This is a genomic window from Paraburkholderia sp. GW821-FHT02A12, assembly GCF_059422005.1.
Genome location: NZ_JBWKWA010000002.1, coordinates 1 through 461,373, shown reverse-complemented (window position 1 = coordinate 461,373; position 461,373 = coordinate 1). Strand labels below are relative to the sequence as shown.

At 61.8% G+C, this 461,373-nt stretch carries 380 protein-coding genes, 4 tRNA genes, 3 rRNA genes and 27 pseudogenes (1 of these 414 only partly in view); 180 read left to right on the top strand and 234 right to left on the bottom strand.

Translation table 11 applies throughout. The features are described from left to right. The 5 genes from AC07WT_RS23260 to AC07WT_RS23240 all read right to left on the bottom strand — a co-directional run. Positions 1–577, bottom strand: the 5' end (the start) of a protein-coding gene (locus tag AC07WT_RS23260; RefSeq protein WP_494948757.1) for an aldehyde dehydrogenase family protein. Its footprint begins 854 nt before the window's first position; the window shows 577 of its 1,431 coding nt (coding positions 1–577); the start codon lies at positions 575–577; its stop codon lies off the left edge, out of view. 72 nt (positions 578–649) lie between these two features. After that, positions 650–1,411 carry an SDR family NAD(P)-dependent oxidoreductase gene (locus AC07WT_RS23255; RefSeq protein WP_494948756.1) on the bottom strand — a complete coding sequence of 254 codons (762 nt, stop codon included), beginning with the start codon at positions 1,409–1,411 and terminating at the stop codon, positions 650–652. Between the two features lie 60 nt (positions 1,412–1,471). Next, positions 1,472–3,016, bottom strand: coding sequence for an APC family permease (locus AC07WT_RS23250; protein ID WP_494948755.1), 1,545 nt, complete (start codon positions 3,014–3,016; stop codon positions 1,472–1,474). A 205-nt stretch (positions 3,017–3,221) separates the two neighbouring features. Continuing rightward, the gene (locus AC07WT_RS23245; protein ID WP_494948754.1) at positions 3,222–4,154 is read right to left on the bottom strand and encodes a LysR family transcriptional regulator; all 933 of its coding nucleotides are present in this window, start codon (positions 4,152–4,154) and stop codon (positions 3,222–3,224) included. Positions 4,155–4,379: 225 nt separating this feature from the next. Further along, positions 4,380–5,345 carry an ornithine cyclodeaminase family protein gene (locus tag AC07WT_RS23240; protein ID WP_494948753.1) on the bottom strand — a complete coding sequence of 322 codons (966 nt, stop codon included), beginning with the start codon at positions 5,343–5,345 and terminating at the stop codon, positions 4,380–4,382. A 344-nt stretch (positions 5,346–5,689) separates the two neighbouring features. On the opposite strand from AC07WT_RS23240, the gene AC07WT_RS23235 reads away from it, so the two are divergent. Continuing rightward, positions 5,690–6,394, top strand: a complete 705-nt coding sequence (locus tag AC07WT_RS23235) for an IS6 family transposase (RefSeq protein ID WP_494948752.1) — start codon at positions 5,690–5,692, stop codon at positions 6,392–6,394. Between the two features lie 285 nt (positions 6,395–6,679). Here AC07WT_RS23235 and AC07WT_RS23230 read toward each other — a convergent pair whose 3' ends face one another. Beyond that, a complete protein-coding gene (locus AC07WT_RS23230; protein ID WP_492595722.1) occupies positions 6,680–7,162 on the bottom strand; it encodes a methyltransferase family protein in 483 nt (160 codons plus the stop codon). Positions 7,163–7,269: 107 nt separating this feature from the next. Here AC07WT_RS23230 and AC07WT_RS23225 point away from each other — a divergent pair, with 107 nt between their 5' ends. Then, positions 7,270–7,530, top strand: coding sequence for a hypothetical protein (locus AC07WT_RS23225; protein ID WP_494948751.1), 261 nt, complete (start codon positions 7,270–7,272; stop codon positions 7,528–7,530). Between the two features lie 201 nt (positions 7,531–7,731). Here AC07WT_RS23225 and AC07WT_RS23220 read toward each other — a convergent pair whose 3' ends face one another. Next, positions 7,732–7,896 (bottom strand): hypothetical protein, encoded by a 165-nt coding sequence (locus AC07WT_RS23220; protein WP_494948750.1) that lies wholly within the window; start codon positions 7,894–7,896, stop codon positions 7,732–7,734. Positions 7,897–8,194: 298 nt separating this feature from the next. Between AC07WT_RS23220 and AC07WT_RS23215 the strand changes: the two genes are divergently transcribed. From AC07WT_RS23215 to AC07WT_RS23200, 4 genes and pseudogenes are all read left to right on the top strand, one after another. Then, positions 8,195–9,598: a GGDEF domain-containing protein gene (locus AC07WT_RS23215; protein ID WP_494948749.1), complete on the top strand. Its 1,404-nt coding sequence runs from the start codon at positions 8,195–8,197 to the stop codon at positions 9,596–9,598. Between the two features lie 99 nt (positions 9,599–9,697). After that, positions 9,698–10,093: a response regulator gene (locus tag AC07WT_RS23210; protein ID WP_492595725.1), complete on the top strand. Its 396-nt coding sequence runs from the start codon at positions 9,698–9,700 to the stop codon at positions 10,091–10,093. Between the two features lie 165 nt (positions 10,094–10,258). After that, positions 10,259–12,394 (top strand): putative bifunctional diguanylate cyclase/phosphodiesterase, encoded by a 2,136-nt coding sequence (locus tag AC07WT_RS23205; protein ID WP_494948748.1) that lies wholly within the window; start codon positions 10,259–10,261, stop codon positions 12,392–12,394. Positions 12,395–12,533: 139 nt separating this feature from the next. After that, positions 12,534–13,103, top strand: a pseudogene (locus AC07WT_RS23200) (IS6 family transposase); the annotation flags it as partial. A 653-nt stretch (positions 13,104–13,756) separates the two neighbouring features. On the opposite strand, the gene AC07WT_RS23195 reads toward AC07WT_RS23200, so the two are convergent. Next, positions 13,757–14,911, bottom strand: coding sequence for an IS110 family RNA-guided transposase (locus tag AC07WT_RS23195; protein WP_494948747.1), 1,155 nt, complete (start codon positions 14,909–14,911; stop codon positions 13,757–13,759). A 311-nt stretch (positions 14,912–15,222) separates the two neighbouring features. Between AC07WT_RS23195 and AC07WT_RS23190 the strand changes: the two genes are divergently transcribed. After that, positions 15,223–16,536: a reverse transcriptase domain-containing protein gene (locus AC07WT_RS23190; RefSeq protein WP_494948746.1), complete on the top strand. Its 1,314-nt coding sequence runs from the start codon at positions 15,223–15,225 to the stop codon at positions 16,534–16,536. Positions 16,537–16,650: 114 nt separating this feature from the next. After that, positions 16,651–16,830 (top strand): annotated as a pseudogene (locus AC07WT_RS23185) (IS6 family transposase); the annotation flags it as partial. Positions 16,831–18,287: 1,457 nt separating this feature from the next. On the opposite strand, the gene AC07WT_RS23180 reads toward AC07WT_RS23185, so the two are convergent. The 3 genes from AC07WT_RS23180 to AC07WT_RS23170 form a co-directional block, all read right to left on the bottom strand. Next, complete coding sequence (locus AC07WT_RS23180; RefSeq protein WP_494948745.1) at positions 18,288–18,728, bottom strand: SET domain-containing protein; 441 nt, start codon at positions 18,726–18,728, stop codon at positions 18,288–18,290. Positions 18,729–18,983: 255 nt separating this feature from the next. Next, on the bottom strand, positions 18,984–19,190 hold the full coding sequence (locus AC07WT_RS23175; RefSeq protein ID WP_494948744.1) for a hypothetical protein: 207 nt from the start codon (positions 19,188–19,190) through the stop codon (positions 18,984–18,986). A 201-nt stretch (positions 19,191–19,391) separates the two neighbouring features. Next, positions 19,392–19,670, bottom strand: coding sequence for an HU family DNA-binding protein (locus AC07WT_RS23170; protein ID WP_494948743.1), 279 nt, complete (start codon positions 19,668–19,670; stop codon positions 19,392–19,394). Between the two features lie 898 nt (positions 19,671–20,568). Between AC07WT_RS23170 and AC07WT_RS23165 the strand changes: the two genes are divergently transcribed. Further along, positions 20,569–21,498 (top strand): LysR family transcriptional regulator, encoded by a 930-nt coding sequence (locus AC07WT_RS23165; RefSeq protein WP_408183237.1) that lies wholly within the window; start codon positions 20,569–20,571, stop codon positions 21,496–21,498. Then, on the top strand, positions 21,495–22,796 hold the full coding sequence (gene dctA, locus AC07WT_RS23160; protein WP_494948742.1) for a C4-dicarboxylate transporter DctA: 1,302 nt from the start codon (positions 21,495–21,497) through the stop codon (positions 22,794–22,796). Before AC07WT_RS23165 ends, dctA begins: the two co-directional genes overlap by 4 nt. 15 nt (positions 22,797–22,811) lie before the next feature. Here the strand turns inward: dctA and AC07WT_RS23155 are convergent, their stop codons facing one another. The 3 genes from AC07WT_RS23155 to AC07WT_RS23145 form a co-directional block, all read right to left on the bottom strand. Next, positions 22,812–23,594 carry a substrate-binding domain-containing protein gene (locus AC07WT_RS23155; RefSeq protein ID WP_115109062.1) on the bottom strand — a complete coding sequence of 261 codons (783 nt, stop codon included), beginning with the start codon at positions 23,592–23,594 and terminating at the stop codon, positions 22,812–22,814. A 41-nt stretch (positions 23,595–23,635) separates the two neighbouring features. Continuing rightward, positions 23,636–24,934, bottom strand: a complete 1,299-nt coding sequence (locus AC07WT_RS23150) for an MFS transporter (protein WP_494948741.1) — start codon at positions 24,932–24,934, stop codon at positions 23,636–23,638. A gap of 141 nt (positions 24,935–25,075) precedes the next feature. Then, on the bottom strand, positions 25,076–27,805 hold the full coding sequence (locus tag AC07WT_RS23145; RefSeq protein WP_494951012.1) for a CoA-binding protein: 2,730 nt from the start codon (positions 27,803–27,805) through the stop codon (positions 25,076–25,078). Here AC07WT_RS23145 and AC07WT_RS23140 point away from each other — a divergent pair. Further along, positions 27,755–28,201, top strand: coding sequence for a tyrosine-type recombinase/integrase (locus tag AC07WT_RS23140; RefSeq protein ID WP_494948740.1), 447 nt, complete (start codon positions 27,755–27,757; stop codon positions 28,199–28,201). The two genes, AC07WT_RS23145 and AC07WT_RS23140, sit on opposite strands and share 51 nt — an antisense overlap. Positions 28,202–28,253: 52 nt before the next feature. Here the strand turns inward: AC07WT_RS23140 and AC07WT_RS23135 are convergent. The 5 genes and pseudogenes from AC07WT_RS23135 to AC07WT_RS23115 all read right to left on the bottom strand — a co-directional run. Continuing rightward, a tRNA-Sec gene (locus tag AC07WT_RS23135) sits at positions 28,254–28,346 on the bottom strand. A gap of 27 nt (positions 28,347–28,373) precedes the next feature. Next, the gene (gene selB, locus AC07WT_RS23130; protein ID WP_494948739.1) at positions 28,374–30,284 is read right to left on the bottom strand and encodes a selenocysteine-specific translation elongation factor; all 1,911 of its coding nucleotides are present in this window, start codon (positions 30,282–30,284) and stop codon (positions 28,374–28,376) included. Next, on the bottom strand, positions 30,281–31,732 hold the full coding sequence (selA, locus tag AC07WT_RS23125) for an L-seryl-tRNA(Sec) selenium transferase (RefSeq protein WP_494948738.1): 1,452 nt from the start codon (positions 31,730–31,732) through the stop codon (positions 30,281–30,283). Before selA ends, selB begins: the two co-directional genes overlap by 4 nt. Positions 31,733–31,746: 14 nt before the next feature. Beyond that, on the bottom strand, positions 31,747–32,742 hold the full coding sequence (fdhE, locus tag AC07WT_RS23120) for a formate dehydrogenase accessory protein FdhE (RefSeq protein ID WP_494948737.1): 996 nt from the start codon (positions 32,740–32,742) through the stop codon (positions 31,747–31,749). 89 nt (positions 32,743–32,831) lie between these two features. Then, positions 32,832–33,175, bottom strand: a pseudogene (locus AC07WT_RS23115) (formate dehydrogenase subunit gamma); the annotation flags it as partial. 273 nt (positions 33,176–33,448) lie between these two features. On the opposite strand from AC07WT_RS23115, the gene selD reads away from it, so the two are divergent. From selD to AC07WT_RS23095, 4 genes are all read left to right on the top strand, one after another. Further along, entirely contained in the window at positions 33,449–34,513 is a 1,065-nt protein-coding gene (selD, locus tag AC07WT_RS23110) for a selenide, water dikinase SelD (RefSeq protein WP_494948736.1), read from the top strand. Between the two features lie 127 nt (positions 34,514–34,640). Next, on the top strand, positions 34,641–35,708 hold the full coding sequence (mnmH, locus tag AC07WT_RS23105) for a tRNA 2-selenouridine(34) synthase MnmH (RefSeq protein WP_494948735.1): 1,068 nt from the start codon (positions 34,641–34,643) through the stop codon (positions 35,706–35,708). Between the two features lie 24 nt (positions 35,709–35,732). Continuing rightward, a complete protein-coding gene (locus AC07WT_RS23100) occupies positions 35,733–36,788 on the top strand; it encodes a permease (RefSeq protein WP_494948734.1) in 1,056 nt (351 codons plus the stop codon). Between the two features lie 80 nt (positions 36,789–36,868). After that, complete coding sequence (locus tag AC07WT_RS23095) at positions 36,869–37,003, top strand: hypothetical protein (RefSeq protein WP_492593090.1); 135 nt, start codon at positions 36,869–36,871, stop codon at positions 37,001–37,003. 153 nt (positions 37,004–37,156) lie between these two features. Here AC07WT_RS23095 and AC07WT_RS23090 read toward each other — a convergent pair whose 3' ends face one another. From AC07WT_RS23090 to garD, 7 genes are all read right to left on the bottom strand, one after another. Further along, on the bottom strand, positions 37,157–38,368 hold the full coding sequence (locus AC07WT_RS23090; protein WP_494948733.1) for a porin: 1,212 nt from the start codon (positions 38,366–38,368) through the stop codon (positions 37,157–37,159). Between the two features lie 73 nt (positions 38,369–38,441). Next, positions 38,442–39,794, bottom strand: a complete 1,353-nt coding sequence (locus AC07WT_RS23085) for a TRAP transporter large permease (RefSeq protein ID WP_494948732.1) — start codon at positions 39,792–39,794, stop codon at positions 38,442–38,444. Positions 39,795–39,800: 6 nt separating this feature from the next. Then, the gene (locus tag AC07WT_RS23080; protein ID WP_492593087.1) at positions 39,801–40,280 is read right to left on the bottom strand and encodes a TRAP transporter small permease; all 480 of its coding nucleotides are present in this window, start codon (positions 40,278–40,280) and stop codon (positions 39,801–39,803) included. A 137-nt stretch (positions 40,281–40,417) separates the two neighbouring features. After that, complete coding sequence (locus AC07WT_RS23075; RefSeq protein WP_494948731.1) at positions 40,418–41,410, bottom strand: TRAP transporter substrate-binding protein; 993 nt, start codon at positions 41,408–41,410, stop codon at positions 40,418–40,420. A 587-nt stretch (positions 41,411–41,997) separates the two neighbouring features. Then, on the bottom strand, positions 41,998–42,927 hold the full coding sequence (locus AC07WT_RS23070) for an SMP-30/gluconolactonase/LRE family protein (RefSeq protein ID WP_494948730.1): 930 nt from the start codon (positions 42,925–42,927) through the stop codon (positions 41,998–42,000). Further along, positions 42,924–43,766 (bottom strand): NAD-dependent epimerase/dehydratase family protein, encoded by an 843-nt coding sequence (locus AC07WT_RS23065; protein ID WP_494948729.1) that lies wholly within the window; start codon positions 43,764–43,766, stop codon positions 42,924–42,926. The genes AC07WT_RS23070 and AC07WT_RS23065 overlap by 4 nt, the downstream gene beginning before the upstream one ends. Positions 43,767–43,794: 28 nt before the next feature. After that, positions 43,795–45,384: a galactarate dehydratase gene (gene garD, locus AC07WT_RS23060; RefSeq protein WP_494948728.1), complete on the bottom strand. Its 1,590-nt coding sequence runs from the start codon at positions 45,382–45,384 to the stop codon at positions 43,795–43,797. A 204-nt stretch (positions 45,385–45,588) separates the two neighbouring features. Here garD and kdgD point away from each other — a divergent pair, with 204 nt between their 5' ends. From kdgD to AC07WT_RS23045, 3 genes are all read left to right on the top strand, one after another. Further along, on the top strand, positions 45,589–46,506 hold the full coding sequence (kdgD, locus tag AC07WT_RS23055) for a 5-dehydro-4-deoxyglucarate dehydratase (protein ID WP_494948727.1): 918 nt from the start codon (positions 45,589–45,591) through the stop codon (positions 46,504–46,506). A gap of 219 nt (positions 46,507–46,725) precedes the next feature. Further along, positions 46,726–48,075, top strand: coding sequence for an MFS transporter (locus AC07WT_RS23050; RefSeq protein WP_494948726.1), 1,350 nt, complete (start codon positions 46,726–46,728; stop codon positions 48,073–48,075). A gap of 202 nt (positions 48,076–48,277) precedes the next feature. Next, complete coding sequence (locus AC07WT_RS23045) at positions 48,278–49,021, top strand: FadR/GntR family transcriptional regulator (protein ID WP_492593080.1); 744 nt, start codon at positions 48,278–48,280, stop codon at positions 49,019–49,021. A 99-nt stretch (positions 49,022–49,120) separates the two neighbouring features. On the opposite strand, the gene AC07WT_RS23040 is transcribed toward AC07WT_RS23045, so the two are convergent. After that, complete coding sequence (locus tag AC07WT_RS23040; protein ID WP_492593079.1) at positions 49,121–50,704, bottom strand: aldehyde dehydrogenase (NADP(+)); 1,584 nt, start codon at positions 50,702–50,704, stop codon at positions 49,121–49,123. 222 nt (positions 50,705–50,926) lie between these two features. Between AC07WT_RS23040 and garL the strand changes: the two genes are divergently transcribed. From garL to AC07WT_RS23025, 3 genes are all read left to right on the top strand, one after another. Beyond that, positions 50,927–51,712, top strand: coding sequence for a 2-dehydro-3-deoxyglucarate aldolase (garL, locus tag AC07WT_RS23035; RefSeq protein ID WP_492593078.1), 786 nt, complete (start codon positions 50,927–50,929; stop codon positions 51,710–51,712). A gap of 46 nt (positions 51,713–51,758) precedes the next feature. Further along, positions 51,759–52,652, top strand: coding sequence for a 2-hydroxy-3-oxopropionate reductase (locus AC07WT_RS23030; protein ID WP_492593077.1), 894 nt, complete (start codon positions 51,759–51,761; stop codon positions 52,650–52,652). Between the two features lie 207 nt (positions 52,653–52,859). Beyond that, positions 52,860–54,923, top strand: a complete 2,064-nt coding sequence (locus tag AC07WT_RS23025) for a glycoside hydrolase family 28 protein (protein ID WP_494948725.1) — start codon at positions 52,860–52,862, stop codon at positions 54,921–54,923. A 171-nt stretch (positions 54,924–55,094) separates the two neighbouring features. On the opposite strand, the gene AC07WT_RS23020 is transcribed toward AC07WT_RS23025, so the two are convergent. The 11 genes and pseudogenes from AC07WT_RS23020 to AC07WT_RS22970 form a co-directional block, all read right to left on the bottom strand. Beyond that, complete coding sequence (locus tag AC07WT_RS23020) at positions 55,095–56,387, bottom strand: MFS transporter (protein ID WP_492593075.1); 1,293 nt, start codon at positions 56,385–56,387, stop codon at positions 55,095–55,097. A 31-nt stretch (positions 56,388–56,418) separates the two neighbouring features. Then, the gene (locus AC07WT_RS23015) at positions 56,419–57,255 is read right to left on the bottom strand and encodes an NAD-dependent epimerase/dehydratase family protein (protein WP_494948724.1); all 837 of its coding nucleotides are present in this window, start codon (positions 57,253–57,255) and stop codon (positions 56,419–56,421) included. Between the two features lie 464 nt (positions 57,256–57,719). Beyond that, entirely contained in the window at positions 57,720–57,953 is a 234-nt protein-coding gene (locus AC07WT_RS23010) for a hypothetical protein (protein ID WP_494948723.1), read from the bottom strand. A 387-nt stretch (positions 57,954–58,340) separates the two neighbouring features. Beyond that, positions 58,341–58,417: transfer RNA gene (locus tag AC07WT_RS23005), tRNA-Val, on the bottom strand. A gap of 89 nt (positions 58,418–58,506) precedes the next feature. Further along, on the bottom strand, positions 58,507–59,997 hold the full coding sequence (locus AC07WT_RS23000; protein WP_494948722.1) for a M81 family metallopeptidase: 1,491 nt from the start codon (positions 59,995–59,997) through the stop codon (positions 58,507–58,509). A 141-nt stretch (positions 59,998–60,138) separates the two neighbouring features. Then, positions 60,139–60,783: pseudogene (locus tag AC07WT_RS22995) on the bottom strand (hydantoinase/carbamoylase family amidase); the annotation flags it as partial. A gap of 33 nt (positions 60,784–60,816) precedes the next feature. Further along, positions 60,817–61,518, bottom strand: coding sequence for an ABC transporter ATP-binding protein (locus tag AC07WT_RS22990; RefSeq protein ID WP_494948721.1), 702 nt, complete (start codon positions 61,516–61,518; stop codon positions 60,817–60,819). Then, entirely contained in the window at positions 61,515–62,282 is a 768-nt protein-coding gene (locus AC07WT_RS22985) for an ABC transporter ATP-binding protein (protein ID WP_494948720.1), read from the bottom strand. Before AC07WT_RS22985 ends, AC07WT_RS22990 begins: the two co-directional genes overlap by 4 nt. Beyond that, the gene (locus AC07WT_RS22980; protein ID WP_494948719.1) at positions 62,279–63,319 is read right to left on the bottom strand and encodes a branched-chain amino acid ABC transporter permease; all 1,041 of its coding nucleotides are present in this window, start codon (positions 63,317–63,319) and stop codon (positions 62,279–62,281) included. Before AC07WT_RS22980 ends, AC07WT_RS22985 begins: the two co-directional genes overlap by 4 nt. Further along, positions 63,316–64,176: a branched-chain amino acid ABC transporter permease gene (locus tag AC07WT_RS22975; RefSeq protein ID WP_492593068.1), complete on the bottom strand. Its 861-nt coding sequence runs from the start codon at positions 64,174–64,176 to the stop codon at positions 63,316–63,318. The genes AC07WT_RS22980 and AC07WT_RS22975 overlap by 4 nt, the downstream gene beginning before the upstream one ends. Before the next feature lie 67 nt (positions 64,177–64,243). Continuing rightward, positions 64,244–65,452, bottom strand: coding sequence for an ABC transporter substrate-binding protein (locus AC07WT_RS22970; RefSeq protein WP_494948718.1), 1,209 nt, complete (start codon positions 65,450–65,452; stop codon positions 64,244–64,246). 275 nt (positions 65,453–65,727) lie between these two features. On the opposite strand from AC07WT_RS22970, the gene AC07WT_RS22965 reads away from it, so the two are divergent. After that, complete coding sequence (locus AC07WT_RS22965) at positions 65,728–66,573, top strand: FadR/GntR family transcriptional regulator (RefSeq protein WP_494948717.1); 846 nt, start codon at positions 65,728–65,730, stop codon at positions 66,571–66,573. A 291-nt stretch (positions 66,574–66,864) separates the two neighbouring features. Continuing rightward, a complete protein-coding gene (locus AC07WT_RS22960; RefSeq protein ID WP_492593065.1) occupies positions 66,865–67,329 on the top strand; it encodes a hypothetical protein in 465 nt (154 codons plus the stop codon). A gap of 189 nt (positions 67,330–67,518) precedes the next feature. Here AC07WT_RS22960 and rrf read toward each other — a convergent pair. From rrf to AC07WT_RS22935, 5 genes are all read right to left on the bottom strand, one after another. After that, positions 67,519–67,631 (bottom strand): 5S ribosomal RNA (gene rrf, locus AC07WT_RS22955). Positions 67,632–67,909: 278 nt separating this feature from the next. Continuing rightward, positions 67,910–70,790 (bottom strand): 23S ribosomal RNA (locus AC07WT_RS22950). Positions 70,791–71,124: 334 nt separating this feature from the next. After that, positions 71,125–71,200 (bottom strand) — tRNA-Ala (locus AC07WT_RS22945). 80 nt (positions 71,201–71,280) lie between these two features. After that, positions 71,281–71,357 (bottom strand) — tRNA-Ile (locus AC07WT_RS22940). A 78-nt stretch (positions 71,358–71,435) separates the two neighbouring features. After that, positions 71,436–72,966 (bottom strand): 16S ribosomal RNA (locus tag AC07WT_RS22935). The 16S, 23S and 5S rRNA genes sit together here with 2 tRNA genes alongside, the layout of an rRNA operon. A 791-nt stretch (positions 72,967–73,757) precedes the next feature. On the opposite strand from AC07WT_RS22935, the gene rpoD reads away from it, so the two are divergent. After that, positions 73,758–75,752: an RNA polymerase sigma factor RpoD gene (rpoD, locus tag AC07WT_RS22930; protein WP_494948716.1), complete on the top strand. Its 1,995-nt coding sequence runs from the start codon at positions 73,758–73,760 to the stop codon at positions 75,750–75,752. A 188-nt stretch (positions 75,753–75,940) separates the two neighbouring features. On the opposite strand, the gene AC07WT_RS22925 is transcribed toward rpoD, so the two are convergent. Further along, the gene (locus AC07WT_RS22925) at positions 75,941–76,348 is read right to left on the bottom strand and encodes a hypothetical protein (protein ID WP_494948715.1); all 408 of its coding nucleotides are present in this window, start codon (positions 76,346–76,348) and stop codon (positions 75,941–75,943) included. Positions 76,349–76,669: 321 nt separating this feature from the next. Here AC07WT_RS22925 and AC07WT_RS22920 point away from each other — a divergent pair, with 321 nt between their 5' ends. Continuing rightward, a complete protein-coding gene (locus tag AC07WT_RS22920; RefSeq protein ID WP_494948714.1) occupies positions 76,670–77,716 on the top strand; it encodes a VTT domain-containing protein in 1,047 nt (348 codons plus the stop codon). Positions 77,717–77,837: 121 nt separating this feature from the next. Here the strand turns inward: AC07WT_RS22920 and AC07WT_RS22915 are convergent, their stop codons facing one another. Continuing rightward, positions 77,838–78,731 (bottom strand): CHAD domain-containing protein, encoded by an 894-nt coding sequence (locus AC07WT_RS22915; RefSeq protein WP_494951011.1) that lies wholly within the window; start codon positions 78,729–78,731, stop codon positions 77,838–77,840. 361 nt (positions 78,732–79,092) lie between these two features. Between AC07WT_RS22915 and AC07WT_RS22910 the strand changes: the two genes are divergently transcribed. Further along, on the top strand, positions 79,093–80,679 hold the full coding sequence (locus AC07WT_RS22910) for an inorganic phosphate transporter (RefSeq protein WP_494948713.1): 1,587 nt from the start codon (positions 79,093–79,095) through the stop codon (positions 80,677–80,679). 184 nt (positions 80,680–80,863) lie between these two features. Beyond that, the gene (locus AC07WT_RS22905; RefSeq protein ID WP_492595967.1) at positions 80,864–81,247 is read left to right on the top strand and encodes a VOC family protein; all 384 of its coding nucleotides are present in this window, start codon (positions 80,864–80,866) and stop codon (positions 81,245–81,247) included. A 51-nt stretch (positions 81,248–81,298) separates the two neighbouring features. On the opposite strand, the gene ppk2 is transcribed toward AC07WT_RS22905, so the two are convergent. Together ppk2 and AC07WT_RS22895 are read right to left on the bottom strand one after the other, a co-directional pair. Then, the gene (gene ppk2 / locus AC07WT_RS22900) at positions 81,299–82,225 is read right to left on the bottom strand and encodes a polyphosphate kinase 2 (RefSeq protein ID WP_494948712.1); all 927 of its coding nucleotides are present in this window, start codon (positions 82,223–82,225) and stop codon (positions 81,299–81,301) included. A gap of 209 nt (positions 82,226–82,434) precedes the next feature. Beyond that, positions 82,435–82,860: a VOC family protein gene (locus AC07WT_RS22895; RefSeq protein ID WP_494948711.1), complete on the bottom strand. Its 426-nt coding sequence runs from the start codon at positions 82,858–82,860 to the stop codon at positions 82,435–82,437. 184 nt (positions 82,861–83,044) lie between these two features. Between AC07WT_RS22895 and AC07WT_RS22890 the strand changes: the two genes are divergently transcribed. Beyond that, positions 83,045–84,082 carry a S1C family serine protease gene (locus tag AC07WT_RS22890; RefSeq protein ID WP_494948710.1) on the top strand — a complete coding sequence of 346 codons (1,038 nt, stop codon included), beginning with the start codon at positions 83,045–83,047 and terminating at the stop codon, positions 84,080–84,082. A 116-nt stretch (positions 84,083–84,198) separates the two neighbouring features. On the opposite strand, the gene ggt is transcribed toward AC07WT_RS22890, so the two are convergent. Both ggt and AC07WT_RS22880 read right to left on the bottom strand, forming a co-directional pair. Then, positions 84,199–85,932 carry a gamma-glutamyltransferase gene (gene ggt, locus AC07WT_RS22885; protein WP_494948709.1) on the bottom strand — a complete coding sequence of 578 codons (1,734 nt, stop codon included), beginning with the start codon at positions 85,930–85,932 and terminating at the stop codon, positions 84,199–84,201. A 245-nt stretch (positions 85,933–86,177) separates the two neighbouring features. After that, positions 86,178–87,581 carry an MFS transporter gene (locus tag AC07WT_RS22880; protein ID WP_494948708.1) on the bottom strand — a complete coding sequence of 468 codons (1,404 nt, stop codon included), beginning with the start codon at positions 87,579–87,581 and terminating at the stop codon, positions 86,178–86,180. Between the two features lie 439 nt (positions 87,582–88,020). On the opposite strand from AC07WT_RS22880, the gene AC07WT_RS22875 reads away from it, so the two are divergent. Further along, positions 88,021–88,455 (top strand): hypothetical protein, encoded by a 435-nt coding sequence (locus tag AC07WT_RS22875; protein WP_492595962.1) that lies wholly within the window; start codon positions 88,021–88,023, stop codon positions 88,453–88,455. A 117-nt stretch (positions 88,456–88,572) separates the two neighbouring features. Here AC07WT_RS22875 and AC07WT_RS22870 read toward each other — a convergent pair whose 3' ends face one another. Beyond that, the gene (locus tag AC07WT_RS22870) at positions 88,573–89,109 is read right to left on the bottom strand and encodes a hypothetical protein (RefSeq protein WP_492595961.1); all 537 of its coding nucleotides are present in this window, start codon (positions 89,107–89,109) and stop codon (positions 88,573–88,575) included. A 630-nt stretch (positions 89,110–89,739) separates the two neighbouring features. Here AC07WT_RS22870 and AC07WT_RS22865 point away from each other — a divergent pair. The 3 genes from AC07WT_RS22865 to AC07WT_RS22855 all read left to right on the top strand — a co-directional run bounded on the left by AC07WT_RS22865 (position 89,740) and on the right by AC07WT_RS22855 (position 92,212). Next, positions 89,740–90,891 (top strand): porin, encoded by a 1,152-nt coding sequence (locus AC07WT_RS22865; RefSeq protein WP_494948707.1) that lies wholly within the window; start codon positions 89,740–89,742, stop codon positions 90,889–90,891. 260 nt (positions 90,892–91,151) lie between these two features. After that, positions 91,152–91,523, top strand: a complete 372-nt coding sequence (locus AC07WT_RS22860; RefSeq protein ID WP_492595959.1) for a sugar ABC transporter ATPase — start codon at positions 91,152–91,154, stop codon at positions 91,521–91,523. A gap of 182 nt (positions 91,524–91,705) precedes the next feature. Beyond that, complete coding sequence (locus AC07WT_RS22855) at positions 91,706–92,212, top strand: metal-dependent hydrolase (protein ID WP_494948706.1); 507 nt, start codon at positions 91,706–91,708, stop codon at positions 92,210–92,212. Positions 92,213–92,577: 365 nt separating this feature from the next. Here AC07WT_RS22855 and AC07WT_RS22850 read toward each other — a convergent pair whose 3' ends face one another. The 10 genes from AC07WT_RS22850 to AC07WT_RS22805 form a co-directional block, all read right to left on the bottom strand. Continuing rightward, a complete protein-coding gene (locus AC07WT_RS22850; RefSeq protein ID WP_494948705.1) occupies positions 92,578–93,384 on the bottom strand; it encodes a YfaP family protein in 807 nt (268 codons plus the stop codon). A gap of 22 nt (positions 93,385–93,406) precedes the next feature. Next, complete coding sequence (locus tag AC07WT_RS22845; protein ID WP_494948704.1) at positions 93,407–94,219, bottom strand: YfaP family protein; 813 nt, start codon at positions 94,217–94,219, stop codon at positions 93,407–93,409. 89 nt (positions 94,220–94,308) lie between these two features. Further along, positions 94,309–96,081 (bottom strand): DUF2300 domain-containing protein, encoded by a 1,773-nt coding sequence (locus AC07WT_RS22840; RefSeq protein ID WP_494948703.1) that lies wholly within the window; start codon positions 96,079–96,081, stop codon positions 94,309–94,311. An 11-nt stretch (positions 96,082–96,092) separates the two neighbouring features. Then, positions 96,093–100,925 carry an alpha-2-macroglobulin family protein gene (locus tag AC07WT_RS22835; RefSeq protein ID WP_494948702.1) on the bottom strand — a complete coding sequence of 1,611 codons (4,833 nt, stop codon included), beginning with the start codon at positions 100,923–100,925 and terminating at the stop codon, positions 96,093–96,095. Further along, positions 100,922–101,614, bottom strand: a complete 693-nt coding sequence (locus AC07WT_RS22830) for a DUF1175 domain-containing protein (RefSeq protein WP_494948701.1) — start codon at positions 101,612–101,614, stop codon at positions 100,922–100,924. Before AC07WT_RS22830 ends, AC07WT_RS22835 begins: the two co-directional genes overlap by 4 nt. Positions 101,615–101,746: 132 nt before the next feature. Beyond that, positions 101,747–103,585 carry a DUF2138 domain-containing protein gene (locus tag AC07WT_RS22825; RefSeq protein ID WP_494951010.1) on the bottom strand — a complete coding sequence of 613 codons (1,839 nt, stop codon included), beginning with the start codon at positions 103,583–103,585 and terminating at the stop codon, positions 101,747–101,749. Between the two features lie 444 nt (positions 103,586–104,029). Beyond that, positions 104,030–105,226, bottom strand: coding sequence for an aminotransferase-like domain-containing protein (locus AC07WT_RS22820; protein WP_494948700.1), 1,197 nt, complete (start codon positions 105,224–105,226; stop codon positions 104,030–104,032). Between the two features lie 129 nt (positions 105,227–105,355). Next, positions 105,356–106,528 carry an NAD(P)/FAD-dependent oxidoreductase gene (locus AC07WT_RS22815; protein WP_494948699.1) on the bottom strand — a complete coding sequence of 391 codons (1,173 nt, stop codon included), beginning with the start codon at positions 106,526–106,528 and terminating at the stop codon, positions 105,356–105,358. A gap of 124 nt (positions 106,529–106,652) precedes the next feature. After that, on the bottom strand, positions 106,653–108,152 hold the full coding sequence (gene amaB, locus AC07WT_RS22810; protein WP_494948698.1) for an L-piperidine-6-carboxylate dehydrogenase: 1,500 nt from the start codon (positions 108,150–108,152) through the stop codon (positions 106,653–106,655). 1,065 nt (positions 108,153–109,217) lie between these two features. Continuing rightward, entirely contained in the window at positions 109,218–110,060 is an 843-nt protein-coding gene (locus tag AC07WT_RS22805) for an HTD2 family dehydratase (protein WP_494948697.1), read from the bottom strand. Positions 110,061–110,306: 246 nt separating this feature from the next. Between AC07WT_RS22805 and AC07WT_RS22800 the strand changes: the two genes are divergently transcribed. Beyond that, positions 110,307–110,612, top strand: a complete 306-nt coding sequence (locus tag AC07WT_RS22800; protein ID WP_494948696.1) for a hypothetical protein — start codon at positions 110,307–110,309, stop codon at positions 110,610–110,612. Between the two features lie 797 nt (positions 110,613–111,409). Here the strand turns inward: AC07WT_RS22800 and AC07WT_RS22795 are convergent. The 5 genes and pseudogenes from AC07WT_RS22795 to AC07WT_RS22775 all read right to left on the bottom strand — a co-directional run. Next, positions 111,410–111,478: pseudogene (locus tag AC07WT_RS22795) on the bottom strand (IS6 family transposase); the annotation flags it as partial. A gap of 116 nt (positions 111,479–111,594) precedes the next feature. Continuing rightward, the gene (locus AC07WT_RS22790; RefSeq protein WP_494948695.1) at positions 111,595–111,963 is read right to left on the bottom strand and encodes a hypothetical protein; all 369 of its coding nucleotides are present in this window, start codon (positions 111,961–111,963) and stop codon (positions 111,595–111,597) included. After that, entirely contained in the window at positions 111,948–112,355 is a 408-nt protein-coding gene (locus AC07WT_RS22785; RefSeq protein ID WP_494948694.1) for a hypothetical protein, read from the bottom strand. Before AC07WT_RS22785 ends, AC07WT_RS22790 begins: the two co-directional genes overlap by 16 nt. Next, complete coding sequence (locus AC07WT_RS22780; protein WP_494948693.1) at positions 112,315–112,614, bottom strand: hypothetical protein; 300 nt, start codon at positions 112,612–112,614, stop codon at positions 112,315–112,317. Before AC07WT_RS22780 ends, AC07WT_RS22785 begins: the two co-directional genes overlap by 41 nt. Before the next feature lie 68 nt (positions 112,615–112,682). After that, on the bottom strand, positions 112,683–113,252 hold the full coding sequence (locus AC07WT_RS22775) for an RBBP9/YdeN family alpha/beta hydrolase (protein WP_494948692.1): 570 nt from the start codon (positions 113,250–113,252) through the stop codon (positions 112,683–112,685). Between the two features lie 120 nt (positions 113,253–113,372). Here AC07WT_RS22775 and AC07WT_RS22770 point away from each other — a divergent pair, with 120 nt between their 5' ends. Further along, positions 113,373–113,852, top strand: coding sequence for an Lrp/AsnC family transcriptional regulator (locus AC07WT_RS22770; protein ID WP_494948691.1), 480 nt, complete (start codon positions 113,373–113,375; stop codon positions 113,850–113,852). A gap of 214 nt (positions 113,853–114,066) precedes the next feature. On the opposite strand, the gene AC07WT_RS22765 is transcribed toward AC07WT_RS22770, so the two are convergent. Then, the gene (locus AC07WT_RS22765; protein ID WP_494951009.1) at positions 114,067–115,257 is read right to left on the bottom strand and encodes a multidrug effflux MFS transporter; all 1,191 of its coding nucleotides are present in this window, start codon (positions 115,255–115,257) and stop codon (positions 114,067–114,069) included. Between the two features lie 158 nt (positions 115,258–115,415). Here AC07WT_RS22765 and AC07WT_RS22760 point away from each other — a divergent pair, with 158 nt between their 5' ends. Then, positions 115,416–116,288 (top strand): LysR family transcriptional regulator, encoded by an 873-nt coding sequence (locus AC07WT_RS22760; RefSeq protein WP_494948690.1) that lies wholly within the window; start codon positions 115,416–115,418, stop codon positions 116,286–116,288. 118 nt (positions 116,289–116,406) lie between these two features. Here the strand turns inward: AC07WT_RS22760 and AC07WT_RS22755 are convergent, their stop codons facing one another. The 4 genes from AC07WT_RS22755 to AC07WT_RS22740 are packed head-to-tail and all read right to left on the bottom strand — an operon-like array spanning position 116,407 to position 119,275. Next, positions 116,407–117,123, bottom strand: coding sequence for a Crp/Fnr family transcriptional regulator (locus AC07WT_RS22755; RefSeq protein ID WP_494948689.1), 717 nt, complete (start codon positions 117,121–117,123; stop codon positions 116,407–116,409). Beyond that, the gene (locus tag AC07WT_RS22750; RefSeq protein WP_494948688.1) at positions 117,116–117,754 is read right to left on the bottom strand and encodes a 2-hydroxychromene-2-carboxylate isomerase; all 639 of its coding nucleotides are present in this window, start codon (positions 117,752–117,754) and stop codon (positions 117,116–117,118) included. The genes AC07WT_RS22755 and AC07WT_RS22750 overlap by 8 nt, the downstream gene beginning before the upstream one ends. Further along, on the bottom strand, positions 117,751–118,458 hold the full coding sequence (locus AC07WT_RS22745; protein WP_494948687.1) for a 3-oxoacid CoA-transferase subunit B: 708 nt from the start codon (positions 118,456–118,458) through the stop codon (positions 117,751–117,753). Before AC07WT_RS22745 ends, AC07WT_RS22750 begins: the two co-directional genes overlap by 4 nt. A gap of 40 nt (positions 118,459–118,498) precedes the next feature. Further along, on the bottom strand, positions 118,499–119,275 hold the full coding sequence (locus AC07WT_RS22740; protein WP_494948686.1) for a CoA transferase subunit A: 777 nt from the start codon (positions 119,273–119,275) through the stop codon (positions 118,499–118,501). Positions 119,276–119,338: 63 nt separating this feature from the next. Between AC07WT_RS22740 and AC07WT_RS22735 the strand changes: the two genes are divergently transcribed. Then, positions 119,339–119,563 carry a hypothetical protein gene (locus AC07WT_RS22735; RefSeq protein WP_494951150.1) on the top strand — a complete coding sequence of 75 codons (225 nt, stop codon included), beginning with the start codon at positions 119,339–119,341 and terminating at the stop codon, positions 119,561–119,563. 317 nt (positions 119,564–119,880) lie between these two features. On the opposite strand, the gene AC07WT_RS22730 is transcribed toward AC07WT_RS22735, so the two are convergent. After that, positions 119,881–120,642 (bottom strand): CbtA family protein, encoded by a 762-nt coding sequence (locus AC07WT_RS22730; RefSeq protein ID WP_494948685.1) that lies wholly within the window; start codon positions 120,640–120,642, stop codon positions 119,881–119,883. Between the two features lie 11 nt (positions 120,643–120,653). Continuing rightward, positions 120,654–120,875, bottom strand: coding sequence for a CbtB domain-containing protein (locus tag AC07WT_RS22725; protein WP_494948684.1), 222 nt, complete (start codon positions 120,873–120,875; stop codon positions 120,654–120,656). A gap of 237 nt (positions 120,876–121,112) precedes the next feature. On the opposite strand from AC07WT_RS22725, the gene AC07WT_RS22720 reads away from it, so the two are divergent. From AC07WT_RS22720 to AC07WT_RS22700, 5 genes are all read left to right on the top strand, one after another. After that, the gene (locus AC07WT_RS22720) at positions 121,113–121,712 is read left to right on the top strand and encodes a histidine phosphatase family protein (protein ID WP_494948683.1); all 600 of its coding nucleotides are present in this window, start codon (positions 121,113–121,115) and stop codon (positions 121,710–121,712) included. Positions 121,713–121,861: 149 nt separating this feature from the next. Next, positions 121,862–123,964: an FUSC family protein gene (locus AC07WT_RS22715; protein WP_494948682.1), complete on the top strand. Its 2,103-nt coding sequence runs from the start codon at positions 121,862–121,864 to the stop codon at positions 123,962–123,964. Positions 123,965–124,021: 57 nt separating this feature from the next. Then, positions 124,022–124,231 (top strand): DUF1656 domain-containing protein, encoded by a 210-nt coding sequence (locus tag AC07WT_RS22710; RefSeq protein WP_494948681.1) that lies wholly within the window; start codon positions 124,022–124,024, stop codon positions 124,229–124,231. Further along, positions 124,228–125,244 carry an efflux RND transporter periplasmic adaptor subunit gene (locus AC07WT_RS22705; protein ID WP_494948680.1) on the top strand — a complete coding sequence of 339 codons (1,017 nt, stop codon included), beginning with the start codon at positions 124,228–124,230 and terminating at the stop codon, positions 125,242–125,244. The genes AC07WT_RS22710 and AC07WT_RS22705 overlap by 4 nt, the downstream gene beginning before the upstream one ends. Then, on the top strand, positions 125,241–126,743 hold the full coding sequence (locus AC07WT_RS22700) for an efflux transporter outer membrane subunit (protein ID WP_494948679.1): 1,503 nt from the start codon (positions 125,241–125,243) through the stop codon (positions 126,741–126,743). Before AC07WT_RS22705 ends, AC07WT_RS22700 begins: the two co-directional genes overlap by 4 nt. Before the next feature lie 48 nt (positions 126,744–126,791). Here AC07WT_RS22700 and AC07WT_RS22695 read toward each other — a convergent pair whose 3' ends face one another. The 6 genes from AC07WT_RS22695 to xylA all read right to left on the bottom strand — a co-directional run bounded on the left by AC07WT_RS22695 (position 126,792) and on the right by xylA (position 135,315). Then, entirely contained in the window at positions 126,792–127,253 is a 462-nt protein-coding gene (locus AC07WT_RS22695) for a (2Fe-2S)-binding protein (RefSeq protein WP_494948678.1), read from the bottom strand. Between the two features lie 50 nt (positions 127,254–127,303). After that, the gene (locus AC07WT_RS22690) at positions 127,304–129,577 is read right to left on the bottom strand and encodes a xanthine dehydrogenase family protein molybdopterin-binding subunit (RefSeq protein WP_494948677.1); all 2,274 of its coding nucleotides are present in this window, start codon (positions 129,575–129,577) and stop codon (positions 127,304–127,306) included. A gap of 362 nt (positions 129,578–129,939) precedes the next feature. Continuing rightward, the gene (locus AC07WT_RS22685) at positions 129,940–131,139 is read right to left on the bottom strand and encodes a sugar ABC transporter permease (protein WP_494948676.1); all 1,200 of its coding nucleotides are present in this window, start codon (positions 131,137–131,139) and stop codon (positions 129,940–129,942) included. After that, a complete protein-coding gene (xylG, locus tag AC07WT_RS22680) occupies positions 131,136–132,704 on the bottom strand; it encodes a D-xylose ABC transporter ATP-binding protein (protein WP_494948675.1) in 1,569 nt (522 codons plus the stop codon). The genes AC07WT_RS22685 and xylG overlap by 4 nt, the downstream gene beginning before the upstream one ends. Before the next feature lie 80 nt (positions 132,705–132,784). Further along, positions 132,785–133,813, bottom strand: a complete 1,029-nt coding sequence (gene xylF, locus AC07WT_RS22675) for a D-xylose ABC transporter substrate-binding protein (protein WP_494948674.1) — start codon at positions 133,811–133,813, stop codon at positions 132,785–132,787. Between the two features lie 179 nt (positions 133,814–133,992). Further along, positions 133,993–135,315: a xylose isomerase gene (gene xylA / locus AC07WT_RS22670; protein ID WP_494948673.1), complete on the bottom strand. Its 1,323-nt coding sequence runs from the start codon at positions 135,313–135,315 to the stop codon at positions 133,993–133,995. A gap of 270 nt (positions 135,316–135,585) precedes the next feature. Between xylA and AC07WT_RS22665 the strand changes: the two genes are divergently transcribed. From AC07WT_RS22665 to AC07WT_RS22650, 4 genes and pseudogenes are all read left to right on the top strand, one after another. Next, a complete protein-coding gene (locus AC07WT_RS22665) occupies positions 135,586–136,803 on the top strand; it encodes a XylR family transcriptional regulator (protein ID WP_492591216.1) in 1,218 nt (405 codons plus the stop codon). Positions 136,804–136,835: 32 nt separating this feature from the next. Continuing rightward, complete coding sequence (locus AC07WT_RS22660) at positions 136,836–137,927, top strand: aldose epimerase family protein (protein ID WP_494948672.1); 1,092 nt, start codon at positions 136,836–136,838, stop codon at positions 137,925–137,927. A gap of 177 nt (positions 137,928–138,104) precedes the next feature. After that, on the top strand, positions 138,105–138,434 hold the full coding sequence (locus AC07WT_RS22655) for a DUF4148 domain-containing protein (RefSeq protein WP_492591218.1): 330 nt from the start codon (positions 138,105–138,107) through the stop codon (positions 138,432–138,434). Between the two features lie 306 nt (positions 138,435–138,740). Next, positions 138,741–139,037 (top strand): annotated as a pseudogene (locus AC07WT_RS22650) (polyamine ABC transporter substrate-binding protein); the annotation flags it as partial. Positions 139,038–139,066: 29 nt separating this feature from the next. On the opposite strand, the gene AC07WT_RS22645 reads toward AC07WT_RS22650, so the two are convergent. The 3 genes from AC07WT_RS22645 to AC07WT_RS22635 all read right to left on the bottom strand — a co-directional run bounded on the left by AC07WT_RS22645 (position 139,067) and on the right by AC07WT_RS22635 (position 142,607). After that, entirely contained in the window at positions 139,067–139,999 is a 933-nt protein-coding gene (locus AC07WT_RS22645; protein WP_494948671.1) for a G1 family glutamic endopeptidase, read from the bottom strand. Between the two features lie 1,018 nt (positions 140,000–141,017). After that, positions 141,018–141,365, bottom strand: a complete 348-nt coding sequence (locus AC07WT_RS22640; protein ID WP_492591220.1) for an MTH938/NDUFAF3 family protein — start codon at positions 141,363–141,365, stop codon at positions 141,018–141,020. Positions 141,366–141,677: 312 nt separating this feature from the next. Next, positions 141,678–142,607, bottom strand: coding sequence for a LysR substrate-binding domain-containing protein (locus AC07WT_RS22635; RefSeq protein WP_494951008.1), 930 nt, complete (start codon positions 142,605–142,607; stop codon positions 141,678–141,680). 325 nt (positions 142,608–142,932) lie between these two features. Here AC07WT_RS22635 and AC07WT_RS22630 point away from each other — a divergent pair, with 325 nt between their 5' ends. From AC07WT_RS22630 to AC07WT_RS22615, 4 genes are all read left to right on the top strand, one after another. Then, positions 142,933–145,875, top strand: coding sequence for an ATP-binding protein (locus tag AC07WT_RS22630; protein ID WP_494948670.1), 2,943 nt, complete (start codon positions 142,933–142,935; stop codon positions 145,873–145,875). A gap of 347 nt (positions 145,876–146,222) precedes the next feature. After that, positions 146,223–146,702: a VOC family protein gene (locus tag AC07WT_RS22625; RefSeq protein ID WP_494948669.1), complete on the top strand. Its 480-nt coding sequence runs from the start codon at positions 146,223–146,225 to the stop codon at positions 146,700–146,702. 584 nt (positions 146,703–147,286) lie between these two features. Further along, positions 147,287–147,556, top strand: coding sequence for a MoaD/ThiS family protein (locus AC07WT_RS22620; RefSeq protein ID WP_494948668.1), 270 nt, complete (start codon positions 147,287–147,289; stop codon positions 147,554–147,556). A gap of 216 nt (positions 147,557–147,772) precedes the next feature. Beyond that, positions 147,773–148,951 carry a WD40/YVTN/BNR-like repeat-containing protein gene (locus tag AC07WT_RS22615; protein WP_494948667.1) on the top strand — a complete coding sequence of 393 codons (1,179 nt, stop codon included), beginning with the start codon at positions 147,773–147,775 and terminating at the stop codon, positions 148,949–148,951. Positions 148,952–149,879: 928 nt separating this feature from the next. Here the strand turns inward: AC07WT_RS22615 and AC07WT_RS22610 are convergent. The 4 genes from AC07WT_RS22610 to AC07WT_RS22595 all read right to left on the bottom strand — a co-directional run bounded on the left by AC07WT_RS22610 (position 149,880) and on the right by AC07WT_RS22595 (position 154,021). Then, positions 149,880–150,821, bottom strand: a complete 942-nt coding sequence (locus AC07WT_RS22610; RefSeq protein WP_494948666.1) for a 3-hydroxyacyl-CoA dehydrogenase NAD-binding domain-containing protein — start codon at positions 150,819–150,821, stop codon at positions 149,880–149,882. 3 nt (positions 150,822–150,824) lie between these two features. After that, positions 150,825–151,745 carry a beta-keto acid cleavage family enzyme gene (locus AC07WT_RS22605; protein ID WP_494948665.1) on the bottom strand — a complete coding sequence of 307 codons (921 nt, stop codon included), beginning with the start codon at positions 151,743–151,745 and terminating at the stop codon, positions 150,825–150,827. 59 nt (positions 151,746–151,804) lie between these two features. Beyond that, on the bottom strand, positions 151,805–153,172 hold the full coding sequence (locus AC07WT_RS22600) for an MFS transporter (protein ID WP_494948664.1): 1,368 nt from the start codon (positions 153,170–153,172) through the stop codon (positions 151,805–151,807). A 144-nt stretch (positions 153,173–153,316) separates the two neighbouring features. Next, positions 153,317–154,021, bottom strand: a complete 705-nt coding sequence (locus AC07WT_RS22595) for a Crp/Fnr family transcriptional regulator (protein ID WP_492591228.1) — start codon at positions 154,019–154,021, stop codon at positions 153,317–153,319. A 113-nt stretch (positions 154,022–154,134) separates the two neighbouring features. On the opposite strand from AC07WT_RS22595, the gene AC07WT_RS22590 reads away from it, so the two are divergent. The 5 genes and pseudogenes from AC07WT_RS22590 to AC07WT_RS22570 all read left to right on the top strand — a co-directional run bounded on the left by AC07WT_RS22590 (position 154,135) and on the right by AC07WT_RS22570 (position 157,384). Next, entirely contained in the window at positions 154,135–154,548 is a 414-nt protein-coding gene (locus tag AC07WT_RS22590; RefSeq protein WP_494948663.1) for an acyl-CoA thioesterase, read from the top strand. 36 nt (positions 154,549–154,584) lie between these two features. After that, a complete protein-coding gene (locus tag AC07WT_RS22585) occupies positions 154,585–155,358 on the top strand; it encodes an SDR family oxidoreductase (RefSeq protein WP_492591230.1) in 774 nt (257 codons plus the stop codon). Positions 155,359–155,460: 102 nt separating this feature from the next. Then, the gene (locus tag AC07WT_RS22580) at positions 155,461–155,598 is read left to right on the top strand and encodes a hypothetical protein (RefSeq protein ID WP_494948662.1); all 138 of its coding nucleotides are present in this window, start codon (positions 155,461–155,463) and stop codon (positions 155,596–155,598) included. Beyond that, positions 155,561–156,940: pseudogene (locus AC07WT_RS22575) on the top strand (FAD-dependent monooxygenase); the annotation flags it as partial. The gene AC07WT_RS22580 and the pseudogene AC07WT_RS22575, both read left to right, overlap by 38 nt. A 3-nt stretch (positions 156,941–156,943) precedes the next feature. Continuing rightward, a complete protein-coding gene (locus AC07WT_RS22570) occupies positions 156,944–157,384 on the top strand; it encodes a MarR family winged helix-turn-helix transcriptional regulator (protein ID WP_494948661.1) in 441 nt (146 codons plus the stop codon). Positions 157,385–158,145: 761 nt separating this feature from the next. Here AC07WT_RS22570 and AC07WT_RS22565 read toward each other — a convergent pair. Continuing rightward, positions 158,146–159,294: a branched-chain amino acid ABC transporter substrate-binding protein gene (locus AC07WT_RS22565; RefSeq protein WP_494948660.1), complete on the bottom strand. Its 1,149-nt coding sequence runs from the start codon at positions 159,292–159,294 to the stop codon at positions 158,146–158,148. Positions 159,295–159,443: 149 nt separating this feature from the next. Further along, on the bottom strand, positions 159,444–161,051 hold the full coding sequence (gene pruA / locus AC07WT_RS22560) for an L-glutamate gamma-semialdehyde dehydrogenase (RefSeq protein WP_494948659.1): 1,608 nt from the start codon (positions 161,049–161,051) through the stop codon (positions 159,444–159,446). A 146-nt stretch (positions 161,052–161,197) separates the two neighbouring features. Here pruA and AC07WT_RS22555 point away from each other — a divergent pair, with 146 nt between their 5' ends. Continuing rightward, positions 161,198–161,857: a GntR family transcriptional regulator gene (locus AC07WT_RS22555; RefSeq protein WP_492591234.1), complete on the top strand. Its 660-nt coding sequence runs from the start codon at positions 161,198–161,200 to the stop codon at positions 161,855–161,857. Between the two features lie 98 nt (positions 161,858–161,955). On the opposite strand, the gene AC07WT_RS22550 is transcribed toward AC07WT_RS22555, so the two are convergent. From AC07WT_RS22550 to rarD (AC07WT_RS22520), 7 genes are all read right to left on the bottom strand, one after another. Next, entirely contained in the window at positions 161,956–162,408 is a 453-nt protein-coding gene (locus AC07WT_RS22550) for a VOC family protein (protein ID WP_494948658.1), read from the bottom strand. A gap of 17 nt (positions 162,409–162,425) precedes the next feature. Beyond that, the gene (locus AC07WT_RS22545; RefSeq protein WP_494948657.1) at positions 162,426–163,244 is read right to left on the bottom strand and encodes an amino acid ABC transporter ATP-binding protein; all 819 of its coding nucleotides are present in this window, start codon (positions 163,242–163,244) and stop codon (positions 162,426–162,428) included. A 3-nt stretch (positions 163,245–163,247) separates the two neighbouring features. Continuing rightward, positions 163,248–164,111 carry an amino acid ABC transporter permease gene (locus AC07WT_RS22540; RefSeq protein ID WP_494948656.1) on the bottom strand — a complete coding sequence of 288 codons (864 nt, stop codon included), beginning with the start codon at positions 164,109–164,111 and terminating at the stop codon, positions 163,248–163,250. A 91-nt stretch (positions 164,112–164,202) separates the two neighbouring features. After that, positions 164,203–165,093, bottom strand: coding sequence for an ABC transporter substrate-binding protein (locus tag AC07WT_RS22535; RefSeq protein ID WP_494948655.1), 891 nt, complete (start codon positions 165,091–165,093; stop codon positions 164,203–164,205). A 50-nt stretch (positions 165,094–165,143) separates the two neighbouring features. Further along, complete coding sequence (locus AC07WT_RS22530) at positions 165,144–165,647, bottom strand: gamma-glutamylcyclotransferase (RefSeq protein ID WP_492591239.1); 504 nt, start codon at positions 165,645–165,647, stop codon at positions 165,144–165,146. Between the two features lie 477 nt (positions 165,648–166,124). Next, the gene (locus tag AC07WT_RS22525; protein ID WP_494948654.1) at positions 166,125–166,763 is read right to left on the bottom strand and encodes a GntR family transcriptional regulator; all 639 of its coding nucleotides are present in this window, start codon (positions 166,761–166,763) and stop codon (positions 166,125–166,127) included. Positions 166,764–166,892: 129 nt separating this feature from the next. After that, positions 166,893–167,792, bottom strand: coding sequence for an EamA family transporter RarD (rarD, locus tag AC07WT_RS22520; protein WP_494948653.1), 900 nt, complete (start codon positions 167,790–167,792; stop codon positions 166,893–166,895). Between the two features lie 180 nt (positions 167,793–167,972). On the opposite strand from rarD (AC07WT_RS22520), the gene AC07WT_RS22515 reads away from it, so the two are divergent. Beyond that, positions 167,973–168,260 (top strand): hypothetical protein, encoded by a 288-nt coding sequence (locus tag AC07WT_RS22515; protein WP_492591242.1) that lies wholly within the window; start codon positions 167,973–167,975, stop codon positions 168,258–168,260. Between the two features lie 15 nt (positions 168,261–168,275). Here AC07WT_RS22515 and AC07WT_RS22510 read toward each other — a convergent pair whose 3' ends face one another. The 6 genes and pseudogenes from AC07WT_RS22510 to AC07WT_RS22485 form a co-directional block, all read right to left on the bottom strand. After that, positions 168,276–169,376 (bottom strand): porin, encoded by a 1,101-nt coding sequence (locus tag AC07WT_RS22510; protein WP_494948652.1) that lies wholly within the window; start codon positions 169,374–169,376, stop codon positions 168,276–168,278. A gap of 148 nt (positions 169,377–169,524) precedes the next feature. Continuing rightward, positions 169,525–170,268, bottom strand: coding sequence for an amino acid ABC transporter ATP-binding protein (locus AC07WT_RS22505; protein WP_492591244.1), 744 nt, complete (start codon positions 170,266–170,268; stop codon positions 169,525–169,527). 2 nt (positions 170,269–170,270) lie between these two features. Further along, positions 170,271–171,251 (bottom strand): amino acid ABC transporter permease, encoded by a 981-nt coding sequence (locus tag AC07WT_RS22500; RefSeq protein WP_494948651.1) that lies wholly within the window; start codon positions 171,249–171,251, stop codon positions 170,271–170,273. Between the two features lie 77 nt (positions 171,252–171,328). Continuing rightward, positions 171,329–172,165: a substrate-binding periplasmic protein gene (locus tag AC07WT_RS22495; protein WP_494948650.1), complete on the bottom strand. Its 837-nt coding sequence runs from the start codon at positions 172,163–172,165 to the stop codon at positions 171,329–171,331. Positions 172,166–172,205: 40 nt separating this feature from the next. After that, on the bottom strand, positions 172,206–172,928 hold the full coding sequence (locus AC07WT_RS22490; protein WP_494948649.1) for an NAD(P)/FAD-dependent oxidoreductase: 723 nt from the start codon (positions 172,926–172,928) through the stop codon (positions 172,206–172,208). Positions 172,929–173,136: 208 nt separating this feature from the next. After that, a pseudogene (locus AC07WT_RS22485) lies at positions 173,137–173,306 on the bottom strand (Tn3 family transposase); the annotation flags it as partial. A gap of 377 nt (positions 173,307–173,683) precedes the next feature. On the opposite strand from AC07WT_RS22485, the gene AC07WT_RS22480 reads away from it, so the two are divergent. The 3 genes from AC07WT_RS22480 (at position 173,684) to AC07WT_RS22470 (ending at position 177,137) form a co-directional block, all read left to right on the top strand. After that, positions 173,684–175,939 (top strand): glycosyltransferase family 2 protein, encoded by a 2,256-nt coding sequence (locus tag AC07WT_RS22480; RefSeq protein WP_494948648.1) that lies wholly within the window; start codon positions 173,684–173,686, stop codon positions 175,937–175,939. Further along, entirely contained in the window at positions 175,860–176,579 is a 720-nt protein-coding gene (bcsS, locus tag AC07WT_RS22475; protein ID WP_494948647.1) for a cellulose biosynthesis protein BcsS, read from the top strand. The genes AC07WT_RS22480 and bcsS overlap by 80 nt, the downstream gene beginning before the upstream one ends. Before the next feature lie 156 nt (positions 176,580–176,735). Next, a complete protein-coding gene (locus AC07WT_RS22470) occupies positions 176,736–177,137 on the top strand; it encodes a hypothetical protein (RefSeq protein ID WP_494948646.1) in 402 nt (133 codons plus the stop codon). Between the two features lie 36 nt (positions 177,138–177,173). On the opposite strand, the gene AC07WT_RS22465 is transcribed toward AC07WT_RS22470, so the two are convergent. The 7 genes from AC07WT_RS22465 to AC07WT_RS22435 form a co-directional block, all read right to left on the bottom strand. Next, positions 177,174–177,536, bottom strand: a complete 363-nt coding sequence (locus AC07WT_RS22465) for a hypothetical protein (RefSeq protein WP_494948645.1) — start codon at positions 177,534–177,536, stop codon at positions 177,174–177,176. 713 nt (positions 177,537–178,249) lie between these two features. Then, on the bottom strand, positions 178,250–179,242 hold the full coding sequence (locus tag AC07WT_RS22460) for a dipeptide ABC transporter ATP-binding protein (protein WP_494948644.1): 993 nt from the start codon (positions 179,240–179,242) through the stop codon (positions 178,250–178,252). After that, positions 179,226–180,221 carry an ABC transporter ATP-binding protein gene (locus tag AC07WT_RS22455; RefSeq protein WP_494948643.1) on the bottom strand — a complete coding sequence of 332 codons (996 nt, stop codon included), beginning with the start codon at positions 180,219–180,221 and terminating at the stop codon, positions 179,226–179,228. Before AC07WT_RS22455 ends, AC07WT_RS22460 begins: the two co-directional genes overlap by 17 nt. Beyond that, entirely contained in the window at positions 180,218–181,144 is a 927-nt protein-coding gene (locus AC07WT_RS22450; RefSeq protein ID WP_494948642.1) for an ABC transporter permease subunit, read from the bottom strand. The genes AC07WT_RS22455 and AC07WT_RS22450 overlap by 4 nt, the downstream gene beginning before the upstream one ends. Then, complete coding sequence (locus AC07WT_RS22445) at positions 181,144–182,154, bottom strand: ABC transporter permease (RefSeq protein WP_494948641.1); 1,011 nt, start codon at positions 182,152–182,154, stop codon at positions 181,144–181,146. Before AC07WT_RS22445 ends, AC07WT_RS22450 begins: the two co-directional genes overlap by 1 nt. A gap of 104 nt (positions 182,155–182,258) precedes the next feature. Beyond that, positions 182,259–183,836 (bottom strand): ABC transporter substrate-binding protein, encoded by a 1,578-nt coding sequence (locus AC07WT_RS22440; protein WP_494948640.1) that lies wholly within the window; start codon positions 183,834–183,836, stop codon positions 182,259–182,261. Positions 183,837–183,916: 80 nt separating this feature from the next. Beyond that, positions 183,917–185,017 (bottom strand): porin, encoded by a 1,101-nt coding sequence (locus tag AC07WT_RS22435; RefSeq protein ID WP_494948639.1) that lies wholly within the window; start codon positions 185,015–185,017, stop codon positions 183,917–183,919. Between the two features lie 312 nt (positions 185,018–185,329). On the opposite strand from AC07WT_RS22435, the gene AC07WT_RS22430 reads away from it, so the two are divergent. The 4 genes and pseudogenes from AC07WT_RS22430 to AC07WT_RS22415 all read left to right on the top strand — a co-directional run bounded on the left by AC07WT_RS22430 (position 185,330) and on the right by AC07WT_RS22415 (position 188,964). Then, a complete protein-coding gene (locus AC07WT_RS22430; RefSeq protein ID WP_494948638.1) occupies positions 185,330–186,169 on the top strand; it encodes a class II glutamine amidotransferase in 840 nt (279 codons plus the stop codon). Between the two features lie 271 nt (positions 186,170–186,440). Beyond that, positions 186,441–187,139 (top strand): annotated as a pseudogene (locus AC07WT_RS22425) (MCP four helix bundle domain-containing protein); the annotation flags it as partial. Between the two features lie 276 nt (positions 187,140–187,415). Next, positions 187,416–188,330 (top strand): annotated as a pseudogene (locus AC07WT_RS22420) (methyl-accepting chemotaxis protein); the annotation flags it as partial. Positions 188,331–188,493: 163 nt separating this feature from the next. Further along, entirely contained in the window at positions 188,494–188,964 is a 471-nt protein-coding gene (locus tag AC07WT_RS22415) for a lipocalin-like domain-containing protein (protein WP_494948637.1), read from the top strand. Positions 188,965–189,090: 126 nt separating this feature from the next. On the opposite strand, the gene ppnP is transcribed toward AC07WT_RS22415, so the two are convergent. Then, a complete protein-coding gene (gene ppnP / locus AC07WT_RS22410) occupies positions 189,091–189,411 on the bottom strand; it encodes a pyrimidine/purine nucleoside phosphorylase (protein ID WP_492591259.1) in 321 nt (106 codons plus the stop codon). Positions 189,412–189,679: 268 nt separating this feature from the next. On the opposite strand from ppnP, the gene AC07WT_RS22405 reads away from it, so the two are divergent. Together AC07WT_RS22405 and AC07WT_RS22400 are read left to right on the top strand one after the other, a co-directional pair. Next, on the top strand, positions 189,680–190,774 hold the full coding sequence (locus AC07WT_RS22405) for an IS630 family transposase (protein WP_492596519.1): 1,095 nt from the start codon (positions 189,680–189,682) through the stop codon (positions 190,772–190,774). After that, positions 190,771–191,013 carry a DUF6429 family protein gene (locus AC07WT_RS22400; protein WP_429259590.1) on the top strand — a complete coding sequence of 81 codons (243 nt, stop codon included), beginning with the start codon at positions 190,771–190,773 and terminating at the stop codon, positions 191,011–191,013. Before AC07WT_RS22405 ends, AC07WT_RS22400 begins: the two co-directional genes overlap by 4 nt. A gap of 178 nt (positions 191,014–191,191) precedes the next feature. Here AC07WT_RS22400 and AC07WT_RS22395 read toward each other — a convergent pair whose 3' ends face one another. The 6 genes from AC07WT_RS22395 to AC07WT_RS22370 all read right to left on the bottom strand — a co-directional run bounded on the left by AC07WT_RS22395 (position 191,192) and on the right by AC07WT_RS22370 (position 197,516). Next, positions 191,192–192,877, bottom strand: coding sequence for a purple acid phosphatase family protein (locus AC07WT_RS22395; RefSeq protein ID WP_494948636.1), 1,686 nt, complete (start codon positions 192,875–192,877; stop codon positions 191,192–191,194). Between the two features lie 335 nt (positions 192,878–193,212). Further along, entirely contained in the window at positions 193,213–193,695 is a 483-nt protein-coding gene (locus tag AC07WT_RS22390) for a TIGR00725 family protein (protein WP_494948635.1), read from the bottom strand. Between the two features lie 70 nt (positions 193,696–193,765). Further along, positions 193,766–194,596 carry an ABC transporter permease gene (locus AC07WT_RS22385; RefSeq protein ID WP_494948634.1) on the bottom strand — a complete coding sequence of 277 codons (831 nt, stop codon included), beginning with the start codon at positions 194,594–194,596 and terminating at the stop codon, positions 193,766–193,768. A gap of 10 nt (positions 194,597–194,606) precedes the next feature. After that, on the bottom strand, positions 194,607–195,707 hold the full coding sequence (locus AC07WT_RS22380; protein ID WP_494948633.1) for an extracellular solute-binding protein: 1,101 nt from the start codon (positions 195,705–195,707) through the stop codon (positions 194,607–194,609). 26 nt (positions 195,708–195,733) lie between these two features. Next, complete coding sequence (locus tag AC07WT_RS22375) at positions 195,734–196,780, bottom strand: ABC transporter ATP-binding protein (RefSeq protein ID WP_494948632.1); 1,047 nt, start codon at positions 196,778–196,780, stop codon at positions 195,734–195,736. A gap of 4 nt (positions 196,781–196,784) precedes the next feature. Further along, positions 196,785–197,516, bottom strand: a complete 732-nt coding sequence (locus AC07WT_RS22370) for an ABC transporter permease (RefSeq protein WP_494951007.1) — start codon at positions 197,514–197,516, stop codon at positions 196,785–196,787. 290 nt (positions 197,517–197,806) lie between these two features. On the opposite strand from AC07WT_RS22370, the gene AC07WT_RS22365 reads away from it, so the two are divergent. After that, on the top strand, positions 197,807–198,691 hold the full coding sequence (locus tag AC07WT_RS22365) for a LysR substrate-binding domain-containing protein (RefSeq protein ID WP_492591265.1): 885 nt from the start codon (positions 197,807–197,809) through the stop codon (positions 198,689–198,691). Positions 198,692–198,770: 79 nt separating this feature from the next. Here the strand turns inward: AC07WT_RS22365 and AC07WT_RS22360 are convergent, their stop codons facing one another. The 3 genes from AC07WT_RS22360 to AC07WT_RS22350 form a co-directional block, all read right to left on the bottom strand. Further along, positions 198,771–198,995 (bottom strand): hypothetical protein, encoded by a 225-nt coding sequence (locus AC07WT_RS22360; protein WP_494948631.1) that lies wholly within the window; start codon positions 198,993–198,995, stop codon positions 198,771–198,773. 130 nt (positions 198,996–199,125) lie between these two features. Next, positions 199,126–201,240 (bottom strand): phosphocholine-specific phospholipase C, encoded by a 2,115-nt coding sequence (locus AC07WT_RS22355; protein WP_494948630.1) that lies wholly within the window; start codon positions 201,238–201,240, stop codon positions 199,126–199,128. Positions 201,241–201,267: 27 nt separating this feature from the next. Continuing rightward, positions 201,268–201,438: a hypothetical protein gene (locus tag AC07WT_RS22350; protein WP_492591268.1), complete on the bottom strand. Its 171-nt coding sequence runs from the start codon at positions 201,436–201,438 to the stop codon at positions 201,268–201,270. Between the two features lie 500 nt (positions 201,439–201,938). Between AC07WT_RS22350 and AC07WT_RS22345 the strand changes: the two genes are divergently transcribed. After that, the gene (locus tag AC07WT_RS22345) at positions 201,939–202,631 is read left to right on the top strand and encodes a phosphatase PAP2 family protein (RefSeq protein ID WP_494948629.1); all 693 of its coding nucleotides are present in this window, start codon (positions 201,939–201,941) and stop codon (positions 202,629–202,631) included. Positions 202,632–202,768: 137 nt separating this feature from the next. Here the strand turns inward: AC07WT_RS22345 and AC07WT_RS22340 are convergent, their stop codons facing one another. Continuing rightward, a complete protein-coding gene (locus AC07WT_RS22340) occupies positions 202,769–203,161 on the bottom strand; it encodes a 2-oxoglutarate dehydrogenase (RefSeq protein WP_494948628.1) in 393 nt (130 codons plus the stop codon). A gap of 56 nt (positions 203,162–203,217) precedes the next feature. Further along, positions 203,218–205,032 carry a S10 family serine carboxypeptidase-like protein gene (locus AC07WT_RS22335; protein ID WP_494948627.1) on the bottom strand — a complete coding sequence of 605 codons (1,815 nt, stop codon included), beginning with the start codon at positions 205,030–205,032 and terminating at the stop codon, positions 203,218–203,220. 621 nt (positions 205,033–205,653) lie between these two features. Here AC07WT_RS22335 and AC07WT_RS22330 point away from each other — a divergent pair. The 5 genes from AC07WT_RS22330 (at position 205,654) to AC07WT_RS22310 (ending at position 210,412) form a co-directional block, all read left to right on the top strand. After that, positions 205,654–206,916, top strand: a complete 1,263-nt coding sequence (locus AC07WT_RS22330; RefSeq protein ID WP_492591277.1) for an ABC transporter substrate-binding protein — start codon at positions 205,654–205,656, stop codon at positions 206,914–206,916. A gap of 131 nt (positions 206,917–207,047) precedes the next feature. Further along, positions 207,048–207,917, top strand: coding sequence for a branched-chain amino acid ABC transporter permease (locus tag AC07WT_RS22325; RefSeq protein ID WP_494948626.1), 870 nt, complete (start codon positions 207,048–207,050; stop codon positions 207,915–207,917). Continuing rightward, the gene (locus AC07WT_RS22320; RefSeq protein ID WP_494948625.1) at positions 207,914–208,873 is read left to right on the top strand and encodes a branched-chain amino acid ABC transporter permease; all 960 of its coding nucleotides are present in this window, start codon (positions 207,914–207,916) and stop codon (positions 208,871–208,873) included. The genes AC07WT_RS22325 and AC07WT_RS22320 overlap by 4 nt, the downstream gene beginning before the upstream one ends. Beyond that, positions 208,870–209,619: an ABC transporter ATP-binding protein gene (locus AC07WT_RS22315; protein ID WP_494948624.1), complete on the top strand. Its 750-nt coding sequence runs from the start codon at positions 208,870–208,872 to the stop codon at positions 209,617–209,619. Before AC07WT_RS22320 ends, AC07WT_RS22315 begins: the two co-directional genes overlap by 4 nt. Positions 209,620–209,701: 82 nt before the next feature. Beyond that, the gene (locus AC07WT_RS22310; protein WP_492591281.1) at positions 209,702–210,412 is read left to right on the top strand and encodes an ABC transporter ATP-binding protein; all 711 of its coding nucleotides are present in this window, start codon (positions 209,702–209,704) and stop codon (positions 210,410–210,412) included. Positions 210,413–210,590: 178 nt separating this feature from the next. Here the strand turns inward: AC07WT_RS22310 and AC07WT_RS22305 are convergent, their stop codons facing one another. From AC07WT_RS22305 to AC07WT_RS22295, 3 genes are all read right to left on the bottom strand, one after another. Beyond that, positions 210,591–211,355, bottom strand: coding sequence for a ParA family protein (locus AC07WT_RS22305; protein WP_494948623.1), 765 nt, complete (start codon positions 211,353–211,355; stop codon positions 210,591–210,593). 341 nt (positions 211,356–211,696) lie between these two features. Beyond that, positions 211,697–213,463 carry a hypothetical protein gene (locus AC07WT_RS22300; protein ID WP_494948622.1) on the bottom strand — a complete coding sequence of 589 codons (1,767 nt, stop codon included), beginning with the start codon at positions 213,461–213,463 and terminating at the stop codon, positions 211,697–211,699. Positions 213,464–213,597: 134 nt separating this feature from the next. Then, the gene (locus tag AC07WT_RS22295) at positions 213,598–214,500 is read right to left on the bottom strand and encodes an SET domain-containing protein (protein ID WP_494948621.1); all 903 of its coding nucleotides are present in this window, start codon (positions 214,498–214,500) and stop codon (positions 213,598–213,600) included. Between the two features lie 267 nt (positions 214,501–214,767). On the opposite strand from AC07WT_RS22295, the gene AC07WT_RS22290 reads away from it, so the two are divergent. Next, the gene (locus tag AC07WT_RS22290; RefSeq protein ID WP_494948620.1) at positions 214,768–216,033 is read left to right on the top strand and encodes a hypothetical protein; all 1,266 of its coding nucleotides are present in this window, start codon (positions 214,768–214,770) and stop codon (positions 216,031–216,033) included. 116 nt (positions 216,034–216,149) lie between these two features. On the opposite strand, the gene AC07WT_RS22285 is transcribed toward AC07WT_RS22290, so the two are convergent. Continuing rightward, the gene (locus tag AC07WT_RS22285; protein ID WP_494948619.1) at positions 216,150–217,856 is read right to left on the bottom strand and encodes an amidohydrolase family protein; all 1,707 of its coding nucleotides are present in this window, start codon (positions 217,854–217,856) and stop codon (positions 216,150–216,152) included. Positions 217,857–218,049: 193 nt separating this feature from the next. After that, positions 218,050–221,532: a hypothetical protein gene (locus AC07WT_RS22280; RefSeq protein ID WP_494948618.1), complete on the bottom strand. Its 3,483-nt coding sequence runs from the start codon at positions 221,530–221,532 to the stop codon at positions 218,050–218,052. A 285-nt stretch (positions 221,533–221,817) separates the two neighbouring features. On the opposite strand from AC07WT_RS22280, the gene AC07WT_RS22275 reads away from it, so the two are divergent. From AC07WT_RS22275 to AC07WT_RS22265, 3 genes are all read left to right on the top strand, one after another. After that, positions 221,818–225,021, top strand: coding sequence for a hypothetical protein (locus AC07WT_RS22275; RefSeq protein ID WP_494948617.1), 3,204 nt, complete (start codon positions 221,818–221,820; stop codon positions 225,019–225,021). Between the two features lie 303 nt (positions 225,022–225,324). Further along, the gene (locus AC07WT_RS22270; protein ID WP_494948616.1) at positions 225,325–226,095 is read left to right on the top strand and encodes a hypothetical protein; all 771 of its coding nucleotides are present in this window, start codon (positions 225,325–225,327) and stop codon (positions 226,093–226,095) included. Between the two features lie 88 nt (positions 226,096–226,183). Continuing rightward, a complete protein-coding gene (locus AC07WT_RS22265; RefSeq protein WP_494948615.1) occupies positions 226,184–227,251 on the top strand; it encodes a hypothetical protein in 1,068 nt (355 codons plus the stop codon). 157 nt (positions 227,252–227,408) lie between these two features. Here the strand turns inward: AC07WT_RS22265 and sctC are convergent, their stop codons facing one another. From sctC to AC07WT_RS22215, 10 genes are all read right to left on the bottom strand, one after another. After that, positions 227,409–229,490 (bottom strand): type III secretion system outer membrane ring subunit SctC, encoded by a 2,082-nt coding sequence (sctC, locus tag AC07WT_RS22260; protein WP_494948614.1) that lies wholly within the window; start codon positions 229,488–229,490, stop codon positions 227,409–227,411. Positions 229,491–229,499: 9 nt separating this feature from the next. Next, entirely contained in the window at positions 229,500–230,948 is a 1,449-nt protein-coding gene (locus AC07WT_RS22255) for a helix-turn-helix transcriptional regulator (RefSeq protein WP_494948613.1), read from the bottom strand. 162 nt (positions 230,949–231,110) lie between these two features. After that, positions 231,111–231,941, bottom strand: coding sequence for a type III secretion system export apparatus subunit SctT (gene sctT, locus AC07WT_RS22250; RefSeq protein ID WP_492591293.1), 831 nt, complete (start codon positions 231,939–231,941; stop codon positions 231,111–231,113). Between the two features lie 3 nt (positions 231,942–231,944). After that, the gene (locus tag AC07WT_RS22245) at positions 231,945–232,436 is read right to left on the bottom strand and encodes a hypothetical protein (protein WP_494948612.1); all 492 of its coding nucleotides are present in this window, start codon (positions 232,434–232,436) and stop codon (positions 231,945–231,947) included. Further along, positions 232,433–233,755, bottom strand: a complete 1,323-nt coding sequence (sctN, locus tag AC07WT_RS22240) for a type III secretion system ATPase SctN (protein WP_492591295.1) — start codon at positions 233,753–233,755, stop codon at positions 232,433–232,435. Before sctN ends, AC07WT_RS22245 begins: the two co-directional genes overlap by 4 nt. Next, positions 233,752–234,603, bottom strand: a complete 852-nt coding sequence (gene sctL / locus AC07WT_RS22235) for a type III secretion system stator protein SctL (protein WP_494948611.1) — start codon at positions 234,601–234,603, stop codon at positions 233,752–233,754. The genes sctN and sctL overlap by 4 nt, the downstream gene beginning before the upstream one ends. Then, complete coding sequence (locus AC07WT_RS22230) at positions 234,588–235,292, bottom strand: type III secretion protein HrpB4 (RefSeq protein WP_494948610.1); 705 nt, start codon at positions 235,290–235,292, stop codon at positions 234,588–234,590. Before AC07WT_RS22230 ends, sctL begins: the two co-directional genes overlap by 16 nt. Further along, entirely contained in the window at positions 235,289–236,059 is a 771-nt protein-coding gene (gene sctJ / locus AC07WT_RS22225; RefSeq protein WP_494948609.1) for a type III secretion system inner membrane ring lipoprotein SctJ, read from the bottom strand. The genes AC07WT_RS22230 and sctJ overlap by 4 nt, the downstream gene beginning before the upstream one ends. 28 nt (positions 236,060–236,087) lie before the next feature. Continuing rightward, positions 236,088–236,519: a hypothetical protein gene (locus tag AC07WT_RS22220; RefSeq protein WP_492591299.1), complete on the bottom strand. Its 432-nt coding sequence runs from the start codon at positions 236,517–236,519 to the stop codon at positions 236,088–236,090. Between the two features lie 15 nt (positions 236,520–236,534). Beyond that, the gene (locus tag AC07WT_RS22215; RefSeq protein WP_492591300.1) at positions 236,535–237,002 is read right to left on the bottom strand and encodes an HrpB1 family type III secretion system apparatus protein; all 468 of its coding nucleotides are present in this window, start codon (positions 237,000–237,002) and stop codon (positions 236,535–236,537) included. 36 nt (positions 237,003–237,038) lie between these two features. Between AC07WT_RS22215 and sctU the strand changes: the two genes are divergently transcribed. The 12 genes from sctU (at position 237,039) to AC07WT_RS22155 (ending at position 246,630) form a co-directional block, all read left to right on the top strand. Next, complete coding sequence (gene sctU / locus AC07WT_RS22210; RefSeq protein ID WP_494948608.1) at positions 237,039–238,379, top strand: type III secretion system export apparatus subunit SctU; 1,341 nt, start codon at positions 237,039–237,041, stop codon at positions 238,377–238,379. 16 nt (positions 238,380–238,395) lie between these two features. After that, positions 238,396–240,321 (top strand): FHIPEP family type III secretion protein, encoded by a 1,926-nt coding sequence (locus AC07WT_RS22205; protein ID WP_492591302.1) that lies wholly within the window; start codon positions 238,396–238,398, stop codon positions 240,319–240,321. 25 nt (positions 240,322–240,346) lie between these two features. Continuing rightward, a complete protein-coding gene (sctP, locus tag AC07WT_RS22200) occupies positions 240,347–241,174 on the top strand; it encodes a type III secretion system protein SctP (RefSeq protein WP_494948607.1) in 828 nt (275 codons plus the stop codon). Between the two features lie 13 nt (positions 241,175–241,187). Next, entirely contained in the window at positions 241,188–242,315 is a 1,128-nt protein-coding gene (gene sctQ / locus AC07WT_RS22195) for a type III secretion system cytoplasmic ring protein SctQ (protein WP_494948606.1), read from the top strand. Then, on the top strand, positions 242,299–242,946 hold the full coding sequence (gene sctR, locus AC07WT_RS22190; protein ID WP_492591305.1) for a type III secretion system export apparatus subunit SctR: 648 nt from the start codon (positions 242,299–242,301) through the stop codon (positions 242,944–242,946). The genes sctQ and sctR overlap by 17 nt, the downstream gene beginning before the upstream one ends. 4 nt (positions 242,947–242,950) lie before the next feature. Continuing rightward, positions 242,951–243,211, top strand: coding sequence for a type III secretion system export apparatus subunit SctS (sctS, locus tag AC07WT_RS22185; protein WP_135894696.1), 261 nt, complete (start codon positions 242,951–242,953; stop codon positions 243,209–243,211). Continuing rightward, complete coding sequence (locus AC07WT_RS22180; RefSeq protein WP_494948605.1) at positions 243,208–244,185, top strand: hypothetical protein; 978 nt, start codon at positions 243,208–243,210, stop codon at positions 244,183–244,185. The genes sctS and AC07WT_RS22180 overlap by 4 nt, the downstream gene beginning before the upstream one ends. 45 nt (positions 244,186–244,230) lie before the next feature. Further along, entirely contained in the window at positions 244,231–245,244 is a 1,014-nt protein-coding gene (gene hrpD5, locus AC07WT_RS22175) for an HrpD5 family protein (RefSeq protein ID WP_492591307.1), read from the top strand. 11 nt (positions 245,245–245,255) lie between these two features. After that, positions 245,256–245,489, top strand: coding sequence for a hypothetical protein (locus AC07WT_RS22170; protein WP_492591308.1), 234 nt, complete (start codon positions 245,256–245,258; stop codon positions 245,487–245,489). Between the two features lie 151 nt (positions 245,490–245,640). Beyond that, a complete protein-coding gene (locus AC07WT_RS22165; RefSeq protein WP_494948604.1) occupies positions 245,641–245,793 on the top strand; it encodes a hypothetical protein in 153 nt (50 codons plus the stop codon). 139 nt (positions 245,794–245,932) lie between these two features. Further along, positions 245,933–246,388, top strand: coding sequence for a CesT family type III secretion system chaperone (locus AC07WT_RS22160; protein ID WP_494948603.1), 456 nt, complete (start codon positions 245,933–245,935; stop codon positions 246,386–246,388). A 20-nt stretch (positions 246,389–246,408) separates the two neighbouring features. After that, positions 246,409–246,630, top strand: a complete 222-nt coding sequence (locus AC07WT_RS22155; protein WP_492591311.1) for a hypothetical protein — start codon at positions 246,409–246,411, stop codon at positions 246,628–246,630. A 131-nt stretch (positions 246,631–246,761) separates the two neighbouring features. Here AC07WT_RS22155 and AC07WT_RS22150 read toward each other — a convergent pair whose 3' ends face one another. Together AC07WT_RS22150 and AC07WT_RS22145 are read right to left on the bottom strand one after the other, a co-directional pair. Beyond that, positions 246,762–247,667 (bottom strand): response regulator transcription factor, encoded by a 906-nt coding sequence (locus tag AC07WT_RS22150; protein ID WP_492591312.1) that lies wholly within the window; start codon positions 247,665–247,667, stop codon positions 246,762–246,764. Between the two features lie 489 nt (positions 247,668–248,156). After that, positions 248,157–250,106, bottom strand: coding sequence for a type III effector protein (locus AC07WT_RS22145; RefSeq protein ID WP_494948602.1), 1,950 nt, complete (start codon positions 250,104–250,106; stop codon positions 248,157–248,159). Positions 250,107–250,441: 335 nt separating this feature from the next. Here AC07WT_RS22145 and AC07WT_RS22140 point away from each other — a divergent pair, with 335 nt between their 5' ends. Next, entirely contained in the window at positions 250,442–250,867 is a 426-nt protein-coding gene (locus AC07WT_RS22140; protein WP_494951006.1) for a lytic transglycosylase domain-containing protein, read from the top strand. A 331-nt stretch (positions 250,868–251,198) separates the two neighbouring features. Then, positions 251,199–252,557 carry an RNA polymerase sigma factor gene (locus AC07WT_RS22135; protein WP_492591314.1) on the top strand — a complete coding sequence of 453 codons (1,359 nt, stop codon included), beginning with the start codon at positions 251,199–251,201 and terminating at the stop codon, positions 252,555–252,557. 138 nt (positions 252,558–252,695) lie between these two features. On the opposite strand, the gene AC07WT_RS22130 is transcribed toward AC07WT_RS22135, so the two are convergent. The 6 genes from AC07WT_RS22130 to AC07WT_RS22105 all read right to left on the bottom strand — a co-directional run bounded on the left by AC07WT_RS22130 (position 252,696) and on the right by AC07WT_RS22105 (position 258,207). Continuing rightward, a complete protein-coding gene (locus AC07WT_RS22130) occupies positions 252,696–253,838 on the bottom strand; it encodes a hypothetical protein (RefSeq protein WP_494948601.1) in 1,143 nt (380 codons plus the stop codon). A 181-nt stretch (positions 253,839–254,019) separates the two neighbouring features. Beyond that, positions 254,020–255,444 carry a S8 family peptidase gene (locus tag AC07WT_RS22125; protein WP_494948600.1) on the bottom strand — a complete coding sequence of 475 codons (1,425 nt, stop codon included), beginning with the start codon at positions 255,442–255,444 and terminating at the stop codon, positions 254,020–254,022. 52 nt (positions 255,445–255,496) lie between these two features. Next, positions 255,497–256,273 (bottom strand): TorF family putative porin, encoded by a 777-nt coding sequence (locus tag AC07WT_RS22120; protein WP_494948599.1) that lies wholly within the window; start codon positions 256,271–256,273, stop codon positions 255,497–255,499. 145 nt (positions 256,274–256,418) lie between these two features. After that, the gene (locus AC07WT_RS22115) at positions 256,419–257,078 is read right to left on the bottom strand and encodes a zf-HC2 domain-containing protein (RefSeq protein WP_494948598.1); all 660 of its coding nucleotides are present in this window, start codon (positions 257,076–257,078) and stop codon (positions 256,419–256,421) included. Further along, a complete protein-coding gene (locus tag AC07WT_RS22110) occupies positions 257,075–257,668 on the bottom strand; it encodes an RNA polymerase sigma factor (RefSeq protein WP_494948597.1) in 594 nt (197 codons plus the stop codon). Before AC07WT_RS22110 ends, AC07WT_RS22115 begins: the two co-directional genes overlap by 4 nt. Before the next feature lie 161 nt (positions 257,669–257,829). Further along, positions 257,830–258,207, bottom strand: a complete 378-nt coding sequence (locus AC07WT_RS22105) for a hypothetical protein (protein ID WP_492591320.1) — start codon at positions 258,205–258,207, stop codon at positions 257,830–257,832. A 657-nt stretch (positions 258,208–258,864) separates the two neighbouring features. Between AC07WT_RS22105 and AC07WT_RS22100 the strand changes: the two genes are divergently transcribed. Beyond that, positions 258,865–261,087, top strand: a complete 2,223-nt coding sequence (locus tag AC07WT_RS22100; protein WP_494948596.1) for a hypothetical protein — start codon at positions 258,865–258,867, stop codon at positions 261,085–261,087. Here the strand turns inward: AC07WT_RS22100 and AC07WT_RS22095 are convergent, their stop codons facing one another. After that, on the bottom strand, positions 261,088–262,020 hold the full coding sequence (locus tag AC07WT_RS22095) for a LysR family transcriptional regulator (protein ID WP_494948595.1): 933 nt from the start codon (positions 262,018–262,020) through the stop codon (positions 261,088–261,090). Between the two features lie 482 nt (positions 262,021–262,502). Between AC07WT_RS22095 and AC07WT_RS22090 the strand changes: the two genes are divergently transcribed. The 5 genes from AC07WT_RS22090 to AC07WT_RS22070 all read left to right on the top strand — a co-directional run bounded on the left by AC07WT_RS22090 (position 262,503) and on the right by AC07WT_RS22070 (position 269,900). Next, a complete protein-coding gene (locus AC07WT_RS22090; protein WP_494948594.1) occupies positions 262,503–263,273 on the top strand; it encodes a putative hydro-lyase in 771 nt (256 codons plus the stop codon). A gap of 32 nt (positions 263,274–263,305) precedes the next feature. Continuing rightward, positions 263,306–264,610 (top strand): MFS transporter, encoded by a 1,305-nt coding sequence (locus AC07WT_RS22085; protein ID WP_494948593.1) that lies wholly within the window; start codon positions 263,306–263,308, stop codon positions 264,608–264,610. Positions 264,611–264,637: 27 nt separating this feature from the next. Continuing rightward, complete coding sequence (locus tag AC07WT_RS22080) at positions 264,638–268,306, top strand: hydantoinase B/oxoprolinase family protein (protein ID WP_494951005.1); 3,669 nt, start codon at positions 264,638–264,640, stop codon at positions 268,304–268,306. Positions 268,307–268,880: 574 nt separating this feature from the next. After that, positions 268,881–269,675 carry a winged helix-turn-helix domain-containing protein gene (locus AC07WT_RS22075; RefSeq protein WP_494948592.1) on the top strand — a complete coding sequence of 265 codons (795 nt, stop codon included), beginning with the start codon at positions 268,881–268,883 and terminating at the stop codon, positions 269,673–269,675. Positions 269,676–269,711: 36 nt separating this feature from the next. After that, positions 269,712–269,900 (top strand): hypothetical protein, encoded by a 189-nt coding sequence (locus AC07WT_RS22070; RefSeq protein ID WP_494948591.1) that lies wholly within the window; start codon positions 269,712–269,714, stop codon positions 269,898–269,900. A 41-nt stretch (positions 269,901–269,941) separates the two neighbouring features. Here AC07WT_RS22070 and AC07WT_RS22065 read toward each other — a convergent pair whose 3' ends face one another. Both AC07WT_RS22065 and AC07WT_RS22060 read right to left on the bottom strand, forming a co-directional pair. Further along, the gene (locus tag AC07WT_RS22065; protein ID WP_494948590.1) at positions 269,942–271,615 is read right to left on the bottom strand and encodes a YopJ family acetyltransferase; all 1,674 of its coding nucleotides are present in this window, start codon (positions 271,613–271,615) and stop codon (positions 269,942–269,944) included. Positions 271,616–272,221: 606 nt separating this feature from the next. Then, positions 272,222–273,145, bottom strand: coding sequence for an SAM-dependent methyltransferase (locus AC07WT_RS22060; RefSeq protein WP_494948589.1), 924 nt, complete (start codon positions 273,143–273,145; stop codon positions 272,222–272,224). A 366-nt stretch (positions 273,146–273,511) separates the two neighbouring features. Between AC07WT_RS22060 and AC07WT_RS22055 the strand changes: the two genes are divergently transcribed. Continuing rightward, on the top strand, positions 273,512–274,729 hold the full coding sequence (locus AC07WT_RS22055) for a GGDEF domain-containing protein (protein WP_494948588.1): 1,218 nt from the start codon (positions 273,512–273,514) through the stop codon (positions 274,727–274,729). 285 nt (positions 274,730–275,014) lie between these two features. On the opposite strand, the gene phaP is transcribed toward AC07WT_RS22055, so the two are convergent. Further along, entirely contained in the window at positions 275,015–275,377 is a 363-nt protein-coding gene (phaP, locus tag AC07WT_RS22050) for a TIGR01841 family phasin (RefSeq protein WP_494948587.1), read from the bottom strand. Positions 275,378–275,607: 230 nt separating this feature from the next. Here phaP and AC07WT_RS22045 point away from each other — a divergent pair, with 230 nt between their 5' ends. Next, positions 275,608–275,946, top strand: coding sequence for a hypothetical protein (locus tag AC07WT_RS22045; RefSeq protein ID WP_494948586.1), 339 nt, complete (start codon positions 275,608–275,610; stop codon positions 275,944–275,946). Positions 275,947–276,006: 60 nt separating this feature from the next. On the opposite strand, the gene AC07WT_RS22040 is transcribed toward AC07WT_RS22045, so the two are convergent. The 8 genes and pseudogenes from AC07WT_RS22040 to AC07WT_RS22005 form a co-directional block, all read right to left on the bottom strand. Further along, complete coding sequence (locus tag AC07WT_RS22040) at positions 276,007–276,225, bottom strand: hypothetical protein (RefSeq protein WP_492591331.1); 219 nt, start codon at positions 276,223–276,225, stop codon at positions 276,007–276,009. A 1,321-nt stretch (positions 276,226–277,546) separates the two neighbouring features. Beyond that, positions 277,547–281,776, bottom strand: a complete 4,230-nt coding sequence (locus AC07WT_RS22035) for a two-partner secretion domain-containing protein (RefSeq protein ID WP_494948585.1) — start codon at positions 281,774–281,776, stop codon at positions 277,547–277,549. Positions 281,777–281,928: 152 nt separating this feature from the next. Then, positions 281,929–283,515 carry a ShlB/FhaC/HecB family hemolysin secretion/activation protein gene (locus tag AC07WT_RS22030; RefSeq protein ID WP_494948584.1) on the bottom strand — a complete coding sequence of 529 codons (1,587 nt, stop codon included), beginning with the start codon at positions 283,513–283,515 and terminating at the stop codon, positions 281,929–281,931. 574 nt (positions 283,516–284,089) lie between these two features. Then, positions 284,090–284,289, bottom strand: a pseudogene (locus AC07WT_RS22025) (helix-turn-helix domain-containing protein); the annotation flags it as partial. A gap of 56 nt (positions 284,290–284,345) precedes the next feature. After that, positions 284,346–285,326, bottom strand: coding sequence for a fimbrial protein (locus tag AC07WT_RS22020; RefSeq protein WP_494951004.1), 981 nt, complete (start codon positions 285,324–285,326; stop codon positions 284,346–284,348). A gap of 474 nt (positions 285,327–285,800) precedes the next feature. After that, on the bottom strand, positions 285,801–288,263 hold the full coding sequence (locus AC07WT_RS22015; RefSeq protein WP_494948583.1) for a fimbria/pilus outer membrane usher protein: 2,463 nt from the start codon (positions 288,261–288,263) through the stop codon (positions 285,801–285,803). A 236-nt stretch (positions 288,264–288,499) separates the two neighbouring features. After that, entirely contained in the window at positions 288,500–289,279 is a 780-nt protein-coding gene (locus AC07WT_RS22010; RefSeq protein WP_494948582.1) for a fimbria/pilus periplasmic chaperone, read from the bottom strand. A 96-nt stretch (positions 289,280–289,375) separates the two neighbouring features. Then, positions 289,376–289,921, bottom strand: coding sequence for a fimbrial protein (locus tag AC07WT_RS22005; protein ID WP_494948581.1), 546 nt, complete (start codon positions 289,919–289,921; stop codon positions 289,376–289,378). A 607-nt stretch (positions 289,922–290,528) separates the two neighbouring features. Between AC07WT_RS22005 and AC07WT_RS22000 the strand changes: the two are divergent. After that, positions 290,529–290,654 (top strand): annotated as a pseudogene (locus tag AC07WT_RS22000) (IS110 family transposase); the annotation flags it as partial. Positions 290,655–290,876: 222 nt separating this feature from the next. On the opposite strand, the gene AC07WT_RS21995 reads toward AC07WT_RS22000, so the two are convergent. The 6 genes from AC07WT_RS21995 to AC07WT_RS21970 form a co-directional block, all read right to left on the bottom strand. Further along, positions 290,877–293,918: an ATP-binding protein gene (locus tag AC07WT_RS21995; RefSeq protein WP_494948580.1), complete on the bottom strand. Its 3,042-nt coding sequence runs from the start codon at positions 293,916–293,918 to the stop codon at positions 290,877–290,879. A gap of 166 nt (positions 293,919–294,084) precedes the next feature. Beyond that, a complete protein-coding gene (locus AC07WT_RS21990) occupies positions 294,085–294,780 on the bottom strand; it encodes a response regulator (protein ID WP_494948579.1) in 696 nt (231 codons plus the stop codon). A 334-nt stretch (positions 294,781–295,114) separates the two neighbouring features. Further along, complete coding sequence (locus AC07WT_RS21985; RefSeq protein ID WP_494948578.1) at positions 295,115–295,357, bottom strand: hypothetical protein; 243 nt, start codon at positions 295,355–295,357, stop codon at positions 295,115–295,117. A 163-nt stretch (positions 295,358–295,520) separates the two neighbouring features. Continuing rightward, a complete protein-coding gene (locus AC07WT_RS21980; RefSeq protein ID WP_494948577.1) occupies positions 295,521–298,535 on the bottom strand; it encodes an ATP-binding protein in 3,015 nt (1,004 codons plus the stop codon). A 671-nt stretch (positions 298,536–299,206) separates the two neighbouring features. Continuing rightward, the gene (locus tag AC07WT_RS21975) at positions 299,207–302,413 is read right to left on the bottom strand and encodes a two-partner secretion domain-containing protein (RefSeq protein WP_494948576.1); all 3,207 of its coding nucleotides are present in this window, start codon (positions 302,411–302,413) and stop codon (positions 299,207–299,209) included. A 66-nt stretch (positions 302,414–302,479) separates the two neighbouring features. Next, entirely contained in the window at positions 302,480–304,048 is a 1,569-nt protein-coding gene (locus AC07WT_RS21970) for a ShlB/FhaC/HecB family hemolysin secretion/activation protein (RefSeq protein WP_494948575.1), read from the bottom strand. A 438-nt stretch (positions 304,049–304,486) separates the two neighbouring features. Here AC07WT_RS21970 and AC07WT_RS21965 point away from each other — a divergent pair. Further along, positions 304,487–304,645, top strand: a pseudogene (locus AC07WT_RS21965) (integrase); the annotation flags it as partial. A gap of 354 nt (positions 304,646–304,999) precedes the next feature. Here the strand turns inward: AC07WT_RS21965 and AC07WT_RS21960 are convergent. The 13 genes from AC07WT_RS21960 to AC07WT_RS21900 all read right to left on the bottom strand — a co-directional run bounded on the left by AC07WT_RS21960 (position 305,000) and on the right by AC07WT_RS21900 (position 320,503). Continuing rightward, positions 305,000–305,770 carry an EAL domain-containing protein gene (locus AC07WT_RS21960; protein ID WP_494948574.1) on the bottom strand — a complete coding sequence of 257 codons (771 nt, stop codon included), beginning with the start codon at positions 305,768–305,770 and terminating at the stop codon, positions 305,000–305,002. Between the two features lie 526 nt (positions 305,771–306,296). Continuing rightward, entirely contained in the window at positions 306,297–307,076 is a 780-nt protein-coding gene (locus tag AC07WT_RS21955) for a heparin lyase I family protein (RefSeq protein WP_494948573.1), read from the bottom strand. Further along, positions 307,073–307,822: a WecB/TagA/CpsF family glycosyltransferase gene (locus tag AC07WT_RS21950; protein WP_494951003.1), complete on the bottom strand. Its 750-nt coding sequence runs from the start codon at positions 307,820–307,822 to the stop codon at positions 307,073–307,075. The genes AC07WT_RS21955 and AC07WT_RS21950 overlap by 4 nt, the downstream gene beginning before the upstream one ends. Continuing rightward, positions 307,812–308,810, bottom strand: a complete 999-nt coding sequence (locus AC07WT_RS21945; RefSeq protein ID WP_494948572.1) for a glycosyltransferase family 4 protein — start codon at positions 308,808–308,810, stop codon at positions 307,812–307,814. Before AC07WT_RS21945 ends, AC07WT_RS21950 begins: the two co-directional genes overlap by 11 nt. Beyond that, a complete protein-coding gene (locus AC07WT_RS21940; protein ID WP_494948571.1) occupies positions 308,807–310,114 on the bottom strand; it encodes a VpsF family polysaccharide biosynthesis protein in 1,308 nt (435 codons plus the stop codon). Before AC07WT_RS21940 ends, AC07WT_RS21945 begins: the two co-directional genes overlap by 4 nt. Before the next feature lie 2 nt (positions 310,115–310,116). Beyond that, positions 310,117–311,196, bottom strand: coding sequence for a glycosyltransferase (locus AC07WT_RS21935; protein WP_494948570.1), 1,080 nt, complete (start codon positions 311,194–311,196; stop codon positions 310,117–310,119). Beyond that, a complete protein-coding gene (locus AC07WT_RS21930; RefSeq protein WP_494948569.1) occupies positions 311,193–312,632 on the bottom strand; it encodes a lipopolysaccharide biosynthesis protein in 1,440 nt (479 codons plus the stop codon). The genes AC07WT_RS21935 and AC07WT_RS21930 overlap by 4 nt, the downstream gene beginning before the upstream one ends. Next, positions 312,625–313,869, bottom strand: coding sequence for a UDP-N-acetyl-D-mannosamine dehydrogenase (wecC, locus tag AC07WT_RS21925; RefSeq protein WP_494948568.1), 1,245 nt, complete (start codon positions 313,867–313,869; stop codon positions 312,625–312,627). The genes AC07WT_RS21930 and wecC overlap by 8 nt, the downstream gene beginning before the upstream one ends. A 59-nt stretch (positions 313,870–313,928) precedes the next feature. Then, complete coding sequence (gene wecB, locus AC07WT_RS21920) at positions 313,929–315,056, bottom strand: non-hydrolyzing UDP-N-acetylglucosamine 2-epimerase (RefSeq protein ID WP_494948567.1); 1,128 nt, start codon at positions 315,054–315,056, stop codon at positions 313,929–313,931. 76 nt (positions 315,057–315,132) lie between these two features. Beyond that, complete coding sequence (locus tag AC07WT_RS21915) at positions 315,133–317,334, bottom strand: polysaccharide biosynthesis tyrosine autokinase (protein ID WP_494948566.1); 2,202 nt, start codon at positions 317,332–317,334, stop codon at positions 315,133–315,135. A 3-nt stretch (positions 317,335–317,337) separates the two neighbouring features. Further along, on the bottom strand, positions 317,338–317,778 hold the full coding sequence (locus tag AC07WT_RS21910) for a low molecular weight protein-tyrosine-phosphatase (protein ID WP_494948565.1): 441 nt from the start codon (positions 317,776–317,778) through the stop codon (positions 317,338–317,340). After that, positions 317,775–318,938, bottom strand: a complete 1,164-nt coding sequence (locus AC07WT_RS21905) for a polysaccharide biosynthesis/export family protein (protein WP_494948564.1) — start codon at positions 318,936–318,938, stop codon at positions 317,775–317,777. Before AC07WT_RS21905 ends, AC07WT_RS21910 begins: the two co-directional genes overlap by 4 nt. Positions 318,939–319,087: 149 nt before the next feature. Beyond that, a complete protein-coding gene (locus tag AC07WT_RS21900; RefSeq protein ID WP_494948563.1) occupies positions 319,088–320,503 on the bottom strand; it encodes an undecaprenyl-phosphate glucose phosphotransferase in 1,416 nt (471 codons plus the stop codon). A gap of 408 nt (positions 320,504–320,911) precedes the next feature. Here AC07WT_RS21900 and AC07WT_RS21895 point away from each other — a divergent pair, with 408 nt between their 5' ends. The 4 genes from AC07WT_RS21895 (at position 320,912) to AC07WT_RS21880 (ending at position 323,611) form a co-directional block, all read left to right on the top strand. Continuing rightward, the gene (locus tag AC07WT_RS21895) at positions 320,912–321,163 is read left to right on the top strand and encodes a transposase family protein (protein WP_494948562.1); all 252 of its coding nucleotides are present in this window, start codon (positions 320,912–320,914) and stop codon (positions 321,161–321,163) included. Continuing rightward, positions 321,129–321,305 (top strand): hypothetical protein, encoded by a 177-nt coding sequence (locus tag AC07WT_RS21890; protein WP_494948561.1) that lies wholly within the window; start codon positions 321,129–321,131, stop codon positions 321,303–321,305. The genes AC07WT_RS21895 and AC07WT_RS21890 overlap by 35 nt, the downstream gene beginning before the upstream one ends. A gap of 820 nt (positions 321,306–322,125) precedes the next feature. After that, positions 322,126–322,794: a response regulator gene (locus AC07WT_RS21885; protein ID WP_494948560.1), complete on the top strand. Its 669-nt coding sequence runs from the start codon at positions 322,126–322,128 to the stop codon at positions 322,792–322,794. 511 nt (positions 322,795–323,305) lie between these two features. Continuing rightward, complete coding sequence (locus AC07WT_RS21880; protein ID WP_494948559.1) at positions 323,306–323,611, top strand: hypothetical protein; 306 nt, start codon at positions 323,306–323,308, stop codon at positions 323,609–323,611. A 194-nt stretch (positions 323,612–323,805) separates the two neighbouring features. Here AC07WT_RS21880 and AC07WT_RS21875 read toward each other — a convergent pair whose 3' ends face one another. Then, positions 323,806–324,471: a response regulator gene (locus AC07WT_RS21875; protein WP_494948558.1), complete on the bottom strand. Its 666-nt coding sequence runs from the start codon at positions 324,469–324,471 to the stop codon at positions 323,806–323,808. A 94-nt stretch (positions 324,472–324,565) separates the two neighbouring features. Here AC07WT_RS21875 and AC07WT_RS21870 point away from each other — a divergent pair, with 94 nt between their 5' ends. Continuing rightward, a complete protein-coding gene (locus AC07WT_RS21870; protein ID WP_494948557.1) occupies positions 324,566–327,700 on the top strand; it encodes a hybrid sensor histidine kinase/response regulator in 3,135 nt (1,044 codons plus the stop codon). On the opposite strand, the pseudogene AC07WT_RS21865 reads toward AC07WT_RS21870, so the two are convergent. From AC07WT_RS21865 to AC07WT_RS21855, 3 pseudogenes are all read right to left on the bottom strand, one after another. Further along, positions 327,684–327,997 (bottom strand): annotated as a pseudogene (locus AC07WT_RS21865) (DNA adenine methylase); the annotation flags it as partial. The gene AC07WT_RS21870 and the pseudogene AC07WT_RS21865 sit on opposite strands and share 17 nt — an antisense overlap. A gap of 21 nt (positions 327,998–328,018) precedes the next feature. Next, positions 328,019–328,210: pseudogene (locus tag AC07WT_RS21860) on the bottom strand (hypothetical protein); the annotation flags it as partial. Then, a pseudogene (locus AC07WT_RS21855) lies at positions 328,132–328,635 on the bottom strand (YadA family autotransporter adhesin); the annotation flags it as partial. The pseudogenes AC07WT_RS21855 and AC07WT_RS21860, both read right to left, overlap by 79 nt. A gap of 93 nt (positions 328,636–328,728) precedes the next feature. On the opposite strand from AC07WT_RS21855, the gene AC07WT_RS21850 reads away from it, so the two are divergent. The 7 genes and pseudogenes from AC07WT_RS21850 (at position 328,729) to AC07WT_RS21820 (ending at position 334,660) form a co-directional block, all read left to right on the top strand. Next, positions 328,729–329,142, top strand: a complete 414-nt coding sequence (locus AC07WT_RS21850; RefSeq protein WP_494948556.1) for a transposase — start codon at positions 328,729–328,731, stop codon at positions 329,140–329,142. 258 nt (positions 329,143–329,400) lie between these two features. Then, positions 329,401–329,970: a sugar dehydrogenase complex small subunit gene (locus AC07WT_RS21845; RefSeq protein WP_494948555.1), complete on the top strand. Its 570-nt coding sequence runs from the start codon at positions 329,401–329,403 to the stop codon at positions 329,968–329,970. A gap of 16 nt (positions 329,971–329,986) precedes the next feature. Continuing rightward, the gene (locus tag AC07WT_RS21840) at positions 329,987–331,591 is read left to right on the top strand and encodes a GMC family oxidoreductase (RefSeq protein ID WP_494948554.1); all 1,605 of its coding nucleotides are present in this window, start codon (positions 329,987–329,989) and stop codon (positions 331,589–331,591) included. 10 nt (positions 331,592–331,601) lie between these two features. After that, positions 331,602–332,897 (top strand): c-type cytochrome, encoded by a 1,296-nt coding sequence (locus tag AC07WT_RS21835; protein WP_494948553.1) that lies wholly within the window; start codon positions 331,602–331,604, stop codon positions 332,895–332,897. A gap of 38 nt (positions 332,898–332,935) precedes the next feature. Then, positions 332,936–333,145, top strand: a pseudogene (locus AC07WT_RS21830) (porin); the annotation flags it as partial. Between the two features lie 130 nt (positions 333,146–333,275). Continuing rightward, the gene (locus AC07WT_RS21825; RefSeq protein WP_494948552.1) at positions 333,276–333,611 is read left to right on the top strand and encodes a fimbrial protein; all 336 of its coding nucleotides are present in this window, start codon (positions 333,276–333,278) and stop codon (positions 333,609–333,611) included. 221 nt (positions 333,612–333,832) lie between these two features. Then, positions 333,833–334,660: an alpha/beta hydrolase gene (locus AC07WT_RS21820; protein ID WP_494948551.1), complete on the top strand. Its 828-nt coding sequence runs from the start codon at positions 333,833–333,835 to the stop codon at positions 334,658–334,660. A gap of 440 nt (positions 334,661–335,100) precedes the next feature. On the opposite strand, the pseudogene AC07WT_RS21815 reads toward AC07WT_RS21820, so the two are convergent. Beyond that, a pseudogene (locus AC07WT_RS21815) lies at positions 335,101–335,298 on the bottom strand (IS21 family transposase); the annotation flags it as partial. A gap of 353 nt (positions 335,299–335,651) precedes the next feature. Here AC07WT_RS21815 and AC07WT_RS21810 point away from each other — a divergent pair. The 11 genes and pseudogenes from AC07WT_RS21810 to AC07WT_RS21760 all read left to right on the top strand — a co-directional run. Further along, positions 335,652–336,887, top strand: coding sequence for a cation:proton antiporter (locus tag AC07WT_RS21810; protein ID WP_494948550.1), 1,236 nt, complete (start codon positions 335,652–335,654; stop codon positions 336,885–336,887). 138 nt (positions 336,888–337,025) lie between these two features. Next, positions 337,026–339,398 (top strand): bifunctional salicylyl-CoA 5-hydroxylase/oxidoreductase, encoded by a 2,373-nt coding sequence (locus AC07WT_RS21805; protein WP_494948549.1) that lies wholly within the window; start codon positions 337,026–337,028, stop codon positions 339,396–339,398. Next, positions 339,395–340,168, top strand: a complete 774-nt coding sequence (locus AC07WT_RS21800; RefSeq protein WP_492595018.1) for an SDR family NAD(P)-dependent oxidoreductase — start codon at positions 339,395–339,397, stop codon at positions 340,166–340,168. The genes AC07WT_RS21805 and AC07WT_RS21800 overlap by 4 nt, the downstream gene beginning before the upstream one ends. Then, entirely contained in the window at positions 340,165–340,722 is a 558-nt protein-coding gene (locus AC07WT_RS21795) for a MarR family winged helix-turn-helix transcriptional regulator (protein WP_494948548.1), read from the top strand. Before AC07WT_RS21800 ends, AC07WT_RS21795 begins: the two co-directional genes overlap by 4 nt. Positions 340,723–340,868: 146 nt before the next feature. Beyond that, on the top strand, positions 340,869–341,720 hold the full coding sequence (locus AC07WT_RS21790) for an enoyl-CoA hydratase family protein (protein WP_494948547.1): 852 nt from the start codon (positions 340,869–340,871) through the stop codon (positions 341,718–341,720). A gap of 1 nt (position 341,721) precedes the next feature. Next, positions 341,722–342,942, top strand: a complete 1,221-nt coding sequence (locus AC07WT_RS21785) for an acyl-CoA dehydrogenase family protein (RefSeq protein ID WP_494948546.1) — start codon at positions 341,722–341,724, stop codon at positions 342,940–342,942. Then, on the top strand, positions 342,939–343,382 hold the full coding sequence (locus tag AC07WT_RS21780; protein ID WP_494948545.1) for an acyl-CoA thioesterase: 444 nt from the start codon (positions 342,939–342,941) through the stop codon (positions 343,380–343,382). Before AC07WT_RS21785 ends, AC07WT_RS21780 begins: the two co-directional genes overlap by 4 nt. Then, positions 343,379–343,774, top strand: coding sequence for a RidA family protein (locus AC07WT_RS21775; RefSeq protein ID WP_494948544.1), 396 nt, complete (start codon positions 343,379–343,381; stop codon positions 343,772–343,774). Before AC07WT_RS21780 ends, AC07WT_RS21775 begins: the two co-directional genes overlap by 4 nt. Positions 343,775–343,841: 67 nt before the next feature. Continuing rightward, on the top strand, positions 343,842–345,482 hold the full coding sequence (locus AC07WT_RS21770) for an AMP-binding protein (protein ID WP_494948543.1): 1,641 nt from the start codon (positions 343,842–343,844) through the stop codon (positions 345,480–345,482). 241 nt (positions 345,483–345,723) lie between these two features. Next, positions 345,724–347,214 carry a DHA2 family efflux MFS transporter permease subunit gene (locus AC07WT_RS21765; RefSeq protein WP_494948542.1) on the top strand — a complete coding sequence of 497 codons (1,491 nt, stop codon included), beginning with the start codon at positions 345,724–345,726 and terminating at the stop codon, positions 347,212–347,214. Between the two features lie 27 nt (positions 347,215–347,241). Continuing rightward, positions 347,242–347,666, top strand: a pseudogene (locus AC07WT_RS21760) (helix-turn-helix domain-containing protein); the annotation flags it as partial. A gap of 268 nt (positions 347,667–347,934) precedes the next feature. Here AC07WT_RS21760 and AC07WT_RS21755 read toward each other — a convergent pair. Next, complete coding sequence (locus tag AC07WT_RS21755; protein ID WP_494948541.1) at positions 347,935–348,957, bottom strand: SGNH/GDSL hydrolase family protein; 1,023 nt, start codon at positions 348,955–348,957, stop codon at positions 347,935–347,937. An 867-nt stretch (positions 348,958–349,824) separates the two neighbouring features. Between AC07WT_RS21755 and AC07WT_RS21750 the strand changes: the two genes are divergently transcribed. Both AC07WT_RS21750 and AC07WT_RS21745 read left to right on the top strand, forming a co-directional pair. Then, a complete protein-coding gene (locus tag AC07WT_RS21750; protein ID WP_494951002.1) occupies positions 349,825–350,454 on the top strand; it encodes a DUF1326 domain-containing protein in 630 nt (209 codons plus the stop codon). Beyond that, positions 350,451–350,609, top strand: a pseudogene (locus AC07WT_RS21745) (DUF2182 domain-containing protein); the annotation flags it as partial. The gene AC07WT_RS21750 and the pseudogene AC07WT_RS21745, both read left to right, overlap by 4 nt. A gap of 69 nt (positions 350,610–350,678) precedes the next feature. Here the strand turns inward: AC07WT_RS21745 and AC07WT_RS21740 are convergent. The 4 genes from AC07WT_RS21740 to AC07WT_RS21725 all read right to left on the bottom strand — a co-directional run bounded on the left by AC07WT_RS21740 (position 350,679) and on the right by AC07WT_RS21725 (position 355,616). Next, complete coding sequence (locus AC07WT_RS21740; protein WP_494948540.1) at positions 350,679–351,584, bottom strand: sterol desaturase family protein; 906 nt, start codon at positions 351,582–351,584, stop codon at positions 350,679–350,681. Positions 351,585–351,693: 109 nt separating this feature from the next. Then, entirely contained in the window at positions 351,694–352,398 is a 705-nt protein-coding gene (locus tag AC07WT_RS21735) for a LytR/AlgR family response regulator transcription factor (protein ID WP_494948539.1), read from the bottom strand. Next, positions 352,386–353,318, bottom strand: coding sequence for a sensor histidine kinase (locus AC07WT_RS21730; protein ID WP_494948538.1), 933 nt, complete (start codon positions 353,316–353,318; stop codon positions 352,386–352,388). Before AC07WT_RS21730 ends, AC07WT_RS21735 begins: the two co-directional genes overlap by 13 nt. Positions 353,319–353,681: 363 nt before the next feature. Next, on the bottom strand, positions 353,682–355,616 hold the full coding sequence (locus AC07WT_RS21725) for an SMP-30/gluconolactonase/LRE family protein (protein WP_494948537.1): 1,935 nt from the start codon (positions 355,614–355,616) through the stop codon (positions 353,682–353,684). 326 nt (positions 355,617–355,942) lie between these two features. Between AC07WT_RS21725 and AC07WT_RS21720 the strand changes: the two genes are divergently transcribed. Beyond that, positions 355,943–356,602, top strand: a complete 660-nt coding sequence (locus tag AC07WT_RS21720; RefSeq protein ID WP_492595029.1) for an NADPH-dependent FMN reductase — start codon at positions 355,943–355,945, stop codon at positions 356,600–356,602. A gap of 227 nt (positions 356,603–356,829) precedes the next feature. Next, a pseudogene (locus AC07WT_RS21715) lies at positions 356,830–356,973 on the top strand (maleate cis-trans isomerase family protein); the annotation flags it as partial. Between the two features lie 14 nt (positions 356,974–356,987). On the opposite strand, the gene thrS reads toward AC07WT_RS21715, so the two are convergent. Continuing rightward, entirely contained in the window at positions 356,988–358,202 is a 1,215-nt protein-coding gene (gene thrS, locus AC07WT_RS21710) for a threonine--tRNA ligase (RefSeq protein WP_494948536.1), read from the bottom strand. A gap of 660 nt (positions 358,203–358,862) precedes the next feature. Between thrS and AC07WT_RS21705 the strand changes: the two are divergent. The 6 genes and pseudogenes from AC07WT_RS21705 to AC07WT_RS21680 all read left to right on the top strand — a co-directional run bounded on the left by AC07WT_RS21705 (position 358,863) and on the right by AC07WT_RS21680 (position 364,873). Further along, positions 358,863–361,580 (top strand): annotated as a pseudogene (locus AC07WT_RS21705) (type VI secretion system Vgr family protein). After that, a complete protein-coding gene (locus AC07WT_RS21700) occupies positions 361,558–362,559 on the top strand; it encodes a hypothetical protein (RefSeq protein WP_494948535.1) in 1,002 nt (333 codons plus the stop codon). The pseudogene AC07WT_RS21705 and the gene AC07WT_RS21700 overlap by 23 nt, the downstream one beginning before the upstream one ends. Beyond that, a complete protein-coding gene (locus AC07WT_RS21695) occupies positions 362,534–363,124 on the top strand; it encodes a hypothetical protein (protein ID WP_492595033.1) in 591 nt (196 codons plus the stop codon). Before AC07WT_RS21700 ends, AC07WT_RS21695 begins: the two co-directional genes overlap by 26 nt. Positions 363,125–363,218: 94 nt before the next feature. Next, on the top strand, positions 363,219–363,506 hold the full coding sequence (locus tag AC07WT_RS21690) for a PAAR domain-containing protein (RefSeq protein ID WP_494948534.1): 288 nt from the start codon (positions 363,219–363,221) through the stop codon (positions 363,504–363,506). Between the two features lie 494 nt (positions 363,507–364,000). Next, the gene (locus AC07WT_RS21685; protein WP_494948533.1) at positions 364,001–364,486 is read left to right on the top strand and encodes a GNAT family N-acetyltransferase; all 486 of its coding nucleotides are present in this window, start codon (positions 364,001–364,003) and stop codon (positions 364,484–364,486) included. Between the two features lie 57 nt (positions 364,487–364,543). Continuing rightward, complete coding sequence (locus tag AC07WT_RS21680) at positions 364,544–364,873, top strand: low molecular weight protein tyrosine phosphatase family protein (RefSeq protein ID WP_494948532.1); 330 nt, start codon at positions 364,544–364,546, stop codon at positions 364,871–364,873. Between the two features lie 48 nt (positions 364,874–364,921). Here the strand turns inward: AC07WT_RS21680 and AC07WT_RS21675 are convergent, their stop codons facing one another. Both AC07WT_RS21675 and AC07WT_RS21670 read right to left on the bottom strand, forming a co-directional pair. Next, entirely contained in the window at positions 364,922–365,506 is a 585-nt protein-coding gene (locus tag AC07WT_RS21675; RefSeq protein ID WP_492595037.1) for a flavin reductase family protein, read from the bottom strand. Positions 365,507–365,895: 389 nt separating this feature from the next. Beyond that, positions 365,896–366,228 (bottom strand): hypothetical protein, encoded by a 333-nt coding sequence (locus AC07WT_RS21670; protein WP_492595039.1) that lies wholly within the window; start codon positions 366,226–366,228, stop codon positions 365,896–365,898. Between AC07WT_RS21670 and AC07WT_RS21665 the strand changes: the two genes are divergently transcribed. Next, on the top strand, positions 366,227–366,406 hold the full coding sequence (locus AC07WT_RS21665) for a hypothetical protein (protein WP_494948531.1): 180 nt from the start codon (positions 366,227–366,229) through the stop codon (positions 366,404–366,406). The genes AC07WT_RS21670 and AC07WT_RS21665 overlap by 2 nt on opposite strands. Before the next feature lie 45 nt (positions 366,407–366,451). On the opposite strand, the gene pdxR (AC07WT_RS21660) is transcribed toward AC07WT_RS21665, so the two are convergent. Beyond that, positions 366,452–367,978, bottom strand: a complete 1,527-nt coding sequence (pdxR, locus tag AC07WT_RS21660) for a MocR-like pyridoxine biosynthesis transcription factor PdxR (protein ID WP_494948530.1) — start codon at positions 367,976–367,978, stop codon at positions 366,452–366,454. A gap of 104 nt (positions 367,979–368,082) precedes the next feature. On the opposite strand from pdxR (AC07WT_RS21660), the gene AC07WT_RS21655 reads away from it, so the two are divergent. Continuing rightward, on the top strand, positions 368,083–368,823 hold the full coding sequence (locus AC07WT_RS21655) for a GNAT family N-acetyltransferase (protein ID WP_494948529.1): 741 nt from the start codon (positions 368,083–368,085) through the stop codon (positions 368,821–368,823). 54 nt (positions 368,824–368,877) lie between these two features. Here AC07WT_RS21655 and AC07WT_RS21650 read toward each other — a convergent pair whose 3' ends face one another. Next, entirely contained in the window at positions 368,878–369,414 is a 537-nt protein-coding gene (locus AC07WT_RS21650) for a GNAT family N-acetyltransferase (protein WP_494948528.1), read from the bottom strand. Between the two features lie 333 nt (positions 369,415–369,747). Between AC07WT_RS21650 and AC07WT_RS21645 the strand changes: the two genes are divergently transcribed. After that, a complete protein-coding gene (locus tag AC07WT_RS21645; protein WP_494948527.1) occupies positions 369,748–370,326 on the top strand; it encodes a DUF4337 domain-containing protein in 579 nt (192 codons plus the stop codon). A gap of 10 nt (positions 370,327–370,336) precedes the next feature. Here AC07WT_RS21645 and AC07WT_RS21640 read toward each other — a convergent pair whose 3' ends face one another. From AC07WT_RS21640 to AC07WT_RS21620, 5 genes are all read right to left on the bottom strand, one after another. Continuing rightward, entirely contained in the window at positions 370,337–371,608 is a 1,272-nt protein-coding gene (locus tag AC07WT_RS21640; RefSeq protein WP_492595046.1) for an RNA polymerase sigma factor, read from the bottom strand. Positions 371,609–371,612: 4 nt separating this feature from the next. Beyond that, a complete protein-coding gene (locus tag AC07WT_RS21635) occupies positions 371,613–372,020 on the bottom strand; it encodes a VOC family protein (protein ID WP_494948526.1) in 408 nt (135 codons plus the stop codon). Between the two features lie 70 nt (positions 372,021–372,090). After that, positions 372,091–372,345 carry an SRPBCC family protein gene (locus tag AC07WT_RS21630; protein WP_492595048.1) on the bottom strand — a complete coding sequence of 85 codons (255 nt, stop codon included), beginning with the start codon at positions 372,343–372,345 and terminating at the stop codon, positions 372,091–372,093. Positions 372,346–372,489: 144 nt separating this feature from the next. Continuing rightward, a complete protein-coding gene (locus AC07WT_RS21625; protein WP_492595049.1) occupies positions 372,490–372,903 on the bottom strand; it encodes a YciI family protein in 414 nt (137 codons plus the stop codon). Positions 372,904–373,048: 145 nt separating this feature from the next. Continuing rightward, on the bottom strand, positions 373,049–373,402 hold the full coding sequence (locus AC07WT_RS21620; protein WP_494948525.1) for a YciI family protein: 354 nt from the start codon (positions 373,400–373,402) through the stop codon (positions 373,049–373,051). A gap of 436 nt (positions 373,403–373,838) precedes the next feature. On the opposite strand from AC07WT_RS21620, the gene AC07WT_RS21615 reads away from it, so the two are divergent. The 3 genes from AC07WT_RS21615 to AC07WT_RS21605 all read left to right on the top strand — a co-directional run bounded on the left by AC07WT_RS21615 (position 373,839) and on the right by AC07WT_RS21605 (position 379,424). Further along, positions 373,839–375,806 carry a hypothetical protein gene (locus tag AC07WT_RS21615; RefSeq protein ID WP_494948524.1) on the top strand — a complete coding sequence of 656 codons (1,968 nt, stop codon included), beginning with the start codon at positions 373,839–373,841 and terminating at the stop codon, positions 375,804–375,806. Between the two features lie 374 nt (positions 375,807–376,180). Further along, a complete protein-coding gene (locus AC07WT_RS21610; protein ID WP_494948523.1) occupies positions 376,181–377,869 on the top strand; it encodes a phospholipase C in 1,689 nt (562 codons plus the stop codon). Between the two features lie 118 nt (positions 377,870–377,987). After that, positions 377,988–379,424 (top strand): cytochrome-c peroxidase, encoded by a 1,437-nt coding sequence (locus tag AC07WT_RS21605; RefSeq protein ID WP_494948522.1) that lies wholly within the window; start codon positions 377,988–377,990, stop codon positions 379,422–379,424. A 93-nt stretch (positions 379,425–379,517) separates the two neighbouring features. Here the strand turns inward: AC07WT_RS21605 and AC07WT_RS21600 are convergent, their stop codons facing one another. Beyond that, positions 379,518–379,991, bottom strand: a complete 474-nt coding sequence (locus tag AC07WT_RS21600; protein ID WP_494948521.1) for a hypothetical protein — start codon at positions 379,989–379,991, stop codon at positions 379,518–379,520. 936 nt (positions 379,992–380,927) lie between these two features. Between AC07WT_RS21600 and AC07WT_RS21595 the strand changes: the two genes are divergently transcribed. Continuing rightward, a complete protein-coding gene (locus AC07WT_RS21595; protein WP_494951001.1) occupies positions 380,928–381,278 on the top strand; it encodes a DOPA 4,5-dioxygenase family protein in 351 nt (116 codons plus the stop codon). A gap of 27 nt (positions 381,279–381,305) precedes the next feature. On the opposite strand, the gene AC07WT_RS21590 is transcribed toward AC07WT_RS21595, so the two are convergent. From AC07WT_RS21590 to AC07WT_RS21570, 5 genes are all read right to left on the bottom strand, one after another. After that, complete coding sequence (locus AC07WT_RS21590; RefSeq protein WP_492596131.1) at positions 381,306–381,617, bottom strand: high-potential iron-sulfur protein; 312 nt, start codon at positions 381,615–381,617, stop codon at positions 381,306–381,308. Positions 381,618–381,715: 98 nt separating this feature from the next. Beyond that, entirely contained in the window at positions 381,716–384,487 is a 2,772-nt protein-coding gene (locus AC07WT_RS21585; RefSeq protein ID WP_494948520.1) for an MGH1-like glycoside hydrolase domain-containing protein, read from the bottom strand. 51 nt (positions 384,488–384,538) lie between these two features. Then, complete coding sequence (locus AC07WT_RS21580; protein WP_494948519.1) at positions 384,539–386,608, bottom strand: amylo-alpha-1,6-glucosidase; 2,070 nt, start codon at positions 386,606–386,608, stop codon at positions 384,539–384,541. A 69-nt stretch (positions 386,609–386,677) separates the two neighbouring features. After that, positions 386,678–387,097 carry a DUF1801 domain-containing protein gene (locus AC07WT_RS21575; protein WP_494948518.1) on the bottom strand — a complete coding sequence of 140 codons (420 nt, stop codon included), beginning with the start codon at positions 387,095–387,097 and terminating at the stop codon, positions 386,678–386,680. 431 nt (positions 387,098–387,528) lie between these two features. Then, positions 387,529–388,641 carry a diaminopimelate decarboxylase family protein gene (locus AC07WT_RS21570; protein ID WP_494948517.1) on the bottom strand — a complete coding sequence of 371 codons (1,113 nt, stop codon included), beginning with the start codon at positions 388,639–388,641 and terminating at the stop codon, positions 387,529–387,531. 97 nt (positions 388,642–388,738) lie between these two features. Here AC07WT_RS21570 and AC07WT_RS21565 point away from each other — a divergent pair, with 97 nt between their 5' ends. Continuing rightward, positions 388,739–389,695 (top strand): LysR family transcriptional regulator, encoded by a 957-nt coding sequence (locus AC07WT_RS21565; protein WP_494948516.1) that lies wholly within the window; start codon positions 388,739–388,741, stop codon positions 389,693–389,695. Between the two features lie 137 nt (positions 389,696–389,832). Here AC07WT_RS21565 and AC07WT_RS21560 read toward each other — a convergent pair whose 3' ends face one another. From AC07WT_RS21560 to AC07WT_RS21530, 7 genes and pseudogenes are all read right to left on the bottom strand, one after another. Further along, positions 389,833–390,252 (bottom strand): rubredoxin, encoded by a 420-nt coding sequence (locus tag AC07WT_RS21560; protein WP_494948515.1) that lies wholly within the window; start codon positions 390,250–390,252, stop codon positions 389,833–389,835. Positions 390,253–390,332: 80 nt separating this feature from the next. After that, positions 390,333–390,464 (bottom strand): hypothetical protein, encoded by a 132-nt coding sequence (locus AC07WT_RS21555; protein WP_494948514.1) that lies wholly within the window; start codon positions 390,462–390,464, stop codon positions 390,333–390,335. Between the two features lie 214 nt (positions 390,465–390,678). Continuing rightward, the gene (locus AC07WT_RS21550) at positions 390,679–391,920 is read right to left on the bottom strand and encodes a Rieske 2Fe-2S domain-containing protein (RefSeq protein ID WP_494948513.1); all 1,242 of its coding nucleotides are present in this window, start codon (positions 391,918–391,920) and stop codon (positions 390,679–390,681) included. A gap of 189 nt (positions 391,921–392,109) precedes the next feature. Continuing rightward, a complete protein-coding gene (locus AC07WT_RS21545) occupies positions 392,110–393,561 on the bottom strand; it encodes a glycosyltransferase family 2 protein (RefSeq protein ID WP_494948512.1) in 1,452 nt (483 codons plus the stop codon). A 59-nt stretch (positions 393,562–393,620) separates the two neighbouring features. Further along, complete coding sequence (locus AC07WT_RS21540; protein WP_494948511.1) at positions 393,621–394,220, bottom strand: cytochrome b; 600 nt, start codon at positions 394,218–394,220, stop codon at positions 393,621–393,623. Positions 394,221–394,366: 146 nt separating this feature from the next. Beyond that, positions 394,367–394,600: pseudogene (locus AC07WT_RS21535) on the bottom strand (uracil-DNA glycosylase family protein); the annotation flags it as partial. A 72-nt stretch (positions 394,601–394,672) separates the two neighbouring features. Then, positions 394,673–395,215, bottom strand: coding sequence for a DUF488 domain-containing protein (locus tag AC07WT_RS21530; RefSeq protein ID WP_494948510.1), 543 nt, complete (start codon positions 395,213–395,215; stop codon positions 394,673–394,675). 585 nt (positions 395,216–395,800) lie between these two features. On the opposite strand from AC07WT_RS21530, the gene AC07WT_RS21525 reads away from it, so the two are divergent. Next, positions 395,801–397,183, top strand: a complete 1,383-nt coding sequence (locus AC07WT_RS21525; RefSeq protein ID WP_494948509.1) for a sensor histidine kinase — start codon at positions 395,801–395,803, stop codon at positions 397,181–397,183. Between the two features lie 2 nt (positions 397,184–397,185). Beyond that, positions 397,186–398,211, top strand: a complete 1,026-nt coding sequence (locus AC07WT_RS21520) for a response regulator (protein ID WP_494948508.1) — start codon at positions 397,186–397,188, stop codon at positions 398,209–398,211. A 19-nt stretch (positions 398,212–398,230) separates the two neighbouring features. On the opposite strand, the gene cqsA is transcribed toward AC07WT_RS21520, so the two are convergent. Next, positions 398,231–399,520, bottom strand: a complete 1,290-nt coding sequence (cqsA, locus tag AC07WT_RS21515) for an alpha-hydroxyketone-type quorum-sensing autoinducer synthase (RefSeq protein ID WP_494948507.1) — start codon at positions 399,518–399,520, stop codon at positions 398,231–398,233. A 470-nt stretch (positions 399,521–399,990) separates the two neighbouring features. Here cqsA and AC07WT_RS21510 point away from each other — a divergent pair, with 470 nt between their 5' ends. Both AC07WT_RS21510 and AC07WT_RS21505 read left to right on the top strand, forming a co-directional pair. Then, positions 399,991–400,422, top strand: a complete 432-nt coding sequence (locus AC07WT_RS21510) for a hypothetical protein (protein WP_494951000.1) — start codon at positions 399,991–399,993, stop codon at positions 400,420–400,422. A gap of 244 nt (positions 400,423–400,666) precedes the next feature. Continuing rightward, on the top strand, positions 400,667–401,455 hold the full coding sequence (locus AC07WT_RS21505; protein ID WP_494948506.1) for a PhzF family phenazine biosynthesis protein: 789 nt from the start codon (positions 400,667–400,669) through the stop codon (positions 401,453–401,455). 569 nt (positions 401,456–402,024) lie between these two features. On the opposite strand, the gene AC07WT_RS21500 is transcribed toward AC07WT_RS21505, so the two are convergent. Further along, complete coding sequence (locus AC07WT_RS21500; RefSeq protein ID WP_494948505.1) at positions 402,025–403,038, bottom strand: IS110 family RNA-guided transposase; 1,014 nt, start codon at positions 403,036–403,038, stop codon at positions 402,025–402,027. Between the two features lie 148 nt (positions 403,039–403,186). Between AC07WT_RS21500 and AC07WT_RS21495 the strand changes: the two genes are divergently transcribed. Next, positions 403,187–403,492 carry a DUF6881 domain-containing protein gene (locus tag AC07WT_RS21495; RefSeq protein ID WP_494948504.1) on the top strand — a complete coding sequence of 102 codons (306 nt, stop codon included), beginning with the start codon at positions 403,187–403,189 and terminating at the stop codon, positions 403,490–403,492. 70 nt (positions 403,493–403,562) lie between these two features. On the opposite strand, the gene AC07WT_RS21490 is transcribed toward AC07WT_RS21495, so the two are convergent. After that, positions 403,563–404,069 carry a hypothetical protein gene (locus tag AC07WT_RS21490; RefSeq protein ID WP_494948503.1) on the bottom strand — a complete coding sequence of 169 codons (507 nt, stop codon included), beginning with the start codon at positions 404,067–404,069 and terminating at the stop codon, positions 403,563–403,565. A gap of 343 nt (positions 404,070–404,412) precedes the next feature. On the opposite strand from AC07WT_RS21490, the gene AC07WT_RS21485 reads away from it, so the two are divergent. After that, the gene (locus tag AC07WT_RS21485; protein WP_492596146.1) at positions 404,413–404,847 is read left to right on the top strand and encodes a hypothetical protein; all 435 of its coding nucleotides are present in this window, start codon (positions 404,413–404,415) and stop codon (positions 404,845–404,847) included. Next, positions 404,844–405,125, top strand: coding sequence for a hypothetical protein (locus tag AC07WT_RS21480; protein WP_492596147.1), 282 nt, complete (start codon positions 404,844–404,846; stop codon positions 405,123–405,125). Before AC07WT_RS21485 ends, AC07WT_RS21480 begins: the two co-directional genes overlap by 4 nt. A 152-nt stretch (positions 405,126–405,277) precedes the next feature. On the opposite strand, the gene AC07WT_RS21475 is transcribed toward AC07WT_RS21480, so the two are convergent. Beyond that, a complete protein-coding gene (locus AC07WT_RS21475; protein ID WP_494948502.1) occupies positions 405,278–405,760 on the bottom strand; it encodes a cupin domain-containing protein in 483 nt (160 codons plus the stop codon). 688 nt (positions 405,761–406,448) lie between these two features. Between AC07WT_RS21475 and AC07WT_RS21470 the strand changes: the two genes are divergently transcribed. Further along, positions 406,449–406,850, top strand: a complete 402-nt coding sequence (locus tag AC07WT_RS21470; protein WP_492596538.1) for a hypothetical protein — start codon at positions 406,449–406,451, stop codon at positions 406,848–406,850. Between the two features lie 531 nt (positions 406,851–407,381). Here the strand turns inward: AC07WT_RS21470 and AC07WT_RS21465 are convergent. Next, positions 407,382–407,975 (bottom strand): TetR/AcrR family transcriptional regulator, encoded by a 594-nt coding sequence (locus tag AC07WT_RS21465; protein WP_494948501.1) that lies wholly within the window; start codon positions 407,973–407,975, stop codon positions 407,382–407,384. Positions 407,976–408,083: 108 nt separating this feature from the next. Here AC07WT_RS21465 and AC07WT_RS21460 point away from each other — a divergent pair, with 108 nt between their 5' ends. Further along, positions 408,084–408,782, top strand: coding sequence for a glutathione S-transferase (locus AC07WT_RS21460; RefSeq protein WP_494948500.1), 699 nt, complete (start codon positions 408,084–408,086; stop codon positions 408,780–408,782). A 117-nt stretch (positions 408,783–408,899) separates the two neighbouring features. Beyond that, positions 408,900–410,369, top strand: a complete 1,470-nt coding sequence (locus AC07WT_RS21455) for an aldehyde dehydrogenase family protein (protein WP_494948499.1) — start codon at positions 408,900–408,902, stop codon at positions 410,367–410,369. 145 nt (positions 410,370–410,514) lie between these two features. Here the strand turns inward: AC07WT_RS21455 and AC07WT_RS21450 are convergent, their stop codons facing one another. Together AC07WT_RS21450 and AC07WT_RS21445 are read right to left on the bottom strand one after the other, a co-directional pair. Continuing rightward, entirely contained in the window at positions 410,515–411,036 is a 522-nt protein-coding gene (locus AC07WT_RS21450) for a DUF2867 domain-containing protein (RefSeq protein WP_492590563.1), read from the bottom strand. 241 nt (positions 411,037–411,277) lie between these two features. Further along, positions 411,278–411,859: a TetR/AcrR family transcriptional regulator gene (locus tag AC07WT_RS21445; protein ID WP_494948498.1), complete on the bottom strand. Its 582-nt coding sequence runs from the start codon at positions 411,857–411,859 to the stop codon at positions 411,278–411,280. A gap of 493 nt (positions 411,860–412,352) precedes the next feature. Here AC07WT_RS21445 and AC07WT_RS21440 point away from each other — a divergent pair, with 493 nt between their 5' ends. The 5 genes and pseudogenes from AC07WT_RS21440 (at position 412,353) to AC07WT_RS21420 (ending at position 417,375) form a co-directional block, all read left to right on the top strand. Then, the gene (locus tag AC07WT_RS21440; protein WP_494950999.1) at positions 412,353–413,483 is read left to right on the top strand and encodes an alpha/beta fold hydrolase; all 1,131 of its coding nucleotides are present in this window, start codon (positions 412,353–412,355) and stop codon (positions 413,481–413,483) included. Positions 413,484–414,415: 932 nt separating this feature from the next. After that, positions 414,416–414,592: pseudogene (locus AC07WT_RS21435) on the top strand (LysR substrate-binding domain-containing protein); the annotation flags it as partial. 50 nt (positions 414,593–414,642) lie between these two features. Continuing rightward, complete coding sequence (locus tag AC07WT_RS21430) at positions 414,643–415,719, top strand: DMT family transporter (RefSeq protein ID WP_494948497.1); 1,077 nt, start codon at positions 414,643–414,645, stop codon at positions 415,717–415,719. 166 nt (positions 415,720–415,885) lie between these two features. Further along, positions 415,886–416,089 (top strand): DUF3562 domain-containing protein, encoded by a 204-nt coding sequence (locus AC07WT_RS21425; protein ID WP_492595113.1) that lies wholly within the window; start codon positions 415,886–415,888, stop codon positions 416,087–416,089. 182 nt (positions 416,090–416,271) lie between these two features. Further along, complete coding sequence (locus tag AC07WT_RS21420) at positions 416,272–417,375, top strand: NAD(P)/FAD-dependent oxidoreductase (RefSeq protein ID WP_494948496.1); 1,104 nt, start codon at positions 416,272–416,274, stop codon at positions 417,373–417,375. A gap of 32 nt (positions 417,376–417,407) precedes the next feature. On the opposite strand, the gene pdxR (AC07WT_RS21415) is transcribed toward AC07WT_RS21420, so the two are convergent. Then, positions 417,408–418,898, bottom strand: a complete 1,491-nt coding sequence (gene pdxR, locus AC07WT_RS21415; protein ID WP_494948495.1) for a MocR-like pyridoxine biosynthesis transcription factor PdxR — start codon at positions 418,896–418,898, stop codon at positions 417,408–417,410. Positions 418,899–419,012: 114 nt separating this feature from the next. On the opposite strand from pdxR (AC07WT_RS21415), the gene AC07WT_RS21410 reads away from it, so the two are divergent. Both AC07WT_RS21410 and AC07WT_RS21405 read left to right on the top strand, forming a co-directional pair. Then, positions 419,013–419,270, top strand: a complete 258-nt coding sequence (locus tag AC07WT_RS21410; protein ID WP_494948494.1) for a hypothetical protein — start codon at positions 419,013–419,015, stop codon at positions 419,268–419,270. A 50-nt stretch (positions 419,271–419,320) separates the two neighbouring features. Continuing rightward, a complete protein-coding gene (locus tag AC07WT_RS21405) occupies positions 419,321–419,782 on the top strand; it encodes a GNAT family N-acetyltransferase (RefSeq protein ID WP_494948493.1) in 462 nt (153 codons plus the stop codon). Positions 419,783–419,902: 120 nt separating this feature from the next. On the opposite strand, the gene AC07WT_RS21400 is transcribed toward AC07WT_RS21405, so the two are convergent. Next, positions 419,903–421,168, bottom strand: a complete 1,266-nt coding sequence (locus AC07WT_RS21400) for an NAD(P)/FAD-dependent oxidoreductase (protein ID WP_492595118.1) — start codon at positions 421,166–421,168, stop codon at positions 419,903–419,905. Next, positions 421,161–421,415, bottom strand: a pseudogene (locus tag AC07WT_RS21395) (VOC family protein); the annotation flags it as partial. The gene AC07WT_RS21400 and the pseudogene AC07WT_RS21395, both read right to left, overlap by 8 nt. A gap of 440 nt (positions 421,416–421,855) precedes the next feature. On the opposite strand from AC07WT_RS21395, the gene AC07WT_RS21390 reads away from it, so the two are divergent. The 5 genes from AC07WT_RS21390 to AC07WT_RS21370 all read left to right on the top strand — a co-directional run bounded on the left by AC07WT_RS21390 (position 421,856) and on the right by AC07WT_RS21370 (position 426,060). Further along, positions 421,856–423,544 (top strand): acid phosphatase, encoded by a 1,689-nt coding sequence (locus AC07WT_RS21390; RefSeq protein ID WP_494948492.1) that lies wholly within the window; start codon positions 421,856–421,858, stop codon positions 423,542–423,544. 104 nt (positions 423,545–423,648) lie between these two features. Continuing rightward, positions 423,649–424,008, top strand: coding sequence for a DUF3564 domain-containing protein (locus AC07WT_RS21385; RefSeq protein WP_494948491.1), 360 nt, complete (start codon positions 423,649–423,651; stop codon positions 424,006–424,008). Positions 424,009–424,378: 370 nt separating this feature from the next. Beyond that, positions 424,379–425,128, top strand: coding sequence for a DNA/RNA non-specific endonuclease (locus tag AC07WT_RS21380; protein WP_492595121.1), 750 nt, complete (start codon positions 424,379–424,381; stop codon positions 425,126–425,128). After that, positions 425,121–425,381 (top strand): hypothetical protein, encoded by a 261-nt coding sequence (locus AC07WT_RS21375; protein WP_492595122.1) that lies wholly within the window; start codon positions 425,121–425,123, stop codon positions 425,379–425,381. The genes AC07WT_RS21380 and AC07WT_RS21375 overlap by 8 nt, the downstream gene beginning before the upstream one ends. Positions 425,382–425,655: 274 nt before the next feature. Continuing rightward, entirely contained in the window at positions 425,656–426,060 is a 405-nt protein-coding gene (locus AC07WT_RS21370; protein ID WP_494948490.1) for a hypothetical protein, read from the top strand. A 230-nt stretch (positions 426,061–426,290) separates the two neighbouring features. On the opposite strand, the pseudogene AC07WT_RS21365 reads toward AC07WT_RS21370, so the two are convergent. Then, positions 426,291–426,404 (bottom strand): annotated as a pseudogene (locus tag AC07WT_RS21365) (Crp/Fnr family transcriptional regulator); the annotation flags it as partial. Positions 426,405–426,480: 76 nt separating this feature from the next. Here AC07WT_RS21365 and AC07WT_RS21360 point away from each other — a divergent pair. Beyond that, on the top strand, positions 426,481–427,020 hold the full coding sequence (locus tag AC07WT_RS21360; RefSeq protein ID WP_494948489.1) for an Mpo1 family 2-hydroxy fatty acid dioxygenase: 540 nt from the start codon (positions 426,481–426,483) through the stop codon (positions 427,018–427,020). Positions 427,021–427,058: 38 nt separating this feature from the next. On the opposite strand, the gene rarD (AC07WT_RS21355) is transcribed toward AC07WT_RS21360, so the two are convergent. Then, positions 427,059–427,955, bottom strand: coding sequence for an EamA family transporter RarD (gene rarD, locus AC07WT_RS21355; RefSeq protein ID WP_494948488.1), 897 nt, complete (start codon positions 427,953–427,955; stop codon positions 427,059–427,061). A gap of 514 nt (positions 427,956–428,469) precedes the next feature. On the opposite strand from rarD (AC07WT_RS21355), the gene egtD reads away from it, so the two are divergent. Continuing rightward, entirely contained in the window at positions 428,470–429,450 is a 981-nt protein-coding gene (gene egtD / locus AC07WT_RS21350) for an L-histidine N(alpha)-methyltransferase (protein ID WP_492595126.1), read from the top strand. Between the two features lie 91 nt (positions 429,451–429,541). On the opposite strand, the gene AC07WT_RS21345 is transcribed toward egtD, so the two are convergent. Next, positions 429,542–429,835, bottom strand: coding sequence for an acylphosphatase (locus AC07WT_RS21345; RefSeq protein ID WP_492595127.1), 294 nt, complete (start codon positions 429,833–429,835; stop codon positions 429,542–429,544). Between the two features lie 155 nt (positions 429,836–429,990). Between AC07WT_RS21345 and hpnA the strand changes: the two genes are divergently transcribed. Beyond that, on the top strand, positions 429,991–431,001 hold the full coding sequence (gene hpnA / locus AC07WT_RS21340; RefSeq protein ID WP_492595128.1) for a hopanoid-associated sugar epimerase: 1,011 nt from the start codon (positions 429,991–429,993) through the stop codon (positions 430,999–431,001). A gap of 180 nt (positions 431,002–431,181) precedes the next feature. Further along, positions 431,182–431,721 (top strand): hypothetical protein, encoded by a 540-nt coding sequence (locus AC07WT_RS21335; RefSeq protein ID WP_494948487.1) that lies wholly within the window; start codon positions 431,182–431,184, stop codon positions 431,719–431,721. A 94-nt stretch (positions 431,722–431,815) separates the two neighbouring features. Here the strand turns inward: AC07WT_RS21335 and AC07WT_RS21330 are convergent, their stop codons facing one another. Together AC07WT_RS21330 and hpnC are read right to left on the bottom strand one after the other, a co-directional pair. Then, complete coding sequence (locus tag AC07WT_RS21330; protein ID WP_494948486.1) at positions 431,816–432,988, bottom strand: glycosyltransferase; 1,173 nt, start codon at positions 432,986–432,988, stop codon at positions 431,816–431,818. After that, positions 432,988–433,854, bottom strand: a complete 867-nt coding sequence (hpnC, locus tag AC07WT_RS21325; protein ID WP_494948485.1) for a squalene synthase HpnC — start codon at positions 433,852–433,854, stop codon at positions 432,988–432,990. The genes AC07WT_RS21330 and hpnC overlap by 1 nt, the downstream gene beginning before the upstream one ends. A gap of 346 nt (positions 433,855–434,200) precedes the next feature. Here hpnC and ispH point away from each other — a divergent pair, with 346 nt between their 5' ends. After that, positions 434,201–435,145 (top strand): 4-hydroxy-3-methylbut-2-enyl diphosphate reductase, encoded by a 945-nt coding sequence (gene ispH / locus AC07WT_RS21320; RefSeq protein WP_492595132.1) that lies wholly within the window; start codon positions 434,201–434,203, stop codon positions 435,143–435,145. Between the two features lie 10 nt (positions 435,146–435,155). Further along, positions 435,156–436,307 (top strand): adenosyl-hopene transferase HpnH, encoded by a 1,152-nt coding sequence (gene hpnH, locus AC07WT_RS21315; RefSeq protein ID WP_494948484.1) that lies wholly within the window; start codon positions 435,156–435,158, stop codon positions 436,305–436,307. A gap of 138 nt (positions 436,308–436,445) precedes the next feature. Here the strand turns inward: hpnH and AC07WT_RS21310 are convergent, their stop codons facing one another. Further along, entirely contained in the window at positions 436,446–437,051 is a 606-nt protein-coding gene (locus AC07WT_RS21310) for an MlaC/ttg2D family ABC transporter substrate-binding protein (RefSeq protein WP_492595134.1), read from the bottom strand. 212 nt (positions 437,052–437,263) lie between these two features. Between AC07WT_RS21310 and hpnN the strand changes: the two genes are divergently transcribed. Then, a complete protein-coding gene (hpnN, locus tag AC07WT_RS21305; RefSeq protein ID WP_494948483.1) occupies positions 437,264–439,885 on the top strand; it encodes a hopanoid transporter HpnN in 2,622 nt (873 codons plus the stop codon). Next, positions 439,882–440,853 (top strand): MlaA family lipoprotein, encoded by a 972-nt coding sequence (locus AC07WT_RS21300; RefSeq protein WP_494948482.1) that lies wholly within the window; start codon positions 439,882–439,884, stop codon positions 440,851–440,853. The genes hpnN and AC07WT_RS21300 overlap by 4 nt, the downstream gene beginning before the upstream one ends. 110 nt (positions 440,854–440,963) lie before the next feature. Here AC07WT_RS21300 and AC07WT_RS21295 read toward each other — a convergent pair whose 3' ends face one another. The 7 genes from AC07WT_RS21295 to AC07WT_RS21265 all read right to left on the bottom strand — a co-directional run bounded on the left by AC07WT_RS21295 (position 440,964) and on the right by AC07WT_RS21265 (position 448,030). Then, positions 440,964–441,692: a phosphorylase gene (locus AC07WT_RS21295; RefSeq protein WP_494948481.1), complete on the bottom strand. Its 729-nt coding sequence runs from the start codon at positions 441,690–441,692 to the stop codon at positions 440,964–440,966. A gap of 3 nt (positions 441,693–441,695) precedes the next feature. After that, the gene (shc, locus tag AC07WT_RS21290; RefSeq protein WP_494948480.1) at positions 441,696–443,720 is read right to left on the bottom strand and encodes a squalene--hopene cyclase; all 2,025 of its coding nucleotides are present in this window, start codon (positions 443,718–443,720) and stop codon (positions 441,696–441,698) included. Continuing rightward, complete coding sequence (gene hpnE, locus AC07WT_RS21285; RefSeq protein ID WP_494948479.1) at positions 443,717–445,000, bottom strand: hydroxysqualene dehydroxylase HpnE; 1,284 nt, start codon at positions 444,998–445,000, stop codon at positions 443,717–443,719. Before hpnE ends, shc begins: the two co-directional genes overlap by 4 nt. A gap of 4 nt (positions 445,001–445,004) precedes the next feature. Continuing rightward, positions 445,005–445,853 carry a presqualene diphosphate synthase HpnD gene (gene hpnD, locus AC07WT_RS21280; RefSeq protein ID WP_492595140.1) on the bottom strand — a complete coding sequence of 283 codons (849 nt, stop codon included), beginning with the start codon at positions 445,851–445,853 and terminating at the stop codon, positions 445,005–445,007. A 257-nt stretch (positions 445,854–446,110) separates the two neighbouring features. Next, entirely contained in the window at positions 446,111–447,049 is a 939-nt protein-coding gene (locus AC07WT_RS21275) for a sensor domain-containing diguanylate cyclase (protein ID WP_492595141.1), read from the bottom strand. Further along, positions 447,046–447,669: a chemotaxis protein CheC gene (locus AC07WT_RS21270; RefSeq protein ID WP_494948478.1), complete on the bottom strand. Its 624-nt coding sequence runs from the start codon at positions 447,667–447,669 to the stop codon at positions 447,046–447,048. The genes AC07WT_RS21275 and AC07WT_RS21270 overlap by 4 nt, the downstream gene beginning before the upstream one ends. Next, positions 447,662–448,030 carry a response regulator gene (locus AC07WT_RS21265; protein ID WP_492595143.1) on the bottom strand — a complete coding sequence of 123 codons (369 nt, stop codon included), beginning with the start codon at positions 448,028–448,030 and terminating at the stop codon, positions 447,662–447,664. Before AC07WT_RS21265 ends, AC07WT_RS21270 begins: the two co-directional genes overlap by 8 nt. A gap of 155 nt (positions 448,031–448,185) precedes the next feature. Here AC07WT_RS21265 and AC07WT_RS21260 point away from each other — a divergent pair, with 155 nt between their 5' ends. The 3 genes from AC07WT_RS21260 (at position 448,186) to AC07WT_RS21250 (ending at position 452,149) form a co-directional block, all read left to right on the top strand. Next, positions 448,186–448,581, top strand: a complete 396-nt coding sequence (locus AC07WT_RS21260; protein WP_494948477.1) for a hypothetical protein — start codon at positions 448,186–448,188, stop codon at positions 448,579–448,581. A gap of 139 nt (positions 448,582–448,720) precedes the next feature. Then, positions 448,721–451,003, top strand: a complete 2,283-nt coding sequence (locus AC07WT_RS21255) for a hybrid sensor histidine kinase/response regulator family protein (RefSeq protein WP_494948476.1) — start codon at positions 448,721–448,723, stop codon at positions 451,001–451,003. 198 nt (positions 451,004–451,201) lie between these two features. After that, positions 451,202–452,149 carry a hypothetical protein gene (locus AC07WT_RS21250; RefSeq protein WP_492595146.1) on the top strand — a complete coding sequence of 316 codons (948 nt, stop codon included), beginning with the start codon at positions 451,202–451,204 and terminating at the stop codon, positions 452,147–452,149. A 112-nt stretch (positions 452,150–452,261) separates the two neighbouring features. Here AC07WT_RS21250 and AC07WT_RS21245 read toward each other — a convergent pair whose 3' ends face one another. Next, the gene (locus tag AC07WT_RS21245) at positions 452,262–452,816 is read right to left on the bottom strand and encodes an NADPH-dependent FMN reductase (protein ID WP_492595147.1); all 555 of its coding nucleotides are present in this window, start codon (positions 452,814–452,816) and stop codon (positions 452,262–452,264) included. Positions 452,817–453,110: 294 nt separating this feature from the next. Here AC07WT_RS21245 and AC07WT_RS21240 point away from each other — a divergent pair. Next, positions 453,111–453,328: pseudogene (locus AC07WT_RS21240) on the top strand (hypothetical protein). A gap of 169 nt (positions 453,329–453,497) precedes the next feature. On the opposite strand, the gene AC07WT_RS21235 reads toward AC07WT_RS21240, so the two are convergent. Then, positions 453,498–453,629, bottom strand: coding sequence for a hypothetical protein (locus AC07WT_RS21235; protein WP_492579872.1), 132 nt, complete (start codon positions 453,627–453,629; stop codon positions 453,498–453,500). A 456-nt stretch (positions 453,630–454,085) separates the two neighbouring features. On the opposite strand from AC07WT_RS21235, the gene AC07WT_RS21230 reads away from it, so the two are divergent. Continuing rightward, positions 454,086–454,694: an RNA polymerase factor sigma-70 gene (locus AC07WT_RS21230; protein ID WP_492595148.1), complete on the top strand. Its 609-nt coding sequence runs from the start codon at positions 454,086–454,088 to the stop codon at positions 454,692–454,694. Then, the gene (locus AC07WT_RS21225) at positions 454,681–454,884 is read left to right on the top strand and encodes a zf-HC2 domain-containing protein (RefSeq protein WP_492595149.1); all 204 of its coding nucleotides are present in this window, start codon (positions 454,681–454,683) and stop codon (positions 454,882–454,884) included. The genes AC07WT_RS21230 and AC07WT_RS21225 overlap by 14 nt, the downstream gene beginning before the upstream one ends. Positions 454,885–454,951: 67 nt before the next feature. Here the strand turns inward: AC07WT_RS21225 and AC07WT_RS21220 are convergent, their stop codons facing one another. Further along, on the bottom strand, positions 454,952–455,242 hold the full coding sequence (locus AC07WT_RS21220; RefSeq protein ID WP_494948475.1) for a DUF1272 domain-containing protein: 291 nt from the start codon (positions 455,240–455,242) through the stop codon (positions 454,952–454,954). 402 nt (positions 455,243–455,644) lie between these two features. On the opposite strand from AC07WT_RS21220, the gene AC07WT_RS21215 reads away from it, so the two are divergent. Next, on the top strand, positions 455,645–456,628 hold the full coding sequence (locus AC07WT_RS21215; RefSeq protein ID WP_494948474.1) for a sulfonate ABC transporter substrate-binding protein: 984 nt from the start codon (positions 455,645–455,647) through the stop codon (positions 456,626–456,628). Between the two features lie 18 nt (positions 456,629–456,646). Here the strand turns inward: AC07WT_RS21215 and arsC are convergent, their stop codons facing one another. Continuing rightward, the gene (gene arsC, locus AC07WT_RS21210) at positions 456,647–457,006 is read right to left on the bottom strand and encodes an arsenate reductase (glutaredoxin) (RefSeq protein ID WP_494948473.1); all 360 of its coding nucleotides are present in this window, start codon (positions 457,004–457,006) and stop codon (positions 456,647–456,649) included. A gap of 1,222 nt (positions 457,007–458,228) precedes the next feature. Between arsC and parA the strand changes: the two genes are divergently transcribed. Beyond that, positions 458,229–458,891: a ParA family partition ATPase gene (gene parA / locus AC07WT_RS21205; RefSeq protein ID WP_115101383.1), complete on the top strand. Its 663-nt coding sequence runs from the start codon at positions 458,229–458,231 to the stop codon at positions 458,889–458,891. Between the two features lie 24 nt (positions 458,892–458,915). Continuing rightward, on the top strand, positions 458,916–459,971 hold the full coding sequence (locus AC07WT_RS21200) for a ParB/RepB/Spo0J family partition protein (protein ID WP_494948472.1): 1,056 nt from the start codon (positions 458,916–458,918) through the stop codon (positions 459,969–459,971). A gap of 52 nt (positions 459,972–460,023) precedes the next feature. Here AC07WT_RS21200 and AC07WT_RS21195 read toward each other — a convergent pair. Next, positions 460,024–461,373: replication initiation protein (locus tag AC07WT_RS21195; RefSeq protein WP_494948471.1), on the bottom strand; the 1,350-nt coding region annotated here is incomplete at its 5' end.

The window sequence follows — 461,373 nt, the reverse complement described above, 5'->3', positions numbered from 1 at the left end:
CGGGCAGGCCGGCTTCGAGTGCGAGTGACGCAAGGCGCAACGCGGTCAGCGGCGCCTCTTCGGCGGGCTTCAACACGCAGCAATTGCCCATCGCGAGAGCCGGCGCAATCGTGCGCGCGAAAATCTGCATCGGGTAATTCCACGGGATCACGTGCGCCGTGACGCCGTGCGGCTCCCATTCCGTGAAGATCATCGTGTCCGCATTCAGCGGGATCGATGAGCCGTAGTGTGTTTCCACCGCGCTGGCGTAAAAGTCGAAATACCGGGCGGTGAGCTCCGCGTCGCGCCGCGCCTGTTTCAAAGGCTTGCCGGTTTGCATCGCTTCGAGACGCGCGAGATCAGCCTCGTCACGCTTGATCAGTTCGGCGATGAGCCGCAGGATGCGCGCACGCTCGGCAACCGCAAACTTGCGCCATTGCCGCGACGCGCGCCGTGCCGCGTGCACAGCGCGATCGATCTCATCGGGACCGCAATCCGCTGTCCGGGCGATCTCCTTGCCGCTGGACGGGTCCAGCACCGCAACCGTATTGTGTGTCTCGATCGACTCTGCGTCGATGAAGGCGGCCGTCTGATTCATTGCGTAACTCCTGTAGGGGCGCAAGCCGGCCGCCGCATCAGCGGCCGAACGTTGCGGGAATGCATTGGATGCTTAGCGCGCGGTAAAACCGCCATCTAGCACGAGGTCGGTACCGACCGCGAACGAACTTTCGTCGCTAGCCAGAAAAAGTGCGCCGTAGGCGATTTCGCGCGCGTCGGCCACGCGCATGATCGGCGCCCACGACGCCTGAGCCGCGGCGGTCTTCGCCGGGTCCAGGCTGTTGTCGACTTCCGCCTGCAGCAGCGGTGTGCGCGTAATGCCAGGGCACAGCGCGTTGACGCGAATGTTGTGGCGGATCAGGTCGAGCGCGATCGATTTTGTGAACATCATTACTGCGCCCTTGCTGGCGTTGTATGCCGGCGACTCAGGGACCGCGACGATGCCCATCTCCGAGCCCAGCGTGATGATTTTTCCGCCGCCGCGCTCGATCATCTTAGGTACCGCATGCTTGACCATCGTGAACATGCCCTTGACGTTGGTGGTCAGCACAGCGTCCCACTCGTCCTCGGATAGTTGCTCGATCGGCATCACGCTAGTAATGCCCGCATTGCATACGAGGATATCTAGTCCCCCATGCACATCGACAGCGTGCTTTACCATGTGGGCGGCATCCGTCATCGAACGCACGTCGCCCGTGCAACCGGACACCTCGCCGTATTGCGCGAGTTCGTCTACTGCCACGGCGAGCGCCGCCGTGTTGAAGTCGGTGATTACGACATGTGCGCCCTCCTGCGCGAACAATTGCGCAATCGCCTTACCTATGCCTGACGCGCCGCCGGTAATCAGCGCACTCTTGCCATTCAGTCTGCCCATCACGATTCTCAGGTTGGTTGTTACAAGCCACGAAGAGACCTCTGCGTGGCGAAGAAGATTTCAGGCCGCTTCGTTGCCGTAGCCAAGTGCCTTGTCACCTTCGCGTGTCGCGATCGCACCGCCCGGCAATTCGTCGACCGATTCGATTTCGAGATCGATCATTTCCGGAATCGCACCGCCTTCGATGAAGAGTACTGCGCCCAGGCGATAGAACGCTGGCGAGCGGCGACGCTTGAGTTGCCGGCCCCACACCGCAGCGAGCACGATCACTGCCACGACAATCCACGGGAACGCGGTCAGCGGTGCGGCAGGCCACGGATGAATGTTCAACCAGATTGCGGCAAGGAAGATGACGTTGGAGATGACGGGGAACGCGACATGCAGCACCAGCGAAAACTCCGCGCGATACCGCTTCCACATAAAGACAGGCAAGGCGACATTGGTGAGGATCAGGATAGGCAGCATGCCGAGCGACGACAGATAGCCGAGATTGCCGAACGCGGACATCGGGTCCCACCAGAACCCTGCGCCAATACCCACCACGAGGGTCAGGACCGAGTACACGATGATCGCGACATGAGGCGTCTTGTGCTTCGCATGGGTACGGCCGAGCGCTTTATGAAGCAGCCCGTCGCGCCCCAGCGAATACAGCACGCGGAAGTTCGCGGTGTGGATGGCAAGCACGACGGCGACGATTGCAGAGACGGCCGCGAGATCGACAAGATTGCCGTACATATGTCCAAGGTAGCGCACCGCGAGGTCGTGGATCGGCTCCTGAGAATTGGCGAGCTTGTCCATGTGCGCAGGGCCGTAGCCGACCACGATCGAATACATCGCAAACGTGAACCACAAGCCAGCGAGCACTACCGATCCAATCAGCGCGATCGGCAGATTGCGACGCGGATTACGGCATTCCTCAGCCACCGTCAGGCACGATTCGAAGCCGAAGAATGCCATCACGATAAACACGAATGCCTGCCCGATACCGCCAAAGCCCTGATCCGCGTGCATTGGCGAAAAGCTCTCGGGCACCTGACCCGCATCGCCGCCCTTGATCACGATGACGATCAACAGGCCGCCCACCACCACGACTTCTGCAATCAACAGCGCGACATCGAACTGCATCGACGCATGGACCGAATACCACGCGAGAATGCCGACCAGCACCACGACGCCGATCATCAACGCCCACCACGGCACCGTGATGCCGAAGTCAGTCCGCAGCGCGTTGCTGAGAAAACCGCCGAATAGATTGGTGTTGATCGGGCTTTGCAGCGCATACGCGAACAGCATCAGCATGCCGGCTGCAAATCCGGCTTCGCGCCCAAGACCAAGCGTAATGAACTTGTAGAAGCCGCCCGCCGACGTGACACGCTTGGCGAATTCCGCGATCGTCAACGCCATTAGCGCAATCCCCGCGGTGCCCATCACGAACACAAATGGCGAAGACACGCCGGCCTTGCCGCCGATCAGCGCCGATATGAACATCACACCGATAGTCGGCGAGATAAAGGCGAGGGACATGCCCATCGCACTGATCAATCCCAACGCATTGCGCTTGAGGCCATGGGCCTGTGCACTAGCGCTCTCCTCTTTCGTATTCATTTGAATTGCTCCAGTCAGGTCAACTTGAGCGCATCGTAGGTGGTCACAAAACTGCAATCCAATGCCGAATTTCGATCACGCGATGCAGAGCGAGCATGACGCTATGACGTATGCCTGTGATTTGTTGGGGAATGGACGAACGAAAGCCGCGCGACCAGACACGCCAGTTGCGGCGGCTCAAACAGCGGTTAGCGCTTGCAGCTGCTCAGGCAGCAGCCGACTGAACCGCGTACGTGGCGGAACTGAGCATCAGGTTTTCCCAGAATGCTTCGGCGCTGCTGGGCAAGCGGGCGCGTGGGCGGAACAGGGTGATGTCGACGTCGAGATCCCACTGGGACAAGCCCGCGCGAACCAGTTCGCCGGATTCGAGTTCGCGACCGACCTGACTCTGCGGCAGCCACGCGAGCCCGCGACCATCACGCACCATGGAGTTCAACACGCCAGCGAGCGGGGAGACGAATACACGGTCGAGCCGATCGGCTGCAGGCAATGTACGCAGCAGATTTTCGACCGCGCGACCGATGGCGGACGTTTCGGCGTACGCCAGGTATCGGCAGCGATTCGGCGACGCGCCGTCGAGCGAATCGAGCGGCTCATTGTTGGGGCCGGGCCGCGACAGCGGCAGCAAACGGTCAAAGCCGACCCGGTAGAAAAGAAACTGTTTCAGGTCGAGGCCAATATCGACTGAAGGATGCGTGTGGCACAGCATGAAGTGGCTTGCGCCCTGCTGCATCATCTGCACGCACGCGTTCGCATGGCCGGTATCGAGGCGGAACTTAAGCACTTCCCCCGCCTTTTCAGAAGCGCTGATCCAGTGGGGGAAAAATGTCAGCGAAAGGCTGTGTGTCGCGACAAACTTGACCGTACTGGCGCGCCCCTCCGCTGCCGCACGCAACTCGTCGCGCCCTTGGTAGAGCTGCCGGGCCACCTCCTCGGCTATATCGCGGAACCGCTCGCCCGCAGGGGTCAGCGCAATCGGCTGCGCGTTGCGATCGAGCAACGTGACGCCAACCCACTCTTCCAGCATCTTGACGCGCCGGCTGAACGCCGGCTGTGTCATGAAACGCAGCTCGGCGGTACGCGAGAAATTACGCGTAGCCGCCAGCGTCAGGAAATCTTCAAGCCACTTCAGTTCCATGGACAGAAATCACCCGCTCCAGTCGAAGAAACACCTGCGCCGACGAAGTCGTGATCGCCGAAGGCAGATACAAGGCGAAGCAACTGCTATGCCGGACGAAATGCCTCAGATTCGGAACGCTGGCGGTCCATCACGGTGCATACGCGCACATCTTTGGCGTCACTGAGCGAAGCTTGCGCACCGAAAACAGGCACAAACGCACGCTTCAGCGCCACAACGGGGCGTTCAAAAATCGCATGCAAACCCTAGCCCTGCTTTGAGCGCGCGCCGATAGGCGAGCGCGGCGACGGCCAGATCCTGTAGCGCAATGCCGGTTCCATCAAAAATCGTGATGTCGTCGGCTCCACTACGCTGCTGGGCGCCGCTCACCACCCCGCCGAGCGTGAGGTTCAGTTTTTCCGCTTTGAGCAAGCCACACGCGTACGCATGCTGGCACTCGCCTATCGAGACCGCCTGCTGGAAATCGTCGACGATGACGCTGGCTGCCGCCACCAGTTCTACCTCCAGTTCCTGCTTGCCGGTCGTATCCGCTCCCATTGCGTTGATGTGGACACCCGGGCGAATCCACTCACGACGGATAAGCGGCACGCTCGACGGCGTCACCGTGATCAGCACGTCGGCGTTGCGTGCGACGTGTTCGAGCGACAATGCATCGAATCGCAGGCCGTCCGCTTCGACCAGGTTGCGCAACGTGCGCAGGTTGTCCTGGTTCGGGTCCCACGCCAGCACGTGCGAGATCGAACGCACAGCGCGCGTCGCCTGATATTGGTGGACCGACTGAACGCCGGCGCCGACGATGCCGAGAATCGACGAGTCCGCGGACGCAAGGCTACGCGTCGCGAGTGCGCTGGCCGCTCCAGTGCGAATGCCGGTGAGATAGTTCGCCCCTACCAAGGCGATTGCACGGCCGGTGTCCGCATCAAACAGAAGTACCGAAGACTGGTGATTGCCCAGTCCCCTTTTTACATTACCCGGCCAGTAGCCACCAGCCTTGAGGCCAAGTACCGGTAGCGACGCATCGAAGCCGGCCTTCACGCCGAACACGGCGTCGGCATGGCCTGTCTGTTCGCGCACGACTGGATACGATTGCGCATTGCCAGCGTAGCTCGCGGCAAACACCTCGCCGACGGCTGCGATCGCGTCTTCCACGGACACGAGTTGGGATGCTAGTTGCTCCGGAATGATCAGCATAAAAGCCTCGCAGGATTAAAACCCCCTAACATACCAATAAGAAATCCGGCAGACCAATGCCAATCCGGTCTGGACCCATGCAAAGACGGTTGCGGAGGAACTCGAGTACCCGTGTTTCGCGATACGCCGAGTCGTTTGGCGATCTGGCTTTTTCGCGATAACGATTACAAGTTGAGAAAAGCTTGATGTGAATAGGACTACTCATGCAACCAACGAATAGAACTGCTCGGCGGAAGTTTGCCGGGTACCGTTGTCTTTCATCTGCCCCTTGGCGCACATGATGGCTTTGTTGCAATAAGGCGGTGTATGCTCCAGGCCACGCCCCGAGACGAACGATGTGAACGATGAAGCAGAGCCTGAATCCAGCTGTGGCGCGCGTGCTCAAGCGCCTGCATTATCCGCTCGACGTGATCCTGATGTGCGTACGCTGGTATGTGGCCTATCCGCTGAGCCTGCGTCACGTTGAAGAAATGGTCGCTGAGCGGGGGATTAGCGTTGATCATTCGACCGTGCACCGCTGGGCGCTCAAGCTGTTGCCGGTGCTGGAGAAGGCGTTTCGCCGCCGCAAGCGGCCAGTTGGAAAGAGCTGGCGAATGGACGAGACGTACATCCGCATCAAGGGCGAATGGAGGTATCTCTACCGGGCCGTCGACAAGGACGGCAACACCATCGACTTTTTGCTACGCGCCCATCGGGACAAGACTGCAGCTGGGCGTTACTTTGAAAAAACGATCGCCCAGAATGGCGTGCCCGAGACGGTGACTATCGACAAAAGCGGCGCCAATCTCGCCGCGCTCGAAGCGATCAATGCCGATCGTGAAACGCCCATCAAGATCCGCCAGTCCAAATATCTCAACAATCTCGTCGAGCAGGACCATCGGGCGATCAAGCGGCGCACGCGGCCCATGCTGGGGTTCAAGACTTTTCGCTGCGCCCGGATCCTGCTGGGCGGCATCGAACTGATGCATATGATCGCCAAAGGACAGATGAAGTGTGCTCGCGGAACCCATCAATCCACCGCCGATCAATTCTATGACCTGGCAACATAAGCAATACTTCGCATATCGATCACGTTTCATCCACGATCCTTACTGCGACAAAACCGGCACAGTAGGTGACGCACCGGGCCGACGTGGCAGTCTATTGATGGTCGGCTTCATTGGCCGAACCCAGCCCCATAACGAACTTCCGTAGTCGGCCATCTACGGCCAGCCAAGGTGTCCGGGTAGATCGTCAACGATCGCGGCGGCCGTCGAGCTGCACACGCTACCAGCGGTGCCCGGGCCACGACCGGCCGTTCGTGCGCCCTTTGAAAATTTCCCGACGGCCGACGCTCACTGACCCCGACCGAGTCGCCAGCGGCGGCCGATCCATCGCGCTACGCGTCGTCGATACGAGAGGTACTGATCCCCGAATAGTTGGGCAAGCGCGTGTTCCTCAGGAATGATCTGCACGACCGTGATGACGATCACGAACAGCGGCGGAACGAGCCATGGACTCGCGCTGCCGAGCCAGACCGCCCAGCCGATCAGGAGCAACTCCAATCCCAGATACATGGGGTTGCGGCTAACGCAAAAAACCCCGTCGGTCACAAGGCGCGAGGCCTTGCTTGGGTCCATGGGATTGGTGGTCGTTCGCGCCTGACGAAAACGGACGAAGGCTGCCACGGCGATGGCGAGCCCGATCGCAGCGGGGAGGCTGCCGAATCGGTTCCATGGCGGGGCGATCCAGTGACCGAGCGGCATCCAGCGGTGCAGTGCCCACATGAGGGCGGCCGCGGCCAGCATCACGATTGGTGGCGGAATGCGAGGCTTCATAGGGGCGAACGAGCGCGGGCGTGGAGAGGCGCTTTGCCGAAAGGCGTTTTCGGACACCAACGGCGTTCAAATCTTAGCAAGCTTATCCGATGAGTGTCTCGCAAGCCATGCAGAGCACGCCACGCAGCAGCTCTCTGGTTGAAAACCTCAACTCCCGGCTGCGCAACTGCCTGACGCTCCGGCGCCATCTGAACGGTAGCCGCGCCTGGCTGGGCCTGCTGCAGTTCTTCTTCAATCACCGCCGCTTCACGCGCAGCCGGTGCGGCAAGCGGCTCGGCAAAAGTCCGCGTGAAGCGATGACGGGAGAAGATCATCCGCACTGGCTGACGCTACTCGGACTCGGTCCGCTTCAGCCCCGGCAAAGTTGATCGCCTGAGGCCGCAGACCTCAAACTGATTCGCATTCCATGTTAATCCTGCCTAAAAATGCAGGAAGAATCAGCTCGTCTGTGTAACGCAAAAAACACGGGTTTGAACTACGCCCAGAAACGCGGGGGGCCGTCACGATCGCTGGCATCGAACTGGCACATCGCATTCGCAAAGCACAGTTTGATCTCACGAGTCTGCGTCTCAAAGATCTGACTGCGTCTGCTGTCTGGAAGAAGGTTCTTTCAGCTTGATAAGGTAACGGTGAGCACGCCGCTTTTCCTTGATCGCCGCTGTTTGCACCAGAGCCATTTCGCGGTCGAAGTGACGGCCGTTGAACAACCACTCGATGTCTTTCAGCTTACTCATTGCGGGTTCGTGCTCGTCAAAACATAAGCGTAACCCAACGGCCCGTCCGATTTGCACCACAACCTTCCCGGCTACATCCGGCATTGGGCTGAGCGTTACGGAGTGCGATACGGAAATGTCAGCTTTATAGTTCGCCGGCCGATCGTCGTACGCCTATACTTCATATTGAATGATTAATAGTTGAATGCCGCTCGGGCGCCCTGTACACGTTGATGCGAGCCACCGATAGCCTGCACGCGGCTTTGGAACCAATCCGGCGCCGGTGTTGGCGAAATCAACGTGAAACCGGAGGGGGCACATGAGCGCTGTCATCGTCGCCGACGAGCCGCCCCGAGCCGTCCGGCTTGTGACCAGGGTTTATGCCCGCCTGCTCCTCGCGGGCTTTGCGCTGCTTCCGGCCTGGCTGATTGCCTACCTGTTCTTTTTCCAGGATCCCGCCCTCAAATTCGAGAACCACGCGTTCCACGAAATGGCGATCGCCGCAGCCACCCTGGAAGGCCTTTTCGTGACTTACGTCACGTGGCGCTGTTACCGGTCATCCGGCGAACCGCTACTGCGCTGGATGACGCTCGGCTTCCTCGGTTTTGTGCTGGTCTATTCGCTGCATGGCGCATTCACCGGGCTCGCGCATCACAATATCTGGCTCTTCCTGCTGTATGGGCCGGCGTCGCGGCTCGTGATGGCGATCCTGCTGCTGGTCGCGCTGCTCTCCTACCGCCGACCGTCGGACGCCGAGGACCGGCGCATGAAGCCTCGCCCGTGGCTGACCTGGATAGGACTGTTCGTGCTGGTGGACCTGGCAGTGGCGGGTGTCGCGAATTCGCCGATTGCCGGCAGCCTTGCGGTGCGCCTGGCGATGGAAGGCGGCGCTCTCGTTCTTTCCACATTGAATGTGACGGTGCTCCTGCTGCGCCGTATCCGTTCACCTCTGATGGTGATTTTCGCGATCTCGGTCACGGCGTTCGCGCTGTCGTCGCTTGCGTTCATCCTCGGGCGTCCCTGGAACCACATGTGGTGGCTCGCCCACGCGATTTTTGCGGGCGGCTTTTTCCTGCTGAGTTACGGCGTCGTACAGGCGTTCCACACCACGCGCTCGTTCTCGACGATCTACAGCCAGGAGGAACTGATGGCGCGGCTCGCCGAGGCGATGGCGCGTACCGAAAGCGCGCTGCAGGAACTGAAGCGCACCAATCAGACGCTCGAGCATCTTGCCGCGACCGATCCACTGACCGGCGCGGCGAATCGTCGGCAGTTCATCGAGCACGTCGAAGCCGAGATTGCCCGGGCCAGGCGCGGCGGTGCGCCGTTCTCCCTGCTGGCACTCGACCTCGACAATTTCAAGTTAATCAACGATCGCTACGGGCACCAGGTCGGCGATGACGTCCTGAAGGGCTTCGTGCAGAAATGCCTCGATGCGATCCGGCCGTATGACGGCGTCGCCCGGGTGGGCGGAGAAGAGTTCATGGTGCTGCTGCCTCAGGCGGCACTCGAAGCCGCGCGTGCGACCGCCGAGCGCCTCCGGGCCGCCATCGCAGGCGCATCGTTTGAGAGCGGCACGCAGCAGCTAGGCACGGTCACGGTGAGCATCGGCGTATCGGAGTTCGGCCGCGACGGTGACACGATCGACACGATTCTGCGCGTAGCCGATGAACGCATGTACAGCGCGAAACACCAGGGTCGCAACCGTGTCATCGCGGCATAGGTGTAGCAGTTGGTGCACGGACCTCCGCCTGCTGGTCGGACCTCGGCGGTGATGGATCTCCGGGCGCCCAGGCGGATACCGCCTGGGGAGGAGTGATGTATGACGACGGTGCTATTGGTCGACGACGAGCCCGAGACCCTGGCCGCTTGGGAAATCTGCTGCGAACGCGACGGATTCGAGGTGAAAGCCGCTGGCGATGGTCAGGCCGCGTTGGCCGTCCTGGCGGCGACCGCCGTCGACATCGTCGTGGCCGATTGGCGCATGCCGGTCATGTCCGGCAGTGCGCTCTGTCAGCACATCCGGAACACGCCAGGTCTTGCCGGCACGATTTTCATCCTGGTGTCGGCCGAGCCGAGCCCGCCCGCCTTTGTGCGGTATGACGGCTTTATGCGCAAGCCCGTCGAAGTACCGGAACTGCTGGCGACGATGCGGCGCCTGCTCGCGGAGCACGCGGCTGAATGTGCCGCTACGCGGAGTCACGCCCCGGCGCACTGAACGCGGGTGCAGTCGTCCCGGCCATGCAAACATCGTGACCACGCGCATCTAGGGGGTGGAGCAAGCTGAGCGCGATGCAAGTACTGCCACACACCGTGGCCGACGAGATGCCGATCGACTGGGCGATTCGAGCCGACCAGTTGCGGCTGGACTCAAGGAGTTTCGATGTACGCTGGCAACTATAATGCGTCGCTTGTCCTGCTTTCATTGCTGGTCGCGATCCTCGCATCCTACACAGCCTTGGACATGGCTGGCCGCATTTCAGCCACACACGGGCGCGCGGGGCGTTGGTGGCTTATGGCTGGCGCCTTTGCCATGGGTGCCGGCATCTGGTCGATGCACTTCGTCGGCATGCTGGCGTTCAGTTTGCCCATTCCACTGGGCTATGACCCCGCGATCACGTTCTTGTCGTTACTGATCGCGATCATTTCTTCGGCTTTTGCCCTGTGGCTCATCGGCCAACCAGCGTTACCCTGGCTTCGCCTGGGTTGCGGGGCGTTGCTGATGGGCACGGGGATTGCCGCCATGCACTATACGGGCATGGCGGCAATGCGCATGACCCCCGCGATTCGGTACGCGGCTTCGTGGTTCCTCCTGTCCATCGTCATTGCGGTCCTGGCCTCAGGGGCGGCGCTATGGATTGCCTTTCGGCTACGCCGCCATTCGTCCCGGGTTAGGCTGCTGCGCGCGGGTGCGGCACTGATCATGGGCTTCGCGATTGTTGGCATGCATTACACGGGGATGGCGGCCGCGCAATTTCCTCTCGGCAGCATATGTGGAGCGGCGCGCAACGGCGTGAATACGGGATGGTTGGCGTTCTCGATTATCGTCGGCACTGTGGCGATCATGGCGATCGCGTTGACCTTCTCGGTACTCGACCGGCGGCTGCAGGCGCGGACCGCTGCGTTAGCTGCGTCGCTGACCCAGGCTCAGGAACTGACCTACCTCGCACTGCATGACAATCTCACCAAGCTGCCGAATCGCACGCTGCTGGAGCAGCGCCTGGAGCAGGCGCTCCGCAACGCTGATCGCGACAACCGTCGGATCGCCTTGATATTCGTGGACCTGGACGGCTTCAAAGCAGTCAATGACGCGCTTGGCCACCATGCTGGTGATCTTCTGCTGATCGAAGTCGCCCAGCGCATGCGAGCAACCGTACACGTGGAGGACACGCTCGCCCGCATTGGTGGGGACGAGTTCGTACTGCTCATCGATGTCGAAGAACCGGCCGATGCCGCGACCGTGGCTGAAAGAATCCTCACCGCCTTCAGCGGGCAATTCGAGCTTGCAGGCCATGAGCTGCGCGTGTCGGCCAGTCTCGGCATTGCTGTCTACCCCGGCTGTGGCGAAACTCCGCACGACCTGCTGACCAATGCCGACGCTGCGATGTATCGCGCGAAGGCACTCGGGCGAAACGGCTATCGCTTTTATGACATTTCGATGAATGCCAATGCCCGTGAGCAACTACACCTCCTTCAGGAGCTGCGCTCGGCATTGGAGCGAGACGAGTTGGTCCTGTACTATCAGCCAAAATTCAAGGCACCGGACGGTCCGGTGGTCGGCGTGGAAGCCTTGGTGCGCTGGGCGCATCCGACATGCGGGCTGATTCCGCCTGACCAGTTCATCCCGCTGGCGGAGAAGGCCGGCCTGATCGTGCCGATTGGGGATTGGGTGCTGAACGAAGCATGCCGGCAGCTCGCGCAGTGGCGAGACACCGGCTGCACGGACTGGACCATGGCGGTCAATCTGTCGGCTGTTCAGTTCCGCCATTCAAGGCTGGTTCAGACGGTACGTGCGGCGCTGGAGCGTCACGCGCTGGAGCCGAGCTGCCTGATCCTGGAAATCACCGAGTCGACCGCAATGGGTGATGTCGACGCGAGCATGGTGATCCTGCAACAGTTGCATGAGATGGGTGTTCAGATCGCGATAGACGACTTTGGCACGGGCTATTCGAGCCTGCTTTACCTCAAGCGGTTGCCTGCCACTGAACTCAAGATCGACCGCGGATTCGTGCGGGATCTCGCGCATGACCCGGAGGATGCGGCGATCGTGTCGGCTATCGTTGCGCTTGGCAAGACGCTCAATCTCAGGATTGTCGCTGAAGGCGTTGAAACGGCGGCGCAGCAGGCATTCCTCACGCGCCTGGGCTGCCATTCTCTCCAGGGCTTTCTGTTCGGGCGTCCAATGCCGGCGATTCAGCTCATCAGATCGATAGCCCAAAACGATGCTGTACATGATGTCGGGTCCATACCCCGCACGATTCGGACAATTGCCTCAGTTCCGTCGAAGTATCAGGGGTGAGCGTGAGCACGAAAATCGATGGGAATTCGGGGCGTTTTGAGCAACTTGCGTACCGGATGTCGAAGACGAGGCGTTCCGGGGTTTTGTCGCGCTAAGGCGCTGGATTAGAATTTGCATTCGATCACCAGTGACGAACAAGATGCCCAAGACGAAGGATGCGCCGCGCAAGACGCTGCCTGCTGGCATTGGCAAGGTGCTCAAGCGGCTTCATCATCCGCTGGATGTCATCGTTCTGTGCGTGCGCTGGTATGTGGCGTACTCGCTGAGCCTGCGCAACCTCGAGGAGATGATGGCCGAACGGGGCATTGAGGTGGATCATTCGAGCGTGCACCGCTGGGTCATCAAGCTCGTGCCGTTGTTCGAAAAGGCGTTCCGACGGCACAAGCGCCCGGTCGGCAAGAGCTGGCGGATGGACGAAACCTATATCAAGGTCAGTGGCGAATGGAAATACCTGTACCGCGCTGTTGACAAGGCGGGCAACGCCGTCGATTTCCTGCTGAGGGCTCGCCGTGACAAGGCCGCGGCGCGCCGCTACTTCGAGAAGGCGATTGACCAGAACGGTGAGCCCGAAACGATTACCGTGGATAAGAGCGGCGCCAATCTGGCCGCGCTCGAAGCGCTCAACGCCGAGCGGTCGACACCGATCAAGGTCCGCCAGAACAAGTACCTGAATAACATCGTGGAGGTGCGACACGAGGTCGCTTATAGAAGTTGTTCTCACTTCTCGCCGCATAGAAGGAGAGAACCACCGGTGTCACCCGGTGAATCCAGGAGCCTGAATCAAGAGCGGCTCTGACAACGTAACGAAGCGCCGCAAGGCGCGGGGTATCAATCGCGAGAGGCGTACCCTTCTGGCAGCCATACGCCGGATGAGTGCAAGATAGTCGGTATGGTGAAAACATTTGAATCGGCAATAGGGTCGTTATGTTGAACGAGCGGAAATGGCTATTGCGCTCGAACCAAAACGGTACCGGAGGTGGGAACAGCGTTTCTCTACTACGCGTTCGTGACCCATACACCTCCCGGCCCAGAGCAGGCACCTTCTATGAGCAGTTCAATGTCAAGACCCGATGTTGAGATTTATCATAAAGTTGCTCCTGTTCTGCTTTTGCGGCTCGGTAACCTATGCTGCACATCAATGTTGTGAAGCCGACTATCGCGCTCGTGAGCATGAACAGCGTCTCACACAACTTCTATCCGCTGACAGTAAATCAGCCTTATCCTGTATGCGCGTTGCGCCGGAAAAATTCCGGGGAATCTGCCCCATCTAAAGGGACGGTTGCTGGTGCAACCCGTGCCTGCCACGGGCAGATTCACTTCACACTTTGTATGTGCGAAAACATGGTCGTTCGTGCTGCCAAACTAAACTGACTTCAGGATCGCTCCTTCCGGAACCACGCCGTCTTTCAGGTAGCGCCACAACGCAATTGCAAGACGCCGCGCCACCGCAACGATCGCGATGCGCCGCGTCCGGCGGCTTGGCCCTGTACCCTGCGTGCGCTGGTCAAACCATCGTGCCAGCTTGCTTTCCGGCTGATAGTGCAGCCATGACCAAGCCATCTCGACCAGTAGCGCGCGCACTCGTCGGTTTCCCTGTTTGCTGATCCCCTGGTCCACGCGGCTCTCGCCGCTATCGTACGGTTGTGGTACCAGGCCGACACACGCGCCAACTTCACGCCGGTTGTGAAACTCCCGCCAAAACAGTTCCAGCGCAAGACGTGAGGCACCAATGGGGCCGATACCTTTGAGTCGTGTCAGGTGATTGATGCGCTCCCGTGCAGGTGCCGGAAGACTCGCCTGCAGGGCCTTCTCCAAGGACGTCAGTTGCTGTTCAGCGAGTGCCAGCCGTCCGCACTCGCGCAGTAGCCGCTCCTGCAACTCGCAAGGCAGTGGCGCGCCGTCGTAACACTTCACTTCGCCCCGGGCAAGCCGGTCAGCGAAGTGTTTATGATCGACCTCGTCCCAGCAGCCGAGCGTGACCAGCAGCTTGCGCATCCGGTCTCGATGCTGCAGCACTTCCTTCTGCAGCATCGAGCGATCACGCATCAGATGGCGCGATGCTTCATCCTGTGATGATGGTACGCGGACCACATGCATCCGGTCACGCTCACCGTGCAACCATGCACGCAGGCTCGTCACAAGCCTGATCGCATCAAGCCGGTCCGTCTTTGCCCGCCGCTTGTGCCGTTCGACCGGAATGCTTGCTGGGTCCACCACGTAACACTCGATCCCACGTGCCTGCAACGCTCGATAGATCCAGAACGCATCCTGACCTGCTTCGTAGCTCACGACGATTCGAACGTCCGCTGGTAGCATCCATCTCTCCTGGTGCTGCCTGAGTAGGTCGAGCACCGCTTGCAGGCGAGATGCAGCTTGTGTCTGCGCCACCGTATGCACCGCCGGTTTCTCGCGCTGACCATCGTGAAACGCGACCTTCCATTTGGTCGCGGCCAGTTCGAGTGAGACTGCGAGCACAACTTCCCCAGCATATCCGCTGTTTGCCTGATCTGCGAGCATGATCCTCTCCTTTGGGTCGTCTCAACTCGCTGATTTTACGAGCCGGTTCGTCGACCCTGCCGCTTCATAGGATCTAACCCGACGTACTTCCATAAGCGGAACGTGGAAACCCCGTATCGCTCCCCTCGGGGACAGCAGGCCGCGAGGTCTGCCCATGGCGGTGCGGGCACAGGATCGGGGAAAAAGCGAATGCCCGGCTGTAATGGACGGGATACGGGTTGCAATATCACCCGACGCGAAAGCGGGCAGACTTCCTCGTGGTCTCTCCTCACCAGAGAGTTTGCAGAACCATCTATACGGAAGGAAAGCAAATGAGTGCAGCAACACGGGCGCGTGCACCTTCCGGCGTGACGTGCCGCGCCATGCAGGCGTTACATCTGCTGGCGCTGGAACCCGTTGCGGAAACCACCGCCGATCTGAACTCTTACGGGTTCAGGCCGGAACGCTCAACTGCTGACGCCGGAGGACAATGCTTCATTTCTCTGGCGAAAAAGGCGAGCGCGGAATGGGTGCTGGAGGCTGACATTCAAGGCTGTTTCGACAAAATTTCCCACGACTGGATGCTCGCCAATATCCCCACGGACAAGGTCATCCTAAAGAAGTGGCTCAAAGCGGGATATGTGTATCAAAACGAACTCTTCCCCACTGTCGCCGGCACCCCGCAAGGGGGAATCATCTCACCGGTGGCAGCCAACATGACGCTCGATGGCCTCGAAGCGAGGCTCGCGGAAAAATTCCCGCGAGCCAGGCAGCGAGGACTGAAAATGAACATGGTGCGTTACGCGGACGATTTCATTATTACCGGCCACTCGAAAGAGTGGCTGGAACATGAAGTCAGGCCGGCAGTGGCCGAATTTCTGGCGGAACGCGGGCTGGTTTTGTCACCAGAAAAGACCAGGATAACGCACATCAAGGATGCGTTTGATTTCCTGGGATGGAACATTCGCAAGTACAACGGCAAGCTACTGATGAAACCGTCGAAAGCGAACGTCAAGGCTCATCTTGACAAAATTCGTGAAATCATCAAGGCCAACGAAACGGCTAAACAGGCGAACCTGATAAGGCTGCTCAATCCTGTTTTAGGAGGATGGGCGAATTATCACAGCCATGTAGTCGCCAAGAAAACCTTCGATCGGATTGATCACGAGGTCTGGTCAATGCTATGGCGATGGGCGGTAAGACGGCACCCCAACAAAGGAGCCAGATGGGTCAAAGAGAAGTACTTCAAGACCCGAGGCACCCGGAACTGGGTATTTACCGTCACAGAAAAACAAGAGGATGGAACGAAGCGGGAGCTCACCCTGCTGCAAGAGTCGGACACGCCAATACAACGGCATGTCAAGATCAAAGCGGGCGCCAATCCGCACGATCCGCAATGGGCGCCGTACTTCGAATCCCGATGGGGCCAGAAGATGCTGAACTCGGTGCGAGGTCGCGGCAAGGTGTACCGTGTCTGGCTAAGGCAAGATGGCCTGTGTTCTAACTGTCAGCAGCCCATCACAATGAACACCCGCTGGGATGTTACGCATATTGTGAAGCAAGCCGATGGCGGGACAGATGCAGCCAGCAACCTCCAGGTTAACCATCTCAATTGCCGTAGAAATCCGCAGTACGCCGGAAAATGAAGTTGTGCTACCGGGTGTCGATAGATGCCTTTGTAGAGGCTTGAGCCGTATGCTCCTAAAGGCGCACGTACGGTTCTTAGGGGGCAGCAGCGCAGCAATGCGCTGCTGCTACCCGACCAGGATCACCGCGCCATCAAACGCATCATCAAACCAATGATGGGCTTCAAGGATTTCCGGTGTGCTCGCATCATCCTGGCCGGCATCGACCTGATGCACATGATCCGCAAGGGGCAGATGCACGATGATGGCTTCGCCAAAACCGCAGCCGATCAATTCTATTCGCTGGTTATGTAAGCAATCCCAATCATATTGGGATTGCTCGTCCCGCCCGCCTTATCGCGACACAACCCATCGGACAGCGTCCACCAAAAAGGGCGGCCGTTAGCAATAACGTACGGCAGCATGCGCTGCCGGTTATCGATCCAGACTCGCGTGGCAGCTAGCTCAGCCGGGTCAATTTGACGGGCCGATAACGTATAGCACGTCAAGCGGCTGGCGAGAACTCTCTTCATTACCATCGCTAGAAGCGTTATCGGTATGGATACCTAATTTATTGTTATCAATACGCTAGCCGAAAAATCCCAGAAGACGCGGGCCCCATCGATCCGCATGTAACCAAGGCGTTTGCAGAGACGGATTACCGCCGAGCCGGTCTCGTGCACCATCCCCACCTCGCGCGAGGAACATTTATAAAAAGTGAGTCGACACTGCGGCATCGCGTTGAATTCTTCAAAGCGATGCGCGCCTCGTGGTCGCATAAGCGCGATCGGCTTGACCATCGGCAGAGACGATTCCATAAGATCCGCGCCTTCCAGACGGGATTCGAAGTGTAGGAGACGAATTGACGGATTTAATACGTACCTATGCGAATTGACACATTTGCTCCGGTTTTCGCGTACGTAAAAATGTCAACATGCACGCGATTTTTCACGCCGGTGCTATGCCGGGTAGTGACAGATTTGCTTCGCTCTACGGCTGCGGCCCTAGTCATGCTCGCCTGTTGAGTGGTCCAACAGCCGCATTAGCGGAATTAGTGGACACGTTGAATGCGCTAGCAAAATTAGCGGACACGGGGCCGGTCGCCGTTGCTGAAACGCAACCGCGGCAAAACTGGACATCTGCTCTGCCAGCCATATTTGGAGCGGGCCACGAGCTTTCTTTCATTAGCGCAAGCTATGAACATGGCTAGCGGAATTAACGAACAGCTACAGGAGGGACAAGCCGGCGAATCGCCAGCCTTACAACGCCCTCTACGAAAAAAGTGGCAGCGATTCGACGGCGGTTTGGCGCCGACGTCGCGGAGACGTGGACCGACTGGTCCTCGCAGCAGTTTTCTCGCTGGTCGAGCCGAGCCGCCGGTTCAGATCCGATAGCGCTCGACAGACCGCTGTGCGCGCGGGCATCTCTGTTAATGCCAGTTCAAGCCGGTCCAGCAGTTCCGGCAGATTCACTTCACCTGCCCTCTTTCGTGCGAACTTCCGCTTCTGCATAAGGCCGCTCCCCTGATTCGGTAGACGACGCGCGCTGGCGTCGACGTCACCACAAATCGTCCGGATCCAGCGACATCTGTTTCCTCGTGCTTGCGCCAGGGGCACGGTCGGACGCATCGCCCTTTGGCAACGGTGGTTTCTGCACATCGAGATGGAAAACCACATCGCCACAGATCCGGACAAAGCCATCATTCCCCCGCTTCGGGCCCTCGGCGCTTTTCGGGATAGCGACGCTGCCCACTAGCTGCTCCGCCGCCCTGTTCACGCAGCGTCGGCCAGCATCGAGTGACGACAGTCCGCCGCGGCGCACCGGCATGCGTATTGCGCCCGAACGTCTTCATCCAGCGGATCGTCAGTGGCCAGCAGATATTCAATAAACAGTTCTTCACCGGCCTCGATAGGCCGGAGCGTGTGGATGAAAATCCGTCCCTGGTCCTCGATGGTCTCGCAGTTCGGTGCGCAGGCGTGATTGAGCCAGCGCACACTGTTGCCACCGCGGCTCCCGTCGATCACGGACCCATCCGACAGCCCGAAAAGAAACGTATGGCCTTCGACGCCTTCGCGCCGGTGGCGGCGAACGGCATCGCGCCACGCGGTAATTTCACCCTTGTACTCGAGCACGCGCTCACCCGCCGCGAGCGGTCGCAACGCAAACACACCCTTGCCATGAACTGAAGACCGCCGGACGATCACGCGCCGCATACTGTTTCCTTGACTGGTATCCGCACCAGTATAAAAGCGGCCAATTTCTCGATCCACTGCTTTGAGAGGCGCGAGTCGTAGCCAGATCAGCGAACCCACTCGCGATGCTGAAGTTGAAGAGCCCGAGTGTCCCGATCACCATGGACTGTCTGCATGATCAATGCTGGCTTACTTTGGTAAGGGACGTCGATAAGCTATTTTCCCGTCGCAACAACGCAGCTTCGGTTTCAGTCCGCGGCGCGAAGGCGTCCGGGATCAGAACAACTGGACACCGAGCTCGCGCAGACTGTCCCACTTGACGGTACTGACAAATGTGCGGCCCGTAGTGTCGAGCGACTCGATCATTGCGCGGTGCCCCCGCGCTTCGGCGATGACGCGCACGATGCGCGTCCGGTAACGCAACAGCGCCCCGATCGGCGGGCACAAGGCCTCCCGGCGAATCCGTGATCGTTTCTTTTCCATACCACTATCTATATAGATATCCAGCCAGTTGCGGGGCCGCGGGAAATCACGGCATCTCCTCAACTCATGCTACCAGGTTGGCACGGACGCGTCCAGGTGGGTTGCGTGAAGATCGACTTCCAAAGAGGAGTCGTCTTCCGTCGGCAATCTTCACGCAACGGCTTGCCGCCGGCACATCTGCGCCCGGCGGCTCGCCCGTTGTCAGGCGCCGTTCACCGCATCCTTGAACGCCTTGCCCGCCGTGAACTTCACGGTCTTCGCGGCGGGGATCTGGATTTCGGCGCCAGTCGCCGGATTGCGGCCGACCCGCGCGGCGCGCGCGCCCGTCGAAAACGACCCGAAGCCGACCAGCTGGACGGTATCGCCTTTCGTGACGGCCGCCGTGACCGCGCCGATGAATGCATCGATCGCCTCGCCGGCGGCCGCCTTGCTTGCACCTGTCTTCGCGGCGACCGCATCCACCAGTTCCTGCTTGTTCATTGCTTCTTCCTCGCTGTGGTTGTGAATGTCGCCACCCTACCCGATCCGCGCACCGTTGCGCAATCGGCGCGCGGTCGAACTGGATCCGCTACCACTGGCGCGGCACGCCTCTCCAAACAAGTCCAAGCATGAGCGGGGCATGACGTCGCCGTGAGGCTGGCCCTGCGCGGTCGTGTTCACCGTTGACAACGTCCGATGAAACTCCCGACGCGATCGGGCGCCTATCGCTGCCCGTGCCCTGCGTGCTGTGCGGCTTCCTGGCCGCATCGCGGCGAACCGGTTGCGCGAACGCTGGCTACCCGCGGGCACACGGCGCGGCCCTGCTGGCGTGATTGACGCTCCCGCAAGCAAAGTTGTTGCTACCGCTGTGCGGCGCAGCATTTCCCGCGGCGGCGCTTTCACAAAGGCCTCAGCGCGCCACACCTCGTCAACTAAATTTGTTACCACTGTGCTGCCCGGCTGCAACTAACTTTGTAACGCAATACAGTCGATGGCCGTCCTGCTGCAGCGAAACCGGCGACGGTATGAACGTTGATCAAGGCTCTTTGCAGCTAAGGCGCAAACCGGCCATGAAGAGACGCCCACCTCTCGGCCATGAATGACCGCTGACACGCCGATGCTGTTGAAAAAGTCGCCGACCGTCTCTCGCGCAAGGTTTTCAGGGGTCTTCTTACCCTTAACCGATGTTCGCGAGCGGTTTGTAGGCCGATCTGGGAGGTCGATTTTTTCGCCAGCAGATTGCAAACGACGTAGAGCGACTTTTTCAACAGCGTCACGACGAAACCGGCCCCTCGATCCCGACTTCGGTGACCCCTCGCGGACTATTCACCGAGTGTTGCCTCGAAGGGCGCGTCCGTATCATGCAAAATAGTCGCATCTAAAATGCGGAGGATGGCCCGTGGGCGTCAACTTCGACCTGAACGATTTGCAGGCGTTTCGAGCCGTCGCGGAGTTGGGTAGCTTCCGCAAAGCAGCAGAGGCGGTCAATATTTCGCAGCCAGCGCTGAGCCGGCGCATCGAGAAGCTCGAAGCGGCGCTCGGTGTGCGGCTCTTCGAGCGGACCACCCGCAGCGTGACGCTCACCACCATAGGTCGCGTGTTCGCCCCAAGCGCGGAACAACTTCTCGACGATCTCGATGTCGCGTTGCTCGGCATCCGCGACGTCTCCAGCAGCCGCCTCGGTCATGTGACCATCGCATGTGTGCCGTCGGTCGCCTACTATTTCCTGCCGAGCGTCGTTGCCGCCTATCACAGCCGCTATCCGCGGATCCGGGTCAAGCTGCTGGACTCGAGCGCCAACGAAGTGCTCGGCTCGGTCATCAGCGGTGAAGCCGATTTCGGCGTCAGCTTCATGGGCAGCCAGGAAACCGAGGTCGAGTTCAAGGTCCTGCTGCAGGAACGGTTCGTCGCCGCGTGTCGTCGCGATCATCCCCTTGCTCGGAAAAAGCAGGTGACCTGGAGCGAGCTTTATGAACACGAATACGTTTCCGTCGACAAGACTTCCGGCAACCGCCTGCTGCTCGATCAGGCGTTGACCAACGTGGCGCCAGCAGTGGCGAGCGTCTGCGAGACTCGCCATGTCACCACCATGCTCGGCCTGATCGAAGCGGGACTCGGTGTGGCAGCGGTGCCTTCAATGGCAATGCCCATGCGCGACCATCCGATTTTGACCAGCGTGCCGCTCGTCGATCCGGTCGTGACGAGGCGAGTCGGCATTGTCAGACGCCGGGGACGCCCCCTCGCGCCGGCCGCGCAGCAGTTCTACCAGACGATCCTCGACACGAAGCGCAGTGGCATGGTCGGTGCGGCGAAGAAGACCTCGAAATGACACTACCACGGCCCTTTAGGCTGCTCTACGTCCAGGTCCTGCTTGGAATGGGGCTCGGCATGACTGTCGGCCACTTCTGGCCACAGGTCGGCGCGTCGCTGAAACCGCTCAGCGATGCGTTCGTCGCGCTGGTACGCATGATGATCGCGCCAATCGTCTTCTGCACGATCGTCACCGGCATCACATCGCTTGCGAGCGGCTCGAAGATCGGCCGGACCATCCTGAAGGCGCTGGCGTTGTTCTACTTTCTTACCATCGTTGCACTCGTCCTGGGGCTCGCGACCGCGTTCGCGCTGCATCCGGGCGCGGGACTGCATATCGACGCACATCATCTGGACACCACCATCCTCACGCAGTATTCGACTCGCACGCAGACGCACGGACTTGTCGAATTCGCGCTGCATGTGATTCCGGAGACGCTCGTCGGGGCCTTCGAGAAAGGCGAGGTTCTGCCGGTCCTGCTGCTTGCCCTTCTGTTCGGCTTCGCAATGAACGCCAGCGGAAGCGCCGGACGGCGAGTGCAGGAATTCATCGATAGCTTCGCACACGTGCTGTTCCGCATCCTCGCGCTGATCATGCGGCTTGCCCCCGTCGGGGCATTCGGCGCGATGGCGTTCACGGTGGGCCGTTTCGGCATCCGTTCGATTGGCTCGCTTGGCATGCTGATGTTGTCGTTCTATGCGGCGTGCCTGCTGTTCGTCGTCTGCGTGCTCGGTCCGCTCGCACGCCTGCATCGCTTCTCCCTCTGGCGTTTGCTGCGCTACATTCGCGAGGAACTCGTCATCGTGCTCGCGACGTCGTCGACCGAACCGGTGCTGCCGCGCCTCATCGTCAAGCTCGAAGCGCTTGGCTGCGACAAGGGCATCGTGGGTCTCGTGCTGCCCGCCGGCTATTCCTTCAATCTCGACGGCACGGCGATCTACCTGACGCTCGCCTCGATGTTCATCGCGCAAGCGTGCGATGTACACCTCTCGGGCGGCCAGATCGCGACGATGCTCGTGGTGATGCTGATCACGTCGAAGGGCGCGGCGGGCGTGTCGGGCAGCGGACTGGTTGCGCTCGTCGCGACGCTCGCCGTCATTCCCGATCTGCCGGTTGCAGGCGTCGCGCTACTGGTCGGCATCGATCGCTTCATGTCCGAGGCGCGTGCCCTGACGAGCGTGATCAGCAACGCCTGCGCAGTGATCTTCGTATCGATGTGGGAGCGCGCCTGCGACCGGGCGCGTCTGAAAGAAGCATTGAGCCTGGCGCATGAGCCCGAAGAAGCTTTCGATCAGCCCGCCGACCTGCCGGGCTGAATCGTTGCTGTCGTCTCAATGAGTGGCGACGGAATCGAGTCCGGTCGATGTCACCTCCGGCTGAACGGCGGGCGACGCAAGATAGTCGAGCAGCGCTTTCGCCTCCTTCGGATGCTGCGCGCCGACCGGGATGCCGGCCGCAAAGCGCGTGACGGACTGCATCGACTCCGGAATCTTGCCGACGTACGCTGCGCCCTTCACCGGGAGCAACTCGCTCACCTGCTGAAATCCCACTTCGTAGTCGCCGGTTGCAACCACCGACGCCACCGGGATCTTCGGGATCATCTTCGCCTTGGTCTTCACCTGTTCCTCGATGCCGAGCCGCTTGAACAACTCGCGCTCGATATAGACACCGCTCGCGCTATCCGAGTAGGCGATCGACCGGGCATGCAGCAAGGTTTCCTTGAGCGCCGCCTCAGACCCGATGTCGGGCTTCGGCGCGCCATCGCGCACGACCATGCCGATGCGCGAATCCGCGAGCTCGACGCGCGAATTGGGGATCACCTTGCCCTGCTTGATGAGGTCGTCGAGTGCATAGCCGACCATGATCACCACGTCGGCAGGCTCGCCGCGCTGAAGCCGGTTCGGAATGGCCTCCGGCGACTTGCCCATCGACGGTCCGAGCGCGGTATCGAGCGTGTTGCCCGTGGACGCCGCGAACTTCGGGCCGAGCAGCTTGTAGGCGGCGGTGAAGCCGCCCGAGCTCATCACGTGCAGATCGGCGGCCTGCACATTCGCCGCAGCGGCGGCGCTGCCGAGGAGCGCCGCGGTGCAGAGTTTCAGAAGGATGGATTTCATGGTTGAAAGTCAGGCTGAAGTTCGAGGAGCGAAGCGATGCTTCAGGAAGCCGCATGCAGCGGAACGCGACGGCGCCGATACAGTGCGAGTGTGGCACCGAGCCCGCACACCGCGGCGAAGCTCATCCAGTAGCCCGGCGCGGCTTTATCGCCCGTCATGTGAATGAGCGCGGTCGAGATAACGGGTGTGAAACCGCCAAAGACCGCCGTCGCAAGGCTGTAGGCCAGCGAGAATCCAGCGACACGCACTTCGACCGGCATCACTTCGGTGAGTGCGACGACCATCGCGCCGTTGTACATTCCGTACATGAACGAGAGCCAGAGCAGCACAAGCAGCATGTTGACGAAGCTCGGCGCGTGAGCCAGCAGCGATAGCGCGGGGTAGGCGGTCGCAATCGCCAGGATCGTCATTCCGAGAAGGAGCGGACGGCGTCCGATCCGGTCCGATAACGCGCCACCAATCGGCAGCCAGATGAAGTTGGAGATCCCCACGCACAGCGTGACGAGCAGGCTATCGGCGGTGCTCAGATGCAGGACCGTCTTGCCAAAGGTCGGCGCATACACCGTGATCAGATAGAAGCTCGTGGTGGTCATTGCGACCAGCAACACGCCCGCGATCACGACATTCCAGTTCTGCACGAGCGTCGTAAAGACTTCTTTCATGCTCGGGCGATGCTGGCGCTGTTTGAATTCCTGCGTTTCCTCGAGATTGCGCCGCAAGATGAAGATGAAAGGCACGATCATGCAGCCGACGAAGAACGGCACGCGCCATCCCCACGCAGCGATCGCCGCCGTGTCGAGCCACTGATTTAGCGCGAAGCCGAGCGCGGCAGCGATGACGATCGCCACCTGCTGGCTCGCCGACTGCCAGCTCGTGAAGAAACCCTTGCGGCTCGGCGTCGCCATCTCGGCGAGATAAACTGATACGCCGCCCAGTTCCGCACCCGCGGAGAAGCCCTGCAGCAGACGGCCAATGAGAACCAGGGCCGGGGCGAATAGTCCGACCGTCGCATAGCCGGGCACGAACGCGATCAGGATGGTGCCGCTCGCCATGATCGACAGCGTGACAATCAGGCCCTTACGGCGACCGACATCGTCGATATACGCGCCGAGGATGATCGCGCCGAGCGGCCGCATCAGGAAGCCCGCGCCGAACACTGCGAACGTCATCATCAGTGAAGCGAACTCGCTCCCCGCCGGGAAAAAGACCGCGGCAATCTGCGTGGCATAGAAGCCGAACAGGAAGAAGTCGAACTGCTCCAGGAAGTTGCCTGCCGTCACGCGTAGCACGGCGGATGCCTTCGATTGCCCGGGGGCCAGCGGGGGTGAGGAGGGATGCATCGAGGTGTCTCCAGAAATTTTGAACTTGCGGTGTTCGGGCGATTTGTTGTTCGTCGAATATTCGCCCGAACTACTCGAAACGATAAGTGCTATTTTCGAAACGATTGATGTGCGTTGGTTATCAGTGTGTCCGCGAAGCGCTCAAGCTACGAAGCGGCACTGGGACGCCGGCGTTCGGGTGTCCATGTTGCGACCCCGGTTCAGGTGATCGTCGATTTCCGCCGCGCATCCGAGCATGCGGGGATAAGGGAAGATCGTGAATGCGGCGGTTTCCAGATCGGTCTCAGTCAATTCACCACGTTGCAGCGGCTGCCACAGCATCTTCAGCAGCAGCGCCGCGATCACGGCATCGACGTTTACGCAGTACACGTTGCGGGAGACGCCGGCATCAAACAACGCCTGCACCAGTTCGCGATAGAAAGCATGGAACACGTTATATTCGCCACGCTTCTCGCACAGTTCCGCGATGAACACTTCGCGCGGGTCGTAGTTGACCGGCCTGTCCTTGAAGACCGGATGGTTCACGCCCGGCAGCTTCGCGATATCGAGGCTGCCGGCATGCTTCTGTCGGGCCTTGTACTGTGCATAGCGCTCGACCGAGCGCTCGGCCAGCGAGCGCAGGTCCACGCCGTGCGCGGGGTCGGACGGATCGGCAAGCCCGCTGTCCCTGAACGATTCGATCAGGAACGCGATGCCTTCATAGCCATTGCCGCCATGCGTATAACCTGTATGGGTAAGAAAGCCGACCAGCGCCTTGTTGAGTTGCACGCGCTCGGGGCTTTCCGGGCCGTCGGCGGATACCGCGCCCTTTGCTCCCTGCGCCGAGATGGCTCCCGGACCGTTGGTGAGCAGCAGACCGACGAGCGTTTTGAAGGCGAACAGATCGTTGGGCTCCGGCGCGAGGTTGAGCAACGCGGCAAAACAGATTTCGGTCAGGCTGCGTTCGTTCAGCAGCGCTTGCGTGGTAAAGCCGCAAAAGCCGTCGGGACAGTGTCGCGAGGCGTCCGCCGATGCACCGATCAGCGTCCCGAACAACATGGTCCACCAGGGCAGGCTCTCGGCCGTGACGCGCGAAATGCGCTTGCGCATCAGCGGTCCCCAAGCGAGCGTCATGGAGATCGCGGCCAGAACAGCGTCTGCCGTCGGGTGAGCGGGCTGAGACGTGAGCCAGCGCACGAGGACCGATCTGACTCCACGCTCGGCGAGTCCCGCAAGCATCGCTTCGGCGAGCAAATCGCGCGTGTCGGCAAAGAGCGGCTCACAGCCGCTGACGTCGATCCGGGCGATGTCAAAGTTCTCGTCGAGCGCACTCGTAAGGCCGGCTGCCGAGAAGCGTTCGATCATGCATTTCGCGGCATCCCGCGCCGCGCGCTGACGATTCGGCCCGATGATCGAGGTCGCGGCGGCCAGGATGGCGTTGGGTGCATTGCCGGCCTCGCGTGCGGCTTGCGCTGCCGCGAGTTCCGGCGTTCCGTGCAGATTGACGGACGCAGCGATCGCGACATCGATGAGCTTCTCGTCGTTTTCTCCGCCGAACTCGTGAAGCAGGGCAAGGCTGACGTTCGCTTCGAGCGAATGCGTCGCCGCGTCGAGCATCGAGGCGCCATACAGGCTGCTCACTTGCGTTTTCGCATCCATCTGCGATGCTCCCGACGCATCCTTCAACGCCTGACGTGGCGCAATCGCACCGACTTGTCGATTGACCTGGAAGACTTGCTCGTCGTAGGGCGCGACTGCTTCCACTACGGGGATCGCAAGGTCGGACGGAAGCTGAATTCCCTGGTCGGAGCCGAACCACGGCTTGAGCGCAAGGCTGCCTTCGGGCTCGAAGTCAGGCATCGTCGCGCTGGCGCGCATGACGGCGGTCAGCGCCGCCGGGATATGCGCGATGTTCGTGACGACCGCGCCCTTGGCGGAGCAGCACGGATCGTCAGGCGTGAAGAGGCGGTCTACGCCGAACATTTCCATGAACCAGCGCTCCTTGGCTTGCGCGTCGTCGGAGCCGCCGGCCATCGCGCCCGCATGGCCGACCGCACGCGTGAGGCGGCTCTTCCACCGGCCCACCACACAGGCGACCACCGGTTTCGTGAAGGTCGCATCGGCCTCGTAGTAGCCACCCGGTTCGCAATAGAGCACAGCGGCCTTGCTTCGAGCATCGTTGGCGAGTGCGAACGCAAATTCCGGCGCAGCATAGTGGATGTAGACGTCCTTGCCGCTCGAGATGACGGTCGATGTGCCCCAGCCGCTCATGCGCAGGTACTGCGCGATCGTCGTACTGAAGCCGCCGGAGTTCGAGAAGATGGCGATCGATCCCTTGCGCAATGAATCGTCCGGACTATCGCCGCCGAGTGCTCCGCCGATTCTTACGCGATTCCACGAGTCAGCGACGCCGAGCCCGTTCGCACCGAAGATGTCGATGCCCGCTTGCTGACCCATCGCGCGAATTTCGCGGGCGTCGTGTACGGCGATCTTTTCGGTGATGATGAAAATCTTCTTCAGATCGGGATTGACGCGGATCAGTTCGGCGACGCCGTCGCGGGCCGCCGATGGCGGTAGATAGACCACGCCGCAGTTGAACCGATGCCCCGCTTCCAGACCCTCGCGAACGTTGTTGTAGACTGGGATATCTCCGATCGATGTGGTGAGCACTTGCCCGCCTTTCCCCGGCGCCGTGCCGAAGACAATATTCCCGCCTGAGAACGCGTGACTGACGGGCGTCACGTCCGAGGACTCACCGCCCAGGATATTGAGCACGCACACGCGATCGTCACGCGTGGCGATCTGCGCCAGCGAGTTGACGCCGACGAAATACTTGGCAAGGTGGAGACCACAAAAACGGCCGCAGGCCGCCGAGAGGTCAAGCTTCTGCAGCCAGCACTCGATGCCCTCGCGGCACAGAAGGAGCACACATTCGAGACACAGCAAGCGATCTTTCACGATCCCCGCACCGGAAAAAGGTGGGCCGGCCATACTAAGGTCTGGGACGTGTGGCAAAGCGTTGTACGCAAGGCAAAGGTTCGGTATCGCAATCCTTATCAGACGCGCCATACATTCGCCTCAATGATGCTTAGCGCAGGTGAGCACCCGATGTGGGTTTCCAAGCAAATGGGGCATGCAGACCAGACGATGATCGCACGTGTTTACGGACGCTGGATGCCAGAAGCGGACCAAAAAGCCGGTTCGCGCGCCGTCGCGATGTTCAGCGCGCCAATAGTGGCATTAGAGTGTCATTCCAGCGGGGAAATGCCGGGGAACCAAGGGGCATGACTGGAGTCCGCGAGGAAATAGCGATTGGCTGAATCCCTTGTCAAAACAAGGGCGGAAGGCAGCCGGAGTCGAACCGACCTGAGAGCGGCTGACGCCCTCAACTGGGTTTGAAGCCCAGCCGCACCACCGGATACGGATGCCTTCCTACGGTGATCAAATCAGTCGTTGTGCATCAGAGCAGATCGAGCCAACGACTGTCCGTGCGCATCAGATGCAGGCCACGGTGGAAGCGAGTATAACCAACCCGGTCGAAAAATTCTAAGAGCTGAATCGCACGCTTTCGTCCAAGGCCGGTGACATCGCGAAACGGCGCGGCGGCCACTGTACCCGCATTCTTTCGCGCTTCAGCGGCAGCAATCGAAGCCAGTTCGCGAATCGCATCAGGATGATAAAAGAGGTCGCGCACGACCTGAAAAATCTCGCCTTGCCGCGCGAGCTTGCGCATCAACTGACGCACGCGGTCCTCGGACACGCCATGCGCGCTTGCAAGATCGCGGACCCACGGCGGATCGAAGCGCCCCTCCTTCACCGCCGGCAACAGCGCCGCCGCGAGCGCGCGATCGGCGTCGTCGAGCGTCACCGCGTGGTCCGGAAGATGCAACCAGGGCCCGCGCCGGACGATCTCGCCGCGCGCCTCAGCATCATCGACCAGCGCGCGCCACAGCGCCTCATCCACGAGCGGTGCCGCGATCCGCCGCAAGCGTGACGCATCGGGGCCCAGTTCGTCCGGCACGCGTTCGTGGTATTGCTTCAGCGCCGCCGTCAATCGCGCAGCCAGCGCCTGCCATGCCGCGTTCGCGACGAGCAATGCGTCGTTGCCGGGAAGCTCGACCACGCGCGTGTCGAGCGGCAAATCAAGCGCCGCGGCCGGCATGCCCGTCAGGCGCTCCAGCAGCGATCGTGACAAGCCATGAGGCGCGCGCGCGAGCATGGCGTCGAGCGGTCCTGTATCGAGCATGGTCTGCAACGCATCGAGCCACGCGAGGCGCTCAGCCGAGCGGCGCTTGCGCGCCGGCGCAAACGGATCGAGCACATGACCGCCGCCGATGGTGCGATTCGCCTGCGCATTCCGCACGACAAAACGGTCGCCGGGAAGCGCGCACACCGGCCGTTCGAACACGAGTTGCACACGCCCGCTCTGACCTGCGGCAAGCGCCGGACCGTCGAGCAGCGCGACATGCGCGACCTGATGCTGCGTGCCCAGATGCACGTGCAGCGGCGCCCATTGCGCCAGCGTCGGCGCATCGGCAAGCAGCGTCAGCATGACATCGACACGTTCCGACGCTTGCGACAGACGCGGGTCGACGATCCAGTCGCCGCGATCGATCGCACTCTTGTCGATACCCGCAAGATTCAGTGCGCAGCGCTCCCCTGCCCGCCCAACGGCAGCCGGACGATTCTGCGAATGAATGCTGCGCACGCGCACGGGCTGACGCTTCGGCACGAGCAGCATCGTATCGCCGACATTGACGCGCCCCGACACCACCGTCCCCGTCACAATCGTCCCCTGTCCCGCGAGCGTGAAAACCCGGTCGACCGCGAGCCGGAACAGACCGTCGTCGCGCTTCATCCGCCACGCTCGCGCCGATGTACATAGATGCGTCTTCAACGCAGTCACGCCGGGATCATCAGCACGCATGGCGCAGGTATCGAACACGGGTGCGTCCTGCAATACGCTGCCGCTCAGAAACGATGCAATCTCTTCATGCACGTCCTGCAGCCGCTGTGCGTCCACGCGATCGATCTTGGTCAATGCTATCGCACCGCGCTCGATGCCGAGCAGTTGAACAATCGCCAGATGCTCGCGCGTTTGCGGCATCACACCATCGTCGGCAGCGATCACGAGCAGCGCGAAATCGATGCCGCTCGCGCCGGCGGTCATGGTGTGGACGAGCTTTTCGTGGCCCGGAACGTCGATCAGGCCGAGCACCTCGCCGTTCTCGAGCGGCATGTACGCATAGCCCAGTTCGATCGAGATGCCGCGCGCCTTTTCTTCCTTCAGCCGGTCCGTATCGACTCCGGAAAGCGCTCTTACCAGACTCGTCTTGCCGTGATCGATATGTCCTGCCGTACCGACGATCATGCGTGTGCGCCCTTCGGTTGCTCAAGCAGTTGCTCGAGCAGTTGCGCTTCGTCGGCGGCTTCGAGACAGCGCAGATCGAGGCGCAACGCATCGTCCGCAATCCGGCCGATGATCGGCCGCGCCATGTCGCGCAGCACCTTTTCCAGCGCAAACAACTGACGGCCGCCGCGCTTTCCGTCAGCCATCCTGACGACAAGGCCGTAACTCGCCAGCACATCGACAGGCAACGCGCCGCTGCCGATCTGGCTGAACATGGGCTCCACTGCCACCGCGTAGCGTTCGCCGATCGCGCGCTGCAACGCGGGTTGCACGCGCTCCGCGGCAAGCCGGATCTCGTCGGCGGGACGCGTGAGCAAACGCAGCGTAGTCAGCCGCTCGGCAAGCTGCTCCGGCGAACGATAGAGTTGCAGCACCGGCTCCAGCGCCGCGAGCGTCAATTTGCCGACCCGCAGCGCGCGTTTGAGCGGATGCTTCTTGATCCGCGCAATCAGGTCGCGCCGCCCGACGATCAAACCGGCTTGCGGGCCGCCCAGCAATTTGTCGCCGCTGAACGTGACGAGGTCGGCTCCGGCTTCGATGGTTTCCCGCACTGTGGTCTCATGCGGCAAACCCCATTGGGTCAGATCGACGAGCGTGCCGCTACCGAGATCCACGGCCACGGCGAGACCTCGCGAGTGAGCAAGCGGCGCGATTTCACCGACCCCGACCTCTTTGGTGAATCCGTTGATCGCGTAGTTGCTCGCGTGAACTTTCATCAGCAGCGCGGTGCGCGGGCTGATGGCTTCCTCGTAATCCTTCAGATGCGTGCGATTCGTCGTGCCGACTTCGCGCAGCTTCGCGCCCGCGCGGCTCATGATGTCGGGAATGCGGAACGCGCCGCCAATTTCGACCAGCTCGCCGCGCGACACGATCACTTCCTTCTTCGAAGCGAGCGCCGACAGTGTGAGCAACACGGCCGCGGCGTTGTTGTTGACCACGGTTGCTGCTTCAGCGCCAGTCAGCTCGCAGATGAGTTCGTCGACCAGATCGTCGCGATCGCCGCGCTTGCCGGTCGCAAGATCGAACTCGAGGTTGGCCGGTTGCGTGAGCGCTTTCATGACGGCGCGCACGGCTTCGTCGGGCAACAGTGCGCGGCCGAGATTGGTATGCAGCACCGTGCCGGTCAGATTGAAAACGCTGCGCAAGCGGGGCTGATTGCGCTTGCGCAGCGCCGCTCCCACCGATACCGTCAACTGCTCCACGTCGAGCGCGCGCAGAGTTTCCCTGGACGTATCGCCCGACTGCACGCTGGCGCGCCAGCTATCGAGTGCATCGCGCAACGCGCTCAAGACCTGCGTGCGGCCGAACTCGGCTACGAGCGGCGCAAACTCAGCCGACGCCACCACCTTCTCCACCGATGGCACGCGCCCCATTAGCGCTCGCAGTTCAGCGCCCGTCACATCGCTCACGAGACAATCCTCTTTTAATCGGACTCGCCGGAAGGGTCCGCTGCGGTGGCAGCCTGTTCAGGCCAAAGCCACGGGTGCGGCGACGCCCGCCTGTAACCTTCCTCGCCCATCAGCAAGTCCAGTGTGAGGCTGGCGAGATCGTCCGCGAACGGATCGAAATCGTAGTCCTTGGACTGGTAGCCGATCTTCCGGTAAGTATGGCATTCGTCGCACGATTCCGCTTTCAAAGCCGCTTTGGCGGATTCGGCTTCTTTCGTCGCGGCATCGGCGTCCGGCGATCCAAGCGTGTGATACGCAATGCCCTTGGTCGAATCGCAATTCGAACATTTCGACCGGACCATATGCCACTCGGTCGCGCATAGGCCGCATTGCAGATAGCGGTAGTTGTCATACACGCCGCCTATGCGCACCGTGCTCGCAACCGGATGCGAGCCGCACACGGGACACAGGCCGAGCGTTTCCAGGTACGGGACGTCGCGCTTGTCGATATCCGCGGCGAGGTCGGTCCAGACCACTTGCAGCGCGGCCATGATGAACGGCGCACTCGCCGGATCGACTTCGGCGAAACGCTGCGCGAAGATCGCGTCGGCCTGGGATTCGAGCGTGGCGGCGTCGAGCGTTTTCACCCTGGCGATGAGCGCTTCGAGCGGCGGCGTCAGCGGTCCGGCGGCTTGCAGCCTGTCGAGCAGTTGAATCAGAACGTCGTGCCAGGCCGGATCGCGCACGCCGGACAGCGCCGGTATCAGCGGCATCGAATGCTGCTGCGCGCTCGCGATCAACTCGGCGCTGGGCGGCTGCGCCTTGAAGCCGGCCATGACGGCCTGCTGCGCGTCGGCGAGCGCGGCCATCAGGCGCAAGTAGCCGGCGATCGGATTGCTGAGCGCCGCCAGTTGACGCAGCCGCGCGGCGCGAGCCGAAAACACCGCCAGGCGCTCAGGCGTACGAATGCGAGGAATGGCCGAGTGATCGAGCGACTCGATATCGCCGGCTTCAAGAATGCGTTGAACCAAAGTATCGACCTCTGAAAACTGAAGAGCCGCTGCGGTTCGTCGAACAAAGGCGGCCGCCCGGATGCAGCGCGGTAAAAGAACGCGCTGCACTACTTGCCGATCATCTCCATGAACCAGTTCGGATGATGCTTTCTCGCCCAGCCGTACGTCACGGTGCCGCGTGTCATCGCGCCGACCGATCCCTTGATCCACAAGGCCGCATAAATATGCACGACGATGCCGACGATCAGCACGAACGCCGCAGCAGCATGAACCACCGCCGCGAGCCGGATGATGTCGATCGGAAAATAGATCGAGAAATACCGGCGCCAGATCACAATGCCGCTTGCCAGCAACAGCAGCAGGCAGATCACATCGTGAAAAATAGCAGCTTTTGACCGGCATTGTACTTGCCGATCGCGGGGAGTTTTTCCTCACGATTGTTGAGCACGTCGCCGCAAAGTCCTGCCGTGAAGTTCACGGGTGCGTGGCACCTGGCGCAGCAATTGCCAATTGCTGTAATTGCTGCGGTGCGACAAGGTCAGGCTGGCGGGGCCGGGCAGCAAAAAGACAGCTCAGCTCGCCGCATGCCGGCCGAACGCTCCGCAAGCGGAAGCCGTGAGGAGGCGCGCAGATGATTGCATCCACAACGGTCCGTGGCCGCCACCCTGCGCCTCGCCGAAACAACCATCATAATGCGGTCATACCACGCCCGAAATCCGCACCAATGACCGATACCACCGCCAACAAGATCGACTCGCCACGCCTGACCAGCCTCTCCCATGGCGGAGGCTGCGGCTGCAAGATCGCCCCCGGCCTGCTCGCCGACCTGCTCAAGCGCAGCGCGCCGCTACCTTTCTTTCCAGACCTGCTGGTCGGCAACGATACCGCCGACGACGCCGCTGTCTACAAGCTCAACGGCGAGCAGGCGATCGTCGCGACGACCGATTTTTTCATGCCGATCGTCGATGATCCCTTCGACTTCGGCCGCATCGCCGCAACCAACGCCCTTTCCGACGTTTACGCCATGGGCGGCAAGCCGATCATGGCGCTGGCGATCGTGGGCATGCCGATCAACGTTCTGCCGCATGACGTGATCGCGGCCGTGCTGAAAGGCGGCGAATCCGTGTGCGCTGAAGCGGGCATTCCGCTCGCGGGCGGCCATTCGATCGACTCCGTGGAACCTATCTATGGCCTGGTTGCGCTTGGCGTGGTCCATCCCGAGCGCGTCAAGCGCAACGCGGGGGCTCGCCCCGGCGACGTGCTGATTCTCGGCAAGCCGCTAGGCGTGGGCGTTCTATCGGCGGCATTGAAGAAAAACCGGCTCGATTCGAACGGCTACGCCGCCATGATCGCGGCCACGACCAAACTCAACCGGCCGGGCGCCGAACTGACAACGCTGGACGGCGTCCATGCCCTCACCGATATCACCGGGTTTGGCCTGCTGGGCCATACGCTGGAGCTGGCCCGCGGCTCGAATCTGACCGCGCGCGTGCGCTACGCGGATTTGCCCTGGCTGCCGGAAGTGGCCATGTTTGCGGAGGCCGGCATTTTCACCGGCGCGTCAGGACGCAACTGGGATGCGTACGGAAACGACATCGCCTTGACGCCGTCCTTGCCGCCGACGGCCCGCACCCTGCTCACCGACCCGCAAACCTCCGGCGGCCTGCTGGTCTCATGCGCGCCGGCAGCGGTCGGCGACGTTCTCGCCATTTTCCGTGCCGATGGATTCGACGAGGCGTGTGTCATCGGCGAGATGATCGACGGAGCCGGCCGCGTTGAAGTGATCTGAGCGGGCGCCCGTCATGGGTGCTGCGCGATGCCGGTCCGGCGACGCTACTTCGCGGCTCGCCGGCCGGCAATGACGCTCCATGCGATAATTTCAGTCCGCCAGCTAGTCAGTCTCGACCGCATTTCCCTTGAAAAACCTTCTCGTCAGCCTCGATAAATCAGGTGATTTCGATGAAATCATCGATGTGCGCACGCCGCTTGAATTTGCGGATGACCATATTCCGGGCGCGCTCAACGCCCCCGTTCTGAGCAACGAAGAGCGCGTGCTGATCGGCACCATGTACAAGCAGGTGTCGCCTTTCGAAGCCTCGCGGGTGGGCGCGGCGCTGGTGGCGCGCAACATCGCGCAGCATCTGGAGACGACCTTCGCGGACCGGCCGCGTCACTGGCGGCCGCTGATCTATTGCTGGCGCGGCGGCAAACGTTCCGGTTCGGTCACGACAGTCTTCAATATGATCGGCTGGCAGGCGCGGCAGCTGGACGGCGGTTATAAAGCTTACCGACAGGCGACGCTCGACACGCTCGCCTCCTTGCCGAAGACCTTCCGCTATATCGCGCTGGTGGGTCCGACCGGCAGCGGCAAGACACGCCTGCTCGACGCATTGCGCCAGGCAGGCGCGCAGACACTGGACCTCGAAGCGCTGGCGTCGCATCGCGGCTCGTTACTCGGCGCCTGGGCTGGCGTCGCGCAGCCTTCGCAAAAACGTTTCGACACGCTGCTCGTGACTGCGCTGCGCGCCTTCGATCCCGCGCGGCCGGTGTTCGTCGAAGCGGAGAGCCGGCGGATTGGTTCGATTACGTTGCCGCTCGCGCTCCTCGAAACGTTTCATCGGGGCGCATGCGTCGAGGTGTTGTCGCACAGCGAAGATCGCACGGCGTTTCTGCTGCACGACTATGCGCACCTGTTCGACAATCCCGAAGCGCTGAAAGCGCAGTTGCAAAAACTGGTCGGTCTGCACAGCCGTGAGCGAGTGACCAGCTGGCAACTGCTCGTCGATGAAAACAGGCGCGCCGAACTCGCTCGCGAACTGATCGGACGGCACTACGATCCGGCGTATGCGCGCAGCAGCCATCAACATTTCGTGCAGCTTCCACACGCAACGCCGATGCATTTCCGGCCCAATGACGCCGACGCCGTCGAACAGGCGAAGGCACTCCTGGCCCGGCTGGACAGCAACACGCTCGCCTCGATCTGATACGAATCTATAGCGAAGACCACCATGCAAACAACGCTTCGGCAACCCCGTGTCGCGCTCGGCTGGATCGTGTTCCTGCTGATCGCCGTGATCGGCCTCTTTTATGTGAAGTGGTTCCCTTACTACAACCGCGCTTTCGTCGCCGCGAGCCAGCACTCCATCGGCAAGTCGATCCTGATGGGAACGTCTTCGAGCGCGCCGGCGGCATCGTGGCAGGCGGCCGTCGACTACGCGCTAGCCTACGGCAAGGCGATCTGGCAGGCGATGGTGCTGGGGCTTCTGCTCGGCTCCGCCGTGCAGGCGCTGATTCCGCCGCAGTGGGTTGCACGCGCGCTCGGCCGGACCGATTTCAGCAGCGTGGTCAACGGCGGGCTGATGTCCTTGCCCGGCATGATGTGCACCTGTTGCGCGGCGCCGGTCGTAGCGGGCTTGCGCGCCCGTCAGGCTGCGCCGGGCGCGGCGATCGCGTTCTGGCTGGGCAATACGGCGCTCAATCCGGCCACGCTGATTTTCATGGGCTTCGTGCTCGGCTGGCAATGGATGGGCTTGCGGCTGGCGCTGGGCCTCGTGATGGTGTTCGGCCTCGGCCACCTCGTGAACAGGATGGTCACGCCGAAGGAAGCCGAAGCATCGCGCGAAGCCATGGCGCAACTCGTTGCCGCCGACGATCCGGGCACCGCTTTCACGCGCTGGGTAAAAATCCTCGGAAGAATGACGATCCGGCTGATTCCCGAATACATCGTACTGGTGCTGATTCTGGGCGCCGCGCGCACGTGGCTGTTTCCGCACGTCGGATCCAATATCGACAACAGCCTGATCTGGATCATCGGGCTCGCTATCGCCGGGACATTGTTTGTGATTCCGACCGCGGGCGAAGTGCCGATCATTCAGGCAATGCTTGCCTTCGGCATGGCGGCCGGTCCGGCTGGCGCGTTGCTCATGACGCTGCCGCTGATCAGCGTGCCGTCGATGGCCATGCTCGGGCGCTCGTTTCCCAAGCGGGTGTTGACCGTGGTGGCTTTGGCGGTGGTGGCTTGCGGGATCGTGAGTGGACTGTTGGCGATCGGCCTGGGGTTTTGAAACTTGCCTGTCCCTGCCCGTTTTATAATCACCACTTCGCGGCACAACGCATTCGAGCCGCCGCTCACCGCATTGACGTCATGAAGCACATCGCAGCATTCACTATCGCGACCTGGTCGGCCGCGGCCATTCTTTACTTCGGGCAGCACTCGGTGTCGCTGATCGCCGTAAGCGGGGTCGTCGCGCTGGCCGGCTTCGACCTGTTCCGCCCTTAATGCATAAGGCAGCCGCAAGCGCTGCACGGCTTTCGCAAAGCGACGCTGCTCCGGGATCGCGAAGCAGATCGACGCTCTGTCAGCGACGCCTTTCCGAAACGTATCGCCAACGTGGCGGCGCCGACCGATAGGCGCCGCCACCACACTACGCGATCAGAACCGGTGAATGATGCCTACACCCGCAGCAAACTGACTGCGTGACGAAGACGGCGCGCCGTTCTGGCCATCGCCGATATCGGCCGTTGCGTTGATGATGCTCGTGGCTGTACCGGTCTTGTTCGGGACCAGGGTCTGGCCACCCGCACGTTGATAGGCCTCCAGCGCATACAGTCCGGTCCGCTTGGAGAGGCTGTAGTACTGCGAGAGATTGAACTGCTGATAGCGAGCCGAACTCGAGATGCCGTTCGACTGCGTTGCTCGCGTGTAGCTATAACCGGCCGCCAGATCCAGCACCGTCAGCGGCTTGTAATGCAGCACTGCGCCGGCGGTGTTGAAGATTGCCTCGTTGTGGAACGCCGAGTGGATGCCCGGGATGTATTGCACGTTCGAATACGAGAACGAGATGTCCCATTGCGACGAGAATGCATAACCACCCGTCACCGCAACGCGCTGCTGCGCCTGTGCGGTCTGGTAACCGTTGTTGATACCCGACACTGCCGTCTGGAGGCCCGCATTCGATGTCGTGGAGTCGGTGCCCCACGCACCGCCGCCAGACGTCGAGTTATTGATGCGCTGGAAGCCTGCCGCGATGCCGAACGGACCGTTCAGGTATTGCGCCGCCGCGCTCCACGTCGAACCGGCATTCGTGCTGCCCGCCACGCCGCCTAGCGCATACGATCCGCTCACGGTCAGGCCGTGCAGGCTCGGGGACGTGTACACCAGCGAGTTGTTCACGCGGTAGAGCGTATCGAGCGAGTCGATATCGCCCGGGTGTGCGCCGTAGGCGCCGGTCAGCCACGTGGTCGGGCTATACGGTGACAGCAGCGTGTAGTACGACGTGTACTGGCGGCCAGCCGTCAGCGTACCGTAGGTGGGATTGGTCACACCGACATACGCCTGGCGGTTGAACGCGAGGCCGGAGACGGACTGTGCACCGGTTGCGCTGTTAAAGCCCTCTTCCAACTGGAAAATCGCTTTCGTGCCGCCGCCCAGATCCTCGCCGCCCTTCAAGCCGAAGCGGCTGCCAGCCCAGATACCGTTGACCATCTTGACGACCGAGCGCCCGCCCGAGGTCGACCCGAGCGACGTCTGGCTGCTCTGATAGCCGATCCCCGCATCAACGATCCCGTACAGCGTCACGCTGCTCTGAGCGTGCGCGCCGAGGGCGACCAGCCCAAGGGCGGAGGTTGCCAATGCCTTTTTCATTTTTACTCCTGTTTAAAAAACTTATTCTTCATTTCCGGCGTTGTCTTGACATCGCCGACCCCAGATCCGCTCGTCAAAACACCGGATGCCCATTGATGAGGCTAGGCAACCACGTCGAAAACATCGGAACATAGGTCACGATGTTGATCGCGCTGAAGATAGCCAGGTAATAAGGCCATGCCACCTTGGTAGTTTCCCCAATCGACACATTGCCGATTGCACAGCCAATGAACTGCACCGAGCCGATCGGCGGATGAACGAGCCCTAATGCGCAGTTCAGCAGAATCATGATGCCGAACTGCACGGGGCCCACGCCGCTGTGCATCGCCATCGGCAGGAACAACGGCGTGGTGATCAGGATGTGCGCCGCCATGTCGACGAACGTGCCGAGGAAAATCTGAATGATGTTGATGTACAACAGCATCAGCCAGGGGATGCTCGTCGCGCCATCGAGCAGATGTTCGATGGCGTCGGGAATCTCCAGATACGCCATCTGGTAGCGCAGCATATTCGACACACCGATCAGCAGCAGCACCACGCCGGTGGTTTTAGCCGCCTTGGAGAGCGCCACGAAAAGCTTTTTCAGCGTCATCGTGCGATAAACGATGAAGGTCAATACCAGCGAGTAAGCCACGGCAATCGCTGCCGCCTCCGTCGCGGTCGCAATACCTCTCGCCACGCAGACCAGAATGATCGCGATCACCATCAGGCCGGGCAATGCGCCGAGGAACGTGCGGCCCACCGCGAACCAGCCCGGAAACCGTTGCAGTTCGGTCGAGCCGTCAGCGCGGCGCGGATAGCCGAACTTGACCGCCTGCCAGTACGCGGCGATGAGCACGAAACCCATCACCCACAGCACCGGCAGCAGGCCGGAGAACAGCAGATCGCCGATCGAGACGCCGCTCGTCGGGTGTCCGTTCAAGGTTCCGGTGATCCCCTGGGCGGCGAACGCATAGATGATCATGTTCGTCGACGTCGGCATCAGCGCGCCGGCCAGCGACGAGTGCGTGGTGACATTGACCGCATAGGCCGCGCTATAGCCTTCCCGCTTCATCAGCGGAATGACGACGCCGCCCATCGCGGACGTATCCGCCGTAGGCGAACCGGACACGCCGCCGAACAGCGTGCACGCGACCACGTTGGCCATGCCGAGGCCACCGCGGAAATGCCCCACCGTGGCTTGCGCGAAACGCAGGATACGGTCGGCGATGCCGCCGTGCAGCATCAACTCGCCGGAGAAAATGAAGAACGGGACCGCGAGGAACGAAAACGCGTTCATGCCCGAAATCATCGACTGCATCGCCGTGGCAGCCGGCAGGCCTTCATATAGATAGGTCAGGACGCACGACAGTCCCAACGCGAAAGAAACCGGAACCCCGAGAATGAGGAAAACGAGGAAGCTAACGGAGAGAATGGCAAGTTCCATGATGTTCTATTTTTGTTTCTGTGCAAAAAGCGCCAGCAGGTGCTCGAACGAGAATAGAGCAATGCAGGCGCTGGCCACGACCGGAATGAAGTAGCGCAGGGCTTCGGGCAAGCCCAGGATCGGAATCCGGTCTTCCATCGTGGTCTCCGCCATCTGCAAACAGCCGAAGAAAATCGCCACGGACAATGCGATCAGGCAAACATGTTGGAACGCCTCCGCGATAATCCGGCCTTTCGGCGGCAATTTCTTGACAAGCGAGTCGAGCCCGATATGGCCGCTCTCGCGAACTTTGAGCGCGGCGCCAAACATGGCGATCACGATCACCAGCAGCAAGGCAATGGGTTCGACGAAGTCCGGTGCATCGCTGAAGACATAGCGCATCACGACGCTGTAGATGACAAGCAGGCTCAGCGCGGCCAGGCTGATAGACGCGATGATAGCCAACACGCGAAAGAGAAAATCGTTTGGACGTTTCATGAATCTCATTGCCCCCATCCTTGCACACGACGGACTTATCGTTAGTCTTCAGAAATCCTGTTCGACATCACGATTCAGGAAACTTCGCAGAGAACTGCCGGCAGATCATTCTGCCGGTCTCTTCACCGCTTCCTGACTTCCGAACCTTATTTGACCGCCTGGATTTCGTCGACGAGCTGCTTCATCTGCGGCGTCTTTTCGTACTTGGCCCATACCGGCTGCATGACCTTGACGAATGCGGCACGATCGATCTGCGACGACGCGAGGATCGTCGCACCGCCCTTGGTGACGGTCTTGCTCGCGTCGTTTTCGCGCGCAGTCCACAGCTTGACGTAGTAAGGCACAGAGTCAGCCGCGGCCTTCCTGATGACGTCCTGCTCCTGAGGCGTCAACGTATCCCAGACCTTTTTGGAGAACACCAGCACTTCCGGCGTCATCGAATGCTGGGTCTCGGAATACACGGGTGCAACTTCGAAGTGCTTGGTCTCTTCGTAAGACGGGAGGTTGTTTTCCGCGGCATCGACCAGCCCCGTCTTCAACCCCGTATAAACTTCGGCGAACGGCATCGGCGTCGGCGTGCCGCCCATCGCCTTGATCTCATCGACCATCAGATCAGAAGGCTGAACGCGCACCTTGAGGCCCTTCATGTCGGCGGGCGAGTGGATGGCTTTTTTGGTGTAGATCGAACGCGCACCGCTCTCGTAGAACGTCAGCGCGATCATCCCCTTCGCCTTGAAGGCGTCGAGAATCTTCTGTCCTTCCGGGCCGTACATCACCTTGCGGAAATGATCGATGTCGCGAAACAGAAAGGGCAGCGACGGAATCATCGACTCGGGAACGATCTCGTTGAATGCGGCGCCGTTGCAGCGGGCCATGTCCAGCGCGCCAATGCGCACCTGATCGATCGTGTCGTTTTCGGAACCCAGCGAGCTGTTGCCGAAGACCTTCACCGAATCCTTGCCGCCGGTTGCCTTGTTGATCGCTTCGCCCATGTATTTCACGGCCATGTTGGTCGGATAAGTGTCGCCGTGCACATCCGCCACGCGAAACACACGCGCTTGTGCCGCGCCGGTGCTGAATGCCAGCACTGAGGCCGCGATAATCATCGAAACATGGGAAGAGGCAGATTTATTTTTCATCTTGAAATTCCTCGAAAATTAGACCATCCAATCGATTGCGGATGCGACATGTTTTGATACGTCTCCGGCGCGACGCTTGCCGCCCTTGCAGGTAGCGAGCGCTTTGCCGTGCCGGCCTGTGCGACGTCCCCGGCACAGATGCCCAGCACTCCTGTCAGACAACTCCACTTCTCTATTTCGACTGCATCGACATGAACCCAGCGCGAGCTGGTCACGCGCACAAGGAACACCGCACTATGTGCCCAGCGGTCCAAAGGTTCGCAGAAAGGAATTTGTTTGGACTCGTATGTTGTACGACAACATACGAAGTCTATAAAACACGGTTTGAGTTGTACAGCCGGTATTTACCCGCACCGCGCACGGTTTGGCGCAATAGCTTGCGTATTGCAGCAGGTACCAATGCCATTGCCAGGCGTGGCGCAGAGGCCAAAACAAGGCGACGCGGATTTATATTTTTCGTGGCAGCGGGTGGGAAAGGAAAGTGGTTTTTATGCCACTATGTTGTACGACGAGCGATGAATTTACCACATTAAACGAATAGCGCCAGCGTGAATGGCACCCCGGCGCCTTTCAAAGACCCTAATCGTTTATAGTTCGCCCGCGTATTCCGGTTCGGGCAAACCGCTCACGCCAGGACGCACCGCGAAGAGATGACCGTCATGTTCATTCGCGCCCGCCCCGGGACGAATCGACGTGACGAACAACGTATCCAGATCCATGCCGCCGAACGCACACATGGACGGCTTCATGGCGGGCACCGCAATCTGCCGGTCCAGCTTGCCTTGCGGTGTGAAGCGCAGCAGCAGACCCGCGTCATTCGCGCAAATCCAGTAGCAGCCGTCGGCATCGACCGCAGCGCCGTCGGGGCGGCCGGCGTGGTGATTCAGATCAGCAAACACGCGCCGGTTAAGCGGCTCGCCCGCTTCGATGTCGTAATCGAAGGCCCAGATCTGCCGACGCAACGGGTGTGAATCGGACAGATACATCGTCGTCCCATCGGGAGACCAGGCAAGGCCGTTCTGCGTGATCAATGCGTCGACAATCGGCTCCGACAACGCGCCCTGCGCGTCGAAGCGATACAGCGCGCCAGCCGGGTTGGCCGCCGCCATGTCCTGCACCATCGTGCCGGACCAGAAGCGTCCTTGCCGGTCGCAACGGCCGTCGTTGAAACGCATATCGGCAAACGGGAAGAACGGCGCGGCGAGTTTTCTGCCGGTCACCGCCACCGGTTCGCCACCGATAGCGCCTTCAGGCAGCGTGACGGCAAAAAGTCCCGTCTCGCAGCCGGCGAGCACCGTGCCACGACGATCGAACGCCAGGCAGGCTACCTTCTCCGGCAAGACCCACTCGGACCGCTCGGCCGCATCGAGCCGCAGCCGCACGATCTTCTGCGCCGGGATGTCCACCCAGTAGAGCGCCTGTTCCGCTGCACGCCACACCGGACTCTCGCCGACCAGCGCGGGCGCCTGCCCGGCGGCCTCGATCCGCTCCACCCGCGGGTTGGTCGTGGCGCTCACCGCTTCGGCTCCATTGGACCGGCCAGCACGAATGGGCCGCCCTGGAAGTGCTGCGTGGGGTCGTCGAGATTCGCGGTGGGCGCCGTGACGGGAAAGAGGTGCTCGAACTCGATCGAACTGTCCTGCGGACGAAAGCCGAGGAACGCCGCTTTGGTGTTGTCCACCCATTTGGTGCGGTTATCCGATACACCGTAGACGATCGCGTGGCCCACGCGATTGGTAAACAGCGAGCAACGCACCAGTTCGATGAAGTCGCGATAGCTCAGATACGTCACGAGCATGCGCGGATTCTTAGGCTGCTCGAACGACGAGCCGATCCGCAGGCACACCGTCTCGAGACCAAAGCGATCGAAGTAATAGCGCGACAGCGATTCGCCGAAGCACTTCGTCACGCCGTACAGGCTGTCCGGACGCAGCGGCGCGTCGATATCCACCACCGACGTCACCGGATGAAAACCCACCGCGTGATTCGAGCTGGCGTACACGATGCGCTTCACGCCCTGCTTCTGCGCCGCCGAGTAGAGGTTGTACAGGCCACGAATATTCGCTTCGAGCAGATCTTCGAACGGCGCCTCGACCGAGATGCCGCCCAGATGCACGACCGCGTCCACGCCCTCGAGCAACGCGTGAACAGCGGCCTCATCCGCGAGATCGACGATCGATGCTTCCTCATGCGCCGCCAGTTCGCCGAGCGGCACGATATCGGTCACGCGCACAATATCGGCCCAGGCGGCAAGCGCGCCGCGCAGTTGACGGCCCAGGTTGCCGGCGGCACCGGTGAGCAGCAGGCGTCGGAAAGGTTGACGTGTTAAAGGGCGTTCAATCGTTGAGTCGGTCATGTCTCTATCTGTTTTGTGATTACATCAATCAGGTCACCGGCGCCGGATTGAACAGCGTCAATGCATTGTGCAGCTTGAGTTTTTCCGCGCAGGTCTGCTTGCGCCCACTGGCCACGTCGAGCATCAGGCGGAACAGCTCCCAGCCCACGTCTTCTATGGTCGCAGTGCCCGTGGCGATCGTGCCGGCGTTGATGTCCATCAGGTCGTGCCAGCGGCGCGCGAGATCCGTGCGCGTCGCGACCTTGATCACGGGCACTTCAGCGAGGCTGTACGGCGTGCCGCGACCGGTCGTGAACACATGCAGGTTGATACCCGCGGCGACCTGAAGCGTACCGCAGATGAAATCGCTCGCCGGCGTGGCCGCGTAAATCAGGCCTTTCTGCCGGACCTTCTCGCCCGGCGACAGCACGCCCGAGATCGCGGAGTTACCCGATTTAATGATCGAGCCCATCGCCTTTTCGACGATGTTCGACAGGCCGCCCTTCTTGTTGCCCGGCGTGGTGTTGGCACTGCGGTCCGCGCCGCCGCGCTTCAGATAATCGTCGTACCACTGCATTTCGCGGATGATCGCCGCCGCGACGTCCGCATTGGCGGCCCGCGCTGTCAGTTGATCGACGCCGTCGCGCACTTCGGTGACTTCGGAGAACATGACCGTTGCGCCGGCCCGCACGAGCAAGTCGGTCGCAAAACCCACCGCGGGATTCGCGGTCAGGCCGGAGAATGCATCGCTGCCGCCGCACTGCACACCGATCACGAGATCGGAGGCCGGGCAGGTTTCGCGCCGGCGATTGTTCAGCCGCTTCAGATGACCGTCGGCCATCCTCATGATCGATTCGATCATCGACTGGAAGCCGACGTGCGCCTCATCCTGAAGCACGACGACGTCGCCATTCAGGTCCGCCTCGACATCGCCAATGCCGGCGACTTCGGCGACCTTCGCAGCCGCGGCAATAGGAATCGTGCCCGGCGGCATCAGGCGCTCAGGCTGCAGCTTCTCGCAACCCAGACTGACCATCATGACTTCGCCGCCGAAGTTCGGATTCAGACTGATATTGCGCACCGTGCGGATCGGCACCATCGCGTCCGGCGCGTCGATCGCGACGCCGCAGCCGTAGGTGTGCCCAAGGCTCACCACGTCGTCGACGTTCGGGTAGTTCGGCAACAGCTCGGCCTTGATCCGCGTGACCGCATGCTGAACCACGTCTGCCACGCATTGCACCGTGGTCGTGATCGCCAGTATGTTGCGCGAGCCGACCGAGCCGTCCGCGTTGCGATAGCCCTCGAACGTGAAACCTTCGAGCGGCGGCATCTCCGGCGCCTTGATGGTGGCGATCGGCAGATCTTCGAGTCCCGGCGGACTCGGCATGCAGATCACGTGTTCGTTGATCCAGCTGCCCTTGGGCAACGCCTTGAGTGCATAGCCGATCACTACGTTATAGCGAATGACTTCGTCGCCTTCCGCCAGGTCGGCCAGCGCGACTTTGTGGCCTTGCGGCACACGCTCGCGCAGCACGAGACCATCGGGAAACACGGCGCCCTCACCCAGCCCGCCGTCGTTGACGACGATCGCGACATTGTCATTGGGGTGAACGCGAATGTAGAGCGGGGAATTTTCCATTGCATCGATCCTTATGGCGTGTGCACGACTGCTGCGCCAGCTATTCATACGTCATCCTATAACATGGAAGAATGTGCAGACGTTCCGTATTTACCCTATGACAGGCATTATGCCGTGAAAACCCGTTGAGTTAGCCGATTTGTTGTTGTACGATGACGTATAAGAAATCTTCATTTCTAACAATTTGACGCCCGGATACTCATCATGACGACACCGCAGGAACTCAAGCAGATCGTTTCGGAAGGCCTCCTGTCCTTCCCAGTTACCGATTTCGACGAACAAGGCGAGTTTCGCGCCGACACCTACGCCGAGCGCCTCGAGTGGCTCGCCCCTTACGGTGCTTCGGCACTGTTCGTCGCCGGCGGCACGGGCGAATTCTTCTCGCTCACGCATAACGATTACTCGAACGTCGTGCGTACCGCGGCGAAAGTCTGCAAGGGCAAGGTGCCGATCCTCGCCGGCGCGGGCGGCCCGACGCGCGTGGCGATCGCCTACGCACAGGAAGCCGAGCGCCACGGCGCGAACGGCATTCTGCTGATGCCGCACTACCTGACGGAAGCCTGCCAGGAAGGCATCGCCGCGCACGCCGAAGAAGTCTGCAAGTCCGTGCCGAACATGGGCGTGATCATCTACAACCGTGCGAATTCCAAGCTTAACGCCGATATGCTCGAAGGTCTGGCCGAGCGCTGCCCGAACCTGATCGGCTTCAAGGACGGTGTGGGCGAGATCGAAAACATGGTGTCGATCCGCCGCCGCCTCGGCGACCGCTTCTCGTACCTCGGCGGCCTGCCGACCGCGGAAGTCTACGCAGCAGCTTATAAGGCTCTAGGCGTGCCGGTGTATTCGTCGGCGGTGTTCAATTTCATTCCGAAGACCGCGATGGACTTCTACCGCGCGATCGCTGCGGACGACCACGCGACCGTCGGCAAGCTGATCGACGAATTCTTCCTGCCTTACCTGGCAATCCGCAATCGCCGCGCGGGCTACGCGGTCAGCATCGTAAAAGCCGGCGCGAAGCTCGTCGGCCACAGCGCCGGCCCGGTGCGCGCGCCGCTGACCGATCTGAGCGAAGAAGAAATGAGCAAGCTCGACGCGCTCATCAAAACGCTCGGCCCGCAGTAACGCTGTAAGCGCCCGACGGTCGTATGAACCCGTTCCACGGGCATGGCACCGCCAGAAGCGCCCGGGATGGCAACGTCGCCGGGCGCGTTTTTTACGGCTAGCGTCAGACTGCCGGGCGGCACTTCCGCACAACGCCACTTGCCCGCCGAACACTGCCGCGGCTGATTGCACGACAAAGCCGGGGAGACGACTCCCTTGCATAAGATTCAGGAGATGACCATGGAAGTGAGCCGCACGGCGAGCCCCACTCTAGCCGCGAAGCGCACCAAAGTCCGCTACGCGATTCTGCTGCTGATCTTCCTGATCACGACGTTCAATTACGCAGACCGCGCCACCCTCTCGGTGACCGGCTCGGCGATGCGCGCCGAGTTCGGCTTCGACGCGATCAGGATGGGCTACATCTTCTCCGCGTTCAGCTGGGCCTATGTGCTGTCGCAATTGCCGGCCGGCTGGCTCCTCGACCGATTCGGCGCACGACGCGTCTACGCAGCGAGCATTTTCCTCTGGTCACTCTTCACGCTGTTGCAAAGCTCGATTGGTTTGCTGGGCAGCACGGCTGCCGCGGTCACCGCACTGTTCGTGCTGCGTTTCGCCATGGGCGCCGCCGAATCGCCGGCGTTTCCGGCCAATGCCAAGGTGGTCGCCAGTTGGTTTCCCACCAATGAACGCGGCACCGCATCGGCCATTTTCAATTCGGCGCAATACTTCGCGGCAGTCGTGTTTACGCCGCTGATGGCCTGGCTGACTCATGCGTTCGGCTGGCACATGGTCTATCTGGTGATGGGCGCGACCGGGCTGCTACTTGCCTTCACCTGGCTGAAGGTGATGAAGAATCCCGCCGACCATCCCGGCGTGTCGCGCGCCGAGCTCGACTACATCGAACAGGGCGGCGGTGTCGTGAACGAGCACAAGAAAGCGCGGCCCGGGAACATCACGAACGCGGGCGGCTGGTCTCTGGTGCGCCAGTTGCTGACCAACCGCATGCTGCTCGGCGTCTACCTCGCCCAGTACTGCATCAACGTGCTGACCTACTTCTTCCTGACCTGGTTTCCGATCTACCTCGTGCAGGCGCGCGGCATGACGATTCTGCAAGCCGGTCTGGTGGCTTCGCTGCCTGCGGTCTGCGGATTCTCCGGCGGCGTGCTCGGCGGCACGCTGTCCGACGCGCTGATCCGCCGCGGTCATTCGCTCACGCTGGCGCGCAAGGTGCCGATTGTCGGCGGCATGCTGCTGTCGGTGAGCATCATCGGCTGCAACTATGTTTCGACCGACTGGATCGTCGTCGCGCTGATGTCGCTCGCCTTCTTCGGCAAAGGCATCGGCGCGCTCGGCTGGGCTGTCGTGGCGGATACGTCGCCGAAGGAAGCGCTCGGCCTTTCAGGCGCCATCTTCAACATGTTCGGCAATGTGGCAGGCATCGTGACGCCGATCGTAATTGGCTATCTCGTCGCGAAGACCGGCTCGTTCAACGGCGCGCTCGTGTTCGTGGGCCTGAATGCATTGCTCACCGTGTTCAGCTATCTCGTCATCGTGAAAGACATCAAGCGGGTCGAACTGCGCCGCTCATAATCGTCGGACAGTTATCGTACTTCCTGGGGGCGGCTGCGGAATGAACCGCAGACGCCCCGTCCGGCGCGCATTGCCACCCGCGACGCCGCATCGCGGCCGCGTGCGCTCAAAATGATCCGGCGTTTATATAATCAGTCGTCAGACGACGGTATAATAGGACGCAGGAAGTATCTGCAACTATCTGATTCGAGGGGCGTTTTCGATGGCTACACCACTGGCTTCCACAGCACCGCCACGACGCGCTCGCAATCTGGCCGAGTTCGTCGTCAGCTACGTCACCGACCAGATCGCGTCCAACGCCTTGAAGCCCGGCGACAAACTGCCGACCGAATCGCAGTTGATGGTCACGCTGAGCGTGAGCCGCACTGTCATCCGCGAAGCCATTTCACGCTTGCAGGCCGGCAAGATCATCGAAACGCGTCACGGCATCGGCAGCTTCGTGCTGGAGCCGCCGCGCGAAAAGCTGGGCATCGACATGGTGCCTGCCACCACCCTGCGCGACGTGTTGTCGATCCTGGAACTGCGCATCAGCCTCGAAACGGAATGTGCGGGTCTGGCGGCGCAACGCGCTAAACCGGACGACCTCGCGCGCATGCGCGCGGCGCTCGATGCAATCGAAGCAACCCGCCACAATGGGCTGGATAGCGTCGATGCCGACTTGCAGTTTCACATCTCCGTGGCCCGTGCAACCGGCAACCGCTATTTCGTCGACATCCTCACGCAGATGGGTAGCGCGCTGATTCCGCGCAACCGCCTCGACTCGGCGGGTATCGCGCGCGCGGAACCGGACGCCTACCTGTCGCTCGTCAACCTCGAGCACGAAAGCATTCTCGAAGCGATCACGCGGCATGACGCGGAGGGTGCGCGCGCGGCGATGCGCATGCACCTGTCCAATAGCCGCGAGCGGCTGCGGCGCGCCAACGAAACCGCTGAGGCGAACAGCTGATCCGCACCGCAGGCACCCAGGAAAAATGGCCGGGAAATCCCGGCCATTTTTTATCCCAGTCGCCGCTCTGCGATGGCCGAGCGGCGATTCAGTTGTCACTCAGCTACGCGTGATTTCGCCATCGCGACGGCGCCACAAGTCCAGCGGGTTGGCGTCGGCCAGCGACCCGGGCAGCAGATCGGCTGGGAAATCCTGATAGCACACCGGACGCAGGAAGCGCTCGATCGACGTCGTACCGACCGACGTCGCGCGGCTATCCGACGTTGCCGGGAACGGGCCGCCATGCACCATCGCGTGCGAAACCTCGACGCCCGTCGGGAAACCGTTGACCAGGATCCGTCCGGCCTTGCGCTCGAGGATCGGCACCAGCTTCCTCGCCGCCGGCAGATCGCTGCCGTCCATCTGCACCGTGGCCGTCAGTTGACCGGCAAAGTGTTCGGCCACCGCAAGCATTTCCCGCTCGTTCTTGCAACGCACGATGGTCGACACCGGCCCGAAAACCTCGTCTTCGAGTGCTGGCGTCGCGAGGAACGTTTGCGCGTCGGTCACGAACAACGCCGCGCGCGCCTGGGTCGGACCCGTCGCGTCGACGCCGCGCGCCACCGCTTCGACGCCCTCGATCGCTTCCAGCCTGTTCTCGCCCTCCTCATACGCCGCGTGAATGCCGGCGGTGAGCATGGTTTGAGCCGGCTTGGCGGTCAGCGCGCCGGACGCCGTTGCCACAAAGACTTTGAGTGCATCGCTGTCGACGGCAATGGCGAGCCCCGGGTTGGTACAGAATTGCCCTGCGCCCAGCGCCAGCGAATCGACGAAGCCACGCGCGATGCTGTCGCCACGCTGCGCCAGCGCGTTCGGCATCAGAAACACCGGATTGATACTGCTCATCTCGGCGTAAACCGGAATCGGCTCGGCGCGAGCAGCCGCGACGCGCATCAGCGACGTGCCGCCCGCGCGCGAACCCGTGAAGCCGACCGCCTTGATCGCCGGATGCGCGACCAGCGCTTCGCCGACCGAATTGCCAGCGCCGACGATCAGCGAGAACACGCCTTCGGGCAAGTCCATGTCCTGCGCGACGCGCTGAATCACGCGACCGACCATCTCCGACGTACCGAGGTGGGCCCGATGCGCCTTCACCACCACCGGACAACCTGCCGCGAGCGCCGCAGCCGTATCGCCACCCGCCACCGAAAACGCGAGCGGGAAGTTACTGGCGCCGAACACCGCGACCGGGCCCAGCGGAATCTTTTGCATGCGCAAGTCGGAGCGCGGCAGCGGCTTGCGCTCCGGCAACGGCGAATCGAGCGTCGCGGCGAGCCATTGCCCCGCGCGCACCACTTGCGCAAACAGTTTGAGCTGGCCCGTCGTGCGGCCGCGCTCGCCTTCGAGACGCGCCTTCGGCAAGCCGGTCTCTTCGTGCGCGCGCTGGATCAGCACGTCGCCCAGCGCCGTGATGCCGTCCGCGATACGCTCGAGGAACTCGGCACGCACCGTCAGCGGCAACGCGCGGTACGAGTCGAATGCCTTCTGGGCGAGCTCGCAGGCGAGTTCGACATTGGCGACCGTGCCGCTACCGAAGACCGGCTCGGCGATGTCGGATCCCGTGGCAGGATTGAACGCAAGCAATGGTTTTTCCGCGCCGCGCACCGCTTTGCGACCAATCAGCATTTCGCCGGTAATAGACATTTCGCTTTCCTTGGGTGACCATCTAAGATATATGTCATCCTATAACATAGGCGACTTCATGCGCAACCGTCGCACACCCATCCGAGCCAAAATGCGGGTTTACGTGCCTGTCGCGAAGAATCATGCCGAGCTAACCTTTACCAAGACGTACGACGACTTATAACGCTTGGTTAAATACCCGTTGGAGCGCGCCCGATTCATTGCAGTTTGAGGAGACAGCCTATGTCAGCCGCCACGCCGTACCGGACTTTACCCAATAGTTTCCGCCGCGCGGTCCGCGGCGGCGAAACCGTGATCGGCTGCTGGGTCTCGCTCGCCAGCCCGATTGTCACGGAATTGCTCGGCATCGTCGGCTTCGACTGGATGTTGCTGGACGCCGAACACGCGCCGAACGACGTTCTCACGCTGATCCCGCAGTTGATGGCGCTCAAGGACAGCCCGAGCGCGCCGGTCGTCAGGCCGCCGGCGAATGACAGCGTGTTCATCAAGCGGCTCCTCGATAGCGGTTTTTCGAACTTTCTCGTGCCGTTCGTCGATAGCGCCGAGGACGCGGCCCGCGCTGTCGCCGCGACTCGCTACCCGCCGCAGGGCATCCGCGGCGTCTCCACGAGCCAACGCAGCAATCGCTATGCGACCGTGCCCGACTACTTCGACATCGCCAACGACAACGTCTGCGTGATCGTCCAGATCGAAAGCCGCAAAGCCGTCGACTCGATCGACGAGATTCTCGCCGTCGACGGAGTCGATGCCGTGTTCGTCGGACCGTCCGATCTCGCTGCCGCCTACGGCCACATCGGCAACCCGAGCCACCCTGACGTGCAGCAGGCGATCGCGCGCGTCTTCGAACGCGCGCAGGCGGCCGGCAAGCCGAGCGGCATTCTCGCTCCCGTCCAGGCCGACGCCGAGCGCTATATTTCGATGGGTTGCCGCGTCGTCGCGGTTTGCGCGGATATGGGGCTGCTCAAATCCGCCGCGCAGTCGGTGCAAAAACACTTCATGCAGAAATGAGCGGACCAGCAGCAAAGCCGCCGCGATGACATCTTCGGAGCATTCCATGCAAAAAGCAGGCTTTATCGGACTCGGCATCATGGGTAAGCCCATGGCGGCCAACCTTCTCAAGAACGGCGTCGCCCTCGCCGCATTCACACGCAGCGGCGTGCCGGACGATCTCAAGCAGGCCGGCGCGGTCGCTTGCGACAGCCCGGCCGCCGTTGCCGCGCATGCGGACGTGATTTTCATCATGGTGCCGGACACGCCGGATGTCGAGCGCGTGCTGTTCGGCGAAAACGGTCTCGCCGATGCATTGCGCGCGGGACAAACCGTCGTCGATATGAGTTCGATTTCGCCGATGGCCACACGCGAGTTCGCGGCACACGTGCGCGAGCGCGGCGCCGATTACCTGGATGCGCCGGTTTCCGGCGGCGAGGTCGGCGCAAAGGCCGGCTCGCTGACCATCATGGTGGGTGGCGCTACCGCGACCTTCGGTAGCGTCAAGCCGCTCTTCGACATGATGGGCAAGAACGTCACGCTGATCGGGGAGGTCGGCGCCGGACAGGTGTGCAAGGTGGCCAATCAGGTGATCGTCGCGGCGACGATCGAGGCAGTCGGAGAAGCACTGCTGCTCGCGTCCAAAGCCGGCGTCGATCCGGCGCGCGTGCGCGAAGCGCTGATGGGCGGATTCGCGTCCTCCCGCATCCTCGAAGTGCACGGCGACCGGATGACTAAACGTACCTTCGACCCGGGCTTTCGCATTGAGCTCCACCAGAAGGACCTGAATCTCGCGCTCTCGACCGCGCAATCACTCGGCGTTTCCTTGCCGAATACGGCCACCTGCCAGGCACTCTTCAACGCCTGTGTGGCGCATGGCGGCAAAGCGTGGGATCACTCCGCGATGGTGCGCGCGCTCGAAATACTCGCCAATCACGAAATCGGCCAGCCGAGCGCGTAAATCAGTCGCCCCGACCGGGGCCAACCCCACCCGCAACGCCGCTCCGCTGGCTCTGAGCAATTAGAGAAAGCGGAACGGCGCATGCGCGCACGCTCGGCAACAACCCTCCACATCCATTGATCAATGATTTACTCAAAACATTAAGGATGACTTACCTGGACTTTCGATACCCGTACACATAAACGCAGAATCGACAAACCGCAGCACATGCAGCACCAGCGATTACAGATAGAGCCCGCAGAAGGCAAGGAGACATCCGTGGCAACACAAGACAAAAAGAACAGCAGGCAGGCGACGTCGAGAATCAGCAACCAGCGCGAACCGAATTCACCTGCGCGCAGAGCGTTTATCGTGCTCGCAGGCACATCCGCGGGTGCGACTCTGCTGGGCGGACTGTCCGCCTGCGGCTCCTCGGTCGACTCCCCATCCACGCCACCGGTCGTGCAGGATCCGATCTGGGGTACCTCGGGCGCAGCGACGCAGATCATCGCGTCGCTGCAGGGCATTACCCAGTCGATGTTTCCGGCCCGCGATTATGTGGTCACCCAGTACGGCGCGCAGACTTGTGCGGTGGTCGCCACGACCAATCCGTATACGGGCGCCTCATCGCTGACGAGCCCCGGCTCGACGCAAACCAACGCAGCAAATGCCTTCGACTCGCGCCCCGCGTTTCTCGCCGCGATCCAGGCGTGCAATGCGGCCGGGGGCGGCCGCGTGGTCGTGCCGGCCGGCACGTGGTACTGCGCCGGACCAATCGTGCTGCTCAGCAATGTGAACTTCCACCTCAGCGCGAACTGCACGATCTATTTCAGCCCCAACCCGGCCGACTATGCGAAGGACGGCCCCGTCAACTGCGGCGCGAACGGCAACCTCTTCTACAGCCGCTGGCAGGCGAACGATTGCCTCAACTACGGCGCGCCGGTCTACGCGCGCAATCAGACCAACATCGCGCTGACAGGCGAGGATTCCACCTCGATTCTGAATGGCCAGGCCATGACGCCGTTCGCCGGAAGCGGCAACACCAGCACCTGCTGGTGGACCTACAAGGGTTCGAACGGCGCCTATGGCTGCGTGAATTCATCCACGCCGTCACAAGCCTACGGCAATCCGAAGAACGTCGATCTGAGAACCGCCGCGCCCGGCATTTCCGATGCGCTCTACGCGCTGCTCACGAGCTCCACGACACCCTGGCAATTGGACCAGAACTACCTGCCGGCGCTTTCCGAAGCGGGCGTGCCGATCGTGCAGCGCATTTTCGGCATCGGGCATTATCTGCGTCCGTGCATGGTCGAGTTCATCGGCTGCACCAACGTGTTGATGGAGAACTATCGGACCAACAACACGCCGTTCTGGCAGCATCATCCGACCGATTGCAAGAACGTCGTGATTCGCGGAGTGACGGCGGACAGCATCGGCCCGAATAACGATGGCTTCGATCCGGATGCCTGCAACAACGTGCTCTGCGACAGCGTCACGTTCAACACCGGCGACGATTGCATCGCGATCAAGTCCGGCAAGGATCTCGATACGCAGTATGGCCCCGCGCAGAATCACGTCATCCAGAACTGCACGATGAACAGTGGCCATGGCGGCATCACGCTCGGCAGCGAGATGGGCGGCGGTGTGCAGAACATCTACGCGCGCAATCTGGAGATGCTCAACCAGAACTGGGCCACCAATCCGCTGAACATCGCGATTCGTATCAAGACGAATATGAATCGCGGCGGCTTCGTGAAGAACTTCTACGTCGATACGGTCACACTGCCCAACGGCGTGAGTCTGAAAGGCAGCGGATACGGCAGTGCGCTGTTGGCCGGTAGTCCGATCAACGGCACGGTGCCGCTGGGCGTCGTCACGGCGACGGCGGGCAATCCGTCGGCGGCACAAGGCGGCCTGATCACGTTCGACTGCGACTATCAGCCGGCCAACGACGCGATCCGCACCCGCCCGGCCATGATCCAGAACGTCAACATCTCGAACGTGCAGGCGGGCAACGTCACGCTCAATGGCGTCACGGGCTCCTGTTTTCAGGCGATCGTGGCGCAGGGGCCGGTCGCGTTCGACTACAACGGCCCGAGCCCGGCGCCGGCCGTACCGCCTATCAGTAACGTCACGATCTCGAACTGCAACCTGGGGACGGCGGTTTCCGCCGGTCCGGCGACCGCAACGACGCCCGGACCGATCTATGCGTACAACGTCAACGGCATCACGTTGAACAACGTGATGATCGGCTCGACGACTTACAACACGACAGTCGTCGATCAGCGCTAATCGGGAAGCAGAAAGGGGCGCGGATGAGTCTTCGCCCCTGCGCGGACGAGATAGCCCGGATACTCAACGCACCACACGCATCGGACGGACCATAAACGCAAAGCGGCGCCCGTGGGCGCCGCCAATTCAACACACTGAACTACGCCGTTTCCTCTCGAGCCTCGCGATTGTTTATTTGACCGCGGGGTTCGCTACGGCCCAGCGCAGTTCGGGCGTACGGTCGCCGCTTCTAGCCAGCAGACACACCACGACGGCGGCGGCGATGTCGAATACCGCCAGCACGACAAATAGCGGGCTGTAACCGACCTGCGTCACCAGCACACCAAACAGTGCCGTGAACGCTGCGGCCCCGAGATAGCCCGCCATGCCGCCCATACCCGTGGCGGTCGCGACTTCGTTCTTACCGAACATGTCGGAGGTGATGGCGTACAGCGCGCCCGACAAAGTCTGGTGAGCGAAACCGCCGACGCACAGCAGCGCAACGGCCGCGTAAGGACTGGCGACCAGTCCGACGCATGCCGGTCCGATCATGCACAAAGCGCCGAATACGAAAACCATCTTTCGCGACGTGAACAACGACACTTTTGCGTACTTGTGGAATAACGGACTGAGGTAGCCGCCGAGCACGCAGCCGATGTCCGCAGCCAGGAAGGGCATCCAGGCGTACAGTGCGACTTGCTTCAGGTTCATGTGACGCTCGGTCATCATGTACAGCGGAATCCAGGCGTTGAAGGTTTGCCAGGCAGGTTCGGAAAGAATCCGCGGGATACCGATCGCCCAGAAGTTGCGGCTGCCGAGCATTTCAGTCCAGCGGCGCCTGGCGCTGCCGGCATCGCTGTGCTTTGCCTCCTGCCCGCTCAGAATGTAATCCCGCTCCGTCTCGCTCAGCAGCTTCTGGTTGCGCGGGTGCTTGTACAGCAGCATCCACAGCGCGCTCCAGACGATGCCCGCCACACCGACGATCATGAACGCCAATTGCCATTGCCCGTGCAACAAGGCCCAGACGACCAGCGGCGGCGCGAGCAGTGCGCCGATCGACGAGCCGATGTTGAACCAGCCGATCGCGACCGAACGTTCCTTGGCCGGGAACCACTCGCTTGTCGCCTTGACGCCGGCCGGGATGCCGGCCGCCTCGGCAATGCCGAGCAACCCACGGAAGAACGCAAGGCTGCGCCAACCCGTGGACCATGCTGCCGCGGCACAGGCCACCGACCAGGCCAGCGCAAAGGCCGCAAAGCCGATCTTGGTGCCGACCGTGTCGAGCAAATAGCCCGCAACCGGCTGCATGAACGCATAGCACAACTGCCACGCAACCACGACATGCGAGTACTGCTCGGTGCTGATATGGAGGTCCTTCATCAGCGTCGGCGCCGCCACTGACAGCGTGTTCCGCGCGAGATAATTAATGATTAGCCCGGCCGCGACCAGGCTGACCATCCACCAGCGAATGCCTTTGACTTTCATTGCGTTGTCTCCTCGTCGCCTCTGTCGTCAATCAGTTGGGCCGGGCAACAGGGGCGGCCGAACTGTCGGCCTCACCGCCGTCGCGCGAGTAGTCCAGGCCGACGAAGCTGCCGCCCTGGTAGTGTTGGCCCAAAGCATCGAGCGGGTTCGGTTTGACCAGCACTTCCGCGGCGTAGACCTCGGCGTCCTGTTTCGGCTGATAACCCAGACGTTCGGCGCCGCTGTTATCCCACCAGCTGCGCTGGTTGGCCGAGACACCCCAGACGGTCATGAACCCCACGTCCTCGGCCTCGATACAGCGATCGAGGAAATGCAGCAGGTCGCTATGCCCGAACCAGGTGCTCAGATGCCGGGGCTCGGTCGGCCGCTCGAGACAACTGCCGATGCGCACGCAGATGCTTTCGATGCCGTGCTTGTCCCAATACATTCTTGCGAGGGCTTCGCCCCACACTTTGCTCAGGCCGTAAAAACCATCCGGACGCAGCTCACAGTCGAGGCTGAGGTGTTCGGTGACCGGGTACATGCCGATCGCGTGATTTGAGCTGGCGAACACGACACGCCGCACACCATTCCGCCGCGCACCTTCGTAAACCTCGACCAGCGCGCGCAGGTTGTTCTCGATGATCTCCGGCAGCGGACGTTCGACGCTCGTGCCCGCAAAGTGGATCAGCACGTCCACGCCGTCCAGCAGATGATCGACGACCGCAGGCTCGCGGAGGTCGCCGTGCATCAGGTCCTCGCCTTCGACCAGAGGGGCCAGGGGCCGCGAGCCCGCAGCCGACCGCAAGGGGATGCCGCGCGCGATGAGCGCAGTCCTCACTACGGAGCCGAGCTGGCCACCGGCCCCACTCAGGGCAATCTTCTTCATAAGGTTCCTTTACAGCGTTTCAGACGAATGAGCTGTGGCGCGAGGGGCGACACTCAGCAAGCGGGTCTGTGTGAAGGGAGGGGTGCGCGCTCGAACTGGCAATCGGTAGCACAATGAATGTGCGATGTTGTACGATAACGTACTATCACAGATGCCAGGATGGATTTCAACTAGGCATTTACCCGAACACTCAGCGATAAAACCCGCCAAATATTCGATTAAACGGACAAGGCGATCATTTTAGTTATGCGATGTCATATTACGTAAATGGCTATTGGCGTCGAAGACCGTTGCGTCTGATGACGGCCGAGCAAATCCGGGCCTCGGGGGTTTTCATCCGCGGCTCAACGCACCCCTCAATCGCCGGGTCCCGCACAATGCAAAAAGTCCGCCGCGCCTTTGCCGGCGACGGCGGACTTTCTCAACTCTCCCAACCTGCCTGACGAAGCAGCCTGCGGCTCCGCTCAGCTCTGCGCCAATGCCGCGGCCCGTGCCTCGTCGCGTACGCCTTCCTGCCGCATGCGCGTCACCAGTCCCAGCGCGCAGAACAACGTGATCGGCACGTGCACGATCCCAAGCGCGACAACGGACAGAATGGTGCCGGTCGCGCCAAGCAGGTACCGCCCAAGAATCGGCGTGGTGCCGGCGAACACCATGCCGCAAATCTGATAGGAAAGCGAAATTCCGGTGTAGCGCACTTGGACCGGAAACGACTTCGCCAGAATGCACCACCGTCGCCAACAGATTGCCCGCAGGCGAGCCCTGCCCGGTCATCATGATGCTCTGGATCGGCATCGTGTACACGGCGACGATTCTTGCCTGGAGTTGAACAAACATCCGGCTCGATCTGGAAACGCGTGAAGAAGCCGAGCACTTCATTGCCGCCGATCCGTTCTCGCTGGTCGACTTGTCCGAGCGCGTGACGATCACACGCTGGCGCAAAGCGTATTTCGACGGCGAGTGCCGCCTGTAAGCGTGGGAACTCAGAGAAAAGACGGCTGCGCGATGAAGACGTGCGCCGATGCGATGCGAGAACATGACAGTAGGCGGAAGCTGAGCAGCTTCCGCCTACGTCACCTATGCGTTGGTAGGCTCGATTGGATTCGAACCAACGACCCCCACCATGTCAAGGTGGTGCTCTAACCAACTGAGCTACGAGCCTTTAGAGGCGCGAATTATAGAGACTCCCCGCGCGCAGCACAAGCCCCTCTTTTACTCGCGAGCGCGTCCGCGCGTGCGTTGGTGCGCCATTCAACCTGGCTTCGCCCATTCGGTGTGCGCATCCAGCGGATAGACCGGCCGCTTGACATGCTCGAAGGTAAAGAGTCCATAGTCTGAACTCGTCACGCCGCGGCTATCGCACTCCACCAGTGCCGCGGCAATCGGCACAAAAACCGGCCGGCAATACATACGCGACTTGAGCAACAGAAACCGCGCACGGCGCGGGTCGATACCGACGCTCTCGAACACGCCGAGATCCCAGGGTTCGTGCGTGCGCTCGGTCATCACGAGTTTCACCGTACCGGTGTCGAGCACCGCCGCGCGGCCCATGAAGGCACGCTGGCCTGTGTAGGTCGGACCGCTGATCACGTATTCGCCGTCGGTCAGCGCGCGCACTACGCCGGTCACAGAAACCGGCAGTCGTGGCGTCACCGCTTTGCCGGAGACCTTGTTGCCGACCGTCACCGTCACCGTGCTGCCGACGCCTGCCGCCATCAGTGCCGCGACCGCTTGCGGATCGCACAACGGTCCGCTTACGACATCCTCGAGATTCTGCTTGAGTGCTTCCTCGAGCAAGTCCATCGTGTCGCACGTGCCGCCCGACATGCAGTTGTCGCCGTGATCGAGCAGCAGCACCGGCTTGTCGGCGCCCTGCGCGAGCGCCGCCGCCTGCGCGACCGATTCCGCCAGCGGCGCACTGCGGTAAACGAAATCCTCGCGTTCGGCCCAGATCTGCCGCGCGATGCGCTCCGCCACCGCTTCCGCCTTCGCGCGATCGCCATTCCCCACGACGACGACGCTGATACACGGCGCCTCGATGTCGGCCAGTGAGAAGCCGGACAGCACCGACACCGCGAGCATGCCCTCGGTCTCGGCTGCGCGCGCGGCGTCCACCGCGCGTTTCATCGCGCCTTCGGCGGTCGCACTGCGCAGCGTATGCGTGAGCAGTGGCGGCTGACGCCATGCGATCACCGGCTTCGTCTTGCCGTGAACCAGATCGAACATCAGGCGCGCCGCGTGCGCGCCGGTCTCATACATATCGACGTGCGGATAGGTCTTGAAGCTGACAATCACATCGGCGTTGTCGATCATTTTCTGCGTGACGTTGCCGTGCAGATCGAGCGCGACGGCGATCGGTGCGTTGGGCAACGCGGCGCGCACGCGCTCGAGCAGACCGCCTTCGCCGTCGTTCGAATTCTCCGCGACCATCGCGCCGTGCAGGTCGAGCATCACTGCATCGCAGCCCGCTGCAGCCGCCACGATCGCATTGCAGATCGCATCGTACGCGGCGGCGGCGACCGGCCCGCTCGGATTCGCCGACGCCGACACCGGCGTCACGATCTCGGCCTGTTCGCGCTCGGCTGCGTCGATGAACGCGGCCATTGCCGTCTGCATGCCCTTGTTCTCGTTGAACGCGTCGTCGCCGTAACTCGGGCCGTTGTGTCCGAACACTGCGAGCGGCGTGTCGACCGGCGAGAACGTGTTGGTCTCGTGGTTCATCCTTGCGATCAGGACTTTCATGGCTTTGCGCACCCTGCCGTTTGCGCCGCGTTCAGCATAGCCTGCAACAGCACGTTGCAACCGGCTTCCAGATGGTCCGCGCGTGCGTCCTCGATTTCGTTGTGGCTGATGCCGTCTTTACACGGCACGAAAATCATCGCCGCCGATCGTCGTGTCATGTGCCTCCAAAACGGGACCCTGCTCGATATGCGCTTCGAAATATGCGCCGACCGCATGCGGCTTTTCATTCTTACCCGCATAGCCGATCGCCGCTAGTGCGTCGCGCACCGCAACGCCCTCGCGATCGCGTTGTTCGAGCGCATGCTCGAGCGTGAATGCACCGGCGAACACACCGGAGCCCATCATCACCGGCACGAAGCGCGAGCCTTCCTCATTGGTCCATACGGCGACTTCCAGCGGTGCAACCGTTTGCACACTGGCATCGGCCAGCGTGCGCAATACCTCGAGACCGGCGAGCACGCCATAGTTGCCGTCGAATTTGCCGCCGGTGGGTTGCGTGTCGATATGGCTGCCGGTCATCACCGGCGGCAGGTCGTCACGCAGACCGGCACGGCGCGCAAAGATGTTGCCGATCGCATCGATCCGTACGCTGCAGCCGATCTCCTTCGCCCACGTGACAAAAAGATCGCGCGCCTCGCGGTCCAACCCGGTCAGCGCGAGCCGGCACACACCGCCCTTCTCCGTCGCGCCGATTTGCGCGAGTTGCATGAGACTGTTCCAGAGCCGTGACCCGTCGACGCGCAAATCGGTGAGCGCACAGACGGTGGTTGATTCATGAACTTGCATCGATGCTTCCTCGTATTGAAGGCAGAGCGTACGTCAAACTACGCCGACACCCAGATAGCGGTCCTTGATCGATTCATCGGCGGCGAACGACGCGTTATCGCCTTCATAGACGATCACGCCCTGTTCGATGATGTAGTGACGATCCGCGAGTTGCGAGCAAACCTCGAGGTTCTGCTCGACCAGCAGAATCGCAACGCCCGCTTCGCGGATCAGCTTGAGCTGCACGACGATCTCTTCGACGATCACCGGCGCGAGACCTTCAACCGGTTCGTCGAGCATCAACAGACGTGGATGATTCATCAGCGCGCGGCCGATCGCGAGCATCTGCTGTTCGCCGCCCGAGAGTTGCGCACCGCCGTTCGTGCGCCGTTCCTTCAGACGTGGAAAAATGCGGTAGATGTCATCGAGCTGCCACGGCGAATCCCTGCGCGCGCCGAGCCGCAAGTTTTCTTCGACCGTCAACAGACGGAAAATGCCGCGATGCTCGGGCACGAAACACACGCCACGCGAGGCGATCTTGTGCGGCGGCATGCCGCCGATCACCGCGCCATTGAACGTCACCGTGCCGCGTTGCGGCGCGACGACGCCCGCAATGGCTTTTAGCGTCGTCGATTTGCCCGCGCCGTTGCGGCCTAACAGGGTGACCGTTTCGCCGTCGTTGATCTGCAGCGTCACGCCCTGCAGGATGTGACTCTTGCCGTAGAAGCCGTGAATCCGCTGCACGTCGAGAATCATGCACGGCCTCCGGTGATCATATTGCCGAGATAGGCGCTGCGCACGCGCTCGTCGCCGCGAATGTCGTCGGGACGGCCTTCCACCAGCACCCGTCCTTGCTGCATGACGGTGATCGTGTCGGAGATGTCCATCACGATGCCCATGTTGTGTTCGATCAGAACGACCGTGTAGTCGTCGCGCAGACCGCGGATCAGTTGCTTCATATCGTCGAGGTCGTCGATGCCCATGCCTGAAGTGGGCTCGTCGAGAAAGATCGCCTTGGGCCGCGCGGCGAGCGCCATGCCGACTTCGAGCCGCCGTTGCTGGCCATGCGAGAGCGCGCCTGCCGATACGTCGCTAAAGCGCTGCAACACAAGCCGTTCCAGCACGCTGTCGACCGTGTCCGCATGCGTGAGCGCACCGTGCGGCGGAGTCCATGCATTCAGCGCGCGTACCGCGTCGACACCTTGCGCGGCGAGCCGCAGATTTTCGCGCACGCTCAGATTGGCGAACAGACTCGTCACCTGGAACGAGCGCGCGACGCCGCGGCGTACGCGCTTATGGTCCGGTTCATGCGTGACATCGTGACCGTCGAAAACGATCTTGCCCGCCGTGACCGGCACCGTGCCGGTCAACACGTGAAAGAGCGTCGTCTTGCCAGCGCCATTCGGACCGATCACCGAATGCACGGTGCGCGGCATGATGCGCAGATCGACTTCGGAGAGCGCCGTGAATTTGCCATAGCGTTTCACTACGCCGTTCGCTTGCAGAAGCGCTTCGCTCATACGCGCTCCTTGCCCGCATCGACGGGGTTGCGCCGCAGCGATTGCCAGATGCGTTCGCCCAATCCCCACAGCCCACGCTGCATGAAAAGGCTGACAGCGATCAGTACGATGCCCAGCAGCAACAGCCGGCGCGGCCATAGCGTCGACAGCCAGTCGGCGAACAGCACATAGAACGCCGCACCCAACACGGACGCGAACAGATTGCCTGTGCCGCCTATCACCGTCATCACGAGGATCATCTCACTCGTGTGGTAATCGATGTTGGAAAGCGGCGCGATGCCCGTCATCAATGCATGCAGCGCGCCGGCGAGGCCCGTCACCGCGCCGGAGATCACGAACGCCATCAGCTTGAAGCGCTTGACATCGTAGCCGACCGCGGCTGCGCGCGCTTCGTTATCACGAATGGCCAGCAACGTGCGGCCGAACACCGAGTGCGAAACACGCATCAGCAGCCAGAACACCACCAGGAACAGCACTGCGACGAAACCATAGTACTGCCACGGCGACGTCAACGGTACGAGTGCTTTGCCGAATAGCGAGAGCGCCGGGCGCGGAATATCGAGCAAGCCGTTGTCGCCGCCGGTGAGATCGGGCGTCGTGTAAGCGAGGAAGTAGAACAGTTGCCCGAACGCGAGCGTCAGCATCACGAAGTAGGTGCCACGCTGGCGGATCGAAAACCAGCCGACCAGCGCAGCCGCCACCGCACCGATCGTTATCGCGGCGAGCAATGCCACCGCTATCGGCAAGGCTGTTTTCGTGAGGACCAGACCCGCGCAATAACTGCCGAGACCGAAGAAAATACCCTGCCCGAACGACAGCAAACCGGTATGGCCAAGCAGCAGATTGCAGCCCAGTGCGGCAAGCGCGAACACCAGCACTTCGGTGGCGAGCGATCCCGAGCGCAGCGTCAACGGCAGCACGCAAACCACCAGCAACGCAAGCAGCAGGAAACGATAGCGATGCAGAAAGTGCCGCAGGCTGCGTTTCATCGCGTGGGGAGAAGCGCCTTGCGCGATAGGCTTCGACGTATCGATCATGCCGCTCTCCCGAGCAAACCGTTCGGCCGCAGCAACAGCACCGCGGCCATGGCGACGTATATCATCAACCTCGCGCCTTCCGGCCACAAGGTACTCATCACGCTCTGCACGATCCCCACCAGCAAGCCGCCGACCAGTGCGCCGAGAAAATTCCCCATGCCGCCGACCACCACCACCACGAAGGCAACGCTAAGCGCCTCGATGCCCATGAACGGATCGACGCCACGAATCGGTGCGGCGAGCACGCCGGCCAGAGCGGCGGTTGCCGCACCGAGCGCGAATACGAGGCTGAAAACGCGTAGCACGTTGATGCCGAGCAGCGACACCATCTCGGTCGATTCGCTCCCCGCCCGCACCGCACTGCCAAGCCGCGTACCTTCTAGCACCCACCACAGCAACGCGGCCAGCACGGCCGTGAAGCCGATGACGAACAGACGGTATTTCGGATACACGAAGCCGCCCCAGATCACCACGCCGTTCAGCATCTCGGGCACCGGTACGTTGTCGCCGAGCGGCCCCCAGATCAGGATTGCGCATTCCTGCACGACCAGCGCAAGGCCAACCGTCACGAGAATATGAAACTCGTGCTGTTGGGCATAGACGTGCCGCAGGATCACCTTTTCGACGACCCACGCAAGCGCGCCCACCACGATCGGCACGACTACCAGCGCGGTCCAGAAACTCATCGACCACTGCATCGCCTGATAGCAGAAATACGCGCCGAGCAGATAGAACGCGCCGTGCGCAAAATTCACGAAGCGCAGCAGGCCGAACACGATCGACAAACCGACTGCGAGCAGGAAATACAGCATTCCCACTCCGATGCCGTTGACGATCTGCAGGAGATAAACGTTCATGGCGTCCGTCTAAAGGGTGTTGCGATGGGGCATTGCGGTAACGTGCAGCGCACGCGGCGCGAATCCATCAAGCCATCTTGCAGCCGGTCTTGTCGAGCGGCAGGAACGACTGGCCCGAACTGACGATATCCGCATAGTCGTCGGCGTTTTTCATCTTGTTCTTCGCCTTGCCCTTCAACAGATAGTAATTCTTCAGAACCTGATGATCGCCCTTGCGCACTTCTTCCGGGCCGGTCAAACCGTCGTATTTCATCCCTTCGAGCGCTGCGACCACCTTCTTTGGATCGACGTTGCCGGCTTTCACGATACCGTCGAGCAGGATCTTGGTGCAGATATAGGAGCCGGCGAGACTGTAGTTCGGATTGGCTTTGAACGTAGCCTTCGTGCGTTTGACGAGATCGCGATTGAGCGGCGAATCGATGTCATGCCAATACTGCGCGCCAAAATAGACGCCTTCGCACAGGTCCGCGCCAAGCGATTCGAACTGCTCGAGGCCGGAGGCCCACGCCAGCAGAATCGTACAATTGTTCTTCATTCCGAAGCTCACGGCCTGACGCAACGTATCGGACGATTGCGAGCCGAAGTTCAGAATCAACAGGACGTCGGGCTTTGCAGCGACCGCATTGGTCAGATAGCCGCTGAATTCCTTCTCGTTGAGCGAGTGGTAGCTGTTGCCCACATGCTCGATACCCTTCTCTTTGAAAATCGCCTTGGCCGCGGATAGCAGGCCTTCGCCGAATACATATTGCGGCGTAATGGTGTACCAGCGCTTCGCTTTCGGCTGGGTCTGGATCAACGGGCGCACCGTCTGCTCGATCGCACCGTAGGTCGGCACCGACCAGCGGAAGGTGGCGTCGTTGCAGTCCTTGCCGGTGATTTCGTCAGCGCCTGCCGTAGTGATGAAGACGCCGCCCGCCTTCTCGACTTCCTTGCCCATCGCCAATGATTCGGATGACAAAATACCTCCGGCAAAGAAGCGCGCGTTCTTCTGCTGCGCAATTTCCTGAACGCGACGCACCGCTGTTGCGGGTTTGCCTTCCGTGTCGAGCACCGTGTAGGCAAGCGACTCGCCAAGCACCTTGCCGTACTGCTCGATTGCCAGCTTCATGCCGAGATCGGCGTACTTGCCGTTTGCCGCGAATGGGCCCGACATCGGCACCGGACAGGCGAACTGCAGCATGCCGGTCTGCGCGGACGCGCTACGCGCGACCAGCGAGCCGAACGCCCCGGGAACGGCCGACAACGCGGCCAGTTTCAACATATTTCGGCGATTCAAAGTGACGCTCCTTAGGAAAGAGACACGCATGTGACCGACTGCGAAACTGAATGACTGCGCGAACGACTGCGAAAGCTGGCTGGCCGCCGTGAAGTTTTCCACTACACCGGCTTTGTTCTATTTATCATGATAAATAGATTGAATTCGATCGTAGGTACAATAAATTCGAGTGTCAATAAGGCAAAATTCCTGGCTGCCGCAAGGTGGCCGCCACGTGGCGAGGAAGCACGTGGACGGACGGAAGATGGTGCAGGACAAAACTGGGAGCATCGAAGATGGCCATGGATCGAACCAAGGCTGGCGCCGCGATCGAAATCAAGCAGCAAAAGCGCGGCGATCTGGTCGCAGAGGAAATCAAGCGGCTCATTACGGAGAAGAACCTGAAACCGGGTGACCGTCTGCCTCGCGAGGTGGAGTTGCAGCAACTTTTTTCGGTGAGCAAGAGCACGATTCGCGAGGCGCTGAAGTCGCTCGAGGTGCAAGGTCTCATCAAGGTGACGACTGGCCCGAGCGGTGGCGGCATGGTGGTGGAGGTGCCGCTGGATCGCACGCTACAGCTGTTGCAGAACTATCTGTTCTTCAAGGACGTATCGATCGACGATATTTACACGGTGCGTAAGCTGCTGGAGCCAGAGTTGGCTGCAGGCGCGGTACCGCATCTGACTGAACAGGATTTCGAAGCGCTCGAAGCGAGCATTGCGTGTTGTGATCGGCCGGTCTCGCCGCATGGTGGGCCGGACATCGTGCGGCAACGTCAGGAGGACGTAAATTTCCACGACATCCTCGCCGCTGCGAATCCAAACCCGTTCCTGCGTTTTAGTTGCGAATTGATCAACGAGATGATCCGGCAATTGATCGAGTTTCGTAACGATACGCCGCAGGCCGAACATGAGCGTTTCGGTCAGGCCAACGTGAAGATCCACAAAGCAATCACGAAAGCGGCACGAGAACGCGACGTCGAGAAAGTGCGTGAGTTGATGATCGTTCACATGACAGAAGCGCCACGTTATGTGAAGAGGATGAAGGGAAAACTGCGCGGGAGGCTGATTCTCGATTCGGAGATCCGTCGGCGTGTGCGAGCGCGCAGCGTTGCACCGACCGATGACGCGGACGAGGCTTAAGCGTCTGCATGCGGCAGTGGGACGCTGCCGCGGCCGGTGTATCACTGACATGCGTCGGCGGCTCGCCAGAACGAGCGTCCGAGATTTGCGATCGTATCAAATTGCCTGGTTCCGGCCGCAGGTGTTGTCTTGCGACCATCGCGGTCACGGTATCGCGCGCAATGGCGGATCATGCGCAGGCCCCGATCGCCAGGAGATTCAGCCCATAGCGGGACAATGCTCGCCGGAGGGCTCAACCTTTTACCGCGCGCGCCGTTATTGCATCTGCAAAGGCACAAACATTGGACCTTCATGGCACAAGCTATTCCGTTTTCCCGTCACACCGGCGCCGCGCGTGCGCGGCATGCCAAGGCGATGCTGTTGCCGATCGCCCGGCAGACCGCCGATGAGCTCGCGCTGCGCGTCCATCTGGCGCTCGACGCGTTGCGGCGCGGCGCCGGCGGCGTGACCGATGCGCAAACGCTCACACAGGTCATGCTGCTGACCGGCTTTCTGGCTGAATCCGGCTTCGGCTCCGCGACCGGCGATCAGCTCAGCGCAGCCGAGCGTGCTGTGTCAATGGTTTTCGATATCGGCAGGGAGACCGGCGAGTGGCGGCTGGATAGCGCAGCATTCGAGTTGTTCGCCGCAATTGCGACGAATTATGATCAGCAACTGCACAGCGCACCGCTTTGGGCAATCACCGATGCCAGTGAACGGCTCGATCGGTTTACCGCGGGTATGTCGAATCAGATGCCGGTGCGGAAACGGGCTTGATTATGCTGTTTCTGGCGCTGCGGCTACGCATGGGGCAAGCCGGATCGGGCTGCTGCGAGGAGGGCTGGGGATGCTGCAGCGTGCGGCGGTAGGCGCACGGCGATGGACGGCCTTTCTGTGTTGCCGTTTCCGGAGCCGTAAACGCAGAAACCCCACCGTTCCGGGTGGGGTTTCTGGTGCTGCTGGGGAGCCTGACGATGACCTACTTTCACACGGGAATCCGCACTATCATCGGCGTGGAGTCGTTTCACGGTCCTGTTCGGGATGGGAAGGGGTGGGACCGACTCGCTATGGTCATCAGGCATGACTTGTTGCCGTATTGCGGGGTTTGGGGCCCTGGGCAATACCGCCAATCGGGAAGAAGTAGTGTCTGGTGAGGCTCACCAGCGGGAGTTGTGTTGTTCGAGGCACAACATCGATCTCTCAACCTGTGTGTTCTGCTACCCCATCTGGAGTTCACACGCATCCCCTTCGGGGATCGGACCAGAGTAAGGGCTTTGCATGGGCCCGGAGTAAGTGCTAAAGCACTAACTCCGGCCGACAGCTAAAGCGCTAACTCTGGTCGAGACACACCTGTTATAGGATCAAGCCTTACGGGCAATTAGTATCAGTTAGCTTAACGCATTACTGCGCTTGCACACCTGACCTATCAACGTCCTGGTCTTGAACGACCCTTCAAGGGGCTCGAAGCCCCGGGGATATCTCATCTTAAGGCGAGTTTCCCGCTTAGATGCTTTCAGCGGTTATCTCTTCCGAACATAGCTACCCGGCGATGCCACTGGCGTGACAACCGGTACACCAGAGGTTCGTCCACTCCGGTCCTCTCGTACTAGGAGCAGCCCCCTTCAAATATCCAGCGCCCACGGCAGATAGGGACCAAACTGTCTCACGACGTTTTAAACCCAGCTCACGTACCTCTTTAAATGGCGAACAGCCATACCCTTGGGACCGGCTACAGCCCCAGGATGAGATGAGCCGACATCGAGGTGCCAAACACCGCCGTCGATATGAACTCTTGGGCGGTATCAGCCTGTTATCCCCAGAGTACCTTTTATCCGTTGAGCGATGGCCCTTCCATACAGAACCACCGGATCACTATGACCTGCTTTCGCACCTGCTCGACTTGTCGGTCTCGCAGTTAAGCACGCTTATGCCATTGCACTATCAGCACGATTTCCGACCGTACCTAGCGTACCTTCGTACTCCTCCGTTACACTTTGGGAGGAGACCGCCCCAGTCAAACTGCCTACCATGCACTGTCCCCAGTCCGGATCACGGACCAAGGTTAGAACCTCAAACAGACCAGGGTGGTATTTCAAGGACGGCTCCACGCAAACTGGCGTTCACGCTTCATAGCCTCCCACCTATCCTACACAGATCGGTTCAAAGTCCAATGCAAAGCTACAGTAAAGGTTCATGGGGTCTTTCCGTCTAGCCGCGGGGAGATTGCATCATCACAAACACTTCAACTTCGCTGAGTCTCGGGAGGAGACAGTGTGGCCATCGTTACGCCATTCGTGCAGGTCGGAACTTACCCGACAAGGAATTTCGCTACCTTAGGACCGTTATAGTTACGGCCGCCGTTTACCGGGACTTCAATCAAGAGCTTGCACCCCATCATTTAATCTTCCGGCACCGGGCAGGCGTCACACCCTATACGTCCACTTTCGTGTTTGCAGAGTGCTGTGTTTTTATTAAACAGTCGCAGCCACCAGTTTATTGCAACCCCTTCACCCTTCTGGCGCAGGCCAGTCAAGCTACAGGGGCGTACCTTATCCCGAAGTTACGGTACCAATTTGCCGAGTTCCTTCTCCCGAGTTCTCTCAAGCGCCTTAGAATACTCATCTCGCCCACCTGTGTCGGTTTGCGGTACGGTCTTGTTAAACTGAAGCTTAGAGGCTTTTCTTGGAACCACTTCCAGTTGCTTCATGGCCTAAGCCACTCGTCCCATGCCCTTGAATTGCGCGCCCGGATTTGCCAAAGCGCCTTCTCCAACACAGGAACCGGGACTTCCAACACCCGGACAACCTTCCGCGATCCGTCCCCCCATCGCATTTAACAATGGTGCAGGAATATTAACCTGCTTCCCATCAGCTACGCATTTCTGCCTCGCCTTAGGGGCCGACTCACCCTACGCCGATGAACGTTGCGTAGGAAACCTTGGGCTTACGGCGAGGGGGCCTTTCACCCCCTTTATCGCTACTCATGTCAGCATTCGCACTTCCGATACCTCCAGCACACTTTCCAGTGCACCTTCGCAGGCTTACGGAACGCTCTCCTACCATGCACATTACTGTGCATCCGCAGCTTCGGTATATGGCTTAGCCCCGTTACATCTTCCGCGCAGGACGACTCGATCAGTGAGCTATTACGCTTTCTTTAAAGGATGGCTGCTTCTAAGCCAACCTCCTGACTGTTTTAGCCTTCCCACTTCGTTTCCCACTTAGCCATATTTCGGGACCTTAGCTGGCGGTCTGGGTTGTTTCCCTCTTGACACCGGACGTTAGCACCCGATGTCTGTCTCCCGTGATTGCACTCTTCGGTATTCGGAGTTTGCTATGGCGTAGTAATCCGCAATGGACCCCACAACCATGACAGTGCTCTACCCCCGAAGGTGATACACGAGGCACTACCTAAATAGTTTTCGGAGAGAACCAGCTATTTCCAGGTTTGTTTAGCCTTTCACCCCTATCCACAGCTCATCCCCTAACTTTTCAACGTTAGTGGGTTCGGACCTCCAGTACGTGTTACCGCACCTTCATCCTGGCCATGGATAGATCACCTGGTTTCGGGTCTACACCCAGCGACTGAACGCCCTGTTCGGACTCGCTTTCGCTACGCCTGCCCTAATCGGTTAAGCTTGCCACTGAATGTAAGTCGCTGACCCATTATACAAAAGGTACGCCGTCACCCTCTTTCAAAGGCTCCGACTGTTTGTATGCATGCGGTTTCAGGATCTGTTTCACTCCCCTCCCGGGGTTCTTTTCGCCTTTCCCTCACGGTACTGGTTCACTATCGGTCGATCACGAGTATTTAGCCTTGGAGGATGGTCCCCCCATCTTCAGACAGGATTTCACGTGTCCCGCCCTACTTGTCGTACACCCAGTTCTTCCTCGCTGTTTTCGTCTACAGGGCTATCACCTGCTATGGCCGCACTTTCCAGAGCGTTCGACTAACAGCAAAGATAAAGAGTACAGGCTGGTCCCATTTCGCTCGCCACTACTCTGGGAATCTCGGTTGATTTCTTTTCCTGCGGTTACTTAGATGTTTCAGTTCACCGCGTTCGCTTCTCATGGCCTATGTATTCAGCCATGGATACCTCAAAAGAGGTGGGTTTCCCCATTCGGACATCTTCGGATCAAAGCTCGTTTGCCAGCTCCCCGAAGCTTTTCGCAGGCTACCGCGTCCTTCATCGCCTGTGATCGCCAAGGCATCCACCACATGCACTTGTTCGCTTGACCCTATAACGGGTGTGTCTCACACCTCACCCACTGGGGATGAAGCGTTGCTCACAATCGCTACAGGTTGAGTATTCGTGTTGCGCCGTATTCCAAAAGCGATCTTTCGATCTCTCTTTTCATACATTGATACAATCACAACCCTGATTCACCTACTCACACACCCATCTCCAGGTATGCTTTCGTGAATCTCTTTACTACTTCTTCCTGATTGTTAAAGAACGACAGCCGATATCGCAGTTGCTATAACCGCGTATCACTCTGACTGGCTCAATCGCCAATGCATAAAGCTCGGTTAATCCCGGAAACCCGGAACCGAACGCTAGGCATTGAAGATTGGTGGAGGATGACGGGATCGAACCGACGACCCCCTGCTTGCAAAGCAGGTGCTCTCCCAGCTGAGCTAATCCCCCAGTCATACACAGATAATCACTACCTGTATCTGATACCTCAGAGGTCTTCGGTTGGTTAGCTGCAGCCACCGCAGAAACAGTGGTGGGTCTGGATGGATTCGAACCATCGACCCCCGCCTTATCAAGACGGTGCTCTAACCGACTGAGCTACAGACCCCTGAGTCTGTCTGCGTATCTGTCTTAATTTCACAGCCGATAAGCGTGAGCGCTCAACGCGTTGACACGTTAGCTCGAGAAAGGAGGTGATCCAGCCGCACCTTCCGATACGGCTACCTTGTTACGACTTCACCCCAGTCATGAATCCTACCGTGGTGACCGTCCTCCTTGCGGTTAGACTAGCCACTTCTGGTAAAACCCACTCCCATGGTGTGACGGGCGGTGTGTACAAGACCCGGGAACGTATTCACCGCGGCATGCTGATCCGCGATTACTAGCGATTCCAGCTTCACGCACTCGAGTTGCAGAGTGCGATCCGGACTACGATCGGTTTTCTGGGATTGGCTCCACCTCGCGGCTTGGCAACCCTCTGTTCCGACCATTGTATGACGTGTGAAGCCCTACCCATAAGGGCCATGAGGACTTGACGTCATCCCCACCTTCCTCCGGTTTGTCACCGGCAGTCTCCCTAGAGTGCTCTTGCGTAGCAACTAGGGACAAGGGTTGCGCTCGTTGCGGGACTTAACCCAACATCTCACGACACGAGCTGACGACAGCCATGCAGCACCTGTGTTATGGCTCCCTTTCGGGCACCCCCACCTCTCGGCAGGGTTCCATACATGTCAAGGGTAGGTAAGGTTTTTCGCGTTGCATCGAATTAATCCACATCATCCACCGCTTGTGCGGGTCCCCGTCAATTCCTTTGAGTTTTAATCTTGCGACCGTACTCCCCAGGCGGTCAACTTCACGCGTTAGCTACGTTACCAAGTCAATGAAGACCCGACAACTAGTTGACATCGTTTAGGGCGTGGACTACCAGGGTATCTAATCCTGTTTGCTCCCCACGCTTTCGTGCATGAGCGTCAGTATTGGCCCAGGGGGCTGCCTTCGCCATCGGTATTCCTCCACATCTCTACGCATTTCACTGCTACACGTGGAATTCTACCCCCCTCTGCCATACTCTAGCCCGCCAGTCACCAATGCAGTTCCCAGGTTAAGCCCGGGGATTTCACATCGGTCTTAGCGAACCGCCTGCGCACGCTTTACGCCCAGTAATTCCGATTAACGCTTGCACCCTACGTATTACCGCGGCTGCTGGCACGTAGTTAGCCGGTGCTTATTCTTCCGGTACCGTCATCCCCCCGCCGTATTAGGGCCGAGGCTTTCTTTCCGGACAAAAGTGCTTTACAACCCGAAGGCCTTCTTCACACACGCGGCATTGCTGGATCAGGCTTGCGCCCATTGTCCAAAATTCCCCACTGCTGCCTCCCGTAGGAGTCTGGGCCGTGTCTCAGTCCCAGTGTGGCTGGTCGTCCTCTCAGACCAGCTACAGATCGTCGCCTTGGTAGGCCTTTACCCCACCAACTAGCTAATCTGCCATCGGCCGCCCCTGTAGCGGGAGGTCCGAAGATCCCCCCCTTTCCTCCGTAGAGCGTATGCGGTATTAATCCGGCTTTCGCCGGGCTATCCCCCACTACAGGACACGTTCCGATGTATTACTCACCCGTTCGCCACTCGCCACCAGGATTGCTCCCGTGCTGCCGTTCGACTTGCATGTGTAAGGCATGCCGCCAGCGTTCAATCTGAGCCAGGATCAAACTCTTCAGTTCAAACCTGTTACTGTTTTTCGGTCTCTTTCGAGACCGGTCGCTCACTCAACGTACTGACGATGATTACGCCTGTCTCTCAACAGGCAAACCTTCCTCTAATACTGTGTGAGACTTGATACTTTCGCTTGTCCCGGCAGATCCCGAAGGGCCCACCGGCGCGTCGCGCATCAAGCGCCCACACTTATCGGCTGTTAATTTTTAAAGATCGATTCCGCAGTCACTACCGAACCCGCACCGCGTTGCACACCACACTGCAACCACCCGGCACCGCTTCGTTCTGCGTCGCTGCATCAGCAGCAGAGAAACGAGATTATGAAGAACGACTGACACGTCGTCAACCCCCTTTTGTGAATTTTCTTTTAAGTAAGTGTGAATCGACGCTAAAAGTTGTGCCCTCTACATATAGCAGGCTCCTCCGTAGCAAATCGCACCGTGTGAGGACGAACGAGTTCATCTATAGTGAGCGACCCGTCCCTGCGCGTGGCGTACTGATGATGCACATCCCTGACAAGCCCGCGCTTGGCACTTGGGCAGACCGTGACCGAGCCCACCGCGAGTGAGCACACGAATTGGTGTGCTCACAATGTGCGCAATGGCGCAAGCTCGTATATAATGCGAGCCGCGCGAATTTCGTGCATTTCTATCGGCCCGCTTCGAGCGGGCTCATCTTTTTTGCTCCCCAGAGCACAGCCAAACAACCGCGTTGAGTCACTCAGGTGATGTTGAGCCATGCTCGAAACGCCTGACGGTCGCGTCTTGCGTCTCATAGCGAAGCCTCTAGAGGAGAATACGTGAACCCTTTTGATCGCGAAGATTCGCAACACGAAACGGCAGGCTACCCTGCCAAGGCACCCTCCGGCCGCGCCGGCAAAGGCAAGGGCGCAGGCAAGGCGATCCCCGTAGCAGCCGAGTTGCCGCCGCAACAGGCCGAAGAGCGTCAGCGCCAGATGCGCGCGCTGATCCAGCTGGGCAAGGAGCAAGGCTACCTGACCCACGCTCAGATCAACGATCACCTGCCCGACAACTTCGCGCAAACCGCGGCGATCGACAGCATCGTCAGCGCGTTCAACGACATGGGTGTGCAGGTCTACGAGCAGGCTCCGGATGCGGAAACCCTGCTGCTGAACTCGAACGCGCCCGCGGTGGTGTCGGACGATCAGGCAGACGAGGAAACCGAAGTCGCGCTGTCGACGGTCGACTCCGAATTCGGCCGCACAACCGATCCCGTGCGCATGTACATGCGCGAGATGGGCGCAACCGAGCTGCTGACCCGTGCGGGCGAGATCGCAATTGCAAAGCGCATCGAAGACGGCCTGCACGAAATGGTGCAGGCGATTGCCGCTTGCCCGCTCGCGATCTCCGCAATCCTGGCCAGCGCCCAACAGGTCGTGGACGGCGAGCTTCGCATCGACGAACTGGTCGACGGTCTCAATGAAGATTCCGCTGCTGCGGAAGAAGATGCGAGCGCCGACGCAATGGCGGACGTCGATACCGACGCCAGCGATGACGACGACAGCGATAGCGACGACGACATCGGCCCGGCCGATTCCTCGGCGGCGGACGAAGCCCGTCTGAAGCAGCTGACTAGCGATTGCCTCGAGATCTTCACCCAGGTCGGCCTCCTGTACGACCAGATGAACGCGTCGCACACGCGCGGCGACGTCACCTCGAAAGCTTATCTGCGGGCCCGCGAAGAGATTCAGCAGCACCTCGCGAAGATTCGCTTCACGGCCCGCACGATCGACCGCCTGTGCGGCGACGTGCAACGCCAGGTCGCACAGGTTCGCGAAATCGAGCGCCGCATTCTGCAAATCGTCGTGACGAAGAGCGGCATGCCGCGCGAGCAGTTCATCGAGTCGTTCAAGGGCCACGAAGCCGACCTCGGCTGGACAGAGCGCGCAGCGCGCGGGTCGTCGTCGTTCGGTGCAGCGCTCGAGCGCAATCTGCCTGCCATTCAATCGGAACAGCAAAAGCTGATCGACATCGAAGCGACGGTTTCGCTGCCGCTCAAGCATCTGAAAGAGATCAATCGTCAGATGGTCGCGGCTGAGTCGAAGATGCGCAAAGCCAAGAGCGAAATGATCGAGGCGAATCTGCGCCTCGTAATTTCGATCGCGAAGAAGTATGTGAACCGCGGCATGCTCTTCCTCGACCTGATCCAGGAAGGCAACATCGGTTTGATGAAGGCAGTCGACAAGTTCGAATATCGGCGCGGCTGGAAGTTTTCGACGTACGCAACGTGGTGGGTTCGCCAGGCCGTGACGCGTTCGCTCGCCGACCAGGCGCGCACGATTCGCGTGCCGGTGCACATGATCGAAACGATCAACAAGCTCAACCGCATTTCGCGCGAAATTTTGCAGCAGACCGGCCAGGAAGCGCATCCTTCCGTGCTGGCTGAACGCATGGAACTGTCGGAAGAGAAAGTGCGCGGCATTCTGAAGATCGCCAAGCAGCCGGTTTCGATGGAAACGCCGGTCGGTGACGACGGCGACGCCACGCTCGGCGACATGATCGAAGATTCGGCCGCTTCCTCGCCGGCCGACGCAGCGATGCAGGCCGACTTGCGTGCCGCGATCGACGACGCGCTCGACTCGCTGTCGCCGCGCGAAGCGAAGGTGCTGCGTATGCGCTATGGCATCAACACGAAGTCGGACCATACGCTGGAAGAAGTCGGCAAACAGTTCGACGTCACGCGCGAGCGGATTCGCCAGATCGAAAGCAAGGCGATGCGCAAGCTGATGCATCCGAGCCGCGCGGATCGGCTGAAGTCGTTCCTCGACCGCTAAGCGGGCAGTTGCGCTTGTCGTGCGCGATGCACGGCAAGCGCAAGCCGCGAAGAAGCATTGGCGAGCCGCATCTCATACCCGCATCTCATACCCGCATCTCATACCCCCAGTTCACACCCTCATCTCATACCGATTGCGTCGACAGCGATTGCCGCCACAGTCCGGCTCGCTTGCCGAGGCGCAACGCTTCAGGCGAGCAACGAAATGATCCCGCCGATAGTGATTCCCGCAGCGAGCCAACGCCCCGCGGTATAGAACGCGTTGCGCTTTTCCTGAGGCTGATCCGGCCGCTCGAGGCCGAGCGTGCCGTAGGCAAATGACTTGGCCGCTGAGACGTTGGTTGCGGACGCGTCATCCGCAACCGGGTCGCTTGCCGCCTCACCTCCCTGCCCCGTGCGCGCCTCTTGTGCTGCCGTCGCGGCGCCCTGCGCCGAGATATGAACTGCAGAATCCTGCGTGGAAGTGTCAGGCTTCGAGTCTGTCTGGATAGACGCGTCGTTCCCAGCAGCAGGCGATTTTTTCGTCGCGTCCTTGCTCACCACCACAGAGTTACCTGGTCCCGACGCTGTAGACGACAACGCACTGTTGATTTGCACGGCAAGCTCCCTTCATTTCTTACGCGCGCGACGCCCCGTTTTCCACGGCGGTTTGGTCAGGCACGTACTTGCGTGCGTCCGCAAAGACGCAGCTCGACGTATGGTTGGTTATAGGGTCTATCGACGTCGGGGAGGCAAATCTTGAGTGTCCGTAAGGGAGAGTAAGTGAGACATCCCATGTGGCTCTGTTCGGTTTCTTTTCAAAGGCAAAAACCACCCCTTGCCTCCCTTCGAGTATTCTCACCAACATAAGAACCTATACCCCCACTCGAACACCTTTTGCGCCCAGCAAAAAAACGCCAGCCAACAGGAGCATCACAATTGGTAGAGTTTCCGTCTTCGGCGGTTTCGACCTGGGGCGCCGCAGTCGTATTCCTGAACGTCCTGTTGACACGCCTCGGCGTGCCGATCCCCGCGGTCCCCATGCTACTGTTCGCGGGTTCGGCGATCGCAGCCGGCTCGCTGAATTTCTGGCCGGTTCTCGTCGCCGCCGTTCTCGGTGCGCTCATCGGCGACGGCACATGGTTCACCGCAGGCCGCATCTACGGCCGCGGACTGATCTCTGTGCTCAGCCGGCTTTCGCCGGCCATCGATTCGAAAGTCGGCAAAGCACGCTCGCTATTCGAGCGCTTCGGCGTTCCACTCGTGTCGATCTCGAAGTTCGTCCCCGGGCTCGCGCTCCTCACCCCGCCGTTGATGGGCACGACAGCCGTCGATGCACGCATCTACGCAGCTTGGGACATTGCGGGCGCGACGGCGTGGGCCGCCTTCTGGCTGCTCGGCGGCGCCGCGGCAGAAAAACAACTGCATATGCTGCTCGTCTTTGTCAGAGCACGCGGCGGCACAGTCGTCGACATCCTGCTGGCAGCCGCCTTGGTGTACCTGGCGTTTCGTCTGCTGCAGCAGGGCCGCGCGCGTCGGCGGTTGGCGCTGGCCGCACCCGATGCCGATCCGGCAGCAGCACCGCCCGGATGGCGCCGCATCGCCCCGCCCATGATCCTGGACGCGCGTCCAGAGGCGCTGACGCATGAGGCGGCGTGCTGCATCCCCGGCGCGCTGGCGCTCGATCCGCACTCCTCCGAACAAATCGACGGCGCGCTGCTCGCCTATGACACCGTGATTTATTGCATCTGCGCGGACAACGCGACCGCCGTCGACATCACGGAACGGATGCGCCGCAACGGCTACACGCGAATTCGCGCACTAAGAGGCGGTCTGGACGCATGGCAACGACGCGGCTTTCCCGTCGAGCCGCTCTCGCCCGTCGACGAACTGACGACCGGCAAACGCACCGCCAAACCACCCGGCGACACGCGCGACGCAGTAACGCTACGGGGACTCGCTCCACGGCGCAGCGAAAGTGTTTGACGCTGCACGTGCGCATCGCTTCCTTCGCAAAAGAATCGCCTGGCAAATCAGCTCAACGCGCATCGCAAATAGGGTTCGTCCAGCTCTTGTGCTCGAGCGCGCGCGGCGCCGCCCCATTGCTTCACAACTTGCGCAGCAGCCCCGCGGCCGACCGCATCCGGCGCTTGCGTTCCTTCCTGAACCATTGAAGCGCCGCCTCGATGTCGCCCGAACCCGCCAGCAAGGCTGCATTGTCACGCAGCAGCATCTCGCTTGCGACAATATCGTTCAGCGTACCGAAACGTTTCTGAATCTGCTTAAGCAGTTTAAGCGTACGTTCGTGGCTGCCATGCAGAACCGGTCCGAAAAATTCGAGCAGATAACGCAGTCTTTTGCCGGCCTTTCTGACGTCATGAAACGAAGTGTAATTGGAGCGCTTTGCGTGAGACGCGCGCTTCATGCGCTTGCGTAACGAGCGTTCGGAAGTGGCCACGCGTTTGCCGGCGAATTTGCTCAGCGGCACGCGCTCATGCGCGGTGTTCAGCTCCTTGGTAGCGCTGGCCAAGGCATCGCGCAACAGATGCTTGACGTCCGCGTTCGAGAGGGTTTCGCGGCTCGTTGCCAACGCGACGCTGCGGATCTCTTCGAGTTTCGGCGCCATTGCTCGCGCGCCGGTATCGTTCTGCGTCATCAGTTCGATCAGAATGTCCCAATCGCGTGTTGTGCCCGCCGCCGTCGCCAGATACTTGTACAGCGCCCGTTGCCGCGTATTCTCGCCCTTGTCGAGCAGTGGCTCGAACGCCCACCACAGCGAGCGCAGACGCCGCAGCGACACGCGCAGCTGGTGCAGCAATTCGGGCGATGCATCCTCGCGCACCGCGGCCGCGTATTCGATGGCGCCATCGACGAGTGGCGCCGCGTACGACGCGAACGCCGCCTCCGCGGAGGACTGTTCGCCGGCCAGCGGGTTATCCGCGGCGTGCTTGTCGGCATGTTTGTCGGAGCTTTTTTCGCCCTTCCGGCTTTCGCGTTTCATCGAACATCCTTCAAAAAACCCTCTTTGCAGCGTAGCAAAAAAAGGTGTTGATGGATATTCATGCAATACGTATAAATGAGCCATAAGGCACTTTTCAGGAATGATTCTTGCGGGGTTATAACCGCTGCCTCGGTGACGCTTCAACAGCAGATATCTCCACGGCCGTGTAGCTGATGTTATTCGGATCGCTAAGCATTCAAAACCGCTACGTCTCTGGCGGCATATCTCCCAGTGCGCGGACAATATCCGCGCACTTCCCCTCCAGATCCAGTCCAGCATAGGTGTCACACCGCTGTCATCATTGCGACACGCGGGCCGCTCACGATCGGAAGCCGCGTGACAAACTTTGAGGACACAGGCCATGCCGGAACTTTCGTATCCGCAACCGGGCGCTGCAAGTGGCAAGGGGCGCAATCTCGGCCTTATCATTTTCCTGGTTGTGATCGCAGTGGGCGCCATTTATTGCGCCACCCATTTGCTAGACGATTTACAGCCGGTTCGCGAAGCCTCTGTTCTGCCTTATTTCCTGCTTGGTATTGCACTCCTGATCGCACTCGGTTTCGAGTTCGTCAACGGTTTTCATGACACTGCGAATGCAGTCGCCACCGTGATTTACACGCACTCGCTCGCGCCCAACATTGCGGTGGTCTGGTCTGGCGCATGGAATTTTCTCGGTGTGCTTACTTCAAGCGGTGCAGTGGCGTTCGGCATCCTGCAACTGCTGCCTGTCGAGTTGATCTTGCAAGTGGGCAGCAGCGCCGGCTTCGCGATGGTCTTCGCGCTGCTGATCGCCGCGATCATCTGGAATCTCGGCACCTGGTATTTCGGACTGCCCTCGTCCAGCTCGCATACGCTGATCGGCTCGATTATCGGCGTGGGCCTGATGAATCAGCTGATGCATGGCCCATCCGGCACCAGCGGCGTCGACTGGAATCAGGCGCTCGGCGTCGGCAAGTCGCTGCTGTTTTCGCCGCTGGTCGGCTTTCTGGCGGCCGGCTTGCTGCTGCTGATCCTGAAAGCCGTGGTGCGCGTTCCCGCCTTGTATGCCGAGCCGACGGGCAAGGAACCGCCGCCGTTCTGGATTCGCTGCCTGCTGATTCTGACCTGCACCGGTGTTTCGTTCGCGCACGGTTCGAACGACGGCCAGAAAGGCATGGGCCTCATCATGCTGATCCTGATCGGCACAGTGCCGACAGCGTATGCGTTGAACAAGGCGGTCACGCCGGCTGAAACGCAGACCTACCTCGCGGTCTCGCAGCAAGCCTCGGCGACGCTTGCCAGGTACACCAACGGCGCGGCGCCTTCCGCGGACCCGCGCGCCGATGTCGAAGCCTATGTGCGCACACGCCAATTGACGCCTGCGACCTTGCCGGCTTTGCAGCAACTGACCGAGCTGATTGGCCGTCGGGTCGGCGCATTGGGATCGATGGCGGCCGTGCCGCAAAGCATGGTCGATAACGTGCGCAACAATATGTATGTCGCGTCCGAAGCGATCCGCCTGATGGACAAGGCCAAACAGCCCGCCTTCTCCCCGGACGACGCCAAGGCCATCAAGAACTTCAAGGCGCAAACCGATCACGCGACGAAGTTCATCCCGACGTGGGTCAAGGTCGCGGTCGCCATCGCGCTGGGTCTCGGCACGATGGTGGGCTGGAAACGCATCGTCGTGACGGTCGGCGAGAAGATCGGCAAGCAGCATCTGACCTACGGCCAGGGGGCATCGGCTGAACTGGTGGCGATGCTGACGATCGGCGCGGCCGACGCATACGGCTTGCCGGTCTCGACGACGCACGTGTTGTCGTCGGGCGTGGCCGGAACCATGGCGGCCAACGGCTCCGGCTTGCAATGGGCTACCGTGCGCAGCCTGATCCTCGCGTGGGTGCTGACGCTGCCGGTTTCGATCGCACTGGCCGCGAGCTTGTACTGGCTGTTCCGGATGGTGTTCTAAGCCGCCGGGGCCGGTCAGGCGGCCGGCCCCCGGAAGAGCCGCAGCCGTAGTGGCCGTAGTTACATTTCACTTGCATGCCGTCGGGCGTCGGCTATGTTGTATCCATGGAGCGAATCCGTGGTGCAATGCAAGGCCCTTCCTGACCAGGAAGGATCTGCCCGGCCAAAACAGGTGAGAGCGGAACATGAGCGTAGAGCTAAACCACACCATCGTCTGGTGCCGCGACAAGCAGAAGTCGGCAAAATTTCTCATCGACATTCTGGGGCTGCCGAGCCCCATCGAGTTCGGCCAGATGCTGGTCGTTCAGCTTGCCAACGGCGTCTCGCTGGACTTCTTCGAAAGCGACGGCAAGATCGTCATGCAGCATTACGCGTTTCTGATCAGCGACGACGAATTCGACCAGGTCTTCCCGCGTATTCGTGACGGGGGCCTTCAGTACTGGGCCGACCCCGGCAAACAACGCGCAGGCGAAACCTATCTGCACAACGGCGGCCGCGGCGTCTACTTCGACGATCCCGACGGCCACTTGCTCGAGGTCATGACGCGCCCTTATAAACTCGGCGCGTAGAGCCTGTTCCCGGCCTGTTCCTCGCGCCTGTTGTATTTCGCCGGTCCGGTATCAATACACTTCCGGCACGATCATCGATTGCGGCACCGGCTGGCGGATGTATTCGTCGTTATAGACCCGCGCCGGCAGTTCGATCTGCGGGTGCTCGATCTCGTGATACGGCACCTGGTTCAGCAGATGGTGAATGCAGTTCAGCCGCGCGCGCTTCTTGTCGACCGCCTGCACGACCCACCACGGCGCTTCGGGAATGTGCGAGCGTTGCAGCATGACTTCCTTGGCCTGCGTATAGGCTTCCCAGCGGCGCCGGCTTTCCAGATCCATCGGGCTCAGTTTCCACTGCTTGAGCGGGTCGTGGATGCGGTTCTGGAAGCGGATTTCCTGCTCTTCGTCGGTGATCGAAAACCAGTATTTGAGAATCTGCACGCCGCTTCTCGCCAGCATCTTTTCGAATTCCGGCACCGAACGGAAGAACTCCTCGTACTCCTCGTCGCTGCAAAAATTCATCACGCGCTCGACGCCTGCGCGGTTGTACCAGCTGCGGTCGAACAGCACCATTTCGCCGCCCGCCGGCAGATGCGACACGTAGCGCTGGAAATACCATTGCGTACGCTCGCGGTTATTCGGCGCCGGCAGTGCTGCGACGCGGCATACGCGCGGGTTGAGCCGCTGCGTGATGCGTTTGATCGCGCCGCCCTTGCCTGCCGCATCGCGTCCTTCGAAAATCACCACGAGCCGATGACCGGTCTGCACAATCCAGTCCTGCAGCTTGACGAGTTCGCCCTGCAGCCGGAACAGCTCGCGAAAGTACATCTTGCGCGCCTCGCGATTCTCGGGCGTGAAACCCTGGGCGCCGTCGATAATGCGGTCGTCGATCTCCATTTCGAGCTCCTCGTCGTACGCATCGATGAGGTCTTCCTCGAAACGGCGCTGCCGCTCTGCCAGCATTTCGGCCTCGGGTCTCGAATCCAGCTCTTTCATCGCAGTTCTCCTGGCAGCAGAAATGAATACGTGCGCCACGCGAACGCGGCGCACGCAAATGCGCCGATTATCGAAGCGCGAGGTGTCAGCCGTGTTACCGGTCTGAAAGCTGCGCGCTTGCGGCGGGTTTGCGTAAATGGGCGGCGCGCGCCGGCGGCCTGCACGCCTTGCTGAGAACCATGATAACGATTTTGCAAGCCCACCCGGCGTTAGCGCAGCGGCCTGGCGAAGCTCAATTCGTGACCGTCCGGATCGGTGATGTGAAAGTACCGCTCGCCCCACGGCGCGTCGGACGGTTCGAGCGACGGCTTCAGCCCCGCCGCCAGCGCCTTCCGGTAGAGCGCGTCGACATCCGACACATAGACGATGACGCGGCCCCACCAGTTGACCGGCGCGCGCGTATCGATGATCAGATTCAGATACGTCCCGCCGAACGCAAACGACGTAAACGCTTCCTGCGGGCCGCCGAATTTCATCGGGAAGCCGAGTGCTTCGTAAAACAGCACCGCGCGTGGCATATCGCAGGTGGCGAGGGTGATGGCGCTGAGCGATTCGATCTGCGGTTCCGTCGGCGCGGTCGCCGCGGTCGCTGCGGTCGCTGTAGTCGCTGCAACCGATGTAGCGGGCGAGTTCATTCTGGCTGTCTCCTTGGCATGGCAAGCCCGCCACTCACCGCGCGCGGACATTCCCGCAGGCGCGGCGGCGCAGGCCGGCACGGGAAAGTGTCTCACAGGCAGCGCCTGCGCCGCGAGGGTTGCCCCCTCTTGAAAACCCACGCGGCGCCCCGCATCTCCATTTCCGTTCATCCGGAGCATCGCCATGGGAAGCCGCCCTAGCTCCATCGACGACCCGTCGCGCGCCGCGTCCGACGCCCCCGGGCCACACCCACTCAATCCCTTATCCGACGACGCCCTGCTCGACGCCTATTCCCGCACCGTGATCGGTGCGCTGGAACGCGTCCAGCAGGCGGTCGCCTTCATTTCCGTCGAACGCCGACGGCCGGGCGAAGCGGGTCGCCGCAACGCGCGCGGCGGCACCGGCTCCGGCTTCCTGTTCACGCCCGACGGCTACCTGCTCACCAACAGCCACGTCGTGCACGGCGCCACGCACATTCGCGTCACGCTCGCCGACGGCGCGAAATTCGACGCCGACCTGGTCGGCGACGACCCCGGCAGCGATCTGGCCGTGCTGCGTATCGGCTCGCCCGAGCCCTTGCCGCACGTCGAACTCGGCGAATCGTCGCGGCTGAAAGTCGGGCAGATTGCGATCGCGGTCGGCAATCCGCTCGGGCTCGCGCAAACCGTCACCACCGGTGTGGTGTCGGCGCTCGGCCGCTCGCTGCGGTCGACCTCGGGCCGCATGATCTACGACGTGATCCAGACTGACGCCGCGCTCAATCCGGGCAATTCGGGCGGTCCGCTGATCAATTCTGCGGGCCAGGTGATCGGCGTGAACACCGCGATCATTCCCGGCGCGCAGGCGATCTGCTTCGCCACCGCAATCGACACCGCCAAGTGGGTCATCATGCAGATCTTTGCGTACGGGCGCGTGCGGCGCGCATACATCGGCGTGGCGGGGACGACGAGGCCGCTGTCGCGCCGCATGCAGCGCTATTTCGGCTTGAGTTCGGCGAGCGGCGTGCATGTGATGGAAATCGTCAAAGGCAGCCCTGCCGCGCTCGGCGGTCTACGCACCGACGATACGATCGTCGCGATCGACGCGCTCGCGGTGCATGACGTCGATAGCCTGCAACGCACGCTCGATGCGTCGCGCATCGACAAACCCGTCAACGTAACGATTTTGCGCGGTGCGCAACGGCTCGAATTGACACTGACGCCGGTCGAGCAGAGCAGTTGATTCGAGCGGCTTCCCGCCGGTATGAAAAAGGCCTCGCGCGATATTTCGCGCGAGGCCTTTTTTCCTGCTGTGGCCGGCACGTCACCACGACGCACCGCCCGACCTGGATCAAACGCTTACTGGATCACGCGCGTCACGCCACGGCCGCGCGGATCGGCCGCGGCTTCCGGCGTATCGCCGTTGACCTTGATCGCCTGGATGTCGCCACTGAAATCCTGCCCCTTCAGCGCGTAGCCCTTGGCTTCGATCTGCTTGGCGAGTTCGCCTTCGATCGGCTTGTACGGCTCCCAGAAGATCGTGTTCGGCGGCAACAGCTGATGATGGAAGCGCATTGCGCCGACGGCTTCCTGCAACGGCAGGTTGAAGTCGTAAATGTTGTTGATCACCTGGAAGATCGACGTGAAGATGCGTGACCCGCCCGGCGTGCCGATCACGAGCGACACCTTGCCGTCCTTGGTCAGGATGGTCGGGCTCATCGACGACAACGGGCGCTTTTTCGGTTCGATCGAATTCGCGTCGCTGCCCACCACGCCGAACATATTGGCGACACCCGGCTTGGCGGAGAAGTCGTCCATCTCGTCGTTCAGCACGATGCCGGTACGGTCCGCCACCACGCCCGAGCCGAAGTAGCCGTTGATGGTGTATGTGTTCGACACCGCGTTACCCCACTTGTCGATCACCGAGAAGTGCGTGGTTTCCGCCTTTTCCGGCATCGACGTGCCGAGGCCGGCCTGAATGCTCTTCGTGTCCGTAGGCGCGTTCGGATTGACTTCGCCGGCGCGCTTGGCGATGTAGGCGTCGTCGGTCAATTGCGCGATCGGCACCTTGTAGAAGTCAGGATCGCCGAGATACTGCGCGCGGTCGGCGAACACACGCTTTTCGATTTCCGCGATCAGATGCACGTATTGCGGAGAATTGAGCTTGACGTCCTTGAAGTCGGGCGCAATATCGGCCTTCATTTTCAGCAATTGCACGAGACCGATGCCGCCCGAGCTCGGCGGCGGAGCGGTAATCACGTGATAACCGTTCCAGTCCGCCTGGATCGGCTGACGCCACACCGCCTTGTACTGCTGCAAATCAGCCTTCGTAATCAGGCCGTGACCGCGCATGGAAGCTGCGATCAGATCGGCCGTCTTGCCGCTGTAGAAGTCTTTCGCGCCTTGATCCGAAATGCGCGTGAGCACCGCGGCGAGATCGGGTTGCTTGAAGTTGACGCCCTGCTTCAGATCGCCGAAGTAGGTATCGAAGTTGGTCTTGCCCGCAAAGTCTTTCGCCGCCGCGTCGCGGCGCTGCTGCAACTGCTCGCTGACTTCGAAGCCGTCGCGCGCATAGTGAATCGCCGGCGCCAGCACCTGCTTCCACTTGAGCTTGCCGAAGCGGCGTTGCGCCTGCCACATGCCGTCGACGGTGCCCGGCACGCCGACCGCGCGATAGCCGAACAGGCTCATGCCCTTGACGACTTCGCCCTTGTCGTCGAGATACATGTTCCTGGTGGCTGCCAGCGGCGCACGCTCACGATAGTCGAGGAAGTACGGCTTGCCGTCGACATAGAGCGTCATGAAACCGCCGCCGCCGATATTGCCCGCTTCCGGATACGTCACGGCAAGCGTGAAGGCAATCGCGACTGCCGCATCGACGGCATTGCCGCCTTCCTTGAAGATCTGCTCGGCGGCGTCGGCGCTGTACTTGTCGGCGACCGCAATGGCGGAAGCGGTAAGAACGGCCGGTTGCGCTTTTGCGGGCGGTTTGGCGTAAGCGGGCGTGGCTTCCAGAAAGCCTGCCGAAACGGCAACGAGTGCGACCAGCGCGAGTCCGCTCGCGGACGCTTTAGCGTTGTGAAACAACCTCATTGAATCTCCTCCATGACATTGCTCTTGTGACAATGGGAACCGCTGCCTTGGGCTTATAACATGCCGATCTGGCATTGGCCAGGCCGTTGCACACCATTGGTGCGGGTTGCGGCACACAAAAATCGCGTCGCTCAGTGTCGTTCAATCACGATGAACGGCGACGAATTGCGCGGCGGGCAACGGCTCAAACCGGCGGCGCACGCGGCGCGCATTCAACGCTATCGGGCGCGGTCCGAGCGCTGCAATCAGCCTCGCCCTCTTCCGCCGCGCGCGATTTCATCGCCGCTGCCATGCGGCAAACGCGCCGTCACCGGAATCGACAGGAACGAGAACAGGCCGACCACGAGGAACGCCGGCCAGAAATCGTGGAAGACGATGGTCGAATGACCCTGTACGTTATGCGAGATTTGCAGCACGATGCCGGCAATCGTCACGCCGAGCCCCAGCGAAATCTGCTGGATCACGCTCGCGACGCTCGTCGCGCGGCCGACGTCGCGGCTCGGAATATCCGCATACGCGAGGGTGTTCAACGACGTGAACTGCAACGACGGAAAGAAGCCGCCGAACAGCACCACACACCAGATCAGCCAATGCGGCGTGCCGGGAAAGAACAGTCCGTACCCCGCAATAACCAACCCGGCGCAGCCCGCATTGAACATCAGCACCGTGCGGAAACCGAAGCGGCCGAGAATACGCGACGCGGCCGCCTTCATGAAGATCGACCCGAACGCGGACGCACACGTGATCGACCCTGACACGAACGCGGTCATGCCCAAGCCTTCCTGCAACGCGAGCGGCAACAGAAACGGCACCGCGCCGAGCCCGATGCGAAACAGCGAACCGCCCGCCACGCTCGCGTGAAAACTCGGAATGCGCAGCAGCCGCAGGTCGAGCACCGGCAATTCGACACGGCTCGCGTACAGCGCGTAAATCAGCAGCAGCACCACGCCGAGCGCGCACATGCTAAACGACACCGTGTTCGACACCAGCTCGCCGCCCACCAGCGACAACCCCAGCATGAACAGCGACGCCCCGCTCGCGGACAGCACAAACCCGGTCCAGTCGAGCCGCCCAGGATGCGCCTCGCGCACGTTGGCGATGTGCTTGTTCGCGAGCCAGATGCCCAGCAGGCCAATGGGAATGTTGATGAAGAAGATCAGGCGCCAGTGCAGATACGTCGTGATAAAGCCGCCGAGCGGCGGCCCGACCACCGGCCCGAGCAGCGCGGGTACCGTCAGATAGTTGACCGCTCGAATGAAGTCCGACTTCGGCACCGAACGGAAAATGATGATGCGCCCCACGGGCACCATCATCGCGCCGCCGATGCCTTGCACGAAGCGCGCAACCACGAAGGTGCCGAGCGAAGTGGAAGCCGCGCACATCAGCGAGCCGGCCATGAAAATGCCGATTGCCGTGCGAAACACCGTGCGAGAACCGAAGCGGTCCGCCACCCAGCCGCAGATTGGAATGAAGACGCCGAGACCGATGACATAAGCGGTCACGGCCAGCTTGAGGGTAATGGGATCCTGGCCGAGATCGCGCGCCAGAACCGGCAGCGACGTCACGATGACCGTGCCGTCCACGTTTTCCATGAACATCGCGCACGCGACGATCAGCGGAACGATGAAAGTGCCTAAAGCAAGAGGCATTGGCAGGACGACGGCGTGCTAGGCCGTCGGCGTAAAGCGGCGATTATCGCATTGCATCGACAACATATGTTGTCGAGCGGGATGTCCGGGAAGGGAAAAGCAGGGACTTCAGAGGCGATCGTGAGCCGGCATACCCCCCGGCGTCACGATGCAATTCCGCGCACATTACAGCGGCAATGATTGAGGAACGGGAAATTCATAACCCGGAAATATATACGGGATCGTGAAAGATTGCTTTCTTACTGCAAGTTTCTCCGAGGTCCATTCGTTACCGCCGCGTGACCGCGCCAGAGCAAGATTTGCCGAATCGAGATAAAGTGCGAATCCAGTTGCGTCTGTTACACCGCATTACTTCGATGCGCAACGTCTCTCGGGTCTCGTCCAATAGCCGCCGCCCGTTGCGAACACACACATCGAATACGGGTCGCCATTCACACCTATGAAACGCTTCTTTTCTTCTGTAGTCCTTGCGCTGTCCGCTGCGGCGCTGCCGCTAGCGAGCCATGCCGCCACGCTCGATGCACCGCTGATGTGCAATGAAAGCGGCCACCAGTTCATCGCCGACCTCGCGCAGCAACAGATGATCGATCCGAAGCCGATGCGGGTGGAGAGCAATTCGATCAACGCGTTTTCGCCGGCCCAGGGCGCCGAGCTGACCGCGTTTGGCTTTCGCGTGTTCGCGGTGGTCGGCTACGAGAAAGACGACCCGATGTTTCGCATCGGAGATGGCGAACCTGTCGCGCAATCCGCTTACGGCGTGGTGGTGTTCGGCGGCGAGTCCAAGGTGCAGGACGCGATCGCCGGGGCCGGCAGCACGGCGCTCGTGCATCACGTGGCGCCGCTCGTGACGGCGATTTTCTGCAAGCGGAGTTGAGGGGCGGCGGATCCGCCGTCGGATAACCCACCGACAACCCACCGACATGCCGAACCGGTCCTTATAGTTCGCGCGCACCAGCGGAGCGAGCGTCGATTTGACCTTGGCCACGCCGGATCAGCCCGGTCGGCGGAACTCGTTTTCGACCCACGCAGCGGCGCTCGCCTTGCTGAGCTTGAAATTCGGCGCGACCTGCACTTGCGCGAGCTGTTCGCCGAAGGCGTCGAGCGCGGTCAGCAGCGCGTACGGCTCGTCTTCGTCGGGAACGATATCCAGCGTGATGTCGAGTTCGTCTTCGCCGTTGGCGCTGGCCACGCTCACCTCTTTATGCAACTGCGCACGCAATTGCTGTTCATGGCGGCGCAGCACTTCCGACGCGGTTTTCACCAGCGTGTTGAATGCCGACGTATCGAGCGGCTTCGGATCCTTCTTGTTGCGGCCCATGGTCCACGGGCCGACGAGCGCCGGCTCCGCTTCGCCGTCCTTGATCATTTCGACGGCCCAGCCTTCGTCGTCTTCGTTCTTGATGACGCGCGCGGTCCAGCCGTCGTCGCGCCACAGACGCGCTTCGTGCAGGGTTTCGGGCGTTTCAGACGAGCCTTCCGTCGTGGAATCGGCAGCGGTATCGGACGATGGAAGGGGTGTATCGGTCATTACAGGTTCACTCACGGTCGCGGGGCTAAAACACATCTCGAGCACGCGATTCTACCCGCCCCGCACCCGCCAGACGCGGCGCTATGACGAACGGACAAGTCCAGACGGGAACACCGTTAATCGAATTAATCCATTTCACTTTTTTGCGGGAATTTATAAATCCATTATAAAAAGGCGAAAAAAACGCGGCCCGGAAGCCGCGTATAAAAAGATGAAAAAGACACCCTTGGTCAAAGGGTGAAACGAATTGTAGAACCGGATTCCGCAGAGAAAGACCTCACGAATTGGAAGAGTGCATTGCAGAAAAATGGGGGAATCGCATATTGCGAAATATTACGCAACAGTCCACGCAGACCAAAGCCCAGCAAGGCCGTCGTGAGCGAACAACACCGGACATATTGACATATCCAACCGCTAATCTCGATTCAAAACTATTTTTTTTCTTTATTTATCCGCACTTACACCATTCAGATTCTCTATTACGGAACCGGGAATTCACTGTTGTGCCGGATGCGCGTAAATATATGAATAGCAGGAATACACTTCTCAGCGGATCGTCAGGCTGCCCGCGGGATCGGCGGTGAGCACTGGAATGCGATTCTCTAATGCACTGTCTCGGAGTTATGAAACATGAAAAAAACCCTCATCGTCGCGGGCATCATGGGCGCGTTTGCGGTCACCGCGCACGCACAAAGCAGCGTCACGTTGTACGGCACGCTGGACGCCGGTCTCGTCTACTCGAACAACCAGGGCGGCCACAGCAACTGGCAGCAAGGCAGCGGTTCGGTGTCGAACACCTATTTCGGCCTGCGCGGCAGTGAAGACCTCGGCGGCGGTCTGCACGTGATCTTCACGTTGGAGAACGGCTTCAACCTGAATAACGGCCAGTTCTCGGAAAACAGCACGATGTTCAATCGTCAGGCCTTCGTCGGTTTGAAGAGCGACCAGTACGGTGCGCTGACACTCGGCCGTCAGTACGACTCCGTGGTCGACTTCCTCGCGCCGCTGTCTGAAGCGGGCGCGGGCTACAGCAATAATCTGGCCGCTCACCCGTTCGACAACGACAATCTCGACAACTCGTTCTCGATCAAGAACGCCGTGAAGTACACGAGCGCGAATTACGCCGGCCTCAAGTTCGGCGGCCTGTATGGCTTCAGCAACTCGGCCGGCCAGTTCTCGAACAACCGCGCATGGAGCGCCGGCGCTTCGTATGACAACGGCCCGTTGAGCGTTGCTGCCGCTTACCTGCAACTGAACAAGTCGGGCAGCTCCAACCTGAGCGGCGCCGTGTCGCAAGGCGACGGCACCGCGGCTGTCGCGGCCAACCTGCAACGCACGTTCGGCGCGGGCATCAACTACTCGTATGGCCCGGCAACCGCCGGCTTCGTGTACACGCATACGCAACTGGACGGCATCACCGGCGTGGACGTCGGCGGCACGACGCTGCCTGGCGTGGCGGGCACGAACCTGCACCTGGACAACTACGAGCTGAACGGCCGTTATGCGCTGACGCCAGCACTGAGCCTCGCGGCGTCTTACACGTTCACCGACGGCAAGATGTCGGGTTCGAACGGTTCGGGCGATCCGAAGTGGCACACCGTCTCGCTGCAAGGCGACTACTCGCTGAGCAAGCGCACCGACGTGTACCTCGAAGGCGTGTACCAGCACGCATCGGGCCAGCTCGGCAACTTCGGCGCGAACGTCGCGGCGATCAACACGCTGGCACCGTCGTCGACCGGCAACCAGGTTGCCGCGGCTGTCGGCCTGCGTCACCGTTTCTAAGTTTTTCTCGTGGTACGTGCAGGCCGGATATACCGATCCGGCCTGCAATCCAACCCGCGCGTGACACGATCATGCGCGGGTTTTTTCATGGGACTTACATTTCGACGTAGTGGTAGTGACGGCGTCAGCACGCGGTAGGTATACTGGGCGCGGCTGCCTTCCTCGCCGCGACGTCGCAGCGGCTGAACGGCGGCTTCGTCGCGAAGCATGGCGTTACGGTCAATCTCGTCGCGCTTCGCCCGCGCCCCAAGTTCCCGCGCATGACCGGGGACGCCGACGATCTGATCATGAAAAGACTCCTCCTGCTTGCTCCCGTTGTTCTGCTCGCCGCCTGCGGTTCTTCCGGCGGCCCCACCGCCCGCGACGCATCCCAGCCGATGATGTATGTCTCTTCGCAGCGCGCGCCTGCCGATATCGCCGATTGCCTCCAGGACCGCTTGTCGCGCGTGCGCATGTCGCGCGTCGGCGGCGCGACTGAAATCGCGGTCGGCTCGGATTCGAACAACTCGTATTTCGTCACGCTGACGCCGTCGAACGCCGGCTCAGTCATCAAGGTGATGCATCCGGCGAACGCGCCGGACGATCCGCCGGAACCGGAAATGCGCTTCGATATCGCGCGCTGCGCGACCTGAGTTTTTTCCCGGGCCGTTTTCCCGGGCCGTTTTGTAGCGCTGTTTTGTCGTGCTGTCCGTAATTCGCCGCCAAGCCGGAACGTGATTTTTTTGAAGTCACGCTTCGGCTATTTTTTTACGCGCGCATCTGCGAACATAGCCGCCCTTTGTCTTTCATGCGGCGCGTTGCGTCGCGACCTTCGATGGCATCCAACAAAGCACATCACGCGACGGGTTTTGCGGCTGGCGTCATCGCCGCGGTTGTTGTCGCGCGCACCGGTGGCGGCGGTTCGTTTCATGCCGGCGTGCTGTTGAGTTTCATCGCCGGCGTGGCGGGAAGCACGGCGCCTGATTGGCTCGAAGTGGCCTGGTGGTCGCGGGCGCGGCGGCTGTGGATTACGCATCGCACGCTGACGCATTGGGGGATTGGCTGGCTGGCGCTGCTGGCTTTTTCTTATCACTGGCTCGGGCATTCAGTTTATGCCGCTCCAGCATTCGGGTTTGCCTGCGGTGGGTTGATGCATTTGCTTGCTGATTGGCCGAATCCGCTAGGTGTGCCCTGGATTGCCGGACGTCATTCGCTGAATCTCTGGAATAGCGGGCATTGCGATCTGATTGTCGTCGCCGCTTCGTGGGTAGCAGCGTGGTTTGTCGGCGAGCATGTGTGGTTGCACGGGTTTTCGCTGCTGCGGCATTTGAGAATCGGATAGGGGGCAAAAAACCACCCTCCATTTTGTCCACAGAAATTGTTCGCAAGCCTGTGGATATCCTGCGGACTCGTCATCCAAGTCCTTGATCGCCCAGCAATGACGCGCCGTGCGCGCGATTCGCCATTCGGCCTGCGAGCACGACAAAAGAAGCCCCTTGCAGCGCCTTTTCCACACTCTGTGGGAAGGCCCATCCCGACCGATCACGCTTATCAACAGAAATTGTTCGCAAGCCTGTGGATATCCTGCGCACGAGTCATGCAAGTGATTGAACGCATTCAGATTCCACCCTCTGCCCGCAGCGAGTCGGCTGATCGGATCGCAGCGAGTCTGCTGGCCAAGTGGGCCAAGTGGAGCGGAGCGACGCCTTATGGCAGGACAAACGTCTTCACGAGCGTCAGCTCGCCCGCCTTCCGCATTGGCGCCCGAATCGTCTCGCTCTTTTCATTCGGCGTATTTTCATTCGTGATGATAGTGACCTGTGCGACGGTCATGTCGGCGCCGCTATTCCCGTTACCGTAGTAGTTCACATAAACCAGATACGTGCCATGCAACGGCGCAGCCGACGAATAGATCTCCGGTCCATATCCGGTAGTCACATCCACGTCGAGCGCGCCGCCATTCGGCGCAACGCGATCTCCGTACCACGTGTGCACACCATCGGGCGATACGACATGCAAATCGAGGTCGGTGCCGTCGGTGTCCCACGCAAGCACGATCCGCAGTTTCGGCTGCGTCTTGCCGCTGTACGCGTCGTAGAACTGCACACGCTTGCGGGCGCCATCCGGTGCGCGCAATTCGACGCTGTTGCTGCCGGAAGGAAACGCGTACGGCCGCGAAAACTTGCCGTCTTCCTCCACACGCTGCGGCAACGGCGTACCGTCGACCACCAGCGTGCCCACCGTGGTGCCCTTCTTCTTCGGCGCATTGCGGATGTGCCCTTCGATCAGCGCGAACTTCGACTGACCTTCCGGCGTCGAGACCGACACCGCCGGGTAATGCACGTCCTGCGTATAACGCTCGCTGTCGCCGCTGGTGTTGCGCCAGCCGTTCAGCGGTGCGGCGAAGTCGATATCGCTTGCCCGCGCCGACTGTACGTGCAGCGCGGCCTGCAAACAGGCGACGACGAGCAACGTCCAGCCAGCTTTCATCCACCGCGTCGTCTTGACCTTCATCGTCACTGCTCCCATCCCGCTTTCAGAGTCGCTCGCTCTTCACGAGCATCAGGTCGCCGATCTTGCGCAGCGGCACGACCCTTGTTTCGCGCCGTTCATTCGGCGTATTTTCGTTGAACACCAGCGTCAGCGTTGCGGTAATCACGTCGCGCTCATGCGCGGCGGCGTCGAAGTTGTAGCCGGTCGAATCGAAGTTGCCCCAGTAATTCAGAAAGAACAGCCACGTGCCGTGCTCGGGCGCCGCCGACGAAAAAATCCCCGGCCCGGCGCCATCCACGGAATCGACGTCGAAACCGCTGCCGTCTTCGAGCGTCGGATTGGCGAAGAAGGCATGCAAACCACCCGGCGTTATCACATGCAGATCGACCTGCGCCTTCGGATCGTCCCACGTGACGATCGCGCGCAACTTCGCCTGCGGCTTGCTGCGGTCAGCCTCGTAGAACTGCATGCGCTGGCGCTGCTTGCCGTCGGCGGAAATCAGCTCGATGCTGTTCGAGCCCGCGCCGAAAGCCCACGGACGCGCGAACGCGCCTTCGTTGTCGGTATAGAGCGGCGTCGGATTACCGTTGACGACCAGCGTCGGCGGCTTGCGCGCATGTTTGTCGATGTGCTTGAGGCGCCCTTCGATCAGCGTGCGATAGCGCTGCGCGCCGCGATCGACCGGCGGACGCGGGTACGCCGCGACGAAGTGCTCGCCTTCGTTGGTCAACCCGCTGTGACGCCAGCCGCCGAATGCGCCGGTCAGATGGGCGACGGCGCCATCTGCACCGGCGGCGTGCGCGCTCGTCGCCGCGCTGGCCGCCAGCACAGCCGCGGCCAGAGCAAACGCAGACACGGACGCAACCGCAAACGCCGCGCGAACGCCAACGGCACGCACGGAAAGCGGCAAGCAGAACAAAGATGAAGTCGAAGCCGAGGCGTGTTTCATGGGATCGAATTGTCGGTACGGATCAAGGTGCGCGCGGTGCGTTCGACAAACGCCTCGTCGACGCCGCGCGGATGATGCTGGAACGCGAGGTGTATGTACTCATGCGCAAGCGCGATGCGGTCCTCTTCGGTTTGCAGCCGGTACATGTACACGCGATTGCGCTGCGCGTCCGCATACGGCCGCCCTTCCCGTACCGCGCACACGGCCGGCAGATCGGGGGTTTCGTAACCCGCTGCGCCGTCCATGCGGCGCGCCCACAACGGCGCGTTGCGTTGCAGCCATTCACGCGCGCCGGCCACCGCGATGCAATCGCCGGACAAAGGACTCTGGAACGAAGTCAACGTCGCTTGCGGCCAGTTGCGCGCGAGGATCGCATCGAAGCTCAGGCCGTTTTGCGCCAAAGCCTTGGCGGCCAGCCAGCTCATCTGGCCCGGCGCGGCCTTGTCGTGGTGATACTGGACGGACACGCCGGTCAGCACGAGCGCGTCGGTCAGATCGGCAGCGCTGCGTGCGGCGGCGGTCGGCTCGCGCGGCAGGACGCGTTGCGTGCTGCTGCTGTCGTCGATACGCAGGCAGCCGTGGTCGTGATTGCCGTGCTGCACGACGTACGTGCGCGCCGCCACGGCCAAAGCCCTGGCCGCTTCCGGCTGGCTCGTATCACCCTCGCGCTCGACCACGCGCGCGACATAGTCGTTCATACCGAAGCGACCGATCAGTTGCGGCGCGCCCTGGTCGTCGCGATCGAGCATCAATTCGCCGCGGCTTTCCGCGCGCGCCCAGTTGCCGTTGACGAAGCCGATCCGGAAGCTGCCACGCAACGGACCATCCGGCACCGCGGCCGAACCCTTGTCGCCGAGCACTTGGTGAATCGGGTAGCGGGTGAAGAAATCGACCAGGACGCAGGCGGCGTCGTCCGGTACGGTGACTCGCGTGAGCAGCGGCGCGATACGCGGCGCGGCGGCTGCCAGCACGCGCGCGCTGCCGCCTGAACCGCCGAGCCACACCGGCGTGCCGTCGGCAAGCCAGCCTGCCGCGCCGCCGATCGATGCGCCGGGCCGCGCCGGGTCCGGCATCGTCCATGTCTTGGCGCGCAGCACGCTGCCGTATAGCGACACGGTGCCCTCGCCGCGTCCGCTCGTCAGCACCGACACCAGCGTGCTCGCCGCCGCTTCGCGCGGCCGTGCCGGCATCGCCTGCAACGCGGCCAGCAGTTCGGTGACCGGCACGCGGCGCGCGGGCGTCATCGCGTGAAGGTCGCGCAGCCAGACGGGCGCATGCGCGGCGGTCCAATACTTGCGCCAGTCGGCGGGATCGAGTTGCAAACGCGCGGGTTCGAAAAAACGGCCACACGATTGCACCAGCGCGTGTTCACGGTCGACGTGGCCGCCCGTCATGCAGCAGTACACCTCTTCAGGATCGCCACCGCTGCAGGTGTAATCCGGCGCGGCGATCTTGCGGTCCAGGAGATAACCGTAGACGAACAGCTTCCACACGCTGCCGAGCGGCGTCTCCAAAGACGCGGGCAACGGCCGTCCGGATTGCGGCGAGACGCCGTCGAGCGCGCCATCGGCATTGACCTGCCAGAGTTGGGCCTGAGCGTCGCGCAGCCACGCAAACCGCAGCGTCTGCGCGGACGACGCCGCCGGCGCCCGGGCGCCCTCTGCGTTCTGCGCCGCCGCGCCGATCGACGCACAGCCCACGCTCACGGCTAGCGCGATCCGCAGCGTGGCTGCCAGACGATCGCGAGTGCGCCGGAGAACAGGGAACATGGCGGTCTCGCTTACTCGATGCGCAGCGTCGTCACGCGATCGCTCTTGCCGCCTTCGAACGCCTTCGCGTCCGGCTGATACATGCGGAAGTAGCGCGCCGGCGGCAACGCGAACGTGCCCGGCAACGCGAAGCGCACCAGTTGCCGCAGCGTCACCGGCCGATCGAGCAAGGGCACCGGCTGGTGATAAGCCAGTTCGCCCATCTCATACGATGCCGCGCGTTGGAACGGCTGCGGACCGCTGGCGCCTTCCTTCTCACCCGGCAATCCGTCGATCGAGACGCCCCAGCTGGTCGCTTCGACATTGCCGCCCGGCGGCAGCGGCACATCGAGCAGCCCGTAGTGGTATGCGTTGCCCGAGCGCGGCGTGAGCGTGACTTCGTCGACGTACAGCGCATTGCTGTCGATCGCGTCGCCCTGCTTCACGAGACGCGCGGTGAACGTTGAGCGGCCCAACTGGGATTCCGTGTCGCCCTTCTTCGGATCGGCCTTCACCTTCACTTCGAGCGGCTCCAGCTTGTAGAATCGACGCGCGACTGTGATGTTCAGCCGGCTGTCCTCGCTCGCATGACTGCGGAACGAGACCAGCGCGTTGACATCCGTACGCGCCGCGCCGGCATCGAGCGTCGCAGGCAATCCCCCAAGGGGACCTCCTCCGGGGCGCGCCGCGCCGGTCCACTTCCAGAGCGGCGCGCCGGTCGGCGTCGCCGCACGCGTCCAGCCGGCGCCTTGCAACGACGGCAGCGAGGCAGCCGCCACTTCGCCGCCGAGCGCCTTGCGCAGCCACAGCAGCGTCAGCGCGCGATCGAGCGTCGGATAATCGGCGCTGCTTTTCGCGAGCAGGGCCGATGCATCGACCGTTGCGCCACCCTCTCCAGCCGTCATGTACAACAGGCTTTGCACGAGCGGCACGGGATCGTTGACCAATGCGACGCGCGCGGCGCTCGCCGCCGCATCGAACCCATCCGGCAGTTGAGCGCCCGCACCGCGCGCCATGCTGGCGATCAGCAGCGTCGCCACGTGCTTGCCGCGCGGCGAGTCCGCTTGCGCGAACACGATGCTGTCCGACGCGCCATACGTGCCACCAGGCGCCGCCGCATTACCCGATGCCGCCGCGTCGCTCAGCAAGTCGCCCGCGACACCCGATACCGGCGTCGCGACTGGCAAGCCCATCTGCTGCATCAGCCACAGCGCCAGCGCGCGGTGCAGCAGCGGCTCCTTCGCGCCCGCATCTCTATACACGTCCATCGCGTGCTGCCAGTTGTCGGCGGGCAGCGAAATGCCGAGGCTGCGGCCCGCGAGCCAATCCGCGTAATACGCGTAAGCGGTAATCAGCGCACTGCCGCCGGTCGTATCGCCCCACCAGCCGAACGTGCCGCCGACGCCGGCCAGCATCGCGAGACGCTGCCGCTGATTGCGCAGCAGCGCTTCGAGCCCTTGCGTCGAACTGGCGTTGTCGCCGCGGCCGATGGCGTCGTGTGCAAGCGCGAGCGGAATCAGACGGCTCGAGGTCTGCTCGGCGCAACCGTACGGATAGTTGATCAGATCGTCGGCGACGCGCGCGAACGCGCTCGACGCGCTGCCGACAAAACGCACGCTGACGTCCTGCGCGTCTTGTGGCAGATTGAGCGGCTTGTTCGAACCGTCGAGCGCAACGGTGTTCTGATGCAGATCGAGCCAGCCGCTCGCATCGAGATGGATGGTGGTCTGCAAACGATCCACATCCTTACCCGCGCGGCGCAGCGTCGCGTTGATCACGCCGGCCTTCAGCGTGCCGGTCGGCAGACGCAGATAATTCGCGCCGCGCTTGAGCGTGACCTTCTGATTCAACGACAAACCTCCGCCGTCGACCGCCCACTCGGCGTCCATGTCCGCGCCGGTCTGATTGAACGCGATCATGTCGATGGCCGGCTGATCGTTGACGCGGAAATGCGACGGCCCGCTCCATTTCAGATACAGCGCCTTGTCCGAACGCACATACGCGGTGCGCTGACCCACCATGCCGTCGGACGCCGCCGCGCGCACGGTGACGCGCCAGCGCGCCAGCGAGTCCGGCATCCTGAAGGTCATCGTGGCGTGACCGTTGGCGTCGGTCTTCAGATTGCCTTCCCACGCGGCCGTGTCCTGATCGTCGCGGCGCGGCCGTTCGAGCACCTTCACGCCGCGTTCGTTGTAGTTCGCGCGTTGCGGGCCGCCCGGCGCGCCCTTCAACGGCGAGCGCGCGAGGTCGTAGGTCATGAACGACAAACTCGACGACGTCCGCACGTTGTTACGCCGCGGGTGATAGAAAAAGTCGACGATGTTCGGCGCGATTTCCGGCTGCAACACGTAGACCATTTCATCCACCACGCTGACGGTCAGATTCGCCGCTTCCGGCTTGCCGTTCAGCGTGCTGTCGAAGTTCAGCGTGACGGTATCGCCCGGACCGTACACCGGCTTGTCGCTCTTCGCATTCAGTTCGATCTGCGGCTGCGCGACCACGATGCCCGCGTTCTGGAACACGTATTCGCCGGCATGCACGTACAGCACCGAGAACGTCATGTTCGGCGCAAAATTTTCGCCGACCTTGATACGCGCCTTCCATTGCGACGGCGCGACGCATTGCAGTTGCAGCCAGTCGCCGCCCGCCGTGAGCAACGCGCGACGTTCGACGTTGTCGCGCTCCAGAGTCAGCAGCGCATCGTCCACCGGCATCGGGAAAGTGATCAGCGCTTCGGCGGTGTCGCCGATCCTGTACTTGTCGCGATCGAACACGATCTCGACGCTGCCCGGAATCGCCTTCACGCCGTCGCCCGCTACCCAATGGCTTGCGGCGGCGAGCAGATTGCCCGTGTCGTCCTTGACCGACAGCATGTACGAACCCGGTTGGTCGAATTGCACCGGGAACGACAGCTTGCCGCCCGTGGCCGAAGCTTTGAGCGCGCCTTCGCCGTGCGTCTGCGATTCGAGGCGGGTCCATTCCCACTTGGCCGGTGCACGCGACGCTGGGTCGAGCGTGCCGAGCGCTTGCAGATCGAAGCTGACCGTTTCCTTCGGCTGCGAAAACGACTTCGCCGTCGACAAACGATAAGGCGTCGCGCCGCGCGCGATCAGCACTTCACGCGTTACGCGCACCTTGTAGGCCGCGCCGTCCTGAGCGAACAAGGTCAACGCATAGCGGCTCGGCTCTTTGGCGGCGGGCAGCGTGAGACTCGCGTTGCCGTCGCTGTCGGTCTTCAGTTCCTGCTGTTCCAGCTTGACCGGAAACAGACCCGCATAACGCAATTCGCCGTCGACAATGGTCACTTTCTGCGCGCGCAGCGTGACCGAAATCTTGCTGTCTCGCACCGGCTTGCCGTCCGGATAGCGCAATTGGATCTTGCCCTTCAGCGGCTCGCCGGTCGCATAGTCGGCTTTGTCCATCGACAGATTGACGTCGAAATGCGGCTTCACATATTCGGCGACGCGAAATGCGCTGCCGTATACATCGCCGTTGTAATCGAAGCGCAGCGTGTAACCGCCGGCGGTGGCATCGGCGGGAAGCGTGAACGACGTGTCCGCGCCAGTCCCGGACGCGAAATGCACCTTGTTGCTGGCGACCGGTGCGCCGTTCGGATCGAGCACGTCGAGATTGATATCGGCATCGGCCGGCGCGGACGATTGCGTCGCGTTCTGGAACGTGCGGCCGATGAACTTCACATGCACCGCGTCGCCCGGACGGTACATCGGGCGGTCGGTGACCGCGTAGATCTTCGTGTTGTAGATCTCGCTGTCGTAATAGAAATTCTCCGACACGAACACGCCGCCTTGCGGATCGGCGCCGAGCACGTAGCTGCGCTCGGGGCTCACGTGTTGCAGCACGAGTGCGCCGTCGCCGCCGGTGGTGCCGCTTTGCAGCACGCCGACGCCGTCGGTCCAGTTCACTTCGGCGCTCGCGACCGGCTTGCCGTTATCGCGCCGCGTGGTCCACACCAGCATCCCGCTCGACGCCGCCTTCACGACCGCCACCGTATCCGACACGAACAGCAGCGTGTGCGCGCGATAGTTGCCGATCATCGCCTCGACGATATATAGCCCCGGCGGCAGCTTGCCGACCGGAATCATCACGTTGCCCGAACTCGCCTCGATAAAGTTGCTGCTGCTGCCTTCGAGATTCACGCCCTTCGGCGGCTGAATCACCTTGGCGTCCCAGATCGGATAGCGAAAGCGCGCGACCGGATCGTAGCCCTTGAGCGGCGCGAACTGCGAGTTCGGCTGGAACTGCGTCTGCTTGCCGGTCTGCTCGCCGAGCCTGAATTGCGGCGCGGCTTCGGTCGCCTTGCTGCGCGTGGCGAACGAGAGCACGCGCTGCCACGCACGGCGTGCTTCGGTGAACCAGCGGTCCCAGAGATAGGCCAGCGTATTCGCCAGTCCTTCGCCCTGATAATTCGGCGCGACGTTCAATCGATGCAGATTCTTCTGCGCTTTCAGAAAGTCCAGCGGCTTCGGCACGCGATACACGACGATGTCCGCGCCGCCATACGCTTGCAGCGCATCCTTGAACTCCCGGCCGGGCGCCTCCAGCCGCACCTGCGCCAGTTGATCGCTGCCGAAGCTCGCATCCGAGAGCAGGAAGAACGGCTGACCGTCGACCTTCTGCGAAGCGAAATTGCTCGACGGCGCGGTTCGCAGCGTGGGGTTCGCGGCGATGTTGTTATCCGCCGAGGCGCTCGATGCATCGTCATCCTTCGCCGCTGCGTCGTCGGCATAGGCCGGCGCGACGGCCAGCGTCATGGCGGTCAGCAGCGCGGCCAACGTGAAAGCCGCGCGACGCCGCGCGTTGCCAAGCCGGCCGCTGGAAGCGGTGACGGAAATCATTCGGGTCATGGTGTCAAAAAGTCCAAACGAAACACGCCAACGAAATTCGGATTGCCGTCGAGCGGCTGCCAGCGGGAATCTTTCCATTGCATCAGGTCGGAAACGGCCACGGCGCGCAGACCGGTATCGGTCGGCGTAACGGTGCCTGTGTGATAAGCGATGTAGCGATCCAGCCAGATCATCAGATGCTGGTCGTCGCCCTGGTCGAAGAACAGCAGGTCGCCCGGCAGCGCCTGATTGACGTCCTTCGAAACAAAACGGCTGTTGCGTTGAATCAGCGCGATCGCCGACGCATACGCGCCGGTGGAACCGTCGAGCTGGGTCCAGCGATTGGCGAGCGTGCGTTGCGATGCGGACGGCTGCAATTCGGGCGGCATGCTGCTGGTGTCCGCGAGACTGGTCATGCCGTTCGCGCGCAGCCATTTGCTGTCGTGCGGCTTGAGGGTTTCGCCGACGGCAAAGCGCACGAGGCCCGCGCAATCGCGTTGCGTCCAGCGCGGCGTCGGGCCGCGCCGCATCTGCTGATCGACAATGCGCACGAACCACGCGCGAAATGCCGCCGATTGCCGGGGCGAGAGCGCGTCGGGATCGGGCGCGGCTGTGGTGCTGGTGAGCGCGTTCGCATACGGCGCGAGGCTCGCCATGACGAACGCTGCGGCGGCACGCGCGAGCCACGCGCGACGGGCGGCGGCAGGCATGGTGTACGCGCGGGCGTCTGCATTTGCTGCGGGCGCGCGTCCAGGGGAGTGCTCAGGCGCACGTTCACGCGCGTACGCATTTGCGCGCGCATCCGTCGCGAACGCCACGCCGGGGACGTGAAGACAGCGCACCTAGTCGCCCTCGGTGCCGGGCTGATCTGCTGGCGTATCGGCACCACCCGCCGCCACACCCGCTGCGCCACCGGCATCCGCACCGGCGCCCGCCTTCGCGCGATCGAACCACCATTCGACCGGTACCCAGCCCGTCGAACCCGGCAAGTCCTGCGGCAACGTCAACGACACCGGCGGATAGTGCGCGAGCGCATGCAGCTTCGGCACGAGGTGAGTGCGCGACGCGTTGCGGAACACCGACTCCTGATCGGCCGGCAACGCCGCGCCTGCTTCGCGCTCGATCAGCGCAGCCGCGGAAGAAGGCGTCAGCGTCAGAATCGTGCGCGGCAGACGCTGCGGCGCAAGCGTGTCGGCGAGCGCCGGATAGCGCTTGTCGAGCACGGCGAGCGTATCGTCGACCAGACGCGCATCGGGAGAGAAGATCAGATAGCCGTGCGCCAGTGCGAGCGTCACCGGGAAATAGCGTTCCGCCGACAGTTGCGAAGCGAACGCCGCCTTGCTCGAGAGCGCAGTACCCGCACGCGCGCTGACCGGACGTTGCCACACGGTGACGTCGGCGCCTTGCTCGCGCGTCGTGACCGGCAGGCGGCGATAGTCCGCGTCGGCATCGCCGGATTTAGCCGCCTTTGCCTCATACGCGCCGATCACGTTGCCGAAGGTTTTGCCGAGCGCAGCCTTCAGCGCGGCGCGGCTCGCCGCGTCCTGCGTCTTCACGCGCGCGACGAACACCGGCGCGACCAGCGTGGACTTCGCATACCAGCAGACGGCCGCGGGACCCGCGAGCTGAGCGCCGATCGCCGTCGCGCCTGCCGCACCCGCCTCGGCCACTTTGCCCAGCAGACCCGACGCTTCCTTCCAGTCCGCCGGCAAGCTCGTGCACGCCGCCGGGTTGGCCGGCAACGCGCGCCACAAATCGGCGCTATTCCAATGCTGCGGCAACTTGCCCGGCTCGATCAGCGCGGCGGTTTGCCAGTTCGCCGCGGCGCTTCCATTGGGCGAAAAGTCGAATCGCAACGCATCGATACCGGAGAAGAACGCCTGATAACCAAACGACAGGTAATTCGCCGACACCACTAGCCGATGCCCCTTCGGTGCATCGCCCGGCGCGTCCAGCTGATAGGTACGCGCCGCGTCGTCGCGACCTGACGACAGCATTTCCGAAACCGCGTCGGCCCGTTCGCCGAGCAAGCCGCCCTTCGCATCGAGCAGCACGCCGGGGGCGGACAGCACGACGACGCGATCGTCCTGGGTGGCGAACAATACCGTGCGGCCGACCGCCAGCTTCAATGCGTAGACCGGCACGCCGCCGGACAGCCTGGCGACCTGGCTCAACTGCGCGTCGCTCGCGGCGACGTTGCCGAGACCTTGCAGCAGCTTCGCCAGCCCGTTGCGGCGCATCGACATCACCCAGTAGCCGAGGCGTCCATCCGGCGAGCGCCATAGCAGCACGTGCGCGGGTTCGTCGAACACGCGGCGGATCAGTTCATCGCGCCAGTCGAGCTGATGTTCGAACGCGAGACGCCGTAGCGCGCCCTCGGCGGAAAGCCGCGTATTGTCCGACTCGTAATAGTCGACGAAGTCTTGCGTGAGCACGTCGTGCAGCAGCGGCACGCGCAGAATGTCGCGCGGCAGACGCGAGAGCGCTTCACTGTCGATCACCGCGTCCGGGTGATGAATATCGAGTACGACTTCGCCGGTTTCGGCGGCCTTGCGATGCGCAAATGGACGCCACACCGCCTGAATGATCACGCCGGCCACGACCAGAAGACCGACCGCCAGGATTGCAAGCTTTTTACGCGACATCTTCATCTGATTTTTTCTGGTTCGATGCGACGGTATTAACGATGATGGACGCGAGGATTAACTCGCCGAAATCCTTCGCCGAAGGCAAGGATGATACCTGAGATTTTTAGCTGAAAACCAGCGGCGATCTGCATTTGACAGTCAGTCAGATTTCAGGAATTTGACGAAAGAATTGTGTGCGTTTTCATTGACCCGTATTAATCAATCGGCCACTTCTTCTATTGGAAGCAGCAGTTTGAGATAACACGGCATGTGACGAGTATGAGCGGCATGCGCTTGTGCCGGGTTTGAGCGCGTGCTTGAACCGCATCGAGCCTGCAAGTATGGCGTGGCCTTCTCCGGCATTAACCGATTGGTGCGCCTATGCCAAATCGATAAGATTAACCGCATACATAAAAAAGCCCGGCCGCACTGTATGGCGCACCGGGCTATTTCAAGTATTTCCGTTACCGCTTTGCAGCGATTACGTGTGAGCCGCCGTCAAAAGAGTTTGAGCGCCTGTTTCATTCGCTGCACGCCGCTTTCGATATCGGCCACGCCGGGAGCCGCGAATGACAGCCGCAATGCGGCCGCATCGATATTGTCCTTATAGAACGCGACACCCGGCACGAACATCACATTGCGCTCGATACAGGCGCGCAGATAATCGGACGCATCCTGCCCGCCCGCCAGCCGCGCCCACACGAACATGCCCCCGGCGGGACGATGAAACGCGATGCCGCTGGGCAAGTGCGCGTCGAGCGCGTCGCACAGCGTGCGGCACTTCACGGCATAAGCGTCGATGATCCGCGGCAGATGACGATCCAGTGCGCCGCTCGCGAGGTATTCGGCGGCGATCGCCTGGGTCCACGGCGAACTGCACAGGTCGACGGTCTGCTTCGCGACCACGCAGCGGCGCAAGATCTCCGCATGCGCGACCATCCAGCCGACCCGCAACCCAGGCGCGACGATCTTCGACAGACTCGAAAAATGCACGACCCAGTCGCGCGAACCCGGCACCTGGTCGGCGAGCGCGAGCAGCGACGGCAACGCCGCGCCGCTGAAACGCAGATCGCCATAGGGATCGTCCTCGACGATCAGAAAGTGGTGGCGCGCCGCCAGTTTCAATAACGCCGTGCGCCGTTCCAGCGACAAAGTCGCGCCGGTCGGATTGGCAAACGTGGGCACCGTGTACAGCAGCCTGGGCGGCCGGGTCAGCGTGCCCGCTTCGAGCAGTGCAGTGAGCGCGGCGACGTCGAGTCCGTCCTGATCGACCGGCACCGTCACCACGTCGGCTTGTTGCAGCTTGAGCGCCTGCAAGGTCGCCGGATAAGCCGGTTGTTCGACCAGCACCACGTCGCCCGGGGCGACCATCACGCGCAACAGCAGATCGAAGCCTTGCTGCGAACCGGTCGTGACGAGCAATTCCTGCGGCGTGCAGGCGGTGCCGCGGCGCGTCATCAATTGCGCGAGCTGATCCTTGAGAACGGCGAGTCCATCGGTCGGGCCGTATTGCAGGCAGAGCGTGGCCTGCTGCGATGCGCGCGACGCGGCGGCGTCGAGCCCTTCGCGGTCGAACAGGTCGCTTGCCGGATAGCCGCCGGCAAACGAGATCATGCCGGGTTGCGCCAGATACTTGAACAGCTCGCGGATCGGCGAACCGGTCGGCGCTTCGAATGCAGGGTTGAACGTGAACATATGACGGGCCGTTTATCTGTCGATGGAAGATCGGCGTCGATTGTGGCCATCGTCGGGGTGGGCGGCAAACGATATCTACGCACTACGTATTGCGTTTACCGCATCATCTGCCGAGTGCGCCTGGCGTGCCTAGACCACGTTCTTTTCCACAATCGGCCGGTTCTCGAGCACGCGGGCAAAGCTCAGCGAGCCAAGATCGAGCGTCGTATAGCGCCCGTGCAGAATCAATTCGCTGACGCCGCGGCCGGTTGCCGGGCCTTGCTGCAAACCATGGCCGCTAAAACCGTTGGCGAAAATGCAGTTATCGACGTCCGGGTGATAACCGATGATCGCGTTCTGGTCGAGGACGTTGTACTCGTAATAGCCGGACCAGCAGTTCTGCACGCGCAGCGCTTCGAATTGCGGCACGCGGTGCGCGAGCGTCGGCCAGATCACTTCGTCGAAGAGCGCGTGATCGACTTCGTCCAGCGGCAAATCGTCGGGATCGTTATCCGCTGAAGGCGAGGCGCCGCAGATAAACGATTTGCCTTCGGGACGAAAATACACGCCGCTCGGATCGATCAGCAACGGACAACGTTCGAGCTGCGCGGGCGAACTGACGTTGAAAATACTGCGGCGGCGCGCGAACACAGGAAGGTCGATGCCGATCATCTGCGCGACTTTGCGTGACCACGCTCCTGCCGCGTTCACCAGCACGTCGCAAGGGTAGGTTTCGCCGCTCGCGGTCTGCACCTGCGTGACACGTTTGCCGTCGCGATACAACGCTGTGACGTCGGCCGCGACATAGCGCGCGCCGAGCGCCTGCGCTTTCTTGCGCAGCGCCTGCACGAGCCCGTAACCGTCGAACCAGCCTTCGCCGCTTTCGCCAAATGCGCCCGCTACGAGATCTTCCGTATTGAGCCAGGGAAAGCGCGCTTGCAACGCGTCTTTGTCGAGCAGACTGATATCGGCGCCGAGACTTCGTTGCAACGTGTGATTCTCGCGCAGCGTCGCCGCGCCGGCGGGCGTCGCCAGAAACAGATAGCCACCTTCGTGCAGATCGATCGACGGTTTCGCGCCGTCGACATCGAGCCGCTCGCCGATCGAGCGCAGAAACTCGATGCCGAACAGCGACATCTGAATGGAAAGCGGTGTAGAGAATTGCTGACGGATCGACGCCGCCGATAACGCCGACGACGAGCGCGCGTAAGTCGGATCGCGTTCGATCACGGTGACGCCGACTGTCGGGTCAGCAAGCCGCAGAAAATACGCGATCGAGCTGCCGATCACCCCACCGCCGACGATCACGACTTTGGAACTCACGTCTTACTCCACAAGTAGCGTAGCCGCCTTCGAACGGCGGGCGGCGCAAACGGATTGCTGAAAGATGCAGTGCGCAGCGGCGCATGAATGCGCCGCTGCCTTCTGCCGGGTACAGCGAACGCTGTCAGCCGATATTGAAGTCGATGCCCTGCGCGAGCGGCAAAGCCGACGAGTAGTTGACCGTGTTGGTCGCGCGGCGCATGTAGGCCTTCCACGCATCCGAACCCGACTCGCGTCCGCCGCCGGTTTCCTTCTCGCCGCCGAACGCGCCGCCGATTTCCGCGCCGCTCGGCCCGATGTTGACGTTGGCGATACCGCAATCGCTGCCCGAGTCGGACAGGAAGCGCTCCGCTTCGCGCAGGTCGGTCGTGAACACGCACGACGACAAACCATGCACGGCCGCATTGTTCGCCTCGACCGCATCCGCGAAATCCGCATAGCGCAACACGTAAAGAATCGGCGCAAAGGTTTCCTTCAACACCACCGAGGTTTGCGACGGCATTTCGACGATCGCCGGGCGCACGTAATAACCGCCTTCATAACCCTTAACCTCGACGCGCTCGCCGCCGAACACCTTGCCGCCGTCCGCCGTGGCCTGTTGCAGCGCTTCCTGCATGCGTGCATACGCTTGCTTGTCGATCAGCGGCCCCATCAGCGTGCCTTTTTCGAGCGGATTGCCGATCGGCACCTTGCTGTACAGCTGCTTCAGACGCTCGATGGTCTTGTCATAGACGCTCTCGTGCACGAACAGACGCCGCAGCGACGTGCAACGCTGCCCTGCCGTGCCGACCGCCGAGAACAGGATGCCGCGCATCGCGAGTTCGTGATCCGCCGTTTGCGCGACGATGCCCGCATTGTTGCCGCCGAGTTCGAGCAGCGAGCGGCCGAAGCGCTTCGCCACTTCCACGCCGACCGTACGGCCCATTTCCGTGCTGCCCGTCGCGCTGACGATCGATGCGCGCGGATCGGCCACCAGCTTCGCGCCGACATCGCGGCCGCCGTTGATCAGCGCGGTCAGGCCGGCCGGTGCGTCGCCGAATTCCTGCAGCGCCTCGTTGAGAATCTGATTGACGGCGAGCGCAGTCAACGGCGTCTTTTCCGACGGCTTCCAGATCACTGCGTTGCCGCACACCAGCGCGAGCGCCGCATTCCACGACCACACGGCCGCCGGGAAATTGAACGCCGAAATGACGACGCAGGTGCCCATGGGGTGCCAGGTTTCGGCCATCCGATGACCGGGGCGCTCCGATGCGATGGTCAGGCCATACAACTGACGCGACAGACCGACCGCGAAGTCGCAGATGTCGATCATTTCCTGCACTTCGCCCATGCCTTCCTGGAGGATCTTGCCGGTTTCGAGCGTGATGATGCTGCCGAGCGCCTGCTTCCTTTCGCGCAGACGGTTGCCGAGCAGGCGCACCAGTTCGCCGCGGCGCGGCGCCGGCACGTTGCGCCAGGCGGCGTAGGCGTCTTTCGCCCGAGCGAGGGCCGCGTCGACTTCCGCCACTGTATTGCTGGCCACGCGGCCGATGAGTTCGCCGGTAATCGGCGAATGGACCGCGATATCGCCGGCTTGCGCAGCGCGAGCGATGCCGAGGTCGGCGAGGATGGTCGAAGCGTCCATGAGGATCCCTTTAATTTCCAATGCGAAACAAGAGTAAGTTCGGAAACTATACACGCGGGTTTTTATGGCGGCAAGGGTATTTGCCCGAAGCTGGACGCACAAGGCTTGCGTGGACTTGCTGTGCTTGATTGAGACCTTCAGATTCGGGCAAACACGCGACTGACGCACGCGCTTGCGTGGACTCGACTGGAACATATCGTCACTCGCACATTCGTTTCCTATTGGAAAAAATGCCCAGATCGGGTTTCCAGGCATCTCCGCACTCCCAAGCTCGCGGGGGCTGGTGCTTGCCTATACCTGAGACGCGTCGTGCGAAGGTGTCGGCGGCAGTGCGACGCTGACTCCGGCTCCGTCGAGCCGGCCACTCGGCCGAGCACATCCAAGCGGCCGCACGACAAGCTTGTTGCAAATCCCAACCATTACGCAATACGATGAAAGCTATTTGTTAGTTTTCTGAGCGATGTGCCATCCCAAAAATACCATGACAATCCAATTCACGTTTATGCTCACATGGATTATTCCAGAGCTAAAAAATCTTTCACGGAGCGAAATCGAGTCCATGATAGAAGTCGCAAGGCAAAATTCCATTCCGAGAATCAGAAAATATTCCGGATATTGCTTTTTTGCTTCGTTTTTTTGCCCTCCTATTTTTTGGACTTTACTATTCATCAAATCAGGACTATTCCCGGATGGAATGTATTTCATATTTTTTGGGGCGATAGGGCTGCTTTCCGTGCTTTCAAATCACCTTTTGACATCAATATTTAATACCCTCATCCTCAAACTGGCTATTTACGACCAGTTGAATAAAAAATCACTCCCTCCGAAGGCATCTACTTGACCAATCCAACAATGGTTCCGCCGCTCAAACCCGCTCAGTCGTGCCTGGGGCTCACCCGTCCAGCGCACGCGACTACCCTCGTTGGCGCAGTCAGCGCCTCGCGAGGCCGCGACTCAGGCATTTCTTCCGTCCGTGACGGCGTTGTTGCATAGATCGCAAACCGCCCCACCACTCTCCTGAACCGAGTCCCGTTGCACGGTTCACAGAGTCGAATCTCTTACCGTTCACGCCAGCGCCGCCGTAGCGCTCATCGTCAGATAGCCTTCGTGATCCTTGGCCCACAGGCCGATGGTCTTGCCGTCGGCGGAAGGTTTGCCGCACACCGTAAAAGGCTGGCCGGCGAAGGTCGGCCGCACTGCCTTGAACGCAAAACTCTGCAGCGTCGCATCGGGCCGCTCGCGGCGCACCAGATCGACCAGCAAGGTTGCAATCAGCGGGCCGTGGACGATCAGCCCCGGATAGCCTTCCACCTGCGTGACGTACGGGTAGTCATAGTGAATTCGGTGGCCGTTGAAAGTCAGCGCGGAGTAGCGGAACAGCATGACCGCGTCGGCGTCGATGGTGCGCCGCCAGGTTTCGCCTTCCGGCGCGAGCGCCGGATGCGGCGGGCGAGCGCCCTCTTGCGGCGCGTCGCGATAGACGATGTCGTGCTCCTCTTCCAGCTTCAGTTCGCCGTTTGCCTCGATCGCGTGCTGCACGGTAACGAACACGAGACGGCCCGAACGGCCGGTCTTGTCTTCGATATTGGCGATGGTGGAGGTGCGTTTGGCGTGCTCGCCGACTTTGAGCGGCGCGTGGAAGGTCAGCCGGCCGCCGGCCCACATGCGCCGCGGCAGCGGCACAGGCGGCAGGAAGCCGCCGCGCCTGGGATGGCCGTCCGGCCCGACCTCGGACAAGGGCGCCGTCGGCAGAAAATACAGCCAGTGCCACAACGGCGGCACCGTATCGCCGTTGTCTGTCCGATCGAGCGTGGCGGCCATTGCCGCCAGCGGAAAGGCCGTGATGTCGTCCTCGGTCACCGCCTCCTTGCTGAGCCAGTCTTCGAGTTTCTCGGGGGAGGCAGACATATGCGAAGTCTCCGAATACGCTGATTGGGCTTGATAGGACCTTACTATGAACCTGACGATGCGTTTCGCGAAGTTTGCATTTGCGAACCGGGCGTTTGTCTGTGCTTAAAACGCCCGCGCGGCGGGCGGACGTGGCGGCGATGCTCGCGGAGCGCGGCGAATGGGAGAGCAAGAGTCGGAGTGCGCCGGATCGGACGCGTGCTTCCACTCCATCATCGCTCGATGATCGCCTGACGGAGAATGCTGATGAATATTGTTGCGAAGTGCGCGCGTTCGCTCGAGCTGGAATTGGAACCTTTGGAACTGGAACGCCCAGCCGAGCATGATGCCGGCATCGGTTCGCTGACGCAGCGCGTGGACGCGATCGACTGGTTCGATGTCGAAGAAGAGTCGAACGGATATGGCTGCGCGATTCTGCGCAATCTGCTCACTCGCGACGAATGTGACGTGCTGACAGCGCGTTATCCGCAAGACGACCTGTACCGCAGCTTCGGGTGGCGTGCTGCCGATCGCAGCCTTGCGAGGTTCAAGCTACCTATGCTCATTACATGAGGCGGCAGCCGGCTATGAGCGGCCCCTCGAGATGTAGCCTCGAAATATTGTCTTTCGAGGCTACATCTCGAGGGACTGCAGACGAAAGACCATCGGGTCGGCGTGACTGGCAGCTTTCGCTCCACCAGAGAGTGGGACACAGTTAGACGCTATGCGGCAACATGCTCTTAACTGCGCTATGAACGACTGCCTTCGGTAAATCTAAAGGTCTGTTGAGAGTCGACTACGCAAGTTCGGCATTGGACGGAGTTCGGCCGCCTTCGCTCGTTCAACCTTCTGCCATAATGAACGGTTTCGAACTATCCGAGAATATGAATCCTGCGGTAACGAGATGACAAGCGACGACCTCCACTCGTTCTTAACCTCCAATTTCGATCTGGTCATCGATCCGCTTGAGCGAGGAGACGGTCGCTCGTACTTTCTGCGGAAGGTGAATTGGCGTCCAGCATCGGCAACGAGAATACTTCGGGTCCAATACGACATGAACGGCAATGTTAGTCATATCAGGCTATGCGTCTCATCGGACAACAATAACAGCGTGTTCGTACCGATACCGGTAGGCTGGACGGCGCTGCGCGAAGCAGTGGCAACCGAAATTTCCCTGTATGGTGAATGCACTGCGAACGAATCAACAAAACGCGGCGTCTAGCTGCTATCTGGAGCCGGTCTCACAAAGGTGAATTGCCGCTCAGTGGGATTTGGCAAATACGTCATGAGGCGCAGATGGAAGGACGAACAAAGCACAGAATGAGAAGGATTGCTTACATCGGCAATGAATAGAATAGCCCAGAGGCAGTCCGCACCGCGCAACTGACCACGCCCGCGGGGAAATGGTGGCCGTGATAAAGCGATTTCGACTTCTTCATCATGCCATCTACGCGACCGACCCCGGAACCTCACAATGCCGCGACCAGTGCGCGCGAGCTTTCAACCCTACCTGAGAAGGCCTGCGGGTGCGACTTCCGTGGGCTGCTCGCCTATATTAGCGAGTCTTAACCTCGCTGACGATCGACTCGAATAACACGACGCCCACCGCCTGATTTGGCAGAATGGCGGCAACATTGCCATTCGCTGCCTGGAGTACTGACGTGCCTTCGGGTATATCCGCATGCCCAGCATAGTGCGCAGCGTTGCCATGCGGACTGAAGATCCATGTGTTTGGCCGTTTTTCGCGCAGGCCATGTCCGGCAGACTTGACTGCTGCTCCAGCGGGGTAGGTTACCGGTCCGACGTGGGTTTCACGGGCCAGCGTTGCATCGCCAACGCCGAGCAGTTTGTGCTGTTTGTTCAGCAGTAACCTTGGACTGGTTAGTGGCAGTTGAAGCGGGCCAATGATCATATCGCCAGACACATCAACATTCCAATCGTCATTGTCGACGAAACCATCATCGTAGATTGTCTTGCCAGGGAGCAGCGCTGATCCTTTCGGAATCGGTGTGCCAACACAACATCACCGGGTTTCAGGTCGCGCTCGAGCGTGATCTTCCGCCAGTTCGACAGCGCGGCATCGACCGCCGACACGGACGCGAGTCTGCCGATCGGATGGCATGCAGCCTGAAAAATAGCACTCACGGTGTATGCACACGATAGCAAGCCGGGAAAGCGCACGCCGAAATAGCGCTTTTCTGTCGCTGCATTCCATCGCGGCATGCCATACAGCGAGCCGTCGTTTTGCACCGACGACGGCGCAGTGACGGCCGCTTCAGCGAGTCGTTGCGCGAGTGGCCGATCGCATTGCGTCACAGGCGTTTTCGCCATCGTAGCCGGACACGGCCTCCAGCACGTCGGCGAGCTTGTTATAGCCGGCCGGAACGTGGCGGTTCAGCAGCCAGGCCGCGATCGGTCGCGCCGATTCCCGGTCTTCGTCGTCGAGCGCGCGGCTGATGAGCCGCGCGGCCGTGCGCCAATAACCGGGCGATGCTGCCTTCGCATACGCATTGTCGGCTTGCCGGCCTCGCGGCGAGTTTGCTGCGTCGAAGGCTTTCTCGAAGTAGCGGCGCACAGCAGTCTTGTCGCGTCGGGCATCGGGCCTTCATCAATTTCCGTCTGCCAAATTTTGACCTCAACGCGTTACTGCGCCAGAACCACATTAGGTACCTGGTTTCTGGTCCCTGCCCGGAAGGCTTCGAAAAGCGCCGCGCCCTGAGGCCAGTTACCTACTCCGCTACCCCCGTTGATATGGCCAAGTGCGCCCGCAACCACCAGTGCGCCATTCCATTGCTGGGTGCGCCGCCTGGCGTATTCGAGACTTCCATACGGATCGTTTTCGCTGGCGACGATGAGCGATGGGAAAGGCAAGGCTGCCTCCGGCGGGTCGGCAAACGCCGCGGCCTCGGCCGGGAAGACGGCGGATCGAGGGTCGGGGACGCTCACCAGGAATGCTCCGCGCACCGGTGTCGCAGTCCTCGCCGCCCAGTGCGCAACCAGCAGGCAAGCAAGGCTGTGAGCGATTAACAGGGGCGGTTCGTCCGTTTCCGAGATGGCGCTGTCGAGCGAGGCAATCCAGTCTTCCAGGTCCGGCTGGTCCCAACTGGAGGGCTGGAAGCGGCGCATCGCCGGGTCTTGCGTTTGCCAATGAGTTTGCCAATGGCTTTTGCCCGACCCGCCGATCCCGGGCAGGACAATGATCTCTGAGGTCATGAATCATCCGATGATAGTTAGAAAAAACGCAGACGATCATCGCCGATCCGCTCATGAATTGACATGGCAAACTATCGGTATAACCGGGTATTTGTCGATACTTTAAAAGTGCGGTGGACGATGAACGATAGAGTGCGATTTCCTTTGGATCAGACAGACGTGTTGATCATCGAAGTCATGCAGAAAGACGGGCGAATTTCGATATCCGAGCTTGGCCGCATGATTGGCCTGTCGCAACCGGCGACTTCGGAGCGCGTCAAGCGGCTCGAGGAACGGGGAGTTCTCGTCGGCTACTCGGCGCGAATCGATCCGTCCGTGCTGGGTCTCAATCTGATGGCGGTGATTCGCCTGCGCACCACGCACGAGCACATTGGCCCATGCCTGAAATGCTTTTCGGAGATGCCGCATGTTCTGGAGGTATTGCGCCTGACCGGCGAGGATTGTTTTCTGCTGAAGGTGCTCGTACCGTCTCCCGCGGAACTCGAGACGATCGTCGATTCAATCGCGCGCTTCGGCTCCGTCACGACGTCTCTGGTGTTGCGAAGCGAAACGCCGAAATCCATCGGGCGCGAGTTGCTCCGACGACTCCACCAGCAATAGCCCTTTCTGTGGTCGCTGGCATCACGCCCGAAACTGGCGCCGATCAGAGGCAACATTGACTGGTTGTAGTAGAGGTTTGCAACCGCAAAGCCGCAGGCAACAGCGAGCCACACCGTGCTGCACGGAGTCGTCTTTCACGACGCGTCTCGGTCTTACCGCTCTCCACGGAGCGGCTGCTCACGACCAGTCATTGCCTCATCGCTTGCCATGGCCGCTATGAAGTCATTTGTCGATGGGACAGCCTTTTCCGTGCGGTCAGCCACTGCGGCACAATCGCGGCGGCGGCAACCAGGGAGAAAACGAGAATGGATGCTGACAGCACGGCATTCCCGGTGCCAAACACGGCGCTGATTCCCATTGAGGCGAGCGATGCGCTACCGATCTGAAAGAAGCCGACGAGACCGGAGGCGGTGGCTGCGTGTCCGTGCTCGCTCGAAATTGCGCCCGAAACAGCCAGCGACAACGATGAACCGTTGGATAGACTGACAAGGAGCATGGGCAACACAATGGCCGCAGCGCCCGGAACGTGCAAGCTCGTCACCAGCGCAAAGGCGACGCCGCCGAGCATGAAAAAGCTTACCCCGCCAACGACAATGCTGTCGTACGACCAGCGATCGAGCAGCCGTTTCGAGACCACGTTCGCCATGATGATGCCGCAGGTCAGCGGGAGATAGAGCCAACCGCTGACCGTTTCCGGCAAGCCGAGACGCTCGAACAGAAAGGGCGACTGGGTCAGGTAGACAAACCAGGCACAGTAGATCGCGCAGACCACCAGCGCGTAGCGAAGAAAGACGCGGTCCCGCAGCACGTGACTGAATCCAGCAAAGGAATGGCCGGCGCTCTGCGTTTCGGGGCGGGTTTCCTTCAGCAGCGACAGTACCAGCAGCAGCGCGGTGGCTCCAAAGACCGCCACGAAGAGGAAATCCGCGCGCCAGCCGAACCCTGCCGCGAGGTAGCCGCCGATGGCCGGCGCAAGCGCAGGCGACAGTGAAACAAGCGGATAGACCACGCTGTACACCTTCGCCGAGGCTCGTTTGTCACAGGTGTCGGCGATGATCGCACGTCCAATGACCAGCCCGGCGGCAGCGCCGAGGGCTTCCAGCATGCGCCAGGCGAGAAAGGGTATGAAGCCATTGGTAACGGCGCAACCGATCGAGCCGGCGATGTAGAGAAGAATGCCGCCGATCAGTACCGGCTTGCGGCCCCGGCGATCGGAGAGCGGGCCGTAGAAGAGTTGCGCGACCGCCAGCACGATCAGATAGGCGGAGACGGTCTGCGGCATCTGCCAGTCAGCGATCCCGAACTCGCCTGCCATTGCCGGCATGGCGGGCAGGTAAACGTCGGATGCGATCAGGCCGAAGGCGCTCAGCATCGCGACGATCAGAATGAGGGTAACTCGTGGCATGAGAAAGGACTCCAGGGCGCCAACGCCGTCCAATGGCGCTGGAAATTACTTCGACTGAGACGAACGGGCACGGCGAACGCATGTTAGCGAGGCGACATGGATGTGAAAATGCATAACAATGCAGCGCATGGCTGCAAATTTGCATTTCAGGGAGCGCAATGAACTGGGACGACATCCGGGTATTTCTGGCGATCTACCGCGCTGGCACGCTGCGAGGGGCCGCACACGCGCTAGACGTCGACCAGACCACGGTGGGGCGGCGACTCGCCGCGCTCGAATCTTGCCTTTCCGCCAGGCTGTTCCTGCGCTCCAACGCCGGCTATGTGCTCACTGAAAGCGGTGAGGAGGCCCGGCAAGTGGCTGAGCCGATGGAGCGCCTCGCCGTGTCCTTCGAGCGTCGCACCGAGGGGGCCGACGAGCGTGTTTCCGGCGAAGTCCGCGTGACGACAACCGACGCGCTGGCTGTAGATTTTGTGATTCCCGCGATCGAGAGACTGCGCGGCAGTCATCCGGATGTCAGCGTCATTCTCACCACGACGACTCGCGTCCTGGACCTTGCGCGACGCGAAGCGGACATCGCTATCCGCACCGTACGTCCGACGCACGCGGAGTTGATCGTTCGGAAACTGGGGGAGTGGGACGTGGGTCTCTATGCGACCCGGCGCTATCTCGAGGTCCGCGGTGAGCCGCAACCGGGGATGGCCTTTGCCGGCCACGACCTGGCGGTCTATCAGTCCGGGGTGACGGAGAATCAGGAGAGTACGCTCGCGGGCGAGCCGACGACGCACGGTCATATCGTCGCAGAGCTGGATTCAAGTCTGATGCTGGCGACCTTCATTCGCGCAGGGCTGGCCGTCGGCGAATTGCCGTCCTACCTGGCGCAGCGCGATCCCGGACTTGTGCGGATCTGGCCGCAGCGCAAACGTGCGGCAGCGTATGAAGCATGGCTTGTATTGCACGAGGACCTCGCGCGTACCGCCCGGGTGCGCGTGGTCGTCGATGCCCTGATTTCCGTGTTTGAGCACGGATGAGCCATAAGAGAGTTCGGCGAACGCCAGCAGCCTGCTCGCAGCAGTTTCTGGGGGGCATTCAGATAGTGCGCCTTCACCGCACTGGCGTTGAGCAACATCTACATGATTATCAACGCCCTCATGTGCCGTAGTTGCGCAGCCGCTCCAGGTCCACCACGGTTATCCCGCCATATTCCAGCCGCACGATGCCGTCCTTCTGTAGCGTCTTGAGTGCCTGGTTGGCAACCTGTCGCGTGATGCCGGACAGCAGGCCCAGTTCTTCCTGCGTGATGTCCAGGTGGTCGCCGCCGCCGGGATAGAGCACTGGGTTGAACAGCGACGCGATGCAACGCGCGAGCCGGGGCGTGGCGTCGAGCAGGCGGTCATACTCCAGCAGCGCCATGAAATGCGAGAGCCGCTCGTTAAGCTGGCGCACCAGAAAACGGTTGAAGGCCACGCTGTTCTCGACGAGCCACATGAACGTGGCCCGCTCCATGAAGGCCATGCGCGTGTCGCGCAAGGCCACAATGTCGTATCGGCGCGGCTCGTTCTTCAGTACGGTTCCCTCGCCGAACCAGCCGCCCGCCGGCACGCCGGTGAAGGTGACGCTGCGTCCTTCGGGCGACACCGTGCCGATCTTGATCAGCCCAGTCACCACGCCGGTCCAGCTTTCAAGCACGGTGTTCTTGGGGCAGATGCAGACGCCGCGCGCAAAGGTCTTCTCAACAATGCCGGCACACGCGTACTCCGCTTCGTCGTCGGGCAGGTCGATCGACCACGAAGCGATGTGTGCCAGCCGTGCGCGGCTGATCCCGGGTCGTGCCGGCTCGACGCAGGCGCCGCGATTCTCAGCCACGCTGGATTCCCACCGGCAGCGCGCTGATGCGTCGCACCTCAGCCGAAGTCAGCCAGGCGCCGGATTCGAGGCACCGAGCGAACAGAGCCGTGGCGTCCTCGCCCCAGAACAGCTCCCCATCCAACGCGAAAGTCGGCACGCCGAACACGCCGAGCGCAATCGCCTGGTCGGTGTGCGCGCGCAGCGCCTCCTTCACAGAAGGCTCCTCGACGGCGGTCAAGCCTTGTGGAAAGCCCACTGCCTCGCACAGCGCGGCGAACCCCTCGGGAGACGCGACCTCGTGCCCGTCGCGCCAGATATGGCGGAAGATGCGCCGCACCGCGTCCTGCGAGCCGCCCATTGCAATCGCGAGCCGGAGGGGCTTGATCGGGTTGAACGGATGCGCGGACGGCATGCGGTACGGGATGTCGAGCTGCTCTGCGCGAAATTGTGCGTAGCGATAGGTGAAGATTCGCTTGGCCGGAATCTCAGCCGGCCCCTTTTGCCCCCAGTGCTTCAAGAGCGCGCCCAGCACAACCGGGCGCAGCTCGACGTTCAGCGTGGATGGCAGCCGCTCAAACTGCTCCAGTTGCAGATACGCGAAGGGCGAAACGAAATCGAAGAACCACGCTGCGGTTCTGGCGGCACTCATTGCGCGTTTCCTCCTGTCTTCGTTCGGGTCACCAGCCCCTGTAAGGAGGGCGCCACCGTGAACGGCGCCTCGGTCACGGCGCGTATGTCGGCGAGTGTCGCATGCGAAAGAATTTCGCGCAAAACGAGACCTTCGCTGGTCACATCGAAGACGGCGTGCTCGGTAACGATCACCTTCACACAGCCACGCCCGGTGAGTGGCAGCGTGCAACGCGGCAATATCTTGGAGCGTCCGTGCTTGTCGGTATGCATAAGCGCTGCGATCACTCTGGGTGTGCCGTAGCACAGGTCCATTGCCCCGCCGATTCCCGGCCACCACTTTCCGCCGCGCTGACAGGCCCAGTTGGCGAGGTTGCCGAGTGCATCGACCTCCAGCGCGCCGAGAATGGTTACATCGATATAGCCGTTGCGCATTGCGCCAAGCGACGTGGCGAGGTCCATGATGGCCGCGCCGGGCGGCAGCGTGATGGGCTCGCAGCCGGCGTTGGTGAAGTCGCTGTCGATGGCGTCGAGAGGCGGTCGGCCGCCGAAGCCGAACGCGCCGTTTTCGGTATGGAAGATCACGCCGGCGTCGGCATCCAGATAGTTGGCCGTCAGCGTGGGAATGCCGAGACCCAGGTTGACGACTTCCCCCGCGCGCAATTCCTGCGCGCAGCGTGCGGCAATGCGCTGTTTAGGGTCTTGGGGAAAGGCTTGTGACGGCATGACGGTCTCCTCCATGGCTTTGACAGGGACTGGGCGCGCTTTATGCACGAGCTTCGACGGCGATAGCGTCGGGCAACCGTCCGAGCCTGGTCCAATGCTGTCTGTAAAGCGCATGCTGCGCTTCGAGCGTTAGCCCTTGTACCACCGCGTCGACGAAGACACCGGGACAACCCACCCGCTCTGGCGGGATCGTCCCGACCTCGACGATCTCATTCGCTTCGACGATCGTGTAACGGCCCGCCATCGCGATGTCGCGCTGGTTCTGCAATGAAGTGCCGCGAAACTCCACGTTGCCGAACGTGTCGGCCCGCCAGCCCTTGATGATCGACACATCCGCGCGCAGCGGCGGCTCGACGAAAAACTCGCGGCCGTCGATCGTGATTTTCTGCTTGAGCGCATCGCGCGCGGGAAACATCCCCGGCTGGTCGAGGATGCCGATACCTACCGGCACCAGCGCCCCGCCGAGCCCCAGCGCGCCGGCCCGTACCTTCTCGGCCCACGTGCCCATGGGGAAGAACTCCGTCACCCGCACCGCATCGGTCAGGTATGCATGCGTCGACTCCTCCGTCGTGCCGACGTGCGTGCCGATGAACTCGGTCAGTTGACCCGACGCGAACAGCTTCGCCTTGAGGAAGCCGCCGCGCAGGCCGGGCGTGTTGGCGATCAACGTCAGTTCGTTCACACCGCTGCAGAGCAAAGCCTCGATGCACCGTGCGGCCTCTCCCGCGCCGACGAACTCACCGAGCATCAGTCGCGTGCCGGACCGCACGTGTGAAAGTGCCTCGTCGATCGATACCACCTTGTTGGCGTATCGCACGATCGTCTCCCTGGTTGTTGTCGTAGCGGCAGTGTAGGAGCAAGTGCGAGCAGAAGTTGTCGTGTGGATGACATTTGGCGACGAATGCAGCGATGTGTCGGCGGGGACCGTCACGCGCCTGGCGAGAAGCTGTTCGTCGACTACTCCGGCGACAGGATAGCCGTCATCGACGGGAGGACCGGCGAAATCCGCGACGCCGAGCTGTTCGTCGCCGTGCTCGGCGCGTCGAATTACATCCCCCCCATTTGTCCACAGAAATTGTTCGCAAGCCTGTGGATAACATCCTGACAATCGCGACAAGTGCTTGATACCGTTGCGTTCTTTCGCGCTGCACGTGGGAGCTGCCAACACAGCCGCCCCCACGCCGGGCCATTGAGTCCAATCAGTTCGGCGCGATCTGAAACCAGGCCCCGTGCGTAAGGGCGCCTTCGTGGCGCCTTTGTCTGCGTGCCCTGCGGCGTTGCCCCATCACCCGTGGACTTGTCCACAGAAAATGTTCGCAAGCCTGTGGATAACATCCACACAACCGCGCCAAGTGCTTGATGTAAATAAACTCTTGCGCGCTGCGCGCCGGCGCGGCCGCCTCTGGGACCGCGCCTCCCGCATCAAAGGTAAGCCGACTTCTTCGCCACGCGGCCCGCCTCGTCCAGCAAGCGGCTCCGCTCCACCATCGCGCCGAACAGCAAGCCGATCGTCGTCCACATGATCACCTGCATGCCAATCGCCGCGACGCGAAACTTCCACAACAGCATGGCCGGAAAACCAACCGGTACTTCGTTGACCGTCGGCATCGACAATTGCACCGCGCCGATAATCACGATAAACACCACGCCCGCCACGATCGACCCGTTCCACGCGCCCAGTTTCATCACTGCGCGCCGCCGCACCTTCAGCGAAAACACCATCGCGGTCAGCGAAATGGCAATCATCAGGAAGAACAAGCCCGTTCGAGTCCCGATCGTTTCAGGGTCGCCGACGGACGGCGGATTCGCCGGGTACTTGATGTTCGGCACGATCACCAATGCAATGAACGCGCCAAGTGCAAGCCATGCAGACAACGCGCGCGCACTCAACGCGCCAGCGCGGCCATACGCATAAGCAAACACGAGCGAGAACAATCCGCCGAATGCAGCGCCATACGTCACCACGCCGGTCAGCAAGCCCAAGCCCGCTTGCGTGTCGCGACTCACCAACTCGCCGTGTTCGTGTTCGTGTTCGTGTTCGTCGCCGCTCGCCGCTTCCGCCTTGTCCTCCAGCGAAATCGCCTGCTCGACCTGCGGCTCGCCGACGAATCTGGCGAAGCCGAACGTGAGCAGTCCCGCGGCGATGCCTGCAAGCATCCCGCGTACCAGCAACTTACCAACCATGTTCGACTCCGTTAGTGGCAGGGAAAGCCGAGCAGATGGCGGCCGTCGTGCACGAACTCATGCACATACATGCCAGGAATCAGCGACGTGGCGCCCTGTTCCGCACCGACGAAATAAAGCGCGAGCAACAGCAGCAAGCCGCCAAACACGACCCAAGGCAGCAATTCACGCAGCGGTATCGGCGTGGGTTGAATGGCGGGCTGAGTGGCCGGATCGAAAACAGCATCGGTCATGATGGACATCTCCTGGGGGTAACGCGCCCCGATAGTCGATTGAAGAGGAATGATGCGAAGCTCAGGTCTGGCTTTCGGCTCGTGAAGCACCGATTACAGTGGCGCGACCGCGCCGGGCTCTCACCGGCTTCCGCGCTTCGCAGTCCCGCCATTCTACGCGCTAAACTTTGTCCCTCGGCAAAGCAAAGCCTGCACGCAGCGGCCGGCTTTGGCGCGGCCTCTATCGAAAGGAACCGAATGGACATCCGGCTGTTACTGATCAGCCACGCGTCGACCGCGGCCATGCGCGCAGCCCGCTTCCCCGCCGACGATCCACTCGACGAACGCGGCCTCGCCGAAGCCACCGCCGCGCGCGAGCGTCTGTCGATCGCGCGCGACGCAACGGCCTTCGTCAGCCCGGCCCTTTGCGCACGCGAAACAGCATCGGCGTTAGGGCTCGGGGCAAAGATCGCGCCCGATCTGGACGATATCGACTACGGACAATGGCATGGCCGGCGCCTCGCGGATCTCGCCGTCGCGGCGCCGCAAGAGCTCGCCGCATGGACACGCGATCCTGACGCGGCCACGTATGGCGGCGAGTCGTTCAGTCAGCTCGTGAAACGGATCGGAGCATGGCTCGACGCGCTGAGCAACACACTAAAAAGCGCGCAAAACAAAACGCAAAACGATGCGCGTCATGTCGTCGGCGTCACGCATGCGACGGTGATCCGCGCCGCGGTCGTTCATGCGCTCGGTGCGTCGCCCGCTGTGTTTCCACGCATCGAGGTCGCACCGCTTTCGGCGGTCGAGTTGCGCCGCTCGCAGCGTGGCTGGGCGTGGTGGCCGGCGCGGCTGTAATTTCAATAGTTTGCTAACGAATATTTTGGAAATACAATGGCGCCCATGACGAACCTGGACACCTTACGCCGCACGGTCAGCACACATTAAACCAAGGCCGAGCAAACTCCGCAGCGCCACACCATACCAGGGATACGGCGTAACGCTTTATGGTCTACCCCTCCATTCGCGACTGGCTGTTCTCGGTCAAGACCTTTGCCGCGGCCATGCTCGCGCTCTACATCGGTCTCGCACTCGAACTGCCGCGGCCGTACTGGGCGATGGCGACGGTCTACATCGTGTCGAATCCGTTTGTCGGCGCGACCCGATCGAAGGCGCTCTATCGCGCGCTCGGCACCGCGATCGGCGCGGCGGGCGCGATTCTGGTGGTGCCGCCGTTCGTCGAATCGCCGTATCTGTTCAGCGTCGTGGTCGCGTTGTGGACGGGCACGCTGCTGTATCTGGCGATCTCCGACCGCACCGCGCGCAGCTACGTGTTCCTGCTGGCGGGCTATACCCTGCCGATGATCGCCTTGCCTTCGGTGACCAATCCGGGCGGCGTGTTCGACCTGGCGATCACCCGCACTGAAGAGATCACGCTTGGCATCGTGTGCGCGAGCATTGTCGGCGGGGCGGTGTTTCCGAGCCGGCTCGCGCCCACCATCATCGAGCGGACCGATGCGTGGTTTCGCGACGCCGCGTTCTACGCGACCGAAACGCTGTCGGGACGCATTGCCGGCTCGGCGATTTCGGCGGCCCGTCAGCGGCTCGCGGCCACCATCAACGGGCTGGAACTGCTGCTGAGCCAGCTCGCTTACGACCACACGCGGCCAGACATTCTGGCGCGCGCTCACGAACTGCGCGGACGCATGCAATTGCTGCTGCCGCTCATGTCGGCGCTGGCCGATCCGCTGATCGCGCTCTACAACAGCGGCCGGCATTCATGGCCCGAGGGTCTTGAAGCCTTGCTCGCCGATGTCATCAAGTGGTTCAATGCGCCGCTTCCCGCAGCCAGCAAGGGTAACCACCCCGACCCTGTGGCCGACGCGCTGCGAGCGCGGATCGCGGCGATGCAGCCGCCGCCGGCAGTAATGGCGAGCTGGGACGGCGCGCTGCTGTCGAGCGCGTTGTGGCGCCTGAAGCAGGTGGTCAATGTCTGGCAGGACTGCCGCACGCTGCGCATCATCATCACGCGCGAAGAAGGTTCATGGCGGCCGCGTTTTCGCCATTGGCGCCTGGGCGGCACCGAGCGCTACTTCGACCGCGGCATCATGCTGTTTTCGACCGGCTCCGCCGTCGGCGCGATCATCCTCGCGTGCAGCTTGTGGATTAGTTCAGGCTGGGCGGACGGAGCCGGCGCGGTGACGCTCGCAGCGGTCGCATGCTGCTTCTTCGCCGCGCTCGACGAACCCGCGCCGATGGTGTTCAAGTTCTTTACGTCGACGGCGGCCAGCGTGGTGTTCGCGGGCCTCTATCTGTTCGCCGTGCTGCCGCACGTGCATGACTTTCCGATGCTGGTGGTCATCTTCGCCGCGCCGTTCATCTTCGTCGGCACGCTGATTCCGCGCCCGCAATTCAATCTCGCCACGATGCTGGTCGCCGTCAATACGGCCACCTTCATCAGCATTCAGGATGCTTACGACGCCGACTTCCTGGTGTTCATGAACAGCAACCTCGCGGGCCTGGCCGGTCTGCTGTACGCATTCCTGTGGACCCGCGTGACGCGTCCGTTCGGCGCCGAACTCGCGGCGGCGCGGCTGTTGCGTTCGAGCTGGGCCGACGTGGCGCTGACCGCCTCCACGCGGCCGATCGACGATCCGCGCAATCTCGCCGCGCGCATGCTCGACCGTCTGATGCAATTGATCCCGCGCCTCGCCGCCACCGACGACCATCGCCATCCGTCGATCGAAAGCTTCCGCGATCTGCGCATCGCCTTCAACGCGCTCGACCTGCGCCGGCTGACCCGCAAGCTCGGCGGCGAAGCGCCGGCCGCAATCGACCACGTGCTCGACGGCGTGCGCGAACACTTCGAAACCTGCGTCGATCAGCGCGTGCGCCAACCGGTGCCCGCCAGCCTGATGTCGTCAATCGATACAGCCGTGGCGCGCGTCACGGCCCAGGGGCTCGCCAATGCCGGCGCGCCGAGCGCGACCTCGCAGACTTCGGCACGCCTGTTGCGCGACGCGCTGCACGCGCTGGTCGGCTTGCGTCTGTCGCTGTTTCCGGCCACGCTAACCACGCTCACGCCGCCCGAACCGGAGGCCGTCACCTGATGCGTCTGTCCAGCAACCTGTTCCGCTCCGTCATTCACCCTTTGCCCACTCTCCGCGATGATCGGTGAAATCGATATCTTCGGCGTGTTCGTGCCGGCCGTGCTCGTGCTGATGTTGATCGCCTATCTGATCAACCAGGTCATCCGCACGGCGCTCGCACGCGTCGGCTTTTACCGCTTCGTCTGGCACCGTTCCATCTTCGATCTCGGCATCTACGTGCTGGTGCTGGGCCTTGTCGTCATCGTTTCGCACAGACTAATAACGTGAAAAAAACCTGGTTCTCCGTCGGTCAAGTTCTGCTGACCCTGATCGTCGTCGTGATCGCGGCCCTCGTGCTGTGGAAACTGGTCGGCTATTACATGTTCGCGCCGTGGACCCGCGACGGTCACGTGCGCGCCGACGTGATCCAGGTCGCGCCGGACATCTCGGGGCTGATTTCATCCGTCGACGTAGCGGACAACCAGCAGGTCAAGCAGGGCCAGGTGTTGTTCGTCATCGACCAGGCGCGTTACACGCTCGCGTTGCGTCAGGCCCAAGCCACCGCGCAGCAACGCCGCGCGACACTCGATCAGGCGCGCCGCGAAGATGCGCGCAACCGTAAGCTGGGCAACCTGGTCGCGGCGGAAGCCGCCGAAGAAAGCCGTTCACGCGTCGAGCAGGCCGAAGCCGCGCTCGCCGATGCGAACGTCGCGATCGATACGGCCCGGCTCAATCTGCAACGCACCATCATCGTGAGTCCGGTCGACGGTTATCTGAACGACCGCGCGCCGCGCACCGGCGAGTTCGTCGCGACGGGCCGGCCGGTGCTGGCGGTGGTCGATATGCATTCGTTCCGCGTCGACGGCTACTTCGAGGAAACCAAGCTGCGCGGCATCGACATCGGCCAGCAGGTCGATATCAAGGTGATGGGCGAGCCGAACGTGCTGCGCGGTCATGTGCAGAGCATCGTCGCCGCGATCGAGGACCGCGACCGCACGCAAGGCTCGAACCTGCTGCCGAACGTGAACCCGGCGTTCAGCTGGGTGCGGCTCGCACAACGGATTCCGGTGCGCGTCGCGCTCGACGAAATTCCCGCCGACTTCCGCATGATCGCCGGACGTACCGCGACGGTGTCGGTGCGCGATCTGTCGCCGGGCGGCAAGCCACGCCGGATTTCCGACACGGCGCGCACGTCCGGCGCCGTGGATGCCCCGGCGGCTTCGTCTGCGCCCGCTGTTCCGGCTGCCTCTGCCGCACTGCCGGCGTCCTCCACCGCTGTCATCTCGGGCGCCTCGCAATGAAGCTGCCGCGCGCCCTGCCCTTGTTGCCGCTGTTGCCTTTGACCCTTGCGCTCAACGGCTGTATTAATGTCGGCCCCGATTACTCGCTGCCGAAGCAGGCGCTGGTCAACGCGCCGCTCGCCAATGCGCCGCTCGAAGGCGCCGACTCCGCGTTGACGTCGCGGCAGAATGTGCCCGCCGTGTGGTGGAAGCTTTATGACGATCCGGTGCTGAACAGCCTCGTCGACGAAGCGCTGCAATCGAACACCGACTTGCGGGTGGCCGCGGCGAATCTGGCGCGCTCGCGCGAAGCGTTGGGCGTCGCGCAAGCGCAGGGCGGTTTCTCCGGCAAGTCTTCGGCGGCGATCGAGCGCGCGCAGGAATCGGCCGAGCAGTTTCTGCTCACGAAGAAACTGCCGGTCGTCAATGAAGGCGACATCGGCATCAGCATCTCGTACGAAATCGATCTGTTCGGCAAGCTGCGGCGCGGTGTCGAGGCGGCGCAAGCGGACACCGAGTCCGTGCAGGCGGCCGGCGATCTCGCGCGAATCACGGTGGTCGCGGACGTGGTGCGCTCCTATGTCGAACAATGCTCGGCGGCCGAGGAACTCAGGATCGCGCAGCAGTCGCTGGCGCTGCAAAAGCAGCGCGTGGCTGTATCGCGCCGTCTGCGTGACGCGGGCCGCGGCAATCAGACCGATGTGACGCGCGGCCAGACGCAGGTCGATACCCTCGCCGCGGATATTCCGCGCTATACGGCGCGCCGCAAGATCGCGCAATACCGGCTGGCCGCGCTGCTCGCACGCGCACCGTCCGATTTGCCGCCGGCGGTGCTGGCCTGCAACAAGCTGCCGGCAATCCGTCAACCGATTCCGATCGGCGACGGCGCCGCGCTGCTCAAGCGCCGTCCGGACGTGCGCGAGGCCGAGCGTCAACTGGCGGCTTCGACGGCGCGGATCGGTGTCGCGACCGGCGCGTTGTATCCGACGGTGAGCATCGGTGCCTCGGCCGGTTTGACGGGGGTTCTCGAAGACCTCGGCACGTCGCCGACCGCGCGCTGGGGCTTCGGTCCGCTGATCGGCTGGACCTTCCCGACGAACGGCGCGCGCGGTCGCGTGCGCGAAGCGCAAGCGTCGAGCAATGTGGCGTTGGCGAAATTCGACGGCGTGGTGCTGACCGCTTTGCGCGAGACCGAAACCAGCCTCGCCACCTACGCCGCCGACTACAACCGCGCCGATGCATTGCGTGCCGCGCTGAAGTCGGCCACGCAGTCGGCGGATGAAACGCACCGGCTGTACCTCGCCGGACGCGAGTCGTTCATCTCGGATCTCGACGCAACGCGCACGCTGACGTCGACGAAGTCTCAGGTGGCGGCGGCGGAAGGCCAGGTGGCGATCGATCAGGTCAATCTGTTCCTCGCACTCGGCGGCGGCTGGGACACTAATCCGCAGACGGCGCCGGCTGCTGCAACGCCCGCCAAGGCAGTGCCAACCGCAGTCGTCGAAACCAAAACGCCTTGATCGGCGCCTCGATCGCTTCTGACGACGGCCCGCGCTAGCGCGGCGGCCCTAGGCCGGTCGCCGTTTCGCCGCTGCCTGGTGAATCGCGGCCCGCACACGCGGATACGTGCCGCAACGGCAAACGATGTTCGACATCGCCGCGTCGATGTCGGCGTCGGTGGGATCGGGCTTCTGCTTGAGGAGCGCACAGGCCGCCATCAGTTGCGCGCTTTGGCAATAGCCGCACTGCACCACGTCAAGATCGAGCCACGCCGCCTTCAGTGCCTGCGCCTCGGCGCCTTGCACGCCTTCAATCGTCGTCACCTTCTGCGTGTGCAAACTCGACATTGGCGTCTGGCAGGCAAGGGACGCCTTGCCGTCCAGATGGATCGTGCACGCGCCGCAAATGCCCACGCCGCAGCCGAATTTCGTGCCGGTCATGCCGAGTTCGCAGCGCAGCACCCACAGAAGCGGCATATCCGATTCGGCTTGCACGGCCACCGCCCGGCCGTTGATGTTCAGCGATCCCATGCTGTTCTCCGTATTTTTCCGAGTACATGCTCGTGCGCTTCAAGTGAGATTCAAGCGGGCTTCAAAGGCAACGCTCGCAGCCGCTGGCCGGTGAGCGCGAACACCGCGTTGGCGACTGCCGGCGCGATCGGCGGCACGCCCGGTTCGCCGACGCCTTGCGGATGCAGCTGGCTCGGCATGATGTCGGTTTCGATCACCGGACAATCGTTCATCCGCACCACCGGGAAGTCGAGAAAGTTCTTCTGCTGCACCTGGCCGTTGACGATCGTGATTTCATCCTGCAACGCGGCCGAGAGACCGAACACGATCGCGCTCTCCATCTGCTGACGGATCAGGTTCGGATTCACCGGCATTCCGCAATCGATCACGCAGACCACGCGATGCACGCGAATCCGTTTGTCCGGCCCGAGCGACACCTCCGCCACTTGCGCGACGACGCTGCCGAACGCCTCGTGCAGCGCGACGCCGCGCGCTCGCGGGGCGCCGTCGGCGGTGTGCTTCAGCGGATGTCCCCATTCGGACAAGGCCGCCACACGCCGCAGCACGGCCAGATGCCGCGGATGCTGCGTGAGCAGCGCCGCGCGGAACGCAATCGGATCGCGGCCTGTGGCCGCGGCCAGTTCGTCGGTGAAACTCTCGGTGAAAAACGCCTGGTGCGAATGGCCGACCGACCGCCAGAATCCGACCGGCACCGGCAACTCCACGATCTCGTGGGCCACGCGTGCCGTGGGCCATTCATACGGTTGATCGAAGGCGCCTTCGCACGTGGTCTTGTCGAGTGGAATACGCGGCACGCCGTAGTAACGCGCGAGCGATTCCGGCACGATCGCCTGACTCGCCGACGTGCTATGCCACGCGACCAGCTTGCCCGCGCCGTCGAGACCCGCCTTGAAGCGCGCGAGGCAAGCCGGGCGATAGAAATCGTGCGTGAAGTCCTGCGCGCGCGACCAGATGGTTTGCACCGGATGGCCACCGCCGCCCTCGCGCGCAATCGCCGCGGCCTGCGAAATGAAATCGAGCTCCAGACGGCGCCCGAAGCCGCCGCCGAGCAGTTGCGTGTGCATATCGACTTTGTCGGCGTCGAGGTCCAGCACTTTCGCGACGTGGTGACGCGCGAGGGCCGGCATTTGCGTCGAGACCCAGACGGTGGCCGCACCGTCCGCGAGTTGAACAGTGCAATTGATCGGTTCGACCGCGCCATGCGCTAGATATGGCGCGTAGTACTCGGCGGTGACGGTTCGCGCGGCGCCGTGCAAAGCGGCATCCACGTCGCCGCGGTGGTAGTAGGCGTAGCCGTCGCCGTCTTCCAACGCTTGCGCGAGACGGCGGTTCAGGTCGGCGGTGGAAAAGGTGGCCGCGTCGCCGTGATGCCACTCCACCGCGACCGCATCGACTGCGTTCATCGCGCGGAACGGATTGTCTGCGATCACCGCGACGCCGCCACTACCGCCGTTGTATGGCTTCAACGAGAAAGCCTTGATGACGCCCGGCATTTTCATCGCAGCCGACGCATCGAAATGCGATACGGTGCCGCCTAACGTGGGGCACATGACGACGCTGGCGTACAGAAGGCCGTCGGGCAGCGCGTCGATGCCGAAGCGCGCCGTGCCGTCGATTTTCGATGCGGCCTCGATGCGCCGCACCGGTTTGCCGATCAGCTTGAAGTCGGCGGGATTTTTCAGTGTGACCTTGCGTGGCAACGGTTGCTGCGCAGCCGACGCCGACAGTTCGCCGAAGCTCGCCTTGCGGCCCGAGGCGTGCAGCACGTGGCCCGCTTCCGCGCGGCATTCGCTGGCCGGCACCTGCCATTGCGCGGCTGCCGCGCCGATCAGCATCACGCGAGCCGACGCGCCCGCTTCGCGCATCGGCGTCCACAGGTCGTTGATACTCGACGAGCCGCCCGTCATCATCGTGCCGCCTTCACGCACGAGTTTGCTCGTCAGCCAGACCGCGACGTGTTTGACGGTGCTGTCGTCGTCCGGACGAAACGGCAGATCGTCGACGATGTTCTGCACGCTGTTATAGATCTTGTCGATCGGCGAGCTCTCCACCCGCACCTGCGGCCAGTCGGCGTCCAGTTCTTCGGCGAGCAGCATGGCGAGGCCGGTGTGGATACCCTGCCCCATTTCCGCTTTGCTCATCATGATCGTCACGCTGTTGTCGGCGGCGATCTTGACCCAGCCGTTCAGCGCCGCCTGCGCGCCTTCGGCCGGTAACGGCGTGGACGTGGTCAGGCGCTGGCGCGGCGGCAGCACCGACCAGCCGACCAGCAGCGCGCCGACAGCGCCGGCGCCACCGAGCAGGAAGGTTCTGCGCTTTAACATGACATGACTCGTTGAGCGTGCATAGGGCGGGAGGCTGCAAGGGCGCCGGCGGGCGCCGCGCCACTTCCACTTCCACTTCTTCGAAACAGTAATAAGACGCGCGAGTGTGCGTCCGACTGAAACTCGCGCGTTTAAGCCAGGCGGGGGCGGGCTGGTGGAACGGCGTGATCAAAGCGCCACGCGCAAGCCGTGTGTCGTTTCATTAAATGTCATTCGCCGCTTGGCGGCACGCTGCAGTGCAACTGGCCTGGATGGCGAAGGGGCGAGACATCGCGTTTTTCCGCCAACGGGGGACTCCGTTGAGCGAAGCAGCAAGCAACAATCCGGGTGCGTCAGCCTCCGCCTGACGCACCTCTGCAAGTTCAACGCCGGTTCGAGCCCGACACGACATCGATCCACACGGCGAGCACCAGAATGCTGCCCTTCACGATCATCTGCCAGTACGCGTCGACGTCGAGCATCGACATGCCGTTGTCGAGGCTCGCCATCACCAGCGCGCCGATCAACGCCCCGTAGACCGTGCCGGAGCCGCCGCGCATCGACGTCCCGCCGATAAAGCACGCCGCGATCGCATCCAGCTCGCCCATCGAACCCGCCGACGGCGAGCCGGCCGCGAGCCGCGCCGTGTTGACGATGCCGCCGAACGCGCACATCAACCCCATCAGCGCGAAGATCGCCAGCTTCACGCGGTTGGTGTTCACGCCGGACAGCCGCGTCGCTTCGAGATTCGAACCCACGGCATAGATGCGGCGGCCGAATACGGTCTGCGTCGCGATCCACGTGAAGACGCCGAGCAATGCGAGCAGTAACAAAACCGGCACCGGTATGCCGCCATAGCGATCCAGCGTGGCGACGAACGCCGCCAGAATCACGCCCGCGCCGACAACCTTCACGACGTCCTGCCAGACAGGCACGACCGTCAACTGATAGCGCTCGCGGTTGCGCCGTTGCCGCACGGTGAGAAAGGTCAGCAGCAGAAACAGCACGACGGCGAGCGTATCGCCCGCAAGCCGCGGCAAATACCCCTGGCCGACGAAGACGAAATTATCGGAGACCGGTGCGATGGTCGAACCGCCGGTCACGCCGAGCAGAATGCCGCGATAAGCCAGCATGCCGCCCAGGCCGACAATGAACGACGGCACGCGCCGGTAGGTCGACCACCATCCGTTGAACATGCCCATGACTACGCCGAGCAGCATCACCACGGGCAGCGTGACGCCGATCGGCCAGTGACGGTTGACGTCGAGAATCGCTGCCACGCCGCCGAGCAGGCCCAGCAACGACCCGACCGACAAATCGATCTCGCCGGCGATGATCACGAACACCATGCCGCACGCAAGCATGCCGGTAATCGACATCTGCCGCAGCAGATTCGACAGATTGCGGGGCGTAACGAACGCACCGTGCGTGAGAATCGAAAAGAACATCCAGATCGCGGCCACCGCGATCAGCAACGCGAGAATCTTGTAGCGCGCGAACAATTGCTGAATGCGCTGCGGACCGCCGAATGCGCCTCGCGGCGCGGCACTGTCGGCGCGTTGTGAAGTGACGTCGGGAGTCATGCGGCACTCGCTTCGGTTGGTGCGGTTGGGTTTGGGGATCGCTGCACGGGACGGATTGCGGCGCTGAGAATGTCCTCCTGCGTGAGGCCCTCGTTGATGAAATCGCCGCGCAATTCACCTTCGCCGATCACCAGCACGCGATCGCTGATACCGAGCACTTCAGGCAATTCGGACGACACCATCACGATCGACACGCCGCGCTGTGCAAGCTGGAAGATCAGTTTATAAATTTCATATTTCGCGCCGACGTCGACGCCGCGAGTCGGTTCGTCGAGGATCAGCACCTTGGGGTCGGTGAGCAGCATGCGCGTCAACACGGCTTTCTGCTGATTGCCACCCGACAGGCTCGCGATCGACAGCATCGGATGCGCGGCGCGCACCGAGAGCCGCTTCATCTCCGTATGAATCGTATCGAGTTCGGCGGCGGAATCGATACGGCCACCGCTCGCAAAGCGTTGCAACACCGCGAGCGTGATGTTGTGGCCGACGCTCAGATTCGGCACGATGCCATGCCGCTTGCGGTCCTCGGGCACCATGCCGATGCCCGCGCTAATCGCATCGATGGGTGCACGAATTTTCAACGGCTTACCCTCCATCACCACCGTCGCTTCGCTCGCCCCCGGATACGCGCCGAAAATCGCCTGCATCAACTCCGTGCGCCCAGCGCCGACCAGACCGGCGACGCCCAGAATCTCGCCGCGCCGCAGCGCAAACGACACGTCGTTCACGCGCTTGCGACGCGGATTGGTGACATCGAAACAGGTGACGTGGCGCGCTTCGAATATGACCTCACCGATCGGATGCGGCTCGCGCGGAAACAGATTCTTGATTTCGCGGCCCACCATCATCGCGATGATGCGCTCGGTCGTCAGCGCGCGCATCGGCTCAGTCGCGACATGCCGGCCGTCGCGAATCACGCTGATCGTGTCGCATACGGCTGCCACTTCGTCGAGCTTGTGCGAGATATACACGCAGGCCACGCCGCGCCGTTTCAGATCGCGCACGATGTCGAGCAGGATGCGTGTTTCCGATGCCGTCAGCGACGACGACGGTTCATCGAGAATCAGCAGCTTCGCGCGTTTGTTCAGTGCCTTGGCGATTTCGATCAGTTGCTGATGCCCGCCGCCGTAGTTCATCACCGGCTGCGCGACATTGATGCCGCCGATAGCGAGTTCACGCAGCAACTCATCGGCGCGCTGATACATCGCCGCATAATTCATCCGGCCGCCAGGCAGCGTGATTTCGTTGCCGAGGAAAATGTTCTCCGCTACCGACAATTCCGGCACCAGCATCAGCTCCTGGTGAATGATGATGATGCCGGCCCGCTCGGTATCGCGCACGCTGGCGGCCTTCAGCGGCTCGCCCTCCCAGATGATTTCGCCGTCCCAGGTGCCGTACGGGTACACGCCGGACAGCACTTTCATCAGCGTCGATTTGCCCGCGCCGTTCTCGCCGCACAAGCCGATGCACTCGCCGGGCGCGACCGTCAGGTCGATGCCGTCGAGCGCCTTCACGCCGGAGAACGCTTTGACGATGCTGCGCATCGTCAGTAAAGGTTGCGTCATTCGCTATGCCTCGCTGCAAAGGCGCGCGGCGGCACCGATGCGCGTCACGCGCATCGAGATCCGCCACGCACGCGTTACGCTCATTGGCTCGCGAGCTGAGCCTGGGTATAGAAACCATCCTTGACGACGAGATCGACATTGCCCTTGGTCAGCAAGGTCGGTTGCAGCAATACCGTGTCGACCTTCTTCTTGCCGTTGTCGTATTGCGCGTTATAGGCCGGCTTTTCGCCCTTCGCAAGCGCGACCGAGAGCTTCGCTGCTTCGCCCGCGATCAGCTTCAGCGGCTTGTACACGGTCATCGTCTGCGTGCCGGCGATGACGCGCTTCACTGCCGCGAGGTCCGCGTCCTGGCCCGACACCGGCACTTTGCCCGCCATATGCTGCGCCGCCAGCGCCTGGATCGCGCCGCCCGCGGTGCCGTCGTTCGACGCGACGATCGCATCGATCTTGTTGTTGTTCGCCGTCAGCGCATCCTCGACGATACGCAACGCCGTCGACGCGCTCCACTCAGGCACCCACTGCTGGCCGACCACCTTGATGTCGCCCTTATCGATAGCGGGCTTCAACACTTTCAACTGCCCTTCGCGCAGCATCTTTGCGTTGTTGTCGGTCGGCGCGCCGCCGAGCAGGAAGTAGTTCCCCTTCGGTTGCGCGTTGTAAACACCCTGCGCCTGCAGTTCTCCCACTTTTTCGTTATCGAACGAGATATAGGCATCGACATCGGCATCCAGAATCAGCCGGTCATACGAGACGATCTTGATGCCCGCTTTCTTCGCTTCGGCGACGACGTTGCCGAGCGTCTTCGAATTGAACGGCACGATGACGATCACGTCGACGCCGCGCGAAATCAGGTTTTCGATCTGGGAGATCTGCCGCGCCTCGCTGGCGTCGGCCGATTGCACCGACACTTTCGCGCCGAGCTTTTCCGCCGCCGCGACGAAGTAGTCACGATCGCGCGACCAGCGCTCGACGCGCAGATCGTCGATACAGAAGCCAATTTCCGGATGATCCTTGCTTGCATGCGCGAGCGGCGCCACAAGCGACAGGCTGGCGAGCATCGCTCCACATATGAACGAACTCAGAACGGTACGGCGCGTTGCGAATTTCATGTCTCACTCCTCTTCTGATATAGCCGGAATACCGGATTGGACGGCCCGTGCTGCGAGCCACAAGGCCGGACAAGCGACAACCCAAAGCTTCCTTTTGTTCGCGCGGTCAGCGTGGCCGCGCGTTTTTTTTAATGTCTTACCCGCCGTCTTTGCGCGGCCTTCACTGCATGCGAGGTGCTTCAGCGCACGCCATAAATCGCCTGATTCACCACGTTTTCCAGCCGCTCCTGCTGACCGCTTGCATGCTGCGGATTCAGGCCGCGGGACAACGCATCCGTGGCCAGCGTCGACAGCGAATAGTCGCCCGACAGGATCTTGCGGCCGAACTCCGTGTCCCAGCCCGCATAGCGCTGACGCTTGAACTGTTCGAGACGATCGCTTTCGATCAGCGCTGCGGCTCGCTCCACCGCGAGCGCCAGATTGTCGATCGCGCCGATATGGCCGTAAAACAGATCCTCGGCATCGGTGCTCTGCCGCCGCACTTTGGCATCGAAGTTCATGCCGCCGGTCGTAAAGCCGCCATGCTTGAGAATCTCGTGAAAAGCCAGCGTCAGTTCCTCGACGCTGTTCGGAAACTGATCGGTATCCCAGCCGTTCTGCGGATCGCCGCGATTCGCGTCGACACTGCCGAAAATGCCGAGCGCATACGCAGTGGCGATCTCGTGATGAAACGAGTGGCCGGCGAGCGTCGCGTGATTGGCTTCGATATTCACGCGGATGTCGTTCTGCAGGCCGTATTGCAGCAGAAAACCGTGCACGGTCGCCACGTCGTAGTCGTATTGATGCTTGGTCGGCTCCTGCGGTTTCGGTTCGATCAGCAAGGCGCCTTTGAAGCCGATCTTGTGCGTATGCTCGACCACCATATGCAGAAAACGGGCGAGCTGGTCGCGTTCGCGCACGAGGTCGGTATTGAGCAGCGTATCGTAACCTTCGCGGCCCCCCCACAGCACATAGTTTTCGCCGCCGAGCCGTTGCGTCGCATCGAGCGCGTGGCGAACCTGGGTCGCCGCAAACGCAAAAATCTCAGGATTTGGGCTGGTGGCCGCGCCCGCCGCATAACGCGGATGCGAAAACAGATTGGCCGTGCCCCACAGCAGTTTGATACCGGTGTCCTGCTGCTTGCGCGCCAGATAGTCGGTCATACGCGCGAAGTTCTCGCTGTATTCCTGCAGGCTCGCGCCTTCGGGCGCGACATCGGTATCGTGAAAGGTGTAGTAAGGCGTGCCGAGCTTCGTGAAGAATTCGAAGGCCGAATCGGCCTTTTGCTGCGCCCGCTCCATCGCGTCGCCGGCTTGCTGCCATGGACGCTGAAACGTTCCCTGCCCGAAGATGTCGACACCGGGCCAGACGAACGTGTGCCAATAGCAGACGGCGATACGCAGATGTTCTTCGAGCGTCTTGCCGAGTACACGCTTGTTCTTGTCGTAATGGCGATACGCAAACGGGTTATCCGATTGCGGACCTTCGTAGCGAACTGCGGGGATGTGTTCGAAGTAGGGCATCAGCGTCTCCTGTTTATGCTGCATTGCAACCCGTGCAACTCCATGCGCGGGTCGACAAGGTGACGCCATGCTGACGCTAGAGACATGTACCGGCAATTGCGAAATTGCGCAGCGGGCTTGATGTTTCTTACCGCCCATGCGTTTGGTCCACACCGACGCGATCTTCAGGGCCTAGAATAGCCAGACGCTTAAAAACCGTGCGGCGTTCACGCCCACCCAACAGGAGACGATGGCGCAGCGATTCCTGACGACCCGCACGCCGCCACTGCCATGACCCGCCCTCAAACGCCACAGACGACCCATCGGATCGCGCTGCTGTTCAACGCGAACAAGGTGTATGACCGCGAGATCATCACGGGCATCGGCAATTACCTGCTGTCGACGCGCGTGGCCTGGGACCTGTTCCTCGAGGAAGATTTTCGTTGCCGGCTGGCGGGCATCGAACGTTTCGACGGCGACGGCATCATCGCGGATTTCGACGATCCCGCCGTGGGCGAAGCGCTGCGCGACTGTCCGCTGCCGGTCGTCGCGGTCGGTTCATCGTTCGAAGATCCGGCTCACTATCCTCCGGACTTACCCTATATCGCGACCGACAATGCGAAGCTCGTCTCGCTCGCTTATACGCATCTGATCGGCGTGGGCCTCGAACACTTCGCTTTGTATAGCCTGCCGCAGGCACAGGAGAACCGCTGGGCCCAGCAACGCGAATTGGCATTCGCTCATCTGCGCCGTGCGGACGGCCACAGCGCACAGCAAATCGACAGCGAAATCTATCGCGGCCTGTCGACCAGCGCGCCGTCATGGAATCAGGCGACCGAGCAACTCACCGCGTGGCTGCGTCAACTGCCAAAGCCGGTCGGCATCGTCGCGGTGACCGACGCACGCGCGCGGCATCTGCTGCAAGCGTGCCTGATCGCCGGCATTCCGGTGCCCGAGGAAGTGGCGATCATCGGCATCGACAACGATCCGCTCACGCGCACGCTGACCCGCATTCCGCTTTCCTCGGTGATTCAAGGCACCGAAGAAATGGGCCGCACCGCCGCTCACCTGCTGCATCGGATGCTGCGCGGCGCGCGCTTTCCGGGGCGCCGCATTCTCGTGCCGCCGGTCGGCATCAACGTGCTCGAATCGACCCAACACCAGCCGCTCGCGAGCCCGTATGTGATGCGTGCGCGGCACTTCATCCGCCAGTACGCATGCCAGGGGATTCGCACCGAACAGGTAGCCGATTACGTCGGCGTATCGCGCTCGTCGCTCGAAGAGTATTTCCGGCGCGAACTGCGGTGCACCGTGCATCAGGAGATCCTGCGCCACAAACTCGATGTCGCGAAGGCGCTGCTGGCCAAGCGCGACGCGTCGAGCGCGGAGGTCGCAATCCGTTGCGGCTTCACGTCGCTGCAATACATGTACGCGGTATTTCGCCGGGAACTGGGCTGTACGCCGCGCGAGTATCAGGAGCGCGCGAATTCGGCGGCGGCACCCGGCTGAACCGGCTTTTCTCTTTTATCTCGACCGACGATATGATCAGCATCGCACCAATTTCTTCCGAGCCGTGGGGCGTATTGCCCGGTGGCGATCCTGTCCGGCTCTTCACGCTGCGCAACACCCACGGCATGAAAGTCGCCATCAGCGACCTGGGCGCGACGCTGGTCTCGTGGCATGCGCCGGACCGCGCCGGACGGCTCGCCGATATCCTGCTCGGGCACGACACGCCAACCGAATATGTCGCCGCGACCACCTACATGGGCGGACTGATCGGCCGGTGGGCGAACCGTATTGCCGATGCGCGCTTCACGCTCGACGGCATCGAATACACGCTGGATCGCAACGAAGGGAACAACCTGTTGCATGGCGGCACGCAGGGTTTTCATCGCGCGCTATGGGACGTCAGCGAAGACAACGGCTCGCTCGTGATGCAGCTCGAATCGCCGGAGGGCGATGCCGGTTTTCCGGGCAACGTAACGGTTCAGGTGCGCTATACGCTCGACGACGACGGCGCGTTGACGATCGCCTATGAAGCCGTCACCGATGCACCGACGCCGCTCAATTTGACAAGCCATCCTTACTTCAACCTGTCAGGTCGGCCGGGTTCCGACATTCGCGGCCACGTGTTGTCGATCGATGCCGACACGTTTTTTGAAGTCGATGCGGCGCTGATTCCTTGCAAGCTCGCCGACGTAGCGGGCAACGCGTTCGACTTCCGGCAAAGCGCGCCGATCGGCGCGCGGCTGGACTGGCCGCATGCGCAGCTCGCGCGGGCGGGCGGCTTCGATCATTGTTACGTGCTGCGCGACACGGCGGATGCAACCGGCGTTGCATTGTCCGGCGCTTCGCTGGTGCGCCCGGTCGCCTGCGCATACGACCCCGGCAGCGGGCGCGAACTCACCGTCTCGACCGATCAGCGCGGCTTACAGTTCTATACGGGCAATTGGCTGCGTGACGATCCAGGGCGCGGCGGTATCGCCTATCAACCTCACGCCGGCCTTTGCCTTGAAACAGGCGGCTTTCCGAATCAGGTCAACATGGCGGAACAGGAACAGGTCGTCGTGCGGGCCGGCAATGCGTATCGGCAAGTGACCCAGTATCGGATCAGCGTACGCAGCGGCGTTTGAGCTCGTTCCTCATGATTTAGAACGCGCGTCCTTACAATTCCGACTTGCTATTTCCTGCAAGACTGAATTACGTGAGCGGGGGTTTCTCCTGGATTTGCCGCTTCCTAGAATTTGTTCATCGGTCGCCGAACACGTGTTGTGCGGCGCTGGACAAAACAGTTCTCGGAGGGACGCATCATGAAATCGCTGATCAAAGCAGTGGCGCTGGCGGTCGTTATCGCAGCCCCAGTCGCTTCGTTCGCGCAATCGGATCAACCGGTCACGCGTGCGGAAGTCAAGGCTCAATTGCGCCAACTCGAGCAAGCAGGCTACAACCCCGCCGCGTCAACCGACGCCACCTACCCTGCGGACATTCAGGCTGCCGAAGCACGCGTTGCCGCGCAAAATGCCACGGCTCAAGCCGGTACCACCGGCTATGGACCTTCCGCGAGCGGCTCGTCGCAAACCGGCCGTAACGCCAATGTGGAGAATGCGTCGCCGCAAGAGCCTGTTATGGGCGGTCAGTAAGACTCTCCCGTCGCGCAGTTCGATGCGAGCCATGCTTCATGGCATGCGCTCGCATGAGCTTCGCCATCCCGTCTCCTGTCCATCGATACCGTGTTGTCGCGTCGCTCCGTCCGGCGGCACAACGTCATTGCAGCACCCGCAGCCATTGCGGTACGAACTGACGAAATCGCATCGCTTCTGCCTTAGTCCCCCTTCTCTTTTCGCGAGCCAGTGTTGCATGCGATGGACCGTTCGGTAAGCGGTCAAATGCCTGCAATGCGTCTGCCTGTCCGCACATCGCAAGTTCTCTTGCTAGCGCGGGACGGTTGGGCGTGGGGCACCGACGGCATTGGCTATAACGTGCAGGCGGTCAAGAAAGCGCTCGGCGGCGATGCGCCTGTCGATAGCTGGTCGCTGCTGTTCGACCCGGCTAATCTGTCGAAGGTCAAATGCTGTGGCGTGTCGTTCCTCGACTCGGCCGCCGATGTTTTCCCGGCAGTCCTTCAGTACATGCACAAGGACCCGAACAGCGCCAATCCTGGTGACTATCAGGCCGCTTACGAAGTGTTGAAGAAAGTCCGGCCGTATATCACGCAGTTCAATTCATCCGGCTACATCAACGATCGTAAGCGCCCGGCCAAGGCACCCGTGATTCAGGCGCTACCTTCCCAGAGCACCAACGCGGTGGTCGGCGAGGCGATATACGCCTGCGTCAGCGAGTTGCCGCCGCTGCCCGCGATATTAGTAAGCGAACCGCCGGTCGACAAATTGAAACTATGGTGCTGGGTGCCAGCGCTAATGTTAGTAAACACCGCCGGAGAGAAGTCTGGAAGATCGGCTGAGATCCCTTCTACGATCCACTCCGCTCGGGCGCCGACTGAGGTGATGCCGGGCCGCGCAGTAATGCCGACACTGGTGGCTTGCTGGGTCCTGTAGTTCATCATCGAGACGAAGCCTTGACCCGGCTCGGGTGCACAAACGAGGAAGGACACCAGGTCGCCCGGCTGAATCGCGAAATTGGTGACCTGCACCGCCGGGTCTTTGTACTGGCTTGTGTACCACTCTGTCCATGCCCAGTAGTTCACGCTGTTGCCGGTGATCGTGGCTGCCGTGCCCGCCTGCAATAGCTCGTATGACGTCGGGTCGGAGCCGTCCAGACCGACCCAGAAGCCAACCGTCAAAGGAGTAGAAGGATCGCCGGGAACGGGAAAGATCTCCGGCACGACCCATTCTGCGAACACCGTATTAGCTGGCTCGTAGGGGGAAAAGCCTTGCGACGCCGTTGACACTACAATGCCACCCCAGCCGGACGGGCTGAAGTCCGACTTCGGGTCGCGTCGACGATCGCGTCGGCTCATGATCGGGTCTATCGCAAGTTCAGCCTTGACCATGTGCAGCTGTGGTGCACGGGTAAAAGCCCGCTGCCAGAGCCGCATCAACTGCGGTTCCGTCTTCGCGTCCGGCCGGCGCGGGAATCCATGCCGTCGAAGTTGCCTGGCATCCGAAAGTTGCGGATCAAATTCGGCTGGCGGCGATTCATAGGTCTGAAACCGGCTCAGTACATCTTCGGATGAGGGATGGTCCATGAATAGGTTCCTCCAATTCAGGGCTACCGGTCCAGGATTAGTCGAACCGGTAGAAGATTGTGGGTGGAAACGCGACTCGCCGACTTCCGTCGGTCCCGCCGAACAGACGCTCTTTCAGAGCGACCTCTTTTCAGCGCCGAACGTTTGCGTAGCTAGTGTTTATGTATAGTCCGGCAGTGCCTGTCGGAAAGGGCGCGGCGCATTGGGTCCGTTCTCTAAGACGGCTTAGTCGACCCGCGTTTTCAATCCCTCGGGCGAAATTGCTGACGGACTCCGATGTGGGTTCACAAAAACCTGCCGCCGTAGTGAGCCGCGCTCAGTATCACGGAAAGCAGGACGGACTACCCATATCGAGATGTGGCGCGGTAGCAGTAGGTTCGGTTTGTCTGTTGCCGCCTCTTTCGTCTGGCGGTGCCCGAGTAACGTCACCCTAACCCCGTTTCCACATCCCGCTCATCGAACCGGACATGCAGATCGCCCGCATCCGGCTCTCGGACAGGACATCACGCCTTCGTACACGGCAAGTTACAGCCAGGGACCCGTTAAGCGAACGAGACCGAAGTGCCCGCAGAGATGCTGGGATGGATAGCCCCCGCCTCTGCGACGCCTAAGCTTGTACTTGTTGCGTAACCACCGACGCAACCGCGTAGCGGTGTAGCTGTCGAGCGCCCGATACGCACGTCTGTCCACGGTTTGATAAGGAATGTGCCGGTCGCCAGCAGGTTTCTCAGGAATTGAGCCGTATTGCCACTCAGCGCCGTTTCGCTCCGGCCAACCCGAAATTTGAACGCCCGTAGGTCAGCAACGTTGCTAGCCGGGTCCGGCCCTACGTTGGTGTTGCTCGTGAGCGGTCCGTCATTAGGACCGGATAGCCGCCGTCGCAGCCGGGAAAGCCGAAACTGACGCTGTCGCGACAAACGACAACCCGTTTTGGCAGCGCATATTTCGCCTACAGTCGCCACCACCCGACCAGGATTCAACACGCACTCGAACCCGGAAACCCGCGCCAATGCGCGGTCTAGCACGTGACATGCAGGATCGCATTGGTCTGGTCAGGGTGCTCCTTGAGTTTGGCGATGGCTTCCGCTGTCGGCAGGATAACCAATTCGACTTGCCGACGCTGGGCCTCGTGCTTCACCTCTTCCATCACCGGTAACGCCCCGGTGCCGGTGCCAATCACGAGCCGGCGGCACTTCCAGGGTATGTCCTCCTGCGCGGACAGCGGTGTGTGCCCGAAGGCCTCGCGGAACGGCTTGGAGGGTTTCTTCGTGCGTTTGCGAATCTGCCCGTGGTCGATCACCACGTCATGCTGGTAGGTGACCCCATCAATGCGGATGGAACCAAACGAAAATGCTTCGAAGCGCATACCCACCTCCGCCGGTTTCGTGCTGGCAGCGACTCCCTCAGTCAAGGCCCATCGGATTGATGTCCGACACGAATAATTATAGGTTGGAACCATTTGCCGGCAAACCGCGCGAGCCGACTGAGGCGACCGACGACATCGACGATTCGGAGGTGATGTCACGAGTGCCATTGAGAAGGCCGGTTGGGGTAGGGATTCGCGAACTACCGGTATCGACCCACAAGGGACAGTTGGATTTCTCCGTAACGGACGTTCAAGCGACTGGAAATGTTAAACCTCGCAAATAGCCAGGCACCGGGCTGTAGTCGATCCGAGCTAAGCTTGACGCGCCCACGCAGTCTGATGCTGAGTCGCCCCGTTGCCTCCAATCTCGCCTATCAGATAATCGATGAACGACGCTATTCGCGAAGAAACGGCTGTATTGCGGTAATAGACAGCATGGATTGGCTGACAGACGTCCTTGGTCTGACGGGCCAGGATCTGCACGAGACGCCCTGTTTCGCGGTCCCGGTCGGTCATGAAATCCGACAGGCAGACAACGCCCACGCCTTCGAGCGCCAGTTGACGAAGCGTCTCGCCGCTCGATGAACTTGCCACCGGCTCGATACGGTACGGCTCACCGTCGGCACCGAGCAATGGCCAGACATTGAGCGACTCCGGTTGTGTAAATCCCAGCAGTACGTGCTTGCCAAGGTCAGCGACCTCGCGCGGATGTCCGTGCGCCTCAAGATAGTCGGGACTCGCAAGAACACGCATCCGGCTACTGCCAACAAGCCGGCTATGCAGCGTCGAATCCTTGAGCCGGCCAATTCGAATAGCGACATCGGTGCGGCTCTCGAGTAGATCGATGATGCCGTCGTTCGTGTTCAGCTCCAGGTGAACGTGCGGATAGCGCACGCGGTAGCCTTGCACAAGCGGTGCGATCACGTGCAGCATGAAAGGCGACGCTGCATTGATCCGCAAGAGCCCCGATGGGTTTTCCCGACGCGCGACCATCTGTTCCTCCGCGCTTTCCACGGAATCGATGATGGCGCGCGCGTGTTGAAGGAACGCGCGCCCTTCCTCGGTCAGCTCCATCCTGCGCGTGGTCCGGCGCATCAAAGTCGTTTTCAGCTTTTCCTCGAGGCGCCCCAGCGTCCGGCTAGCCGCCGACACTGTCAGGTCGAGATGTTGAGCAGCTGCCGTCATCGAGCCGGTATCGACCACGGCCATGAACGTCGCCAATTCGTCGAGGGTGATATTCACTGTTGATTTTTTTTCAAAAGAATTTTGTTTATAGACCAGTTTGTGAACAAAAGTAAAGCTGGCAGACTCGGTCGTCAGAATCCTCAATTCCTTCGCGAGGGAATACAGCCGCCGGAGGGCGCAGGCGCGGTGTCGAGTCTGGTGAGACAAAACTTTCTCCAATGTCACGGAGATTTAATAAATCAAACAGGCTGTTTCCGGAGACATACGTCGCAACGTTCAGGCTTCCGCAGACCAGGCAGGCAACTACTCTGCTTAGCCGGAATGCGACTGACATCGGCATAAAGCCGGCGCGCAACTCCCCTCGATCAATGCGAGCACAAACATGACGGTTACTGAGCGACCCGCGAATTACGGCACCAGCATGATCGACCTGGGCCGGTTTCAGATCGATTTGGAGATGCGGACGCTGCACCAAAGCGGCACGCTCGTACCTGTCGGATCTCGCGCCTTCGATATTCTTGCCGTGCTCGTGTCGGCCGCTGGACGACTCGTTACGAAAGACGAATTGCTGGATAGTGTCTGGCCGAAAACCGTCGTCGAAGAAAACAATATCCACGTCCATCTGTCCGCGTTACGCAAAATACTTGGTGAGGATCGCAACCTGATTGTCACGATCCCTGGTCGCGGGTATCAGTTGCGACAACGACCCGTTGAGAGCCGGGCTTCTGCGGTCGAGTCCCGAGCCTTCAGACGTAGCCTGCCGCTACGCGAAACCCGGCTCACAGGCCGCGACGCAGCCGTTCGGCAGATCAGCACGTTGCTCCAGACTACGCAGGTATTGACGCTGACTGGAGCCGGCGGTATCGGGAAGACGAGCCTGGCTATAGAGGTAGCACGGCAGGCATCGAACGATTTTTCCCGCGCTGTGTGTTTTGTCGAACTTGCCACGGCAACAACCGAAGATGCGGTCCTATGCAAGGTCGCCGAAGCATGCGGGCTGTCGACGCTCGATGCTGCAGTCGACATTGCGCAACTGGCTGCGGCGGTTTCCGGCAAACGTCTGCTCCTCGTGCTGGATAACGCCGAGCATGTGATCGACGCCGTCGCGCGGATCGTCGACGCACTCGTAGCGGCAAGCGAAATTCTGCATGTTATGGTAACGAGTCGTGAACCGCTTCGCCTGATACCAGAGACGGTGTACCGGGTCGAGCCACTCGACGTGCCGCCTTCGCATTCAACCCATGCGGAGATCGTCCAGTTTTCAGCGGTAAAGTTGTTTTTGCTGCGCGTCAATTCAATCCAACAGTATGCATACGCCGGCTGCGAGGAAATTCATCTCATCGGCGAGATCTGCCGCCGGCTGGACGGCATTCCTTTGGCGATCGAACTGGCAGCGGCGCGCGTCGCTGGCCTCGGCGTTGAGGGTGTTCATCGCTATTTGCACGACCGTTTCAGTTTGCTGACGGGCGGCTACCGGACCGCTCTGCCACGCCATCAAACCTTACGTGCGACGTTCGACTGGAGTTTCTCCATACTGAATCCATGCCATCGGTTACTGTTCAGGCGCCTCGCGGTATTCAGCGGCGGCTTTACGTTCGATGCGATGTGCGCGGTGGTGTGCGACGAGAAATACGCTGTGGCGGACGCGATCGGCGGCATCGGCGATCTGGTGGCGAAATCGCTCGTCAACATTGAGCTGGAGGGGCCGGTAAGCAGGTATCGCCTTTCCGATTCGACACGTGCCTATGCGCTGGAGAAGCTGTATGCGGAAGGCGAGCAGAAGCTGATCGCGGCGCGCCATGCACGCTATGTCTCCCATTGCTTGAGACCGTGTCTGGCTGACAGTGTCGCTGAACAATTGGACCGGGAAATCGATTTCCGGCAGTCGCTGGATGATGCACGCAGCGCTTTCGATTGGGCGTTCTCGCAGCATGGCGATACGCGGATTGGGGTCGAGCTCGCGTCAGGTCTCACAGAGGCGCTGCTCGATGCGGGCCTGATTCACGAATGCTGCACGCGTGCTGAGCAGGCCATCGATGCGCTTGAAGAACTGCCCTCTGCCTCGGTGGACTCGGACACCGAAATGCGCGTACGTGCCACTCTCGCCTCGGCATTGATCTATGCTCAGGGGCCCGTGTCAAAGTCGGCACAATTGTGGACGGAAGTGCTGGCTCTTGCTGGCGATACAGGCGACCAGGTTCGGCATGCCCAAGCACTCTGGGGGCTGTGGAACACGTTGCTTTCCTCTGGGAACGTATACGGGTCGATGAATTACGCCAGACGATTCCAGCGATTTGCCAGCCATCGCGGCACGGCCTGGCAAATTGTTCTTGGGGATCAGCTGGTCGCAATTTCGCAGCATTGCCTCGGCGAGCACGAGCAGGCAAAGTTGGTCCTGGCGAACGCAATGAAGCGCTTCGACCAGTTGGAGAACGATCCACAACGCGATGGCAGATTCGCGGTCGATCCCATGGCGATGTGCAACGGCACGTTGGTCCGGATCGCATGGCTACAAGGTGACACCGAGGCGTCGCTGGCGCTTGTTGACGTACTTATCAACCAGGTTCGCTCGGAGACCCTCGAACCGACGCTGACTCACGTACTGGGCGCGGTGGCAATACCGCTGGCGCTGATTTCCGGCGACCTGGAGCGTGCCACGCGCTATATCGACATAATGCGATCGCAAGCTGCGCTACATGGTTTCGGAATCTGGCTCGATTACTGCGCCTGTCTTGGCGCATGCCGGGACATACTCGACGGACAAGGGGTTGCGGCGACGGCGCTGCTCGAGGAAAAGCTGGATGCACTCCTGTCGCGCGGCTTCAGGCGTCTGGTTACCCCAATCATCGTAACCTGCGCTGAAGCGTTGATTGCGCAGGGACGTTTGGCGGAGGCGTCCCGCCGGCTGAGCGACGTACACAATTTCTGCCTGAAAAACGGTGAGCTGTTTTTCCTGCCGGAGGTCTGGCGAGGACGTGGCGCGCTCGCCCAAGCTGAAGCCCGCGATCTCGCACCCGATAGCAACGCCGCTCTGAACAAGCTCGCGATTGCGTTCAGCTGCTTTCAGGAGTCAATCGAACTGTCGCGGACGCAGGGAGCAAAAATGTGGGAGTTACGGGCGTCGATGGCGCTGGCGCGCCTGCTCCATGCAAACGACCGGACGGCTGAGGCCGTCGCACTGCTTGCCAGCCTTGCAGCGGACTTCGACGAGACGGGCACTGCTTTCGATATCCAGGCGTTGTTCAAATTTCTCGGAGCATTGCGAGATCATCAAGCCGTGGCAGGCATCGAGGTCCGGCCTGCTGGCTCGCCTGCGACAGTTTGAATTTTGATGGTCGCTGCCGCGCTCAGTTATCAGCTCTTGCCTCTGTACAGAGCCGTGCGCAAGTCCATCTTCGCCCCGTATTGCGTTCCGTGTCTTTTACTGGCGCTCTCGATTCTGGAATTGTTGACGATCCATCGAGCAGTGTCGAATGTCCGCTCGTGGCCGATTGCGGCTAGTCGCGATCCACCACCTGTTTCACCGATGTTTTGGGATTCGAGCTTTCGCGCATTTCGAACTCTACAGCCAGGCTATTATCGACAGTCAATGCCAACTGTCTCGATGGCGTGAGCGTTAGGATGCTGCCCTCAAAGCCAGTTGACGGCGCGTGTTTCTGAAAGGAGATTGCGATGGCTGAGTTCGTAACATGCTTGTGGTTCGATCAAGGTAGAGCGCGCGAGGCGGCGGAGTTTTACGCCGCCACCTTTCCCGACAGCCGTGTCGATGCAGGTCATGTATCCCCTATACCGGGCATTGGGCAGGGTCCGGAGCTGACGGTCGAGTTCACCGTGCTCGGCCGGCGCTTCGTAGGGTTGAACGGCGGGCCCAATTTCAAGGCGAATGAGGCGGTAAGTTTCATGGTCCAGACGGATAGCCAGGAAGAGACCGACCGATATTGGAACGCCATTATCGGCAATGGCGGAGAGGAAGCGCCTTGCGGCTGGTGCAAGGACCGCTGGGGCTTTTCGTGGCAGATCACGCCCAAGCGGCTGCTCGAACTCGTCAACGGGCCCGATCGTAATGCCGCAAGGCGTGCGATGGACGCGATGATGAAAATGAAGAAGATCGATATAACCGCGATAGAGCACGCAGCGGCAGCAACTGATTAACACGCAGACGCGGCGGTTCGGCCAGTCAATCGATGTCGCCGGCCACGAAGCCTTGACGATGCTGCCTACTGCGTCAGCGATCAAATGATCGCAGCGCCCGGAAGCGCGACGCCGCGCAGCATACGCGCCTTTGCAAATTCCGCTGCCGCGCAGTCGGTAAAGCTTAGCCAGCATCGAAAAGGACACCGATCGGCCATCTACGGGCGTTGGCCCACGCTTTCACATGGACGTTCGAACGTCGGCTCCGCCCCAATCAACGGACATCCGTGCGCGGATCACGGCAGTCGCGTCATCGGCCATTGCCGACATTCATGTGTCGGCCGCGGTAGGTCGGCTGGACGCTACGTTGCGGACATTCGGCTGACCAGCGGCGCCAGCGCCTTTCGTCGCGCGCTTTGATCTTGCGGATTGTGACGGTCATCGGGTCGGCCTCGTCTTGTCGATATGTAAAGGGCGGCGAAGCATGCCGCTTCGCAATGTATCGCAACCTATCGTCTGGTGTATGGCGATGCCCCGAAGCACACGGCGGATCGCCTAAACTATAGAATCAACGAACACGGCCATTCCCGCGTCGCTACCCCGCCATGGCGCACATCTTCTTCGCTGCTTCGATTCAGCGGCATATCGCAACGCCCGAGCGCGAGATCGACGCGCGCACGTTCGGCGAAGCGCTAGAGGCCGTCTTCGCCGCGCAACCTCGACTGCGCGGCTACATCCTTGACGATCAGGGCTCGCTGCGGCGGCATCTCGCCGTGTTTGTCGACGGCCGGCCGGTGCGCGACCGACAACATCTGTCCGATGCGCTCGGCGATGAAAGCCGGGTTTACGTCGTACAGGCACTGTCGGGCGGATAAGGGGGTTCCATCGGTATTTGAGCTTTGCATTGGATCGGAGTAAGTGCTCTGCATGGGGCCGGAGTAAGTGCTAAAGCACTAACTCCGATCGACATCTGGTCGACCGCGAAGCATGGGACCAGAGTAAGTGCTCTGCATGGGGCCGGAGTAAGTGCTGAAGCACTAACTCCAGCCGACAGCTGAAGCGCCAACTCTGGTCGACAGGAGACACTCGACATGAGCGATCGATTGCTTGTCGCAACTCGCAAGGGACTGTTCGTTCTGCAAGCCGATGACGAGAGCGGCTGGACGCTCGGTGAGCCGTATTTCGTCGGCGAACCGGTGAGCATGGTGCTGCCTGATCCGCGTGACGGATCGCTGTATGCCGCGCTCAATCTCGGCCACTTCGGCGTGAAGCTGCATCGCCGGCGCGCGGGCATCGCGGATTGGGAAGAGTGCGCGGTCCCCGTCTACCCGCCGCAGCCTGCCGACGAGACGCGTGCCGGTGACGGCGTGAACGCGAGCACGAACGCGAACGCGAGTGCAAACACCAGCGCGGACAATGCGAGCGCCGCCGCGCCCAGCCCGCCGCCCCCTCCCTGGACGCTTCAGCAAGTCTGGTCGCTCGAAACCGGCGGCCCGGACGAGCCGGGCGTCTTGTGGGCCGGCACGATTCCCGGCGGGCTCTTCCGTTCCGACGATGGCGGCGACACATGGGTGCTCAACCGTGCGCTGTGGGATCGCCCGGAGCGCCGCGAATGGTTCGGAGGCGGCTACGACGCGCCGGGCATCCATTCCGTGATGGTCGATCCGCGCGACAGCCGGCACGTGACGATCGGCGTGTCGTGCGGCGGCGTCTGGCAAACCGTCGACGGCGGCGCGACCTGGCGCGTGAATGCCGAGGGCATGGAGGCCGACTACATGCCGCCGGAGCGGCGCGGCGATGCCAACGTGCAAGACCCGCACCGCGTCGTGCAATGCGCGGCAAACCCGGATGTGCTGTGGACGCAGCATCACTGCGCGATCTTCCGCTCGACCGATGGCGCGGCGCACTGGCAGCGGATCGAAGCGCAGCCATCGAGCTTCGGCTTCGCGGTTGCCGTGCATCCGTGCGAGCCGGACACCGCGTGGTTCGTGCCCGCCGTGAAAGACCAGTGCCGGATCCCGGTGGACGGCCAGCTCGTCGTCACGCGCACACGCGACGGCGGCCGCACGTTTGAGCGTTTCTCGAACGGGTTGCCGCCTGCACCGGCGTATGACCTCGTGTATCGGCACGGGCTCGCTGTAGATGACTCCGGCACGCGCCTGGCTATGGGGTCGACCACTGGCGCGCTATGGACGTCCGACGACGGCGGCGAAAGCTGGCATTTGATTTCAGCGCATTTGCCGCCTGTTTATTGTGTTCGGTTTGGATGAGGGCGCGAGGCGGGCTAGTGAGACATGAAACGCTTACGTTCCCATTCATTCGCCGGACATAGCCTGAATGCGTTCATCGGCGTGATGGATCGATACTTCGCGCCATACGCGCCGGCGAACCGCTTTGTGCAACTCGGCTTGTCACGATGTCGAAGAATGACGGGACGCAGATTCGACGATGTACGCCAGGACAGACCGCGCGGGCGGAAATCGCCCCGTCTCACGTCGCCCCCTACGCAATCACGCCACGCGTGAAACCAGAGGTCAAACGTCCCGTTGCTTTCAGAGGCGTATCGCCGGAATCCGAGTCTATCCGCGACGCAGGGGCGCCGGTGGGGGCCTCGCCTGGCCCGCGCTGCTGCGCAAACTCGATCGGGCCGATCCAGGCTATCGCACATAACCCTGCTGTTAGCGGCGGTGTAAAAGCGCCACTAAACGGCGGCGCAAGGTTAAGTAAAAGCATCAACAACAGTTGTTGGGTGATGGTCGTCAGAATGGATCGTCGATGTGGCGAAGGTGAGGATTGTTCGCGGCTACTGAGGAGCGAAAGTCCGGAAAGCACCTTGTAGCCGCCCCACGCGCGCCGATACATGAACGTCGGCAACGGCCGAGCACCCGTCGCCGAACTAGCTAAGAGAACGGCCGCTGTGCTCAGCAAGCTGTCGTTCGGCCAGGGGATGCCTGATTGACGATAGTGGATCGGCTTGCGTCTCTCGGGAATGCGGAATCGGACAAGTTCAGGTTTCGGTGAATGAGTTATATCGCACCGAGCAACGCCTTGACGCAAGGGACGAGGCTTTCATCGTCCCTCGCATCGCAAACCGGAGCCGAGTGGCATCTTTTCTGTCGCAAGAATGGCAGTTTCAACGTGTGCCACTTCGGCACGAGACCTAAGTCGAAACTCCACTCAGCTTCAGGTATCGTTCACCTACGGAATCTGAGAAAGATTTCGCTTCGCCTCCAGTAGTTGAATCAGCAATTGATCGCACTGGCGAAGCATTTCTGGAAAATCGTACGACTGCAGTTCCGTATCGACGCCTTTCGCAATTGACTCGATGTAGTCGTCTGTCTCGGGATACGTGCCCAGGTCTCTGGCCCACTCGCGCTGGGCCGAGCCCAGATGCTGCAGCACATGCGTGATGCCACCGGAGCCTCCAGAAGCGTGAAGGTTGAGAAACGGACCGAGCAGCGCCCAGCGCAGGCCCGGGCCGTAGGAGATCGCCGCGTCGATGTCCTCCACAGAGGCGACCCCGCGCTGTACCAGACTAATGGCTTCTTGCCATATCGCCACCTGCAGACGGTTGGCGATATGACCTTTGACTTCTTTGTTGATCCTGATGACCTTCTTGCCCGTTGACGAATAGAACGCCATCGTTCTCACTATGTTTTCGGGCCATGTGAGGCTGCCGCCACCGACCTCTACCAACGGGATAATGTGGGACGGATTGAATGGATGACCAAGGACAATTCGTTCCGGATGCTTCGCGCCTGCCTGAATCTCGCTGATTGCCAGCCCCGACGACGACGACGCGATGATCGCGTCTGCCCTTGCCGCAGATTCGATGCTCGCGATTAACGAGTGTTTGACATCCAGCCTCTCGGGGCCGCTTTCCTGAATGAAGTCCGCATTGCGTACCGCCTCGCCCACATCAGTCGTGAAAGTCAGGTTTTCTCGCGAGGCGCCATTCGCCAGCCCGAGTCTCTCAACTACAGGCCAACAGTTGTCGATCCAGTTGCGCAGGCGCGACTCGGCCCCGTCGGCGGGGTCCGTCGCCGTGACCGCGAAACCATGAGCCAGGAAGTGTGTCGCCCAGCCTGCGCCAATCACGCCGGTGCCGACGATGGCGATGTTGACGGCTCGCTTTGTCATGGTCTAACTCTCCAGGCAGGCAGCGTTGATTGTTTCGCGCAACGGCCGCAGTCCGATGATCTCCCGTGCCTCAGCCGGCGTGGCCGGCTCGTAACCCATCTCCCGTACCAGGCGAACGAGCCGCTCGACCAGTTGCACGTTGGTGGCCAACTCGCCCTGCTTGTAGTACAGGTTGTCTTCGAGCCCGACGCGCACGTGGCCCCCCAGTAACAGCGAGTTCATCGCGGCGGGCAGCTGCGCCGCGCCGATGGCGCTGACGTTGAAGACGGTGTTGCGGGGCAGGTGGTCGACCATTGTCTGCAACAGGCGAGGCGTGTAAGGCAAGGCGCCCTGGAAGGCATTGGCACCGATGACGATATTGATAAAGTGCGGGGCATCGTCGAGGCCCTCGTTGATGGCCCGCTGAACATCCTGAACAATGTCGGCAAGACCAAACACCTCCCATTCCGGCTTGATCCCGCGCTCGCTCATCATCTCGGCAATCTGCCGGATTCGCGAGGGCGGCGTCGCCACCAGAATCTCCTTGCCGTTGAAACTTGCGATCACGGTCTGTGCATCGAGCGTGCACATCTCGACGCCGTCACCCTGCATGCCTTTCAGGCGTTCTTCCCACTGGATTTCCCACAGGCCGTTGTCGAGTTCGCGAACCATGTCGCCGTTAATGCCGCCGCCGGTGGAGTTGTTCAGAATGATGTCGCACTTGTCGCGAATCAGCCGGTTGATGTGGCTATAGATTGCAGGATCACAGGTGGCCTCGTCGTCGGGACGCCGTGCATGCACTGCCACGACACTGGCACCGGCGTTGTAGCAGCGGTAGGTGTCGTCGGCGATCTCCTGCGGCTGTGTCGGCAGGTTCGGGTTCATTTTCTTGTTGGCCATGCCGCCCGTCGGGGCAACCGTCACGATGACTTTGGGCTTGCTCATGCTGGTCTTCTCCAGAGAAGAAATGGGTCTAAAGGACAGGATTGACTATGGCTGCTCGATCAGTGCGTGCTCGCGCCATCGCCCGGGCCCACGCGGATCGCGCTCTTTGGGAGGCCCAGCAGGATCGTCAGGCCGCCGCCAATGACAAGTGCGATCAAGCCCAGCAGACCCATCTGGATGCTGCCTGTCGCGCCCTTGATCCAGCCGATCAGCGTCGGGCTGACGAAGCCGCCAAGGATGCCCAGTGAGCTGATCACCGCGATACCGGCTGCGGCTGCGTCGCGGCCAAGGTAGGTCGGGGGAATCGACCAGAACAGCGAGCCGCCGCCAAAGATGAAGAACGAGGCAACACACAGCAGGGCCATCACCGGGACGACCGCGGTGCCAAGAAAGGAAGTCGAGGCCAGAGCCACCGCGCCGAGGACCAGGGTTCCCCCGACATGCCAGCGACGCTCCTTGAAACGGTCCGAACTGCGGCTGATGACGAGAACGCCAAGTGCACCGAAGAAATAGGGCACTGCCGTGTACCAGCCGATCGTCGCGATCGGGGCGATGCCGAGGCCTTTGATCATGGTCGGCAGCCAGAACGTGAGCGTGTAGACGGCGCAAGCGCAGCAGAAGTAGACGAAGGCAAGCACGTAGGTCTTCGGGTCCGCCAGCGCCGTGACGAGCCTGCCATGACGCCCAGCCTTCGCCTCGCCTCGGTGGTCGGCATTCAGGACCGACTGCACCAGCGCTTTCTCGGCGTCGTTCAGCCAGGACGCGCGGGCCGGCCCGTTCGGAAGCATGCGATACAGCAGGAACCCCAGCAGAACGGTCGGCAAGCCTTCTACGAGGAAGAGCCACTGCCATCCATGCATGCCGCCAAGGCCCTCCATGCCGCTCATGATCGTTCCCGACAGTGGGCCGCCCAGAACGCCCGTGATCGGCATGCCGAACAGGAACAGGCCCGTCACACGGCCGCGCCGCTGGCTCGGGTACCAGTACGTCAGATACAGAATGATGCCAGGGAAGAAGCCTGCTTCGAATATGCCCAGCAGCAACCGGATGGCATAGAACTGCCACGGTGCCGTGACGAAGGCGGTCGCCGCGGACATTAAGCCCCACAGCACCATGATCCTCAGGAAGGTTAGTCGCGCGCCTATCTTTTCGAGCAGCAGATTGCTAGGCACCTCGAACAACAGATAGGTGACGAAGAAGATGCCCGCACCGAGTCCATACACAGCGTCAGAGAAAGCAAGGTCTTGCTTCATCTGCAACTGCGCGTATCCGATATTGATTCGATCGAGGAATGCGAAGACATACGCGATCAAAACGAGCGGCATGACGCGCCAACTGATCTTACGAAAGACGGCGTCTTCGACTATGTGGTTCGTCGGGCTCTCGACGAGCGCAGCTGCGGCGGGCAGCGGACGAGCGGGAATCATGCGTGTCTCCTGGTCTTGTATGACACGCATTATTTCGAGCGACCGCTTCCACGACTGTCGATCGCGCGACAGTTGGAGTCAGCGTAAACACCAAGCAATGCGCGAACGCCGTCGGCAACGATTCGCGAAGAAAGATACGCGGCGCTAGCGTGCCAAGGCGTGAAGCCCAGGTAAATCCAGCACGACGATGCCGCCGTACTCGGTGCGCACGAGGCCGGCATTCTTGAAGCGGGTCATCGCCTTATTGCACGTTTGACGCGACACGACGGCCAGGTTGGCGAGTTCTTCCTGAGACATCGGCAGATGCTCCACGCCGCTCGGATTGGACAATGGTTGCACCATGCCCACCAGCGCCCGTGCGACAAGACTGTCGGTATCGAGCAATCCGTGCGCGGCGACGGCGCCCATGAACCAGTGCAGACGCTCGTTGACCTGGAACAGCAGAAATTCGTTGAACGACGGCTGATGCTCGCGAAGCCAATTGAACGTTGTGCGTGGAATCTGCGCGACGCGGCTGTCGCGCAACGCGATGAGATCGGACTCGCGCGGCGCGTTGCGAATCAGCGTGCCTTCTCCGAACCAACTGCCTACCGACTGCCCGCCTAAAGTCACCGTCTGTCCGTCGCGCGCGGTGATCGACCACTTGATGAGGCCCTCGAGCATGCCGAACCACATATGTTGCCGTTCGCCGTGGTGCCCGAGGGTCTGACCTGCGGCGACGGCGCGCTCCGACGCGTCAGCGCGCACGCGAGACTTCACGGGTTCGTCCAGCCTTTCGAACCACGGCGACCGTGCGAGTAGTTCATCGAGCGTAAGCGAAACAGTGACCATCCGCTTTTGTCTGGTCATTCCCTGCTCCCAGAGCCGCTCGCCCGGCGGTCAATGCAAACTGTCGCCGCAGTGACAGTGTTGCGGGTGCAATACACACACAATGGTCGGACTGGAAACTGGAGCATAGGCCCGTGAGTAAAGAAACTGTCTATCGTGTCGACGTGCAATTCGGCGATTGCGACCCGGCCGGAATCGTCTTTTTTCCGAACTTCTCGCGCTGGATGGACGCCGCTTCGCACGATTATTTTATACAGTGCGGCCTGCCACCATGGCGGGATATGCAAACGCTACCCCATTGCATCGGTGCGCCGCTGCTAGAGGTCCACACTCGCTTTCACACCTCGGCGACCTACGGCGAAAGTCTGGAGGTGCATACCCGCATTGAGGAATGGCGAGGCAAAGTCTTTATCCAAAGCCATCGAGTCATCCGCAACGATACGCTGATTTGCGAGGGGCGCGCGACACGCGCGTTGTGTATCAAACAGGACGATGGACGGCTGAAGGCCGTCCCCGTGCCCGAGTTTATACGTGCCGCCTGCGACTGAGCGGCGAGCGTGACCCAAGTCAGAACAGAGGGTTTCATGACCACATCAAAAGGCTGGCGCGTGCTGGTGACGGCGGGTGCAGGCGGGATAGGGCGCGCCATCGCGGAAGCATTCGTCTCGGCGGGCGCGAGCGTCTTTGTCTGCGACATCGACGAAGCGGCGCTTCAACAGATGCAGGCCCAATTGCCGGGCGTCAGGACATCAGTGTGCGACATCGCCGATCGCGCGGCGGCTTCGCGCATGGTCGCGGACGCCGCGTCCGCTCTAGGCGGATTGGACGTCCTGATCAACAACGCGGGCATTGCTGGACCGACCGCGAGTGTCGCGGAGATGGATCCGGACGCGTGGGAAGCTGTACTTCGTCTGAACCTCACAGGCACATTCATGGTCACGCAACAGGCCATCCCTTTCCTGAAGCAATCGGGCGCGGGCGTGATTCTCATCATGTCGTCGCTCGCCGGCCGCTTCGGTTACCCGAACCGCAGTCCCTACGCAACGACCAAATGGGGGCTCATCGGATTCGCAAAGACCTTGTCACGTGAGCTGGGCGAATTCGGCATACGAGTCAATGCGATCCTGCCGGGTGCCGTGGAAGGTCCGCGTATTCAGCAGGTGCTGGCGGGACGCGCATCAGCCAGCGGCCGCACCGTCGCGCAGGAAGAGGCGGCTGCGCTCGCCAATCAGTCCATCAAGCATTTTGTCGATCCAGCGGACATCGCGGCGCTCGCTGTTTTTCTGGCATCCGATGCCGGGCGTTCCATTTCGGGGCAAATGATCCCGATAGACGGCGATTCGCAAAGCGCATCCTGAGATCAGGGTAAACATCCATGACGACATGAAGTGCTTTTTAAATAGTTGGTGTACGGAGATATTCGTCACCAAGGTGGTCAAGACTGATTGGAGGAAGACATCATGCAATTTCATCTCAACGGTTTCCGGGTCGGGGATCCGATGATCGAGCCAGCTGCCGATGGCGCGCCTCGCGTCGAAATGCCCGATACGGTCGATGTGCGTCACGCTACGCCGCACGGACGCAGCGCGACTCGATGAAAAGGTCGTCGTGCGTGCGCGCTATGTCGTGGGCTGCGATGGCGCGCGCAGTCGCGTGCGCACGGCCATCGGACAAACGCTGCGCGGCGATGCCGCCAATCATGCGTGGGGCGTGATGGATGCGCTCGCCGTCACCAACTATCCGGACATCCGGCTGAAGGCTGCGATTCAGTCTGCGAGCAAGGGCAATCTGCTCATCATTCCGCGCGAAGGCGGCTATCTCGTGCGCTTTTACGTCGATCTTGGCGAAGTCACGCCTGAGAACCGCGACACCATCAAGCAGATCACGGTCGAGCGCATCATTCAGACCGCGCAACGAATTCTGCATCCCTATTCGCTCGACGTGAAAGAGGTCGCGTGGTTCTCGGTTTATGAAGTGGGACAGCGTTTGACCGATCGCTTCGACGACGCAATCGCCGCCGACGGAACATCTCGCGAGCCACGCGTGTTCATCGTCGGCGATGCCTGTCATACGCATAGCGCGAAAGCGGGTCAGGGCATGAACGTTTCGATGCAGGACGGCTTCAATCTCGGCTGGAAGCTCGGCGCAGTGCTGCAAGGGCTTAGCGACGTCGACCTCTTGCGCACGTATTCCGATGAACGCCAGCCCATCGCGCAAGAGCTGATCGACTTCGACAAGGAATGGTCCGCGATGATGGCCGCGCCGCCGAAAGATCCCAATCGCCCTGAAGCAGGCGGTGTCGATCCAACGGAACTGCAGGACTATTTCGTTCGTGCGGGCCGATATACGGCGGGCGTCGCGACGCGATATCGGCCGGGCGCGTTGACGGGCGAATCGACATCTCAATCGCTCGCGAGCGGCTTCACCATCGGCACGCGCTTTCATTCGTCGCCCGTCGTTCGTCTCGCCGATGCGAAGCCGATGCAACTCGGCCACGCGGCACGCGCCGATGGTCGCTGGCGCCTGTACGCTTTTTCGGACGCAAGCGGAAGTGCGCTAAATGCACCGTGCGAACATCTCGCCAAGTCGCCCGATTCGGTCTTGCGTCTCATCACGCCAGAAAATGCCGATGCGGATAGCGTCTTCGATCTTCGCGCAGTGTTGCAACAGCCTCATTGCGAAGTACGACTCGAAGATCTGCATGCGTTGTTGCTGCCGCGCAAGGGACGCTACGGCCTAATTGACTACGAGAAAGCGTTTACGAGCGACGCAGCGACTGATATCTTCGACGAGCGTGGCATCGAGCGGGAACGGGGCGCGCTCGTCGTGGTCCGTCCGGACCAGTACGTCGCGCATGTACTTCCGCTGGACGCCTACGCCGAATTGAATGCGTTTTTGCGGCCCATTTTCCGAACGAACACATCTTCGCTGCACGCTTAGAAATTGCCGACCAAACACGACAACCCCGAAGCGCTTTCCAAATTCACGGGCAGCCTGGTACGCCGCGCCCAGCAGCGCCACATAGCGGTATGGCTCAGCGAAGTCTCCGCCGAGATCACGAGCGTCCAGTACGCGGCGCTCGAAATCTTGCAGAAAACGCCCGGCGTCAATCAACGACAACTCGGCGATGAACTCGACGTGGACCGTTCGACAATCGCCGATCTCGTCGCGCGCATGGTTCGCAATGATTTGATCGAACGCTCGGACGATCCCGTCGACAAACGTAGCTATGTGCTGTTCCTTACTCCCGCCGGCAAGAAGCAGCTTGCGACGTTGCGTCCACGTGTCGAGGAGGTCGAGCGCATTCTCACTGCGAGGCTGACGCCGACCGAATGTCTGGAGTTGCGGCGCCTGCTTTTGGCACTGTTGCCGCTGGGGGAATAGTGCGTTTGTTACTCACAGGGGTGTCGTTGCGGCAGTTCACAAAAGCCGAGGGACTAGTCGGACATAAATCTTATAGGGTCTTTGTGGAAGAATAGCCGCATGCCCCGACCGGCCTCGCCAGTCGGAAGAGCGTGGTATTCCTAAGTTGGCCCCAAACCCCGCGGTACAGAGTGTCGTTTCGTCACGAAGGCGGTCACTTGGAGGAAGACCTCGAGGCAGCGGAAATTGACGACTGCGAAGGCCAGCGACGCGACAATCAACTCAAGGACGCGAGCGACGGTTGTATCGTGGAAGCGGTCGTTGCAGTCGCGCGAGTGCAAACGGCTGCTTCGGGCCAAAGGACTTAGCACAAGCACGCATCCGCTTGAAGTGTCATCCGAAAGCGAGGGGTAGCGATATCAAGACGATGGCGAGAATGTCCGCTTTCGGGTGAGTTCGCTGTTAGGCCGCAGGCGGCCAGCTACTGCAATTCGTCGGTGTGCGCGAAACGACATTCAAACGTCGGCTTTGTAAGAAACAGCAGAGCTGCGCGTGCCATTTACGCTTGTCGAGTCATCGGCCAGAGCTGTCTATTCGTGGATCGTAAGGGACGACACATACATGGACGCTACCGCATCCATGACGACAATTCTTAAAAAAACGAGCCTCATGTGCAACCATGAGACTCGCGAAATCGGCGCGCAACAGAAGAAAGAGGAGTGGCGATCTTCGCCCGCGCCGCGGCCTGGGACCAGGCCCACCTGTACCGGGTCAGCTACACGTTATTTCGTGCCGACGGTTTGCAGCGCCGTCCACTTGCCGTTGCTCACCTTGTAAACCGTCACACCGCCGTACTTCAGATCGCCACGATCGTCGTACGCGAGTTCGTTGGTCGTCACGCCCTTCATCTGCGTTACCTTCAGCACCGGCAGATACTTGTGCGGATCGACCGAGTCGGCCTTCTTCATTGCGTTGAGCACGGCCATCGTGCCGTCGTACGCGTACGGCGAATACAGTTCGACTTCGTTGCCGAAGCGCTTCTTGTAGCGCTCCACATACGACTTGCCGCCCGGCATCTTGTCCAGCGGACTGCCGCCCGACGACGCCAGCGCGCCTTCAGCCGCCGGCCCCGCGATCTTCAGCAGTTCGTCGGAGTGGATCATGTCCGGGCCGATCAGCGTGCTCTTGATCGCCAGCGTACGCATCTGCTTGAGGAACGGCGCGGCTTGCGTGTCCGCGCCGCCATAGAAAATCGCGTCTGCATCCGACTGCTTGATGTGGGTCAGGATTGCGCGGAAATCGACGGCTTTGTCGTTGGTAAACTCTTGCGCGACGACGGTGCCGCCTGCCGCCTTGACCGCCTTGGCGAATTCTTCTGCGACGCCCTGACCGTATGCAGTGCGGTCGTCGACGATGGCGAACCGCTTGAACTTCAGATCCTTCACCGCGTATTCGCCGAGCACGCCGCCCTGTTGCGAGTCGGACGTGACCAGACGGAAGGTCGTCGGCAGGCCTTGCGCGGTGTAGGCCGGTGCGGTGGCGGTCGCGAGTTCGGGGATGCCGGCCTTCGCGTAGATCGGCGCCGCCGGAATGCTGGTGCCGGAGTTGAAGTGGCCGATCACAGCGGCGACGCCGTCATCGACGAGCTTCTGCGCGACCGTCGTGCCGGTGCGCGGGTCGGCCTGGTCGTCAGCCGCATCGAGCACGAAGTGCACCGGCTTGCCGCCGATCACCGGTCTGGTGGCATTGAAGTCTTCGATCGCCAGCGTCACGCCGCTGCGGAAGTCCGCGCCGTAGTGCGCCTGGCCGCCGGTCAGCGGTGCGGCAAAGCCGATCTTCACGTCCTGCGCCTGCGCGAAGGCGCTTACGCCGGTCAAACCGAGCGCGCCCGCGGCCGCGGCCAACGCGAGGTGTTTCATGCCCATGCTCATCTGATGCTCCTCTTTCTTTGTGGAATGACGCGAAACGTCCCCCACCGCGTGCATCCCACGTGGCGTTCGTCCCGCCGTTGCAGACACTGCTTCTTGCTCATCGGACACGCGGCGCTTTCGATGGCGGCGCCGCGTACATTGACGCTTCGTCAGCTCATGTGCGGGTAGGCATAGTGATGGGCCGGCACATAGGTTTCCTTGATCGTGCGCGGCGACACCCAGCGCAGCAGATTCAGCGCGGAGCCGGCCTTGTCGTTGGTACCGCTGCGGCGCGCGCCACCGAACGGCTGCTGACCGACCACCGCGCCGGTCGGTTTGTCGTTGATATAGAAGTTGCCTGCCGCGAAGCGCAGTGCCGCGCTCGCCTCGACCACCGCTGTGCGTTCCTGCGCGAACACGGCGCCGGTCAGTGCGTAGGGCGAAGTCGAATCGACCAGCTTGAGCACGTCGGCCCATTGCGCGTCCGGATAGACGTACACCGACAGCACCGGCCCGAAGATCTCTTCGCGCATCGTCACGAACTGCGGGTCGTCGACTTCGATCACGGTCGGCTGGATGAAGTACCCAGTGCGATCATCCGAACCGCCGCCCGCGACGATCGTGGCGCCGCCCGCTTCCTGTGCCTGGCCGATATAACCGGCAATCCGTTCATATGCCTTACGATCGATCACCGCGCCCATGAAATTGCTGAGGTCCGCGACATCGCCCATTTTCGCGGTGGCGAGGTCGTCGACGAGGCGCGCCTTGACGGCCGGCCACAGCGACGCCGGCACATAAGCGCGCGAGGCCGCACTGCACTTTTGCCCCTGGTATTCGAACGCGCCGCGCAGCAAGGCGGTACTGAGCGCGACCACATCCGCCGACGGATGCGCCAGCACGAAATCCTTGCCGCCGGTCTCGCCGACCAGACGCGGATAGCTGCGATACGTCGGCAGACGCTCGGCCGTCGCGCGCCAGAGCGAATCGAACACCGCCGTCGAGCCGGTGAAATGCAGCCCGGCAAACTCGGACGAACCTAGCGCGATGGATGAAACCGTCTGCGCTTCGCCCGGCACGAAGTTGATCACGCCGGGCGGCAGACCCGCTGCTTCGAGCAACTCGAACACGAAGTAATTGCTGAGCGCGGCCGTCGCGGCCGGCTTCCACAGCACGCTGTTGCCCATCAACGCTGGCGCGCACGCCAGGTTGCCGCCGATTGCGGTGAAGTTGAACGGCGTGACCGCGTACACGAAGCCTTCCAGCGGACGATATTCGAGCGCATTGCGCATGCCGGCCGGCGACACCGGCTGGTTCTGCTGCAGATCACGCGCAAATGCGACGTTCCAGCGCAGGAAGTCGATCAACTCGCACGCCGAGTCGATTTCAGCCTGATATGCGGTCTTGCTCTGGCCGAGCATCGTCGCGGCGTTCAGCTTCTGGCGCCACGGGCCCGCAAGCAAGTCGGCAGCCTTCAGAAACACCGCAGCCCGATCCTCGAAAGACCACTGCGCCCAGTCTCGTTGCGCGTCAGCGGCGGCTTTAATGGCAGCGGCCACATCGTCGCTGCTGGCCTGATGCACGTGCGCGAGCGTATGTGCGTGATCGTGGGGACACACCACCGCTTGCGTCACGCCGCCGGTCAGGCGCTTGCCACCCGCGACTACTGGGATCTGCACCACATCGGCGGATTGCTGCTCAAGCGCGCGGACAAGCTCCGCACGTTCTGACGATCCGGGTGAATACGCTAAGATTGGTTCGTTTCTGGGTGCTTCGAGCATGGCTTTACCAACCTTTGACTGAGGGTCTATCGGATTCATATTCGACTACAATTTATCCATCTATACATCGATTGGATACAATCCTAGCAGCCCACAATTTTGACGACAACCTTTTTCGTCGGTCGGCACACGACCGGCTTTTGCTCATGACGACAGTGCAGGCCAAGGCAGATCAGCGGTCGCTGCCGCAATCCATTCGGGATCAACTGCGCGATGAAATCCTGCGGGGGACGCTCCCGCCGGGCACGCAGCTGCGCCAGGAAAATCTGGCGGAGCGCTTCGGCGCGAGCCGGATTCCCGTGCGGGAGGCGTTGCGGCAGCTCGAAGCGGAAGGATTGGTAAGCTATCAACTCAATCGCGGCGCAGTGGTGATCGCGATGTCGACGAGCGAGATTTGCGAATTGCTCGACATCCGCGCCGCACTCGAAAGTTATGCGGCCAAGCTCGCGGTGCCGAACATGGTGTCCGCCGATATCGATCTGATGAAACGCATCCTCGCCTCATACGACATCGCCACGACGCCCGCAGAATGGGCCGAGTGCAACCGGCAATTCCATCTGGCATTGTGCGCGCCGTCGAATAATGAGCGGCTCAGGAAGATGATCGAGGAGTATTGCCTGAGCACGACGAATCGCTATCCGCATCTGCGGATGTCGCTGGATACGCAAAAGGAAGACGTGCAACGCGACCACTATCAGATTGTCGACGCGTGCAAGCGGCGCGCCGTAGACGAGGTCGTGACACTGCTCGAACAGCACATTCTCGAAACCAAGCGGGAAGTCCTGGCGGCTGCGCGCCTCGGATAGCATAGGCCGACGGGAGCGCGACCTACAGGGCTGGCTCCCGTCGGCTCCGGGGTCTGAGATTCGACCCGGGCATGGACGCGCACCGAGGCGCATGCCCGTCATGCGAACCCGTCAACCGTCTTGCGAATTTCCAGCACCACGCCTGCGTCGGCTCGCGTATCAAAGTATGTGAAGCCCGACCTGTCGACCCGGCGCCCGCGCGCCATTACGCCAAGGCCAAGCGATTTGCCGGCCGATTCCGCGGCATCGCAATCGGCAACCTCGAAGCCAAGGTGGTAGACGCCCTCGCCGTATTCGTTCAGGAAGCGTCGTTGCGGCGAATCCAGCTCGGACGGCTCGCAAAGCTGTAACTGGAAATTGGCGAGATCCACGCACTTGTATCGCATCGCATCGGACGCCGCCTTGTTCGGCACATCGAATTCGACATATTTACCGGCCTTCGGATAGTCGAACCACGGCCCGACGCCAAGACTCTCGTAATACCCGACGGTCTTGTCGAGGTCGTGCACGACGACGCAAACATGGTGAAGTGTGTTGAACGGAGAAGCCACTTGTTGGTCCTTTGATTTCAGTGAACTGCATTGTCGATCGGGGCGGCATGCGCTGCCTCCCCGGCATGGCGCGCCAGAAACTGCTTGCTGCGCTCATGGCGCGGCGCGCTAAAGAACACGGCCGGCGGCGCATCTTCGACGACCTCGCCGTTGACCATGAAGATCACGCGGTCGGCAAACTCGCGTGCGAGCGCCATCTCGTGCGTGGCGATCAGCATCGTGATGTCGTCGTCGGCCAGTTGACGAATCACCGAAATCACCTCCTGCGCCAGTTCGGGATCCAGCGCACTGGTCGGCTCGTCGAGCAGCATCACGCGAGGCTCCATGGCGAGCGCGCGGGCAATCGCGACGCGCTGCTGCTGACCGCCCGAGAGCTGATTCGGGTACGCGTGCGCCTTGTCCTCGAGCCCGACGCGCCGCAGCAGCATCCGTGCGGTATCCTCAGCCTCGCGGCGGGTCTTGCCGAGCACGCTGACTGGCCCGGACATCACGTTTTCAAGCACCTTCAGGTGGCGAAACAGGTTGAAGCTCTGGAAAACCATGCCGATGCCTTGCCTCTGCCGACTGATCTCCTGATCGGCGAGCTCATACAGCACGCCGTTCTTTTCGCGGTAACCGATCAGCTCGCCGTCGACGAAAATCTTGCCGCCGTCGATGGTCTCCAGATGGTTCACGCAACGCAGCAAGGTAGACTTGCCTGCACCGGACGGTCCGAGCACCGCAACGATCTGCCCGCGCGGAACGTGGACATGAACATCGCGCAGCACGGCGTGCGCACCCCGGTATTTGGTGACACCGACAAGATCCACCGCGTTGCATCCAGGACGATTGTTCATGGCTTACCTGTGCGGGTAGAGGCGTTCGAGCAGCATCTGCAGCGCGGTGGCGGCAGCTGTCATGACGAGAAACCAGAAGGCTGCCACCGACAGCAGTTCGACGACGCGGAAATTGGCCGAATAAATATCGGTCGTGACGCGCAGCAGTTCGAGATAACCGATCGCCGACGCAAGCGAGGTCGACTTGAGCAGCAGGATGTACTGGTTGCCCGTTGCCGGCAGGATGATGCGTGCGGCCTGCGGAATAACGACTTTGCTCACGACGTCGCGGTTGCGCATGCCGATCGCGCGAGCCGCATCGCGCTGGCCGGCATCGACCGCACGGAATCCGCCACGGATGATCTCGGCCATATAGGCACCCTCCGCAAGACTGAGGGCGATCAGCGCCGCCATCCACGGTGTGATGAGACTGGTCATCGGCGTGTCGTACAACACCGCCCCGGTAAGCGGTACGACGATATGCAAATGCGGAAACATCGTCGGAAAGGCGTTGAACCAGAAGATCAACTGGATCAGCATTGGAGTGCCGCGAAAGAGGTACACGTAGACTGACGCGAGCGTCGACAGGACGGGGTTGCTGCTTACCCGCATCAGCGCGGCGATGAGTCCCACTGCGCCTGCCAGCACGAGCGCTGATGTACCGAGCAACAGCGAATTACCGGCGCCGATCAGAATCTGCCGGCTGAACAGATAGTCCAGGAAGACATGGACGTCAATTACGCGCGTACTGACAGCCGCCTGGAACACGCCCAGCACCGCCATGAGCACGATTGCGGCAAGGAACCACGATCCATAGGGCCGTCGATGCACGACGCGGCGCGTCGGCCTGGAGGCGGAAGTCCGCGATGTGAGGGAATTTGCGTTCATGCTGCCGATCCTGGTCTGGAAAGGTGGTAACGAACTGGCAGGTCGGGCAAGCGCCGCCATGGACCGCTCCTGCGCGCAAGGAAGGGGCCCGTCATTTGCGCTTGCCAGCCGGCAGGTTGACGGAAATCTCGGGCAGGGCCGCGCCGGACAGACCCCACTTGCCGAGCAGCTTCTGATAGGTTCCGTCGTCAAGCATGCTTTGCATCGCCTTGCGGACCGCATCGCGCAGCGCCGGGTTGCTCTTGCTGAAGCCCCACGACGTGATATAGGGCGTTAGCCGATAGTTGCCACCGACAATCCGATACCGGCCAGGAAACTGCGAACTCATGTAGACAAGGGCGGGCAAGTCGCCGATATAGCCGTCGACGCGCTTCAGATCCACCTGCGCCCTCGCATCGGGCGCCGTCGGCAACTGCTCGGCGCGAATCGGTGGCTTGCCGGCGCTGACGCACCGGGCGGATGCTGCCTCTACCGCAGACATGATCACGCGTCCTCCGAGCATCGTGACAACGCTACGGCCGCAGAAGTCATCGATCGTCGAGAGCGGAGTCTTGTTTTCGCTCAAGACCAGAATGCTCCCACCTGAGAACATGTAGTTCACGAAATCAACTTTCTGCTCGCGCTCCTCCGTATCACTGATGCCGCCGGACGCAATGTCGAAGCGTCCGGCATCGAGCCCGGGAATCAGGGCGGCATATTCGGCCTGCACGTACTCCACTTTCAGATTGAGACGTCTGCCGACCTCTTCGAACAGATCGCGGCTCACGCCAGTGACGTCGCTTCTGCCCGCTTCGCGGAACTCAACCGGCGGAAACGTCTGCTGTGAACCGATCCGCAGGACGCCGCGCGCCCTGACGTCTGCGGGTACAGCAGCTTGCATATCGGTTGCCGCAAACGCCAGATGCGGCGCCATCGCAATCGATGACACGGTCACGGCAGCAAGCAGCATCAGGTGCCGCAAGGACGGAATGGTTTTTCTCATGGTAGTTGCCCCTGTCGGCACGTTGAGTCAACGTATGAAGACGTTATCGCTTAGCGACTATCAGCAGTTTTCCCCGGAATCGCCGACGGATTGGCACGGTCCGCTCGCGGGCATTCGGCCGCCGCATCGAAGCGCGCCTGGACCTTTGCGATGTAGTTGCTCGGGAATTCCCATGCCTTCAGACCAGCCGGAATGTGCTCCCAGTAGAAATTCGGCGGACGCATCTCGATACCCGGATCAGTCAGTCGATAAGTCCAGCAATCGTAGACCTTTCCGTCATCACCGCGGACCGTGAGAAAAAACCGTTCGAAGTCGTCGTAGTCCTGGTTGAACTGCTCCGGTTCGTGCTGGAACACGACGCCGAGCGCGTTTTCGCCGAACGCATCCGACACGCCGTTCAGATGACACCAGCCGCGGTCCGCACGGTCGCTCGCCGCGTGGAACTGTAGACGGTGATTGGCCGCGTAACCCTTCGTGATTGCCTTGCATTGCGGCCAGTAACGGCGGATTTCCGGGTCGTTGAGCCATGTGCAGTACGCAAAGTAATACAGCATCGTCGAATCCTTTTTGAGGTGGTGAATAAAACGGTCTGGAAACCGCGAAAAGAAAACCCGCGCATGGGATGCCGCGCGGTGGGAACGCTACCGACGATATGACAAACACCGGCCCGACTCTGGTCTGTTGCGTCCAACGTTCGAAGCATCGCCACCCACATAATATACCGTATCGTATATGTTAAAAAATACTCGATTGACTAGGGAAAACCCATGCGCGTTTGGCGATACTGATTGACGAAAAAGCGGGTGCGGTAGAGAAGCAGTCAGATGCGCGCGTCACGACGCAAAGCCGCCCAGCGGCGCGCTTTTGGTCAGGAGCGGCCCAGCGGTGAGATAGGCGCGTTATTGCAAACCCGGAAGCACACCGCGACGTGCTCGAGATGTGCGATGACGCGCCGGCGATTCTGTGCCGCCTGCGGGGGCATCATCGAAAAGGCCGGAAGCATGAGACGGTATCGCACCGCCTCGCGCAGATTAATGTTGCAGGGCTGGCTCGACGATCGTCATCGTTCTTTCAACGTGCGCGCGTGCCAGCTGCTCGGCCAGATCTTCGTCGCCTGCGCGCAGTGCGGCCAGCAGGGCACGATGTTCCCGATTACTTTCGGCCAGTTGTGCATCCGAAAACAGGACTGGAACGCGCAGCGCCCAGTAATAGAACTGCGTGCGCTGGTGGAATTCGATCAGGATGTCATTCCCCGATAGGGTCACGATCAACTGATGGAACTCCGTGTTGATGCGGTTGAGCTCGCGCCGGTTCTCGCCCGCGGCGTGCTCCATGGCGTCGATGAGACGTTCCAGTGCGTCGCAATCTTCCTGCGTCACACGGCGCGCGGCAAGACGGGCCGTCGCAGCCTCGATCGCCGCACGGCTTTCGAAAATTGTGCGCACCTGAAGGTGTTCAACGCCCTGCACCTCCCATCCACGATTGCGCGCGATCAACCCTTCGCCCTGCAGCAGCAGCAGGGCTTCGCGCACGGGCGTCCGGCCGACTTCGAGTTGGGTTGCCAGCTCTTCTTCGACCAGCCGTTGCCCCGGCTTGATTTCAGAAGCGAGGATCATGCTGCGAATCCTCGTGCGGACATCGGCAGTAATCAGATTTGACGGATGTTTCATTGGACAGTCAACACAGGTGGTTTTTTGTTTTCACAACCAGACGGCGGTCGTTCTCACGGAATCGAAGACCTCAGCTCCCGGCGGACACGCGGCTCACTACATGAGGCCATTGTCGACCTCGCTCACACATCAATGCATGGCCGGTTCCTCTCGCGCCGTGCGGCCGGTCCAGATCGCCTGACCGGCATACAACGCCAGCGCGCTCCAGATAATGCCGAATGCAGCCATCTGTGGCCCGCTCAGCGGCTCCTTGTACCAGCAGAACGCGAGAAAAAACTGCGCACATGGCGAAATGAACTGAACCAGCCCGAGCGTCGTCAAGCGGATTCGCGTCGCGCCGACGGCGAATAATGTCAGCGGAATCGTGCTCACTGGACCGATGCTGACGAGCATAGCATCCACAGATGCCGGCTCCTGACCGAAACGCATTGTATTCGACGCGTCCAGCCAGCACAGATACGCCAGCGCGAATGGCGCGAGCATCACCGTTTCGAGCGCGAGCCCTTCGAATGCCCCGATGCTCACCATCTTGCGCAAGGCGCCGTAGACCGCAAAGGTCGATGCGAGAAACAGGCCGATCCAGGGCGCGCTACCCGAGGCCATCGCATGCACGGCGACGCCAGCCGCGGCGATCATGAATGCCGCCAGTTGCAGCGGCGCCAGACGCTCCTTGAAGAACAGCGCTCCCAGCAGCACGCTCAGCAATGGATTGATGAAGTTGCCCAGACTCGCCTCGCCGAGGTGCCCGGAGTTGACTGCGCCCGCATACACGATCCAGTTCGACGACAGCAGCGCGGCCGACACCGTACAGAGCAGCAGCACACGCGGATTCCTGATCGCGCGTACGATCGCCGCGCGCCGGCCGGAGACAAGAACGTAACCGGCCATCGCGATGGACGCCCACAGTACCCGGTGCGCCATGATCTCGAATGGGCCGACCGTCTTCAAGGCCTTCAGGTAGACCGGATACACCCCCCAGAAAAGATAGGCGCTGACGACCAATGGCAGGCCATTCGTTCGTTCCTTCATGCTGCTCCAGATCGATACGCCGAGCTGGAACGCATCGACGAAACGGTTATCATATATTTCATCGTGGATTATACAATGTATCGCTAATTTTGCGGAGCGCTGCTCTTATACAAGACGCGGTTCGCACCGCGCGGGCCGTTCACCCGACGCCCCGCACATTCCCCATTGGAAACCACGCTCATGTCCGTTTCGATCCAGATCCATGTGGCCGACTCGCACCTGTACCCAGGGTGCGCGCTCCGCATCGCACGCCTTCCCGATCCGCAGCAGGTGGCCGTTGCCATCGTTGAATTCGCCGACGGTTCGGGTGCGCACGCGACGTGTCATCGACGTGCGCCCGACGAACTCGCGTTAACAGTAGACGGCTACACCACGCAGAAACGCCATCGGGTGGGCACGAAACGGTGGCTGCTGCTGTCCCTCGATGCCGCCCGCGAAACATGGCGCGTCAAGCGGCGTCTTCCGTGAGCGTGCCGGCGCAGTTCAGAACTGATGCCGCAGCCCCAGCCGCGCCACCAGTTGTGCGGAACTGCTCGAGGTGCCGATCACGTGTGCCGGCACGCCCCCTCCCGTGTACTGGTACAGGAGCTTCAGGTGCACATCGGTGCGCTTTGAGAACATGTAGTTTGTGAACAGGTTGATCTGGCTGTAATGCGGTCGGTTGCCGGTCGCAGGATAACCGACATCGCCCTGAGAGAACGTATAGCCGCCCGCCACCGAAACGGCGTTCGTAAAGTAATAGCGGCCCCACACCTGGTAGCTGTCAAAGCGTACGGAAGCGTCGGTGCCGTTGGCGTCGCCGAATTTCGTATTCGTGTATGCGAAGCCCAGCGTCGCGGTGCCGAACGTGTACGCACCGGTCGCGCCGATGATCTGTTCGTTGGCCGGTACCCCGACGAAACCGAATGGCCCTGATTCAGCCGGATTGATCAGATTGTTTGAGCCGAAATTGCCGTCGACGAACTGAGCGGCCGGATTCCGCGCATACAGATACGCAGCTGTCAGATAAACCGGCCCGTTGCTATACGATGCGCCGCCGGCGATCGTGCTTTGTTGCCCGAATGCGCCCGCCACACCGCCGAATGCATACATCCCTTCGACCGCGAAACCGCCGAACTTGCTGCTGACGAACTTGACCGCGTTGTTCACGCGGAAACTGTTGTCCGTGTTGTCGACGTCGCCTGCGTGCGAGTACGGCATGTTGTCCGCAATGAGGTCGACGATCGGATCGTACTGGCGGCCGAAGGTCAGCGTCCCCCAAGCCGTGTTTTGCAGGCCGACGAACGCCTGCCGCCCGAACATCAGGCCGCCCTGGCCGAGTGAGCCGTCGTTGGAATTGAAACCGTTTTCGATCTGGAAGATCGCCCGCAGGCCGCCGCCGAGTTCCTCGATGCCCTTCAGCCCCCAGCGACTGCCCTGCACGGCACCGCTTTCCATTTCAAACAGATGACCTCCGCCCGTGCCCGTGTTGCTAACATACGTCAGGCTCGTATCGATGACACCGTAGAGCGTCACACTGCCCTGCGCAAAGGCGGATACGGAAAGTGTGCTACAGAGTGCGGCACCTAAAAGCTGTTTTTTCATTGTCTTCCTCTTGGCGAATTTAACTTCTTGTGAACAGCAGGACACCTGTCGCGTTCGGTTCACATGGGAACCGGCGACGGATCTGATTTGCTTCAGTCAGGGATTGAATGGACGTTGCAGGCTGGCGCCACCACGCCAGCCCATCGCACTACGGCGCGGACGCGCTCCGGTTGCGCTGCAGAAACGCCTTCGTGCGTTCGCGCTGGGGATTTCTGAAAATCTCGTCGGGCGGACCCTCTTCATGCACATTGCCGCCATCGAGGAAATAGATGCGCGACGAGACCTCGCGCGCGAACGCCATCTCATGCGTGGCGATGACCATCGTCATGCCGGCGCGCGCGAGGTCGGTCATCAGGTTCAGTACTTCGCCGACCAGTTCCGGATCGAGCGCCGACGTGATCTCGTCGAGCAGCAGCATCTTCGGTTCCATCGCCAGCGCGCGGGCAATTGCGACACGCTGCTGCTGGCCGCCCGACAAGCGGTCGGGATAGCAGTCCGCTTTCTTGTCGAGCCCGACACGGGCGAGTAGCGCCATCGCGCGCTGATTCGCTTCCGCCTTCGATACATGCAGCACGTGCCGCGTCGCAAAGCCGACGTTCTCCAGTACCGTCAGATGGGGAAACAGGTTGTAGCTCTGGAACACCATGCCGATGTTCCTGCGCACGAGATCGAAGTCGACGCCGAGGCCCGAGATCACTTCCCCATCGAACCAGATTTCACCGGAATCGATCTCCTCGAGGCCGTTGATGCATCGCAGCAGCGTGGACTTGCCACTGCCCGATCCGCCAATCAGACAGGCGATCTGATGTTCGTCGATCGAAATGCTGAGCCCGTTCAGCACGAGATTCGTCGCGTATTGCTTCTTGACGTCCACTACGTTGATGAGACTCATGGTCAATCCTTCGCCAGCACGGCCTTGCGGTAGCGGCTATTCAGATGGTCGGTGAAGCGGGTCAGTGGAATCGTGATCACGAGGAAGCACAGTGCGACGCCGGTATAAGGTGCGAGACTTGCGCTGTAACTGGAGACCGCCTGCGCGCGGTTGACTGAATCGAGGACGCCGAGGATCGTCACCAGCGAAGTGTCTTTCTGCAGGCTGATGAAGCTGTTCAGCAGTGGCGGAATGATGTGCCGGATCGCCTGCGGCAGGACGACAAGGCGCAGCGTTTGCAGATACGTGAGACCGAGAGAACGCGCCGCCGCCGTCTGGCTCCAGTGCACCGAATGCAATCCAGCGCGAATGATTTCCGAGACGTACGCGCCGTAGTTCAGCGTCAGCGCAAGACAGGCCGCCTGAAAATCCGACATCGACGACAGCACCGGCAGGCCTGTGCGCTGCAGCCCGAGCCCGATGATCAGCAGGACCAGCAGTGACGGGATGCCGCGAAACAGATCGGTATAGATGATCGCGAGCATTCGAGTTGGCGCCCCGGCGGCGCCCGGCAGTTCGCGCACGATGGCGACGACGAGCGCCCACGCGAGTATCAGCACCTCGCACACCATGAACAGCTTCACGTTCACCCAGAACCCGCCGAGGATATAGAGGAAGTTGTTCTTCAGGATGTCAGGCGCGAAGAACGTCTCGAACACCGCGCCATGGTTGGCCGAGAACACGAGGTAAGTCATTGCCAGCGCCGCGAGCAGCACACTGCAACTGATGCCGAGCCATGCGCTCGCCTTGCCGCGCGCCAGTTCGGCACGCGCGGCATTGCGGTTCGCATCGGCCATCCGACGCGCACGCCAGATACGCCAGAGCGCCGCCACGCCGGCAGGCGGAAACACCGCCAGTGCGACGATCGCAGGAATGCAGTCGCGCGGTGAGATCAGCGCCCGGGTGATAGGGGTCGGACGTTGTGTCATTACAAGTTCACTCATATTCGCTATCCGCGGATACGCGACCAGGCTTCAGGCGCCCGCGTTCACGTATCCGTTCGGTTCTCCTTAGGTGGGTGTCAGTCGAGTTCGATACGCGGATAGCGGGACGCATCGACGCCATTGGGCGCGAGATACTGCTTCATCCACTCGTCCAGTTGGCCGCTCTTCTTGAAAGTGGCGATCGCTCGATTGACGGCGTCGAGGTTCTGCGGCGAAGCGGAAGCCGGCAACTGCGCTGCGGCACACGGCGCGGGCACGCCTTTGATCGCGAGAATGCCTGCGACTTCCGTGCCCTCGAAGCCCTTGCCCTTCTGCCGGCCGGCGACGCTCGAGAAATCATCGAGCACCGCCTGCACCGAGCCGGACAGCAGCGCGTTGTATTCGGTCGGGCCGTCCTGGAAGCTCTTCGGTGTGAGTTCGGGATGCAAATGTTCCATAATCAATCCCGCGTAGCCGCCGGTCACCATGCCCCATTGCAGCTTGCGTGCGTCGGCGGCGCTCTTGATGACGGTGCCTTTCTTCACGAGAACCCCACTGTCCTCGATGTAGTAGCACTCGGAGTACTTGTTGACTTTCTCGCGGGCAGGCGTCCTGAAGATGGTCATCAGGCCGATGTCGTAGTTGGTCGCCGTGCCGGAAATGAGCGCGGTGAACGACACGTTGCGGAACACGACCTTATCGATGCCCCACTGCTTCGCCATGGCGCGCGCCATCTCCCATTCGACGCCGCCGCTGATGTTTTCCGGATCGGTGCCGTTCATCCAGCCCGGATTGCCGACTTCGGTGGCAATCGTCAGCACGCCAGGCGTGACGGGCTTGAAGTCGCCGGGGGCGGCATTTGCCGCGGTCATGCACGCAGTACCCAGCAACAGCGCCGCCGCAGCAGCGCGTAAAACACGAGGAGCAATGGTCACAGCGATTTCCCTTTTGAAGGTCGATGAGAACAACGGATAACTAGATCAGATCGGTCACGGACACCTGCGTGGACGGCTGCGCGCGCGTGTCCCACCCGTCGAAGCGGCGGGCGGAGAAGGCATCGAGTTCAAGAAATGGACAGGCACCGGCTGCCAGCACGACGGTTTCGGTGGCAATCGTGCCTTGCGGAGTCGCGACCCCGCTTATGCGGCCATTCCGGGTTTCGAGCGCGAGCGCGGGCGTGCGGGTCAGCAGTGTTACACCTGCGCGGCGGGCGCCTGCGTGCAAGGCGTCGGTCGCGAGGGCACCATACGCGTAGCCGGCGTCCGGCTCCCATGACGCCAGCGTGTCATCGCAGACGAGATGAGGCTGAAGGGCACGCAGTTCCTGGCTGTCGATGACGCGCGCGCGTCCGCCGAGCCGGTTCACCATCGAGACGTTGGCGCGCACTTCGCCCGCCACACTAGCGTTGTCGAGCCACAAAAAGCCCGACTGCACGAAGCCGCACGTGCCGCCGACGAGACTGTCCCAGTGGCGAAACACGGCAAGGCTGCGGATCGCCAGCGCAGCCTCAGGCTCGTTAGCGTGGTACTGACGCAGCAAACCCATGCCACGGCTCGACGCGCCGGCACCGGGAAACGCGCGGTCAAGCACGATCACATCGGTAATCCCCCGCTGTGCGAGATAGAACGCGGCCGCAGCCCCGTTGATGCCCGCGCCGACCACAACCACAGTTGCCTTCCCGCGACGCAGCTTGTCCATGTGAATTCCGAATATTTCGATCGAAGCCTGTGCGTGTCCGTGCCCCCTGGTCATGCTGTAGAGCGGGCGAATAAGCGTTCACTTAGCGAGCCAACGCGCGTCTGTAGCGCCCGAAACCGACAGGGTTATTGGATGTGATGAAATATACGAAGACATATATTGCGTGTCAACATCGGGAAACAACCGATACGGGGCGCGTCGGTAAGCGCCCCTTCTCGACCCGTTCACAGCAGTGGCGCATCAGTTCCACGCTTTGCAGCCAGTCCAGAATGAACAACGTTCGCTCGATGCGGCCCAGCCCAGCTCACGCAGAGCAACGGCCAGACCATTTTGACGTGGATAGCTGCCGAGCTTGCGCAGCATCAGCGAGGCAGTCACATTCGCCGGCGCCGGCACACTCAGCCTATACTTCATATCGACTGATGAATGCCGGGGCGATACCAGAGCGCCGTCTTCGCCGCCGACGGGCAGCCCCGGGCTGTCGGGCTTGTGACCACGGTTAATGGCTGCTTGCTCCTCAAGGCCTTAGCGGTGGTCCTCACCCATCCGTTCTTCTTTCAAGATCTCGCCCTCAAATTCAAGAGCCACTCGTCCCACGGAATGGCGATCGTGGCAGCCGCGCTGGAGGCCGTTTCGTGGCCTATGTGACGTGGCGCATTACCGGTCATCCGGCGGAGCCGCTGTTGCACTAAATGACGTTTGGTTTTCTCTCCTGCTGGGAATGATGTCGAACCCGACACGATGGAGGGCATCACATGAAAGATTTGACCCTTGAAAAACCGCCGATCCATATCACCGTCATAGCGATTGCTTACGTGATCTGCGGACTGTGGTACTTCAGTTGGCGCCTGACAGCTATCAACTGGCATCTACCGCTTTTCTCGATCCCGCTCTACGGCGCAGAACTATTCGGTTTCGTCACAGGCTTGCTGTACCTTTTGATGACCTATCGGTTAGCCGTACGATCGGTGCCAACCCCGACACGCGGTGCTACCGTCGACGTGTTCGTGCCGACGTATAACGAGTCGGTCGAACTGGTTCGCCGCACGTTGCAGGCAGCGCAAAATATCGGGTATCCGCACCGGACCTGGTTGCTCGACGACGGCCATCGCGAAGAAATGCTGGTGCTGGCACGCGAACTCGGCTGCGACTACCTTGCGCGAAGTGAAAACAGTCACGCGAAGGCTGGCAATCTGAACAACGCCCTCAAACACAGCAACGGCGAATTCATCGCGATCTTCGACGCGGACCATGCGGCGCGCAAGGATTTCCTCGACAAGACGCTGGGCTACTTTGCCGATCCGACAGTAGCGTTCGTACAGACGCCGCAGGACTTCTACAACGTCGATTCATTCAACCATCGCGTGGGAGGGCGTCGCGTCTGGAACGAGCAGTCGCTCTTCTTCAAGGTTATCCAGCGCGGCAAGGATACGTGGAATGCAACCTTCTTCTGCGGTAGCTGCGCGGTGCTACGCCGCAGTGCGTTGGAAGCGATCGGCGGCTTTGCGACCGAGACGGTCACAGAAGATATCCACACGTCGATCAAGCTGCACAAGCAGGGATATCGCTCCGTGTACCAGCCGGAATCGCTTGCATTCGGCCTGGCCCCGCATAGCATCGACACCTACCTGCAACAGCGGATTCGTTGGGGCATGGGCGGTATGCAGGTGCTACGGCGCGAGCGCATTCTTTCCAGCCCTGGGCTGACGTTGGCGCAGCGACTGAACTACCTCGCGTCGATGCTCATTTACTTCGAGGGATGGCAAAAGCTTGTCTTCTTCATGACTTCGCCCGCGGTATTCTTCTTTGGCATCTTGCCAATCAGCGCGCCGATGAGCGAATTTCTGACCTATTTCCTGGCGTACTACGCGCTTTCTTCGCTGATGTACACGGAACTGGCACGAGGCTACGGCGCGCTGTTTCTGAGCGAGCAGTACGGCATGGTGCGATTCTTTGCATTCATGTTAACGACCGCTGGCCTGTTTCGCAGGAAGATCGGCTTCTCGGTCACCAGCAAGGAATTGTCACTTGCAGGCCGCGCCTGGCTCTGGCTATCGCCGTCGCTGATCGTTGCAGGACTGACCGCATCGAGCATTCCGGTCGGCCTCTACCGGATGGTTCACGGCACGTTACCGGTGGGTGCCGGCATCGCGAACACTGTATGGGCGTGTGCCACGATCACAACCGCGAGTGTCATTGCATGGTTTAGTCATCACCGGGCGCAGAACCGGCGCACCGAATATCGTTTCCCATTGCATATACCAATGATGCTGACGCTGGACGGCAGGTCGTTTCCAGGTCTGTCGGAAGACCTTTCGGCAAGCGGCGCGCTTTACCACGGAGAAGTTCCCGCCCGGTTGTCGCCTGAAAGCAGCCCGGAGGTCGAGATCCACCTGCCGAACCTCGTCATACGTACAAAGGCGAGTGTTACGTTCGTCGGAGGCGATCACGGCATCGCCAATTCTGATCGAACGATCGGATTGCGCTTTAGCTGGGCTTCGGCAGACCTGAGTCGCCCACTTGAGACGTTCCTGTTCGGCAGCAGTCTGCAATTCGAACAGGGAGGCGTGACCGACCAGCGGACAACCCTGTTGACGCGTCTTGCGCGCGGCACCCCCACCAGTACGAGTGTGCTGGGTGCGGGTACTTGTTGGGCGCCGGGATTCTTGATCCGGTCACGCGACGCTCATCCGGTACCCGTTGCCGTGGTGTCGGCGGTACGCGATACCGGCGACATGTGGTGGATCCTCAGCAATAGCGAGCTCGACACGAGCCTGGAGGTATTTCTGCGCCAGCGCCGGGCGGGCAGCGAAACGACGCAGCGCGTCTCATTGAGTTCGAGCGGAAGTCTGGATACACCGACTGGGCAAATGCATCTATACGACGTCACGTCGCGTCATTCGCTGACGCTGCATAATCTCGGGAACGAAGATGACGAAAATCACGCCGATCAATCGAGCAATACCTCGCCGGCTGGCGATCGCAATCGCCGCTTGCGCCCTGCCATTTAGCCTGTCGGCGCTCGCAGGGCAGCCGTTGATATTTGCCGGCGCATCGATCGCCGAGCAAGGTGAACGCAACGAATACCTCGGCGGCACGGCACCATTTTTTTCCAGTCGCTTCCTGACCCAGCGGCTCGCGATCAGCGACTATTACTATCAGTACGGCACGAACGGAACGACCGTCAAGGTCAGGGGACAGGCAGTCGAGGCAGCCATGGGCGCGCAGGCCGCCTGGCAAGGCGGATGGGTTGAAGCATCGACCGGTCCGCGGTTTCGCGATAACCGCGTGACGCCCTCCGGTGCTAACGCGCGTGCCGACGGCAGCCAATGGGGGCTCGCGCTTGGTTTGCAGGGTGAGCAGCGTTTCGGTCAGGATTGGGCTTTTAACGGGATTGGTTCTTACACGATCGGACCGGCATCGTATTGGGGCCGAGCCCGCTTTCTGCATCGAACGTTCGGCGATGCGTGGGCCGGCGTCGAAGTGATCAAGCACGGCGACCCCGACTATCGGGCCACGCAAGGCGGCCTTGTGCTAACGGGCATCAAGATTGGCGAGAAGTTCGACATTGGATTCTATGCCGGCGTGAAGAAGACGAGCGGCCAGCCGCGTTCCTTTTATGGCGGCACCGAACTGACCAAGGGATTCTGACCCTGCGCTCCACAGCGTCTGTGTGCTTGCGACCTACAAATCCGATAAGGCCTTCGCGGATTAACGAGGTTAGGGCGCGTCGCCGAAACATGACGAATTCACGGGCAAGATGCCATTACAATCCAGCACTTCGATCCGACAACCGTGATTTGCGCCATGAGATACCTCCTTGCATCGATACTCGCGGCGGTCATCGCGGCCGCCAGCACGGCCGCGAAAGCCGAAACATCCGGTGGCGGCGATACACCCAAACAGCAGTGCGCCATTGGGTATGTCACCGGCGTCGGTGGATCGGCACAGAGCGTTCGTGAATACCTTGCGACCCCCGACAGAGACAAATATCGCTACCTTGCAGACAACCCAATCCAATGCCGGGTCTCCGACGAGGGTCGCACGTCTGCCTGTACCGGCATCACGAGCCTTCGGCATGAAAAAGTCAGCGTGTACGACGACATCGACAGTGCGACGATGGCCGTGGTCGCGCGCGTGGAACTCGACCGGGGGACATACCCGGCGATTATCGTTGTGCAAAAGCAGGATGTGAAATGCGAGGAGTGAATGCGCTCACGGCGCTAACCGATGACGATTCGGTCCTCAGCACGGGATCCGGCTGTCATTTGGCGAATCTGCAGCTTTGCGCAGCGCTGCTCCGTCCGGCTCCGTGAACCGTGTCTCCAGGTCGATGTCTTTGCTTGCTCGAAGCATTGCTGCGACCAGCACACCAAAGCACGCGCCAAAGAACCCTCCCACTCCAAAGCCAAGTAAGAATTCCATCGTTTTCCCCCGTTGCAATTGATTGCAGGATAGAAACCAATCGTTCATTCGCTGTCGGTGAGGGGCGCGCGCTCGAAATGACGCACCCTGCGCAGCACTATCCTGATACCCCGAGCGCACCACACCGCCAATGTCGACCGCGATCACGCCGCGCTGATAGCGCTCGCGGTTGCAGCCTTTCAATCGTCGCGCGTGACGCGAGAGACTAAATGACAAGGATCACGCTGAGGACGCGAGACGTATTTTCGTTTCCCGTCCTGCAGGAAATGCGAATGACGCGTTGCCGACCTGGTGACGAGTTCATCCAGAGCGTCATCGAACGGGTTTGTTGCGTCTGTGGTCTGACGCGGCGACAAGAAACGGATTGCTGAGCCGCCATGACGGCAGCCGGCGTGTATGGACATAGTTTCCCCCCGGTTCGCGTATTGCCTTTTTACGGCTTGTGCTGCTCTATTGAATTTGCTCGATGCAGCGTCTTGATGGTCTGTAACGTGCCGATGCAAATAGCGGGCCACCCCCGATTTCATCGAGTCCGGCATTAGAGGCAGACGCGGCGGCAGTTTCTCCAATACCCCATGCCGGCACAAACGTTTCAATCCTGTAACGCTCCTGAGCGAAAACGGCGGTACCCAACCTGTCGACTTCGACGCTCTGGCAGTCCGGTGTTTGTTGCAGCGGGCGAGTGAGGGCGGTGTTCATCCGCGTCATGGATGCACGCGCCGAAAACGTTGCAAAAATGAAAAGGTGCACTGCCGCGAGCGCTGATTTCCCTGCGGCTACCTGGAAGCGGGCTCACCCGCTTATCCGCCCATCGCGCCGACTTTATCGATCTGTTGCGGTCCCGTCGCTGGGCACTCGCCACTGCCAGACAGATCGCCAGCGCAGTTATCCGGTGCTCAATTCATGCCGGTTTCCCCGGCGCGATGGCACGCCACGAGTCTCGCGTCATATTTGCGCAACTCAGGCATCGATTCAGCGCATTCCTGTGTTGCATGAGGGCAGCGAGTGTGGAATGCACATCCCGAAGGCGGGTTGATCGGAGACGGTAGCTCTCCCTGCAACTCGATTTTCTGGCGACGGGCCGCAGGTTCGAGTTTTGGCGTCGCTGCCAGCAATGCCCGGGTATAAGGATGGCTCGGTGCAGAGAAGATACGCGACTTGTCGCCGAACTCGATGACGCTACCGAGATACATGACCATGACCTGGTCGGCTATATGTTCGACCACGGTCAGATTGTGGGAGATGAAGACATAACTGACGCCCACTTGCTGCTGCAAATCCATGAAGAGGTTCAATATCTGCGCCTGTATCGAAACATCGAGTGCCGAGACCGGCTCGTCCGCCACGATGATGTCCGGCTCGGCGACAAGCGCGCGGCCAATGGCAACGCGCTGCCGCTGCCCACCTGAGAGCATGTGCGGATAAAGACCGGCGCAATCCATGTGCAGACCCACCTGGCTCATGATCTGCGCGAGCCGGGCGGCACGTTCGCTTGCGCTGGAAATCCCGCTGGCCGACATCGCCGCCGTCAAGGTCTGGCCGATCGTCTTGCGCGGATTCAGCGATGCAAGCGGATTCTGGAAGACCAGTTGCACGCGCTGACGGAGCTTGCGCCATGTGTTTCTGTCGGCGAGACCGGCATCGTGGCCACCGATCTGCAAACTGCCCGACGTCGGCGGCTCTATCATCGTAAGCTGGCGTGCAAGCGTCGATTTCCCGCAGCCGGATTCCCCGACGACGGCCAGCGTCTTGCCGCGTTCGAGCATGAACGACACGCCGTTCAATGCCTTGACGACGCTGGTGCCGACCATCCCGCGACGAACGCGATAGTGCCGGGTGAGACGGTCCGCCACCATCACCACGGCTTTTCCATTAGCGTGCTGCTGCATGATGTTCCTTGCTTTGTTTGGGCATTCCGGCCGGCGTGCCGAGCACGCACCGGACCTCGGTGGCCGCGTCGATATGCGTCAGTTCCGGATGAGCGACGCGGCACGCATCGGTTGCCGCCGCGCATCGCGGCGCGAACAGGCAGCCGCCCGACGGGCCTCGCCGTAACGGCATGTTGCCCGGCAGCGCCGTCATCCGTCCGTCGCGCGCGCGCTCGGGAATCGCGCCGAGCAGCGCGCGCGTGTACGGATGGCGCGGCATCTCGAAGGTGCGTGGCACCGGCCCGGTTTCGATCACCTCGCCCGCGTACATGACCGCGACGCGATGCGCGATTTCCGCGACGACAGCAAGATCGTGTGAAATCAGCACCAGTCCCATCCGGTACTCGCGCTGCAATTCTTCGAGCAGGCGCATCACCTGCGCCTGCACCGTGACGTCGAGCGCGGTGGTGGGTTCGTCGGCGATCAGCAGCCTGGGCTTGCATGCGATCGCCATCGCGATCATCGCGCGCTGATTCATGCCGCCCGACAGTTCGTGCGGATAGGCGTCGCGACGTTTTTTCGCGTCGGCGATGCGCACCTGATCCAGCAGTTCGAGAATCCGTGCGTCCAGCGCGGCGCCGCGCAGATTGGTGTGCTGGACCAGGATTTCACGGATCTGATAGCCGATCGTCAGGCTCGGATTGAGGCTCGTCAGCGCGTCCTGGAAGATCATTGCGATCTCCTTGCCGACGATCTTGCGCCGCATCGCCGGCTTCGCGTGCAGCAGATCGACGCCGCCTACGGTAATCTCGTCGGCGGTTACGACACCGGGCGCATCGATCAGGCCCATTGCGGCCATCATCGTGATGCTCTTGCCTGAGCCGGATTCGCCGACCACGGCCACCACCTCGCCACCCGCGATATCGAAATCGACGTGATTGACCGCCTGGCTGTCGCCGAACCGGACCGCGAGATTCCTGATTCTCAAGAGGTCGGTCATGCGCGTGTCACCGGTTTGAGCTTCGGGTCGAGCGCGTCGCGCAAACCATCGCCGAACAGGTTGACGGACAGCACCGTAACCAGAATCGATAAGCCCGGCATCGTCACGATCCACCACGCGCTGTCGATATAGTCGCGTGCGGACGCGAGCATGCTGCCCCATTCGGCCTGCGGCGGCTGCACGCCGATGCCGAGAAAGCCGAGCGCGGCGGCGTCGAGGATCGCAGCAGAAAAGCCGAGCGTCGCGTGAACGATCAGTGGCGCGGCGCAGTTCGGCAGGATCTGCGAAAACATGATGCGCAACGCGCCCTCGCCGCTGACGCGCGCCGCGATGACATACTCTTTTTGCGCTTCTGCCAGCGCGGCAATGCGCACTAGCCGGACATAACCGGGCAGACAGATGACGGAGATCGCGAGCACCGTGTTCTGAAGGCCGGGTCCGAGCACCGCGACCACGGCGATCGCCAGCAGCAGCGACGGCAGCGCTTGCAGCACGTCCATCATGCGCATCAGCGGTGCGTCGAGCCATCGTGGGTAATACGCCGCGAACAGACCGAGCGCGATGCTCGGCAACAGCGAGAGCGTCACCGACGCAAGGCCGATCCCCAGGCTGATGCGCGCACCGAAAATCAGGCGCGAGAGGATGTCGCGTCCTGCCTCGTCGGTGCCGAGCAGAAATTGCAGACTGCCGCCGTCCGACCACGCGGGCGGAATCTTGATGTGATCCCTGAACTGTTCGACGGGGTTGTGCGGTGCGATCCATGGCGCGCACAGCGCGAGCAGCGCCAGCATGGCGAGTACGGCGAGCGCCGCTGTCGCAGCGCGATTGCGCGAGTAGAGCCGCCACAGTTCGAGCAGCGCGCGGCCGCCGGCGAAGTGGGCACGCTGGCCCGTGCGCAAGGCGATGACGGTGGTATCGGACATTATCGTGAATTGACGAGACGGGGATTGATCAGGCGGGACGCAACATCGACCAACAGATTGACGGCGACGACCAGCACCGCGCCGAGCAGGATGCCGCCCTGTATTACCGGGTAATCGCGCGCGCTCACGGCATCGACCAGCCATTTGCCGATGCCTGGCCACGAGAACAGGGTTTCCGTCAGCACCGCGCCGCCGAGCAGGCCGCCGATCTGCATGCCGACCACGGTGACGACCGGGATCAATGCGTTACGCAGCACGTGAACGACGATCACGCGCGCGGGCGTCAGGCCTTTGGCTTTCGCGGTGCGGATATAGTCCTCGCGCAACACTTCGAGAATCGACGAACGTGTCATCCGCGCAACGACCGCAAGCGGAATCGTGCCGAGTACGACGGTGGGCAGGATCAGGTGACGCAAGACCGATCCGATGGTCGCCGGATCGCGCGACAGTACGGAATCGACCAGCATGAGATTCGTGACCGGCGTCAGGTCGACCTCCAGGCCGATTCGCCCCGACACCGGCGTCCATCCGAGCTTCACCGAAAACAGCATGATGAGAACGAGTCCCCACCAGAAGATCGGCATCGAATAGCCAGTCAGCGCCGTGCTCATGACCGCGTGGTCGAGCCATGAGCCGCGCCTGAGCGCCGCGGCAATCCCGGCAACCAGCCCGACCGCGAGCGCGAACGCGATCGCGCAGACCGACAGTTCGAGCGTCGCGGGAAAGCGCATGCCGAAATCATGGATCACGCTATCGCCCGACTTGAACGAATGTCCGAGGTCGGCATGCAGCAGGCGCTGGAGATAACGGAAATATTGCGTCGGCAACGGCTCGTCGAGTCCGAGCTGATGCAGAGCGGCCGCGTGCGCGGCGGGATCGGCGACATGCTCGCCCATCATCACATCGACTGGATCGCCGGGAAGCAGGTGAATCAGCACGAAAGCCAGCAACGTGACGCCCAGCAGCGTCGGCACCAGTCCGAGCAGGCGGGTGACAAGGAATTTCAGCACAGACGGTCTCCAGCGAAAAACGCGCGCAAGTCTCCACTGACGGTCGTGCAACTGCACGACCGTCATCCGGTGAAAGCGTGATACGGAAGGTTTGCCCGACGCGGTTACCGGATCGACACGGCCCCGAAGTTCACGCGGCCAAACGGACTGACGTGATAGCCATCGACATTCGGACGCGTGATCGCGGCCACCAGCGGATGCGCAAGCGGAATCCAGAGCGCTTGATCGTGCGCGATCTTCTCGGCGCGGTCGTAGTCCTGCGCGCGAACCGACGCGGTACTGGTCGCCTTGCCGCTCGCGATCGACGCATCCAGCGACGCATCGCAGTAACGCTGGAAATTGGTGCCGCCCTTCACCGCGTCGCACGAGAACAGCGGCGACAGGAAGTTGTCCGGATCGCCGTTGTCGCCGGCCCATCCCATGAACAGCAGGTCGTATTGCCCCTGCTTGATCTCATGAAGCAGCTCGCCCCACTCCAGCGTCTTGATCCGCGCGTCGATGCCGACCTTGGTGAGGTCGGCCTGAAGCAGTTCGGCGCCCACCTTCGGATTCGGATTGAGCGTGCTGCCAGTCGAGCGGGTCCAGATCGTCAGGCTCAGTCCATTCGCCATGCCCGCCTGGGCCAGCAGCTTTTTCGCGAGCGCGGGATCGTACGCATAGCCGGTCTTCGCCTCCGCGCCGCTGGGATACGGATCCGTCGCCGGGACTGCGCTGGTGCCGAACAATGTCTTCACGTACGTATCGCGATCGAAGGCCAGATTGATCGCGCGGCGCACCGCCGGATTATCGAGGCCGTGACGCTGCGTATTGAGCGCGACGAACGCCGTCATGAAACCCGGCACGTCGAGTACTTTTAGCGACGGGTCCTTGCGCGCCGACGCGACATCGTCCGGTTTCGGTGCGAGCGCGATATCGCATTCGCCTGCCTTGACCCGTTGTGCGCGCACGGTCGGATCGGGCGTGATCGCGTAGATCAGTCCGTCGACCTTGGGTTTCGGTCCCCAGTAGTCCGGGTTCACCGTGTAGCGGATCGTCGCGTCCGGCCGATAGCTCTTCAGGACAAACGGGCCCGTCGATACCGGTTTGGCGTTCAGGTCTGCAATCGCGTTGGTCTTCAGCAGTTGCGCCAGATATTCGCTCGAATAGATCGACGCGAAACTCATCGTGAGGATCGGCAGGAAGGTCGCATCAGGACGGTTGAGGACGATGCGCACCGTCAGCGGATCGACCTTGTCGACCGACTTGATCAGCTTCGTGATCTGCATCGACTGGACGTTCGGCATTACCACCGTCGGCAACGCCTTGCGCCATGCGTTGTCCGGATTCAGCATCCGGTCGAACGTGGCGATCACGTCGTCGGCGTCGAACGTCCGGGTCGGCTTGAAGTAATCGGTCGTCTGGAAATGGACCTTGGGACGCAGATGGAACGTGTAGACCGTGCCGGACTGACTGACGTCCCAACTCTGCGCGAGCGCTGGCTGCACGGTGCCGGTCGCATCGTCGTACGTGACGAGCCCGTTGAAAATGACGTCAGCGGATGCATTCGTGATGGTCAGCGTGCTGTAACGCACCGGATCGAATCCTTCCGGGCTGGCTTCGGTGCAGACGACCAGCGGCTTCGCAAAGGCGCTCGCAAGCGGTAAAACCATGAGCAACGCAATAGCGGAGAATCGCAATTTCATTGGATGTTTCTCGTTTGATTTGACCTCGGCCGCGACACGCGTGTCGGCGGCCGAGGCCCGGCACAGGTTCAATCAGAAGTTCAGAAGTTGTGGGCGATACCGACGCGCAAGTTGGCTTGCGTCTGCGTGCTCGACGGGGCGAACGCATAGCCGATCACCGCATTCACGCCGCTCGAGGCGCGGAGGTAGCCCGCCGACGTGTAGATCCGCGTACTCTTCGACAGACTCTCGTAGAGACCGACCGACAGTTCGTTCCAGTGATGATGCTCGAAGGTCGTGTACTGATAGCCCGAGCGGAGCGCCAACGCAGGCGAGAGCTGATACGCGCCGCCGGCTTCGTACACGTGCATGAAAGACGACACATTGCCATTGGCCGACGTGACCTTGGTCAGGGTCGTGTTGGCCTTGACCGTGAGCTTGTCGAAGCGGTAGCTCGCGCCGATCCCGCCCGTATCGAGGTGACTCACGGTCAGTCCGGTGCTCGAATACAGCGACGTGCGCTGACCGGTCGAACTGCTGAGCCTGGCGGTCGTGGTGCCAAGGAACGACGACAGGCCGAGCGCATCGTACGGATCGATCGTCGTGCTGTTCAGCTGCGAGTAAGCCGCTGCCGCACTGAACGCGCCCGCCGCGTAAAGCACGCCGGCACTCCACGCGGAACCGGTGTGGAAGCTGCCGGCCGTATTGCTGAACGAGTACATCGCGCCCGCGCTCAGGCCGTTGAAACTCTTGCTCGCGAACTTGACCGCATTGATCATCGTGTCGCCGCTCATGCGGTCGAGGTCGCCGAGGTGAATCGCGTAGCCGTCGCCGTCCTGACTGATGTTATAGCGGGACGTGTAGTCGTTGATGAAGTCGTATTGCCTGCCGAGCGTCAGCGTGCCGAGCCAGTTGCTCAATCCGACCAGCGCGGTTTTGCCGAACATGTAGCTGCTGCTGGGCTTCGAGCTGCCATCGGTAACGCGAAAACCGGAGCGAAGGTCGAATATCGCCTGCGAGCCCCCACCGAGGTCTTCCACACCGCGCAGCCCCCAGTAGTTGCTGAACACGACGCCGCTGTCCATCTTGTATTCGTGTTGCCCTCCCGTGTTCGTGATATAGCTCACCCCGTTGTCCATCCGCCCATAGAGCGTCACGCTGTTGTCCGCTCGCGCCGCCGATGTTGCCAGCATCGCAGTCATGCCTAAAGCTCCAAACCCGAATAAGAATCTTGATTTCATGTGCGGTATTTTAATGTTGGATCCCATAGAAGCCAGACCGGAACCAGTGTGATGCCGCAATGCGCTGCACACCGGGTTCGGAGCTGCATTCCCGTTCGTCGGGGAACGGAATCACTGTATCGCGGGGCGGGTAGAAGAAAAAACTAAAACCCTTCGTTCATATCGATCAATTTGAAATAACGTTCTATATTGGCCGGTCATTAAGAAAGGTAGCATCCACTTGATGCATCGAACAAAGCGGTCAATTCTTACCCCCGATTACATACCTTATTTATGTGCCAGCTCCTTGCTCTTAGTTGCGCTGAACCGACCGATGTGACCTTTTCCTTCACGGGATTTGCGGCTCGAGGCGGTCTGACCGATCACCACGTGGACGGATGGGGAATCGCGTTTTATGAGGAGCGGGCATGCCGGTTATTCATCGACGACAAACCCGCTTGCCGATCCCCCATGGCGGAGTTCGTGAAGCGTTATCCGATCAAATCGCGCAATGTCATCGCGCACATCCGGAAGGCCACGCAGGGCGGCGCCAGCGCTGAGAATTGCCATCCGTTCATGCGAGAACACAACGGACAGCAATGGGTGTTCGCGCATAACGGTGATCTGCAGGAGCGAAACTGGCGGGTGCCGGGTCCCTACGCGCCGGTGGGTACAACCGATAGTGAATCGGCCTTTTGCACGATCATGAATGTGATCCACGAGCGCGGCATCGATCGGGATACCACACCGGACGAACTGTTCGACGTAGTAGAGGACATGACTCGCAAGCTGAATCAGCATGGAATTTTCAACTTCCTGCTGTCGAACGGACAGTCGCAGTTTGCCTACTGCTCCACGCGACTGGCCTACGTGATGCGTCGCTGGCCGTTCTCAAGCGCGAGACTCGTCGATGCCGATATGTCGGTCGACTTCTCCGCTTATGCGACCTCGGAAGACTGCACGGCAGTCATCGCGACGACACCACTCACCGATGAAGCATGGACCACCTGCCAGCCAGGCGATCTGCTCATGTTTCGCGGAGGTGCGCTGGTCAGACGTGCACACGTCCCAGTGCCGCCTCAGGTACTTGCTACCTCGCGATATGCGCCATCTGAGGTATCGTCCGCCAGCTGACTTGCTGGCCGTCAAGCCCAGCTGACACCGGTAACACGCGCGGGGCTGTTCACAAGCGAGCAACTGGTTGGCGAAGCGCTTGCTCCACTGCGCGGCCAGGTGGTGATTGCTGCCAAGTTCGAATTCAAACTCGATCCCACGGGGGAGCGTCCTTTCCTCGGGCTAAATAGCCGACCGGAACGCATCAGGCAGGTTGCCGAAGATTCGCTTAGGGGTAAGGCGATGTCTGGAGTTTCAGAAGATTCGAGGGCGGCTTTTACGGATACCCGGAATGCCTCTGCGCCTGTCTCCGCGCAAGTGCGCGTCGAGCAGGCTTCGAGCGTTTCGAAGCAAATGGCATAACTCTTGCGCTAAGTCCTTCCCGCAGGTCATCGCGACTGGATTTAGCTCGCTTCGAGCTCGCGACATTACAAAATTATTTCGGGGTTCGGGGATTTTCACAATGACAATTATCAAACGTCTGGTCTTGACGCTGTCGGTCGCGCTGATGGCGCTGATCTTTACCGGCAGCTACGGCCTATGGCAGCTCTACCAGGCGCAGCAACGCTTTGAGTCCGTGCAGACCGGCGCAATTCCCGGCATGAAGGATCTGGACGCGGCCAAGTCGGCAATGACGGCTTCGCGCATTGCGGCCTTCCGCCATGTCATGTATCCCGACAGCGCCACCAAAGCCGCGATAGAGAAGGTGATGAACGAGGTGGACGCGAAGTTCGACAAGACGATCGCGGCCTACGAAAAAAACGACATCGCAGATGACACCGATCGCAGGATGACCGATGCCGACAAGGCGAACATGGCCGCTTATCGCATCGAAAGAGAGAAGTTTCTTGCGCGATCACGTGCCGGCGACCTGGATGGCGCACGCGCCGCGTTGGCGACCGATGGCCCGCTAGTGGCCGCGGCGGCAGCGGTGACGAAGGGCATCGAAGATCACGTCGATTACCGGATCAAGCTCAGCGACGCGATGCGCAGCGTCAATACGGCGGCCTATTCGCGAGCGTTCGGTATCCTGTTGGCGGTCGTCGTTGCGGCGCTGTTGATCGCCGGTGCAATGGCTATGCGCCTGTTCCATACGATCCGTAATGGTCTTGCCGGCATTCGGAACACCCTCCAGCATGTCAACCAGTCGCTTGATCTGTCGCAGCGTGCACCGTTCGAGAGGATGGATGAAATCGGCGAGACCGCGACCGCCTTCAACAATCTGTTGACCCGCGTGGGCGAAGTGGTGGGTACGGTTCGCGCATCGACCGAGTCTGTCACTGTGGCATCGAAAGAGATCGCAGCAGGCAACACTGACCTTTCTGCGCGCACGGAAGAACAGGCGGCTTCGCTCGAGCAAACCGCAGCCAGCATGACGCAGCTGACCGAAACCGTGAAGCAGAACGCCGACAATGCGCGGCAGGCGAATGCGCTGGCGACGCGGGCTACCGATATGGCCGATGCCGGCAACGAAGCGGTGCAGGGCATGGTCGGGACCATTGAAAAGATCAGCGGCAGCTCCAGCAAGATTTCGGAAATCACGGGCGTGATCGAAGGCATCGCGTTCCAGACCAACATTCTCGCGCTCAATGCTGCCGTGGAGGCCGCCCGCGCCGGCGAGCAGGGCCGCGGCTTTGCCGTGGTCGCGAGCGAGGTGCGCAGTCTGGCCCAGCGCTCGGCAGCGGCGGCCAAGGAGATCAAGGAGCTGATCGGCTCTTCAGTGGCGATGATCCAGGACGGCGCGCAGCAGGCGACGGACGTCAGCGCCACCATGGGAGGAGTGAAGCAGGCGATCAAGCAGGTTTCCGATATCGTCGGCGAGATTGCGGCGGCCTCGGAAGAGCAGAGCCGGGGTATCGAGCAGGTCAATCAGGCGGTCGGCCAGATGGACGAAGTCACGCAGCAGAATGCGGCCCTGGTCGAACAGGCCGCCGCCGCTGCGCAGTCCCTCGAAGAGCAGGCGACGAGCCTGAGCGGGGCGGTATCCGTGTTCAGGCTGGCCGACACAGGTCCGTCAGTGTCGCGCATGGTCATGCCGGAGCAGCCGCCGCGCATGCCCGCACGGAAGGCGCCAAAGATTCATACGCAACCGAAAGCCGCTGGGCAGTCGGGCCGTGCCGCGACAGGTGCCGCCACCATTGCGTCGACGGACGTGGCAGCCGAAACGTGGGAGACGTTCTGATGGAAGCAATGTCCACGAATGCCGCCGACGATCTCCTGAAGTCATGGGCGAACCTCGCGGTATCGAGCACGGTGTCGTTTTTTTTATTTGATTTGTGAACACACGAGAAACTGGCGCGAGCGGGACGCGTTTTTTATATAGGTAAACGATGAAATCTTGGTCGATGGCGGCCGTTGCCGCCCTTGTTGCTGTCGCAGCGGCGTCCGGTGCCGCGCGGGCGGAGGAATCCCCGCTGTCGGGGTCGTGGCGTTTGGTCTCCTACGAGGTCGAATCCAAAGACACTGGCGGCAAGATCGCAGCCATGGGCGAGCACCCGAGCGGTCGCGTAATCTTCACTGCGGACCACCGGGTGGCGTTCGTGTTGACTGGCGACGGGCGCAAAGCCGGAAAGAGCGACGCCGACAAGACGGCTCTGTTGAACACCTTGGTGGCGTACACCGGCATCGAGCGCACTGAAGACAATCAGTGGTGCACCAAGGTTGAGGCCGCCTGGAATCCCGAGTGGGTCGGCACGACGCAGTGCCGGGAGTTCCACGTCGCCGGCGACCGTCTGGAGGTGCTGACCCCATGGCGACAGATGCCGAACTGGCCTGGCACCACGCGGTCCATCATTACCTTCGAGCGCGACAACTAAGTCTCCTCGACCTGCGACGCCGGCACGCGTTCCTGCAATCATCCGCAAGTCGGGCTACCCTGTCTGCGGCTGCGCTCTCGCGCGCGAAGTCGCGTGCATCGTCGGGCACCATGCGCCCGTCCGTCGTTACAGATAGCTGCAGACGTAGTCGAGCGTTTCGATCACGTCGATATCGAAGCGACTCTTGCCGGCCACCGAGAACGACTCGCCCGCGCCATACGTCTTCCACTCGTCACTGCCTTCGAGGCGGATGCGGCATTGGCCGGCCTGCACCTCCATGAGTTCCGGCGCGTCGGTGCCGAAGTTGAGCACGCCGGGCAGGATCACGCCGAGCGTCTTGCGCGTGCCGTCGGCGAAGAGAACGGTGTGCGAGACACACTTGCCGTCGAAGTAGACGTTGGCTCGTTTGATAATGGAAACCTGATCGAATTGCGTTGCGGCCGTCATGGCGGTCTTCCTCTGGGTCATCGTGAATGGGCGAGTTGGCGCCGCGTAGCGGCAGCGGGCGGTGCGCGATCTGCGCGGGCTTTCGGTCCGGCGCCGCCGCCATCATACAGGCTGTCGACGGCGCCAGTCGGTGACTCAAAGCCGCATCACGGCAAACCGTGCAGCACTAAGCCATCAATAGCAGCTAGTGTCCTGAGTTAGAAATTCATTGAAAGATGTCAATCCCGTACTAAAGTGTCTTGTGTGGCACTTGATACGGGAGGTAACGATGAGCGGACGGCCCAAAGGAGAACTCGTGCTGAGCGAATCGGAACGCGAACAACTGCAAGCGCTGACGATGCGACGCAAGACGGCACAGGCCCTGGCATTGCGGGCGCGCATCGTACTGGCTTGTGCCGATGGTATGGATAACAAGACAGTTGCGGCGAAACAGCGGGTCACTCAGCAAACGGTTTCGAAGTGGCGGGCGCGGTTCGTGATCCACCGTCTGGACGGACTGCTTGATGCGCCTCGGCCCGGCGCGCCGAGAACGATCGATGACGCGCGCGTCGATGCTGTCATTGCGAAGACGCTCGAGTCCGTTCCTGTCGGAGCTACTCACTGGAGCACGCGCACGATGGCTCATGAGATGAAATTGTCGCAGACCGCAGTCACGCGAATCTGGCGTGCTTTTGGTTTGCAACCGCATCGGCAGGAAACGTTCAAGCTCTCCAGCGATCCGATGTTCGTCGACAAGGTGCGAGATATCGTCGGGCTTTATCTGGATCCGCCGCTCAAGGCCATGGTGCTGTGCGTGGACGAGAAGAGCCAGATTCAGGCGCTGGACCGCACGCAACCCATATTGCCACTGGCACCCGGCATCGCTGAGCGACGCACGCATGATTACATGCGCCACGGCACGACCACGCTGTTCGCTGCGCTGGACATTGCTACTGGTGAAGTGATCGGGGAGGTACATCGGCGCCATCGCAGCAGCGAATTCCTGCGCTTTCTGCGTACCATCGAAGCCAGCGTGCCATCCGGTCTGGATGTGCATCTGGTGATGGACAACTATGGGACGCACAAAACACCCTCGATCAAAGCCTGGTTCGCTCGCCATCCTCGCTTCCATGTTCACTTCACGCCCACTTCGGCGTCCTGGCTTAATCAGGTCGAACGCTGGTTCGCCACGCTCACTGAAAAATACCTTCGACGCGGCACGCATCGATCGACACGTCAGCTCGAAGACGCGATTCGTCATTACCTGGACACCTATAACGCTAATCCCCAGCCGTTTGCCTGGAGCAAGTCGGCTGACGAGATCCTGGCCAGCCTCGAACGGTTTTGTGTGCGGGTTCGTAAGGCCGCGGGAGTAGCACCATGAAAATCAATACCGATGCAATTGATGAAGTCGCCCTGGCACTCCTCTACCTGACCCTGCATGATCGATACCGCGCATGGAAGGGTTTCGACTGGGATGTGCTAAATCGGCTCTACGAACGCGGCTTCATTGATGATCCGGTCAACAAGACGAAATCCGTGATCTTTACCGAAGAAGGGTTGCGCGAGTCCGAGCGGCTTTTTAATCAGCATTTCGTCATTTCGGATAGAGCGGAAGATTGATTCAACGAACTTCTAACTCAGGACACTAGCGTGCCGCATCACCTTCTGTTCGAGCAAACAGGAAGCAAGAAGCCGTGAGGCAGCCAATACATCGATACGTGGCAATCGATGCACAAGCTGCCTCACGTGCTTTGGTTGGTGCAGTTCAACTGCCAGGAAAACTGAGCGACTCGAAACCTCACTCCCGCCGCTTCTTCTTCAACTCGATAGTCTCAAACAACTCATAGGTCTGGGTCGGCGTTTGATCCGCACCCGGCGCGTGGTAGTAACTCATCGTGATCGTGGTGTGGCCGCCCGGATGCCCCGGATCATGATCGAACACCGCGATGCCGTAGCCCGTCCCGGTATCCCGTTGCGCCGACCAGATCGCATCCTCCACGGCATCCGCGCTGGCACGCGCGAACGTGCCAGCCGTCGTTGCAGGAGCCGGACGATTCGGCCGCGTGAAAATACGCGCCTGCGGCAGCCCGGTACCGAGGTCCACGCCATAGACATCGAGCGGCGCGCTCGTCCCGCCGCCGCCGAGAATCAAATGAATCGTCCCGTGGCTCGTATCGAACGACGTCGCCCCCGCTGCCGCCGGCACAACCGGCCGCGGCTGCAATGTGTCCACTACCCGCCCCGTGGCGATGTCGGTGCCCTTGTTGTGATTGCAACCGCGAACGGGATAGCTGCGCTCGTAGTCGTGGTCGTGACCGCACAGCACCAAGTCCACACCATAGCGGTCGAACAGCGGCAGCCACGCTTCGCGGATGCCCTTATCAGACCCGTTGCCGGTCTTCGATGAACTCAGTGCGTCCTGATGCATCTGGACAACGATCCAGTCGACTTCGTCGTCTTCGGCCGCGTGGCGCAATGTCTTCTCGAGCCAGCGCGTCTGCTCGCCGCCGCTATATCCGCGGATATAGAACGAAGTGCCCGGCTGAATCGGCGGATTACCGGTGCTCGCCGCAGGCACCAGCGGATTCGGGCCGGCAACGAACGCCGCCGCATCCTGATAGACCACGTCATCCGCATCGAGCGAGATGAACAGCACCGAACTGACGCGGAAGCTGTACCAGCGGCCCTGGAAACGCGTGTGATTTTCGGGCAGCGTGTAGCGCGCGAGATAGGACGAGAGGCCCTGTTCGCCGTTGTGAAATTCGACCTCGTGATTGCCCGGGCATGGCATCCACGGCCGGTTCGACGCGGAAGTCTGGCAGTTGTTGCCGAAATCGCGCCACACGTCCGGCTGATGCGTCGGATTCAGATTGGCATAGCAGAGGTCGCCATTGAGCAGGTGGAACAGCGGCTCAAAACGCTCGACCGCCTGAACCGCGAAGCGGCTTTGCGGCGACGACAACACCCAGCCGGTATTGGGCGTCGCGAGATCGCCGTAGCTCGTCCAGCGAAATGGCGCGCGGCCTCGCGGCGCAGTGCGAAAGCTCGCGGTGAAAGGCTGGGCCGCGTTGCTGTCGTTGTCGGCGCTCACCTCGTACTCGTAGCTCGCATCGGCCTTCAGACCATGCAGGCGCGCGTGATAGGTGAACACAACTTCGCCGTTGAGGCCATCGGTATACGTGCTTTGCACGCCGTGCACCATCGTTCTCGCCTCGCCGGCGCGGCCGAAGCGCACCCGCGGATTGACCGCCTGCGCCAGCGACGCCCACGACACCGTGACCTCCCTGGTCGGATCGTTGCCCCATGTCAGGTGGATCTGCTCCGGCGTGCCGTCGGGTGTGCCGTTCGCGGCGCGCGCCATCGATGAAAGACTGCCTGCGGCCGTAGCGAGACTGGATGCGCCGGCCAACTTCAAAAACCCACGGCGCGAGACGGTGGCGGCCTGATCGGACGGCGAGGTGTCAGCGGTTTTCCTGTTCGACATATCGGTGTTTTTTGGACGGTAGTGGACGGACGCCAACGCGTACGCCAGTCGCACGGTGCTATGTGAGCCGCGCGTGCAGTGCTGAACCAGGGCGTGACGGACGTGACCAGTCATCCTAGTCGCGCAGCGATGACAGCGCGATGAAACGTACACGTCCGGATAGGGAGGGCGCCTTCACACGAGAAACATCGCACACAGTGCACTGGCTGCGCTCATCAATGCCATGGCGCAACCTATCGGCCGCGGTGTTTTTGCATCAGTCCGCGGACGTACGTTGGCAGTTGTGCGTCATCAGGTCCTGAGGCGTTTTGGGAAGCATCCGTTCCGCCAGAACATCAGACGTGCGGGTTGATGACCTGCGGCTGCTCCACGGATACAAGCCAGTTCGCGACGCTGGCGACGAGCGCGTTGACGTCTTCGAACACCTCTGCCCCGCTCACCTGCGGTGCGCCGGGCAGGGTAAAGACAGGCTTTTTCCACTGCAGGCCAAGCGCCATTTCGGACAGCGTGCCCAGCCCGCCGCCTACCGCGATCAGACAGAGCGAGGCGCGCGCAATCAGCGCATTACGCGTGATCCCCATTCCGGTCGGCAGCGCTACGGAGAGAAACGGGTTGGCCTCGCTGGCATCGTCCTCGGGCAACAGTCCGATCACGATGCCGCCCGCGCGCGCAGCACCGAACGCCGCCGCTTCCATCACCCCGCCTTTGCCGCCGCAGAGAATCGCCATGCCGGTGCCCGCCAATGCATAACCGAGGCTTCTTGCCGCCTGCAGTTGTTCCGCCGTGGCCTCCCGCGGTCCGATCAATCCGATCGGCATCGCGTGACGCGTCGGACCTGTCTGACGGATCGCCAGTCTCTGCAGCGCCAGATAAGCGGCGTTGGACCATTCAGTGTTGTCGTTGCCGTGCAAGGCATTCCCCCAGCGCCAGAACACTCGTACAGACGGCCATCAGCACCAGCGAAAGCGCGGCGGCCTGCGGAAAATCCGTTTGTCCATCGGAAAGTTTCAGGTACATCAGTAGCGGCAGGATGTTGATCTGCGTCCCGGCGAGCGCGAGCGCGGTACCGTAGGTGCCCAGCGCAATCGACGTGACGAGGCACCACGCCGAGGCGATCGAAGGCCACAGTTCCCGCAACGCCACGTCGAAGAGCGCCCGCAGCGGCGTCGCGCCCAGCGTCAGCGCAGCTTCGATGGGACGGCGGTCCAGGTTGGCAAGCGCCGGATAAAGCATCAGCGCAACGCGTGGAATCAGGTAGTACGCATAGGCCGCGACCAGACCCGCGGTCGTGTAGATCAGCGCCCCGACCGTGGCCGGGTCGGCGCCCATGCGTGCGAAGACACTCGTCACAAAGCCGGCACGGCCGAAAGCAAGAATGAACCCGTACGCAATCACCAGCCCGGAAAACGCCAACGGCACACCGAGCAGCGCCAGCATCCAGCCGCGCCGCTGCGGCGGTTGCCCAGCCAGCACCATCGCGAGCGGCAGCCCCACCATCAGCGACACGGTGCCGGCGGCGAGCGCCAGCGCCAGCGAGTGTCCGAGCGCACTGACCACCAGCGGGTCACGGGCCAATCGGACGAAGGCCGCACCGTGCCCCTCGCCCGCCGACACCAGCAATGCGCCGAGCGGCAACGCAAAGAACAGGGCGAGGAGCAGGCCTGCCGGGACGGCGCCGAAGCGGCGCGCGAGCCCTTCGTTCATCGAGGATGCACCCATCTGCCGCCCCTTATTTCGCGAGCGCGGCCTGCGCCCACAACTGGTCGACTTCAGCCTTCTTCGCCGCGGCCTTGACCACGTCGAGCGGATGCACCTGCGGCACGTCCGGCATCTTCGCGCGCATCTCCGCCGACAGCTGCACGTCAGGCACAGCAGGACGCACGTAACCTTGCGCGAACAGCGCCTGGCCGACGTCGCTCATCACCAGGTTCAGCCAGAGCCGCGCCGCGTTCGGATTCGGGCCGTCCTTCACGAGGCTGATGGCGTACGGTGCGGACACCGTCGCTTCCTTCGGGATCACCACCTCAGCGGCGTCGCCCATGCCGTCGGTGTACTTTGCTTTCAGGCCGTCGTTTTCGTAGCCGATGAGGATCGGAATCTCGCCCTTGACGAACTTCGCATACGGCGTGGTGCCTTCGACGCGCATCACGTTGCCCGCTTCGCGCAACTTGCCGAAAAAGTCGCTGCCCGGCTTCGGATTGTCGACGCTGCCGCCGAACGCATAAGCCGCCGCGAAGACCGCAACCTGGCCCTGTCCGGTCGAACGCGGATCCAGATAGACCACCGAGTTCCGGTACTCGGGCTTGAGCAGATCGGCCCAGCCGTGCGGCACATTCTTCACCAGCTTGCGGTTGACCAGAAAGGCGATGTTCAGCGAATGGACCGTGAACCAGCGGCCATCGCGCTCGCGAAACACCGGCGGCAGTTTGTCGAAATTGAGCGGCTTGAACGGCGCCACCACGTCCTTGTTGACGGCGTCCAGCGCGGACGCGGCGAAGTAATACGCGGTATCGGCCTGCGGACGCCGCCGGGACTTGTCCAGCGCAACCACGGTCGCGGCCGACCCGATATCGTTGTACGTAATCTCGACCTTCGGATAACGCTTTCTGAATTCGGCGAACAGCGCCTTCCAGTTGGCCCATTCGGGACCGGTATCGAACGAGACGACTAGGCCCTCTTCCGCGGCCTTCGCGTACAGCGCGTCTTCTCCGGAATAAAGGGGCGCCGCCGGCGCGGCGTAAGCGCCAGACACGGCAGTCAGCGCCGACAGCGCGCAAACGAATCCGGCAACACGGCGGACGCGCGACAAAAGACTAAACCCTGCAAACATTCTGGTTCTCCGTCAAACAAGGTGAATTAACGAACTTGACTGGCCTGCGCGGGCAATACGCGCAGATGTTCGGGGTCGATGGCAACGGCGTGTTCGGCGAGACGGCGCCCCTCGCACAGCAACGGCTTCGGCGCGGAATCCGGAACGAAGTCATAGCGGCACGTCGCGCCGAAATAGCGCACCTCGGCACGGCGGCCGGCCATCCGGTTGACCGCGCCCGTCGGCGGGTCGGGCTGCACGTGTTCGGGACGAACCAGTACGTCGACCTGGTCGCCGGGACGGAACGCGCCGGTATCGGCGGACAGCATTGCGAAGGAGACATCGATCGCGCCGTCGGCTATCACGCGTCCCGACATCACGCTCGAATGACCGACGAAACGCGCAACTTGTGTCGATACCGGCCGATCGTAGAGACGCTCCGGCGTATCCACCTGCAAGACGCGCCCGCCGTCGACCACGGCGACCCGGTCCGCCAGGCTCAGCGCTTCGTCCTGATCGTGCGTGACCAACAGCGTGGTGGCGCCGCATGCGCGTTGCAGCGTGCGGATCTCATCGCGAAGCTGCTGGCGGATGCCTGCGTCGAGCGCGGCGAGCGGTTCGTCGAGCAGCAACACCTTCGGTTCGAACGCCAGCGCGCGAGCCAGCGCGACGCGCTGCTGCTGGCCGCCCGACAGCAACGTCGTACGCCGCGCGGCGTGTTCGGCAAGACCGACCCGTTCGAGCATCTCGAGCGCGCGCGCCCGGCGTTTCGCGGAATCGACGCCGCGCATGCGCAGCCCGTAGGCTACGTTGTCCACCACGCTCAGATGCGGGAACAGCGCGTATTGCTGGAACACCATGCCGACCTCGCGGCGCCACACCGGCACGCGCGCCACGTCGCGTCCGTCGATCGCAATCCTGCCCTGGTAGCCGTCCAGCAAGCCCGCGGTGAGCCGCAGGATCGTCGACTTGCCGGAGCCGCTGCGGCCCATCACGGCCAGCAGTTCGCCCTGCGCGACCGACAGCGTGACGGCATCGATACCGTGCTGCACGCCGGGATAAGTAAAACTCACGTTGTCGAAATGAAGACTCATCGTTTCACTTGATTCGTTGAACAGTGTTGATTGATACCAGGGTCGCGATCACGGCGAGGCAAAGCAGCACCACGGTGGCGGCGCACGCCATGCCGGTCGCGCCGTAAAAGGCCTGCAGCAGCACCACCGGATAGTTGCGGTAACGAAAGCCGGCGATCAGGTTGGACACCTGGAATTCGCCGATCGACAGCGCGGCCACCATGACGAGTCCCGAGAACAGGCTCTGCCGGAGGTTGGGCAAGACAACCGTGAAGAACTGCCGCAGCGGCGTGGCGCCGAGCGTTGCCGCGCACGCTTCGAGGCGCGCGATATCGAGGTGGCGCAGATCGGCGAGCAGCGTCTGCGTGAGGTACGGCAACGTCAGCACCGTATGAGCGGCGATCAGCAACGGCAACGATCCGAGCCACGGCAGCGTGTCGCCGCTGAAGATGGCGATGTAGCCGAAACCCAGCGTGAGCGCGGGCACGCCCACCGGCAACAGCGCAACCAGCCGCGCCGTCATGCCGCGCCCGGAGAGCGAGCGGTAGTGCAGCGCATACGCGAGCGGCAGACCGATCACGGCAGCGGCACAGCAGCAGGCCAGCGCGACCAGCAGGCTCACGCCGAACGAACGCCGGAAGCTCGTGTTGGCGGCGAGATCCGCGAACCAATGTCCGGTGATGCCGGTCGGCAGCAACGTGTTGGTCCACGTCTCGCCGAACGCGCCGATCAGCAGCAGCGCGATCGGCAACAGCATGTAGAGCGCAAAGAGCACCGCTACGAGGTGAAGCGCGACGCGCCCCACCGACACCGAACGTCTGCTGCGGTGATGAGCGGGAACACGAGGCTGGATGGCCGGTGCGGCGGGCGTGTGCATGCAGGCATTCCTCGGGAAACAGACTGAAGCCCACGTGTCATGACTGGACTCAGCGAAAGGTTTCGAATTGCTTGCAATTGTGCGGATACGACATGGCGTAGTCATGAAAAAAACGTACAAAACACGCATTGCGCTGTGCGCATCCGGAACACTTCGACGCCAATCCTCCGATGAAACACCTTTACCCGAACGTCACCGAACTACTTGCTTTCGCAAGCGCTGCCAGGCATCTGAACTTTTCCCGCGCGGCGCGCGAGCTCGGTCTCTCGCCGAGCGCCGTCAGCCGGCAGATCGCGGCCCTGGAGAGTTCATTCGGTGTGCAGCTGTTCATCCGCGACGGCCGCAACCTTGTGCTCACCCGGGCGGGCAGTCTCTACCTCGCGCGGGTCGGCAACCCGTTGCGCGACATAGGCAACGCGTCGCTCGAGCTGATGAGCGCGGCCGGCCAGAGCGACCTGCTGACGATCGCTAGCGTGCCGACTTTCACGACCAAATGGCTGATTCCCCGGCTCCCGGATTTTCTGTCCCGCACGCCGGGAATTACGATCAGTTTCAGCCGGCACCTGGCGCACGGCGATCCGTTCCCGCTGGATCTGGATGCCGCCATCCGCTACGGCGACGGCAGTTGGGAAGGGGTTCAATGCGATTACATCGACGGGCGTACTTTTCTTTTAGTCTGCGCGCCCGATTATCAGCAGAGCCATCCGTTGCGCCGGCCGCAGGACGCCGCGCTGGTCCCGCGGCTATTGCACGGCCAGGCTGAACGGGTATGGGGGCAATGGGCCGAGATCTACGGCGTACACGGCATGCAGGTGCTTGCGGGTCCGCGTTTCGAGCAATACTCCGTGCTGATCCAGGCGGCTCAGGCAGGACTCGGACTGGCGCTCATCCCCGCCTTTCTGGTGCGCGACAACCTGGCCGCCGGCAGCCTCATCGAGCCCCTGACAGCCCCGATCGACGTCGACCATGGACACTATCTCTGCTATTTCCCGGAGCGCCTCGAGACACAACCGGGTTTGAAGCGCTTCCGGGAATGGGTGTTGTCTCGGGTCTGATGTCCCGGCAAAACCCGGCTCGAAAGAACAAAACGGATCAGCCCTGTGTGGGACTGACCCGTGAACGGCAAGCACGACATCAAGCCTGAGGATCGGTGCTGTCCGTAGCCTGCGTATTGTCGGCGTCTTCTTTCTTCTCGTCGTCCTTCTTCTCGACCAACGACTCCAATGCACCGGCGCCTTCAAAGCCTGCTATGGCTGCGATCCCTTTCGTGAGCAGACCAGCGTCCGGATCGACTTTTTCTGCCGCTTCAACGGCGGCTATTGCGCCTGCAATCTTACCTGCCTCATCCAAGAGTCCCATATCGACCTCCTCGAGAAAAAATGAGGCTCCATCCTCTCACGAACTCGACACCTTGTCGCCAAATGTCAAATAGACTTTGTCAGTTTCGACGATGAAATGAATCCTTAACCTGGGCCCTTAACCTGGGCCCTCAAATCGCCTTCGTCACTGGCGCAGTCGCGGCCGGATCGGTCATGCTCGGCTTGCCGGTTTCGACGTGACCCGCAATGCGCCGCAACCAGCTTGCATTGCCAGCAGCTGTCAGCTGAAAGTCATACCACTGATTGCTGCATGAAAGGTCCCAGTGGGCCTCCACGCTCTGGCCTGCCGGCACCGCCAACGTCACCGGCGGCTGGCCATACGCGAGGTCGGCCGCGGTGACCGTGAGCGGCGTGGTCCCCGCGTTGGACACGGTGACATAGACGCTGCCGTTGGCCACGTCGTAACACGTCACGACGTCCGGCCTGGCCGTGGCCTCTGCGCTGGACGATCCCGCGAAGCGCCGGAAATATCCATTCGGGCCGTAGACGTTCACCATGTAATTGCCGTTTGCGTCGAACGTCCACGTATCGGTCAGCTGCTTGCCGGCCTCAACGGTGTAGCGACGCGGCATCGCCGTCGGGTCGCCCGTATATACCCAGAAATGCGCGCCTTGCTTGCCGGTGTTGGCAAACGTCAGCGCATACCCTTGCGACTGCAACTGACCGTTCACATGCAACTCGTACGGCAGCGCACGCGCGGGCCGCGTGCCCGGCTCCTGCGCCGCCACGACCTGCTGGGCGGTGCTGGCCGGCGCGGCCTGAGCCGTCGAGCGCGCGCATTGCGTGTCGGCCTGAGCGACGTACGTTTGAGTACTCGGCAGCGAAGGCACCGTCGGGTCCGGCTTCGAGAAGTCGAGCGCCGTAGTGAGATCGCCGCAGATCGCGCGGCGCCACGGCGAGATATTGGTTTCGACTACGCCGAAGCGCTTTTCGATGAATTGCAGCACCGACGTGTGATCGAACACCTGCGAGCACACGAAACCGCCCTTCGACCACGGCGACACGACCGTCATCGGTACGCGCGGCCCGAGGCCGTACGGCAGGTTGTCGGCGGTGTACGTGCTGGCCTGCGTCGCGGTCACGACGTTATGCCGTTCGAGCGTGATGTCCACCGTGCTCATGCCCGAGCCCGGCAGCGTCGGTGCTTGCGGCGGCACAACGTGATCGAAGAAACCGTCGTTTTCGTCATACATGATGAAGAGGACGGTCTTGCTCCATACGTCGGGATTCGACGTCAGCGCATCGAGAATAGTGGAAATGTAATTGGCGCCGTAGAGCGGCGTGAATTTCGGATGCTCCGAATAGGCGGCAGGCGGCAACAGCCACGACACCTGCGGCAACGCATTGGCTTGCACGTCGGCTTTCAATTGCGTCAGCGTGCGCGTGCTCATCCCCCGGGTTTGCAGCGACGAACCGGCCGGCGCATTCACGAAGTTCTGGAACGAGGCCAGCATGTTCGTGCCGTAGTTGCCGTTGAAGTTGTCGAAGCCGGTGCCCTGCTGATAGATCTGCCACGAGATGCCGGCCGCCTCCAGCCGCTCGGGATAGGTAGTCCAGTTGAAGGGCTGCAGTTTGATGCTGTCGAACTGGTTGTCGATGAAGTCGGTATTGTCGAGCAGCGGGCCACCGCCCGTGCCGAGCGGATCGACCATCCCCGTCATCAGATACATGCGGTTCGGGTGCGTGTTGCCCGGAATCGAACAGAAGCAGTTGTCGCACACCGTGAAGGCATCGGCGAGCGCGTAGTGGAACGGAATGTCCTCGCGCACGTGATAGCCCATCGTCATGTTGGTCTTCTGCACGGCCCACTTGTCGGCGCGGCCGCTGTCGATCGCGCCGTGCGTGGTGCTCCACGTGTGCGGCAGGCCGCCGATACACTGCGCGTTGACATTCGGATTGCTCGTGTCGTACCGGAACGGCGCGATCACTTTCGCCGGATCCTCCTGACGCGGCTGGAACCACACCGGCTGGCCGTTCGGCAGTGTCACGGGGAAGCGGTCGTTATAGCCGCGCACGCCGCTCAGGTGACCGAGATAATGATCGAACGAACGGTTTTCCTGCATGAAGACGACGATGTGCTGCACATCCTGGATCGTGCCGGCGACCGAACTCGGCTCGATGGCCAGCGCCTTGCGAATCGATTCAGGAAACAGGGTGGTGGCGGCTGTCGCGCCGGCGAGTCCGGCGGACAGCTTCAGAAAATCTCGACGAGTTTTGACGACCATGCGATGGACCTGGTTTGAATTCTGACGTCAGGAGGCGGGCGGGACGAAGCCCGGCGGGCAGCTCATGCGAGCGTTGGCGACAGCGGCGTTGCCGCACGCCGCCTTCGGCGGATCGACACTGTTGCCGCACGCGCCGAGCAGCGTTGTTGCCGCAAAGAGGCCAATGAGCGCGAATAGCCGGAATGCCGACGTCGGCATGAGTATCTCCGTGAAAATGACAGGCGGACGCGATCGCGCGTCGACGACCGCATGCGCTCAGGCGCATGCGGTGCCGAGAAGATAATTTCGGTTTGTTACATGCGAGTGTCTTGCTGGAAAGCAGGCGCATGAAGGCAGGTTCGTCCTTCCAACGGCATTGACTTGATATCTGACTATCGATGTCGAAGCCGTGTCGAGGCCAGCATCGGCTCCCGGCTCAGCATCGCGATGATCCAGGCGCCAGCTAGCGCCTGGGCGGCTGTGGATTGTGCGTCGGGTTGGTGTCGAACCTGGAAAGTAATCGATTGCTTATGATCTGCCGCGCTTTGCTGGTTGGCAGTTCCGCCTCTGTCAGACGATTACCGTCCTTACCGGATCGCAGGGAATGGTTTATGCTGAATTGATCGCTTTCATGTTCGCGGTGACTTGCTGTCCAAGCGCCCTCAAGTAAGAAGGCGGCGCCCGTTCTGCTTGTCCTGCTCACATATTGTCTATAAAAAATGAACAGCTTCGATACGGTCATCGAGACATTTCTAACAAGGCCAAACTTTGGCCCCCTGCTCAACCATGCAATAAGAGCCGTCGCAGATCTGTACTCGTTCAAGGGCCTCGTGCTCATCCCCATCTTGTGGTGGATATGGTTCCAACCCGGCGAGCGTCGCGAATGGCAGCGCGAAATAGTCATCTCCACGATCGTGAGCGGCATGTTGGCACTCGCCACCGGAAGACTTCTCGCCGATTTGTTGCCATTCCGGGAGCGTCCTCTCTACGACCCCAACCTGCATCTGCACTTCGCATCTACCTCGGCACGGGACGCCATGCTGACAGGGTGGAGTTCGTTCCCGAGCGATCACGCCATGCTGTGGATGTCGATCGCGACGGGCATTTTCATTGTCTGGCGCCGAGTGGGTGCGCTGGCGCTCCTGTACACGGTTATCTTCATTTGCATTCCGCGCGCTTATCTCGGCTATCACTACCCGACCGATTTGCTTGCGGGGGCCGCGATTGGGATCGCCATTACTTACGTCATGACTCGGGAGTCCGTTAGAACGCGTTATGCGACTCAATCGTTGCGATGGATTGAACGCTATCCAGGACCGTCTGCGATGCTGGCGTTCGTCCTGTGTCTAGAACTGGTCACTCAGTTCGACGAACTACGGAAGTTCGCGAGCTTTGCATATAAAGCGCTGTGATTGTTTGCGCGCCGAGTTCGACAGGTCCAACCACCGCGTTCACGCACCTCGAAAGCGGACGGTCAATATCTCCAGACAACACAGGGGCGCCGGCTGGACACAACCGGCGCCCCTGTCAATCGAGCGGCGCCGATTCGCTACCGGCCTTGTTGCTGAAGATACTGTCTGACGTCGCTCATCGTCACGCTCCCCTTATGGCTTGTATCGATCTGGTCGAAGTGCTTGGCGACATAGCCGAGACCTTGGGTTTGCGCCTGCGCCTTCGTCACCGCCGCGCCGTTGCCAAGAGCGGAGTTTGCCCCCAACCTCGCTTCGAGTCGCTGCTGGGCCTGCTGCTGCAGTGTTGTGCCGGTCGACGGCGTGATGGGCGCAGCACGGCTCTGCGGAAAGAACGGCCCATCGACTCCCTTGGCTCCGCCAGGCGGAGTCGCGGGCGCCACCGCTTGAGGCGGCAGCGCATGCGCGCTGCCGACAAAGCAGCCCAAGACGATCAATGGGGAAATACGCCGCAACATATCGAAAAGAGACATGATTACTCGCATTGATAGAGTGAACGGAGTACCACGAACGAGTCGCATCCCATCGGTCACGGTGTCGTCGCTTGTGCCGTGGTGGTTGGCTGATTGGCGGGGCTTTCGTCGCGCCACGGCGGCGGCAGGGTCCAGAGCGCGAGCGCATCCGGAAGCGGTGTGCCCCGATAGAAGCGCACCAGATCCCGCTTCATCCGCGGGCGAGCGCCGTCATCGAGATAAGTCATGTGGCCGCCCTGGAAGAAGTTGACCTGCAAGTCCGGATTGAGGCCAGGTACCGTCTGAAGCCGCGCCAGCTGTTTCTCGGTATTGAAGAACGGCGTGGCCAGATCATGAAGGCCGTTTTCCGAGAGTACCCGGAGGTGCGGGTTCAGCGTCAGCGCGCCTAGCAGATCAGGGATCGTATCGGGCAAAGGCTGGCCGTCATGCGAGAAGTCCCAGACCTGAATGATAGTGTCGTTCAACGGCATGTAAGTCGCATTGGGCGCCGAATACCCAAGATAGTCAGGCATCTGTGTCGCCAGCGCCGTCGTGAACGGCTGCGAGATCAGAATATCGGATGGATCGGAGTCGTTTTGCAATCGCGGATCTGAATTCGGCAACGACACACGTCCGTCGTACCGGCCTATCGTCGTGCCGGGTATGAGGGTGTTCGAGAAAGGATTGACATTGAAATAGCCTTGCAGCGCCTGCAGGGTCAGACCGGATGGAAGCGTCCACGCCTGAAGCGTTGCCGGACGGGGGAATACCGGTGTACCCAATGCATCCGGGATGCCAAGCTGACTGAGCACCCACGACTGCGAAAACCTCCTGAGCCGATTGTATTCAGCCGTCACGAACAGCTCCGTCTGCAGCGCATAAAGATCCTGATTGATCGGCGCCGGCGAGGCCTGGTTATAGTAGGCCGCAACTGCCGCGTAGCCCGGAAAATATCCAGCCAGGGTATCCGTATCGAGTGCGAGCGCGCTGGACGAGTTCGTGATGGCGACAGCTTCGATCGCATCCGCAAAGTAATTCAGGATTGCCGACTGAAGCACGATCCCCGTCAGATGGATGCCCGCGGATTCCAGCGCCAATGCCAGCATATCGGTGCGCGGTGTCCCGTAAGACTCGCCATACAGATAAATCGGAGAGCTGCTGCGATTATTTGCCGTCAGATAGCGCTCGATGAAATCGCGGATGATGTTGACATCCGCATCGGTGCTCCAGAACTTCTGGTTCGTGTTAGGCAGAATCGCCTCAGAAAGCCCGGTTCCTGGCGGATCGATAAACACCATGTCCGTGGTGTCGATCAGGCTTTCTTCATTGTCGACCAGCGGGTAATTGGGCCAGTTCCCGAAGACCGGGTCGGACGTAGCGACCCGCGTCGGCGCAAATGATCCGAGACGCAGCCAGATCGAGGACGACCCCGGCCCACCGTTATAGATAAAGGTGACAGGCCGCGATGAACCGTTCGCACCCGGTGCGGTATACGCGACGTAGGACATCGTGGCTTCGGGGTTGCCCTTCGAGTCGGCGGCCGTCAAATGACCGGTCGTGGTCGTGTAATTGACCGGCGTCCGGCCGAACGGCCACTGGTAGTGCATGACTGCCGCATTCTCCGAGACCTGGGACGGATCCAGGCCGTCTTTGGCATTGGCCGAATAGGCAACTGGATCGATGTAGGTCTGATTGGCCGTCTGCGACTGCGTTTGTCCGGCAGACTGCTGGTTCGCCGTCTGTTGCATGGCTGCGGCCGTATTCGTCGACGAACCGCCGTCCGTTCCTCCACATCCTCCGAGAAGCATCATCAGGATCACTAAAGCTCCTAAACCCGACAACCCGTGTTGCCGATGATGGTGACTGCCGGTAAGACCCTCGTCTCGTTTCATCTCTATCCTCGGTGCTGAGTTTAGCTACCTTCTTACAAAGGCCGCGATCGCCGAAGAAATGCGCCTGAGCTCAGGACACTACCGTTGCATCGCAGGCAGACAGCGGTTGAGAGCCAACTTATTTCAAAGAGCATAGATTCAATAATCGATGCTCTTTGATTAGAATATCTAAATATCTGGATTGAATATTCCAGTTCTTCCATGGAGATTACTTGCAGGTAAATATTCGTAATTGGCGGCAGATGAAAAATAGGTGACGCAGTGCGCGTTTGTCAAGGAATCGCCGTATTTCCGTAATTCCATAACACAGTTACTATCGAACATACCGGTGTCGACGAGTCGATGTAAATTCTCCCGATTTTTATTACAGACAAAAATAGTTCAGTCCAGCACCTCGGCGCCCAGGTTAAAGACACTATCTCCGAAGAGAGACGGATATCGGCTCCAAGCCGTCGTTGGCATCTCGCGAAAATGGATATCCGTTAGCCGGCCGGCGGGATAACGAGGACTTGTGGATCCCATCCAACAAGATCAAGATTGTGTTGACCGAGGATGCTCACGTTTCGGTTCAGGATTCAGGCGTTTGACCGGTTCGACGTGAAAAAATCAGGGAGAACCCCTATGAAAGCTCCGAGTCATATCCGCGCCGTTCGCCGTCGTACGGTGCTCAAGGGGGTCGCTGCTGCTGCAGCGTTGCAGCTCGCCTCGCCCTTCATCATCAAGGCACGTGGCGAGACGCCGCTGCGCATCGGCATGGTCGATCCGTTGACCGGCGTTTATGCTGCGGTTGCACAGAATGAAGTGACGGGCGCCAGGCTCGCCGCGCAGCAGGTCAACGCCAATGGCGGCATTCTCGGGCGCCCCATCGAGCTACTGGTGGAAGACTCGGCGAACGACGTCGGCACCGGCGTGCAGAAGGCGCGCAAGCTGATCGATCGTGATCAGGTCACGTTCCTGATCGGCGACGTGAATTCCGGCGTCGCCCAGGCAATCGCCCAGGTCACCAACGAGAAGAAGGTGTTGCACATCGTCTCGGGCGGCCACACCGACACGATCACCGGCAGCGATTGCAAGTGGAACGTATTTCGCGTCTGCAATACGACGAGCATGGAGGCCAACGCGGTCGCGGACCTCCTCTTCACCAAGTACGGCAAGAAGTGGCATTTCATTACGCCGGACTACGCCTTCGGCCATACGCTGCAGAAGGCCGCGCTGGCGGATTTGCAAAGGCTCGGCGGCACGATGACCGGCAACGAGCTCACGCCGCTCGGCACGACCGATTTCTCCGCGTACCTGATCAAGGCGCGCGCCGCCAACCCCGATGTTCTGCTGGTGCTGCCGCAAGGTTCCGACATGGTCAACTGCCTGAAGCAGATCGCGCAGTTCGGCATCGGAAAGCAGATCCACATTGCCGGGCTTCAGCAGGAGCTCGAATCGCTCGAGGCGATGCCGCCGGAGGCGCGCGTCGGCTTCTGGATGTTCGAGTGGTACTGGAAACAACCGGGTGTCCCGGGAGTCGAGAAGTTCGTCGCCGACATCCGCAAGATGAATGGCGGCAAAGTCCCCACTGCACGCCACTGGTTCGGCTACACGTCGGTTCATACGCTTGCCGCGGTCGCCAACAAGGAAAAGAGCCTCGATGCGAAAAAGCTCGCCGAGGCGCTCGGCGGGTTCGAACTCGCGGATAACGTCAAGCTGCAGCCCAACAAGTGCTACTACCGCAAGGGAGACCATCAGCTGATGACCTCCTCGTTCGTCGGCGAAGCGCTGTCTCAGCCGGCGGGCGACCCGGAGGATCTGTTTCGTGTCGAGCGCGTGGTCGCCGGCGACAAGACTGCGCCGCCCGAAGCTGCGACCGGCTGCAAGCTTCAGTGGCCGGTCTGATCCCGAGGACAAGGTCGGCGCGGGCGTGCCGGAAACCGTTGCCATAAACTTGCCACGCATGCGCGGCAACACAGCGGCCCAAGCTGCCCGACGCGGCTCGTGCGCGGATTGCGTCAGGACATGAGCGGCCGATGACTCAACTACTCCTTTTCAACGTCACCAACGGGCTGATCATCGGCGCGTTTTACGTACTGATGGCGCTTGGCCTGTCGCTCATTCTCAACTTGAGCAACGTGATCAACTTCGCCCATGGCGGCTTTCTCGTGATCGGCGGCTACATTGCCTATACGATCACGCCGTATGTCGGGTTCTGGGGTGCATTGCTGATCGCGCCGATGTGCACGGCCATCATCGGTCTCGCCGTCGAGCGGGTGCTCATCCGGCGAGTCTACGGGCGCGATCCGCTCTACAGCCTGCTGCTGACGTTCGGCCTCGCCTTCATGATCGAGGACGGCACCCGCTTCATCTGGGGTGCGCAGGGCAAGCCCGTGACCATTCCGCCTGCGCTGGCTCTGTCATTGAGCAACGAGCTCTTCTTCATCACCGGCTACCGCCTGTTCATGGTCTGCACCGTCACCATCGCGGTTGCACTGCTCTTCATGCTGTTGCGCTACAGCCGGCTCGGCATACGCATCCGGGCCGGCACGCTCGACCTCGAGACCGTCGCGGCGCTCGGCATCAACGTGGGCAGGCTGCGCGCGCTCAATTTCGCCGTCGGCATCTTTCTCGCCGGTCTGAGCGGCGTGCTCGCCGCGGGCCAGCTCGGGCTGGAGCCGACGATGGGAACCGGCCTCCTGATGCCGAGCTTCATCGCCATCATCGTCGGCGGGGTGGGCAGCCTCACCGGTACGCTGCTCGGCGGCCTGCTGATCGGCGTCGCCTCGGGCATCACCGCGGTGTTCGTCCCCGCGGCGAGCGAGGCCATCATGTACGTGCTGATGGCCGTGGTCCTGCTGATCCGGCCGCGTGGCCTGCTCGGCGAAGAAGGCATGATGACATGAGCGAATTCCGCCACCCTCCCCGACTGCCCGTCATCGCAGCGCTCTGGGCAGTGCTCCTGCTGGCACCCTACTGGATGCCGCTGCTCGGCGGCTACACCGCGCTCGGCACGCGCGTGCTCGTACTCGGACTGGCAGCCATGTCGGTGAACTTCCTGCTCGGCTTCACCGGTGTGCTGTCCTTCGGACACGCGGCGTATTTCGGGCTCGGCGCCTATGGCGCCGGCCTGGCGCTGAAGTTTCTCGCACCGAGCACGCCGCTCGCGCTGCTGTGCGGCACGCTGCTCGGCGGCATTGCCGGCACACTGCTGGGCGCGCTCATCGCCCGGCGACGCGGCGTCTACTTCGCGATGGTCACCATCGCCTTCGGGCAGGTCTTCTACTACATCGCCTTCCAATGGAGCTCCGTCACCGGCGGCGACGACGGGTTGCGCGGCTTTTCGCGCCAGCCGCTCGATCTCGGCGTCGCCCGGATCGACATCCTGTCGAACGCCAACGCGTTCTACTACTTCGTGCTGTTCTGCCTTACGCTGGTGATCGGCGTGATGGGTTTCATCCTGCGCTCCCCGTTCGGGCGCACCATGATCGCAATCCGCGAAAATGAGCGGCGGGCACGCTTTCTCGGCATTCCCGTCGATCAGCATATCTGGATCGCCTTCACGTTGTCCTGCTTCTTCATGGGGTTCGCCGGTGCGCTCTACGCTCTCCTGAACAACTTTGCCGATCCGCGCGGGCTGCACTACAGCCAGTCGGGCGATTTCGTGATGATGGCGGTCATGGGCGGCATGCGCAGCTTGTGGGGACCGCTGCTCGGCGCCGCGGTATTCGTCGTGCTGCAGGATTATCTTTCGAGCATCACGGTCAATTGGATGTCGTTCGTCGGCATGCTGTTCGTCGCGATCGTGCTGTTTTTCCCGCGCGGGCTGCTCGGCTTCATTCAGCGCAGGAGCGACTCATGAGCGTGCTCGAAGTCAGGCGCCTCAGCAAGCGCTTCGGCAGCCTCGCCGCGGTGCGGGACGTATCGCTCACGGTCGAGAAGGGCGAGCTGCGCGCCGTCATCGGACCGAACGGCGCCGGCAAGACCACTTTCTTCAATCTCATCAGCGGCTTTTTCCCGCCGAGCATGGGAACCATCGTGTTCGACGGTCTCGACATCACGGCGCTTCCTGCGTATCGGCGCGTTGCGGCCGGCATCGCCCGCACGTTCCAGATCACCGAGATTTTTCCCGAACTGACGGTATTCGAGAACGTGCGCATCAGTGCGGAAGTGACGGAGGGTTTTCGCCTGCGCCCGTGGATCAGCAGCACCGGGCGGGCGCGGGTTCGTCGTCACGTCGAGGAGACGCTCGAGCTCACGGGTCTTGCCGGCAAATCGCACCGACTGGTCGGAGAACTGCCGCACGGTGACCAGCGGGTTGCCGAAATCGCGATGGCGCTGGCGCTGCGGCCCCGCCTGTTGCTGCTCGACGAGCCCACCGCCGGCATGGGCGATCAGGAGACTCATGAGATTACGCAGCTCGTGCGCCGCCTGCACAGCGACGGCAATTTCACCATCGTGCTGATCGAGCATGACATGCGCGTGGTCTTCCATCTGGCCGATCGAATCACGGTGCTCGACCAGGGCAGCGTCCTCGCCGAAGGCTCGCCGGAGCAGATCGCTTCGAACGAGGCCGTACAGGCCGCCTATCTGGGTAACGCAGCATGAGCGCCGCGCCGGACCGCTCCAAGCAAGCTCACGCCCCCTCGGGGGGCAGCGAGGACACGAAGTGCCGAGCGTGGGGGCTCAAATGACCGCCGCACTGACCGCCGAAAGGCTGCATACCTACTACGGCAAGAGCCACATCCTGCATGGCGTGAGCCTGGAGGTCGAGGAAGGCCGGATCACGGCATTGCTCGGCCGCAACGGCGCCGGCAAGACCACGACCTTGCGTACCCTCGTCGGTTTGACGCCCGCGCGCCAGGGGCGCGTGACGATCTTCGGGGCGGATACCACGCGCTGGCCGACCTTCCAGATCGCCGCGAGCGGCGTCGGCTACGTGCCCGAGGGGCGAAGAATCTTCGCCAATCTCAGTGTCGAGGAAAATCTGAAGGTCCCGCTGGAGCGCGGCGGACCGTGGACGATCGCGCGGATCTACGAGCTGTTTCCACGCCTGGCCGAGCGCAAGTTCAGCCGCGGGCGCCTGCTCTCCGGCGGCGAACAGGAGATGCTGTCGATTGCCCGCGCACTCCTGCTCAATCCCCGGCTGCTCATTCTCGACGAGCCATCACAAGGCCTGGCCCCGCTGATCGTTCGGGAGGTGTTTCGAGTCGTGTCGCAGATGCGCGATGAGGGGATTTCGGTACTGCTGGTCGAACAGAATGCACGCGTGAGTCTCGAGATCGCCGACTATGCTTACGTGCTGGACGATGGCGGCATCGTCTATTCGGGAGATGCGCGCGCGCTCGCCGCCGATGAAAGCCGGGTACGCGCCCTAACCGGCGCCAGCGCGGAGCAGTGACCGCCCTCGTAGCGGGCCGGCACGCAAACGTCAGCCGAACGATTCCAGCAAACGATTCCAGCAAACAATTACATCCACCGGTTGAATCCGCCGCATCTGAGTAGACGTTCAAACGTCCGTGCCAGGGCATCGATCAATGTCCGGAGAGGGGCTGCGGGTGGCCGTCCGCTGACTCCCCTTATTCGGCCAATTCACGATGCAAGGCGCGATATTCCTGCGAAAGTTTGTGTCCCGGATCGAGATGGATGAGGGGTGTTGCCTGCTGATGCGATTCGCGGATCTTCACCGACGACGACAGGCGCGAAGCCAGCACCGGCAAGCCCTCACCAACAAGCTCATCGACCAGTTTCTGGGGCAGGCTCGCGCGAGGCTGAAACTGGTTGATGACAATCCCTTCCACCTCCAGCGTGACGTTGTGATCCTGCTGGATCTCCTTCACGTTTTCCAACAACGTGTAAAGCGCGCGACGGGAAAAATCATCACAGTCGAACGGAATCAGGCAACGCTCGACCGCGATCAGCGCGGAGCGTGTGTAGAAGTTCAACGCAGGCGGCGTGTCGATATAAATCGCGTCATACATGTCGAGCTCGTTCAGCGCGTCACGTAACTTGTAGATCTTGTAACGTGATTCCAGTTTGCCATGCAACGTGTCCAGATCAGGATGAGCGGGCATGACGTCGAGGTTTTCAAACGGCGTCGGATGAATGAACGACGTGACTTCCACAGGCCTGAAGCTGAACGTCAACGCGGTTTCAAAGAAACCCGCGACGGTGGGGTTGACCTCGCCGGCCTGCGAGCCGAGCAGGTATTGGCTTGAATTCGCCTGAGCATCCAGGTCGATGACCAGTGTGCGCATACCTTCGCTGGCGCTGATTGCCGCCAGGTTACATACAATGGTCGATTTGCCTACGCCACCTTTCTGATTGAATACGACGCGCCGCATATTCTCCCCCTGAACGGAAGCTGTCCAAAAGCGCTCAGCATAATGTCAAAACCAGACCAAGTCACCCAGCAGAATGCGGCACTGGTTGAGGAGTCTCTCGGCCGCGGCCGAGAGCATGAAACATCAGGTGATTAGGCTGGCCGAGACTGTCGCCGTTTTTAACGTCGATACTTCTACGCGGCCAGTGGTCGCAGTTACAGGCGAGCGAGCTCCTGTCCACTAGTAAGCTCAAGGCGCCGACAACGAATTGGAGCGGGCTCACAAAGTGCGGTTCCAGCTTCTGCACCGGTGTCGAGACGCAGTTGCACTCCCTGCACTCAACGATCTTGGTGAAACCGTCTCTAAGCCGGCGATCGGGAGGAGCTGGGCTGCGCCGCTTGTTGCGGGAGCGGCGGCAGGCCAAACTCGTCCGCATACGAGCGAACGCCCGTCTCGCCGAGCACGAATTGCAGGGCGTGCCGGATCCGCAGCATTTCGAGCGGAGTGGACTTCTGCGCGACCAGTTTCAGGCCTCGGCCCAACGTACCTTTCTCATGAGCCGGGCGGATGATCTGCTCCGATATCCCGTGCCGGACGAGCAGCTGCAGACCCGACAAATGCAAACGGCCCCCGCACGCGGCGTCCAGCGTGCGTTCGAAATCCTTGAGCACGTCGGCGTCGCGGTGATCCTCGCCCAGCATCTTCGCCGCGTCGGGCCACACACCCCACAGAGCCTTTGCGATGAGGCGGCCATGGTTGCCGTGCTGGCCTTGCGAACAGATTTCATGAATGGATTGCAGCACGTCCGCCGCATCGCCGCGCGTGATGATGCGGCCGTCGTGCATCGCGACGAGTCCGTGCAGGTCTCGACCCGTCTGGGCCGCGAGTTCGGTGCGCAGAAGCACCCACGGATCCTGCGGCGCGGCCTCGAGTTTCGACGCGACGTGACCCAGGAAGGAGCCAGTGTCCGAGCGCCGGATCAGGCTCAGCGCGGCGATCAGCCCCGACCGGTAAGCCATACTCTCGATCAGTCCGACCGTGGCGTCGTAGCGCGTCCGGGGCTCTGGCGACAGCTTCAGCAGTTGCAGCGTATCGGCGTCGAAGTCTTGCGCGTGCTGCCGAACGTGGACGGCCTCGTGGAACACGCCTTCGGCCAGCGTCAGGAAGCCGTGGCGGAACGCGGGATCGAACACGTCGACGCGGGCACTGCGGTCGTAGGTTTTCATCAGCGAGCCTTCGTCGGCGACCGACTGCTCGCCCGCGTACCGGACCTTGCTCCGGATGCCGAACGCGTCGTTGACGTGCCGGCCGAATGCGTCGATCCCCTGCTCACGCTGCCGTGCATTCCACTGCGACGGCGGCGTTGCGCGCAGATGGCTCAATTCGGGATCCGATTCGATTCCGGACGCATAGCGTTCGGCGCTGCCGAAGATCCTTCCGGCGAACGCGGCGTCGAACACGCCCTTGGTCGTCGCTTCGCGCGCCCATGATTTGGAGGTGCCGAACGGCTTCGCGATCTCGATCATCCGGGCGACGCCGCGCAGGCTGAGATGCCCGAAGCCTTCGTGAGACTGAATGCGGGCCGCCACGTCCCGCCAGGCGGGCGAACGGCGCAGCGCCTGAAGCTCGCGCAGAACGGTCGGATGCGGGGCGGGCAGCGGGCCCGGCGATCCGGCGCCCGCCAGCGCGCCGGCATAGGCCGCCCCGGCGTCGCCGGACTTCAGCCCGTGCAGCAGCATGTTCCACGGATTGATGGGGGGCGGCGGGGGCGCCGCGGCGCTCATCTGCTTGAGCCGTGCGAGCGCCTGGCCGCGCTGCGCATGTCCGGCGGCGGCCGTCCTGATGGGCGCATGCGCAAGCGGCTCCAGCGCTGCGTCGGACGACGACGCGCGGCGGGACGAGGACGCGTTCGGACCGGTCACGTGGTCCGGCGATTCGGGCGGGATGCCCGATACCGGCTGCGGATTAGACGACGGGTTCTGGATTCGAGGATTGAACATGGGCATATCCGGCAATGTCGCGTAGTTGAGATATTGCGGCCACGGGGCATCCGGGACGGGGGGCACGGCGAAACCATATGCGGGACAGCGAACCGAACGGTGCTTGCAGATGAACGGCAGGCGATGCACGCCGATCGTTGCGCCGGACGATCCGGCGGTTCGCCGCTCCCGTCCGCGACGACGGCCGGATCGTCTTGCGCAGTTCACATCGCGTATGGCTCTTGCATGAGGCAGTACCCGGCCAACTCCAGTCGAGGGAATCGTTACGCCGGCCTGTACGCCCAAGCAAAAACACGTCGAACGAGCTCCGGCGAATACCGGTAATTCCACCGCAACTCCGCGCCCACTTCGATATCTTCGGTGGCAAAAAATGCGCGTATGGAAAAGCGTCGGCCGCAGCGAGGCAAAGCATCGAACGATATCGCTTCGAGGTTGTAGCCGTCATCCGCCTGGGCCACCGGCATGCCGTCGGCATCGTAGGCGAGCGACGTGTTGGCCATCGCCAGCACATTCTCTCCGTCGACGAAAGCAAGCGAGTTGCCCGAGTTCGCGCAGATCACGAACGACTCGTCCACGCACGTGAAAAACATCGCGGCGCTCATGAGCCGTCCGCCGTACACGCCGACGCATTCGCCGCGCTGTATGCGCCGCGCGGCAAATGCACCGCGCTCGCCAACCAGCACGTGCTCACGCGGATCGCGCAGATCGTCGGGCCCGATCGTGCGGCAATGGATGGTGTTTCGATAAGTGTCGCCACGGCTCTCGTCGCTCAAAGCGGCATCGACGTACGGCATCACAGCTTCGATTCGCGAGCCCTCCCGCTCATCGTGCGCTCGCGTCGGATCCCGCAGCTCGACGATAAGAACCGGGTTCAACGACTCGTCGCGATACGGATAACGCGCATCGAGCCGCGGTGAGTACGGCAGACGCGCAATCGCGTGAACCTGCTTGAACGATTCGAAGGCTTCGCGCAGGCACGCGGCGGCTTCCTGTGCGGCGGCCGCGTCGTCGGCGAGCGACTCGTCGATCTGCTCCTTCAAGGCGGGCACGACATCGAAGATGGCCTCGTGCCGTGCCGCCAGTCCCGGCGCGCGCGCGGCATCGGCCACGCGCTGCCTGATCGTGTCGAGAAGCGCCTGCACGCGCGGTTCGTTCGGTAATGCCATTGGGCCTCGCTTTGCCATGATCGGCTGAAGTCAAATCGCTGTATCGATGACGCGACGTTATCGACTCGCGTCTTCGTCCGCGCGAGAGCGTCGCGAAACTGCGGCGACGCCAGCGAAGTCATCGCGAAGTTTCGCTGCGGGCGTCAGCGTATCGCCGCGAACACGTCCGGTGCCGCTCGTGCGGCCCTATGCTCTGCTATCCGCGCGAGCCGGCGCATGGCCGCCATGGCCTCGCGAACGCGCGGTCCTCCGGTACAGGAGCATCCGATGCCTGAACGAATCACATCACATCCCTCTATTTCGCCCATCGACCGGCCCGACAGCCAGCCGGCGCAGAATCGCGCCGCCGCGCCGAATCGCCGCCCTTCGCGCACCCTCGACGCCGGCTTGCCGCACGGCGCGGGCAGCGCGTCCGCGTTGCACAAGCGCACGCACAGCGCGTCCGCCTCGCCGCTTCTGCGACGCACGTTGTCGCGCAGCGACCTGACAGATCGCGTCGCGGCGTTTTCGCAGCGCTTCCAGCAGGATCAGGAATCGCCTCACGTCGCGCGGTTCACCTCTCCACGCGAGTGCGATGCGGCCGAGCGTCCAACGACTCAAACGTCCCAGGCCGAGCACGCGGAGCAGCCCGCACGCGCTGACACACACGGCGATCCATCCGGCACGTCCGGCACTGCGGCCACGACGACTGCAACGCCCCCAACGGCCACGCCAAACGAGACCACAGCCGCGGCCCCAGACCAATCCACTAACGACGCCCACCAGCCCCGAAGCAGCTTTGGCAGCGCACATCCGTATCCGGTGCCCCACTTCGGCCCGCATCTGGCGCCTGCCTACACGCCCTATTCCTATGCGCCGCACGCGCAGCCCTGGGGCCCGCCCGTGACAGCGCCCTACTACTCGCCGTATCACTGGAGCGCGCAGCATGTGTATCCCGCAAGCGGCTCGGCCTTCACGCCTCACGGCTATGCGTCCTATACGCAGCCGCTGCCGTGGCACGCGCCCTTGCCGGGCTGGCTAGCGCCGACCTACCAAAGCCGCGTCGTCGGCGCGAACAGCCGGATCGGCTTCACCTACGGTTTCGGCGACGGCCCTACCGGCAAGCAGATGCACGTGGGCTTCCATTTCAACGGACGTTTTCGCACGCTGCGCTTCGGTCTCTATCCGAGCGCGACGCGGCCGTTCTTCGTCCAGACACACAGCGGCTACACTCACGCGATGCCGGCTCCGGCATGGCCGCCCGCTGCGCCGTGGCATGGGTCGCCCGCACTTCATCATGGAGGCGCGGTCAACGCACACGCCGGCGCAACGGCAGCAAACCGTCCGTGGCATGCCGTACTCGAAATCCCACGCGATCGCGCGACCGTCGAACTGGTGACGCTGCGCTGCAAGCTCAAGAAGCGGCGCCTCGAAGCGAACGCGGCCGGCAACCGGCCGGCGCTTCTGGAACTGCAGGCGGCCTACGAGAGCGCGCTGCAAGCGCTGTCCGCACGCGCCGCGGAAGAGCCGGTTGCGGCTGCGAACCGAGCCTGAACGTCGTCGGCGCGCAAGGTCCGGATTCGCCTGCGGACAAAAAAACGCGCCACAAGGGCGCGTTCCGCACAACGCACACCGGCCGGCGTGCAAGCGCCAGCCGTCTATCGCAACGCTCAGTGCGTAGCCGCGTCCGCCGGGCGTCCGAACACATCCACACCGGCCTTCGCATACGCTTCGTCGCGCACGGCGCGCAGCGCTTCCGGATCGATGTGCGGACCCGCGTTGACCCGTCCCGCCCCCGACGAACGCAAGCCCGTCTTGACGAACTCCGGTGTCAGCACGTGTTCTTCGAACGCACGCACCTTCGGACGCGCACCGACGATCACGCGCTCATAATTGCCCGTCTTCACCGCGATGCGCGCTTGCGGCGTCAGCGCCTCGAGCAGCGGCTTGTACATGTTGCCGGTCTCCGCCCAGGTATCCTTGACCTGCGGATTCAATGCATCGGAGCCGAACAGGAAGCGATCCGGAAACTCGTTGATGAGCGATGCCCATGCATGCACGGACTCGTGATCCGGCACCTCGGTGCCGTCGGGCTGCGTCTTCATGACGATCTGCCGGGCCACGCGCGACCACGAGATGTCGATGTGGACGTGGCTCGTCTTCGGGTCCGCCAGAATCGTGCGCAAATTGTTGGCATGATCGATGGGCTTCTGCACGAAACGGCCGATGCCGCCGCAGTGCGCCCAGATCACTGTCGCACCGCTTGCCTCCGGCGAAGCGAACAGCTTCTTGAGGTTCTCCAGATGCTGAGGCTGGCCCTTGCCGTTGGCCCGCTGGTTCGCGGTCGAATCGACGTCGCAATGCAGAACCACCGGCATGCCTATCACGCCGGCCGTCGCGACGATGTTCTTGAAGACCTGCACGTTGTCCGTCAGATTGGCCTGCCGTACGCCTTCGTACTGGCGCTCGACCAGTTCCTTGTGAATCGTCACTTCGCCCACGCCGGTGAACATGCCGCGATGGTTCGCGACCTTCAGCAGCAGCGTCTGCGGGCTCAACGGATCGCCGAGATGCAGGCCCGTCACCATCGGATCGAGCCGGTCGCGTTGGGCGTCCGAGAGCTCCGCGATGTTCATGAACAGCGCCGTGTCGGCATCGACCTGTGTGTTCAGCATCAGGTGCGCGCTCTTTGCGATTTCTTCCTCGACGTCGGCCGTCAACTCGTGCGGCTTGATGTCGGCGTACTTCTGCTTCACGTAGTACGACTCGGGCGGAATGTGGTTGTGTCCGTCGTGGTCGCCGCACGGCATCACGTTGGTCGGAATCGGCGACATCACGCTGCGATGAATGCCGACCTCGTCCATCATCTTCAGCATCTCTTCCGGCACCATGCCCTGCTGCGCATAGTTCGTCGGGTGGAAATGCGAATCGGACATCCAGTCGCCGGTCGCGTTGCGGCTCGCGTGCGCGTCCTGCAACGCGCTCTCGCCCAGTTTGTCGACCGTGGTCGTCAGCATCGCGGCGAGCTCGGGCGTCTCACGCAGAGCGCGCGTGACCGCGTGCGATTCGTCGGCCGTGCCGCGCCGCACTGACTGCACTTCGAAGCCTCGCACCGACGCGCTGCCATCCTCGAAGAAGCGGGTATGCGCGCGCATCAGCTTCTGCGCGCCGGCGCGCACCGGCCGGTTCTCGCCGCTGCCGCCCGGCGCGGCGCGCTTCGGCGCCGAAGGCTGCGGCGCGCCCGCGCCGCTAAACGCCGTTGCGCCGCGCTTGCGCGAGCTTGCGCCAGAACGTGAAGCGGATTCGTTGGTGCCGGACGGACCGGCCTCCGATGTGTGATCGGTCGTCGACGCATGAGTCGAATTGATGCGAGTCATATCTTTCTCCGTGAGAATTGCAGGGTGGCGCGCGAAAGCATGCTAGTCGCCACGCGGCGCGCGCCTTCGCAGTCGCAGCGAAACACGGCATCCGTCAACGAAACCCGACGAAACGCCAACACAACTTCAGCGCAACTTCAACGCAACCCGGAGAGAATTCGCGCAACGTCATCGATACCTGATCCGCAACACCTCACGGTTTCGAGCGCATCAGCTCGCGCTGCGCCAACACGCTTTCCGAGGCAACACCGCCGATCGGCAGGCGCAAGCCCGGCGTGCTGCGCACGCGGCCCGACACTTCCGTGACGGCAATACGCTCCGGCAGCCACGACGCGCGCTCGCGCAACATCGCGTCGAGCGGACGCGACCAGTCCACGCCCCTGCCGCCCGCGGCTTTCGCGGCGGTGTCATGCATGCGTTCGAGCGCGCGATAGACGTCGCCGCGCCGCGCCTGCGCCGGCTTCAGGCGGCGGCGCACGAGGAACGTGTGATTGATGCGCTGATGGCTTTGCAGGATCGCGAGGTCGTGCTTCAGCTTCGCAGCCGCCTCGGGATAGTCGCAACCGTGCGTGTGCCGGTACATCTCGATCCATTCTTCGCGCGAACCCTCGACTGCCGCCGCAAAAGCGTTGAACGACGCGAACTGCTGGTCCGCGTAGCAGCCGCGATTGAGCAGCCGCCCTTCGCGCTCCGGAAGCATCACGCGCGCGGCAACGAGCCGCTCCGGCCGTACACCGCCGACACCAAGCGGCGATGCGCCAGGCAGGCCGCCTGTCAGTTCACCCTTATGCCAGCCGGGACTGGCCCCCGCCGTCCCCTGCACGGAGACCCGCATGCTCGACGTCACGGCGCGGCGGTCGTAGCGGATCGAACCGGTCGCTTCGGTGACGGCCGTGTCGCTGCGGCTGTTCAGGTCCACCGTCACATTGCCGTCGAGGCCATAGGAGCCGCGCACCGACGAACTGGGCGCGGACACCGACGCGCCCGCCGATGCCTGAATGCCCTGACGCGTTGCCTTCGTGCGGCCGTCCTGCCAGCCGATCGAGATGTCCGTGCGGTCGCCGATGCACGCGGCAAGACGCTCGAACAACGGCGTTTCGGCGCCCTTTTCCCGCACCGGTTCGCGCGCTTCCTCGAACAGAAAGTCGACCATGTCGAGCACGGTTTCGGTGGTGCGCGCATCGTCGTACTTCATCGCGACCCAGTCGAGATTCTCGTCGGTGAGACGCTCGCGCGCGACGCGAATCATCACGCCACGTGGCTCGCGCAACTCGCGATCGAACGGCGTGAGGCGCAGCGAGCCGCCGAGCCGCAAGCCGCCGAGCCAGCTCATATGCTTGCTGTAGCCGAGGCGTCCCCCGAGTCTCGCCTGCGAGCGCTTGCCGTGTTCGGTGCCGATGAAGATATCGAAGCCCACGTTATTGCGCTGGAGGGACACGACGGCCCTGCGGGTATGGTAATGCGCGAACGTGAGCTCACCGCCGACGGGCAAGTGCTGATGCGGCCCGCGGTTGACCGACAGCGAGAGACCGCGCGTGCTGAAGCCGAAGCGCCCGCCGTCCGCGAAGGACACCTGCGTCGATTGCTGGAGGTCGGTGATCACCTGGCGCAGCACGCTTCTGATTTCTTCGCGGCCAAGGCGCTCAGGCTTGAGCGCCTTGGAATTGCCGACATTGTCGACGTGATCGAGCGCGGTCTTCACCGCTTCCCATCGATGCACGTGAAAGCGCTTCGCGCACTCGCGCAATGCGCCCGCATCGAGCAGCGCGGGCGCGTCGTCGCGGCGGGCGGCGCTCGCCACCGGCTCGCGATTTTCGAGCGCAGCCACGGCGGCTTCGTCCAGTTCGAGATCGCCGATGTGCGTCGCGGGCCTCGCGCAGAGCGCCTCGAGCGCCGCGGCCGCGGCTTCGCGCGCCTGCGCCTCGGGACCGTCCGGCGCCCCAGTTGCGAGACGCGGGCTGCGCAGCGATGCGGCCAAAGCCGCGCTAGCCACTTTCAGCGCGTCGGCATAGCGGGCCGCCTCTTTCGTGTACGACGCGAGCGCCGCGGCCGACGTGCCGAGCGTCATGCCGCGCAACGCCGACTTCTTCTTGCCGAACATGCGCTGAAAGAACCAGTTGGGCTTGTCGAGCCGCAACATCCCGCGTGTCACGAAACGATGCAGCCGCGTTTGCGTCTGCTTCAGCGCACTGCCTGGCGCGTCGCTCCGAAAACCCTGGCGCCACGCGAAGAGCGCTGCCGCATCGCGCGGCTGCGTCGAGCCCGACACGGCGCGAAGCACGCGCGGAGCGAGGTTGCCTTGGTCTTCGACAGCGGCGTGCGCGGCAGCGAGCGCCGCACCGAGATCGGCATGCGGCTCGGGCAATGTGTTCCACGCTTGCAGCGCCGCGAGCGCGGTCGCATTGTCGGCGGTCGATGCAGCGCCGCCCGTGAGCTGCTTCAGTACATCGAAGCCCAAGTGCGTGTTCGCGAGAGCGCGGGCGATGCGCCAGGCGTCCTCATGCGCCGGGTTGAGAGCCGCGGCATCGGCCGTGGCGGTCGCGCCGACGTTGCTGTCGTCTTCGTGCGTGATTTCGTCGACGTGTTCGGTCGTGATTTCGTCGGCGGGCGATTCGTTCTCGTTGGTTACCCGGACAGCCTGGTCATCGGGTTGTGGCCGCTCTGCTGTCGTCGTGACCGTGGGACGCACTGCGTTCGCGTCGAACGTCGCGGCCCGCTGCACGATCCCTTCGATGGTCACCACGTCCGGCAATGCCTGCAATGCCGCTGCCGCCCGCGCCGGTTCGCTTGAGCCGAGCGCGGACAGCACGGCATAGCCGAGCATCAGCGATGGTGCGAATCGGAGCGTGCTGTCTGTTGCGGATGGATCGGCCTGCGACATGGACTCGTCCGCGATGTCGTGCCCGGCATCTGCGGCCTGCGCCGCTTGCGCGAGCAAGGCGGATAGCGTGGCCATTGGATCGGCGGGTGCGATATCGGGGTTAGCGGCGATGGCCTCATCCGCATCATTCCCGCTGCGTGCGTTATTCCCCGCATCGGCAGCCGCCACAACGCCCCCGCCCGCCGCGCTGAAATGCTCCCGCACCCAGCTGTCCAGCCCTTCGCGATGATCAAGCCAATGCTCGAGTTCGGCCGCAGTACGCGGGCGTCCGGTTGCGCGCGGCGCGGCTTCATTCGGCGAGTCGCCAGCGCGCTTCGCGGTGAACTTGCCGACCGCTTTCGCGAGCATGCGATGCGCCTTCGCCGCGCGTCGCTGGGCGGATGCGCTCGAACCCGCCGCCGGCTTCATCTGTCCCGCCTCGCTCCAGTCACCGGGCGGATCGAGGGGTCGAGCCGGCGTCTGCGCCGCAATCCGCACGTCGTGCGCCGGGAAAGGCCGGCCGAACTTGTTGGCGCGAGTGAACGGCATGCGCCATTCGGTTTCGACCAGCGCCCGGCGGTCCGTTCGCACGTCGCGCGTCGCATAGGGCGGACGGCTGAATCCGAGCAGACTCTTGAAGCGCTCGCGCGTCGCCGCAAAGCTCGCCTTGGCGCCCGCACGCGGACCAGGCGGCGATGGCTGCACGCCCGCTCCCGTCGATGCAGCGGGACTGGCAGCTGGCGCAACCGTCGTTGACGCCCGCGTCGTTCCGCGCAGCATCGATGCCGTATTCCTGAACATGGTAGTGAGCCGCATCGCCTTTCCTCCTCCGATGCTGCCGATTATCTGGACTGCGTATGACATGAGCGGCCAAGTGGCGAAATCTTATCGACCGTAGCGAAATCTGTGGTTTTCCCGGCGACGCTCCGGCTGTCCGATGAGTTCGCCAGCGCGCACGGCGTTTCGCTGCAACGGCAGCCGGGCCGCCGCATCTCCCGGCTACCCTGTCGTTACCCTGGCAGGCCCGCCCTGGCGCGCCACTTCCCTATCCGCGCAAGCCGCAGCGGCCTGCGTGCAATCGTCCACTCCACCCCAACGCCCATGCCCCCTCCTAAAGTATCCAGTTCGGGCCACACGCACGAGCCCGTGACGACCGGCGACGTCACCGCCGGCACCTCGACCCATGCCGCCACGCAAGCCCCACCGACTCGGCCTGCCACGAGCCGCCGCCGCGACGGCTTCTGGTCGAACCTGAAGCGCACGCTCGCACCGCGGCCGGTGACGGTCTCGAACTCGCTCCTCGGTACGGTCACGACCGCGCGTCCCACGACCGCGCGCGCGAAGATCGGCGTGGCGGAGAGTCAGCGTCACCAACCCGCCAAGGACGCCACGCCGCCCGCGGCTGTCGCGAAGCACAAGCACAACGTCGCCCTGACGCTCGCGGGCGCCGACAAGACGGCACCCGCCGAACAGGTGGTCGGCAGAGGCGGGGCGGAGGCGGTCGCGGCGCGACTCTTCAATTCATCCGGCCTCGATGCGCAAAAACGCTTGCCGCAGGAACTCGCGAGTGAGCTCGGGCAACATCTCGGCGCGCCCGAGCACAGCGACATGGCGACCCAGATCGAGGCAGCCGCCCGTCAGGAACTCGTGCTGCGCCGGATGCACCACGCGTTCGGCGCCGATGCCGGCCGCGCGCGCGAAGCGTTGCACGATCTGCGCGGTGCGTCCTCGTTGCTCGATGTCAAAGGCGGCGCATTCGAGCTGGCACATCGGCTCGCGACATCGTCGCTGGGTTACGGCACGCTGCACGCGTTACGCGGCGACGTCGCCACCGACGCGGACCCGGTCAAGCGCGCCATCCGCGAAGACTCGACCAAGCTTGCGCTGCGCGCAGCCAACACGTTGATCGCCGCACTGCCCGAAGGCCACACGCCACCGCAGAGCATGGACGAAGTCGTGCGTCTCGCATTAGCCGCGCTGCCCGAACATCAGCGTCCGACCGGCATCACGAACGTGCCGCAGTCGCAGCGAATGAAGGGCGATGTCAGCGTGCCGGCCAAAGCACTGTTAGCGGCGCTGCAACTTGCGGACGACCCCTCGGTGGAGCCCGAGCGGCATCTGAAGTCCGCGTATCTCGCGTGGCGCTGCGGTTTTACACACGAAGGCCCCGGCACGCCGCTCGCCCACGCGCAGCATCGGCTCTTCAAGCTGTCGCGCTACGCGCGGCGAGCGAGCCAACCGGGCATGCTCGCGAACCTGAGGCGCGCGTTCGGCTTCAACAAGTCGCCGATGTCCGCGCTCGCGCTGGGCACGGGCGGCGCAAGCCTACGTCATCCCGAAGACGATCTGCTCAAGGCCGACGTGATCTGGCAACTGGGCGGCGTGCTCGCGCAGCGCGCGCAGGGGCGCGGCGAGCGCCCGCTTGCAGCGCGCCTCGGCGACGCGGTGCAAGCCGCAACGCTCGAAGCCTGGTATCAGCGCGTCGCGCACAAAGGCTGGCGCGACAAGACAAGCGTGCCGAAAAGCATGCGGCACGCGATCGCCGCACGCGCCGCGGCACTGGCCGGCGTCAGCGAAACGGAAGTCAAGCTCAGCCCGGAGTACGCCGCGCTGAAATCGGGCGCCGGCTCGCGACTCACGACCGCGACGCTGGAAAGCTGGATCGAACGGTTCGAAGCCACCGGGCCGCTCGACGAAACGCAGCATGCCGCGGCGGAAGGTGCAACCGATGAAACCGCGCCCGCACCATCGGAAGCGGCGAGGCTCAAAGCGGCGCTGCAAACCCTGACCACGCTCGAACGCAACGGCGAAGCATCGTCTGAGCGCTCCACGCCGCAGACCGTGCTCGAAAACTTCAGGCGCGTCATCACCGAACCGCGCATGACCTACGACGTGCGTCTGGCGGACGGCGGACAGTTCGGCGTGAACACGGGAGTGGCGGAACTGCTCAACCTGCCGGGCGCGAGCAAGCTGCCGTTCGTGCTTGCCGGCCCCGATGTCAAGTTCATCCACGGCCGCCACGCGATGATCAACGGCGGTTCGTCGGCAAATCACGGGCAGCTGTTCATCGGCAGCGACCGTCGCTGGTCGTCGCACGCGGGCGTGAGCGCGGCAGCTGGTGCCAATCTGTTCAACAAGAGCTTCCAGGCGATCGGCTCGGTGCAGGTCTTGCCGGCCGTCTTCGACATGTCGCAGCCGAAAGGCGTCATGGTGCGCGCGCGGCTTCAGCCGACCGGCACGCTGCCCGCCGGCCAGCAGCCGGCGGGCGAGCCCGACCCCTGGCGAGCGAAGATGCTCGGCGTGATCGATGCGGCTACCGCAAGCGGGCCGAACCGCGATCTTCCGCACGACGCAGGTTCGATGTGGGACGCCATCGCTCATTCGTTCTACAAGGATCCGGACGTGTCGGTGAACTGGCTGGACTCGAAGGCGCAATCGTTCTCGACGACGGTCAGCGCGTCGGCCGGCGTGCGTTATGAACACGACGGCTACAAGATCGGCCCGTCGGCGCAACTGGGCGGCACGAAGACCTGGCTCACGCGCACGCGTCGCCAGGAGAAAGGTCCGTTGAAAGCCGAGTTCGCGGGCAGCAGCAGTGCGCTGCAGGCGGGTGCATCCGCGACACTCGTCGCCGGCCTCGCGCCGCAAGGCAATTTCGCCGACGAGACGGGCCACGTCAAATCGGTCGTGCTGCCCAATGTCGCGATCGTCGGCTTCGGCACCACCGTGCTTCAGTCGGAGACGGGCTCGACATGGCGCATCGCCGAGGAAGACGGCCATATCGACGCATCGCTCAGCTATCGCGACACCACCTTCACAAGCATGAAGGAGTTCAAGCAGTACGTGGACAGCCGCCGCGCATCGTGGGACGACACCTACAGCAAGCAGCCCGCGGGCGCCGCGCAACCGGAGCCTATCGATGAATATCTCGCCCGCGTCGAGCAGGACGCGACGCGCGGCAACCAGCTCTATGCCGAACGTGTCTGGCTCAAGCCCGACGCGGCGCGCAAGATCAACATCCTGCGCGAGTTGCGCGACGCGGTGGTAGCGCCGGGCGTGAAGCCGGGCGAGCGCGAACTCGCGCAGATCGACAAGCGCAATGCGCAGATCGCCGGCTTGCTCGAAGCGGACGACAGTTGGGACAACCGCTTCCTGTACTCGCTGGAAGTCAACGGCACATCGCGCGCGCTCGGACCGAGCTTCCTCGCGACCGCGCAGCGCGTCACCGAAGTGTCCCACCCACGCCAGCTCAGCGTGCTGCGCGTCGAGCGCGCGGTCAATCCGGACAGCGCCGATCGCTCCTGATCGAGGACCACGCGCCGCGCGCTAGCGCGGCGCGTGCGCGGCCTTTTCGCGGCCTCCCGCTTGCGCTTTTTCGCCCCGCTCCTGCTCCGCCCTTTTCCTCACTGTTCCGCGCTCTCCCAATCTCATTCGCCGTCACGCCAGATGTTTCGTTCCTGGACACAGGGCGATCGAGCGGCTCTCTTACGCTTGAGCAAGGGACGATCGCCGCTGGGCGGCCGTCGCGCGGCCAACAGGATGGACATCGACACGCAGCGAGCCCGACGCCGCTGCGCCTATCTCATCGCGTACGTTAAGAGGCTATTCATGACCAAGATCAGCAACGACATTAGCAACGCCAACATCCAGACCGACATCGATCAGCTCGAATCGGACCTGAAGGGTGGCGGCAAGCTCAACAACAACGACATCGAAAAACTGCTCGAACTGATTCTCGCGATCGTCGAACAGAAACTGAGCGGCAGCTCGCAAAGCGGCGGCGCGGGCGGCAACAACGGCGGCGGCGACGGCTCGACGCAAGCTCCGGGCTCCGCGCAAAGCCCGGACTCGACGCAAGGTCCGTCGACGGACAACACCACTGATCCGTCCAGCAGTTCGAATGATGTGCAAAGCCAGATCGCTTCGCTGCTGCAACAGATTCTGCAGATGCTGCAGCAATCGTCGCAAAGCGGCCAGGGGCTCGACAAGCAGACGGGCCAACTCATCGACGACATCCTCCAGCTGCTTCAGCAGATCGAAGGCGCGCAAGGCGGCAACCAGGCCGGCGGCGGCGACAACAAGGGCGGCGCGAACGGCGGCGGCCAGGCGTCGCAAATCCAGGAACTGCTGTCCGAAGTCATCCAGCTCTTGCAGCAGCTTCAAGGCTCGCAGACCGCCGGCTCGAACGGCACCGGCAACGACCCGAGCAACACGAACAACACGAGCGGCGCCGACAACCCGAGCAGCACAGACGGATCGAACAACAACACGAACGGTTCTACCGATCCGAACACGCTCACGAACGAGTTGCTCAAGCTGCTTTCGCAATTGCTGACGATGCTCAACAAGGCGTCCAGCGAGCAGACGACGAAAGCCTGAAGCACGCCATCAACATCGCTGCACGGTCCGCCCGGAGTTGCGCCGAACGGCGCGGCTCGCGGCGGCCGCGCGCACTGAGGAGCACAACATGAGTATATTTTCGAAGATCAAGCATGCGTTCCAGCATCTCGGTCACGACATCGAGAAGGCGGCGAAAGCCGTCGTGCACGGCGTCGAGCAGGTGGCCCACACGCTCGAGAACGACCTGAAGAAAGTCTTGCAGGACGCGCTCGCCATGACAGAAGCGCTGATGCAAGGCAACATGAAACTTGCCATGCAGGACTTGCTGAAGACGGGTGATGACATCGCCAAGACCGCGTCGGATGCAGCGACGTCGGCCACCGAAGCGACGCTCGAAGGCTTACAGGGCCTGCATCTCGGCAAGGGTTTCGACAAGGCGTTGGACAGCGTCGAAAAGGGGATCGAGACCGTCAAGAAAGACGTGAACAAGGGCATCGACGCCGCCGCCCAGGACCTCGTGTCGTCGGTCGAGGGCGTCGTCTCGGGCTCGGTCAATGCGCTGAAGGATCTCGCGCACGGCAACTTCGGCGCAATGATGAACGACCTCGCCAAGGTCGGCGAGGACGCGCTCGAAGTCGCCGCCGATCTCACGCCTGAAGGGCTCGCCGCGAACGTGGCGGCTTCGACGCTTGCGGCCGCGCATATCGGCAGCCAGGCGCTCGACAGCGCCATCGTAGGCGCAATGCATGGCAGCATCGGCAAAGTCGTCAAGTCGGTCGCGGAGATGGGGGTCGGCGAGGGCGTGCAGAAATGCACCGACAAGGTGTTGAGCGGCAGCGGCGCCGACACTTTGACGAGCGCGGGCGACGCCGCGATGATGCTTTCGTCGATGGGGTCCGCGCGCAGCGCACGCCGCGGCGGCGGTCACGGCGGCGCCGAAGGGTCGCATGAAACGCGTTCGGTGGAAACCGAAACGACAAAGAACGCGGGCCCCGAAGGACACAAGCACGGCGACGGCAAGACCGGCGAGAAGACCGCCGGCGACACCGACAAGGCGAACGGCACGAAAGAGAAGGACGGCTCGAAAGACAAGAACGACAAGGACGAGAAGAACCAGCAGGCCGGGCCGCCTCCAGGCGTGCTCGATTCGCTGCTTCTCAGCTATCTCGCCGACAGTCAACGGCGGATTGCCTGAAGCACTAGAAGAGACGGCGCATAGCCGTCTCTTCGCCTTGCTGTCTTTGTCTTGGTCTTTGCCTTGCTTTTACTTTTGTCTGGCTCATGAACATGCGGCCTGCACGCGATGTACAGGCCGCGCAGAATGCAGGCATGTGAAATATACCCGCGTGGTTTCAGGGCTTGCCGTCGATGACCGTGCTGGTCGGCTGCGGCGCCGGCAACGCGGCGAACTGCGCGACGCGAGTCATCGACGGCTGATGCGAAACGTTCATTGCATCGGGCGGAAGCGGCACGATGCCCGCGCCATCGCCCATGCCGGTGTCTGGGACCGTCCCTGTGCCGTTCCCGCCGCCGCCAATTCCACCATTGGCGCCACCACTAGCGCCACCACTCGCCCCGCCACCCACGCCCGCCGACAGCACGCGCGGCGTCAGCAGAAACAGCCGCTGAAAGCGCTGCCCCTGATGCTTGCGATATTTGAACAGCCCGCCGATCAGCGGAATCTTCGACAGCAAGGGCACGGCCGTTTCCGTATGGTCGTCCTGGTCCACCGAATAGCCCGCAATCAGCAGACTGTCGCCCTCGTTGATCAGCGCCTGCGTGTCGATCGTGCTGTTGCTGACGACGGGCAACTGTCCGACCTGCTGGTCCGTGAGCTTGCCGTCCTCGATATGCACGTCCATGCGGATCTGCTCGCCGCTCGCCGAGCTCACGATCGACGGCAGCACCCGCAGCGACACGCCCGCCGACACGCTGTACAAATCCGCCGACTGATAACCCGCCACCTGCACGTAGAACGTCTGCTTGTTGTCCATCAGCGCCTCGACGTTGTCGAGCGTCTCGACTTTCGGGCTCGCCGTGATGCGTGCCTGATCGGTCTGCTGCATCGCGCTGATGCGCGTGAGCAGATAGCGTCCGGTTCCGCCGATCACCGCCGTCAGCACGCCGCCCGCAGGCGTGGCGAGGACGCCCGCGCTCGCTGCGTCGAATGGATTGCTGAAGCCCTGCGGATTGAGCGAGCCCGGATTGCTCGTCTGCGACTGTTGGCCGTTGCCCGTCTGGAAATCGACGTGACCCGAGTGCAGCCGCCAGTCGACACCGAGTTCCTGCAACGCGTTGTCGGTGATCTCGATGATGCTGGCGTCGATCTCGAGGATCCCCGGGCGCGTGTCCAGCGATTCGATCAGCGAGCCGAACGCGGCCATGTTCTCCGCGCGGTCGCGCACGAGGATCGAATTGCTGCGCGAATCCGCTTCGATGGTCGGCGCACCATGCGCGGCGTGCTGACTCGCGCGTTCCGCCGCGGGCGAAGCGCCGCCGTCGCGGGCCGCGTTCGATTCCGTGCTCACGTCCACGATGCCGCCCGAGGGCGGCGGCGCCGTGCTGTCGCCCGTCGCGCCATATGACGAACCGGCGCCCAGGCTCGGCAGCGTCGGCAACGGCGGCGGACGTCCGCCGGATGCGCGCGTCACGCCCGTCGTCATGCCGTCGTCCTGCATCTCGCGCACGCTTGGCACCCGGTAGGCGTCGCGCCGTGCCGGCGGTGCATCGCTCGAGGCACCGCCGGCGGCCGGCACGCCCTGGCCGTACAGCGTGCGCAACAGCGACGCGACACCGCGCACGGTGACGTTGCGGCCGTTGACCGTGATGCTGCGGTCGGTCGCCCATGCGTAGTGCAACGCAAAGCGTTGCACGACCACCTTCGCACCGGGGATCGAATCGTGATCGATCAGATGCGCGACGTCGGTCACGAGCTCGACGAAGCGCGGCGGACCCGACACCACCGCCGTGCGTGACACGCCGTCGTAGCGCACGGGAAAACGCGGGTCGTCGATCTGCAAGCGGTCGAGCGCGCGCCGCAAGTCCTCGGTGCTGGCGTAAGTCAACCCGAGCGTCGCGCTGCGGGCTTCGTTCGCTCCATAGATGCGCAGTACCGACCCGTCGAAATACCACAGTACGCCGAACGATCCAGCCATCTGATCGAGAAAGCGCTGCGGCGCGGCGTCGAAGCGACCCGTCACCGTGCCCTCGACATGCGGCGAGATCCACGTCATCACATGCTGGCTCGCGCCGAAATCGCGCAGCACGTCCTTGAGATCCTTATGATCCGCGACGTATTCGAAGCGCGTGCCCTGCCATGCGACTGCTTCGGCATGGGCCGGCAATGCGGCGAACGCGCCGGCTGCCACGAGGGCCGCGCACAGCGTGCGCACCCGAAAAGCCGCACCGCGGCGGCCGCAAACGATTGCATTCATGGGGATCCTTTAACGTTGGATCGTTTCGGACGGCGACTCGTTGAACTCCCGGCGATAGCCCTTCGCCAGCGCGGAGCGGCTCTTCAGGCCCCAGCGGCTTGCGGTATCGAAGATCGAGCCTTGCATGCGCTCATCGTTGAGCAGGTCGTTGCGTATGCTTTCGAGGCGCAGCTTGCGGATCAGCGCGTGCGGGGACATGCCGATCGAACGCTTGAATGCGAGTTGCAGCGCACGCTCGGTGACGTCGATCTGCGAGGCAATCTCGCGCGTATTCAGGTCGGCGCGATCGAGGTTCTCGACGATGTAGCGATACGCGCGGCGGTACTTCACCGTGAGGCGCGCAGAGATATCGTCCGCAGGCAGCGCGCGGCTTGCAGCGGATTGCGTCGCGCCGGGTCCCTGCGTCTCGCAACGCAGACAACGTAGCGCTTCAGATGCGTAGTTCGCGTAGAGCTTGAGCGCTTCGGTCGGATTGCCTCGCCACACCGCGAGCTTCGATACACAGTACAGGTAGTCGAAATTGCAGCGGCGCGTGCCCGTGTCAGCTTCGGCTCGGCTGATCTTGGCGAGCACGGTGTCGGCTACGTCGTCGAGTCCGCCAGCAAGACTCGCGAGCACGATGTCGATCTTCGCCAGAAACGCCTGACCCGCGCCACGAAAATGCTTTGGATGACAAACGAGTTCGACGAGCGGCGCGACGGCAATGCGCTCGCCACGCGCGAGCATCGCAAGGCGTTCCAGATATTCGCGCCGCTGCGCAAGCAGTGCCGGCATCGGCGACATCAGCGTGTCGGTTTCGGTGAGCCTGCGCGTGACCTCCGCGCGGTCGCCCGCGCTCTGCGCGCGCGCCAGATGCGCGGAACTCCAGAACGCGTGGTCGCTCAACGTGGTCGCCGTGCGAATGCGCAACTGCACGTCGAACTCGTGTGCGAGCAGCGCGATCACCAGACGCCAGCCCGGTTCTTCATGCATGTCGGCCAGTTCCGCGGCTTGCAGCAGCGCGTCGTCTGCATCGCGCTGACGTCCCACCTGATGATGCACAAGCGCCGACGCGATCAGCGCTTCGAGGACGTCGGCCGGCGAAGCGGCGGCGTCGTGCACGATGCGCGCAAAGCATTTTTCCGTTGCCCCGTAGCGGTCGCGCATCATCAGTTGCCAGCCTGCATTGCGGCACGACAAGATGCGCAGGCGATTATCGTCGCCCACGCTCATCTTCTGCGCGCGGCGGTACATTTCCTCGGCATCCTGCTCATAGCCGAGCAGAAGCGATGCGTCCGCCACGGCGACGAGACGCGCATCGTCCGCTTCCATCAGCTTGTGCGCCGGCCGTTCGAGCACGTCGTCGACGAGACAGTAGGCGCGTTCCGAGACGCCGTCGAGCATGGCCGTCGCATACGACGGCAGACGGTTCTTCTGTGCGAGGCCCGACAGCAAAGCAAAATAGATCGTTGAGAACATGATGGTTCCACCTCAGGATGTGTCCGATGTGGCGAACCTTGCGATCCGCCCTGCAAGACCTGTGGTCCCGGCGGATCGCCGGGCACGGAAACCATGTTAGAGAGATCGCGCTCCCGAAAACTCAACAATCGGCATGACACTTCACAACAATATTCACTGCATTCATTGCGCCGGATTCGCCAGCATCCCTTTCGTCATTGCAGCAGACAGATCGCCGAGCTGCACATCGGTGACGACCTGTGAAGCGAATACCGCGACGAGCGCGATCAGCATCAGCACGCCAATCACGCCGCGCAGCGGCTGGCTGAGCGAAGTGGGTTCGAGCCGGTCCGCGGCACGCGCGACGATGCCCAGACCGAGGTCGACCAGCACCAGCACGAGCATCACGGGCGTGCCGAGTTTCGCGAGCGCAGTCCATACCGAATCGGTACGCTGGATCAGAAACGTCAGCGCGGTATCGGAGAGCGACGGATAAAGCACATACGGCGGCCACCATTTGAACGACTGGAACAGCGCTGCGAGCACGAACAGCATGCCCCCGCCGACGTAGAACAGCGTCACGACGAGTTGCAGCAGCAAGGTCGACACCGGCGTGCTTTGATCGCCCCGCAGCGGATTAGTCATCTGCACGTTGTTGAAGCCCGCGAGATCGTCGACCAAGGTGCCGAGCGACTGCGCGATCCAGAACACCGGTGCCGCGCTATAACCGAACGCAAGGCCGAGGAACGCTTCCTTGCACGCGAGCATCAGCAGCATTGCGCTATTGAGCGAGTCGAACGCCTGCGGCGCCTGGCCCGCGGCGACGAACATCGTCAGCACGTAGACGACGCCGTTGCGCGCGGTGCCCGGCAACACTGTGTCGCTCGTCGCGGGCAGCAGGATGAACGTCACCATGATGCGAATGCCTGTGAGCAACATCATGACGATGAGGTTGTGATAGGCCTCGAACCAGCCGAGAAGCGCCTCGGCCCACGTGTGAAAGTCATGTGTCATCGGCTACCTCGCATAGCGGCGGGCCAGCAGGTTTTCGGCAGCTTCTTCGTCGGCGGCGAGTTCGGCGGCCACGGCCGCGGCACGCAGCAACGTGTCGAGCTTGCGGCGGCATTCATCGAGTGAGCCTTCGGCCCGCGACAGCGCGCCCTGCAGTTCGACCACCTTCGCTTGCTGACGCTCGAGGGCGGTGCGGTGTTTGCGCTCCGCCGCGCGCGCCTCGTCGAGCGCTTCCTTGAGCGGGCCGCGCCATGCGTCGTGAAGCAGGTAGTGGGACGTCGCGAGGCGCGCTGCCCCGTCGAGCAAGGACACGATTTGGGCCTCGTGCACCGCCTGCTTCGTCTGCGCTTCGATGCGCGCCTGCACGGCTTCGTCGAGCGCTGCCTGACGCTCGGCGAGAGCTTGCCGCTCACGCAGCAGATCGGCCTCGATGCGCTCGCATCGCCGTGCCTTCGCCGCGACGATGGTGCGCCACTTGGGGATCGCGGGCGCCGTCATGAGTCGGCGAATCCGGCAACGAACGCGTGAGTGGCGTCGCCCTGCGCGAACTCGTCGGTACGCTGGCCGAGGAAGGAGTCAATCGTGTCGTGCTGCGCAACGGCATCATCGGCGAGCGGGTCCGCGCCCTGCTGGTATTCGCCCATTTGCAGCAGCAGCTCGACATCGTCGTACTTCGCAATGAGCTTGCGCATGCGCGCCGCGCCATCGCAATGCTCGGGCCGCGCGACCAGCGTCATCACGCGGCTCAGGCTGTGCAGCACGTCGATCGCGGGATAACGGTTGCGCGCCGCGATCGCGCGCGACAGCACGAGGTGTCCGTCGAGAATGCCGCGCACTTCCTCGCTGATCGGATCGTTGCCCTCTTCGTCTTCGGCAAGCACCGTATAGAACGCGGTGATCGAGCCTTGCTCACCCATGCCGGCACGCTCGAGCAGACGCGGCAGCTCGGCGAAAATCGAGGGCGGAAAGCCGCGCCGTGTGGGCGGCTCGCCCGCCGACAAACCGATCTCCCGCTGCGCGCGCGCGAAACGCGTCAGCGAGTCCATCATCAGCAGCACCCGCAGGCCGCAATCGCGGAAGTACTCGGCGATCGCGGTACCCACATAGGCCGCTTTCGCGCGCTCGATCGACGAACGGTCGGATGTCGCGCACACCACCACGCTGCGCGCCATGCCGTCTTCGCCGAGTATCAGTTCGATGAACTCGCGCACCTCGCGGCCGCGCTCACCGATCAGCACGATCACGTTGACGTCGCACTCCGCGCCGCGCGCGAGCATGCCGAGCAAGGTACTCTTGCCGACGCCCGCGGGCGCGAAGATGCCGACGCGCTGGCCTTCGCCGACCGTCATGAGCCCGTCGATCACGCGCACGCCGGTGTGCAGCGGCGTGTCGACCATGCGCCGCGTCAGCGGGTCGGGGGCGGCGGCCATCACGGGCCGCGGCGCGTCGCATTGAACGGGGCCTGCGCCGTCGATCGGCTCCCCGAGCCCGTCGAGCACGCGCCCTAGCAGCGCCTCGCCGACCGGCACTGACAGCGGACGCCCAAGCCCGGTAACGCGTGTGGCGCGCGACAGCCCGGCCACGTTGCCAAACGGCGCAAGTAGCGCGAACTGGCGCGTGAAGCCGACCACTTCCGCGCGTTGCAGCAGCATGCCGCGCGCATCGCGCAGTTCGCACTGCTCGCCCAGCGTCGCGTCGAGTCCGCCGACCTTCAGCAAAGTCCCGACAGCCTCGACGACTTTCCCATGCCGCGCCGTGCCGTCGGCGATCAGAAGCTCCTCGCTCAGCGCATCGATGAAAGCGGTGACCTCGTTCATTGCGGCGCTCCGGTGGGGCGAGACCGGTCGTCTTGCGGATCGGCTTGTGCGTCGTATGGAAAGTCTGCCTGCGCGTCGTCCAGGAACTCGACTTGTGCATCGCGGCCAGCACCGGGCAGCGCCGGTGTCGCAAGATCGTGCGCAGTTGCGGCGGCCCCCTCGCTCTCGCTGTCCGTGCGCGCGACGCGCCGGATCGCGCAGGCGATTGCGCGCAGTTGCGAAGGCAAGCCGGCTTCAATCAGCCCATGATCCCACTCGCACACGCAGCTGCCGGCCTGCGCCGCGGCATCGCTCACGACCTCCGGATTGACCGGCCAGCGGTGCACCTCGCAGACGCGTCGAAACGCGCGCGTCGCGTCCTCGACATCGCACGCGGCAACGCGCACGGTCAGGAACGATGTGCCTTCGAGGCTGCGCGAAAGACCCGCGGCAATCTGCGCGAACAGCGCGTCGCGATCCGCATCCCCGAGCACTCGCGTGACAGTACGCATCACGATGTCCGCGATGCGCTCGCGCAATGCCCTCAGCAGATCGCGCTCGGTAGCCGCGCCGCGCAGCATCGCCTCGTGTGCTTCGCGCAACGCACGGTGCCGCCCCGCCTCATAACCGAGCCGCGCGGCGTTGTCGTATTTCGTCTGCGCCGCTTGCAGCACGCGCTCGCCCTCTTCGGCCGCCGCCTGGCGTATCGCGTCGGCTTCGCGCCGCGCGGTCGCGAGCAATTCATCCGCGCGACGCTCGAAGTGGTCGGAGGCGCGATCGAGTTCGATCAGTTGCGCCAGTTCCGGCGCGCGCAACACATCGCGAGCGATGCCAATGCCGCCATGCGGCGCTCTTAGCCAAATAACCATGTCAACTCCGGAAACAGCGTGCCGCACGCGAGCAGAAAATCCGCTGACTCGTCAGGATCGGGCAATGCGGATGCGTCGTCGTCGCCGGCATCGTCGTCGAGCGCGAGGGCGATCAACGTCCGCGCGGGCGCGAGCGTCCACGCGCCGTCGCGTTCGAACAGCGTGCGTCCGGCGCGCGCGAGCGCATTGACGGCGAGATCTGCCGGAAGCGCGGCGCTCACGGACGGCACATTCACGCCCAGCTGCGTGAGCACGGCCAAAGCGTGTTCGCCCAATGCGTCGCACAACGTGCGCCGCCTGGCTCCGGAAACGATCCGGCGCAACAACCCACGCGACGGATAGATCGCCCGCGCCGCGAGCACCCGGCGCAAACACGCGCGGTCGAGCAGCGCAAGCCGGTTCGCACGCGGCGCGAACGCACTGACGGGCACGGCCGGCCCGAGCCAGACGTCCCGCGCGACGTACCACGCGTTGCTCGCATCGCTCGTGAACGGCACGCCCCAAAGCCTGCACTGTTGCTCGCTGGAGCGCGGCGCGGCTTCGGCAATGCGCGCTTCATAGGCGGTGAGCCATTGAAGCAGGCGCGACGCGGCGGGTATCCGGGCACCGGCGAGCGTGCTTTCTTCCGCTTGCGCCTGGGCCTGCGCGTGCTCATCAGCCTCGAATGCTTCCGCGCGAGCCATGCTCATGTAGCGGCTCCGTCAGCCCGTCTGCGAAAGCGCATGCCGATGCCCTTCGAGCCCGCGCCGAAACGGCGCACGAGCCATGCGAGCACGGCGGCGAGCAGTCCCGCTGCAACGATCCCGCCTGCCCACAGCCATTCCGGCGGCACGCGCGGCGCGACGGGCACCGGCGGCTCGGGCGCCGCCGTGCCCGGCACCATCGTCACGCTGACGTTGTCGTAGGTCAGGCCCTCGACCGCATGCACGACGAGGTTCTTCAGGTTCGGCGTGAGCGTCGATACGTCCGTGCCCGGCAAATACTTGATGAACACGGCGGCCGACGACGGCTTGACTGTCGCGGCGAGCGGATCGTTGTTCGGCAGCACGATCTGTACGTTTGCATACGCCACTCCGTCGATTCGAGACAGCACTTCGGACAGTTGCTGCGACACGCCATAGATGAAGCGCACGCGCTCCTCGGTCGGCGTGGAAATCAGCCCGTCCTTCTTGAACATGTCGCCCAGATTCTGGAAGCGCTGATGCGGCAGGCCGTGTGCGCGCAGCACGTCCATCGCGCGGGCGAACTGGTCGCCCTCCACTGCCACGCTCCAGGTCTTGCCGCCGTCGTCGCTTTGCTTGCTTGCGTCGACGCGCGCATCGAGCAGCACCGCCAGCATGTCGTTCGCGTCGCTCTCGGACAGTTGCGCAAAGAGCTGCTTGCTGCAACCGGTCATCAGCACCGCGACGAAACACAGCAGCACGGCCGTGCGCGCCAGCTTGAGGTAGGAAGCCATCTTGGTCCGTCCTGTCGTTCGTGCTCGGCTACTGGTTCTTCATCAACGTCTGCACGGAGCCCTTGGTGCCCTGCGCGACCGCCTCGCCGACATACAGCTTGCCGACCATCTCCGACACTTGCATTTGCACCTTGATGGACTGGGCCGCGGCCTCCTGAGGCGACATCAGCGGGGCCTCGCCGGCAAAGCGGTCGACGTCGCCACGCAAGCTCGCGACCGCGTGGTCTTCCTGATTGACGACTTCCGTCAACGCCGAAGGACCATGCGAGTGCGAGCCGCTCGGCGGCGCAAGACGCGCTGCATCGAGCTTGCTGCGAAACAGATCGACGAGTTCCGAGCCGGGTTCGGGCAGCGCGCCCGCGCCGGTTGCGCCGCCTGCTCCGGGCCGGCTCATGGTCTCGTCACGCGTGACGGCGGACGTGGCCTCGAGCGGCGGCAACGGTGGAATCATGGGGTTCATCGCGATCCTCCCAGGCTATGCGCGCAGATGGCGACGCTGCATCAGCTGCTGCAACGCGCCGCGATCGATCTGCGCCTCGGCCGCCGCCGCGGGCGCGGCCTTCTGCTTGCCCATCAGCGTCATCACGAGTTCGACGGAATCCGGGTCTTCATTGCGGGTTGCCACTTCGTTCGCGTAGACGCGCCACGCCGGGTCTTCGAGTCCGCACAGCGAGACCGCGAGCAGTGCAGCAACGTAAGGACCGAACGAGCCGCGCAACGTGCGCTGCTCGAGCGTGCGCAGCAGGCGCACGGCTTCCGCGAAGTCGCGTCGGCGGATCATCAGCCATGCGTCGTACGCATGCAGCTCGACGAAGTCGGGACGCAATACGTGGAGCGCGGACAGCAGCCGCTCCGACTGTTCAATATTGCCGTGCTTCGCACCGAACATCAGCGCCTCGATCAATGCGGACACGAGCCGGTTACTGCATTTCGTCAGGGACATGGGGCACTCCTCTTGAGATCAAACGCCTGTGCCTGCGTGTCTGCCGATGTGGCGGACGGCTGCGCGGTGGCCGACGCTGGGGTGAACCGTAACGCGCACGACCCGGCGCGGCAGCGCGTTGCGGCGAAGCGTGAGCGCGCCGAACGAAAGTCAGGGTTCGGCGGCGCCTCGTTGGCGTATGAGCTGCCTGTGAGCTGCCTCGGGCTAGTGGACGGCTTCGGCGCCGGACCCAACAATTCGCCGCGCACGCGAATCGCCGCAACCCATGCCGCCGACAATCGGCCGCAATCCCTTCACGAAGACTTCACGATGTCCGACGAGAAGACCGAAGAGCCAACCGACAAGAAGCTGCGCGATGCGCGCCGCGACGGCGAGACCGTGAAAAGCACGGACCTGCCGTTCGCCGCGATCCTGCTGGTGGCGTCTATCGGCTTTACCGTTGCGGGACCGCGCATGGCCGAGCAGTTGCGCCTGCTGATGCACCGCGGCCTCGACGTCGCGCGGATGGAATCTCCCGGCGTGCAGCTCCACGACCTCGTCGTCGAGGCCGGCACGTGCGCGTTGACGCTGGTGCTGCCGATCGCGCTCGGCGCGTCGATCACGGGCATCGCCGCGCTCGCGGCGCAAGTCGGCCTGCAGATCTCGACAAAGCCGCTCGAACTGAAGTTCGATGCGATCAATCCCGCGTCGGGGCTCAAGCGCATCTTCTCGCTGCGCTCGCTGATCGATCTTGCGAAGACCGTGATCAAGGCGATCGTGATTTCCGCAGTGCTGTGGAAGACGATCGTGCTGCTGATGCCCCTGATGATCGGCGTCGTGTACGAGCCGCTCGAGAGCATCGACGGCATCGCGTGGGGCACGCTGTGCAAGCTGTTCGGCATCGCGGGCGCGCTCTATTTGGTGATCGGCGCCGCCGACTATGGCGTGCAGCACTGGCTTTTCATTCGCGATCACCGGATGAGCAAGGATGAGGTCAAGCGCGAGCACAAGAACTCCGAAGGCGATCCCCACATCAAGAATGAGCGCCGCAAGATCGCGCGCGAGTTCGCGTCGTCCGATCCGAAGCGATCGGTGAAAAACGCGAACGTGGTCGTCGTGAACCCGACTCACTACGCTGTCGCGCTGCGTTATGTGCCCTCGGAATGCGGCCTGCCGCGCGTGATCGCGAAGGGCGTCGACGCGGACGCGCGCCTGATCCGCGAAGAGGCCGCGCGGCGCGGCATTCCAATCATCGGCAATCCCCCGCTCGCGCGGGCGCTCTATCGCGTCGCGCTGGACGACTCGATTCCACAACCGCTGTTCGATGCCGTCGCCGCGGTGCTCGCATGGGTCGAAAACATCGGCGGGCGGCGCGGCGGAGCCGAGGCCGTCAACTGATATCACGGAGAAGCACATGTTCAAGACAGTCCGCCTCAACGAATTCGGCGGCGAGGTCGCAATCGCATCGCTGATCGTGGCCGTGATCTCGCTGATGATCCTGCCGCTGCCGCCGTTTCTGATCGACGCGCTGCTCGGCCTGAACATCACGATCAGCGTGGTGCTGCTGATGGTCACGATGTACATACCGAACGCGACCTCGCTGTATTCGTTTCCGTCGCTGCTGCTCTTCACGACGCTGTTCCGTCTGTCGCTGAACATCGCGTCCACCAAGTCGATCCTGCTGCACGCGGAGGCGGGCCACATCATCGAGAGCTTCGGCGAACTGGTGGTGGGCGGCAACCTCGTGGTCGGACTCGTGGTATTCCTGATCATCGCCACGGTGCAGTTCATCGTGATCGCGAAGGGTTCGGAACGGGTCGCCGAAGTCGGCGCGCGCTTCACGCTCGACGCGATGCCCGGCAAGCAGATGAGCATCGACGCGGACGTGCGCGCCGGCAACATGACGGCCGAAGATGCGCAGCGCCGCCGCGGCATGCTGGCAATCGAAAGCCAGTTGCATGGAGGCATGGATGGCGCGATGAAGTTCGTCAAAGGCGACGCGATTGCCGGACTGGTGATCACGCTCGTGAACATTCTCGCAGGCATCGTGATCGGCGTGAGCTATCACGGCATGACGGCGGGCGAAGCCGCGAACCGCTTTTCCGTGCTGTCGATCGGCGACGCGATGGTCTCGCAGATTCCGTCGCTGCTGATTTCGGTCGCGGCAGGCATCCTGATCACGCGAGTCGCAGACGAACATAGCAAGCCGAGTTCGCTCGGCACCGAGATCGTGCGCCAGCTCTCGACCAGTTCACGCGCGCTCTATAGCGCCGCTGCGCTGCTGGGCGGCTTCGCGCTGGTGCCCGGCTTTCCGTCGGCGCTCTTCGTGCTGCTGGCGGCCGCGCTGTTCGCGAGCGGCCACGTGCTGCGCAAGCAGATGAAGAGCAAGGAGCCTAACGCCGGTCCCGAACTGTCGTCGCTGCGCACCGACGGCTACAAAGGACAGCCGCCGACAATCGCCGCGCATCCGCCCGCCTTCGCCGCCCCGCTTTCGGTGTGTCTCGCGCCGCAACTGGCGGCGCAACTCGACACCGACGCGTTGAATCGCGCGTTCGACTCGGCGCGCAGAGCACTCGTCAATGAACTTGGGCTGCCGTTCCCGCGCACCGCCGTGTGGACCGCCGGCTCAGTGCCGAACGCTTCATATCAGGTTCTGCTGCACGACGTGCCGCAACCGCCCGTCGAACTAACGGCCACGAAGGCCGGCCGCGAACAGGAGCTCGCCGGTGCGGTCGGCGAGGTCGTGCGCCAGCACGCGCATCTCTTTCTCGGTCTGCAGGAAGCGCAATGGATACTCGAGCGCGTTGGAGCGGAGTATCCCGGGCTTGTCGCCGAAGTGCAGAAAGTCGTGCCAGTGCTGCGTATCGCGGAAGTGCTCAAGCGGCTGCTCGAGGAACATGTGCCGATCCGCAATCTGCGCGCGATCTTCGAGAGCCTCGTGAACTGGGGCGCCAAGGAAAAAGATCTGCTGCTGCTCACCGAATACGTGCGAGGCGATCTCGGCCGCTACATCGCGCATTGGGCGACGGGCGGCACCGGGCAGTTGCCCGCGATCGTGCTCGACGTCGAGGTCGAACAGACCATCCGCCAGTCGATCAAGCAGACGCCGGCCGGCAACTTCCTCACGCTGGAACCGCAGCAAGTCGAGCAGTTGCTGGAAGCCGTCGAAGAGCTGGCCGGTACGCAGCCGCCGGAGCGTCTCGCGGTCGTCACGTCGATGGACATCCGCCGTTACTTCCGGCGCATGATCGAGCAAAGGCTGAAGTGGCTGCCGGTGTATTCGTTCCAGGAGCTGGGCGAAGACGTCGATCTGCAGCCAGTCGGCCGCGTCGCGTTCTGACGGCGCCCGGATGGAATAGCACACGATGACACGCATTCGATCCACGCGCGAGATACGCATCACGCCGCCCGTGCTGCCACGCACAGGCACAGCGCAGCATGCGGCGGATACGTCCGTCACTTCCGCCGATGCCGAACTCGACGCCCAACGTTTCGGCGCACTCTACGACGCCGCACGTCAGCGAGCCGGTAGCGGCGCGGGCGAGCAAACGTCTGATCAGGATTCACCGGACGACAACGGGGGCGATCGGGGCGCGCAAGCGCGCGACGACGGTTTTAAAGACGCTCACACCGACACTGCATTTCCGGACGCCACCACTGCGAGCGACACGCAGCCGCTGCCGCTCCCCGCGGTGCCGCCGCTGCCGCCGTTGCATCCGCTCTCTGGCGCGCTCGTAGCGCTGCGCAAGAATCGCCGCGCATCGGCGGCGGATGGGAGCGGCATTGCACGCGAAACCGCGAGCGCATCCGGGCGCAAAAAAAAACCGGAAGACCCGCACGACGTACACGAGGCGAGCCCAGACGAGCTGTTGGGCATCCAGATGATCCGCCGCTGCGCGCAAGCCGCCGAAGGCGATCTTCTCGCCCAGCATCTCGCGGAACATGTCGCTGGTTTTTGCACGAGTCCAGCGGTTAAGCGCACGGGCCAGTGGGAGATCGCCGTCGAAATGGACCCTTCCATTCTGCCGCGCACGGCGCTGCATCTGAGCCTTTCGGGCTCGGCTCTAACGCTTCGTTTCGATAGCCGTGACCCGCGCGGCCGGCAGCTAATCTGTGACAACAGCAACGAACTGAAAACCCGCCTCGAAACGCGTCTTGGCGGTCAGATCGCAGTGGAAGTCACGATTCTCTGAAGGATTCCGAATCATGTCATTGCCCCAAGGCTGCACTCGCATCGCCGACCGGCTGCGTCACTACACGCCGGCGCTCGCCGGCGTGTCGCGCGCGCTGTTCGATGCGCGCAGCCGGTCTGCCGTCCGCCTGGCGGCGGCGCCTGCCGCGGGCATGCAGACGCGCCGCGCCGCGGGTGCCGCTCACGCCGCGCGTCTGCACATCGGCAGCGCACAAGGCGAGCTATGCGTGCACGTCGACGTGAGCCGCCACGCCGCGCTGCAAGCGATCGCACTCGAACCGGATACGGAGCGCCGCGTCGCGCTCGCCAACCTGTGGCTCGCCGGGCCGCTCGGGATACTGTCCGCGCACGGCGTTGCACAGCCCTCGGTGCACGACATTTCATTCGATGTCGAACCGCACGGCAGCGGGCGCGGCGCCGGCGTACTGCCTATCGAGTATGAGCATGCGGGCGTCGCTCACACGGCCACGCTGCTCGAAGCGCCCGCCACGCTCGCTGTTGCACTCGAGCGCCAACTGACGTCCGCACGTGCGCCCAAACGGGCACCCGGCACCGCGCTGCTCGAAGCGCTCGCCGGCCTCGCCGTGCCCACGCGCATCCGGCTGCGCAGTCGCCGTTGCAGCACGGCGTTGCTGGCATCTCTGCACGTGGGCGATGTGCTGCTCGGCTGGCCGCGCGCGAGCCGCTACGCGCACGACGCACCGCTCGATCACGCGACCCTGCTATGGGGCGCGCCGTCAGGCCGCGCCGCGTACGCGCAGGCGCGCATCGACGGACACAACATCATTCTTGAAACGATTCCAGAGACGATGAGCCACGACCCCGACCTTTCCCTCGCGAGTTTGTCCGAACCCTCTTCTGAGGAGTCTTCCGGCGATGCCTCGGCCGCCGGTCGCCCCGTCGATCTGAGCGATGTCGAGCTGCCCGTGCACATCGAGGTGGTGACCGTCAATCTCACGCTCGCGCAAATCGCCGCGTTGCAGCCGGGTTACATCCTGACCTTGCCGCTCGCGCTTGCCGACGCCGAGATCCGCCTCGTCGCGCACGGGCAGACGCTCGCGCTCGGCGAACTCGTCGCGGTCGGGGACAATCTCGGCCTTCAGATCCAGCACATTGCGAACTCCGATGAACGGCACACCTGAAATCGCGTCCCTGCTCGTCGCCGCGCTCGCGCTAGCCGTCCTGCCGTTCGCCGCGATGGTCGTCACGTCGTACACGAAGATCGTGGTCGTGCTTGGCCTGTTGCGCAACGCGCTCGGCCTGCAACAGGTGCCGCCGACCTCCGTGCTCAACGGCGTGGCGATCATGGTGTCGTGCTTCATCATGGCGCCCGTCGGCATGGAAGCGATGCACCGCGCGCAGCTTTCCAGCGAGGCGGGCTCGGGCATGCAGGTGATGCCGCTCCTCGACGCCGCGCGCGAGCCGTTTCGCGTGTTCCTGAAGCGTCATGCGTCGGAGCGCGAGAAAGCCTTTTTCCTGCGCTCGGCCCGCGAAATCTGGCCGCCAGAGCGCGCCGCCGAACTCAAGCCCGACGACCTCATCGTGCTCGCGCCCGCCTTCACGCTGAGCGAGCTGACCGCCGCGTTCAAGATGGGCTTCCTGCTGTACCTCGCCTTCATCGTGATCGACCTTGTGATCGCCAACGTGCTGATGGCGCTCGGGCTATCGCAGGTCAATCCGACCAACGTCGCGATTCCATTCAAGCTGCTGCTGTTCGTTTCAATGGACGGATGGTCGACGCTGATCCACGGACTCATCTCCACATACAGGTGACGCCGTGGAATACGACGCGATAACTCATCTCACCACGCAAGCGCTCACGCTGTGTCTGATGGTGTCCTTGCCGCCCGTGGCAGTGGCCGCGGTGACCGGTCTGCTGATTGCGTTCCTGCAGGCCGTCACGTCGCTGCAGGACTCCAGCATCTCGCAGAGCGTGAAGCTCGTCGTCGTGACGGTCGTCATCGTGATCGCCGCGCCCTGGGGCGCAGCCGCGATCCAGAACTTCGCACGCACGCTCGTGCAGGTGATGTTCCCATGAGCATTCAACGCATCGGCGGCGGCTACACGCCGCCCGATCTCACGTCCGAGGCCGAGGCCGACGCTGCGCAGCAGCAGGCCGCGCAGGCCGCACCGCAGCACCATCGCCATCATGCGCTCACGCGTCAGAAGCGGTCGTCACTGAGGAAACGCCGAAGCGCGGAGAGTCCGGATGCGAACGACCCGGCCGCAGAAAGCGAAGAATTGCTGATGATGCTCGACCAGCATCTGCGGCGAGATCAGACGGGTGTGTTCAAGGTCGATGCGCGCGATTCGCGCGGCAGCCAGCAGGGCTTCGACCAGGACGATCATTCCGCCGGCGCGGGAACGAGCGGCAACCGTTCCGCTCATGGCGATCATCGGAACCTGCCCGCGCGCGAGCTGCCGATGCGTTTCGCGAAACGTGACGCGCGCGACGAATCAGTGCTGTCGAGGCACTGGCGCGCAGCCGCAACCCGTGGCGCCGACGGGCCGACGTTTTCGCCGACAGCGCGAGCCGAAGCGGCGCTTGTCCGCACACATGCGTCACGAGCGCGGCCCGCCGCCGGAATCGCTGCGAACCCCGCAGCGAACCCGACAGCGCCCACGCTGCGAGCCGCATCGTCACTAACGGCGGCATCTCGCGCGAACTCGCAGGACCATGCGATCGACGAACCCGGGCATGGCAGCTCGACCTATCAGGTGCTCGCGATCGTCCGCGAATTCCTTGGTATGCCGGACGATACACGGACGTCTCGCCCGACGCTCGCCGACGTGCGCGACCGCCTCGTGGCCGCGGCCACGCTAACCGCCCGCGACACGCGCACGACGGATGCACGCGCAGTGTCGCGGCGCCCGCTCTCGCCCGCGGAGGAATCGATGAATCTGCTGTTGCCCATCGCGCTGCTCAACCTCGGACGCAGCCGCACGCGCGCGGGCCGCGCGATGGGCATGTCCGCGCTTGCTGCCCTGATCCGCCGCGGACGCGGATGGTGACGGCGGACGCCATCCCGTCAATCTCACAGATAAGAGGTTTCGTTCATGTCCAAAGAAATTCGCGTACTCACCGGCTTCCATGCGGGCGCTCAGATAGAGTTGAGTACAACAAAGATGTCGATCGGAGCACAAGCCGACGCGGACATCCTGATCAACGACTGGAGCGAAGGCACCATGCAGCTAGCAATCGATGCTGAGGACAACCTGATGATCGGCATGCCCGGCGATCCGTCGGCCGCCGTCATCATGGAAGACTTCGTGCCGCAACGCTTTGGCGACGTGGTGCTGTGCGCCGGTCCGCTCGACGTGCCCTGGCCGTCCGACCTGCAACTGATGGAGCGGATGCTGGCGCCGCATCACGAAGGCCGCAAGTACGAGGGCGAAGAGAGCGACGGCGTATTTCCCGCCGGCACGCCCTCGCCTCTCGTGATGAAGCGCCGGCATCGCGCGCCTTGGGCCCACGTGGGCATCGCTGCGCTGCTGGTCGGCTCGATGGGCGCCGCGGCAGTCGTTCTGCCGGCAGGGAAGACCTTGCAGGCAGCGGACCGGCCGCAAGCGAGAGCCACGCTCGCCGACGTGCAGCAGGCGCTCGCGCAGCTCCGTCAGCCGGATCTCGCGGCGGCGCAGCAGGGTGACGGCTTCGTCGTGACGGGCATCGCCCCGAATGCGGCGGACGCGCGCGCCGCGCGCGTCGCGCTTCAGGCGCTCGCCGGCAATCGTCTCACCTGGAACGTGAAGCCCGGCGACGAGATCGCGGATGCGCTCGCGGAATCGCTGCACGAGCCGAACGTGCATGTGCATTACGTCGGCGCGCGGCGTCTCGAGGTCAGCGGCACGGCGCGCAGGCCCGGCACGGTGCAGGAAGTGGTCGAGCGTTTTCGCAGCGACATTGGGCCGCTCGTCGCGGGCATCGACGTCGACGTGGCGCGCACCGACGATCTCGGCGTGGCAGGCGACGTGGACTCGGCGTTGTCGGCCGACAGCGTGAAATACGTGGAATCGAGCGACGGCACGAAAAACTTCGTCGCCGAAATGCCCGGCAACACTACCCTTCATTAAGGATGACGAACATGTACGAAGCGATGACCGACAAACTGATCGACGTGCTTGCCGACCTGCCGCAAGCGGTGACGCAGCGCCATCGTCACGGCGAAGTGCTGGAACTGGCGGACGCACTCGACACGGTAGCCAACACCGTGGCCTCGCATTCAACGGATACCGCAAGCACGGAAGCTCAGGCAGGACGTGTCGTTGTCGACGGATTTCGCGCCGCAGCGCAGATGTGCCGCAGCGCAATCGTGTAGTACCGCCTGCATCGCTGCGCACGCAGCAGGTGCGCAGCGATGCAGGCGAACCGTGTGCAACCCCGCAAAGGGCCACACATTTTCCAGCGTTCCGCATGACGCGGAACACTTCAACGCAGTACCACTGTTCTATTTTTTGAGGAGATTTAACATGCCGAATCCCGTCTCTGGTTCAGCCGCAACTGGTAGCTCGATCGCCGACATCTATCAGGCGATGGCTGAAGAAAACGAAATCAACAAGGCCAACACGCTCGCGAAGCTTGCGACGATGGGCCTGAAGGCCGCGAAGGACATCGTCGGCTAAGCGCTCCGGCGCGCCATCCGGCCGCGCATGGTGCGCCGGTTGGAAGCCGTTCGCGGTTTCCAACCGGTTTCTTTTTTTAACGCCAGCGTGGACCACCCGTGTTGCACACAGACGCTCGTGAAACGATCCGGTCATAGCAATGAGCATCGAACGACGTGATGAACTGATCCGTGAAATCTGCGCGCTCCGCGACCTGCCCACGCCGGACGCCGTTCTCGAACGCGGCGTGCTGGAGATCGACGGCTTCGACGCCGCGATCGATCACTTCGAGGAAGATCAGGACGCGCTGTACGTCACGTTCCAGTTCGGCATCGTCACTGCAGGGCGCACATTGCGTGTGTTCCGGCTGCTGCTGGAAGCGAACCTCGCCGTCTACGCGCAGGACCAGGCGCAACTCGGCCTGGAGACGGACACCGGAGGAATCGTGCTGATCGCGCGCGTGGCATTGAGCGACGAGATCACGGGCCAATGGATGCTGGAGTTGATCGAGCACTATGTCGAGCACGGCCGCTACTGGCGCGACAACATCTTCGTTGCACGCGACGATCTGTTCGAGAACCTCGCCCGCGGCGACTATGTGTGGATCCGCGCCTGAACCCATATTTGGAGAATCAGATGACATCACGCGTCAACAACGGCAACACCGCGAACCATCCGTCGACTCACGAGACCAACACGAAGAACAAGGACAAGAACAAGAACGACAACTCGGGCGGCAGCCAGACCGATCTGGATGCGGCGATCCAGGCGTTCAGCTCGCAGGTCATGATGCAGATCTTCCAGGACCAGCAGGAACGTACCGCGGAAGAACGGGAGGAAGATCCGGACAGCGCGTGAGCGCCGCGAACCCTGTCATCGGGCCGCATGCATCAGACAGGTCAGCCGACTCATGCGGCCCGCCGGGCAACGATGGGCCCGGCAGGCATCCCGGCAAACTGCGTGTGTTACGCGCCTTGTTACGCGCCTTGTTACGCGTTACTCATCGCGAAACGCGCGGATAGATCGCGAGCATCGTCGACCGCGAGTTCGTCCGCACGCCGCAGTCCTCGCGAGCGCGCCGGAGCGAGCAGCATCCGGTCGGCGCCACGCAGGTAGTCCGCTTCCCGCGCGCCGCTCCGACCGAGACAACCTTGCAGCGCGGCGAAGCCCGGTTCGGCGCTGGCATCGAGCTCCGATTGCGCCGCATGAGCGCCGTCGAGCTTGTAGCCGAGCGCATACACGGTCTTCAGACTCAGCCCCGATGTGCGCGACAGGTCCAGCTTCTTGCGCAGCTTGTAGATGTGCTGCTCCAGCGTGCGCGCGGCAATCTGCTCCGTGGCGCCCCAGATGCTCGCTGCAATCTGTGCGCGGCTGAAGAACTTGCCGGGGTTCGAGAAGAACAGCCACGCAATCGCGAACTCACGCCCTGTCAGCGCAATCTCGACGCCGTCGATCGTCGCACGGCCCGTGTCCCTTTGCAGCAGGTAGCGGCCGATCTGAATCTCGTGCGGCACCGTGTTGCAGACGCTTCGTTGCAACGCAAGGTGCGCGCGGAAACGGATCTGTTCCATGTCGTAGCGATTGACGACATCGGTCGCGCCATTGTCGATCCAACGCAACAGACTCGTCCAGCTAGACTGGTTCGTCAGCACGATCAGCGGCGTGCAGACGTCGGCATTGCAACTGCGCCATGACAGCAATGCGCCTGTCGCTGTCGGCTCGGTCTTCGAGTCGATCAGCACCAGGTCGTAGCGGTTCGCACGCATCGCGCGCAACAAGTCGAGCTCACACGAAAACGACTCGACAACGATGCCATCTCCGGCAAGAGATTCTGCAAGATTGCGTCGAAGCATCCGATCGTCAGTCGCGATTGCAAAGAGCAGGTCATTATCCACGGCGGTTCGCATCCAAATATGTGACAACCTTCCCATTACTGGCCGGCATCCTCTTGCAATGCCGGCGGCTATCCCCGATACAGCTTCTGGTCCTCTCACTCGGGTTACGTTGTTGGTCGTCTGTCGTCCAGCGCGGCAACGGCACGGTGAAAGGCCCGCTTCGTTGCGCGATCGTCGTTGACGTTATCCGGTGAGATCTCTCTGTCCGTTAGTGCATCTGAAAGACACAACGGATGCGCAGCGCGTATTTATTTTGTTGTGCGGCGCCCAATCACCGTTGCGCGAGCCACCGCATGTTCTTTCAATTTTTGTCTATTGCGTGTCATCGCTCAGCAAAGAGCGACGAACCGCGCGATGTGGCACCGTACTTACGATAAGTTGCCCTGCGCGTGCGCATGAAAGATTCGTGTAGCTTTTCTAACTATCAGCTTACGGATGCGAGACGCGTTAGTTCACACACGCATGACGCGTGGCGGTCGCGGATGTGTATCAACTCAACACGACGCGGCGAGTGAAACGGTTGATCGCCGCGAGGTACAGCTCGGGATCGGCGTGATAGCCCATGCCCGGAGGACCGCTTGTCTGCGGAGTCGACCTCTCGGTCTCGCCGTTCGGCAGGCGCTTCGTGGCGTCGTAATCGCTCAGTGCGAGCTTGAGCCGCACGAGGCCCGGCGACTTGAAGCCCAGTCCCTTCATGCGCCCCATCAGGCCCTTGCGGGGATTCGCGGGATAGTCGAGCGTGATTGCGACGCCCCGCGGCTTCGTGTAGTCGTATTCGAGCGTGCCGCCCTTTACTGCATGCCGCAATTGCGCACTGTTGGGCAATTGCGGATCGAGTAGGACGAGGGGCGGGTGCTTCTGCAACTTGACGCGGCTTTGCAGCGCCGCCGTGAAGAGTTGCGCGCTGGCCCCGCCCATCGACGCCCCCGCGATGTGTTCGAACTCGACGCGATAGCCCTCGCGCTGCGCCTGCTCGACTTTTTTCGCGATGATTTCTGCTGCGTCGCGCACCGCGCCGAACACCTTGCCGACGCCGCCTGTCCCGCTGACGAGCGCCTGCTTCACGTCGCGCCAGTTCTCCGTTCCGCCGAAGAAAACCCGAAGCTTCACGCAGCGCGTGCCGTCCGCTGCCGTCGATCGCCGTTCCTCGAACTGGAGATGCGAGACGTTCGCCGCATGCACGAGCTTCTCCTTCTGTTCGGGAGTGAGCGCCGTGAACAGCCAGGCGTTACGGAGGTTCGCCTCATTGAAGTGTTCGTGGAACAAGCTGATACGCGGCGGGCTCACCTGCGTGTGCTTTGCGAAGTGCTCGGCGAATACCTCCGAACTGCCGCCCTGCATCACGCTCGCCGCGACGAATTCGATCGGGAAGCGCTGCCCGTCCGTGCGATGCTCGGGCGCGGTGACCTCGACCATGAGCTCGGCGAGCGCCTTGACGGCCTTGTAGTTCACCGAATCCGGTTGCGATGCGAGGCGCTCGGCGCCATAGTCGACGGATGGACTGAAGTGCAGCTGCAACAGATGCTGCGTCTCGCCGTTCTTGCCTTGTTGTTGGCGCTCGGTCATGAAGCAGCCGGCCTGTTCCGCGGCCGCAATGAGTTGGTGCAGGCGTTCGGGCGGCAAGCCGAGGCCAAACTGAAGCCGCGCGACCGAACCGGCGTTGGGCGTGGGCGGCCCCTGATAGACCGCGCTGCGCAGGATGCGCGCAAGCGCGGCTGTCTGCATGTTGCGCACATATTCATCCGGGTGCGCGGGCCCCAGTCCGAGCGCTTCGGTGATGGACGAGAGCTGCTCGTCGCCGAGGGTGTAGGCCGACATCAGGACATTGTCCATGCCGTCGATCTTCGGCCCCGAGGGCAACGCGCGAATGGGGCGCGGCTTCGCTGTGCGCACATCGGAGGCAGATGTCCCGCTCGCGGATTGCGGCGCCTGCGCGAATTCTGCGGTCGCGCCGCAATCCGCCGTGTAGGCCGCCGTGTGCGCCTGTGTCTGCGGCTGCAAGGACACCTCTGCATCTGTGCGACCTTGCGTTTGCGTCGAGCGCGATTCACGCGATGGCGAACGCATGTCGATCATGCTGCCGCTTGATGAACGCTCGTGCGTCGCGCCACGCTGTTGCAAACGCGTCATATACGACGACGTCGTCGGCGTTGGGCGTTCCCGGTGCATCAGCTCGCCAAGCGTCGTGCGCGGCGCCACTTCCTCGATTTCCCCGCCCGCGCCCCAGCGTTGCAGTTGCTCGACCGAGGCTCGCGACGCACGTCCTTCGCCGGCCGCGGCCGGCGAACGCGATGATGAGCGCGCGCCGAGCGTGAGTAATGCGGAGTCTGTTGAACGAACGCGGGCGCGACGGCTTGCATCGTTGCCGCGTGTCGAGGTCTCGGGCGTCGAGCCGAGATCGGACATCGAGCGTGCCTCAATTGCTGAACGGGTCTTCATAGCGCCTCCTGTGCGCGACAGGCGGGTCACCGGACAGCCGCATCCTCGTGGCACGATGCGCCCCGCATCACTTGAGGACGTATTGAACAGTTGCTCGCGGTCGCGCCCGCCGCAGCGCGGCGAAAAGTTGAGCCCATGCGCGAACCATGCACAAAGCCCCGTGCCATCGCACGACAGGCTTCGTTCGCGCCTTCATTCTTTCGGGGCCTCGCGCCGGCGTTCCTGCGCGCGACGCTCACAATCGCGCCGTTCAGCAGCATTCGAAGGAGTTCGTCATGCAGCGCGCCATTCATTGTTCGCCGCTCGCCCTCGCCGTCAGCGTGGCGATCGTGCTCATGACGCAATCCGCGCGGGCCGATTGCTTCGACGACGCCGCCGCATACCAGCACGTCAATCCGATGGTGCTGCGGGCCATCGCGTGGCAGGAATCGCACAATCGGCCCAACGCGACACATCTCAATGCAAACGGATCGCTCGACTATGGCGTCATGCAGATCAACTCGATTCATCTGCGCGAACTGGCGCGCTATCACATCGATCGCGATGCGCTGATGGAGCCGTGCAAGAACGTGTATATCGCCGCCTGGCATCTGCGGGGAAAGATGGAAAAGTACGGCAACACATGGGCCGCGGTCGGCACCTATCACTCGGAGACGCCTGCCGAGCGCGATCTTTACGCGCGGCATATCGCGGCCATTGTCAGGCAATGGCGTGAACTGCCGCGGCCGTCATCGAATCCGGCACGCGTGGCCAAAAAATGAATACGCGATGAAGCGCTCGGCTTACGCGATGAAGCACCTGTTTACCAACGATTTGGACGCAGTTAAGCGAATCATTCATCGCGGCGCCACATGACTCCCGATACATGGGACAAGATGCAGTCGTTGCTCGCATCAGCCACACGATTCAATAATTTCTGTGTCTCCAAGCAGGTATGCTCATACTTGGGCAAACCGGCTTGCGGCGCAGACCGCGCAACTTCCGTCAGCCGCACGGCTTTTCGGATCAGTGCCTCGCTTGCCCGCGTGAGCTGACGCCGCCGTTCTTTCGTTCGGTGTGCAAAGTCAATGAGGAAGACTGTGAGGAAAGCGAATGGTGGCACATCTTGTCGACGAGACGCGCATTTTCTGGTCGAGTTCATCGGATCGTCCGACGCCCGCGGCAATCAGGCGCCACGGCGCGCAGGCGCTGCGGCTGCCGCATCTGATCGAAGACCCGTCGCCGGCGGTCGTCTTTATCGACTGTGCGGATACCGACGCTAACGCCGAGATAGAGAAACTGCGGATCGAAAACGGCGATGAACACTATCTGATCCCAGTGCTGCGCGAGCTGTCAGCCGAGTGCGTCGTTTCGCTCATCTCGCGCGGCGCCAACGATGCGGTAAGCAACGAAGATCTGCTGAGCCCGGAAGCCATCGTCGAACGCGCACGCGCGCAGACGAGGCTGCTCTCGTTCGCGCGCGACGGCGTCACCGATTTCTCCACGCTGCAAAGTCACACGGACGGCATGGTGTCGCCGGTTTTCTTCAAGGACGCGAATGGCCTGTACACGGGATGCAACCAGGTCTTCGAACGCTTTCTCGGTATCGAGCGAGCCGGCATTCTCGGCAAGACCGTCTATGACGTCTCGCCCTCCGATCTCGCGCTCACCTATCACAAGGCCGACCTCGATCTCATAGCCGACGGCGGCGTGCAGACGTACGCCGCCGGCGTGCGCAACGGAGCGGGCATCGTGCGGATGGTTCGCTTTTACAAGGGCGTCGTCTATGGCGAAGACGGACGCATCACCGGCATTGTCGGCGCGATGCACGACATCGGCGACTTGCGCGGGCACGAAACCGCGCGCCATGAAATCGGCGAAGTCACGTGCCACGTGTCCGCCAATCTCGTCGCGCGTGAGGGCTTTGCTGCCGTCGATCACGACCGGCCCTTGCTCGAGCGCGTGGCGGCGGGCGACGCCTCGGCTTTGGCCCGCCTGTACCGGCTCTACCATCGGCGTCTCGCGCGTTTCCTGACCCGGCTCACGTGGAAGAGCGAGGTGATCGATGAAATCATCAACGACACCTTCATGGTCGTCTGGAAGCGGGCCGGCGACTTCCGGGGCGAGGCCAGCGTCTCGACGTGGATCATCGGCATTGCGTATCGCTCGGCACTGCGCGCGTTGCGCGACCAGCGCCGTTCGGAATTCGAGCCACTGGACATCGACCATGCCGATACGATGGTTCAGTACTGGCATGACCATGAACTGTCCGACCTGCTGTCGAAGGCGCTCGATCTGTTGCCCGTCGAGCAACGTCTCGTGATGGCGCTCGCGTATGTGCTCGGACATTCGGTCGGAGAGATCGCGGAGATCACCGGCTGCCCGGTCACGACGGTCAAGGCGCGCATGCATCGAGCGCGCGGCAAGCTGCGCGAGACGTTGGAAATACTCGGGCAGGTGAAGTGTGTTTAAAAAAAGTGCGTTTTAAAGTGCGCGAGCGGTATGCAGGCGCGCGTTGACCTGTGATGCGTCGTCGCGGCCGCTCGTCGAGCGTGGCATGGAGCGCTGAAGTGCGCGTCTGCCCGCAACGTTGCAGCGAGACCTCGTCACTCAACGCCACAATTTTCGCGGCAGTTGGACCATGCGGCCGAGCATGCCCGTGATACCGCCGCGACGCGCGCGGCCAGCAGGCGCCGTTGCTGTCACAGCCGTCGCGACTGGTGACGCGGACGGTGCGCTTTCGTCTGGCTGCTCACGGCGTGCCGGCGACCGATCGAGCGTCGGCGCGGCACTCACGCCTTGATTGCCTTCATCGCATTCTTCGTCGACGGGCAACCTGCCAAACTCCTGAAGCACCTCGTTCTTTCTGGTGTTCGCCTGGATCTCGAGGAGCTCCGGGTCGGTCGTGCGTTGCCGTGGGCCGCCCTTTTCTTCCGCCGATGCGAGTTTCGTGTCCCGGACATCCGGATGCCAGCTCACGCGCGGCTTGGCCTCGCGGCGGGCCGGGTCCGGTTTGCGCAGTGCGCTTTTCAGCCCGGTTGGAGCCGCTGCGCCGGCTGGCCCCGATGCGTCGGCGCCAGCATTGACGCGACCGCTGTGCAGATCCACTTCGATGAGATCGTCGTCATCCGCGGGAGCGGCCGCGGTGCTTTGAGGCTGGGTCTGAGCGGGTAGCTCCGGGTCGTTCCTAAAGGTGCGCTCTTCATCGAACAGCTGCTGCAACGTCTTATGCGGCGCGCGCCCTGCGGCCGGCAGAGGCAGTTCGAACAGATCGTCGTCAGACTCGATCACCGGGTTGGTGGGAGAAGGCCCCGTCTTGCTCGTCTGCGCTTTGGCGGTTTCGCCACTCGCGCCCGTCGGCGGCGCGGGAGCGACCCGCTTCGGCACGACCTTGTTCAATGCCGCGGCCTGCTCGCGAGTCAGTTTCGTCACGCCGCCATTCGCGCCGGCGCGCGGAGCATCGACTTGCCGACGCTGATGATTGATCCACTGGACGGTGTCCCCGAGAGGATCCCCCTTCGCTGTGACCGTCACCGCCGCGGGCGCGCGGTTCGCAGCCGACGTCGCCCGGAGCGAGCGCGTCGCAGAACGTGAGCCGCCGCCGATCGACCTCAGCTGCGACAGGATCGCGCTGGCCGAACCGGAGAAGCGCGACTTCGCCCGTGACCGGCTGACATTGCCGCCGGCCGGCCGAGGCGCGTGGGGATCGGCGAGATCGGTTGGGAGAGTACTGGCTGTGCGCTGTGTACGCATGATATGGCTCCACGGGAACATTCGGCGCACAAGGATGAGCCGTCACCTGTCTCTGCGTCGAATCGGACAGAAGGCCGCTGGCTTGACTGGCAACAGCATGCGCCGCAACTGGCGCGCGGCCTGGCCGACCGGGCGAACCGCTTCGTCCGGCAGCGAACAGCGGCGCAGCAAGCGGCGCCGGTCAGAACGCCACGTCAACGCACGGGCGATGAAGCGCGGCAATTGCGCGGCACGCATTGATCACGCGACCATGCTGCCGGCTCGGGCCGCTTGTCTGGTCGAGCAGCGCCTGGATCGAATGCGCGTCGAGATTCGGCTGCAATCCGAGCAGCAATGCGACGGAACCCGTCACATTCGCTGCCGCGAACGACGAACCCGAAACGAAGTCGTAGTGCCCGCCCGGCGTGAGCGTGAGGACGTCGCGCCCCGGCGCGTACAGCACGTTCGGGCCAGCATCGGCTGGCGCGCTGGCCGCCGGGCGAGCCGAATCGACGGCGATCACGCCCGGCACGCCGACCGGAAACGCCTTGAGGTCGCCGTCCGGCAGCACCGCACCGACCACGATCACGCCTTTTTTTACCGACAGCTCGATCAGTTCCCTCAACAACGGATCGGCGGGCCCGCCAAGACTCAGGTTGATGATCTGCGCATGCGCTTCGAGCGCCGCCTGGATCGCCTCGGCCAGCGTGAACGAGTTGCAGACCGAAGGTCCGCTGTGACTGTCGCGCTGCCAGCAAGCCTTGACCGCGATCAGCTTCGCATGCGGCGCCACGCCTTCGATGCCGCCTGGCTTGCCGTCGGCCGCGTCCGCGCGATCGGCTGCAATCACGCCCGCGACCGCCGTGCCGTGCAGATCGCGATTGAATTGCGTCCAGTCATCGTCGACGAAATTGCGGGTCGCGACAATGCGGCCATGCAGATCAGGATGGGTCGTGTCGATGCCCGTATCGATCACCGCCACGCGCACCGAATCGCCTCGCGCGACCTTTTGCGCGGCGCCCGCGCCGATCTCGCGAAAGCCCTGCTGCAAGTCGGCGTAGTCGCTGCTGTGCGGCGCATCGCCGAGCAACTCGAAGGTCTGCAACGGCTGCGCGAGACGCACGCGGGGATCGGCGGAGAGCCGCGCAAGCACCTCGTCGCGCCGCGCGTCGCCGGCGATTTCGAGCATCGCGCAATGCACTTTCAACGACGGAATCGGCCACGCCGACACCTCCCTCAAGCCATATTGCGCTGCGAGCGCTGCGACCTGAGCACGGGCACTGCCGCCCGGCGAATAGCCGCCCGCTGCGCCGTAGCCGCCTGCCGTCGTGCCCGCGCGCAACATAAGCGTTTCCGGCGGATTCGCGACCGCCAGCACGATCATCCGCTCGGGGCGGGCTTTCATCTGCTGCGTGGCGACGGCCGGATCGGGCGTGGCGGGAACGAGCGCGCATCCGGACATTGTCAGCGCCGCGCACATCACGAGCCCATGCACAAGCCAGCGCACAACCCGGCCCGCGCCGACCGCGCGCGCCTCTCCGCCAATGTTGCGGCGTCCCGCCGGAGCAGACCCGGCGAGCTCATGGAAATGGCGGCGCTGCGCGAGCTTCATGGTGATCTGATTCAAAGATGTGGACTGCCGTAGGTGCGCGTCACCGCGCAAAAAGTTACAGTGCAACTCAGAAATGCCAGATCGCATCGGCAATCCACCGGTTGGAGGCGCCCGGGCCGAGCATCGTCTTGGCTTCGTTGTTCGTCGCGATATAGGACAGATCGAATTGCCACGACCGGAACTGCCAGGTCAGCCCGAGATTGCCGTACACATAGCCGAAGCCGAGCACCGTATGCAGATCGTAATAGCCGATGCCCGCCGTTGCAGTCCAGCCGTGGATGAGCGGCAGGCGGCCGACCAGATCGTAGGAGATCGCCCGTGAACTCGGCGACGGGCCAAAGCCCGTATTCGGCGACAGCGCGACCGACGCGAACACCGAGTCGCGCCAGCCCACCGTCAACGCGAGTTCGTCGTAATTGAAGCCCGACGCGGACGGCACGCGGGTGAACTGGTAGTGCGACAGCATGGCCTGCGCGCTCCAGTCGTTGGCGAGGCGCCAGCCGTAACCCGCGTTGACGACGAATTCCGCGCCCGTGGTCGGCGGGTCGCCCCATCTGATGGAGGATGCGGACGCGCCCGCAAAGAAGCCGTTGCCGGGATACCAGTTCGCAGCGACGTCCACCGACGGCTGCCGGTAGCTGATGTCCATGCCGCGCGTGACCTTGTCGGTGGCGATACCAGCTTCGAACTGCCAGTCTTCGCTCGCCGCCAAGGCGAGACGCGGCAGCGATGAAACGATAAGCAGTGCGGCAAGCAGCGCGAGCGATGCACACCATCGGATTGGACGGGCTGGCGGGCGCGCCACGCCGGCGCAAAGCGCGATCGAACGAAACCTCGGCGCCATCTTGTCGTTCAGGAACCCGGGTGGGATGGAAAAGCAATGGCGTTATTCAAGCCATCCGGCAAGCCTTGGGCGCGCAACTGCGCACGGCAAGGCTGTGCCGATCTTAACCGATAAACCCGAACGCAAAAAAACCGACAAGGAATTGTTAGGGACCGCGGGCACCCTCGCCGACCGGCTCTGCGAAGCGCACGCCGGGCGCGGCGCGCAAGACCGCGAGCTGCTTCGCCACGTCGCCGGGCGCGGCCACCGGCGCGAGCGAATAGACGCCGTTTTCGCTCGGCCCGCCCACGATCTGGAGATGCAGCGGCACGAGCAGCGCCTGCAGCCGGCCAACCGGCATCGCCGGATCGGCGACGAGCCGGATGGTCGCGCGGGCGGCAGCGGCATCGGTCTGGGACAGCGTACGATAGTTCGCCGGCGCGCTATCGGCGCCGCGGCCGAAGCCGAGCGTCGCGAGCGCGCCCGTCTCCAGCAGCACGATGGCCGCGAGACCGGCCGCGATCGCCGTCATGCGGCTGCGCCTGGCCGCCGACGTGCCGGTGCGAACGGCCGGCTGCGCCTCTTCGTCGAAACGCTCCCACAGATGATCTAGACCGCGCTCGACGTCAGGACCGGCGTCCTCGCGCGCGGCCATCGCCGCGCACAGCTTGCGCTGCGACGCGAGTTCCGCCTGGCATCGTTCGCAATCGCGCACGTGCGCGTCGACCAGCTTGCGTTCGGTGTCGGACGCCCGGCCGTTGACGATCCATGGCAACAGTTCCCATACGTGCAGATGAGCGAGTTCGCTCTCGGCTGTATTGCTCATCGAACGCTCCCATCAATGCCGGCGAGCGCCGGCAGCAGATTGCGCAGCTTGACCCGCGCATGAAACATCCTGGCCTTCACGGTACTGACAGGGCTTTCGGTTATCTCCGCAATCTCTTCGAGCGAATGGCCCATCACGTAGGCCAGCTCCATCACGATACGCTGCTCCGGGGCGAGCCTGATCAGCCCCTTGGTCACCCAGTCGGTCATTTCCTGTTCGGCGAACGGCTCCGTGGACAGCCCGTCGAAGTCATGCTGCTGTTCGGCCGGCAAGCCGCCCTGGCGCAGCGCCTTCAACGTGACGCGGTATGCAATGCCCATGAGCCACGTCGACACGCGCGACTGGCCGCGAAATTCGCCTGCCTTTTGCCAGACGATCATGAAGGTGTCGTTGATGACTTCCTCGATCACGTCATCGCGCCGCGTGAAGCGGCCGAGAAAGCGGACCAGCCGCCGGTGATACTCGCGATAGAGCGCGGCCAGCGCAGACTTGTCCGCCGCCGCGATGCGCTGCAGCAACGCGGCATCTTCCGCGTCGACGCTGCGCGCGGCAAGACAGACGTTGCTTGAGACGATCGGTTTCGGTGACATGTCGCTGTGCTCGCAATCCGCCAGATTGTGTGGATGACCGTGAGTGTCGCCGCCGGCGCGAAAAGTTGCGAGCGACGCAAAAATAATTGATCCGGCACTGCGCGCGGTCACGCGCGCCGCGGATGCGGGAAACTCGCGCGTCCGCGGGTTTCGCCTGGCAGTTACCTTACATTTCGGCTGGCTTGCGCGTGCATACCGCAAGGCGGCACGAAAGCCGCGCCGTCACGTCCACACATTTCGAAGTACAGCATGCCGGGCGGATGCGTGTCGACAATCTGAAATGCACCGCTGCGATTGAAAACGATCACATGCGCGATGAGGCTGATTCGCACCGAGCCGTCCACATGGTGAATCGCCGAGTCGTCGGTGAGCTCCGGTACGCGCCAGCCGCCGAGATTCGCGCGCGCCATGGCCTTGATGATTTCGGCGCGCGCCTCTTCGATAGTCGACGGCGACGGGCTGATCTTGCCGAGTTCGTAACGCAGGCGATGCAGCCGCTCGCGCGTTAGCGGCGTGCGCATAAGCTTCGGGCGGTCCATCGAAAGTTGCTTGCAGTGCGCGGTTGTGGACTTCAATTCTCCCAAGCCACGACCGAACTTCGCCTTGGGATGTGCCGGGACTCGTGCGATGTTTGCGTCGCCGGTTGTGTCGCCGCTTGTTGACAATGCGAGCTCAGCAAGCGCCTGAACACCGCTTTGCGCCGATATTTTCGACATGGTGACTTCTTCAGCTTCGATCGGGTGGCGCATACCGTACACGAAGATGCGAGCCGCGCGGCGCGGGACAGCGAAGTTGTTTCCCGCTTACCGAAGCGTCGGCGCCAATCTGCCGATCACCATCGTTTTGCGCGGCGAGGCCGGCAGCACTGCGACAAGGTGCGAAGCCCCGATGCGGCAGCCATCTGCACGACGGCGTGCCGCACATCGAACGTCGTTCTACAGGACCTGGATCATTTCGCCCCCGTCGCCGCATATTCGGCGCATCTCTTTGCTCGCGGATCGCCGTCGAACACAATCGGCTCGTCATAGACTCATGCGTCGCGTGATCCTGGAGAGCGACACAGCACATCGCTCGCAAGCAAACAATCGCAACCCTTCTGAACGCGCCGAGCCATTGCGCTTGCGTGCAGCGTGTTACGGTTTTCTCAGGGTTCGCGCGACAGCATCGGTCAACCGCCGCCCGATCAAAGGATGCATATGGTTCTGCCGATTCGATCCCCACAGCGACCTCACGACGTGCTGGAGCAGGAAGCCGCGCGAACCGGCGCGCAGACGCCCGCGCAACCGGGACGTCGGTTGCGCGCCGCCGCGAACCCGTTAATTGCCAGCTTGCCGTCGCGTTCGTCGGGGGCCGAAGGCGCGTCATCGTCTTCGACCGAGGCGACGCCCGTCGCGCAGCAACGGCCCGAACACGCAGGCCGTGCCGCCGTGCTTGCAGCGCGGCAACGCGACATCGATGCGGTACTCGCGTTCGCCGATGAGATCCGTGAGCTCGAGGCTCAGTTGCTCGCGCTAAAGTCGCCCGCGCAGCCCGATGCACCTGATGGACCCGATGCCCCGACCATGTCGCAAGCCGAAGTGCAGCAAGCCATTGCGCGACTCGAAGCGCGCGGCGACATCGCCCAGCGCACCGTCGACGCGCTCGGCAAACAGTGCGAGCGGGCACGTACGGTTGTCGAAAAGCTGAATGCGTCGCTGGAAGAAAAATCGAGCCGCCTCGAACAATTGCATGAAGCTCGCACCGCCGACGCACGCCCCACGCCTCGTGCGTCGCAAGCCAGCACGAGTCGCAGCGAATTGCGCGCCGCGCACTCGCAGCGTATCGCCGCGTTGGGGCAGCAAGTCGATCTGTTGAAGAGCAGCCGCAAGAAGGCGGCGCGCGAGGCGGAAGTCGTCGCGAGCCGCGATACGCTGCGCGCATTGGGAACGGTCGGCACCTTCGAGTCGATAGACCATGTGAGTCCCGAACTGGTGACCAAGGTCACCGAATGGCTGCGTGGCCTGCAGCCCGCGCAGGGCCGGCCGTCACGCCGTCCGCCCGATCTCGAGCGCCAGCTTCAGGAGGCCGTCGCCGCCGCGTTCGATCACATCGCGCAAAGCGGTGCACGACCGGGAGCGGACCCGCAGGAAGCGTTGCAGGCGTTCATGGCGCTCGTCTCGCACCCTCGGCTCAAGCCGTTGTACCCCGCCGTCGAGCGCCTGCTGGTAGAGGATTTCGGCCGCAGCTTGCGCGTGTCGACGGTTGGGAGGCGGGTGGGCAAAACGATGGACCAGATGAACGCGGTTCGCCGCTTGCTCAACGTGTCGCCCGCGCAAATCGCAACGCGCGCGGTGCTTCAGGTGTTCAGGAACGCCAGTGCCAACCTGCAAGCCGCCGTACAACGGCAGTCGCGCGGCGTGATGTTCGGCGACGTAAAACTGCTCGGCCCGGAAATCGCGCACACCGCCGAACAGGTCGCCACCGTGTTCGCGCAGCTCACCGAGCATCGCGCCGCGTTTCAGGCCATGATCGAGGCGATGGAAAAACAGTTCACGGGGATCATGAACATCGACGACGTCGAAGCGATGGGCCAGCGCGTGGCGCCGAAACTCGACGCCTATTACAAGGGCAAGATCGCCGAAGCGAGCGCCGAGCGCAACAGGCTCACGCGCGAGGGCGTGCCGAGCGCGAAGGCAAGCGAGTCGGATACGGTCGGAGCAAGCGCAAGCGGTGTCGATATCGACCAGCTGGAAATTCGCATCGGACGTCTGCAAGGCGAAATACTTCAATACGCGCAGCAGCATAAGAAAGAGTTCGAGCACTATGCGAAGCTCAGCGCGCGTCACATGACGGTATCCGACGAAGTCGAGGACATCGGGCAACAACTGTCGGCTCATCGCCAGACGCTGAAGGATTTGCGTGATGGAGGCAAAACCCGGATGCGGCAGCGTACTGCTCGCGGCAATCAGAGCGAACCGATCGAAAACCGTCTCGGTGAACTGTGGGACAAAGTCACGCGCGAACCGGCGCTATTGCGAGTGATCTCGCGCGGCGCGCTGGAACGCGTGATCAAGGTACACGTCGGGCAGACATCCGAGCAGATGCACACGCGGATGAGCAAGGTGATGCGCACGGGCACCTTCGTTTCGCGTGCCGGCGTGCTGCGCGTGATTGCCGAAGTCGCGCGTCATGAAATCGCGCAGCCTCAGTCGGCGCTGCTTGCGCAAGATCGCGAAGCGTTCGAGCGCATTGCGCAAGGCTATCCGCGCGGGCGCATCGACGCGCTCTGCCATCATGGCCGGACGATCGGTCACGGCGTGCGCAACAGTGCGCGCGGTGTCGAGGAATCGCGTACTGGCACGAGCCAGTACGCGCTCGATTGGGTACACGGCGAGGGCGCGCGGGTCAGCCATTTGCATCCGTGGATATCGCCGTATTGATCAAAGTGCCTCGACCAGGTCCTTGCGTCGCGACTGGCAATATGCGGAGCACGCAAGCTGCGCGGCATTCGCCGCAGCATGAATCATCGGACTCGCGTTCACCGGCTTACAAATCGACACGATGATCGGCGGGGGAACGGGTTTGAGCGGCAACTCGATGAATTCACCGCTCTGCAATGCCTCGATGACAAACAGGCCGGGAATGGCCGCCACGCCATATCCGTCCCGGACCAGCTGAACGATCGCGGCCACGGAGGGCGAACAGGTGATTCGCGTCTGCCCGGCCGGCATCCCGAGTTGCTGCGCCAGCGCATGAACAATGCTCTCGAGGGCCACTTGTGGCGCCGTCCCACGCCCGAAGGTCAAAACCGGGCGCTCCAGGACCCGCAGCGCGAGCCCTTGGGCACGCTTGGACAGCAAGCCCCGTTTCGCGATCCAGCGAACCGGATAACTTGCGATGGCACTCGAAACAATCTTCGTACTATCGATGCCCTCGACCCGTATCGCAATGTCCAGATCGCCACTCAGCAAGCGTCGTTGCAGCACTGAACTCGAATCGACCGTCAGGTCTACTTCGAGTCCCGGAAAACTCGCATTCAACTGGGTGATGTAATGCGCGAGCCAGCTATGCACCACGGTCTCGATCACGCCCAACCGAAGCTTCCCGCCAACCACCACTTCCTGACCCGCCGCCTCCCGCAAAGCGCGCACAGCATTGACGACATTCTTTGCCGGCCCAAGCAGATTCTGGCCAGACGGTGTCAGCCGGAAGGTTGTTGTGGAACGGTCGACGAGTTCAGTCTTCAACTCGTCTTCCAGTGAACGGATGCGCAACGAGATCGTTGCCGGTGTCGCGTGCAGCACACGCGCCGTGGCCCGAAAGCTCTCCAGCTGGGCCAGCGTCACAAACGTTTCGAGAAAGCGCGTGTTCATCTCGCGAGACGCTTCGCGTATGGACCCGTGCAAGCAAAGGCGTCACGTAGGGACATCGATAGATCGGTGCTCATGGCCAGGGTATTCGCGGCTTTCGTTAGATCAAATGGTTTCGGGACCGGTTTCGGGACCCATACCGTCGGCAAATCCCTTCGGCATTCCCGGTCAGCAGTATGAACCTTAACAAAAAGCCCGAGTTACACCACGGAGAATTGCTTGTCTTGCGGTACTTCCAAAAGGAAATCCGGTGCGTGGCACGAGTGACGGCGCCCTCGCCGCATCGGCCTGAACAGCGCGCCAATGCTTGCTACCAGGACGTACCCGAGGTTTTCCCGCGACACGGAGCCGAGCACCAGCTACGTAAAAACCCGCATGAAATCGTTAAAAAAAACCTAACACTGGCGGCACGGATTACTCGCTGGCACAGCTTTTTTTTCGGTTCTAACCTGCACCCCATCGAACTCACGAATGGAATCGCAGCCATGCCGCACACCTTTCGCCAGCAAGTCCGCAGCAAGGAATTTTCCGGTCCGACGGCCGGTTATTGCGGCGACTTCGCGCAGGCCAATCTCGCCATTCTTCCGCGCGCCCACGCCGAGGATTTCATGCGCTTCTGCCTGCGCAATCCGAAAGCATGTCCGCTGCTCGCCGTGGGCGAACCGGGGCAATTCGATCTGCCGATGCTGGGCCGCGACCTCGATATCCGCACCGACGTCCCCGGCTACAACGTCTATCGCGAAGGCGTGCTGTGCGAGCAGCCCGCCGATATCCGCGAAGTATGGCGCGACGATCTCGTCGTGTTCGCCATCGGCTGCTCGTTCTCGTTCGAGCAGATGCTCGCGCGCGAACGCATCCCGCTGCGCCACATCGATGAAGGCGTCAACGTGCCGATGTACCGCACCCGCCTTCCCAATCACGCGGCGGGTCCGTACGGCGGCCACCTCGTCGTCTCCATGCGGCCGATGAGCGGCGCCCATGCGATTCGCGCCGTTCAGGTCACGAGCCGGTTTCCGTCGGTGCATGGTGCACCGGTGCATATCGGCCATCCTGCAGTGCTCGGCATTGAAGATCTGTCGGCTCCGGATTTCGGCGATCCGGTGTCGATCCACAAACACGAACTGCCGGTCTTCTGGGCCTGCGGCGTGACGCCCCAGAGCGCCATCGAAAGCGCGCGGCTGCCGTTCGCCATCGCGCATCGGCCTGGCCACATGCTGGTCACCGACATCCCCAACGCATCGCTCGCCGTGTTCTGACGCACGGATTCGCCACATCTCAGGAGAAACACATGAACACGGAAGCGCAATACGCAAGCACGCCAGTCGACGACGGAATAGTCGACGCCGCGAGCCGCGGTATGTTCGGCTGGTATCGGCATACCAATGCCAGCGAGCGGCGGGCATTCTGGAGTTGCAAGACCGGCTATGCACTCGATGCGATGGACACGCAGTTCCTTAGCTTCGTGATTCCGACGCTGATCGCCACGTGGAGTCTCAGCAAGGGCGAAGCCGGCCTGATCGGCACAGTCACGCTGCTGACTTCCGCGCTCGGCGGCTGGGTCGCCGGCATCCTGTCCGACCGCATCGGCCGGGTCAAGACGCTGCAAATCACCATCGTATGGTTTGCCTTGTTCACGCTGGTGTGTGCGTTCGCGCAGAACTACAGCCAGCTTCTGATTGCGCGCGGTTTGATGGGCTTCGGCTTCGGCGGCGAATGGACGGCGGGCGCCGTGCTGATCGGCGAAGTGATCCGGCCGCGCGACCGCGGCAAGGCGGTGGGCATGGTGCAAGCGGGCTGGGCCATCGGCTGGGCAGCGTCGGCTGGTCTCTATACGCTGGTGTTCTCGCTCCTGCCCGGCGATATCGCGTGGCGCGCGTTGTTCGCACTCGGTGTTCTGCCCGCGCCGTTTGTGATCTTCATCCGCCGTTTCGTCGAGGAACCCGAAGTCCATCAGCGGCAGAAGCAGCGCGAGACGGAAGCCGGCAACCGGAGCTCGTTCTTCGAAATCTTCGGACCCGGCATCTGGCTAACGACACTTCGCACTGCGATCCTCGCAACCGGCACGCAAGGCGGCTACTACGCAATCACAACCTGGCTGCCGACGTACCTGAAGACCGAACAGCACCTGAGCGTGGTCGGCACGGGGAGCTATCTCGCGGTCATCATCGCCGGCTCGTATGCGGGTTATCTGTGCGGCGCGTATCTGAGCGACCGCTTCGGCCGCAAGCTGAACTTCATCGCGTTCTCGATTGCTTCGATGGCGATCGCTCTGCTGTACACCCTCATGCCGATGAACAATGCCATGCTGCTCGTGCTCGGCTTCCCGCTGGGATTCTTCGCATCCGGCATCTTCGCCGGGATGGGCGCGTTCATGACCGAACTCTTCCCCACGCGGATCCGCGGCTCAGGTCAGGGCTTTTGCTACAACTTTGGCCGCGCGGTCGGTGCGACCTTCCCGTTTCTGATCGGTTTTGTCGCGCAAAAGATGGCGCTGGGCACCGCGATCGGCATCTTCGCCGCGGCCGCCTACGGTGTCGTCATTCTGGCCGCGCTGACGCTGCCGGAAACGCGCGGCGCGCAACTCAAGTCGTGAGAACTTCCTTTGTTACCGGAGCTTCGTCTGATGGACCAAACTGAAAACCCCGTACCCCGCGATCGCCGCTGGCAATTCTGGATCGACCGCGGAGGCACGTTCACCGATATCGTCGCCCGCCGTCCCGATGGACGGCTCGTCACCCATAAGGTGCTTTCCGAGAATCCCGAGCGTTATCGCGATTCCGCCGTGCAGGGCATTCGGGAATTGCTGGGTATCGCGGCGCATGAGCCTGTACCGGCGCATCTGATCGATAGCGTGCGGATGGGCACGACGGTCGCCACCAACGCACTGCTCGAGCGCAAGGGCGCGCCGACCGTGCTCGCGATCACGAAGGGTTTTGCCGACGCGCTGCGGATCGCCTATCAAAGCCGTCCGAAGCTGTTCGTGCGCAACATCGAATTGCCGACACTGCTGTATGAGCGAGTGGTGGAAATCGACGAGCGGATCGGCGCCCGCGGCGAAATGGTCCGCGAACTGGACGTCGAGCAGGCTGTCGTCGCCTTGCGACAGGCCTACGACAGCGGGATCCGCTCCTGTGCGATCGTGCTGATGCATGGTTATCGATACACCGCGCATGAGCGCAAGCTCAAGGAGATCGCGCAGGACATCGGTTATACGCAGATTTCCGTGAGCCACGAAGTCAGTCCGCTGATGAAGCTGGTCTCGCGCGGCGATACGACCGTTGTCGATGCGTATCTGTCGCCGATCCTGCGTCACTACGTTCGGCAAGTCGAAAGCGATCTGGGCGCTGTGCCGCTGCAGTTCATGCAGAGCAATGGCGGCCTCACCGATGCTCACCGCTTCCAGGGCAAGGACGCGATCCTGTCCGGCCCTGCCGGTGGCATCGTGGGTGCGGCGCAGGTGTCGAAGCTAGCGGGCTTCGAATCGATCATCGGCTTCGACATGGGCGGCACGTCGACCGATGTGACGCACTATGCGGGCGAGTACGAGCGCGAGTTCGCCACGGAAGTGGCAGGCGTTCGAATCCGTGCTCCGATGATGAAAATCCATACTGTCGCCGCTGGCGGAGGCTCGATCTGTACATTCGACAGCGCGCGTTTCCGGGTCGGCCCCGAAAGCGCCGGCGCGAATCCTGGGCCGGCGTCGTACCGGCGCGGTGGCCCGCTGACCGTCACCGACTGCAACGTGATGACAGGCAAGATCAACCCGCGCTGGTTCCCACATGTGTTCGGCGCCGAAGGCGATCTGCCGCTGGACGCGGAAGTCGTGCAGCGTAAGTTCGTGGCGCTTGCGGTGCAGGTCGAGGACGCGACGGGCGTCGCGCGCTCGCCCGCAGAAATCGCCGAAGGGTTTCTGAGGATCGCCGTCGAGAACATGGCGAACGCGATCAAGCAGATCTCGGTGCAACGCGGCTACGACGTGACGAAGTACACGCTCGCCTGCTTCGGTGGCGCAGGCGGTCAGCATGCGTGCCTCGTTGCGGATGCGCTCGGCATGACGCGCGTCTTCATCCATCCTCTTGCGGGCGTGCTGTCGGCATACGGCATGGGCCTCGCCGATGTGCGCGCGTTGCGTCAGCAGGCCGTCGAGACTCGACTGGATGCGGCATCGCTCGCCGCCTGCGAGGAAGCACTTGCGTCCCTGGGAGCGGCGGCAGAAAGCGAAGTCACCCAGCAGCCCATTGCGGCGGACTGCATCACGCTGCGCCGCACACTCCACATCAAGTACGACGGCACCGACACCGCGCTCGAAATTGAATTCAGCAACGACGCGCCGGCCATTGTCGCGACGTTCGAGCGGCTCTACCGTGCACGTTACGGGTTCCTGATGCCGAACAAGGCGCTTGTGATCGAAGCGGTCGCAGTGGAGGCGATCGGACAGGCGCACGACGTCGAAGATGAACAGTGGCCGCTCGCCGACAGCGCTTCGGCGAACCCTGAACCGCTCGCTACGACACGTATGTTCTCAGGCGGTGAATGGCACGACACGCCCGTCTTCGATCGCGATTCGCTGGCGCCCGGCGCATGTATCGACGGACCGGCCATCATCAGCGAAAAGACCGGAACGACCGTGATCGAACCGGGCTGGCAGGTTCAGGTCAGCAGGCACAACCACCTGGTGGTCGATCGTACGACCGCGCTCGTGAGCCGTCATGCGATCGGCACCGAATCCGATCCGGTATTGCTCGAAGTGTTCAACAACCTGTTCATGTCGATTGCCGAGCAGATGGGCGTGACGCTTGCGAACACGTCGTACTCGGTCAACATCAAGGAGCGCCTCGATTTCTCGTGCGCGCTTTTCGACGCCGGCGGCAATCTGATCGCCAATGCTCCGCATATGCCAGTCCATCTCGGCTCCATGGGCGAAAGCGTGCAGACCATCATCGAGCGCCGCGCGGGCACCATGCAGCCAGGCGACGTCTATTTGCTCAACGCGCCGTATGGAGGCGGCACACATTTGCCGGACGTGACGGTGGTGATGCCGGTCTTCGTTGAAGAGCACACCGCTGCGACGTTTTACGTCGCAGCGCGCGGCCACCATGCGGACATAGGCGGGATTTCGCCGGGCTCGATGCCACCGGACTCAACGCACGTCGATCAGGAAGGCGTGCTGCTCGATAACGTCCAGCTGGTCGCACAAGGCTGCTTCCTCGAAGGCGAAATGCGCGAGCTGCTCACCTCGGGCCGTTATCCGGTTCGCAACGTCGAACAGAATATGGCTGACCTGCGGGCGCAGGTCGCGGCGTGCACCAAGGGCGCGCAGGAGCTTGACAGAATGTGCGCGCAGTTCGGACTCGACGTGGTGCGCGCGTACATGCAGCACGTGCAGGACAACGCCGAGGAAGTCGTGCGACGAACGCTGTCGGTACTCAAGGACGGACGCTTCGAATACGAACTCGACGACGGCGCGAAGATCGTCGTCGCCGTGTCGATCGACCGCGAGACGCGTTCAGCCGTCATCGATTTCGAAGGCACGAGCGAGCAGCAGCCGAATAATTACAACGCGCCGTCCGCGATCTGCAAGGCGGCCGTGCTGTACGTGTTCCGCACGCTGGTCGACGATGACATTCCGCTGAACGCCGGTTGCCTGAAGCCCTTGGACATCCGTATTCCCGCGGGCTCGATGCTCAACCCGCGCTATCCGGCGGCGGTGGTCGCCGGTAACGTCGAGACGTCGCAAGTCGTGACCGATGCGCTCTACGGCGCGCTCGGCGTCATGGCGGGCGCTCAGGGCACGATGAACAACTTCACGTTCGGCAACGAGCGATACCAGTACTACGAGACCATCTGCGGGGGCGCCGGAGCGAGTGCGTCGTCCGCAGGCTGCAGCGCGGTGCAGACACATATGACGAACTCACGGCTGACCGACCCGGAAGTGCTCGAGTGGCGTTTCCCGGTTCGCCTTGATGACTTCCGGGTGCGCCAGGGCAGCGGCGGGGGCGGTCGATGGCAAGGCGGCGACGGCACCGAGCGACGCGTCCGTTTCCTCGAGCCGATGACAGCCGTCATTCTCTCGAATCGCCGGCGGGTTGCGCCGTTCGGGATGGCGGGCGGATCGCCCGGCAAGGTCGGCGTCAACTGGGTCGAACGAGCCGCTTCGCCGTCGCGTGAAACCTTCGGTGCGCGTCATCAGGTCCAGATGAATGCCGGCGATGTGTTCGTGATTCAGACGCCTGGCGGTGGTGGATACGGAACTGCGCCCGAGGTGCCTGAGGTGCCTGAGGTGCAATAGGCCCTGGATCCAGCCTCGCGCCGCGCGGGGCTGGACATCCCGGTGACGTTGCGAATTCGCATCGGTCGAGGCTTTTTTCGAGGTGATGCGCGGCCGTCACGCGAGCCGACCGACGAGGGATGCGAGGGCCATCACATGCGTCTCCAGGGGCGAAAAATCCGATGTCAGGAAGGGCGGTTTCTTTTGTCAGCACATACTGAACGTCCAGTCAGGACATGCCGATACGGCCGCCGCTATGCACCGTGGCTGCGGGGAATCAGCGATATCCGCGTGCATGTCATACGGCGAGGGGCGCCAGCAAGCGGTCCGACAATTTGCGCTGGGATGCATCCGGCATCGCGCCGGGTGGCACTTACGGAGGCAGAGACTCGATGCGATGCGGTGAAGGATCGCGCGGCAAGCGCGATCGACGGGGCAGCCGGCAACGGCTGGTCGCACGGAAAAGTCCAGGGAACATCAATGAGCGCCCCTGCTGAAGGGGGATTCTGGAGCGGCACTAACTGTGCCGTCCCCGGGAACAATTGAACCGGCCTGCGTGAACGATTCGTCGAGACCCGGCCGACCAGGAGAAAACGTGCGATTCGCCCTCGTGACCGAAGACCCTGTATTGACCCGTGATCTGGCCGGGTGTTTTGCCGGCGACCCGATTGTGGTCGAACCGTTCAACGGTGACCTGCCGCTCATGCGCGCAATGCGCACCACCGTGTACGACCTCGTGTTGATCGATGCAAAGAACAGTTCGTTGCTGCTCGATTCGTTGCTGTCATGGCGCAGCTGCAACGCGGATGTGTGCACGCCGGTCATCGTCCTTACGCCGTTCGCGAACTGGGCAGCGATGCTCGGGTGGATCAACGCCGGCGCCACGGATGTCGCCTACCGCCATGACCTGGAACAGGTGCGTCTGCGCGCACATGTCGCGCTTCAGCGCGCAACTCATCGGACCGGGTCCGACACCATCGAATTAGGCAGCTACGTGTTGAGAAGAGACGTCGGCCTGCTTGCTCTTGATGGCGTCGAGATGCCCCTGACGCCGCGCGAATTTACGATGGCCTGGCTGTTCTTTTCGAATCCAGGCAGGTTTCTGAGCCGGGCGCAGATCGCCAGCAGCGTGTGGGGTTCATGCGAGAACGTAGCCTCACGCTCCATTGAGCAGCACATCTACAAGCTGCGCAAGAAGCTTCGCCTGTCGCCTGCATCCGGTCTGAATCTGAAGACCGTTTACGCGCTCGGCTACAAACTGGACCCCGCCACGTCCATCAGCCAGCCAGACGATAAACAGGCAGGCGCGTCGGCACCTCGCACGGCGCGATCTTCGCGGGGAATCCAGTCAGACGCCGGGGAACAGGCCGCGGAAGCCGCCAATGCCTGAACGCCACTCCAGCCCAACCTGGCAAACGAGAAGGGGATGACGATGGATATTATCGAAATCGCGAAGAGAGCCGGTATGCAGGTCCTGCTCGACGCACAAATCGGCCGCGAGACTTACCACAGCGTGTGCGGCTCGCTGTCGTCGTTACAGCGCTTCGCAGATGCCGTATGTGCGGCCACTTTGCAGTCGACGGTACAGCCCGACGCCGAAGAACATACAAAGTAGCGGCCCGCACCTGCGCGGCATGGCATCGTCGGCGCGCAGACTCAATCGGCCGGGCGCTTCGAATCAGGCGAGCGCTTATGATGGTCCACGGCAGCGCGGTACATCTCAATGTCGTCGATGAGCATATCGGCGTCGGCCATCGTATTACCCGCGTCCGACGTTGCGCGATAGTCCGGATCGAGCAGTGCGACACCGTCGCGAAATCTCGCCTCGATCGGGTCTGGCCGACTGCCCGCCTCGGCAAGCGCTTCACGATGCATGGAAACGATGCCCGGAACGTCGTTCATTTCTCTGATTGCCCGAAGCGCGAATGTCGCGGAATGGGCGGCTGGCTGACGGGCCGAGATGTCCAGATGCGTCAGCCAGACCTTGCCGGAACGCGCGGGGTCCGTGCCGGCCAGCATCTGGAGTAGACGCTGGCCGAGCAGGATGGACAGACTCTGCACGTTTCCGATCGACAGAGGTGACCCGGCACCATCGAGTATCACGAGGGAGACGTGCGCGAAATTTTTCGGATCGTGACGCGCAGAAAGCGCGGCGTAGTGACCATCCAGATCGAGCGACGCGTGCCACGCGCCACCGCTTCGTACGCCGTGGGAAAGCGAGCCCCAAAGACCGTCTAAGGCTGCGCTGTCACCTGCAGCGAGCCGCCGAACGTCGATCTTATGTACGGTCAGCCGCAGTTGCGGATCGAGCGCATTGAGGCCGTCAACGAGCAGGTCAACGAATTCCGCATCCCGTGGTGCCGGCGGCGCCGTTCCTGCATCGTAAGCCTTGCGCAGGCCATCCAGGTGGGCAGACATGCCGTCTATCCGCGCAGCGCGCAATTGAGGGGCAGCCACGGTTTCGAGGCGAGCGATGGCACGCTCATACATCCGGATACGCTTCGTTTCATACGAGTCGCTGTACTCGTACTTAAGCCCATACAGCGGCCTGTGTTCCCCGAGACGATCCTTTTGCCGTGCGGGCAGGGTCTCGCCTCTTTTGTTCACAGGCTGCGCGGCAAACTCCGGACGCACTGTCAACAGATCCTGCATGCTGGACTTCAGCGTCATGTGTTTGAAGAAGCGCGGTCCGAGCAGGCTGTTATCGTAAATCACCAGCGGGGTGATCGGCTCCTGCTGCGACGCCGCTCGCGCGAGCACGTGTTCGTGCAAGCTCGCGATGTCGGGTTCGCCCGGCATTTCCCGCGCGGCGGCGATGGCGAAAATGGCTCCGCCTTCGTTCGTCCTCTGCGTTCCGGTATTCAGGCAGTGGATCGCGACCTGCGCGTGACGGGGCGTATCTTCACGTGGCCTGCCGGCGCGCGCCAGCGCATCGTTCAGTCGAGCAGCGAGCGAAGAAGCGAGCAGCCGCCAGTCGCGTGAACGAAAGTGCTTGCCCGTGCTGTCCACGACGACCATCGATAGATGCATCGGCCGTTGTGGATCATGACGCACCGAAGCTGCGACTTCGTGTCCGTCCATGCTGATGATGGCGCGCCAGCTATGGCCCGTCTCCATGCCGGCCACCGCGCGGGTGGCAAGATCGCCGAGCGCGGCGGGACGTCCTGCGAGGAGGCCGTTGTAGTCGATGCTATGCACGCTCAGGTCCAGCTTGGGATCGCGCTCGTTTTCCATCGCGACGAGCAAGTCGAGATATGGCGCGTCGCGCGAGTTCTGCAATTCGCGCATCGCGAAATGCTCGGTGTACAGTTCCGTCAGGTAGCCTTTCATTGCGATAATGCGGTGGCCGATATCGGACCGGCTTACCACAGCGTCCAGTGCTGCGCTGGTTGCTCGCGTAGGTACGCGCGCCGTCCGGCGCCGGGACGTCCGGCTTGTCGATCGCCCGCTGGAGAGGCCGGGCATGCCCAGCGGCGCCGGCCTGATTGCGCTGCTCGAAGATTCGTTATGAGCCACCGCGGCCGTCCTGTTCTCGGCGTCGGTGTTCGAATCGGCGTTGGGCACGGGCGATAACGCGCGTATTTGGACCACGGGGGTTGTCCTCCGGCTGGTGTTTCTGTAACCCGAGAGTTAGCCCTATTCACGGTCCGACCTTCTTTCGACGAAGCGAAACAGCGGGTCGTGCAGCGAAATTCTTCAGATCACGGCGCAACGCCCGCGTTCATTCGCACGGCGCGCCAACGGGAAAATTGCCTCCGGGCCTGGTGCCGTCGATCGAGTTGTCAGGATATCGAAACCCGCGAGTCAGTGCGCCGGCGAACGTGCTTTCCGATCCACCTGGAATATGCGTTTGTCCTGCATGACGGAGAATTCAACGGTCTTGTCCTAAGCAATTCGCTGGCCGTCATGCTTTGCTCACTGGCTCCTTGACACCTTTCAGGACGGTTTGCGAGCCACGACAGTCGGAAACATGCGGGCGCGGTCGTCAACGAACGTGATGTCCGCGAAGCCAGCGAGTGCGAGTTGTTCGCGAGTTTGCGTATGCGTACGGAACGCACTCCACTTCGCTTCGATCACCCGCACGAACAGCACATGCTGAAGCGCGAGCGAGGCCGGAGACACCGCGCTCATGTCCCAAGGCGATTCGGCCGACAGCACGGGTGGCGATGTCAGGAAGCTCGTGACAAGCTGGCCGCCGGGTTTGAGCGCATCGAAGAACTTACGATATAGCGTGATCACGCGTTCGTCGTCGGGCTCATAGATATTGAGGCCGTTGCTCGTCAGTACATCCGCCTCGGCATTCAGATCCATCGCCCATGCGTCAGCATGGCGCAACGACAGCCGCTGCGCGAGATCACGATCGGTAGCCAGTGCAAGTGCACGATCCAGCGCTCCTTGATCGAGATCGACGCCAAGCAGTGTGATGTCGGAATAGCCGGTGTAATCGAGCAGCAGCAAGTCCCCCATCAACCCGCACGGCACCGACGCAAGCACGAGGCCCGGCCTGAGCATCGCCTGCACTTCGCGACGAAATATGCCGAAGCGCTCGCGCGTGGCAAGTACGGCCGGCAGCTCTTCGAAGATTCGATATTCGAGCTCGGGCACCGCGCCACGCTGCAGGGTTCCTGGTTCGTAGGTCACGAGGCGGTGCGTCCAGTACGCATCGAGCCCCCGATTGGTGAGCAGGAAGCGGCCGAGTTCGAACGTGGATAACTGATCGACGAGGGCGAGTTGCTGCTCGAGAGTCGCGCCAGGCATATCTCCCCCGGCGCGTAGCCGTGCTTTGGTTGCCTCAATAGTTTGTTCGTGCGAGCGATCAGAACGGTTATCGTGGGAAATCAGTCGATCAGGGTCATTCATTAGGAATGTCGATTAGCTGGTGAGATGAGGGCATGATAATAGCTCGCTTATCGAGGTCGGCAACCTGACCATGCCAACAATTAATTTCGCTAGTGGCCGATGGTGTGGGGGCGCGGCCGATGATGATCGGTGCCGTGGTGGTGGCACATGAGCCTTCTCGGGCCACACTGGTACCATGTCGAGCTCGGAGTCGTCCCGAGCCTGGCGTCGATGATTCAAGAACGCCAGCCGTCTGCCGTAAACGCATACGAGAGCCCGCGCTCTCCGACTCAAGGCGAACAGCCTGCAGGAGCGCTTCAACATGGCCGCGCTCTCTGATGCCATCTAATCCATATCCCTGTGAGTTTCGACTTCGCGCCAATAGGTATGTTCAGCCCCGTCGCCCTCCTCGTTGTCGCAATCATGTCCAGCGTGGTGAGCATGGCGGTGTTTGGTTCGCTGCTGCACGCCGAGATACCAGGGTTGCCTCGCTGGATTGGCGCAAACGCCTTGATAGCCGTAGCGCTCGTCCTTCTCGCGCTGCAAGCGCCCGCGCCTGCACAAGTGGCTATCGTTGTCGCGAGCACATTGCTCGGGGCTGCGGCGCTCATGATGCTGCAGGGCTGTCGGGAGTTCTTTGGTCTACGGCCTTCGCGTTCGTTGGAGTACGTCGCGTACGGCGCCTTGCTGCTTGGGATTGTCTATTGGGGATACATATCGCCAAACGTCAATGCCAGAATTGCTCTGCTATCGGCGTTTCTTGCGTATGTCCGTGTGGTCATCGGCTGGATTGCGTTCAGGTTGCGGCCGCCGGGCAGACCGAAATATTGCTACCGGTTTATGTCGGGCGCGGCATTCCTCGGAGCGGCTGTCCACGCATCACGCAGTATCGCCTGTGCAGTGGGCTGGGAGCATCAGGCCGCCTTTCTGGAGCCGACGCCGCTAAACATCGCCTTCCTCGGTCTCGGCATATTGGCGCTGCCATGTCTCTCGATTGGCGTGGTCATGCTTGCTCACGACCGGATGGCCGAGCGTATGGAACGGCTGGCAAACGTCGACGGGCTGACCGGCGCGCTTGTGCGCCGTGCTTTCCTTGTCCGGGCAGAGTCATTGCTGCGTGAGGCCAGGAATTCGAAGTTGCGGCTGTCCATTGCAATTCTGGACCTCGACAAGTTCAAGGCAATCAATGACGAACATGGGCATGCGGGCGGCGACCAGGCGCTTGCGCATTTCGCCTTTACAATATCGAGCGGCTTGCGACGCGGAGATATCTTCGGCCGCCTTGGCGGCGAGGAATTCGCTGTCCTGTCCCTGTCCACCGGGCAGGTCGACACCGTTCGTCTGATGGACCAGCTTCGCGTCCGTGTCGCGGCATCGCGTCTGGCTATTCCATCAGGCGAAGTCGCGTACACCTTCAGTGCCGGCGTCGATGAGTACCATGAAGGCGACACGTTGGCGAACATGATGGGAAGAGCAGATGCCGCGCTATACGCCGCGAAAGCCATGGGCCGGAATTGCGTCGTCGGTACGCTGTTGTCCGGCAGCCAACGGGTCGAAGACGCGCAAGGCGAGAGCACGACTGAGCAAACTAACGGACCTGCGTGACAATTGCTGAGAATTGCTGAGGTTCAATTCTCGTTCTTCCCCCGTTGCTTGCTAAATTCAATGTTTCGCTGCTTTCGCGGCGCTCTCCACCGCCGGTTCAGCCGGTTCAGCCGATTGAGCCGGTTGAGCCGTCTCCAAAGTCGTTTCCGTTGCAGCGCTCACGCTATTTTGCGCAAAATCAACAGTCTGCTTCGCGGCTTTGCGCACGCTGTCGTGGGCGGTATTGGCGAACGTAATAATCTGCTTCAAGAATGCAATTGCTGCCTCGGAACTGACGGGAGCGTTTTACCCGACATTCTCGATGAACCGTTGAAACTGACGACTAGCGTCCTGGTACTGGGCATCGATAACCTCTCCCAGCTGCGTTTGCATAGTGGACGCGATTTCCACAAGCTGACGCTGGTACGTCAGGACCCGTTCCGTCGACGGCAGCGCCAGCGCAGCCTGTAAGCCAGCAGCGTTATCACCATTCGTTTTCGTCAGCCCATCCTGCGTGCGTTGGTACCAATCGGCGAACATCTCTTTTGCCGCGTCCAGATTCAGCCTGGTTAGATTTTCCCCGCCCTCAAGCATCTTGCCGGCTACCCCAAAGCTGAAGTCAAGATTTGCGTGTTGGGCTGCAGCAGCTTGCCCCGTGAAATCGCTCATGTTCGCCTCCTGAAAACGTATGTCCGACATTCAGCTTGCTCGCCAACAATGACCATCTGATGACGCTCGGGGCAGGAAAAGCTACGCTGTCGGCGCACATGTGCGAACCTGCTTTTCGTTGGACGTTCTAATATGTCCCGCATTCGAACATGTGCGCTTATAGTGGAGCCAGCGACGCCCGAGGGCGAGCTTCCTGTTCAGAACCGACGTATTTGACGGGGGACGGCAATATGGCTGCTGATTCTGGTTTGGCTTACGACCCGCACGGACAGATGCCAGGTTCATTGCTGACGCTGGTCGAATATCTCGAACTCTCGCTGGATGAGGGGGAGTGCGTCGTCATGATGCGCCACGGTACAGACGTCTGTGCTGTCTACATCGGCGACCCTTCGGATGAGGACAACGAGTTGACTGGTCACGGAACCATTGCTGCGGGCGTGGCTGACGAGATACTCGAGCTGACGCACGCCGGCATAAACCGGATAACGGTCGGCGACCAGACCTACCGGTTTGTTCGAAGCTTCACGCACATCGCTGGGGTTGGAGCAGTGATATTTGCTCCGGCGTAGGACTGCGAGCAACCGGTCATCCTGCTCGCGAGACGTCGAGAGACTCCAGCGCACAACAATTTAAACGTGGCTATCTACCCACGCTCGCGCCCAATCCAGCCCGGCATGTTGCGCTTCCTCTTCAGTATCGAAATGTCCAAGGATTCCCGACGCCTCGATAAAGTTGTTGTTTCGGGTGATAGTGCCGCTCGCCGCGTACCTCTCAGGCTGCAGGATATCTTCCTGCTGGAGGATAGCGTGGCCCCATATCGAATACCCCTTGTAGCTCTCAGCTTCCATCAGCGTGAGACCTCGGCATGGGCATGACGGGCATCGACGCGAAGGATATTCCCCTCTGGCGTTACCTGCCGCGGGATATCAAATACATCAGGAGCGAAAGTTCTCGTTGCCTGGCCGGACGGCGATTGCTTTTCAGCCGTCTTCGCGACTGCAGCGGGAGCGCGATGTGCCCGTGTCTTTACCAGATGAGGCGCGCGCCGACTATGTTTCAGCGAGTTCGGCACGCCTGTTCCTTTATGCAACCCACCCCGAGCTTCGGGCGGATTCCAGATTTCTATGTAGCGCTCGCCTGCGAACGCGGACGACGTGCATACCAGGAAAAGCAACCCGCATCCAATCAGTTTCACTATCGTTTCTCCTTGGTGATGCGCTTCAATCTGAAGCTGCACGATACATCCCCTCCGACGCAAGACCCGTCGCAACCGTCACAGTTGTGGCGGTCGCGCACAGAAAGTGCCTGTTCGGCGCTACGAAATCCCGCGCAGAGAACTGTACATCCATACAGGTATTTGCGCAATTCAATGACTGTCCTGCCACCCGCCCCGGAAGCAATAATCCACGGCCCTCGCATCTAGACGATGTTCACGTGAGTAGAGACGGCGTTTCTGGTTCCAGATGGCGCCTTGCATCGCCGTGCTCGCGCCAGGTTTTCCTGCTTGAATGCGGGGCTGCGGCACTCTATGCTCGGAGCAGCCCCGGCGACCTTGCGCCTATCTACAAGCACCGTCGCGTCGACTGGGGCCCTGTTGCGTATTCCGGTAATGTGATCGATCAGATCAACGAAAATATGGCGAACTGTATTCGTGGCCGCCGGAATAGCTCGTCGCCTGCAGCGGAGTTGAGACGCTGAGAAGTTGTCACTGTTCTGCCATTTTGGGTTTTTGCATAAAAGAAATTTATCAACAGAGCTAGTGTTTGGTATGTTTGGGACTGTTGCGTTCGGTCAAGTTTCTGGCGGCTTTCCGAGCAAAATCTGACCCTATTAATGTAACTTCGCCCGTTGCGTATTTTTGCGGGCGATCCCAGTGCTTCAGCAATTGCGTGGCGCCGCGGTTCCGTCGGCGCTTCGCGGTCCGGTGCTGGTCGACAGTATGAAAACCATAGCGCGCCCGTCCGGCGAGACGGCGGTCGCGCGATCAAGAACTTCCATAACGTACCTCGCGTCCGTGAGCGGCCTATATGGAGCCCTGCCCCGAATCCCGGCTAACTCGTTCGATGAAGCTGCCACAACGCGATAGCCCGAACCGCCCGTGGCAAGGGATCCTCCCGCCCCATCGCCGGGCCGCAACCTACGCGGCCCGTACCTCATTTCAATTCGCGATTACCACAGACGAACGGAACTGACCATCATCACCGGCGAGCCGCCCTGATAAAACGGATAGCCACCCCACATCGGCACATAACCCCAGGAATTGTTTCCTGCGTTCCCAGGAGCGCTGACCGATTGCTGATTCGCGTTTTCCGTGAGACGGCCAAAGTTCGTCGTTCCGCCCTTGACGGAGACTTTGCCACCGCTGCTGACAACGCCCGTCCAGCCGTTGAACAACGCGCCGGCAATCGATACCGGAGCATCGCTGCTGAGGATGCCCTGATTGGACACGTCGCCGCCGATAGACAGCCCGTTGACCGCCTTCATGGACGCACCAGCTTGATTGTCCACGCGTTGGGCCACCGAAATCGTGTCGGCCTGGACCGTGCCCTCGTTGGCGAACCTTCCGCCGACCGACATTTTCTGACCGGCCGTGAGCGTGCTATTGCTCTGCGCATACGTGTCGCCGCCGATCGACAGCGCGCCGTCCGCCTTCAGCGAGGCGCCGAATCCGAGCGTAGCACCGCCGGCGACCGACACCGAACCCGCCTTGACCGAGCCTCGATTGTCGAGCGCGCCGTTGATCGCGAGCTTCTGCCCTGACGCAACGGCACCGCCGTATCCGACATTCGTCGCGCCGTCGATCGACAAAGCATTGTCAGTCTGCAGCGACGCGCCATATCCGACGTTCGCACCACCGGCAATCGAAGCCGAACCGGCCTTCACCGTCCCCTGATTATCGAGGCCGCCGCCGATCGACAGGCCTTGTCCCGATGCGACGATCGCGCCGTTCCCGACATTCGCCCGCCCCTTGATTGACAAGTCGCCGTCCGCCTGCAGCGAAGCGCCGCGGTATCCGCCGACGTACGCGCCGCCGGCAACCGAGACCGAACGAGCCTGGACTGCACCCTCAGTGACAAGTCCACCATCGATCGACAGTTTCTGTCCCGCCGTGAGCGTACCGCCGCGCGTGACCTTCGCGTTGCCGTTGATCGACAGCGCGTGGTCCGCCTTCATCGATCCGCCAGCGCCGACCGTCGCGACGCCGGCGACCGAGATAGTGTCGGCCTGGATCTTGCCTTGATTGAAGAGCCCGCCCTTGATCGACAGATCCTGCTTCGCCGCGATCGTTCCGCCGTACCCCACGTTCGCGCCGCCGGCAACCGACACGGAATCGCCACGCAATGCGCCGGCGCCCAGCATGACGCCGCCGTCAATCGAAAGCGATTTGCCCGCCTCCGTGACCGAATTGGAGAACGTCCGCAACCCGTCCCGTACGGAAACGGTATCGCCTCGCACCGAACCTTCATTGAAGAGACCGCCCGCCACCGACAGCGCCCCATCCGAGCTCATGCTGCCGCGCGATCCAACGAATGTGCTGTTTTCGGACACGACATCCAGCCCGCCCGCTCCCGTGGAAATCTTGCCGTCGACAGCCACGCCGGTGAGCGCCGAGGCTCCCACGAAGCGGGCCGAATCAGCCTCCACGCTACCGGACGACGAGACGTCGATGGCGACAGGCCGTCCGTAGTCATAGCCCCATTGATCGGAGGTATATGACAACGCGTCGCCATCAATGGAGGCAGTCCCCCGATGAGCCACCGCGGTCAGCTTCCCGGCCTGGACCGCACCGTTCACCTGTATGTTGCCGGCGACGAGATCCAGCCGGTCGACATTGCTGCCGTCGAGTCCGTTGCGTTCGACCACCAGGCGGCCGTTGTTGGTGGTCAGCGCCACAATGTTGCCGTCCCTGTCGAACACGGGGTTGCCAGCGACCAGAGTTGCGCGCGTTGCGTTGACGAAGCCCGCACCGTTGGCCGTGATCCCGCTCGGATTAGCGACGATCAATCGCGCAGCCGAACCGGCGATCTCGGTGATACCGTTCAACACGGACTCGTTCGAACCCGTCACCTCGTTGAGGATCACTTTAGCCGGCGTGTTGCCAAGCTGGGCATTGCCGGCGATCCGGCCACCCAGTTGCGTCTCGACCGCGGTGCTGCTGTTGTTGAGAATCAGGCCGGCCTTGTCGACGTTGTAGTCGACGAACTTGTTGTGCGACAGACCCGCCGCGTTCGGCGCAACGATGTCGACGACCGGCGCGCCGTTCACGACCGCGGCGATGCTCGGTTGCAGTTCCACCTTCGCATCGGGCGTCAGCCCCGCCACGCGGATCGGTTCCGGCTGCGCCGGGGGCGTTACGCCCGGCGTCGGAGCGACGGGGTGAAGTTCGGCAATTGGAGGTTGCGCACCGTTGCCGGTACTGCCTGCCTGCTGCTCGACCTGACCACCGTTCACGTTTCCATTGCCGGTCTGGCTGCCGATCACCGTGGCGCCGTTGATGCCGCTGCTGCCGCTGATCGACCCCGCCGACGCCCCGTTCACATTGCCGATCTGGCTGCCGATCACCGTGCCGCCGTTGATGCCGCTGCTGCCGCTGATCGACCCTACCGACCCTCCGTTCACGTTTCCATTGCCGGTCTGGCTGCCGATCACCGTGCCGCCGTTGATGCCGCTGCTGCCGCTGATCGACCCTACCGACCCTCCGTTCACGTTTCCATTGCCGGTCTGGCTGCCGATCACCGTACCGCCGTTGATGCCGCTGCTGCCGCTGATCGACCCTACCGACCCTCCGTTCACGTTTCCATTGCCGGTCTGGCTGCCGATCACCGTGCCGCCGTTGATGCCGCTACTGCCGCTGATCGACCCTACCGACCCTCCGTTCACGTTTCCATTGCCGGTCTGGCTGCCGATCACCGTACCGCCGTTGATGCCGCTACTGCCGCTGATCGACCCTACCGACCCTCCGTTCACGTTTCCATTGCCGGTCTGGCTGCCGATCACCGTGCCGCCGTTGATGCCGCTGCTGCCGCTGATCGACCCCACCGACGCCCCGTTCACATTGCCGATCTGGCTGCCGATCACCGTGCCGCCGTTGATGCCGCTGCTGCCGCTGATCGACCCCACCGACGCCCCGTTCGCGTTGCCGATCTGGCTGCCGCTCACTGGGCCGGAGAGCTGGGTGCCATTCCAGAAGACCCGATTGCCCTGGATATTGCCGCCATTGATCCCACCGTTAATCTGGACATCTTCGACAGCCGTGACCGTGCTCCCATTCACAGAGCCATTGACCTGGATACGCTTGCCCTGGATATCGCCGCCATTGGCCGTGCCATTGATCTGGACATTCTCAACGGCCGCAATCTTCGAGCCGGATTCGCCTCGTGCGGAGCCGTTGATGCTGATCGAGTTGGCATGAAGATTACCCGCGTTGTATAGAGCGCCGTTAATCACGAGGCCTTTGTTCGCCGCGACCTCGGCGTTGGAAGCAACCACCAGCTTTCCGTCCGCGTTAATCTCGATGTCTCCCGTCAGCGCCTCGATCTTGCCGGCAACATTGACGCCGACTCCCGCGGACTTGCCCACCAGGCGGATCGAATCGGCATGCATGCCGCCGAGCGCCGAAACGTCGATCGCGACCTCAGGCAGCGCACCACCCGTCTCGGGGTCAGGAGTCGCTACAAGCAGGCCGCCTTGCAACTGCGTGCGGCCCTTGTTCGCAACTGCGTTCAGCCGCTTCGCCTGAATGTCCGCATTCACCAGCAGGCTGCGGGCGACGAGATCCACCTCGTCGATGTTGCGGGCGTCGATCCCCTTGCCCTGCACCTCGATTCGGCCATTGTCGGTCTGGAAGCCGGTTACATTACCGTCCGCGTCGAACAGCGGATTGCCCGCGACAAGCGAGGCGCGCGTCGCGTTGATGAAACTGGCGCCGTTGGCCGTGATGCCGTTCGGATTCGCGACGATCAGCCGGGCCGCCGGACCCGCAACCTCGGTGGCGCCACTCAGGACCGACGCGTTAGCCCCCGTCACCTCGTTCAAGATGACTTTGGCCGGCGAAGCACCGAGGCGGTCGTTGCCTGCGATAACGCCGCCGAGCTGTGTCTGGACCGAGGAATTGCTGTTGTTGAGAATCAAGCCCGCCGCGCCGACGTTGTAGTCGGTAAATTTGTTGTGCGAAACGCCAGCACCGTTCGGCGCAACGATATTGACGATCGGCGTACCGTTCGCCGCCGCCGCGATGCCGGGTTGATGCGCAATCGCCGCGTCGGGCGTCAATGCCGCTTGAGCGTGTGCCGTCTGCACGACGGAAAGCATAGGCATCGCCAACGCGAGCGCTGCCACGAGTTGCGAGCAGGCGAACGGCGCCGAACCTCGAACGCCTCGTTGAATGGTTTGTTTCATAGGTACCCCTGTTTCAGGAAAAGAGACTGAAAATGGCGACAAGAGCCGCCGCAATCCAGCGTGTGCATGGAGATCCGTGGATAGATGACGTGGTTACATATGACCTCCCGATGTGACCGCACACCCGGAAAGAGGGGCGCAGGGCGCCCATTTCAGAAGCGCGCGGTTAACGACAGGTCCAGCGTGGGCGTCGCGGTATGCAGCGACGCGGGTTTCTTGAGCGGCATGCCGAGCGCGACGTCATAGCCGAGCCACTTGTAGCCGCCACGTATGCCGAGCGCGGCGCCGATCAGCATGCGGCCATCCTTGAGTGGGGCACAGCCCGATACTTGCCCCGCATCGAGCGCCACATACGCTTCATTCGACGCGATAACAGGCGCCGCCAGTTCGTTGCGCCACACCCAGCCGCTCGCGGCCGCCACAGTCGAATTGCCGTCGAAGCCTCGCACCGTGTAGCGGCCGCCGATCTGCAGGTACTCCGTCGGCGGTATTGCCACCGGCGAGTGCTGCAGGAAGAACGTTCCGCGATAGCCGAAGCGCCGGGTGCCGAAACGAATCGGCGCGTCGACGGATGCGGTCGCCGTCACGATCCGATAGCGCCCATTCCAGTTCGACTGCCCGTATACGGCGCCTGGGAAGCTGCTGAGCCCCGCCAGACTCGCGCGCAGGCCGACGCCTGCATCGAGCACGATGTCCGACCACTTCTCGCGATGGCTGAATCCCATCTCGTAGCTGGTGATGTCGTGCTTGTGCACACCGACTTCCTGGCCGCCGAACCACGTATGGTCCTCGCGGCGAACCACCTTGAACTTCAACAGCCCCTTGCCGTGGCTGGATCGATAGGGCACGTAGCTGAGGCCGGCCTCGTAGCGTCGTGTCCTTCCTTCCCACGGAAACTCAGCGCCGAAATCGGGCAGCGTTTGCTTGTTCGACCACTCGCTGTAGCCGATCGAAAACGACGCATAGCCGATCGGCACGTTCCATGCAACGCTCTTCGAACGAGAGCCGAGCGTGTGATTGTCGAGATTCGCATCGTTATTGAACGTAGCGATCAGCTGATCGTAAAGATGCAATGGGGAATCGATCGCGACGATGGCGCCCAGCTGATTGCGGCCGGTCGCATCGAGACCGGCGTTGTCGGCGGTCATCACAAATCTGAAACGGCGGGCGGGGTCCGGATGCCTGATGACGATGTCGCTCTCGCCGAGCGAAGAGCCGGGCACGATATCGAACGCAGTCGCGGCCTGCCCCGGCAAACGACGAATATTCTCGAGCGCCTGATCGAGATCCCGCACGTTCATGAGCCCCCCGGTCCCAGCAGGAAACACCGGGCTCGTCCAGCCGATCCGCCCTCCTTCATCCCGAATCGCTCCCACACGGCCGGGCAGGATCTCGACGATCAGCCGGCCACTCGCCAGATCCTGATTCGGAATGGACACTTGGGAAGTGATGTAGCCTCGCGCGATCAATGCATGAGCAATCCAATCCCGCAGCACCTGCAGGCCCCGGGAACCGACGCAAGTGCCCGCCACAGGCGTTTGAGCGGGCAGCCACGGGAAGGACTCCGCGCCGCGCCAGTCGATTTCGTCGATCTTGAAACAACGCGCCTCGACTGGAAGACGAAGTTGCAAGTATTTGTCCTCTCCTGTAGGGGCGAATACGTCTGGCTGGGTCAACGCACGCTCCTTTGCGACGTCGAGCTGCTGTTCCTGATGAAGCTGTGCGCTGGCCGAAGGCAAGGTCGGTCGACTCGTTTGTGCCGTTGCGTTGAGTGCAGTTGAAGCAAAACCTGCCACACACCAAAAGCGCGCTATTTTTTTAATTTCCACAAAATTTCGGATAACAAATTAATGGTGCGCCACTACTCATGACGGTGTATGCCTGATCTGCTGCGCGACTCTGTTATCACAGACGAGCACCGCGTCCAGCTCGTCTGGCATTCGACACTAAATGCCGACGCATGACGTAACTCGTATGCACCAGACAGCGCGGCAGCGGAGCAACGTGGCCAAATCTTCGCCGCCACTACAACACGGGCAGCAAACCGCGCGACGTGCAGGAAACGGGTTGTGCAGACCTTCCCTAATGTGCTAAGGACAGAATGCGCGGATCTCATCAAGGCTGCGGGCGTGCTTCGGCAAGTCGCCCAACGGCAAGCCGAATACATGCATGCAGACCGTTTCGCCTTCAGGAAAAAGAAGCTTGCAAAAGGCGCCGGGTCCATACATGCCAGGCTCCTGCAAATCTCACAACACCATTTCGGCCTCAAAGCTCCGTTGACGCGCCCCTCCGAGATATTCAGGACCGACTACTGAGCGTCTGCGCCGGCGCCGACGCATAGCCGCGTGCCGGACACGTGTTGCGCGTGCCGGCTCGCGGCTCACGGTCGCGACCGAGCACCCGAGTGTGCGGGCCATGGCCCGCACACTCGAACCCTGCTGTCTCATGCTTGCGATCGTCATGCGTTCTTCAGGCTGAAGCTGTTGGTAAGTTCTTTTTTTGCATCGGCACATCCTACACAAGGTAAGGTGTTGCGCTTCAAATTTGATCGCGCCCAGACAATCCCCGGTTACTGATAACTCATTGTGAACGTCGCGAGACCGTTGGCCGTTCCCGGCGTCACCCTCGGCGCTGTCTGGATATACCGGGCGGTCAGCGGAATGGTGAATGTCCCATTTCCGCTTGTACCCGCCTGCCACTGGTTCGTGTTACCTGCGACACTGGAATCCGGGCCATATTGGATCACCGTGGTCCCATTGAGCACCTGAATGCCAACACCGGTTGCCGTGGAGCCCGCGGCAAGCGTCAGTGTGCCTGTCACGTTGCCCGGATTGGTATGATCCGTCAGCGTTGTATACACTTTTGCGACTGTGCCAGTGTCGCCGCCTGAGCACTGCAGCGCGATATTAAATGGCGCGTCAGGCGAAAGCTTGCCGACCCCGGTAAACGTACTCACAGGAATGTTCCCAAGAGGGACTGTAATCGACGGGGTAGTCACCGCGCATGTGGGCCCCTGCGGCTGGACCACAATACTTCCATTTACCCGAATTGTAGCGACCTGTACGGCACCGTTCTGCGCGAACCACCCTGCCACCTCACCCTTGATTGTCCCCCCTGCCGTGATCGGGCCGGTCTTGACAAGCTCGACCACGATACTAACGCTACTGGCTATGTCCAGTGTAGTTAGGGTGCCGTAATTGTACGACTGGGGCCAATAGCCCGTAAGGCCCGCAGGTGGAGTGAACCGGAAACGTATTCCCACGCCAGCGATCGCCGTCGGGTAGGCGTTGTAGCTTCCGACGGACCCTGTGGTGCCCCGGTAGTACATGGTTTGTACGCCCCCAGGACAGGAAACAGAGCCCCCCGAGGTGGTTAACAAAACTGATTGTGTGCTGATAACCGTACCGTTCGAAACGTTCGGATTGAACGATCCTGTGTTAAACCCAGGCAGGTTGTACACATAGTAGCTAGTCAAGTTGCATGCCGCCCGCGCCCAGCCGGGTATCACAAGAACCGCAGCGAGCAGACAGGTGTGAATAAATCTCTTCATCATTTTCTCTCAGAGATAAGTGTATAAGCGCGGCTGGCCAGTCGAGTGGCGACTCCTTGCGCTGGATTTCATACCAGTGGATCGCCGTTCGGGTTCATCGTGCCACCCCGCTGGTGGCAACTACATTGGGCCCGTATGACGGCGCCAATGCAGTCGCAGGCGATCCGGCGTAGGTAGCCTCGACCTGCCGGTAGCTGTCGGATTGACTGTTTTTTCCTCACCGGCAAATCGTAGGTGATATGGCACATCTCTGATAATGAAGGCCATCTCAAGTTTTCCTTATTGTGAGTCTTGCCCGACGTTAGAGGTACCGGACGACAACCTAAAGCGTCTTCCGAAAATATGAGACATGTCTTATATTTTGACGTTACCTAGCCGCCAGGGAATTGATGCTGAAATGGGATACCCAGACCGCCCGCCTGAAAAATCAGGTCAAATAGCTTCCCCAAAAAAAAGCAGCGCTGTAGGTGCCTGTTACGGGGCGCACACCGAGTCCACCAACGTCCATGACGCGCTCTTGTTGTCCTTCGCTTTCGGCAGCACGATGGACACCTTGCATTGCTCGTTGGTGCCGTCGCCCCACTTCACGCTGAACTCGCCGGAATCACCCTTCATGCTGCGAACGATGATCCGTCCGGCCTGGGCAACAGTGCTGACCTCCTGGTTCGACGAATCGAACACTTGGGCGCCAAACGGCAGCGGCTGACCGTCAGCGGTCTTCGCCCGGATGATCGCCGAGCGCCCGCCGCCTTCGGTCTCAAACTTGAGCCGCACCACCGCGCCCGCCGTGGGCACCGCGTATTGAGAGGTCGACTTGAGCTCGACGCTCAACGGCAAGCCCTTCGGATCGATCTCGACGTCATTCTTGGCGAATGGCGTCAGGCTGGACACAACGGCATGCCCCCAAGGATCGACGCGCAGACCTGCACCGTTCGCCACGCGAGCGCCGCTCGCATCCTTAGCCTCGACGATCACCACGGTTTCGCCGAGTTGCGGCGTGAACGCGACGCCACCGCCATAGGCGACGATGCCGCCCGACACTCCCGCGCCAAACTGGTTGTAACCCGTTCCAGTCGACGCATTTCCTGTCACCGACGCGACCGGCGACATATACCCCACGTTTCCGGCCACATTGGTCGTGGTACGCGTGGAACCACCGCCGGTGCCGCCGATATTCACGCCGTACGTGAGCGCGTTGTCTTCGCCCAGCGCACCGGACAGCGACTGTTGAACCTGCATGACGCCCTGCGAGTCGCGCTGCAAATTGGTCGACGAATAGGGCGCGTGCGTACCACGACCGAGCGGCATGCTGACGTTCAGCATCACGGTGTTGTTCCACTTGCGCTGCGTCAGATCGAACTGGCGCGACATCGATACACCGTAATTGATCTGCTTGAAGTTGTTGCTGTACCCACCCTGGAATTGCGTGTCCCGCCCTGCGCGATTCCAGTAATCCTGCGTCGAGCCTGACAGATAGAACGAACCGTATCCTTGCGGCAGAGTCTGGTTGAGCGTGAGCTGCAACCGGCCGCGCTGAACGCCGCTCGTCAGCATATGGTCGGTCAGGCCGCGCCCGGCGAGATCCCGCAATGCGATCGCGTCTTGCAGGCTCAAAAAGCCGCTGCTCGAATAACGATAGGCGGCCACCGTGATATTCGTGTTCGTCGGGGCAAGCAGCTTGCTGTAAGTGATCCGCACACTTTGCCCGCTACGATTCGGTTGGTTCGGCAAGCGCGTATTCGCCTGCGTAACGTCCAGACCGACCGCACCAAACTCGGTGTTCAGCGACGCTCCCAACGCGCCGGCAAGATAGCCCTCGCTTGCCTGAATGCCGCCATAGCCCGTAATGGCATTCGTAAAACCATGCATCACCGTGCCCTCTAACATCAAGGGCGTATCGTTCAGCTGCTGGTTGCGGTACTTACCCACCGTGACGCTATAGCGGGTGCTGCCCGGGCGCAGCGCATTGACAGGCGCCGCGTAAGGTACCCGCGATACGTGCTTGCTGCCGTCGGCTTCGGTCACCTCGACCTCGAGATCCCCGCCGTAACCCGTCGGGTACAGATCGTCGATCACGAAGGGGCCGGCGGCAACACTGGTTTCGTAAATGATGTTGCCGTTCTGACGGATCTTGACGAGGGCATTGCTGTTCGCGATCCCATGAATCGTCGGCGCATAGCCCCGCTGGGACGCAGGGTACATACGGTCGTCCGACATCAACTGCGCGCCGCGAAAGCCAGTGCTATCGAAAATCCTGCCGTTGGTATACGCGTCGCCGACGACGAACTGGCTTTTTAGCGGCGTGATCGAGCGCGTCACGTTGGTCTGCACGCTTTGATAGTGCGTGCCACTGAACGAGTTATACGTGAGGTTGCCGGTATGCCGGAACCGCCACGGTCCTATATTGGCGCCTAGGGTCAGTCCTACGTAAGCCTGCGTCGAGGAAGTTCCCGCCGTGTCGGATCGGTATACGTTTGCGTCGTACTTCAGTAGCGCGGCCGGAACGCCCTCGTCCCAATAGCGCGGATCGACATACTCACGGGCGTTGCGGATCATCGATGCCTGAGGCACGCTGATATCGAGCCGCTGCTCGCCGTTGTCGAACTGCGCCGTTGCATCCGGCACCAGTTCAGGCAAGGTCACGCATGCGCCGGCAGCATCGGCATTGGCGTTGTCGATCAACGCCTGCGACTCCTTCGACAATTTCGAAAGATCAACACCAATACGGTCGAGCAAGGTACGGTCGAAGCACGGCTGCACGTTAGTGCTGTCGGTGCCTCGCTGCTTGAGCGCAACTTCCGAGCGACCTAGCCAGGCCTCGTTGACATAAATATCAACGCGGTAAGTGCCAGGCGTCGCCAGGTTTCCCTTGTTGTAACGACTGACGTCGACACGAGGCGCACCTGGGCGCTGCAGGAACAAATCGTTGAACTCCACCTCATCACTCTTCCCGACACCGGCGGTCTCATTTGCGACTGCGCCGGTACATGCGAACAACGCCCACGCAACCAGGGCGCACGGGCGCAGAGTAATAGAGAGTGGATGCTGATTTCTTCGTTGCATAACAGCCTCGGCCAGGATATCTGGGACAAGCTCATCCAGGCAGCGATATGCATTCGGGAAAATTGAGCTCTTGTAATGAGAGGAAGTGGGCAGACGCCGCAGCGCTGCGTTTAATTGCGTGGAAGCGTGTGCGCAGGCGTGTCACCTTGCTGCAGCGTCGAGTTACCCTCGACAGCGCCGCCAAAGTCGTTCAACGCCGTGTAATGCACCCTCAGGTCTGCCAAAGCGGGAACGTCGCCCTTCAACGGAAAGATCCGGCTTTCCTGCGGATTAACCATGTCGGCGTCGACCACCATTGCGGTCTTGCCGCCGGCGCTTGCGTCGATTGCCGTGAACGAAACGTGGTACGGCGTCGGATTGCGCGCCTCGAGTGCGGGGTGGCCATCTTTCTGCGTCAAACGCCATTCAATCCGCGCCGGCGCGTCTTCGACCGCGCCTTTGAGGTCTGCAGGGCGGTAAAACAGCTTGATCCGGGTACGGAAGGCCAACTGCAGCTTGTTAGCGTCCTCCGCGGCCGGCTTGGGCGGCACCTCCAGCACGTTGAGCCAAAATACCGACTCCTTTTGCTGCGGCAGCGGTTCACCCATATAAACAACGCGCAGCGTTTGGCCCTTGCTGGGATCGACACGCGAAATCGGTGGCGTGACCGTGAACGGAGCATTGATAGCCGATGGTGCTGCTTTGATATCCCCGCTATCGATCCAGGCCTGCACCAAGGCTGGCGACTTACCGTCGTTCGACAGTTTGACCGTGACTTCGGAATCTTTTGCGTTATAGATGAGACGGGTTCCAGCCACGACGACAGACGCCTGCGCATCCAGAGCTCCCGCAAACCCCAGCAAAGCGCATCCGCTGGCAAGGCACTTAAAAAAGGATTGCTTAATGTTCATGGAAGTTTTACCTGGTTAAGGGAGAGGTGATGGATGGGTGAGGCAGCTACATGCCTGCCTCACCCCGCAAGGGGCAGCTCGCCGCCCCGCCCTGCTTTACTGGTACGCGAGCGTGTACATGACGGTCGTGTTTGCCGCACCAGACGTTGCGGCACCCGTCGCGACGTAGCGCGCGTAGTACTGCAGCGTCGCGGCGTTGTCGACAATGGCAACCGATTTCGAGTTCTGCGACGCATCAGCGGCGCCGGCCTTGATCGGTGTCAAATCGGAATTCAACAGACCGATCTGGACGTTGGTCGCGCTACCCGTGCCCGAGGCGACGATCAGGTTGCCCGTCGTCAGATCGGTCGTTGCACCTGCCTCGAAGAAGGTGTGGACGTTGCCCGTAGCCGCCGAGCACTTGCTCAGGGTGATGCTGAACGGCGTCTGACCAGCAGTCTGACCCGCGGCGGCCAGCGAACCGGTGGAAACCGTAGGCAGTGCGACCGTAAAGTCCTTCGCGCCCGAGCCGTTGCCGTTAATCGTGCAGGTTTGCGACGAAATGCTTCCGGTAAAGGTGATGGTGCCGTCTGCTGCGTGCGCCGCATTCATCGCCACAAATGCCAGACCGGCTGCCGACATCAACATCGTGATTTTTTTCATTTCAGATTCATCCAGTGATTAAATATTTTCCATCAAATTCGTTCGTTAAACAGAACGGATATACTTCGCCATTTATCGCAAAATTAATTTACAATCCTCCCATGTCTCCGATTTTCAAATAATCGCAACCCACCCGGCGCGCCAGCCGAGCACCAAAGAATTTCACTCGAAACTTATTGAGTTTCGAAGCGACTCTCGCCTATCCTGTCGATCAGGTCGAGACAGATCGCACATTTGACCGGCTTTATATCGCCGATTACACCGAGATTTTTCATCGCGTGAGCTTTCTGCTCGTCCTTGCTCAGCGCGCTCGGCGCCGACGCCGCGAATTACCAGAAACCCGCCCGTGCATACGCCATGACCGGAGATGAACTAACCTGCCTCCATGCAATCGGAAGCGATCAAACAGCTTCCCGGTAGGTCATAGATACGAAGCAGATTTCAGGAGTCATTTTGACGATTAGCGACAGATCCGTAAATATGAAATGTACGAGATAGAAACTCAGATCACTAGGACAAGTTCTAATTATCGGATTTTTCCGCCTGCTCGACGTACTGTTGCGCAAAGGGGCAATCGAGGGCCAATTCGTATGCCGCGCACACTTCGATGCAAGACACTCAACGACATGACTCCGTCGGCGTCGATGTAGGCAAAGGCCGGCGTCACGCCGTCGCGCTCGATCGGATCGGAAAGCGCGTGTACAACAAAGCGCTGCCCAACGTCCGCATTCAACAATTCATCTGACTGCCCTGAGCGAGCAGCCATGGAACTGGTATGAATTGCGTCGAGCCGTAAAGAAGGTCTCCGTTCGTTTGAAAGCAGGCGAAAATGGAGTGGTGCCTGCCGACAACCCGAAGGCGAGGCTCAACTGCCGCGAACCGAAACCTGATGGCCGAGTAATGTGCCGCGCGATAGCAGCCACGCCCACTGGCGCGGCGACCGCAATCGACTGCATCAACTGCAAGCCGACTCTCCCGCCTCGCTCGTTCCGGCTTCCGACAGCCGTTCCAGCGCCTGCCCAATCTCGCCCTGAAACGTCGGCCAAACGCGTTTGACTGCATCGACCCCGCCCTTATGCACGAGCCGCTCGACGCGGGCGCATGCGTCCCGCGCCTCTATATCGCCGGCCAGCGCAAAGCCGCCTCGCATCGAGTGAAGCTCGATCTTGAGGGCATCGACTTCGCCGCTCGACAGCGCGTCGCCGATCACCGCCATCGAGTGCAGCGTTGCCTCGCGCAGCGTCTGGCGGATTTCGCTCGTCATCACGGGCCGATTGTCGTGATCCGCATATCCGCTATCTGTTGCGGCGCCTCGGGATACATGTCGACGCAGTACCGCGTCGAGCGCCGCGATCGACAGGGGCTTGAGGACGACCTCGACGGCGCCCGCATTCGCACAGCGGCGATAATCTTCCTCGGTGGCATGCGCAGTCATCGCGATCACCGGCACGCGGGCGCCCTGCTCGCGCAGAAAGTTCGCGAGCGCGTAGCCGTCGAGTCCCGGCATACCCAGATCGGTCAATATGACGTCATATGGCGCCTCGAAGAACGATCGCATCGCCTCCACGCCGTTCGCGACGATCGTGGCGTCGTACCGCAATACGTCCAACTGGTCGCGCAGCAATGCGCGGCTCGCCGGATGATCCTCCGCGACGAGCACGCGAATCGGCGTTTCATCTTCGGTGTTTGATTCCGGCTCGGCTCCTGCCTCGAACTCAGGATCCGCGTCCTGCCCGGCTTCCAGTTCCGGCAGATCGGCCCGCCAGGCGGGCGGCGCATCGGGTAGTGGTAGCGCGGCCACAAATTTCGTTCCCTCGCCGACGCGGCTTTTGACGGTCAACTCGCCTTGCATCAACGCGACAATACGCCAGCACAGAGGCAGACCGAGCCCGGTGCCGCCCAACCGCCGATAGATCGATGCGTCGGCCTGGAGGTAGACGTCGAACAGCGTCGGCATGCTGTCTTCCGGGATGCCGATGCCCGTGTCGCTCACTGCAATTTCGACGCGTCGGCCGCTCGCGCCGTCTGGCGCATACTGCGCTTCGATCGTCACGCCGCCGCGCGTCGTGAACTTGATCGCATTGCTGACGAGGTTCGAGACGAGTTGCCGCAACCGAACCGGATCCCCCACGTAACCGTCCGCCAATTCAGGCGATACGCTGCACGCCAGTGTGATGTGCTTCGTATCCGCGATTGGCCGGAAAATCGCCGCGATATTCTGCAGCACGTCGCGCAGATCGAAAGAGATACATTCAAGCACCATCTGGTTGGATTCTGCCTTCGAAAGATCCAGCACGTCATTGATGACGCGCAGCAACGCGTCCGACGATGACATGATCGTCTCGAGGCGCCGCCGATGAAGCGCCGGCAGCCGCGCCCGTTCCATCAGCTCCAGATTGCCGATGATCGCGTTAAGCGGTGTGCGAATCTCATGACTCATCGTCGCCAGAAAGGTCGATTTGGCCTTGTTCGCATGCTCCGCCGCTTCACGCGCTTCACGCAGCTTCTGTTCGGTCTGCTTGCGGACCGTGACGTCGGTCACGGTACATAGCAGCACGTCGGCGCCGAGGTATTTCGCACGCACCATGTTCGCGGCCAGATACGTCGCCCCATGTCCTGCATGGTCGATCTCCAGTTCGTGCGTCACGAGCTTAGAAGCGCCCGCGCCACGTTGAACGTCGCGATAGGCCTGCCATAACCGCTCGCCGAGCGCGAGGCCAGACACCTGCTCGTCGTAGGCGAGCATCGTATCGTTGCACGCCATCGTCTGGCCGTCGGCTAGCGACAGGAGCGCGAGACCTGCTGGCGCAGTGCGAATCAGCGTCCGGTTGAGCGCTTCACTTTCGAAGAGCCGTATCGCGCGCCGGTCGACCATCACGATCGCAAACCAGAGCAGCGTGATGCTGAATGCCACCAGGCCCGCCATTACGCTCATGCTTTTGGCCCTGCCTGACATCAGGCTTTGCCACGGGAAGGTCGTCATCAACGTCAGCGTGGACTCCGGCAAGCGCTCACTGATCACGAAATTCGCGCCGACGCGCTGAACGGTCACTTGCCCGCCATGGGAATTGCGCGCATATTCGAGCGCCCGTGCGATCATCGCGCCGCTGCGCTGCTGACCGATCAGTACATTTCCGCGAGAGTCGACAAGCGCGTGTTCTTCGCCGATCGCTTCCGGCGCCATCGCGCTGTAGATTCGGGGTCCGGCGTTGAATATGAGCCACGCAAACGGCTCGCCCCTGACGTCATACAATCGTTGCGCAAACCGCACCGTGGGCTTTCCGGTCAGCGGATCGAAGCGTGTCTCAATCACGATGCCGTGATTGCTGGCCTCGTCGAGCTGCTGTAGTCCAACGCTGTCGTTCGGGGGAGTGAGCTGACGAAGTAGGGCTTGCAGGTCGAAATCGGCCGAATCGGCAAGCGCCTGGGCAGCAAGCGGATAACCAAAGACCCCGAGAAAATCGCCTTTCAGACCGATCAGATACGCTTCGATATCCGGAGCGACAGAAGTCCTAAACGGGTTCGCCACTATATGGAATTGCCGGAGAATCATCCCCAGATATTGAGAATACGGGGTGTTCGGCTGGGCCGGCGAGGTCCCGGAAAATAGGGCAATCGACACCTGCCCCGTGGTATTACGCCAGGACAGCCTGCCGCGATCGTTAGACCACTGCTGGAGCATTTCCGGTGAAGCACGTTCGTCGTACCGCCATGCCAGCTCCACATTGGCGGAATATCGCCCCAGCAGCACTTTCGTCACCTGCATTGCGCCGTACAGCTGGGCTTCACGCTTCAGGAACGTCGAACGTACTTGCGCCAGGGCATCTTGTACTTCGAGCCTTGCGACCAACATCGCACAGACCAGAATGAACGCCGTGATTGCCACGCCGCCGCCGTACAGCATCGCCTTCTGCTGGCGGCGTACCCGGCCGGGCTCGGCGGGCTTACGGCCGACAGCCGCAGTGCGCTTGATGAGCTTTTTCAGTCTTGCTGGCATATCGTCTCGTTGTCATCGCTACGTGCCTGCAGCGTTCAGGCCGCCGGAACAATGCGCCGCTCATGTCTCCAACAACGCTCATGCCGGAATCAATCGATCGCGTTGACCCAGTTGCCTTGAAGCGTCACATCCCGGACCCGTTTAGATGCAGCGCATCCTGCGGCTGCTACGCGTCGCCTTCTCGCGTATCGTCAGCTGCCGACTCATCAGGTGCGGGAGAATGCGTCAGTTTTCCCTCATCGGTATAGCGGATCAGATCCGCGGCGCGCGTGATGCCCAGCTTCTTCATCGCACTCGCTTTCTGCGAGCTGATGGTCTGCTTGCTACGACTAAGCTGCGTCGCGATCTCGCCGACCGTATAACCACCGCAAAAAAGCCGGACTACCTCGATCTCGCGCGGACTAAGCGAACGCTCAATCGGAGCGCTCTCTCGCCCCTCATGCAGCAGTTCCTTGATGTACGGCGACAAATAGCTTGCCCCCACAAACGCGGCATGCACGGCACCAACCAGATGCGAAATTGCATCCGACTTGCTGAGGATGCAGTCGATGCCCTGCTTCCGGATCGCACGCAGCACGACCGGATTGTCAATCATCGTAATCGTCACGATGCGCAGTGTTGGGTAACGGCGCTGAAGAAACGACAGCAACGAAAGTCCGTCACCATACTTGCCGCCGGGCATTACATAATCGAGCACAAGAACATCGCACGGGCGCTCGTTGAGCGTCGTCACCAGATCTGTGGAATTCGTAACGGTACCCATCAGCTTGATGGTGCTGCTGCCCTCCAGCCCCTGGGACATCCCGAGTACCGACGAGGGATGATCGTCCGCTACGATCACACTTACAGAATATTCATTCATGGTTGTTGTTTCCTTGAGTGCCCCGTCGCGCATCCGATTTCCGACTCAACGGGGATCATTTGCCCTCCGTGTGGCAGACCAATTTTCGAATTCACAGCATCGGACTGAAAACGGCGTGATTTTAAGATAAACCGCGGGCACGGGCGCGTATGCCCGTTTGAGCCGACCGGAGTCGTCTGGCTCGCCTGCTTGAATGCCGTTGCCCGCTGCTACCCGCGCATGATCGGACGACACGCGAACACGCTGTGCATTACGGAGCGAAGCGGCGCTCCACGAGCGTGAGCAAGACTGAAAGCCCGATTGTCATCGGGATCATCGATCCGAATACGTTACGTCACGGCTTCTCTTTCGTAACAACCCGGCGCTTTGCCTTCAGACACAATTCGCTTGCGTCCGGTTGCCGCCGGGCCTCGTCGTCGGTCAGATCACACAGTTCGACATCGACGATATCCCTCCACTCGTTGATTGTCCGCTTTTTCTGTATCGGCGACATCATCAAAAACTCGTTCATCTTCGTGAGAAACTCCCTTCTCGGTTTCTCAGCCAGCATCGTGAAATTAAGCAACAGCGCGAACACCTTCCTCGAAGAACGCACGGCCCCCACCCCCTTATCTTTATCTAATCAAATAGCCGCGCACGACTCGCATCGCACACGTTGCCTTCCTTATTTCGGATACCAAATTCCTCTACACAAGGACTGGCGGCCGCCCTTCTTGTGGAATCGCCATGCGACCGAGTCGTCATACCTCGATCTCCCGCTCCTGTATTGACGCGCCACTCCGCCGCGACGCATTTGCCATGGCGCCTAGCAAGTGCGCGAGCGTCACTGGCTTCGTCAATACCTTGTGTACGCCTGCCGTCACGTAGCCATGCTTGTCGCCAGGCATGAGATATGACGTCACGACCACGACGTCACACGGCGACCCGCGATCGCGAACTTCTCCGGCCAACGCACATGCACCCATGTCAGGCAGATCGGCACCGATCAAGAGCACATCCCATCGGTTTTCTTCTAGTGATTCGAGCGCGTCCTTCCCAAGCGTGACTACCTCCACCGAGCAACCCAAGGCATCGAGCTGGTCGCGGAAAATCAAACGGTTGACCGATTCGTCATCGGCCACCAGCACGCGCAACGAACGAGCGGGCGGCGGGTCCGCCGACCGTTGCGTCGGGACGCGTCGTCGCTCGGTTCTCCGAGCGAATAAAGCACCGGCTTGCGTCAGCGCTGCCCGCAGGCCACTGATCGAATAACTCGAAACACGAAAAATCCCGCCCGCGCTGTATGGTTGGAGCGGCCCGTCCCGCGTGGCCAGAATGACTGGCGCTCCTCGGAGCAGATCGTCGAGTTCCGTGTCGGAGCAATCATCTGAATCGCCGAACACGACGACCACGGAAGGACATGTATTACGATCCACTGGCACGCATATCGGACTGTCGTACACGTCGACCTCGAACCCCCACGCCCGCAGATGCGGCAACGCGAAATTCCGCCACTCGGCCCGTGCGGCGACCAACGTCAACGAGCATGCATCGAACGGCTTCCGTTCGCCAATCGCGACGACGTCCGTGCCAAGAGGGAAACGGACTGAGAAACGACTTCCGACACCCGGCGCGCTCGTGACCGCGATGCTTCCCCCCATCGCGGTCACGAGCCGGTCGCACAACGCGAGCCCGAGGCCCGTTCCGCCGTAGCGCCGCGCGATTGACGCATCGACCTGCGAAAACGCCTTAAACAGTTTGTGATGGTGATCGGCTGCAATGCCGATACCGGTATCCTCGACCTCGATCAAGAGTTCCGGTCTCGCATCCGCGGCGGCAACGACAGACAGTCGCGCGATGACACGGCCTACGCTGGTAAATTTGAGCGCATTGTTCAGCAGATTCCGGAACACTTGGGCCAACCGCGTCGGATCGCCCCGCATCCCTTGCGTGCTGGCGGCGTCGATCTCGCAAAACAACTGCAGTCCTTTCGATTTCGCGATCGGTGCGAATGCGCTCAATTCATGCTCGATCATGGCGACCACGTCGAATTCGATCGACTCGACCGACATCGCCCCGGCTTCGATCTTCGAAAAATCGAGAATGTCGCTGACGAGCGCCAGCAGGCCCGTCGACGACGTGCGCATCGCATGCACCCGGCTGCGCTGCGACCCGTCGAGCGCCGAACGATCGAGTAGCTCAAGGTTGCCCAAGATGACGTTCAGCGGCGTGCGGATTTCATGGCTCATTGCCGCGAGGAATGACGATTTCGCTGCGTTCGCCGAATCCGCCGCACGCACCGCTTCCTCCAGCTTCTGCACCAGCTGCCGCTTTGCCGTCACGTCGGCGATCGCCACGATCAGCACGTCATGTTCCTGATAGCGAGCGCCGCAAACCATGTACTCGAGATGCAGGTGCGCATCCGTACCGGCCAGGACGAGATCGTCTTGCAGCGGGCCGGGGGACGCGCCGCTTGCGGCAAGCACCTGGTACCTCGCTACCACCTCGCTCGACAGCGTGCGATAGTCGCCGCCGATCCGGGAAACCATTTCCGTCAGCGCCGGACTGACGAGCATGAAATGTCCGTCCGGTCGCGCAATCAATCCCAGTCCGACCGGCGCCATCTCGATCACGCTGCGGCACAGCGCTTCGCTGTCGAACACGCGTTGCGATCGCGCGTACACGGGCACGAGCACACGGCGATGAAACCGCACCAGCAATATCCACATGACGGCGATAGCCAGGAGTGTCGCCGCTGTGAGCGTGCCCGCCCGCAACGCGATGCCTGCCGCAAGGTCGGTCCATGACAGTGCGTAAGCGATCGTCCATCCAGTCGAATCGAGCGTGCCGCGGAATATCACGAAGCCGTTCTGGAAAACCGGCGCATCGGAAGCCGCTTCGTCTTTCGACACGTTCAGCCGCAGCAGACGCTCTTTCAGCGCACGATCCGCCGCCACCTCAGGATCGATCGCGACGGGCCGGTTATCCGCCGTTGTCACGAAGAAAGTGCCATCCGACCGATGTTCGGGAAGCCACGACAGCAGGTATTCGGGTGCGTATTCGGTTACCAGCACCGCGAACGGCGTACCGTCGGCGCTGGCCTGCGCGGCGATCCTGATGCGAGCCTGCCCGGACACCGGATCGACGAACGGCGGCAGCCAATGCACCAGCGGACGCCCGCTTGACGTCACCGGCCGGGCGCCGCCGAAATCGATCCGCAATGCATCCAGCATGCGGGCACGCCCTTCCGGCGTGGCCAGCGCCGGATCGTGGCTGTCTCGATTCGGCACCAGCGCGAAGACACCGGTTCGCGTGCTGTAGTGATATCCCTCCAAGAGCCGCCCGCGGTTGATCGAACTGGCCGCACAAATTCGGGACAGCAGAAACGACAACGCGAGATAGTGCGCGACCTCGGCACGGTTTCCGGTTTGCCCCGGAGCACCGAGCACGAGCGACGGATATGGCGTGATTTCGAGCCGCTGATCGCCGTCGAAAAACGCGTCGACGACGCTGTCCGCCGCGCGTTCGTCCTCCCTCCATATCAGTTGGGCATTGGCGACGCCGTTGCGAAAGGACGTCTCGCTCACCTTGATCTCGTTGAGCGTTTCCTTCATGCCGCTCAGGAAATTGCGCCGCTCGCCCTCGAGATAGCCATAGACGATCGACGTCATCCCGAGCACGCAGGCGATCAGGATCAGGACTGTCACGATAACGCCGCCGCCGAACACGGAAATACTCTGGTAGCGTCGAATGGATTGAAGAGGACTCTGAGGCATGGATCAAGACGGAGCGGCCTCGTGCAAGGGCGTGAAGCGGCAACCTGGCAGAGGCAACCGTCGCGGTATTTATCCGCAAAAAGAGATATGCCTCGATCATGCCAAACGTCGAACAAACAATCTGTGCCGCCCGGTGTATTTAGGACTTGACAAGTTATAGCGACGCAACATTTCGAACATGACCTATCTTTGACGTGTCGTCGGCGTCCGTCTAAGAGCTGACAACGGTGATGATGCGACGCATCGAGTCGTGTCGTGTCGTATATGCCAGAGCGAAAAATCGCCAACGAGCCGTGAACGGTGCTGGAGCCGTCGACTCCTGTATTTGTGCCGTCACCGAAGGTCAGTCGGCGTCGCTCTGGCCAGCATCCGCTTTTTACGACTGACCTTACCCGATCAGGGGTAACTCATCGTGAATGCCGTGTATGCGCCCACGGTACCAGCCTGGACATCCTGACTCATCTTGTATGCAGTTCGCCGTCAGCGGAATCTCGACATTAGATTCCCGGCACTTTTCGAGAGTCGCTTGACTGGACCCTTCATGATGAATTCGATCTGAAGTTTGCGTCCCGTGGCGCATATTGACGGGACGGGACCGAATTCCGAGCACACGCTGTTGTATGGTGAGGCGCGGCGGACCAAAACTCGGCCCGCCGCACCGCCGACGGCGTTTATCGCGGAGCAATCCCGGCGCCGACCGCCTTCACCTTCGCGGCGTCACCTGTCGCCGAACTCAGCGTGATGGTGCCGAAATTCACCCCGGCCATACCACCATAAAGCTGATTGTTCGCTGCGACGTAGTCGATGCGGCTGCTCGTCGACGACAGGCGGATCGCGCCGAAATTCATTCCGGCCAGCCCCCCGAGACGGGCATCGGCACCGCCGCTCACAGTGCCCGACGCGCTCGAACTTGCCACGGTTGCGCCGTTGTTGCCGACGATGCCGCCGACTTGCGAGCGATCTCCGCCCTTCACGTTGCTCGACGTCGAGCTGCTCGTGATGCTCGCCTGCTTGCCGTACGTATTTTCGCCGACGAGACCGCCTGCCAGCCCGTCATCGCCAACACTCACGTTACCGTGCGCGGTGACGCTGGCGATCGTTCCGGCATTGGTGCCCACGACACCCCCGGCGTTCGAACGGGCGCCTGCCTTGACCTCGCCAGTCGCATTCGACGCCGAGAGCGTGCCGCCGTCATTCCGGCCGACCAACCCTCCGACATGACTGTCGTTGCCGCCAGTCGCCTTGCCGTCGGCGTTCGACGCCGTGATGACGCCCGTGTTGTGACCCACCAGTCCGCCAACGCGCGCGCGGTCGCCGCCCGTTGCGTCGCCACGGGCATTCGACGCGGAAATCCTGCCACCGTCGTTCAAGCCCACCAATCCGCCGACATAACTATCGTTGCCGCCGGTTGCGCTGCCGCCGGCATTCGACGCGGAAATCCTGCCACCGTCGTTATGACCGACCAATCCGCCGACCATCGTGTCGCGGCCTTTCACCGATACCGTGACGTTCGCATCCGACGCATCGATGCTGCTGCCCGCTTCGTTGACGCCGACGAGACCGCCGACCTTCGCACCGTCGGCATTCGACAGTTCAATGCTGCCCGCGCTCGTCGATCGCGCGATCACCGCATTCGTGCTGCGGCCGACAAGGCCGCCCACACCGCCGCTGACCGTCCGTTGATCCTTGACCGTGCCCGTGATTGCCACATCGGCGGCGCTATTCGTGATGCTGGCGACGCGGTACTTCGGATCGGGAGAAGTCACGTGTTCGCCGACGAGGCCGCCCATCGCCAGGGTAGAGCGGTTCCCTTCAACGCGCCCCGTCACCGACGCGCGATCAATGGTGCCGCTCAGGTTCAGGCCGACGAGACCACCGAGTTCCTGCAACCGCGTCGTGCTGGCCTTGATGGTCATGTCTTTCGCTTTCACGTTCGAAATAGTGCCGAGATTCACGCCCGTGAGGCCCCCGACGAATGCCGGACCTTGGCCCGAATACGACCTCGCGCCTGTCACGGAAATCGATGCCAGCTTCAGGTTCCCGATAAAACCGGTATTCGCACCGAAGAGTCCGATGAACGGCCCGGTGCCGTACACCGCGAGATTGCGGATCGTGTTACCCAGTCCGTCGAACCGGCCACCGAACGAGTAGCTGTCGCCGATGCTCAGGAACGATCCGCCCTTGCCGTCGATTTCGTCGCCCAGAACGTATCGACCTTCCATGTCCTGTTCGATCCCGCGCAACTGATCGACGCTGTGGATCACGCGATACGATTCGCCGTTCGAGCGGTACGACGCATTCGCGCCCGACAGCGTGAACGACGCGTCGTCATTCAGCGTATGACCCGAACCCGAATTGAGCTCGAGGCTTGCATTCTGCCCCGTGAGCATGACTTTGTCGTTCGCACGAATCTGGCGGCCTGCGTTCACCGCGAGACCCGCGTGCTCACCCGTCGCCGTGAGCGACTTGTCCAGCGCGACGTCGCCGTTTCGCGCCGTCAAGGTCAGCGCATTGTCGCTGGCCCAGTTCACGGAGCCGCCGACCGTCAGATCGCCGGCCGTCTTGCTCAGCTCGACGTTCGTCGTGCCCAGGATGCGCGACAGCGTTGCTGCGTCGATCGCGGCATCGCCCGCAGCACCGTTCCTGCTCCCGCCGACCACGATGCCCGTGCCGTTGCCGGCCGTTTGGCCGTCGCCAGCATTACCGCCGATACCGACGTTCACGCTATCGTCGCCGTTACCGGTGTTGCCATTCATCCCGCCGTTGATCACGATACCGCGCGTGGTCGGATTGCCGAGTGCCGCGGCCACGCCCACGTCGGCGTTCGCCGCCTCGATCGTCCACTCGCCCGTGCGTCCCGAAGCCGCGCGCGTGTCTACCTGCACGTTCTGCGACACTTCCACCCGCTCGCCGCGCGTCGTGATCGAGCCACCGGCCGCGTCCGCATCGTGTGCGCTCGCATCCAGCTTGCCGGCGACCTGCACGCGCCCGCCGTCCAGCGTGATCTTCCCGTTGCGCGCGCTCAGGCCGTTCGCCTCGATCGTTCCGCTGTTGTTGACCACCGCGCTGAGCAGGTCGCCCGCCGCACGCGCCGTCATCAGTACCTCGCCGCCGTCCGCCTTCAGCAGGCCGCCGTTGTGCACCTGCGCGTCGACCGCGCCGCCGTCCACCTGCAGACTCAGCACGCCGCTGCCATCGAAGTTCACCGTCATGTCGTTGCCCGCGCCGAGCGCCACGCTGCCCATCCGCGCCTGAATCACGCCGTTATTCGAGACCTGCGCGCCCAGCAGCGCCACGCCGCCGCCTTCCGCCGCCGTAATCGCGCCGTTGTTCACCACCTTGCCGGACGACGTTCCCGTGAACCGGTAATTGCCCGCCAGGAAATCCTTGTCCGAGATGTCGCGCGTCGACGCCACCAGCCCGCCGACGTTCACCTGCGCCCCCGAACCGAAGACGACCCCGTTCGGGTTCACCAGGAACACCTTGCCGTTCGCGTCGATCTGCCCGTGGATCTGGCTGCCGTTCTGACCGATCACCCGGTTCAGCGCGAGCGACTGGTTCGTCGGCTGGTTGAACTGCACACGCTCCCCGCTACCCACGCTGAAATCCTGCCAGTTGGTTATCAGCTTGTTGCTCTGCTGGTCGATCGTCATCGCCTTCCCGTCGGCCGACGTCGTGACCGACCCCGAACCCGACACGATCTGCTGCCCCGTCGGCAACGCATACGCCGACGTCGCCGCCACTGCGCCGAGCATCGTCACCGCCGCCGCGATCACGCGGCGGCCGCCGCCCGTCTTGCCACGACGGTGCGCTTGCTCGCTCGCCACGCTCCAGCATCCGCTGGTGTGATTCCAGACTAATGCGTAGGTCTTGTTCATTTCTGGCTTCCTCGTTGTACCAATTACTCAACCCTGCGTTGTTACGCAGGGACTGCCTGCAGACGTTCAGAAATACTGAATCGCCTGGGCCCAAATCCGCGGAGAGCCGGCAGCAGCCGCCAACCCTGCGCTGGAATCGAACGGCCATGCCGCCGCCACCGTGACCTGACGGCCTTTGCCGTACCAGCCGGCACCGACCCCGGCGGCGTGCATGGAAATGAAATTGACGTCCTTCAACACGCGGTATTTGTTGATCTGGACCCGACCGGCGTCGACGAACGTGCTGACCTGCCAGCCGGGCGCCACGGCATAACGCAATTCAGCGCTGGCCTGCCACCCCTGGTCGCCGCTGCCCGAGCCGAGCGTGTAGGCACGCACGCCGTACGGCCCGCCGAGGCTGAACTGTTCGGACGAGTCAAGGTTGCCGGACGACAACTGGCCGCTGAACTGCGTGTAGAACTGGAAACGCGAGCCGAGCGCCTGCACACGCATCACGTTGACGCTGAGCTTCTTGAAGGTGCCGCGCGACTTGAGGAGCCGTTGCGCTTCGAGGGCATCGTTGGTGCGCAGACGGCCGGCGCCGAACATGACGGAGAAGCCGGTCGTGCCGCCGCCCAGCAACCCGTCATTGCCGTTGCCGCTCAGCGTGAAGGTCCATAGCCCGACGTTCTTGTCGTCCTGCAGCTCGAACGCGCGATAGTCGTCGTGCAGGTTCTTGTTTTCATACTGGACCTGCGCGGCCAGGCTGAACGCGCGGCTGCGCACCAGCGGCTGTGCGACGAACACACTCTGGATATTCGCCCGGCTGCGCAGGTCGAGTGCCTCGAACCCCTTGCCGACCTTCGAATCCAGATTCGAATAGCCCACCCCGATACGCGTCGCCCACGGGCCGACGGGCAGTTGATAGGACGCGCTGTAGTAGCGCTGGCGTGCATCGCTCGTCATGCCGCGCAACGTGAGTCGGTCGCCGACGCGCAACGGCGAGTTGACCGCAATGCCGCCCGTGAGACGGTAGCGCCCAGTCGACACGTTGCCGTAGTTGTCCGCCTCGAGCGTTCCCGTCGCGATCGGCCCGGGTTCCGCGTCGAGCACGAGATCGGTCGTGCCCTGCACGCGACCCGGGCGCAACGTGCCCTTCGCGTCGACGCCGGGCAGATCGCCGACGAACAGCAAGGTGCGTTCGAGGTCCGCGCTGCGCACAGCCTCGCCCGGGCGCAGCGCGGACAGCGGCTGGCGTATCACGGCGTCCCGCACGCGCGAGCGGTTGTTCAGCTCGATCCGGTCGTAGCGGCCTTCCAGCACGTCGATCCGGACCACGCCGTCTTCGATATCCTGGCGCGGCAGATACGCGCGCGCGAGCACATAGCCATGCTCGCGGTAATAGGTCGTGATGCGTGCCGCTGCCGCCTGCAACTCCGCGAAACTCAGTTCGCGCCCGGTCAGGTCTTGGACGAGCGGCTGCAACTGCTCGGACGTAAACAATCGGTTGCCGCCGATCGCGAACCCCCGAACCATCACGCGCGGCCCCGCATCGGCGTTGTCCGGCACGGGCGTGGCCTGCTGGGGGCGCTCGATTTCGAGCTCGGGTTCGGGTGCAGCCGGCAACGCCGGGCGCAAGGATTCGATTTCACGCATTGACTTGCCGGCGTTCGGCACTTGCGCGAAAGCGAAACCCGGCAATAGCAGCCATATCCCTGCGCCGAGGCTCAGGCCGCGCGGAAGACGGACATCGCGAATGCGACGCCAGAGGCGGGAAGCAAACTGTTTCGACAAGACCAACGGCTGCGCGAATTGATGAGCAGGCTCGATGGAAAGTCGAGCCGCATACACGACAACCCGACCATAAATACTCATAACTTAACCACGTGACTGTCAGCCTAGAATGGATCCGCCAGGATACCGTTCCTATTCGTCAGTGCATATGGAACTTGTATGAATTATTGGGAGGATTTTTTCTCAGCGCTGTCCAATGGCGCGTGAGCCTGGACAAGCGATTTCCGATGGGCTATTGCGGAGTTGCAAGACATAGTCAGGAAGGACACATAGCGGCGCCTATGTCTCCAACGAGATTGGCGGCACACCCATGCCACGCATGCACTGGCGCGCGGAGCAGAACTGACGACCGTGCGGGATAACCTACGTCACGCCTCAATCGCGACCACTTCGATCTACCTGCAAAGCGACGAGGTCAAGCGTGCACGCCAGAAGAATCAGGCCTTCGCCGAGCGATAGCTGAGCTCCGCCACACGTCGCGGACGGCTTAGCGTGGTTTAAATTCCGTTTTCTGAAGCCGCCCCAAAGGTACCAAAAACTCAAGAAAACGTTTGTCATCGACTTGGCGTTGTTACATAAATCCGGCTGCTGCGCGTCGCCCTGACGTTGACGCGCAACAGTCTGGGCGGCAACGCTGTTAGCTTTGGGTGGGACTGCGTAGATTCTCGATTTTTGCCCGGGAAGATGCGCAAGGACGAGCGCAAGACAAGCGAGCCCAAGGGCGTCTATCCGGTAGATCGGTTCTGTTTTCGTTATTTGCGCCGGAGGTTCGTCAACACGCGCCCCCCCTTTCAGGCCGGCGCATCACCTCGCTCATCGAGCATAAGGAGCATGCTGGTTAGCCATCACCACTTCTTCGTACTGCTCTACAGACATTGGTCGAAAGAAATGGAATCCCTGCGCGACCCTGCAATTTGCATTCAGAATGAGGTCAGCTTGAGCGGCGGTCTCGACGCCTTCCACTACAAGATTCAGGTTCAGGCGTGAAGCCATACCCGATAGGCTCTCAATTATTGCGTACGCTTTTGTATTGCTGGTGGCGCGAGCAATGAACGAGCGATCGAGCTTGATCTCGTCGATCGGGAGTCGAACGAGCATATCGAGCGAACCGATGCCGGTGCCCAAATCATCGAGTGCCAGATGAAATCCGTGATTCTTCAATTGAGTCATGGACCACACCAGCAAATCTGGGTCATCGCACGATTCTGTCTCCGTCATCTCGAGCTTGATCGCGCTTGCAGGCAATTGATGCGAGTGGAGCGCTTTGTGCAGGTCCGCGAGAAGCTCCCGTCTTGCAAGCACTCTGGCTGACGCATTCACCGCAACGGGAATCCGGATGCCGAGCGCATACAGCCGCGATTGCATGGAGAGTGTCTGGCCGACGATGGCTCGAAACGTATGAACTGCAAATCCATTTGTCTCCAGGTTCTTGATGACAGTCGCCGTGTCAAGCTGCGTCTGGTCTGCATCGCGCCAGCGCGCGAGTGCTTCCGCGCCGACAATGCGTCCGTCAGTGACGTCCACCTGAGGTTGCAGCACAATAGCGACCTCGTTGACGAATGTGAGCATCAAGTCGTATTGCATCTCGTCTGCAGCGGGACCGCGGTGATTATTTGCGGATTCGTTTGAGGGCGTCCACGCCGTTGTGCGCCGTGGACGCGACCATCCGTTCGTTGTAGGTTCACTTTTTTCGTTCACGAACGTTTCGCGGGAGGTAGATCTGACACCGCGGATCAACGAACAGCGACTCATATTGATCATGTAATTCGTATTCCTCATTTGCGTCCTCATGGAATCTCTCCGTCACAGTCGGTCGGCGGGTGAGTAGCGTTACAGTGAAGTAATGGCTATCGCGTCTTTCACCAAAACCAACGAGGAAAGCTGCAGCGCGGCAAGTGTTCCATCTGCGTTTCTGCACATAAGCGTGTGGGTGCAATATCGCAATTCTAGTTTTGATCGCACATCGGCCATATAGGACGAGAACGAAAACCAGGGGCTCGCGGGCAGAAAGCGCACGGCGATTGCACGAAGAGCCTCACCAGCCAAGGATCTCGGCGATCGTGCGCTAGGAGCGCCCAGACGATACCGTTCGGTACCTGAAAAAGGTACCTCAATTGAACGGCATTATCACCTTCTTCTTTGACATCAACATCGGCCCGAACGAGACGGCGCGGTATGTCACACTATCGGGCTCGGTGTCCCAGAGCCATTTGTAGATACCCACCTTGAGATAGGCTCGCATGTCGTGCTCGTATGCGTTCGGCAACCCGTGCTCACTGTAAACAGGCGCGCCGTCCTTATACAGTTCCGTTACAGCGGTTGCGCCTGCCCCGTCCGGAGCGTAATGCAGACGCCAGCAGATCGTCCGTCCCCTGTCGCTCGCAGGTGCGCCGAACGCGACACCTCTCGGCACCGACTTTGGATTCGAGCGAATTTGCAGCACGTACTGGTTACCTCTCAACAGAAGTGCGATCGGCGGAGAACCCACCGGCATTCCCTGGTGGATCTGCGTGATAATTTCAGCCTGGGCGGTGTCGATCTGGAAATCATTCGGCAAGCGCGTCGACCATTGCAGGATGTAATCCTTGCCATCCGCGAAAGTCGCGTCGTTCAAGACAACTTCTGCACGCGGGGATGCGTTCGCGACTCGCGCAAAATCGTCCGTCCGGCTGAGTTGCACATTTAACATCAGCTCGCCCCCCGGCACGACCGGACCGATCGCGACGGACTGCGGTGTCGGCGCCTGGACCGACAGCCCACGAAGACCGTGGCTCCAATTGACCGACGTGACCGGCGCATAACCCTCCGGCTGGTCGAATTCGCACGTCGCAGGCGCCGCGCCTGCGACACATGCATACGAATACATGAACAAAAGCGGGATACGCTTCATTTGGAGACGTTCGAGTTCAGTTTTGCACGCATCATCATGTATGCAAAAAACGCATTGGTCGTCAAATACCGTCGCCACATTCGCCGTGGCTCCTGAAGCACCCGAAACAGCCACTCAAGCCCTGCCTGCTGCATCCAGCGTGGTGCGCGGCGTACGTGCCCCGCCATCACGTCGAACGTGCCGCCGACACCCATCACAAATGAAACTCCCAACTGGTCACGCCACCGATCGATGAAGATCTCCTTGTGCGGTGATGTAATCGCGACAAACAGCAGTTTCGCACCTGACGCGCGGATTCTGTCCACCATCGCCTGCTCGTCGTCCCAGAAATAGCCGTGATGGAAGCCTGCGATGTGCAGACCGGGGTACCGGTTTGCCGCCACGTCCGCCACTTTCGCCACCACGTGTTCGCGCGCACCGAGCAGATAAACCGGAAACCCCCTTCTCGCTGCCATCGCCAACAACGCGCCGAACAAGTCGACTCCGGTCACACGCTCCGGAATGTCGTGTCCGAGTGAGCGCGCGCCCCAGACGACCCCCATTCCATCCGCATTAACAATATCGCATGCGTTAACCGCATCGGCCAGGCGAACGTCGCGCTGCATGTTCACGATTTTCGCGACGTTAACGACCGCGTGCTGCGTAAACGTATTCACGTCAATTCGACTCTCGATTAGCGCAACGGTCTCTGCCGCAGTCAACGCGTCAATCCTCGCGGAAAAGAAAGTGATGCTACTAGCGGTCATGAGCTGGACTCCTCTTGATTTGGAAACGTCTTCTCCTGGATAGCGTTGCCCGATAAAGCGCAAGCACGTTTTCGGCGACCTGTGACGACAGGTATCCGCCCGACGCGAGACGTCGCGGGCCATCGCTCCGCTCGCCGGCCTCGAGCACCCGGAACAGTAATTCGGCAATATCTTCCGGATCCCGGCTGCCGGCAACGTGGCACGCGCGTACGCCGGACAACATCCGCTCGACATCGCCGACGTTGACCGAGACGACCGGTAGGCCGCAAGCCATCGCTTCCTTGACCGATTGCGGCGAGCCCTCGCGCTTCGACGTCATCAGCAGCGCATCCGCTTCCTGCAGCAGTCGGCAGACCTCCTGGCGGTTCAGCCCGTCGATATGGCGTTCGAAGATGGGTAATGGATAACGCGCCCTTACGATCGTCAGAACACGCTCAAACAACGGGTAATCCTTCTCCTGCCGCGATGCGCTCGACGGAAACACGACGATTCGCTCAGGTCTTCCGCCAGGCACCGAGTCGAGTGGCTTGAAGAGCGCATCGTTCACCGCGCACGGAATTGTCACGCAATGCGGATTCACTGTCCGGATCGCGTGACGGATTTCATCGCTGACCGCAATGCACGCATCCGCGAATTGCACCGATGCAAGCGTCACGAAGCGCAACGCTTTGCTACCGAGCACATCCGAGCCATGCAGCGTGACGACGATCCTTGCACGCGACAGGACCCGGACGAGCGCAGCGGTCCACGCCGTCAAGCCGAAGTGATAGTGAACAACGTCATAGCGTGTGCCCCAGACGCGCAGCAGAACCTGCGCCGCCGAGCCCAGGTAGGCGAATCGCGAAGCGAACCCCCGGACCGTGATGACGTCGACACACACATCCGGAAGCAGGCGCAATGCGGCAACCTGCTCGGATACGAAGATGCCCTGACTGGGGTGCGTCGGATTCTCCCCCGCCAGCATATTCGTGACGACCAGTACTCTCATGCCTTCCTCCGATGCAGGCTGGCCACCGCCCGCGGACATTCGCCGACGGACACCGCGACGCCGTCCGGGATGTGTCGTGCCGGTTCGCTTGCCGTTGCAACCGATACGGATTCGATCCGCTCAAGCCATCTGCATCTCGCACACCAGATGCCGACGATCAACAGGAAAAACGCCGGCGTTTTGGTAATGAGCGAGTTGTTGGTCAACGCGACCACAAAGAACACCAGCAAGATCACCAAGAACCGTGTGCGCATCACCGCCGCATCGGTGGCCAGTTTGCGCCCCGTTGCATAGCCGAAATACCCAATGGCCACGGTACAGACGACGCCAAACGCCAGCACATAACCCACCAGAAAATTTTCAATGACGCCGATACCGGCATTGTTCATGATCCGGGTGATATCGATCGTGCTGTTGCCCACGAGCAAGCGCCACCAGTCGAGCTGTTGAAGCAGGTCGACCGATTTGACACGCACGGCCGCGCTATCGTCGTATGCGCCGACCTGCGAGATGCGCGTGCCGACGACACCTGAAAGCAGGAGCCACGTAATACCGCCCGCGCATGCCGTCGCCCCGGCCATGAACACCGCGATGCGCCCGGCCGACGCGAGACCGTAACGCGCGAACGTCACCGCATTGACAAGCAGATAAATGGCAAGTGCGCCGCGCGCACCGAACGCTATTAGCGCGCCGACCGTCAGGACAAAGATCAGCACCGACGTCAGCCGGCGCACGCATGTCTGCTGGCAGACTGACAATGTAACCAAAATCAGCGCGTTATTCAGCGGATGCCCTTGCAGGGCAGTCGAACGAAAGTACTCGCCGTACCAGTCGTCGATCGTGATCAAATTGGCATGCGCAACCACTTCCAGCATCGCGAGGATCGATTCGATCAAGATGAACAGCGTGATCATCCGTGACAGGCGTCTCGCCACACGTTGTGTCGTGAACGGCAGCACGGCCGCAAGCAGGAACGCCGCAACGATCGTATCGACCGCAAAGCCCAGCGATTGACCCGCGCTTTGCAGCGACTTCATGACCAAGATTGCACAGGTCACCCCCGCTCCGGCGACTGCGACACGAAACCGCGAACTGTTCGCCGCATGCTTGAGCGAACGCCCACCGCAAACGATCACCAGAAACGCGATGACCGTCAACACGGTATAAGGGTGGACCTTCAGCCCGCCGTCGGCCGCCTCCGTCGAATAATTCAAGCCGGCCATATTGAGCGCCGCGCCGCTTATGAACAATGCGAAAAAGACTGCCAGCACGACGCATTCGCCCGCGATCAGGGACCGTCTCAATCTCATTGCTCGAACCCCGCTACACGCAGATATTGCGCACCGATCTCCTCGAGCGAGAAATCGCGCGCCCGCATCACCTGACGTGACGGATCGAACCGGCGCCCCAGCGAATCAGCGATCGCGCGCGCCATCGCCGACACATCGTCGACCGGGACCAGCATACCGAAACGGCCGTTTTCCAAAATCTCGGCCGGCCCGTGCATGCATTGCGTCGATACGATCGGAAGACCGAACGACAGCGCTTCGACGATCACGTTACCGAAACCTTCCACTCGTGACGAACACACGAACAGATCGGCGGTGCGATAGGCATCGAAGACCTGCGCGCTGAATCCCGGCAGCGACACAGAGTCGACCACGCCTTCGGATTCGACCAGCGCCTCGAGCCTGGCGCGCTCCTTCCCTTCGCCGAGGATCGTCAGACGGGCGCCGACAACTTCCCTGCGGACCTGCGCGAATGCGTGAATCAGCGTGTCAAAGCCCTTCTCCCACGCAAGCCGCCCGACCGCCAGGATGTTCGGGCACGCCGCAATCTGGCGCGGGTCCGTCAATGCTTCGCCGGGCACATAGCAGGGGTTGTGGATAACGACGATGTTGCGCCGTCCGATGCGCGGCATGCGCGCATCCAGCTCCGCAGCAATTCCCCCCGATACGGCAACGATCGCATCGCTAAACGGATACAGCAGCATCGTGATGGCCTGCTTGACGCGGCCTTTGAAGCCGGACGGATGAAACGTGATCGACGTGTGCTCGCTCACGATGAGCCGCGTCCGCTTTCCACGACCGATTCCGGCGAAGAGCGAAATCAGGTTGGCGTACGGCAGCAGCGAAATTAGACTCCGTACGCGATGACGTGCAAGCAGTCCGCGCAGTTCGAACACGCGCCCCAAATGACGCCTGCTATTTGCGACGATCAACGTCACGCCGGGCGGCAACGCGAAGTCGAGGTTCCGATCGTGAATAAATATCCCCACGCGCAACCCGCAGCTCGCCATGTATCGCGCGACTTCCACCGCGACCCGCTCGGCGCCGCCTCCGCGCAGCGATGGGATATGAATCAGAACGTCGAAAACCATATTCATGATCTTCTCGTCATGAGCGACCGCGCCACGAGCGACCGGCAGGCGCCTACGTCCAACAGATACATCCCGGCCGCAAACGCGATGACGGCACCCGCCGCCGCGAGCATCCCCTGCCACGGTCGGGCAATGCCGCCCGGCAGGCTGGCTACGCCGATGACCGACCCGACGGCACCGGACGCGAGACAGACGAGCGCCAGCACGCCGATGCTCCCGGCCAGTTGGCCGACATTGACGAACGAACGGGACAACAGTGCACTCAGCAGCAATGACACGCCATGCGCAATCGCCAGACCGACGAGCATTCCGGGCAGCCCCCCGAGCTTCGCGCCGCCGTACAGCGCGACGACGGCCACGCAGAGGGTAGCGAAGTTGATCGTCATCAGCACATGGGTTTTCGAAAACAGGTGATAAGCCTGATCGAAGAAATGCATCCGGAACGCGCTGAGGACGGCGATGGCCAGAAGCGGCAGCACGATTGGCTCCGCCGCCACGCCCAGCGTCTTGCCCAACAGCAACGGGAAGGCGACGTCATGCGCACAGTACAGTGCGGTCGATATGGCCAGCACGCCGGACAGCATCAGGATGCCGGTTCTGGCATGGAGCTGGCGATATGCATCGTCGGTGCGCTGTTCCTTTTCACGCAACAGCCACGGATATGCCGGCGTCACGACGAGCAGGCAGGCGGCAGTAATGACATTTGTCACGAGGGTCGCTGCCGCCGCGTACACACCGACTGTCGTCGCCGATTCGAACTGGGCGAGAATCGGCCGATCGAGACGCGTCAACGCCGTCGTTGCGACGAACACGGGGATCAGCGGCAAACCATAGCGGATCATGTCGATCAGATCAGCTTTGCTGAATTTGCCGCCTATCGATGCTTTGCGCGCATGCCAGCCGCAGACGATTGCCGTTGCGACGAACACCAGCGCCGATGTCACAAGCACGGTACCGACCGAATGCGTGACCCGGTAGGCGAGCGCACCCGCCAGCGCCGCGCCCAGCGTTAGCAGCACAGCTCCGCACGCATAGCGCAGCCCGGCACCCGCGGCACGCGCCAGTTCCTGCGCGTAGAGCGCCGCACTCTTGGCGAGTCCCATCGCAATCACGGCGAGCCATTCCGCCGGGATCGGTGCGCCGAGCGCGCGCGCCGCCAGTACGACAACGATCACCGCCGCCGCCATGCCCGCGCCGGTCAATTGCGACGTGGTCAGTAAGGCAGTCAAGCCGCTCTGCTCGCGGGATGCCCAGAACTTCACCAACGCCAGCCGATGCCACTGGAACAGCACCCCCTGAAAAGCCTCGACTAGCGCCAGATACACCGCAAGTCGGCCATAGTCCGGCGCATCGAGCGTGTGCGCGTACAGCACAAGCGACCCGACGCCGCCGATCAGCGAGATCGCGTAACCTGCGGCGAGGCCCAATCCCTTCCTAGCCATTCGACAACAACCCGCGCGTGTCGATCACCACCTTCGCCTGCAGCCGTACCGGATCGACTCGCTTGAACTGCACATGGTCGACGAGAATCACCACGACGTCCGCTTCGGCGAGCGCATCATTCAGTTCACAAAGATGAACCTTTCCCTCAAGCGTGTCTGGCAGCTTGCTGATGTTCGGCTCGACCACCATCACCTGGCCGGCAAACCGCTCTGACAACTCATAGGCAATCTCAAGTGCCGGGCTCTCCCGCAAATCATCGATATTGGCCTTGAATGCCAGCCCCAGGCACGCGATCCTCGGCTCCCTGAATCGCTTTGCTGCGCGTTCTACCCGGTCCATCACATAGCGCGGCTTGTCGTCGTTGACCGTTCTTGCGGTCCGAATCAGCCGCGCCTGCTCGGGGGCGGAATCCACGATGAACCACGGGTCGACCGCAATGCAGTGCCCGCCGACGCCCGGTCCCGGCTGCAAAATGCTTACGCGCGGGTGGCGATTGGCCAGTCGGATCAGCTCCCATACGTTGATATCGAGTTGATCGCAGATCAACGACAACTCGTTCGCAAACGCGATGTTCACGTCACGAAAAGAGTTTTCGGTGAGCTTGCACATCTCCGCGGTGCGCACGTCCGTGAGAATGCAGTCGCCGCGCACAAAGCTTTGATAAAGCTCGCGTGCCAGCTCGCCGCAGCGGGGCGTCATGCCGCCGATCACACGATCGTTCTCGACGAGTTCGCGAATCACATGCCCAGGCAGCACGCGCTCGGGGCAATGCGCAACGCGAATATCCGAGTTCTCCCCGCGCTGCTGGGGAAAGGTAAGATCCGGACGAAGTTCGGCCATCCAGGCCGCCATCTGCTCGGTTGAACCAACCGGTGAGGTGGATTCGAGCACGACCAGATCGCCCTTTTTTAACACCGGCGCAATCGCTCGGCTCGCGGACTCGATGTAGCTCAGATCCGGCTTGTGGCCGTCGCTGAAAGGCGTCGGCACCGCGATGAGAAATGCGTCAGCGGGCTCGGGAGTCAGCGCCGCGCGCAAATACCCCTGCGTGACGGCCGCGTGAACTAGCATGTCAAGCTCCGGCTCGACGATATGGATCGCCCCCCTGTTGATCGTGTCAACCGCATGCGGATTGGTGTCGACGCCAATTACCTGCTTGCGCCGCGCAGCAAAAGCCGCTGCCGTGGGCAGGCCGATATAGCCGAGCCCGACGACCGAAATCACATTGAAGTCCACGTTCTGTTGCCTCTGACAGTTATATTGATCAAGATAGTTCTGCGTAGGGAAACACCGGCTTATATAGCCGCGTTGAGTGCGCGGGCAATACGATCCGACGCCCGTCCGTCGCCATACGGATTGATTCCGCGGCTCATCGCGCCATATGCCGCCGGGTCGTCGAGAAGTTGCGAGACACCGTCGACGATGGCCTGCACATTGGTACCGACCAGCCTCACAACACCGGCATCGACCGCTTCCTGACGCTCCGTCGTATCGCGCATCACCAGCACTGGCTTGCCGAGCGACGGCCCCTCTTCCTGAACGCCGCCTGAATCGGTCAGGATCAGATATGCTCGATCCATCAGCAAAACGAACGGAAGATAGTCGAGCGGTTCAATCAGATGAATATTCGAAATGCCGGTGAGCAAGCGATTCACCGGTGCACGCACCGATGGATTCAGGTGCATCGGATAGATCACATCGATCTCCGGACGGTCATGCGCGATCCGCGCCAACGCTCTGCAAATGCGCTCGAAACCCTCGCCAAAGCTTTCGCGCCTGTGTCCAGTGACGAGCAGCACACGCCGGTCGGGGTCGATGGCCGGCAGATACCGTTCAGTCCTTGCGCGAAGTTGAGCATCGTCCTCAAGCATTCCACGAACCTGCAGAAGCGCGTCAATCACGGTATTGCCCGTGACCACGATCCTTTTTTCCGGAACGTTCTCCGCTAGCAGGTTCAGACGCGCAAGCCCGGTCGGTGCGAAATGCAGCGCTGCCAGCGCCCCCGTCAATTTACGGTTAGCCTCCTCGGGCCACGGCGACAGCAGATTTCCAGTGCGCAGGCCGGCCTCGACGTGCCCGACCGGAATACGCTGATAAAACGCCGCGAGACTCGAGACCATCGTCGTCGTGGTGTCGCCGTGCACAAGTACCACGTCTGGTCTACAGTCTTTCAGCACGTCGCGCATCCCGAGCATGATCGAACTCGTCACGCCGTAGAGATCCTGACCCGGCTTCATGACGTTCAAGTCGAAATGCGGCTGGATCTGGAACAGTTCCAGCACCTGATCGAGCATCTCTCTATGCTGGCCGGTCACACACACAAAAACGTCGAGGCCGTCAGTCTGTTTGAGCTTTCTGACAAGCGGCGCCATTTTTATGGCCTCGGGTCGAGTCCCGAATGTGAGCAGTATTCTTTTGTTCATAGATGTTCAGGCATATTGACAATCAGCATGCCGCAAGACATGCGTACGGATTGACACGATGCGATATTCAGTCGGTTCAATCCGCGACACTTTGGTACGCGGAGAATGCCCCGTAGGCAGTGGCATGCTGCGGTACGCCGCACAGCAGGATGCCGCTGACCGAAACCCCGGCGCTGCCAAGCAGCCGCATGGTTTCATGCAGCTCTGCTGCGCTATGCTGGCCGTGGCGCATCGTCAACAGAGTGGTCCCGGCGTGCTGGCCAATCAAGGCAGCATCGGTCACCGCCAGAACAGGCGGCGTATCCACGATCACGACGTCATATTCATGCGAGAGCTGACTGAGAACGCTGCCGAAGCGCGCGCTCATCAGCATTTCCGCCGAGTTGGGTATGCTCGTGCCGCGTGTCAGCACATCGAGGTTCTGGAGAACCTGGCGGCGGACGGCTAGTCTGGCTTCCTCCCCCGCCATGACTTCCTGCAGCCCAGGAACGCGTGCAATTCCGAGATAACCATGAAGATCCCCGCGCCGCATGTCCGCATCGATCAGCAAGACCCGCCGGCCCGCCGACGCAAGAACAGCAGCGAGATTCACCGAGACGAACGACTTGCCGACACCGGGACGCGGACCGGTGATCATCACCACGTTATTCGGCGTATTTGCGAGGCGGAGCTGCAATGCTGTGCGCAGACTGCGGATGCTTTCCACTGCAACATCGTCTGGTGCCGACACGGCCAGTACACGTGTACCACCTTCGTTACGCACCGAGGCGCGCCGCAAGCGGGCCTGACGCTCGCTTTGCGAGATGGCCGCATAGACCGGTACGCCCGCCACCTGTTCGATTTCAAGCGTGCTTTCCAGGCCGCCGTGAAATGAGCGGCGCGCAAACGCAACACCGGCACCTAGCAGCAGACCCAATACGGCAGACCCGGCGATAACCAGAAGCTTCTTAGGTTTAACCGGTTTTTCCGCTACTACCGCAAAGTCGACGACACGGACGTCGCCCTGCTGCCCCGCCTTGACGACGCGGAGCTGCTGCGAGCTGTCGAGCAGGTTCGTATAAAGCTGCGTATTGACCTTCACGTCACGCGCCAGGCCCATCGCGGTCTGCTCGATTTCCGGAAGTGCCGAGACCTGTTTGTTGAACGTGTCCTGCTCGCGCAGCAGGTCGGCCAGTTGCGCGTCGATGGCCACGACGGACGGATAATTCGCTGTATAGCGCTGCATCAGTTCTTCGCGCTGCTGCTGCAGCGTCAGCATTCTCGTCTTGCCATCGACGATCGACTCCAGCAGCAGACGGCTCTCCTGAGCTAGATCGAGCGTATGGTTGCGGGTTCGGAACGCGTTGTAGCGCTGCTCGGCCTTATCGAGATCCGCTTTCAACTGCGGAAGTTGACTGGATAGAAAGGTCAGCATCTGCTGCGCCTGACCTGCTTTCCAGTCGACGTTGCGCTGCACGTAGAGACGTACAATGGCGTTCACTGTGTCGGCTATCGTGGCACTGTCATTGCCTTCGAGCGTCACGCCAATGACACCGGACTGCTTCGTCTTCTCCTTGATGTCCAGCGCTTTTTGCAGATCCTGAGTCGTCAATTGGGTCGATGCGCGCGTCAGCCTGAACTGCGTCCCAGCACGCGCAACGATACTAGTCACCGTGAGGTTGACGGCGCCGTACTGCGTGATCCCGCTCGCCGCCTTGCCGACCCGCCCGTTCAGGATCACGTTGCCGCCCGGATCCTTGAGGTCGAAGCTCTGGTCCTTACTGGCGATGAGCGTGAATTTCTCCCCGTAGAGATCCGGCGGCACGTCGAACTGTGTGACCCGGATATCTTCCCCGCCCCACGCAAAACTGCCGAGCCCCAATAAGGGGGCCGCCAACTGTCCGGTCGGCGCGCGGCGCGCAATCCAGCCACCGATCAACGGGAGATAACGCGGCTTGGCCGTGATGTCGAGATGAAGAGCGCGAACGGTATCGTCGACGACTTTTCGCGAGCGGATCAGCTCAATCTGGGCGTCCGCGGTGGATTTGTCACCAAACAGCGCCGCCAGATCACCCAGCTTGTCATTGACCGAACTCGGACCGTCGTCCACCTGAACCATCGCATCGGCGCGGTACACCGGCTTGGCGAGAAACGCATAGGCGATGCCCAATGTCAGCGTGGCTGCAGCAACCAGCGCAATCAGAACCCGATATTGCCGTATCACCGTCACGATTTCGGACAGGTTGATCTCATCGCCAGTGTCAGGAGCCGCTGGACGGTTGTTGGTATGGGAAGTCATGTATCAGTTAGACATTCGCGCAACGGCGCCGGACCAGTGCGAAACGCCCTGCTCGATCTGCGCCATCGCCATTTCAAAGATGAAGCGATCCCGTCGGTATGGATCGACTACATCAAGTTGGTCGTGTTCGCCAAGGCGATATACCTTGCCTCTGGCGAATGGAAATTTCGTTTCGATCAACGCGCTCTGGCGCCGCGTCATCGTCAGGATCAACTGTGTGGCGCTCACTTGTGCAGATGACAGCTGTGTCGCGACATGCCCGCGAATGTCGATCCCTCGCTCGTCCATCAACTGCACGGCAACGGAATCGGCGCCGCGTCCAATGAGGGCATGCGTTCCCGCAGACACCACCGCGACATGCGGTAGCAGCTGCGCGAGCAGCGCCTGCGCTATCGGACTGCGGCAGATATTGCCCTCGCAAACGACCAGAATGTTGTCGATCACTTGGTGATGATCGCGCCCGTCAGGCCGGCATTGATCGCGGGCAGAAGCTGGCTGAGCACGCGGCTAAAGCGCGCGAGTCCGGTGCTGTCCACATACACGACGTCGTGAGGCTGCAAGTCGAACTGGTTGGCGAGCACCATCGACACCGGAGAACTCGCATCGAGACGGTATACATGTGGTGCTGTTCCCGTTGCGTCACGAATCACATACAACTTGGCCGCGTTGGCGGTAGCCACATTAAGGCTGCCCGCCTGAGATAACGCATCGCTCAAAGTCAGCTTGCCTGTCCTGAGCGGAACGGCAGTCACTGGGCGGTTAATCTCGCCCATCACGTAGACGCCGTTCTCATCGCGCGGCACGACGCGTAACAGGTCACCGTCCTTCAACACGAGCCTCGACGGGTTTTGCCCACTCTCGAGCATCAGGGACAGATTGACCGGGTACGTCACGCCATTGCGTACCAGCGCCATCCGGCTCTGATCCGCTGCCGGTGTGAAACCGCCGGCGCGATTGATTGCCTCATAGAGGGTCATCGGAATGTCGTTTACGATCTGAACGCCCGGCGTGTGAACCTCCCCGTCGATATAGACCTTCTTGGCGCGATACGATGCAACTCGCACTGTTACCTGCGGATTGCGCAACATGGCCGATAGCCGCTGCGTGAGTAGCGCCTGAACCTGATCAGTGCGCAAACCCGCCACTTTCACCATGCCGGCGTATGGAAACTGGATTTCACCCGCCTGACCCACAACAAAACCAGCCGGGGCATCGGCCGGACGCGCCTGCGCCTGGCTCTGCGTGCCCAGCGCAGCAGCAAGTTCAGGGTGATCCCACACCGTGATCTGCAAAACGTCACCGGGGCCCAGCGTGTAGGGTTGCGGCACGGCGAACAGATTGAGCCCGCCCGCCACACCACCCTGGGCAGCCTCCCGACGCAATTGCTGGATCACCGACGCGTTGATATCGCTGATCGGCACCTGCGCCGACGCCGAGTCCATCGCGCGCTCGTTTTCCTGGAAGACCGGATTCAGTGCTTGACCGCTCATGTGCATGCCCGGCGCAGCCGAGCACCCGCAAAGCAATAAGGTCATCGCAACGACCAGAATTGCGCGGTGCCGGGTCATTCTTCCGCGCTTGTCTATCAACCTCGTGTTCAACATGTTTCGCGACCTGCTGGTCATCCATTTTCCTGGTCGGCCGATGAGATGTCACCGACATCGTTCGCCGTCCGTTTTCGTTTAAACCTTCCGGCACGCGGCACTGTCACACACCACCGGCTTCATTGATCCTGTTGCTGCTGTCCAATTCGTCAGTACGCGTTCCGGTGCAGGAAGCCATTCTTGATGGTCGCCACCACGATGCGCATATCCAGTGCGAACGACCAGTTCCTCAGGTAATAGAGATCGTGTTCGACCCGGCCCTGCATCTTCTCGACGCGATCCGTTTCACCACGGAAGCCATTCACTTGTGCCCAGCCTGTAATGCCGGGCTTGATTCGATAACGGTGGATATAGCCGTCGACAATCTTCTGATAAAGGTTGTCGTGTTCGATGGCGTGCGGACGGGGTCCAACCACCGACATTTCCCCACGCAGTACATTGATGAACTGCGGCAATTCGTCGAGACTCGTGCGCCGCAAGAAGCCACCGATCCGCGTGATGCGTGAATCGTTGCGCGTGGCTTGCCTGACTACGCCAGACTCCTCGACGTGTACGCGCATCGTGCGGAATTTGTAGATCTTGAATACCCTGCCGTCAGCCCCACGGCGGCGCTGCGTAAACAGCACCGGCCCTTTCGACGACAACTTGACTGCGATGGCAACGGTGAGTAGGAGCGGCGCCAGCGCAGTCAGCGCGAATGCAGCGAAAACGCGGTCGAACAGGGCCTTCTGCACCAGCGCATGCGCTGACAGCGGCGAGGCGGCAAGATTGATTGCTGGCACACCCACCAGCTCGACCATCTCGCCGCCGAACATCGCCAGACTGTGCACGCCAGGAATAAACCGGATATTGACAAGATCCTCCCTGAACACATTCAGGATGTTCAACACCGTTGTCTCTTCGGAGATGGGGAGTGCCAGCCACACCTCCGGAATCTCGCTTTCACGCACGTGGACAACAAACGCCTCAAGGTCGTCGTACGCCTTTATGCCGGGACGCGCGAGCATCGCAGTCGGTTGTACGTTGAACAGGGCGGCCGCGCGAAAACCCGATGACGACGCCGCTTCGATTTTGCTGATTAGCTCGTCGCAGTTCGCACCTACCCCGACAATGGCCACGCGGCGCAGGTTATGTCCGGCTTGGCGAACGTGCCCCAGTACCGTATGAGCAATCACCCGCGAAACAACGAGGCCAGCGCCCGTGTTCATGGTCCAGCAGACACACCAAGCGCGCGAGATAAGCGCGGTTTGATGGAAAGCAAACATCAGCGCCAACCCACAGCCTTGTGCAACGAGCCATGCGAACGCGATGTTTCCGGAGAGCCGTATTTTTGAACGCCCCCTCCATGACCGATAGACGCCAAACAAGGGAAATACCAGCAGCGCTAAGGCCACGGCCGATGCAACGAAGGCTGTTTCGATCAGCGGATGCAATAGACGTGTCGAAAGCATCGAGGAAGCGGCCATTGCGCCGGCTGCAATCACCACGACGTCAAGCAATCTGGCAAGCGCACCTTGCAGTTCAATGGAGTCACTGCTTGATGGCCTACCAATGGACGAAACCATGTTTTTACGCTTTTCCCTTACCAACGCAATGCAAGAAGAGTTCGCTTCACGCGAGCTTCAGCATCTCTCTCTGATTACGTCGATAGAATTCCCCACCACACCCTAGACAGCAGGCGCATAGCAACTAAGCGATGCACAGATTTCTGATGCGCGCAATTCCCAACTCGCGCTTTCTCGGTCTCCGACTACGAGACTGGGGCGTATTGTGAGTCCTGCAAGGGCGCAGATAAATCAGACCAGAACGAAATTTGCAACGAATTAAATAGGACTTTGACCAGACGTGTGGAAGCCGCGCGTCACGCCCAGGGTGATTGCATGAAGGGTCGTTAACAATCAATGGCTTACGCAAGAGCCTTGTAAGGCAATGTTGTTCAAGGGTTTACTTCTGCCTTTTACGAGGCGGAAGTGATGGAAGAAGACGGCGTCCTGAGCATTGAAAAAGCGTTTGGTGATCTTTGCGATCCGCGCAGTCGGACGCCGACATACGATCTGACGGAAATGCTGATGGTGGCATTGTGCGCGGTCCTGTGTGGCACGGACAACTGGGTCGCCATCCAGCTGTGGGGCGAAGAGAAACTGGACTGGCTGCGCCGGCATATCCCGCACTGGGTGCTCGACGTGGCCTTTGGCGAAGACCAGTGCAGGGTACGCGTGGATTAACGCCGCGCAGAACTTCGCAATCCTGCACCGCATTGCGCTGAATCTGCTCAAACGCGACACGAAGACCAAAGTCGGACTGAAGAATCGCCGTCTCAAGGCCTGCATCAGCGACCGCTATCGCGCCGAAATGCTCGGCTGGTAAGGATCTTCATGCAATCGCCCTGCAAGGCGCAAGGCACTTGACTGATTTTCGTATCAGTCATATTTGGCTTGTCATGCCGAATGCCTACACTCGCATGCGGCCTGTGTGCTGTCGCTCCCAGAGAAATCATGGCGGAGCCGAGCGGGCACCACTTCCAACGATCGGTCCGACCGCCTGTTCAGAGTACGCCATTCCAATGATCCCCATGAGAAGACCGAGCCAATTCCCTGCCACCCATGCACTATTGCTGTTCGTCGAGTTAAGCGATCCAAACCGGGAACGCTTCATCTCGTCGATGAACGAATTCCTCCTGGCGTCACCGAAATGGCGGCGACGATTGATTGAGCAATGGAAACTCGAATGTGCACAGGAATTCCCTACCGTAGCAGGCGCGTGACGGACAACCACGGTCTTCTCCAGGCGCCAGATCGAATCTCACGGCTATCGCGAAACGCTTCCCTCTCGCTCAGTCACGATTCATCCGGGCGGTGGAGCTGCGTTCAATCGCCGGTTCGCCCGCATCTGAGCATCATCACTTCCGTTGCTGGATCAGCGCGGCGGCAAAGCATTCCGGGACGAGCCGCTTTTGACTGACGCGGCGCCCGTTCTGCGGCGCCCGTTCAGCACCAGCCGGAAAGACGCTGACAGTGATTCGACGAGCAATTCGTTGTCTGTGATGCGATTTGAGACTTGTCCGATGCGAACAACCGTCAGTGCAGAACTGGTCCGATGCAGGATTGCATAAGGTTCAGATACAGTGCCTGGATGGCATTTGCATTGCCACCATCCACGTCAGCCAACGGACTCTCGCATATTCACGATGAAGATCAACATAATTCTTGCGGATGATCACCCAGCGTTGATCCTGGGTATCAAGCAGGCGCTTGCCGGCATTCACACGATTAGCGTCGTCGGCACCGCGAGGAACTCAACTGAGATCGTGGAACTCCTGTCCCGGGAAATGTGCGACGTCCTCGTAACTGACTATACGATGCCCGGCGGGAAGTTCGGTGATGGGATGGCGCTTATATCGTTCCTGCGACGGCGATATCCGGCGCTCAGACTGATCGTCTTTACGGCAATCGAGAATCCCGCCATGACTCAGGGGATGTTGAAGCTTGGCGTTCAGTCAGTGCTCGGAAAAATCGACGACGTGGGGCATCTGATTACGGCGATTCACGCGGTTCACGCCGGCGCGGTGTACGTTTTGCAAGGCGACAGGAACAGCGGTCCCCGTGTCCGCGTGCCGAGGCCAGTTGTCAACGGCATCGAGCAGTTGAGCAAACGTGAGGCCGAGGTGGTACGCCTGTACGTCTCCGGGTGGTCCATCAACGAAATTGCGGTGCAGGTACATCGCACCAAGCAGACCGTCAGCGCCCAGAAAACGAGTGCGATGCGCAAACTGGGGGTGACTCGGGATGCTGACTTGTTCCGCTTTGCGTATGAAACCGGACTCATGGTTGAGGGCGCTCCTCGCGACGTGCGCTGACAGATAGCCGGCCAGATACGGATAGGCCTGTCCGGCAGATGCCGTGGCTCAAAAATGGCGATAGCTGATCGAGTGCGACGTGCTCAGGGGCGAACGCATTTCATATTGTCCTGGCCTCATGGCCGGGTAGTTTCTCTTTCCGGATATTCATACCTGCGAGAGCTGCGACAGGCGGCTGGCTGATCGCATCCGGAAGATGCGGCAACGCTCCGATCTGAGCCATTGGGCGGATGTGTGTTTGAAAGCGCGGCCCGTACTCCGCTGGCTGCCGCCCTTTTCAGATCCGCTGACCAGTCTGCCGCGAATACGTGTACCCGCGCCCGCCTGTGACCAGGGCAAAAACCGTTTGCGGTGATGGTGACGGAGTATCCAGCCGACATTCTGGTGCCGCAGTTGCCCGCTGAGAGGTTCAGGGGCACGCTGGGCATTCTCTCCGCCGATCGCCACGACGCCGATTGGCCTCGGCCTGATTTCGCTGGAGACCGGACAACTGCTATTGAGCAGCCCGGCAATGAACGATATCGCGTCACGCTGCATCGACGCTGATCGTATCCTTTTTGGCGACCTGATCCGACGTCACAGGGGCTCCCTGGTCAATGCAGATCGACCTGCGATGGTCGGCACGGACCTGTCGCCGTCGACATACGACAATGGAGAAATTCACCTTGCCGTGAGTGCGGCGCCTGCGCGATACCGGAACAGGGATGTCCTCGTTGCTGCTTTTGTCGACGTCACCGACAAGCGTCGATTGGTTCAACAGTTACAAGACGCGGTCCGGGTGGCAGAGGATGAGCGCGGTGGACGACCGGCTCGATGACCTAGAGTCGGCGCTTTACGAGCAGATCGCAGCATCGGACACTACGCCGTAGGCAGTTGGTGAGTGTGCTGAAGGTCGTCCGGGCCGGTGGCGGCGGGTTCGGCAGGACGCACTGCGCGCCCGTGCGGCAGTCGGACGATACCGACAATGTGCATTGTCGTCCTTCAGGCATCGGCCTTTCGCCGTAACGCGGTTTACTCTGGCTTGTTCTGGGACGTCTGCGGGTCCAGACCCACCTCTGTTGCGTACTTGTAAACGTCCGCGTCCTTCTCCAGGCCGAGTTTCCTCATCGCACTCGTTTTCTGGGTACTGACAGTCTGTTTGCTGCGATGCAACTGCTCGGCGATTTCCCCAATCGCGAGGCCAGAGACGAAAAGGCGGATGACTTCCAATTCGCGTTGCGAAAGACTGCTTGCGGTTTTCACCCACGGAGCATTGCTCACGACATCGCTAACGGTGGGCGAGGTGTATCGCCCACCGGAAAAAGCCGCATGTATCGCCGGCAATACATGACTTGTGTCGTCCGACTTGCTGACGATGGACGTGATTCCGTTTCCAATCAGGTTGTGCAGAATGCCAGGCGAATTCATCATGGTGACGACAACGACCCTGACCTGCGGAAACCGCCGGCCAATGAACGTCAGTAAAGCCGTTCCGTCGCCGTAGTCTCCTCCCGGCATCGCGTAGTCCGTAACCAGGACGTCACACGGCGTGAGTTCGAGTTGGTGTACCAGGTCGCTTGAATTGGTCGCTTCACCGACAATGGTGATTGACCCTGTATCTGCTAGCGCCTGCTTGATACCGAGCAGAATGGCCGGATGGTCGTCGGCGAGCAGAACACGGATTGAGAATGGTTTCATGAATAGTTTTCCGGCGGTGGTTGCATTATTTGTGACTTATCAATAATTGGCAGTTAAGCATAAACACCAAGTTTGACCGGCGGCGCAATCGCGGATGTCTTTTCCTGCAGGTATATTAGGCCCGTGCCTGAGCCTCCGCGCAAAATGTTGCGCGAGCCGCAACATTTCGAAAAAACAAGGCAACATGCCAATTAATCTCAAACGACTGCTCGCCCATCCGGCTGGAAGCGCCCGCAGCAAGAGCCCTTCCATGTTGCGTTACTACCAGCGTACGTTACTCGTGGGCGGCGGTGTTGCTCTATCCATTTTTATTCTTGTTGCCGCAGCATTGATCTCGTGGGTCGAGGTAAGCGACTATATCTCGACCCGGCATTCTACATTTCTGATCCACAAGTCATTGCTTGCGGCGTCGATCGGCACGAAGCAGGTGTCCTTCCAGCGAGGCATCACCAGTTCCGAGTATATCTGGCGGGCGCGACGACGTGCCCCACTCCCGCTGCTCCGGCAGTTCGAAGCCCAAGGCGGGCGCGTGGTGGTGCAGCGTGACAGTTACACCGCATCACAACTGGCGGTAGGTTCCATTACGGCAGACAGGGCTGCCTCCGCATTCACAAAGTACCTGGCGTTCACAGAGGAGAACGGGTATCCGGCCGATACGCATGTCCTGCCGGGAGGCGTTCCCTTATCGGGCTACCTCTACAACCCGGAGCGGACGTTTATTTCCATCCTGCCGTCACCCAGGAATGTCGATGCGCCGGCGCTTGCGGGTGCACGGGACGCGGCTGACCTGATCAGGCGGCTGGTGGCGGACGTCGGCGACCCGCAGCAGTTGGCGAATAACGCTGGTCGATCATCTACGCGCACCGTCACATGGCTGCCTCCGAGGCCAGATCCGATAACAGGCGAGCCGGTCGTCCGACTGGTACAAACGGCGCTGGACGGCGACAAGCCCTTTATGGTGGTCGTCAGTAATTTTCCGGTGAAGGCGCTTTCCGACAGTCTTGCGGGGATGCCGTATGAAGGCGCATTCGCGATTTTCGACCGCGCCGGCAAGACAGTATTGATCCAGCAAGGACGAAGCGCCGACGACGCGGATCTGGCCACCCGGCTCGTCGATTCCCGCGCCGGGCGCGGCGAGGTCGAGATGTCTGCGGAGGAATACCACCAGGGCTTGTTCATTGTTAGCGACCGCCTGCCCGACACGGGGTGGACCCTCACATACGCATACTCGTGGCGCACGATTCTGGCGGCATTGGCGCCGAGGCTCACGTTACTGGTTATCGCGACATTGGTCGGGCTGCTGGGGCTATGGACCTTCGTCATCGTATTCAACGCACGGGTACTCAAGCCAATTTATCTCCGTTCGTTGCGCGTGGCCGAAAGCGAGATGCTTAATCGCACCATTATCCAGACAGCGCCTGTAGGGCTAAGTCTGCTCTCGGCAACAGACGGAGGCGTGCTGTTGCAAAACGAAGTCATGAGGGCGTACGAAACGAGCGCAAACAGCACCTCCTTTCACGAAAGTCTCTGGAAAACGTACCGGAGCGTAGTTGAGGCAGCCGGCAGCCGTTCAGACGAGTTGGTCGAGCATGAATTGACTGTCGATCGGCAGGATCGTGAGCAAACGCACTTGCACTTCACTGCGATACGGGCCCGGTATCAGGGTATCGACGTTTTATTGTGCGCGTTGCTGGACATAACTGCCCGGAAGAACATTGAACTGAAGCTCGAAGAGGCGCGCCATGCGGCCGACGCAGCCAACAGTGCGAAATCGACTTTCCTTGCGACGATGAGTCACGAGATCCGTACGCCGCTCAACGCGATACTTGGCAATCTCGAACTGCTCGCGCACTCACAGCTATCGGGCGTGCAGGCCCGCCGGCTTCGGACCATTGATTCTGCCTCTGCCGCGTTGCTGGATATCATCAACAACGTTCTCGATCTGTCGAAGGTCGAGTCCAACCAGATGGCGGTCGAATCGGTGCCATTCGATCTTGGCCGCCTGCTGCGAGAGATAGTCTCCGTATTCGCTCCTCTTGCCGAAGCAAAGAACGTCAGTTTGAGGTGCGAGCTGGACGACGGCCTGGCCCTCGTTTGCCGTGGCGACGTTGCGCGGCTGCGCCAGATCATGTCGAACCTTGTCAGCAACGGCATCAAGTTTACCGAACGAGGCGCCGTGATGATTCACGCGTCCGAGGCTCGCGACGTCGTCGGCAATGCGATGGTCGAACTGCGCGTGAGCGATACAGGAATCGGCATATCGGAGGAGGGCCTTACAAACATCTTCGACGTTTACGCACAGGCCGACGCCTCAATACACAGGCGCTTTGGCGGAACCGGCTTGGGACTGCATTTGTGTCACCGGCTAGTAACGCTCATGGATGGCTCGATCACGGTGAAAAGCAGACTCGGTGTGGGGAGTGTTTTTGCGGTAAGACTATCGTTGCCTGCGGAACCGGACGCTTTCCCTGCACAAGGTAAAGAGGAACTGGTGGACGCCGCCGCGCGCCCCGACCAGACCGACCCCGTGCCGATCCGTGTGCTCGTCGCGGAGGATCACCCGGCAAGCCGTGAACTGCTGCGCGATCAGCTTGAATTGCTGGGCTATGAAGCTGACATTGTCGAAAACGGTAGCGAAGCACTTCGCGCGTTCGGCGAGAGGCCATACGATGTCGTGCTGACCGATCTCGGCATGCCAGTGCTCGACGGCTACGCGCTTGCGGTGTGCATTCGCGATCAGCGCAAATCCGTGCCGGTAATCGCCATGACAGCGAATACCACCGCCGACGAACATCGCCGTTGCTTCGACGCGGGAATTGTAGAGGTCGTTGTGAAGCCGCTGTCGCTGGCGGCCCTTGACCGCACCCTTCGTCGTAGTGCTGGCAGGGCGGAACGGGCATCCGTCGACGTCGCTGAGAGTGCTAGTCGTCGCAATCTCTCAGACGGGGTTCGGATGGCCCTGCGCAGCTCGACACTTGAATCGCTCGCGGAAATAGGCATTGCCGCACCGGCCGGGGATCTCAATACCGTCGCGACCCACATGCATTCGATAAAGGGCGGCTTCGCGATGGTCGGGGAGATATCGATCGTGGCGCAATGCGAACAACTGGAGCAGCTTCTGCGAGCAGAAGGCCTGGCGAGCATGGAATTGCTGTGGCCGGAACTGGAGCGGCATATTCGGGATGCCCTCATGAAATCTTCGCTCAGGGCGAATACAGATAACGTCTGATGCCGACTTCCATCAGGAGGGTTTCCGGGAGCGTATCCTGCAGCCATTTGAACAACTGCCGACTCGACAACGCCCGCTTAAACTGACGCACGAATTCCTCAAGGTGGTGCTGCACTACGCGATACAGGTTGACCAGTTCGCCGTTGATGTCATTGATGACCTCTACCTTCGCCGGCGGCGCATGAAATACAACGCGGCTCCGCCTGCGAACACCTCGACATAGCACTCATGCGTCGGAAAGCGCGGGATGATGTGATCCGAGCGCCGCTCTAACGCGTTGTTGTCCGGCAGCAGGATACCGCTTTCGGTGTAGCGAATCAGTGCCTGCCAGTGACGTAATGCGTAGCCGAAGGCTTTCGTGCGCCGACTTTCTCGGTGGCGAACGGTGTGACGCGGGGAAACTACTACGAGAACGCTGGAGCCGTTGCCGCTTACCAGCGGTAGCCGACGCCCGCGCCAATCGCCAGCGTACCGCGCGTGTTGGTCGAGCCGGAGCCTTTGATCACCCACTTGCCGTTGCGGGTGGCCGTGGACAGGCCGAATGCGACCGCCGACTGGCCCGCGTAGGTTCCGCCCGCCACCGACACCATGCTTTCGCCGGCAAGCGTCGCCTGCGGCAGGTTGGCTATTGCAACAGCGGAAGCCGTCCCGGCGTTCGCGTCGCGGCGATAGCTGTCCAGGTCCGAGCGAACACTGCCGATCGCGTTATCCAACTGACGCACGTTGACCGCATCGGTCGGCGCGGCGCCGTCCGCAACGTTGACGATCTGGCGTTCGTTGCCCACGGAGCCCACTGACACCGTGTTCTCGCGATCCGCCACGGAGCCCTGCCCCAAAGCGACGGAGTTGTTTCCCGTCGCGCTCGCGTTCTGGCCGATCGCGGTGCCGGCGTCGCCCGACGTGCTGGAACCCTGCCCGATCGCAGTGCCGCCGTTGCCGGATACGGTATCGATCGCACCGCAATAAAAATGAGACGTGTCTGATTTCCAGATGAGTTGCCGGCGGGTATCGTTCCCAGCTTGTTCAGGATGGAGGTTTCCGTGCGGAAACATCAAGATGTATCGGATGCTCAATGGCAAGCTGTGGAAACGCTCTTCCGAAACTTCAGAGCGCGGAAAGATCCGCGCGGACGGCCTTCGCATAGCCCACGAACAGTACTAAATGCCGTGTTGTGGGTTCTGACATCCGGCCGCGCCTGGGCAACGCTGCCAAAGCATTACCCTGACTACCGCACATGCCACCGTCACTTTAAAGCCTGGTATGACTCGGGTGTTCTACGAGAGGCACTATGGGGGCTTTTCGGCGTGGAGGGCATAGCGGTGTACGAGGCAATGACATCGCGGATGCAGACTGCGCGCAGTGACAGGGCTCAGGTGCATGACTTCGGAGTTGGCATTCCAGTAACCTGTTCGACCGAAGGCACGCGTTTCATCAGAATATGAGCTCCTTAAGCTCAGGCTGAAATGGCAGGCCACGACTAAGCAAAGCGGCGGACCGAAGTTCGCCCCCTCGGTGAAGTCACCCTCCCGGCGGGAGGACGCACCATCACTTCTGCAGCTGGCAAGAACCGAAATGCCATGCTAAGGATGCCTACGCGTGACTCGTTTTCCACCCTCGGCTCATTCAGTTCTTGCGGTTCTGCGTTGGCCGCCGCTGCTCGGTCGCGGATAAGTTTTGCTCCCTCTTCTCGATAAACCTGAATGCAAAAGAATTCGCCTTCCGGCAATCTTCCGCCATTGTTCGCTCCCTCGCGGCGACAGTTCATTTTCGGGTCCGCAGCCATTGCCGCGGCCGGCCTGGTCGGCCTAGTCCGTCACGGCCGTGTGCCAGGACTGGCCGGTGCTTATGCGCAAAGTGCGAGCGCCAACGAGGCGGATTTCGCGGTATTCATGCGTCTGTCTCAGTACCTGACCGGCAAGACTTCGCTCGATGTCGAAATTGGTCATGCAATCTTCGCGGGCCTCGTCGACGGCGATCCGCAGTTTGCCCAGCAGGTTGCGCGGCTCAACGACTTTGTCGCCAGTTCGAAGACGCCCGCCAACGGCCTGCAGCAGGTGCTCGACAGCAGCCAGCCCGCGCTCGCCAGCGTGCCGAAGCGGGTGATGCCCGCGTGGTATCTCGGCGTGGTCGGCACCGGCGCGAAAGCGCGCACGGTCTCTTATGAACAGGCCCTGATGTACCCCCCAATCGCCGACGTCATCGTGATGCCAAGCTACGCGCGCGGGGTACCCGGCTACTGGGCGCAGCCGCCCCGCCTCTCCCATTCCTGATCCAGTCTGAACAGCCATGCCATTGAATAACTCTGCCGACGTCGTGATCGTCGGCGCCGGGATTGCCGCCGGACAGATCGCGCAGAAGCTCGCGAAAGCCGGCATCGACGTCCTGATGCTCGAGGCCGGCCCGCGCATCGAGCGCTGGCGCATCGTCGAGAACTATCGCAACAGCCCGTTCAAGTCCGATTTCCAGTCGCCGTATCCGCCGACCGAACACGCTCCCCATCCGCAGTATTCGCCGAACAACGACTACCTCGTGCAGCGCGGCCCCGAGCCGTACAAGGCCGGCTATCTGCGCATGGTGGGCGGCACGACCTGGCACTGGTCCGCGCAATCGTGGCGTCTGCTGCCCAACGACATGAAGCTCAAATCGATGTATGGCGTGGGCCGTGACTGGCCGATCAGCTATGACGACCTCGAACCGTACTACTACGAAGCCGAAGTCGAGATGGGCGTAGGCGGTCCTGATGAAGGGCTGGGTTCGCCGCGCTCGAAGCCCTACCCTCACCCCGCGTTGCCGTTATCCGATTTCGACCAGCGCTTCAAGGAGGTCGTCGAAGCGGCCGGCTACAAACACGTAACCGAACCGGCTGCGCGCAACACCGCGCCGTTCGATGGCCGTCCCGCATGCTGCGGCAACAGCAACTGCATGCCGATCTGTCCGATCGAAGCGCAATACACCGGTGAAACAGCAATTCGCAAGGCCGAAGCGGCCAAGGCACGCTTGCTGCCGAACGCCGTGGTCTACCGGATCGAGCACGATGAAAACGCTCAGATCGTGGCGGTGCATTACAAAGATCCGAACGGCACGTCGCACCGCGTGACGGGCAAGATCTTCGTGCTCGCGTCAAACGCGATCGAAACGCCGAAGCTGATGCTGATCTCGAAGAGCGACAAGTTCGCCAACGGCATCGGCAACAGCTCGGACCAGGTGGGTCGCAACCTGATGGACCACCCCGGCACGACCGTCACGTTCCTCTCCGCCGAGCCAATGTGGCCAGGCCGCGGACCGATGCGCCTAAGCTGCATCAACAACCTGCGCGACGGCCCGACGCGCTCCGAATACTCCGCGATGAAAATCAACGTGGGCAACTATTCGCCGATGCGCGCGGTAACGGATTACCTGCTCGGCAAGGGCATCTACGGCGCCGAGCTCGACGAGAAGATCCGCGAATACTGCTCGCGCTGGGTTGTCGTGAACAGCTTCTTCGACATCCTGCCGGACCCGGAGAACCGCATCACCGCGAGCACCGGGTTCAAGGACAAGATGGGCATTGCACGCCCAGAGGTGCACTACCGCATCGACGACTACATCAACAAGGCGGCGAAAGTCGCGCGCGGGCACTACGCGAACATCGCGAACCTGTTCGGCGGTACCGAAGTGCGTTTCGACGATAAGTACTTCAACAACAACCACATCATGGGCACGCTGATCATGGGCGACGACCCGCGCGACTCCGTGGTCGACAGGAATCTGCGTTCGCACGATCACCGCAATCTCTTCATTGCGTCGAGCGGCACGATGGCAAGCGCCGGCACGGTCAACTGCACGTTGACGCTGTGTGCGCTGTCCATGCGGCTGGCCGATAAGTTGATCGATGAAATGAAGCATGCGTGAGGCGCGGGCAATGAAAAACACACAACCTCAGCGCCGCTTTGCGGCGCTCCTGAAGTGGCTGCAGGCCGCCGCGCTTGCAAATCTCGCGCTGTCCGGTCTCGCGCACGCCGACGACACCGCTCTCATCAAACACGGCGAATATCTTGCGCGCGCGGCAGACTGCATCGCCTGCCACACGTCGAACAAGTCGCAACCGTTCGCCGGCGGCGTACCGTTCAACCTGCCGTTCGGCACGATCTATTCGACCAACATCACGCCGGACAATAGGCACGGCATCGGCTCGCTGACCGACGCGGACTTTATCAGCGCGGTGCGTGAAGGCAAGTCGAAGGACGGCAAGCGTCTGTATCCGGCCATGCCGTATACGTCCTACACGCAGATGGCCGACGCGGACATCCTCGCGATCCGAGCCTATCTGCGCACGGTCGCGCCGATCTCGAAACCCGCGCCGGAGAACACCCTGTCGTTCCCGTTCAACCGGCGTTGGGCGATGGTGTTCTGGAATCTGTTCAACTTCAGCTCGGGCCGCTTTCATCCCGACACGACGAAAAGCGCGGAGTGGAACCGCGGCGCGTACCTGGTCGGCGCACTCGAACACTGCCAGGAATGCCATACGCCGCGCAACTTCATGCAAGGCCTATCGAGCAAGTCGCTGGCGGGCGCGCAGTTCGGCAACTGGACCGCGTACAACATCACACCGGCTAAAACCGCCGGGATCGGTGGCTGGACCGACGCCGAACTGATCGCCTATCTGCGCGACGGTGTGGCGCCGGGCAAGGCGAATGCGGCCGGCCCGATGGCAGAAGTCGTCGAGAACAGCACGCGCTTTCTCACACCCGGCGACCTGAAGGCGATGGCGGCTTATCTGCGCAGCGTGCCGGCACAGAACAACGCCGAAACCCAGCCGCGCTTCGCGTATGGCTCACCGATCCAGACTGTCACGCAAATACGCAATCAGGCGCTGACAGTGCTGGGCGGCGGCGGCGTTGCAGACGGTCGCACGTTGTACAACGGCAATTGCGCGAGCTGCCATGGCTGGCAAGGCACCGGTGTGGGCGGCGAGGCGGTGGGCGCGTATCCGGCGTTGCTGCATAACACCGCGGTTGGCGCTTCGACGCCCGACAACCTGACCATGGTCGTCCTGCACGGCGTGAGCCGGCAGACCAATCTGGGCCACGTCGCGATGCCCGCCTTCGCGGATCAGCTGACCGATGCCGAGGTCGCCACGCTGGTGAACTTCGTCTCGACCCAGTTCGGCAATCCTGCCGCCACGACTACCGCCGACAAAGTAGCCAGAATGCGCTGAGCGCGTCACGCAATCAGCGCAAGCATCAGACACAACAGATGAAACAACGAAATACTACCCGCGACGTGCTCCTGAAGACGTTGTTTGCCGCCGCCAGCGCGGTGGCGATTCCTGCCAGCGCACAAAGCAGCGTGACGCTGTACGGCGTGGTCGACGATGCGATCGCGTATGTCAACAACCAGAAAGGACATTGCAACATTTATCTTCAGCAGGGCAACCTGTATTCATCGAGATTCGGTCTGAAAGGTACTGCGCGAAATCTGAATTTAGAACTTGTCTGATGTTCATGGCTCGGTGTCCCCGGGATAATTCGAACCTTTTGAACCGATCCGGCGCCAGCTGCCCAGGTAGATCGTCGCGCGGCCGTGGAGAATGCTGTTGAATTACATAGTCCAGCTGCAACTGAACAATTGTCCGGCCGGGTTCGCCCGGGTCGGCTATCAGGTCGTGCCGCTCGACGGCGCCGTCGACGCAGTGCCGGGGACGATAAAGTTGCGCCCGGGCTCGAGCGCCACCGGCGTCGGCATCCAGCTCTACGACGCGACGAGCGGGCAGCCGTTGCCGTTTCAGAAATCGCAGGCTGTGACGGCCTACAACTCGAGCACTGGAGGTTCAGCCACGGTTCCGCTCTTCGCCGCCTATGCGCAAACCGATTCGAGAGTCGGGGGCGGCTCTGTGCAAGCCGCGGTCTCGATCCTGCTCGATTATCAATGACGCGATGGCCGTCGATCCATCCAGTCCGCGTCGATGGCGCCCGACGCGCGGCCCGAAGCCGAGATGTTCTTTACGCTATGTACCTGCATGGTGACGAAATCTAACGCGCGGCAAATGAATCAGGCATTTGCCGCGCGCAAATTGCACCTAAGTTGCTGGTTCAAAGAGACCGAAAAAATTTACGGTTAGATCTTAAACCCCCCTTTATAGGAACAGGAAAGATGACGATGGTTTATCGCGGAATGGACCGTGCCACTCTGGATATGGCATACAACAACACGCAAGCGATCCCCGATTTCGCCGCTGTCTATGCCGGTTTCCAGGCGCGCAGCGCACAGTTCTATCAGACGGCCACATGTCGGCGGGACATCCGGTACGGCCGAAACCCACGTCAGCGTTTCGACTGGCTCCCCAGTCAGAAGGCCAATGCGCCAACCTGGATCTTCATCCATGGCGGCTACTGGCAGAACTGCAGCAAGGAGGATTTCGCGTTCGTGGCCGAGGGACCGCTCGCACATGGATTCAACGTCGTGCTGGCTGAATACACTCTCGCGCCGCAGGCGTCGATGACACAGATTGTCGACGAAATCGGCAGTCTACTCGACCATCTGGCGACCGATCTCGACGGGTTGGGAATCAGCCGCGGGCCTGTCTGCCTGAGCGGGCATTCGGCGGGCGGACATCTGAGTGCCGTGCATCGTTCGCACCCTCTGCTCGCGCACGCGATGCCGATCAGTCCATTGGTCGATCTGGAGCCGATCAGCCTTTCGTGGCTGAACGAAAAGCTGAATCTCACGCCGCACGAGATCGACGTGTACAGTCCGCTGCGACACATTGGTAAAGGCGCCCCGATGACCGTCACCGTGGGTGCAGCCGAACTGCCTGAACTCGTGCGGCATGCGAGTGAATATGCGACTGCGGCCCGGAAAGCCGGCGAAACGGTCTGGCACATCGAGGTTGACAACTGCACGCACTTCTCCGTGCTCGAAGATCTGGCACGACCGTCAGGCGTCCAGATTTGCGCACTGGCAAGCGACATGGCCCGCTGAGTCTCCTGCTGTTCGCCGGGGGCACCACACGTCGGTCTCTCGCGCATGTGCACAAAGCGGCGCGCCGTGTGGATGCGCGCGACGATCAGCGTATTGACCTCTTTTGCGGTGCTCGGCCTCGGTTCTTTTACTTTACCTTGGCAATTGCGGCGCGCTGGTGTCGATGTCGGAGAAAACGCGCAAGTAGCCTCTGCGCCGTTATGATGTTTGCGTAGCTCAGGGGCGGCCGGAATTCGTTAATACCTGAAGCTTTGGCTATTCACGAATCCCGGCCAACCCTCTACTCCGGCGACCGGTTCGCCGTCACCGACGCGAAGACCGGCGAAATCCGCGATGCCGAACTGTTCGTCGCCGTGCTCGGCGCGGCAAATAACACGTACGCCGAAGCGACCTGGACGCAGCAGTTGTCCGACTGGATCGGCTCGCATGTGCGCACGTTCGAATTCCTCGAAGGCGCGCTGGTGGTAAGCCAACCACGTCTCGACGCTCTGATCAAATACGAGTTCGACGTACTGATGACGCGACCAGCATAGCGTCATCACGAAGAACCACGTCCTGAGCGTGTGACCGGATTCATGCACGAGCGCGAGGCCGGCGCCGAAGTCGACCTGTGCGGCGTCGGCCGGCAAGAAGTCCAGAATCGTCGCCTTGCCGCATGCGAACAAGGACTTGGCGGTACTCAAACAATTCGAACCTCCGGTTGGCCATGGGCGCTCCGCTCAAAAAAGAGCGAAGCGTACCCAGTTGGGAAAGTTCGAACCGCGTTCTGCTACACGGTGCAGGTGGCGCCTATACGCCGATCATCCTGTGGCGCCATTACGGCGATCATGGACTGGCTCCATTACGCCGATCCTGCACTCGCGCCTATGCGCCGACCATCAATTGGCTCCTATGCGGCGATCCGTGACACCGGCTGCTATCATCAGCCAACGCGAGTGTCAGGGCCGTAGGCTGCTACCTTTTTCTGCTTTTTCAACTACGGAACCATTACATGACTGTATTTCAGGTGACCGGCGTTCTGTTCGCGGTCGTGGCCATCTTCGGCGTCGTCAACTATCGTTTCATCAAACTGCCTGATACGCTGGGAATTACCGCCGTCGGGCTGGTCACCTGCCTGCTCGTGTCGACAGCAGGCTTCTACTATCCTGCGATGGTCGTTCATGCGCGCAAGATCGTGACCCAGATTGATTTTGCCGATATCGTGTTTCACGGCCTGCTGAGCCTGCTACTGTTCGCGGGCGCACTGCACGTCGATCTGTCGCGTATGCGCACGCAGAGGCGCGCAGTGTTGATGCTGGCCACGATAGGCGTGCTGATCTCCATTGCAGCTGTCGGGCTGGGTTTTTTCTATGTCGCGCAGTGGTTCGGGCATCCGATCAGTCTCCTGTGGTGCCTTGCGTTTGGCGCCCTGATTTCACCCACCGACCCGATTGCTGTGCTCAGCGTGCTCAAGAGCGCAGGCGCGCCGGAGAACCTTGAGACCAAGATCACCGGCGAGGCGCTTTTCAACGACGGCACCGCCGTTGTTGCATTCGTGACACTCGTCGGCCTTGCTACCGGCGAGAGCGAATTTTCGGCCGCGTCCGTTGCGTTCGATCTGTTTCGCGAAGTCGCGGGCGCGCTCATTCTCGGCGCTGGCCTGGGCTTTGGTGCATCACTGCTGCTGCGCGGGATCGACAGTTATCCCGTCGAGATCCTGATCACGCTCGCGCTCGCCACGGGCGGATACAGTCTGGCGGAACTTCTGCATGTGTCGGCACCGCTGGCCGTGGTCATAATGGGCCTGGTGATCGGAAACCATGGCGCGCTGACCTCAATGTCGGAGAAAACCCGCGAGCACCTGTTCAGTTTCTGGGGCCTACTGGATGAGCTCCTCAATCTCATGCTGTTCGGCCTGATCGGGTTGGAGATCATCGCGCTCTCGCTGCATCGGCACATCGTCTGGCTCGGGCTGGCCGCGATCCCCGTCATCCTGATCGCCCGGGGAATCAGCGTCGCCGTACCGCTGCTGGCCCTGCAGAATTTCCGCCGGTTGAACCCGCATTCAGCGACCATCATGACGTGGGGTGGCCTGCGCGGCGGCATCTCGATTGCACTCGCGCTTTCGCTGCCGGAATTTCACGGCCGGGAAATGCTCATTGGCGTAACCTATCTGATTGTCGTGTTCAGTCTGTTGATCCAGGCTACCACGCTGGGACGCCTGGTGAGGCGCTTCTATCCGCGCTAAAGCAGTCCGCGCCGACGTCGCCCCCTCACGTCACCCTCGAACGTACGTTGCAAACCGGATCGCCCGAATATTTACTTGACACCTAAACTATCGAAGCCTAAATTACCTCCATAGCGGAATCCACATTGGGGAACAAGCATGCGCATCGTCTGTATCGGCGGCGGCCCGGCTGGGTTGTACTTCGGCTTGTTGATGAAGGGCCGGAACCCGGCGTATGACGTCACGGTCGTCGAGCGCAACCGCCCGTATGACACGTTCGGCTGGGGCGTCGTCTTCTCCGACCAAACCCTCGGCAACCTGCGCGCCGCGGACGCGCCAAGCGCCGACGCGATCCTCGACGCCTTCAATCACTGGGACGACATCGAGATCCATTTCCGCGGCAAGCAGATTCGCTCGTCGGGTCACGGCTTTTGCGGCATCGGCCGCAAACGTCTGCTGAATATCCTGCAAGCACGCTGCGAAGAACTCGGCGTCAAGCTGGTCTTCGAAACCCAGGTGACAGACGACACCGCCTACCAAGCCGACCTGATCGTCGCTTGCGACGGCGCCAACAGCGCAATCCGCCAGAAGCACGCGGCCACGTATAAGCCGAACATCGACGTGCGCGACTGCCGCTTTGTCTGGCTCGGCACAAAAAAACTCTTCGACGCCTTCACCTTCGCCTTCGAGGAAACCGAGTTCGGCTGGTTCCAGGCGCATGCCTATCGCTTCGACGATCAGACCTCGACTTTCATCGTCGAAACGCCGGAGCGCGTGTGGCGCGCCGCCGGTCTCGACGAGATGAGCAAGGAAGACAGCATCGCCTTCTGCGAAAAACTCTTCGCGAAGTATCTGGACGGCAACGCGCTGCTATCGAACGCCGCGCATCTGCGCGGTTCGTCGCAATGGATCCGCTTCCCGCGTGTCGTCAACGAGGAATGGGTGCATTGGCGCAATAACGCCGACGGCACCCAGACACCGATCGTGTTGATGGGCGACGCGGCCCACACCGCGCATTTCTCGATCGGCTCCGGCACCAAGCTCGCGCTTGAAGATTCGATCGAGCTCGCCAACAGCATCGGCGCCCACCCCGGCGATTTGCCCGCCGCGCTGAAGCACTACACGGACGTGCGCAGCATCGACGTACTGCGTATTCAGAACGCCGCGCGCAATTCGACGGAATGGTTCGAGCATGTCGACCGCTATACGTCATTCGAGCCTGAACAGTTCGCGTATTCGTTGCTCACCCGCTCGCAGCGTATTTCGCACGAGAATCTGCGCGAGCGCGACGCGCGTTACCTCTCCGACTTCGAAGACTGGCTCGCGCGGCGCTCGGGCGTAGAACGCGCACCGGAAAAGCATTCCGTCCCGCCGATGTTCACGCCGTTCAAGCTACGCGGCGTCACATTGAAGAACCGCGTGGTCGTCTCGCCGATGGCGCAATACTCCGCTGAAAACGGCATCGCCGGCGACTATCACCTGATGCATCTCGGCGCTCGCGCGATGGGCGGCGCCGCGCTGGTGATGACGGAAATGACCTGCGTGTCGCCGGAGGCGCGCATCACGCCCGCTTGTCCGGGCATGTATGCGCCGGAACATCTCACCGCATGGAAACGCATCGTCGATCTCGTGCATCGTCAATCGGATGCAAAGATCGGTATCCAGCTCGGCCATTCCGGCGCGAAAGGTTCGACCCGCGTCTCGTGGGAAGGCATCGATCAGCCGCTCGCCGAAGGCAACTGGCCGCTCATCTCCGCATCGCCACAGCAATATCTGCGCGGCGTCAGCCAACACTCGCGCGAAGCGACCCAAGACGATCTGCGCGAGATCGAAGCGCAATTCGTCCGCGCCACGCAAATGGCCAATAAAGCCGGTTTCGATTGGCTCGAACTGCACTGCGCACACGGCTATTTTCTGTCGAGCTTCCTGTCGCCGTTGACCAACCATCGCACCGACGAATACGGCGGTTCGCTGGAAAACCGTCTGCGCTACCCGTTGCAGGTCTTCAAATCGATCCGCGCCGTCTGGCCGCAAGACAAGCCCATTTCGGTGCGCATATCCGCACACGACTGGGTCGACGGCGGCACGACGCCCGACGACGCGGTTGAAATCGCACGCGCGTTCAAGGCAGCGGGCGCGGACATGATCGACGTCTCGTCGGGTCAGGTCAGCAAGGAAGAAAAGCCTGTGTTCGGCCGCATGTTCCAGACGCCCTTCGCGGATCGCGTGCGCAACGAAGCCGGCATCGCGACGATCGCGGTCGGTGCGATCTCCGAAGCCGATCACGTGAACAGCATCATCGCGGCGGGCCGTGCCGATCTCTGCGCGATCGCGCGTCCGCATCTGGCGAATCCGTCGTGGACGTTGAACGAAGCGGCAAAAATCGGCTATTTCGATGTGACGTGGCCCAACCCTTATATGGCGGCAAAGTCGCAACTCGAACGCAATCTCGAACGTGAACGTGCGCAGGCTGCCGCCAATGCGGGCCTGTCGCCACAACAACGCGCGCAACGCGCTGAAGGAACCACGTGAATACGAACACCTCGACGCTGGCAGGACAGCACGCCGTCGTCACCGGCGGCGGCAGCGGCATCGGTGCGGCCGTAGCCGAAGCGCTGCTGCGAGGCGGCGCGCGAGTCACCTTGATGGGCCGCAACCCGCAACGTCTCGATACGCAGCGGGAAAAATTCGCGGCACTGGGTGAGCTCGCGTGCATCAGTGTGGATGTCACCCGCGAAGACTCGGTCGAAAAGGCATTCGCTGAGGCCGGAGCAATCGACATCCTCGTCAACAACGCAGGCCAGGCGCAAGCCGCTCCGTTTGCGCACACCGACATGGCGCTCTGGCAGCGCATGCTCGACGTCAACCTCACGGGCGTATTCCTCGGTACGCGCGCTGCCTTGCCGGGCATGCTCGAACGCGGCCACGGCCGCATCGTCAATGTCGCGAGCACGGCGGGACAGATCGGCTACGCGTACGTCGCCGCCTACTGCGCCGCGAAGCACGGCGTGATCGGCCTCACGCGTTCGCTCGCACTGGAAGTCGCGACCCAAGGCGTCACGGTCAACGCGGTGTGTCCTGGCTACACGGAGACCGAACTGCTGCATGCATCGCTCGAACAGATCACCAGCAAGACCTCGCGCACCGAACAGCAGGCACGCGACACGTTGCTGCGCTCGAATCCGCAGCGCCGCTTCGTCAGTCCCGAACAGGTGGCCAACGCCGTGCTCTGGCTCTGCCAACCCGGCTCGGACGCGATCACGGGCCAATCCATTTCCATCTCTGGTGGAGAAGTAATGTGACCAAGTCGTCGAACATCAAAAAACTTGCGGCGGCTGAGACTAAACCGCCGCGCAAGGGCATTGCCAAACCTGCGGAGAACGTCGTGGATCTGGAAATGAGCACGGGCGCGGATAGTCACATGGGTTTGCGTTTGTGGCTGCGCATGCTGACCACGACCAACCTCGTGCAAGCCGAACTGCGCAAGCGTCTGCGCAACGAATTCGACACCACGTTGCCGCGTTTCGACCTGATGGCGCAACTCGAACGTCATCCGGAAGGCCTGAAGATGACCGAGTTGTCGCGCCGTTTGATGGTGACGGGCGGCAACGTCACCGGCATTACCGATCAGCTCGAGAAAGAAGGGCTCGTTTCGCGGGATACCGATCCGAACGATCGCCGTTCGATCAGCGTCTGCCTGACGCCCGCCGGCCGCAAGGCGTTCGACAAGATGGCGGTGGTGCACGAGCAATGGGTCGTCGAATTGTTCGGCGGTCTGAGCCTCGATGAAAAATCGCGCACCCATCAGCGCCTCGGCAAGCTCAAGAAACATCTGCTCGACAGTCTGAAAGACTGACCCGCACCGAACCGAGCAACCATCTTGCATGGGACCAGAGTAACGCGCTATGGGGCTGGAGTAAGCGCTAAAGCGCTAACTCCAGCCGACACGCGAACTCTGGTCGACAGCTAAAGCGTCAACTCTGGTCGACACAGGAGACATCCATGACACGATCCAACGCCGACGCGCTGCTGGCCGGCAACCGCCTGACGCTCGCCGGTTACGAGGCGCAGCACTTCGCCTGGTCGGTGGCCGATAAGGTCGCGACGATCACGCTGAACCGGCCCGAGCGCAAGAATCCGCTCACCTTCGAATCGTATGCGGAGTTGCGCGACCTGTTCCGGCAACTTGCGTATGCGACCGACGTAAAAGCCGTGGTGATTCACGGCGCGGGCGAAAATTTCTGCTCGGGCGGCGACGTGCACGACATCATCGCGCCACTGATCGATCTGCCGATGCCGGAACTGCTGCTCTTCACGCGCATGACCGGCGATCTCGTCAAGGCGATGCGGCATTGTCCGCAGCCTGTGATTGCCGCGGTCGACGGCGTCTGTGCCGGCGCGGGCGCGATTCTCGCAATGGCGTCCGACATGCGGCTCGGCACCGCGCGCAGCAAGCTCGCTTTTCTGTTCTCGCGCGTGGGCCTCGCTGGTTGCGACATGGGCGCGTGCGCGATCCTGCCGCGCATCATCGGCCAGGGACGCGCCGCCGAATTGCTTTTCACCGGCCGCTCGGCTAGCGGCGACGAAGGCTATGCCTGGGGTTTTTATAACCGCCTGTGCGAACCGGCGGCGCTCGTTGAAGAAGCACAGAAGCTCGCTTCGGATCTGGTTGCCGGCCCGACTTTCGCACACGGCATCACGAAGAAGATGCTGCATCAGGAATGGAGCATGAGCATCGACGAAGCGATCGAATCCGAAGCGCAAGCGCAGGCAATCTGCATGAGCACGCGCGATTTCGAGCGTGCATACCGCGCGTTTGCCGCGAAGTCGCGTCCGGTGTTCGAAGGAGATTGAGTTGAGCGCCAACGTAGATCTGCACAGCGCGCTGGCGTGGCCGTTTTTCGAGCCGCGTCATCGCGAACTGGCCGCGGGTATCGAAGCATGGTCCCGCACGCATCTCACGCACGTGGAAGACCACGAAGTCGATGCCGCCTGCCGCCACCTCGTCCGCGAACTCGGCGCGGCGGGCTGGCTGAAATACGGCGTCGGCGGCACGGCTTATGGCGGGCATGGCGACACCATCGACACCCGCGCCGTTTGCCTGCTGCGCGAAACGCTGGCGAAGCATTCCGGTCTCGCGGATTTCGCTCTGGCGATGCAAGGGCTCGGTTCAGGGGCGATCTCGCTCGCCGGCACGCATGAGCAAAAGACGCGCTACTTGCCGCGCGTGGCGAACGGCACGGCGATTGCCGCGTTCGCTTTGTCGGAGCCGGAAGCGGGGTCGGACGTCGCCGCGATGGCGCTGTCCGCACACGAAGATGGCGACGCCTACGTGCTCGACGGCGACAAGACGTGGATCTCGAACGGCGGCATCGCCGATTTCTACGTAGTGTTCGCCAGAACCGGCGAAGCGCCGGGCGCTCGCGGCATCACCGCGTTCATCGTCGACGCCGACACGCCGGGGATGGAGATCGCCGAACGCATCGACGTGATCGCGCCGCATCCGCTCGCCCGTCTGCACTTTGCCGGCGCACGCGTGCCGCGCAGCCAGATGCTTGGCGCGCCCGGCGAAGGTTTCAAACTCGCGATGCGTACGCTCGATATTTTCCGCACGTCGGTAGCGGCGGCGTCTTTGGGTTTCGCGCGTCATGCGATGGCCGAAGGTCTCGAGCGTGCGTCTTCGCGCAAGATGTTCGGTCAGACGCTCGGCGATTTTCAGCTGACGCAGGCCAAGCTCGCGCAGATGGCGTTGACGATCGACAGCAGCGCCTTGCTGGTCTATCGCGCGGCATGGTTGCGCGATCAGGGCGAGAACGTCACGCGCGAAGCCGCGATGGCGAAGTGGCACGCAAGTGAAGGCGCGCAGCAGGTGATCGACGCCGCCGTGCAACTGTTCGGCGGCATGGGCGTGCAGAGCGGCACCGCCGTCGAGATGCTGTATCGCGAGATTCGGGCGTTGCGGATCTATGAAGGCGCGACTGAAGTGCAGCAGTTGATTGTCGGCCGCGATCTGCTTAAAGCACACGCCGCTGCTGCGGCAAAGGACAACCCGAACAACAAGGACAACACGAAATGAGCGCGCGATTCGAAAGACCCGTTCGTATCCGCTTCTCGCACTGCGATCCGGCGGGCATCGTGTTCTTTCCGCAATATCTGGTGATGACCAACGCCCTGGTCGAAGACTGGTTCAACGAAGGCCTGCATATCGACTACGCACACATGATCGCGCAACGCCGCGTCGGCCTGCCGATCGTCAAGCTCGATTGCGAGTTTTCGCGGCCGAGCCAGATGGGCGAAACGATCACGCTTTCACTCGCCGTCGCCGCTATTGGACGCCGCTCCATCAGCATCGACATCGTCGGCTATTGCGCCGACGAAACCCGCTTCAGCGCGAAACAGGTGCTCGTGACGACTTCGCTGGAACACGGCACATCGATCGACATTCCCGCCGACATCGCGAGCGCGCTCGCGAAGTTCGCCCCACAGCCCGAACCCATCGAGGCGCAACGCTCATGAAAAAAGCTCTTCTCCCCGCCGGTTGGATCAAGCCGCGCGGTTATGCGAACGGCGTCGCGGCAAGCGGCACGCAAGTGTTCATTGCCGGCCAGATCGGCTGGGACGAGCAGGCGCGCTTTCAGACCACCGACTTCGCCGCCCAGGCCATTCAGGCGCTCAAAAACGTCGTGGCGGTGCTGCGTGAAGCAGGTGGCGAGCCGCGCGATCTGGTGCGCCTCACCTGGTATGTCACCGACAAACGCGAGTATCTGGCATCGCTGAAAGATATCGGCCGCGCGTTTCGCGAGCTGATCGGCGACTACGACATCGCGATGAGCGCGGTGCAGGTCGTCGCGTTGATCGAAGACGAAGCCAAGGTCGAAATCGAAGCTACCGCAGTGATTCCCCACTAAGCCCACTTAGCCCGCCGCCCAAGCCAACCGAAGCGCATCAAGCCGGCTCAACACCCGGGAGACCATGATGGAACCGTCAGCACACGTCGATACCTTCGCGCGCGACAATCTTCCGCCGCAGGATCAATGGCCCGTATTCCTGCTCGACAATCCGGACGTTGCCTACCCGGCGCGCTTCAACTGCGCGACGGAATTGCTGGACCGGACCATCGAAGCCGGTCATCGCGATCATCCGGCAATCTGGTCCGAGGTGGACGGCCAGCCTCGCGCCACCACTTACGGCGAATTGCTCGCACTGGTGAATCGCAGCGCGCATGTGCTGGTCGACGAAATGGGTTTGCAACCGGGCAACCGCGTGCTGCTGCGCGGGCCGAACACGCTGCACATGGCGGTGACCGCGCTCGCCGCGCTGAAGGCCGGCCTCGTCGTGGTGCCGACCATGCCGTTGCTGCGCGCGAAAGAACTGAAGCAGATCATCGACAAGGCGCAAGTCGGCGCCGCGCTATGCGACGCGCGTCTAACGGAAGAACTCGCGCGCTGCACCAACCCTCAGGACGAGTTCTATTGCGCGGGCCTCAAACAAACACGCCTGTTCCACGACGACTCCGCCGGCTCGCTGGACACGCTCGCGGCCAACAAGCCGGATCAGTTCACAGCGTGCAACACGGCCGCCGACGACGTCTGTCTGATCGCCTTCACCAGCGGCACCACCGGCGCGCCGAAAGGCTGCATGCACTTTCATCGCGACGTCCTGGCGATGTGCGATCTGTTCCCGCGTCACGTGTTGAAACCGTCATCGAAGGACATCTTTTGCGGCACGCCGCCGCTCGCCTTCACCTTCGGACTCGGCGGGCTGCTGTGCTTTCCGCTGCGCGCCGGCGCGTCGACGGTGCTGATCGAGCGGCTCACGCCCGAGACCTTGTTGCAGACCGTCGAGCGCTTTCACGCGACCATCATGTTCACCGCGCCGACGTTCTACCGGCAGATGGCACCGCTCGTCGCGCACCACGACGTCTCGAGCCTGCAAAAGACGGTGTCGGCGGGAGAAGCGTTGCCGGATTCGACGCGGCTTCTCTGGCACGACGCAACCGGCATCGACATGATCGACGGAATCGGCGGCACCGAGCTGATCCATATTTTCATTTCGTCGCAGGGCGACGAGATTCGTCCGCACGCAATCGGCCGCGCGGTGCCGGGCTACCTCGTACAAGCCGTGGACGACGCGATGCAGCCGGTCCCACCCGGCACGATCGGCAAACTCGCGGTGCGCGGGCCGACCGGCTGCCGCTATCTGGCCGACGAGCGGCAAGCCAGGTTCGTCCGCGACGGCTGGAACCTGCCCGGCGATTCTGTTTATCTGGACGAAGACGGCTACGTGTTCTACCAGGCGCGCGCCGACGACATGATCGTCTCCGCCGGCTACAACATCTCCGGGCCGGAGGTGGAAAGCGTGTTAATGCAGCATGAAGCAGTGGCCGAATGCGGCGTGGTCGGCGTTCCTGACGAAACACGCGGGCAGATCGTCAAGGCGTTCGTGGTGCTGAACCCCGGCTACACGCCGGACGACAAACTGGTCGCGCAGCTGCAGGACTTCGTGAAAAATAACGTGGCGCCGTATAAATATCCGCGCGTCATCGCTTTCACCGACGCGTTGCCGCGCACCGAAACCGGCAAGCTCAAACGCTTTGCGTTGCGTACGATGACGTAGCCCCTCTCTATGACTGGATGCACTATGCCGAAGGCTCGGCGATGAGCGGCAAATACGAGCTTCTGAGCTGAGCGTAGCTGCGCCGCAAAGCCGATGCCGGGCGACCAGGAATTCGTAGTTGTAGCCCGGAACTAGCGGGTGCTAGACTCGAAAATCTCTATTTTTATCAACGAGTTGCCGACGTCTCGCGACGCAGCGGCGCGTCCGGCATCCGGTTGAGCATGGCAAAGGAGTCGCCTGCATGACCCATTCCATCCACGGCAGCAAACGCTGGCTGGCGCTGATCGTTCTGTGCATGGGCGTGCTCATGATCGTGCTCGACACGACGATCGTAAACGTGGCGCTGCCGTCGATCGCGGCGGATCTCGGCTTCAGCGAGACCTCGCTGGTTTGGGTGGTCAACGCTTACATGCTGACCTTCGGCGGCTGTCTGCTGCTGGGCGGCCGGCTCGGCGATCTGTACGGGCACCGCAAGCTGTTCCTCGGCGGCATCACGCTGTTCACGCTGGCATCGCTCGCGTGCGGCATGGCGAACTCGCAAGCGGTGCTGGTGTGCGCGCGCGCCGTTCAAGGTTTGGGCGGCGCGATCGTCTCCGCCGTTTCACTGTCGCTCATCATGAATCTGTTCACCGAGCCGGGCGAACGCGCGAAAGCGATGGGCATCTACGGTTTCGTCTGCGCGGGCGGCGGCAGCATCGGCGTATTGCTCGGCGGTCTGCTCACTAACCTGCTGAGCTGGCACTGGATCTTTCTCGTCAATCTGCCTATCGGCATCGCCGTTTACGCGCTATGCGTCGCGCTGTTGCCGTCGGCGCGCGGCCACGCGCACGGCGAACGGCTCGACATCGCCGGCGCGGCGACGGTCACCGTTTCGCTGATGCTGGCCGTGTACGCGGTCGTGAACGGCAATGAAGCAGGCTGGACTTCCACGCAGACGCTCAGCCTGCTGTTCGCGGCAGTGGTGCTGCTCGCCGTGTTTCTCGTGATCGAAGCGCGTGTGCAGCATCCGTTGATGCCGCTCGGTCTGTTCCGCTTGCGCAATGTCGCGACCGCGAATGTGGTCGGCGTGCTGTGGGCGGCGGCGATGTTCGCGTGGTTCTTCATCTCCGCGCTCTATCTGCAGCGCGTGCTGGGCTACCGGCCATTACAGGTCGGGCTCGCGTTTCTGCCCGCCAATCTGATCATGGGGTTCTTCTCGCTGGGCCTATCAGCGCGCGTGGTGATGCGCTTCGGTCTGCGTGTGCCGCTCGCCGCCGGGCTGCTGGTCGCGGCGGTGGGACTGGCGCTGTTCGCACGCGCGCCGGTCAACGGCAGCTTCGTGCTCGACGTGCTGCCCGGCATGATCCTGCTCGGCTTCGGCGCGGGCATCGCGTTCAATCCCGTGCTGCTGGCCGCGATGAGCGAGGTCGATCCGAGCGATTCGGGCCTCGCGTCCGGGATCGTCAATACATCGTTCATGATGGGCGGCGCACTCGGTCTCGCGGTGCTCGCGAGCCTCGCTGCCGCACGCAGCGGCGCCGCGCAGGCTTCCGAAAACGCGGCGACGGCGCTCAACAGCGGCTATCACGTTGCGTTCCTGTTCGGCGCGATCTTCGCGGCGGCGGCTGGCGTCCTGGGTGGTGTGCTGTTGCGCGCCGGCCAACAGGCAGGCGCAGACGCCCATGGCCAGGACAAGTCGGCACAGGCACATTCGCGGCCCAAGGAGAATAAAGCGGCCACGCAAAACTACTGATCAGCTCGGGATGCATACAAAATACGAAGGCAGCGTCGCTTGAGCGAGGCTGCACGGCGCCTCGCCGACGGCGCATCGGACATTCTGGCGGTGGCGCTCAACGCCGGATACGGTTCTCACGAGGCCTTCACGCGCGCGTTTCGCGAGCAGTTCGGGCTGACGCCCGAAGCGCTGCGCGCGCGCGGTCATCTCGACAACCTGGCCATCGTGGAGCCGATCAAAATGGACCAAACCCTTCTCACCCATCTGGAACCACCGCGTTTCGAAGACGGCAAACCGTTTCTCGTCGCCGGCCTGAACGAACGCTACCCTGGAACACGATCTGGAATCAGTGGCTGCCGGCGTCGGGACATGTGCCCGCCGATGCGCCGAACTTCGAGCGCTACAGCGAGCAGTTCGATCCGGTCAGCGGCATGGGCGGACTCGAAATCTGGTTGCCGTTGAAGGCTTGATTTGCATCTTTGCAGGCCGTCAGTGCCATCACGGCGACGCACGCGTCGGCGGTCGTCAAAAGCGTGCGGCTGACGGACGGCCGCACCGTATCGTTCGCCGCCACCCCAGGCTACGAAAGCTATCGAGGCCTGGGATGGTACGGCGTGGTCGTGCAAGCAGCGCGGGCTTAAGCCTAATCACCTGCTGCTCGACGCGATAACACAACGATGTTGGACCGAACGGGAGAGAACGCGATGACTCTGTTGGCGAGTCATCGTTTTACCAGGCTCAGTGACCAAGACCGCTCCTGGCGATCTGCTGCTCCACGAATTGGGCGAACAGCGTATGCGTACGCGTCGTCGGATGAAGGTCGTCGGCGAACATGTACGTTTGATCGGCATTGGCCGTCACGTAGGTACTCGGCGAGCATAGCAATGCCGTCGCATGGGGCGTTTTCGCAGGGTCGCAGGCGACGCTGGTGTTTGACACGGCGAAGCCATTGGCCTGAAAGTTCGCGATGATCTGATTCACCCATGTATAAGAATCGATCTGGATGACCTTGCCTTGCAGGCCATTGGCCTGCAAAGCTGCGTTCAAGCTATCGTTGAAGATTTGCGATAACTGGGTCAGGTTTGCCCCGCCGTCGGGCGAGGCGATGCCTTTGGGCGATAGTCCGACATTCGGAACATTGATCACCACGACGTGAGTGGCGCCGTTCTGGACGATCTGTCCGACCACTTGAACCAGGGTGGTTGCCGCCGTCTGCACGGTCTGCGCCGCGGCCGGCAGCGCCCCGGCGCGAAGCACGTCGTTCGAGCCAACCCAGACCAGCACCAGTTGATTGGAGCTGAAGTTCCCGTGCGCGGCCAGATAGCTCGAAACCTGCTGATTGACGGGCATTTCGATGTTGCCGATCACGTCGGCAAGAAAATCATACAGGTTTGCCGGCGTCGCCACCGTGGCGCCGCCCTCCGCGTAGCCGAGTCCGCTTTGCGCACTCAATTTACGAGTGATGTCGATCGTAAATGCCGCGCTTAGCGTATCGCCGTAGTATTGCGCGACATCTTGAGTCCACACTTGCCCTGGGTTGGTCGTGAAACGCCCGCCGCCCACCACGCTCGCGATCGGCGCATAGGTCCCGACGTCCGACAGGCTGTCGCCGAACGAGACAACTTGCAGATGAATGCCGCCCGCCGGGGTAGCCGCGCCACTGCCGTTACTCGAGCCGCCTCCATGCCCGCCGCACGCTGTAAGCAGTGCAATTACCACGGCAAGCATTGCAGCACATACCTTGTCATTGATTCCTTGCATAGCTCCTCCCCCGCTCGTCGGCCGGGCAGTTGCACTGACGTGGCGGGCTTATCGCCAGCCTGCATATCGTTCTTGCGTTGAGAGCCTTCGTTAAGCATTGAGGATGATCGTCCCGAATTCACGATTCCTGCGGGGGATTGAAGTTGCGCCAGAGCTGCGAAAAATTATCGAAGATGAGTGCGTAGATGCTGCCTGCCTTGCTACAGATTAGCCTACCTAATTTGGGGTGCAAGGACGTAGCGTCACGATTCCGAAGACGCCGCCATCGCACAGGCCGCAATTCTGCGGGCGCCGTGCTTCTGCAAGCGCATACATGCTCTGACCGCTCTTCTGCAAACCCTATACCACGTCAATAGAGGGGGACGCCGCGTGATGCACTGGCATCCGTAACGAATTTTTTTTCGTCCAGGTGGCCGCGGGCGATCCATTCAGCGGATGCACTGCCGACCAGGTGCACGCGCAGGAGTCCGCCTTCGGGAGCGTCCTTTTTCCAGCCACGTCGATCGAGCCATGGGTGGCGGCCGAATTCACCCGCCAGATCTCAGGATTGCCGCGAGCGCAAGCGGCGGCGAATGGAGGTCGCCGCCCAGTCCTCCAGGACGCGCCTGGTCGGCGACAATCGCGCAACGTTACGCGGTGGACACCCGTAGCTGCCTGATGACATTCTCAGGGTCAATGGCAGGTTTGGGGTCAGGTAGCGGCCGTTCTGACCGCAGGCTCCTCCGTCAAAACATCATATGTGACGCCCATCACAATAACGCGCGCGCCCACTCGACCCAAACTTTGACTTCCCCCCTCGCATACACTAGATTCGAACCACGCTACTCGTCGCGGAGCACAAGGAGAACAACCACGACTCCCTGGGAAATCCAAGGCACCGAACTTGTCAACTGCAATTGCTCATACGGTTGCCCGTGCCAATTCAACGCACTGCCGAACAACGGCTTCTGTGAAGCGATGGGCGCCATCTCGATCAGCAACGGTTACTACGGCGACGTGCGACTCGACGACCTCAACATCGCGGTCGTGTTTCAGTGGCCGGGACCGATCCACGAAGGCAAGGGCAAGTGCCAGCCGATCGTCGACGAACGGGCCAGCCCGGAGCAACGCGAAGCCATTCTGAAAATCATGACAGGGCAGGACACCGAGCCGTTCGCCACGATGTTCTCCGTATTCGCATCGACGCTCGAGCAGGCATTCGAGCCGATCTTTACGAAGATCGACTTCGATGTCGATGTCGATGCCAGACGCGGCCGGATTCATGTCGAGGGCGTATTCGACGTCGTCGGCGAACCGATCCGCAATCCGGTGTCGGGCGACGAGCATCGCGTCCGAATCGACTTGCCGCACGGCTTCGAATACGAGCTTGCCGAGATCGGCTCCGGCACCAGCCGCTCACACGGAAACATCGCACTGGATCTCAAGGGGACTTACGCGCAGTTCGCGCGACTGCACTTGAATAACAAAGGACTGGTCCGGCATCGCGCTGCCGCATGAGCAGCGTCGAAAATTTCCTCGGACGTGAGCGCGTCATCACCGAGCTCGGCATCGTCGCCGTCGTCGCGTTGTCGTGGGCCTACTTGTGGACGGGCGCCGGAATCGGCATGTCCGCGCTCGAGATGACGGCCGTCGCGCTGTTCCCGCATCGACTAACGACCCGTTTGCGCCACTCGGTTAAAGTGCGTGACCGTCCGTTCCCAGGTCGACAGGCGACTCTATTGCTATTCCGCGCCGACGGACTGTGGATCTGCACGACGCCTTAGATCTTCCGTAGTTTCCCCTTTGCTATCTGGCCGCCAGCCGGGTGGCTTCACTACATAGCCATATACCTCGCGTATGGACCGCGCGGATAAGAGATCGCGCCACAACGCGCGCCAGTGTTCGAACTCGATAGTCAGCACGTTATAGGTCATCATCGGCCGGACCAGACCGAAGCGACATGGCACGCCGTGCCTTTCTGCGATGTAGGTATCAAATAGCCGGTCGAACACGATAAGCACGCCGCCATAGTTTCCATCAAGGTATTCGATGTTAGAGGCGTGGTGCACGCGGTGTGCGGAAGGCGTGTTAAGAATCCATTCCAGCGGTCCGAGGCGTGGAATCCAGGTTGCGTGCAGCCAGAACTGATAGACCAGGTTGATCGAAAGCAACGTCAGCACTATCTGCGGCGGCATGCCAAATAGCGGCGCGAGCACGAAGAACATAGTTGAACCGGTAAGACGGCCAGTCCAACCGAAACGGTACGCGGCAGAAAGGTTGAGTTGATTCGGCGAATGGTGGACGGCGTGGTTGCACCAGAACCAACGCGTCCGATGCGCCGCACGGTGGTACCAGTAATAGCAGAACTCCTGACCAACGAAGCACGCCAGCCAACCGCTCCAATGATTCATCGGCAAAGTCCAGAGCCTGTGGCGCCAGAACCAGTTCATTGCATCGCTCCAGAACGCAAGCGGCAGCAACCAGCGCAACGGATACTCACGAACGAGGAAATCGACCGCCGACACACTCGCCGCCCTCCAGTCGTAGCCGCGCCAGCCGCGTCGGACAGAAAGCACCAGAGCCTCGGCCAATGAGGACACGAGGACCAGGACGACAGCGAATTTGAGTATTGTGAGCAACACAGCCATGGCCGGACCATCCATATGGTGATGCCAGCCAGCGTAGTTTGACGCCCTTTGAGCCGCAATCGAACTGGGACGAGTTGGGCCTGCCGCGGGGCGGATCGGGCGATCTGCGCTATTGCCGGAGGCGTTGCATCAGCGACTCCCGATGCGCCCGGCTGCAAGGCACCTCCATGCCACTGCGCAGAACTACCGTGGCATCGCCTTTCCCCCGTGGCCGCACAGTGAGCACGGCGGCCAGCGCCACTGCAACGCCGCGGTGCGTGCGGACAAAGACCGGGTCGAGGTCTTTGAGTAAGGCGGTCAGCGTGCGACGTATCAGCAGACTCCGGCCGGGCAGATGGATGTTCACGTAGTTGTCGGCAGCCTCCAGCCATTCGATGTCGGCGCAGCGCACGACGTGCATTTGCCCGCGGTCGGCGATCATCAGATGGGCCGGCACACCGATGCTCGGGCGTGCCGCGCCGCGGACTGCTCCGCGCAACCGCTGTACGGCGCGCTCCAGCCGCTCCGGCTCGACAGGTTTCAGGAGGTAGTCGGCTGCATGGGTGTCGAATGCCCGCAACGCATACTGGTCGAACGCGGTTACGAATACCAGCGCCGGAGCGCCGTCCGGCAGCGATGCGGCCACGTCGAAACCGTCGACCCCGGGCATCTGTACGTCGAGGAAGATCACGTCCGGCCGTAGCTGCATAGCCAGCGTCAGCGCCGCCGCGCCGTCGGAGGCTTCTCCGATTACTTCGACATCGGGAAATGCGCAAAGCATGCGCAGCAGTTTGCTGCGAGCCAGTGCCTCGTCGTCGACAATCAGTGCGCGCACGGCAGGTTCACCCCAGCGATCAGGCCACCGCCTGGTCGCAGTCGCAATTCGAGACTTGCCTGCGTGCCGTACAACGATTGCAGGCGGCCCTCCAGGTTGCCAAGACCCACACCGCGCTTATGGGGAAGGCGCTGCAAATCTCCATCATCCTCAATCTCGATCTGCAGCTTGCTCACGATATGCTGGGTGCGTATCGCGATGTGCGTGACCGCGCTGCGTCGTTCGACGACGTGGCGGAAGCAGTTTTCCAGCAGCGGTTGAAGTCCGAGCGTGGGAACGCGGCAGGCCTGTGCAGTGGTATCGAGTTCCCAGGAAATCCGAACGCGATCGGCGAAGCGCTGGACCATGATGTCTGCATAGGCGCGCAGCAGGCTCAGTTCGTCGGCCAGTGACTGTTCGGGACGCTGGCTCGCGTCGGTGGCTGCGCGCAACAATGTCGCCAGACGGGTGAGCAGCCTGTCAGCCGCGTCCGGATCACTGTGGATCAGCGATGAAATGGTGTTCAGTGCGTTAAACAGAAAGTGAGGCTGCAGTTGCTGGGTCAACTGAGCCAGTTGCGCCTGTCGCGCCAGGTTCGCCTGCTTTTCGGTGGTCAGCCGCTCGTCAACCCACGCCCCATAGGACCGCAGGCCGAAATGGATACCTCCGAACAACGCATAGAACAACACGAATTTCGTCGCTTCGTAGGTCATCACTTCGACCCACGGCCCATGCTGGAACCTTACGCCAGCCAGTGCGTAGATACCGATTCGCAACCCATACATTGCAGTTACGTAAGCGACCAGTTGCAGCGGCATCCACGCCCAGGAGCGGAGGAACCATTGCAACGGATGATTGAGAAGACTATTGAGCCGGTCTGCGCGCCTCATCTGCATCGCAGCCAGCGCCGTGGCTGCGAGAGCGGACGTGCCGTTGTTCACGAGCGGCTGCCAGAAACGCAGTCCGCCTGACCATAGGGATTCCTGCATATCAACAGCCAGCATGAGCAGCCAGAACGCGGCCCAAGGCCACACGAGGTGTCGCCACAGGCTTATTGGTTTGGCTTCGCCGACGAGGCAGCTAGAGTTCATTTACCCGGCTCATTCACGGTGTTCCGCGGCAACGGTTTCGCGTCCACGCGCCACATTTCGACCATGCCTAAAAGCGGCATCGTCCTCACCCAGCACCGGTGAGCGTTGGCTATGGTAGTCGCAAAAGTTCATCCGGTCCAGGATGGACTCCGGCCTGCCGTCGACGGTCGGTTAATGAAAAGGCCAAGCCTCTCTCACGGACGAAACGCACGATCAGGGCGTCCAGCGATAAACGGTGATGCTGGAGCCCTTGACGTTGTTCTTCGTGACCACGTACTCGCCGGTTGATCGAAGGTATGCCCTGATGCCGTACATCGAATCAATGGCGCTGCTGGCGTCCACGGTACCGTTACTGGTGTTGACCAGCGTGGCGTCGAGGTTGCCTGTAGCGAGATTGAAGGCGTCGATGTTCGGCAAAGCTTGCCCGCTGCTGCTGAACCAGTAGCCGACAAAGAGATAGCTGCCGGCCGCGTCAATCGACTTGGCGCCGGCGTGGGTAAGGTTGATCACCGGATTGGGTGCCGTGGTGTTGCCCGCGCTCCAGCCGTGATACACCTCGATCCGCGTGCCTATCGACGTCCAGTCCGTACTCCCGACGATGCCCTGTCCGAGAATCATGGTGTCGCTGTCCGCGAGGTAGACGATGCGCGTCAGCGGCTGGATGCTCGCGGGAATGCGGATGGGGATACCGGGTCCCCATGTTGGCTTGCCGCTGGCGTCGAAGCCAGTCAGCGGGTAGTGGTAGATGTAACCGGTCTTGTCCAGGCCGGCCCACACGCCCCCCTTGCTGTCGATGCAGAATCCCTCCCTGACCGATGCGGTCGTATTGAACGCCGTACCGGGAAGCGTGGCGTCCGGTATGGCGATGTGGCCATTCGCAGCATTGAAGTGGAAGAAGTAGAAGATATCGGGATTCTGGCCGGACGCCACGAGGATGCGGTTGGCGCCGACGGTGGCAAGTTGACCGAAGTGCTCATCCCGTGAGCGATCGTTGATGTTGATGCGTGGATCGGATGGATAGTCGATCGGATCGACAGTGTTCGCTACGAAGGTTCCCCCAGCGGTGCCGGTGTAGATGTTGGTGCCTCCATAGAAGTAGGCGCCGTCGGTACCCGGGTCCGGAGCGGCGACCCCCTCGAAGTTGAGAGACTGAAGCTTCCATTGCAGGTTGCCGGCACTGTTATACGCATGAATGTCGGTACCGCCGTTGCGAGCGAGGTCCCAGCCGCCGCCCCACGGGTTGTTGAGCACATAGAGGTTGCCGGCGGTGTCCTTGCCGATGCCAGCGACGCGGGTGAAGCGCTTCGCGCCGACCTGGCCTTTGATTCCCGTCGTGGTATCGAGATAACCGCCCTGAATGCCGAATGTACCGGCCAGCGTCGGCGTGCCCGAGAGCTTGTAGCGCTTGATGTTCATGTCGGGGCCCTCGTCCCCGACCATGAGCTGCCCCGATGACGCATCGAAATAGAGCGCCGACGGCTGCGACCCGCTGGGCATCCGGATGGTGTTCAGCAAGGCGCCGGTTGGACTGAACTCGACGATCGTGCCCGCACTCTTCTGTGCGACCCAGACGTTGCCTGCGCCATCCAGGGCGAGCGCGCCCGGACCCGAGACGTTGATGTCTCGCTGCCAGACACCGTCGGTGGTGTAGATCCGGACGCGATTGCCATAGAAGTCGCTCGCATAGAGGAGCGAGCCCGCCGTGGCGAGTCCGGTGATGACGTCGACCCGAGGCTGGTTGTTCAACGCGCTGACCTGAATGAAAAGATCGCGAGTCCCGGTGGTGCGGTTGTAACGTCCCACCGCGCCGCTTCCATACGACGTGTTGTACTGCAGCGCCGCGAAAATCGACTTGGCATTACCTGTAATGGCGCTGCCCTGAAACTCGCCGTGAATGCCGATGGAGCCCGCGCTGCGGCCGTTCTGGTAGATTGCGACGCCGCCCTCGTACTCGTCCCACATGGAGGCCGTATAGATGACGCCTTCGGGCGCGACCCACATGGAACGCGCGGCGTTACCCACGTGGGTGGCGAGGGTGCCATAGGTGTTTGCCAGCCAGTCGGTGGTGTTTTGCGCCTGACAGGCCGGCGCAATCGTGGCGATCGCTGCGGCGAGGAGCGCAGCACGAATTCGTTTTTTTTCGACCATGACTGATGCTCTCCTGAATGTAGCGATCATTCACGTGAATGGTCGGCCAGCCAGATTTCTTGAAATGCGTCCACATATGAACATAGGCAACTCATTGCGCCTTTACAAGCCCATCGCGACTTTGCATGCGGACGTGAATTGCGGTCTTGAGCGAAGCTCGACCGTCTCCTGTTGGCCGGTCCCTGTCTCATGCGACTGGCATATCTCGTTTAGGGTTGCTCGATGCTGAATGAATAAGACGGTCCGCCGCAGGTCGGCCTGTGTCAGGCACAAGTCGACCCGTTGCTGCCTGTCGTATCGTTACAGCGAATGTCGGCTTAGGATCCGTGGACTGGACGCTCGCGGATGCCGGTTGCGGCGCAGATGGCGGAGGGACGGATAACTGCCAGGCATGGGATACTACGCAGCCGATCGGTCACGGTTCAATCAAGATGCTTCGTCTTCTTTCGCTGTCTGGCAGCCTGCGCACCGCGTCGTCAAATACGCACACACTCTTCGCGGCTGCCCTGTTGCTGCCGCCAGGCGTTGTAGTCGAACATTACGATGAGATTGGCGAGCTGCCCCACTTCAATCCGGATCTCGAGGTCGACCTTCCCGAGAGCATCGTTGACTTACGCACTCGAGTGGGTCAGGCAGACGGCCTCCTGATTTCTTGCCCGGAGTACGCTCGCGGAATCCCCGGGTCCTTCAAGAACATGTTGGATTGGCTGGTAGGAAGCCTGGATTTTCCCGGAAAGCCAGTCGCCCTTTTCAACACCTCGCCTCGAGCATCTGCTGCCCAAGCCGCCTTGAAGCTGGTCTTGGAAACGATGTCTGCGACGCTCATCCAGGATGCTTGCGTCACTCTTCAATTGCTGGGCAAGCAGACCGATCCGGTTGCCATAGCGAACGATCCCGTTAGCGGGGAAACACTACGGCAAGCGATTCAGGCAATCGTCGACCATATCGTGACGGCATCATCTGAGATCCTGCGGACGGAGCGATAATGCATCACGTCATTTGTCAGCTTTGATCGATGTACATGCATTCGCCATACGCCGACGACGGTCCTCGGTAGCGGACCTTCGCAAACCGGCCGTGAGAGGCCGTTCCTGGCCGGGTACGGTCCGACACCGAACATGCCCGTCACCGGACATTCACCGACATCGCCTTACCGCCGCGAACGTCGCCTTCGGCCGACTTTCGGGCGCCCACACCAACCGCTTGATACTTCCATCTGGCGCACGCGTTTGAAATGGCCACCGATACCCCCGCTTATGACACGGTGGCCACTGTCGTATGGAAAGCGCTGCGGATGGTGGGGGTGGATACGGCGCCGTTGGCAAGTTGGGGACAGTTGTTTAGCGACGTACGGTAGCGGAAGATCACCCGTCATGGATTCAATCGCGCCGCGGGCGGCAGTGCAGCCAACCGCAAACGCTCGACACCCTCCGCCATCGCAAGCGTCGACTGCTGTCCATCGCGCATGCGAATGCTGATCGTCCGGTCGCGCTTATCGCGCGAACCCACTGCGACCAGAATCGGCACCTGCTTTTCGCGGGCATCGACGATCTTCTTTTCCAGCCGCTCGGGCCGGCTGTCGAGCAGCGCTCTGATACCGGCGGCATCGAGCGCTTGCATGAGCTGTTGCGCGTAGGCCGTATTCGCATCGCTTATCGTCGCGACCACAACTTGCTCCGGCGCGAGCCACACAGGCAGCCATCCTCCGTGATGTTCCAGCAGCATTGCAATGAAGCGCTCCATGCTGCCCAGCACCGCGTGATGAATCATCACGGGATGCTCGCGTGCGTTGCGTTCATTGACGAACTCCGCATCAAGCCGATCCGGCAGCACGAAATCGAGTTGAATCGTGCCGCATTGCCAGCTGCGCGCGCGGCTGTCCGTTAGATGAAACTCGAGTTTCGGCCCGTAAAAAGCGCCCTCCCCTTCGAGCACCTCGAATTCGAGATCCGCCGCGCGCGCGGCGTCGGCCAATGCGGCCTCCGCGCGATCCCACGTTTGATCGCGGCCCGCGCGCAGCGCAGGCCGCGTGGCAAGCGCTACCTTGAAGGCGGGAAAGCCGAGGTCCGCATAGACCGCGCGCAACAGCTCGCAGAAGCGGCCGACTTCGGCTTCGATATGCGTCTCCGTGCAGAACACATGGGCGTCGTCCTGTACGAAGGCACGCGTGCGTTTCAGACCTTCGAGCGAGCCCGAAGGCTCGTCGCGATGACAAGCGCCGAACTCGCTATAGCGAACCGGCAACTCGCGATACGAACGCACGCGCTGATTGAACACCTGCACATGGCACGGACAACTCATCGGTTTCAGGCATAGCGCGCGTCCTTCTTCCGCGTCGGCCAGCGAATACATCGCCGCGCCGAACTTCTCCCAATGGCCGCTCCGCTCCCACAACGAGCGCGCGAGCAATTGCGGCGTGCGGATCTCACGAAAGCCCGCACGACGCATGCGGGCGCGAATGTAGTCTTCCAGCACGCGGTAAAGCTCCCAGCCGCGCGGATGCCAGAACACCATGCCGGCGCCTTCTTCCTGTTGATGGAAGAGGTCGAGTTTGTTGCCCAGTACACGATGATCAATGTCGTTCACAGTCACGCTCCGTTTTGATTGATACCGCGGATGGATGCCGCAGATTGATGCCGCAAACGGAGGTCCAGAAACGTCAAAGGCCCCGTCCGTTTCCGGCGGGGCCTTTGGTGGTTTGCCACTGCTTCGTGCTTCTAGCGCGTGCAACCTCCAGACGACCCGCCTGTGAAGGTGGTCGTCGCGGTGGTGACGGCTGAAAAGGGAATCGAGTGGAGGTCCATGGATCGACAGTAAACGATTTTGCAATGACGCGTCAATCTTGCTTGTCACTCGCGGCGTGCTTTCAGCATTACTGTCGACCGCAGCCGATACCCCCTTCCTGGCAGTGCAATTGCTCGTCGAGCAGTTTGGTTTGCGCTTGCGTCAGACGGCGCAACGGTTGAGCGAGAGTTGATAGGATGCGTTCCTGCAATCTATATTCTCCGCATGAGCCATGCCGCTCAACCATAGGCACGTCACGGCCAGAATCGACACTCGCTTCATTGGACAACCTCACGCGTTAGATTGCTGAATATCATTTACAGATATGCCGCTCGCATATTCGGGTTCAGAAAATTCACGCCGCTTCACACTTACTGACATTGAACGGCTGGCCGATTCATCTGAAGTTTCGTAAAATCGCGCAGAGCGCGGTCGCTCGGTCAGCCAACAAGAAGAGGCGGTATGGGTGCGCAGGACATAATCAGGGCAATAACTGGCGGACTCGTCCAGAGTGAGCGCCTGCTGAAGCTGGATACTTCACTGGGAAATAATGTCCTGGTGCCTCAGCGGGTCGTTGGTCACTCACGAATCGGCCGCCATTACGAGTTCACCGCTGATGTCGTTTCCACATCCGGCACGGTTGAGCTCAAGACGCTGATTGCCCAGCCCGTCACATTGTGGATCCAGCAGACCAACCGGTCCTATCAGCCCCATCACGGATACGTGCACACTGCCCGCCGCCTTGGATCGGATAGCGGACTCACGAGCTACCAGATCGCGTTTGGCTCGTGGATGCACTTCCTGCGTTTTCGCAAGGATGCGCGAATCTGGCAGGACAAGCCGGCCGACGAAATCCTCACTGATGTATTCAACATGCACCCGCAGGCTCAAGGTGCATTTCGCTTCGCCCTGAGCAAGCCGTTGCCCTCGCGTTCGTTCTGCGTGCAATACGAGGACGACTGGAATTTCGTCCACCGACTGATGGAAAGCGAGGGACTGTTTGGCTATTTCGAGCAGGCGAGCGACGGGAAATCCCATACGCTCATCGTCACGGATAGTCTCGACACGTTCAAGCCACTTTCGCCGCAGACCGTTGAGTTTTACCGCGCGGGCACAAACAGCGAAACCGATGCCCTGGTGCAGTGGTCGGGCACGCGAACTCTGCAAAGTACGACGCTGACCACCCGCACCTTCGACTACAAGGCACCCACTTCGCCAGCCAATCCGAAGGGCACAAACATCCCGACGCTGCCCACGCAGGGGAACCTGCCCCAGCAAGCTGAAGTGTATGAATACACCGGCGCCTATACCTATGGCAAGCAGGACCGGGGCGATCAGCTGTCGAAAATCCGCATGGAAGAGTGGGAATCGCGGGCCAAGCGGTTCTTCGGCTCAGGTGGTGTGCGAGGTGCGAATGCCGGCCACTGGTTTCAACTAGATGATCATCCTGAGCACGCCACGGATAGTGCCCAGAACCGGCAATTTGCGATTATCGAGACCGTATGGTTTGTTGAAAACAATCTACCCGTATCCAGCTAGGTCGCGGATTTTCCCCATAGCCTGAAGGGTGACCTTGCGACCATCAGAACGAACTACGCCGCTGAAGAAGGACTGAAGGTCACACACGCCGATGGCAGTGAAGGCTTTTTCCTTGTCGAAATTGAAGCGCAACGCAAGGTCGTTCCATATCGCAGCCCGTTTGAGCATCACAAGCCGGATATGCATTTGCAGTCAGCGATTGTCGTTGGCCCTGCAAACGAAGAGGTCTACACAGATTCGCTGAACCGTATCAAGGTGCGTTTCCATTGGGACCGGCTCAATACCGGCGATGAAAAAGCGTCGTGCTGGGTGCGCGTCGCCGTGTCTGATACGGGTGGTGGATACGGCGGCGCGCATGTGCCGAGGGTTGGCGAAGAGGTCCTGATCGACTGGGTGGACGGCGATTGCGATAGGCCACTAGTCACGGGTCGGGTCTATAACGGTTCAACGCAACCGCACTGGCATTCCAACGGCTTGCTGTCCGGCTACAAGTCCAAGGAATATCAGGGCAGCGGCTACAACCAGATGGTGATGGATGACTCGACCGGCCAGAACCGCGTTCACCTTTTTTCCACAAGCACCAATGCACAATTGCATTTAGGTTACCTGATTGACCAGAGCGGTAACACACGCGGATCATATTTGGGGAGCGGCTTTGACCTGAAATCCGATGCCTATGGTGCGATCCGTGCGGGGCAAGGGCTTTATGTTTCCACTCATGCTAAACCGGCGACGGGTCAGCAGCTTGACGTGCGCGAGGCGAATCAGCAACTGGTGAGCTCCGAAAGCGTGCTGGAAGCGATGTCGGATGCCAGCACGACGCATCAGGCCGGAAGTCTCAAGGATGGACACGACTCGCTGAAGGCATTCACCGACGCGACACAGAACAGCGTGTCGGGCTCGTCATCAGGCGGAAACACAGCAGGCGGTGGAACAGGAAGTGCGAACGCATTCAAGGAACCGGTCATGCTGTTTGGCAGCCCGTCCGGCATCGCCCTGTCCACCCAGAAATCCGTTCACATCGCCAGCGATGCTCAGACCAATCTCGTAAGTTGACAAAGCACGCATATTGCAACCGGCAAGTCGCTGATCGCAAGCGTTGCCGAAAAGCTCAGCCTGTTTGTGCAGAACGCCGGGGTGAAGCTGTTTGCGGCCAAGGGTAAGGTGGAAATTCAGGCCCATTCGGACAACATCGAACTCACGGCACAGAAAACCGTGAAGTTGCTGTCTGCAACAGAAAAGATTGAAGCGGCGGCGAAGCAGGAAATCCTTTTGACATCCGGCGGTGCATATATCCGCATCAAGGACGGCAACATTGAGATTCATGCGCCTGGCACGATCGATATCAAGGGTAGCCAGCATTCGTTCGCTGGCCCGGCCGCACAAGGTTACGTGCTGCCGGGATTACCGAATTCTGGCGCGGTGTCACGCTACCATGAACAATTCCGCCTACTCGACGATGACGAGACAACTCCCCTGACCCACACGCGTTACGAGATTGAGAGTGAGTCGGGTAAGAAGTGGTCCGGTTACAGCGACGGTGAAGGACTGACTCAGCACGTATACACGGATCAACCGGAAAGCCTCTCTCTGACCATCTATAAGCAGGTGGACGAAAATGACCCAACCGAAGAAGCATAAGCACCATGTTCGACACGTCAAGCACGCGTCGACAACGACGGCAAACGACCAATCACTTGTCAAGGTCGTGATCCAGAGCGACACCGGTGAATGGGTGCGGCCGGCGACAGGCGAAAAATTTTATATCGACGAGACACCAAAATTCCCGTCAATCGTCTTCGAAATCAAGACGGACGCCCCGCCCCCCTATCAATGGAAATGGACCATCGTATGGGATGCGAAAGTTAGCGGGCTGCACGAAAGTGCGAAGCGCGGAAAGAAGTTGAAGACGTTTTCTGATACCGGCGCGTTCACGAGCAATGACAAGTCGTGGGAAGCAAACCTTGAAAATAAGATCATCGGCGGCAAACTGTCCGTCGAAGTGAGTGCGGGCGGCACTGAGTTTCGGCGCACAGTGTTCGTCTTGGGAAAAAATCCGGCCAAAGAAGACGTGGTCGCCTTTGTTTCGACGTTGCCCGACACCATTGGCTTTGACAAGGTGATTGATCAGGAAAGCCACTTCAAGAACTTCATAAACGCTGACAATGAGCCCGTGGTAGCCGGCGATTCTGGCCACGGCCTGACGCAGATGACGAATCCCGCGCCCAACTATGAGCAGGTGTGGAACTGGAAGGAGAACGTTAAGGTTGGCGTGACGTTGTTCCAAGACAAACAGTCAACAGCAAAAAAGCTTCTCAAGGCGCACCCGTATACCTCGGAGCAACTAACAACCGAAACTTTTGGGTTGTGGAACGGCAGCAAATACTACGAGTGGAACCCTCAAACGCAGACGTGGGAACGCAGCGGCAGTGTTATGTGCGATCCTGCGACCTCAAACGTTGGATGGGACATGTCAAACTCGAAAAATGCCGGACAGACTGCGGATCAATTGCACGAGCGCGACAAAGAAACCTACAAGAAGATGAAAGCTGGTCGTGATAAAGATCATGTCTGGATTTACTCAGGAATGTGCTATGCGGATCACATCGTTGGTAATTAAAAAAATGGCTTTGGTTGCGGCGTTGAGTGCCAGCAGCGCAATTGCGCTTGCGGAAGTACCGTCGCCCATACAGGTCGACCTGGCAGGCGGACGCCTAGTGCAGCAGAAAGACAGTCACCTTTTCGCGGTCGACGCCGTCAAACACAAGGTCTCGGTCATACAGGTACCCCCTGCACTTAAACGTGCCCTCAAGACCTCGTCGAGCATTGCCTTTCCGGCTGACCACTCGCGTTTGATCGACGGGAACGAATACGTTCTCGTCGTCGTGAACCAATCGTCGAGCTCCAACCCGACGGGGTACTGCGGTGCGGGTGAAGAGGGGACGCTTTATGCACTCGAATTACACGGCAGTGCCGCTGTGCCACGCTTTTCCCTGCCGGTTCAGAGTTGTTTAAAAGATCTCGATTTAGCGAGCGATTCCAATCAGAAATCGGGATACTTGGCAATTACGTGGAAAGACGCTCCGGTAGGTATCCAGGTGCGTTGGGATGTCTACGGCGGCAAGAGCGACGTTTCACGCTTCTATAAATACCAAGACGGTCAGTTTATAGAGGCAACGCAGTGAATCTGTTGCGACATTAAAGCCGTGGACGGGGTCGACTAGTCGATAAAGCAAGACTGTATCGATATAGCGATTCCCCAAGCGCGTCAGGGACATTATGAAACGATATCTGATTTTGAACGGCGACAAGACGACAGCTAACGGCACGGTCCAGGCTACGGCGACCACGATTCAACTGAGCGGGAAGGATGTTGCACACGAAGGCGATAGCGTGACCTGCCCTGCCTGCAACACGACAGGCAAAATCCAGTGCGACGGGCCTCGCCAGATGATGACCGCACCGGATGGAAGACATGCAGCCCTGAGCGATGATCTCTGCATCTGCGGTTGCCATCCGCCGCCGAAGTTGATTGCGGCGCAGAACATGATGGCTACTGAAGCGTAGTGTTGGGGCTTCACTGCATTTGAATCGGACCCCGCAGTGTCCGGGGTGAAGGGCCGGCGGCCGATGACGTTGACGCACCTTTGACGGCCGGAACCCTTGCTGTATAAGGTCGTGTCCAAGGTGTCCAACGTGCCCAGGGAAATTTCGATGTCTTTCAGTCAGCTTGTGGAGGGCGCCGCGCCTCTGGAACACCTCTATAAATACTCACCGTTTCGAGCCAAGCCGACCGAAGACCACCGCCACTTTGGTAAGTGCTTGCACTCACGGCTCGGATTTTTACCGGCCACGAGAGAACCCCACGAGACACGATGTGAATGACTGCTTTCGCGCTCCGAACGGTGGTTCAGTGCGCCGGGGTCGTTTAACGACCCGTTTGCTGGCCAGGACGACAGGATAAACGATACGATGCAAGATTGATCCGAAGCCGGCGCTTCGAAGCCGATGCCTACGCGCGAAACTTCAATCGACATTCCACATCGACCGAGCACCTTACCTTGACCACCCACATCCGGCCCGCCCACACATCCGACGCCGCTCTGATTCTGCGCTTCGTCACCGAACTCGCGGTGTACGAGAAAGCGGAGCACGAGGTTGTCGCCACCGTCAAAGATATCGAAGCAAGTCTGTTCTCGGTGGAAGCCACCGCGAAGGCTTTGATCTGCGAGATGAACGGCGAACCCGTCGGCTTTTGCGTCTACTTCTTTTCTTATTCGACGTGGCTCGGCAAACAAGGGCTTTATCTGGAAGACCTGTACGTATCGCCGAAATCGCGCGGCAGCGGCGCGGGCAAACAGATGCTGCGCCACCTCGCGCGCATTGCATGCGACATGGGCTGCGGCCGCTTCGAATGGAGCGTGCTCGACTGGAACGAGCCGGCCATCGGTTTCTACGAATCGATCGGCGCGAGCGCGCAAAGCGAGTGGGTCCGCTACCGGCTGGCGGGCGACGCGCTCAAGGCTTTTGCTGATGGCGAGGCGTGAGGGTTCGGCCAGCGTGACTCACGATTCGACTCGATCAGAAACGCAGCCAGGTGCCCAGTGATACGAGCGTTGTTTATCTGCAGCAAGAATCGCCTGCGCAGCCCCACGGCCGAGCAGGTGTTCGCCAGTTGGCCGAACGTCGAAACCGATTCGGCCGGTCTTGGCGCGGATGCCGCGGTGCCGCTTTCGCCGGAGCAGATTCGCTGGGCCGACATCGTCTTCGTGATGGAGAAGGCTCATCGCGCGAAGCTGTCGGAGAAATTTCGCGCGTGTCTGAACGGCAAGAAAGTAGTCTGCCTCGACATCCCCGACGACTACGCATTCATGCAGCCTGAACTCGTCGCGCTGCTGGAACAGAAGGCGAGTCAATTTCTGCGGCAAAAATAATGGAGAGTGCGGCGGCGGGCAAGATACAGACACGCTCCACCCCGCCAACTATTCCATCGCGCCGCTCGCCACTGGCGCGACTTCGAACGCGTCGCCGGTGGCAAAAAACGTCCCGCCCGCCACGTAGTGACACGTTCGCAGATCCGGATCGTCGCCGAAGTGCCAGCGGTTGTTCGAATACACGCGGCTATCCGCGTACGCCGCCACGACTTCGCCAATGATCAGATCGTGCCGCTGGCTGTCGTCCGGAATCACCTTGCATTCCATCCACGTAATGCAGCCGGCCAGCATCGGCACGTCGATGTTTTGCGCGGGAAACGTTTCGAGGTCGAAGGCGGCGAACTTGTCGAGTTCCGCGCCCGCGTTCGAACCCACCGCCAGCGTCTGCGCGGCAAAACCGCGGCTCGGCAGTTGCAGCCCGAACACGCCGCTCGCTTCGATCAGTTGCCGCGTCAGCGTGCGGCTGTCGACTACCACCACGACCTTCGGCGGATTGAAATCGAGCGGCATCGCCCACGATGCGGCCATCACGTTCGAACGCCCGTCGTGCGCGCTGGTGATGATCGTGACCGGTCCATGATTCAGTAACTGCGTCGCCCGCGGCAATGCCACGGCTTCTCGAGTGCCTTTCATACGTCCTTTCCGCGTCAATGAACGACGTCGATTGTAGCGGGGTGCATGCGGCGTTGTTGACGCCGCCATCACGGACGGCGCTCGAATGGGCCGCGCGCACGGACCACGACGGGCCATAACCGGCCCATCAGACTCGACATGCCTGAGCCGTTTCCAGGCGAGAACGCAACACCATTAAGCGCGTTGGGGTAACCGTGCGCATCGTCTGCTTGCATACCGCTGACAGCAATATCGCCGTGTTCGACGCGGCGGCCCGCGCCGCCGGGCGGCAGTCGCTCGACTTGCCATCGATAGGGACATCGGCAAACTGGCTGCCGAAGCGTTGAAGCGGGGCTAAAAACCCCGGCGGATTCAAGGCGGCAGCCGCCAGGCCGCCGCCCGCGTTTGCATCAATGCGGCGCTTTGCCGTTGGGCAGCGCGTCCAACGGTTTGTGCTGTTCCTCGCCGAGCCCCGGGAAGAACGCGTTCCAGGCGGCACGCACGCCTTGCGCCGCGGTGGCCTCCGCGCCGATCGATTCCGACTCGCCTGCGGGAACGCTCGCCGGATCGGCGGACAGGCCGCGCCAGTGCGTGAACACCAGCAACGGTTTTTCGGTCCATACGCCATCGCCAAATTTCGCAAATGCCGTGTCCCCGCTCGTCAACTGCACCTCGTACCAGCCTTCACGAACGGGCGTATGGACGGCAAGCTCAAACCACGCGGTCGGTTCGATTTCCTTCATGTCTTCTCCGGTCGGAAAAATCGTCATAGACAACCACAAAGGCATGCTTCATGCCCGCGCCCGGCAGCGGCCCGGCATACGCGCGCATCCTTTCCGCGATGTTGCAGCGCGGCGCGCGCTGAGCATGACCTGCGGGCGATTCGCCAACCTCGCGCACCTGGCAAATCGCCGCGCATAAACGACACGATAGCGCGACATCGGCTGCGCGGACAAACGTAAAAACTTACGCGACGCGTGTCCCCGCGATTTCGCTCGTCAGGCCGGCCAATACGCCGATGGCGGGCGCCAGTTGTTCGGCTGGCGTACTGCCGTAACCGATCACGAGGCCATTCGTCTCGTCGCGAGGCTGCAACGCGAAACCGGACAGCGCCCGAGGATTGAGGCGCTCGGCAAGCGCGCATTCAGCGAGCAGTCGATCCGGGATACAAGGCGGCAGACGCAGCGTCAGATGCATGCCGCAATTGCCGCCCAGAATCTGCGACGGCTCGAAATGCGCGCTCAGCGCATCGCGCAGCGCCTGCTGCCGTTCCCGATAGAGACGCCGCATGCGGCCCAGATGCCGTCCGAACTCCCCGCTGTCGATGAAATGCGCCAACGCCAACTGCTCCAGACGATGCCCGCCGCGCAGCATCTCCTGCAACGCGACCGCCGCGTGCTCGGCGATCACGCCCGGCAGCACCACGAAGCCGATGCGCAACGCCGGAAACATCGTTTTGCTGAACGAGCCCACGTACAACACCGGCGCGTCCGGCACCAGCCCCTGCATGCTGGCGATCGGTTCGCCGGTGTGGCGGAATTCGCCGTCGTAGTCGTCTTCGATCAGCCACGCACCGCTGCGGCGCGCCTGCGCGATCAGCTCCAGCCGCCGCGCCACCGACAGCACCGAACCGGTCGGATACTGATGCGCGGGCGACGTGTAGATCAGCTTCGGCGGATGCGCGCGCCATGCGTCCGCCGGCACCGCAATGCCTTCGAGATCGACCGGCATCGGCAGCGTGGTCAGATCGCCGAGATTGAACGCCGCCTTCGCGCCGCGATAGCCGGGATCCTCGACCCAGGCGATGTCGCCCGAATCGGTGAAAAGCCGCACGCACAGGTTGAGCGCTTCCTGCGCGCCTTCGGTGATCACCACCTGCGAGCCGTCGCAGCGCACGCCGCGCGACACGCGCAGATGTGTCGCGATCGCGTCGCGCAGCGCCGGCTCGCCGGCCGGCGCGCCGTAACCGAGCGCAAGCGGCAATGCGCGTTCCATCGACCGTTCGAGCGCGCGCCGCCACGCGCCGAGCGGAAAGCGATCCAGCGCGGGCGTGCCTGGCGTCAGCGGCAAGGTGTTGTCGGCATGCGTGCGTGTGGCGGCGAATTGCCCGACGCGCGCGGCGTAAACCGCCTCGGGCGCGGTAGGCTGCGCCTGATGTTCGCCGCGCGCGGCTGGGCTAGAGAGCGGGCTCACGCGCGTGCCCTTCTTGTCGGCGACGACATAACCGACTGCGGCGAGATGCTCGTAGGCAATCACGACCGTATTGCGCGACACCCCCATCTCCGCCGCGAGCAAACGCGACGACGGCAGCAGCGAGCCCGCCGGCAGACGCCCGGTCAGAATCGCCTGCTGCAAGCGCTCGATCAGCTGCTTTTGCAGCGGCGCCGGTTTTTCGCCGGCGGCGGCAGTGCCGGTACCCGCACCACTCGCGGTGGACGGCGAGGTGGCTGGCGCAGCGCCGGAATGAATGAGCGGACCAATGATCTCGATCATCGATGCTGGACCTATTAAATATGGTGGGACTGGATCTTTTTAACATACCACGTTTGCCGTATTGTTCTCCCAGACAATCGACCGGGTGAACAAGGAGAGCAGACATGGAACCCAGACGTAACGCGTTCGACCAGCCGATCGGCGCCCCGGTGCCGGGCTGGAACGGTGCGCGGGCGCCCGGCCGCAAGCCGCTGGTGGGCCGCTATTGCCGGATTGAAGCGGTGGACGTCGAACGTCACGCCGAAGACCTCTACGACGCATACAGTTCAGCCACCGATGGCCGCGACTGGACCTATCTGTCGGTCGGGCCGTTCGAGAGCCTCGCCGCGTATCGCGAGCATCTGACGCGCGCGGCGGCGTCAGCCGATCCGCTGCACTATGCGGTGATCGATCTGGCGACCGGCAAGGCCGTCGGCACCCTGGCGCTGATGCGTATCGACCCCGCGAACGGCGTGATCGAAGTCGGGCACGTCACGTATTCGCCGCGCCTGAAGCGCACCCGCATCGCCACCGAAGCGATGTTCCTGCTGATGAACCACGTATTCGGCGACATCGGCTATCGCCGCTTCGAATGGAAATGCGACTCGCTGAACGGTCCGTCACGCACGGCGGCGCTGCGCTATGGATTCACGTTCGAAGGCATCTTCCGCCAGGCGATCGTGTACCGCCAACGCAATCGCGATACCGCGTGGTTCTCGATACTCGATGGTGAATGGCCCGCGCTGCGAGCGTGCTACGCACGTTGGCTCGATACCGGCAACTTCGACGCGCAGGGTCAGCAGATTGAACGGCTGACGGATCTGATCGCGCAACAGCGGGCGGCGGCGAGTGAGGGTCGTGAATAAGCCGACAGTTGGCCCCGGCATACGAACAGCCCGGCGAGCCCGGCGCGCGACGATTCAGGCTGCGCCTGCCGTGCGCCGCAAGACGATGGTCGGCTTGCCTTTGTACGTCGTGCGAAGCCGCTCGCGATAGCCGCATTTGTGAGCGACGCGCAGCGACGGCAGATTTTCCGGCGCGATGATGCAGGCGGTTTCGGCGTCCGGCCACTGCAGGTCGGCCCAACTCAGCGCGGCGCGCACGGCTTCGGTCGCGTAGCCGCGGCCATGCACGGCCGGATCCAGGGCCCAGCCGATCTCCGGCGTTCCCATCAGCGAAGGTTCGATCTCCCGGTGATAGTCGGCAAAGCCGACTTCGCCGAGGAAGCGGCCGCTCTCCTTGTCCCGAACCACCCAGTATCCGTAACCCAGCATCGCCCAATGCCCGGCGTAACGCAGCAGACGCGCCCAGACTTCCTCACGCGTGAAAGGCTGGCCGCCGATGTAGCGGATCACCTCGGGATCGGACCACATCGCATAGCTCTCGAGGAAATCGTCGCGCGTGTGCGGACGCATGATCAGACGGTCGGTGGTGAGGAGCGTGGGGTGGGTGGACATTGAAGGAGCGAGTGGTTGGGGAGGGATGCTTTGCGGCGCTGAAGCGTTGAAGGGGTGCGTGGGATGATCGCAGATTTTTAATGCGGGAAGTTCGCTCCCGTCACGCCAACTCGAGAAACCGCGCCAGGCACGGACCGCGATTCGTAAGTCTTTGTCCTGACGCCGCTGTTTCCTTGCGCTACCGCAACGGCAATACCTTTTCCATCCCTGAGCGCCTCACGCTAAGATTGAGGCCTCCGGAAAATCTCGCCGCACCGGCGTCGATGCCGACGCCCGGTTCGCATCGGCGAGCGTCGTCCGGAATACAACAAAAGCTTTGCCTCGGAGAATCAGATGTCTGAAGAATATGAAGTGCACGGCCCGCACGACCACGCGGTCGAACATGCCGGCCACCACGACGCCGATCCTTTCGCGAGCCGCATGGCCGTGATGACGGCGATCCTCGCGACAATCGGCGCGCTGTGCGCGTACCAGAGCGGCAATAGCGAAAATCTGGCGCTCTACTACAAGAACGAAGCCGCCATCAAGAAGACCGAGGCGGCGAATCAATGGAGTTACTACCAGGCCAAGGGCGAGAAGCAGAATCTCGCTGAACTCGGCGCGGCGCTGTCGGCCGGCAATACGGAAGCGCACGCCAAGTTCGTCGCCGACGTCGAAAAATACACGCAGCAGAAAGAGCCGATCCGCGCGAAGGCTGAAGAGCTCGAAAAAGAAGTCGTGCAAAACGACGCTAAAAGCGAGGCGCTTCTGCATGGTCATCATCGCTGGGCGCAGTCCACCACGCTGATCCAGATCGCCATCGCATTGAGCGCGATCACGTTGCTCACGCGCAAGACGTGGCTGCGCAATCTGTCGTTCGGCGTCGCGGCGGCAGGCGTTCTGATGGGCGCCTGGGCGTTTCTCTCGGCGTGATGCACGCCGCTCAATGCGCCATCTCGCGCGCACGCGCGAGCAACAACTCCCGCTCGCGCGCGTTGCGCGTCATCGCCGCGGCGCGTTCGAATTCGGCGCGCGCCTCGGCCACGCGTCCGAGCTTGGCCAGCAGATCGCCGCGCACGCTCGGCAACCAGTGGTAGTTCGCGAGCGTCGCGTCGGCGGCGAGCGCATCGACGATGTCCAGACCCGCGGCCGGCCCGAACGCCATGCCCACCGCCACCGCGCGATTCAACTCCACTACCGGCGAAGGCGCCACCTGCGCCAGCGCGTCATATAGCGCGACGATCTGTTCCCAGTCGGTGTCCTCGGCACGCCGGGCGCGCGCATGACACGCGGCCAGCGCCGCTTGCAGCGCATACGGTCCGCTCGCGCCGCCGAGCGCGTGCGAACTGCCAAGCGCAGCCAGCCCGCGGCGGATCAGGAGCGGATCCCAGCGGCTGCGGTCCTGGTCGGGCAACAGCACCGGACGGCCCTCGGCATCGGTACGCGCATGCGTGCGCGACGCCTGAATCTCCATCAACGCGACGAGGCCATGCACTTCGCTTTCGTCCGGCACCAGACCGCTCAGCACGCGCCCAAGCCGCAGCGCTTCCTCGCACAGCGCCGGGCGCATCCAGTCGTCGCCGGCGGTGGCCGAATAGCCTTCATTGAAAATCAGATAGATCACTTCGAGTACCGACGCAAGCCGCGGCGCACGCGCATCCGCTTGCGGCACTTCGAACGGCACCTTGGCCGCCGACAGCGTGCGCTTGGCGCGCACGATGCGCTGCGCAATGGTCGGCTCGGGCACGAGGAACGCACGCGCGATTTCCTCCGTGGTCAGGCCGCCGAGCAGGCGCAGCGTCAGCGCGACGCGTGCATCGGTGGACAACACCGGATGACAGGCGGTGAAGACCAGCCGCAGCAGATCGTCGCCGATATCGTCGGCACGTGCTGCATCGAGGGCATCGACGAAATCCGGCACGAGGTGAGCCTCCTGTGCATCGAGATCGTGACCCAGCTCCTCGCGCTTGCGAGCATGCAACGCTTCCTGGCGCAAGCGGTCGAGCGCGCGGTTCTTCGCGGTCGCCATCAGCCACGCTCCGGGGTTATCAGGCACGCCCGCGTCGGGCCAGTGTTCGAGCGCGGCCACCAGCGCGTCCTGCGCCAACTCCTCGGCCAGCCCCACGTCGCGCACCATCCGCGCGACGTGGGCGATGACCTTGGCGGATTCGATCCGCCAGACCGCCTCGATGGCACGATGCGTGGCCGTCGTCACGGCCTCAACCCGCCGCGTTGGCGTTCGGGTCCATATAGATCAGCTCCCAGATGTGTCCGTCGATATCCTCGAAGCCGTGCCCGTACATGAAGCCGTAGTCCTGCGGCGCGCGCGGCGCGCCGCCGCCGGCGGCGATCGCTTTCGCGACCAGCGCATCCACCTCGGCGCGGCTCTCACATGAGAGGCCCACCAGCGCCTCGGTGCTTTCTTGCGGATTGCAGAGCGTCTTGCGTGTGAAGGACCTGAACAGATCCTTGACCAGCAGCATCGCGTAGATGTTTTCGCCGAGGATCAGACACGCCGCCTGTTCGTTGGTGAATCGCGCTTCGAAGCCAAATCCGATCGCGCTGAAAAATGCCTTCGAACGTTCGAGATTGTCGACGGCGAGGTTCACGTAGATCTGCTTATGCATGATGGAGTCCATTCATCGGGTTGTGTGCGGGCTGCACGGGCGCCAAGGTGCGCCGGATTTGCAGCGCCCGTCAGCTCGCCTCGGCAAGCGTCTTCAGATTGCTCAGGCCGTCTTCGAAATCCTTGCCGACCATTTTGTCCATGCTGATGAAAACCTGCATCAGCTTCGACAGAAATGGCGCCGGTCCGTGCATCGCCCACGTGACCTGAGTCGCATCCGCATCGGGCTTCAACGTGAATTCGGCGATGTTGTGCGCCTCGAATGGCTTGATGAAATCGAGGTTCATCGTCACGCTCGACGGCGCTGCCGTATCGGCGATCTCCATCTGCCCCACGCCGACCTTTTCGCCTCGCCACGCATAACGCGCACCCTTGCCGCTCGCCGAGCCGCTGTACGTTCCTTGCGTCGCGGGGTCCTTGCGCAGGAACGGATATCGGCGCTTGAATCGGCGCGCCGATCGGCGTCGGGATCAACGCTTGGCCGCGTTCAGTTCGCGAAAGCGTTCCACTTCAGGGCCGGGCTCGAAGTCTTCGAGTTCGAACAGTTGCCGCACTTCGATCTCGCCGTCGGCCTGCTCGCCGAATGGCGCCGGAAAGCGCCGCGCCCATTCCATCGCTTCTTCACGCGAGCGAACCTGGATCAGCGTGTAGCCGGCGACCAGTTCCTTGGTCTCGGCGAACGGGCCGTCGACCACTGTGCGCTTGCCGCCGCTGTAGCGGATGCGCCAGCCCTTCGAACTCGGTTGCAGGCCGGTTGCGTCGAGCAGCACACCGGCCTTTGCCAGCTCTTCGTGGTATGCGCCCATCGCGGCCATCAGGGATGCTTCCGGCATGACGCCGGCTTCGCTGGCGGCAGTCGCCTTCACCATGATCATGAATCGCATCGCAATCGCTCCTTTCGTTGTGAGTGGAAAGCCGCGGCTTGTTCGCTGGCTCCTTACTCACACGACGAGCGGTACGCGACCGGATCGACACCGATTTTTTAAACTAGGGGAAAACCCCAGGTCGATTGCATGTGGCGTGTGCCGCTTACACGAAACAAGGCCCGAGCTTACGGACTTCGACCGTGCACCACGACGCCGCCGGGCAGGCTTGCGCGATCGCGACCGCTTCCTCGCGGGTTTCACAATCGAGCAGGAAAAAGCCACCGATCATTTCCTTGGCTTCGGCAAACGGGCCGTCGAGCAGCCTCGCGTGGCCTTCGCGTACCTGCACGCGCACGGCGTCGTTGGTGGAGGTCAGCGATTCGACCGCGAGCAGTTTGCCGCGCTCTTTCAGATCGGCGGCGAAGCTCACCATCTGGTTGTAGACTTCGCGCCCGGCACGCTCGCCACGTTCAATGCGTTGTTCCGGGGGTTCGACGATAAGCAGCAAATAAGACATGGAGTCTCCGATTGATCGTGCCGCAGACGTGAACGCCCGGCAGGCGTATGACGGCAAAAACGCGCTTGCGGATAACTTGCGAGAGCCAGTCTAACAAGCGCGGATGAGTCCAGCAAACCCGTCTCAGCGCCAGAATTGCAGTTAATCCGGCTCCCTACGAACACTCGTAACGCCGATGCGGCATGTGGATTGCTTGGCCTGCTCTTCATTATTGGTCACGCGATACAAAACCGCCCGCTTTCGAGTATTCTCCCAACGCGTTAAACCTGCTGTGAAAGCATCGTTTGCGGATTAAAACCCGCGGATAAAAGTCGGCTTTCAATTCGACAAAAACGTCACGATACGGCGCGGCAATACAACGGTATTTATCGGCATAATCTGCCGGCGCAACAAACGAATCCAAACGAATCACATAATCAAAGCATCGGGGAAATTCATGTATCGATCGATAGTGCGCACCGGCGTTGCGGCCGCCGTGGCCTGGGCCTTTTTGCAACTCGGCGGATGTGGCGGAGGCGGCGGTTCCGGTTCGGCTTCGTCTGGTTCGTCGACGACGGTCACAGCAACCTCGGTGAGCGGCACGGTGGCCACCGGCAGCGCCGTAGCGGGTGCGACTGTCACGCTGACCGACGCCACCGGCGCCCAGGCCGCCACGACCACCAACACTCAAGGTGCGTACACGATCTCGGTGAAAGGCATGAGCGCGCCGTTCCTGATCGTCGCAACCGACGCCGCACGCATCTCCGCCCCGCTCGTCTCCGTGCTCGCCAAACTGCCGGGCGGCACCGCGCCCGCCGTCGTCAACGTCACCACGCTGACCACCGCGATTGCCGCAATGCTGACGGCTTCGGGCAATCCGCTCGACCTCGCGTCCACCACGGCGCTCGCCAAAGTGACGCTGCCGTCCGTGCAGATCGCCACCATCACGCTCGATACGATGCTGGCGAACATCCTCGCGCAAAACGGCATCCAGATGTCCGGCTTCGATCCGATCGGCACGGCATTCATACCGGATCACACCGGCGCCGACGCCGTGATCGATACGGTGTCGCTGGTGCCGGCGGCCAACGGCGGGTTGTCGCTGGTGTCGAATGCGGCGCCCGGCAAGACGGTCGCGCTGAACAACCAGACGGCCCAATCCGTCACGCTGGCGGCGCCCACCGTGGCGGCGAACTATCTGGAACCGCTCGCGGCCCTGCTGACCGCCTGCGCGGCGAATAGCACATTCGACTCATCCTGCTCGCCGGCGATCGACGCAGCGTTTCTCGAAAACGGCTCGACCGATCTGATCACGGCGCATGGCGTGTCCGATGCGATCTTCAGCGGCGCGGTGTTCGGCTCGCCGAAAACGCTCGCATTCTTCACGCGCAACGGCAAGCAGCTTGCGCTCGTCTCGCTGCCGTTCACGCTGGCGAGCGGCACCGTCACCGGCTTGCTGTACAGCATCGCGCAACAACTGCCGGCGCCGGTGACGCTCGCCAACGGTACGCAACTCGGTTGGGACCTGATCGGCAACCAGTCGCAATTCGCCGTGGCAATCAGTTCGCAGATCCAGCGCCGCACCTTCCTCGATTCGAAGCTGAACGACGTCAACCGTTATGAGTCGGGTCTCGCAATCGCGATTCCGACCGCGTTGAATCCAACGGTGTACTCGGCTTCCGTGACAGGGCCCGGACTGAACGCGCCGATCTGGCTGATGCCGCGCAATGCGTTGGGCAGCAGCACGCTGGGCCTGTCGAGTCAGGCTTTGAGTGCAGCGCCGGTGTCGCCTGCCACGACCAGCAGCAACACCGCGTTGTATCGCTGGTCCTGGCAATCGCTGTCGGCGAGCGCGAACTTCACACCGCCGGCTTCGAGCGGCTACTACTCGGCGCAGGCGATCGACGCGAGCACCGTGCCGCTCTACGCGACCTATACGGTGACGTTCTACGACAAGACCGGCGCGCAAATCGGCCAGTCGTCGATCATCAATCCGGGCAGCCCGGTGGGCGCGGCGGCGGGCAGCACGATCGCATGGCCGACGCTGCTGCCGGACTTCGCCGCGCAGTTCCTGACGCCAGGCGGGTCGCTGGCCGGCGTGCAGTACGCGATGAGCGTGACGTGGTCGAGTCTCGTGAACGGGCAGGACCTCGCGTATCCGGTTACCTCGGTGCAGATCCAGGCAGCGCCCGGAACGGCCGATGTCACGTCGCCCGAAGTCGACGGTTTCTGGGCCGGCAAGCCGAACAATACGACCTTCGGCCAGTATCAGGCGACGGTGAGCGCGGGGGTGAATTCGGCCGGCGTGCAAAGCTGCACGAATTGCCCGTTCCCGGCATTGACGACGGGTGGCTCGCGGCTTGTGCAGTTGGGCGGCGGGCAGAACGGCATCGGGTACTACGATATTACGAAGTACAACGATTAGAGCGGGTGTTGTAGTGGTCAGGAGCCGCGCTTCAGCATCTCTTCAGCCAAGCCAGGTATGATCGCGTTCTTCTCTCAGGTTCTAGTTACCTCGGAATACTAGAACTTTTTAAAGCCGGCTTTATGCCGGCTTTTTTTTGCTGAGGCTGTCTATTCAGGCCTGCGTCAATACCGGACTTGCCTTACGAAATCCTTCAATCAGCTTGATATTGTGCCCCGCAACGTAATAGCCGGGTAAGCAAAGCGCCATTTGCCGGTAACGCCCCGATGCTCCAATGTGCGTGGGTTTTTTAAACGGTCCCCACGCGCCCGCTGAGTTCGCCACGAACAGCGGTCGAAAAATAACTAGCAAAACGATACCCGGAGTTAAAACGTATGTTTTCTCGAGCCTTCCTGTTTGGCGTATCAGGCATAGCGATGGCAGTCGCGCTCTATGCGTGCGGCAGTGGCAACGGCGGTAATTCGCTCACCCCCGTGTCAGTGCAGAATCAACTGACCACCTCGACGCCCATCAAGCACGTGGTCGTGATCTATAACGAGAACGTCTCGTTCGACCATTACTTCGCCACCTATCCGAATGCGACAAATCCGGCGGGCGAACCTGCTTTCACGGCTACCGCAGGCACGCCGGCCGTGAACGGCCTGAGCGGCACGCTGCTGACCGCGAACCCCAACTTCACGAACACCGCGAACGGCACGGGCGCGGCGAATCCGTTCCGGCTGGACCGCACGCAGGCCGCGACAGCCGACCAGAACCACGCTTATACGGCAGAGCAGCAAGCGTATAACAATGGCGCGGCTGATTTGTTCCCGAAATACACGGGTAAAGGTTCGAGCGGTGGCGCAGGCGCCTTCGGTACGACCGGCCAGGTCATGGGCTACTACGACGGCAACACCGTGACGGCGATGTGGAACTGGGCGCAGCACTTTGCGATGAGCGACAACGCCTATACGGATACGTACGGCCCGTCGACTCCGGGCGCGCTGGAAGTGATCTCCGGCCAGAACAACGGCGTGCAACTCGTCAAGACCAGCCAGCAGCCGTTCAATCTTTCGACGGCGTCGCACTCGTATTACGTCAACGACGGCCAGGGCGGCATCACGCTGATCAACGACACCGACCCGGCTGCCGACCTGTGCTCCAGCACGACTGATCAGATCCTGATGTCCGGCAAGAACATCGGCGATCTGCTCAACGCGAAGAACATCACGTGGGGCGGCTTCATGGGCGGCTTCAACCTCGCGACCACCAACAGCAACGGCACGACCGGCTGCAAGCGCAGCACGGTGTCGCCGGTGGTCGGACAGGCAACGACCGACTATATCCCGCACCACAACTGGTTCCAGTACTACACGTCGACGGCGAACCCGCAGCACTTGCGCCCGAGCGCGACGGCGTCCATCGGCTACACGCTCGAGTCGGACGGCAAGACGGCTGACCCGGCGAACCACCAGTACGACACCGACGACTTCTTTGCAGCCGTGAAGGCCGGCAACTATCCGTCGGTCAGCTTCATCAAGGCGCCGGCGTTCCAGGACGGCCACGCGGGCTACTCCGACCCGCTCGACGAACAGGCGTTCACGGCCAGGATCGTCAACTTCCTCCAGCAACAGTCTGACTGGAAGAGCACGGCCGTGATCGTCGCGTGGGACGATTCGGATGGCTGGTACGACCATGCTTATGCGAACCCGACGTCTTCGTCGTTCGATGCTCAGGCAGATCAGCTGAACGGCGCCGGCAAGTGCGGCACGGGCACGGCGCCGGCCGGCGTGAATGGCGCCGCGGTCAACGGCCGTTGCGGCCCCGGCACGCGCATTCCGTTCCTCGTGATTTCGCCGTGGGCGAAGGTCAATTATGTCGACCACACGGCGATTAGCCAGGCGTCCGTGGTTCGCTTCATCGAAGATAACTGGCTGGGCAGCCAGCGAATCGGCGGCGGCTCCTTCGATGCGACGGCAGGCAGCCTCATGAGCCTGTTCAACTTCAGCGGCAGCGGCAACAACCCGACTTTGTTCGTCGACCCGAACCTGGGCACGCCGGTCTCGTCGGTGCCTGCAATCTAGGTTCCGCAGCTCGCGCCGGCGGCGAGACGCCGGCGCGAAGCTGGACAGTACCCCCGTGTTGCCAACCGTTTCCGGGTTGGCAACATTTTTTGTTTTTAGCTTCCTTGCCGTTACTCGTATGCCCGCTTCCGCCGCTCCTCCCGTCGAATCACCTCGTACCCGGAATCAGCCGAGGTACAGCGCGCGCCGCATTCTGGTGCTGCTCGCCGCCGCCGTGCCGATCGCGCTGATCGGCTTCTGTGCGTGGGCGCTGGTATACCCGTCGCGAGTTCCGGCAGCAGTCGGCGCGCTCGTCGAAGACCTCACGGGGGCGAATGCCAATCCGATTGCGCTTCAGCGTCCGGTTGCTCCGGCTCAGCTCAGCGCGGTGGCGCAGCTCGGCAAAAAGATATTTTTCGACCCGACGCTCTCCGCGTCCGGTCGCCAGTCGTGCGCGTCGTGCCATAGCCCGGCGCACGCGTACGGGCCGGCGAACAATCTGGCCGTTCAGTTAGGCGGGCCCGATCTGACGCAGCAAGGCTACCGGCCGCCGCAGTCGCTCATGTACCTCTACCGGCAGCCGAATTTCAGCATCGGCCCGGATAGCGGCGACGCGGACAATGCCCCCGATCTCGCGCAGATCGCGACGCAGGCGGCGGGCGTGGACAAGGCCCAGAAGAACGCGGGTGTTGCGCCTGCCGCGCCGGCGATGGTCCCGCAAGGCGGCATGTTCTGGGACGGCCGCGCCGACACGCTCCAGGCACAGGCATCCGGTCCGATGCTGAACCCGGTCGAGATGGCGAATGCGAGCATGGCCGACGTCCTGGCGAAGCTCGAGCGCACGCCTTACCGGAACGACTTCATTCAGCTATTCGGTCCGCACGTTTTCGAAAACATGAACCTCGCGATGTCGGAGGCCATGTTTGCGATTGCGCGCTACCAGGTGGAAGAGCAATCGTTTCATCCTTACACGAGCAAATACGACTATTGGCTGGAAGGGAAAGCGCGGCTCAGCCAGGCGGAACTGCACGGGCTGCGTCTGTTCAACGACCCGAACAAGGCGAACTGTGCGGGGTGCCATCTTTCGAAGCCAGGTTCCGACGGCCTGCCGCCGATGTTCACGGACTACCAGTACGAGGCGCTCGGCGTGCCGCGCAATGCGAGCCTTGCCGCCAACCGGGACCACCGTTTCTTCGACATGGGTATCTGCGGGCCCTTCCGGACCGACCTGAAGGACCAGACGCAGTATTGCGGGATGTTCCTCACGCCGACTCTGCGCAACGTCGCCACGCGCCAGGTGTTTTTCCACAACGGCGTTTATCGTTCGCTCGAGGACGTCATGGCGTTCTACAACGAACGCAATACCGCCCCGCAGAAGTTCTATCCGCGCGGCCCCGATGGAAAGATTCAGAAGTACGATGATCTGCCGGCGAAGTACCAGGCGAACATCGATGACAAAGACGCGCCGTTCGATCGAAAATTCGGCGACAAGCCCGCGATGAGCGATGAGGACATGCGCGACATCATCGCGTTCCTGAAGACGCTGAACGATGGGTACAAGGTTAGCGCGCGCTGAGTGATGGCGGCTTATTCCGTTCCGGAGTCAAAAAAAACGCCCACGTAGGGCGTTTTTTTGTTTCCGGGTTCTACGGAGCGAAGAGCAGTTCGGCTAGACCGCCGCCTCGGCGGTCGCCTGTATCTGCGCCGCCCTCATTAGCCCTTCGATCATTTTCGCTTCCGCGTTCGCGATGTCGCTCAACGATGCGCTGGACAATTGCCCGTCCAGAATCGCCAGCGCCGCGCAAAGGTGGAAATACTCGCTGTCTTCGAGTGCCCAGACGCCATCGCGACGCTCGCGGGCGTCGAGCTCAACCATCGCCGCGTGTGCGCTTTCAATGTCGGCGAGGAGGTCCGCCCCGAGCCCGAGATGGGAAAGTTCTTGCGACACAAGCAAATGCCGGCTCAACGTCATGTGCAGATTCCGCGAACCGTGGCCGTGCCGGAATGCATCGAGAGCGGTGTAGCACTGCAAAAGCATCGCCTCGGTGACAGGCTCGTGTGCGGTGCGGCTATAGGTCAGCGCGCGCAACAGCGGCGACATTGCGGGCTGACTGTGCTTGCGGATTCGCGATTTGCTGGACATATCGGTTCAACCTCCTTCGCTAACTCTCGGCTTTGCCACCCGAATTTTGCTGTCCGGTGGCAAACTCCGCCGATACGCCGGCGGGCTGACAGACTCCGAATGTGAATCTGTGTCCTTATCATGGCAAGCAACTATTAAGACAGACTTAAACGAACGAAAGTCGCAACGTACCGCAAGGACGAAAAAAACCCTGTTCCGCGAGGGAACAGGGCCGGACAGGATGGAAGAGTCGTGCAGGCGCGTGGATGCTTGCCGACCGATACCCACCATTAACTAACAATGCTGTTGCTACCTGAACTGCTACTCGAATTGCTACTGCATTGCAGCTCGGTCCTTCGTATTGCCGCACCTCGCCGCAATCCCCTGCTGTTTTCAGCGCATATGAATCGACTGCGCGCTGTTCCAATCGCTTCTACTTCCTGCTGCTTTCCCGCCCTGCCGCGTTCGACAACCGCGGCAAACTGCCATCAACGGTACGGTTCAAAACAACGCGGGGGAAGACCGCGTCGATGGGCTCAATGACTTGTCGCGCCATGGAAACCAGTTTATGCGAGTGAGCGCGAAAGCAATTGCGCGAAACGAGGGGAATTGGCGGCCCAGTTTGGCGAATTGCCGGAGGACGGCGATTTGGACCAAAGGGGACCTAAGTCATGGCCTGCGCTAACTGGCGGAGAAACCGCTGTAAAAAAACGACGGTGCGATCACCGCCGCTCGCGCCCTTATACGGTTTGGCTGCATGCGGGTGAACGGCGCCGAAGCGTCAAACCCGCTCAGCCCCGCCGCTCACCCCCGCGCGCCGAAAGCAGGAAAATCACCGTGCGCCCATCCGCTGAGACGCTGGGTTCAAGCTCGATAATCTGGCGTGCGCCGCGCGCGTCGACGGAAACTCAAGCAGAATGAATGTCTGATAAAGACTGGTATGCACTGGACTCCACTATGACCTTTCGCGACACCTCGGCCATCGAGAGTTGGCACGCCCACATCTATTTCGACGCAAGCAGCCGCGACGCCGCGTGGGTTTTTCGCGAGCAGATCGACGCGCGTTGGCACGGCAAGCTGCAATTGGGGCGCTTTCACGAGCGGCCGGTCGGGCCGCATCCGATGTGGTCGTATCAGCTTGCGTTCGGCCAGGAGCAGTTCGCCGAACTTGTCGGCTGGCTCACGCTGAATCACGGCGCGCTCGATATTTTTCTGCACCCGAACACAGGCGACGCACTGCGCGACCATCGCGACGCGGCAGTGTGGATCGGCCATTCGCACCAACTGGCGCTGGACGCCTTGACGTGACATGCGCGCGTGCGGCGCGCATTCACATCAGATGTTTGAATACGAACTGCACCAGCCGCGCGCGGCGACCTGCTTGTCGCCGAACAGCGTGCAGCCGCCATACGCGTCCGTCGCCTTACCCTGGAACAGCGAGCAGTTGCCGCATGTTTGTCCGGCGGTGTAGTCAGGGAATTTCGCCTTATCGACCTTGGAAGCGTCCTCTTTATAGCCGACGGCTTGCGCCTTCGGATCGGTTTCGCTGAGCTTGCCGGCTGTGTCGGCGAACGCTGCGCGGGACAGCACCAGCGATGAGCCGACGCCCACACTCAGCATCAGAAAGTTTCGGCGTGATGTTTTCATGATGGTCCGATAGAAAAATGGCAACTGATGCGCAAGCTCCAGGTGAGGCATCAACTCACCGTCGCGAAAGAGCGCCGTTACGCGTTTGCTGGCGCTAACTACTTCGCCGCCGCGGTTGCCAGCGCAGGTTCAGGCGTGCGTGCCGGAGCCGAAACTGAAGCCGGTTCCGGTTCGCCTGGCAGCGGCACGTTGCCCGACGTGGCCATCGCTCTCGGTTGCAGCAGCAAGGCGACCAGTCCGCTCCAGCCGGTTTGATGCGAAGCGCCTACGCCCCGCCCGTTGTCGCCGTGGAAATACTCGTGGAACAGCACGAGATCGCGCGAACGCGGGTCGGCCTGCAAGAGCGGATACGCGCCCATCACCGGCCGCTCGCCGTCCTTGTCCTTGAGAAACAGCGTGGTCGCGCGATGCGCCAGTTCGTCGGCAATCTCACACAGCGAGAACTTCTGGCCTGAGCCGGTCGGATACTCGACGCGAAAATCGTCTCCGTAGTAGCGATGAAATTCGTACAACGATTCGATCAGCAGGTAGTTCACCGGCATCCACACTGGCCCGCGCCAGTTCGAGTTACCGCCGAACACGCGCGAATCCGATTCGGCCGGCAGGTATTTGACAGTGAAGCTCTCGCCGTTGTGGCTAAACACGAACGGTTGATCGCGATGCACGCGCGACAGCGCCCGTACGCCGTGATCGGAGAGGAATTCGCTTTCGTCGAGCGCACGGCGCAGCAGTGCTTTCATCCGATGCCCGCGCAACACCGAGAGCAGCAGGCTGTTACCTTTGCCGGGTTCGTTCCAGCGCGATACCAGCTTCGCCAGATCGGGCCGATGCTCGAGGAACCAGACGAGCCGCTCGCGCAAACACGGCAAGCCGCCATGCAGACGCTCTTCGAGCACATGGACAGCGAACAGCGGAATCAGGCCGACTATCGAGCGCACTCGCATCGGTATGTTGCTGCCGTCGGGCAGGCGCAGCTTGTCATAGAAGAATTCGTCCTCGCCGTCCCATAGGCCGGTATCGCAACCGTCGTCGCAACTGACGGCTTGAGCGATATACAGGAAGTGCTCGAAAAACTTCACGCCGATATCGACGAATACATGGTTCGCATACGCGAGCTCGAGTGCAATGCGCATCAGGTCGAGCGCGTATGCGGCCATCCACGCGGTGCCGTCGGCCTGGTCGATGTGCCCGCCGGTCGGCAGCGGCGACGAGCGGTCGAAGATGCCGACATTGTCGAGGCCGAGAAAACCGCCCTGAAAAATATTGCGGTCGTCGGCGTCCTTACGGTTCACCCACCAGGAGAAATTCAGCAACAGCTTGTGAAATACGAGTTCGAGAAAGTCGCGATCCGCTTTGCCAGTCAGCGCGCGGTCGATTTCATAGATGCGCCACGCGGCCCATGCATGCACCGGCGGATTCGCATCGCCGAACGCCCATTCGTACGCGGGCAACTGGCCGTTCGGATGCTGATAGCGATCCTTTACGAGCAGCAGCAATTGACGCTTCGCAAACGCCGGATCGATCAGCGCGAACGCGGCTGCATGAAACGCGAGGTCCCACGACGCGTACCACGGGTATTCCCACTTGTCGGGCATCGACACAATGTCCGCGTTGCACAGATGCTGCCACTCCGAGTTGCGGCCGTGCTTGCGGCTCTCAGGCGGTTTGGGTTGCAGCGGATCGCCTTCGAGCCAGCGATGCACATCGAACTGGTAGTACTGCTTGGACCACAACATCCCCGCTAGCGCCTGACGCTGCACGAGGCGAGCATCGGGATCGTCGATTTCATGCTGCAGCGCGCTATAGAATTCGTCTGCCTCGGCGATGCGGTGAGCGAACACCGCGTCGGCGTCGAGCAACACGTCATCCGGGGACGATTGCGGACGCCAGCGCAGATACACCACCGCGCGGCCGTGCGGCGCGAATTCGAGCGGCGCGTGCGCGGCGGCCCTGGTGCCGGCATCGTGGCGCACCGCTTGCGTGTCGCCGTGCACGAGGTAATCGTTGAAGCCGTCTTTGAACGGGCCCGCGCCGTCCATGTTGTACAGGCGCTTGACGTTGGTGTCGTTCTCGCAGAAAAGCCATGTCAGCTGTGGCGCGTCCTTCGACCACGCCGTCACGACGATCGGCTCATGACCATGCTGACGGCCGACCAGATGCGCGTCTCCGTTGTGGTCTTCGCCCGCAACCAGCGAAGGCTTGTCCTTGTTTTCCTTCCACGACCACGAATTGCGCGCCCAGATCTGCGGCAGCACGTCGAGCGACGCCGCCTGGTCCGCGCGATTCTCGATCGTCACGCGCATCAGGATGTCGTCGGGCGCATGTTTCGCGTATTCGACCTGCACGTCGAAATAGCGTCCATCGTCGAACACGCCGGTATCGAGGATTTCGTACTCCGGCATATCGGCGCCGCGCCGCGCGTTTTCCTGAATCAGATCGTCGTAGGGAAAGGCAGCTTGCGGATACTTGTAGAGCATCCGCATATACGAATGCGTGGGCGTGCCGTCGAGGTAGAAATACAGCTCCTTCACGTCCTCGCCGTGATTGCCCTGCGCATTCGTGAGACCGAACAGACGTTCCTTCAGGATCGGATCCTTGCGGTTCCACAGCGCGAGCGAGACGCACCAGCTGAGCTTGTCGTCGCCGAAACCGGCGATGCCGTCTTCGCCCCAGCGATACGCGCGGCTGCGCGCATGGTCGTGCGGGAAGTAGTCCCATGCGGCGCCGTTCGCGCTGTAATCCTCCCGCACCGTGCCCCACTGACGCTCGCTGAGATAGGGCCCCCAGCGTTGCCAGTGGGCGCAATCGGCCGAATGCAGGCGTGCACCTTCAGTAGTGTCGAGCAAATTGGCAGCGCGCAGCGGTGGCATGAATGCGTCCTTGCGTCGAGCTTGGCGGCAGGTTTCACATCGTAGCGCGGTTTAGGCGGCGATGGGCTCCAACCGGGCAAGCAGATTTTCGATGCGCAGCAACTCGCCCAGCGACCACGCCTGAAACGGCGTGCCGGCGGGTGTGTGCGGCGCGTCGCCGTCGGCGATTTCGCAGAGGTGGTCGAGGCCGGCGTGGTCGAGATGCGCGTACAGCGGGTCGAGAAAGCGCGCTTTGGCTTGAGCGCGGGCATCGGGTTCGGTCGCGTGAACCCGCAGCCACGCTTCGACAAACGGGCCGAGCAACCACGGCCAAACCGTACCTTGATGATAGGCGCCGTCGCGCTCCAACGGAGTACCGGCGTAGTGACCCCGATAGGCGGGATCGGACGGTGCGAGCGTTCTCAAACCCAGCGGCGTGAGCAGTTGCGCTTCGACCTGATCGACTACCGCGCGCGCCGCCGCGCCGTCGAGTAACGGAAACGGCAGGCCGCCTACCGCAAAGACCTGATTCGGCCGGATCGAACGATCGACAGCGCCTTTTACGTGGTCGACGTCGACGTTGTCAAAAAGCGCTTGCGTCGATGGGTCGATAAAGCGTTCATGAAACGCTTGCAACGCTCGCTCGGCTGGCTGCCGCCATTGCGGATTCCACATTGCTGCAATGCGCAACGCGTTGATCCATAGCGCTTGCACTTCCACCGGTTTGCCGATGCGCGGCGTGACCACCCAGTCGCCGACCTTCGCGTCCATCCACGTCAGTTGCACGCCGGGCATACCCGCACTCAGAAGACCGTCGTCAGAGGACGCTTTGATCCCGAAACGCGTGCCGTTCGTATAGCCCGTGAGGATCGCTTCTACTGCCTGCTGCAAGCGCGTGCGCGTGGCGGCGGTGGCGTGATGGGTCGCCAGATAATCGTGCACTGCGATGACGAACCACAACGACGCATCGACGGAATTGTATTCCGGCGTGTCGCCATAGTCGGGGAAGCGATTCGGCAGCATGCCTTCGGATAACGTGCTGGCCCATTCGCGCAAGATCGCTGCCGCGTCGTCGTAACGGCCCGATGCGATCAGCAAGCCGCGCATGGCGATGAACGTATCGCGGCCCCAATCGGTGAACCACGGAAAGCCTGCGACGATCGTAAGACCCTCGTTGCGCGTGACGATGTAGGCATCGGCGGAGCGCTGGAGACGAGAGCCCAGCGCGACGCGGCGTTGTTGTTCGATGGCGGCGAGTTCCGCGGCGCGGGCCACGGCCGGTTGTGTGCTTGCGGTCTGCGCCGCAGCCGCAGCCGCAGCCGCAGCCGTTGCGGATGCGGATGCGGATGCGAATGCGGATGCGGATGCAGATGCAGATGCAGATGCAGATGCAGATGCAGATGCAGATGCGCTCAGGATCATCACCGCTTCGCCATCGGCGAGATTGAAGCTGAATAAGCCAGGGGTCGCGAGATCCTCGCTGAAGTCGAGACCACGCTCGCGCTCGCGGACGTAGCAGAAGTTTCGATACCAGTCGGGTGCGTGCGTGTAGGCGCCGTTCGTTACGGCGTCTATGACGGGCAAGTCGCCGTAGGGTTGCCAACTGACGCGCGCTTGCTCGTCGCTCGTTTGCGCATTGAAGTTGAACGCGGGATTTTCATGGTGTAGCGCATGATAGTCGCGGCCGGAAAGCAACGGCCGCACCTTCAACGTGAACGCGCTCGATTGAACGGTCGCGTCTCCACCCTCCAGCCGCCAACGCAAAACCGTTTCGCACGTCGCCTTGCTGACGAAGACTTCGGCCGTCAACTGCGTTTGCGCATCGAGTTGAAAGTGCCACGTCGGCCACGGCTGTGTATCGAAATCCAACAAGCTCTCAGTGAGGTTCGGATAGATCACGTCCGGCACATAGCGCTGCATGCTCAACGGATAGCGCTTGCCGTTCGCTTCGAGCCACGCCTCGACACCGTTGACGAGCACGACGCGGCCGCCCGGGGCGCGCGTGGCGGTCAGCAGCAACGCGTGATAGCGGCGCGTGCGCGTCGTGCCGACGGTGCCCGATGCGAACCCGCCGAAGCCGTCCGCTTCGAGCCATTCGTCATCGAGACGCGTGATGTCAAAAGACCTGTCGATGCGTGTCATGGATTTACCGTGCTATGCAAAGCCGCCGATTTTTCGTCAACGAGACACACGCGAGAACAAGCTATAGCTTTATGTCTCTTTACTTTTGTGTACTTTCGCCCGAGTACCCGCAGGCATTTTCTTCTTCAATTTGATCTGGTTGTAATCAATAGCGGCACGGATGAGCTCTTTTAGAGCACGCTCATTAATCTTATCGCCCTCGAAAAAATCGATCGCTCGTCTCGCGTTGCCTTCGAGGCCCGCGTTAAAGAGCTTGTCCGGATCTGGGAGGCTCGCCCCGTGGGCAAAGGTAAGCTTCACCTTCCCTTTGTGAGCGTTGGCGACCGCGATTATCCCGTCGCGAGACCATACGGGGCTTCCCATCCACTTCCATTCCTCGATGATCTCCCGGTCGGCCGCGAGGATGCTCTTGCGGATGCTGGCGAACGTTTTGCCGCGCCAGTCGGTGAGTTCTGCGATCAGATGGTCAATACGTTCCGATGGATTCATTGGATCTCCATGCCTCGAATTCTGGTCCCGTTTCATGCGACCACAATAGTCATGCAGCGGCTACATTATTCAATGAGACGCAAGCGGCAAAGGGCCGTAGACGGTCTGGCCGCTGCAATCGCTAGTATTCCCCAAAATGAAGGCACCGTTCCAGTCGTGAGTATCGCTATTCGTGGTTGACCCAACAATGTGGTGCGGGCAGGCACCGTTTCAAAGGCCTCCGCCGTAGGCAAACAAAAAACCTCAGCCCCCCGACAAAACCCCAATCCTGGAAGCCCGCGTCCCAGTCACGCGTCCCAATGGCGCACCAGCCGTAACAAACCGAATAGCGCGCGGCCATTCCGGTCGCGCCCGCCGCGCAGGAGTCCGCAACGATGATCGCTTCGTACACACGCACGGTGAGAGCACGCGGACAAAGCGATCGCGGTGAATCAAGCCGGCGCCTCCAGCGCCAACAATTCCTCGACGGTCTGCCGGCGCCGGATCAGGCGCGGCTTGCCGTTCTCCAGCAATACTTCGGGTGCGAGCGGCCGGCTGTTGTAGTTCGATGACATCGACGCGCCGTATGCGCCCGCGTCGTGAAACACGACGAAGTCGCCCACTTCAGGCGCGGGCATAGACCGGCTCTCAACCACGCCGCCCGCTGCTTGCGTGAACACGTCGCCCGCTTCACACAACGGCCCGCCCACCGCGAACAATTCATGGGGCCGTTCGCTAAGCACGCCGGCTTCCGCAACCAGAAAGCGCCCCGGCTCGATTTCCAGCCGCACGCGATGCCCAACATGCGCTTCGATCTGCTCGCGCGCCGCGTCCCAAAGACTGAAATAATGTTCGACGTCGATGCGCGGTTCGCCTTCGCTATACGGCACGGACAAACCACCGCCTGCGGAAATTGCTTCGATATCGTGGCCCAAACCTTTGACCGCCGCGACCATCGAATCGCACACGCGCGACAGATGCACATTGTCGACGCCGGAGCCGATATGCATGTGCAGCCCGACCAGCTTCAAGCGATAACGACGCACGATTTCCAGCGCGAGCGCCACGTCATCGAACCAGATGCCGTGCTTGCTATGCTCGCCGCCGGTGTTGGTCTTGTTGCTGTGTCCGTGTCCGAAACCCGGGTTGATCCGCAGCCACACGCGATGACCTTCGGGCGCATGCTGCCCTACGCGTTCGAGCATATCGAGCGACCCGGCGTTGACCGTGATGCGATGCGCGAGCACGGTGGCCAGCGTCGCGTGGTCGATCAGATCCGCGGTCAACACGACGCCTTCCGGCTCGCCATCCGGTGTGAAACCCGCCGCCAAACTACGCGCAATTTCGCCTGAAGACACCGCGTCGACCAACACGCCGTCGTCGCGCATCAGCTTCAGGATATGCAGATTCGAACACGCTTTTTGCGCGTAGCGAATCACGTCGAAGCGGCGCAATTCGGCGATGCGTTGACGGATCGCGTCGGCGTGATAGACCCATAGCGGCGTGCCGTGCTGTCCGGCGAGTTCAACGAGTTGTTGCGGATCGAAAGTGGTCACGGTACTCATGTCCCGAGGTGAAGGCTTGAGCAACATGATGCTGAGAACCGTTCATTCAGTAAAATATCTATTTGTCGCCCATCCATTCAATCCTGATATAGGCATCATGGCGCTCACGCACAGGCATATCGAAATCTTCCGCGCGTTGATGACGGCGGGCAGCGTCACCCGAGCGGCCGAGATGTTGTTCACCTCGCAGCCCACCGTGAGTCGCGAACTCGCGCGCATGGAGCAAAGCATCGGTTTTGCGTTGTTCGAGCGGGTGCATGGGCGTCTGCGTCCCACGATGTCCGCATTGACGCTATTCGACGAGATCAAGCGCGCGTACGTCGGACTCGAACGGGTCGCATCCACGGCGGCAAGCCTGCGCGAATTTCAGGGCGGCCAACTCTCGATCATCGCGTTGCCCGCGTTTTCGCATTCGCTTTTGCCCGGAGCGTCCAAACAATTCCTCGACGCACAGCCGGGCGTGAGCCTGTCCATTGCGACGCAGGAGTCGCCGTTTCTCGAAGAGTGGCTGACCGCCCAGCGCTACGACCTCGGCCTGACCGAACACGGCGCGCCGCCCGCCGGCACGCGTCTGACGCCGTTGCTTGAAGTGGACGAAGTTTGCGTGCTGCCCGATGCGCATCCGCTGCTTGCGAAGCGCGTGATCGAACTGAAGGATTTCGCGAATCAGCCTTTTGTCAGCCTGTCGTCGAACGATCCGTACCGGATTCAGATCGACGAAGCTTTCGCGCAAGCGAGCATCGCACGGCGGCAGATGATCGAGACGCCCACCGCCGTTTCTGTCTGCAGTTTCGTGCGGCAAGGCCTGGGTTTGGCTATCGTCAATCCGCTTACCGCGCTCGATTTCGTGGGCCGGAATCTGCATATCCGGCCGCTCGCCGTATCGTTTCCGTTTCGCGTGAGCGTGGTGCATCCGGAGCATCGTCCGAGCCATCCGCTAGCCGGGGCGTTCGTCGAAGCGCTGCAAAGCGAGGCGGCCGCGCTGCGGCTACAGTTGAAAAAACACACTCACGCTCGACGCGCATCGGGCGCTCGAACGCAGAAACACGTCTGAACTGCCGCGCAAGAAGCTGAACTTCATGCGTGGCAACTTCGACGGGTAGGAAAACACGAAGGTTAAGGCGGATTTCTCCGGAAGGCGCGGGCTAGCGCTGCTCTTTACCCAGCGCTAAGCCAGGCCGCTGGCTGATCTCAAAACTCGACCAACGCGAAATCTTCCTTGCCCACGTCGCACAACGGGCAACGCCAGTCGGCCGGAACATCCGCCCAGCGCGTGCCGGGCGCGATGCCCTCGTCGGGCAGGCCGGCGGCTTCGTCATAGACCCAGCCGCAGATCACGCAGACCCACTGCTTGAAGTCATCCGCCGATGCCGCATTGTCTACCGCGGCATGGGGCGCATCGGCTGCTTGCAAAGCCGGCGTCTCATCGAGACTCACAACCAGCGGCGCGGCGGTGACTGCGCTGTTTTCAGCCAGAAGACGCGCCTGCAGGCTTTCCAACAGACGCTGCGCTTCTGCGTGCGTCAAATCGATCCAGTACGGATCGCCGGCGCCGTCGTTCAGCCGCTCGGGAGAAAACTGGATTTCTACGGCTACCCCCTTCTTGTACATGGCAATCGGAATTCGATGAAGCCGGCGGCCAGCGCCGGCGTAGGTCTGATTGATGCGTGCAGCGAAGGCTCGCGGAAGGATTAGACCAGCTGGTTCAGCAGGATAGCGGCGATCAGAGCTGCACCGCCGATGAGGCCCAGCAATTGCAGCAGTGTCAGCGATTTACGCGAAGCGGGAATTTGTTGGGCGATGGGGGATTTGGAAGCAGTCACTCGGCGTTCTTGATTACGGAAAAAGCGAAATGGTACACGGGGTGGGGACCGGCGCATGCCGATTTGCGCAAACCCGGGTGTATTTGTTCCATTATCGCTGCTCGTGCGGCTTGGATTCGGTAAGGGTTGGAGATGGAGTAATCCCCCCGGCGGCTCGCAGTTCACCGTCGCCGACGATTGTACGATCCTGCGCAGCGCCAAAAAAATTCGCATATCAGGTATTCGACACTGGGTTCCCGTGCCGCGAATCCCAAAACCGGATCACCGACGTATCGCCGGTGCCGACGCCTACTACCTGGTCCGGCGCGCCGCTCTCGCGCAGCAACGCACGCAACTCGTTGATGACAGGAAACACTTCATGATTCCAGTCCGCGCCCTGCTTATCGTGCGCGCGCTGCTCGGCTTCGACGATCTCGCGGTCTTCCTTGAAGATGCGTTCGGTGAACCACACCAGCAGCGGCCACGCGAGATTCAGCAAGCCCGGAATGCCCGGCTTGCGGATCGACAGCAAACCGAACGTGCGATTGGTGCGCTGCTCGCGATCGAGCGGCACATAAACGATCCATAGATCCATCACCAGCGTCTGATCGGACGTGCGGATTTGCAGCGTCTGATACGGATAGCCGGTGCGGATCGTCATCACGTCCTTGTCATCTTCGCCGCCGGTCTTGCGGCTCTGGCCGAACACGATCGCTTCGCCGATCGGCTGCTGCCCGGCCATGCGCGCAAACGTGTAGTCGACTTCAACCCAGCCTTCGCCACGCCGGCGGCCCACCGAACGCGCGCGCATCTGGCCCATTTGCCGGCGATGCAGGAACTGATGGTTCATGTCCATCAGGTTCTCATGCATGAACGAATAGTGGCAGTGCACCGCGCGGCCGAAACGGCGCGTCTTGTACTTCTTGTCCGACACCGAACCAAGAGACGGCAACGGACGCTCTTCAGCCAGAGCGGCATCGCCCGGAAACACGAAAATCAGACCCTCGACTTCGCGGCACGGATACGAACGCACGCCATTCGGCAAACGGTCGCGGCCCAGATACGGCACGTCGATGCACTTGCCGGAGCAGTCGTAGGTCCAGCCGTGATAGCCGCAGCGAATCGATTCGCCGTCCACCACGCCCTGATGCAACGGCACCTGACGATGCGCGCAGCGGTCCTCTAGCGCGAACACCTTCCCGGACTCCGTGCGCGCCAGCACGATCGGCTCACCCGCGAACGTCACACCATGCGTCTTGCCACGCTTCACCTCGTTCGACCACGCCAGCGGATACCAGTAATCGGGATGAATGCCGACGCGGCGCAGATCGCGCTCCGGCGCATCATTGACGGCATGGCTGGATGCCGGGGCATTCACTGCTGCTGCATGGGCGGGGGGGTGCGCGGCTGCATGAACTGCCGTTGCATCGGCAGGCGCATCGACGGTGTCTTGTTCGAGCGGGGGAACAGCATGCATAGGTCGAGCCTCCGTGCAGGAGCGGGAAGAAGGTCGCCGCCCTGAAGAGAGGTTGGCATCGTCGCACAGTCTACTCGAACCGGCAGCGGGTTGGGCCTGCTGACTGCCCTTAGGCGCCGTTCGCCGCCGCCCATTGCCGCCATTGCTCGACACTGCCGCTGCACGTGAATCGACGCACGCTATCTGCCGCTAACTTTCGTCGCGCGCCACCAGGCCGGAGCGGCGTTGCACGCCCCACGAACGTCCGCCGCGCAGGAAATGCAGCCAACCGAGCAGTGCGCCGACATGGCGGACCAGCTGGAACGTGAACGGCTCGGCGATTGCCGCGAGGACAGTCATCCACAAACTCGAGCCGGTGCGCTCGCCGGTCCAGCGGCGGTACAGATGGATGCACCATAGATAAAACGCGAGATCGATCGCGGTTTTCAGACCGATCACGCTGAAAATCGATACGACGATCGCGCCATGCCCGCCGAATCCAAACGCGAGCAGCAGCGCAAAGGCGGTCAAGCCGTAGATCGGCTGCATCGTGTCGATCGCCTTGACCGGCAGCATCAGCATGCCGAGCGTGCCGTAGCGCGGATTGCCGGTCATGTCGCGATTCCAGTACTGCGTCTGCAGGAAGCCCGCGAACCAGCGGCGGCGCTGCCGCAGAAAACTGCGGAGATTGCCGGGCGCATCGGTATGCGCGTGTGCGTCGCCGACCACGCGCACGTCCCAGTTCAGTCCGTGATCGACCGAATAGCGGCGCAGCCGATGAATCAGTTCGTAGTCTTCCACCAGACACTGCGGATCGAAGCCGCCCACGTCGATCAGCGCAGCACGCCTGAACGACGCGAACGCGCCGGAAATCAGCAGAAGACTGTCGGCGCGCATCCACGCAAAACGGGCGATGAAGTTGCGCATGTACTCGTAGGACTGGAACCACTGGAATACGCGGCCTGAAACCGACTTGCCGCAGACCGGCGTCAGAATGCCCGCCGCCGCGACCAGCTTCGGTTCGCTCGCGAAGGCGGCACGCATCGCATAGGTGGCGTCGTCGTCGAGCAGCGTGTCGGCGTCGACGGTCATCACCGTGTCGGTCGTCATGACCGTGATCGCGGCGTTCAGTGCGCGCGCCTTGCCGGCGTGCGGCACGCGCAGCCAGTAGAGATTCGGGTAAAGCGAACTCGGCGCGCTCAGCACGCCTTCGGCTGCGGCAGTCAGCCCGAAGCGTTCGGTGAGCAGCGCGCGGGTGTTGTCGGTGGAACCGTCGTCGGCGATTACGATTTGCGCCGGACCATACGTCTGCCGCAACAGCGCGGCGAGCGTCACCGGCAACACTGCGGCCTCGTTATGCGACGCGACGATCACGCCCATGCCCGGCAAATCGCGCTGGTCGTAGTCGGGTTCGAGCGGCGGGGTGGGGCGCATCAGCGGCAGCGTTTTCAGCGTGACGAACGCGAGCAGCAAGGTGTCGTACACCACGTACGCAATGCCGGTCGACCATGCCACCACGCCTTGCAGAAAGAACGCACGCGCGAACAACAGCAGCCACAACACGACGACGCTGACATGAATCAGCGAGCTGGACAGCGTGGCGGGACGCGGCAGAATGCGTGGCGATGCGAGGGCGAGCGCCTGTTCCAGAGTTTTCTTCAAAATAACGGCTGAGTCCGTCGAGAGTGTGGTTAAAGGACTGGGCAAATAGGCCGCGGCGCTTACGGCACCATGCGCTTGAGAACCGGCTTGCGATCGATCCATTGGTGTTTCAACGCGCCGCCGATATGCATCGCCAGCAACGCATACAGCGCGTAGCCGAGCCACGTATGCAGCGCGCCGAAGCGGTCGTGCAGGGCTTCCTTGAGCGCCGGATCGAGACTCGTCACGTAGCCGATCCGCGGCCACGGAAACAGGTTGAACAGCCGCATGGGATGCGTCGCTGCGTCTTTCCAGGCCGAATCGTGCAGCCAGCCGGACAGCGGCAACGCGATCATCAGCAGATACAGCAGGAAATGTGCGACGTGCGCGGCCATTTTTTCCCACGACGGAAACTCGCGCGGCAGCGGCGGCGGCTTATGCGAGATGCGCCACAAGATGCGCATGAGTGCGAGGCCAAGCACCGTGATGCCGATCGACTTGTGGGTATCGACCACCGGACGCACCCAGTCGTCGGGTAATGAATCCGCGCTCAGGCCAAGCACGACGTTGCCGATCATCAGCAGCGCGATCAGCCAGTGCAGCAGCATCGCCGTGCGGGTGTAACGCGACGACAGCGGCGTGCCGGACGAATCGGTCAGGGTGTCGGCTTGGGTGTTCATCAATGGTTCCGTCCGCAAGAAAGCGCCTCTGCGAAAGCTGTTTGAAATACGGCCACGCCGGAGCATGTTTGACTGCGCCGCCGGCATAAGGCAAACGCCCCAGTGTGCCGTTTTATTCCGCCAAACGCTTAAATACGTATTTCAGATTATTTCGCCGGCACGCGGTGCGTCAGGCCGGCGCCGTTCAGCGCCGCGGATACCCGTTCACGCAAAGTCGGCAGCATCTCCGCCTCGAACCACGGATTGCGCTTGAACCACGCGATATTGCGCGGCGATGGATGCGGCAGCGGCATGACGCTGGGGCCATAGTCGCGCGAACGCAGCAGCGTATCGGTTGACGTCGGGCCGAACCCATCGCCGAGACCGAAGCGTTGCGCGTACACGCGCGGATCTCGCGCGGCAGCGTGTTCAGTGAAGCAGGTTTCTTGATGGTCATGCAATGACGCAGCGGATCAGGACTCGGTTTCCTGTGGATAAATCAACGTGCCGCCGGGTTGCGCTTGCGCGCCCGGCGTTATGGTCGCGGCGTTGGTGTGATGCATATCCATGATGTGCAGCACGGTCTCGCCGCGCAGCAGCAAATAGTCGGCGATGATACGCCGGTGGCAACGCCACCATACCGCTTCCGAACACATGATCGCGCAACGGCGGCGGTGGCCGACGTCGAGCAGGCGTGCGAGGCCTTCCTGAAATGCGGCCGTCATCGCGTAGTCGGCGTAGCTGCGAAATGCGCGATGCGTCCAGTAACCGTTCGGCGACGGCGCATCGCCTTTGCGATGGCTGCGGCGGCCACCCAGTTCGCTCAGATGAAGGTAGTCGATGTGTGCGGGAGCGAGCGAGCCCGGCAATGTCTCCTGATTGAACTGCGGATTGGTGCGCGAGCGTGGAATGCTGCGCACATCCACCAGCGTTTCGATCTCCGATGCTTCGAGCAAATCGATGAACTCGCGCAGCGAATGCGTGGAATGGCCGATCGTGAAAAACGGACGTGTCATTGCAGGTTCACCCGGGCGTTGGCGGCGACGCTGTACGTTTACCCCGTGCGCGGCGCGGCGCATCCTGAGGCAGAAGGATGGACTCTGCACCGGTCGCGGAACGGGTTGAAGCGGCAACCCCCGTCGCCAGCAGGCACACGGCCGCCCGGGAGCCGATATGCATGGACGAACGCATGCTTTCGATTGCTTTCATGTCTATCCCTCTTGTTCACGGATTCGGGTTGAACAGGCGCGAATCGAATTTGACCATTTGCAAAATCAACCGTTCCGAGGTGAATGAACCGCGTCACATATCGGTGAAAATATCGGGTGGTTCCAGCCTCGATAACGAACCGCCACTTGATTCAATACGCATAAATACCAGCTCATTCTTCCCCTGGTTACAAGACCATGTACGCGGATAACAGTTGGCAAAGCGGTTGAAGGCAATTATTTGCCGTGACATCGGCGTCACCTTAGGTCAAGATTTGTGCCGGGGCCGTGGCAAATAACTTCGACAGGTTGGTAAATTGGGGCGCACCAATGCGCGCGCCACACAATCCAGATGATGCTGCGTGAAGCATCAACAGTTTCAACGCCGGAACCTTGCCCGAGAAACCCGGTAAATCCTTTATTCTGGAAGTAATGGACGCAACGAGAATACCTCCGCGGGGCGCCCGCACATTGGTGCCGATCCGCCTATTCCTTGCCCAGGTGTTCGCGCCTGCCTTGCGAAACCTGCAATACGTGAGCCGCCGGATGCGCCCCTTCTCGATCATTGCGATCGTCGGCTTCCCGCTCTATTACTATATCTGGAACGATCTCTTTCCCCAGCCTTACGAAAACCTGCCGCTGCGGCTGGTCGGCTCCGCGCTGTTTATTCCCATTGTATTTTCCGACCGCTGGCCGTCGTGGGCGAAAAAGCTCCTGCCGTACTACTGGTACGCGACAATCTTTTACTCACTGCCGTTCTTTTTCACGTTCATGCTGTTGAAAAACAATGGCTCAACCGTCTGGGTCGAAAGCGCGCTGATTGCTGCTTTCGTCATGGTGTTGCTGCTCGACTGGCTCATGCTGCTGCTCAATTTCCTGATCGGCATTGCTCTCGCGTACCTCGCCTATTGGGCAACAACCGACGCTGTCAGCGTGAATGTGTCGTATCTTGTCCATCTGGCGATTTTTTCGTTTGCGATAGCGATCGGCGTCATCGCCAACTATGACACGGAACGTATCCGGGTCGAGCAGGAACGGGCAATGCTGGCAACCGCCGGTAGCATTGCCCACGAACTGCGTACCCCGCTACTCGCAATCCGCGCCGGCGCCGCGGGCCTCGGAAGCTACCTGCCCTTGCTACTCGAAACGTACCGCATCGCTCAAGACAGCGGGCTACGTGTTCCCAAGATCCGCGCCGCCCACCTTCATTCCATGGACGGCGTACTCTCCCGCATCGAGCAGGAGGCTGTTCATTCCAATACCATTATCGACATGCTGCTCGCGAACGCACGGTTCACCGACGGGCATTCCCAACAGGTCACACATTGCTCGATCAGGCAATGTGTGGAGACCGCGCTCAACCGCTATCCATTTCGCGAAGGAGAGCAGCAACGGGTGCTCACGGATCTCATCAATGACTTCACGTTCGAAGGCTCGGGCATGCTGGTGGTCCATGTGCTCTTCAATCTGCTAAAAAATGCGTTCCGCGGAATGGCAGATGTCGACAGCGCCCTGATCTCGATCCGGCTTGCGCCTGGACCACGCGCGAACCAGCTCCTCTTTCGCGATACCGGCGTCGGCATCGCGTCCCATGTACTTCCCCACATCTTCACGCGCTTCTATACGTCATCGGCCGAAGCAGATGACGCCTCCGTCGGCACCGGCATCGGCCTCGCATTCTGTCGTGACGTCATGCGCGTGATGGGCGGCTCCATCGACTGTACGTCTATCGAGTCCATGTATACCGAGTTTGTGTTGACCTTTCCCAGGCCATGATGATGGATACGATCAAACCATTCTATTTTCCGACAACGGTCACGTTCGTCGACGACAGCCCGGCATTCCTGTCGAATCTGTGCCTGCAACTCGAACCGAGCCTTGCCTTCCGGCTCTTCAGCTCGTCAAGGGAAGCCCTGCGGTTCGTGAATGAACGCCCTCGTCCCGGTGCACCTGAGGAACAAATCTTCGCTCCGTACCGGGACCGAACCGATGAGGACGAGGCTCAGCAGGTCATCGCGATGAGCGTCGACACCGTCCGCAATCAGGTGTTCGACAACGACCGGTTTCAGGCAGCATCGGTTGTCGTCGTGGATTACGACATGCCAGGGCTGAATGGTCTTGAATTCTGCCGCCGCATTACTGACCCTGCTGTACGCAAGATTATGCTGACCGGAAAGGCAAACGAGCACATCGCGGTGGAGAGCTTCAACGAAGGCATCATTCATCGCTTCATTCGCAAGCAGGACGCATCGGCCATCAGTACTTTAAATCGCGCGGTGCGCGACATGCAGCATGCCTACTTCGATAACAGGTGTCAGTCCATCCTCGACACGCTGGTGACATCGGAATATACGTTTTTGCGTGACGAAGCGCTGGTCGCGCGGGTAAGAGAACTCTTTGATTCGCTCGATATTGTTGAACATTACCTTTCATACTCGCCAAACGGGCTACTCATGCTCGACAGTACCGGCAAGTCCTTTCTGCTGATTGTCCACACAAACGAAACGCTGCGGGGTCTGCGGGAGATAGCCAGCGTACAAGGCGCACCAGTGGGCTTTTTCGATGCACTGGACAGCGGCGGGAGTTTGCCGTACTTCTGGCAAACCAGCGGGTACTTCCCTGCGAACGGCATCGCGTGGGAGAGCTATATGCACCCGGCAACACAGTTTACAGGGCAACAGACTTACGTTTATGCCGTGATTCCCAACCCGCCCGGGCTTGATCTGAGCCACGTGCTGAGTTACGACCGCTACCTTGAGTGGCTGGACCGCGACGTACAGAAGACATGGAGTTCACTCATGTGAACTCCATGTCATGCCGCTATCAGACCGCTAACGCACTGTCTGCCGTACTTTGCTCGTGGCTGTGTCTGCGGGACGACGGCCGGTCCCCGAGGCGCCGGGTGGAGGGCCATCTGTCAAGCTCAACCTCGCTGCGAATGTCACGACAGACGCTCACAATCCTTTCGATCTGGGCGTCGGTCAACGCAGCGTGGATCGACAACCGGATCAGCGCACGATTGCGCGCCGTCGCCGGTGCACAAAACACGGAACCGAAAACGCCCCGTGACTCCAATGCATCGCGTAACACGATCGTGCGCTGTTCCGTACCCGCTTCGAGCGCGATGATCTGGCTCTCACCGGCATTCAGGTTATACCCAAGCTCCCTCAACCGCTCCCGCAGCCAGGCGGCATTCGACGCAAGTCTCGTGCGCCGTCGGCCGGCACATTCGATCACCGACAGCGTCGCGTCCAGCCCACTGATCTCATGAGGCAACAGCGTGGAACTGAAGATCGCAGGATTCGACTCGAACTTGAAGTACTCCTGGAAACCGGCTGGGCAGGTGATGAAGCCGGCCCGGCCGACAAAAGCCTTCGCAAGACTTGCTGTGCGGAACGCGACACGAGACTCAAGTCCAAGTTCGACAACAAGTCCCGCTCCACGCGGACCGTGCGTGCCGAGCGAATGCGACTCGTCGACCACGAACACGCACTCATTCCTTTCGCACACATCTGCGAACGTGACAAGCGGGCATACGCTACCGTTCGTGCTGTAGACGGAGTCGGCCAGCACGACCCCTTGCCCATACCGCGCGATCTGCTGCTCGAGATGCGCGGCGTCGTTGTGCCTGAACGGTATCGGGATCGCGCCCGCACTGCGGATACCCTCCCACAACGACATGTGCGCCATCATGTCCACGTAGACGGGCGTTCGTGCCGAAGCGATCGACTGGATCAGCCCGATATTCGCCGTATAGCCGGACTGACATAGCACCCCTGCCTCTGCGCGCATGAACGTCGACAGCCGGTTTTCGAACTTCAACTGCGGGCAATCACCGTGCAGGAAGATGCCCGACATCAACAGTCCGTTGCCGTCCGAACGCAATGTTCGGCCCATACTGCGAATGATGGCGGGGTGGCGCGCGATCGCGAGATAGTCGTTGCTCGACAGATGCAGCGCATCCGGTCCCGGGATGCGACCGCGCATGATGTGCCCGCCTCCCCACGTATCCGTCACCCGCTCCCGGTAATATTGCTCGACGCGCGACGCCACAAAGGCAGGAAGCGTTGGTGACGTATGGTTTTTTTTCAAGCGGTCAAAAACGACTTTCATTTCGGCTCCTTAAGGTTAGCTGCTGCCCGTAGCGGACAGCAGGCCCATAGTGAGCCAGTCGTTTTTTCCCCGTGCGGCCTGTCACCGACGCATCTGCCTGCAGTTCAGCCGTTACCCCTGTGGATCGACGAAACTGTGCTGCGAAGGCAATCCTCGCGCGTGCAGGCAACGGCGCCTATGAGCGTCTCTGAAATTTGAACCATTGACCTAATGGTGGAAGCTTGACGCCCGGAGTCACCGACCTTTCCGCACGTGGTCAATGGCTCCGCCGTGTTCAGGCAGCGGACACGAACGGCCGCTTCGGAGATGTTCCGATGTCCGATGAGGGTCGGTCTATGCCGATCGCATCAAACTCTGTTCGGCCAGTTGCAGACCTTCGACGTGTCGATCAAAATCGACGACAATGTTCCCAAGGAACGATTGCGAGTCGTGCTCCGTCGTCGGAGACGCCGCTGAACCTAAAAGGCAACATGAGACGACTGTTCTCCGCTGCGCTCGCAGCCGCCTCTTTCGCGACTTGCGTTCATGCGCAAAGCAACGCGTCCGGCCCGCTCGTCACGCCCTCGGGCAAACTGCAATTCGTGCGCGTCGACCACGATTTTGCGGCTATGCTCGACAAGGAAATTTTCGATCGGTTTGGCGCGAGCACGCTCACGCATTTCGATGACATGGGCAACGAAAATGACATTGTTGACCGCACGCTCGTGCAGACCGAGTCCGGCCCGGTGCTGTACGACTTTCGCCACCGTCCTCCACTTGTGCAGCGCTGTGGCACGCGCATGACGGTCAAGCGCGTGTTCTGGCAAGGCGATGAGGTCGTGATGCAAGGCTCGCAAGGCTGGTTTCGATTCAAGCGCGGCGCGCTAACGAAGCTGCAGTCGTCTACGACGACGTACCACTGACTACGCGCACGCCCAACACACGCTCGCCCGCAATGACATACAGCGCCTCGCCGCGCACGCCATTGCCGGTCTCCAAGTCGCCTCAGTCTGTTGCGGGTCGAGCTGAGCCCGTCGTCGTGGGACAGGGTTCGGCCAACAAGTGACATTCGACAAAAGCATCCGAATTGATGACAATCCTCGATTAAATGGGCCCGTCGCTCAGATTTCCTTCTGTGTATAGTCAACGTCGTACGCACGAACAACAATGAACCTCCATCGCTTTCTTTGCTTCGGCCGTAATGACGAGAGCGGCAACGCTGCGATCGTGGTCGAGGACTCACACTTGGTTGAATCGGAACGGCTGAAGTTTGCCCAGCAGCAAGATGCAAACGCTACGGTGTTTGTAGAAACCGATGCTGTTGGCGTGCGGCTCGATTATTACTATCCGCACACGCGCAGCCCCCTTTGCCTGCATGCGACGCTTGCAGCGAGCGCGGTTTTCTTTGAGCGCTACCCAGACAGCGGGCGGATTCAGTTCGTTACAAGCATGCATCGGCAGAGTCTGGAGGTCGATCGGTTTGACCAAGGCATTTTCATCGGCGTGAGGCCGCAACCGTGTCCAGCATTGAGCACTGACGCCACGGAAACAGCCCGTTTACTTCGCGTCGAACCGACGGCTCTGATCGGCATCCCTAGACTCGCATCGGTTGGGAGCACAAAGCTGCTGGTACAGATGGCGGGGCAATCCGCGCTTGATGCGTTGCGCCCCGATCTCACGGCCATTTCTAACTGGAGCCGCAAACATGGCGTTTCGGGCGTATATGCATATTGTCACCTTCATGACGATATTTATGCGGGGCGCAATTTCAATCATTTAGAGTCGCATCTAGAAGATGCCGCAACCGGGGTGGCGGCCGGCGCACTTGCCTTAGTACTTAAACAGAGCATTACGCTGTTGCAGGGCGACGCGCTCGGACGGCCGTGTTCGCTCTTGGCCCGTTATGTGGACGGGGCGGTACAAGTTGGTGGGCGAGCGACTAGGAGCGCGGTCTGACCCGTCCCACGGCGCCGGCGCACAAGCCATTCCAACTGCAGCAGTGTTGGCGAATGGCCGGTTCGGGGAGCGATGTCTGTCGCTTGTGGGTCGCGTGCTGCCGATCGCCGTCAGGCAATGACCGGCCAGTCTCGGACGTTCGACGTCGTGGCATGAATCGTTGACACCCATTAGCGGGCCCGGTGTCAAGTGAGCAAACAACACCCTCGACTGCCTGAGCAGCCGATTTCGATTGCACTGACCGAATGCAGTAGCCGAGCGCACCCGTTTCTTCGATTCATGGCTGCGACGGATCGCGCCAGACACCCATCAGGCTCAAGCGATCGGCGTACATCGGTTGCCTGTCGCCCTGGTGGCTCTGCCACCCCAGAAGAACTTTGGTGCCGCAACGCGTCCATTGGGTTCGCACAATAGTCGTGGTTGCCAGACGTCCGGCACCAATCCAGGGCTGGCTCGCGTTGCCGGCGATCCGCGTTGCTGCACATCGGGGACGGCGGCACGGCATCCCATTCAATTGGGTGGCTTTTCGCCAGTCAACGATCAGGGCTTGCCGGTCGCCGTCGTAACGCTTATGCGAAGCAGCGGGTCACATCAAATGGTTTTCGCTCCTTCAGCATGTGGAAACACGCACGGGCGAGCTTGTGGGCCAAGGCCTTGCGTGCGATCACTGAATTCGTCCTGGCTTTCTTGCGCTCGTAGAACTGCCTGGCTTCGGCGCTAAAGTGCATCGCGAAGTTGGCCGCCTCGATGAATGCCCAGGACAGGTATGGATTTCCGTTCCTGGTATTGCCTTCGCCCTTCTTCTTGCCGTTGCTCATGCGCTGGCTGTCCACGCACCGCGCGTAGGAGGCGAAGTTGCCAGCGCTGGCGAAACGTTCGATGGTCCCGGTTTCCAGTACGATCACGGTGGCAAGCGTCTGGCCGATGCCGGGCACCGTGGTCAGGAGGGCGTAGTCCGCGTGTGGCGCGACCTTTTCCTGAAGACGCTTTTCCACGATGGCGATCTGTGCGGAGAGCGTCGTGATGACCGCGACGTTGGCGCGGACCGCGAGCGCCACGTCGTCTGGGAGATGCAGCTGGTCGACAGCGGCCTGGTCCAGTTTCTTGACCTGATTGCTCGTGATTCGCGTGCCGTACTGACGCGCCGTAATGTTCTCAACGGCGAGAATGTGGCTGGTGCGGCTGCGCACCAGTTGCATGCGCTTGCGGGCCAGGTCGCGCACCTGGCGGTGCTCAGCCGGCAATATGGTGCCGGTGGGAAGGATGCCCAGACGAAGCAAATGGGCCAGGTAGCGCGCGTCGGTCTCGTCGCCACTGTGCTTGAGCCCATCGTACTTTTTGATTGCCGTGGTGTTGGCCAGATGGACCACGAAGCCGGCAGCCTGCAGGCCGTCGACAAGCCAGTACCAGTTGTACGTGGATTCGACCACGACGCCTGCCAGCTCGGCTCGCCACGGGGCAAGGAACGCCAGGATCTTAGCCAGCTCGTTCGGCAGCCGCTTTTCGGCGACCACGCGGTCCGTTTCGTCGATCACGCTCACCACGCTGTTGTTCGAATGCAGGTCAATGCCGCTATAGTTCATGATGACCTCCTTCCGGTTAAAGCGGTTTTGGCAAACTCACTTTAACCCCGTCGCCCGGCAGGGCGGCGGCAGGAGGTCCGCTAGATGATTTTCACCCATTAGCGGGCCCGGAACGATACCAAACAGGCGATCACACTCGGAGGAACCGATGGAGGAGGAATTTAAGTCGGTGTTTATCGATGTCGTATGGAAACACGACTTCGAAATGGAGCCGATCCGATTACTCTCGCAGCTTGACGGCGAGCGTTACGAACTACGCAAGCTTGAGATTTTTCGCGACGGCCGCGTCGGGTATGCCGACCATCAGAACTCGGTGATGGGAACTCAGCTTGGAACATTACCGGTACCATCGTTGGCCGAGATAAATGCGGATACGCAGTTTGAAGCTCGCTATGTTGAGCCAGCGTTGTTCGGCAGTCTGTGGTCACACCACGTTTCTATTCCTCAAGGCTAAGACAGAGTTCGGCCTCGACGGGCCGTCAAGGACGGCCCGTCGAGGCCAAGTTGATTGGATGCGCCGTCCGCTACCTTTTCAATAGGGCCACGTAGTAGTCGGTGATGTTGTCCTCCGTCCCCTTTGTGATCCGATTGAATACTCGTCCCCATGGCCAGAAGCTGGAACGTGAGGTGGTTCGCAGACCCGGGAATCGGCTTCCGCCAAGGGTGACCATACCCCATTCGCCACCATGATTGCGGCGATACACCTCTCCGACGTAACTTCCGTAGGCTTTCGCAAATGACATGACTTGTTCGTCCGTTGGCTTGGGACTCGTGCTGACGTAGGATGAACTCATTTGCGCCAAGGCCTTTTCGACATTTGCAATACTCGCGTCCGACCAGTCGAGTTTTATTCCAAACTGTTTCATGGAGAAGTCGACAGCGTCTAGCGAGTAGGCTTCCGCAATTTTTTGGATTTTTGGATCAGGAGAAAAGGACTGGTCAGATGGTGTTTCTGCCAACGCAGCTCCACTGCTAACGCAAGCCATCAGGGCGATCAGCGCTAACAGGAAGCGCTTTACGATTGTTTTCAAGAGGATTCTCACTCTAAGATATCTCCGAATCGCCGCAGCGACTCAGAGTGTTGAATTCTCGCCCCGACCGATCTTATGCGTTGGAGCAGCATATCAGCTACGTGAACGGCAGCTTTCGGCAAATCTGAAGGTCCGCTTCACGCCCTGAGTCAGTCCGTCAAGCATTTCGAGGGGGAAGCGCGAGGCTTCTAAGGAGAGGCGAGCCCCGCTTCCTCAATGCATTCAGATAGACGCTTTCGTCGTGCATCGGCCGGAAGCGCCGCGTGCAGCGGGCGGATCACTAAAGAATTTCCACTGTTTGCCGATATGAAAGTCGAGCGTCCTTTCATTGAAGCCGAAACTCATGACCCTGCGATTCAAATCATGGCCGCTGGCGTTCGCCTTGAGTTCAGCGTGTGCCGGTATCGTGGCATGCCTGAACCTGGTACTCGACAGTTCGGAATATCCGAAGCCGCCCTGGTTGATCTATTTACATGTGGCTTGCGCATTCGTCGGCGCGCTTGCCATCACTCGTTTCATCCAGGGCATTCCCGCCGCACTGCAGGGGCCGAGTTCGCGATCCACCGTCGCACAAGGTGTCGTCGCCCACAACAGGGTGGCCGTCGTGAACATCGTCGTGCCAGGGAAGAGTGCATTTTTCTCGACGGTCCGGTGCGTCATGATTCTCTGCTTTGTGCTGTGCCTCATGGCACAGTTTGTTCAAGTCGGCAAGCTTGCGGATGACACGAGCGGTTCGCCTATCAGTCGCGGCCCGCAGCTGCGGAAGCTAAGTACATGACGCCGGTCGGTAAGCGGCGTCACGAACCATCGGCGACAGCAAAGGCTCCAGAAGAAGTGAATAATGTGCGCCGTCGGTCGGCGCCCGAGATGCTCGTCGTCTCCCTTCTCGCGCTCGGCATCGCGTCGATCTGCCTCGGACTTTACAGCCTGATTCAAGCATTCGACGTTTTCGATCTTCCGACCGCGTTCAAGATCTGGTTCTCGCGCGCCCTCGTCGCGATGGGGGTCGGCGTGATCGCCCTGCATATCGGCGGAAAGCGCGCCGAGGCGCTCTAGGGCGCGGTCGTGGGACGCAGTGCGGCCATCTTCAGCCGTTGGCCGGCTCTCTCAGGCGAACACTCAAACGTCGGCTCCGCCCCGGACAGCGGTCCTTCACCCGTCAGTCGAACTCGTCGCTTCATTGTCCTTAGCGGCCGTTCGCGTAAACCTCAGTCCGGCATCCCGTTATGGTCCCCGAGCGGTCTAGCCGGCCAGTCCACCCAGCGGTCCACGCGGGTAAGTTCGTACGCCTCGTTGAGGGGGTAACGAATACGATTATCGTCGCGCGGACGTTCACCGATCACCATCAGCCTGACTTCGTTCTTCGTATTGTTGATGAAGGTATGGCATATTCCAGTGCCTGCCGGAAACGCGACGGAATCGCCTTCAGCAATGGGATGAAGCACGCCGTCGATCCATACGTCGGGCTTGCCTTCGAGCACGTACACAAACTCCTGCTCGGTACTTTCGGCATGCGGATATGACGTCCTCCGGCCGGGCAGAAGCCTCACATGATGAATGCCAATACGCGTAATGCCGAGTGCGGCGGAAAGCGGCGCGTCTAGCGCCATTGGCTCGGTATCGCCGCGATAGGAATGTGCATCCGGTTCTTCCAGTTCAGTCCAGTGTTTGATGAAATCTGGTCGGCTCATTGGTTGTTCTCCTTTCGGACGATCTTCGATGATAGCGGTTTACAGAAAGGACAAAACGTCTTCGTAGCGGGCGGCCTTTTGGATGTCGGGCAGGAACCGTGACGAACGGCCGCTCGGTGCGGTTCCCCAAACCAATCATTTGTAGCACTTCGGCAGGTGTGACGATTCGACAAACCGAGCCAATCGTCGACCTCTCAGCCGAGCAGCCGTTTGAATAGCGTCGGAGCGCAGGGCTTATTGCAGACAGCGAGCTATCGACTGTCCCGGGAGCGGAGGTTAGCCATGGGTCGCGTCGAATCTTGGCGAATGTCCGCAACGGCCGAACGCCCGCTTGCTTTTGCGAATCGACGAACGGCTGTTGTACCTTGGAAGCCGCCGCTGAGGTCTCGCCGGGTTGACGGGCCGAAGTGGGTCGAGTCCGGAAACTGACTTCGTGCGGAAGCGCATCGTTCGATGCCCGTCATCCATGGAGCTGCACCGATAAACGCAAGGGCCGAATTCCGGTTCCGGTCCAAACGGCGGCGTCCAATCACGGTGTAATATTCCACGGATGTCCACGTTATTTCTCGGCCTCGACGCCGCGCAGATTTAAAGCATCCATGACGAGGACGGCAGGCTGGTCAAAAGGCCTGGAAACCGCTCCAAAGGTGGCGTCGGCCGTAACAACGGCATTGATGGGAAATACATCATGTCAACCGAGTGGAAGCGCCGCGCCTGGCTGTTTATCCAGCGTTTCTGGCAGCCGACCAGCGCGTGCATGACCTGCATGCCGGGGAGTTGGGGCAATGTCATGAGCCTTGCCCACTGGACGATTGCATTCCATACTGGTCTGCTCACCGGACTCCTGGCCGTACTTTTGACCTTCACGCCTGCGGCGAAACTCTACGTGCATCGATACGGCAATGCGCTGGTCGTCGGCGTCCTGACAACGTTAGGCGACGCCTACTCGCACGCGAGTCACTACCGCATCCCCTATGTCGAGCACATCGTGACGGGTGTTATTTCAGGTCTCTTGACGCTGGCTGCCTCATATCTCTTTGAAGACCGCGCGCGACGCCTTCGGGCGGCATGGGCTCGGGTTTTCGAATAACTAATCCGTTGACTTTCTGAACCCTCCTGGTCGAACCGAAAGAGGCTCCCCGGTTTGGTTGCGCATCATTGCTGGGCAGCCTGAGCGTGGACAACGGCCGTTTGGGGCCGTTACATGCCCCTGCGTCAGGGTTCGGCCACAAGCAGTCACCAACCACTCCAAAAGCGCGACCTACCGAACGTCTCATTGGCGGCGGTCAACCGTCGCTGGCGAGAGCTGCGAGTAGCGCCGCTGGCGTCTGAGCCCCCCGGGCCTATGATCTTGCATCTGCGAAGTCCAGAGCCAAGTGTCCCTAATAGGAGGATATACGGCACTCCAGCTCATCAGTGGGAATATGACCACGCAAGCCGATAACTGGGAAGGCGCGCAGGCGCTCCTGCAGCTTTTGGAAGCGGTTCATCCGTTCACCGTCGCCACCCCTGGTTCAGCCAACGAAACCAGTTCGCGAGCACCGATGTATCTTCACGCAAGAGCCGCCCCAGTTGCGGCAACAATGCGGGGCGAGGGTGTATCACGCAATTCATAAGCGTGCTAGGCAGGAAGTAGACCGGCCGCACGATAGCCGTCGATCAATTTGTCGTAGAGGGAGACGTCCGAACGGCTCCTCGCAATGAGCTGTGCGCCAGCTACGGCGGCGAAGATAGCGCGGGCCCGTTCATCACTCCCTTTTGAGTCAACAACCTCCGCCGCTGAGAGAACCTTGCTCAGCCAGGCAATGTGCACCTCAGCGAAGGTTCGGACTTCTTTCATCACTTCACCGGGAAGGTCATCGCTTTCGGCAGCCATGAAGCTGCACAAGCAGATGCGATTTGCGTTTTCCAGCGCCTTGCGAAACGTTTCGGGATAGCGGTGCAGGCAGTGCAACGGGTCCGGGGATTCCGCCTGGAGGGCTTCAAGAACCGCCGCCGAGTCCTCCCAATAGCGTCGTGCCACCGCTGCACCGAGGTCGGCCTTGTTCGTGAAGTGGTGATAGATGCTAGCGGGTCTGATACCGACGTCTTGCGCGAGATCACGAAAATTCAACCCACTGTAGCCGTGGGCCTGAGCAATCTTCGTGGCCGCCGCCAGGATCCGCTCCCTGGAGCCTGCGTTCGATTCGTTCCTCACTTGTACGGTTCTCCGCATCGACTACTCCGTGTTGACAACCCGGATTGTAACGCATATCGTAACCCTAACGAACGTTAGGTAGATAAGGTGCCGTTCGTCACAACACAACTGTGGAAGGAAAGCCAAATGAGTGCTACTGCAGCGAGCATCAATGACAATCAGTTGTCGACGATGACGATTTATGACTTCCCGCAAGGGCCGTATCCGACGCGTGTTCGCATTGCGTTGGCGGAGAAGAACCTGCAATCGCGAGTGCGGTTCGTGCTGGTCGATCTGTATGCGGGCGAGCACAAGAAGCCCGAATTCATGGCGAGCAAGAACTACTCGGGCACGCTGCCGGTGCTTGAACTCGATGACGGGACCTGCATTGCCGAGTGCACGGCCATCACGGAGTACCTTGATGGACTCGATGGCGTGCCGACGCTGACTGGCAGGGCGCCGCTCGAAAAAGGCTTGATCCACATGATGAGCAAGCGTGCCGAACTGGAACTGCTCGACGCGATAAGCGTGTATTTCCATCACGGGACGCCGGGGCTGGGGCCGCAGGTCGAGCTGTACCGGAACCCCGAATGGGGATTCAGGCAGCGCGACAAGGCCCTGCGCGGAATGCATTACTTCGATGCTGTTCTACGAAACCAGCCGTACGTTGCCGGCAACGAATTTTCGATGGCGGACATCACCGTAATCGGCGGCCTGGTCTTCGCTTCTATCGTCAAGCTGCCAGTGCCAGCCGAGTGCACCGCGCTGCTGGCGTGGTACGAAAGAATGCAGGAGCGGCCCAGCGTAAGCACCCAGCCGGCGTTTTCCGTACTAGCGGCTGACTGAAAAAACATTAGATTTTTTCAAAGTCAGTAGTCCTACCAAGCGCCGAAAGACCGCGCCTGTTTGTTGCGGGGATTCGCGGCAGCGGCACCTCAGCGTCCATACCTCGGAGAACAATTCATGTCTGCATTACCACAAGCAGTTCAGTCCGTTGGCATTTTCAACGGCCCGTATTACCTCAGCATCGCTGGTAATCTTGTGAAGTCGCAAGATAGCTTTGACGTAATCAACCCGGCTACTGGTGAAGTATTCGCCAAGGCTCCGGCAGCCTCAGCCGAGCAGCTTGAAGAAGCCGTCGCAGCGGCCAGGCATGCGTTTAAAGCCTGGTCTGCGCTTGGCTACGACGGGCGCCAGAAGTACCTCAACGCCTACGCCGACGCACTCGAAGTACATCGGGACGAGCTGTCACGCCTGCTGACCCTTGAACAGGGGAAGCCGCTGAAGACCATGGCGGAGCCGGAGGTCGATCAGTCTATCTCGTGGATTCGTCAGATTGCCGCCCGTCGAATTCCGGTCGAGATCGTCGAGGAGACCGAAGAACATATTGTCGAACTGCACCATACGCCGCTCGGCGTGATCGGTGCCATCACACCGTGGAATTTTCCGGTGCTGCTTGCACTTTGGAAGGTGGCGCCTGCGCTGATTACTGGCAACACCGTGGTGATCAAGCCTTCGCCCTTTACTCCGTTATCAGCACTCCGCTTTGGGCAGATTGCGCAATCCGTCCTGCCGCTAGGCGTGCTGTCGGTTGTTTCGGGCGGCAATGAACTTGGCCCGCTGCTGACCAATCATCCCGACATCGCCAAGATCAGTTTCACAGGTTCTACAGAGACGGGAAAGCACGTGTTGCGCGCTGCCGCTGGAACGGTCAAACGCGTGACGCTTGAAATGGGTGGTAACGACGCAGCGATTGTGCTTCCCGACGCAGACTACAGATCGATCATCCCACAACTCTTTTGGGGGGCTATCGGTAACTCAGGCCAGTGGCGTGTCGGTATCAAGCGTCTCTACGTTCACCGGTCGCTCTATTCCGATTTCGTGACGACCTTCGTTGACTATGCCCGGCAACAAAAGCTTGGCAACGGGCTCGATCCTGAGGTCACGATCGGACCGGTGCAGAACAGAATGCAGTACGAAAAGGTGAAAGATTCTCTCGACGACATCAAGGCTAACGGCCAGAAGATTGTTCTTGGTGGGAACGTCGACGAAAGCCGCCCCGGCTATTTTATTCCGGTTACGGTTGTCGACAACCCACCGGAGAACGCGAAAATCGTACAGGAGGAGCAGTTCGGCCCGATAGTACCGATCATCGCCTACGACGATGTAGACGATGTAATCGATCGCGCCAATAACAGCCCGTTTGGCCTCGGCGGCTCGGTCTGGGGCCGTGATACCCAAGCCGCAGTTGCGGTAGCGAACCGTCTGGAAACGGGAATGGTCTGGGTGAACGAGATCCATACCCAAGGCGTTGACATTCCGTTTGGCGGACACAAACAATCAGGCCTCGGTACGGAACATGGTGCTGAAGGTCGTCAACTCTTTACCAATCCGAAGACGGTGTTGATAAGGAAAACCGTCAGGCAGCCATGAGTGCCTGCTAGTGAAGGGGGCGAGCGCGTGACTGATCAGGTGGAAATGGATAGCTACGCCTGGTCCTGGCCGCTCTCAGGAACCCGCGACTTTGAGCGTCTGGCCATCTACGGCCCGCTGGAAGGCGCGTTGATCGGAATCGCCGCTACCGCCCGGGCCATCCGAGCTTCTGTGCCCGGTCGAGTGAGGCTCGCACGACGAGGCGATGGAAAGGAGCGATAAGGCCAAGATAGGCCCGACCCAGCAAACGATTGTAGAAGACAAGCGTAGTGACTATCAGTCGCTGGGGCCGGTCCTCAGATGCGGGCTGCACGAGAACCGACACGCGGAAATCAAGATGCGTGTCGTCCTCGCCCAGAATGATCTCGTCTTTATGCCGTTCGAACACGCGGAAAATACTTAGCCGGTCGTCCTTCGCGACTTTCAGATCGATCGTTCTTTTAAGGCCGAATGGCCATACGGCAATGTCGCGAACTCCCAGCAGCATCGCGATCCACTTGGGTTGCCCTGCAAAGATGTATCGAGCGAGAGACTCTGCGTCGTTGCAAGCAGTCGCTGGCAAGTCCACCGAAAATGCGTCGACAAAATCAGCCTTGCCGTACGACCGGCTCAGCCGTGAGGTCGCCGGCAGGCCGACCTGTTCGGCCTTCTTCGAATTCGTCTGCATGCCCATTCTCCTTGCGTTCAAGTTGCCCGACTGCCTCAGCGCGACCCAAGCGAACGCAGAGAATTAGCGTGACATATTCCTGCTTAAGCCGAAGCCAAACTAATTGTGGCGGTCCGGCAATGGACAATGCCAAGACATTCATCCGGCGGCTGGGCGTCTGCGAACGGACATTCGCGAAAGACCGACGCTCTTCATAGGATGATCGGTGCCAATTTCGTCCGACCGGGAACATTGGACCGGATCACCCCTCGGGAGCAGCCCACCGTTGGACACTAACCTCTGCCAGAGCCTCGAATATAGCCGGCGTGCGTTCCAGGCGGGCGATCGTCCGCGCGCCTTCGAGGGCGGCTACCAATGCGGCTGCGGTAGAGGACGCGCGCGCGGGAGCGAAACCGCACACCCTAAAATGCTCCGCAAGAATCTCGGTCGACTCAACAAATCCGCGCGCTACCCGTTTGGTCAGCTCAGCATCGAGCGCGGGCAGCTCATTCGCCAGATTTTGCATTAGACATCCATACTGGAAATCAGAGGCGACCATTTCGGCCGCGAATGTCCTGAAAATCTGATGAACAAAATTCAGAGCATCACCCGTCGTATTCGCCGAGATGTCCCGTAATACAGCAATTCGATTCGCAACGTAATTATCGATTGCTTCTTCTGCGAGTTGTGCCTTGCCGCGTGGAAAGTGAAAGTAGAACGATCCCTTAGGCGCACCGCTTTCTTCAAGGATCTGGATCAATCCCGTCGCAGTGTAGCCTTGGATGCGAAACAGTCGTTCGGCCGTGGCAATCGCGCGAGCGCGGGCGTCAGTCTTACGTGGCATGCCGAGAACATAGCACGTTTCGCTTGATTATTCTATGGTGATCGACATACTATGGTGATCACCATACAAGGAGCCCGGCGATGCCCTCCGACAGAATCGCAAGCCAAGAAAGTTCATTCAGTGATGCGCAGCCTGCCCAGATTGCGGCAGGAATAACTGAAGACGAAACGTGCGGGTTTCCTCGCTCACCCTATGCAGAGCGTCTTCGTGTCGGGGCTGATCGTCCTCGATTGCCCGGCCGCCGCGCGAATTATTCGTCGCGTGCGTTTTCGCTGAAGCTGAAGACAACGCTTGCACGCGGACGTGGCGTTCCGTCATGAGTCATCCACCTGGCTTCAAGCCATCGGCGTCCCGACGAGCCGTCTTAGCGATGGGCGCGGTCAGCCTCGTTGCGGCTTTAATTCGACCCGCCCGCGCAAACCTCGTAGGAGGAATTGATTTGACCACATCAACATATGGCGAGGGAACGCTTCCCAAGGGGGTCCGCTCGCGCATGATCCGTGGGGTCAACGGCCTCGATGTCCATATTCTCGAGGCCGGTTACGAAAGCCTCGGCCGGCCACTCGCGCTGCTTCTGCACGGGTTTCCCGATTTGGCTTACGGCTGGCGACACCTCATCCCAATTCTGGCGGACGCCGGCTACCATGTCGTGGCGCCCGACCAGCGGGGTTTTGGCCGCACCACCGGTTGGGTGAACGACTATGACGCCCAGCTAGCGCCCTTCAGCCTTTTGAATATGACGCGTGACGCCCTTGGATTGGTTTTGGCGTTGGGGTATCGGCGTACGGCAATGCTCGTCGGGCACGACCTCGGCTCGCCCGTGGCGGCCTATTGTGCGCTAGCCCGACCTGACGTCTTTCCCTCGGTGGTGCTGATGAGCGCACCGTTCCCCGGTCCGCCGACGCTTCCGTTCAACATTGCGGAAAGCGAGGTATCGTCAGTTCAACCGAACACTGGCAATCAAAAGTTAGCGGCCGCGCTGGCGGCGCTCGACCCGCCAAGAGAGTATTACCAGCAATACCTGAGCACACGGGAGGCGAACCATGACATATGGCACCCCCCTCAAGGCTTACACGCGTTTCTTCGTGCATTTTTCTACGTCAAGAGCGCCGACTGGCCGGGTAATAAGCCGCATCCGTTGAAGGCGCTAACCGCCGCAGAACTTGCACAAATGCCCACCTATTACGTCATGGATCTCGGCAAGACGATGCCCGAGACCGTCGCTCCATTCCAACCTTCCTCCGCCGAGGTCCTGGCCAGCAAATGGCTCACCGAGCCGGAACTTGGGGTGTACACGGAGGAGTATGGCCGCACGGGGTTTCAAGGCGCCCTGCAGGCTTATCGCGTCTTTTCCGATCCTGACCTGAACGCTGAGTTGCGCCTGTTTTCGGGCAAGACGATCGATGTCCCGTCGCTCTTCATTGGCGGGAAGAGCGATTGGGGCACCTATTCGGCGCCGGGCGCGCTCGATCTTATGAGGACGAAGGCGACGACGAGAATGGGGGGCATCGAGCTGATCGACGGCGCCGGTCACTGGATCCAACAGGAGCAGCCTGTTCGGCTCAGCGAGCTCCTGCTCGCCTTCATCAAGGAGGTGGGCGGGGCGGATCACATCAGCGGGTAGGTCGGGGAATGCCTATCATTGCTCTTGAAAATATCGCCCGGCTTCCAGACCACCGTCCCGTCAGGTCCGTCACGTTTCAGTGAAGCGCTTTGGGTTGGATGGTCCAGGTCTGGCATTAGCTTCCGGCTCCGCTGCCCTCGATCGGGGAGTGACATGCTCCCCGATGTTGAACGACGTCTCGGGGCTAGATTCACTTAACGACCGAAAGACGTTCTACACCGGACACCTACTTCGCTTCGGTCCCAAGGACCGCAGTGGGTCGACCCCTGCCGATCGCCGGCAGGCGGAGACCGGCCAGCTTCTGCCACTCGTCAACAAATAAAGATGGGCGTTCAGGTGCCGGTTTCGTGCAAGCGGCAGACGTTCATCGGCCTCAACTATTTGCAATAGGATCAAGGAGGCCTCTGCCATATGACCACACATGAAGAATTTGCAATTCCCGACGGCGTCAATCGCGCTGCCGAGTAAGTTATTGCAGGGAACCGGGCGACTCGAGCTGACTACGTTACTGCGCTGAATAGGTTCGACCCGGCTATCTGCGAAGCGATCGCAGTAAACCAGGCAGCGTCGGGACGATTTGTCCAGGCTCACAAGGGATACGCCACGAAGTTCTTCACCCGACTTTGCGCACACGGGATCGCCTTGGTGCGAGCAGTTCCGCTCACACGATGGGTGAAGTCCGATCACGAGGATTGGGACTTTTCTTGCGCAACCCCGCACGTAAGGGTGATTTTGGAAGGGTATCTGCTTTTCTCATATGTGATCGAGACTCTATTTCCGGTTCGTAGGCGCGCCATCGCAGAGTTTCTGAATGCCCGCTGGGCTCGATGATGCTTGCAAGCCAATGCCACACCGCGCGGACGGTTGCGCGTGAGTCCGCCGACCATTGGCTATCGCTTCCTGTTGCCGATCCTGCCCGAGTTCGCCGAGCGCTATCCCGCGACGCGATCCGCGCGGGCACGCTGCGCACCGTTCTCGAAGACCATCTCGCGCACGCGGGACAGTTCTCGGTCCTATGGCCGTCGAGCCGGCAGTTGTCGCCGAAACTGCGGGCGTTCGTGGATTTTCTGTCGGAACGCTTGTTTCCCGAGGCGTCGGCGGACGGATAGCGCTATCGTGTCGGCAACGCCCGCTTCAACTTCAACCGGATTTCAAACTCATGTCGACTCGCTTTAACGCGGCTTTCACCGCAGCTTTCACCGCGTTACTGGCCGCCGCGCTGTTCGGCGCGACCACGCCCCTCGCCAAAGCGCTGCTCGGCTCGCTGTCGCCGTTCCTGCTCGCCGGTCTGTTCTACCTCGGCAGCGGCACCGGCCTCGCCGTGCTGATCCTGCTGCGCCGGCTGCAACGTCATGCCCGTGGACAGCGCGTCAGCCACGACCGCTTTCCTTTACGCGAAGTACCGTGGCTCGCCGGCGCGATCGCGGCGGGCGGCGTCGCCGGTCCGGCGCTTCTGATGCTCGGTTTGCAAACGACGCCCGCGGCCACCGGCTCGCTGCTGCTGAATCTCGAAGGCGTATTCACCGCGCTGATCGCATGGGTCGTGTTTCGCGAGAACGTCGACGTGCAGGTATTCCTCGGCATGGCCGCGATCGTCGCGGGCGGCGTGGCGCTGTCGTGGCAACCGGGCGCGGCAGGCCTGCCGCCCGGCACGCTGCTGCTGGCCGCCGCGTGCGCCTGCTGGGCCATCGACAACAATCTCACGCGCAAGGTGTCGGCTAACGACGCAATGTTCATTGCGTGCGTCAAAGGACTCGTGGCCGGTTCGGTGAATATCGCGCTCGCGTTCACCCTCGGCGCCGCATGGCCGAAGGCCGCGACCATCACGCTTGCGATGCTGACGGGCTTCGCCGGCTACGGCGTGAGTCTCGTGCTATTCGTCGTAGCATTGCGCAATCTCGGCACCGCGCGCACCGGCGCGTATTTCTCGGTCGCGCCGCTCTTCGGCGTGACCTTGTCGTGGGTGTTGTGGCCTGAAATGCCGCCGCTGCTGTTCTGGGTCGCGGCCGCGCTGATGACGCTGGGCGTCTGGCTGCACATCCGCGAACGTCACGAGCATCCGCATACGCACGATGCACTGGACCACACGCATCATCATCGGCACGACGCGCATCATCAGCATGAGCACGATTTCGTATGGGATGACAACGAGCCGCATACCCATCCGCATCGCCATGCACCAATCTCGCATACTCACGCGCATTTCCCAGATATTCATCATCGGCATACGCATTGATTTCTCGCATGACGGCGCGGCGCAGGAACTTGCTGGCTGCAAGACAAAAATCTCTGTGGAACGAATCCTGCGATAGATCGATTCAATTGGCATAGCCGCGAATCACGTTCTCTAATAAAACTCCTGTTTGTCCGCGGTTCATCCTGCCTGCTCTGGAGAGATTCCCATGTCTCAGCCCGAACCCAACGTCGACGAAGTGGTAAGAAGCATCGCGGAAGAAACCGATACGCCTGCTGAAACGGTCTCCAGGATGTACGCCGACACGCTGGCCGACTATCGACACGATGCGCGCGTCTTCGATTACGTGCCGCTCTTCGCCGCGAAGAAGGTACGCGACCAGTTGCGGAATTCGTCTAACCAAAAACACTGATACGTTGATCGACGCGCGGAGACCACCGCCTGCTTTATACCCGTTGCTTTATACCGTTTCACGCGAGCCTCGCTGGCTTGCATGTGCTGATTCGCGCGAACGCGCACCGAATTAATTTTCCCGCTGCCAGAAATTTCCCGCTGCTAGACTCTGAACCGAACCAACCGTTTTGAGGACGAGGCATGCGGGTGACAATCGTAGGCGCGGGCATTGCGGGCTTGAGCACGGCGTGGTCGCTGGCGAAGCTGGGACATGACGTCACGCTGATCGAGCAGGGTTCGATTCCCAATCCGCTCGCCGCGTCGGGCGACCGGCACCGAATAATCCGCCGCGCATACTGCGACGCCGACGGCTATGCGCGTACCATCGCTGAAGCGTTCGACAGTTGGGATTTGCTGTGGGACGACCTCGGCGTTTCGCACTACGCCAATTGCGGCGTGCTCGGCATTTCGCAATACGCGGGCGACGGCGCCGAACTATTGCGCGCCGGCCTCGACCGGATGGAATTCGAATACGAACGGCTCGAACCGCGCGAAGCGGCCGAACGTTATGCGTTTCTCGATCCCGCTACCTTTCGCTACGCTTACCTCGACCATGACGGCGGTGCGCTCTTCAGCGAACGCATAGCGCACGATATGAAAGCGTGGCTCAAGATGCGCGGCGCCGAGATTCGCATGCATGCAAAAGCGCTCGCTGTCGATCCGCACGCGGCGTCCGTGCAACTCGAAGACGGCAGCACGGTTCGCGGCGACAAGCTCGTGGTCACCGCGGGCGCCTGGACCTCGCAGTTGTTCCCCGCACTCGCTGAAAAGCTGATGACCTATCGCAACGCGGTCGCCTATATGGAGCCGCCCGCGGACTTGCAGGACGCGTGGTCGAACGCGCCGGCGATTGTCGATATCGGCGGCGCTAGCAGCGGTTACGTGCTGCCGCCTATCGACGGCGTCGGCCTGAAGTTCGGCGCGGGCGTGCACAAGACTCGCGCCGCCGATCCAGACGCCGATCGCGTCGCCGCGCCCGCCGAAGGCGACAGTTTGCGCCGGCTGTTCTCGCCACCCTTCGGCCGCATCGACGAATATAGGGTCACCGAAGTAAAGACTTGCGCGTATACGTTCACGGCGGATACACGTTTCTTTTCGCAGCGCCTCGGCAACACGCTGGTTGTGTCGGCATGCTCGGGCCACGGCTATAAATTCGGCGCGGCGGTCGGGCGGCGCATCGCGCAAGCGCTGCATACGGACGACGACGGCATGCTCGCGCGTTGGCTCAGAGCGGAAATGGCGTAGCCGGATTTCGTCACAACAACGACCATGCCGCTCTAACGGCGCGTACGTTCGCGATCCAGTCCACGCACCACGGCGGCGAGCCGCGCTACCCATGCATCGGCTTCGTCCGGTTTGATGCCTGCGTAGCCGAGCATAAAACCGTTGTAGTGCGCGGCGTTTTGTGCGGACGGCTGACAGAACGCGCTCAGCGCCGCGATATGCAAGCCGTGCTCGCGCGTGGCCGCGCTCACGTCCTGATCGCGCAGCGGCGCATCGAGCCGCACCGTCAAATGCATGCCGCCGCTGTCGGACGAGATCGTCACCAGATCGCCCATGTGCCGCTCGATTGCATCCACCAACGCGGCGCGGCGTTGCTGATAAAGCCGCCGCATGCGCCGCAGATGCCGCGCATATCTCCCGCTATCGATGAAATCCGCCAACGCGATCTGTTCGGCCACGCGCCCCTGCCGCGCGATCTCGCTGAGCGCCTCGTCCACCTCCGCGACCAGATTCGCCGGCACGATCATAAAGCCCATGCGCAGCGCCGGAAACATCGTCTTGCTGAAGGTGCCGAGGTAGATCACCGGCGTATCGGCCGCGAGCCCCTGGATCGACGGCAAGGGCGGGCCGCTGTGGCGCAGTTCGCTGTCATAGTCGTCTTCGATGATCCACGCGCCGCGCGCCACCGCGTGCTCGATGATCGACCAGCGCCGCTCCAGGCTCAACACGCTGCCGAGCGGATACTGATGCGACGGCGTGATGTACATCAGGCGCGGCGGCGTCTGCTGCCAATGATCCGGCGTGGGCGCGATGCCGGCGGCGTCGACGGGAATCGGCACCAGTCGCAAACCGGCGGCCTGGAACGCAGCCTTCGCGCCGTGGTAACCGGGATCTTCGACCCACACGCTATCGCCAGGGTCGGCCAGCATGCATGCGCACAGATCGAGACTCGCCTGGGTGCCCGCGGTGATGAACACCTGTTCGGGCGAACACCGCACGCCGCGCGACACGCGCACGTATTCGGCGATCGAGCGGCGTAACGCGGGATGCCCGGAATTGTTGCCATAGCCGAGTTCGCTCGGCTCGACCGAACGCCATGCACGCTCCATCGAAGCGCGCCATTGCGCGAGCGGAAATTCATCGAGTGCGGGTACGCCGGGACGGAACGGCGTCGGGTCGTCCGGGTTGCTGCGCTCACGCGGCAGGCCGGTGACCCGATGCGACAGACGGTTCGCAGACGGGTTCGCGCCTGCGCGGGCCATGGTTATCGACGCCCCCGCTCCGCTCACCATGCTGACGATGGAACCATGCCGGCTCGTGGTGATAAAGCCTTCTTCGGTCAGCCGTTCGTACGCGTACAGCACCGAATTTCGCGCGATGCCGAGTTGCTCGGCGAGCGCACGCGTCGGCACGAGCTGGCTGCCGTGACGGATGTCGCCATCGAGAATCGCGCGGCGCAGGCTCTCGTACAGCAAGTCCTGCTGCGTCAGCTTGCGGCCACCCAGCGCCCGCTCGACGTTCGACATCAACAGACCATAGTCCAAGTTCGTGGCTCCAAATTCTGAACGCATTGTGGAGCTAACAATGGTGCCACATATTTCTTATGCTAACGGCTGTCGAGTCGCCAATAACCGCACGCAGCCAGAGGGGCCGATGCCATGAATACGCACGCACGTCACGCTATGACCGCAGCCTTGAGCTATGGCGCCGTGGCAACGTGGTGCGCGGCGCTGGCGTGCGCCGCTCTCACGTACTACATGCTGGACCCCGCGGCAACGGCGCGCGCGACGCTGAACGCTTGCATCACCGCACGCCTGGCGGAGCGCGGCAGCGCGGCCAACGCAAACCCCGCCGGCAAAGAAAACCGCGAGCAGGCGTTTAGCGCAGCCGTCTATGCTTGTTCGACTCAGCCGTAACGGGGCGAACCGCTCGCCCACAAACCATAACCAGTCAAGGAGCCGCAGTCATGTCCGAATCGATTCAAATCCGCCCCGTCACGCCCGCCGACTTCGACGCGTGGCTGCCGTTGTGGGATGCCTACAACGCGTTCTATGGCCGCTCGGGCGAAACCGCATTGCCGCGCGAAATCACGCAGATTACGTGGGGACGTTTCTTCGACGGCTACGAGCCGGTGCATGCGATGGTCGCCGAACGCGACGGCAAGTTGCTCGGCATCGTGCACTTTCTGTATCACCGTCACACGACGATGGCAGGCCCGACCTGCTATCTACAAGACCTGTACACGCTGGAATCGGGGCGCGGCAAGGGCGTCGGCCGTGCGCTGATCGAGGCGGTGTATGCGCGGGCGAAGGCCGACGGCTCGCAACGCGTCTACTGGCAGACGCATGAAACGAATCAGACGGCGATGCGGCTCTACGATAGCGTCGCGGAACGCTCGGGCTTTGTGGTGTATCGCAAGGCGCTGTAACGTCGCGGCAAACACAAAGGGCGCACCACCCAGTGCGCCCTTCGTCTTCATGCTACGGCTTTGCTTCTACCGCTTTGCTTCCGCCGCTTTACCAATTCGTAGTGCCGTCCGTAGGTGTGGTTAGGCAAGCGCCGTGTTGGGGTCGGTCAGTGTGGCAAGGTCGATGGTCCGGCCTTGGTTCATCCACTTGCGCGACAGTTTCAGTTCGCGTGGAGTGTTGATGGCGATCACGCCGCGAATCGCGTTGTCTTCCAGATAGAAAAGCGTGGCGCGTTTGCCCGACAGATTGCCGCGTACGGCGAGTTGCGCATCGCCCGGAATATCGCCGAGGATTTGCAGATTGACGTCGTATTGATCGGACCAGAACCACGGAATATCCGCATACGGTTCGAAGGTGCCGAGCAAGGCTTTCGCGGTGGAGATCGCCTGGTTCTGCGCGTTGGCCCACGATTCGAGACGCACGCGGCGCTTGAGCCACGCGCTCGGATGATTCGCGACGTCGCCGCACGCGAAAATGCGCGGATCGTCGGTCGCGCCGAAGTGATCGACCACGATGCCGTCTCGCACCTCGATGCCGGCGGCTTCCGCCAGTGCGGTGTGCGGCGTGAGGCCGATACCGGCGACGGCGAAATCGGCGTCGAGCGTCGAGCCGTCCGCGAAGGTCGCGCGGATGCGGTCGGCGTCGTGCGGGTGATCGGCAAGCGCTACCAGCGATGCGTGCAAGCGCACGTCCACGCCATTCGCGCGATGCAATTCGAGCAGGAAGTTCGACACCATCGGCGGCAATGAACGGGCACACAGACGCGACGCGCCTTCCACCACCGTCGCTTGCACGCCGAGCTTGCGCGCGGTCGCCGCGACTTCGAGGCCGATCCAGCCGCCGCCTATGACGAGCACGCGCTTGCTGGCGCGCAGCCGTTCGCCGAGCGCGACGGCTTCGTCGAGCGTGCGCAGATAGGCGATATGCGAGGTCTTCACCAGCGCATCCGGCAGACGGCGCGCCGCGCCGCCGGTGGCGATCACCAGACGGTCGTATTGCACGTCGCGGCCCGACTGCGTGCGCACGATGCGTTGCTCGCGGTCGATCGACGTCGCGTAATCCGGTTGCCATGTTTCGACATTCAGCGCCTCGAAATCGTCCGGCGTAACGAGCCGCACGGTTTCGATATCCGCTTCGCCGGTCAGCACGGCCTTCGACAATGGCGGGCGCTCGTACGGCAGATGAATCTCGTCGGCGATCATCACGAGGCGGCCCGCGAAACCTTCCTTGCGCAATGTCTTCACGACCCAGCCGGCCGCCTGGCCGCCGCCGATCACGACGATCGTGCGTGGCGCTTCGAGTCCGGCATGGGCGGCTTGCGCCTTTGCAGCAGCAGCGTCAGTCATTTTTACGCTCCGTCATGAACTTGCCTTCCGGCGCCTTCGCGTTCTTCTGGCGACGCGTATTGCCGTCGATGCCGCCCTCGATCGCCCATTCGGCGAACACTTCGTGGATATCGCGCACGGTGAACGCGACGTGATTCAGGCCGCGTTTGCCGCCGGGCAGCGCCAGCAGGAAAATGTCGTGGTGGCCGCCGTGCGGCGCGCAGCGCACGAAGGCGCCGCGGCCCGGATAACGATCCGACATTTCGAAATGATAGCGCGAAGCATGGGGCGGCCATTTATCCGGCGAACGGTGCGTGTGCCATGCGTGCACCACGTTCGACAGCACAAAATTTGCCGCGTCATGGGCCGTTGCCGCCGGTGCAGTTTGTACACCGCCACCGTTTCACCCGGTGCTATCCTTTGATGCGGTTCGTAGCGCCTCGTCACATCGCCGCGCTTTCGCGCGTCGCACGCGTCCGGCGGGCACCCGACGAACTCGAATTGACCGTCGACGGCTACGCCACGCAAAGGCGTCATCCCGTCGACGCAAAGCATTGGCTCCTGCTAGCCGTTGACGCGACGCACAACAGTTGGCGCGTCAAGCGGCGACTGCCATAAGCAGACCGCTCCAAACCTCGAACCGACGTCGCACGCACGCCGCCGCGCGCAGCACTCGGATGCCTGTCCCGCAAATTTCGAAAAACGCCGATGACCGACAACGACGCCACCCTGCCACCCAATCCCGACGACGCCCCTGACGATCCCGAGCGCCGCCGCGTCCTGACCGGCCTCGCTGCGGTCGGCATAGGACTCGCTCTCGCCGGCTGCCACTCTGCCGGGCAGAGCGCGGCGAACGGCACGGCGCTGCGCTCTGCCGACGACTTGCGACTCGACGCCGCGCTGCGCGACCAGGTGCGTCATATCGTGGTGATCTACGCCGAGAACCGCAGTTTCGCCAACCTGTACGGCAATTTTCCCGGCGTCCAGTCTCCACTCGATGCAGTGACCGCCGAGCGTTACCTCCAACTCGACCGCGACGGCAAGACGCCGCTGCCGCAATTGCCGAAAATCTGGGGCGGCCTCGTACCGCAGGCGCAGGAAGTGTACGGCAAGCGCTACATGATTGGCGAGCGCGATATCGGCGCCCTGCAGAACCGGCCGTTCCACCTGACTGACGCGCAGGGCGCGCCGCTGCCGAACGGCGTCATTACACGCGATCTGGTGCATCGCTTCTATCAGAACCAGATGCAGATCAACGCGGGGCGCAACGATCAGTTCGCCGCGTGGAGCGATTCCGGCGGCCTGGTGATGGGCCACTACCGCAATTCCGCCGACACGCTGCGTCTATGGAATCTCGCGCGGCAGTACACGCTCTGCGACAACTTCTTCATGGCGGCCTTCGGCGGCTCGTGGCTGAACCACATCTTTCTGATTTCGGCGCAGGCGCCGTTCTATCCCGACGTGCAGAACAGTCCGGCGAAGAAGCTGGTGTCGGTGGTCGAAGGCGACGATCCTGCCGGCACGCGCCTCAAGCTGGCGGCGGATTCGCCGGCGTCCGCGCTCGACGGCCCGCCGAAATTCGTCAACGACGGCTTGTTCACCGCCGACGGCTACGCCGTCAACACGATGGCGCCGCCCTATCAGCCGAGCAACGTGCGCCCGGCGCAAGGCGGCGATCCCGCGCTCGCCGATCCGTCGAATCCGCGTGTCCTGCCGCCGCAAAAGTTCGCGACGATCGGCGACCGTTTGACGGACAAGGATATCGATTGGGCGTGGTACAGCGGTGCCTGGCAATACGCACTCGAGCATCAGGACACCGGCGCCGTGCCGGATTTCCAGTATCACCATCAGCCGTTCAACTACTTCGCCAATTACGCGCCGGGCACCGCGGCGCGCCGCAAATATCTGCGCGATGCGGGCTTGGGCAACAACGTAGCGACCAATCGTCTGCTCGCCGATATCGATGCGGGGCGCCTGCCGGCCGTCACGTTCTACAAACCGCAAGGCGACCTGAACATGCACGCGGGTTACGCGGACGTCGAATCAGGCGACCGGCATATTGCGAATGTCGTCGGGCATATTCAGCGCAGTGCGCAATGGGCCAACACGGTGGTGATCGTCACCGTCGACGAGAACGGCGGCTGGTGGGATCCGGTCGCGCCGCCCAAGGGCGACCGCTGGGGGCCGGGCTCGCGTATTCCCGCGCTGGTGATTTCGCCGTTGGCGAAGAGGGGATACGTCGATCATACGGTGTATGACACCAACTCGATTTTGCGGTTTATCAGCCGGGTGCATGGGCTGGCGCCGCTAGATGGGGTCATCGCGCGAGATCGTGCATTTGCGGAGAACGGCCTCGCTGCGCCTGGCGATCTGACTGGTGCGCTTAATCTTGTCTGAGAGAGTTTTTTCGTGCCGGATCGGCCGTCATACCTTTGGCTTGCATAACGCGCATCGCGGCATAGACTGATAGGGCAACACTTCGCATTTTGTACGGAACTGCCATGCGCCTGACCATCCTGATCAACGGTTCCGATCCCACCGTTAACCATGATTACGCTGTGCTGTGGCTCGATACCGAAGAGCATCGGTGGTCGAGAGAAGCGCATCAAGGGATCGATCTGCCCCCGTGGGGCGAGTTACACGACGACAACGGCGTCACCACGCTCTGTGCACCGAGCACGGACGCGCCGCTGTGCACGCTGCGCGGATTGCACGTCGACCGCAAGCAGCAAGTCAGTGCAGCACAAGGCGCGGCCGCATGGACGGCCGTACCGGCGCGCGTGCCGACCAGCGGCTTCTGGCGCTTGCAAGCCGTCGACCGGCAAACGATCCACGCGGAACATAGCGTGTTCGGAAATTAACTTCCGGAGCGGTTCTTGTCGCTCGACCACCTGTTCGACTCGAAGCGCACCTCGTGTGCGCGGCGAGTTTTTGCGTCCGATTTGCGGGCAGTTCATTCGCGCTCCGCACCTTCCCCGCATTTAAGCCCTTTTTAAGTTTGCTTGCGTAGAGTTGGAAATCCACGCATTAGGGTCGCTGCAAGGCGGCCCCTTTTTTTGTCCGGCGTGAGTCCAGTCATCTTCTGCGCTTCGCGCAAATCCCGCTTCTTTTCCGCTTCCATTCCGCTTCTTTTCCCGTTCTTTTCCCGCTGTATTTTCGCGCGTGTTCCACGTCGCTCGAAACGGGTTCGCAACGCTATACTTGCGCCCCCCTCCCTCGACTGACCGACTCATGAAGAAGTGGTTTAGCTGTCTATTGTTTGCCGTCGCCGCTCACGCGAGCGCGGCGCCCTCCTGCACCCAGTTCACGCCGAACGCGCAATGGCCGGTGCTGACCAATCAGAAGATGGCGCCGAAAACGCGCATGCTTTGCTACACCGATTTCGCCGTTCTGCATTCCGGGATCACGCATGGTCCGCTATGGTCCGCCGAGCATCTGACGCGCGATCACATCGAAGCCGCCAAAGACATGGTGCGCACCAACAAATTCTTCGAAGACGCGCGCTTGCCCGACGGCGAAGGCGCAACGCTGGCGGACTATAAACGCAGCGGTTTCGATCGCGGCCACATGAGCCCGGCCGGCAATCGCTGGAATCAGGAAGCGATGGCACAATCGTTTTCGCTCGCCAACGTCGTGCCGCAGAACCGCGAGAACAACCAGCGCTTGTGGGCGCGTATTGAAACGTCAGTGCGCAAGATCGCAATGTCATACGACGAGACCTACGTCGTGACCGGGCCGATTTTCAGCGGCCGGCAATTGCAGACCATCGGGCCGACGCGCGTCTTCGTGCCGACGCAATTGTTCAAGGCCGTCTACGTGCCGTCGAAGCAACTGGCGTTTGCGGTGATGGTGGACAATGTCTCGACCAACCGTTACGACATCAAGACGATTCACGAACTCGAAGCGGCAAGCGGCATCCGTTTTCCGGGCATTCCGGAGAATCTCAAAGATCAGCGACCGGGAGGACTGAAAGGTGTTTAAACCCTATTCGAACGATGACGACGTACTCAACATTCAAGGCGACGCGCTCACCGTGAGCAACGGCACGACGCGTGTGGTCGTGGCCGGGACGCTCGAGTTGACCCAGGATCAGCGCGGCCTGAAGGCAGCGCTGGCGCTGAAGGAAGCAGTCGACGCAGTCGTGGCTTCATTGCAGGCACAAAAGGATCTGCCAGCCAGGGTGAAGGACGAGCCGGATGCAAAACCGGGCGTCATTCAGAACCCGTTCCAATAGCGCAATCAAGACGCACTCACGCAGCGCCGATGCGCGAAGGCGATGCACTTTGGTGCCGCCTTCGCCGCCACGCAGCAAACGCCTCGCATGAACCCTGTCTAAACGATCGCATCCTCGCGTCGACCACCTACGACGCGAACCATCCTGTTTCAGTCCTTACGTTTTGTCACCAGCGCACCGTCAACTCCTGTCTTCCACCCAACGTTAAACCGGCAGCGCTGAACATTTTCAGCCGCGATACAAGAAACCAGCGGTTAAACCAAGGAGTTAAACCATGAAGACGCTTTTCGCTGCTCTCGCTTCCGCCCTGCTCGTCTCGACCGCGTTCGCACAAACGGCCGCACCTTCGAGCGCACAACCCGCACAACCCGCACAAACGCAACCGGCCGGTCAGGCGAATCTGAAGGCCACCACCGCCGTGCAAACCGGCGCCGCCGACAACGGCCTGGCCGCGACGAAGGCCGGCACCAAGACTGACGCGAAGGCTGAAACGAAAACCGCGAAGAAGTCGCATGTGAAGAAGACGTCGGCCGCTCACACGGCAAAGACGCACAAGTCCACCAAGAAGAACGCTGTCGAAGCAGGCGCCGACAAGAGCAAGACGGATGGCGCGAACGGGGCCAGCGCTGCGCCGGTAAAAGCCGACGGCGCAAAGACCGACACGACCAAAACGCAATAACACGTGTCAGGTCGTCGGCACGCACCGGCCATGCATAGGTAGTTAATTCAAGCTGTCAATCGAAGCCGCACAGTGCCGTTCAGGGAGGGCGAGTCTCATGACTCGCCTTTTTTGTGGACGCTCTTTTGCGCGGGCTTGCCATCAGCTCGCCAACCATGCCGAATGGCCGCTGGACGCATTCTTTTCCTGAGCAACATGCAGCGCCGTGCTTGGCACACCATTCGGCAAAATCAATCCGAAGCCGGCTTCAAATCCGCCAGCTCGCTGAGTTTTTTTTTCACGTCGGCGATTTCGATCTCCGCGTAGCCGAGCTTGAGCGCACCCTGCGTTTCAAACTGCTTGAGCCAGATTGTCGGTTACCCGATGGTTTCAAATTCCGTTGACCGCGATTATGCTGACGTTGATCGAGGAGCGGCATCCATGAGAACGCTGACCGAACAGCTAACGCAATACGCGGCCTACCATCGCGACCGGCGCAATATCGCCACGCATTTCATCGGCATTCCGATGATCGTGCTGGCGTTGGCCGTCCTGCTGAGCAGGCCCGCATTCACTTCGGACGCATTGCCGTTTTCGTTATCGCCCGCGTGGCTGTTGTTCGCAGCGGCGACCCTCTATTACCTCGTGCTCGACGTGCCGCTCGGCGCGATGATGGCAATCGTGTCGGTGTTGTGCGTCGCGTGCGGTCAGTGGCTGGCCGCGCAGTCGACGCTCACCTGGCTAGCCTCGGGCATCGGTCTATTCGTAGTCGGCTGGGTGTTTCAGTTCATTGGCCACGTCGCGTATGAGCATCGCAAGCCGGCCTTTGTCGACGATGTAATCGGCCTTCTGATCGGCCCGCTGTTCGTGCTCGCCGAAGCATTGTTCGGTTTCGGCTGGCGGCCTGCGCTGCGCGAAGCGATCGAGGCGCAAGTGGGCCCGACGCGTATCAACGCAGACCGTGCGGCGGCGCGTCGCTGAACGGAACACGCGCGTGCGCCGGATTGAGCGCGCAATGCTCAGCGCGGCGCGAGGCGTACGAGCCGCACGCTGTGCAACGCGGTCAGCGCAACCGCGATCCAGATCGGTAGGTAGGTGGCCAACTGTTGTGCGCCCAGCGTTTCGCCGAGCAAGGTCACCGAGATCACCACCAGCAACACGGGCTCGACATAGCCGAGAATGCCGAATAACGCGACTGGCAATAAACGGCTCGCCTTCAGATACGAAGCCAGCGCGACCGTGCTGAGCGCGCCAAGACCGGGCAGCAGCAGGCACCACATGTCGAGACGGCCGGAAATCATCGTCAGCGAGCCGCCGCTGATGACCGCCACGATCGCCACTGGCAACAGCAGCGACATTTCCACGGTGAACATCGCCAGCGAATCCTGGTTGATTTTGCGGCGCAGCACGAAGTACGGCGGATAGCCCAGTGCGACGAGCAAGGTCGGCCATGAAAAAGCGCCTGTCACCCAAAGTTCATGCACGACGCCCAATGCGGCGCAGCCGACGGCCAGCCACTGCAAGCCATCGAGGCGCTCGTGATAATAGAAGCGTCCAACCAGCACCATGACCAGCGGCAACAGAAAATAGCCGAGCGACACTTCGAGCATCCGGCCGTGCAGCGGCGCCCAGAGAAATACCCAGAGTTGCAGACCGAGCAGCGCCGCGCCGGCGATCATCGAGAGGCCGAGCACCGGCTCGCGGAGCATACGGGCAATCAGTTGCCGGAATATCGGCAGCCGTTGGCGCAAAACGATCAGCAATAATGCGCCCGGCACGGTCCACACGATGCGCCACGCGAAGATATCGAGGCCGCTCAGCGGCGCGAGAAGTTTTGTGTAGCCCGATAGCAATGCAAACAGCGCAGATGCGCCGACCGACAACGCAATGCCGCGCTTCGGGTCATACTGGTTCATTGGGCGGCCCGCTGCGAAATCGGAAACGTGTGCAGCGCAGCATGCAACGGCGCGGCGCGGCGTGGATTGTTGTCATTAGATTCGGTTGTCTCAAGCGCGCAGCAAGCAGATCCGTGCACTGCGCAAGCACTACGATATTTTGTCGATGTACGACGCAAGTACGGACGCAAGTACGACGCAAGCCGGCATTCTAGACGGGTTATCCGGCGACAGCCCACGTACTTTTTCCGCAGCGCGCCGCATTTATTCCGTGCGCATCGCGCGCCGATGCACTAGAACATAACTTCACGCGCGAGCGGAGAGTCTGACGTCGACACGCCAAACCTCGCCGCACAAGCGCGAATCTTGCTACGAGTCTTGCAGCATCAATCTGTTGGTCCGGATACAAGCGCCATCACGTCACGGCGAATCCGGTCCGCTCCTCTTTCAGCGGCGTGCATCAACTGCTTTTCGCCGCGCAGGCCGCCGTCCGGCCAGCATCCCCCGACCACCGAATGTGACTACTGGAGCCAGCATGACCCAGCCAGCCCTCTCGCACGATGCATCACCCAACCTGAGCCCCGCCTTTGCCGCCGAGGTCCGCGCCGGGCTGACCCACGCGCCGCAGAAAGAGCTGCCGTCGAAATATCTGTATGACGAAGTCGGATCAGCGCTGTTCGAGGTGATCACCGTGCTGCCCGAATACGGCGTGACGCGCGCCGAAGAGCGCCTGTTGGCCAAGCACGCCGCGGACATCGTCGCGCATCTGCCGCACGACGTCACCGTCGCCGAACTCGGCAGCGGCAGCGGGCGGAAGACGCGGCGCATTCTGGAAGCGCTGTGTAAAAAACGCCCTACTTCGTACTGTCCGATTGAAATTTCGCGCAGCGCGTTGCAGTTGTGCAGACGTGAGCTCGGCGACATCGAGCGGATTTCGATTGTCGGTTACGAGCGCGATTATCTGGCGGGCCTCGCCGAAGTCAGCAAGAACCGCGCGTCGGACGAACGCTTACTTGTGCTGTTTCTCGGCAGCACCATCGGCAATTTCGGGCGGCTTGCGGCCACGCGTTTTCTGCGCGATATCCGCAACATGCTCGCCCCCGGCGACGCGTTGCTGCTCGGCACCGATCTGATCAAGCCGACGCCGGTGCTGGTGGCCGCTTACGACGATTCGATCGGCGTGACGGCGTCGTTCAATCTGAATCTTCTGGCGCGGATCAATCGCGAACTCGATGGCGATTTTCCGCTTGATGCGTTCGAGCACGTCGCACGTTTCAATCCGGACGCGCGCAGCATCGAGATGCATCTGCGCGCGAAACGCGACGTGACGGTCCACGTGGGCGCGGCGCAATTGACGGTCACGCTGAAAGAAGGCGAAACGATCTGGACGGAGAGCAGCCACAAATATCGCGCCGAGGAAGTGCCCGCGATTGCGGACGATGCGGGCTTCGTCTGCAGCCACCAATGGATCGAAGAGGAATGGGGCTTTGCGGAGAGTTTGCTGGTGGCGCGTTGAGGTTGTCGGCGCGGTTATGGAGAAACAAGTGGCAAGGCGGCGCGACATCAACGTGATGACGCGCCGCCTTGCCGGTCCATGAAGCGCGCGCTCAGTGCTGCTCGAAACGCTCATAGCGCTTTTCCGTCGCGCGTTCTTCGCCGGTGACCTCGGTCACGCGCGCCGCCGGCGGCCCGTGACGCAGCCATGACAGCATCCGGTCGACCTGATTGGCCGGTCCTTGCAAGAGGGCTTCGACTGAACCGTCGTCGAGATTCGCCACCCATCCTTTGACACCGAGCGCGTGCGCCTGCCGCACGGTCGCGTGGCGAAAGCCGACGCCCTGCACCATGCCGCGCACCCGCACGTAATACGTTTCGATCCGCGAATCCAGATCCAGGGCCATGCCGTCCTCTCCCATGCAACGCAATCTTTCAAGCCGGCATTCTAGTCGCGTCGCGGCGAGATTGCTCGCCGGTTCGCTCGCGGACCGCGCGAGGCGACACGCGGCGTGCGCGCCACGTACAATCCGTCGACTGTCACGCAGGGAATGGAAACAGAATGACCGAACAGAATCGCGATCTCGTGCTCGTGACCGGCGCCTCCGGCTTCGTCGGGTCGTCGGTGGCGCGCATCGCGCAGCAGAAGGGTTTCAAGGTGCGCGTGCTGGTGCGCGCCACCAGTCCGCGACAAAACGTCGAGGCGCTGGATGCGGAAATCGTCGTCGGCGATATGCGCGACGAAGCGTCGATGCGCGTCGCGCTGCGCGGAGTGCGCTATCTGCTGCACGTCGCCGCCGACTATCGTCTGTGGGCGCCGGACCCGAGCGAAATCGAACGCTCGAACCTCGAGGGCACGGAGGCGACGATGCGCGCGGCGTTGAAGGAAGGCGTCGAGCGCATCGTCTACACGAGCAGCGTGGCCACGCTGAAGGTCACCAGTTCCGGCCAATCCGCCGATGAAACCTCGCCGCTCAAAGCCGACCAGGCGATCGGCGTCTACAAGCGCAGCAAGGTGCTGGCCGAGCGCGCGGTGGAGCGGATGATCGCCGAGGACGGCCTGCCCGCGGTGATCGTCAATCCGTCCACGCCGATCGGTCCGCGCGACGTCAAGCCGACGCCGACCGGGCGCATCATCGTCGAAGCGGCGCTCGGCAAGATTCCCGCGTTCGTCGACACGGGGCTGAATCTCGTGCACGTGGATGATGTGGCCGCCGGCCATTTTCTTGCGCTCGAACGCGGCAAGATCGGCGAGCGCTATATTCTCGGCGGCGAAAATCTGCCGCTGCAGGCGATGCTCGCGGATATCGCCGCGCTGACCGGCCGCAAAGCGCCGACGCTGAGCTTGCCGCGCTGGCCGCTCTATCCGCTGGCCGTGGGCGCTGAAGCCGTCGCGAAGTTCACGAAGCGCGAGCCGTTCGTCACCGTCGACGGCTTGAAGATGTCGAAGAACAAGATGTACTTCACGTCGGCGAAGGCGGAGCGCGAACTCGGCTATCGCGCGCGGCCGTATCGCGAAGGTCTGAGCGATGCGCTCGAATGGTTCAGGCAAGCAGGGTATCTGAAGCGCTAATGCGTCGCTGACGATCAGGTCGGGCCGGGCCGCACAGGTCTCCCCGCGCACGGCCATGCAGGCCGCTGCGGACCGTCCGGCGCGGCCTGCACGCATTTTGTTACAACGTCACTTTGTTTGCCGCAGGTAAAAGCCTACGCGCAGCAGGTAAAATCGCGGGTCTTACCAGAGAAACCTCGCATGAATCTTCACGAACAGCTCGGCGCGCTGGAAATGGGCGTCGATCAGCTCATCCAGGCTGTCGTGGCCCCGCAGGCCGAAAACATCCCCGAGACATCCACGGAAACGGCCGCGCTGCAAGCGCCGGCAAATCCTTCCGCTACGCAGCCCATAGCGGAAGAGGCTGCGGCTGAAGCGCCGGCGCCAGCCAAAGACGAAGCGCCCGCCGCGCAAGTCCAGCCGACGCTCGAAATCAACCGCCCCGCGCAAAACGAGATCACCATGACGATCGGCGGCCAGACGGTCGCGCTGCGCGCTGAGCAGATTGGGCAGCTGATCGAGGAATTGTCGAACGCGCGCGCGTCGATGACGCCGGAGCCGCCTCCGGGCATCCCGCCGGGCTGGCGCTTCGTATCGACCAAGAACCCGGTCATGGCGGTGCAGAAACAGTCGAACGGCGACCGTCTGCTGGTCATGCGCCACACCGGCCACGGCTGGGTGCCGTTCACGTTCTCGCCCGACATGGTGATTCAGCTGTACATGCTGCTCACCAAGGGGTGATATGAAAAAAGCGGCGCTCGAGAGCGCCGCTTTCATTTTCATCCGGCAAATCCACGTAACCGCGGATTCGCACATTCGCGCTGTTCTGCGCGGCTCAGCGCTCCTGCACCGGCGCCTGCACACGCGCCTTCCATTGACCGCCCTTGCCGCGCCAGTACCGCACCGCCGACGCAAACGTCGCGCCGACGTAGAACAACGCGACCAACGGCAGGAACGGCGCCCACAACGGCGAGCGGTGGTAGTAGCGCAGCATCGGCGCATAGGCGCAGCACATCGCCGCCCAGGCAAGCCACGCGGGCCAGGCAGTGGGGCCGAGCAGCAGCGCGGCGACAGGCGGCACCAAATAGATGATCGCCATGCCGGCCAGGGTGCCCGCCAGCAGCAACGGCGAGTAGCGCAGTTGCGTGAATGCAGTGCGCGCGATCATGTTCCAGATCTCGCGCCAGCTATCGTAGGGACGCAGCGACACGCTGCGCGCCGCCACATCCAGGCGAATCGGATGACGTCCGGTGCCGCGATGCTTGATGCGCGTGGCGAGGCTGCAATCGTCGATCAGTTCGGCGCGAATCGACTCGATGCCGCCCGCTTCTTCGAGCGCGCTACGGCGCACCAGCATGCAGCCGCCAGCCGCCGCGGCCGTGCGATTACGCGGGTTGTTGACCCACGCGAACGGATACAGCTTGGCGAAGAAGAACACGAAAGCCGGAATCAGTGCCTTTTCCCAGAACGAGTCGCAGCGCAGACGGACCATCAGCGAGACGAGGTCGCGCTGTTCCGCATCCGCGCGTGCAACGAGCTGGGAGACGGCGTCAGCGGGATGGCCGATGTCGGCGTCGGTCAGCAACAGGAAATCGGCCGGCAGACCGAGCGTGCGCACCGCCTCGATGCCTTGCGACTGCGCCCATACCTTGCCGGACCAGCCCGGCGGCAGCGGCTTGGCGCTCAGCACCGTCAGACGGTCCGCGCATTGCAGCTGTAATGCCGCGGCGCGGGCCGCGTCGGCGGTGCCGTCGGTACTGTGGTCGTCGACGACGATCACGTGGAATGCGCCGGGATAGTCCTGCTGAAGCGAGCTGGTGACGGCCTCGGCGATCACGTCGACTTCATTGCGCGCCGGTACGACCGCGGCGACCGCCGGCCATGTTTCGCGCGGCTCCGGCATCAGCGGCGCGGCAGGACGGGCTCGCCAGAAGCCGCCACGCGCGAACAGCAGCACACACCAGATCAACAACGACAGACACGAAAGAAGAAACAGAACCACCGCCATTAAGCATTACCCTCGATTGAACGCGCATGCGCGCCGACGCGCCGCGACAGCCGCATAGCCACGGTGCGCGCCGCCACCACGCACCAGTCAAAACTGCTGAGCACCGGCCGCTGACGAAACACGTCGTAGCCAGCCATTTCGATCCGCCCGAGAATGCGCAAGCCGCCGTGCACGGCGCCGCACAGCTCGAAACCCAGCCGCCCCGGGATACGCAACGCGAGCGGCGCGCCGCTCACGAGCATGGCCCGGACGAACGAAATTTCGTGAGCCATCAGCGCCCGCCAGGCATCGTCGACGACGCCGTTGGCGATTTGCGGCTCGGTCACATTGAAGCGTTGCAACTCCGCGAGCGGCAGATAAACACGGTCTTTTTTCCAGTCCGCCGCGACGTCCTGCCAGAAGCTGACCAGTTGCAACGCCGTGCAGATCGCGTCGGAATCCCGCAGATTCGCCGGCGTGGCGGCGCCCACCAGATGCAGCATGAGATGGCCGATCGGGTTCGCCGAGCGGCGGCAGTAGTCGAGCAGCGCGGCGCGGTCCGCGTAACGGTGGGTATCGATGTCCTGATCGCACGCCAGCACCAGGTCGTAGAACGGCGCGAGGGGCAGCTTGTACTGTGCGACGACGCCGGCCAGCTTACCGAACAGCAGCGGGTGCACGGGCGCGGCGCGGCCGTCCGCGACGGCGTCGAGGCCGGCGCGAAAGTCGGCGAGGCGCGCATGCTGCGCAGCCGGGCTCCAGTCGCCTTCATCGGCAATATCGCCGGCCGTGCGGGCGACGTGATAGATAATGCCGACTGGCGCGCGCAGCGCTTTTGGCACCAATACGCTCGCGACCGGAAAATTTTCGTAGTGATCGACGTCCATCCAGCGAGCCTCGGATTCATTCTGTGTCGCGGCCGCCAACGTGTGCCGCAGGACCATCTAGTTTAAGGGTTCCGCCAAACTGATGCAGCGCGTAATCATCGCCGGCTGCATCGCCGGCTGCGAAGCGGATGCCGCGCCGGACGGCGAGCCGGCGGTTGCGGTGTCGGCCCAACACCTCGGGGGGCGCCCGAAGCAAAGCGGCCGTGATAGCGTTAGAATGCGCGTTTGGTTTTGCTGTGCCGGCCTTACGCCGGTCTCAAGACATCAACTAAATATGATGGTCGCGGCGATAAAGTCATTTTTACCGACTTCTTCGAAACCCGCGTCAGTCGGAGTTCGCCAACTTATGCGAGTCATCCTTGCTCAACCTCGCGGCTTTTGTGCGGGTGTTGTTCGTGCGATTGAAATCGTCGATCGCGCGTTACAGCAACACGGCGCACCCGTGTATGTCCGTCACGAGATTGTCCACAATCGCCACGTGGTCGACAATCTGCGCCAGAAAGGCGCGCGCTTTGTCGAAGAGCTCGATGAGGTACCGCAAGGCGCCGTGGCGATTTTCAGCGCCCACGGTGTCGCTCAAACGGTCGAACGCGACGCGGAACAGCGCGGCCTCGACGTGCTCGACGCGACCTGCCCGCTGGTCACCAAGGTTCACGTGCAAGGCCGCCAATATGTGGCCGCGGGGCGCACGCTGATCCTGATCGGCCACGCCGGGCACCCGGAAGTCGAAGGCACGATCGGACAGATTCCCGGCACGGTGCTGCTGGTCCAGAGCGAAGCCGAAGTGGCGCATCTGGATCTGCCGCTCGATACGCCGCTCGCGTACGTGACGCAGACCACGCTATCGGTCGACGACACGCGTGGCATTATCGACGCCCTGTTGCACCGCTTCACCGACATCGTCGGTCCTGACACGCGCGACATCTGCTACGCGACGCAAAACCGCCAGGCGGCGGTTCGCGAGCTGAGTAAAGAGGTCGACGTGCTGCTGGTGGTCGGCGCGACCAACAGTTCGAACTCGAACCGGCTGCGCGAGATCGGCAGCGAAAGCGGCGTCGCGAGTCATCTCGTCGCCGACGGTTCGGAAGTGAAGCCGGAGTGGTTTGCGAACGTGCAAACCGTCGGCATCACGGCGGGCGCTTCGGCGCCGGAAGAGATGGTGAACAACGTAATCGATGCGCTGCGCGCATTGGGGCCCGTCGAGGTCACGACGATGGCGGGCCGTGAAGAAAAAGTCGAATTCAAGTTGCCATCGAAGCTGATGCAACCACTCGCTGCACGCGAAGTTTAAGGAGGACGTCTTGTCTATTCCGCTGCTACAGAAAGTCCGGGTCGGCGCATACATCATGCGTCAGCATCTCTCCGGCAACAAACGCTATCCGCTCGCGTTGATGCTGGAGCCGCTGTTCCGCTGCAATCTTGCCTGCAATGGCTGCGGCAAGATCGACTATCCGGATCCCATCCTGAACCAGCGTCTGTCGCTCGAAGAATGCCTCGGCGCGGTCGACGAATGCGGCGCACCGGTGGTGTCGATTGCAGGCGGCGAACCGCTGCTGCACAAGGAAATGCCGCAGATCGTGAAGGGCATCATCGCGCGCAAGAAGTTCGTGTACCTGTGCACGAATGCGCTGCTGATGGAAAAGAAGATGGACGACTACGAGCCGAACCCGTACTTCGTCTGGTCGGTCCACCTGGACGGCGATCAGGAAATGCACGATCACTCGGTGTCGCAAGACGGCGTGTACGAGAAGGCGGTCGCGGCGATCAAGGAAGCGAAGCGCCGCGGTTTCCGCGTCAACATCAACTGCACGCTGTTCAACGACGCGGTGCCCGAGCGCGTGGCCGCGTTCTTCGACACGGTCGGTCCGATGGGCGTGGACGGCATTACCGTCTCGCCGGGTTACGCGTATGAGCGCGCGCCGGATCAGCAGCACTTCCTGAACCGCGACAAGACCAAGCATCTGTTCCGCGAGATTTTCAAGCGCGGCAACAATGGCAAGAACTGGTCGTTCAGCCAGTCGGCGATGTTCCTCGACTTCCTGGCCGGCAATCAGACGTACGAGTGCACGCCGTGGGGCAACCCGGCGCGTACCGTGTTCGGCTGGCAGAAGCCGTGCTATCTGGTCGGCGAAGGTTACGTGAAGACCTTCAAGGAACTGATGGAAACCACGGACTGGGACAAGTACGGCACGGGCAACTATGAGAAGTGCGCTGACTGCATGGTGCACTGCGGATTCGAAGCGACTGCCGTGATGGATACGGTGGCGCATCCGCTGAAGGCCTTGAAGGTCAGCCTGCGTGGGCCGAAGACTTCGGGTGCTTTTACCAAGGATATTCCTCTGGATAGGCAGCGTCCCGCCGAGTATGTCTTTTCTCGACATGTCGAGATCAAGCTGGATGAGATCCAGCGGGCCGGCAAGGGTAAGAAGGTGCAGACGGCTTCTGCGCACTAACGCTGGTTTTTTGGGGCGGTTTTGTACGCCCCTTTTACCTTGCAGTTTTTTTAGAAAGCGCGGTGGCTTTTTTGCCATCGCGCTTTTTTATTGTTTGCCTGCGCAGGAAAAGAACTAATCAGGCGCTATGCGCAAAAACTACCCTGCGCTGCGCGCATTATGCGCAGTCAAAAACTTGATAAGCCCATCAACCCCGCCTTTAGAAAGCTGATCGGCAAACTGCGTTTGATAAACCTGAATCAACCAGGCACCCATCATATTGATGTCGTAGACCTTCCAGCCGGAAGCACCCTTGGTCAGCCGGTAATCGATGGAATCGTCGCCGCCATTGCTAATAACGTGCGACTGCACCACCACGTCCTTGGCGCCGGCAGTCACATTGACCGGTAAGAACTTGAACTTCACGTCCTGATCCCGCAGCTGCGACAGCGAAGCAGCATACGTCCGCACCAGCAGGATCTGAAACTGCTCATACAACTGCTTCTGCTGATCAGGCGTGGCAGTACTCCACGCCTTCCCAACCGCAATCCGCGTAGTACGCTGAAAATCCGTCGCGGGCACAAATCGCGTTTCCACCAGTTCGGTGATCTTCTTCATATCGCCGCCGCGCGCCTGCGGATCGGCCTTCATCGCGGCAACGGTGCCTTCAACGGCACTCTTCACCACTGCATCAGGCGCGCTTTGCGCATACGCCGCCGTGGACACCACGGCCGCAGCCAGAAAAGCAGTCAAATAACGTTTCATACGCTCGTCAACACCTGAGAAGTAAGCACCGGCCAGACCAACAAGCCCGCGGCAAAAGCAAGATAGACCAGTATACCGAGATTGCGTTCCCACCCTAGCCCCGTAAAGCCTGGCGTGGCACTTGCTGCGAAGACGGTCCGGATCGCTCCGGCTCTGTATACTTGTGCACTTTCGTCAAAAACACTACCCGTGATAAGGCCCTCTCCGCCTACATGCTGAAGTCATCTATCGTCCGTCTCGTCGCCTATTCAGTGCGCCGTCCGCTACAGGTCATCGCCCTCTCGCTCGTGCTCGCGGTCCTGAGCGGCTTTTATGTCGCCCATCATTTCAAGATCAACACCGATATCAGCCGTCTCATCGAGACCGATAAGGAATGGTCGTCGCTCGACCATGCATTCGACGAGGCCTTCCCGGAGCGCGGTCAAACCGTGCTTGTCGTGGTCGAAGCCCGCGCCCCCGAATTCGCCGACGCCGCCGCCAATGCGCTCACCGCCGCGCTGCGAGCCGATTCGAAGGAGTTCGTCGCGGTCACGCAACCGGCCGGCGGCCCGTTCTTCGAGCACAACGGCTTATTGTTCCCGTCGACCGATGAAGTCCTGTCGACCACCTCGCAGCTCATCCAGTCCCGCCCGCTGGTCAACGCCCTCGCCCACGATCCGAGCTTGACCGGCCTCGCCGGCACGCTCACGACGAGCCTGCTGTTGCCCCTGCAACTCGGTCAGGTGAAGCTCGCCGACATGAGTCATCTGCTATCGCAAAGCGCGGCCGTGCTCGACCGCGTGCTGGCCGGACAGCCGGCGGCGTTTTCGTGGCGCGCACTGGTCGACAGGAGCGCTGTCACGGATCCGGCGCGCGCGTTTGTCACCGTGCAGCCGGTCGTGAACTACGACGCCCTCGAGCCGGGTGCGACCGCGTCGAAGGCAATCCGCGATACCGCCGCGGCGCTGCACCTCGATACGCGCTATGGCGCGGCCGTCCGTCTAACCGGCGAACAGCCGCTCGCCGACGAAGAATTCGCCTCGGTCAAGGACGGCGCGGTGCTCAACGGCATCGGCACCTTCATCGTCGTGCTGGTGATCCTGTGGCTCGCGCTGCGCTCGGGCCGCATGATCCTCGCCGTGTTCATCACGCTGTTCGTCGGCCTCGCGATCACCGCCGCGCTCGGCTTGATGATGGTCAGCGCGCTCAACATGATTTCGGTCGCGTTCATGGTGCTGTTCGTCGGACTCGGCGTCGATTTCGGCGTGCAGTTCGGCGTCAAATACCGCGAGGAACGCAATCGCGACGACCGCCTCTCCGCCGCGCTCGTGCACACGGCGCACAGCATCGGCGTGCCGCTCACGCTCGCGGCAGTCGCGGTCGCCGAAAGCTTCTTCTCGTTCCTGCCGACGGCTTATCGCGGCGTGTCGGAGTTGGGCAAGATCGCCGGCATCGGCATGTTCGTCGCGTACGTCACCAACATGACGCTGCTGCCGGCGCTGCTGAAAGTCTTCAACCCGCCGGGCGAAGCCGTGTCGCCGGGTTTCCCGCGACTCGCACCCGTCGACGATTTCCTCGATCGACACCGCAAGCCGGTGCTGATCGCGACGCTCATCGTCGTGATCGGCGCCACGCCCTTGCTCACGCATTTGCGCTTCGACTTCAACCCGCTGCATCTGAAGGACCCGCACACGGAATCGATGGCGACGCTGCTGTCGCTGAAAGATTCGCCGGAAGCGGCGGTCAACAACGTGCATGCGCTGGCGCCTTCGCTGGCGGACGCGGACCGCATGGCCGAGCATCTGCGAACGCTGCCGGAAGTGGGCCGCGTGACCACGCTCGGCACCTTCGTGCCCACTGAGCAGCAGCAAAAGCTGATGCTGATCGCGAGCGCCGCGCAGCAATTGCTGCCCGCGCTGACGCAGCAGCCCTCGGCGCAAGCCACGGACGCGGTGCGCGTCGCCGCGTTGAAACGCGCGTCGAACCAGCTCGCGCTCGCCGCCGACGATCACCCGGGCCCGGGCGCCGCCGAAGCCAGGCATCTTTCGGCGGCGCTGCAAAAGCTCGCCGCCGCGGACGCCGCCACACGCGACCGCGCCGAAACCGCGATGTCGGCGCCGCTGCGAATCGCGCTGAAGCAACTGGCGGATCTGCTGCAACCGACCGAAATCACTCGCGACAACCTGCCCAAAGACATCTCGACGGGCTGGCTCTCCAAGGATGGCCGCGCGCTCGTCGACATCGCGCCGAAGGTCAAGCCGGGCACCGATCCGAACGACGATGCGATGCTCGCCCGCTTCGCGCACGCGGTGAAGAAGGCTGAGCCGGGCGCGATCGGCGGGCCGATTTCGATCCTGCATTCGGCCGACACGATCATCAAGGCATTCCTGCAAGCGGCCGGCTGGGCGCTGCTAACGATTGCGATCCTGCTGTGGATTGCGCTGCGCCGGTTCGGCGACGTGCTGCGCACGCTGGTTCCGCTGCTGGTGTCGGCGCTGGTGACGCTCGAGTTGTGCGTGGTGTTCGGCATGCCGCTGAACTTCGCGAATATCATCGCGTTACCGCTGATGCTGGGTGTCGGCGTGGCCTTCAAGATTTACTTTGTGATGGCGTGGCGCAATGGCCAGACCGGCCTCTTGCAGTCGAGCCTCACGCATGCCGTGCTGTTCAGCGCGGCGACCACGGCAACAGCGTTTGGCAGCCTCTGGCTGTCGCACCATCCGGGGACGTCCAGCATGGGACGACTGCTGGCACTATCGTTGTTTTGCACGCTGATCGGCGCGGTGGTGTTCCAACCGGTACTGATGGGCAAACCGCGGCCACGTCGCGCGAAGAACATAGGAATTCAAGCATGAAGCTGCGAACCACCGCTCTGGCACTCGTCGCCACCGGTCTGATCTCCGGTTGCGCGACCGGTCCTGACCGCAAGCCTGGCGACCCGTTCGAACCGGTGAACCGGGTCGTGTTCAACTTCAACGACGGCGTCGACCGCTATGTCGCCGTCCCGGTCGCCAAGGGTTATCAGAAGGTCACGCCGCAGCCGTTGCGTACGGCGGTGAGCAACTTCTTCTCGAATCTCGGCGACCTGAGCAACGCCGCGAACAACCTGTTGCAATTGAAGATCACCGACGCGACCGAAGACATCATCCGCTTCGCGTTCAACTCGACCTTCGGCCTGGGCGGCCTGCTCGACTGGGCGACGCCGGCCGGCCTGCCGAAGCACCACCAGGACTTCGGTCTGACGCTCGGCCGCTGGGGCGTCCCGTCGGGGCCGTATCTCGTCTTGCCGCTGTTCGGTCCGAGCACGGTACGAGACAGCATGGGTCTTGTGGTGGACGTGAAGTTCAACCCGCTGAACTACATCGAACCGGCCGAGCGCAATCCGCTGTACGTGCTGCAGTTCGTGAGCGTGCGCTCGGATCTGCTGGGCGCCACGGACCTGCTGCAACAAGCCGCGCTCGACAAATACTCGTTCGTGCGCGACGCCTACACGCAGCAGCGCAAAGCGCGTCTGCGCGGCACCAGCGACGGCGCGGCGCCGCCGCCGAACTACGAAGACCAGGACGACTCCGGCGCGTCGGCCGCGCCCGCCAAGGGCTCGGCAGCGGGCGCGCCGGCGGGCCTGCCGAACTACGCGGACCCGGGCGACGCAGCGGCAGCACCGAACGCGGCCTCCGGAAGCGCCACAAGCGCCCCGGCGGGTACGCCGAACTACACGGACCCGGGCGAGACGCCAAACGCGCCTGCTGCGGCGCCCGCAGCAGCTTCGGGCGCGAAGGCACCGACTCCGGCGCTAGAAACCGCGCCTACGGGCAATAAGTAAGCCGGGACGCAGCACCACGCGCACGGCGACGGATCATGGCGACATCAGAACGAAGGCGGCCATACGCGCCTCCGTGCAAGCTAGCGCATTGACCGGCGGGGCGACCGCCGTCAGGTCCCCATCCGCAAGGCCCCGGCCTCTCCCAGCGCGTGGCGCGCCTGAACCAAAGAAGTCCGAGCCGCCCGGGCATCGGCGGCAACCTGAATCAGCGCCCCGATCTGCGACGGCTGTCGCAGCAATTCCCGCAGAATCGGCGCAATCGCAGTGCTGCCGTCATCGCGCAAGCCCGCTGTCGCCGCCGAAGGCAACGTCCGCCACGCGGGATCGACGATCGCGCGGCATACGGCGAACGGCACGCCGTGCGCGGCGGCCGTGGCCCCGGCGATATGCGATTCCATATCGACAGCCAATGCGCCAGTCGAGCGATGCAGCATCCGCTTGTCGTCGGCACTGACCAAAGGCGCAGTGACAGCAGCCATCAGGCCGCGCCGCAGGCGCGCCTCGAGCGGCCCGACGGCCAACGCGGCAGCCAGCCGATCCGCCCAGCGCGGATCGGTTGCGAGCCGCCCAAACGGTCCCTCGACCGCCTCCGCAACGATCAGCGTGCCCGGCTCCAGATCGGGCGCCAAACCACCCGCCGTGCCGAAGCTGACAATCCCCGCGCACCCGCGCGCGACCGCCGCGCTCAGCGCGCGCTCCAGCAAATCGGCGCGCGCGGCGTACACCACCTCGACGCCCTTGCCGCGCGCGATGCGCGCCTCGAAGGCCATGCCCGTCACCGCGATTACCGGCAAGGTGCTGCTGTCGGCGCCGGCGAACGGCGTTGTCGAAGGCGGCATCCGTTACATCCCGACCGTCACGCGCGTCAGCCCGCTACGTTTCAGATGGCGGAAGCGCGCCAGCGCCCACAACGGGAAGAACTTGCGATAGCCGTGGTAACGCAGATAGAACACACGCGGGAAACCGGTCGCGGTAAAGCGCGTTTCGTCCCACAGACCATGCTCGCGCTGCTCGCGTTGCAAATAATCGATACCGCGAGCGACCGCCTCGTGATTCACCTCGCCGGCCGCCATCAAACCCATCAGCGCCCACGCGGTTTGCGAGGCCGTGCTCGGCGCGCGCTCGTAGCCTCGGTAGTCGAGCTTGTAGCTCTCGCCGCCCTCGCCCCAGCCGCCATCCTGATTCTGGATCGACAGCAGCCACTGCACGGCGCGCCTGATGTGCGGGTCGTCGTGCGGCATGCCCGCGGCGTTCAGCGAACACAGCGCGGTCCACGTGCCGTAGATGTAATTCAGCCCCCAGCGCCCGTACCAGCTGCCGTCCGATTCCTGCTCCTTGAGCATGTAATCGAACGCGCGCTGCGCCGGTTCGCTGCCGGCTGGCAGTTCGCCAAGTTGCGCGAGCATCGACAGACAGCGGCCCGACACGTCCGCGGTCGGCGGATCGAGCAACGCGCCGTGATCGGAGAACGGGATGTTGTTCAGGTAGTACTGGGTGTTTTCCGGCTCGAACGCGCCCCAGCCGCCATCGCTGCTCTGCATGCCGACCACCCATTCGCGCGCGCGTGCAATGGCTTCGCGATCGACATCCGATTGCGTCAGCGCCGCGGAGCGATGCATCGCCATCGCCACCACTGCCGTATCGTCGACGTCCGGGTAGTACGCGTTGTTGTACTGGAACGCCCAGCCGCCGGGCCGCACATTCGGACGGCGCGAAATCCAGTCGCCGCGCACGTCGAGAATCTGCAGCGGACGCAGCCACGCCAGCCCACGTTCAGCAGCTTGCTCGGCATGCGCTTCGCGGGTTTCGAGCAATGCATGCGCGACGAGCGAGGTATCCCATACCGGCGACAAACACGGCTGGCAATAGGCTTCGTCGTCCTTGACGACGAGCAGCTTTTCGATCGACTGGCGGGCAATCGCGCGATTCGGATGATCGGCCGGATAGCCGAGCACGTCGTACATCATCACCGAGTTGGCCATCGCCGGGAAAATCGCGCCAAGGCCGTCTTCGCCGTTCAGCCGTTCGTCGACGAAGGCCACCGCCGCGCGCACCGCGCGTTCGCGCGTCGCCTTCGGGAACAGGCCGTCCACGGCGCGCAGCATCACGTCCACGCCGCTGAAGAAACGGAACCAGCCGAGATGCTGATGCGGCGCGCGGGCCCGCGTGCCGGTGTTGACCGGCGCGCCGCGGAACAACTCGTCGATACGCACGCGGCGCGGATTGCGCGCGACCGGCCGCTTCGCGTTCAGCACCAGCAGCGGCACGATCACGGTACGCGCCCAGTACGACACCTTCGACAGATGGAACGGGAACCACTCGGGCAGCAGCATGATTTCGGCGGGCATAATCGGCACCGCGCGCCACGACACCACACCGAACAGCGCGAGCAGAATCCGCGTGAACACGTTCGCCTGTTCCGCGCCGCCGTGCGCCAGAATCGCTTCGCGCGCGCGGACCATGTGTTCGGCGTCTGCCGGGTCGCCGATCATCTTCAGCGCGAAGTAGGCCTTCACGCTGGCGCTGATGTCGAGCGCGCCGTCGGTGAAGAGCGGCCAGCCGCCGTTATCCAGCTGGATGCGGCGCAGGTAGCGCGCGATCTTCTGCTCCAGTTCCACATTCGGCGTTTCGCCGAGATAGTGGACCAGCAGCACGTATTCGGCGGGAATCGTCGCGTCGGCTTCGAGTTCGTAGGCCCAGTGGCCGTCCGGTTTCTGCACAGCGAGGATCGCATCGGTCGCGCGCGTGATCGAGGCGTCGAGCGACGTTGCGGACACGTGCGGCGCAACTTCAGGCGCGCTCTCCGACGCATCGGCGAATTCGGGCAGGACGGCGCCCAGCTGCTGGGCTTGAGATAAATCGTTCATCGGCGTTCCATCGGTTGATTCAGCAGCATGTCCGCAGCCTTCTGGCCGGAGCGGACCGCGCCTTCGATCGTCGCGGGCAGGCCAGTAGCCGTCCAGTCGCCTGCGAGCATCAAATTGTTCCAGCGAGTACGCGTACCGGGCCGCTGCGTTTCCTGATCCGGCAACGCGGCAAACGTCGCGCGCTTTTCCATCACGACTTGCCAGGCCGGCATCGGCTCGGCCGGCAAACTGGCGGCTTGCGCCACTTCGGTCCAGACGGTTTGCGCCAGCGCTTCATGCGGCGTGTCGAGCACCCGGTCCGCGGCGTTGATCGTCACCGAGAGGCGGCCATCGGCCGCGAACAGCCAATCGGCTGTCGCGTTCAGCAACCCTGTGACCGGCGGCAAACCGAACGGCGGCTCGACCGCGAAATGCACGCTAGCGACCGCCGCGAAGCGATTGGGTGCGCGCAAACCAGGCACGACCGTTTGGGCGATCTCCGGCGGCACCGCGAGGATCACGGCCTGGTTCGCTTCGATCGCGATGCTTTCGTCAACGAAATTCAGCGCCGACACACGGCCCGGGCCCGGGCCCGGGCCGGTGTTGGCAAACTGAATGTCTTTCAGGCGCGAACCGAGCCGGATCGCCGCGCCGCCATGTTGCAACAGGCGCAGCGCCGGATCGACAAAGGCGCTGCCCAGACCGTTGCGCGCCACCAGCGGCCGGCACGCGAGGCCACCGGCCATCAGAGTCTCCCGGACCATCGCGCCCGTCAGCTCCGCCGACGCTTCGCGCGGCTCGACATTCAGAAGCGCGACAAACAGCGGCCGCAGCAAGCGGTCCCACAGCGGGCCATTGCAACGCATGGTCTGCGCCACCGTGCGAGCGGGTTTGGCGAACAGCAGAGGCACGAGCGCCAGATAGTCGCCCGGCCCGGTGTTCGGCACACGTACGTTCGGATCGAAGACCCACCACGGCAGCGTTCCCGGCGAGATGCGCACCGTCCAGCGCGCCCGCGTCGCCAGATCCACGAACGGATAATCGGGCTGAGCCGGACCGATCAGTTCGTCGGCGGCGCCGATCGCGCGCAAGTAGTTGAACGTCGCAAAATTGCCTGACAACACCATGTGATTGCCGCTGTCGATGGTCGCGCCCAGCGTGCTGTCGTAATACGAACGGCAACGGCCGCCCGCCTGGGCCGCCGCTTCATGCAGCACGACTTGTGCGCCGCGCCGCTGCAATTGCACCGCAGCGGCCAGGCCGGCGAGGCCGGCGCCGATCACATGGACGAGCTTTTGCATCAGCTCAGAAGAGCGCGTAACGCGCGACGATCCACAGCATGCGCATGCGCGGCTTGCTGACCTTCGTACGCGGAATATCGAAGCCGCGCTCGAGCGTGCGCTCGAGCAGCACGCGATAGACACCCGACATGATGCGCGGCGCGCGCACGTGGCTGCGCGGCTCGCGATCCATGATCGCGTCGGAGGCGGCGAAGTGTTCTTTGGCGCGCTCGGCGAGCGTCGCGCACACGCGCAGCAGCGACGGATCGTCGGCGATCTGCGCCGGGCTCGTCACGGCGATGCCCTCGCGCGCCAGCAATTCGAGCGGCAGGTAACAGCGGTTGATGCCGGCGTCTTCGTCGATATCGCGCAGGATGTTGGTCAGTTGCAGCGCGCGGCCCAAGTGGTGCGACAGCAAACGGCCCGGCTCGTCCTGCATCCCGAATATCCTCACCGATAGACGGCCCGCCGCGCTCGCGACACGGTCGCAGTAGAGGTCGAGCGTGGCTTCGTCGGGCGCGCAGATGTCGGCGGCGGCGTCCATCGCCATGCCGTCGATCATCGCGTGAAAATCTTCGCGTTGCAGATGAAACGTATGAATGTGCCGCGTCAACGCGCGCAATGAAGCGCGCGGCGCGCCGGCGTAGCACGCGTCGATGTCGGCCCGCCAGCGCTCGAGCGCAGCGGCGCGTTCGGCGCGCGGCATGTCGCTGTCGGCGATATCGTCGACAGCGCGGCAGAAAGCGTAGACCTGATACATCGCGTCGCGCTGCGCGGCCGGCAGAATGCGCATTGCGAGATAGAACGAGCTGCCGGACGTGGCGGCAGCGGCGTCGATTTCTGTATCGTCCACGACAAGATTGGAAACAGCCAAGACGATCTCCGCTGGAGGCGCCCGCTGAAAGGCGTTCAAGAAGTCATGCCTACCCGCAGGGTAAGCGGCCCGCGCGCGCGGACACGCGCGAAACACCCGGCAGGGATGCCGGAAACGGCGAAAAGTATAACAACCTTTGTGAGAAGCCGCAGTTTTGGGGACGAATAAGGGGCCTGAAGCGAGCCGGATGCGCCGGCGGCGAGGTATCCAACGCCGGTGCGCGGCGCAGGCAGGAATCGCCGGCGCCCGATTCGGATTCAGATAAACGCGACCGACCGGTTGCGCCCCTGCCGCTTCGCGCTGTAAAGCGCCGCATCGGCTTCGTTGATCAGCACGTCGTACGCCGGCACGCCCACGCGCGCCGCCGCGCCGCCCACGCTCGCCGTCACCGGCACGCTCGTGCCCTGCACTTCGACCGGCGTGTCGCTGATCGTCCGGCGAATCTTTTCCGCCACCCGCATCGCGTCTTCGAGCGGCGTACAGGGCAGCAGCAAGGCGAACTCCTCGCCGCCGAACCGCCCGAAGGTATCCTGCGCCCGCACCACCTCGGCGACCCGCTGCGCCATCACGCGCAGCACCGTATCGCCGACGCCGTGGCCGAACTGGTCGTTGATTTTCTTGAAGTGATCGAGATCGAACAGCAGCACGGACATGTCGCCGCCGTAACGCTGCCAGCGCGTGTATTCGTCGCGCAGGCGCGCTTCGAAGTACCGGCGATTGGCGATACCCGTCAGACCGTCGCGGTCCGCGTATTCCTGCAGCTTGGCGACCGCCTCCTCGCGCTCGCGTTGCACGATGCTGACGTGCGTGACGTCCGAGATGGTGACGCACACGGCCACCACTTCGCGATCGCGCGTCAGCGGCATGAAGGTGCAGTCCTGCTGCATGAAATCGACGCCGCCGGTAATCGGCCGGTCGTGATCGAACTTGAACAGATACGGGCGCTGTTCCCACGAACTGAACGCGAAACTGCCGAGCTGGAACACGCTTTCGATCTTGCGCGACAGCCACACGCGCGGCAGCTCGGGAAAATGTGTGAAGAGCGATTTGCCGACCACCTGTTCCGGCGACAAACCGCTGTGATCCTGCATGAACCGATTCCACATCAACACGTTCATCTCGCGATCGAGCACGAAAATGCCGAAGCCGACACGTTCGACTACCAGATCGCTCAACGAATCAGCGGGCACGTTCATAAGCTGGACAGGAGAGCGTCGAGCGCCTCGTTCATGTGGCGGATCGACTCTTCGGCCATCAGCATCACGAGATGCGCGCGGAAGCTCTGGTCTTCGAGCGCGAAATTCACTTCGACCAGCAACGCGACTTCCCATTGCAGCACGCCGGGCTGGAACACCTCGTCGAGCGTCATCGCTTCGCCGAGCAGGCCGGGCGCCGAGAAAACCGGCGTGCGGCCGAGCTGGTCGAGAATGCACGAGACGCACGCGCCCGTCAGCACGTTGGCGACGTCGAACATGAGTTCGTTCTGGCTCACCGTCTCGTAGGTGGAGCGCGCGTACGGGTCGCTCACGAGCGAACACAGCTGCTCGATGCTGTCGCTGCGGCAGATCACCAGCGCCTCGCCCTTGATATCGGAGCGAAAGCCCTGGCGCACCGCGCAGACCGTGTCCTGGATCCCGGTCATCTCGCGCAGCGCCTGCGCGGCCTCGCTCACCGCCACCACCTTCACACGCGGCACCGACAATTCGATGAACGCGTCGAGCAGCCGCGCGAGGCGCGTCGCGGCCTGGCCCATCGCCAGATTGGCGACTTCCTGCAGCGCGTCGCGCCGGTCTTCGTTGAGGACTGGCTCAGACATACAACCCGTACTCCTGGAGGATGGGCAGTACCGCCTCGGGCGTGACGGGCTTGGCGATGAACGCCGCGGCGCCGAGCGCGCGCACGCGCGCTTGGGCCATCGGCTGAATATCGGCGGAGACGACGATGACGAAGGTGTTCAGATCCTCATGCTGCAAGGCTTCCAGCACCTGATAGCCGGTCATGTCCGGCATCGTCAGGTCGAGGAACATCACCGACGCTCTGCCTTCGCGATACAGAGCGAGCGCCTCGCGCCCGTTCGTTGCGTAGGACACGTCGACATCCCAGTCCGGCGGCAATGCCTTGGTGAGCACCTTTCGGGCAAGCAGCGAATCATCGGCGATCACAATGGGCAAAGGCATGGGCGGGTCGGGGAAAGCGGGATTAGTTCTGGCGCGTTAACGGCAGATAGCGGTAGTTTCTTTAGCGCGCGGTCCGTCGAACGGCGGCAAGAAAGGCGAATTGCGGCGGGAATTCAGATCGCGAACGGCCGGGGAGCGCGCGCGGCGAGGCGCTTATGGTGAAACCGCCGGGCACGTATGATGGCGTGCGCGCACGGTGGACGACGGCGATGACCGGCATGTTCGAAGCCTACCCCGTAAATGAATCTGAGCGGCTTCATGGATCTGGTTGGTCCCGTTGCCGCGCGCGTGTTCCGCAAGCACCGTCCGTCACGCGTTGTGCACGTTGTCTGGCGGCCCTCGCGGCGGTTGCGGCCGAACATGGCGGACGCATTATTTATCGTGGCATCGATTTTCGAAGCAAAAGGGCGGAAAGGCAACTCGCCAATTTAGCCTACGCTAATCAGATTTCCCCATTAAATGCTATTTTTGAAAATATTTTATTACGTCTCGACGACTTTCTTTTGCCTTTATACTTTTGTGTACGTTTGCGCTTGCCGATTCGTCGCTGATTCAAAAGGCAGACAAATCTGTACCGCCATTTGCCGCAGCAACGACTCGCGCCGCCGCGAGTCTATGCTTCTCATATCTCGTATGATGATGCCGGCTTCCGGTTTTTTTCGTCTTGAACGACCGTAGCGTAAATCGAAAATGACACCCGACCGGTTCGACCCGCCTCAAGCGAGCCGCCATTCCGCTGGCCGGCAGGACGAGGCGCTGTTCCCGGCCGTGCCGGAACAGAATTTCCACGTGCGGCGCATGACGCTGATCGCGCTGCTGATCGCTGCGATCGTCCTGCCGTGCGTGTATGTGGCGGCGATGGCGTTCAACGATCTGCGCGCGCGTGAAGCCGGCGCCACCGACATGACGCTGCGCACGGTGCGGGTCGCCGAAGAACACGCGCTGAAAGTGTTCGACATGAACGAGACGCTCGACTCCCGCATCGTCGATCTCACACAAGGGCTCGACGACGACGGCATTCGCGCCGGCGAATCTGCCATTCACGACAAACTTCGCACGATGGGCGGCGGTTATCCGCAGGTGGCCGCCGTGTCGATCTTCGGCCGCGACGGCGACTTGCTCGCCAGCAGCCGTTTCTATCCGGCACCGTCGATGTCGATTGCCGAGCGCGAAGACTTCACCGGGGTTCGCGACGGCAAGGATATCGAGCACGTGTCGAAGGTGATGGTGGGACACGTCGCCGGCGAACAGGTGTTCAACATGGGCGTCGCGCGGCGCGCCGCCGACGGCTCGTTCGCCGGGGTCGTGTCGGTCGCGTTGCGGCCGAGCTATTTCAGCGCGTTCTACCGCGAACTGCTGGGCGGCAGCGACGACACGCCGATGACCATGAGCCTGATCCGCACCGACGGCGCAATCCTCGCGCACTATCCGCGCAGCCCGCACGAGCCAGTGGCGATATCGCCGCAGTCGCCGCTCGCCCAGGCGCTGGCTCAGGTGCGGCGGGCCGGCGTGGTGCGAATGAGTTCGGACATCGACGGCGACGATCTGATCCTCGCCTACCGGCGCGTCGGCGCGTATCCGGTGTACGTGTCGAGCGGCTACCGCGCTTCGGCGATCTGGGCCGGCTGGTACCGGCATCTCAGCGTTCTGATCCTGTCGATGTTCACGCCGTCGATCGTGCTGTGGTGCGTGATCTGGCTGTCGCTGCGGCGTCTCGGCGCCGAAGAGGAGGCGTGGGAGCGCTGGCAGGCCGAGGCGTCGATGCGCCGCTCGATCGAATCCGCGTATCGTCAGTCGCGCAAGATGGAGGCGCTCGGCAATCTGGTCGGCAGCGTCGCGCACGACTTCAACAATCTGCTGATGATCGTGTCGGCCAACGTGCAGATCGCGCGACGGCGCGGCGCACCGGGGCTCGACCGCGAGATGTCGGCAATCGAGCGGGCGCTCAAGAGCGGCCAGTCGCTCACGCGGCAATTGCTCGGCGTCGCGCGCAAGCAGCCGTTGCGGAATGAGACGCTCGCCCTCGAGCGCTGGCTGCCGGCATGCCGCGAGTTGCTACGCGCGTCGCTCGGCGCGAAGATTTCGCTGGTGATGGATATCGGCGTCGAAATCTGGCCCATGCGCGTCGACGTCGCCGAATTCGAACTGGCGCTGATCAACCTCGCCGTGAATGCGCGCGACGCGATGCCCAACGGCGGCCGTTTCACCGTGCGGGCCACCAACATCGCGTTCCGCCACGAGGACGGCTTTCCGCTCGTCGGCGATTTCGTGCAGTTGTCGCTTGAAGACACCGGCGGCGGCATGCAGCCCGAAGTGCTGGCGCGCGCCTTCGAACCGCTTTTCACGACCAAGCCGAAAGGCATGGGCACGGGTCTCGGGCTGCCGCAGGTATTCGCCTTCTGCGAGCGCTCGGGCGGCCTTGCGGCGATCGACAGCGCGATCGGCGCGGGCACGTCGGTGCGCCTGTACCTGCCGCGCGCCGCCGCGGCGCCCGAAGCTGAACGGCCGGCTGAACCGGGCGTCGAGGAAGCCGGCACGCCGCACGGCCTGCGCATTCTGCTGGTCGAGGACAACGACGAAGTCGCCGCCGGCACCGAAGCCTTGTTGCAGATGATGGGGCACCAGGTCACCTGGGTCTTCAATGCCGACACCGCGCTGCGCCTGTTCGACGACGCCCACGCCAGGCAGGCCCGCACCGGCGAGCCGCTGCCGTTCGATCTGGTGCTGTCCGACATTCACATGCCCGGCACGATGAACGGCATCGATCTGGCTGAAGCGGTGCAGGCGTTCGATACCAGGCTGCCGGTCATTCTGGTGACCGGCTACGCGGAAGAACTCGACCGCGCGCGGCATGTGGACGTGCGCGTGCTATCCAAACCCTTCGATATCGCGTTGCTCGACAAGCTCCTGCAAACGATCCAGCGCGATCTGACGCAGTCGGGCACGCATTCCGCGGCTCACCCCGCAGATTAAAAACGCTCCGGGGATCGCCGCGATTTACCGGCAATTGTAAAAACGCGGCGCCCGCAACCAGCGGCGCGCCGCGCTTTTTGCCTTGCGAACGGCGCACACAGGCGCTGGCCCATTCGGGCACGAACGTTGCAGCACGGTTAAGGAAGGAGAGCGACGCGTTTCCGCGCTGTCTACTCCGCCCAACTCCGGGAGGCAGCCATGCGACACGCTGTGATTGGTTTATTCGACACCTATTCCCAAGCGGAGATCGCCCGCGATACGCTCGTGCAAACCGGTTTTGCACACGAAACTATCGAGTTGCAGGCGAACCCGGAACCCTCCGTCGGCTCGGCAACCGACGAAGTCGCCAGCCCGGGCGTGCTGGCCAACATCGAACGTTTTCTTGCCAGCCTGTTTGCCAGCGGCCCACGCGCGTCCGAAACGGCCCGCTACGCCGAGGCCGTGCGCCGTGGCGCCGTGCTGGTGTGTGTCAACGCCGCGAGCGAATCGCATGCGGAACTCGCTCGCAATACCTTGAGGAGACTGGGCGCTACCGACGTCGGCGAGCGCTCGCCCGACTGGGACGCGCCGCTGAGCCGCGACCATTCCATCCTCGATGAACTGGGCATCGGCGCAGTGACGCCCGGCACGCCTCGCACCTCGAGCGCGACCAGCCGGCCCGCGACGAAGGCCGGTCCGCAATATTCACCGCCGCCGCCGGCTGAGCGGCCGGCCACCGATCCGCTGAACGAGCCCGTATCCGATCCGCTGGTCGGCGATGCGGGACGCAGCGCGATTGCCGCCGGCAGCATGCCGGGTTCGGGCGCCGTCATGCAACCGTCAGAAGTCGTCCCCCAAACGGGCCAGCCGCACGCGGGTATCGGCGAGCAGATTCCGAACGAGTATCTGGAATACGAAGAAGATTTCCGCAGCCACTACGACGAGCAATACGCGGCCGACAGTTCGCGTTACGAAGACTACGTGCCGGCCTATCGATACGGCGCGGAGATCGGCCGTGACGCGCGTTATCGCGACAGGCCGTGGGACGACGTCGAGCCGGAAGCCCGGCGTCACTGGGAAAGCACCTCGCCGGAAAGCACGTGGGAACGTTTCAAGCTCGCCGTGCGTCACGGCTGGGAACGCGTGACGGGACATCACCACGTATAAGCAGAGGACATGACAGCGCCGGCGTGCCGCGAGGTGACGGCAACGCCGGCGCTTTTCATTCACCCGATGATATTCACCCGATATTCACCCGACCGCTTGCGCGGACATACCGTCAGGCAGCGGTATGCAGCTTGACCCATGCGACGTAGCGATCGACAAACGTCTGCAAGAACTTGCGCGTGCCGTCGTTCAGGATCTCGCCTTTCTCGTTGATGACCGCCGCGTCGTGCTTGATGAACACTTCGGGCTGGCCGAGCGTGGCGACGTCGAGATAGGCCAGCACGTTACGCAGATGCTGTTGCGCGAGCGCGGTGCCGGTCGCGCCGGGCGACGTGCCGAGCACCGCGCCGGGCTTGTTGGCAAACGAATTCGTCCCCCACGGACGCGAGCCCCAGTCGATCGCGTTCTTCAGCACGCCAGGCATGGAGCGATTGTATTCGGGGGTGACGAACAGCAGGCCATCGGCTGCTTCGATGCGCTGCTTCAATTGTTTCGCGACTTCCGGAAAGTCGGCGTCGTATTCCTGGCTGTAGAGCGGCAAAGAGCCGATGTCGATAAATTCGAAGCTGAAGTCGGCGGGCGCGAGCGAAACCACAGCGTGGGCCAACTGACGGTTGAAAGACTCGCGGCGCAGGCTGCCGACGACGACTGCAATGTGATGGGCCATGTTTCGTTCCTCGTGTTGAGGCGCTTGACGCGCGAAAGGGTACGAAGTGTCAATCATAGGCAAAAGCCCGCCGGATCGAGAGCCGTGATGGCAAAAACACCGGCGATCGGAAAGACGGCAGCAAACCATGCGGATTGCAACCGGTGGATAACCCGGTAGCGCCCAAAGTTATCCACAGATTCACTGAATAACCTTGTGGATAAGTAGTACTTTTGCCTTGTCAATCAAGCATGCTTTCGGCGTAGGACGATTTGAGGCAAATGGGCGCGCCTGCTTTATACGGACGATCGAGCAATGAGTCTGAATTACGCAGGCAAATCCCATGACGAGGCCGTAGCCGCGCGAAAAAAGGCCCGGCAGCGGGTCGCAGGAGCAACCCAGCGGCGAAATGGCCGTGGACGGCACAGAAACCGACGCGCAGCATAGCTGCGGCGAGCTGTCCGGACGTGGTAAGGAAGTGTGGCGCCGAGGTCATGGCATCCGATGGTGGCGGGAAGATCGACCGCCGGTGATTGCGTCTGGCGGCGTCTGGCCGGCATCGAGCCGGGAGAGGCTGCGCGGCAAGTGCATTTGCCATAAACGCAAAAAGGGCGCCGTTATCGGCGCCCTTTTTTCACTTCGCGAGTCGGTTTCGTTGGCGAGCCCGGTGCCGGGTATCTTTCCGGCCGTGCCCCCCGCCGATCAGTTACCGAAGAACACGTTGCAGTACGATGCCGGACCGCTGCATTGGGCCGGCGAAGCGGCTTGGGCCACGCCCGAAGCGGCGGCAAACAGGGCGACGGAAGCGATCAGGGCGGAAAGAATGCGTTTCATGGTGCGACTCCTCTTCAGCGTTTGGTTTGCGATCAGGTGCGATCGATGAAGTGAAGAATAGCGATTCAGCGTTTACCTAAAAATACCGAAGTGGAGAAGACATTTTTTCAAATGTTGAAATAATTGAAGCGCCACGTGAGCATGGATGCGAGGCGGCCGAGGCTTCAGGTGGAACCACGTCGACGTCTGTTCGGGGTTGAGCGGTTGACCCGATGCCTTGCTTTCAATTTGCGCAATAATGTTTTTCGCTGTCATAAACGCCTTGCCGCTCCGACTAAGGTCATCGGGTCATCGCTTTCTGGCGGGCACATGTTCAATACCAATTCGCTTGTGCAGGAACGTGCGCGAGAATGGCGCACGAGTCCAAAAATAGCGCAAGGAACCTCACCCGCTCATGAACCACAACGATTCAATAGAAGACGTGCGGCAGCCGTCGGCGCGACGACGGAGCGCGTCATGGCGCAGATAAGCGGGCCGGCGCTCGACGATCCCGCCTATCTGACGCAGTTGCGGCGCGACCTGTTGCGCTTCGCCCGTCTGCAACTGCGCGATGCCGCAGCCGCCGAAGACGCCGTGCAGGAAGCACTGGCCGCCGCATGGACGCAAGCTGACCGGTTCGCGGCCCAATCGGAACACAAGACGTGGGTGTTCGGCATCCTGCGGCACAAGCTCGTCGATACCTTGCGCGCGCGGCAGCGCACGGTGAACCTCTCGGCGCTCGAATCCGAACTCGACGGCGAGGCGCTGCTCGATCGGGAGCTGTTCAAGGACAACGGCCACTGGTCGCGCGAGAGCAAGCCGCAACCGTGGCCGACGCCCGAAACCGCGCTGCGTCAGCAGCAGTTCTGGACCTTGTTCGAAATGTGCCTCGAACATCTGCCCGAACACATCGGGCGCGTGTTCATGATGCGCGAATTCCTCGATCTCGATACCGAGGCCATCTGTGCCGAATTGCAGATGACCGCCAATCATTGCAGCGTGCTGATCTACCGGGCGCGGCTGCGCTTGCGCACTTGCCTGAGCGAAAAGGGCCTATCCAGAGAGGATGCGAATGGGGAAGTGTAAGAACATCACGCGTCTGCTGTCCGACGCGCTCGACCGTCGGTTGACGACCGGCGAATGGGTCGCGATCCGGCTGCATCTGCCGACCTGCAGCGGCTGCCGCAACTATCGCAAACAGATCCGCCTGCTGCGCGTGGCCGCGCACGCGGCGAGCGGGATCGAAGTGCCGGGCGCGGCCGGTGCCGATGAGTGATGCGATTGATTCGATCAATGCGCGGCCAGCATCTGCGCGTTGGCGGCGCATCGACCGGGCGCCTCGCTTAGCGTTCGCCAGGCGGCGTGTTGCGGTAGCGCTCAAAGAAACTCGCGTGCGACGCTTCGTCGATAGCGACGGGATGCGGTTCGGTGCACGCAGGATGTTTGGCGAGTTGCGCCCGCGTACGGATCGGCCGATGCTGGAAATCGCCGCCGCAGTTCGGGCACACGTTGCGTAGCGTGCTGAGCGCGCACACTTCGCAGAACGTGCATTCGTACGTGCAGATCATCGCGTCGGGCGCGTTCGGCGGCAGTGATTTGCCACATCCTTCGCAGGATGGTCTCAGTTCAAGCATGGTTCTGGCTCCGTATCGAGAGGGGAAAGCGGGCGCTAATACCGCGCTTGCCGCACTTGCCGCACTTGCCGGATGACGCAGTGTAAGCGGCGAGGGCGATGCAGAATCGACAACTGCGCGTCAATTCCTGCCACCGCGCCCGCTCGCCGCCAATCAGACGCACGATGTCCGCTTTGGCCTATTGACGCAGCCGCGGCAACGCGGATGCCGCCGATTGTTGCGACCACTACCAACCTGGCGCAGCGAAGCGGGCAGACGGCGGGGGCGGCCATGAAGCCGCGATGTGGAACATCTCCGGCGTGATTTGCTTATGCGAATTTATCGGTTCGTCCAGGTTTGCGGACGGCTTATCGTCGGCGGCAATCGGTCCGTTTTGCGTCCGTCTTTTTAACGACCACTTTTATGTCCCGTCATCCGTTACTGACGCGCCGCGCGTTTATCGCCGGCGTGGGCGCTTCGCTGGCCGCCGTGGCCCTGCCCCTCGCCTCCACTACAGCCTTCGCGGCCGATGCGCATGCGAAGGAATTTCGCATCGGCTACCAGAAAGCAGCCAACACGCTGGTGCTGCTCAAGGCGCACGGCACGCTCGAAAAGCGGCTCGCGCCGCTCGGTATCACAGTCAAATGGAGCGAGTTTCCAGCCGGGCCGCAGTTGCTCGAAGGCTTGAATGTCGGCGCCATCGACTTCGGTTATGTCGGCGAAGCGCCGCCGGTCTTCGCGCAAGCGGCCGGCGCCAACTTCGTCTACACCGCGTACGAGATTCCGACTCCGCATGCTGAAGGCATCCTCGTGCATCAGGACGCACCGATCAAAACGCTCGCCGATCTGAAGGGCAAGAAAATCGCCTTCAACAAGGGGTCGGACGTTCACTGGTTCCTGGTCGCGGCGCTGGAAAAGGCCGGCGTGAAGTACAGCGAAATCCAGCCCGTCCATCTGCCTCCCGCCGACGCGCGCGCGGCCTTCGAACGCGGCGCGATCGACGCATGGGCCATCTGGGACCCGTTCCTCGAAGCGGCGAAACGGCAATCGAACGCGCGCTTGCTCACCGACGCCGAAGGCATCGTGAACCACCACCAGTTCTTCCTGAGCGCACGGCCATTCGCGCAGCAAAACGGTGACGTGCTCGCAATCGTAATAGATGAAGTCGGAAAAGAAGGCACGTGGGTGCGCGGCCATTACAGCGAGGCAGCCGCGCAGCTTGCGCCGATACAGGGCCTCGATGCGGATGTGATCGAGGCCGGATTGCGCCACTACGCGCATATCTACAAACCTGTCGACGCGAAGGTGCTCGCCGAACAGCAGCGTATCGCCGACACGTTCAACGAGCTGCGCATCATCCCGACGAAGATCGTAACGAAGAACGCTGTGCTGGCTGCGAAGGCCTAGATCATTGCGTTTGGACAGTCAGGCAAACAGCGCTTTGACATTTTCTGGCGGGCGGCCAATCACGGCCCGCCCGTTTCGCACGACGATGGGTCGTTGCAAAAGGATCGGATGCTTTGCCACTGCTTCGTATAACTGAGCGTCGCTCAGCGTGAGATCGGAGAGCTGAAGTTCTTTGTATTCGGCTTCTGTGTCCCGGATCATCTCGCGGACCGTACAACCTAGCTGTGCGTTGAGTTGCTTGAGTTGGGCAATCGTGAGCGGCTGTTTCAGATATTCGACGATTTCCGTTGGTTCGTTTGTGCTGTTGCAAGTGCTTGCGATCAGGTCGCAAGCGGCACGCGATTTTGAACAGCGGGGGTTGTGATAGATGGTGATCATGGTCGTTTTGGCTGGTCGCGGTTACTGGGTATTTTTTCGTGGTGAATTTTAGCGGCTGTGAGCGGCGGGTTGGTCTTTGGTGGGGCCCAGATTGTCGATGGGCTTGTGCGCGATTGATCGCGATTGATCGCGGGTGGGAGGTGGTCTTCGGGCCGAGCGGGTGTAGCGCTTTCCGTGGGGCCGGTCTTTACGCTCGTGACAGATCCGGATCGCCCCGGCCACCTTAACGCTATATTTTCTGTTCGATTTATTTTTCTTCCTCCAGTGCGAATGACTGCGTTTTGATGACGACTTGATGAGTCGCGTCCGGAACGGCGGTGTACGGGTCGACAGCAGTGGGATTTTCGGTGCACGGCGCACAGTACGAGATGTTGCCGGAAAGCGGTTGGCGACATGGCGCGGGGAAACCCGGTCAGCAGTGAACTATGAAAGGGCAGATTGCACTTTGCATTTACCCTCTGATTGAGAATGCCGCTCCGGGATTGAGGTCGGGACAATGCGCCTGTCAGACCTATCGGCGACACTTCGGATTGCCTGCCACTTGACGATGGTGCCAATGGGACACAGATTGTCTTGCTCAACGCGAGCAAGGGACAGGGACACAAACCGATACCCGCTTCTCGCGTCCGATGACAGGGTAAAGGCGAGGCACAGTGCATAAGAGGTAGTGTAGAAACGGCTGCTTGCACTGCTGGGAAGTGCATCGGCTTTATGCGCATAAAGCGCGGACTTTTCACGCGAGCCTCGCAGTTGACGCGTGCCCCATCTTAAGTGCCGCCGGTATTTCTCAGGCCGTTGAATCAGGCCTGCTCGGCAAGGGCGAACAGCGATTCTGCTGCTGTCATCGCCACCGAGACGATACGTCAGGCTGTCGCGCACAATACATTGCCGTCAAAGGTGGTTTCGGAAGGCGCATTTATGCGCATAAAGATCTGCCCGTCGTCCGATCGAATCGCTAACCCAACACGTCACAGGCATTCCAGCTACGGGCAGCGTCAAACTGACGCAAAAACGGCCACCTCTGGAGTATTCCCGAAGAGCGCGCGCGGCTCATCCCATCCACATCGCCTCACGGCGTTCACACGACGACTTCGACGCCTCCATCCTTTATGCGCATAAACCTATCCCAGATGGCTAATCCTTCGTGTGTTTACACAAAAACGATTGAAATACGAATTCATCCAGGTAAAATCCATCTGCGTCTAAAAAGAGGAGGTGAAGATTGGCAGCAGAAATCATCGCGGTAACTCAGCAAAAGGGCGGGGTCGGGAAGAGCACAATCGCGATGCACCTCGGCGCTGCATTCCATGAGAAAGGCAAACGCGTCCTCGTCGTCGACGCAGATGGTCAAAACACACTGATCCATTGGGCCAGTGCCTCATCCGACGGCGAATCCGGCATCCCGTTTCCGGTCGTCAATCTCTCCGAAGCCGGCAGCCAAATCCATCGCGAGATCAAGAAGTTCGTCAGTGACTACGACATCATCGTGGTCGACTGCCCGCCCTCCATTACCGAGAAAGTATCCGGCGTTGTATTGCTCGCAGCGAGCGTCGCGGTTATTCCGACCTCGTCGTCGCCTGCGGACTATTGGTCGAGTGTCGGTCTGGTCAAACTCGTCCAGCAAGCCCAGGTGATGAACGAGGACCTGCGCGCAGTCTTCCTGCTCAATAAGACCGAAGAGAAGCGAATGCTGACGCGTGAACTGAAGCGCGCGTTAGAAGAGCTGGGATTCCCGCTACTCAAAACCCAAATCCCGACCCGCGAAGCGTACAAGCAGGCGATGGCGTTAGGGCAGACCGTGCTTCAGATGAACGATCGCGGCGCCAAGCTCGCCGGCATCGAAATACGGGCGTGTGCCAACGAAATCGCCGCCTTGCTTCCGTGAATTTATGCGCATAAAGGACCCTGAATGAAACCCTCCCAATTCGCCAAAGGCTTTCAAGCACGTCCTGATACGACCAGCAGCGAAAAGCGAACCGCCCTCGACCGCCTGAATGCGATCGACGGTCTGGTTAAGAATGGCCCCAACAGTAGCAATGTGCCTAGCCGCATGACCCCGCCCGTAATGCCTCAGGTCGTCGCGGAAGTCGATTCGGTTGACACCGCCAATGAATCAGCGGCCTACCGCGCATGGCGCATCGAGCACGGCTACCGGCCGGGCCAGGTCATCGACCTCCCGCTCAAGGCGATCAAGCCGAGTCCGTTCAATCCCCGGCATTTCTATCTGAAGTCGTCGATTGCCGAGCTCGCCGTCAATCTGGCCAAGCAGGGACAACAACAAGCCATTCACGTCATTCCTGATTACGACAATCCCGGCACGTACTTTGTCAGCGATGGCGGCCGGCGCGTCCGGGCGTTGAAGGAAGCGAACAAGGAATCGGTGAAGGCGATCGTCATCGATCTGCCGATCGGCATTCAAAGCTACAAACTCGGCTACGACCTCAATGTCCAACGCGATTCGCAGACGGTATTCGACAACGCTGTCGTCTGGAAACGCTTTCTGGAGGATCGGCATTTCCAGAGCCAGAAAGAGCTCGCCGAACACCTTGGACTCGATGAGTCGACCGTTGCCGTTGCCCTGTCGATTGCGAAGCTGCCCGAGGTGGTGATGCATGAGATGGTCGCGAGGCCAGACCGGTTCGGCTCGAACATGGCCTACCAGGTGGGCCGCTATCACACCGCCCGCGGTGCCGACGCGACGCTGCGTCTGATCAACAAAATCCTCTCGGACGATCTGAGTACACGGCAAGTCGCCGACATCGTGAAGGGCCGAGCAAGCGCGCAGGAAAGCGCGAAACCGGCGGGCCGGCAGCGCTATGCGCAGCGTCTGGAAATCAAGCTCGGGGGTGTTTCGGTCGGCGATCTGAAATCGTATGGCGACGATCGAATCGAACTCCGCCTGAAGGGTCTTTCACGCGAAAAGCGCGACGACATCCTTCGTCAGATTGAACAGATGCTGAAATAAGAGAAGAGCAGGTTACGGCGGCGTTGAAGTATTGCCGCCGTCCTGCGAAGGATTATGCCGCGCGCGATTGGCTCAGCGTGAAGGCGAGCAGATCGCCGTCGGTGGGCTCGCCCCACGTCTTGTGAGCCAGCCAGTCGAAGAACGCCGTTTCAACAATCTTCGAATCCAGTCCGCGCCGACGCCAGTCGTCCCGCATGTGCGTGCCGAGCCCCGGCAATTCATCTTCTTCAAACGACTGCCGCGCGATCTCCCGCTCAGACTCGCCTTGTTCGTCGTACAGCTCGCGCGCTTCCTTGCGCCGATACGCCGAGTACTCGCCAAGCAGACGGGCTTTCAGATCGTCTGCCGGCGCAGCCACCGCCGCCTTGCCCCCGCCGACGGACGGCAACGCCTCGACCGGCGGCGCATAGCCTTTCTTCAACGCATCCTTGAACAGCGCAGGCGCGCTGCGCACCGCCGGCAACGACGTGCTGCGCATGCGTTGCTCAGTCATTTGCAAAGCTGCGCGAATACGATTTTCTTCGCTATCAGCGTATAGCGTTTGTGCTTCCTTCAGCGGGATGCCGATCTTCACCATCCGGTCGACCAGCGTGCTGTCGAACACGTTCGGATGTTCGTCAAGCGCGAGCATCGGCTGCTTGCGCTCCGTCACGCGGAACTGGATCTCGGCGACCCGCCGCCCTTCGCGGTGTTCGATCAACTCGACGAAGATGTTGGTGACCGCGTTCACTTCGGCGATTGCCGGACGCAGGTAATCGCGTTTGAAATACTTGTACTCGCGTTTCGCTTCGTCTCCGGCTTCCGTGTCAGGCGTGCCGGAGAGGATCGGGCGCCACCATTCCCACGATTCGCGCATCGTCAGATGGCTCGGATTCGTCAGGTAGCGCACGCAGATTTCATAGAGCGCAAGGCCCGCGCTGCTGCGCAACTGGCTCTGGAATTGCAGACTCAAGCGTGCGTACTGAACCGGGTCGAGCAGCTTCTTCTTGATTTTTGGCGCAAACGAAAACTCGACCCACACGCGGCGTGTGGTGGGGTCTTCGAGAATTTCCGCGTCGGCGATCAGCGTGGAGATACCCCATTTCCGGCCCGGCTTCTGACTTGACGTGCCGGTACTCCATTCGACCTGCACCGACACCATGCGCCGCAAGTGCTCCTTCACGAGCGCGGTGTCATTTGAATCGAACGCCGAATTGGCGACGATATCAGACAGCAGGGCCCGATAAGTGTCGCCGGACTCGTCCGCTTGCTGAGCGACGGCGAGAAGCACATTGAACAGCTTACGGGTGAGGAGCGTGATTTTGCCGCTCTTGGGCTGAATAGCGATCGCCTCGACGGCCTTTCGCAATTCGGCCGAACTCGGGCTCACTACATCGGTCTTCTTCGCGCGCTTCGTGGCCAT

Bases quoted from the DNA above. Each gene is read 5' to 3' on its own strand.
- AC07WT_RS23255 (WP_494948756.1), bottom strand. From the start codon at position 1,411: ATGGGCAGACTGAATGGCAAGAGTGCGCTGATTACCGGCGGCGCGTCA.
- AC07WT_RS23250 (WP_494948755.1), bottom strand. From the start codon at position 3,016: ATGAATACGAAAGAGGAGAGCGCTAGTGCACAGGCCCATGGCCTCAAG.
- AC07WT_RS23245 (WP_494948754.1), bottom strand. From the start codon at position 4,154: ATGGAACTGAAGTGGCTTGAAGATTTCCTGACGCTGGCGGCTACGCGT.
- AC07WT_RS23240 (WP_494948753.1), bottom strand. From the start codon at position 5,345: ATGCTGATCATTCCGGAGCAACTAGCATCCCAACTCGTGTCCGTGGAA.
- AC07WT_RS23235 (WP_494948752.1), top strand. From the start codon at position 5,690: ATGAAGCAGAGCCTGAATCCAGCTGTGGCGCGCGTGCTCAAGCGCCTG.
- AC07WT_RS23230 (WP_492595722.1), bottom strand. From the start codon at position 7,162: ATGAAGCCTCGCATTCCGCCACCAATCGTGATGCTGGCCGCGGCCGCC.
- AC07WT_RS23225 (WP_494948751.1), top strand. From the start codon at position 7,270: ATGCAGAGCACGCCACGCAGCAGCTCTCTGGTTGAAAACCTCAACTCC.
- AC07WT_RS23220 (WP_494948750.1), bottom strand. From the start codon at position 7,896: ATGAGTAAGCTGAAAGACATCGAGTGGTTGTTCAACGGCCGTCACTTC.
- AC07WT_RS23215 (WP_494948749.1), top strand. From the start codon at position 8,195: ATGAGCGCTGTCATCGTCGCCGACGAGCCGCCCCGAGCCGTCCGGCTT.
- AC07WT_RS23210 (WP_492595725.1), top strand. From the start codon at position 9,698: ATGACGACGGTGCTATTGGTCGACGACGAGCCCGAGACCCTGGCCGCT.
- AC07WT_RS23205 (WP_494948748.1), top strand. From the start codon at position 10,259: ATGTACGCTGGCAACTATAATGCGTCGCTTGTCCTGCTTTCATTGCTG.
- AC07WT_RS23195 (WP_494948747.1), bottom strand. From the start codon at position 14,911: ATGCTCGCAGATCAGGCAAACAGCGGATATGCTGGGGAAGTTGTGCTC.
- AC07WT_RS23190 (WP_494948746.1), top strand. From the start codon at position 15,223: ATGAGTGCAGCAACACGGGCGCGTGCACCTTCCGGCGTGACGTGCCGC.
- AC07WT_RS23180 (WP_494948745.1), bottom strand. From the start codon at position 18,728: ATGCGGCGCGTGATCGTCCGGCGGTCTTCAGTTCATGGCAAGGGTGTG.
- AC07WT_RS23175 (WP_494948744.1), bottom strand. From the start codon at position 19,190: ATGGAAAAGAAACGATCACGGATTCGCCGGGAGGCCTTGTGCCCGCCG.
- AC07WT_RS23170 (WP_494948743.1), bottom strand. From the start codon at position 19,670: ATGAACAAGCAGGAACTGGTGGATGCGGTCGCCGCGAAGACAGGTGCA.
- dctA (WP_494948742.1), top strand. From the start codon at position 21,495: ATGACACTACCACGGCCCTTTAGGCTGCTCTACGTCCAGGTCCTGCTT.
- AC07WT_RS23155 (WP_115109062.1), bottom strand. From the start codon at position 23,594: ATGAAATCCATCCTTCTGAAACTCTGCACCGCGGCGCTCCTCGGCAGC.
- AC07WT_RS23150 (WP_494948741.1), bottom strand. From the start codon at position 24,934: ATGCATCCCTCCTCACCCCCGCTGGCCCCCGGGCAATCGAAGGCATCC.
- selB (WP_494948739.1), bottom strand. From the start codon at position 30,284: ATGATCGTCGGTACGGCAGGACATATCGATCACGGCAAGACGAGTCTG.
- selD (WP_494948736.1), top strand. From the start codon at position 33,449: ATGACCGATACCACCGCCAACAAGATCGACTCGCCACGCCTGACCAGC.
- AC07WT_RS23100 (WP_494948734.1), top strand. From the start codon at position 35,733: ATGCAAACAACGCTTCGGCAACCCCGTGTCGCGCTCGGCTGGATCGTG.
- AC07WT_RS23095 (WP_492593090.1), top strand. From the start codon at position 36,869: ATGAAGCACATCGCAGCATTCACTATCGCGACCTGGTCGGCCGCGGCC.
- AC07WT_RS23090 (WP_494948733.1), bottom strand. From the start codon at position 38,368: ATGAAAAAGGCATTGGCAACCTCCGCCCTTGGGCTGGTCGCCCTCGGC.
- AC07WT_RS23085 (WP_494948732.1), bottom strand. From the start codon at position 39,794: ATGGAACTTGCCATTCTCTCCGTTAGCTTCCTCGTTTTCCTCATTCTC.
- AC07WT_RS23080 (WP_492593087.1), bottom strand. From the start codon at position 40,280: ATGAGATTCATGAAACGTCCAAACGATTTTCTCTTTCGCGTGTTGGCT.
- AC07WT_RS23075 (WP_494948731.1), bottom strand. From the start codon at position 41,410: ATGAAAAATAAATCTGCCTCTTCCCATGTTTCGATGATTATCGCGGCC.
- AC07WT_RS23065 (WP_494948729.1), bottom strand. From the start codon at position 43,766: ATGACCGACTCAACGATTGAACGCCCTTTAACACGTCAACCTTTCCGA.
- garD (WP_494948728.1), bottom strand. From the start codon at position 45,384: ATGGAAAATTCCCCGCTCTACATTCGCGTTCACCCCAATGACAATGTC.
- kdgD (WP_494948727.1), top strand. From the start codon at position 45,589: ATGACGACACCGCAGGAACTCAAGCAGATCGTTTCGGAAGGCCTCCTG.
- AC07WT_RS23050 (WP_494948726.1), top strand. From the start codon at position 46,726: ATGGAAGTGAGCCGCACGGCGAGCCCCACTCTAGCCGCGAAGCGCACC.
- AC07WT_RS23045 (WP_492593080.1), top strand. From the start codon at position 48,278: ATGGCTACACCACTGGCTTCCACAGCACCGCCACGACGCGCTCGCAAT.
- AC07WT_RS23040 (WP_492593079.1), bottom strand. From the start codon at position 50,704: ATGTCTATTACCGGCGAAATGCTGATTGGTCGCAAAGCGGTGCGCGGC.
- garL (WP_492593078.1), top strand. From the start codon at position 50,927: ATGTCAGCCGCCACGCCGTACCGGACTTTACCCAATAGTTTCCGCCGC.
- AC07WT_RS23030 (WP_492593077.1), top strand. From the start codon at position 51,759: ATGCAAAAAGCAGGCTTTATCGGACTCGGCATCATGGGTAAGCCCATG.
- AC07WT_RS23025 (WP_494948725.1), top strand. From the start codon at position 52,860: ATGCAGCACCAGCGATTACAGATAGAGCCCGCAGAAGGCAAGGAGACA.
- AC07WT_RS23020 (WP_492593075.1), bottom strand. From the start codon at position 56,387: ATGAAAGTCAAAGGCATTCGCTGGTGGATGGTCAGCCTGGTCGCGGCC.
- AC07WT_RS23015 (WP_494948724.1), bottom strand. From the start codon at position 57,255: ATGAAGAAGATTGCCCTGAGTGGGGCCGGTGGCCAGCTCGGCTCCGTA.
- AC07WT_RS23000 (WP_494948722.1), bottom strand. From the start codon at position 59,997: ATGAAAGTCCTGATCGCAAGGATGAACCACGAGACCAACACGTTCTCG.
- AC07WT_RS22990 (WP_494948721.1), bottom strand. From the start codon at position 61,518: ATGATTCTCGACGTGCAGCGGATTCACGGCTTCTACGGCAAGAGTCAC.
- AC07WT_RS22985 (WP_494948720.1), bottom strand. From the start codon at position 62,282: ATGAGCGAAGCGCTTCTGCAAGCGAACGGCGTAGTGAAACGCTATGGC.
- AC07WT_RS22980 (WP_494948719.1), bottom strand. From the start codon at position 63,319: ATGATCGATACGTCGAAGCCTATCGCGCAAGGCGCTTCTCCCCACGCG.
- AC07WT_RS22975 (WP_492593068.1), bottom strand. From the start codon at position 64,176: ATGAACGTTTATCTCCTGCAGATCGTCAACGGCATCGGAGTGGGAATG.
- AC07WT_RS22965 (WP_494948717.1), top strand. From the start codon at position 65,728: ATGGCCATGGATCGAACCAAGGCTGGCGCCGCGATCGAAATCAAGCAG.
- AC07WT_RS22960 (WP_492593065.1), top strand. From the start codon at position 66,865: ATGGCACAAGCTATTCCGTTTTCCCGTCACACCGGCGCCGCGCGTGCG.
- AC07WT_RS22915 (WP_494951011.1), bottom strand. From the start codon at position 78,731: ATGAAACGCGAAAGCCGGAAGGGCGAAAAAAGCTCCGACAAACATGCC.
- AC07WT_RS22910 (WP_494948713.1), top strand. From the start codon at position 79,093: ATGCCGGAACTTTCGTATCCGCAACCGGGCGCTGCAAGTGGCAAGGGG.
- AC07WT_RS22905 (WP_492595967.1), top strand. From the start codon at position 80,864: ATGAGCGTAGAGCTAAACCACACCATCGTCTGGTGCCGCGACAAGCAG.
- ppk2 (WP_494948712.1), bottom strand. From the start codon at position 82,225: ATGAAAGAGCTGGATTCGAGACCCGAGGCCGAAATGCTGGCAGAGCGG.
- AC07WT_RS22895 (WP_494948711.1), bottom strand. From the start codon at position 82,860: ATGAACTCGCCCGCTACATCGGTTGCAGCGACTACAGCGACCGCAGCG.
- AC07WT_RS22890 (WP_494948710.1), top strand. From the start codon at position 83,045: ATGGGAAGCCGCCCTAGCTCCATCGACGACCCGTCGCGCGCCGCGTCC.
- ggt (WP_494948709.1), bottom strand. From the start codon at position 85,932: ATGAGGTTGTTTCACAACGCTAAAGCGTCCGCGAGCGGACTCGCGCTG.
- AC07WT_RS22880 (WP_494948708.1), bottom strand. From the start codon at position 87,581: ATGCCTCTTGCTTTAGGCACTTTCATCGTTCCGCTGATCGTCGCGTGC.
- AC07WT_RS22875 (WP_492595962.1), top strand. From the start codon at position 88,021: ATGAAACGCTTCTTTTCTTCTGTAGTCCTTGCGCTGTCCGCTGCGGCG.
- AC07WT_RS22870 (WP_492595961.1), bottom strand. From the start codon at position 89,109: ATGACCGATACACCCCTTCCATCGTCCGATACCGCTGCCGATTCCACG.
- AC07WT_RS22865 (WP_494948707.1), top strand. From the start codon at position 89,740: ATGAAAAAAACCCTCATCGTCGCGGGCATCATGGGCGCGTTTGCGGTC.
- AC07WT_RS22860 (WP_492595959.1), top strand. From the start codon at position 91,152: ATGACCGGGGACGCCGACGATCTGATCATGAAAAGACTCCTCCTGCTT.
- AC07WT_RS22855 (WP_494948706.1), top strand. From the start codon at position 91,706: ATGGCATCCAACAAAGCACATCACGCGACGGGTTTTGCGGCTGGCGTC.
- AC07WT_RS22850 (WP_494948705.1), bottom strand. From the start codon at position 93,384: ATGAAGGTCAAGACGACGCGGTGGATGAAAGCTGGCTGGACGTTGCTC.
- AC07WT_RS22840 (WP_494948703.1), bottom strand. From the start codon at position 96,081: ATGTTCCCTGTTCTCCGGCGCACTCGCGATCGTCTGGCAGCCACGCTG.
- AC07WT_RS22835 (WP_494948702.1), bottom strand. From the start codon at position 100,925: ATGACCCGAATGATTTCCGTCACCGCTTCCAGCGGCCGGCTTGGCAAC.
- AC07WT_RS22830 (WP_494948701.1), bottom strand. From the start codon at position 101,614: ATGCCTGCCGCCGCCCGTCGCGCGTGGCTCGCGCGTGCCGCCGCAGCG.
- AC07WT_RS22820 (WP_494948700.1), bottom strand. From the start codon at position 105,226: ATGTTCACGTTCAACCCTGCATTCGAAGCGCCGACCGGTTCGCCGATC.
- amaB (WP_494948698.1), bottom strand. From the start codon at position 108,152: ATGGACGCTTCGACCATCCTCGCCGACCTCGGCATCGCTCGCGCTGCG.
- AC07WT_RS22805 (WP_494948697.1), bottom strand. From the start codon at position 110,060: ATGTCTGCCTCCCCCGAGAAACTCGAAGACTGGCTCAGCAAGGAGGCG.
- AC07WT_RS22800 (WP_494948696.1), top strand. From the start codon at position 110,307: ATGAATATTGTTGCGAAGTGCGCGCGTTCGCTCGAGCTGGAATTGGAA.
- AC07WT_RS22775 (WP_494948692.1), bottom strand. From the start codon at position 113,252: ATGACCTCAGAGATCATTGTCCTGCCCGGGATCGGCGGGTCGGGCAAA.
- AC07WT_RS22770 (WP_494948691.1), top strand. From the start codon at position 113,373: ATGAACGATAGAGTGCGATTTCCTTTGGATCAGACAGACGTGTTGATC.
- AC07WT_RS22765 (WP_494951009.1), bottom strand. From the start codon at position 115,257: ATGCCACGAGTTACCCTCATTCTGATCGTCGCGATGCTGAGCGCCTTC.
- AC07WT_RS22760 (WP_494948690.1), top strand. From the start codon at position 115,416: ATGAACTGGGACGACATCCGGGTATTTCTGGCGATCTACCGCGCTGGC.
- AC07WT_RS22750 (WP_494948688.1), bottom strand. From the start codon at position 117,754: ATGAGTGCCGCCAGAACCGCAGCGTGGTTCTTCGATTTCGTTTCGCCC.
- AC07WT_RS22745 (WP_494948687.1), bottom strand. From the start codon at position 118,458: ATGCCGTCACAAGCCTTTCCCCAAGACCCTAAACAGCGCATTGCCGCA.
- AC07WT_RS22730 (WP_494948685.1), bottom strand. From the start codon at position 120,642: ATGGTTGGTAAGTTGCTGGTACGCGGGATGCTTGCAGGCATCGCCGCG.
- AC07WT_RS22725 (WP_494948684.1), bottom strand. From the start codon at position 120,875: ATGACCGATGCTGTTTTCGATCCGGCCACTCAGCCCGCCATTCAACCC.
- AC07WT_RS22720 (WP_494948683.1), top strand. From the start codon at position 121,113: ATGGACATCCGGCTGTTACTGATCAGCCACGCGTCGACCGCGGCCATG.
- AC07WT_RS22715 (WP_494948682.1), top strand. From the start codon at position 121,862: ATGGTCTACCCCTCCATTCGCGACTGGCTGTTCTCGGTCAAGACCTTT.
- AC07WT_RS22710 (WP_494948681.1), top strand. From the start codon at position 124,022: ATGATCGGTGAAATCGATATCTTCGGCGTGTTCGTGCCGGCCGTGCTC.
- AC07WT_RS22700 (WP_494948679.1), top strand. From the start codon at position 125,241: ATGAAGCTGCCGCGCGCCCTGCCCTTGTTGCCGCTGTTGCCTTTGACC.
- AC07WT_RS22695 (WP_494948678.1), bottom strand. From the start codon at position 127,253: ATGGGATCGCTGAACATCAACGGCCGGGCGGTGGCCGTGCAAGCCGAA.
- AC07WT_RS22690 (WP_494948677.1), bottom strand. From the start codon at position 129,577: ATGTTAAAGCGCAGAACCTTCCTGCTCGGTGGCGCCGGCGCTGTCGGC.
- AC07WT_RS22685 (WP_494948676.1), bottom strand. From the start codon at position 131,139: ATGACTCCCGACGTCACTTCACAACGCGCCGACAGTGCCGCGCCGCGA.
- xylG (WP_494948675.1), bottom strand. From the start codon at position 132,704: ATGACGCAACCTTTACTGACGATGCGCAGCATCGTCAAAGCGTTCTCC.
- xylF (WP_494948674.1), bottom strand. From the start codon at position 133,813: ATGAAATTCGCAACGCGCCGTACCGTTCTGAGTTCGTTCATATGTGGA.
- xylA (WP_494948673.1), bottom strand. From the start codon at position 135,315: ATGCCCTACTTCGAACACATCCCCGCAGTTCGCTACGAAGGTCCGCAA.
- AC07WT_RS22665 (WP_492591216.1), top strand. From the start codon at position 135,586: ATGACCCGCCCTCAAACGCCACAGACGACCCATCGGATCGCGCTGCTG.
- AC07WT_RS22660 (WP_494948672.1), top strand. From the start codon at position 136,836: ATGATCAGCATCGCACCAATTTCTTCCGAGCCGTGGGGCGTATTGCCC.
- AC07WT_RS22655 (WP_492591218.1), top strand. From the start codon at position 138,105: ATGAAATCGCTGATCAAAGCAGTGGCGCTGGCGGTCGTTATCGCAGCC.
- AC07WT_RS22645 (WP_494948671.1), bottom strand. From the start codon at position 139,999: ATGGACCATCCCTCATCCGAAGATGTACTGAGCCGGTTTCAGACCTAT.
- AC07WT_RS22640 (WP_492591220.1), bottom strand. From the start codon at position 141,365: ATGCGCTTCGAAGCATTTTCGTTTGGTTCCATCCGCATTGATGGGGTC.
- AC07WT_RS22630 (WP_494948670.1), top strand. From the start codon at position 142,933: ATGACGGTTACTGAGCGACCCGCGAATTACGGCACCAGCATGATCGAC.
- AC07WT_RS22625 (WP_494948669.1), top strand. From the start codon at position 146,223: ATGGCTGAGTTCGTAACATGCTTGTGGTTCGATCAAGGTAGAGCGCGC.
- AC07WT_RS22620 (WP_494948668.1), top strand. From the start codon at position 147,287: ATGGCGCACATCTTCTTCGCTGCTTCGATTCAGCGGCATATCGCAACG.
- AC07WT_RS22615 (WP_494948667.1), top strand. From the start codon at position 147,773: ATGAGCGATCGATTGCTTGTCGCAACTCGCAAGGGACTGTTCGTTCTG.
- AC07WT_RS22610 (WP_494948666.1), bottom strand. From the start codon at position 150,821: ATGACAAAGCGAGCCGTCAACATCGCCATCGTCGGCACCGGCGTGATT.
- AC07WT_RS22605 (WP_494948665.1), bottom strand. From the start codon at position 151,745: ATGAGCAAGCCCAAAGTCATCGTGACGGTTGCCCCGACGGGCGGCATG.
- AC07WT_RS22600 (WP_494948664.1), bottom strand. From the start codon at position 153,172: ATGATTCCCGCTCGTCCGCTGCCCGCCGCAGCTGCGCTCGTCGAGAGC.
- AC07WT_RS22595 (WP_492591228.1), bottom strand. From the start codon at position 154,021: ATGACCAGACAAAAGCGGATGGTCACTGTTTCGCTTACGCTCGATGAA.
- AC07WT_RS22585 (WP_492591230.1), top strand. From the start codon at position 154,585: ATGACCACATCAAAAGGCTGGCGCGTGCTGGTGACGGCGGGTGCAGGC.
- AC07WT_RS22580 (WP_494948662.1), top strand. From the start codon at position 155,461: ATGCAATTTCATCTCAACGGTTTCCGGGTCGGGGATCCGATGATCGAG.
- AC07WT_RS22565 (WP_494948660.1), bottom strand. From the start codon at position 159,294: ATGAGCATGGGCATGAAACACCTCGCGTTGGCCGCGGCCGCGGGCGCG.
- pruA (WP_494948659.1), bottom strand. From the start codon at position 161,051: ATGCTCGAAGCACCCAGAAACGAACCAATCTTAGCGTATTCACCCGGA.
- AC07WT_RS22555 (WP_492591234.1), top strand. From the start codon at position 161,198: ATGACGACAGTGCAGGCCAAGGCAGATCAGCGGTCGCTGCCGCAATCC.
- AC07WT_RS22545 (WP_494948657.1), bottom strand. From the start codon at position 163,244: ATGAACAATCGTCCTGGATGCAACGCGGTGGATCTTGTCGGTGTCACC.
- AC07WT_RS22540 (WP_494948656.1), bottom strand. From the start codon at position 164,111: ATGAACGCAAATTCCCTCACATCGCGGACTTCCGCCTCCAGGCCGACG.
- AC07WT_RS22535 (WP_494948655.1), bottom strand. From the start codon at position 165,093: ATGAGAAAAACCATTCCGTCCTTGCGGCACCTGATGCTGCTTGCTGCC.
- AC07WT_RS22530 (WP_492591239.1), bottom strand. From the start codon at position 165,647: ATGCTGTATTACTTTGCGTACTGCACATGGCTCAACGACCCGGAAATC.
- AC07WT_RS22525 (WP_494948654.1), bottom strand. From the start codon at position 166,763: ATGAAACATCCGTCAAATCTGATTACTGCCGATGTCCGCACGAGGATT.
- rarD (WP_494948653.1), bottom strand. From the start codon at position 167,792: ATGAAGGAACGAACGAATGGCCTGCCATTGGTCGTCAGCGCCTATCTT.
- AC07WT_RS22515 (WP_492591242.1), top strand. From the start codon at position 167,973: ATGTCCGTTTCGATCCAGATCCATGTGGCCGACTCGCACCTGTACCCA.
- AC07WT_RS22510 (WP_494948652.1), bottom strand. From the start codon at position 169,376: ATGAAAAAACAGCTTTTAGGTGCCGCACTCTGTAGCACACTTTCCGTA.
- AC07WT_RS22505 (WP_492591244.1), bottom strand. From the start codon at position 170,268: ATGAGTCTCATCAACGTAGTGGACGTCAAGAAGCAATACGCGACGAAT.
- AC07WT_RS22500 (WP_494948651.1), bottom strand. From the start codon at position 171,251: ATGAGTGAACTTGTAATGACACAACGTCCGACCCCTATCACCCGGGCG.
- AC07WT_RS22490 (WP_494948649.1), bottom strand. From the start codon at position 172,928: ATGGACAAGCTGCGTCGCGGGAAGGCAACTGTGGTTGTGGTCGGCGCG.
- AC07WT_RS22480 (WP_494948648.1), top strand. From the start codon at position 173,684: ATGAAAGATTTGACCCTTGAAAAACCGCCGATCCATATCACCGTCATA.
- bcsS (WP_494948647.1), top strand. From the start codon at position 175,860: ATGACGAAAATCACGCCGATCAATCGAGCAATACCTCGCCGGCTGGCG.
- AC07WT_RS22470 (WP_494948646.1), top strand. From the start codon at position 176,736: ATGAGATACCTCCTTGCATCGATACTCGCGGCGGTCATCGCGGCCGCC.
- AC07WT_RS22460 (WP_494948644.1), bottom strand. From the start codon at position 179,242: ATGCAGCAGCACGCTAATGGAAAAGCCGTGGTGATGGTGGCGGACCGT.
- AC07WT_RS22455 (WP_494948643.1), bottom strand. From the start codon at position 180,221: ATGACCGACCTCTTGAGAATCAGGAATCTCGCGGTCCGGTTCGGCGAC.
- AC07WT_RS22450 (WP_494948642.1), bottom strand. From the start codon at position 181,144: ATGTCCGATACCACCGTCATCGCCTTGCGCACGGGCCAGCGTGCCCAC.
- AC07WT_RS22440 (WP_494948640.1), bottom strand. From the start codon at position 183,836: ATGAAATTGCGATTCTCCGCTATTGCGTTGCTCATGGTTTTACCGCTT.
- AC07WT_RS22435 (WP_494948639.1), bottom strand. From the start codon at position 185,017: ATGACTGCGATGCTGGCAACATCGGCGGCGCGAGCGGACAACAGCGTG.
- AC07WT_RS22430 (WP_494948638.1), top strand. From the start codon at position 185,330: ATGTGCCAGCTCCTTGCTCTTAGTTGCGCTGAACCGACCGATGTGACC.
- AC07WT_RS22415 (WP_494948637.1), top strand. From the start codon at position 188,494: ATGGCGGCCGTTGCCGCCCTTGTTGCTGTCGCAGCGGCGTCCGGTGCC.
- ppnP (WP_492591259.1), bottom strand. From the start codon at position 189,411: ATGACGGCCGCAACGCAATTCGATCAGGTTTCCATTATCAAACGAGCC.
- AC07WT_RS22405 (WP_492596519.1), top strand. From the start codon at position 189,680: ATGAGCGGACGGCCCAAAGGAGAACTCGTGCTGAGCGAATCGGAACGC.
- AC07WT_RS22400 (WP_429259590.1), top strand. From the start codon at position 190,771: ATGAAAATCAATACCGATGCAATTGATGAAGTCGCCCTGGCACTCCTC.
- AC07WT_RS22395 (WP_494948636.1), bottom strand. From the start codon at position 192,877: ATGTCGAACAGGAAAACCGCTGACACCTCGCCGTCCGATCAGGCCGCC.
- AC07WT_RS22390 (WP_494948635.1), bottom strand. From the start codon at position 193,695: ATGCCGATCGGATTGATCGGACCGCGGGAGGCCACGGCGGAACAACTG.
- AC07WT_RS22385 (WP_494948634.1), bottom strand. From the start codon at position 194,596: ATGGGTGCATCCTCGATGAACGAAGGGCTCGCGCGCCGCTTCGGCGCC.
- AC07WT_RS22380 (WP_494948633.1), bottom strand. From the start codon at position 195,707: ATGTTTGCAGGGTTTAGTCTTTTGTCGCGCGTCCGCCGTGTTGCCGGA.
- AC07WT_RS22375 (WP_494948632.1), bottom strand. From the start codon at position 196,780: ATGAGTCTTCATTTCGACAACGTGAGTTTTACTTATCCCGGCGTGCAG.
- AC07WT_RS22370 (WP_494951007.1), bottom strand. From the start codon at position 197,516: ATGCTGTTGCCGATCGCGCTGCTGCTGATCGGCGCGTTCGGCGAGACG.
- AC07WT_RS22365 (WP_492591265.1), top strand. From the start codon at position 197,807: ATGAAACACCTTTACCCGAACGTCACCGAACTACTTGCTTTCGCAAGC.
- AC07WT_RS22360 (WP_494948631.1), bottom strand. From the start codon at position 198,995: ATGGGACTCTTGGATGAGGCAGGTAAGATTGCAGGCGCAATAGCCGCC.
- AC07WT_RS22355 (WP_494948630.1), bottom strand. From the start codon at position 201,240: ATGGTCGTCAAAACTCGTCGAGATTTTCTGAAGCTGTCCGCCGGACTC.
- AC07WT_RS22350 (WP_492591268.1), bottom strand. From the start codon at position 201,438: ATGCCGACGTCGGCATTCCGGCTATTCGCGCTCATTGGCCTCTTTGCG.
- AC07WT_RS22345 (WP_494948629.1), top strand. From the start codon at position 201,939: ATGAACAGCTTCGATACGGTCATCGAGACATTTCTAACAAGGCCAAAC.
- AC07WT_RS22340 (WP_494948628.1), bottom strand. From the start codon at position 203,161: ATGTCTCTTTTCGATATGTTGCGGCGTATTTCCCCATTGATCGTCTTG.
- AC07WT_RS22335 (WP_494948627.1), bottom strand. From the start codon at position 205,032: ATGAAACGAGACGAGGGTCTTACCGGCAGTCACCATCATCGGCAACAC.
- AC07WT_RS22330 (WP_492591277.1), top strand. From the start codon at position 205,654: ATGAAAGCTCCGAGTCATATCCGCGCCGTTCGCCGTCGTACGGTGCTC.
- AC07WT_RS22325 (WP_494948626.1), top strand. From the start codon at position 207,048: ATGACTCAACTACTCCTTTTCAACGTCACCAACGGGCTGATCATCGGC.
- AC07WT_RS22320 (WP_494948625.1), top strand. From the start codon at position 207,914: ATGAGCGAATTCCGCCACCCTCCCCGACTGCCCGTCATCGCAGCGCTC.
- AC07WT_RS22315 (WP_494948624.1), top strand. From the start codon at position 208,870: ATGAGCGTGCTCGAAGTCAGGCGCCTCAGCAAGCGCTTCGGCAGCCTC.
- AC07WT_RS22310 (WP_492591281.1), top strand. From the start codon at position 209,702: ATGACCGCCGCACTGACCGCCGAAAGGCTGCATACCTACTACGGCAAG.
- AC07WT_RS22305 (WP_494948623.1), bottom strand. From the start codon at position 211,355: ATGCGGCGCGTCGTATTCAATCAGAAAGGTGGCGTAGGCAAATCGACC.
- AC07WT_RS22295 (WP_494948621.1), bottom strand. From the start codon at position 214,500: ATGGCATTACCGAACGAACCGCGCGTGCAGGCGCTTCTCGACACGATC.
- AC07WT_RS22290 (WP_494948620.1), top strand. From the start codon at position 214,768: ATGCCTGAACGAATCACATCACATCCCTCTATTTCGCCCATCGACCGG.
- AC07WT_RS22285 (WP_494948619.1), bottom strand. From the start codon at position 217,856: ATGACTCGCATCAATTCGACTCATGCGTCGACGACCGATCACACATCG.
- AC07WT_RS22280 (WP_494948618.1), bottom strand. From the start codon at position 221,532: ATGCGGCTCACTACCATGTTCAGGAATACGGCATCGATGCTGCGCGGA.
- AC07WT_RS22275 (WP_494948617.1), top strand. From the start codon at position 221,818: ATGCCCCCTCCTAAAGTATCCAGTTCGGGCCACACGCACGAGCCCGTG.
- AC07WT_RS22270 (WP_494948616.1), top strand. From the start codon at position 225,325: ATGACCAAGATCAGCAACGACATTAGCAACGCCAACATCCAGACCGAC.
- AC07WT_RS22265 (WP_494948615.1), top strand. From the start codon at position 226,184: ATGAGTATATTTTCGAAGATCAAGCATGCGTTCCAGCATCTCGGTCAC.
- sctC (WP_494948614.1), bottom strand. From the start codon at position 229,490: ATGAATGCAATCGTTTGCGGCCGCCGCGGTGCGGCTTTTCGGGTGCGC.
- AC07WT_RS22255 (WP_494948613.1), bottom strand. From the start codon at position 230,948: ATGTTCTCAACGATCTATTTTGCTTTGCTGTCGGGCCTCGCACAGAAG.
- sctT (WP_492591293.1), bottom strand. From the start codon at position 231,941: ATGACACATGACTTTCACACGTGGGCCGAGGCGCTTCTCGGCTGGTTC.
- AC07WT_RS22245 (WP_494948612.1), bottom strand. From the start codon at position 232,436: ATGACGGCGCCCGCGATCCCCAAGTGGCGCACCATCGTCGCGGCGAAG.
- sctN (WP_492591295.1), bottom strand. From the start codon at position 233,755: ATGAACGAGGTCACCGCTTTCATCGATGCGCTGAGCGAGGAGCTTCTG.
- sctL (WP_494948611.1), bottom strand. From the start codon at position 234,603: ATGGTTATTTGGCTAAGAGCGCCGCATGGCGGCATTGGCATCGCTCGC.
- AC07WT_RS22230 (WP_494948610.1), bottom strand. From the start codon at position 235,292: ATGAGCATGGCTCGCGCGGAAGCATTCGAGGCTGATGAGCACGCGCAG.
- sctJ (WP_494948609.1), bottom strand. From the start codon at position 236,059: ATGGCTTCCTACCTCAAGCTGGCGCGCACGGCCGTGCTGCTGTGTTTC.
- AC07WT_RS22220 (WP_492591299.1), bottom strand. From the start codon at position 236,519: ATGAACCCCATGATTCCACCGTTGCCGCCGCTCGAGGCCACGTCCGCC.
- AC07WT_RS22215 (WP_492591300.1), bottom strand. From the start codon at position 237,002: ATGTCCCTGACGAAATGCAGTAACCGGCTCGTGTCCGCATTGATCGAG.
- AC07WT_RS22205 (WP_492591302.1), top strand. From the start codon at position 238,396: ATGTTCAAGACAGTCCGCCTCAACGAATTCGGCGGCGAGGTCGCAATC.
- sctP (WP_494948607.1), top strand. From the start codon at position 240,347: ATGACACGCATTCGATCCACGCGCGAGATACGCATCACGCCGCCCGTG.
- sctQ (WP_494948606.1), top strand. From the start codon at position 241,188: ATGTCATTGCCCCAAGGCTGCACTCGCATCGCCGACCGGCTGCGTCAC.
- sctR (WP_492591305.1), top strand. From the start codon at position 242,299: ATGAACGGCACACCTGAAATCGCGTCCCTGCTCGTCGCCGCGCTCGCG.
- AC07WT_RS22180 (WP_494948605.1), top strand. From the start codon at position 243,208: ATGAGCATTCAACGCATCGGCGGCGGCTACACGCCGCCCGATCTCACG.
- hrpD5 (WP_492591307.1), top strand. From the start codon at position 244,231: ATGTCCAAAGAAATTCGCGTACTCACCGGCTTCCATGCGGGCGCTCAG.
- AC07WT_RS22170 (WP_492591308.1), top strand. From the start codon at position 245,256: ATGTACGAAGCGATGACCGACAAACTGATCGACGTGCTTGCCGACCTG.
- AC07WT_RS22165 (WP_494948604.1), top strand. From the start codon at position 245,641: ATGCCGAATCCCGTCTCTGGTTCAGCCGCAACTGGTAGCTCGATCGCC.
- AC07WT_RS22160 (WP_494948603.1), top strand. From the start codon at position 245,933: ATGAGCATCGAACGACGTGATGAACTGATCCGTGAAATCTGCGCGCTC.
- AC07WT_RS22155 (WP_492591311.1), top strand. From the start codon at position 246,409: ATGACATCACGCGTCAACAACGGCAACACCGCGAACCATCCGTCGACT.
- AC07WT_RS22145 (WP_494948602.1), bottom strand. From the start codon at position 250,106: ATGAAGACCCGTTCAGCAATTGAGGCACGCTCGATGTCCGATCTCGGC.
- AC07WT_RS22140 (WP_494951006.1), top strand. From the start codon at position 250,442: ATGACGCAATCCGCGCGGGCCGATTGCTTCGACGACGCCGCCGCATAC.
- AC07WT_RS22135 (WP_492591314.1), top strand. From the start codon at position 251,199: ATGGTGGCACATCTTGTCGACGAGACGCGCATTTTCTGGTCGAGTTCA.
- AC07WT_RS22130 (WP_494948601.1), bottom strand. From the start codon at position 253,838: ATGCGTACACAGCGCACAGCCAGTACTCTCCCAACCGATCTCGCCGAT.
- AC07WT_RS22120 (WP_494948599.1), bottom strand. From the start codon at position 256,273: ATGGCGCCGAGGTTTCGTTCGATCGCGCTTTGCGCCGGCGTGGCGCGC.
- AC07WT_RS22115 (WP_494948598.1), bottom strand. From the start codon at position 257,078: ATGAGCAATACAGCCGAGAGCGAACTCGCTCATCTGCACGTATGGGAA.
- AC07WT_RS22110 (WP_494948597.1), bottom strand. From the start codon at position 257,668: ATGTCACCGAAACCGATCGTCTCAAGCAACGTCTGTCTTGCCGCGCGC.
- AC07WT_RS22105 (WP_492591320.1), bottom strand. From the start codon at position 258,207: ATGGACCGCCCGAAGCTTATGCGCACGCCGCTAACGCGCGAGCGGCTG.
- AC07WT_RS22100 (WP_494948596.1), top strand. From the start codon at position 258,865: ATGGTTCTGCCGATTCGATCCCCACAGCGACCTCACGACGTGCTGGAG.
- AC07WT_RS22095 (WP_494948595.1), bottom strand. From the start codon at position 262,020: ATGAACACGCGCTTTCTCGAAACGTTTGTGACGCTGGCCCAGCTGGAG.
- AC07WT_RS22090 (WP_494948594.1), top strand. From the start codon at position 262,503: ATGCCGCACACCTTTCGCCAGCAAGTCCGCAGCAAGGAATTTTCCGGT.
- AC07WT_RS22085 (WP_494948593.1), top strand. From the start codon at position 263,306: ATGAACACGGAAGCGCAATACGCAAGCACGCCAGTCGACGACGGAATA.
- AC07WT_RS22070 (WP_494948591.1), top strand. From the start codon at position 269,712: ATGACGATGGATATTATCGAAATCGCGAAGAGAGCCGGTATGCAGGTC.
- AC07WT_RS22065 (WP_494948590.1), bottom strand. From the start codon at position 271,615: ATGAAAGGCTACCTGACGGAACTGTACACCGAGCATTTCGCGATGCGC.
- AC07WT_RS22060 (WP_494948589.1), bottom strand. From the start codon at position 273,145: ATGAATGACCCTGATCGACTGATTTCCCACGATAACCGTTCTGATCGC.
- AC07WT_RS22055 (WP_494948588.1), top strand. From the start codon at position 273,512: ATGTTCAGCCCCGTCGCCCTCCTCGTTGTCGCAATCATGTCCAGCGTG.
- phaP (WP_494948587.1), bottom strand. From the start codon at position 275,377: ATGAGCGATTTCACGGGGCAAGCTGCTGCAGCCCAACACGCAAATCTT.
- AC07WT_RS22045 (WP_494948586.1), top strand. From the start codon at position 275,608: ATGGCTGCTGATTCTGGTTTGGCTTACGACCCGCACGGACAGATGCCA.
- AC07WT_RS22040 (WP_492591331.1), bottom strand. From the start codon at position 276,225: ATGGAAGCTGAGAGCTACAAGGGGTATTCGATATGGGGCCACGCTATC.
- AC07WT_RS22035 (WP_494948585.1), bottom strand. From the start codon at position 281,776: ATGAAACAAACCATTCAACGAGGCGTTCGAGGTTCGGCGCCGTTCGCC.
- AC07WT_RS22020 (WP_494951004.1), bottom strand. From the start codon at position 285,326: ATGAAGAGATTTATTCACACCTGTCTGCTCGCTGCGGTTCTTGTGATA.
- AC07WT_RS22010 (WP_494948582.1), bottom strand. From the start codon at position 289,279: ATGAACATTAAGCAATCCTTTTTTAAGTGCCTTGCCAGCGGATGCGCT.
- AC07WT_RS22005 (WP_494948581.1), bottom strand. From the start codon at position 289,921: ATGAAAAAAATCACGATGTTGATGTCGGCAGCCGGTCTGGCATTTGTG.
- AC07WT_RS21995 (WP_494948580.1), bottom strand. From the start codon at position 293,918: ATGCCAGCAAGACTGAAAAAGCTCATCAAGCGCACTGCGGCTGTCGGC.
- AC07WT_RS21990 (WP_494948579.1), bottom strand. From the start codon at position 294,780: ATGAATGAATATTCTGTAAGTGTGATCGTAGCGGACGATCATCCCTCG.
- AC07WT_RS21980 (WP_494948577.1), bottom strand. From the start codon at position 298,535: ATGCCTCAGAGTCCTCTTCAATCCATTCGACGCTACCAGAGTATTTCC.
- AC07WT_RS21975 (WP_494948576.1), bottom strand. From the start codon at position 302,413: ATGAACAAGACCTACGCATTAGTCTGGAATCACACCAGCGGATGCTGG.
- AC07WT_RS21970 (WP_494948575.1), bottom strand. From the start codon at position 304,048: ATGCGTGAAATCGAATCCTTGCGCCCGGCGTTGCCGGCTGCACCCGAA.
- AC07WT_RS21960 (WP_494948574.1), bottom strand. From the start codon at position 305,770: ATGCAATACGACTTGATGCTCACATTCGTCAACGAGGTCGCTATTGTG.
- AC07WT_RS21955 (WP_494948573.1), bottom strand. From the start codon at position 307,076: ATGAAGCGTATCCCGCTTTTGTTCATGTATTCGTATGCATGTGTCGCA.
- AC07WT_RS21950 (WP_494951003.1), bottom strand. From the start codon at position 307,822: ATGACCGCTAGTAGCATCACTTTCTTTTCCGCGAGGATTGACGCGTTG.
- AC07WT_RS21945 (WP_494948572.1), bottom strand. From the start codon at position 308,810: ATGAGAGTACTGGTCGTCACGAATATGCTGGCGGGGGAGAATCCGACG.
- AC07WT_RS21935 (WP_494948570.1), bottom strand. From the start codon at position 311,196: ATGAATATGGTTTTCGACGTTCTGATTCATATCCCATCGCTGCGCGGA.
- AC07WT_RS21930 (WP_494948569.1), bottom strand. From the start codon at position 312,632: ATGGCTAGGAAGGGATTGGGCCTCGCCGCAGGTTACGCGATCTCGCTG.
- wecB (WP_494948567.1), bottom strand. From the start codon at position 315,056: ATGAACAAAAGAATACTGCTCACATTCGGGACTCGACCCGAGGCCATA.
- AC07WT_RS21915 (WP_494948566.1), bottom strand. From the start codon at position 317,334: ATGACTTCCCATACCAACAACCGTCCAGCGGCTCCTGACACTGGCGAT.
- AC07WT_RS21905 (WP_494948564.1), bottom strand. From the start codon at position 318,938: ATGTTGAACACGAGGTTGATAGACAAGCGCGGAAGAATGACCCGGCAC.
- AC07WT_RS21900 (WP_494948563.1), bottom strand. From the start codon at position 320,503: ATGGTTTCGTCCATTGGTAGGCCATCAAGCAGTGACTCCATTGAACTG.
- AC07WT_RS21895 (WP_494948562.1), top strand. From the start codon at position 320,912: ATGGAAGAAGACGGCGTCCTGAGCATTGAAAAAGCGTTTGGTGATCTT.
- AC07WT_RS21885 (WP_494948560.1), top strand. From the start codon at position 322,126: ATGAAGATCAACATAATTCTTGCGGATGATCACCCAGCGTTGATCCTG.
- AC07WT_RS21880 (WP_494948559.1), top strand. From the start codon at position 323,306: ATGAACGATATCGCGTCACGCTGCATCGACGCTGATCGTATCCTTTTT.
- AC07WT_RS21875 (WP_494948558.1), bottom strand. From the start codon at position 324,471: ATGAAACCATTCTCAATCCGTGTTCTGCTCGCCGACGACCATCCGGCC.
- AC07WT_RS21870 (WP_494948557.1), top strand. From the start codon at position 324,566: ATGTCTTTTCCTGCAGGTATATTAGGCCCGTGCCTGAGCCTCCGCGCA.
- AC07WT_RS21850 (WP_494948556.1), top strand. From the start codon at position 328,729: ATGGAGGTTTCCGTGCGGAAACATCAAGATGTATCGGATGCTCAATGG.
- AC07WT_RS21845 (WP_494948555.1), top strand. From the start codon at position 329,401: ATGCAAAAGAATTCGCCTTCCGGCAATCTTCCGCCATTGTTCGCTCCC.
- AC07WT_RS21840 (WP_494948554.1), top strand. From the start codon at position 329,987: ATGCCATTGAATAACTCTGCCGACGTCGTGATCGTCGGCGCCGGGATT.
- AC07WT_RS21835 (WP_494948553.1), top strand. From the start codon at position 331,602: ATGAAAAACACACAACCTCAGCGCCGCTTTGCGGCGCTCCTGAAGTGG.
- AC07WT_RS21820 (WP_494948551.1), top strand. From the start codon at position 333,833: ATGACGATGGTTTATCGCGGAATGGACCGTGCCACTCTGGATATGGCA.
- AC07WT_RS21810 (WP_494948550.1), top strand. From the start codon at position 335,652: ATGACTGTATTTCAGGTGACCGGCGTTCTGTTCGCGGTCGTGGCCATC.
- AC07WT_RS21805 (WP_494948549.1), top strand. From the start codon at position 337,026: ATGCGCATCGTCTGTATCGGCGGCGGCCCGGCTGGGTTGTACTTCGGC.
- AC07WT_RS21790 (WP_494948547.1), top strand. From the start codon at position 340,869: ATGACACGATCCAACGCCGACGCGCTGCTGGCCGGCAACCGCCTGACG.
- AC07WT_RS21780 (WP_494948545.1), top strand. From the start codon at position 342,939: ATGAGCGCGCGATTCGAAAGACCCGTTCGTATCCGCTTCTCGCACTGC.
- AC07WT_RS21775 (WP_494948544.1), top strand. From the start codon at position 343,379: ATGAAAAAAGCTCTTCTCCCCGCCGGTTGGATCAAGCCGCGCGGTTAT.
- AC07WT_RS21770 (WP_494948543.1), top strand. From the start codon at position 343,842: ATGGAACCGTCAGCACACGTCGATACCTTCGCGCGCGACAATCTTCCG.
- AC07WT_RS21765 (WP_494948542.1), top strand. From the start codon at position 345,724: ATGACCCATTCCATCCACGGCAGCAAACGCTGGCTGGCGCTGATCGTT.
- AC07WT_RS21755 (WP_494948541.1), bottom strand. From the start codon at position 348,957: ATGCAAGGAATCAATGACAAGGTATGTGCTGCAATGCTTGCCGTGGTA.
- AC07WT_RS21740 (WP_494948540.1), bottom strand. From the start codon at position 351,584: ATGGCTGTGTTGCTCACAATACTCAAATTCGCTGTCGTCCTGGTCCTC.
- AC07WT_RS21725 (WP_494948537.1), bottom strand. From the start codon at position 355,616: ATGGTCGAAAAAAAACGAATTCGTGCTGCGCTCCTCGCCGCAGCGATC.
- AC07WT_RS21700 (WP_494948535.1), top strand. From the start codon at position 361,558: ATGACCCAACCGAAGAAGCATAAGCACCATGTTCGACACGTCAAGCAC.
- AC07WT_RS21695 (WP_492595033.1), top strand. From the start codon at position 362,534: ATGCGGATCACATCGTTGGTAATTAAAAAAATGGCTTTGGTTGCGGCG.
- AC07WT_RS21690 (WP_494948534.1), top strand. From the start codon at position 363,219: ATGAAACGATATCTGATTTTGAACGGCGACAAGACGACAGCTAACGGC.
- AC07WT_RS21675 (WP_492595037.1), bottom strand. From the start codon at position 365,506: ATGAAAGGCACTCGAGAAGCCGTGGCATTGCCGCGGGCGACGCAGTTA.
- AC07WT_RS21665 (WP_494948531.1), top strand. From the start codon at position 366,227: ATGTCTTCTCCGGTCGGAAAAATCGTCATAGACAACCACAAAGGCATG.
- AC07WT_RS21670 (WP_492595039.1), bottom strand. From the start codon at position 366,228: ATGAAGGAAATCGAACCGACCGCGTGGTTTGAGCTTGCCGTCCATACG.
- pdxR (WP_494948530.1), bottom strand. From the start codon at position 367,978: ATGATCGAGATCATTGGTCCGCTCATTCATTCCGGCGCTGCGCCAGCC.
- AC07WT_RS21655 (WP_494948529.1), top strand. From the start codon at position 368,083: ATGGAACCCAGACGTAACGCGTTCGACCAGCCGATCGGCGCCCCGGTG.
- AC07WT_RS21650 (WP_494948528.1), bottom strand. From the start codon at position 369,414: ATGTCCACCCACCCCACGCTCCTCACCACCGACCGTCTGATCATGCGT.
- AC07WT_RS21645 (WP_494948527.1), top strand. From the start codon at position 369,748: ATGTCTGAAGAATATGAAGTGCACGGCCCGCACGACCACGCGGTCGAA.
- AC07WT_RS21635 (WP_494948526.1), bottom strand. From the start codon at position 372,020: ATGCATAAGCAGATCTACGTGAACCTCGCCGTCGACAATCTCGAACGT.
- AC07WT_RS21630 (WP_492595048.1), bottom strand. From the start codon at position 372,345: ATGGAGATCGCCGATACGGCAGCGCCGTCGAGCGTGACGATGAACCTC.
- AC07WT_RS21625 (WP_492595049.1), bottom strand. From the start codon at position 372,903: ATGCGATTCATGATCATGGTGAAGGCGACTGCCGCCAGCGAAGCCGGC.
- AC07WT_RS21620 (WP_494948525.1), bottom strand. From the start codon at position 373,402: ATGTCTTATTTGCTGCTTATCGTCGAACCCCCGGAACAACGCATTGAA.
- AC07WT_RS21615 (WP_494948524.1), top strand. From the start codon at position 373,839: ATGTATCGATCGATAGTGCGCACCGGCGTTGCGGCCGCCGTGGCCTGG.
- AC07WT_RS21610 (WP_494948523.1), top strand. From the start codon at position 376,181: ATGTTTTCTCGAGCCTTCCTGTTTGGCGTATCAGGCATAGCGATGGCA.
- AC07WT_RS21605 (WP_494948522.1), top strand. From the start codon at position 377,988: ATGCCCGCTTCCGCCGCTCCTCCCGTCGAATCACCTCGTACCCGGAAT.
- AC07WT_RS21600 (WP_494948521.1), bottom strand. From the start codon at position 379,991: ATGTCCAGCAAATCGCGAATCCGCAAGCACAGTCAGCCCGCAATGTCG.
- AC07WT_RS21595 (WP_494951001.1), top strand. From the start codon at position 380,928: ATGACCTTTCGCGACACCTCGGCCATCGAGAGTTGGCACGCCCACATC.
- AC07WT_RS21590 (WP_492596131.1), bottom strand. From the start codon at position 381,617: ATGAAAACATCACGCCGAAACTTTCTGATGCTGAGTGTGGGCGTCGGC.
- AC07WT_RS21585 (WP_494948520.1), bottom strand. From the start codon at position 384,487: ATGCCACCGCTGCGCGCTGCCAATTTGCTCGACACTACTGAAGGTGCA.
- AC07WT_RS21580 (WP_494948519.1), bottom strand. From the start codon at position 386,608: ATGACACGCATCGACAGGTCTTTTGACATCACGCGTCTCGATGACGAA.
- AC07WT_RS21575 (WP_494948518.1), bottom strand. From the start codon at position 387,097: ATGAATCCATCGGAACGTATTGACCATCTGATCGCAGAACTCACCGAC.
- AC07WT_RS21570 (WP_494948517.1), bottom strand. From the start codon at position 388,641: ATGAGTACCGTGACCACTTTCGATCCGCAACAACTCGTTGAACTCGCC.
- AC07WT_RS21565 (WP_494948516.1), top strand. From the start codon at position 388,739: ATGGCGCTCACGCACAGGCATATCGAAATCTTCCGCGCGTTGATGACG.
- AC07WT_RS21560 (WP_494948515.1), bottom strand. From the start codon at position 390,252: ATGTACAAGAAGGGGGTAGCCGTAGAAATCCAGTTTTCTCCCGAGCGG.
- AC07WT_RS21550 (WP_494948513.1), bottom strand. From the start codon at position 391,920: ATGCATGCTGTTCCCCCGCTCGAACAAGACACCGTCGATGCGCCTGCC.
- AC07WT_RS21540 (WP_494948511.1), bottom strand. From the start codon at position 394,220: ATGAACACCCAAGCCGACACCCTGACCGATTCGTCCGGCACGCCGCTG.
- AC07WT_RS21530 (WP_494948510.1), bottom strand. From the start codon at position 395,215: ATGACACGTCCGTTTTTCACGATCGGCCATTCCACGCATTCGCTGCGC.
- AC07WT_RS21520 (WP_494948508.1), top strand. From the start codon at position 397,186: ATGGATACGATCAAACCATTCTATTTTCCGACAACGGTCACGTTCGTC.
- cqsA (WP_494948507.1), bottom strand. From the start codon at position 399,520: ATGAAAGTCGTTTTTGACCGCTTGAAAAAAAACCATACGTCACCAACG.
- AC07WT_RS21510 (WP_494951000.1), top strand. From the start codon at position 399,991: ATGAGACGACTGTTCTCCGCTGCGCTCGCAGCCGCCTCTTTCGCGACT.
- AC07WT_RS21505 (WP_494948506.1), top strand. From the start codon at position 400,667: ATGAACCTCCATCGCTTTCTTTGCTTCGGCCGTAATGACGAGAGCGGC.
- AC07WT_RS21500 (WP_494948505.1), bottom strand. From the start codon at position 403,038: ATGAACTATAGCGGCATTGACCTGCATTCGAACAACAGCGTGGTGAGC.
- AC07WT_RS21495 (WP_494948504.1), top strand. From the start codon at position 403,187: ATGGAGGAGGAATTTAAGTCGGTGTTTATCGATGTCGTATGGAAACAC.
- AC07WT_RS21485 (WP_492596146.1), top strand. From the start codon at position 404,413: ATGACCCTGCGATTCAAATCATGGCCGCTGGCGTTCGCCTTGAGTTCA.
- AC07WT_RS21480 (WP_492596147.1), top strand. From the start codon at position 404,844: ATGACGCCGGTCGGTAAGCGGCGTCACGAACCATCGGCGACAGCAAAG.
- AC07WT_RS21475 (WP_494948502.1), bottom strand. From the start codon at position 405,760: ATGAGCCGACCAGATTTCATCAAACACTGGACTGAACTGGAAGAACCG.
- AC07WT_RS21470 (WP_492596538.1), top strand. From the start codon at position 406,449: ATGTCAACCGAGTGGAAGCGCCGCGCCTGGCTGTTTATCCAGCGTTTC.
- AC07WT_RS21465 (WP_494948501.1), bottom strand. From the start codon at position 407,975: ATGCGGAGAACCGTACAAGTGAGGAACGAATCGAACGCAGGCTCCAGG.
- AC07WT_RS21460 (WP_494948500.1), top strand. From the start codon at position 408,084: ATGAGTGCTACTGCAGCGAGCATCAATGACAATCAGTTGTCGACGATG.
- AC07WT_RS21455 (WP_494948499.1), top strand. From the start codon at position 408,900: ATGTCTGCATTACCACAAGCAGTTCAGTCCGTTGGCATTTTCAACGGC.
- AC07WT_RS21450 (WP_492590563.1), bottom strand. From the start codon at position 411,036: ATGCAGACGAATTCGAAGAAGGCCGAACAGGTCGGCCTGCCGGCGACC.
- AC07WT_RS21445 (WP_494948498.1), bottom strand. From the start codon at position 411,859: ATGCCACGTAAGACTGACGCCCGCGCTCGCGCGATTGCCACGGCCGAA.
- AC07WT_RS21440 (WP_494950999.1), top strand. From the start codon at position 412,353: ATGATCCGTGGGGTCAACGGCCTCGATGTCCATATTCTCGAGGCCGGT.
- AC07WT_RS21430 (WP_494948497.1), top strand. From the start codon at position 414,643: ATGTCGACTCGCTTTAACGCGGCTTTCACCGCAGCTTTCACCGCGTTA.
- AC07WT_RS21425 (WP_492595113.1), top strand. From the start codon at position 415,886: ATGTCTCAGCCCGAACCCAACGTCGACGAAGTGGTAAGAAGCATCGCG.
- AC07WT_RS21420 (WP_494948496.1), top strand. From the start codon at position 416,272: ATGCGGGTGACAATCGTAGGCGCGGGCATTGCGGGCTTGAGCACGGCG.
- AC07WT_RS21410 (WP_494948494.1), top strand. From the start codon at position 419,013: ATGAATACGCACGCACGTCACGCTATGACCGCAGCCTTGAGCTATGGC.
- AC07WT_RS21405 (WP_494948493.1), top strand. From the start codon at position 419,321: ATGTCCGAATCGATTCAAATCCGCCCCGTCACGCCCGCCGACTTCGAC.
- AC07WT_RS21400 (WP_492595118.1), bottom strand. From the start codon at position 421,168: ATGACTGACGCTGCTGCTGCAAAGGCGCAAGCCGCCCATGCCGGACTC.
- AC07WT_RS21390 (WP_494948492.1), top strand. From the start codon at position 421,856: ATGACCGACAACGACGCCACCCTGCCACCCAATCCCGACGACGCCCCT.
- AC07WT_RS21385 (WP_494948491.1), top strand. From the start codon at position 423,649: ATGCGCCTGACCATCCTGATCAACGGTTCCGATCCCACCGTTAACCAT.
- AC07WT_RS21380 (WP_492595121.1), top strand. From the start codon at position 424,379: ATGAAGAAGTGGTTTAGCTGTCTATTGTTTGCCGTCGCCGCTCACGCG.
- AC07WT_RS21370 (WP_494948490.1), top strand. From the start codon at position 425,656: ATGAAGACGCTTTTCGCTGCTCTCGCTTCCGCCCTGCTCGTCTCGACC.
- AC07WT_RS21360 (WP_494948489.1), top strand. From the start codon at position 426,481: ATGAGAACGCTGACCGAACAGCTAACGCAATACGCGGCCTACCATCGC.
- rarD (WP_494948488.1), bottom strand. From the start codon at position 427,955: ATGAACCAGTATGACCCGAAGCGCGGCATTGCGTTGTCGGTCGGCGCA.
- egtD (WP_492595126.1), top strand. From the start codon at position 428,470: ATGACCCAGCCAGCCCTCTCGCACGATGCATCACCCAACCTGAGCCCC.
- AC07WT_RS21345 (WP_492595127.1), bottom strand. From the start codon at position 429,835: ATGGCCCTGGATCTGGATTCGCGGATCGAAACGTATTACGTGCGGGTG.
- hpnA (WP_492595128.1), top strand. From the start codon at position 429,991: ATGACCGAACAGAATCGCGATCTCGTGCTCGTGACCGGCGCCTCCGGC.
- AC07WT_RS21335 (WP_494948487.1), top strand. From the start codon at position 431,182: ATGAATCTTCACGAACAGCTCGGCGCGCTGGAAATGGGCGTCGATCAG.
- AC07WT_RS21330 (WP_494948486.1), bottom strand. From the start codon at position 432,988: ATGGCGGTGGTTCTGTTTCTTCTTTCGTGTCTGTCGTTGTTGATCTGG.
- hpnC (WP_494948485.1), bottom strand. From the start codon at position 433,854: ATGGACGTCGATCACTACGAAAATTTTCCGGTCGCGAGCGTATTGGTG.
- ispH (WP_492595132.1), top strand. From the start codon at position 434,201: ATGCGAGTCATCCTTGCTCAACCTCGCGGCTTTTGTGCGGGTGTTGTT.
- AC07WT_RS21310 (WP_492595134.1), bottom strand. From the start codon at position 437,051: ATGAAACGTTATTTGACTGCTTTTCTGGCTGCGGCCGTGGTGTCCACG.
- hpnN (WP_494948483.1), top strand. From the start codon at position 437,264: ATGCTGAAGTCATCTATCGTCCGTCTCGTCGCCTATTCAGTGCGCCGT.
- AC07WT_RS21300 (WP_494948482.1), top strand. From the start codon at position 439,882: ATGAAGCTGCGAACCACCGCTCTGGCACTCGTCGCCACCGGTCTGATC.
- AC07WT_RS21295 (WP_494948481.1), bottom strand. From the start codon at position 441,692: ATGCCGCCTTCGACAACGCCGTTCGCCGGCGCCGACAGCAGCACCTTG.
- shc (WP_494948480.1), bottom strand. From the start codon at position 443,720: ATGAACGATTTATCTCAAGCCCAGCAGCTGGGCGCCGTCCTGCCCGAA.
- hpnE (WP_494948479.1), bottom strand. From the start codon at position 445,000: ATGCAAAAGCTCGTCCATGTGATCGGCGCCGGCCTCGCCGGCCTGGCC.
- AC07WT_RS21275 (WP_492595141.1), bottom strand. From the start codon at position 447,049: ATGAACGTGCCCGCTGATTCGTTGAGCGATCTGGTAGTCGAACGTGTC.
- AC07WT_RS21270 (WP_494948478.1), bottom strand. From the start codon at position 447,669: ATGTCTGAGCCAGTCCTCAACGAAGACCGGCGCGACGCGCTGCAGGAA.
- AC07WT_RS21265 (WP_492595143.1), bottom strand. From the start codon at position 448,030: ATGCCTTTGCCCATTGTGATCGCCGATGATTCGCTGCTTGCCCGAAAG.
- AC07WT_RS21260 (WP_494948477.1), top strand. From the start codon at position 448,186: ATGGTGAAACCGCCGGGCACGTATGATGGCGTGCGCGCACGGTGGACG.
- AC07WT_RS21255 (WP_494948476.1), top strand. From the start codon at position 448,721: ATGACACCCGACCGGTTCGACCCGCCTCAAGCGAGCCGCCATTCCGCT.
- AC07WT_RS21250 (WP_492595146.1), top strand. From the start codon at position 451,202: ATGCGACACGCTGTGATTGGTTTATTCGACACCTATTCCCAAGCGGAG.
- AC07WT_RS21245 (WP_492595147.1), bottom strand. From the start codon at position 452,816: ATGGCCCATCACATTGCAGTCGTCGTCGGCAGCCTGCGCCGCGAGTCT.
- AC07WT_RS21235 (WP_492579872.1), bottom strand. From the start codon at position 453,629: ATGAAACGCATTCTTTCCGCCCTGATCGCTTCCGTCGCCCTGTTTGCC.
- AC07WT_RS21230 (WP_492595148.1), top strand. From the start codon at position 454,086: ATGGCGCAGATAAGCGGGCCGGCGCTCGACGATCCCGCCTATCTGACG.
- AC07WT_RS21225 (WP_492595149.1), top strand. From the start codon at position 454,681: ATGGGGAAGTGTAAGAACATCACGCGTCTGCTGTCCGACGCGCTCGAC.
- AC07WT_RS21220 (WP_494948475.1), bottom strand. From the start codon at position 455,242: ATGCTTGAACTGAGACCATCCTGCGAAGGATGTGGCAAATCACTGCCG.
- AC07WT_RS21215 (WP_494948474.1), top strand. From the start codon at position 455,645: ATGTCCCGTCATCCGTTACTGACGCGCCGCGCGTTTATCGCCGGCGTG.
- arsC (WP_494948473.1), bottom strand. From the start codon at position 457,006: ATGATCACCATCTATCACAACCCCCGCTGTTCAAAATCGCGTGCCGCT.
- AC07WT_RS21200 (WP_494948472.1), top strand. From the start codon at position 458,916: ATGAAACCCTCCCAATTCGCCAAAGGCTTTCAAGCACGTCCTGATACG.